Raw genomic sequence first — 359,936 nt, forward strand, 5'->3', positions numbered from 1 at the left:
CCGGAAGCGCGGCAGCGGCCCCCGCCCCTGGCCCAACACCGCCGTCCAACTGCCCCCCCCCCCCCCCGGGCCCCCCCCCCCCCCCCCCCCCCCCCCCCCCCCCCCCGCCCTGTGCCGTGTCACCGGAATACCGGGAGCCCGTCCGGCCTTTTTTCGGGTGTCTCTGTGTTCGCCCCTTGTGGATTGCCAGGCATCACTACCATGATGCTTTGAATGTCTTGTGAGCCGGGTGCGGAAAGGATTTGTCCCGCGATGTCGATCCGAGCGACCGTGAAGTCTGTATTGGGTGAGAAGAATGTGCGAGTCCTGCGACGGGTGAAGCGGCGCTTCTCCGGCCGGCCGCCCGTGAAGCCGCCCAAGCCGACCGGACTCGACGCGATCTCCGGTGACCTGAACAAACTCGCCCAGCACTTCAAGACGGACAAGTGGGGAATACACCGCTACACCCAGCACTACCAGCGCCATCTCGGGCACCTGAAGAACGAGTCGTTCAACCTGCTGGAAATCGGCATCGGCGGCTACAACAGGCCAGGCCAGGGCGGTGCTTCGCTGCGCATGTGGAAGCAGTTCTTCCCGCGGGCGCGGATTTTCGGAATGGACATCCAGGACAAGTCATTTGTCGACGAGGAACGCATCACGACGTTCATCGGCGACCAGTCCGACCCGACGTCGCTGAACACCGTCGCGGACAAGATCGGTGATCTGGACGTCATCATCGACGACGGCAGTCACCGCAGTCCGCATGTGCTCACCACGTTCGCCACGCTCTTCCCGCGACTCAAGGACGGTGGCATCTACATCGTCGAGGACACCCAGTCCTCCTACTGGCCCGAATGGCAGGGCAGTGAGGACCTCGAAGCCGCGCACACCAGTATGGGGATGCTCAAGCGGCTGGTGGACGGGCTGAATTACGAGGAATTCGTCACGGAGAACTATCAGCCGACGTACACCGACCTCAATATCGTCGGCATGCACTTCTACCACAATCTCGTGATCATCGAGAAGGGCAGGAATGCCGAGGGCACGAACAAGCGGAGCGCGCTGAAGCAGCGCTACGCGAAGTCCTGACGCGGATGTGATGAGGAGCCGGACCCGGGCCGGGTCCGGCTCCTCGGCCGTGGTCTCAGCCGCGCAGCCGCTCGTAGTACGCCACGCAGTCCGCGTACGTCGGCAGCAGCCCGGAAGCGGCGGCCTCCGCGAGGGACGGCGCCTCGGCGTCCTTCTCCGACAGCACCGGCGCGAGGCCCTCGGGCCACTCGATGCCCAGCTCCGGGTCGAGCGGGTTGATGCCGTGCTCGCGGCCCGGCGCGTATCCGGCCGAGCACAGGTACACCACGGTGGCGTCGTCGGTGAGCGCCATGAAGGCGTGGCCGAGGCCTTCCGAGAGGAACACGGCGTGCCGGTTGTCGTCGTCGAGCCGGACCGCCTCCCAGTTGCCGAACGTGGGGGAGCCGACCCGGATGTCCACGATGACGTCCAGCACGGCACCGCGCACGCACTTGACGTACTTGGACTGGCTCGGCGGCACGTCGGCGAAGTGGATGCCGCGCAGCACGCCCCGCCGGGAGACCGAGCAGTTCGCCTGGGCGAGGTCCAGGTCGTAGCCGAGGGCCTCGCGGAACTCACCGGCCCGGAACCACTCGTGGAAGCTGCCCCGGTCGTCGGGGAAGACCTTGGGCTCCTGGATCCAGGCGCCTTCGATGCTCAGCGGTCGCACGGTGTCACTTGCCTTCCTGTCGTGCGGTGGGTGCGGTCCTGCCTCGGCCCAGGGCCCTGGCCAGGGCCCGGCGCACCGGCAGCGGCAGCTTACGGGCCAGCCTGCGGGCGGCGCTCGGCTTCGGCTTCGGAGCCGGCTTGGGCGTGGCCGCCTTGGGCTTCTTCGGGGCCGGCCCCGCGACCTTCAGGCCCTCGGGGGAGTTGCGCACGACGAGCGGCAGCGTGAAGAAGCGCGGCTCGGCGGCGTCCGCGACCAGGCACAGGGCCGGCCGCCAGCCGCCCTGCTGCAGCGACCGCACCGGCAGCGGGGCGTCCAGCACGGCTCCGCCGCCCTCGGCGGGCGACAGCGTGGCCGGCACCTCCAGCACCTCGGCGGCGGGCTTCGGGCCGGTCAGCCGGAGCGCCGCCTTGACGTCACCGGCGACATGGAACGGCAGCACCGCGCGCAGCCGGTCACCGGCGACCGTGAAGTCCGCGGGCTTGAACTCGCCGAAGCCGAGCCGCTTGCCGGCCATGTCGACGTCGAGGGCGAAGTTGTTCTTGACCGTCCAGTACGGCAGCACGCGCAGGCCGCCGACGACACCCGGGACCGGCATTGCCGGCAACTGCTCCGTGGCCGCCGGGAACAGCCGGTACTCGCGGGTCCAGCCGCCGATCGTCAGCCGGACGAACGCGTCGTACAGCCCGGCCGGCAGCGGGATGCCGGCGGCGGCGGTGGCCGGGTCCACGGTCGCCGTCGCCTTCACGACCAGGCGGACCCGGTCCGGCTCGCCCTCGACGGGAACGGTCTCGCGGGTGAACTCGATCGGCTGGAAGAACTGCGCGTGGGTCTCCCGCTCGCGCATCATCAGGTCGACGTTGGCCCGGTCGAAGCGGGCGGCGGTGCCGCGCTCCAGCAAGGCGATGGCCTCGGCGGCGGTCGCCGGCGGGCCGTCGAGCGGGACGGGCGTGGTGTCGGCCGGGTAGGTCTTGGGCGCCCCGCCGGCGCTGTACTCGGCGCTGAAGCCGATCTTCAGGGCGCCGCCGTCCCAGGCGACGCTCTCCAGCGCCGTCGAGGGGCCGATGGACGCCTCCCACTCGGCGACGGCGAGCACGTCCTCGTAGCGGCCCGCGCCGGCCAGCTCGGTGACCACCCGGTGGGCCGGTTCGAGCAGGGCGAACACGGCCGGGCCCATGCGCTCGGCGATCACCTTGTGGATCTCGTCGAAGAGCTCCCTGCGGTAGTCGTCCGGCAGCTTGAGGAACCGGTTGCCGCGCAGCCGCTCGCCCATCTCGCTGCGCAGCCAGCGGCGGAACATCCGGTCGCGGGTGGGGCCGGGCTCGGTGTAGCGCTCGACGACGTCGAGGGCCTCGCGCAGGTTGGCGAAGTAGCCGACCGGGTCGAAGCGCTGGAAACCTGCGTTCGAGGCGTCGTCCCGCTTGATGTGGTAGTAGCAGACGTAGTCGCCGAGCACCGAGATGTTCGACGCGCGCAGGTAGGCCTCGGCGACGAAGACGTGGTCCTCCAGCCGCCTGCGGCCCTCGGGGAAGCGCAGCCCGATGCGGTCCAGGAAGGACCGGCGCAGCATCTTGTGCGGGGTCAGGCTGTCCATCAGCGGGGCGTTGTCGACGGTGGCCCGCGGGTGGTTGCGGCGGAACAGCTCCACCGGCACCGGGCGGCCCTTGCCCGCCATCTTGCCGATGATCAGGTCGGCCTCGTTCGCGACGCCGTAGTCGTACATCCGCTCCAGGGCCTCGTCGCCCAGGAAGTCGTCGTTGTCGACGAACATCACGAACTCGCCCTGGGAGGCGGCGATGCCCACGTTGCGGGGCTTGCCGGACCAGCCGGACGGCTCCTGGTGGATGACGTGGATGTGCGGGTGCTCGGCGGCGAGCGCGTCCAGCCGGGCCGGGGTCTCGTCACTGGAGCCGTCGTCCACGAAGATCACTTCGTACTCGTCGCGAGGCAGCGACTGCCGGAGCAGCGAGGCGATGCAGTCCTCGATATAGGGCCCCGGGTTGTAGACAGGGACGACAACACTGACCTTGACCGGCATCCGGCTTCCTAGCCCCCTGGATAAAGCCGCCGGTTTCCCTGGACGGCACGTGCTTGTGGCCGAATGCTAACCCGGTCGTGGCCCAGGACTCGCCTCGGCCCGGGCCAAGACCGGGTCATGAGTCAGCTGTGCGTCTTGGCCAGCAGCTCCAGCACCTCCGCCGTGCTACCGGACTCGCCGAGGCGCGGGAAGATCCGCTCCACGGAGCCGCGGTGCGCCTCCGGGTCGGCGTCGGCCATCGCGTCCGTGGCGAGCGTCACGTGGTAGCCGTGCGCGTAGCCGTCCCGGGCGGTGGACTCCACGCCGATGCTGGTGGCGATGCCGGTCAGCACGATCTGGGTGATGCCCCGGCGGCGCAGCTGGACGTCCAGGTCGGTGCCGTGGAAGGCGCTCCAGTTGTGCTTGGTGACACGGATGTCGCCGTCGTGGCCGGACAGTTCGCCGACGACGGTGTCCCAGCCCTCCGGGAAGGCGAGGCCGCGCGCCTGGCGCTCGGTGCGGCCCGGCACGGCGTCGGCGAAGTCGGCGGCGAAGGAGACCCGGACCAGGACCACGGGCAGCTCCTTGGCGCGGAAGGCGTCGGCGAGCTCGGCCGTGCGGGCCACCACCTCGGCGCCGGAGTACGGCTGGGTGGGCATGCCCACGATGCCCTGCTGGAGGTCGATGACGACGAGCGCGGTGCGGGGGTCGAGGGTGCTCAGAGACATGGGGTGGATCAGGCCTTTCGGGGGGTGGGTGTGAGCCGGGCCAGGGAGCGGTCCGGCAGCGTGATCGCCAGCAGCAGTGCCGAGCCGGCGAGCATGAACAGGGCCAGGCCGTGCAGCCCGCCCGTGTCGGCGCGGTGCGGGAAGAACGCCGCCGTCGCGGCGGAGGCCCCCAGCGCGCCGAGGTACATGAAGGTCCGCAGCAGCCCGGCCGCGGAGCCGATCCGCTCCGGGTCGGCCTGCCGGTACAGCGCGGTCTGCGCGGCGAGCCCGAGCAGCCCCTGCGGGACGCCGAGCAGCGCGCCGGCCGCGAGCAGCGCCCAGACCGGGCTGCCGGCGTCGACCAGCAGCAGCGCCGCGCAGCCGGCGATCTGCAGTACCGAGCCGACCAGCAGCTTGCCGCGGACGGCCTCCCGGCGGCCGGTGACCGTGGCGGTGACGAGCGCGGCGGCCGACAGCGGCAGCAGGACGAGTCCGGCGGCGGAGGCGCTGAGCCCGCGGCCCTGCTCCAGCCACTGCGTGTAGCCGTACAGGAAGGCGTACGAGGTGGTGTACGCGAGGAGTTGGCGCACATAGGTGACGACGAGCGGGACGTTGCCGGCGAGGACCCGCAGGTCGACGAACGGGTCGGGCACCCGCAGCTCGCGGGCCGCGAAGACGGCGGCCGCCACGAGGGTCAGCGCCGGCAGGTACCAGCGGTCGGGCCGCGGGCCCATCAGGAACAGCATCAGCGAGACCAGCAGGACGGCGAACAGGGCCATCCCGGGCAGGTCCATGCGCTGTCCCCGCTGGGGCGCCCCGGACCTGGGCAGCCACTTGACGCCGAGGACCAGGCAGGCAGCGGAGAGCGGCACGTTGACGGTGAACACCATGTGCCAGCCGCCGGCGCCGATCAGCACCCCGCCCAGTGTCGGACCGACCACGGCCACGGTCTGCGCGGACACGGCGAGCGCGGTCAGCACCCCGGCCGGGCTGTCCTGCCCGGTGCGCTCGGCCTCGCTCCGGGTCAGCCGCATCGCCGCCGGATACGCCGCCGAGGTGCCGAAGCCGAGCAGCACCCGCGCCGCGATCAGCACGCCCAGCGTGGGAGCCAGCGCGCCCAGCAGCCCGGCGACGCCCACCAGCCCCGTACCCACGAGGTAGAGGCGGCGCGGTCCGTACATGTCCACGAGCCGCCCGATCACCGGCTGCCCCACGGCGGTCGCCAGGTAGAGCGCGGTGACCAGCCACACCGTCTCGGCGGGCGGCGCCCCGAAGGCGATGCCGATCGGCACCAGGGCCACCGCGATCATCGAGGAGTTGATCGGGTTCAGTACGGAACCCAGCACCATCGGCGCGATCAGCCGCCGGTCGAAGCCGGCGGGGGCGGGGCGGGTGCTCTTGCCCGATATCGCGGCGGCCGGTCGCGGTATCACGGTCGCGACAGCCGTTCGAGCAGCTCGATGGCGGTGAGGAGAGTGCGCCGCTCGTCCTCGGTGTACCGCTCCTGGAAGGCGCGGGCCAGCCACTCGTCGCGCGCCTGCCGGTTGCCCTCGACCCGGGCCTGGCCGGCCTCGGTCAGGGTGACCAGCTGGCGGCGGCCGTCGGTCGGGTCGGGGCTGCGGCGGATCAGCCCCTGCTGGTCGAGCGCGGCCAGCGTGGCCGCCATCGACTGCGGCCGCACCCCCTCGGCGGAGGCCAGCGCGCTGGCCGTGGCCGCGCCGTGCTTCGACACCAGGGTGAGCGCCGACTCCTGCGACGGGGTGAGGTCCGCGTCCTGGGCGACCTCCCGGATACGGCGGCGCAGCCTGCTGAACATCACGCGCAGATCGCGCGCCGCGCGGGTCGCGGAATCGGTGATCTCTGCCATGCGGCCCACCCTAGAACCGACAGCTGAAACTGTCCAGCTGAAACTGTTAAGTCTGGACTGAAGATCATCGGGCGGGGGCATTGGCTACGCTGGCCGGGTGCGCCTGCGTCTGCTCCTGACCTCCGACACGCACCTCCCGCTGCGCGCCAAGCGGCTCCCGGACCAGCTGCTGGCCGAACTCCCGCGCGCCGACGTCGTGTTCCACGCCGGCGACTGGGTCGACGAGGCCACCCTCGACCTGCTGGAGAGTCACAGCCGCCGGCTGATCGGCGTGTACGGCAACAACGACGGCCCCGGACTGCGCGCCCGGCTCCCCGAGGTGGCCTACGCCGACCTGGGCGGCCTGCGGTTCGGGACGATGCACGAGACCGGTCCCGCCCAGGGCCGCGAGACCCGCTGCGCCGCCCGCTTCCCCGACCTGGACGTCCTGGTCTTCGGGCACAGCCACATCCCCTGGGACAGCACGGCACCGGGCGGCCTGCGGCTGCTCAACCCCGGCTCGCCCACCGACCGGCGCCGCCAGCCGCACCGCACCTACCTCACCGCGACCGTCGCCGACGGCGCGCTCACGGACGTCACCCTGCACCGGCTGCCGCCGCGCTGAGGTGAACCGTCATCAGGGGGCGATCCCGACCCCGGCGATCCCGCTCCACCGCTTCTCCTGCGCCGCCGTCATGGCGGGCCAGCGCAGGCCGCCCGGCCGCGGGCGGACCCGGGAGGCGTAGGAGGCGGGACGGAAGGCCGGGTCGTAGAAACAGCCCGTGGCGTAGATACGGTCGAACGCTGCGCAGGAGTCCGCGATCGCCCGGGGCGTGGGTTTCCGGCCCGTGCGCACCCAACCGTCCAGGGCCGCGATCGAGTCGGCGTACTCCGCGTCGCTCAGCGCACTGTGCTCGGACTCGTGGGTGAACGTCTGCACGAGGTGGCCGTCCCGGTGGGCGCCGCGCAGGGTGGCCCGGTAGGCCGCCTCGTGCTCCACGAACGCCGTCGGATCGTCGATGGCGTGCAGCGTGAGCACCGGGATCGACACCCTGCCGGTGAGATCGCTGTCGTACGACAGGTCGCGTACCGCGGTCGGATCGGCGGCGAACCGCTCGACCCCGGCGTTGAGCGCCTGGTCGTCGTGCGAGCCCGAGTACCGAACGCCCTTGTTCGAGAACGGATTACGGCCGCCCAGCCGGTCGTGCACGATGTCCCGGAAGGTGAAGACGGCGAAGCGCAGATGCGACTCCAGGGTGCGCTCGGGGACACCGGTGACCGCGAGGATGTCGTCGAGGTTGCGCTGCTGGAGGGCGGTGCGCTCCTGCGGGGCCGAGGCGTGGCCCGTGCACTCCTGGAGCCGGGCGCGCAGTCCGGCCGTCGTCAGCGTCGAGTCCGCGCGCAGCCCCTGCCACAGCGGGTACGGGGGTTCGGTCGGCCGGGGCAGGTTGCGGCAGTAGTACTGGTAGACGACGCGGAGGTCGACGCGGTAGTCGTACCCCCGGGACCCGCCGCCGAGGACACCGCTGGTGAGCAGCGCCCCGTCGTACGGTCCGCCCCGCCCGCCGTACACCTCGACGACCTTGGCGGCGACGTCCCCGCCCCAGGACTGACCGTGCACATAGGTGCGCTTCGGCTTGCCGAAGTGCTCGACGAACAGCCGGCGCACGTTCTCGGTGTCCTCGGCGGCCATCCGGGTGCCGTAGCCGCCCCTGCGGTAGGACGAGCCCGCCCAGGCGTACCCCTCCTTCACCATCACCGACCAGCGGGCCAGGTCGTCGGCGCTGCGCGCCGGGTCCGAGCCGGTGCCGAGGTCCGGGCCGCCGTGCGCGTGCACGACCAGGGAGCCGTTCCAGTGCGCGGGGACGGCGATGGCGTAGGCGGCGCCGTGGGCGTCCCGACCGGTGTAACAGGTGGCCCTGCCGTCGAGTGGGGCCGGGCAGGAGACGGTGGTCGGCGGCGGTGTCCCGGCCTGTGCGGGCGGGGCGCCGACGAAGGCGGTGGCGAGGGCCGCCGCCACGGAGGCGAGCAGTCCGGTGCGTCGGCGGCGGCCGGTCCGGCGGGCCCGTACGGGGGTTCTCGACCTGTTCAAGGCGCGGCTCCCTGTCGTCGTCGGCGCTTCTTCGCGCCGTCCGCGGCGATGCTAGGGAGCGGTCCGGGACCGGAACCATGGTCCGGACGTTGTGTTCATAGTGTTCGACGGGCGGAACAGGTCAGCGCGACCTGGTGTGTTGCCGCCGACGCCGGCGCAGCCGTGCCGCCGCCACCGTGAGCACGGCCAGTACGGCGGCCACCGCCGCGGCCCGCTTCGCCACCGGCACCCCGGCCGTCCGCAGCAGGTCGAGCGGCTGTGGCGCCTCGTCGTCCTCCGCCAGGTGCTGCGGCCGCTCGGTCAGCCGTTCCGCGAGGCAGACCGCGAACTGGCCCACCAGACGGTCGCCGACCTCCGCGAGGACGCCGCGGCCGAACTGGGCCGGACGGCCGGTCACCGTGAGGTCGGTGCGGACGGAGACCGCCGTGGCGCCGTCGCGTTCGGTGAGGGCGGCGGTGACCGTCGCCCGGGCCGTGCCCTGCCCACGGGTCTCCCGGCCGGCGGCCAGCAGCACCATCCGGTGGGCCGACGCGTCCTGTTCCTCGAAGACCGCGGTGCCCCGGTAGGCCACGGTGACCGGGCCGACCTTGACCTTGACCGAGCCGGTCACGGTCTTGCCGTCGTAGTCCTCCACGACCGCGCCCGGCAGACAGGGCGCGACCCGTTCGATGTCGAGGAGGGCGCGCCAGGCCTCGTCGGCCGGGACCGGGACGGTGAACTCGTGGTGCAGCTCCATGACTTCCTCCTCGGCTCAGGGCGCGACCGGATGGTGGATGGCCCCCGCGGTCGTGGTCAGGGGCGCGCCGCTGCCGCCCCAGCGCAGCGCGACGATCTCGGCGGCGACGGACACCGCGACCTCCTCGGGGGTACGGGCGCCCAGGTCCAGGCCGAGCGGTGAGCGCAGCCGGTCCAGTTCGGCCCCGGTGAGACCCGCCTCGGCGAGCCGGGCCCGCCGTTCGTCGTGGGTACGGCGGCTGCCCATCGCCCCGACGTAGGCGGCGGGCCGGCGCAGCGCCTCCTCCAGCAGCGGCACGTCGAACTTCGGGTCGTGGGTGAGGACGCAGACGACGGTGCGGTCGTCGGTGTCCGTGCCCCTGAGGTAGCGGTGCGGCCAGTCGACGACGACCTCGACGCCCGCCGGGAAGCGTTTCGGGGTGGCGAAGACCGGGCGGGCGTCGCACACGGTGACCCGGTAGCCGAGGAAGTCACCGATCCGGGCCACCGCCGCCGCGTAGTCGATCGCGCCGAACACCAGCATGCGCGGCGGCGGCGCGAACGACTGGAGGAAGACGGTGACCGCGTCCTCGCGCCGCTCCCCGCGCGGGCCGTAGTGCCGCAACACCGAGGCGCCGAGCGCGAGTTCGCCGCGCGCGTCCGCGGCGACGGCGACGTCCAGGCCCTCCGTGCCGAGCGTGCCGGCCACCCGGTCCGGCCAGACCGCGAGGGTGGCGCCGCGCGGCGCGGGCCCGTCCACCACCGTGGCCACGGTCACCGGCTCGCCGCCGGCGACCGACGCGGCGACCGCCCCGAACGCCGGATCCGACGCGGCGGTCACCGGCCGGACCAGCAGGGTGATCTCGCCGCCGCAGGTCAGCCCCACCGCGAAGGCGTCCTCGTCGCTGTAGCCGAAGGTCTCCAGGCGGGGTTCGCCGCTGGCCACGACCTCCTGCGCCAGTTCGAACACGGCGCCCTCGACACAGCCCCCGGAGACACTGCCCAGGACCTCGTCGTCCGGGCCCACCGCCATCGCGGCGCCGGGTCCGCGCGGCGCGCTGCGGCTGACCGCGACCACCGTGGCCAGACCGAAGGGGATCCCGGCCGCGTGCCAGTCGGCCAGCGTCGGCAGAATCTCACGCACGCTCGGCTCCTTTCCCGGCAGACGCCGCGGACGTCGCGGACGCCCCGCGCACCACCGCCGCGAGCCGCTCCAGCGCCGCCAGGCTGTGCCCCTCGACGAAGGCGTCGACGCTGGGCAGCGCCGCCGCCATCCCGGCCGCCAGCGGCGCGTAACCGGGCCGCGCCTTGCGCGGGTTCGCCCAGACCACCTGGTGCGCCAGACGGTGCAGCCGGCGCATCTGCCGTCCGAGCAGCTCCGGGTCGCCGCGTTCCCAGCCGTCCGAGAGCAGCACGACGATCGCGCCGCGCGCCATGCCGCGCTGTCCCCACCGGTTCAGGAACTCGCGCAGCAGCTCGCCGAGCCGGGTGCCGCCGCGCCAGTCGGGCACGGCCGCCGCGACGGACTCCATCGCCAGATCGGGGTCCCGGTGCGACAGTTCGCGGGTCACCCGGGTGAGCCGGGTGCCGATGGTGAACACCTCCGTGCGGCCCGCGCGCACCGCCGCGTGCGCGAACCGCAGCAGCGCGTCGGCGTACGGCGCCATCGAGCCGCTCACATCGACGAGCAGCACCACCCGGCGCGGCCGGGCCACCCGCGCGTGCCGCCGCAGCAGCGCCGGTTCGCCGCCGCGTCGCAGCAACTCCCGTACCGTACGGCGCGGATCGACGTCCCCGCGCCGGGCGGGCCGCCGCCGGGCCGACCGCCGCACCTGCCCCTCCAGGGCGAACGCGGCCAGCAGACGGCGCAGTTGGGCCCGTTCGGCGGCGTCGAGCTCGGTGACGTCGCGGTGCCGCAGCACCTCGGCGGAACTGGCGAACGTGGGCGTGGGCGGAGCGGACGGCTCGCCCTCGCCGGGGGGCCGGGGGGCCGCTGCCGTCTCCCGGGCGACGAGCCGCAGCCGGGGCGGGGGAGCGGTGCGCGAGGGCGGCGGGGGAGGGGCCCCGGTCCGGCCGAAGTACGCGGCGAACACCCGGTCGTAGCGTTCCAGGTCGTCGTGGCCGCCGCACAGCGTCGCCCGCCCCGCCCAGTACACGTCCGCACGCAGGCCCGGCCGCAGGGCGGCCACGGCGCGCAGGAACGCGTATCCGCGTTCGGCGCTCGCGTCCACGCCCGCGGCCCGCAACGCCCGTACGAAACCGAGCAGTACGGCATCCGCCGGCACCCCGGCCGCCACCGGTACCGCCGCGTCCACGGCCGGTCACCCGCCCCGGGCCGACAGGATCGCGGCGAGATCGATCCCCCGGGCCCGGTCCGCGTCCTCCCGGTACTTGAGCACCGACCCCAGCGTGGCCACGGCCAGCTCCGTGTCCACCTCGCTCGCGCCCAGCGCGTCCAGGGCCTCCGCCCAGTCGATCGTCTCCGCCACGCCCGGCGGCTTGAGCAGGTCCGCGCCGCGCAGCGCCTGCACCAGCGCGGTCACCTGCTCGGCCAGCCGCGCCGACACCTTCGGCAACCGGGTGCGCACGATGGCCAGTTCACGAGCGAAGGAGGGATGGTCGAACCAGTGGTAGAGGCAGCGCCGCTTCAGGGCGTCGTGCACCTCGCGGGTCCGGTTCGAGGTGAGCACGACCACCGGCGGCACCTCCGCCCGCAGCGTGCCGAGCTCGGGGATCGTGACCGAGTACTCGGAGAGCAGCTCCAGCAGGAACGCCTCGAACTCGTCGTCCGCGCGGTCGATCTCGTCGACCAGCAGGACCGCCGGATGCTGCTGCAGGGCCAGCAGCAGGGGGCGGGCGATCAGGAAACGGCGGTCGTACAGCTCGCTCTCCAGCCGGTCCGCGTCCGTGACCCCGGCCGCCTCGGCGGCCCGCAGATGCAGCAGCTGGCGCGGGAAGTCCCAGTCGTACAGGGCCTGGGAGGCGTCGATGCCCTCATGGCACTGCAGCCGGATCAGCGGTGCGCCGAGGGCCTCGGCGAGGGCGGAGGCGAGCGCGGTCTTGCCCACGCCCGCGTCGCCCTCGCAGAACAGCGGCCGGTGCAGTCTCAGGGCCAGGAAGCAGGTGACGGCCAGCCCTTCGTCGACGAGGTACCCCGTCTCCTCCAGGCGGGCCCGCACCTGCTCCGGGTCGTCCATGCGGGTGATCGGCGCTCACCCCATTCCGGCGGCCGTCAGCACCGCCCGCCGGGTCAGCACCCGCGCGAGGTGCTCCCGGTACTCGGGCGAGCCCGACAGGTCCTGGGACGGCCGGGTCCCCTCGGCCGCCGTCTCGGCGGCCCGGGCCACCGCCCCGGGGCCGTCGGCACCCGCGAGCGCCTCCTCGGCGGCCGTGGCCCGCAGCGGGGTCGACCCCATGTTGGTGAGCCCGATCCGCGCCTCGGCGATGTGCCCGTCGTCGCGCCGCACCAGCGCCGCCACGCCGACGATCGCCCAGGCCTGCGCGACCCGCTGGAACTTCTCGTAGTGGAAGCCCCAGCCGTCCCGCTTCGGCACCCGCACCTCCACCAGCAGCTCGTCGGGGGCGAGCGCGGTGGTGAGGTAGTCGAGGAAGAAGTCGCGGGCCGGGATCGTGCGCCGGCCGCCCGGTCCGGCGGCGACCAGCTCGGCGTCCAGGGCCAGTGCCACGGCGGGCAGGTCCCCGGCCGGGTCGGCGTGCGCGAGCGAGCCGCCGAGGGTGCCCCGGTGCCGTACGGCGGGGTCGGCGACCGTGGCCGTCGCCGCCGCCAGCAGGCCCGCGTGGCGGCGGACCAGCGGATCGCGGACGACGTCGTGATGCGTGGTCAGCGCGCCGATGACGAGCGCGTCGCCGTCCTCGCGGACCCCGCGCAGCTCCGGGATCCGCCCGACGTCCACGACCAGCTCGGGGAAGGCCAGCCGCAGCCGCAGCAACGGCAGCAGGCTCTGCCCGCCGGCCAGCACCTTCGCCTCCTCGCCCGCGTCGGCGAGCGCACGCACCGCCTCGTCGACGCTCGCCGGACGGGCGTACTCGAATGCCGGGGGAATCATGCCGACGCCTCCTTCACCGCGCGCCACACCCGCTCCGGGGTGCAGGGCATCCGCACATCCGTCACACCCAGCGGCCGCAGCGCGTCCACCACGGCGTTGACCACGGCCGGCGTCGACGCGATCGTGCCGGCCTCGCCGACCCCCTTGACGCCCAGGGCGTTCGAGGACGCCGGGGTCTCCGTCCGGTCGGTCACGAAGTCCGGCAGATCCGCCGCCGACGGCACCAGGTAGTCGGCCATGGTCCCGGAGACGAGGTTGCCCTCGTCGTCGTACACGGCCTCCTCGTACAGCGCCTGCGCGATGCCCTGCGCGAGACCGCCGTGCACCTGGCCCTCCACGATCATCGGGTTGACGACATGGCCGACGTCGTCGACGCAGACGTACGACCGGATCCGGGTCCGTCCGGTCTCCGTGTCCACCTCGACCGCGCACAGGTGGGTGCCGTGCGGGTAGGAGAAGTTCTCCGGGTCGACCACGGTCTCGGCGTTGATGGACGGTTCGACGCCGTCCGGCAGGTCGTGGCCGGTGAACGTCTCGAAGGCGATCTCCTGGATGGTCTTGCGGGCCTCCGGGGAGCCCTTCACGGAGAACACGCCGTCCGTGAACTCCAGGTCCTGCTCGCTCGCCTCCAGCAGATGCGCGGCGACCTTGCGGGCCTTGGCGACCACCTTCGTCGCTGCCCGGTGCACGGCCTCGCCGCCGACCGCCAGCGACCGCGAACCGTAGGTGTCCATGCCCTGCGGAGCGGCCAGGGTGTCGCCGTGCACCACCTCGACGTCGTCGAACGGCACCCCGAGCACGTCGGCCGCGATCTGGCTCCAGCAGGTCACATGCCCCTGCCCGTGCGGACTGGTGCCGGTGACCACCTCGACTTTGCCGGTGGGCAGCATGCGGATGCTCGCCGCCTCCCAGCCGCCGGCCGCGTACCGCAGGTCGCGCAGGACCCGGCTGGGGGCCAGCCCGCACATCTCCGTGAACGTGGACACGCCGATGCCGAGGCGTACGGTGTCGCCGCGTTCGTTGCGCTTCTGCTGCTCGGCGCGCAGGTCGTCGTACCCGAACAGGGCGAGGGCCTTGTCGGTGGCCGCCTCGTAGTTGCCGCTGTCGTAGGTCAGCCCGGCGATGGTGGTGTACGGGAACTCCTCGTGCCGGATCCAGTTCCGGCGCCGCAACTCCACGGGGTCCAGGCCGAGGTCGGCGGCCAGTTCGTCCATGATCCGCTCGATGGCGAAGGTCGCCTCGGGGCGTCCGGCGCCGCGGTAGGCGTCGGTGGGCGTGCGGGTGGTGAAGACGCCGGTGCAGGTGAAGTCGTAGGCGTCCATCTTGTAGATCGCCGGGTACATGAAGGCGCCGAGGATCGGGATGCCCGGGGTGACGAGCATCAGGTAGGCGCCCATGTCGGCGAGCAGGTCGACCTTCAGGCCGAGCAGCTTCCCCTCGCGGGTGGCGGCGATCTCGATGTCCTGGATCATGCCGCGGCCGTGGTGGGTGGCGAGGTAGCCCTCGGAGCGGGACTCGGTCCACTTCACCGGGCGGCCCAGCCTGCGGGCGACCGCGAGGGCCAGGGCCTCCTCGCCGTAGACCTGGAGCTTGGAGCCGAAGCCGCCGCCCACGTCCGGGGCGATCACCCGGAGCTTCTGCTCGGGGATCCCGGTGACCGTGGCCAGCATGATCCGCAGGATGTGCGGGATCTGGGTCGCCGAGTAGACCGTGTACTCGCCGGAGGCGGCGATCGGCGTGACCACGACGGCACGGGGTTCCATGGCGTTGGGGATCAGCCGCTGCTGGTGGTAGCGGCGCTTGACGGTCACCTCGGCGCGCCGCCGTACCGAGTCGAAGTCCTCGCCGGTGGCGAGCGGCCAGGTGTAGCAGCGGTTGGTGCCCTTGTCGGCGTGGACCAGCGGGGCGTCGTCGGCGAGCGCGGCCTCCAGGTCGAGGACCGGGGGCAGCGGGTCGTAGTCGACCTCGATCGCCTCCAGCGCGTCGGCGGCCGCGTACCGGTCGCGGGCCACGACGACGGCCACCGGGTCGCCGGCGTGGCGGACCTCGTCCACGGCGATCGGCGGGTGGTCCGGCAGCACGATGTCCTCGGTCACCGGCCAGGCGCAGGGCAGGGAGCCCAGGCCCTCGGCGAGGTCGGCGCCGCTGAACGCGGCGACGACGCCGGGGCGTTCGAGGGCGGGGGAGACGTCGACGCGGGTGACGCGGGCGTGCGCCATGGGGCTGCGCAGCACGGCCAGGTGGAGCAGTCCGGCGACCTGGATGTTGTCGGTCCAGTTGGTCTGGCCGGTGATCAGCCGGGCGTCCTCCTTGCGCAGCCGGGCCCGCCCGACCTCGTGTTCGACGGCCTGATCGGTCATGCCGTGGCCTCCTCGGGTACGGACTGCCCGGAGGCGGCGAGCACCGCGCGGACGATGTTCTGGTAGCCGGTGCACCGGCACAGGTTGCCCTCCAGGGCCTCCCGGACCTCGTCCGAGGTGGGGTGCGGGTTCTCGCGCAGCAGATCCCGGGCCGCCATGATCATCCCCGGGGTGCAGTAGCCGCACTGCAGACCGTGCCGCTCGTGGAAGGCGTGCTGCAGCGCCGTCCACTCCCCGTCCTTCGCCAGCCCCTGCACGGTGGTCACCGCGCCGCCGTCCGCCTGGACGGCGAGGACCGAGCAGCTCTTGACGGTCTCCCCGTCCAGGTCGACCGTGCACGCGCCGCAGTTCGAGGTGTCGCAGCCGATCGGGGTGCCGGTCAGGCCGAGGCGGTCGCGCAGGTAGTGGGCCAGCAGCAGACGGGGTTCCACCTCGTCCTCGTAGGGCGTGCCGTCCACGTTCAGCTTGATGTGGGTCATGTGCCCTCCAGGCCGTGCGGGCAGGAGTGAGGGAAACGGCAGGAAACGCAGCAAAGGCGTCACGGTGGCGTGATGTAGGTCACTCTATGACTGGGCCCTGGAGGCGGCGAGTGCTGCGGCAGGGGTTTCGTTGAGCATTAATCCATTGCTGTCGAGCGGACGGTCCTGCTGCACTGCTCCCGACCCGACGTCACCGAGAGAGGACCACCGATGCGCGCTGCGTGCATGTCCACCCAGGAAGGCCAGGAAGGAATCCCCCTCATGCCGAAGGACATCACGCTCAGTGCACCTGCTCAATCTCGGAATTCTCGCGCATGTCGACGCCGGTAAGACCAGCCTGACCGAACGGCTGCTGTACACGGCCGGGGTCATCGACGAGCTCGGCAGCGTCGACGACGGAAACACCAGCACCGACACCCTCGCCCTGGAGCGGCGGCGCGGCATCACCATCAAGTCCGCCGTGGTGTCCTTCCCGCTCGACGGGGTGACCGTCAACCTCATCGACACCCCGGGACACCCGGACTTCATCGCCGAGGTGGAACGCGTCCTCGGCGTGCTGGACGGCGCCGTGCTCGTCGTCTCGGCCGTGGAAGGCGTCCAGGCGCAGACCCGGGTGCTGATGCGGACCCTGCGGCGGCTGCGCATCCCCACGCTGATCTTCGTCAACAAGATCGACCGGCGGGGCGCCCGCGACGCGGCCGTCCTCGACGGGCCGGCCCGCGGGCTCGCCGTCCCGCACGTCCCGATGGGGCGCGCCGCCGCGCTCGGCACGCGCGCCGCCCGCTTCGTCCCCGGCCTCGGCCCGGCCGCGCTGGACGCGCTCGCCGACCACGACGACGACCTGCTCGCCGCCTACCTGGACGGCGGGGTCCCCGACGCCCGGCTGCGCGCCGCCCTCGCCGACCAGACCCGGCGGGCCCTGGTCCATCCGGTCTACCTCGGCTCCGCCGTCACGGGCGCCGGGGTGCCCGAGCTGATCGCGGGCCTCGAACGGCTGCTGCCCGCGGCCGACGGCGATCCGGCGGGACCGCTGTCGGCCACCGTCTTCAAGGTGGAACGGGGCCCAGCGGGCGAGAAGATCGCCTACGCCCGGATCCACTCGGGCACGCTGCGGGTACGTGACCGGGTCCCGTTCGGGGGCGGCCGCGAGGAAGGCGGCGGCACCGGGGCCCGAGAGACCCGCGGGGAGGTCCGGGTGGCCGGGGCCTACGGGGAGGTCAGGGCGGCCGAGACCCGCTTGGATGCCCCGGCGGCCGAGACTCGCCGGGACGACGGGATCGCCGAGGGGCAGGACGAAGGCGAGGCGCATCGGGTCGTGGGTCGGGGCGAGGAGCTTCGGGTCGTGGGTCGGGGCGAGGCGGGTCGGGCCGAGGTCGTCCGCGAGTGGCGCCCTGTCGGAGCTGTCCGTGCGGGGGAGGGTGAGGGGACCGTCCGTGCGGGGGAGGGTGACGGAGTCCGTGGCGACGGGCAAGCGGGTCTCTACTGCGCCGACGGGCAGGCCGGTCGTCGCCCCGCCGATGGGCAGGCCGGTCGTCGCCCCGCCGACGCGCAGGCCGGTCGTCGCCCCGCCGATGGGCAAGCCGGTCACCGCCCCGCAGGCGGGCGGGTCGTCGCCGGCGGCCCGGTGGAGCGCCGGGTCACCGGGCTTGCCGTGTTCGACAGGGGTGGCGAGCTTCGGCAGGACGGTGCCGGGGCGGGGCGGATCGTCAAGGTGTGGGGGCTCGGCGGGGTGCGGATCGGTGACGCGCTCGGCCTGCCCGGGCGCGCGTACGAGCACCACTTCGCGCCGCCGACCCTGGAGACCGTCGTCGTCCCCGGGCCCGGCACCGACCGGCGCTCCCTGCACGTCGCGCTCACCCAGCTCGCCGAGCAGGACCCGCTGATCGACGTCCGGCACGACGAGGTGCGGCAGGAGACCTCCGTCTCCCTCTACGGAGAGGTGCAGAAGGAGGTCGTCCAGGCGACCCTCGCCGAGGAGTACGGCCTCGACGTCGGCTTCCGGGAGACCACGACCATCTGCGTCGAACGGCTCACCGGCACCGGCGCCGCCGTCGAGTTCAACAAGAAGGACGGCAACCCCTTCCTGGCGACGGTCGGCCTGCGGGTGGAGCCGGCCCCGCCCGGCACGGGCGTCGGCTTCCGGCTGGAGGTGGAGCTGGGCTCGATGCCGTACGCCTTCTTCAAGGCCGTCGAGGACACCGTGCGCGAGACGCTCCGCCAGGGGCTGCACGGCTGGCGGATCCCGGACTGCACGGTGACCATGACCCACTCCGGCTACTCGCCCCGGCAGAGCCATGCCCACCAGGGCTTCGACAAGAGCATGTCGAGCACCGGACAGGACTTCCGGGGGCTGACCCCGCTCGTGCTGACCGAGGCGCTGCGGCGGGCCGGCACCCGGGTGCACGAGCCGATGCACCGCTTCCGGCTGGAGGCCCCGGCGGACACGCTGGGCGCGCTGCTGCCGGTGCTCACCCGGCTCGGCGCGCTGCCCCGGAACACCAGGGCGGAGGGGCGGCTCGGCGTTCTGGAGGGCGCGGTACCGGCCGCCCGGGTGCACCGGCTGGAGCAGCTGCTGCCGGGGCTGACCCGGGGCGAGGGCGAGCTGGAGAGCGCCTTCGACCACTACGCGCCCCTGGCGCGCGGCCCGGTCCCCGAACGCGCGCGCACCGACCACAACCCGCTCAACCGCCGGGAGTACCTGTTGAACGTGACCGGTCGAGTGTGCGGCTGAGCGACAAGTGCCGGGCAGGTATTCAACTTACTCATGAGTCAGAAGTATTGACGGTGTCCGGAAATCACCGGACTGTAATGAACATGACGAGTATCCGGGCGCGTTTGGTCGTTGTCCTGGTTGTCCTCTGCGGATTCCTCGCGGTGGCGGGCGCTCCGTCCGCCTCCGCTGCCACCCCGTCCGACTCCCTCTGGTTCGACGGCACCTCCCTCACCGTGCAGAACGGCCGTTTCGTCGACGGCCAGGGCCGTGAGGTCGTGCTGCGCGGCTACAACGTCTCCGGCGAGACCAAGCTGGAGGAGAACAGCGGCCTGCCGTTCGCCTCCGTCGCCGACGCGAAGAAGTCCGCGACCGCGCTGCGTGCCCTCGGCGGCGGCAACGCCGTGCGCTTCCTGCTCTCCTGGGCGCACGCCGAACCCGCCCAGGGGCAGGTCTCCACCACCTACCTGGCCGCCGTGACCGCGCAGATGCAGGCGTTCCTCGACGCCGGCATCCGCGTCTTCCCCGACTTCCACCAGGACCTCTACTCCCGCTACCTGTTCAACTCCGGCAGCTGGTACACCGGCGACGGCGCCCCCGAGTGGGCCGTGGCGCTGGGGAGTTACCCGACCGAGTCGTGCGGCATCTGCCTCTTCTGGGGCCAGAACATCACCCAGAACGCGGCCGTCCAGGAAGCCCAGTACGACTTCTGGCACAACAACTACGGCCTCCAGGACTACTTCCTGGCCACCGCCCAGACCACCATGACCTACCTGGCCCAGCACCTGACGTCCGACGAGTTCGCGGGCGTCGTCGGCTTCGACCCGTACAACGAGCCGTACGCCGGTTCCTACGACTCCGGCGAGACCTCCCGCACCTGGGAGCAGAACCGGCTCTGGCCCTTCTACCAGAAGTTCCGGGCCCGGATGGACGCGGCCGGCTGGACCAGCAAGCCCGCGCTCATCGAACCCAACCTCTACTGGAACGGCAACGTCACCAACCAGGAGGGCGGCCTGCTCGACGTGGGCACGCTCGGCTCGCGGTACGTCTTCAACACCCACTTCTACGACCAGAAGGCCATCTCCGGCATCCTGATGTGGGGCAATGCCGCCGACGGCCAGTACTCGACCGACTTCGGCACCATCCGCGACCGCGCCTCGGCCACCGGGACCACCGCGGTCGTCAGCGAGTTCGGGCACCCGCTGTCCGGCACCACCGCCGGCAAGGCGCCCACCGTCGACAAGGCCATGTACCAGGCCCTCGACTCCCGCCTCTCCGGGGCGAACTGGTGGTCCACCCCGGCGTCCTCCGGCCCGGTCCTGTCCGGCACGCAGTGGCAGTGGGACATCTACAACGGCCGGCACCACGAGCTGATGAACGACAACGCCAGCAAGGTCCTCACCTCGGGCGACGCCTGGAACGACGAGGACCTGTCGGCCGTCAACATGACCGACAGCGGTACGGTGACGCTCCGTCAGGACGCCCGGCTGCTCGACCGGATCTACCCGGGCGCCACCTCCGGCACCACCCTCGCCTTCACCTACGAGGACCGCTCCCGGGACGGCTCGACGACCCTGACCTGGAACCCGGTGCCCAGCTCGCTGCCGAACGTGTCCGCGCTGGTGGGCTCCGGCCAGTACGCCGTCCAGGTCTGGCGCTCCAGCAGTGCCACCGCACCGACCGATCTCCATCTGCCGGCCTCTTTCGCGACCGCGTCCACCACCGTGGTCTCCGACCTGGGCACGGCCTACGCACCCCCGTCGTACACGTCCTCGACCCCCGTCGGTGTGGCGGCCGAACCGGGTGGGACGGGCAGCCGCCGACTGCTGCTCACCGACTCGGACTCCGGCGTGCTGCACTTCGCGCTGGTGACCAACGGGGCCACCTCGCCGAGCACCACCCTGCTGAACGCGGCCAAGGCGGAACTGGCCGCCTGGGTGGCGGCGAAGTTCTGAGTGGTCCGGGCAGGGCTTCGGCCTCCGGGGTGCCGTGCATCCCGGAGGCCGAAGTGTCCGACCCTTCGTCAACTGCCGTTCGCACCGGTCCAGTCGGCCTGTACATGGCCGAGCCGGACGCGCTGCGGGTGGTCGCCGACCGGGACCGAGGTCACCTTCAGGCCGGTGCCGAAGTCGATGGCCGTCACCTGGTCGGCGCCGGCCTCCGAGATGACGCAGTCCTTGCCGTCCCCGCTGACCGTCGCCCAGTACGGGGTGGACGCGGTGACCAGCGGACCCTCCTGCAGAGTGGCCCGGTCCACGACGGTCGCGTAGTTGTCCATCGTCCCGGCGACGCACAGCTTGGTGCCGTCCGGCTTCATCGAGATGCCGTGGTGGCGGGAGTCCAGGAGCCAGGTGGTGCGGTCCGTGCTGGTCGCCGGGTTCGCCGGCAGGGTCTTCACCCGGGTGATCTTGTCGGTGGCGATGTCGTACTCCAGGAAGCCGTTGAAGAACGACACCTGGAAGTACATCTTCGACCAGTCGGGGGTGAAGGCGGCGGGCCGCACCGCGTCCGAGAAGTCCGTCAGGCCGATCGCGTCCAGCCGGTCCCGCATGTCGATGATCTTGACCTGCTTGTAGGTGGTGGCATCCGCGACGGTGATGTGACGGTCGCCCTTGGTCCAGTCCCAGGCCGGGTCGTCCAGCGAGGTGGTGACCTCGCCGATCGCCATGTTCCAGATGTACTTCCCGTCGGGGCTGAAGACGTTCTCGTGCGGCTTGTCGCCGGTGGCGAACTCGCCCAGCTCCTTACCGGTGTCGATGTCCAGCACCTGCACCTTGTTCGCGGTGGACGCCGACACCGCGACCTTCGTGCCGTCCGGCGAGACGGCCATGTGGTCGGCACGGTAACCGGCCACCGGGAACCGCCAGTTGATGGTGTCGGTGGCGAGGTCGATGGAGACGACGTCGGCGAAGCTCGGCCGGGAGACGACCACGGACTTCCCGTCCGGCGTGGAGTACATGTCGTCCACGTACTGGTCGTGGCCCTGACCGACCTCGTTGCGGATCGACGTGTAGTAGATCCACTTGATCGGGTCCGCGTTTATCTCGGCGATCCGCGCGTCCTTGTCGGGGATGACGTTGAGCTGACCGACCTTGGCGAAGTCGCCCGTAGAGTTCAGGACGGTCGCGGTGCCGTCCCAGTTGTTGCCGACGAACAGGACCTCGCGCAGGGCGGCGTCCGTCGCTGCGGTGGCGGCGGTCGCGGGTGCGGCGACGGTCAGGACGAGGGCGGCGGCCACGGAGCAAAGGTGCCTGGGTCTGAAGGCAGGCATGAGTGCTCTCTCCTCTGATGGGGGGTGGGGGCGCGCGTGCAGGCAGGGGTCGCTGAATCTGAACACGGGCGCGTTCACAACGAACTTACTGAAAAGTAAGGAGGGGGCGGCTTACTTCACAAGAGGCGTACACGACAAAATTGGCCAACGGGCGGACGACGGAGGGGGCGGTCTTGGCGGGCAGGCTCAAGGCACCGACGGGACGGTACGGCGGGCGGTCCGCCGAGGAACGCAAGGCGGAGCGGCGTCGGCGCTTCCTGGAGGCGGCGCTCCAGCTCTTCGGCGGCGCACCAGGATTTCGCGCCACGACCGTCGCCGCGCTGAGTCAGACGGCGGGCCTGTCGACCCGTCAGTTCTACGAGGAGTTCCACACGTTGGAGGACGTGCTCGCCGCCCTGCACCTGGAGGTCAACGGGTGGGCCGAGCGGGCGGTGGTGGCCGCGTTCGCCGAGGCGGAGCCGTTGCCGCTGGTGGAACGGGTCACGGTGCTCTTCCGTGCGTACGCGCGTGACGTGACGTCGGATCCCCGGCGCATCCGGATCGCCTTCGTCGAGATCATCGGGGTCAGCCCCCGGCTGGAGGAGCAGCGGCTGGCGCGGCGGGCGCGGTGGGTGGAGCTGATATGCACCGAGGCGAACGCGGCGGTCGCCCGGGGGGACGCGGCACCGCGCGACTACCGGCTGGCGGCCACGGCGTTCATCGGCAGCGTCAACGGCCTGCTGCACGACTGGAGCGCGGGGTGGGTGGACGCCAGCCTGGACGACGTCGTGGAGGAACTCGTGCGGTTGCTGGTGGGGATCCTGCGGCCGGAGGGATGGACGCCCGGGAGGTGACGTCGGAGGGGGTTAACGACCCGAAGGCGGCGGTGAGTTCACCCTTGTCGCAACCGTTGACTTAACCCCCTGTCGGCTCTACGTTCGGCGCGCGACATGTTCGGAACATCGATCCAGGTTCGAAATCACGAACGTTTCGGGTCGGACACCCCCGTGCACCCCCCGTGGAGGAGCCGCATGTACCCCCACCCCAGATCGACCGGCAGCGGTCCCGTACGACACCTGTGGGCCGCCGCCGTACGCGCCCTCGCCCTGGCCCTGACGGCCGCCGCCGCGCTGCTCTTCGCCGCGCCGGGACCGGCCCGGGCGGCGACCGCGGCGCAGGTCTCGGTGCCCACCGCCCCGATGGGCTGGGCCTCCTGGAACAGCTTCGCGGCGAAGATCGACTACGACGTCATCAAGGCACAGGTCGACGCGTTCGTCGCGGCCGGGCTGCCCGCCGCCGGCTACAAGTACATCAACATCGACGAGGGCTGGTGGCAGGGGACCCGGGACAGCTCCGGCAACATCACCGTCGACACCAGTGAGTGGCCCGGCGGCATGAGCGCCATCGCCGACTACATCCACAGCAAGGGACTCAAGGCCGGCATCTACACCGACGCGGGCGCCAACGGCTGCGGCTACTACTACCCGACCGGCCGCCCCGCCGCCGCCAACACCGGCAGCGAGGGGCACTACGCCCAGGACATGCTCCAGTTCTCCCAGTGGGGCTTCGACTTCGTGAAGGTCGACTGGTGCGGCGGCGACGCCGAGGGCCTGGACGCGGCCACCACCTACAAGTCGATCAGCTCGGCCGTCAGCACGGCCGCCGCGACCACCGGCCGCCCGCTGACCCTGTCCATCTGCAACTGGGGCTACCAGAACACCTGGAACTGGGCGACGGGCCTCGCTCCCATGTGGCGGACCAGCACGGACATCTACTACTACGGCGGCACCGCGTCCCAGTCGGCCGTCCTGTCCAACTTCGACCAGACCCTGCACCCGGCCGCCCAGCACACCGGCTACTACAACGACCCCGACATGCTCACCGTCGGCATGTCCGGCCTCACAGCCGCCCAGAACCGCACCCACATGGCCCTGTGGGCGATCTCCGGTGCCCCGCTGCTGGCCGGCAACGACCTCACCACGATGACCAGTGAGACGGCCGCCATCCTCAAGAACTCCGACGTCATCGCCGTCGACCAGGACGCGCGCGGGCTGCAGGGCGTCAAGGTCGCCGAGGACAGCACCGGTCTGCAGGTCTACACCAAGGTCCTCGCCGGCACCGGCAACCGCGCGGTCGTGCTGCTCAACCGCACCTCCGCCGCCGCGAACATCACCGCCCGCTGGTCCGACCTCGGCCTGACCGGCGCGTCCGCGACCGTGCGGGACCTGTGGGCGCAGTCGAACCTGGGCTCGTACGCGACGAGTTACACCGCCAGCGTGCCGGCCGGCGGCTCGGTGATGCTCAAGATCAGCGGCGGTACGGAGGCGTCCGGCACGAGCTACAGCGCCACCTCCACCGGCAAGTACACGAGCGTGAGCGCCGCGAGCACCGGGCTGAGCGTCGTCGACGTCGCCTACGCCAACACCGGCTCCACCGCCGTCACCGGCACGCTCCAGGTCAACGGCCAGACCGCCACGACCGTCTCCTTCCCGCCGACCGGGTCCTCGCAGGGCACCGTCTCGGTACAGGTCGACCTGAGCAAGGGGTCGGGCAACTCGCTGACTTTCACGGGGAGTTCGCTGCCGACGCTCGGGTCGATCACCGTGAGTCCGATACCGGGCACCAACGGCACGCTCCTCGTGGGCAAGCAGTCCAGCCGGTGCGCCGACATCTACAACAACACCATCACCAACGGCACCCAGGCGGAGATCTGGGACTGCAACGGGGGTCAGAACCAGGCCTGGACGTACACCTCCCGCAAGGAGTTCGTGGTGTACGGCAACAAGTGCCTGGACGCGTACAACCTGGGCACCACCAACGGCACCAAGGTCGTGATCTGGGACTGCAACGGGCAGAACAACCAGAAGTGGAACGTCAATTCGGACGGGACGATCACGAACGTCAATGCCGGGTTGTGCCTGGATGTGTACGGGGCGGCGACCGGTAACGGGTCTTCGCTGGTGCTGTGGACCTGCAATGGCGGGACGAATCAGCAGTGGAGTCAGAGCTGAGTTGAGTGGGTGGTTCGTCGGGCGCGGGTGCGCTGTGGCTGGTCGCGCAGTTCCCCGCGCCCCTTTGGGGCGCTATCCGGTGAGCGTCAGCAGTGTGGTTGCCGTCAGTAGGGCGCAGAACAGGACGAAGCCGGCCAGGAGGCGCTGCCTGAGCATCCGGTACCTGGCTTCGTACTCGCGTCGCAGTTCCTCGCCGCGTTCGGCCGTGCGGTGCCAGGAGGTGCGGGACAGGGCTAGGTACTCGGTTTCCAACTCGCTCACCAGATGCTCGCGTTGCGAATCCGTGAGCCATCCCAGTCGGTTCGTCACCCGTGCTCCCGCCGCACGGCATTCCTCGCGTGCCGAGGCCAGCAGCAGATGTCCCTCGATCTCGGCGACCAGTGCTCGCTCCTCCTCCCGTGCCGTCATCGGGTGATCGGCTCCCGCTCGTCGAAGGCCGGGGACTCGCTGCGTATGCGGGGCAGGGACGTGAAGTTGTGGCGGGGCGGTGGGCAGGAGGTGGTCCACTCGAGTGAACGGCCGTAGCCCCATGGGTCGTCGACCTCGACCTTCTTGCCGTACTTCGCCGTCTTCCAGACGTTGTAGAAGAACGGGAGCAGGGACGATCCCAGCAGGAACGAGAAGATCGTCGAGATCGTGTTGAGGGTGGTGAACCCCTCGACCGCGAGGTAGTCGGGGATCCGGCGCTGCATGCCCTCGGCGCCCAGCCAGTGCTGGACCAGGAAGGTGCCGTGGAAGCCGATGAACAGGGTCCAGAAGGTGATCTTGCCGAGGCGTTCGTCGAGCATCTTGCCGGTGAACTTGGGCCACCAGAAGTGGAAGCCGGAGAACATCGCGAAGACGACCGTACCGAAGACCACGTAGTGGAAGTGGGCGACGACGAAGTACGAGTCGGAGATGTGGAAGTCGATGGGCGGGGACGCGAGCATCACCCCGGTGAGGCCGCCGAAGAGGAACGTGACGAGGAAGCCGGTGGCCCAGAGCATGGGGGTCTCGAAGGAGAGCGAGCCCTGCCACATGGTGCCGATCCAGTTGAAGAACTTCACGCCCGTCGGGACGGCGATGAGGAAGGTCATGAAGGAGAAGAAGGGTAGGAGCACGCCGCCGGTGACGTACATGTGGTGGGCCCAGACGGTGACGGACAGCCCGGCGATGGCGATGGTCGCCGCGACCAGGCCCATGTAGCCGAAGATCGGCTTGCGGGAGAAGACCGGGACGACCTCGGAGATGATGCCGAAGAACGGCAGGGCGATGATGTAGACCTCCGGGTGGCCGAAGAACCAGAAGAGGTGCTGCCAGAGCAGTGCTCCGCCGTTGGCCGCGTCGAAGACGTGGGCGCCGAACTTGCGGTCCGCCTCCAGGGCGAACAGCGCGGCGGCGAGGACCGGGAAGGCGAGCAGGACCAGTACGGCGGTCAGCAGTACGTTCCACACGAAGATGGGCATCCGGAACATGGTCATTCCGGGGGCGCGCATGCAGATGATCGTGGTGATGAAGTTGACCGCGCCGAGGATGGTGCCGAAGCCGGAGAAGGCCAGACCCATGATCCACATGTCGGCGCCGATGCCCGGGGTGCGCACCGCGTCCGAGAGCGGGGCGTAGGCGAACCAGCCGAAGTCGGCCGCGCCCTGCGGGGTGAGGAAGCCGCCGACCGCGATGAGTGACCCGAGCAGGTAGAGCCAGTAGGCCAGCATGTTCAGGCGCGGGAACGCCACGTCGGGGGCGCCGATCTGCAGCGGCATGATCCAGTTGGCGAAGCCGGCGAAGAGCGGGGTCGCGAACATCAGCAGCATGATCGTTCCGTGCATGGTGAAGGCCTGGTTGAACTGCTCGTTCGACATGATCTGCAGTCCCGGGCGGGCCAGTTCGGCGCGCATCAGCAGGGCCATCGCTCCGCCCACGCAGAAGAACGAGAACGCCGTGACCAGGTAGAGCGTTCCGATCGTCTTGTGATCCGTGGTCGTGAGCCACTTGAGGTTCCTCATGCCCCGCCTGTGTCCGGGCGGTACGGACCGGTCACACTCGACGGGTGCGACGAGCGTCACGGAGCAGGGTGTGACGATCGGGAGGGTGCCGGACAAGAAACGGACATGAGCAACGACGAGATCTTCGCCGCTGCCTATCGCGAGTACTACTGGGCGGTCAGCCGTTATGTCGCGCGGCGACTGGACGGGCGGACCAGCGAGGTGGAGGAAGTGGTGGCGGAGGTGTTCACGGTGGCCTGGCGGCGCCGCGCCGATCTGCCGGCGGCCCCGCTGCCCTGGCTGTACGGCGTGGCACGCAACTGCCTCGCCAACGCGGTACGCGGGTACGGGCGGCGGCGCCGGCTGGTGGACCGGCTGGGCAACGACGAGACCGCGCACGGGCGGTCCGTCGTGGCCGGCCCGGGCGCCGAGCGGCCGGGCGCCTGGGTGCACGAGGCGCTGTTCCGGCTGTCCCCGGCCGACCAGGAGGTGCTGCGGCTGACCGCCTGGGAGGAGCTGGGCGTCGACGAGGTCGCCGTGGTCCTCGGCTGCGGCAGTCGCGCGGCGGCGATGCGGCTGCACCGCGCCCGCCGCCGGCTCAGAGCCGAGATCGACCGACTGCGCCCCCCTGCCGCCGAGGCCCTCCCCGAGGAACACCGCCATGGCTGACGAACTCGACCTGCTGCGCGCCGCCGACCCGGTGCCCGCCGGCGGCCCCCACTTCGGCGACGGCCCCCTGGACCACACCGCCGAACGGCACCTCGACCGGCTGCTGCACGCCCCCCGTCCCGGACGCCGGACCTGGGCACGGCCGCGACTGGCCTGGGGCCTGACCGCGGCCGCCGTGGTGCTCGCCACCGCGCTGACCGTGCTGCTCGGCGGCTCCGGCGCCGCGCCCGCGGTCGCCGCACCCCGGCCGCTGACCGTCCGCGCCCACTCCACCCCCGTACCGCTCGCACAGGTCGCGGGACTGGCCGCGGTGGCGGCCCAGGACGGGTCCCCGGCGCTGCGCCAGGGCACCCATGTGCAGTCCTGGAGCCTCGGCATGAGCGACGACGAGCCGCCCGTCACCCTGCCCGAGGAGCGGGTCGTGCGCTGGCGGGCGGACGCCAGTCACACCGAGGTGGTCGTGGCGACCGACCCGGCGCACCCGGGCCGGTCCGTGCTCACCGACGACGGGCTGGTCGAGGACGGCCAGGTGCTCAGCCGGCGCACCTTCCCGCCGATGTGGGGCGACGCCCCGCCGCTGTCGACGCCGCCGCACGACCCGGCGAAGCTGCGCGCCTACCTGGCCGAACTGATCCACGGCGACACCCGCACCACCGCCGGACTGCTCGACGCCACCCAGGAGTTGCTGGACAACTGGACGCCGGGAGCGCGGGAGTCCGCCGCCCTGGCCGAGCTGTTCGCCGACGCCCGGGGGCTGCGGCCGGCCGGCCAGGTCACCGACCGGCTGGGCCGCACCGGGCAGGCGTACGTCTACGACGGGAAGGGCGACGGCGGGCGGCGGATGCTGATCCTGGACCCGGCCACCGGTGCCGTACTCGGCCTGGAGACCACGTTCACCCGGGACGATCCGGAGTACGGGGTGCACGCCGGGGACGTCATGGAGTACCGCGCCTGGATGCGCTGACCGCCCTCAGACCCCTCAGACCCCTCGGACCCCGAGCTGCCGGGCGGCCGCCGCCACCGTCTGCTCCAGCAGCAGGGCGATGGTCATCGGGCCGACACCGGTGCCATCCATCAGACGGGCCTGGGTCATGCGGCACACTCCTGAGCTGATTGACCTTGATCGCCCAGGCGCACGGCATCGACAGTGCGGACCGCTCCCCGGTGGTGCTCCACCTCAGCGCCAGTCACGGCCCGCCCCCAGGGTAACCGAGGCGTTCAGCGCTTCCGGTGGCGGTGCGCCGCCCGCAAGGCCGCCAGCAGCAGGGGCACCGCCGCCCGGGGCTGTCTGCGACGGGTGTGCCCGAGGCCGGCCCGCGCCGAGACGGTCCAGGTCACACGGGTGGAGACCTGGACCCTCGCGCCTCTGCTGACTACTCGTCCCATGCCTGGATCATGATCTGTTCGGCGATCTTGCCGTCGCGGAGCGTGATCATCGACTCGGCGAGCACCCGGACGCCGTCCCCGTACTCGCAGGTCTCGGTGAAGGCGGCCCGGTCGCCCTGCACGACGCACCGGTCCAGCCGGTGCGTCATGTCGCGGCTGTAGATGTCGTCCAGCATCGCGGCGATGTCCCGGCGGCCGTGCAGGACCTTGGGGTGGCTGGGCTGGGTGTTGCGGTCGACGATGCGGATCTCCGCGTCGTCCGCGTAGAGCGCCAGCAGGGTGTTCCCCGTGTTCCCCTCGATGGCCCGGCGCAGTGTCTCGGTGTCGAACGTGGAGCCGGTCGCGGTGCCCATGGTGACCTCCTGGGAGGGCCCGCGACCCGATGCGGAGGGGTCGCGAGAGCCCTCACTCCGAGCGTCCTCCGGCCCGCCGGGCTCGGCAAGCGCAGGCCGGGCGCTCCGCCTGACGGGTGAGGGGGACCGGCTGCCCGTGTCCGGTCCGGCGCCGGGGCCGTTGCTGAAGACATGATCTCAACACGACGTATCGTCGCCGCCGTCGGCCTCGCGGTCGGGGTCACCGGCCTCGCCGCGCCGCTGGCCAACGCGGCCGACGCGAGCGCGCAGCACCCCGGGAAGCTCACCGCGCTCGGCATGCTCGACTCGCTCGCCCGCACCGACATCCCGGCCGAGTACCAGAACGAGATCCCGAAGGTCTCGGAGCAGGTGCAGGGGCTGAACGGGGTCCAGCGGCTCGGTGAGCTCCACCAGCTCACCGATCTGGCCGCGCCGGTGACGGGGCTGCTGCCGGGCATCGAAGCCTGATCCGCGCCGCACGTTCGAGGGCCGTCCCGCGAGGGGCGGCCCTCCGCCGTGTTCCGTGCGCGGCCTCCGCCGCGTTTCCGTCCTCAGGGCGCGGAGGCCAGGAACTGCGTCGCGGCCAGCTCCGCGTAGAGCGGGTCCGCCGCCACCAGCTCCCGGTGGGTGCCCACCGCACGGACCTGTCCCGCGTCCATGACGACGATCCGGTCCGCCATCGTCACCGTCGACAGCCGGTGCGCGACCACCAGCACGGTGGTCGACCGTGCCACATCGGCGACCGTGTCCCTGAGGGCCGCCTCGTTCACCGCGTCCAGCTGCGAGGTCGCCTCGTCCAGGAGCAGCAGCCGGGGCCGGCGCAGCAACGCCCGGGCGATCGCGACCCGTTGCCGCTCCCCGCCGGACAGCTTGGTCCCGCGATGCCCGACCAGCGTGTCCAGTCCCTGCGGCAGCCGGGCGACCAGTCCGTCGAGCCGGGTCGTCTTCACCACCCGGGCCACCGCGTCCTCGTCCGCCTCCGGATTGCCGAGGAGCAGGTTGTCCCGGAGCGAGCCCGAGAGCACGGGCGCGTCCTGCTCGACATAGCCGATCGCCGAGCGCAGCAGCGGCAGGTCCCAGGCGTCCAGCGGGCGGCCGTCGAGGGTGATCGTGCCGGACTCGGGGTCGTAGAACCGCTCGATGAGCGAGAAGACGGTGGTCTTGCCCGCGCCGGACGGGCCGACGAACGCCGTCATGCCGCGCGCCGGTATGTCGAAGCTGACCCCGTGGTGGACGTACGGGAGGTCGTCGGCGTAGCGGAAACGTACGTCGGTGAAGGCGACCGAGGCCGGTTCGGCGCCCGCGGACGGCAACTCGGCGGGCGCGGCGGCCGGTTCGGCGGGCAGCCGCAGCGCCTCCTGGATCCGGGCGAGCGCGCCGGCGCCGGTCTGGTACTGGGTGACCGCGCCGACCACCTGCTGGATCGGGGACATCAGATAGAAGACGTAGAGCAGGAACGCCACCAGCGTGCCCACGCCGATCGCGCCGGTCGCCACCCGGGCCCCGCCCACCGCGAGCACCGTGATGAACGCCAGCTGCATCGCGAGGCCCGCCGTGTTGCCCGCCGCCGCCGACCACTTGGCGGCCCGCACGCTCTGCCGCCAGGACTCCTCGGCCGCCGCGTGCAGCGCCTGCTCCTCGCGGTGCTCGGCGCCCGAGGCCTTCACCGTGCGCAGCGCGCCCAGGACCCGCTCCAGCGAGGCGCCCATCACCCCGACCGCGTCCTGCGCCCGGCGGCTCGCCCGGTTGATGCGCGGCACTATCGTGCCCAGCACCGTGCCCGCCGCCGCGATCACCGCCAGCGTGACGCCGAGCAGCACCGGATCGACCACGCCCATCATCACCACGGTGGCGACCAGGGTCAGCCCACCGGTGCCGAGCGCGACCAGCGAGTCCGTGGTGACCTCGCGCAACAGGGTGGTGTCCGAGGTGATCCGCGCCATCAGGTCGCCCGGCTCGGTACGGTCCACGGCGGTGATCCGCAGCCGCAGCAGATACGACGACAGGGTGCGCCGCGCGCCCAGCACCACCGACTCCGCGGTGCGCCGCAGGACGTACGAACCCAGCGCGCCCACCCCGGCGTTGGTCACCACCAGTCCCGCCATCGCCAGCAACTTCCCGGTGATGGAACGGTCGTGGGACAGGTCCTCGATCAACCCCCGGGCCACCAGCGGAAGCAGCAGACCGGTCGCCCCGGTCACCAGCGAGAGGACGGCACCCGCCAGCAGGGCCCGGCGGTGCGGCCGTACATAGGAGAGGAGCAGCCGGAACGCGGACGGGCCGGTCCGCTCTCCCGTCACGTGTGCGTCTGCGGTGGTCACGGTGCTCCTCGTGCGGGCGATGGGCGGCGCACCAAGGCTACGACGGCCGGTCCCGGTCCCGGTCCCGGTCCCGGCTCCGGTCCAGGGTCCCGGTCCTGGCTCAGGCTTCGGCGTGCGGTCAGTCGCGGGCGGAGCCCAGGGCGGCGAGGGTCGCGTCGAGATCCGTCGCGCGCGGCCGGTTGTGCGGGAGCTTCGCCAGGATCGCGGCCATGCCGCAGGTGTCGGTGAGCGCCGAGAACACCAGACCGCCCGCGACACCGGCCGACAGCAGCAGCCAGGCCGGGTGGAGCTGCCCGAGGCCGAGCCCGGCGAGCACGAGGGCGCCGGCGGTGAGCCGGACCTGGCGCTCCATGGCCCACGTCGTACGGGTCGTACGGGACGTGCCCTGCGGGCGGTGCAGCGCGTGACCGCGCTCGGCCCAGCCTCGGGTGCCCCCGGTGATCGTGGCCGCCGGGATGCCGTGCTCGGCGAGGACCGCACGGGCGTTCTCGGCGCGGGTACCGGAGGCGCACACGAGGACGAGCTCGCCGTGCGCGGCACGCAGGGCGGGCAGGGCCCGGCGCAGCGCGTCCAGGGGGATGTTGTGGGCGCCGGGGATGTGACCGGAGGCGTACTCGCCCGGGGTGCGGACGTCGACGACGGTCAGCTCCGGGAGCCGGGCGAGGGCGTGGTCGGGGGTGAGGGCCGGGGGAGTGGTGGTCATGGGGGTGCGATCCTTTCGGAGGTGATGAACGACGGGGTTGCCCGAGGGGCGCGGTAAAATACCCCTACGGGTATGGGAGGAGTGATCGTGGAGCTTCAGTTCGAGGGCGACGAGCTCAAGTCGGTGCTGAACCGGCTGCGCCGGGCGCAGGGGCAGATCTCCGGAGTGATCAAGATGATCGAGGAAGGCCGTGACTGCGAGGACGTGGTCACCCAGCTCGCCGCCGCCTCGCGCGCCCTCGACCGGGCGGGCTTCGCGATCATCGCGACCGGGCTCCAGCAGTGCATCATCGATCCCGCCCGGAACGGGGCGGACGGCGAGACGACCGAGCAGATGAAGGCACGGCTGGAGAAGCTGTTCCTCTCGCTCGCCTAGCGGCCGGCCGGCGTCAGAACACGGCGTCGGCCAGCATGAACGCGGCCACCGCGAGCAGTGCGCAGGCGAAGAGCCGTTGCAGCGTGCCCGCGGAGAGCCGGGCCGCGAGCCGTTTGCCGTCCCAGGCGCCGAGCACCGCGGCCGCCGCGAACGGGCCCACCGCCGACCAGTCGACCGGCGCCTGCGCACCGGCGCGCGCCGCCAGCGCGGTCAGCGAGTTGATCGTGATGACCAGCAGGCTGGTCCCGATCGCCGCCCGCATCCGCAGACCCACGACGTTCACCAGAGACGGCACGGCGAGAAACCCACCCCCCACCCCGAGCACCCCGGTCACCGCACCCAGCCCCGCCCCGGCCCCGGCCACCCGGGAAACCCGGACCGGCACCGGGCTGTCGGTGGACCTGGCGGACTCGGTGGATCCGCTGGCCCCTGCGGACGTGGTGGCTCCGGTGAGTCCGGTGGCCCCGGTGGATCCGGTGGCCCCTGAGGACGCGGTGGCCCTGGTGGATCCGGCGGATCCGGAAGCCCCGACGGACGCGGTGAATCCGGTGGATGTGGAAGCCCCATTGGTTCCGGTGAGTCCGGAAGCCCCGGCCGACCCGGAAGCCCCGGCGGACCCACTGGGCCCGCCCCCGGCGGACGGCGGGCGCAGCATCCGCAGGGCCGCCGCGCCCGCGAGGACCGCGAACGCGCCGGTCAGCAGGGCGGCCGGTAGCAGTCGGGACACTGCTCCGCCGATCGCCGCGGGGACGATCCCGGCCGCGGCGAACACCGCTCCCGCCCGCCAGCGCACGGCGCCCTCGCGGGCGTGGGCGACGAGTGCGGTGGCCGAGGTGACCGTGACGACGACCAGGCTGGCGGTGGTGGCCGCGGCCGGGGTGAAGCCGAGCAGATAGATCAGCGCGGGGACGGCCAGCACACTGCCGCCACCGCCCAGGGCCCCGAGCGCCAGACCGGTGACGGCCCCGGCGCCCAGCGCCAGCAGGAGCACGCTCATGCGGGGGTGTCCCCGGAGCTCACGGCGAGTCCGGCCGCGCGCCACGCGGCCATCCCGCCGACGACGTCCACCGCGTCCAGGCCCCGAGCCGTGAGCAACGCCGCCGCCTCCCGTGAGCGCACGCCGGAACGGCAGATCACGACCAGCGGGCGGTCTCCGGCGGCCGGCGGCAGCGGCGCCCCGGCCGCCAGCGCGGACAGCGGGGCGTGCACGGCCTGCGGCGCATGACCGGCCGCCCATTCCCCGGCCTCGCGGACGTCCAGCAGGACGGCCCCCGCGTCGGTGCGCTCGCGCGCCTCGGCGGGGCTCAGCCGGGCCATCGGCAGCCCGGCCTCGGCGGCCGCCGCGAAGCCGTCGTCGACGGCGACCACGTCCCGCCCGGCCGCGTCCAGCAGCGACGCGGCGACGGCGGCCCGCAGCCCGCCCGCGCAGTGCACCCACACCGTGCCGCCGGGTATCTCGCCCAGCCGCTCCCGCACCTGGTGCAGGGGTATGTGGAGCGAGCCGCGCAGGTACCCGCCGGCCCGTTCGCTGTCCCGGCGTACATCGAGGACGACGGCCCCCCGCGTCCCCCGGGCGGCCAGCTCCGCGAACGTGGCGCGCGGGAAGGACCGGGGCTCGTCGCCCGGGCGCAGCCAGGCTCGCGGTGCGCCGGTGGCGGCCGCGGCCGGGCGGTCGATGCCGACCCGGGTCAGCTCCCGCTGGGCGGCGGCGAGTTGGGCCGCCGACTCGGCCAGCAGCGTGACCGGCCTGCCCCAGGGCAGCAGCCAGGCCAGATGGGTGGCGAGCTGTCCGTCGGCCGCGAAGTTGACCGTGCCCGGGACGTGCCCCTCGGCGAACGCCACCCGGGTGCGCAGGTCCACGACCCACTCCCCGGCGGCCAGCCGTGCCGCGATCTCCTCGGCGTCCGCCCGGCGCGGCGGCGTGAGGTCCAGGGGGTCCGGGCCCCGGGAGTTCAGCGGACCCATGTGGGCGTAGTAGGCGGGCACGTCGTCGAGCCCGGCCAGCAGCTCGGCGACGAACGTGTCCACGTCCTTGACCAGCGCCTCGTTCACCTCGCGCTCGCGGCCGATGGTGGTGGCTGTACCGGACGCGTCCCCGGCCGAGCAGAAGCTGCCGAAGCCGTGCGTCGGCAGCACGGCCGTCGCGTCCGGCAACTCGGCGGCCAGCCGCTGCGCCGAGGCGTGCTGCGCCCGGGCCAGCTCACCGGTCAGCCGGGGCTCCACCAGGTCGGGGCGGCCGACCGTCCCGATCAGCAGCGAGCCCCCGGTGAAGACGGCCGTCGCCCGGCCGGCCTCCTCCAGGACGTAGGAGGTGTGGTGCGGGGTGTGCCCGGGCGTGGCCAGCGCGCGCAGCGCCAGCCCCGGCTCGATCTCCAGCACGTCCCCGTCGGCCACCGGCACCCGCTCGTACGCCACCCGCGCCCCGGCCGGCACCGCGTAGGCGGCCCCGGTCAGCCGGGCCAGTTCAAGGCCGCCGGAGACGTAGTCGTTGTGCACATGGGTCTCGACGACGTGCGTGAGCCGCACCCCGCGCCGGGCGACGGCCTCGATCACCCGGTCGATGTCCCGGGGCGGGTCCACCGCGACGGCGCCGTGGGCCCCGCCCGCCAGGTAACCGCGGTTGCCCAGCCCGGGCACCTCGATGGTGTCGACGAAGGACACGGCAGCACTCCTCTCCTCGATCCCCGGAAATTACCCCCGGGGGTATGTTCATCACCGTAGCAGAGGTACCCCCGGGGGTATCTGACGCGTGCCGTTACCGATCAGTCACGCGTAGGGTCGGAGAGCAGGCACGTGAGCAGAGCGACGAAAGGTCAGGTCCATGGCGCAGGAAGTACGCGGCGTGATCGCACCGGGGAAGAACGAGCCGGTGCGGGTCGAGACGATCGTGGTGCCGGACCCCGGGCCGGGCGAAGCCGTCGTACAGGTGCAGGCCTGCGGGGTCTGCCACACCGACCTGCACTACAAGCAGGGCGGTATCAACGACGAGTTCCCCTTCCTGCTGGGCCATGAGGCCGCCGGCGTGGTGGAGTCGGTCGGCGAGGGCGTCACGGACGTCGCGCCCGGGGACTTCGTGATCCTCAACTGGCGTGCGGTGTGCGGGAACTGCCGGGCGTGTCTGCGCGGCCGCCCCTGGTACTGCTTCAACACCCACAACGCGAAGCAGAAGATGACCCTCGCCTCGACCGGGCAGGAGCTCTCCCCGGCGCTCGGCATCGGCGCCTTCGCCGAGAAGACACTGGTGGCGGCGGGCCAGTGCACCAAGGTCGACCCGGCCGTCTCGCCGGCGGTCGCCGGTCTCCTCGGCTGCGGGGTGATGGCGGGCATCGGCGCCGCGATCAACACCGGCAACGTCGGCCGGGGCGACTCGGTCGCCGTGATCGGCTGCGGCGGTGTCGGTGACGCGGCGATCGCCGGGGCCCGGCTGGCCGGGGCGGCGAGGATCATCGCCGTCGACATCGACGACCGGAAGCTGGAGAAGGCGCGCGCCCTGGGCGCCACCCACACCGTCAACTCCCGTGAGAACGACGCGGTCGAGGCGATCCGCGAGCTGACCGGCGGCTTCGGCGCCGACGTCGTCATCGAGGCGGTCGGCCGCCCGGAGACGTACAACCAGGCGTTCTACGCCCGTGACCTCGCCGGCACGGTCGTCCTGGTCGGCGTGCCGACCCCCGAGATGAAGCTCGAACTGCCGCTCCTGGACGTCTTCGGCCGCGGCGGCGCCCTCAAGTCCAGCTGGTACGGCGACTGTCTGCCCTCCCGGGACTTCCCCATGCTGATCGACCTGCATCTGCAGGGCCGGCTGCCGCTGGACGCCTTCGTCACCGAGACCGTCCAGCTCGACGAGGTGGAGAAGGCGTTCGAGCGGATGCACGGCGGCGACGTGCTGCGTTCGGTGGTGGTGCTCTGATGACCACGCGCATCGAACGACTGGTCACCGCCGGGCAGTTCACCCTCGACGGCGGCACCTGGGACGTCGAGAACAACGTGTGGATCGTGGGCGACGAACGCGAGGTGATCGTCATCGACGCCGCCCACGACGCCGAGGCCATCGCCGCCGCCGTGGACGACCGCGTCCTCAAGGCGATCATCTGCACCCACGCCCACAACGACCACATCGACGCCGCGCCCGCCCTCGCGGACCTCACCGGCGCCAAGATCTGGCTGCACCCGGACGACCTGCCGCTGTGGAAGATGACCCACCCCGACCGCGACCCCGACAACCATCTGGCCGACGGGATGGTCATCGAGACCGCGGGCGCCGACCTGACCGTGCTGCACACGCCCGGCCACGCCCCCGGCGCCGTCTGCCTGTACGACCCCGGGCTCGGCGCCGTCTTCACCGGCGACACCCTCTTCCAGGGCGGCCCGGGCGCGACCGGAAGGTCGTACTCCCACTTCCCGACGATCATCGACTCCGTCCGGGACAAGCTGCTCACCCTCCCGCCGGAGACCAAGGTCCTGACCGGACACGGCGACCCGACCACCATCGGCGCCGAGGCACCCCACCTGGCGGAGTGGATCGCCCGCGGCCACTGACCGCACCAGCCGGAGAACCCCGGGCGCGTGGCCGCGGGCCCTCCTACGATCACGCGCATGACCACCCCCGCCACGCTCGTGACCCCGCACACCACCCGCGTCCTGCGCTGCGCCCCCGAGGGGCCGGCGCCGGCCGGCGAGAGCGCCGCCCTCGACCTCCTCGGCGACGCGATGGGCCGGGACGCGGAACTGGTCGCGGTCCCCGTCGAGCGGATCAGCGAGGAGTCCTTCCGGCTCCGCTCCGGGGTCGCGGGCGCGGCGGCCGGTTCCGCGCTGCGCGACTTCGTGCACGAGGCGAACCGGGGCCGCCGGCTCTGGTTCGTCGCCGACGACGGGGAACCGGAGCAGCGGCTGCGCCCCACGGAGTGACCTGCGGCAGCCCGTCCGGAAAAGGCGACAGGGGATGTCAGGCTTCCGCGCGATCCTCGACCTGACAGCGAAGGATCACGCAACGGAGGCCTGACATGCCCGGACCGCTCGACGGAAAGGTCGCGCTCGTCGCGGGGGCGACCCGCGGAGCCGGACGCGGCATCGCGGTGGAACTGGGCGCGGCGGGCGCCACCGTCTACGCCACGGGACGCTCCACCCGCGCCCGCCGCTCCGAGTACGACCGCCCGGAGACCGTCGAGGACACCGCCGACCTGGTCACCGCGGCCGGCGGCCACGGCATCGCCGTACCCGTCGACCACCTCGAACCGGCCGCCGTGCGTGCCCTCGTCGACCGCGTCGCGGACGAACAGGGCCGCCTCGACATCCTGGTGAACGACATCTGGGGCGGCGAGAACCTGTTCGCCTGGGACCGCCCGGTCTGGGAGCACGACCTGGACGACGGGCTGCGGCTGCTGCGGCTCGCCGTCGAGACCCACGCGATCACCAGCCACTTCGCGCTGCCGCTGCTGCTGCGCGGGCCCGGCGGACTGGTCGTCGAGATGACCGACGGCACCGCCGACTACAACCGCGACACCTACCGCGTCTCCTTCTTCTACGACCTCGCCAAGACGGCCGTCCTGCGGATGGGCTTCGCCCTCGGCCACGAACTCGGCCCGCGCGGCGCCACCGCCGTCGCCCTCACCCCCGGCTGGCTGCGCTCGGAGATCATGCTCGACCACTTCAAGGTCACCGAGGAGACCTGGCGCGACGCCCTCGACACCGTCCCGCACTTCGCCATCTCCGAGACCCCGCGCTACGTCGGCCGCGCCGTCGCCGCCCTCGCCGCCGACCCCGAGGTGGCCCGCTGGAACGGACAGTCCCTCTCCAGCGGCGCCCTCGCCCAGGTGTACGGCTTCACGGACCTCGACGGCAGCCGCCCCGACGCCTGGCGCTACCTCGTCGAGGTGCAGGACGCGGGCCGGCCGGCGGACGTGACCGGCTACCGGTGACTCACGCCTCCTCCGGCAGCGGCAGCCGCCCGGAGTGGCCGGGCGGCAGCGCCAGGTCCTCGCGGACGGCCGCGTAGTAGCCGTCCCGGCCGTCCCGCTGCCGGTCCAGCAGCGTCCGCCAGGTCCCGGGGTCCTGCCGCTCCTCCCGCAGGAACCGCTCCATCGCCATGACGGTGACGACCCACTCCTGGGCCTTCTCCACCACGGCCGGGCTGCCCAGCATGATGAGCTTCTCGCCGTACGGATCACGGGCCAACTGGGCCTCGGCCAGGAGTGGTTCGGCGTCCTGCGGGGACAGCGGGTGCGGGTGCGGGTCGTTGCCCAGATGGGCCGCCACCCGGTAGTCGACGGAGACGGTCTTCTTCAGCGCCTGCGCCCACTCCGCGTACACCGTCAGCCGGCGCTCGTCCCAACGCGCCGCCTGTTCCCGCCGGAACCGCGCGTGATCACCCCGCACCACCGCGAGATACGAACCGAGCGCGCCGATCACGACGCCCAGGAGAGCCGGGAGTTGCTGCAAGAACGCGGACATGTGCGCACGCTATCTGTCCTGTTGATCGCCGCGCCCGTACGGTCGTAGTCATGACCGGACCTGGACTCGATCGCTTCGCCGGACACGGGGTTCTCGTCACGGGCGCGGCCCGTGGCATCGGCGCGGCCGTCGCCCGGCGGCTCGCCGAGGAGGGCGCCCGGGTGCTGGCGACCGACCGGGACCTGCCCGAGGCGGAGAAGACGGCGGCCGCGCTGCGCGAACAGGGCCTGGCGGTGGAGGCGTTCGGCTGCGACGTGGCCGACCGGGACTCCGTGGCGGCGGCCGTCGAGCACGCCGTCGGGGCCTTCGGCGGACTCGACGTGCTGGTGAACAGCGCCGCCCACTGCACCCCGGACCGCCCGCTGTTCGAGGACCAGCCGGACGATGCCTGGGCCCTCGACCTCGACATCACGCTCACCGGCGTCCACCGCTGCTGCCGCGCCGCGCTTCCGCACCTCGCCGCCTCCGGCCGGGGCGCGATCGTGAGCGTCGGCTCGGTCAACGCCGAGGCGGACTTCGGCAACCACGCCTACAGCGCCGCCAAGGCCGGACTGGTCTCGCTGACCCGCACCCTGGCCGGGCACGCCGCCGCGCGCGGGGTCCGGGTCAACCTGGTGGAGCCGGGCACGGTCCGCACCTCGGCCTGGGAGGGGCGGGAGGACGAACTCGACGCCGTCCGGCCGCTCTACCCTCTCGGCCGGGTCGGCGAACCGGCCGACGTGGCCGCCGCCGTCGCCTTCCTCGCCTCCCGCGACGCGGCCTGGATCACCGGCACCACCCTCCGCGTCGACGGCGGGCTCACCGCCGTCCACAGCGGATTCCACGCGGCGCTGCGCCCGCACCGGGAGGCCCGGGGCGGCTCAGAGGGCCGCTGACGCCGTCGCGAGCGCCTCCAGCACCCGGCAGGTGTCGTCCTCGGCGGTCCGCCAGTTGCTGAACGCCGCCCGCAGCGCCGGCACCCCGGCGAACACCGTCGGCGTCAGGAACGCCTCCCCGGACGCGGCGACCGACCGGGCCAGGGCGGCCACCCGCTCCCGCGTGGGATCCCCGGCGAGGGTGAAGCAGACGACGTTCAGCCGGACCGGGGCGAGCAGCCGCAGGGCGGGCAACTCCTCGATGCCGGCGCCGAGACGGCGGGCCTCGGTGACGTTGCGCTCGACGATCTCGCGGTGCCCGTCCCGGCCGTACGCCGTCAGCGCGAACCAGGCCGGCAGCGCCCGCATCCGGCGGGAGTTCTCCGGGGTGAGGTGCAGGAAGTCCGGGGTGCCGGCGGGCGGGCCCAGGTAGGGGGACTCGTTCTGGAAGACGGCCATCTGCAGGTCGCGGCGGCGGGTGAACTGGACGGCCGCGTCGTAGGGGACGTTCAGCCACTTGTGCAGGTCGACACAGACCGAGTCGGCCGCGTCGAGCCCGGCGACCAGCGGGGCGTGGGCGGGGGAGAGGGCGGCGAAGGCGCCGAACGCGGCGTCCACGTGCAGCCAGAAGTCGTACCGCTCCTTCAGGGCGGCGATCGCCCGCAGGTCGTCGAAGTCGACGGTGTTGACCGTGCCCGCGTTGGCGACGACGATCGCGGGCCGTCCCTCCAGCGCGGCCAGCGCCGTGTCGAGCGCGGTCACGTCCACCGCCTCCCGGTCGCCGGGCAGCAGTGGCACCGGCAGCAGCCGGTCCCGGCCGATGCCGAGCACCGACAGGGCCTTGCCGACGCTGGAGTGCGGGCTGCCGGAGAGCACGTCGACCGGGCCGAGCGCGGCGGCCCCGGCCCGGGCGACGTCCACCCCGAGCCGTTCGCCGAGCCATTCCCGGGCGATGGCCAGGCCGACCGTGTTCGACATCGTGGCGCCGGTCACAAACGCCCCGCTGTGCGCCTCGCCGAGTCCGAACAGCTCGGCCAGCCAGGACACGGTCTCGCGCTCCAGGGCGGCACCCCAGGAACCGGCGTCGCCGGACAGGTTCTGGTCGTAGGCCGAGGTCAGCCAGTCGCCGGTGAGGGAGGCGGGGGTCACACCGCCGGTGACGAAACCGAGGTAGCGTGGCCCGGCCGAGGCGGACATTCCCGGCGCCCACCGCTCGGTGAACCGGGCCAGCGCGCCGGCCCCGCCCTCCCCCCGCTCGGGCAGCGCCGCCCGCGCGGGTGCGGGCCCGAGTACGGCCACCGGCCGCTCGGCCGACCCGGCCGCCGCACGGGCGGCCACGTCGCGGGCGGACTGGAGGAGTTCGGGAAGCCGGGCGAGATCGGCGGCGAGTGCGGGGTGCATGCCCCGCACACTAGGTCGGCCACGACGCTGTGGCGCGGGCCACTTCCGGGTAAGTGGACCGATGCGGCCGGGGCGGTCGCGACGGGTAAGTTAACCGTTTCGTCACAGCCCGCCCCGGGCTACAACCAATGCCGCGCATCGGGCGGTCCAGTACGACGAGACCACAGCACAGAAAAAGGAGACAGACGTCATATGGGGGACATACGTAGACGAAGTGCCGTAGTGCTCGGTGTCACGGGTCTTGTGGCGCCGCTCGCGCTCGCCGTCACCGCCGCCCCGGCGCAGGCCGCGAGCTGCACCACGCAGGCCGGGCCGTACCAGAAGCAGGTCGAGAAGTTCCTCGGCCGGCCGGTGGACGGCAAGCAGTCCACGGCCGACTGCAAGGCGATCCAGGCGTTCCAGAACAAGCACGGCATCACCCCCGCCGTCGGCTACGCCGGGTCCGTCACCTGGGGTGTGATGGACCTGATGAACAAGCAGAAGGCCGTCGGGAACAACCCCAACAAGGACGGCAAGTGCCCCACCAACAAGGGGCGCATCGCCTGCGTCAACCTCACCCTCCAGCTGAGCTGGATCCAGGACGGCAACAAGCTCGTCTACGGTCCGGTCCCGGTCCGCACCGGCCGCGACGGGTTCGAGACCCGCACCGGCCTGAAGAAGATCTACTGGCGTGACATCGACCACGTCTCGTCGGTCTACAACGTGCCGATGCCCTACAGCCAGTTCTTCGACGGCGGCCAGGCCTTCCACTCGGTGAGTCTCAGCATGTGGAACCCGCCGGGCTCGCACGGCTGCGTCAACATGACGACCACCACCGCCAAGAAGTACTGGTCGCTGCTGAAGACCGGCGACGACGTCTACGTGTACGGCCGCAAGCCGGGCACCTGACGGCACCCGGCCCCGGCCGGCGCCCCGGCTCAGCTCGCCGGGGCGTCCCCGAAGTCCGGGATCTCCAGCCTGGCCCCGCCCTGCCGCGCCGACTCGTGCGCGACGATGCCCGGCAGGGTGTAGCGGGCGGCGACCCACGCGTTCACCGTCGGCAGGGTGCGGGTGTTGACCGCCGTCACGAAGTCGTCCACCAGGAAGTGGTGGCTGCCCTCGTGCCCGTTGTGCAGCGTGTCGAACTCGCGCGGCAGCCGCTCCCGGTCGTGCACCGGCGCCGACCCGGAGGTGAACGCGGCCCGCAGCTCCGGCGCGATGTGCCGCAGCGACGGGTCGTCCGGGGGCATCGTGGGCTTGGGCTCGAGAAGCTCGCTGATGTCCTTCACGCCCTTCTTGTCCTGCCACAGCGCCACCGTCGCCAGCTGCTCCATGCTCGCCTCGGTGCCGAAGAACCGGAACCGCGACTCACGGATGTGGGACGGGTAGCCGACCCGCCGGAACTCGTTGGTACGGAACGACCCGCCGCCCGCCACCTCGAAGAGCGCGGTGGCGTTGGACACGTCGTTGCCGAACTGGCTGACGTCCTTGTCGAAGACGCCGTCGCCGCGGTCGTCGGTCACGCCGATCGCCGACACGCTCACCGCGTGGGTCTGCCAGGCGCCGAGCACCCCGCCCACCGCGTGCGTCGGATAGAGCAGCGGAGGGTAGCTGGCGGTCGACTTCCAGTTCTCGCCGCCGCTGTAGCGGTAGGCGTCGTAGAAGCCGAGGTCCATGTCGTGGACGTAGTCGCCCTCGGCGTAGAACAGCCGCCCGAAGGCGCCCTCGGCGATCTGGTTGCGGGCGTGCACGGTCGCCGGGTTGTACTGGCTGGTCTCGCCCATCATGTACGTCAGGCCGGTCGCCTTGACCGCGTCGATGATCGCCGCGATCTCCTCGGTGGTGATCGCCATGGGGACCGCCGAGTACACGTGCTTGCCGGCGTTCAGGCCCTGCAGGACCAGCGGGCCGTGCGTCCAGCGCTGGGTGAAGATCGCGACCGCGTCGACGTCCGCCGACTCCAGCATGGCCTCGTACGACGGGAAGGCGCCCGCCAGGTTCTGGGCGGCGGCGAGCTGCTCCGCCCGCTCGGGCAGCAGATCGGTGACGTAGACGTCGCCGACGCCGGGATGGGCCTGGAACAGCGTGGCGAACTGGCCGGAGAACTGACCGGCGCCGACGATGCCGAGTGAGAAAGTCATGGTGGTTACTTTTGCTTCGGAAGAATCTTCCCGTCAAGGGGCGGAAGGAAGTAGGAAAGACAGCACAAGGGCGCTTCTGCGGCGCACCCGGCGCACAGTAGGGTGGCCGGGTTACTTCAGGTCCGGAAGAAAAGGGATCCCGTGAGCGACTGGCTGCCCCTGAGCCCCGCGGAGCGCTCCGTGGCGATCGAGGTGCTCGTGCACGGCCCGCTGTCGCGCACCGAGCTGGCCCATCGGCTCCGGCTCTCCCAGGGCAGCCTCACCCGCCTCACCAAGCCGCTCATCGAGTCCGGCCTGCTCGTGGAGGCCCCCTGGGCGGGAGCGCCGGCGGAGGCGCGCCAGGGCCGCCCCTCGCAGCCGCTCGACGTGGTCGCCGAGTCCCGCTCCTTCCTCGGTTTCAAGATCACCGACGAGATGGTGTACGGCGTCGTCACCTCCCTCAGGAGCGACATAGTCGCCCGCCTCGACCGGCCCCTGACCAGCCATGACCCCGAGCAGGTCGCCGACCTGCTGGCCACCATGACGGCCGAGCTCGCCGCCGGCCGTCCCGCCGTGGCCGGCATAGGCATCGGCGTCGGCGGGTTCGTGCGGGACCATGCGGTGGTCGGCGAGTCGCCGTACCTGCGATGGCGTGACGTGCCGCTGGCCGAGCTGGTCCGGGAGCGCACCGGGCTGCCGGTGGTCGTGGAGAACGACGTGGCCGCCCTGGTCGAGGCCGAGACCTGGTTCGGCGCCGGCCGCGGACTGGACCGCTTCGTCGTGCTGACCATCGGCGCGGGCATCGGCTACGGGCTGGTGCTCGGGGGGAAGCGGGTTCCCTATGCCGAGGAGGACCGCGGCTTCGGCCGGCACTGGATCATCGACCCGCTGGGCCCGCTCACCCCCGAGGGCGAACGCGGCAGCGCCGTGTCCCTGCTCACCATCCCCAGCATCCGCTACCAGATCCGGGCCGCCACCGGCCGGGACGCGTCCTACGAGGAGATCCTGGCCGGCGCCGCCGAGGGCGAACCGATGGCCGCGCGGGTGATCGGCGAGGCCGGCCGGGCGCTGGGCACACTGCTCGCGCAGATCGCCAACTTCGTGCTGCCGCAGAAGATCCTGCTGGCCGGAGAGGGGGTCGGCCTGATGGAGGTGGCCGGGGACGCGGTGCTGGACGTCGTCCGCGCCCACCGGCACCCGCTGGCCGCGCCGGTCCGGCTGGAGACGAAGGTCTCCGACTTCCACGACTGGGCGCGCGGCGCCGCCGTGTTGGCGATCCAGGTGCTGGTGCTCGGCGGGGCCGACGGCTGAACTGCCGTGTCAGCCCGGACGGCCGCCACCGTTCCGCATCGAACTCCCGCTTCCGCTTGACACATTGACGTGATGAGTAACACGGTCCGTTATGTCCGTATCAGTCGTACTTACTCACGGCGCCTTCACGTCGATCGGCATATGCTTCACACCATGTCCACCACTGTTGAAGCCGTCACCGAGCGATCGGCCGACGAGGTCAACGAGGAGATCCGGGCCCTGTGGCTCCGGTCGGGCGGGACACTGAGCACCGAGCAGCGCGAGGAGTACCAGCGGCTCGTCCTCGAATGGGCGGCGGCGACCCCGTAGCAGCCGGACCAGGCGGCCCGACCGCCCGTCCCGGGCACCCGCAGGAGCGGGTGCCCTTCTCGTAGGCCTCAGCCGGCTCTCGCCGACCCTCTCCGTCAGCCCCAAGTAGCCGAGTAGTAGCGCTGGTACGCCTTGCGGTCCTGCTCCGCGCGGATGAAGCGGGTGGCGACCAGGGCGACCAGGCTGCCCCCGACCACCAGCAGACCCGGACCGACGTTGCGGGTGTCCGTGAGCCGGGCGATCAGACCGGTCCCGTCCGAGGCGCCGACCGGCGCCGACGACCCCGGCGAGGCCGCGCTCGGCGCGATCGCGCTGTGGGTGGCCGAGGTCGAGGGCGTCGGCGCGGCGCTCTGCCCGCCGGCCGCCGCCTGCTTCGACACGATCAGCTGCACGTTCAGCGCGGCCATCGCCCGCGTCACCGGCTGGAAGAACGTCACCCCGCCCACGGTGCAGTCACCGCTGCCGCCCGAGGTCACGCCCAGCGCGATGCCCTCTGAGAACAACGGACCGCCGCTGTCGCCCGGTTCGGCGCACACATTGGTCTGGATGAGCCCGGTGACCGTGCCCTCGGGGTAGTTGACGGTCGCGTTCAGCGCGGTCACCGTGCCGTCGTGCAGTCCGCTGGTGGAACCGCTGCGGAACACCTTCTGCCCGACCGTCGGATCGGCGGACCCGGTGATCCGCACGCCCTGGCCGTTGCCGATCGCGACCACGTCGGCGTTGTCACCGGCCTTCCCGTTCGCGTACTGGATCAGGGAGAAGTCACTGCCCGGGAACTGCGTGTCGATCGTGGTGCCGACCTGCTGGTTGTTGCCCTGGCCCTCGTCGAACCAGATGGTCTTGGCCGGACCGCAGTGCCCGGCGGTGAGAATGAAGTCGGTCGTCCCGTTGGTGACGTTGAACCCCGCCGAACAGCGGCCGCCCGTCGACAGGATGGGCTGTGCGCCGTTCAGCCGGGTGGTGAACTTCCCCTCGGAGCGCTGCATCTGCACATAACTGCCGATGCCCGCGGCGACCCGGCTCAGGTCCGACCAGTCCGAGGAGGAGACCGTGCTGTCGGCCTCCACCATCACCCGGTTGGTCCGGTAGTCCACCGCCCACGCGGTCCCCGCCACCCTCGGCGCCGCCCGCAGCGTCGCGGTTGCCGCCTTCAGCTCGTTCATGCTGTGCGAGACCAGCTTCGGCTCGGCGCCCGCCCGCTTCACCATCGCCGCGGCCTGTTCGTCGGTCACCGCGACCACCGGCTTGCCGTCGGCGCCGATCCAGCTGCCCGCCGTACGGGCCGTACCGAGCGTGGCGACCAGCGAGGCGCCGGTGTCACCGGCCTCCGTCGCGGAGCTGAAGGGGACGGCGGACGTGCCGGGAGTCTCGCTCGCCATGGCCGTGGTGACCATCGCGCCTCCCAGAAGGAGTCCGCCGACCGCCGCCAGCTGCGTCCCCCGCCGGACGACCCGTCGTCGTGCGTGCCTCATCCATGGCTCCCGAAACCCCGAACGCGCGGTGCCTGCACCGCGGGGCCCTCCGGTCGTCGAGCGCCCTGCTCTTCATACGGGGGCGGGCGCGGAGGCGTTCACAGCGCCGGTGATCTTTGCGATCCCGTGGCAGTACGACGTGGCCGTCCGCCTCGTTCCCGGGCCCGGCGCCGCCGCCTATCTTGACGTCATGACCAGCATCCCGCACGAGAGCCCGGCCGAGCCGAACCCGCTGCGCGCCCTCACCCTCGACCGGCTGCGATGTCGTACGAGCATGAAATGGCGCACCTACCCGGCGGACGTGCTCCCGGTGTGGGTGGCGGAGATGGACGTGCCGCTCGCCGGAGCGGTCGTCCGCGCGGTCACGGAGGCGATGGAACGCGGCGACACCGGCTATCCGGCGGGCACCGCCTACGCCGAGGCGCTCGCCGCGTTCGCCGCGAAACGCTGGGGCTGGGACGGACTCGACGTGTCCCGCACGGCGATCGTCCCCGACGTGATGCTCGGCGTGGTCGAGATGCTCCGGCTGGTCACCGGGCCCGGTGACCCGGTGGTCGTCAACTCCCCGGTGTACCCGCCCTTCTACCAGTTCGTCGGTCATCTGGACCGGCAGGTGGTGGAGGCCCCGCTCGGCGCCGACGGACGCATCGACCTCGACGTCCTCGCCGACACCTTCCGCGGCCTCGGCGGCGGCCGGGCCGCCTATCTGCTGTGCAGCCCGCACAACCCGACCGGCACCGTCCACACCACCGGCGAACTCACCACCGTGACCGCCCTCGCCGAGCGGTACGGCGTCCGGGTCGTCGCCGACGAGATCCACGCCCCGCTCACCGCCCCGGGCGCCGACTTCGTGCCGTATCTGAGCGTGCCGGGCGCGCAGCGCGGGCTGTCGCTGATGTCGGCGTCCAAGGCCTGGAACCTCGCCGGACTCAAGGCCGCGCTCGCCGTCGCCGGACCCGGGGCCGCCGCCGACCTCGCCCGGCTGCCGGAGGAGGTCAGCCACGGCCCGAGCCATGTCGGCGTCCTCGCCCACACCGCCGCCCTCACCGACGGCACCGCCTGGCTGGACGCGCTGCTCGCCGGGCTCGACGAGAACCGGCGGCTCCTCGCCGACCTGCTCGACCGCCACCTGCCCGGCATCCGGTACCGGCCCGCCCGGGCCACCTACCTCGCCTGGCTCGACTGCCGCGCCCTCGGCCTCGGCGACGACCCGGCCGAGGTCTTCCTGGAGCGCGGCCGGGTCGCCGTCAACTCCGGGATCCCCTTCGGCACGGGCGGCGCCGGGCACGTCCGGTTCAACCTGGCGACCTCCCCGGAGATCATCACGGAGGCCGTACGGCGGATGGCGGCGGCACTGGCCTGAGCCGCCGCGCGCCCGGCTGCCATCATGACCGTATGCGTGTGCTGATGCCGCTTCCCGACCGGGACTTCGACGTGACCGAAGTGGCCGTGCCCTGGCGGCTGCTGACCCGGGCCGGTCACGAGGTCGTGTTCGCCACCGAACACGCCGGGACCCGGCCCGCCGCCGACCCCAGGCTGCTCACCGGCGTCCTGTTCGGACAGCTCGGAGCCGAGGACGAACCCAAGCGGTTCTACGAACAGCTCACCGCGGCACCGGAGTTCACCGGGACAGTGGCGTGGGCCGGTCTCGACGCCGGCGGCTTCGACGGGCTGGTGCTGCCCGGCGGGCACGCGCCCGGCATGCGCCAGTACCTCGGCTCGCCCGAACTCCGCGCCACGGTCGGCCGGTTCTGGGCGCTCGGCCGGCCGGTGGGCGCGATCTGCCACGGCGTACTGGTCCTCGCCCGCACCCAGGACCCGGCGACCGGCCGCAGCGTCCTGTCCGGCCGCCGCACCACCTGCCTGCCCAAGTACATGGAACGCACCGCCTATCTGACGACCGCCTGGCGCCTGGGCCGCTACTACCGCACGTACCCCGCCTACGTCGAGGACGAGGTGCGCGCCGCCCTCGCCGACCCGGCCGCCCAGTTCGAGCGCGGGCCCCGCGTCCTCACCCGGCGCGGCACCGCGAACGACGACAGCCCCGCCTTCGTCGTCGAGGACGGCGACTATCTCTCGGCCCGCTGGCCCGGCGACGCCTATCTCTTCGCCCGCCGCTACCTCGATCTGCTCGAACGGCCCACCGGCGCCTAGACTTCCGCCATGGACGACACCACCGGGACGGACCTCGACCGGCTCGGCGCCGGCAAGTACCTGCTGGTCACCAGCTACCGCAAGGACGGCACACCCGTCCCCACCCCGGTGTGGGTGGTGCGGGACGGGGACGCGCTCGGCGTCTGGACGGTGGCCGACAGCTTCAAGGTCAAGCGGATCCGCCGACGCGCCGAGGTCACGGTCGGCCCCTGCGACGTGCGGGGGAACGCCGCCGGCGACCCGGTCGCGGCCACCGCCGAGATCACCGACGCGGCCACCGCCGCCCGTTACCGCAAGCTGATCGCCCGCAAGTACGGCATCGCCGGCCGCTTCGTCCTCCTCGGCAGCAGGCTGCGGCGCGGCGCCGACGGCACGGTCGGCATCCGGGTCACCCTGACGCCCTGAGGAGGCCGCCGCCTCCCCAGGGCGCGTGCGGTTACGGGGCGTCCAGCACCCTGCCGGTGAGCACCAGGCCACCCGGCAGCGGGCTGCCCTCGTCATCGGTCTGCCGGAAGCTCACCGTCTCGGTGTCCTCCCTGACCTGGTCCTTCACCGTGGGCACGGTCACGTCCAGGCTCGTCTGCCCGGCGGGGACGTCCAGCCAGAGGTAGAGGCCCTCCACCTTGGACAGCGGCCGCTCCGGGTCCGGTTCCGCGCCCGAGGCGTCGGCCAGCCAGCGCGGATCGACGTCCTTCGTGGACAGCTCCGGGCCGGTGACCGGGACCGGGACGAACAGCGAGGCGATGTCGGTGTCCGCGGCCTCGGACAGCGAGATCCGCCACTTCAGGGCCGAGCCCTCGGTCACCTCGCCCGCGAGCGGGGTCACCGTGACGGTGGGCGCCGGGTCGTCGTTGCGCACGGTCAGCCCGCCCAGGTAGGAGCCGACCACGGCCCCGTGCACGGCCTTGACCAGTACGTCGTACGACACGTCGGTGCCGAAGCGCGTGTTGCCGCGCACCGCGACCGGGACGTCGACACCATGGCCGCCGGGCCGCGCGGTGACCACGCGGTCCTTCGCGGTGCCGGTCGCCGGGTCGACGACGTACACCCGGACCCGGCCGCTGCCGTGCCCGGACACCCGCACCGGAACGTGGTAGGTGCGCACACCCGAGTCGCCCTCGTCGACGGTGACCCGGCCGACGTCCACGCGCGGCAGCGCCGCCGCCCGGACCGCCGGGGTGCCCGGCCGCCAGCCCCAGGCGTCCATCAGCCAGGCCCGCCCGGACCCCGAACGCGGAGTCAGCTCAAGGGACTTGACGGAGCCCAGGTCCACTCCGGCCGCGCGGGCGGCGGTCAGCGGCACGCGCAGCTCCCGCGCCCAGTAGGACGCGGTGCGGTCACTGCCCGGCAGCCCGTCGACCTGGACCCGGCCCAGGGTCGCCCTGCGGCCGTGGGCGTCGGTGACGGACACGTCGAGCCGGGTGCCCCGGGAGTCGGGCGGCACGAAGACCCGCAGCGCGAGCGACTCGGCCGAGCGCAGGGAGACCGGCCGGGCCGGCCGCACACGCGTCGGCGAGCCGGCGGACGTCCAGCGCAGCGCGATCGCGTGCCGGCCGCTCTCCCGGGCCGTCTCCCACTGCGCGAAGTGCGGTGAGGCGCCCTTGGCGCCCTCGCCCAGACAGGCCACCGCGGGGTCCGGGTCGACCGCCGAGCACAGCCGGCCGCCGGTCACGGTCACCTTGTCGTCCGGCAGGAACCCGGCACCGCGGTTCGCGCCGACCGCGTGGGTCAGCACCCGCGCCGGATCGGCGGACGGCGCCCGCCGCCCGGAACCGTCCAGCAGCGGACGCACCCGGTCGTCGCCCGCGACGAACAGCCGGGCCGCCGCCGCGATGTACGTCGAACCGGCCCGGTGCTGCTGGTCGGCGGTGAGCCGGGTCGCGGCCCCCGGCGAGCACACCGGGTCCCGGTGGTCCGGGTCGTCGTAGAAGTCGTCCTCCGCCGGGGCCTGCGCCTGCCCCGGGGTCCACTCGGTGTTGAAGAAGTTGTGGTCGGCGCCGATCACGTAGACCGCGCTGTGCAGGGCCCTGCCGTCGCTGACCGCGCGGGTGCCGTCGACGTACACCTCGCCCTGCAGGTCGGAGACATCGCCGTCACAGCCCGGCAGGATCGTGGCCGACGGCACGTCCGGCACCGGGTTCTGGCCGAAGACGGTCGGACCGATCAGCACGGTGCCACTGATGTGCCAGCGGACCCGGCCGTGGTAGCCGTCCTGGTCGGCGGGCGGCGGGTACAGGCTGTCCAGCGCGGCCCGGTTCACGCCCTCGCCGCCCCGTGAGTGGCCGATCAGCAGCACCCGGGAGAGGTCGGCGCGGGGTGCCTCACGCACGATCCGGGGCGCGTGCCGCGGGTCGTGCGCCCAGTCCGCCCACCGCGCCAGGTGCAGCCGGACCAGCGACGAGCGGGCCTGGGCGCCGCCGTCCTCGGCCTGCCAGTCCTGGCCGTTGATCCCGTTCGCCGAGATCGACACGGTCACATAGCCCTGGGAGGCCAGCAGCCGCTGGTCGCGGAGGTAACCCCGGTGGCTCGGGATCGGCAGCGTCCCGGCCGGGCACGGCCAGGCGCCGGAGACGTCGTCGGCGCCGCCCTGCGGCTTGTAGCAGGTCCCGTGGCGGCCGTGCAGGAACAGCGCCAGCGGGCGCGGACCGGCGATCCCGGTGGGCGCGACCACCACGGCGCTCATCTCGACCGGGACCGGGAACCCCGGCAGGCGCACCGACCTGAGCCGGTACGAGCCGGTGGTCGTCCGGTAGGAGCCCGGCCTGCCCGGGTCCACCCGGCCGGCGGGCAGCGGAGCCGGGGGCCGGGCCGCCGACCGCGGCGCCGCCTCCTCGGACGGACGGGCGTCCAGCCGCCGTCCGCCGGACCAGACCTGCAGATCCTTCAGCCCGCCGGGCCGCGCGCCGTCGAGACCGAGCCGGAATCCGTGCCCGTCCCGCTCCGGCCTCGGGACCCCCAACAGCCGTCCGCCCGCCCGGAACTCCACCCGGGCATCACCCATCGGCACCCGTCTGCCCGACCGCCACACCAACTGCGGCGCCGATCCTCCCTCGTCGATGCGCCACCCCGGTGGCAGCTTCGTCCCGGCCGCCGCCGCGACCGGTGCCTCCCGCGCCTGTGCGGCGGTCCCTGACATTCCTCCCGCGAGCGCGAGCACCGCCGCCGCGGTGACCCATATGCGCCGGGTACGGACCAATGTTCCCCTCCTAGGAAGGCGAGCCGGGGCACCCCGGAAGTCCCGGGGGCCCCTCGCGTTCCGGAGGACGGGGAGGGGAGTCTGTGGGTTGCCTGTGAGGGGAGAGTGATTGGTCAAGTATGGGGAGGGCGGCACCTGTTGAGCTCGGGGGAGGGACGGCCGGTGGTCAGCTCGGCCGCTACCAGGCGGCCGACGGTGGGGGCGAGGGTGACGCCGGAGTGGGTGACGGCCAGGTACGCGGAGCCGTCCGGGGTGAGCGGGCCGATCAGCGGGCCGAACTCGGGCACGGGCCGGAGGCCGACCCGGGAGCCGGTGACCCGGCACTCCCCGGCGCCTTCGAAGGCCGCGCGGAAGAGGGCGGCGGCCGTCTCCGCGCTCGGCGTCGCATGGGTCAGCAGCAGCCGCCCCGCGCTCACCTCGCGCACCTCGAAATCCGGCCCGGCCACGATGCCCCGGACCAGTCCCGGTGGTGCGGTCAGCCGGAGCAGCCGGGTGGGCGAGCCGGCGACCGGCAGTCCGACGCCCAGGGGCGCGGCCAGTTCGACGACGCCCGTGCCCGCGGCCAGTACGACGACGGAGGCGGGCCGGAACCCGGCCCCGGTGTCGACGCCCGTGACCCGCCCGGCACGGGTCCGCAGTGCCACGGCGGACGCCCCGTACTCGACCCGGGCACCGCGCGCCCGTGCGGCCCGCACCAGCGCCGCCGTGACGGCGACGGGGTCCACGCCCGCGTCGGACGGCGTGTGGACGGCCGTCTCGGGGGGTGTGCGCAGGCCCGGCTCCAGGGCCTGGATCGCGGCCCGGCCGATCCGGTACCTGCCCTCGGGGAGCCGGTGCCGGTCCGTGCCGGAACCGGACGGCGCCGGCCAGGTGAGCGAGCCGGTGCGGCGCACGGTCACCTCCGGCAGCTCGGACTCCAGCCGCCGCCAGTCCGCGAGGACCGATCCGCGCAGATCCGCCGCGCCCCCGGGCCAGTCGCCGGAGACGCCCCCGATCCACGCGAAGGAGTCCCCGGTGACCCCCGTCGCCGGGCCCGTTCCGCGCTCCAGCAGCGTCACCGGCACGTCCGCGCACGCCAGGTGCCAGGCCACCGACGCGCCGAGGATCCCGGCTCCCACGACCACGACGTCCGTCATCCGGGGCCTACTCGACACCGGGCGGTACGACCGTGGCGTGGTGGTAGTACATGCGCCAGCCGGTCTCCCCGTCCCGGCTGCGCCACAGGGAGCTGTGCCGGGAGCGGCGGTCGCCGAGGCGGGCGTCGAAGGTCACCAGGACGAGGCCCGGGGCGAGTACGACCCCGGTCATGCCGGAGGGCTCGTACCGGGGGCCGTCCTTCGACGCGCCCGCCTTGTCCGGGAGTTGGGCGAGCATCTGCTCGTGGGTGAACCGGCGGCCCGAGGCGCCGACCTCCACGAACTCCGGGTCGAGGAGTTCGCGGGCCAGTTCCCGGGAGGCGCGCACCTCGGGGTCCATGAGGCGCAGTTCGCCCGCGATCGCGACGGCCACCTGGGCTGATGCATCGTCCATGGGAGGCATCCTCACCCGGGTGACCGGCCGTCGCGCAACCGGGTTTCCGACACCAGGGTTCCGACACCGGGTTTCCGGCCGTCAGCTCCAGGCGCGGTACGGCTCGTCGAGCAGCTGGAAGACCGGCTCGCCCCGCACCGGGTCCTTGGCCGTGGAGAGCCTGACGCGGTCGCCGCTGTGGATGCCCATCGCCGGGCCCATGACCCGGCCCCGCACGACGAACCCCTCCGCCATCTCGATCAGCGACACATTGCGCGCGGCGGGCGTGTTGCGGTGCACCACCGTCGCGTGGCGGACCGTACCCGTGCCCTCGCTGCGCTCGGTGCGCAGTTCGCTGCCCTGACAGACCGGGCAGAGCAGCCGGTGGTACATGGCGGTGCCGCACCAGGTGCAGCGCTGGAAGACGATGGCGTCCTTGTGACGGTCCGCCGGCACGGGGTCGAGGACGCCCGTCGCGAATCCGACCGCCGACTGCGCGGCGCTCGCCTGGTGGTGATACACGCTGGTCAACTCCCTGCGTTCGCCCGGAATCCCGAATCCCGCGTGCCCGGACCCGGCCGGGCACGCCTGTGCCCGGCTCACCGTGCCACCGTGCACGCCGACAGCGTATGGCACTCAGTGCCAAGCGTCTAGGCACTGAGTACCCCAAATTTGGCCCAGTGATGCGCGTCGGTGCGCGTCGGCGGAGTGCCGCGGGACGGTCAGGCGCGGCCGAACGCCGTCTCGACCTCCTGCACCACCCGCCACAGCGGGGCGTCGCGCCGGGAGACGAGCACGACCACGTCGTCGGGGTGCTCCGCCGGACCGCCGCCGAACAGCACGGCGGGCGCGGGGGAGGGGGCGGGTGCCGGGGCGGCGGGGCCGGTGCCGAACGCGGACTGCACGTACCCCAGGGCGTGGTCGACCGTCGCGCCCGCGTCGCCCTGCCCGTCCGAACGCAGCCAGGAGCGCAGCGCGTTGTTGTGCGCCGCGACCACGGCCGCCGCCACCACGTCCGCCCGCAGCGTGCCGTCCGGACGGCCGGCGTAACGGCCGCGGAGGTACTCGGCCAGCGCGCGCTCGTAGCGCCACACCACCGACAGCTCGTACGCGCGCAGCCCCGGCACCTTCTTGGTGAGCCGGTAGCGCTGCACGGAGAACGTCGGGTTCTCCGCGTACATCCGCAGCACCAGCCGGGCCGCGTCGCAGACCCGCCGTACCGGCTCGGCCCCGGGCTCGCTCGCCGCCAGGAAGGCGGTCATGTCGGCGAGACAGCCCTCGTGGTCGGGGAAGACCACGTCCTCCTTGGACGGGAAGTAGCGGAAGAAGGAGCGCCGGCCCACGCCCGCCAGGGCAACGATGTCGTCCACGGTCGTCTGCTCGTACCCGCGCTCCAGGAAGAGCTGGAAGGCCGCCGCCACCAGGGCGTCCCGCATGGGCGGCTTCTCGGACGGCGCCGTGCTGCTGGAGCTCATGGACGCGAACGTAGCATTCCGAACGGGCCCATGGCACTCAGTGCACCCCGATGGGGGAACTGAGTGCACTTCGGCCCCTCCCGCTCCTCCCGCCGCTCCCGTGTCTCCCCTCCGCCGGGTCCGGGCTGAACCGGCGGGCCGGTGCTCGCGTATGTGTTCTCGGGGATCGCGGACACCTGTGCCCGCGCAGGACGGAGAAGGAGAGCAGTGTGTCGACACCGCCCGACCCTGAGCAGTCGCAGCGCGGACCGGTCCTGGAACCGGTCCGGGTCCTGCGCCCGCGCCGGCTGGACGCCCTCGCGGAGCTGATGCGCGAGATCCGCGAGGAGGCGGAGGCCGACGAGAAGGCCAGACTCTCGAAGAGCCCGCCGGGCGCGGCGGACTTCGAGGCCTTCGACTCCCCCCACGGGCCCGGCACGGGCACGGAGGACGAGACCCAGGAACTGCCGCCCGTCACCGACGGCCCGCGCACCGGATCCCACGGCCACGGCCATGGCGGCGACTCCTCGCGGGTCTTCGGCTTCGGGCCGGGACTGCGCCGGGCCGCCGCCGTGGTCGCCGTCGGCGCGGCCGCCCTGGTCGGCTTCGGCTGCGCCCTCCTGCTGCCGGGCCGCGAGAGCACCGCCGAGGCCGCCCAGGCCTCCCCGTCCGCCACCACGGCACCGGCCACCACCCCGCCGGCCTCGGACACCTCCGCCGACCCCGACGGCGCCGGCACCCTCCGCCAGGGCGACACCGGCCCCGAGGTCGTCGAACTGGAGCAACGCCTGCTGCGGATCCCGGACGTCTACCGCGACGGCTCCACCGCCGGAACCTACGACACCGCCCTCACCGCGGCCGTGGAACGCTTCCAGATCTGGTACGGCATCAGCGGCGACGAGCGCGGCGTCTACGGCAACGACACCCGCCAGTCCCTGGAGTCCCGCACCAGCCTCACCGACGGCTGAGCGGCTCCTCGAACGCCGGGCAATAGCTCGGGAAAACCCCGGGAGACGTGCGCTGAGCAGGCGTCATCATGGGCAGCCACGCGGCGGCCCAGTGCCGCCGCGCCCGCACCGTACGACCCCGAAGGCCATGCCGATGAACGGCTCCCGCATCCCGGGCCTGCTGCTGCCCGCCGTGTTCCTGCTGGCCCTCGTGGTGGGCCTGTTCTGGTACTGGCGGCACCGCAACGACGAATGACCGCTCCGGCACGCCCGCTCCGCCGCACCCTCCGGCCGCGCCCGCTCCACCGCACCGGTCCGGCCGTCCGGCTACTCCCCGCCTCCGGATCCGGACTCGTCCCCGGCCCCGCCCCCGGCCCCGCCCCCGGACCCGGCCCCGCCCCCGGCCTCGTCCGCCACCGGCACCCGGATGTCCAGCACGCACACGTCGTCCCGCCGTTCGCCCTCCAGCAGCGTGTCGAGCAGCGCTTCCAGCGAGCCGGGCTCGGCGGTGCGGACGGCGTCGGCCAGCCGGGAGAGGCCGGTGTCGATGTCCTCGCCGGGGCGTTCCACCAGGCCGTCGGTGTACATCAGCAGGCGGTCGCCGGGCTCCAGCCGGCACTCGGCGGCCGTGTAGACCGGGTCGGTGCTGGCCCCGAGCAGCATGCCCTCCGGCCGGTCGAGCCGGCGAACCTCGCCGCCGCGCACCAGCAGCGGCGGCAGGTGTCCGGCCTGGGCCCAGACGAGCCGGCGCCCGGCGGGCTCGTACCGGGCGAGGACGAGGGTCGCGGTGGACTGGCTGTCGCGCGAGTGCAGCAGCAGGAAGTTGAGGCGGGCCAGCGCCCGGGTCAGGGAGGAGCCGGTGGTCACCATGCCCTTGGCGGTGAACCGGAGCTGGGCCATCGTCGCGACCGCGTCGACACCGTGCCCCGCCACGTCGCCGACCACGAACAGCGCGGCGTCGTCGGGCAGTTCGATGGCGCTGAACCAGTCGCCACCGACATGCGTCCCCGCCTGGGCGGGCAGATAGGCGACCTCGACGCGCAGCCCGCACAGCCGCACCGGCCCGCTGGGCAGCGGCAGCAGCGCGTGCTGGAGCCGGGCGGCCAGCGCCCGTTCGGCCTGCAGGATCCCGCGCTGCATCAGGATCGCCCGTTCGCTGTCCACCAGGGCGAGTTCGGCGCTGCGCTGCGCGGTGAGGTCCTGGACGAACCCGTGCACCTCGACGACCACGCCGTCGGCGGCGGTCACCCCCTCCGCGACGGCCCGCAGATGCCGTACGGCGTTCCCGGTCCTGATCCGGAACGGCACGTCGAACGACCGCCCGGTGCGGGTGAGTTCGCCGACGGCACCGGCCAGCGCCCGGGCGTCCTCGGGGAGCACGAGGTCCGCCAGCCGGTCCAGCGCGACCGGGCCGCGGGCCGGGTCGCGGCCCAGGATGGTGTACACCTGCGACGACCAGGCGGTCTCACCGGTGATCAGGTTCCAGTTCGCCCAGCCGAGGTTGCCCAGCCGCTGCATGTCCGCGAGCCGCTGTTCCTGCCGCTCCTCGGTGTCGTGCCGCAGCCAGGTCACCAGCAGCCCGTCACCGAGCCGGGCCGCCCGTACCGAGTACGTGGCGGTCATGGTCACCCCGGCGGTGTCCTCCTCGTAGACGAACGGTTCGCCCTCGTACGGATCGCCGCCGAGCGCCTTCAGGTACCCGTGCCACAGCGGTTCGCCGGCGACGGAGGGGTAGCTCTCCAGGATGCTCGTGCCGACCAGTTCCCGGCCGGTGCGGCCGAGGATGTCGACGGCGTTCGGGGCGGCGGCGTCGATGCGGTAGTCCTCCACCTCACCGGCGGGGGTGCGCAGCGGGGTCAGCAGGATCGCCGCCCCCGGCAGGGCGTCCAGGACGGTCTGCACCGCCTGGGAGACGTCCGCGGCGGCCGGCTCGGCCGGTGCGCCGAGCGCCCCGAGCCGGCCGGCGCAGAGCCGGGCGACGGCCCGCAGCAGTTCCCGCGAGGCCGGGTCGAAGGCGCCCGCGGTCCGGCGCAGCACGCCGAGGGCCACCGGGGCGGCGGCGCCGGCGGGCACCGGCAGCCAGGCCCGGGACGGCCAGCGCTCGGGGACCTCGCCGATCAGCTGGTACCGCTCCCGGTCCTTGGCGACGTCCTCCAGCCAGAGCGGCTCCCCGGACCTGAGCGCCTCCAGCGGGGCTATTCCGGACAGCGGCGGTATCCGGTGCCACTGGGCGGCGAGCGTGGCGTCGACACCGGCGTGCCCGACGAGTTCGAGCCCGTCGCCGGTCCCGCGCCGGTAGAGGAACACGGCGTCGGCGCCGATCTCCGGTGCCAGGTGGTCCAGCAGACAGCCGGCGAGGTCCTGCGGGGAGCCGACCCGGACCAGCGCCAGGCCGAGGCGGCCCAGGGTCTCGGCGGTACCGGGGGCGGTGGGCGTCTCCCGGGAGACGGGGCCGGCGGACGGGGGTTCGGCGGGCGGTGCCGTCGGCATCAGGGCGCCGAGGGTGAGCCAGCACTCCTCGAGCAGCGTGCGCCGGGCGGTCCCGGCCCGGAGTACGAGCTGCTCGTGCGCGGCCTCGGGGGAGCAGCCGGTGCTCGCCATCAGCGCGCCCTTGGCCCGCTCCAGCACGGCCGAGGTGGCCGCGGCCTCGCGCAGCCGGTCCAGCTCGGCACGCTGTCTGGCCACGATTCTCGCCAGGGCGACCGACTCGGCGGCGGCGCCGTTCCCGACCGAAGGCGCAGGCTCGCTCGTCACGCGATGAGCATGGCACAGAACGGCGGATCCGATCACTCCCGTGGCGGACCCGGCGGTGGTCGCGGGGCCGGTCAGCGGCCGGTGCTGTGCCCGACGAGCGCCTCGGTGACCACGCGGACGCTGCGCGCGATGTGCTGGAGCTGCAGCACCTCCGCCGCGTACAGCTTGATCGTGTGCTCGATGACCGACTCCGGCAGGCCCAGCAGGGGCAGTTCGGCCCGCGCGGTCTGCAGTGCCGTGCGGGCCACCCGGATCTCGTGCTGGACCTGGATCTGCGCGTGCCGGGCGAGCAGCACGGGGTGCCGGAGCATCGCCGGGTAGCTGGCGTAGCGGGCCGGCACCAGCTCACGCAGCCACTTGGCGGCGGAACGCTCCCAGTCGTAGCTGCCCGGTGCCTTGACCTGGCAGGGCCAGTCGGGGCTGATGCGCGCGGTCGTCGTCAGAGTCATGATCATCGCTTCCGGGAGGGCGGCGTCGTGAGGGTGGTCGACGGGGGTGAGGGCGGCTCCGGCCTAGGGGATGGCCGGAGCCGCCGCGGGCGGATCGCGCGAGCGATGCCCGTTCGAACACCCCGTGCGCCGACGCGGGTAGGAGACGGCGGCGGGGGTGTCCGTGCAGGGACCCCGGGCGTCGGCCGCCGGCACTGCGGGTGGTGCTGCGTGCGCATGGGCGGTCCGTCGGCTTTCTCGGGGCGGGTGCGAGCGGTGCGTCCTCGTGCGGAACGTGCCCGGAGTGTGCCGGGGTGATCCGTGAGCAGTATTTATATATGCCGTCCGGTTTGCAAGACGTATGAAAACATTCATGCGTGAAATGCGGTGAATGGTCCGCTACGCGTGAGGTGGCGGGAGGGTGGGGGCGGCCGGACCGCGGGCCCCCGGAGTCAGTCCTTGAGGAAGAACTGGTGCTGCTCGGCGACCTGCTCGTACTCCTCCAGGCGCGCCTGGGTGCGCTCGGGGTCGGCGTCGGTCATGGCCTGGAGCAGCGCGGCGGCCATCAGTCCGGGCGCCGCGTAGGTGTCGAAGACCAGGCGGGACCCGATGCCGGTGCTGAAGGTGACGTCGGCCTCGTCGGCCAGCGCGCCCAGCGCCAGGTCGGTCACCAGGGCGACCCGCAGGCCCGCGGTGCGCGCCACCCGGATCGCGGTGAGCGTCTCCTGGGCGTGCCGCGGCATGCCGAACGCCAGCACCCAGGTGCCGCCCGCCTCACGGGACTGCAGCAGCGAGTCGTAGGCCACGCTGCCACCCCGGGTCACCAGTCGTACGTCGGGGTGGATACGGCGGGCGGCGTAGGCGAAGTACTCCGCGAGCGAGACGGAGATACGCAGTCCGAGCACGGTCAGCGGCGACGACTGGGACAGCTCCCGGCCGATCCAGATCACCCGGTCCGGGTCGGCGAAGTCGCGGCGCAGGTTCTCCAGGTTCTCGATCTCGGCGTCGACGGCCGCCTGGAGTTCGTTGCTGCGCTGCTCGGTGGCGGCCCCGGTGCCGCCCGCCAGGGTGCGCAGCGCGATCGACTGCAGCCGCTCGCGCAGCGCGGGGTAGCCGTTGAAGCCGACCGCGCCCGCGAACCGTGTCACCGACGGCTGGCTGACCCCGACCCGCTCGGCGAGGTCGGTGATCGACAGGAAGGCCGCCTCGGTGATGTGGTCGATCAGGTACTGGGCGATGCGCCGCTGCCCGGGGGAGAGCCGGGGGCCGTCGAAGAGTTCGCGGAGCTGGGAGGTGGGCGCGGCCTCGGCCTCCGGCACGGTCTTGCCCGAGGTGATCGCGGACGCCTGTGCACGGGCCTGCTGCGGCGATGGCACCGAAGCGCCTCCTTTGTCTCCCACGAGGACTCAACATAGCTCACGGACCGTGGTGACCAGGGGGTGTGCGGCAGGCCGGACCGGCCCGGCGGCCGCCCGCGGAGTGTGCGGGAACAGCGCCGGAGAAGGGGACGTCACCGCCGGTAGATGGTGATCGAATGGCCGACATCATCGACCGGACGGCTGCTGTCGATCAATTCGGCCAGTCTGCCCCGTGCCTTGGCGACCGACGAGTCCGAGACGACCAGCAGCCCGTGCACCCTACCGGGCGGCACCTTACGGGGATCGGCGGCGTGGATGCCGTAGTACGCCGGGATGCCGCTGCCCTTGTAGACCAGCCAGATCCGCTCGCCCGGATAGCGCTCCTTCAGCCGGTCGGCGAGCCGGCCGAGGTCCTGCCCCCAGTCCACGTTGGAGTCGTGCAGCCGCAGATGCGTCTTCGCCGGACCGCCGAACGCCTCGTTGGAGTACGGCAGATAGAACGGGAACGCGCGCAGCGAACTCACCGCCACGAACAGCGCCAGCGCCCCGCCCACCGGCCGCACCCACCGCCGGCGCAGCGCGAGCACCGAGGCGCCGCCCACCGCCAGGAACATCGGCATGAACAGCGCGTACCGCGTCCCGAAGTCCCGCGACCCGGTCATCGCCGAGGCCAGCAGCACGGCCGGCGGCAGGAGCACATAGGGCGCGGCCGGCCGCAGCCGCCGTACCGCCACCATGGCGGCCGCCCCGGCCGCCCACAGCACGAGCATGCCGAGCGGGGTCTTCACCAGCAGCGCGGCCGGCAGGTAGTACCAGCGGGAGCCGGTGTAGAGGTGCCCGAACAGATAGCCCTGCCAGGGGTAGTCCTCCAGGCCGAACTGCAGCCGCATACCGTCCCGGTAGGCCTGCGGGAAGGGCATCAGATCGGCCAGCAGGCCGCGCGCGCCGTGGATGGCGGGGACCGGGACGGTGGCCTGGAAACGCAGCCGGGGGTCGACGGCCAGATAGGAGAGCCACACGACGGCGACCGCCGTCAGCGCGACCACCGCGGCCGCCGTGAGCACCCGCGGCAGCCGCCGTGAGCGGCCGCCCCACACCGCCGTCACCGCCAGTGCCACCAGCACCGGGATCGCGGGCAGGGCGTTCATCTTCGTCGCCACCGCCGCGCCCAACGCGGCCCCCGCCAGGGGCAGATACAGCCGGGGCCGGCGCCGCGCCCGCCACACCAGCCAGGCCGACGTCAGCACGAAACCGGCCGACGGCACGTCGAGGGTGGCCAGCGAGCCGTGTGCGATCAGGTCGGGGGAGAAGCAGTACAGGGCGAGGGCCAGCAGTCCGGCGGTCCTGCCGAGGATCTCCCGGGCGAAGGCGAAGGCGACCAGACCGAACAGCAGCGTCAGCACGATCACCGGCAGCCGGGCCCAGAACATCACCCGCCAGGGGTCGTTGCCCGAGGCGTACAGCAGATGCCGGCCCACCTCTCCCTGGTCGCCCCGGTACGACGGGTCGTAGTGCGGGTCGGCGACCGCGATGCCCGCCATGATGAACAGCTTGCCGAGCGGCGGGTGTTCGGGGTTGTACCGCAGCCGGTGCTCGTGGAGGTAGTCGGTGGCCGTCGCCACGTAGACCGGCTCGTCGATGGTGGGGGTCTGCTGGACGGCGGTGATCACCATCGCCGCCGCCATCTGGGCGAGCAGCAGCACCACGAGGAGCGGCACCAGCCACCGGCGCCGGGCCCGCAGAGCGGCCCGCAGCCGCCCCGCGGCGGTGGGCCGCGGGGCGGCGGGTGCGGGGCCGACGGGGCCGCCGGGGGCTTCGGGGCCGCTGGGGACTTCGGGGGCGCCGGGGTCGAGTACCGACTGCTGTTCGCTTGCCATCATCCGCCCCGCGGGGACGCCGGGCCCGCGGTGACGGGAGCGATCACGGGCCGTCATGGGCCCTACTGTCGCACCGCTCCCGCCACCGGGCGCGTCACCGCTTCACGAGTCGTACCGACAGACCGTCCGCCGTGTACACGGGTACGGCCCGCAGCGTGGCGGAGTTCAGCTCCACCTTGTCGAACTGGCCGCGCAGCCGCGGCGCGTCGATGACGGCGAGGGTGCTGCCCGCGGCCGGCGGGTGCTCGGTGCCGAGGTTCAGGACGAGGGTGGTGCCCTTGCCGAGGACCGCGAGGTGCTTGACCGTCAGCGGCGCCTTGCAGCCCTTGGCGAGGGTGACCTCCAGGGCGCCCGCGTCCTGCGTGTACGTCCCGCGCGCGAAGACCCGCTCGGAGACGCGCAGGGTGCCGCCCGCGACCCGGACGTCGCCGTGGCCCAGCGCGTCGTCCGAACCGGCGACCAGGGTGCCCGCCGTCAGCACGGTCCCGCCGGTGTACCGGTTGCGGCCGGCCAGCGTCAGCGTGCCGGTGCCCAGCTTGGTCAGGCCGCCGCGTCCGTCGATGTCGTTGCGCCAGGCGTCGGCCGCCGCGAAGCCGCCCGCCGCCGCGTCCAGGGAGACCGTGACGTCCGCGTCGAAGGCGCCGTAACCGTCCGCCGCGGCGAACAGGTTGAGGCGGCCCCACTGCTCCGGGCCGTCCAGCAGCACGTACCCGGAGGGCAGGCCGGTGGTGCGCAGCACCTCGCGGCGCTGGTCGGCGGTGAGGTACGGCTGGCGGGTCTCCAGCAGCACCTCGGCGCCCTTGGGCACGGTCAGCGGCAGGTCGCGGCCCTGGCGCTGCAGGACGTACGTCAGCCGGGGCGTGAGCGCGCGCTCGTTGGCCTCGCGGTCGGCGTACGGGTCGGTGGCGGCACCGGCCGAGTGGGCGTAGGCGTTCAGCGTGTCCGCGGTGGTGCCGGTCTGTGCCTCGAAGTAGGCCAGGGCCTGGGCGCGGGCGGCTGCCTTGAGGTCGGCGTTGGCCGGGTCGGCGAGGGTGGCGGCGGCCAGGGCGGTGGCCATGATGCGGCCGCCGATCACGTCGACCGTGTTGTGCATGCCGGCGAGGATGCGGGTGTCGCTGAGCTCCAGGGCACGGGTGACCAGCTCCTGGAAGCGCTCCGGCACCGCGTACGCGTAGGCGAGGCCCGCCAGGTGGAAGGCGTTGGTGTGGCCGGAGGGGAAGCCGCCGTCGTCGGTCGGGGAGGTGCTGCGCTGGCGCAGCAGCTGCGGGGCGACGACCACGTCGGACTCGTAGACCGGGAAGCCGAAGGCGTCGGTCGTGCCGGTGTCGACGACCTCGCTGTCCTCGTTCATCCGCCACGGACGCGGGTACTGGTAGGCGTACTTGGACGGGTTGCCGGACGCGTAGTTGCCGCGCACGGTGTCGACCAGGGTGGCCACCTTGCCCAGCGCCGAGTCGTGCGAGCCCGCGCCGAGCGCGGAGCCCGCCGGGGCGTCGGCCGGGACGGCGTCGCTGATCGTGGTCGCGGGCGTGGTGTCGGGCGCGCTGGTGATCGAGGTGACCGCGAGGGAACCGGCCTTGTAGAGGTCGGCGAGCGGGCCGAGGCCGGCGATCATCGCGTAGCTCTGGTGCTGACGGTCGTACAGGAACGCCTTCTTCGCCTCGGCGGCGGTGCGCCGGGTGGTGACGCGGGCGCAGTAGCGCATGTTGGCGCGCAGGATGTCGGCACGCAGCACGCTGCCGGTGTTCCAGGCGGAACCGGTCTTCCAGATCTGCGCGAAGCCGCCGAGGATGCGGACCACCGCGTTGGTGTCGGCGGTGAGGTTGGTGCTGATGTTCGTCTTGTAGTCGTCGACGAACGCGAGGGCCGTCGCGGCCTTGGCATCGGCGGCGGCGAGCCAGCTGACCAGGGTCGGGGCGGCCACCATGCCCGCCGACGCGCCGAGCGAGGTCTTCAGGAATCCCCGTCGGCCGACGGCGAGTCCACGGGCCGGAGAGGAGGGGTGGTGCCCGGCAGGTGACGGCATGGAGGTGCCTCTCTTGAGTTCTGCGGCCCGGCGGCCGGAGGGAGTTCGCGCGAACACCCGGTGCGCCCGGTGTGCGTGGGCGGGTGGGTTCGCGTGGGAAACGTGTCGAACGAGCGAAGTTCTAAGGCGGGTCCGTGTCCCGGCGGCCATCGTCCGACGACCGCCGTATGGACCGGAGTTGAACGACAGCTCAGTGGTTCACAGGAAGATGTGGCCTGGACCTGCGTGTTCGCAGCGTCGAACGGCCCGTGGTCCACGACTGCGGGACCGGGCGGGCGGGGACGGGACGCTCACCGGACCGAACGCGCCAGCGCCACCGCTCCCTCGACCGGCGGGACCCGCAACCGCTGCGGCCGGGCGCCCGGTACAGCGTCGGCGAGCGCGGCGGCGAAGGCGTCGTACAGGCGCGGCTGGGAGAGGATCGTGCCGCCGGCGACCACCACGTCGTCCACGGCCAGACCGCGGTCGGCGAGCCGGGCGACGAGGGCGGCGAGCGCGCGCCCGCCGTCGGCGATCACGTCCTGGGCGAGCCGGGAGCCCGCGTCGGCCGCGGCGAAGAGGACCGGGGCGTGCCGGCCCCACTCCGAGGAGACGGACGAGGCGCTCTCCAGCGCGGCGCCCAGTGCGGGCACCTCGGGCACCTCGAAGGCGGCGGTCAGTCCGGTCGCGAGCGCGTCGGGGGTCTCGCCGCGGTCGTGAGCGGCCCAGACGGCGCGGGCGGCCTCGCGGACGAGTCCGGCGGCGCCGCCCTCGTCGCCGAGGACCGCGCCCCAGCCGCCGACCTGCACGGGGCTGCCGTCGGCCTGCCGGCCGACGGCCACCGAACCGGTGCCGGCGACGAGGCCGACGCCCTTGTCCAGGCCGGCGGCGGGGACCAGGAGTTCCGCGTCGCCCACGACGAGGACGGGCACGTCCAGGGACTCCCGGAGCGCGGCGGCGATGCCGGCGCACTGGCGGGGGGTCTCGCAGGCGTGCCCGCCGACGGCGAGGGCGGTGGGGCGGGTGCCGGCCGGCAGGGCCTCGTGGACCAGCGCGGTCAGCCAGTGGGCGGCGGCGGCCGGGTCGTGCGGCCGCCAGCCGGTGCTCGGACGGACGTGGTCGGCGACCGGGTCCGCGCCGGAGAGCGCGCGGAGCTGGGTCTTGGTGCCGCCCACGTCGATACCGACCACGAGCGGGGAGGAAGGAGCGTCCTGCACGGAGCCTCTTTCGTCGTCTGGGCGAAGCGCGCCGAAGAGCATGGCACTGTGCCGTGACGGCGGGCGAACCGCACCTGGCCGAACAGGAGTTGAGCTGGTCAGGAAGCCCCGGGACGGGCTTCTTGCGGAGCACGGCAGGCGAGTACCGTGTACTTCGTTAGGAAGTTAACTAACGAAGTACAGTGCGTCAAGAGTTGTCGCGCAGTCGATCAACGGGACACCGCCGCAGGGCGGGACCGCGCGACACGAGGGCATCGCATCGCCGCATCCCGCCACCCGGGGAGCGCGGCCCCTGACCCCTGGGGGAACTGTGGAACACGTCGTGGCTGAAGCCCCCCGCCTCACCGAGAGCGCCGGAGCGGTCTTCGCCGTGCTCGCCCAGGCCGGCAGCGCCACCCGGCCGCAGCTCGCGAGCCTCGCGGGCCTGTCCAAGCCGACGGTCTCCGCTGCCGTGGCGGAACTGGAGGGGGCCCGGCTGGCCAGCCATTCCGGCACCGCGTCCAGCGGTACCGGCCGCTCCGCCGCCGTATACGGTCTCGGCCCCGCCTCCGGCTCGGTGCTCGCCGTCGACCTCGGCCCGGCCCGCACCAGGGTGCGCGGCTGCGCCCTGGACGGCACCCTGCTCGCCGAGGCCGCCACCCCCCGGGCCCGGGCCGCCGACGCCGTCCGGGAGGCGCTGGACGCGCTGCCCGCCGGGGCCCCGCTGCGGGCCATCGTGGTCGCCGTCGGTGACGTCACCGAGCCCGACCGGACACGCGGCGGCATGCGCCCGGCCACCGCCAAGGCCGGGCCCGTCTTCGACGCGGTGTCCGTCGCGCTGCCGCCGGGCGTCCCCGTCCACCTGGAGAACAACGTGAACTGCGCGGCCCTCGCGGAACTCCACGAGGGGGCCGCCCGGGGCCGGCGCACCTTCGGCTATCTGCGCATCGGCGTCGGTATCGGTCTCGGCATCGTCATCGGCGGCCAGGTGCTGCGCGGCGCCAACGGAGCCGCCGGTGAGCTCGCCCGGCTGCCCTACCCCTGGGACGACGACCGGGAGCCCCGCCAGGAGGCCCTGGAGGCCTACGTGGGCTCGCAGGCCCTGCTGCGCCGGGCCGCCGAGGCCTGGCGGGCCGCCGACGGCCCGTGTCCGCGCACCGCCGACCGGCTCTTCGCGCTGGCCGCCCAGGGCCGGGAACCCGCCCGCTCCCTCGTCGCCCGGCACGCCGCCGACGTGGGCCGGCTGGCCGCCGCCGTCACCGCCGTACTGGATCCCGGGCTCCTCGTGCTGGGCGGCAGCACGGGCGCCGATCCGCAGCTGCTGCCCGGTGTGCGGGCCGAGCTGGGGCGGCTGAGCTGGCCCACCGAGGTCGTCAGCAGCCAGATCGGCGATCTCGGCACCGTCGCGGGTGCCGCCCGGCTCGCCGTGGCCAAGGGAGTCCAAAACGTGACCGAAGGCGCGCAGGTGAAGGATTGACGGCCTCCGACTCGGTCTGCCAATGTCCGGACAAGCGCTTTCTAAGTCGGCCGGGACGCCGGCTTGGGGTGAGCATCCCAGCCCGTGCACGAGGATGTACGGCAACCGCACGAGGGCGTGCCCGTGCGGTGACGGCCAGGACGGCCGGGGATCTCGCCCCGCGTGGACGATGCGGCCGGGCGAGGCCGCGCCCCCGGAAAGTGACTTTTCCTTCAAAATGCACCCGTGCCGCCTGGTCGGCGCCGTGCTCCGTCCCTCCGAAGAAATGGGATCGAAGATGACCACTGTGGGTGTGCGGCGCTCTCGCCGACTCGGCCGCGGCGGTATGCGCCGCCTGCTTCCCCTCGCTGCCGTGGCCTCGGCAGGAGCCCTGCTGCTCTCCGCCTGCGGCGGGGGTTCCGACTCGGGCGGCACTTCCAAGTCGCTGACCTTCTGGATCTCCACGGTTCCGGGGCAGGACGCGGGCTGGAAGAAGCTGGTGAAGCAGTACAAGAAGGAAACCGGCGTCAACGTCAAGCTCGTCAACGTTCCCTACGACGGCTACACGACGAAGCTGCACAACGCCGCGCAGGCGAACTCGCTGCCCGACGTCGCCGACGTGCCGGCCCTTGACCCGATCTGGTCGAGCAAGCTGATCGACCTCAGCTCCATCGCCAACAACAAGAGCTACAACATCAACAGCAACTTCCTCGCCAAGGACTCGTCCGGCAAGGTGCTGTCGATCCCCTCGGACGTCACCGCGTCCGGCCTGTTCATCAACAAGACGCTGTTCAAGAAGGCCGGCGTCGAGGTCCCGAGCTCGCCCTCGGACACCTGGACCTGGGACGAGTTCATCGCGGCGGCCAACAAGGTCCGCGCGAAGACCGGCGCCAAGTACTCCCTCACCTTCGACCAGTCGCCGTCCCGGCTGCGCGCCATGGTGTACGAGATGGGCGGCAAGTACGTCCACGCGGACTCCTCCGGCAAGTTCTCCGCGGACGCCGCGACCAAGAAGGCCGTGAACTACTTCGTCGGGCTCAACGACGACAAGGTCATGCCGAAGTCGGTGTGGACCAGCGGCGCCGACCCGTCCGCCATGTTCCAGAGCGGTGACGTCGTCGCCTACTGGTCCGGTGTGTGGCAGGTCGCCGCCTTCGCGGACAGCATCAAGAAGTTCGACTGGGCGAGCGTCCCGACCCCCGCGCAGCCGGTGCAGGCCAGTGACGTGAACAGCGGCGGCATGATGGTCGGCTTCAACAACAACGGCGACGCGGCCACCGCCGGGAAGAAGTTCCTGAACTGGGTGTACGACCCGAAGCAGTACACCGAGCTGGTCGAGGCCTCCGGCTTCCTCCCGGTCGAGAGCGGTCTGAGCCCGAAGTACCCCTTCACCTCGGACGCGGCGCAGGCGGCCTTCAAGCTGTACAACGAGGAGATCCCGCTCTACGCCCCGATCTCGGGTTACTTCAACAACGCGCAGACCGCGTGGGTGCTGAAGGGCAAGAGCCTCACCGAGGACCCGACGAAGACGGAGCTCGGCAAGGCGATCAACGGCCAGCAGTCGGCCGACAAGGCCCTCCAGAACATCGTGGACGGCTACAACCAGCAGGTCGGCGGCTGATCACGGGTCACAGGGCCGGGCGGCGGCGGTCGAGACACCGCCGCCCCGCCCTGGGCGCCCAGGTCACGCCGGGCTCATGGTGTGAGCCCCCGGCAATCCCATCCACCAGCACGGAGTCAGGAAGATGAAAAAACGCGCCTCGGACGTGTCCGGGAGCCCGCCCAGGCGGCGACGCAGCACCTACACCGTCGCGCCGCTCGTCCTCATCGCGGCCAACGTCGTCCTCTTCGGACTGTTCTTCGTCTGGCCGGCGGTGATCGGGCTCGTCTACTCCTTCACGAACTACACGGGTGTGGGGGCGTTCCAGTTCGTCGGACTGGACAACTACACGAACCTGTTCGGGGACTCCACGTTCTACGACGCGCTGTTCCGGACGCTGCTGTACACCGTGCTGGTCGTGCCGTTGAACTTCGTGCTCTCGCTCCTCATCGCCAACCTGGTGGTCAGCAAGCAGGCCAAGGGCGCGTCGTTCGCCCGGGTCGTCTTCTTCATCCCGTGGCTCATCTCGCCCATCGTCGTCGGTGTCCTGTGGCGGTGGCTGTTCGGTGAGAACTTCGGACTGATCAACTACGTCATCGAGAAGCTCGGCGGGCACGCGATCGCGTGGCAGTCGAACGCGGACCTGTCGCTGGGCGTCGTCGTGATGGCGGGCGCCTGGTGGGGAACGGCCTTCTCGATGCTGCTGTTCATCGCGGCGATCAAGAACGTGCCCACCTCGTACTACGAGGCGGCCTCGCTCGACGGCGCCGGCCCCTGGCGCCAGTTCATCAGCATCACGCTGCCGAGCATCGCGCCGACGTCCTTCATCGTCATCCTGCTCAACACGATCAACGCGATGAAGGAATACCCGCTGTTCGTCTCCCTCAACAACGGCGGACCGGGCACCTCGAACAACCTGCTCGTCCAGTACATCTACCAGACCGGATTCAACCGGGGCCAGATCGGCTACGCGAGCGCCGCGTCGTTCGTGCTGATGCTCATCCTGATGGCCGTCGCGATCATCCAGCTGATCGCCAACCGGCGGATGGAGAACCGATGACCACCACCGACACGCCGCGTAAGGTCGACGCCGGTTCCGTGAAAGCCCCTGCCAAGCGGCGGCCCCGAGGCGGGCGCGACGGTGGGTTCCGGCGCGCGGTACCCGCGACGACACTGCTGTGGATCCTGGCCGCCCTCTACGGGCTGCCGGTGGCGTGGTTCGTCCTCAGCTCCTTCAAGCCGGCCGGAGACCTGTTCTCCCTCCCGCTGACGGTGCTTCCGCACCACCCCACCCTGTCGGGCTACAAGGCGGCCTGGGACAGCGCCAACTTCTCCCAGTACTTCATCAACACCGCCCTCGTGTGCGTGATCACGACGATCCTCACGGTGGGCGTCAGCTGCTGCACCGGCTACGCGCTGGCCAAGTACGACAACAAGTGGCTCAAGGTCTTCTTCATCTGCATCCTCGCCACGACGATGCTGCCGTCCGAGGTCATGCTCGCCCCGGAGTTCCTGGTCGTCCGCGACCTCGGCCTCTACAACACCTTCGGCGGCATCATCCTCCCGGCCGTGCTCACCGCCACCGGGTGCTTCATGTTCCGCCAGTTCTTCCTGACGGTCCCCGACGAACTCGTCGAGGCCGCCCGCATCGACGGCGCCCGGGAGCTGTCGATCTTCCTGCGGATCATGGTGCCGATCTCCCGGCCCATCATGCTGACCCTCGCCATCCTGTCCTTCCAGTGGCGCTGGAACGACTACATCTGGCCGCTGCTGATGCTCAACGACCCCAACAAGTTCACCGTGCAGATCGGCATCCAGAGCCTCGTCGGGGCGCAGAACATCAACTGGTCGGTGCTGCTGGGCGGATCGGTGATCTCCATGATCCCGCTGATCCTCGTCTTCCTGGTGTTCCAGCGCTACGTCATGAGCGCCGACATCAACGCCGGACTGAAGGACTGACCTTGCCCACCCCGCTCGACCACGAGTTCCTCCGCGCGGCGGCCGGCGCCGCCGACCGGTCGGCCGCCCCGCTGGCGGCCGGCCCGGGGGAGGAACCCGCCGGTGTGACCCACCGCGCCCTGGCCCGCCGGGTGAAGACCCTGGTTGCGGCGTACCGGTCCCCGGACTCGGCCCTGCACGGCAGCGGGCAGGCCGTCGCCGCCGCGACGACCCACCTCCGCGCCCTGCGGGCCGCGCAGACCGCCACCGGCCTCTTCGCCGGCGGCGACAACGTGCAGTCACCGCCGGACTCCGCGTTCACCGTCAACGACGTGTGCGACGCGCATGTCCTCGCCGCCGGCGCGGGACCGGAACTGAGCGAGGTCACGGCCGCGCTCGCCGAGATCGCCCGTGCCACCACCGACAGCCTCCTGACCGGTGGGGCGCACACCCCGAACCACCGCTGGGAACTGTGCGCGGCACTGGCCCGGCTGCACCGGTCGTTCCCGGGCGACCGGCTGCTCGACCGCGTCGACGCGTGGCTCGCCGAGGGCGTCGACATCGACGCGGAAGGCCTGTACTCGGAACGCAGCGCCGTCTACGCGTCCCACGTGTCCAACCCGTCGCTGCTCCTGCTCGCCGACGTACTCGGCCGCGCCGACCTGCGCGACGCCGTCGAACGCAACCTCACCGCGACCCTGGACCTCATCAGACCGGACGGCACGGTGGAGACCGTCCACTCCCGACGCCAGGACCAGCACCACCCGTTCCCGCTGGCGCCCTACCTGCCCCACTACCGGCTGCTCGCGATCCGCACCGGCCGCGGCGACCTCAGCAGAGCGGCGCACCGGGCGGCGGCCGACGGCATCGACGACCCCACCCTGCTCGCCGAGACCCTCCTCACCCCCGACCTGTGCCGCCCGCTGCCGGCACCGGCGCCGGAACCCCTCCATCACGAGCGGTACTTCACCACGGCACGCCTCGCCTCCCGCGCCTCCGCCACCGCGCACACCGTCCTGTACGGCGGCTCCGACGTGCCCGGGCACCGGCGCATCCGCTCGGGCCTCGCCTGCAACCCCACCTTCCTGCGCCTGTTCGCCGGCGACGCCGTCCTCGACGCGGTCCGGCTCTCCCGGGGATTCTTCGACCTCGGCCCGTTCCGCGCCGCCGACATGCGACCGAGCGCCGACCACCGGTACCGGCTCACCGAGACCCTCAAGGCCGCCTACTACCAGCCGCTCCCGCCCGACCGGCGACGGGCCGACGGCGCCTACCACATCACCGACGAGGGACGCTTCTCGGCCGCCATGGCCTTCCCGGACCGCCCCCGGGACGAGGTCTCCCAGACCACCCGCGTCGACGTCGACCTGCGCGAGGACGGCGCCGACCTGCGGATCGACATCAGCGGACCACCGGTGCCCTGGGCCCTCGAACTGACCTTCCGGCCGGGCGGCGTGTCCGAGGGCGCCGCACCGATCGGCGACGGACGCTGGTGCCTGACGACCGGCCCGATGACCTACCGGGCCGGTGCCGACGAGATCCGGGTCGAGGCCACCGTCGAGGCGGGCCAACCCCTTGCGGGACCGGACCGGACCGACCTCCTGCGCTACGACCCGGGCCAGGACCACACCGTGGTGGGCGGCACCGACGCGACGACCGGGAACCGCGTCTACATTGGCGGGCAGGGCCCGCAGACCCTGACCGTCGCCCTGCGTGCCCACCGGCCCGCACCCGCACACTGATCCCGACCGACCCCGACGACCCACACCATGGCCACCTCCGGCATGAAGGGCTGACCTCCTCCGATGCATCTGCCGCGCCAACTCGGCCCGCTGCACGACCTGCCGTCCACCCCCGAGGCGTACGACGCGGTCCTCGCCGACGTCGTGGAGCAGGCCCTGGCCCGCCTCACCCCCGAGGGAAACCTCGAACACCCCGACGCCGACGACGACATCGGCGACACCTCCCTCGGCATCACCTCCCTGCTGGCCCTCGCCTGGCAGCGCTCGAAGGACCCGAGGCTCCCGGCGGCCGTGCACCGCAGCCTCGCCTTCCATCTGCGCGAGCGCGTCTACACCGAGGACAACCCCGGCTACCCGAACCTCACCGTCCGCGACTCCGGGCTGCCGTACGCCCGTTACGTGCTGGAGGCGGGCGCGCACCCGATCGGGGACTGGCCCAGCACGGTGTGGGCGCTGCTCCAGGCCGTCGACATCCTGGACCTGTCGGACGGCCTCGTCGACGACGGACAGCGCGCCGAACTGCTGGAGCTGGCGCGGGGCTACTGGCGCTGGCTGACCGAGGCCACCTTCTTCAACCCGCAGGAGGCCGGCAACCAGGCGATCGGCTGCGTGGTCGGCGGGCTGATGCTGGCCCGTCATCTGCCGTCGGCGGAGGCGGAGCCGCTGCGCGAGCGGGCGCTGGCCCTGTACGCCGAGAAGATCCGCGCCCACCGGGTCCTCGACCGGGGCGCCCTGCTGCCGCCCGAGCACGGCGGTGCCTACGACAACAACTACGGCCCGATCTCCCTGTCCTTCCTCGCCCAGGCCCACCGGATCAGCGGGGCGGAGATGTTCGCCGAGGACGGTGACGCGCTCGCCCGGTACATCGACGCCCGCCTGCCGGGCGGCGGCTTCGACAACGGCGGCCCCCGCTACAGCGAACAGCACTCCGCCTTCGAGTCGGTGCTCGGCCTGCGCTACTTCGGCGCCCGGATCGGCTCCGACCTCGGCCGCTACCGGGGTGACACGAACTGGGGCCGGCACGCGGTCAAGCCCGACGGCGGGGTCGACGGGCACTTCGCGTGGATGCTGGTCTGGCAGATCCAGGACACCACGCCCTGGCACCGCACCCCGTCGACCGCCCCGGCCCGGCACCAGCTGCGCGCCGGATCCGTGTCGGTCGCCTTCGACCACCACCTGACCCCCGCCCTGGTCGAGGCAGCCGGCACCTACCACCTCCCGGCCGCGGTGAACCGGCAGCACGGCTTCGGCCCCGTCCTGGACGGCTTCCTGTACTGCAGGCCGATGGGCGAGATCCGGGTCCGCGACGTCCACGCCGACGGCCTCACCGCCAAGCTGGTCAGCAAGCCGGTCGTGGGCCCCGACCACGTGCTGCGCCACGTGCGCTCCCTCTACGTCACGGACGGCACCACCCTGTGGCTGACGGTGGCCGTCGAGCGCTTCGCCGGGACGCCGTACCTGCTGGCCGGGCTGCCCTACGCGGCGGACGACGGCGACCGGGTACGCCGGGTCGCCGAGGGCCGGGTCGCCTCGGCGGGCGCACTGCGGCTCACCCATCCCGCGCTCCAGGGCCCCGACCACTTCGACGCCCGCGCCGAACTCACCCAGGAGCAGGCCGCGTTCGCGCTCGCCGCCGACCCGCGCGGCTACGGCAACCCGGACCAGGGCTGGCGCCACCTGGTCTCCAGCACCGCATACGAGGCCGAACCGGCGCCGGGCGCACCGGAACACCTGCACGTGTTCGCCGTACGGTACGGACCCGGCGGCGACTTCACCCCGTCCTTCGAAGGCGATCTGACCGTCCACACCGAGCAGTTCACGGCCGCCATCGGGGCCGACGACGCCCACGGAGTGCCCGAACTGGCCCTGACCGCCTGCTAGGGACCGTCCCGCGCGCGTCGATGAGTCCTGGGGTCCCCGGCGGTCGTACTGTCGAACCCGTTCCCGAGCAGGAGGACTCCCGATGCGCAGCGTGACCTATTCGATGAGCATGTCACTCGACGGCTACATCGTCGGGCCGGACGGCACGTTCAACTGGACGGCGCCCGACAAGGAGGTCTTCCGCTTCTGGATCGACGAGATCCAGGAGGTCGGCGTCCACCTGATGGGACGGCGACTGTACGAGACGATGCTTTACTGGGAGACCGCCGACCAGGATCCCGCGCTCGACGCCGCCGAGCGCGAATGGACCGCGCTCTGGAACCCGCTCCCGAAGGTGGTGTTCTCCACCACCTTGCCGGAGGTGCGGGGCCAGGCCGCCCGGCTGGCCTCCGGCAGCGTGGCGGAGGAGATCGAGCGCCTGCGCGCCGAGCCGGGAGAGGGCGACATCGCGATCGGCGGCGCGACACTCGCCGTCGAGGCGGCCGAACAGGGTCTCATCGACGAGTACCGGACCATGGTCTACCCGGTGCTGGTCGGCGGCGGCACTCCGTACTTCGCCCGCCACGACCGCCGCGTGGATCTCGAACGCGTCGAGACCCGCACCTTCGACTCCGGGGTCACCTACCTCCGCCACCGCGTGGTGCGCTAGGCACAGGAGGCGGCCACGAAGAACGGCACGGCGACGAGGAAACGGTCGGCCTCGGCCCGTCCGCGCTGCCCGGCCAGCCACTCGTCGGCCCGGTCGCGGCCGACGGCGCCGTTCGCGCGGGCCTGTTCGGCGAGCCGGGTGGCCGGCGGCAGGTTGCGGTACCGGCGGGCGGCCCGCGGGGAGCCCAGGAGATCCGCGCGGGCGCGCACGATCGTCCGGGTGAGCTCCGCGTCGTCCGAGTCGATCATGAGGGCGTCCCAGTCCTGTCCGGCCGGCACGATCCTGCCGCCCCGGCCGAGCACCCGCCGCGCCTCCGCCACCGCGCGCTCCGGTTCGAGGACTTCACCCGGTGCCCGAACCACAGGCGGCTGGTCGCCGAGCGGATGTCGTCCCGGGCGCGGACGCTTCCGTCACCTGCGCCAGAACAGGTGGTGGGTCACGCCGCTCGGGCTGGGGACGACCTCCAGGTGGAAGCGGTCGAGGAGTTCGTCGGGGGACTCCCAGAGGCGGAGGCCGGAGCCGAACTTCACCGGTGAGACCGCCACGTGCAGGGTGTCGACGAGGTCGGCGTCGAGGAACTGGCGGACGGTGGTGACGCCGCCGCCGAGCCGGACGTCCTGGCCCCGGGCGGCTTCGCGGGCCTGGGCGAGGACCGTGGCCGGGTCGCCCTCGACGAAGTGGAAGGTGGTGTCGGAGAGGGTGAACGACGGACGCCGGTGGTGGGTCATGACGAACACCGGGGTGCGGAACGGGGGCTCGTCGCCCCACCAGCCCTGCCACCCGTGGTCCTGCCAGGGCCCGCGCTGGGGGCCGAACTTGTTGCGGCCCATGATCTCGGCGCCGATGTTGCGGGCGAAGTCCCGGGTGAAGTAGTCGTCGAGGCCCCGGCTGCCCCCGGCATCCGTGCGGTTGGGCCAGCTCGCGGTGGCGCCGGCCCAGGAGAACAGCCGCTCGGCACGGTCGAGGCCGAACGGCCGCTCGAAGCTCTGGTGCTCACTGGCACCGGCGGCGATCCCGTCGGCCGAGACGACGAAGTTCATGACTCTCAGTAGCTGATCCACGTGTTTCCTCGCCAGGTTCGGTTCGTGTCGTCGTGGGGCGAGACGCCGCACATCATGATGTCGAACGGGAGGCGGCCGGATCGACAGCGGCCCGGGATTATTTTCGCGCGGGCAGCGCCGTCCCCGGCACCACCAGGTCCGCCCGGTCCCGGGTGGTCGCGACCAGGTCGGCGTTGAGCTGGTCGGTGCCCGCCACCCAGGCCACCGCCTCCGCGTGGCCCTTGCCGAACTCCTCGTGCCGGGCGACCAGCCGCCGTATCCGCTCGGACTCGTCGATCTCGCAGAACCAGACCTCGTCCAGGGCCGGCCGCACCCGCGCCCACAGGCCCTCCGCCAGCAGCAGGTAGTTGCCCTCCGTCACCACAAGGCGGGCCGTCGGCGGCACCGGGATCGCGCCCGCGACCGGCTGCTCCAGGACCCGCTCGAAGCCCGGCGCGTACACCACGTCCTCCGGCTCTGCGCGCAGCCGCCGCAGCAGCGCCGCGTACCCGGCCGCGTCGAAGGTCGCGGGCGCGCCCTTGCGGTCCCTGAGGCCCAGCCGGTCCAGCTCGACATCGGCCAGATGGAAGCCGTCCATCGGCACCCGCGCCACCCACGGCTCGCCGGAACCGTTCAACTCCCGCACCAGACGCTCGGCGAGGGTCGTCTTCCCGGCACCGGGACCGCCCGCGATGCCGAGCAGCGCGCGCGGGGCCCGTCCGGCGAGTGAACGGGCGCGGTCGAGGAGGTCGTCGAAAGTCAGCGGCACGCAAAAAGTGTGACATCCGGCCCGGGATGTGGCGGGCGCCACCCTCTCGAAGCCGCGCGGTGGGGAAGATGCGGGACATGACTGCACTCGGTCTGCCCGACACCATCCAGGCGTGTCTCTTCGACCTCGACGGGGTCGTCACCAAGACCGCCGTCGTGCACGCGGCGGCCTGGAAGGAGACCTTCGACGCCTTCCTGCGCGGCCACGACGGCCAGCGGCCCTTCGACGCGGTCGCCGACTACGACGAGTACGTCGACGGACGCCCGCGCGCCGACGGGGTCCGCGCCTTCCTCGACTCCCGCGGCATCCACCTGCCCGAGGGCACCCCGGACGACCCACCGGACGCACCCACCGTGCACGGCCTCGGCAACCGCAAGAACGAACTGCTCCTGGCGAAGATACGCACCCAGGGCGTGGAGGCCTACGACGGCACCCTGCGCTATCTGGAGGCGGTCCGGGAGCGGGGGCTGCGCACCGCGATCGTCTCCTCCAGCGCCAACTGCCGTGACGTACTGCGCTCGATCGGCGCCGAGCACTTCTTCGACGTCCGCGTCGACGGCGTCGTCGCCGCCGAACGCGGGCTGCCCGGCAAGCCGCACCCGGACACCTTCCTGGCCGCCGCCCGCGACCTCGGCGTCGAACCCGCCCGGGCCGCCGTCTTCGAGGACGCCCTCGCCGGGATGGACGCGGGTCGCGCGGGCCGTTTCGGGTACGTCGTCGGAGTCGACCGCGTCGGGCAGACGGACGCCCTCTACGCGCACGGCGCGGACACCGTAGTGCAGGACCTCGCCGAACTGGGAGGCAAGGAGTGATCACCCACCGGTCGTACGCCGTGGAACCCTGGGCGGTCCGCGAGACCACGCTCAACCTCGACGTGCTCGCGCAGAGCGAGTCGGTGTTCGCGCTCTCCAACGGACACGTCGGCTGGCGCGGCAACCTCGACGAGGGCGAGCCGCACGGCCTGCCGGGCAGCTACCTCAACGGCGTGCACGAGGTGCACCCGCTGCCGTACGCCGAGGCCGGCTACGGCTATCCGGAGTCCGGGCAGACCGTCATCAACGTCACCAACGGCAAGATCCTGCGACTGCTGGTCGACGACGAACCCTTCGACCTGCGCTACGGCCGTCTCGTCGCCCATGAGCGGGTCCTGGACCTGCGCCGGGGCGTCCTGGAGCGGACCTGCGAGTGGACCTCGCCCGCCGGATCCACCGTACGGGTGCGCTCCACCCGGCTGGTGTCGCTGACCCAGCGGGCGGTGGCCGCCGTCTCCTACGAGGTGGCGGCCGTCGACCGGCGCTGCCGGATCGTGATCCAGTCCGAACTGGTCACCAACGAGCAACTGCCCGACGCGAACGGCGATCCGCGAGCCGCGATCGCGCTGCAGTCGCCGCTGGAGCAGGAGGACGGGTTCGCCGCCGGGCACCGGCTGCGGCTGGTGCACCGCACCCGGCGCAGCGGGCTGCGGGTCGCCGTCGCCGCCGACCACACGGTCTCCGGCCCCGAGCGGACCTCGGCCCGCGCCGAGAGCGGTACGGACGTGGCCCGGCTGACCGTCACCTCCGTACTGGAGCCGGGGGAGCGGCTGCGGGTGGAGAAGTTCGTCGCGCACGGCTGGTCCGGGGTGCGCTCCCTGCCCGCGATGGCCGACCAGGTGGACGCGGCCCTCGCCGCCGCCGCGCACGAGGGCTGGGCAGGGCTCCTCGACGAACAGCGCGGCTATCTCGACGACTTCTGGTCCCGCGCCGACGTGGAGGTGGACGGCGACGAGGAGATCCAGCAGGCCGTCCGCTTCGCCCTCTTCCACGTCCTGCAGGCGGGCGCCCGCGCCGAACAGCGGGCGATACCCGCGAAGGGCCTGACCGGCTCCGGGTACGACGGGCACGCCTTCTGGGACACCGAGATGTTCGTCCTGCCCGTCCTCACCCACACCGCCCCCGGCGCCGTCGCCGAGGCGCTGCGCTGGCGGCACAACACCCTGCCCGCCGCCCGCGAACGCGCCGCCCAACTGGGCCTGGACGGCGCCGCGTTCCCCTGGCGGACCATCGCGGGCTCGGAGGGCTCCGCGTACTGGCCGGCCGGCACCGCGGCCTTCCACGTCAACGCCGATGTCGCCGACGCCGTGGTCCGCTATGTCGCCGCCACCGGCGACACGGACTTCGAACGGGACACCGGCGTCGAACTCCTCGTGGAGACCGCCCGGCTGTGGCGCTCGCTCGGCCACCACGACAGCCGCGGCGCCTTCCACATCGACGGCGTCACCGGCCCCGACGAGTACAGCGCGGTCGCCGACGACAACACGTACACCAACCTGATGGCCCGCGCGAACCTGCTGGCCGCCGCCGACGCCGTGGAACGCCACCCGCGGCAGGCGGCCCGGCTCGGCGTCGACGCCGAGGAGTCCGCGGCCTGGCGGGACGCCGCCGAGGCCGTGCACATCCCCTACAACCAGGAACTCGGCGTCCACGAGCAGCACGCCGGGTTCACCCGCTACCAGCGCTGGGACTTCGCGGGCACCCGCCCCGAGCAGTACCCGCTGCTGCTGAACTTCCCCTACTTCGACCTCTACCGCAAACAGGTCGTCAAACAGGCCGACCTGGTGCTCGCGATGTACACCTGCGAGGCGTACTTCGACGACGAGCACATCGCCCGCAACTTCGCCTACTACGAGCCGCTGACGGTCCGCGACTCCTCGCTCTCCGCCTGCTGCCAGGCCGTCGTCGCCGCCCAGGCCGGCCACCTCACGCTCGCCCACGCCTACACCGCCGAGGCCGCGCTGATGGACCTCGACGACCTGGAGCACAACACCCGCGACGGACTGCACATCGCCTCCCTCGCCGGCACCTGGATGGCCCTGGTGGCCGGCTTCGGCGGGCTGCGCCACTACGACGACGGCGCCCGGTTCGCCCCCCGGCTGCCCGAACGGCTGCGCCGGCTGGCCTTCAGCCTGCAACTGCGCGACAGCAGGCTGCGCGTGGAGATCGGCGCCGACAAGGCCACGTACACCTTGCTCGATGGTCCGCCCCTCACCGTCCACCACCACGGGGAGCCGGTGACGATCGGCACGGACAGCCCGGCGGTGCGGGCGGTGCCTCCGGCGCGGCCGGGCCCGGTTCCGCGCCAACCGGAACACCGGGCACCTCATCGACCTACCTGAGCGGTTTTCTTGGGGGCGCGGGGAACTGCGCGATCAGCCACGACGGTGGCGCGGACGACCGACCGTCGTCGGCCGCCGGTTCGTCGTGGCTGAGCGCGCAGTTCCCCGCGCCCCTGACGGGGCGCTTTACGTGAGGGCGTTGAAAAGGAGCCCCACGAGGTCGCCTGTTGCGTCGGCGGCGAAGAGGGCGGCCAGTGCGCCGAGGGCGAGGACGGCCGCGGCGGCCGGCCACAGTGAGGGGGGTGGGGCCGTCTGCAGGGCCGCGATCCGGCGGGTCACCGCGCGGTCCGTGAAGTTGAGGGCGCAGCCGGGGCGGGCGCTGAGGGCGGCGCGGGCCAGGGCCCGGGCGGTGGTGACGCGGTCGCCGACGGCGGTCGCCGCCTGCTCGTCGGCCCAGCGCTCCACCAGGAAGGACACGGCCGACCGGACCGGGCCGAGCAGCGGGTTGGCGGCCGCGGCCAGCGTCGCCGCCGTCACCAGACGGCCGTGCCGGTGGGTGAGATGGGCCCGTTCGTGGGCCAGCAGCACCCGCCGCTCCGCCGGTGCCAGCGCGCTCAGCATCGACGAGGTGACCAGGATCCGGCCCGGCCGGCCCGGGATCGCGAACGCCTGGGGCGTCTCGGAGGCGGCCACCACCAGCTCGGTGTCCCGAGGGTGCCCCGCGCACAGCCGCCGCAGGGCCCGCCGGGTCCGGCGCTCGGCGCGTACCGCCCGCTGCACCCGCCACACCACCACGGCCAGCGTGAGACACGCGGCGACGCCGATCACCTCGGGCACCGGGTCGGCCAGCCGGCGCCCGTCCTCGTGGGCCTCCCGGACCAGCGGCGGGGCGTCCCCCACCAGCGCGGTCGTCAGCAGGATCAGGGACCAGGTGGTCGCGGCGGCGGTCAGCGCGGCGGCGGAGGCCAGCACGCGGGCCGCCAGCGCCGGCGCCACCCGGCGGCCGACCGCCGGGCTGACCAGCGGCAGCAACAGGGAGACCAGCAGCGGGGTGTAGACGTCGAACCTCATGCGCCGCCTCCGGCGAACAGGTTCCGCAGCGCCCGCTCCTCCTCCGGGCTCAGCCCGGACACGAACTGCTGGAGCGCCGCGATCGGGTCCGGGCCCCGGTCCAGTGCCTCGTGCATGGCCTCGGCGGTCAGCTCGGCCGCGTTCTTCGCCGGCCGGTAGGCGCCGCGCCGCCCGTCCGCGTCCCGCAGCACCAGCCCCTTGTCGTACAGCCGTTTCAGGATCGTGTGAACCGTGTTGTACGCGAGGCCGCCGCCGATCTCGGACTGGATCTCGGCCGGGGTCAACGGACGGTCGGTCGCCCACAGGGCTGCGAGGACCTCGCTCTCCAGTTCTCCGGCGCTGCGCCGCTCCGCCCTGCCGCGGGACCCTGTGCCAGCCATGGCTCAACCTTACAGCGCGTAGTGCCGCCGTCCGGATGGGCGTACCGGCGCTGCCTCGGCCAGTAATTCCGGTTAGTTTGTCAGTGTTTGTCCCCTAGTCCATGGACGGTCCTACGCGCTGTAGGGGAACAGGGGTGGGTGCCTCGATGGTCCCGAACGTGAACGCCGTACCCGCCGCGGGCCGCCGAGGGGTCTACTGGCAGAGCGGTGTCTGCCTCGCCCTGCTGGTCTGCGCGGGCTGGCTGCTGCGGCGGCACTGGCCGACCGTGGAGCACGGGGCGCTCCGGCTGGCCGTCGCCGACCAGGGCTGGCTGCTGGTGGCGGCCGTGGCGGCGGTGGGGACCTGGGCGTCGTCGGCGCTCGCCCAGCAGGGTGCGGTGACCTCCCGGCTGCCCGGCGGGCGGCTGGTCGCCGCGCAGTTCGCCGCCTCGGCCGCCAACCACGTGCTGCCCGCCGGGCTCGGCGCGGGCGCGGTGAACCTGAGGTTCCTGATGCGCTGCGGACTCCCGGCGGGCCGTGGCGCGTCGGCCCTCGCGGTCAAGGCCGCCGCCGGTGCCGTGGTCCGGCTGGCCCTCATCGCCGTCCTCGCCCCCGCCTGCCCGGGGCTGCTGCGGACCCCGCACGTGCCGCCGGCCGCGGTGCTGGCGCTGGCGGTCGCGGCCGTCGGGGCCGTCGCCCTGCTCCGGGCCCGGGTGTGGCCCCGCTGCCGGGGCGCGGTGTCCGCGGTGGCGGCCGACATCCGGGCCCTGCACGCCCGTCCGGTCCGCGCGGTGGCGCTGTGGGGCGGCTCGCTCGCCTTCGCCGGGCTGCACGCGCTGGTCCTCTTCGCCGTGATCCGGGCGGTCGAACTGCCGCTGTCCCCGGCCCGGGTGGCGCTGCTCTACCTCGCGGCCAGCGGTGCCGCCGCGCTGCTGCCCACCCCGGGCGGCCTCGGCTCGCTCGACGCGGCCCTCGCCCTCGCCCTCACCGCCTCCGGGACCCCGGCCGCCACGGCCGCCTCCGCGGTGCTCGGCTACCGGCTGCTGACCGTGTGGCTGCCGCTGCTGCCGGGGCTGCTGGTCCTGGGGTTGCTGGTCCGGCGCCGGGCGCTGTGACCGGCGGGGCGTTTCCCCGCGGTCCGCATCAGGTAGGAGTCCGGTGTCGTCGGGCGACTCACGGGGCCCGCGCGGGAGGGGGAGTGGCATGACAGCGCACGACCACGACACCGGTGGCCTCCTGGCGGAGGAGTTCTTCACGCCCGGGAACTCGTCCTTCGCCGGGTTCCTCGCCGCCCACCGGCCCGAACTGCTGCCCACCCGCAGCCCCTTGCCCGCCGGTACGGTCGCCCCGCCCGGCGCCTTCCCGCACGGCACCACCGTCCTGGCCCTCGGCTACCGCGACGGCGTGCTGATCGCCGGCGACCGCAGGGCCACCATGGGCAACCTCATCGCCCAGCGCGACCTGGAGAAGGTGCACCCCGCCGACGACCTCACGGCGGTCGCCTTCGCCGGCACCGTCGGACTCGCCCTCGACATGGTCAAGCTCTACCAGGTCGAGCTGACCCACTTCGAGAAGGTCGAGGGCATCCCCCTGACCCTCGACGGCAAGGCCCGCCGGCTCGCCGCGATGATCCGCGAGAACCTCGGCCAGGCCATGCAGGGCCTCGCCGTCGTCCCGCTGCTCGCGGGTTACGACACGAAGGCGCCGGAGGGCGGACGCGGCCGCATCTTCAGCTTCGACGTCGCCGGCGGCCTCTACGAGAAGCACGCGTTCCACGCCGAGGGCAGTGGCTCGCCGTACGCCGGGGGAGCCCTGAAGAAGCTGTACCGCCCCGGCCTGACCCGCCGCGAGGCCGCCCTGGCCGCGCTCCAGGCGCTCTACGACGCGGCCGACGATGACTCGGCGACCGGCGGCCCCGACCTCAACCGCCGTATCTTCCCGCGGGTCTCGGTCATCACGGAGGACGGTTTCGAACGGCTCCCGGAGCCCGAGACGGAGGACCTCACCCGGGAGATGATCGACCAGCGCCGCACCCGCCCGGACGGCCCCGGCGCCACCGCCTGAGTCACGGTGCGGGCACCGGTCTCCGCGGTACGTCGTCCGGTGCTCCCGCGTCCGGGAGCCACCGGGCCGCCGCGCACCCGCAGAGCCCGAGCCAGCCGACGGCGAACAGCCAGCCGCCGAGCACGTCCGTGAGCCAGTGCACGCCGAGGAAGACCCGGGTGCCCCCGACGGCGACCGCCCAGCAGGCGACGGCGACGCACCACGGCGTGGCGCCCCGCGGGGCGCGGATCCGGACGGCGAGGATCACCAGACCGGCGGTCAGCGCGGCCGTGGTGCTGTGGCCGGACGGGAACGACCAGCCGGAGGCGTGCGTCTGCCAGTCCTGCTGCGGTGGTCTGGGCCGGGCGATCCACTCCATCACACCGCGCCGCGCCAGCTGTCCCAGGGCGAGGCAGGCGACGCCGAGCAGCGCGCCGGCCAGTCGGCGGCGCGGGGTGCGGCCCGCGTACAGCCCGGCCGCCACGACCAGGGCGTACGGGATCACCCCGGTGCCGGTCGCGGTCAGCCCCCGGGCCACGGCCACCGCCACGTCCGGGCGGTGGCCGAGGGACCAGGTCAGCAGCGCGCGGTCCAGACCGAGCGGGGCCCCGTGCCGGCCGGCCGCCACCACGGCGAGCACGGCGAAGGCCGCCCAGGCACCGAGCGCGACGCTCCCCGCGAACTCCGCGGTCCTCTTGCGGTTCATGACCTCGGCGGCGGCCCTTCGGTGCGGTGCGCTTCCAGTGACTACTGGACTGTAGACGGTCTACTGCAATGTAGACGACTGTCGCCCCACCCGTGTTCCCGCGTGCGCGGGTCGGAGGCCGTTCACGGCTTTTGCCGCACCATTACCTGTTCATGACTGACTGACTACACGGGTGTAGTCATCATGGTCGGCGGAGTAAGTAAGGCATGCCTTCACTAAGTTCGAGCCAAGAGGCGGGGACGGGCCTGCCGGGGAGGGCTGCGGCGGATGTGGGACGACGCGTTTCCAAGTTTCCTGATCGGGCTGAGGGAAGGGCTTGAGGCCGGGCTGATCGTCTCGATCCTCGTCGCCACGCTGGTGCGGGCCGGGGCCAGAAACCGGCTCCCGCAGGTGTGGACGGGCGTGCTGGCCGCCATCGCGCTGGCGATGAGCTTCGGCGCGGTCCTCACCTTCACCGCCGCCTCGCTCTCCGCGACCGCGCAGGAGGCCTTCGGCGGCACCCTCAGCGTGATCGCGGTTGCCTTCGTCACCGCGATGGTCTTCTGGATGCGCCGCTCGGCGCGCAGCCTCTCCGGCGAGATCAAGGAGAAGGTGACCGGCGCGCTGGCGATGGGCTCGGGGGTGCTGATCCTCACCTCGTTCCTCGCGGTCGGCCGGGAGGGTCTGGAGACCGCGCTGTTCCTGTGGACCACCGCCCGGGCGGCCGGTGAGTCCGCCGGGCCCCTGACCGGCGCCGGGATCGGCCTGGTCCTGGCGGCGGGGCTGTGCTGGGGCCTGTACCGCCGCGTCCTGAAGATCAACCTGACCAGGTTCTTCACCTGCACGGGCGCCGTCCTCATCGTGATCGCCGCCGGTGTCCTCGGCTACGGCCTGCGCGACCTCCAGGAGGGCGGTGTCCTCCCGGGCACCACCGCGTACGCCCTGGACCTCAGCGGCAGCGTCGACGCGGGCTCCTGGTACAGCACCCTCCTCCAGGGCGTCCTCAACATCACGCCGACCATGACCTGGCTCCAGGTGGCCGGATACCTCGGCTACCTCGCGGTCGTCATGACGCTGTTCGTACGCGGAGTCCGCCCGCCCGCGCCGAAGCCGGCCACCGAGCCGGTCACCGCCGTGTCCCAGCCGGAGCCCGGCGCCGAGCACCTCACGCCGGTGCCTGCCGCCGACCATGCGGAGCCGCAGCCACGGTCGGCCGACCCCGCTGCGGAGCGGCCCGCGTCCGCCGGCGGGGCGGAGCCTTCCGCAGCGGTGCCGGGGCGGCGGACGGAGTCGGACCTCGCTGCCGACCGGCCGGACCTCGGGTCCGAGGCCGCCGACGAGGTCGCGTCGCAGTCCGGTGCGGGGGCGGAGCCTTCCGTCGAGGAGGTGGAGCCGGTTCCCGATGGCGGTCGGCCGGAGCCCGGTTCGAGGCCCGGCCGGGGGCCGCGCCGTCGTCCTGCCTGGGTGGTGCCCGTTGCCGTGGTGGCCGTGCCCGCGGTCGTCGCCGGGCTCGTCGTCGCTCTGGGGCGGCCCAAGCCGGCCGGGGGGCAGACCATCGCGGTGTCGGAGACGGAGTGCGGGAAGGGGTTCAGTGCGCCCGAGGCGGGCCGGCAGACGTTCCAGATGCGGAACACCGGGACCAGGACCTCCGAGGTGTATCTGATCGACCCGAGCAGCAACGCGGTCTACGGGGAGGTCGAGGGCCTCGCCCCCGGCACCACGCGTGACCTGGTCGCGACCGTCTCCGGCGGGACGTACGCCTGGCGCTGCGTCCCGTCCGGCGGCAAGGCCGTCACCTCCAGGTCGGTCACCGTCAGCGGCAGCGGAAGCGGCGCCAAGGCGGTCGTACCGGTCTCCGAGAACGACCTCGCGGAGCCGCTGAAGCAGTACAAGGTGTACGTCGAGCACGGCCTGGCCACCCTCGTCGCCCAGACCCGCACCCTCGAAGCCGACATCGAGGGCAACCACCTCGCCAAGGCCCGCACCGACTGGCTGACCGCCCACCTCACCTACGCCTCCCTCGGCGCCGCCTACGGCACCTTCGAGGACTTCGACCAGAAGATCAACGGCCGGGCCGACGGCCTCGCGGGCGGGGTGGCCGACCCGGACTTCGCGGGGTTCCACCGGGTCGAGTACGGGCTGTGGCACGCGCAGACCGCCGGACAGCTGAAGGCTCCGGTCCAGGCGCTCGCCGAGGCCGCCGCCGGGCTCCAGAAGGCGTTCCCCGCCCAGGACTTCGACCCGGGCGACCTGCCGCTGCGCGCCCACGAGATCCTGGAGAACACCCTCCAGTTCGAGCTGACCGCCGACACCGACGAGGGCAGCGGCACCAACCTCGCCACCGCGAACGCCAACCTGGCGGGCACCCGCGAGCTGCTCACCGTACTGAAGCCGCTGCTGACCACCCGCGCGCCCGAGCTGCTGACGACCGTCGACGCGGACATCGCCCGCCTGCAGAAGCTGCTGGACGCCGAGCACCAGGCGGCGAGCTGGACCCCGGTGGAGAAGCTCGACGCGCTCACGCGGCAACAGCTCAACGGTGTCACCGGCCGGCTGCTGGAGGACCTCTCCCCGGTGCCGGACCTCCTGGAGATCAGGAAGTCCGCCTGATGAACCACGCAGAAGACACGCACCTGTACGACGAAGGGAACCCTCCGATGTCCGCTGCCGACACCCCGTCCTGCCCGATGGGCGCGGGCCGCCGTTCCTTCGTGCGGACGGCGCTGGGCGCCGGGGCCGCGGGCGCGGTGCTGGCCGGCGGCGGGTTCGCGCTCGGCCAGGCCGGCGGCACCGCCGAGGCCCAGGCCGCCGACGCGACCGGCACCGCCAAGGTCCCCTTCCACGGCGCCCACCAGGCCGGCATCCTCACCCCGGCCCCGGCCGCCGCGACCTTCGTCTCCCTCGACGTCATCGCCGACAGCCGGCGGGAACTCGCCGACCTGCTGAAGACGATCACCGCGCGGGCCCGCTTCCTCACCTCCGGCGGCACCCCCGAGGACCTCGGCGTGGGCGCGCCGCCCTCCGACAACGGCATCCTCGGCCCCACGGTTCCCTCCGACGAGCTGACGGTCACCGTCGGCGTCGGCGCCTCCCTCTTCGACGACCGCTACGGCCTGGGGAAGGCGAAGCCGGCCCGGCTGACGCCGATGCGGACCTTCCCGAACGACCACCTCGACGCGGCCGAGTGCCACGGCGACCTGTCGCTGCAGATCTGTGCGGCCAGCACGGACACGGTGCTGCACGCTCTGCGGGACATCGCCAAGCACACCCGCGGCGCCATGCAGATCAAGTGGCGGATCGACGGCTTCCAGAACGCCCCGCGGCCCACCGGCGCCCAGCGCAACCTGCTCGGCTTCAAGGACGGCATCGCCAACCCGGACGTCAACTCGGCCCGCGAGACGGACCGGCTGATCTGGGTCGGCGAGGGGCAGGGCGAGCCGGCCTGGACGGCGGGCGGCAGCTACCAGGTGATCCGGATCATCCGGATGCTCGTCGAGTTCTGGGACCGGGTCTCGCTGAGCGAGCAGGAGCTGATGTTCGGCCGCCGCAAGGACACCGGCGCCCCGCTGGACGGCGCCAAGGAGACCGACATCCCCCAGTACGCCAAGGACCCGAAGGGCAACGCCATCCCGCTGGACGCCCACATCCGGCTCGCCAACCCGCGGACCGCCAAGACCGACAGCACCCGCATCCTGCGCCGCGGCTACAACTACGACCGGGGGATCGACAGCGTCGGCAACCTCGACATGGGCCTGGTCTTCTGCTGCTACAACCAGGACGTCCGGCGCCAGTTCGAGGCCACCCAGACCCGGCTGATCGACGAACCCCTCGTCGACTACATCTCGCCGACCGGCGGCGGCTACTTCTTCGCGCTGCCGGGGGTGAGGAACGGCAAGGACTGGCTGGGCAGCGGGCTCCTGGCCGCCTGAGCACCGCGCGGGCCTTTGCCTTCCCATGGAACTCTCTTGGTGAAGGCCTGTCGCGGGCATTGATGCGAATGATTTGCAAGTACGGGAGGATGGCACCAGGCTGCCGCTCGCAGCTGCCTCCGCACGACCGAAGGATGCCACCTCCCGATGACGGCCGCCCCTGGTTCCGCTCCGTCCCTCCCCGCCCAGGCCGAGACCAAGCGCTCGGCCTGGCACCGTGTCCGGGGCTCCATGACCCGGCAGGAGTGGATCAGGGTCGGCGGGATGGCCTCCTTCGTGCTCGCCCTGCACGTCATCGGCTGGGGCACCCTGGTCGGGATCATCGCCCCGCAGCACTTCAGCGTCGGAACCGAGTCGTTCGGCATCGGCATCGGTGTGACCGCGTACACGCTCGGCATGCGGCACGCCTTCGACGCCGACCACATCGCGGCGATCGACAACACCACCCGCAAGCTGATGGGGGAGGGGCAGCGCCCGCTCTCGGTCGGCTTCTGGTTCTCGCTCGGCCACTCCAGCATCGTCTTCGGCCTCGCCCTGCTGCTCTCGCTCGGCATGAAGACCCTGGCCGGCCCCGTCCAGGACGACGGCTCGCACCTGCACGAGGTCACCGGCCTGATCGGTACGACCGTCTCCGGCACCTTCCTCTACCTGATCGCCGGCATCAACCTCGTCATCCTGGCCGGCATCTGGAAGGTCTTCCGGCAGATGCGCTCCGGCGCCTACGACGAGGCGGCGCTGGAGACGCAGCTGAACAACCGCGGCCTCATGAACCGCTTCCTCGGCCGGGTCACCGGCTCGATCCGCAAGCCCTGGCAGATGTACCCGCTCGGCCTGCTCTTCGGCCTCGGCTTCGACACCGCCACCGAGATCGCCCTGCTGGTCCTGGCCGGCTCCGGCGCCGCCTCCGGACTGCCCTGGTACGCGATCCTCACCCTGCCGGTCCTGTTCGCGGCCGGTATGTCGCTGCTCGACACCATCGACGGCTCGTTCATGAACTTCGCCTACGAGTGGGCGTTCTCCAAGCCGGTCCGCAAGGTCTACTACAACCTCACCATCACCGGCCTGTCCGTCGCCGTCGCGCTCATCATCGGCACCGTGGAACTCCTCGGCCTGCTCGCCGACAAGATGGACCTGCACGGCGTCTTCTGGGACTGGGTCGCCGGACTCGACCTCAACACCGTCGGCTTCGTCATCGTCGGCCTCTTCTTCGCCACCTGGGCGCTCGCCCTGCTGATCTGGAAGGCCGGCCGTATCGAGGAGAAGTGGACCACGGGGCTCGCCCGGCCCGCCGAGCAGACCGAGGGCTAGGGGACCGCCCCCGGCGGCCCGCCGGACGAAACGCGATCGCGCCGCGCCCGGCGTCCCCCTACGCTGACGCGCATGGCATGCCGCATCAGTGAGCTGGTCCTGGACGCCGCCGATCCCGAGCGGCTCGCCGCGTTCTGGAGCGAGGTCCTCGGCTACGTCGAACTCGGCCGGGAGGACGACGGAAGCATCGAGATCGGACCGCCCGGCACCGGCTTCGGCGGACCGCAGCCCACCCTCGTCCTCAGCCCCAGCGCCGACGCGCGGCCCGGGAAGCTCCCGCTGCACCTCGACGTCAACGCCACCGACCGCGACCAGGACGCCGAGCTGGAACGGCTGCTCGCGCTGGGCGCCCGGCCCGCCGACGTCGGCCAGACCGGCACCGAGAGCTGGTACGTCCTGGCCGACCCCGAGGGCAACGAGTTCTGCCTGCTGCGCCGCCGCCTCCCGCCCCTCTGACCCGGCGGGGCGGCGACCGGCCCCTCAGCCGCGGATCTTCAGGTCCGCCCGCCACTTCACGAGCTGCTTCTCCGCGTCACCGGTGTACGACCAGGGCGTACGGGTCGCCCGCCGCCCCTGGAGCCGGAGCAGAGCGGTGGCGATGTCCGTGACGCCCGCCTGACAGGCCGCGTGCGTCAGGTAGTTCAGGTCGCGCAGTTCACCCGGGGCGATCGGCGCGTCGCCGCGCTGGGCGATCCAGCGTTCCCAGGTGCGCCGTACGTCGCTGACCGCGCCGTCGTGTTTCCAGTGCTGGCTGAGCGCGACCGTGTTCTGCTGCCCCTGTGCCGCGTCCAGGGCGTGGCGGAACTCCTCGACGCGGGCGTACTGCACCAGGACCGGCAGCGGGCAGCCGGGCGGGGCGACCCCGGCCGCGTCGCGGGCGAAGTCGTACATCAGGCCGTGCGTGCCGTGCCAGCGCGCGGAGTAGTAGTGCAGGACCTGGAGGTGGCCCTCCACGTTGTACGGGTCGCGCCGGTGCAACTCGTCCCACCAGCGGGCGAGTTCCTGCCGGCGCACCCCGGTCGGGTACAGCCGGGCCACCGAGATCAGGGAGACCCAGGGCGTCGGGTCCTGCGGGTACGCCTCCGCGGCGGCCAGGCAGGCCAGCACGGCGGCGTCGATCCTGCCCCGGTCGATCGGGAATCCCCGGCCCGCCGAGATGGCCAGGGTGAACGCCCGGGCCGTCTCGGTCGCCGCCCGCAGGATCAGCGCGTCGGCGCTGTACGGCTCGGCGGCCAGCCAGGACTCCGCGGTGGAACTGCCCGCGCAGGCCTGCGCCAGGAGCCGTACCCGGTGCCCCCGGACCAGCCAGTCGGGCCCGGTGGCCCGGAGCAGCTCCCGCAGGCCCTGCCAGCGCCCGATGACGATGTCCTGGCGGGCGGAGGTGAGGGAGGAGTCCCCGCAGTCCGGGTCGAAGTCGGGGGCGAAGCGGTCTCGCGCCATCGGACTCGTACCTCAGAAATCGGTGGGGAGGCCTTCGTAAGCCTGGGCATATGCGGTGACGTGGTCGTCGGGGACGTAGTCGGCCTCGACCGTGCGGGTGGCGTCCAGCTTGGCAGGACGGTAGTAGTCGCTGCCCTGTCTCCAGTACCAGAGCATCGGAATCAGGCCGACGGCCAGACCGCCGATACCGATCGCGATCGCCGCACCGCTCAGCTCGCTCAGCGACTCGACGAAGATCCAGAACATGAACACCGCGCCGAACAGCGGCCACACCCCGCCGAGCAGGAAGTTGCCGGCCGACTTGAAGAGCATCTTGCGGTAGGCGACGACCACCGCGAGGCCGGCCAGACCGTAGTAGACGGCGATCTGCAGGCCGATCGCCGAGATGGCGTCGGAGAGGATCTCGCCCACCGAACCGAGGGCGTTGGAGGCGATGAACATCACCAGGGCCACCGCGCCGACCACACCGATCGCCACGTGCGGGGTGTTCCAGGTGCGGTGCACCCGGCCCAGCGCGGCCGGCATCGTCCGGTCCCGGCCCATCGCGAACAGCGAGCGGGTGACCTGGATGAGGGTCGTCTCCAGGGTGGCGATGGTCGACAGCATCACGGCGACGATCAGCACCTTGCCGCCCCAGCCCGGCGCGATCTGGTCGCCGAGGACGGCCAGGACGTTGGCGTCGTTCGCGGCGATCTGGTCCGAGGACAGGATCACGTTCACCGCGATGGTGAACACCTCGAACAGGGCGAAGACGATGCCCACCCCGATCAGGCCCGCGAGTCCGGTCGTACGGCGGGAGTTGCGGGTCTCCTCGCTGAGGTTGCTGGTGACGTCCCAGCCCCAGTAGTAGAACGCGGCGATCAACGCGCCCGAGGCGAAGCCGGAGACGCCGTCGAAGTGGGAGAAGCCCAGCCAGGACCAGTCGAAGGCACGGGCGTTGCCGGTGTGGAAGAGGGCCAGCACCGCGAAGAGCAGCAGGATGGCCAGTTCGATGCCGGACATCAGCAGCTGGGCGCGGACCGTGAGGCGGGCGCCGCCGAGCACCACCGCCAGCATGATCAGGAACCAGGCGGCGCCGACCACCGTGGACAGGGCCACGTTGTCGGCGAGGCCCTCGTCGAACAGGGACAGGGTCATCGACCCGGCGGGCAGGGAGCCGGCCACCATGAAGATGGTCGCGGACACCACCAGCGCCCAGCCGCTGACGAAGCCGAGGAAGGGGTGCAGGGTGCGGCCCACCCAGGAGTAGCTCGCGCCCGCGTTCACGTCGATCCGGCCCAGGTAGCTGAAGGCCAGCGCGATCCCCAGCATCGGTATCGCGCACCACAGCAGCGCGGCCGGACTGGCCAGTCCCACCGCCCCCACCAGGACCGCGGTGGTCGCGGCCAGCGAGTACGCCGGTGCGCTGCCCGCGACGGCCATCACCACGGTGTCGAACGTGCCGAGGGCATTGGCCTGCAGCCCTCTGCCCCTGCTGTTGCTCATAGGTTGTGCTGCTTTCCGGTCGTGCACGGCGCACAGGAGTGCAGGCCCGCGGCGGTACGGGTGGGGGGTGCGCGACCGTCCTCGGACCCGGTGAGGGTTGGCCTCGGGGCAGGGGCCGGCCAGGAGAAGAAAAGCGTGGTGAGGGCCGCATGCCGAGAGTCGGCGGACGGTCACACCGCGTGTGTGGGTGTGACTATAGCGGCACTCTTTGACCTTTCAAGCTGACCGACCGGTAATCACATATGCCACTTGGGGAGCCCAACTCTCACGCCGGAAGCATCGGTTCCGGTGAACCCCTCAGTCCTCCAGCCGGTCGAGCTGCCGCAGCTTGTTGGTCGCGTCCAACGCCGCGACCTTGTACGACTCCGCGAGCGTCGGGTAGTTGAACACGGCATCCACCAGGTAGTCGACGGTGCCGCCGCAGCCCATCACCGACTGGCCGATATGGATCAGTTCTGTCGCTCCGGTACCGAAGCAGTGCACGCCGAGCAGCCGCCGGTCCTCGGGGGAGACCAGAAGCTTCAGCATGCCGTGCGAGTCGCCGATGATCTGGCCCCGGGCCAGCTCCCGGTAGCGGGCCACCCCGACCTCGAACGGCACGCAGTCCTCGGTGAGCTGGTCCTCGGTCCGCCCGACGAAGCTGATCTCCGGGATGGTGTAGATGCCGATGGGCTGGAGGTTGTCCATCTGGCCGACCGGTTCCCCGAAGGCGTGGTAGGCGGCGACCCGGCCCTGTTCCATCGAGGTCGCGGCGAGCGCCGGGAAGCCGATGACGTCGCCGACGGCGTAGATGTGCGGCACCTCCGTGCGGAAGTGCTCGTCCACCGTGATCCGGCCCCGCCGGTCCGCCGCGAGGCCCGCCTTGTCCAGGTCCAGGCCGTCGGTCAGGCCCTGCCGTCCGGCCGAGTACATCACCGTGTCCGCCGGTATCTTCTTGCCGCTCTCCAGCACGGTCAGCGTGCCCCGCGGGTGCCGTTCGACGGCGGCGACGGTCTCGCCGAACCGGAAGGTGACGGCCAGGTCCCGCAGGTGGTACTTGAGGGACTCGACGACCTCGACGTCGCACATGTCGAGCATGGCCGGGCGCTTCTCCACCACGGTGACCTTGCTGCCCAGCGCCGCGAACATCGAGGCGTACTCCATGCCGATCACCCCGGCGCCCACGATCACCATGGAGCGCGGCACCCGCTCCAGCGACAGCACGTTGTCCGAGTCCATGATGGTGCGGCCGTCGAACTCGACGCTGTCCGGGCGGGCCGGCCGGGTGCCGGTGGCGATGACGATGTGATCGGCCGTCAACACCCGTTCATTGCCGCTCGGTTCGCGCAGCGCGACGGTGTGCGGGTCGACGAACCGGCCGGTGCCGGAGCAGAGCGTGACGTGGTTGCGGGAGAGCTGGTTGCGGATGACGTCCACCTCGCGGCTGACCACGTGCTGGGTGCGCGCGGTCAGGTCGGCGACGGTGATGTCCTCCTTCAACCGGTAGCTCTGGCCGTACAGATCGCGCTGGGTGAGACCGGTCAGGTAGAGGACCGCCTCGCGCAGGGTCTTGGAGGGGATGGTGCCGGTGTGGATGGACACACCGCCGACCATCTCGGGGCTGTCGACCACGGCTACCCGGCGGCCGAGCTTGGCCGCCGCGATGGCGGCCTTCTGGCCGCCGGGTCCGGATCCGATGACGAGCATGTCGAAGTCTGGCACCTTGGGGAGTCTGTCAGCAGGCGCCCCCGCTTCGAAAGGGTGGACGGGCAACCTTCGCGTGAAATCCGGTGCGGACCTGGGCCGTTGCTTCCTACGCGGGCCGGCGTCGGGCTAGGCCGCCCCGCCGGTGCGGCCCTCGCGCAGCTGCTGGGCGCGCCGGAACAGCGCGTCGGTCGTCCCGGCCAGCACCCCGGCGAACAGCGCTGGGGTGTAGAAGGATCCGGCCGCGTCGGCCACCTCCCGCGCCGGGAGGGTGATCTGGGGGAGGCCGGTGCGGTGCAGCTCCTCGATCGAGGTCCCCCACACGATCCGGCCCACCCCGGCCCAGGCGCAGGCGCTCATGCACATGGCGCACGGTTCCGCGGTCGAGTACAGCGTCGTCGCGGCCCATCCGTGGTTGCCGACGCGGCGCACGTAGTCGGCCATGGCCACCATCTCCCCGTGGTACGTGGGGTTCTCGGCCGAGGCGTTGACCCCCCGCCCCAGGACCCGGCCCGAGCCCACGAACACCGCGCCGAAGGGATAGAGCTCGTTGCCGTACGCCTCCTCGACCGCGCGTCGCATGAACCGGGCGTGCTCCGCGCCGCCTTCGTCGGCGGGACGGGCGGGGACGGACCGCGGCACGGGTGCGGGGGGCGCGGCGGACGCCACGCCCGCCGTGCCGAGCAGCCCGAGCAGGCGGCGCCTGGTCCAGGTCATCGTCCCTCCTGCCCCGGGGCCGGTCGGGACCCGGCGTGGTCGGCGAGGTGGTCCCGGACGAGGGAGAGCGGGCTCGGGTCGGGTTCCAGGCCGAGCGCGGCGGCGCGGGAGTGGTCGAAGACGGCGGGCCAGGAGCCCACGACGGCCTCGATGGCCGGGTCGGGGGCGACGGTCACCAGGTCGGCGGCGGCGTCCCCGGCCACCTGCCGCAGGGTCGCGAGCAGCTCGGCGACCGAGACCGTGAGTCCGGGGAGGAGGACCGGTGCCTGGCCGTCGAGGCGGCCCGGTCCGCTGCCGCGCTCGGCCTCGGCGACCCGCAGCAGCCCCCGGACGGTGCGCCGGGGCGAGGCCAGGGCCACCCGGAGCCCGGGGTCGACCGGGCAGACGGCCGGGAGCCCGGCGAGCGGCTCGCGGACGATCGAGGAGAGAAAGCCCGAGGCGGCCGCGTTCGGGCGGCCCGGCCGGACCGCGACGGTCATCAGCCGGGCGACCCGTCCGTCCACGAAGCCGCGGCGGGTGCAGTCCGCGATCAGGTGCTCGCAGATCAGCTTCTGTGTTCCGTAGCTGGTCCGCGGGAAGGGCGGGGTCGCCTCGCTGACGACGGGCGGCAGCGGCAGCGCCGGGTCGCCCCCGTAGACGGCGAGGCTGCTGGCGAACACCAGCCGGGGGACCGGTCCGCCGCCGGAGGACTGCGCCCGGGCCGCTTCGAGCAGCGCGCGGGTCGTGTCCACGTTGGCGCGCATCCCCAGGTCGAAGTCGGCCTCGCACTCGGCCGACACGGCCGCGGCGAGATGGAAGACGACGTCGACGGGCTCGGCGAAGACCTCGTCGAGGCGGTCGGCGAGCTCGCCGTGCACGCGCTCCACGAACGGGTCGTCGGCCGCCGCGGGCCCGGAGCCCGGGACCCGGTCGGCGAGCACCAGCCGGTCGACCGGGGCGCCGCACAGGGTCCGGGACGCCCGCAGGGCGGCGGCGAGCAGGCCGCCCAGGAAACCGGACGCACCCGTGATGACGACCCTCATGTCCACTCCTCGGGGCAGCCGGACCGCGGGCGGCGACGGTCTACCCACGTCGGCCCGCCGGGCAAACACCGAGGGGCGCCGACCGGCCGCCACCGGCGGGGTCCGTCCGGTGCCGGAGCGGCGCCCGCACCGTCACCGCCCCGCCGCCGTCGTCAGGGCAGGAGCCGCTCGATGCAGTTCGGCCCCTCGCGCTCCATCTTCTTCCTGGCCCATTCCAGCGTGGCCGGGGTGACGTCCCGGCCGGACGCCAGCACCACGTCCTCGGGCGCCACTCCGGAGCCGGGGGCGCTGTGCAGCAGGGAGTCCGGGGTGGCGCGCTCGTCGGGCGACCGGGACGCTTCGGGTTCTGAGGTCGACATGGGTCCCTCCTTCGGCGGAGCGGGGTGCACACTCTCACGATTGCCCGCCCGGCCGCACCCCGCATCCCGAACGGCCCGGGGCCGGAGCGCGGACCGCCACCCGGTGCGGAAAGGAAAGCGTCCCTTTTAAGCTGGAAGGTACCTGTACATCCGTTCCGGGGAGGCCGTCGCGATGGCCGAACAGCCGTTCTATGAGAATGCGCCCGGTAGCCCCCGCTACCTGCCGATCGCCGAGCACGGGCTGATCGGGGACCTGCGCAGCGTCGCCCTGGTCGGCAGCAACGGCACCATCGACTGGTACTGCAGCCCGTCCTTCGACGCCCCCAGCGTCTTCGCCGCCGTCCTGGACGCCGAGCGCGGCGGTCACTTCGCGCTGGCCCCGGCCGTACCGGCCCGCACCAAGCAGTTCTACTTCCCCGACACCAACGTGCTGATCACCCGGTTCTTCACCGACGACGGCGTCGGCGAGGTCCAGGACTTCATGCCGGTCACCGGCGAGTCCGACGAATGCGAGCGGCACCGGCTGATCCGCCGGGTGCTCTGCGTCCGCGGCACCGTCCCCTTCCGGGTCCGGGTGGCGCCCCGCTTCAACTACGGCGCCGACCCGCACACCCTGACCCTGCTCGACGGCACCGTCCTGTTCGAGTCCCCGGCACAGTCCCTCGCGCTCACCTCCACGGTGGCCCTGGAGAGCGACGGCCCCGACGCCTGCGCCGACTTCAAGATCGCCGAGGGTGAGTCGGCCGTCTTCGCCCTCGACCAGGCCGGCGAGCACATCGCCCCGCGCGGCTGCGCCCGCTTCGAGGCCGAGCGGCAGTTCGAGGCCACCGTCCGCTACTGGCGCCGCTGGCTGCACCAGTCCCGCTACCGGGGCCGCTGGCGCGAGATGGTGCACCGCTCCGCCCTCACCCTGAAGCTGCTCACCTACGCGCCCACCGGGGCCATCGTCGCCGCCCCCACCACCAGCCTCCCCGAGCAGTTCGGCGGCGAACGCAACTGGGACTACCGCTACGTCTGGATCCGCGACGCCGCCTTCGCCGTCTACGCCCTGCTGCGGCTCGGCTTCGCCGGCGAGGCCGAGGCCTTCATGAAGTTCGTGACCACCTACATCAGCCCCGGCGACGGCTTCGCCTCCGGCCCGCTGCAGATCATGTACGGCATCGACGGCCGCACCGAGCTGCCCGAACGCGAGCTCCCGCACCTGGAGGGCCACTGCGGCTCGGCCCCGGTCCGGGTCGGCAACGACGCCGCAGGCCAGCTCCAGCTCGACATCTACGGCGCCCTCATCGACTCGATCTACCTCTACGACAAGTGGGCCCAGCCCATCTCCAGCGCCCAGTGGGACGACGTCACCCGCCTCGTCGACTGGGTCTGCGCCCACTGGGACCAGCCCGACGAGGGGATCTGGGAGACCCGCGGCGGCCGCAAGAACTTCCTCTACTCCCGGCTGATGTGCTGGGTGGCCATCGAGCGGGCGATCCGCCTCGCCAACCGGCGCGGCCTGCCCGCCGACCTGCCCCGCTGGCGGCAGTGCCGCGACACGATCTACCGGTGGATCATGGACCGCGGCTGGTCGGAGCGGCGCGGCGCCTTCGTCCAGCACGAGGGCGGCGAGGTCCTCGACGCCTCACTCCTCATGATGCCCCTGGCCAAGTTCATCGCCCCGACCGACCCCAAGTGGCTCTCCACCCTGGACGCCCTCACCGAGGACCTGGTCTCCGACTCCCTCGTCTACCGCTACGACCCGCAGGCCAGCCCCGACGGACTCCGCGGCGACGAGGGCACCTTCTCCATCTGCTCGTTCTGGTACGTCGAGGCCCTGGTGCGCGCCGGACGCGTGGACGAGGCCCGGCTCGCCTTCGAGAAGATGCTCACCTACGCCAACCATCTCGGCCTGTACGCCGAGGAGATCGGCCGCACCGGCGAGCAACAGGGCAACTTCCCGCAGGCGTTCACCCACCTCGCCCTGATCAGCGCCGCCTTCAACCTGGACCGGGCGCTGGGCTGAGGGTCAAGGAAGGGGCTGCTCCGCCCAGATGACCTTGCCGGCCGGTGTGTAACGGGTGCCCCAGCGCTCGGCCAGCTGCGCGACCAGGAACAGCCCCCGGCCGCCCTCGTCGGTGCTCGCCGCGTACCGCAGGTGCGGCGAGGTGGTGCTGGCGTCGGAGACCTCGCAGATCAGCGTACGGTCGCGGAGCAGCCGTACCCCGATGGGCGCCCGGCCGTGCCGGATGGCGTTGGTGACCAGCTCGCTGAGGATCAGCTCGGTGGTGAACGACAGCTCGTCCAGGTCCCACTCGGCCAGTCGGCGGGTCACCTTGGCCCGCACCTCGGAGACGGCCGCGGGATCGGCCGGCACCTGCCACTCGGCGATCCGGTCCGCGCCCAGCGCCCGGGTCCGGGCCACGATCAGCGCCACGTCGTCGCTGGGGCGGGCCGGCAGCCGCTCCAGGACCGCCGCACACGTCTCGTCGGGGGTGCCGTCGACCGCCGACTCCAGGGCACCGGCGAGCAGTTCCAGACCCTCGTCGATGTCCCGCTGCCGGTCCTCGACCAGCCCGTCGGTGTACAGGACCAGCCTGCTGCCCTCCGGCAGCTCCAACTCGGCCGTCTCGAAGGGCAGTCCGCCCACACCCAGCGGCGGACCCGCCGGCACGTCCGGGAACTCCACACTGCCGTCGGGCCGCAGCAGCGCCGGCGGCGGATGACCGGCCCGGGCGAGCGTGCAGCGCCGGGAGACCGGGTCGTAGATCGCGTACAGACAGGTCGCGCCGGTGATGGTGGCCGCGTTGTCCGCGGGGGTCTCGTCCTGGTCGATACGGCCCACCAACTCGTCCAGCAGCACCAGGAGTTCGTCGGGCTGCAGGTCGAGCGCCGTGAAGTTGTGCACGGCGGTGCGCAGCCGCCCCATGGTCGCCGCCGCGTGCAGCCCGTGCCCCACCACGTCCCCGACCACCAGCGCCACCCGGGCCCCGGACAGCGGCAGCACGTCGAACCAGTCGCCGCCGACACCCGCCTGCGCCGGCAGATAGCGGTAGGCGATGTCCAGCGCGGTCTGCTCGGGCAGCCGGCGCGGCAGCAGACTGCGCTGCAGGGTGACCGCCATGCCGTGCTCGCGCGTGTAGCGGCGGGCGTTGTCGATGGAGACGGCGGCCCGGGCCACCAGCTCCTCGGCGAGGGTCAGTTCCTCCGTGTCGAAGGGGTCCGGCTTCTCCGAGCGGCAGAAGTTGGCCAGGCCCAGCACCAGGTTCCCGGCCCGCAGCGGCACGGTGATCAGCGAGTGGATGCCGAACTCCAGGATCTGACCGGTGAGTTCCCGGTCCTGGGCGCGCCAGCCCGGTGCGTCCCGCAGCCGCGGCTCCACGACCGACTCACCGGTCTCCAGACCGCGGGCCTGCGGCGAGGACGGCACGAACCGGATCCGCTCGCCGACGGCGTACAGCGGGGCGTCCTTGCGGATGCCGGTGAACGCCACCCGGCGCAGCGGGTCCCCGGGCCCCGGCTCCTCGCCCTTGAGGACCGCGTCGTACAGGTCGATGGTGACGTAGTCCGCGAACCGGGGCACGGCCAGCTCCGCCAGCTCCTCGGCGGTGCGGGTGACGTCCAGGCTGGTGCCGATGCCCACCCCGGCGTCGTACAGCATGTTCAGCCGCTCGCGGGCCACCTCGGCGCGGCCGGAGAGGGCCCGCAGCTCGGTGGAGTCGCGCAGGGTGGTGACGCTGCCCGGCGGGCCGCCGCGCACCTCGATGGGGCGCTGGTTGACGGCCAGCAGACGGTCCTTGACCCGATGCACCTCGTCGGTGGCGACCCGCCCCGAGGCGATCAGCTCCGCCGTGCCGCCGTCCAGGCCGAGCTCCAGGACCGGGCGGCGCTCGGCGTCCCGGGGCAGGTCCAGCAGGCGCTGCGCCTCGTCGTTGGCGAGCATCAGCCGGCCGTCGCCGCCGACGATCAGCACGCCCTCCCGCACGGAGTGCAGCACCGCGTCGTGGTGCTCGTACATGCGGGTCATCTCGTCCGGGCCGAGACCGTGCGTCTGGCGCAGCAGCCGCCGGCTGACCAGGGCCGTCCCGGCCGTCGCCAGCGCCAGTGCGGCGGCGGCCGCGGCCAGCAGCAGCGGCAGCTGCTGGTCGGCGGTGCCGCCCACGTGCGCGGTGGTGATGCCGGCCGACACCAGGCCCACCACCTTGCCGTCGGTGTCCCGCACCGGGACCACGGCCTGCACCAGCTCCCCGATGGTGCCGTGGACCTCCTCGGTGACGGTCCCGCCGGCCAGCGCGGCCCCGATGTCGCCGACGAACTTCTTGCCGATGCGGTCCGGCTTCGGGTGCGTGTAACGGATGCCGTCGGTGTTCATGACGACGATGAAGTCCACGCCCGTCGACTTGCGGGCCGCCTCCGCCTTCGGCTGGAGCACGGCCGTCGGATCAGGCAGCCGCAGGGCCGCCGCCGTGCCGGGCGCGTTGGCGAACGTCTCGGCCACCGCCACGGACCGGTTGCGGGCCTCCGTGGTGCTGTCCCGGCGGACCTGGAGCACCTGCGCCACCACGGCCGACACGACCAGCAGCAGCACGATCACCACTTGCAGCACGAACACCTGGCCGGCCACGGAGCGTCCGCTCAGCGCCGACCACAGCGGTCCGGACCGGAAACGGCCCCGCCCGCCCGTTCCCCGCCGCTCCCGCGCGGTGAGCGGCGCGCGCGGAGTCGCCGAGCGGGGCGGCCGGATGTCGGACCGGCCGGACTGACGGACCATGAGCCCATGTCTACACTGCGCGGCCCCCCGAGGCGAGAGCGTCTCAGGAGGTAACCGGCGCGACACCCCGCGGGGCCACGTCACCGACCGCGTGCGGGCGGCGGCTGGCGAGCAGCAGCGCCACGTCGTCGGGGCGGTCGGTGGCGTGCCGCGCCATCGCGGTGAGCTGGTCGGCCACCCCGGACAGGGACCGGCCACCGCGCCCGCCCGGCGCCGCCCCGGCCCGCGCCAACGCCTCCCGCAGCGCCGAGATGCCGTCGTCTATGTCGGCTCCCGGCCGTTCCACCAGCCCGTCCGTGTACAGAGCGAGGATCGCGTCCGGCTCCAGCTCCAGTTCCGTCACCGGATACCGGGCCCGCGGGTCCACGCCCAGCACCACACCACCGGGGATCTCCAGGACACGGGTGCGGCCGTCCGGACCGCGCAGCAGGGGCGGCGGATGACCGGCCCGGGCGACCCGGGCGTGCCCGGTGGCGGGGTCCAGGCGCAGATAGCAGCAGCTCGCGAACTGACCCGGGTCCAGGCCGATGAGCAGATGGTTGGTGCCGCTCATCACCTCGTCCGGCGGCCGGTCGCCGAGCGCGAACGCCCGGACCGCGCTGCGCAGTTGGCCCATGGTGGCCGCGGCCTGCACCCCGTGCCCCTGGACGTCGCCGATGACCAGGGCGAGGCCGTCACCGGCCTCGACGACGTCGTACCAGTCGCCGCCCACGTCCATGCCCTGGGTGCCCGGCAGATACCGCCCCGCGGTCTCCACCCGCGGATGCGCCGACAGCCGGCGGGGCAGCAGCGCCTGCTGCAGACCGCGTGCCAGGGCGGCCTCGCTGTCGTAGCGCTGGGCCTTCTCCATCGCGTGCGCGATCAGGCCCGCGAGCGCCGTGAGGACCGTGCGCTCCTCGCTGCTGAAGCCGCGCTCGGCCTCGAAGCCGAGGATGCAGGTGCCCACCGGGCGGCCCGAGGCGATCAGCGGCAGGAAGGCACGGGCGCCCTGGTCGGCGTCCAGGGCGAGGCCCGGATAGGTGTCCGCCAGCTGCCGCATCGACTCGAAGAACAGCGGCCGGCCGGTGGTGAGCGACTCGACCCCGGGGATCCGGGCGTCCAGGCCGACGCCGTCGAAGGGGGCGAGGAAGCCCGGCGGGAAGCCGCTCTCCCAGGCCAGATAGAGATGCCGGTCCTGGAGCAGGTAGATGGCCAGCCGCCTGCCGCCGAACGCCGGGAGCAGCTCCTGCATCACCACCGCCGACACCTGCCGGGCGGTCACCGCGTCGGTCAGTGCGATGGCCAGCGCGATCGGACGGTACAGCGGGGCCATCGACGGGCCGCCGGGCCGGCCGCGCCCCCCTGCCGCGTCCGCGACGTCCGGCCCCGGCAGGTGCACGGCCGGGTCGATCCCGCCGGCGGCGGTCACGGTGCAGGTGACGACATCGGGGCCCGGGTGCAGGGACAGGGTGAGCCATTCGCCGTCACCGCCGCCCTCCCGGCGGACCTGGAAGTGCTGGGGGTCGGGGGCGAGCAGCGCCCCGCGCCAGTGGTCGTCGTACGCCGGCGCGCTCAGCCACGGCATGGCCTCCCACAGGGGCCGCCCGACCAGCTCGGAGCGCGGCAGGCCCGCCAGCCGGGCGGCGGCCGGGTTGGCGTAGCGGACGAGCCCCGTACGGTCCAGGCAGAACACGCCCTGGGGGAGCTGATCGGCGGCGCTGTCGGCGGCCCCGGCCGGGCCCGGCTCCACGACGATCCCGGAGACCGGGGACGGGCCGTCGGCGCCGGCCGGCGGCCACAGCTCCACCAGCCGCGCCGTGCCGTCCGCGGCCAGCACCTGCAGCGGCGAGACCGGCGGTTTGCCGGCCGCGGTCTCGCGCAGGGCGGCCAGTACGTGGTCGGCGTCGGCGGGGGCCACGGCCGCCGCCAGTCCGGGACCGGTGGCCGGGAACTCCTCGGGCGCCAGGCCGAGCAGCGTGTGCAGCCGGTCGTCCGCGCGCACCGCCGAGGTGGCCGGATCCCAGGAGAAACGGCCGATCAGGGCCGTCCCGGGAGAGGCCGTGGGCGGCCGTACGCACACCGGTTCGCCCTCCCAGGCGACCGCCGCGTCGCCCGCCTCCGCCACCAGCTCGCGCAGCCCGGTGCCCAGGTCCTCGGCCAGCCGGCACAGCCGGTCCAGGCCGGGCAGCTCGTCCTCGGTGTCCGGGGTCGCCGGGCGCAGCACGGTGAGCACCCCGAAGGACGGCTCCGCGCCCGGCACCGGCGTGTACACCGACCCGAACTGGAACGGCAGACCGGCCGCGAACTGCGGGTAGCGGCGCACCATCTCCGTGGCGTTGGGCAGCACCACCCGCGTACCGAGCCGGTAGGCGTCGGCGACCGGGAACGGCCGGTCCGCGTGCAGCCGCCACCAGGGCCGGAACAGCGGGCCGGGCAGCCCCACCAGGGTCGAGAGCCGCAGCAGCCCCGGGGTGCCGGAGCGCAGGTACACCCCGGCGACGTGGGCGTCCGCCGCGCCCAGGGCGGCGGTCGAGGCGTCGACCAGCAGCGCGGTCAGCCGTTCACGCGCCCGGCCCAGGTGCTCGCCGCTGCCAGTCATCCGGTCCTACCTCGTCCGTGCACCGCCGGGTGGGTGACACAGCAAGAATGCGTCAGAACGCCGTGGGAACGCACCCGGACGGCACGGATCGCTGCCCGATCCGTTACCACGGAGCGCCCGTCAGCCCCGGCCCACCGGGCGGAGCACCAGGTGGCCGTCCTCGCGGGCAGCCGCCATGGCGAACGGGAACGTGTCGGCCTCCAGGCACATCGGCACGTCCTCGGCGTGGACGCCCGTCCAGCCCAGCCGCACCCCCTCGGCGAGCCGCGCGGCCGCGCCGGAGTTCCGGGCCCGCTCCACGAACGGGCCCGGGGCCACGCCGTCGTCGGCCACGCGCCCGGCGATGTACTGGGCGCAGGCCAGGTCCTCGTCGGCCCGGCCGCCGTCGCCGGTGACGACGAAGGTGACCGCCTCCGGCCGCTCCCGCCGCAGCACGGCGGCGGTGGCCTCGGCGACCACGAAACTCGCGCACAGCAGCAGCCGGGCGTCCGCGACGGCCATCGCCCCGACCGTCCCGGCGGTGGTCTTCTGGATGATCGTGCGGCCCGCGACGTCCAGCGAGCGCAGCCGGGCCGGGGAGTTGGCCAGGTCGAAGCCCGGCACCACCGGACCGTCCTGGAAGGCCAGCCAGCCTGGGTGACCGGCCTTCAACTCCAGTGCCTCGTCGAGGGTGTCGGCGAAGACGATCCGCTCGGCACCCCGCCGGAAGGCCCAGGCGGCCACCGTGAAGGCGCGCATCACGTCGATGACGACGGCGACTTCGGGCGTCGAGGACAGACCGGCGACTCCGGTGTACGTGGCTCGCATCTCCCCATCATGCCCTGGACGGCTCAGAGTTCGGGTTCCTCCGCCGGCAGCACCCGGGCCGCGCGCATCGAGCGCAGGGCCAGCAGCAGGACGCCGATGTCGTCCAGGTAGATCGGGTCGGGCAGCAGGTCGGTCGGGAGCACCAGATACAGGACGGCACCCCAGAACACCCAGCGCGGGCCGGTCGGCAGCCCGGCCCGGCGCAGGGTGCGCCGGGTGCGGACCAGCCGTACGAGTACGGCGACGGCCCCTGCCAGCAGGGCCGCGGCGACGATCGCGCAGATCAGAAGCACGGTCGTGGTGGTGTCCATGGCTGTCCTGTCGTCCGGCCCCGATCCGGCCCGGGGTCTCTCACTGGTCCGTCTTCCCGGATTCGTCCCCGGGCATGGGCGCGGACGTCTCGTTCCTCGCCTTCGGGACCCGCAGCCCCTTGAAGGCGCGGGTCAACTGCTGGAGCGGCGAGGCGGGTTCGGCCGGCGACGCGGGCGGCAGGGCGGCCAGGGGAGCGGGGGTGTCCCGGAGGGCCGCGAGCGCCTCGTGGGCCCGCTCGGCGGACTCCCGGTACAGGTCCCGGGACCTGGTCATGGCCTCCAGCGCCTCGGAGTACTGCGCGACGAGCTTGCGCTCGCGCGCCAGCTCCTCCTCCAGGGTCATCAGGGTCCAGTTGTCCCGCAGATCGGCCAGCGCCTCCTCGGTGCCCTCCGGGGCGGGTCTCGGCAGCGCGCCGAACCGGGTCACGGCGGCGATCAGCTCGGTGGGCTCCGAGCCGTCCAGGAAGACGCTGCGCACCGCGTACTCCCCCGCCGCGTAACCGGCCGGCGCCGGGTCCGGGGGCAGCAGGACGGCGCCGCCGCGCGGCACCTCGACGCCGAGGTCGCGCAGCGCCCAGTTCACGGCACGGAACTGCTGGGGCGAGGCCCGGTGCTCCACCACGCGGTGGGCGAGACCGGGCGGCAGCCGCCGCACCAGCGGCCGCCGGCCGAGCGCGTCGGGCGTCATCGCCTCGTGCACGACGAGGTTGACGCACCAGGCGTCCTTCGCCGCGTCGCGCAGGACACGGCGCATCTCCTTGTCGTCGGAGGGCAGCGGGTTGACGGTGCGCAGCCGCACGCCCGCGACGGCGGGGAGGTAGTCCCAGGCGGCCTCGCCGCCGTCCCCGGCCTCGTCGCCGTCGGGCCAGAACATCGTCGCCGGGGAGGGCCAGGCGTCGTCCCAGGGCCGGTCGGCCTCGGCGATCAGCTGCCACTCCCGCCCGGCCTGCCGGCCCTCCTGCGATACGAGGGTCAGCCGGGCGCGGACGGTCACCGCGCCGTCGTCGACGCGCCAGCGGGCCTCGAAGACCCGCCGGGCGGGATCCTCGGGCACGGCGGGTTCGACGAAGTCGTCAAGGGCGCCGGTCTCCTTGCGGCGGCGCAGGATCCGGCGGATCACCTCCTCGGAGTCCGGGCCCGTGTGGCGGCCACGGGCGGGCCAGACGGACTGCGGAAGGACGGCACGGTCGGCGGCGGAGTTCGACATAGGCCAATCTGCTGGTGGAAGCGGGGGTGCGTCCTCCAGTATCACCGCCCGGGAGCGTGTCCCACCGAGCGGGGCCGCCCGCGCCCGGGAAGCGCGCCCCGCGCCCGGGGTGCGAACCGTGCGCGCCATACGGCACCGGTTCACCCGTGCCCCCGCTCCGGCCCACCGCACACAATGATGCGGCGACCGGGGTCCGCCCACCCATCCGCTCAGGGACGGGCCCCGGTCGCCGGTGCTCCGGCGAGGGTGTGGAGGGGGGCGTCGGCGGTGGTGGTGGGCGGGTGGGAGTCGGCCGTCCGGCGGTGGATGTGGGAGGGGGCCGACGGTGATCCGTCGGCCCCCTCACGGTGTCTCAGCGGGTCACACGCCGCTCTCGCGCAGCATGTCCTCGCGCTCGACGAGCTTCACGCGCTCACGGCCCTGCGGCTCGCCCAGCGCCTTCTCGGCGGCGTCCAGCTTGTACCAGCCCTCCCAGGTGGTGAAGCGGACGTTCCGCTCGGCGAGGAAGGCGTCCACGGCCTCCGGCGCGGGCGCCTCCGGGGTCTGCAGGCGGCCGCCCGCGTAGTCGGCCAGCAGGTTGGACACCGTCTCGTTGGCGTCGCCCTTGGTGTGGCCGATCAGGCCGACCGGGCCGCGGCGGATCCAGCCGGTGACGTACGTCGACCGGAGGTGGCTGCCGGACTCCTCGATGACCCGGCCGCCCTCGTCCGGGACCGTGCCCGACTCGATGTCCCAGGGCAGCTTGGGCAGCTTGTCGGAGAGGTAGCCGACCGCGCGGTAGACCGCGGTGACGTCCCAGTCCTTGAACTCGCCGGTGCCCTTCACGTTGCCGGTGCCGTCCAGGGCGGTGCGCTCGGTGCGCAGGCCGGTGACCTTGCCGTCCTCGCCGAGGATCTCGGTGGGCGACTCGAAGAAGTGCAGGAAGAGCTTGTGCGGGCGGTCGCCGACATCGCGGATCGCCCAGTTCTCCAGGGTCTTGGCGACCATGTCGGCCTGCTTGTTGCCGCGCCGGGTCTCGATCGAGCCCTTGTCGTAGTCGATGTCCTCGGGGTCGACGATGACCTCGATGTTGGGGGAGTGGTCCAGCTCCCGCAGCTCCATCGGGGAGAACTTCGCCTGCGCCGGGCCACGGCGGCCGAAGACGTGCACTTCGAGCGCCTTGTTGGCCTTCAGTCCTTCGTGGACGTTCGGCGGGATCTCCGTCGGCAGCAGCTCGTCGGCGGTCTTGGCGAGGACGCGGGCCACGTCCAGGGCCACGTTGCCGACGCCGAGCACCGCGACCTTCTCGGCCTCCAGCGGCCAGGTGCGCGGCACGTCCGGGTGGCCGTCGTACCAGGAGACGAAGTCGGCGGCGCCGTAGGAGCCGTCCAGCTCGATCCCGGGTATCCGCAGCTCGCGGTCGGCGGTCGCGCCGGTCGAGAAGATCACCGCGTCGTAGAACGAGCGCAGGTCGTCGAGGCTGATGTCGGCCGGGTAGTCCACGTTGCCGAAGAGGCGGATCTGCGGCTTGTCGAGCACCTGGTGCAGGGCCGTGATGATGCCCTTGATGCGCGGGTGGTCGGGGGCGACGCCGTACCGGATCAGGCCGAACGGGGCGGGCATCCGCTCGAAGAGGTCGATGGACACGCCGGGCTCGGCGGCCACCTCGGACTTGAGCAGGGCGTCGGCGGCGTAGATCCCGGCCGGGCCGGCACCGACGATGGCTACCCGCAGGGGGCGCGGCATGATCAGGTTCCCTTCGAGTGGTGACAATCGACCGAGTGAAGACAATCGATCTCGAACGGGAAGCCTAAACTAAGGCAGTCCTAAGTTAGTACGCGGGTCCGGTCTATGACCTCATAAGCCGATCTTATGCCCCCTCCCGGGCCCGGCTTATGCCCCGAGGACGTTACCGGTGCCCTCCAGGTGCTTGGCGGCCGCCCCGGGCATGCACCAACCTGTCCTCTGCGGATCACCGAGGCGCGGTGGCCCAAGGGCGAGGGGTGAGGGCGTGGACGCACGCGGGGAGACGGCCGTCGCGGTGACCGGCGGCAGCGGGTTCGTCGGCAGCCATCTGGTACGGCGGCTGCTGGAGCGGGGGTACCGGGTCCACGCCACCGTCCGCGGCGCCTCCGACGCGCCCAAGGTCCGGCCCCTGTGGGAGCTCCACGAGGCCTTCCCCGGCCGGCTCGCCCTGTTCGAGGCCGACCTGCTGAAGGAGGGCTCCTTCGACGAGGCGTTCCGCGGCTGCGCGACCGTCTTCCACGTGGCCTCGCCGTTCCTGATGCCGGAGCGGATCAAGGACGGCCAACGGGACCTGGTGGACCCGGCGTTGCTCGGCACCCGCAATGTGCTCGGCGCCGTGGAGCGGACCCCGGAGGTGGAGACCCTGGTCTTCACCTCCACCGTGGGCGCGATCTTCGGCGACTACGCGGACGTCCGCGAGATGGCCGGTCAGCTGCTCACCGAGAAGTACTTCAACACCAGCAGCACGGTGGCGAACAACCCGTACCACTACGCCAAGACGGTCGCCGAACGCGCCGCCTGGGCCGCCGAGGCGGCCCAGGACCGCTGGCGCATGGTCTCGATCAACCCCGGCCTGATACTGGGCCCTTCCCTCACGCCCGCCTCCGAGTCCGGCAGCCTGTTCCTGCTGGACGAGCTGTTCAGGGGCTACTTCTGCTACGGCGCCCCGGACTTCAGCTTCACCACCGCGGACGTCCGCGACGTGGCCGACGCGCACATCGCGGCGGCGGAGAACCCGGCGGCCGGGGGCCGGTACATCGTGGCCAACGAGACGATGACCTCGTTCCACGAGATGTCGCGGATCATCCGCACCCGCCACCGGTGGGACCCGCGCCTGCCCCGCACCGCGCTCCCGCACGGTCCGGTACGGGTCCTCGGCCCGCTCTTCGGCCTCACCCAGGACTACATCGCCAAGCACCTCGGCATCCGCTTCCGCGTCGACAACGGCCGGAGCGTGCGCGAACTGGGCCTGGTCTACCGGCCGGTCGAGGAGACCCTCCTGGACCACCACGAGAGCTGGCGCTCGCGGCGCCGGAGGGTCTGACCTCGGTGGCCCGGGTCCGGCCTCGGCGGGCAGGGGGTCAGGCCGGGCGGACCACCCGGTGGATCGCCGACTCCCCGGCGTTGTAGATCGACTCCTCACGGATCGACGCACCCGGGCTCGGCGCGTGGATCATCATGCCGCCACCCGCGTAGATCCCGACGTGGCTGTCGTTGTCGAAGAAGAAGACCAGGTCGCCCGGTTCGACGGCGGCCAGTGTCATCGGGGTGCCGGCGAACGCCTGGTCCGCCGCGCCGCGCGGCAGCGTCACCCCGGCGGCGCGCCAGGCCGCCTGGGTCAGGCTGGAGCAGTCGTACGACTCCGGGCCGGTCGCCCCCCAGACGCACGGCCGCCCGATCTGCGCCTGCGCGAACGCCAGCGCCTTCATCGCCTTGCCCGGCTCGGCCGGGGCGACGGCCTGCTGGGGGAAGCCGACGGCAGCGGCGAAGGCGCCGGAGGCGGCAGGGGGTGCCGCAGCCGCGGGGGGCGCGGTCGGCAGCGGGGTGGTGGGGAGCGGAGCCGTGGCGACCGGGGCGGCGGTGGCCATCGGCACGACGGGCGCGGTCGGCGCCGTGGCGTACGCCATCGTCGCCCACGGCGGGTCCGGCACAGCCATGGGCATCGGCGCGGCGGGCACGACCGGCGCCGGGGCGGCGGCGTAGGCGGCGGCCGGGGGCTCCATACCGACGGCGTAGCCGCCCAGGTCGGCGCCGGGTGCCGCGAAGTAGGCCCCGGTGCCGGGGTCGACCTGAGGCATGGCGGCCATGGCAGCGGCGGGGGCGGCCGTGGCGTACGCGGCGGCCGGGTAGCCGGGGTCGGCGGCGACCGGGTAGCCGAGGTCGGCGGCGACCGTGTAACCGAGGTCGGCCGCGACCGGGGGCGCGCTCGCGTAGGCGGCGGTCGCGTTCGGCGCCATGGCCTGGTAGGTCCCGGCGTCCATCGGAGCCGCCATGGGCGCGACGGGGGCCGCAGCGGCGTACGCGGCGGCCGGCTCCGACGGGCCCGCGCCCGGGTAGGCACCCGCGTCGGGCGACGTCGGCATCGGGAACGAGCCCGTGGCGCCCGGGGTCATGATCCGGAAGGAACCGCTGTCCCCCGGTGACGGGGTCGGGACACCGCCCATGTCCATGGGCCCGGCGGCCGGGTAGGAACCCGTACCGCCCGGGGTCATGACCCGGGAGCCGCTGGTGTCCATCTGAGGCATGGCCTGGGTGGCGGGGGCGCTGCCCGGGCTCATGACGCGGGAGGCGGCGGCGTCCATCGGGGGCATCTGCTGGGGCGTGCCCGCACCGCCCGGGCTCATGACACGCGCGGCGCCCATGTCCACCGGAGGCATGACCTGCGTCGCGGGGGCACTGCCCGGGCTCATCACCCGGGAGGCGCCGAGGTCCATCGGGGGCATCTGCTGGGGCGCGCCGGCACTGCCCGGGCTCATGACGCGGGAGGCGCCCGTGTCCACCGTGGGCATGACCTGCGTCGCGGGGGCGCTACCCGGGCTCATCACGCGCGAGGCGGCGGCGTCCATCGGGGGCATGGCCTGGGGCGCGCCCGCACCGCCCGGGCTCATGACGCGCGAGGCGCCCATGTCCACGGGGGGCATGACCTGGGTCGCGGGGGCGCTGCCCGGGCTCATCACGCGGGAGGCGGCGGCGTCCATCGGGGGCATCGGCTGGGGCGTGCCCGCACCGCCGGGGGCCATGCCGCGGGACGCGCCGGCGCCGGCCGGGTTCCTGCGCTGGGGGGTGCCGGCGCTGGGGGACATGATGCGGAAGGTGCCGGTGTCCGAGGGGGACACGACGGGGATGGTGCCGGTGTCCGACGGGGTCGGCGCCGGGAGCCTGCCCGGGCCGGCGGGCGCGCCGGACCCGAAGGAGCCGCTGTCGGTGCGCTGGGCCGGGATGCCCATGGCGGGGGCCGCCCACTGCTGCTGCGCCGGGGCCTGGGGCGCGGAGACGCCCCACGAGATCTGCTGCTGCGCGATCTGCTGCCGCGCGGCGGGGGCCGCTTCGAGCGCCGCCACCGCACGCTGTCCGGTGCGCTGGGACAGCAGCTCACGGGCCTTGGCGATCTTGAGCTGGTTCCTGGTCTTGGAGGTGCCCGGCGCGGCCCGCTGCGGCGCGGCGGCGGACAGGGCCTTGGGCGGGCTCGACGGCCCGGCGGGCAGCGCGGCGGCGGGCCCGGCCGTCAGCTCCAGCTTCGGGCGCGCCGGCAGCTCGCGGACGACCTCGATCTCGGTCTGCCCCGACGGTCCCGCGGTCAGCTCCAGCCGGGACGGACCGGAGCCCTCCAGCTGGCCGAGCAGGTCGGCGGCCATGGAGCTGACGGGCCGGCGCGGGCCGGGCCGGCCGGGCATGCGGTCGGAGGGCAGCGCGGCGGGGACACTCGGCCCCAGCCTCGAACGCGCGCCGTCGAACCACTCCCGCGCGATGTTGTCCAGCCCCGGATCGTCACGGCGGGGCCGCTTGAACAGCGGGACACCGCGTGAGCGCGAGCCTCCGCTCATCGCACGGGTGGCGTTGTAGTTCCCGGTGGCGTTCTCGGCCTGGTCGTAGAGGTTGTTGATCCGCTGTCGAACCTCGTCACGGCTCTCGGACGCCATGGGGGTCGTGCTCCTTCCGTACTCCGCCTACCGGGTTAGCTGTCGGGTTCGGGCGTCGAATCCGGAAGGTATGCCCTACGGCCCTTGCCCTTGTGGGCAGTTGGCCGATTCACCCCAGTGATCGGTTGGGTCCCCGGCTCCGGATCGCCCCACGAGGGCACCGGACTCGGCGGAGGCCGCGCGGCCCGACGGGATTCGCCGGGGGGAGCCGAGCGGCTTACCCGTCAACTTAGCCAACTTGTGTCACTCGTGTGAAGGTTGACGTGCGTAATGTCCGATACGTATTTGTGATGTTCGTCGTACTGTTCGGTATGGGGCTGCGCGGGGCGGCATTTCGCGCATCCGCAGATCACAGTCGTACGACGACCAGGGCGGTGTCGTCGGTCGCGCCCTCCGGCGGCAGCAGCTCCCAGAGGACGGCATCGGCGAGATTTTCCGGGTCCAACTCGCGGTGTGCGGCGAGGGATCGGGTGAGCCGGGCGAGCCCGGTGTCGATGTCCTCGCGGCGGCGCTCGATGAGTCCGTCGGTATAGAGGACAAGGGTGGCGCCGTCCTCGAACGCGGTGACGGCCTGCGGGCGCGGTCGCGGATCGGGGCGGGCGTCGAGCGGGGGATCGGTGGCCCGGTCGAGGAGTTCCACCCGTCCGCCGGGGTGCAGCAGGGCGGGCGGCGGATGCCCGGCGCTGCTGTAGGTGACCGTGTGGCGGGCGAAGTCGACGAACGCCGTCACGGCGGTGGCCGACTCGGCACCGTCGATCACATGCGCGTACCGCCCCAGCACGCCGAGCGCCTGCGCCGGGCCTTCGGCCACCCGGGAGACCGCGCTGAGCGCACTGCGCAACTGCCCCATGACACAGGCCGCTTCGAGCCCGTGCCCGACCACGTCGCCGACCGAGACGCCGATGCGGTCGCCGCTGACCAGGTCGACCAGGTCGTACCAGTCGCCGCACACGTGCAGCGACCCGGTGGCCGGCCGGTAGCGCACCGCCGCCCGGTGGTGCTCCAGCTGCCGGGGCGCGGGCAGCATCGCCTCCTGCAGGGCGACCGCCACCTCGCGCTCCCGGGCGTGCGCCTGCCGCAGCCGTTCGTTGATCTCCTGCAGTTCGCCCGCGCGCCGGTACAGCTCGGCCTCCAGGACCTGGGTCCGGCCGTCGCCGACGGTCCGGCGCGCCCGGATCAGCTCGGTGACCTCCTCGACCCGGTGCACCAGCAGCACGACCTTCCCGTCCGGGCCGAGGACCGGCACGTTCACCGGGCTCCAGTAGCGCTGCTCCCAGTGCCCGGGCCGGTCGGGGAGCTCCACGTCGTACCGCTGCAGGGCCATGGTGTCCCGCTCGCCGGTGGCCAGCACCCGCAGCAGTGAGGTCTCCAGGTTGCGCATGCCGGTCGCGGTGCTGTCGTTCGGGTTGTCCGGGAACACGTCGAAGAGGTACCGGCCGATCATGTCCTCGCGCTTGCGCCCGGCCATGCGCAGGAACTCCTCGTTGGCGTCCGCGTACACCAACTCGGGGGTCAACAGGGCCACCATCCCGGGCAGTGTCTGGAACACCGCCGCGTAGTCGATCTCCGCCGCACTCATGACAGGGTCACCTCCCCGCCGTTTTCGCACCAGTTTCCCATGAAATATAAAAATCGCGCGGCGCGATCCGGACTCCTGGTGAATACCCTCTGCGGTCAGTCGGTCACTCCATGATGATGCTTCCTGTGAGGTCACCGTGAATTTCTGAGGCCGTTGAACACGGCGGCGCCGCGGTCCGTATGAAGCCGGGGATTTCCATGCCCGGCCGCCCACGACCACGCAGGGGTACGACCGTGAGTACGACCTTGAGACGCAACAGGCGCAGACGACCGACCGGTGCACGACGCGCGACCTTCGCAGCGGTCGCGCTGATGCTCGGCGGGGGAGGGCTGGTCGCGGTGAACGTCTACGCGTCGGCCACCGAGGGCGGCTCGGACCAGCAGCCCTGGCAGGGCCAGGTGTTCTCCGCGCCCACGGTCTACTGCCCCGACGTCGGCAGCGAGTTGACGGCGGTGCCCGACGGGGCCCGGTCCGACGTCGACCGTGAACTCGCCGAGCTGGACCAGCAGATCGCGGCCGCCTACCAGCAACTCAAGGAATCCGCCGCGGCGATCGAGCAGAACCCCGGCCTCGCCGACCAGACGATCATGAATCCGCTGAAGGAGAAGCGGTCCGGGACGCTCGGCCGGATCGCCGACGCCATCGGCCGCGAGGGCGACCGCCCCCAGGGCCTCGACGACCTCGCCGCCTGCACCCTGCGCTCCTCGAACCAGGACGGCGAGCAGTCGGCGGCACCCCAGGACAGCGCCACGCCCGGTCAGGGCGGCAACGGTCCGGTCGCCGCCGACTACGCCGACATCACCACCGTCCAGCCCAATGTGCGGACCCCGGCCGAGCAGTCCGGCGGCTCCACCGGCACCTTCGCCTCCAGCTGCGGCGTCAACGCGAACGGCCTGTTCAACTCGGACAACGTGATCGTCGCGCCCGGTGTCTCCAACGGCGCCCACCACTTCCACGACTACATCGGCAACCAGTCCAACAACGCCTTCGCCAGCGACCAGGACCTCGCCGACGCCGACACCACCTGCGTCGACCAGGGCGACAGGTCCACGTACTACTGGCCGGTCCTGCGGCTGCAGAACGGCAAGCAGGAGCGGGACGCCGACAAGCCGGGCGGTGGCACCGAGGGCAACGCCGGACAGATCGTCACGGCGAAGGAGGTCACGCTCACCTTCGAGGGCAACCCCACCTCCAAGGTCACCGAGATGCCCCGGCTGCTGCGCATCATCACCGGCGACGCCAAGGCCTTCGTCAACGGCCCCACCAACGCCAACGCCTCCTGGAGCTGCACCGGCTTCGAGGACCGCCAGCTCAAGGACAAGTACCCGCTCTGCCCCGCGGGCAGCGACGTGGTGCGCACGTTCAGGTTCCAGAGCTGCTGGGACGGCCGGAACATCGACAGCGCCAACCACCGCACCCATGTGGCGTTCGAGGCCGCGGACGGCAGCTGCCCGGCCGGTTTCGAGGCGATCCCGCAGCTGGTGCAGCGCATCGTCTACGACGTCGACGCGCCGAGCCTCCAGGACGGCGGCCGTACGGTCCCGCTGTTCGCGGTGGACTCGTTCCCCGAGCAGCTGCACAAGCCGGTCACCGACCACGGCGACTTCATCAACGTCTTCGACGAGAAGCTGATGCGGGAGATGGTCGACTGCATCAACTCCGGCCGGACCTGCGGGGCGGGCGCCGACCAGCAGGAGCCGCCGTCGCAGAGCGCCGAGCCCACCCCGAGCGAGACGGCCGGGTCCGGCGACACCCCGCCGGCCGAGTCGGCGACCCCGGTCACCCCGCCGAGCGAGCCGGAGAGCCCGGCCGAGAACCCCAGCGAGAGCGCCCGGCCGTCGGAGCCGCCGGCGGACCCGCCCGCCACGCAGACCACGCCCGGCGACACCGGGCTGCCGAGGGTCTACGCGAGCGCGTCCCCCAAGAAGTCGTCCGGCACCGGATCGGGCACCTCGGGCGACGCGGGCGGCGGTGCCATCAGCCGGCCGACGCAGCGGCCCGACACCGAGACGCCGACCAGCGGTGCCGTCGCCGCCCCGGCGGGCCAGGAGACCTCCCCCACCGCACCCATCGCACCCCAGACGGAACCCCAGACCCAGCCCCAGGCGGTCCAGGGCGGGCTCGCCGACACCGGCGCCCACCTCTGGCCGGCCGTCTTCGGCGGACTGCTGCTGGCCTCCGGGTTCGTACTGCTGTGGCGCACCAAGCGGGGTGGGGTCTGACCCCTCACCGGGTGCGCAGCGTGTCCTGGGCGAGCTCGAACGCGGGGAGCATCTCGTCGTGCTCCGCGCTGTCGAGCCCGCCCAGGTGCAGCACCACGGGGCCCTGGGGTGTGACCACCGCCAGGGCCGACTCCGTCTTGCTCCCGCCGAGGAGCTTGCTGGTCTGGACGTAGTCGACCCGCACCCCGGCGAGTCCGCCCGCCGTGAAGGTCCGGTACCGCGCCCGGCCGGCGCCGTCCTCCGCGGCCACGAAGGCCCTGAGCACCGCGCGGGCGTCGCCGCCGCCCGGCTTCCCGGTCGACACCCGCAGGAAGCCGATGGCTCCGGCCGGCTTGGCGTCGATCTCGCAGACGAGGGTCACCGGACCCTGGCGCAGCAGGCTCTTGGCGAGGTCACCGTCCGGGCCGCCCGAAGCGACGGCACCCAGCCCGTCGACGGCCTCCGCCTGCCAGCCCACGGCGATGTCGAAGGTGACCGGCAGCGCACAGGCCGAACCGGCGGCACCGACCGTCCCCGCGCTCTCGGCCGCCCCGCTCGACCCGTGCCCCGACACCGTGACATCCGTCGAACGCGCCGACACGTCACACCCCGTCAGCAGCCCCGCCAGCAGCGCCAGCCACGCCACCGGTCTCCGTGCGGTCCCCATCCTGCGCCTCCCCCTTCGGCCTCACCGGCCGGTCACTGTAATCGAGGGCGCCCGCGACCACCGTACGAGCACGGTCCGGTGCCGTTTGCCGTCGGTGGGCACCGCACGGCAGGGTGCCGGTGTGCCTACTTTGCTGATCGTCCATCACACCCCGTCGCCGCACTGCCAGGCCATGTTCGAGGCCGTGGTCTCCGGGGCGACGACCCCGGAGATCGAGGGGGTCCGGGTGGTGCGGCGGGCGGCCCTGTCCGCCACCGCCTCCGACGTGCTCGCGGCCTACGGATACCTCCTCGGCACCCCCGCCAACCTCGGCTACCTCTCCGGCGCCCTCAAGCACTTCTTCGACCAGATCTACTACCCGTGCCTCGACGAGACGCGCGGCCGCCCCTTCGGCGCCTACGTCCACGGCGGCAACGACGTCACCGGCGCCCTGCGCGCCCTCGACTCCATCACCACCGGCCTCGGCTGGCGCCGGGCGGCCGAGCCGGTCACCGTGACCGGCGAGCCGGGCAAGCCCGGCATCGACGCGTGCTGGGAACTGGGGGCGACCGTCGCCGCGGGCCTCGCCGCCGACTCCGGCTGAGCGGTCCCGGGCCGGCGGCGCCCGGACCGGGCCTCACCCGGACGGACGAAGGTGCGCGCGCCGGACGCAGGGCACACGATGGGACCAGGCCATGTCGTCGATCCGAGGGAGCGTCGGATGGCAGCGCGCCGCCGTGCCTCCGGGCCGCCCACGAAGGAGCTGCTGCGGGAATGCGCCCGTGAGGTGGTCGACGTCGCCGAGGGCATCCGCGGGGTCTCGGCACGGACCAGCTCCGTCCTGTTCGCCCCGGCGCTGACGGGTTCCGCGCACCGCCGCCCCCGCACCGGCTACGCGGCCCGCTGGGCGCTGCTGCGGGCCCTCACCGACAAGCGGGGCCTCGGTGGCTCGGCGATCGTCGCACCGGACGGAGCGGGCCATCTGCTCGGCGCCGCGGGGGAGATGCTGGGCCGGGAGAGCCTGGCCGCCACGGTGGCCGTCACCTCGCTGCGGCTGAGGATCGCCGCCGTACTCCTCGACCACCCCGAGTTCGAGCACGACCCGGGCATGCGCCGGCTGATCGGCGCCGTCGGCGCCGACAGCGACCGGGCGGCCGTCCGTGCGCTGCGGGCCCTGTTCAAGGACCCGGGCGCCCGCCGCGCCCTCTCCGGACTGACCCCGATCCTGGCCGAACTCCTCGCCGTCCGCAGCCTGCTGGACGAGGGACCGCTGGACGACGACACCGCCTGGGCGCTCGCCGCCGGCCGCGCGCCGGCCCCCGGACCCCCGACGGGCATCGGCGCCTCGTACCTCCCCGCACCTGGCCAGGGCGGCGGCGGGGGCACGACGCACGCCGTCGAACTCTCCGCGCGGGAGCGCCAGGGCATCGCCGCCGACGGCTCCTTCCTCGGCTTCCTGCGCAACATCGACCTGCTCTCCGCGGACGGCCGTGTCCTCGTCCAGGAGGTGCGCGGCCCCGACGGTGTGCTCCGCTACGTCGTCCAGGCGCCCGGCACGACCCCCGGCCGCCCCCGTGACGACTCCGCGCAGGACGTCGCCGACGCCTGGCGCAACCTGTTCCTGACGGACTCGCCGTACACCCGCTCCCTGCTGCTGGCGATCCGCGAACACGGCATCCCGCGCGGCGCCGACCTCGCGCTGGTCGGGCACGGCGAGGGCGGGATCGCACTGACGAACCTCGCGCAGGACGACGAGTTCTGCCGCGCGTACCGGGTCACCCACCTGGTCGTCGTCGGCGCGCCGGTCGACGGCAGAAGGCCCGCCGACCCGCGCACCTGGGTCGCCGGCATCACCGACCGGCACGACATCGTCCCGGTCCTCGACGGCCGCGACCCGGGCGCCGCCTTCGGCCCGCACCCCAACCGGTACGAGGTCGCCTACGCCGGTCCCGTCCGCGAGTTCCCGCGCTGCCATCTGCTCCGCGGCTACATCGACCACCTGGAGACGGTGATCCCGCACGCCACCCGGGACATCGACCGGGCCCTCACCCCCTACCGCGGCCCGGTCGAACGCACCCGCGCCTACCGGCTCGGGGACCGCGCCCGGCCGCCCGAGGGCCACCCCTTCCTGACCGTCCCCACCACCAGCCTCGCCACCTCCGCGGGCCCGGTGGACATGCCGGTCCGCTACTACGACTCCTCGGCGGCCCACCTGTGCTTCCCGCTCGACGCCGACGTGGCCCGCAGCCTGCTGCCCGACGTCGCCTGGATGGTCCCCACCCGGCTCGGCCGCCGCGCCCTCGCCGTGCTCTCCCTCTACGAACACCGCTGCACCACCATCGGCCCCTACACCGAACTCGGTCTGTCCGTCCTGGTCGACGACCTGTGGCGGCCGCACCCGTACGACGCAGCCGTGGACCTGCTGCGCCGGGCCGACCTGCGCCGCACCGGGCGGTACGTGGTCGCGCTCGCGGTCGGCTCCGAGGAGGCGCGGACGGTGGCCGACGAGGTCTGGGCCCAGCCGGCCGAACTCGGGTCCGCCGAGATCGACCTGGAGGGGCGCCGGCTCCACGCCGAGGCCCCGGAACTGGGCCTCAGCGTCACGGGGGACGCGGGGCCCGGCGTGCGGTGTCCGGAGCCGGACTGGGTGCTGTACGGGCGGCGGGGCGACAGCACCGTCCGCACCCTCGTCCGTACCCACGGGAAGCCCCGCGTCCATGTCCGCCCCCGGGTCCGGCTGCGGCTCGACGGCGCCCGCGGGGCGCTGGCCCGCCACCTCCAGATCCTCGAACTCGACAGCGTGCGGCCCGGGTTCGTGCTGTCCGGCCCACGGTTCATGGCCCACCGAAGCGCGGGCGCGGTGCTGCCGCGCTGAGCCCCCCAAGTGCAGGTGAACCCCCATGGCGACCGAATCCCGTCCCGCCACCGCGGCACCCGAACTCCTCGCCCACGTCGACGGCCTGAGGGCCGACGCGGACCGCATGGACGGCTACGCGGAGCGGCTCCGCGGCGCCGCCGCGACACTGGGCGGCCACACCGAGGCACCGGAGTGGAGCGGCACCACCCTCGAACGCCAGGCCGCCGCCTGCACCGCCGCCGCAGCCCAACTACGCACCGCAGCAACCGCGTTGCTGACCCACGCAACGGAATGACCGGACGCCCGGCTGTCCGCCGCGGGCTTGTGCGCGGGGTGGGCTTGTGCGCGTGGTGGATTCGTGCGTGTGGCGGGCTTTTACGGGTGCCGGGCTCGTGCGTGTGGCGGGCGTGAACGCGTGGCTGGCTCGTACAGGTGCGCCTGGATCGTCGCGCCGCTCGGCAGGCCCGTGTCCGCGTTCCCGCCGCAGGACCGCCCAGTGATCGTGCCGACGCTCGGACCGTGGGGACTGACGGGCCGCCATGGGATCCGCCCCGGGCTCAGGTCGGGGGACGGTCGGGGGAGGGGCCGGGGCCGCCGGGCGCCGTACGGCGTCCTTGGCGTTCGCGGTGTCCGGCGCCGCCATGGGATCCTGCCCGGGCTTGGGGCGGAGGGTGTTCGGGGGAGGGGCCGGGGTCGCCGGGCGCCGTACGGCGTTCGCGGTGTCGGGCAGCCACGGGATCCGCCTGGGGCCTGGGGCGGAGGGTGTTCGGGGGAGAGGCCGGGGTCGTCCGGCGCCGCATCGTGTGCCCGGTGTTCGGGCGTCCGGGTGGTGGTGGGGGGTCGGTCTGGGGGCGGCGAGGTGTGGCGGGCGGGGGCGGTGGTCCGGTCCCCGGATAATCAGCGGCCATGCAGCTCGCGAAGACAGGCGCCGCCGCGCGGTGCGTCCCGGTGGCCGTCACGGGTCTGGGACTGGTGACACCGGCCGGGGTCGGCAGGGACGCGGCGTGGGAAGGGCTGTGCGCGGGCGACTCCATGGCCGCCGCCGACCCGGGGCTGGAGGGGCTGCCGGTGGCCTTCTCCTGCCGGGTGCCCGACCTGGACGCGGCGGCTCTGCTGGGCCGCCGGCTGAGCCGCAGGCTGGACCGGTTCACCGTGTTCGCGCTGCTGGCCGCCCGGGAGGCGGTCGCCGCCGCCGGACTCGCGCCGGGCGGCTGGGACGGGGCCAGGATCGGGGTCGTGATGGGCGTCGGCACCGGGTCCATGCAGGGCTGGCAGCCCGAGTTCGACCGGCTCGCGAAGGGCACCCCCGATCGGGTCTCCCCGCTGGCCCTGCCGCGCAGCGTGCCCAACATGGCCGCCGCCGAGATCGCCCTGGACCTCGGCGCCACCGGCCCCAACATGGTCGTCAGCACCGCCTGCGCCTCCGGTACCAGCGCGATCGGCCTGGGCCGGGACTGGCTGCTCGCCGGCCGCTGCGACCTGGTGCTGGCCGGAGGCAGCGAGTCGGCGCGGCTGCCGATGACCGCCGCCTGCTTCGCCCAGATGCGGGCGCTGTCCCGTCGTAGCGGCGAACCGCACAGCGCCTCCCGGCCGTTCGACCGGGACCGGGACGGGTTCGTGCTCGGCGAGGGGGCGGGCGTCCTGGTGCTGGAGCGGGTCGCGGACGCGCGGGCCCGGGGCGCCCGGCCCGAGGCGTACCTGGCCGGGTTCGGCGCCTCCTGCGACGCGCACCACGTCACCGCCCCGCACCCCGACGGCGACGGGGCCGCCCGCGCCCTGCGCGCCGCCCTCGCCGACGCCGGGCTCGCCCCCGGGGACGTCGACCACGTCAACGCCCACGGCACCGCCACCCCGCAGGGGGACGCGGCCGAGCACAACGCGCTGCACCAGGTCTTCGCCCGGGTGCCCCCGGTCACCGCCGTCAAGGGCGCCATCGGGCACGCCATCGGCGGCGCGGGTGCCATCGAGGCCGCCTGCACCGTGCTCAGCCTGCGCCACCAACTCGTGCCGCCCACCGCCAACCTCGACGTGCTCGACCCGGCGCTGGACCTCGACGTCGTCACCAAGGTGCCGCGCGCCCACCGGATGCGTGCCGCCGTCAGCAACTCCTTCGGGTTCGGCGGGCAGAACGCCGTACTCGCCTTCACCACCGCCGACTAGCGGCGCCCCCTGGTCCGCGGGTGTCAGGCCCGTGACGCGGCCTCCAGGACCAGCAGGTGTGAGCCGCCCGTCGCCGGGGAGCCGTCGGGCAGCGCGTACAGCCGCAGCCGGTCGGCGCCGGCGAGCTCGAAGTCCGTGGCCCTGACGGTGACCGAGGGCCCGGCGGGGGAGCGGACGGTGACGGCCGGGCAGCAGTGGAGGCCGAGGTGGCGGCCCGGCGCGGGGGTCCGGCTGACGGGTTCGCCGTCCGTGGTCAGCACCAGGGCGCGCCGGCCGCCCCAGGTGACGGCGTGCAGCAGACCGGTCTCGGGGTCGCGGGCGATGCCGCCGAGGTGGTCGGGGTACCGGAACATCTCCTCGGCCTCGCCGGTCGCCGGGTCCAGGCGGTACACGATGGACCGTGAGTCGGGCCGGTCCTCGGCCACCGCGACCCAGACGAACTGACCGTCGTGGGCGAGCCCGCCGGCGTGGTAGACCGTGTCCTCGCCGAGCTCCCAGTGCCGCAGCAGGCGTCCCCGCGCGCTCATCTCGAAGAGGTGCCCGCGGCCGCGTCCCGGGGTGTACGACGGGCCGTGCGGGCCCGCACGGGTCCCGGCCGGTTCCAGGATCTCCGTGCTGGTCAGGAAGAAGGTGCCGCCGGCCCGGCCGAGAACCTGGGGGCGGTGACAGGCGAAGTCCAGCGGGGCGGTGTCCACGAGCAGCCACGCACCGGCCCGGACCACGCGCGCGATGGCCTCGTCGACCGTCGGAGTCATGGGGCTGCCGCCTTCCGCCGCAGGCCGTTCCCTCCCCGATCATGCGGTGCGGTGCCGGGGCCCGCATCTCCTGCCACGGCCGCTGGGTGCCGTCCCGCCCCGTGACCGGGCCCTCGGAGGGAGGGCCGGGCCGACGGGGGCGGGGCCCGGGATCAGGCGGCCGGAACGCTGTGGGGTTGCTCCGGGCCGGGCTTCGGGCGGGTGCGGGTCCAGGACGGGTCGGCGGCGAGATCAGGGGTGGGGGGACGGTCCATGGGGCGGCGGGCCTCCTGGGGTGTGGGGGGTGGTGACAGGTGCGTCCGGTGCCGTCGACAGCTCGGCCCAGACGACGCGTGAGGAGGGTCCCTCCGGGGCGGCCGTGACGCCCCAGTCGAGGCTGAGGGCGTCGACCAGGAACAGCCCGCGCCCGTTCTGCTCGTCGGGTCTGGCCTGCCGGGGCGCCGGGAGCGTGAAGCCCCCGTTCTGGTCCTCGACCTCGATGCGGACCCGGTCGGCGGTGGCCTGCACCCGGCACACGATCCGCCGGCCGGCCGAGTGGACTATCGCGTTGGTGACCAGTTCGGAGGTCACCAGGACCGCGTTGTCGCAGGCCTCCTCGCCCACGCCCCAGGAGCCCAGCAGCTCGCCCACGCTCCGGCGGGCGTTGCCCACCGCCCGGGGCGTCGGGGCCAGGTCGAACACGCGGCTGAGGGCGGGGGGCCGGTCCCCGGAGGCGAACCGGTCGAGGCCTTGCGGCCCAGGGAGTCGACCGAGGCGTTCGCCTCCGGGTGGTCTGGGGGTGCCCGTCACGTCCGACGGGTGGTGCGGGCCCTCCGCGGCGGCCGTCAGGGCCGGCCGGGGCAGACCGGGCAGGCGGTCCTCGGGCAGTCGGTCGAGCGGCTGGGGGAGAGAGGGCGGGGCCATCGCCGTGCGCCTTTCGTCCGGCTTCGCAGCGTGGGGGGCTGAGCGGTCGCATGCGCCCCGGTCCGCTCGAGGGCAGACGAGGACCCGAGCCTGGACGGCGCCGGACCGCAGCTCAGTTTCCCCCAACTGGACTGCTTCGCCCGCTCCTTGGTCGACCGGAGCAGTAAGCCCACTCTGACATCTGCCAACATCGTCTCGCAACCGGCAAGTTGAAAATTGCAAGAAGCGAAGTGCATGCTGCTCCCCGACAGGAAGTGATCGAATGAGTCCGTCAGCCGATCGCGAGCGCGCGAGTCGGTGACCCTGAAACCTGGTGCGAGGGGGTAGGGCGTGACCTCGGAGACCGACTGGGGCGGTGCCCCTTCCGTCCTGCGCATGATCCTCGGCCGGCAGCTGGAGGAGATGCGCACCCGGGCCGGACTGACCTATGAGCAGGCCGGTGCGGCGATCGGCGTCAGCCACTCCACGATCCGCCGGATGGAGGCCGCCAAGGTGGCCCGGCTCCGCCTCGCGGACGCCGAGAAGCTGCTGCAGACCTACGGCGTGACGGACCGCCAGGAGGTCGACACCTTCCTGCAGTCCGTCCGCGAGGCCAACAAGCGCGGCTGGTGGCACACCTACCGCGATGTGATGCCGGACTGGTTCGCCGCGTATCTGAGCCTGGAACAGGCCGCGTTGCAGATCCGCGCCTACGAGAACCAGTTCGTGCACGGCCTGTTGCAGACCCGGGAGTACGCCGGGGCGCTGCTCGGCGCCGGCAACCCGCATGCGTCGGGCGAGGCCACCGAGCGGATGGTGGCGCTGCGCATGCGCCGCCAGGAGCTGATCACCCGCCAGGCGCCGCCGAGGCTGTGGGTCGTGATGGACGAGACGGTGCTGCGCTGGCCGGTCGGCGGTTCCGAGGTCATGCGGGCCCAGGTCGACCATCTCATCGAGATCAACCGGCTCCCCAACGTCACCTTGCAGATCATGCCGTTCGCCAACGGCCCGCACCCCGCGATGCGCGCGGGTGCGTACCACCTCTTCCGGTTCAAGGCCCCGGAGCTGCCCGACATCGTCTATCTCAACGGCCTGGTGGGCGCCGTCTACCTGGACAAGAGCGACGACGTCGTGGTCTATCGCGAGGCCCTGGACCGGTTGGGCGCCCAGGCCGCGCCCGCCAGAAAGACCGAGGCCTTCCTCGGTGCGATTCGCAAGGAGCTCTGACGTGCACCACCTGATACACAACGGCATCCCGTCCCGGCAACTCGGCGCGCGCGGCTGGTCCAAGCCGTGGAGCGACGACGCCGGCGGTGCCTGCGTGGAAGTGAAGAAGCTCGCCGACGGCCGGGTCGCGGTACGCCAGTCGACCGACCCCGACGGTCCGGCGCTGGTCTTCACACCCCGTGAGATGACGAGTTTCCTGTCCGGAGTGAAGGCGGGTGACGCCGACTTCCTGATGTGATCCGCTTCACCGGAACTTCCTTGCTATAGCTGATCGTTCAATCAACCCCCCACATCTGACGCACCACCCGCAGCCCCCCGAACACCCCCGCATCCCCCTCACCTGAATGGGAGACACGGCGTTGCCCGACAACGGATGGCCGGCCGACCGCATCGACACCGAGAACGCGCACTCCGCGCGGATCTACGACTACATCCTGGGCGGCAAGGACTACTACCCCGCCGACCAGGAGGCGGGTGACGCCATGGCCCATGAGTGGCCCGCGCTCCCGATCCACATGCGCGCCAACCGCGACTGGATGAACCGCGCCGTGCGCTGGCTCGCCGAGGAGGCGGGGATGCGCCAGTTCCTGGACGTCGGAACCGGCATTCCCACCTCCCCCAACCTCCACGAGATAGCCCAGGCGGTCTCCCCGGACTCCCGGGTCGTCTACGTGGACAACGACCCGATCGTCCTCACCCTGTCCCAGGGCCTGCTCTCCAGCACGCCCGAGGGCCGGACGGCGTACATCGAGGCCGACTTCCGCGACCTGACGGACCTCTTCGAGGCCCCCGAGCTGCGCGAGACCCTCGACCTGGACAAGCCGGTCGCCCTCACGGTGATCGCCATCGTCCACTTCATGCTCGACGCGGACGACGCGGTGGGCGTCGTACGGCGCCTCCTCGAACCGCTGCCGTCCGGCAGCTACCTGGCGATGTCCATCGGCACCGCCGAGTTCGCGCCCGACGAGGTGGGCCGGGTCGCCCGCGAGTACGCGGCCCGCAACATGCCGATGCGGCTGCGCACCATCGACGAGGCCCACGAGTTCTTCGACGGCCTGGAGCTGGTCGAGCCGGGCATCGTCCAGGTCCACAAGTGGCACCCGGACGGCACCGGCGAACAGGGCATCCGCGACGAGGACATCGCGATGTACGGAGCGGTCGCCCGCAAGCCGTGACACGGTCTCCGTGCCGGGGCCCGGCTCACCTTCCCGGCCCCGGCACGGTCGTCCCCCGGACGCCGCTCGGCCACGACGGCCGCGGCCTGCTCAGGCGTTCGGGTCGAAGGAGATCCCGGACGGCATGGAGTACGACAGGTTGGCGTTGAACGAGCCGTCCTTGATCTTGATGGTGGCGTCGCCGAAGTCCGCGTTCATGAGCTTGTCGCGGTAGCCCGCCGGGTAGCCGTCCCAGCCCACCAGGCGAGGGAAGAACCAGCCGCCGGTCACGTTCTCCGGCGGGTCGTCGTTGGTGTTGGCGAACCTGAAGTCGTGGGTGGACAGGCCGTCCTTGTGGTACACGATCTTCGGGTGGGTGCCGTCGAACCGGATCGCCGAGGCGGCCGCCACCTGGTAGCTGCTGTGCTGGGACACCGAGACGTACTGCACCTGGTTGTTCTGGATCCACACGATGACGTGTTCCCAGTCGTGCCGGTGCCCGATGGCCAGTGGCCCGTACGTCGCCTGGTCCTTCTCGAAGTAGCTGGCGTACATCACCGCGCACCAGCCGTTGTCGCACTTCTCGCGCGAGTAGGTGTTGGCGTTGGCGAGCTGCGCGTAGTCGTGGCAGTGGCCGTTGACGTCACCGCCCAGCGAGAGGCCGGGGTTGAGGGTGCCGTCGGCGCCGATCGCGGCGGTGGCGTAGCAGCCGTCGCCGTCGTAGTCGTAGGCCGGGGAGAACGTCTGCTCCAGTCCGTCGGCGTTCTGCGGCAGCAGCGTCAGGACATCCGCGTGGGCGGTGGCGGGCACGGCGACGACCAGGGCGAGCGCGCCGAGGGCGGCGGCCAGGGCCTTGCGGAACGGCCGTCTGCGCGTGGGGGGTTGCAGGTCGGGCATGTCGACTCCCTGTCGGTGAAAGGCGATGCGGAGTCTCGCAGTCAGCCCCTGCCGACGAACACCCTCACGACTTAACTTTGACCCAAAGACAATTGAACAGCGGGCCCAACCGCCTTGCTGTCAGTAGCTGTTGACCTGCTGTCAGTCTCGCGGATGCGGTTGCCCCACGATCCGCCCGCGGTCAGGCTACTCGTCGGTTCGTCCCCCCCCACCGCCCGAAAGGGAAGCCCGTGAGCGACACAGACCTGCCCTCCGCCGCGCTGAACCGGCGCGGCTTTCTCGGCGCCGCCGCCGCGGCCGGACTGCTCGGCACGCTGTCCACCCCGGCCCAGGCGGCCCGGAGCACGGCCGCCGCCGACCCGGTCACCATCGAGTCCGGCCGGCTCACCGGGGTCCAGGGCGGCCTGAAGGGCGTCACCGTCTACAAGGGCGTCCCGTACGCCGCGTCCACCGCCGGAGCCAACCGCTGGCGCCCGCCGCAGCCGGCCCCCTCCTGGGACGGGGTCCGCGCCGCCGACTCGTTCGGCCCGGCCTGTCCCCAGCCGGTCACGGGCATCCCGGGCGACCAGGTGCCGGAGCTGAGCGAGGACTGCCTGAACCTCGACATCTGGACGGCGGCGAGCGGTTCGGCGGACAGCCGCCCGGTCCTCGTCTGGCTGTACGGCGGCGCGCAGGCCCTGTGGTCGGGGCAGGAGATCTACAACGGCTCCCTGCTCGCCGCCAAGGGCGTGGTCGTCGTGACCCCCAACCACCGCGTCGGCCCGCTGGGCGGCCTCGCGCACCCCGACCTGACCGCCGAGTCCGCGTACGGCGGCTCCGGCAACTGGGGGATCCTGGACGTCGTGGCCGCCCTGGAGTGGGTCCGGCGGAACATCGGCGCGTTCGGCGGCGACCCGGACCGGGTCACCCTGGCCGGCTGGGCGCAGGGCGCCTCGGTCGTCGACATCCTGCTCGCGTCCCGGCGCGCCCGGGGCCTCTACCACCGCGCCCTGCTCTCCTCCGGCGTCCGGTACACCAAGGACCCGGCGCTGGCCCGGAGCCCCGGCCGCTACCGGAGCCTCGCCGACGCGGAGGCCGACGGCACCGCCCTGGCCGCCCGGCTGGGGGTGGACGATCTGGCCGGGCTGCGCGCGCTGGACGCCGACGACCTCGTCGCCCGCGCCACCGCCGACACCTCCGCCGACTTCGGCCACGTCCTCGACGGATACGTCCTGCCGGACACCTACACCGCCGTCCTGGCGGCCCGCGCCGAGACCGACGTGCCCGTCCTCACCGGCGTCTGCAAGGACGCGCGCGGCGCCCTGCCCGACCTGAAGCCGACGCTCGCCGCGTTCACCGCGTTCGCCGACTCCGAGTTCGGCCCGCTGGGGCTGACCGACACCTTCCTGGAGCTGTACCCGGCGGACAGCGACACCACGGCCGCCCAGCAGCTCAGCGCCTACGCCCGGGACGAGGAACGCGTCTCCGCCTTCCTGTGGGCGGGCCAGTTCACGGACACGGCCGGCAACTCCGGCCCCGTGCACACCTACTTCTGGACCCGCGTCCCGCCCGGCCACGACGACACGAACCCGGCCATCGGCACCGCCGCGACCGGTGCCTTCGAGGGCTCCGACGTCTACTACCTGCTCGGCTTCCTCTACAACACCGACCGCCCCTGGACCTCCCAGGACTACGACGTCGCCGACACCACCGCCTCCTACGTGGCCCGCTTCGCCGCCACCGGCGACCCGAACGGCACCTCCCTGCCCACCTGGCCCGCCCTCGCCACCGACACCCCGCAGACCATGGAACTCGGCGCCCGCTCCGGAACCCTCCCGGTCGCCGACACCGACGCCAAGCTGGCCTTCCTGACGACGTACCTGGAGTCCCAGACCGAGGCGTTCTGAGGGGCGGGTCCGCTAGGCCCGCGCGGAGCCGTGGCCGAGGATGCCGTGGTGGTCGCGGCGGTGCACGGTCGGGGTGCGGTGCAGGGCGATCAGCGCCGCGTCGTCGCCGAGGTAGCCGCCCGCGTGGGCCAGCAGATCGCGCCGGATGTGGTGCATCAGGGACTCGGGAGCGGCGTCGGTCCACTGGGCGACCCGTTCGGCGAGCGGATAGAACCGGCCCTGCGCGTCCCGTGCCTCGACGACTCCGTCGGTGTACAGCAGCAGGGTGTCGCCGGGCTCGAAGGCGAACACGTCCAGGGTGCGCTCGGTGCCGCCCGTGGCGGGCACGCCCAGCGGCGGCGCCGGATGCAGGCTCGGCACGGTGACCGCGTGCCCCGGGCTCAGCAGCAGCGGCGGCGGATGGCCGCTGCTGGTCATCCGGGTGACCGGGTCCTCGTCGGGGATCTCGATCAGCAGCGCGGTGGCGAACCGCTCGCCCGCCTCCTCCGGGGGCTCCAGGTCCGCCGCGTAGCGCTGCACGCTCTGGTCCAGGGCGGCGGCGAGGTCCGGCAGGGCGACATGCCGGTGGGCGGACTCCCGGAAGGCGCCGAGCAGCAGCGCCGCCTCGCCGATCGCGGACAGCCCCTTGCCCCGGACGTCACCGATCAGCACCCGGACCGCGTCGTCGCAGCGGGTGGCCGCGTACAGGTCTCCGCCGATCTGCGCCTCGTCCTCGGCCGCCAGGTACAGCGAGGCGATCCGCAGCGGGCCGATCTGCTCGGGCAGCGGCCACATCAGCACGTGCTGCGCGGCCTCGGCGACCGTGCGGATCTGGGCGAGCTGGGCGCGGCGCCGCTCGCGGACCGCGCTGTAGACCACCACCATCACCGAGAGCACCGCCAGGGTGACGATCTGCACGATGTGGTTGGCGGTGGTCAGCCCGCCGTGGAACACCGCGATCAGCACCTGGGCGGCCACCGCCAGCGCCCCGACCAGGGCGGTCGCCCGGGGCCCCGCGAGGGACGGGGTGAGGGCCGGGGCGATGACCAGGGCGGGGCCCAGATGGATGTTCTCGGGCGTCCGCAGGTCCGTCACGGTGATCACCACGATGAGCAGGACCGGGAGCAGCAGCAGGGCGTGGGAGGACTGCCTCGACCTCCGCAGGCCCGCCGCACACCGTTCCCAGGGTCCCATGGCAATAGCGTGCGCCACCCCCGGTCGCCCGGCCACCCTAGAGGTTCACGCTGCGCATCCCGGAGTCGTCGTAGCGCTCACCGGCCGCCCTCGGTACCTCGGCGTCGATCCGGGCCAGGTCGTCCTTGGTCAGCTCGACGTCGACGGCGCCCGCGTTCTGCTCCAGGTAGCCGCGCCGCTTGGTGCCCGGGATCGGGACGATGCCGTCGCCCTGGGCCAGCACCCAGGCGAGGGCCAGCTGCGCCGGGGTCACGCCCTTCTCGGCGGCGATCTCCTTCACCTTCGCGGCGAGCCGCAGGTTGGCGTCCAGGTTGTCGCCGGTGAAGCGGGGGCCGGTGCGGCGCCAGTCGTTCGCGTCGAGGTCGTCGGGGGAGGAGAACCGGCCGGCGAGGAAGCCGCGGCCCAGCGGCGAGTACGGGACGAAGCCGATGCCCAGCTCCCGGCAGGTCGGGAGCACCCCGTCCTCCGGGTCCCGCGTCCACAGCGAGTACTCGGTCTGCACGGCGGTGATCGGGTGGACCGCGTGGGCCCGCCGGATCGTCTCGGGGCTCGCCTCGCTCAGCCCGATGTGCCGCACCTTGCCCTCGGCGACCAGCTCGGCCATGGCGCCGACGGTCTCCTCGATCGGCACGTTCGGGTCGACGCGGTGCTGGTAGTACAGGTCGATGTAGTCGGTGCCGAGCCGCTCCAGCGAACCGTGGACCGAGCTGCGGACGTGCTCGGCGGAACCGTCCTGCCGGCCTATGCTGCTCATGTCGCCGGGGACGGCGTCGTCCATCCGGTAGTTGAACTTCGTGGCGATCTGGTACTCGTCCCGGTGCCCCCGGACCGCCTCGCCGAGCAGGGTCTCGTTGGTGAGCGGACCGTAGAGCTGCGCGGTGTCGAGGAAGGTGACACCGAGCTCCAGGGCCCGGTGGATGGTCTGCACGCCCTCGTCCTGGTCGGTGGTGCCGTAGAAGGCGGACATCCCCATGCAGCCGAGGCCGATGGCCGAGACCGACAGATCTCCCAGAGTGCGCTGTTGCATGTGAATCCAGCCTTTCCCACTGAGTCGTGCGATGCTCCGGACGGGTACGGCCCCTGGTCCATTCAGCCGCTGTTCGTGGCCACCGGCATCTCGGGGCGGTGTCCGGCGCTACGGACGCTACGACTTGAAGAGCACTCGAAGTCAAACGGGCGCCGCCCGTCCGGCGGCCGATCCGGTAGACATGGACGCATGCTCCTGCGTCAGCTCGAATACCTCGTCGCGCTCGCCCGGGAGCGGCACTTCGCCCGCGCGGCGGCCGCCTGCCATGTCTCGCAGCCCTCGCTGTCCGCCGCGATACGGCGGCTCGAACACGAGCTGGCGGTCCCGATCGTGCGCCGGGGTCGCCGCTACGAGGGGCTGACCCCCGAGGGCGAGGTGGTGCTGGCGTGGGCGCACCGCATCCTCGCCGAGGAGGACGCCCTGCGCCAGGAGCTGTCCGCGCTCCGGGACGGCCTCACCGGCACCCTGCGCCTCGGCATCGTCCCCACCGCCGTCCCGGTCGCCTCCCTGCTCACCGGCCCGTTCTGCGACCGGCATCCGCACGCGAGGGTGGCCCTGGAGTCCCTGTCGTCGGCCGACATCCGGCGCGGCCTCGCCGAGTTCGAGCTGGACGCGGCCATGACCTACCTGGACGACGACGAACTGCGCCAGGTCCGCCGCTTCCCGCTCTACGAGGAGCGTTACGTCCTGCTCACCCCGGTCGGCGGCCCCCTCGGCGAGGCCGCCACCGCCACCTGGTCCCAGGCCGCCGCCCTGCCGCTGTGCCTGCTGGGACGGCGGATGCGCAACCGGCGGATCATCGACGACTGCTTCGCCGCCGACGGCGCCGCCCCCGTCCCGGCCGTCGAGTCCGACAGCGTGGCCGGGCTCTACGCCCACCTGCCCGGCGGCCGCTGGTCCAGCGTGATCTCGCACGCCTGGCTGCACATGTTCGGCGTACCGGAGGGCATGCGCGTGGTCCCCCTGGAGGGCCCGGCCCACGGCCCCCGGGTCGGACTCGTCGTCGCCCGCAGCGAACCCCAGTCCGTGCTCGCCCGGGCCCTGGTGCAGGTCGCCAGGGAAGCGGGCCTCAGGGACGCCCTCAACAGCCGCCTGGCCGCCGTCCTCGACGGCCGCGGCTGACAGGGGCGGGCTAGGGGTTCAGCCGTACCGGCAGCTCGAAGAGGTCGTTCTGGGTGACCACCGGCTTGTTGCGCAGCTCGGACGCCGGTACCGCCAGGTCCAGGCCGGGGAAGCGGTCGTAGAGCGCGGGCAGCGCGACGCCCGCCTCCAGCCGGGACAGCGCCGCGCCCGGGCAGACGTGCGGGCCGTGCCCGAAGGAGATGTGCCGGTTCTGGGTCTGCCGGGTGACGTCGAACTCCCCGGCGCTCGGCCCGTGCGCGTGCTCGTCACGGCCTATCGCGGCGTACGACACGATCAGCGCGTCGCCCGCCGGGAGCACCGCGTCGCCGACCTGGACGTCCTCGGTGGCGAACCGGATCAGGACGTGCGAGGTCGGGGTGGACCAGCGCAGGGTCTCCTCGACCACCGCCGGCCAGTCGACCTCGCCGGACAGCACCTTGGCCCGCTGGTCGGGGTGGGTGGAGAGGTTGACCACGGCGTTGACGATCAGCGAGATCGTGGTCTCGTGGCCGGCCGCCACCATCAGCTGCAGGGTGGAGACGATCTCCTCGTCGGTGAGGTGGTCGCCGTCCTCGGAGGCCAGGATCAGCGCGCTGGTGAGGTCGTCGCCGGGCTCGGCCCGCTTGGCGGCGACCGTCTTCGCCATGATCCCGGCCAGCTCGGTGAGGGTGGCGATGACCTCGGCGGGCGGGGTCTGGGTGGAGAAGAACTTCTCGAACAGCACCTTCAGCCGGGGCAGTTCGGCCTCGTCGATGCCCATCAGGTCGGCGACCACGTACATCGGCAGCGGGTAGGCGAAGGCCGCCTTCAGGTCGACGCTCTCCGCGTCCTCGGGGAGCCCGTCCAGCAGGTCCTGGGTGAGCTTCTCGATCCGTTCCCGCATCTCCTCCACCCGGCGCGGGGTGAGGGCCTGCGCGACCAGGGTGCGCATCCGGCGGTGGTCGGCGCCGTCCACGGTGAGCATCGAACGGCCCGGGTTGGCGAGGCCGATCAGCGGCCAGTCCGGGGCGATCTCGCCGCGCTGCCAGGCACCCCACACGTTGATGTCCTTGACCAGCCGCGGGTCGGTGAGCAGCGCCTTGGCCTCGGCGTGCCGGGTGACCGCCCAGACCGGCACCCCGCCGGGCAGCTCCACGGCGGCGAGCGGACCGGCGGCGCGCAGCCGTGCGCTCTCGCCCTCCAGGTCGGTGACGAACGGGTCGAGGGCGATCCGGGCTTGTTCGGTACCGGTCGTCATCGTGACGTGCCTCCCAGGGCAGGGTCGGGTAACTGCGCCATGCGGTGTGCTGTGCCGGTCTGTCGGAGGGGAATCAGAGGGCAGGTACGGGTGTGAACCGGACGGGCAGCGCGGTCAGTCCCCGCAGCCACGGCGAGGGCCGGCGGGTGAGCGCGTCGGCCGGCACCGCCAGGTCGATGTCCGGCAGCCGGTCGAGCACGACCTCGATACCGGTCCGGGCGACCACCTCGGCGACCTCCTGCGCGGGGAACGGACAGCGGTGCTCGCCGTGCCCGAAGGAGAAGTGCGCGTTGTTGCCGCCGGTCAGCGCGGAGGCGTCGGTGCGCACCTGCGGATCGGAGTTGGCGCCCTGCAGCCCGAGGATCAGCAGGTCACCGGCGCGGATCCGGCGGCCGCCCAGCTGGGTGTCCCGGGACGCCCAGCGGCCCGCGATGTTCTGGCTCGGCGTGTCCTCCCACAGCACCTCGTTCATCGCCTCGGCGACACTGTTGCGGCCGCCGAACAGGGAGGCCGCGAACCGGTTGTCGGTGAGCATCAGGCGCAGCGAGTTGCCGATCCAGTCGGCGGTCGGCTGGTGCCCCGCCGCCATCATGACCATCAGGTCCTGCATGATCTCTTCGTCGGTGAACCCGCTCTTGTTCTGGAGCATCCGGGACACCACGTCGTCGGCCGGGTCCGCCTTCCGGTCGGCCAGCAACTGGGCCATGGACGTGGCCAGATGGGTCTGCCCGGCGAGCGCCCGCTCCCGGCCGTCGATCATGTCGTTCAGGGCGGTGACCAGACCGGGCCCGTCCTCGTCGGCGAAGCCGTACAGCCGCGCCAGCACCCGCACCGGCAGCAGCATCGCGTACTGGCCGATCAGATCCGCCTCGCCGCCGGTGCACAGCCCGTCGATCAGCTCGTCCGCGAACCGCTCGGCCAGGCCGCGCAGTTCGAACGGGTCGACGGCCTCCAGCGCGTCGCTGATCATCCCGGCCCGCTCGCGGTGCCGCTCGCCGACGGTGTACAGGATCGACGGCTGCTTACGGCCGATCATCGGCAGCAGCGGCCAGTCGTCGGGGATCAGGTCCCACTGGTTCCACAGCTCCGAGTCCCGGCTGAACAGCACCGGATCGCCGGTCACCTGGTGCAGTTCGCGGTAGCCGACCACCAGCCAGGCCGGCACGTCCCCGTCGAGCACGACGGGGGTCACGGCGCCGTGGTCGCGCCGCATCTCCCGGTACAGGCGCGCCGGATCGGTCTGGAACCGGGGGCCGCCGAGCGGCACGGCATCGGGGGTCACACGTACTCCTGTCGGTGCGGGTCCGCCGCCGCGGACGGGCCGGCGTACCGGTTCTTGACGTGCTGGACCAGCGTGATCAGCACCTGCTTGCCGGACTCCCGGGAGCGGGCGTCGCAGTTGACCAGCGGGACGTGCGGGTCCAGGTCGAGCGCGTCCCGGACGTCCTCGGGCGTGTGCACCGGGCCGCCGAAGTCGTTGCAGGCCACGATGAACGGGGTGCCGTGCTTCTCCAGCCGGTCGATGGCGTACCAGGAGTCGCCGATCCGCCGGGTGTCGACCAGCACGACCGCGCCGAGGGTGCCGGAGAACAGCCGGTCCCACAGGAACCAGAACCGCTCCTGCCCCGGCGCCCCGAACAGGTAGAGCACATTGCGGGCGTCCAGGGTGATCCGGCCGAAGTCGAAGGCCACGGTGGTCGCGGACTTGCCGCGCACCTCGCGGATGTCGTCGACCTCCTCGCCGGCCTGGGTCATCGTCTCCTCGGTGTTGAGGGGACGGATCTCGCTGACGGAACGGACCAGGGTGGTCTTGCCGACGCCGAAGCCGCCCACGACCACGATCTTGAAACCGTTGTCGGCGGAGGCACCCAACGGGGTGCGCGCGTCAGAGGTTGCGGAGTCCAACGAGCACCTGCTCCAGGATGTCGGGGTCGGTGATGGCCGGCCGGTACGGATGGCGGGCGCTGACCCGGCCGGCCGCCTGCAGGTCGCCCAGCAGGACCTTGGTGATGCTCACCGGCAGTCTCAGCTCGGCGGCGATCTCCACCACCGAGGTCGGGAACTCGGCCAGCCGCAGGATCGCCGCGTGCTCCGACTGCATGCCGGGAGCCGGCTCCGACTCGGCGACGACCAGTGTGACCAGGTCGAAGGGGCTGTCGGGGCCGACGCCGCTGCGGCCGCCGGTGATCGTGTACAGGCGGTCGGGCGAGTCGTCCCGTCCGGGTCGGCTCATGAGGTGCGGGGCTGCGCGGTCAGGTGCTCGCCGAGTTGCTCCACCAGTTCGCTCATGTTGTGCCCGACCAGCCCCGGGTCCGCGTCCTCGCTGGTCACCACGGCCAGATGGGCGCCCTCGCCGGCCTCCACGATGAACAGGACGCCGCCGTAGAACTCGGTCATGGCCGAGCGCACACCGCCGCTGCCGTCGCCGAACTCCACGGACGCCCCGTGGGACAGCGACTGGATACCGGCGGCGATCGCCGCGAGCTGGTCGGCCTGGTCGACGGAGAGCTCCGGGGTACGGCAGAGCTTCAGCCCGTCGCGGGAGAGCACCAGGGCGTGCCGCGCGCCGGGGGTGCGCTCCAGGAGGCCCTCGATGAGCCAGGTGAGCTTGTCGTCGGCGGTGGTCCTGCCGGTCATGAAGTGGTGTCGCCTTCCGGGTGCGCGTGCGGGTGGGAGGTGAGCTCGGGGCCGGACTCCGGATGGGGCGCGGGGACCGGATCGTGCGCGGGCGTGGGGGCGTACGGGGCTGTCCTGGCCTCCGCCGTGCCGGGGGCCTCGGCGGAGTCGGGCGCCGGGTGGGTGTGCGGGGCGCCCGGGACCCCGTCCGGACCGGCCGCGGCCTCGGCGTCCGGCGCGCCGGGGACACCGGCGGGGTCGGACGCGGTCGGGCGGACGGCCTGCCGGAAGCTGTTGAAGCGGGCGGCGCGGACCCGGGCGTCCTCGGCGGCGGGCGCGGGGCGCGGATCCGCCGGGTGCGGTGCCGACCGGCGCTCGGCCTCGGCGAGGGTCCGGCCGCGGCGCCGCTTGGGCAGCCCGGTGGGCTCGTCCCCCTCCTCGATGGAGTCGGCGGAGTCGGGGGAGCCGATGGAGTCGGCGGTCTCGGCCGGTCCGTCGGGCTCGGCGGCGGACTCGTGCACGGGCAGGGGGTCCGCCGGGGACGGCACCGGCACGGCCGGATCCGTCTCCTTCGCGGGCGCGGGTTCGTCGGCGACCGGGCGGCCCAGCAGATCCTGCGGGACCAGCATCAGCACCCCGGTGCCGCCGCGCGCCGACGGCCGGAACGACACCTTCAGACCGTGCTTGCCGGCGAGTCGGCCGACCACCGCGAGCCCGAGCCGGGTGCCGGAGAGACCGCCCAGCTCGCTGGTGTCACCGGAGACGGCCCGCTCGGCGCGGCGCAGCTGCACATCGCCCATCACCAGACCGCTGTCCTCCACGGACACGATGACCCCGGCCGGGACCTCCTCCACGTACACATGGACCTCGGCCGTCGGGGGCGAGAAGTTGGCCGCGTTGTCGAGGAGTTCGGCGAGCGCGTGCATGACACCCTCGGCCGCGTGCCCGGCCACGGCGGTCTCGCTCACCGAGTGCACCCGCACCCGGCGGTAGCCGCTGATCCGTCCCATCGCACCGCGCAGGATCGACTCCATGCTGATCGGACGCGCCCAGCGGCGGCCGGAACGCGCCCCGGTCAGCACGGCGATGGAGTCGGCGAGCCGGCCCGCCTGGGCCGTGCGGTGGTCGAGGTGGAGCAGGTCGGCGAGGACCTCCTCGTCGGTGTGCCGCTCCTCCATGCTCCGCAGGTCGGCGAGGGTGGCGGTGGCCAGGGCCTGCATCCGGCCGGCCGCGTTGCCCGCCGCGGAGATGGCCGCGGCCCGCTCCCGGGAGGCCTGTTCCAGTTCACGGGCGAGCCGGGCGTGCTCCCGCCGGTACCAGTCCAGTTCCTGGGCGCCGTCCTCATGGACCCGGGCCCGCTCCTGCTCGAAGGAGTCTGCGAACTCGCTGCGCTGCTGCGCCAGTTCGTCGATCAGTCGCTGCTGCTCCTGGCGCGCCTCCTCGGTGGTCCGGGCCTGCTGCTGGAGCAGCCGCCCGATGTCCTGACTCACCGTCTCCAGGCGGCGCCGGGCACCGCGCGCGGTGCGGGCCGCGTGAACGGCCCAGGTCACCGCCGCGCAGAGCAGCAGCGCTGCCGCACTGGCCCCCAGCGCGAGGGGGGTGCGGACCGTGGCCGGCGCGGCGGTCACCGCGGCGAAGACCGCGAGGGCCGAGACCACGGCGGTCAGCGCCAGGGTCGGCGCGAGCGTACGGAGGGACGGGCGGTCGCCGGGATACGTGGGCGCGGTCATCGGTCCGGTCTGGTCCTCGGAGCGGTGGGCAGGGATGTGGTTCCGGTGAAGGAGTTGTGACGCTGGGTACAGAACTGCGCGTCACTATACGAGAGTTCGTGATCGAAACAGAACGGTTCCGGTCTCATTGCATAAAACCGGCTTGGCCGAACCCGACTTGCTGTGGACCGACTGTGAACGATCTTATGTGCGGCCCCGGGTGAACGCGTCCGCCACGACCTCGGCCGCCGCCCTGACCAGCGCCGAATCCGGCTCGGCGGTGGCCTCGGCATGGGTGGAGAGCACGGCCACGACGACGGGGGCGCGGCCCGGGGGCCAGGCGATCGCGACATCGTTGGCGGTGCCGTACCCGCCCGTTCCGGTTTTGTCGCCGACCGTCCAGTCCCCGGGGAGCCCCGCGCGGATCCGTTCCCCTCCGGTGGTGTTGGCGCGCAGCCAGCCGGTGAGCCGCCGCCGGTCCGCGTCGTCCAGGGCGCCGCCGAGGACCAGCCGCGCGTAACCGGTGCCGATCGCCGCTGGACTGGTGGTGTCGGTGACCCGCCCGGGCTCCGCCGAGTTCAGCTCCGGCTCCCACCGGTCGAGGCGCGTCACCTCGTCCCCGAGCGAACGGCTCAGCCGCGTCACCGCCACCGGCCCGCCCAGTTGCTCCAGCAACAGGTTCGCCGCGGTGTTGTCGCTGTACGAGATCGCCGCCCCGCACAACTCGGCGACCGTCATTCCCGAGGCGAGGTTCTCGGGCCTCCCGGTGACCGGCGCGCCCCCGGACCGCTCCACATCGCTCTCGTCGTAGTGGACGACCTCGGCCAGCACATCCTCGTCGAGATCGCGCAGCACGGCCGCCACCGCGAGCGTCTTGAACACCGAACACATCGGGAAGAGTTCGCCGGCGCGGTACCGGACCCGGGTATTCGAGCCGGTGTCCCGGGCGAACACCCCCAGCCGGGCCCGGTGCTCGCGTTCCAGCGCGCGGAGCCTGCGCACCGGGTCCGCGGCCGTACCGGCGGGCAGCGCGGTTCCCAGGGCCGCGGTCAGCACCGTACGGCGGGACGGATTCAGCATGGCCGCTCCTTTACCGGGACGTCGGGAAGGGGGACGCGTCGACGCCCTGGAGGGTTCACTCGTGGACGGGTGATAAACCCGACGCCGAAATCCGACCGGTAGTAGCTCCCGCATCGTCGCAAATGATCCAAACGTCTATACGATGCGCTTGGAACGGCCGGGGCGCGGAGAACCTCTTCCGGGGCGCAGGTCGGAGGGCCGGGGCGCAGGACCGAGGGCCGGGGCCGGTATCGAGGGGGCGATGCCTTTCATGAAAGGCGACTGGGGACAGGCGGCCGCGCGAGCGGCCAGGTTCGTGCGGCGCACACTGCGCGACGAATGGCACAGCATCGTGGTGGAGCCGGTACGGCAGCTCGTACGGCGTGGCCTCTCCGGGGTCGTGCTGGCGTTCGTGGCCGCGTTCGGCGTCATCTTCTTCCACGGCATCGCCCAGCATCCGTTCGGCCGAAGGATGGTGTGGCACCTCGGCGGCGTCACCGCCGACCTGCCGCTGTGGCTGTCCCTGCTGCGCACCCCGGTGTCGCTGTACGTCCCGGCGCTCGACCTGCCGGTCTGGGCGGGCATCACCCAGCTCTTCCTCGCCTTCGCCCTCGCCGAACTCGCCCTCGGCCGCACCCGCACCCTCGCCGTCGCCTACCTCACCACGCTGGCCGGCACCATGACGGCCCGGGTGATGGTCGCGCTCGGCCCCGGCTGGTGGGGCTTCGGCCTGCCCCCGGAGGCCGGCCGGATCCTCGACACGGGGCCGTCCGCCGCCGTGGTGGGCCTGTTCACCTATCTGGCGGTGGTCCGCCGCGCACCCGTCGTCTTCACGCTGACCGGCGGCTCGATGGTCTGGGAGTCCATCGCCGTACCGAACCTCGCCGGCCGCGAGCACCTGATCGCGGTGGCCGCGGCGATCGTCCTCGGCCTGCTGCACGGCCGCCGGCTGCCGGTCCCGGCCCGGCTCGTCGAGCGGCTCGGCACCCCGCCGGTCCCGCCCCGCTCCGACCCGCCCGTGCACCGCCCGGGACCGCCCCGCCACCCCGTACCGTCCTTCCGGCTCCCCTGAGCCGCCCCAACCCTCCCGCCTTCCCCGGAATCCCATAAGTCACGCGCCCGACCCGACGAAGTGCTCAACGACGTCAATGTGATGGTTTTCGCACTTCAGCCACTCCGCGCAACCCCTAATGTTGCGGCGAGCTACGGCAGGGCGCGGCTGACACCATGGTGTTCGTCGCCGGCAGGCTGAAGGGATCCAGGGATGTTCCGCAAGGTGCTGGTCGCCAACCGTGGAGAGATCGCCATCCGCGCGTTCCGCGCGGGTTATGAGCTGGGTGCGCGCACGGTCGCCGTGTTCCCGCACGAGGACCGCAACTCACTGCACCGGCTGAAGGCCGACGAGGCCTACGAGATCGGGGAACCCGGGCACCCGGTGCGCGCCTACCTCTCCGTCGAGGAGATCGTGGGCGCGGCCCGGCGGGCCGGGGCCGACGCCGTCTACCCGGGCTACGGGTTCCTCTCCGAGAACCCGGAACTCGCCCGCGCCTGCGAGGAGGCGGGCATCACCTTCGTCGGGCCGAACGCCCAGACGCTGGAGCTGACCGGCAACAAGGCCCGCGCGGTCGCCGCCGCCCGCGCCGCCGGCGTCCCGGTGCTCGGCTCCTCCCAGCCCTCCAACGACATCGACGAACTGGTGCGCGCCGCCGAGGAGATCGGCTTCCCGCTCTTCGTGAAGGCCGTCGCCGGCGGCGGTGGCCGCGGTATGCGCCGCGTCGAGGACCCGGCGGCGCTGCGCGAGTCCATCGAACAGGCCTCCCGCGAGGCGGCCTCCGCGTTCGGCGACCCGACCGTCTTCCTGGAGAAGGCCGTCGTGGACCCCCGCCACATCGAGGTGCAGATCCTCGCCGACGGCGAGGGCAACGTCATCCACCTCTTCGAGCGGGACTGCTCGCTGCAGCGCCGCCACCAGAAGGTCATCGAGCTGGCCCCGGCGCCCAACCTCGACCCCGAACTGCGCGACCGCATCTGCGCCGACGCCGTGCGTTTCGCCCGCGAGATCGGCTACCGCAACGCCGGCACCGTCGAGTTCCTCCTCGACCCCGCGGGCAACCACGTCTTCATCGAGATGAACCCGCGCATCCAGGTCGAGCACACGGTCACCGAGGAGGTCACCGACGTCGACCTGGTCCAGGCCCAGATGCGCATCGCCTCCGGCGAGACCCTCGCCGACCTCGGGCTCTCCCAGGAGACGGTGAAGCTGCACGGCGCGGCCCTCCAGTGCCGTATCACCACCGAGGACCCGGCCAACGGCTTCCGCCCCGACACCGGCCGGATCAGCGCCTACCGCTCCCCGGGCGGCTCCGGCATCCGGCTGGACGGCGGAACCACCCACGCCGGTACGGAGATCAGCGCGCACTTCGACTCGATGCTGGTCAAGCTCACCTGCCGGGGCCGGGACTTCAAGGCCGCCATCGGCCGCGCCCGGCGCGCCGTCGCCGAGTTCCGCATCCGCGGCGTGGCCACCAACATCCCCTTCCTCCAAGCGGTCCTGGACGACCCGGACTTCCAGGCGGGCCGGATCACCACCTCGTTCATCGAGCAGCGCCCGCACCTGCTCACCGCCCGCTCCTCCGCCGACCGCGGCACCAAGCTGCTCACCTACCTGGCCGACGTCACCGTCAACAAGCCGCACGGCGAGCGCCCCCACCTGATCGAGTCGACCAGCAAGCTGCCCCCGCTGCCGGACGGCGAGCCGCCCGCGGGCTCCCGGCAGCGGCTGGTCGAGCTCGGCCCCGAGGGGTTCGCGCGGGCGCTGCGCGAGTCACCCACCATCGGCATCACCGACACCACCTTCCGCGACGCCCACCAGTCGCTGCTCGCCACCCGGGTACGCACCAAGGACCTCCTCGCCGTCGCCCCGGTGGTCGCCCGCACCCTGCCCGAACTGCTCTCCCTGGAGTGCTGGGGCGGCGCCACCTACGACGTCGCGCTCCGCTTCCTCGCCGAGGACCCCTGGGAGCGGCTCGCCGCGCTGCGCGAGGCCGTCCCCAACATCTGCCTGCAGATGCTGCTGCGCGGCCGCAACACCGTCGGCTACACCCCGTACCCGACCGAGGTGACCGACGCCTTCGTCCAGGAGGCCGCCGCCACCGGCATCGACATCTTCCGCATCTTCGACGCCCTCAACGACGTGGGCCAGATGCGCCCCGCCATCCAGGCGGTACGCGAGACGGGCACCGCGGTCGCCGAGGTGGCCCTCTGCTACACCGCCGACCTGTCCGACCCGCGCGAGCAGCTCTACACCCTCGACTACTACCTGCGGCTCGCCGAGCAGATCGTCGACGCGGGCGCCCACATCCTCGCCGTCAAGGACATGGCCGGCCTGCTGCGCGCCCCGGCCGCCGCCAAGCTGGTCTCCGCGCTGCGCCGGGAGTTCGACCTCCCCGTCCACCTGCACACCCACGACACCGCGGGCGGCCAGCTGGCCACCTACCTGGCCGCGATCCAGGCCGGCGCGGACGCGGTGGACGGCGCGGTGGCCTCCATGGCCGGTACGACCTCGCAGCCGTCCCTCTCGGCGATCGTGGCCGCGACCGACTACTCGGAGCGTCCCACCGGGCTCGACCTGCGGGCGATCGAGGACCTGGAGCCGTACTGGGAGAGCGTCCGCAAGGTCTACGCCCCCTTCGAGGCGGGCCTAGCCTCCCCGACCGGCCGGGTCTACCACCACGAGATCCCGGGCGGCCAGCTCTCCAACCTGCGCACCCAGGCCGTGGCGCTCGGTCTCGGCGACCGCTTCGAGGACATCGAGGCGATGTACGAGGCCGCCGACCGGATCCTCGGCCGCCTGGTCAAGGTCACCCCGTCCTCCAAGGTGGTCGGCGACCTCGCCCTGCACCTGGTCGGCGCCGGGGTGCGGCCGCTGGACTTCGAGGCGACCCCCGACAAGTTCGACATCCCCGACTCGGTCATCGGCTTCCTCCGGGGCGAGCTGGGCACCCCGCCCGGCGGCTGGCCGGAGCCGTTCCGCACCAAGGCCCTCCAGGGCCGCGCCGCGGCCAAGCCCACCCCGGAGCTGTCCGCCGAGGACCGCGAGGGTCTCGCCAAGGAGCCCCGCACCACCCTCAACCGGCTGCTGTTCCCGGCCCCGACCCGCGAGTTCGAGACCCACCGCCAGACCTACGGCGACACCGGCGTCCTCGACAGCAAGGACTTCTTCTACGGGCTGCGCCCGGGCAAGGAGTACGCGGTCGACCTGGAGCCCGGCGTCCGGCTCCTGATCGAGCTCCAGGCGGTCGGCGAGGCCGACGAGCGCGGGATGCGCACCGTGATGTCCACGCTCAACGGCCAGTTGCGGCCCATCCAGATCCGCGACCGGGGCGCTGCCTCCGACATCCCGGCCACCGAGAAGGCCGACCGCGCCAACCCCGGCCATGTCGCGGCCCCGTTCGCCGGTGTCGTCACCCTCGCGGTGGCCGAGGGCGCGGAGGTCGAGGCGGGCGCCACGGTGGCCACGATCGAGGCCATGAAGATGGAGGCCACCATCACCGCCCCGAAGGCCGGCCGAGTCTCCCGGCTCGCCATCAACCGCATCCAGCAGGTGGAGGGCGGCGACCTGCTCGTCGAGATCGCCTGAGCCCCGGCGAGGGGAGGACCGGCCGGGACCGGCCCTCCCCTCGGCTACGGGCGGGCGAAGTGGGCGCGCAGCCGCGCCTTCAGCAGGTTGGGATCCCGCTGGGTGAAGTAGGCGTCGCTCGCCACGAACAGATCCTGGCCGCTCACGGCCAGCGACGTCGGGTTGGACAGACCGTCCTGCACCCCGAGGACGGTGGTGCGGGTGCCGTCCGGGCGGACCAGCGCGACCTCGTTGGACGTGATCAGCGCGGCGAGCACGATGTCCGAGTGCCCGGGGAAGACGAAGTCGTCGATGCCGGGCAGACCGCTCGCCCGCTCCTCGGCGGCGCCCGCCGAGCCGTCGGCGGCGACCGGGATGCGCAGCAGCGTGCCGCGGTCGCTGTTGGTCACCCAGACCGCGTCCTTGTGGACCTTGATCCCGTTGGCGCCGACACCGTCGGCCGTCTCCGGCAGCCCGTCGAGCGCGCCGCCCGCGGCCCACGCGGTCGGCGTGCCGCCGGCCAGCGGTACCCGCCACACCGTGCCCAGGACCGAGTCGGCGGCGTAGAGCACCCCGCGCCGCTCGTCGAGCGCCAGCCCGTTGGGCACCCCGTCCGGCGGCAGCGCGGCGATCTGCTCGGGCGCGCCGCCGCTCGCGGGGATGCGCCAGATGCCCGTCTTGGCGGTGCCGGTGGCGTAGTTGACGTACAGCGTCCCGTCCTCGGCCCGGGCGAGGCCGAGCGTGACGGCGTCATGGACGAGCGGCGTCCTGGGGCGGGACTCGGCGGGCAGGGTCGCCAGCACCCGGATCCGGCGTTCCCGGGTGACCTTGGCGATCTGCCGGGCGGCGGAGAAGGACACGACCACCGAGCCGTTGCGCTCGGCCACCATGTTCTCGGGGGTCTGCCCGGCAGCCAGGTCGAAATGGGCGATGACGTGCGGATTCGAGACGTCCGGCCCGCTGCTCGCGGCCGGGGCCGCCGCGATCAGGCCGATCGCGACCGCGGCCGGGGCGACGACGGCCCGGCGGAGGAATCGGGGCATGTGACCTCTTTCGACGGGAGCGCGGAGCTCCGGCGTACCGGTCACACCAAAATGACGGCAGGCCTGCCACGGCTCCCGGCAGCCCCGGCCGGGACGTCGCCCGCCCGGCGCACGGCCTCGCCCCGCTTGCCGCGCAGCCGGGTGACGGCCCCGCTCAGTTCCACATCGGGTAGCTCATGACCTGGGTGTATCCCTCCGGCCTGGCCCCGGAGTAGGTCAGGTTCATCCGCGTGAAGTGCTGGACGTTCGGGTGCTTCGTCCAGGAGGTGGGGCGGTCGAGCTTCACGGTCACCGGGTACTTGTGGAACTTGCCGGCCGCGCAGTACGGCTTGCAGTCGTTGACCACGTTCACGCCCTGGCCGACCGCCGTGCGGTCGTTCCACCGGGTCCAGCGCATGCCGGTGAGGAGGCTGTTGCCGTCGCCGCAGGCCAGCATGAAGTCGGTCGGCCTGAACCGCTGGTGCCAGAGGCAGTCGACGAGCACCGGGTGCTGGGCCGACGCCCGCGTGGCGGCCGGTGTCGGCGGTGTCGCGGAGGCCGTCGTCATGCCCGCCGTGAGCAGCAGGGCCGCCCCGAGTCCGATCGCCGTTCCCACCACTGGTCGCATGGTCGCTCCCACCCGTTCGCCGTACATGTTCCCTACGACGCTACGACCGTCCTACGAGATGTACCACTTGCGGCGTATTCGCCAGTCCGTTCTCGTGGTAGCCGCCGTCCCGGGAGCCGACCTGGGCGACCAGGCCGAGCACCAGGAAGACCCAGACCAGGACCTTGGCGGGGGTGTCCAGGACCAGGGGCCGGGTGGCGGAGGCGGCCTTCTCCCCGGCGGCCGGCGCGTCGCCGAGCAGCCCCTTCGGGTAGACGGGCGTCAGCATGCTCGCGTAGGCGCCGAACCGCATCCGGTAGCGGGCGACCGCCGCCGTCGCCCCGAAGACCGGCCCCGGCAGCCGTCCCCGCACGATCCCGATGATCCAGAAGATCCAGCCGATCGCGAACCAGCCGGTCGCCGCGAGGTTCGCGATGATCGCCGCCGGGATCATCAGGATCAGCCGGAACAGCACCGCGAGCCGGTTCAGGGAGGTGGGCCGCAGCTCGATCCGCACCGGGTAGTCGGGCGCGGTCAGGGCGAACGGCGGGTAGCGGTCGACCAGGAGCATGGAGCTGGCCGCGATCCGGGTCTCGTACGCCAGGTACTTACCGAGGAACGAGGCGATGCCGTCGGGCAGCCGGCCCAGGACGAGCGCCGCGAACCAGCCGACCACCGTCACGAAGAGCGCCGCGATGCCCAGCAGGGCGAGCACGACGTACTGCGGGATCAGCAGCAGCCAGCGCAGCAGCACCGTCCAGCGGCGCTGCGGCCCGGGCGGCGGGACGTCCAGCGCGGGCCGCCATTCCGGGCCGTCCGCGGTGACGGGAGGACGTGGTCCCCAGTTCTGAGTCATCGGTCCTCCCGTCGTCCGGCCGCGGCGCGGATGGCACCTCCATCGTGCGGCGGAACCACGGCCCCCGCCAGGCCGGGCCGGGCGAACTCAGCCGTGTGTGACGGTCAGTCCGTAGAAGGCGACCCGGGCGCCGTTGGTCGTGCTGTCGGAGGACGACTGGTTGTACGAGCCCGCCTTGAAGTACTGCTTGTACGGGGTGAAGGAGGACGGAATGGCGTAGTGGGTGGTGGTCCCGTTGACGGTCAGGTCGATCGTGTTCCCGCCGGAGACGGCGATGGTGTAGGTCCACGTCTTGCCGATCGGCACATGGCCCACGCTGTGCGAGGTCTGGCCGCCGTCCGGGGAGTTCTCGGTGCCGAGCACGATGTCGCCGTTGGAGCGGTAGTACAGCTCCAGCAGCGGCTTGGTGGAGGAACCGCCGGTACCGAGGTGGATCTGGCCCACGCACACGTTCTTGGTCACCGAGACCACCCGCAGCGTCGCGCTCATCCGGTGGCTGCCGCTCAGCGACCAGTTCGCGGCGCTGCCGTTCCGGTTCATCTCGCGCAGTTCGGAGCGGGCGTAGTGGGAGTTCGGGGTCGTGACGCCCTTCTCCGGCGCCCAGAAGGTCATCGCGCCGTCGCGGGTGTCGGTGTAGAAGTACGCGTCCTGGTAGCCGTTCGCGCCCTGCAGCCGGGACGAGGGGATGGTGGTCGGCGAGCCGGGGGAGCCGACCGGCTCCTGGAGCTGCCATAGGGACAGGTCGAAGTTGCCGCCGGGGGCGACGTCCGGGTTCGCCGCGTCCGCGCTGCCGCCGAGCAGGACGGTGAGGGCGAGGGCCAGGCCCGCGGCGGTCGGCGCCGCGAGCAGCCGGGAACGGTTCACGTGGGGGGTCCTTTCGCCAGGAGGGGGGCGCGCCCGGAATTCATCGACAGTTCATATCTGTGAACACCGGACGCATCCATAACCCTCGATAGCCGTGAAGCTAAAGGTCCGGACCAACCCCGTCAAGAGGTCAGCAGGCGCCCTCGTCCTGCCAGGGGCCCCATTCGGAGGCGCCGGGCACCTCGTTCTGGGTCCACCACTTGGCCTTCCAGTTGTGGCTGTTGTACGAGACCTCGTTCCCGGCCGTGTACACCGCCGTCGAACTCCACGCCGTCTTGCAGGAGGTGGGCGTCGGGGTCGGGGTCGGGGTGGGCGTGGGGGTGGTGGTCGGCGGGGTGACCCCGGCGAACTTCACCGAGTACTTGGCGAAGTCCCAGGCGCTCTGCGCCACGCTGGAGCAGGTCCCGGACGTGGTGCCGTTGTTGTCGACCGGGGTGCACTGGCGGTCGCGGTTCAGGGACCAGAACGTGAAGCGGTCCATGTTGTGGCTCGTGGCGTAGTCCAGCACCGTCTGGAAGTCGGTCTGGGTGAAGTACTCGCCGGTGTCGCTGCGGCCGTTCATCCCGGAGAAGCCCTCGTGGGCGTAGGCGGTCGCCTGGTCCCAGCCGAAGGTGGACTGCAGGATCGCGTTGAAGTTGGTGAGCGCGCTGGTCTGCGAGGCCGCCCCGCTGAAACCGCCGTCGAACGGCATGATGGAGAAGTTGTTGGGCGTGAATCCCTGCGACTTCGCCTCCAGCAGCATCTGCTTGCCGAACCAGCCGGTGCCGTCCGCCGTGCCGGCCGTCGTCACCGACACGTACAGGCCGGGGTTGTTCTGCTGGAGGATCTTCGCGGCGCCGATCTCGTTCTTGATGGCCGCGGTGTTCTCGTACTCCGGCTCCTCCAGGTCGAAGTCGATCGCGTGCAGCCCGTACTTGGTGATCACCTGCTGGTAGGCCGCCGCCGTGGAGGCCGCGTCCGCGCAGGTCTGGCCCAGCTTGGTGCCGCCGTAGCCGCCGATGGAGACGGAGACGTCGCCGCCCTTGGCCCGGATGGTGTTGATCACCGACTGGACGGCGGTGTCCGAGGAGACGGCCGCCGTGCCGCCCCAGGTGGGCGAGCAGCCGCCGCCGTTGGGGGCCAGGACGAACGCCAGCTGGAAGGCCTTGAGGCCGCTGGCGTCCATGATGGCGGCCGCGTCCGGCGGGTTGTTGTCCAGTGGCATCAGGTAGGGGGCGGCCGCGTACCACCGGTTGCTCAGCGCGGTGGTCGCGCCCGAGGCGTCGCTCGCGACGAGTGCCGTGGTGCCGGCGGCGGCGAGGGTGACGGCTGCCGCCGCGCCCAGACATGCGCGAAGGGGTCTCACTGGTGCCTCCAGGGGGCCGGGGAGGTGTGGGGTGGGTCCCAGCTTCCGGAGGTGTCGCGGTCACGTCAATGAATTGGACTGGACCAAAGCTCACTTTGGACTAGACCATGCGATCTCTTTACCTGGGAGGGCGGAGCAGTTCCAGCGTCCCGAACCGCACCTTCACGCCGGGCGACCAGAGGACACTGACCGGCGGCCCGGGGGGCGCGGGCAGGCCGGCCGCCTCGACCAACTCGTCGTCCAGCTCCAGGAGTTCGGCCCGGTGCAGCGGCCAGGCCGGATGCTCGTTCGGCAGATGCGCGGTGCGGCCGTGCCAGGTCACGTGCAGCCCCCAGCGCGCGGTCAGGAAGCGCTCCAGCGGCGAGGGCTCGGCGATCGGCTCCCCTATGCGTACGACCGCCCGGCTCGCGGCCGCCGGGCGCCGCCGTCGGCAGGTGTAGGTGATCACATCGCCCTCGCGGGTCAGCCGCATCGAGGCCCAGACGTACGGCAGCCGGAACCCCGACCGGCCCACCAGTACCGGGAGCAGCCGGGACGCGTCCAGGGACCGGAACACCACCGCGCGCCGGCCCTGCCCGTCCACCGAGTACAGCCGCACGTTCGTCTCGCAGAAGGTGCCCAGGTACGGCAGCCCCGGCCCCGGCCCGAAGCCCGTGCCCCGCATCAGGAACGGCACGAGCCCGACGTACGTGACTCCGTCCAGCGTGTCCGGCCGGGTACCGGCGGGCAGCAGCCCCGCCACTCGCTCGGGCTCCACCGGCCAGTGCAGAAAGGTCAGTTGATGCCACCCCTGGACCATCGTCGGCCACCGTACGGGCCGCGGGGTGGACGGGGTGATGGGCTCGGTCGCCACGGTCTCCATGGCAGAGGGTCCTAGCACGCCAGTGCGAGGCGGCGGGGGGTGGGGTGCGAAGACGCGGAGGTGCGGGGGTGCGGAGTGCGCGCCCAAAGCGGCGGTCAAGAACCGGCATATCCCGGTAACGCAGAACTCTGGTCGCCGCCCACGACCATGGGCTACCGTCGGTAACACCCTGCCGCCCCGGCAGTCCCAGCCTTGTCTCCCGCACCGCCCGCATCCGTACGGAAGGCAGCCCCACCATGGAAAATCCCAGAGCGGTCGCGGACGCGGCCGACAGCTCCCAGCAGGAGTCCCGGTTCAGCCGGCGCCAGGTGCTGACGGTCGCCGGCGGCGCGCTCGCCGGCCTGTCCCTCGGCCAGGCGGGGGCGTTCGCCGCCGAGTCGCAGGACGCGGACGCGATCGTCGTCGGCCACGGCCTCGCCGGACTGGTCGCGACCGCCGAACTCGCCGCCGCCGGCCGCAAGGTGCTGCTGCTCGACCAGGAACCGGAGGCCGGCCTGGGCGGCCAGGCGTTCTGGTCCTTCGGCGGGCTGTTCTTCGTCGACTCCGACGAACAGCGGCTGATGGGGGTCAAGGACTCCCATGACCTCGCCTGGCAGGACTGGCTCGGCACGGCCGGCTTCGACCGGGGGATCGACGACCCGAACGGCCAGGACTACTGGGCGTACAAATGGGCCCAGTCCTATGTGGAGTTCGCCTCCGGGGAGAAGCGGTCCTGGCTCTCCGGACTCGGCGTGCAGTGGTTCCCGATCGTCGGCTGGGCCGAGCGCGGCGGCGGTCTCGCCGACGGCCACGGCAACTCCGTGCCCCGCTTCCACGTCACCTGGGGCACCGGCCCCGCCGTCGTCGAACCCTTCGAGAAGAAGGTGCGGGCGGCCGTCGCCGCCGGCAAGGTGACCTTCAAGTTCCGTTACCGGGTCGACGAGTTGGTGACCACCGGCGGTGCGGTGACCGGGGTGCGGGGCGCGGTCCTGGAGCCCAGCAGCGCGGCCCGCGGCACCGCCAGCTCCCGTACCGTCGTGGGCGACTTCGAACTGCGGGCACCGGTCGTCGTGGTCACCTCGGGCGGTATCGGCGCCAACCACGATCTCGTACGGCAGAACTGGCCGGCCCGGCTCGGCACCCCGCCCAAGACCATGATCACCGGGGTGCCCGCGCACGTGGACGGCCGCATGCTCGGCATCACGGAACAGGCGGGCGGCCGGATCGTCAACCCCGACCGGATGTGGCACTACACCGAGGGCCTGCGCAACTACGCCCCGATCTGGCCCAACCACGGCATCCGCATCCTGCCCGGCCCCTCCTCGATGTGGTTCGACGCGAAGGGCCGCCGGTTCAACACCCCCGACATCCCGGGCTACGACACCCTGCACACGCTCGGGTCGATCACCGCCTCCGGCTACGACTACTCCTGGTTCGTCACCACCCAGAAGATTCTCGCCAAGGAGTTCGCGCTCTCCGGCTCCGAACAGAACCCCGACCTCACCAACAAGAACATCTGGCAACTGCTCTCCCGGATCTGGCAGACACCGGAGCCCATCGAGAAGTTCAAGAACAACGGCGTCGACTTCGTGGTCGCCGACAACCTCGCCGACCTCGTCACCGGCATGAACAAGCTGACCGGCGACAACCTCATCGAACTCGCCGACCTGAAACGCCAGATCGAGGCGCGCGACCGCGAGATCGACAACCCGTACACCAAGGACGTCCAGGTCATGGGCATCCGCAATGCGCTCGACTACATCGGCGACTCGCTCAGCCGCACCGCCTCGATCCACCGGATCCTGGACACCAGCGCCGGCCCGCTCATCGCCGTCCGGCTGAACATCCTCACCCGCAAGACCCTGGGCGGCCTCCAGACCGACCTGTCCGGACGGGTCCTGAACAGCAGCGGGGTGCCCGTACCCGGTCTGTACGCCGCCGGTGAGGTCGCCGGCTTCGGCGGCGGCGGGGTGCACGGCTACCGCTCGCTGGAGGGGACCTTCCTCGGCGGCTGCCTCTTCTCCGGCCGCCAGACGGGACGCGCGGCGGCCGCGGCGACCGCGACCTGACGGAAAGGGCCGGGAAAGTCCGAGTCACCCCACCTCCAACCTGCCCCGAGAGTGGCACCCTTGACAGCGTGCGTACTGTTTCGCGACGTTTGAGCGACACCTCCGGACCGGCGACCCGCTCGCCGGTCACGGACCGAAGGTGTACGGCGGGGAACAGGAGCTGTTCCTGGTAACGGCAGAACGCGGAATTCGCGTTATGGGGGGAGAGCGGTCGCCCATGCGATCCAGAGGCCAGTGCAGAGGTCCGTCCGGGAGCCGGTCCCGGAATCACGTGCCACACACCTCGTCAGCCGAGGGGCGGTTGATCTGAGGTGGACATCACGATCCACAGACCCGGCGAGCTGACCGAGCCGCTCCGCCGGGCCTGGCACCACGCGATGGACGAGTCGCCGGAGTACGCCAACCCTTTTCTGGCTCCGGAGTTCGCGATCGGCGTGGGCAAGCACCGCTCCGGGGTACGGGTGGCGGTCCTGCGTGAGGGCGGGGAGCCGGTCGGCTTCCTCCCGTACGAACGCAACGCGCTGGGCGTCGGCCGGGCCGTCGGGCTCGGGCTCTCCGACTGCCAGGCGCTGGTGCACCGGCCCGGGGTCACCTGGGACGCCCGGGAACTGCTGGGCGCGTGCGGGATGTCGATCTTCGAGTTCGACCATCTGGTCGCCGAGCAGAGACCTTTCGCCCCCCATGTCACCGGCACCTTCGCCTCACCGGTGATCGATGTGAAACCCGGGGACGGCGGCTACCCCGAGTGGCTGCGCGCCACCTACCCGGGCCTGGCGAAGACCACGCTGAAGAAGGAACGGCGCCTCGGCCGTGACATCGGCGAGCTGCGCTTCGAGTTCGACGAGCGGGACCCGGCGGCCCTGCGCACCCTGATGCGCTGGAAGTCCGCCCAGTACCGGCGGACCGGACGCATGGACCGCTTCGCCCGCCCCTGGATCGTCGACCTCGTGGACCACCTCTTCCACGTCCGCGAGGACCACTTCACCGGCGTGCTGTCCGTGCTCTACGCCGGCGACCGGCCGGTGGCCGCGCACTTCGGCCCGCGGTCCGGCACCGTGCTCGCCGCCTGGTTCACCGCGTACGACCCCGAACTGCACTACTACTCACCCGGGTTGATGATGCATCTGCGCACCGCCGAGGCCGCGGCGCGCGGTGGCGTCACCCTCGTGGACCTCGGGCGGGGCGACAAGGAGTACAAGGACTGGCTCAAGACCCGCGAGCTGCGGGTGGGCGAGGGCTTCGCCACCCGGGCCCACCCGGTGGCCACGGCGCACCGGCTGTGGCGCCGCCCGGTCCGCGGACTGCGCAACACCGTCCTCGCCCATCCGCGGCTGCGCGACCCGGCGGACCGGCTGCTGAAGACGGTCGGCACCCTGCGCGCCTCCCGCCGGGCCGACGGCGTGCGCAAGGGGTGACCGCATCGTGCCCCGGCGGCGGCCGACCGCGCCCGGCCGCCGCCGACCGCTTGTCCGCTCTTCGCACTATGATCCTGTAAAGGTAAAAATCCAGGGGTCTGTCCTGGAAGGGCTGTCTCCCCGGCCGGAGTGATCCATGCCCCGCAAGCGCGCGATGGACGACGAGCTGCTGGTCAGACTCAGGTCGCTCACCGCCCAGGCGCGCGAGCGGGCCGAGTACCAGCGCTCGCAGGTCGAGCTGGCCATCGCCCTCCAGCGCGGCATGCTGCCCCGGGACCTGCCCGAGACCCCACGCTGCCATCTGGCCGTCCGGTACGCGCCCGCCTGCTACGGGCTGAACGTGGGCGGCGACTGGTACGACGCCTTCACGCTGCCCGACGGCCGTATCGGCCTGGCCATCGGCGACGTCCAGGGGCACAACATCGAGGCGGCCGCCTTCATGGGCCAGGTCAGGGCGGCCCTGCGGGCCCTCGCCTCGGTGACCGGCGAGCCGGACGAGCTGCTCGCCCGGACGAACGACCTGCTGGTCTCCCTGGGCAGCGAGCTCTTCGCCACCTGCACCTTCATGCGGCTCGACCCGGACACCGGGGTGCTGGAGAGCGCCCGGGCCGGCCACATCCCGTTCGTCTGGGCCACCGCCGACGGGAAGTCCGGGGTCGCCGAGGACGAGGGCGGGCCGCCGCTGGGCATCGAACCCGGCGTCGCGTACCCGGTGTCCCGGTACCGGTTCACCACCGGAGGCATGTTCGTGCTGCTCACCGACGGGGTGGTGGAGGGCCCGTCGATGAGCGTCGAGGAGGGGCTCGCCCAGGTGGTGCGGCTCGCCGGCGTCGCCGCCGTCGCCGGCCTGGAGGCCCAGTCCCTGGCCGCCGCCGTGATCAAGGGCGCGGAACGCGTCGGCCACGAGGACGACGCCGCCGTCCTCGTCGTAGGCCACGACGGCCTGGACCGCCCGCCGTAGCACCCCCCGCCCCGGTCGCGGGTGGCTCCCGCTCGCCGAGTGGGCCGTGGCGGTGTCTGATGGCTGCTGTGGTGGGTATTCAGGAACTGCGCCGCCCGGCTGTCCTGGCCCTGCGGACGCTGGCCGTCGCCACCTGCTACTACGCGGCGGGGCAGCTCGGCCTGCTGTGCCGGCTCACCGTCGAGGGGGCCGTGTTCACCCCCATCTATCCGTCGACGGGTGTGGCGGTGGCCTGTCTGCTCGTCCTCGGTCTGGGCTGCTGGCCGGGCATCATGCTCGGTGCCTTCTTCCTCGTCCTGTCCCTCGGCCCGCCCGAGCTCGACACCGTGGGCATCCTCCTCGGCAACACGGCCGGGCCCGTCTGCGCGTATCTGATGCTGCGCCGGGCCGGTTTCCGGACCGACCTGAGCCGGCTGCGGGACGGCCTCGCGCTGGTGTTCCTCGGGGCGTTCACCGCGATGCTGGTCAGCTCCACCGTCGACGTGGTCACCCTGCTGCTCGCCGGGAAACTCCCCGCGAGCAGTTTCTGGCCGATCTGGCTGGCCTGGTGGGTCGGCGACGCGATGGGCGTGCTGATCGTCACCCCGTTCCTGCTGGTGCTGCTGGGGGCCCGGGGGCTGCCTTCGACGGCCCGCTGGAAGGAGGCCCTGGCCCTCGCGGCCGTCGCCGCCGTCCTGGTCCCGGTGGCCACGCACAGCAACCTGAGCGCGCTCTTCCTCGTCTATCCCCTGCTGATCTGGGCGGCCCTGCGGTTCCGGCTGGCGGGGAGCGTGCTGTGCGCCCTGTTCACCTCGGTCATGGCCACGGTCGCCGCGACGGACGGCATCGGCGCCTTCGCCGGGCTGTCCCAGGTCGAGGTGATGCTGAAGCTGCAGCTGTTCAACGGCGCGCTGGCGCTGACCGCGCTGCTGCTGTCGGCCGTCATCACCGAGCAGCGCACCACCCGGCTCTCCGTCGAGGAGGCCTGCCAGGAACTGGCCGAGGTCCTGGAGCACCTCACCGCGCACGACACCCCCGCCGGGCGCGCCCCGCCGGGGACCGTCGAGCCGCGACGGGAGAACGACGAACGGTGACCGGGCGGGCGCCCGGTCACCGTTGCGGTGGATCGGCCCGTGATCAGACGGTGCCGCTCGCCGTGATCTTGATCTCGGCCTTGGTGGCGCCGCTGCGGGAGCCGTAGCTCTCGATCTTGTCGACGAGGTCCGAGCCCTCGACGACCTCGCCGAAGACCACGTGCTTGCCGTCCAGCCACGGGGTCAGCGCCGTGGTGACGAAGAACTGCGAGCCGTTGGTGTTCGGGCCCGCGTTGGCCATGCTCAGCAGGTACTTGCGGTCGTGCTTGAGCTCGAAGTTCTCGTCCTTGAACTTCTCGCCGTAGATGCTCTTGCCGCCGGTGCCGTCACCGCGCGTGAAGTCGCCGCCCTGGAGCATGAACTCGGGGATGACCCGGTGGAAGCCGGAACCGGCGTAACCGAAGCCGTGCTGCCCGGTGGCGAGCTCGCGGAAGTTGCGGGCCGTCTCGGGCACCACCTTGTCGAACAGGCTGAACACGATCCGGCCGGCCGGCTCGTTGTTGATCGAGATGTCGAAATAAACGTTGTCGCTCATGCAGGTCAACCTATCGCGAACCGCCCGTGGGTCCCTCCCAAGGGGCCGGACCGCCCGAGGTGTCGGCCCCGCGCGGGGCTCGGCCGCCCACCAGCGTCCGCAGCAGTTCCCGGCCGGCCGGCCAGTCGCCGAGCCCGCTCGCGGAGTTGAGGTGCCCGTGCGCACCGACGGAACGCCGGGGCGCCTGCCAGCCCGAGGCCAGCGCGGCGGAGGCCGTGGCATCGCCGTACGGGTCGTCGTCGCTCGCCACCACCAGGGCCGGGCAGGGCAGCGGACGGGCGGACAGGTCCAGGAACGTCGGTGCCCGCGCAGCCGGGAACGCCGGTCCCCGGGGATCGGGCGGCGCGGCCAGGAACGCCGACACCCCCGCGGGCCGTACCCGCTCCAGCCATGCGGCGGCCGCCCAGCAGCCCAGGCTGTGCGCCACCAGCACCACCCGGCCGGCGCCCCGCGCCACCGCGATGTCGTGGGCGGCCCGCACCGCGTCCACCCAGTCCGCCAGCTCCGGCCGGGTCCAGGACCCCGGGGCGATCCGCACCGCCGAGTCCCCCCACGCCCGCTCCCACCGGCTCTGCCAGTGCCCGTCGTCCGACCCGTCGATCCCGGGGATGATGACGTACGCGACCATCGCCGACCGCCCTTTCCCTCGTGACCCGGCGCTCACCGGGCCCGTCCTGCGGGCGATTCTGAAGGAAGCAGTGGCGGCGATCCGGCTCCGCAAGTGATCCAGAGGAAAGTGGGGACGACGACGATGGAATCACTCGACGACATCGACCGCGCCATCCTGGAGCTGCTCCAGACCGAGGGCCGGCTCACCGGGGCCGAGGTGGGACGGCGGGTCGGGCTCTCCCAGCCGGCGGCGGGCGCCCGCATCCAGCGGCTGGAGAAGAGCGGAGTCATCACCGGCTACCGGGCCGTCGTCGCCGCGCCTGCGCTCGGGCTGAACATCCACGCCGTCGTCCGGCTGCGCACCACGCACGCCCAGCTGCCGAAGGCGCTCGCCCTCGCCGACCGGATCCCGGAGGTCGTCTCGACGCTCCGGGTGACCGGCGAGGACTGCCTGCTCTTCGACGTGCACTGCACCCACGCCGAACGCCTGGAGGAGGTGGTGGACTCGCTGGCCCGCCACGGCCCGGTCACCACCTCCCTCGTGCTGCGGAGCTACCCGCACAAGCCGCTGCCCACCACCTAGTGACGCCCGCCGAGACGCTCCAGCACCGCCTGGGCCATGGCCGCCTCGCCCTTGGCGTTGGGGTGGGCGGGAGCCGCCGGTGAGGTCGGCTGGAGGGGCTCGATCCAGCGGTCGGCGGGGGCCTTGCACATGTCGTGGCCGACGGTCGGGCCGTAGGTGTCCACGTACCGGGCGCCGTTCCAGGCGGCGACCAGGCGCAGCATCAGGTTCAGCCGCTTCCCGGTGTCCCGCAGGTAGGGGAAGTCCTTGGCGGCGAAGGGCACGGTCGGGTAGCAGCCGCTGCCGTCGTCGGGCAGCAGGTCGGGGTAGCCGACGACCACGATCCGGGCGTGCGGGGCCCGGGCGCGGACCGCCCGCAGCACCTTGTCGACCTTCGGCGCGGTCTGTGCGATGTTGAGCACCAGCTGGTCGGTGCCGGACGCGTTGTAGTACTGCTGGCAGGGGTTGCCGGTCAGGTCCTTGGAGCTGAGGGCCGCGCAGGTGCCGATGATGGAGCTGAAGCCCACGTCGTTGCCGCCGATCTGGACCGTCACCAGGTCGGTGTCCCGCTGGACGGCGTCCAGCTGGGGGCCGTTGGTGCCCTGCGCCTTCCACATCTCCGCGGTCGTCGCACCGGAACAGCTGACGTCCTTGAACGCGCTGACGTGCCGCGCCGCCGCGACCAGCGAGGGGTAGTTGTGGTCGGAGCGGGCACAGTTGGCGTCCACCTGCGTGGGGATGAGCGGACCCGAGGTGTAGGAGTCGCCGAGCGCCACATAGCTGGTGCCGTGGTCGTGGCCGGACCCGTGGCCGCCGCCGTGCGCCGCGGCCGGAGTGGTGGAGGCGGCCACCAGGGCGCAGCCGCCCAGCGCCGCCGCCACCGTGGCCTTCCGCCGGTGCCGTCTCGCCGAACCGTCCGACGGGGTGCCGTACGCCATGGAATTCCCCCCTGCGCGAGGACGCGCACGGAACCGGTCCCGACGGGTGGCCCGTACGCGTGTGTCGGGGGTCTGTATACCGCCCGGTAGGAGTCCGTAGCCAGGGGTCGGACGGAATGAACTTGATCGAGTAACTACCGCTGCCCGCAAGGAGATAGGGGTCGCCGGGGGTGCGGGCGGGCCACTCCGCGATTGAAGACGGAAACCGATCGGTTTACTATGGCGGCAACGGATGGAAACCGATCGGTTTCCCGCCCTTGTCGATCTCAGTCGACCGCTGTCGGCATCTGGAGTGTGAGTGTCATGACCGCTATCAAGGACTCCGTCGTCCTCGTCACCGGCGGCAGCCGGGGCGTCGGAAAGGCGCTGGTGGAGGAGTTGTACGCGCGCGGCGCCGGCAAGGTCTACGCCACCGCCCGCGACCCGCGCTCCGTCACCCACCCCGACGCGGTGGCGCTGCCCCTGGAGGTCACCGACCCCGGCTCCGTGGCCGCCGTCGTCGAGCGGGTGCAGGACGTCACGGTCCTGGTCAACAACGCCGGGATCGCCCTCGGCACCCAGTTCCTGACCTCGCCGCTCGACGAGATCCGCCGCGAGTTCGAGATCAACTTCTACGGCCCGCTGCTGCTCGCCCGCGCCCTCGTCCCGGTCATCGAGCGCAACGGCGGCGGCCACGTCCTGAACGTCCACTCGGTGCTGTCCTGGGTTGCCGAGGGCGGCGCCTACAGCGCCTCCAAGGCGGCCTTCTGGTCGCAGACCAACAGCCTGCGCCTCGCGCTCAAGCCGCGCGGCATCGGCGTCACCGGCCTGCACATGGGCTACGTGGACACCGACATGGCCGCGCATGCCGAGGGGCCCAAGGCCAAGCCCGAGGACATCGCCGCGGCGGCCCTCGACGGTGTCGAGTCGGACGCCTACGAGGTGCTTGCCGACGACATCACCCGCTGGGCCAAGGGCGCCCTGTCCGGCGACCTCGCCGCCATGTACGCGCAGCGCGGCCTGTGACAGGGCCGGCATCCGCCCCGCGGCCGTCACTGTGACGTGCCGCGGGGCGGCCGCGGTCGAGAAATACGCTCCCGAAGGCTTGTCGCACAGTTGGCTCACCACTTAAATCAAAACCTGAACTAAGCCGTGGGGTGCGGTCGTTGCCCGCACCGCCACGTCCACCTCAGGGAGCCGCTGATGAGACGACTGAGATCCTTGGGCGCAGTGCTCGCCGCCATGGCGGCGCTGCTCGCCCTTCCCACCGCGCACGCGCCGGCCGCCCACGCCGCCGACGCGCCGCTGTCCCAGGGCCGGACGGCCACCGCCTCCTCCGTCGAGAACGCCGGGACCGCCGCGGGCAACGCGGTGGACGGCGACACCGGAACCCGCTGGTCGTCGGCCTTCTCCGACGACCAGTGGCTCCAGGTCGACCTCGGCGCCACCGCCACGGTCAGCCAGGTGGTCCTCGACTGGGAGACCGCCTACGGCAAGGACTACAAGGTCCAGATCTCCGCCGACGGCAGCAACTGGACCGACCTGCGGTCCGTGACCGGCGGCGACGGGGGCACCGACACCCTCACCGTCTCCGGGCAGGGCCGCTACGTCCGGATGCTGGGCGTGCACCGCGCCACCCAGTGGGGCTACTCGCTCTGGGAGTTCCAGGTCTACGGAACCACCACCGGCACGCCCCCGGTCCAGGGCGGCGGCGACCTCGGCCCGAACGTGATCGTCGTCGACCCGTCCACGCCCGACCTCCAGGCGAAGTTCGACTCCGTCTTCGCCCAGCAGGAGTCGGCCCAGTTCGGTACCGGCCGCTACCAGTTCCTGCTCAAGCCGGGCACCTACAACGGCATCAACGCCCAGATCGGCTTCTACACCTCGATCTCCGGCCTCGGCCTCAACCCCGACGACACGCAGATCAACGGCGATGTCACGGTCGACGCGGGCTGGTTCAACGGGAACGCCACGCAGAACTTCTGGCGTTCGGCGGAGAACCTCGCCATCACCCCCTCCAACGGGACGGACCGCTGGGCCGTGGCTCAGGCGGCCCCCTTCCGTCGTATCCACGTCAAGGGCGGCCTCAACCTGGCCCCGAACGGCTACGGCTGGGCCTCCGGCGGGTACATCGCCGACTCGAAGATCGACGGCACGGTCGGCCCGTACTCCCAGCAGCAGTGGTACACCCGGGACAGCTCGGTCGGCGGCTGGACCAACGGCGTCTGGAACATGACCTTCTCCGGGGTCGAGGGCGCGCCCGCCACCAACTTCGACAGCGGCCCGTACACCACGCTGGACACCACCCCGGTCTCGCGGGAGAAGCCCTTCCTCTACCTGGACGGCAGCACCTACAAGGTGTTCGTCCCCGCCAAGCGCACGGGCGCGCGGGGCGTCTCCTGGCCGGCGAACGCGGGCACCTCCCTCCCGCTGGACCAGTTCTACGTCGTCAAGGCCGGCGCCACCGCCGCCACCATCAACCAGGCCCTCGCCCAGGGCCTCAACCTCCTGTTCACCCCGGGCGTCTACCACCTCGACCAGACCATCGACGTCACCCGCGCCAACACCGTGGTCCTCGGCCTGGGCCTGGCCACCCTGGTCCCGGACAACGGCGTCGACGCGATGCACGTCGCCGACGTCGACGGCGTGAAGCTCGCCGGGTTCCTCATCGACGCGGGCCCGGTCAACTCCGACACCCTGCTGCGGATCGGCGACCCGGGCTCCACCGCCGACCACTCCGCCAACCCCACGTCCCTGCAGGACGTGTTCGTGCGCGTCGGCGGCGCCGGACCCGGCCTCGCCACCAACTCGGTCGTGGTCAACAGCAACAACGTGCTCATCGACCACACCTGGCTCTGGCGCGCCGACCACGGCAGCGGAGTCGGCTGGACGGCCAACAGAGCCGACTACGGCCTGCGGGTCAACGGCAACGACGTCCTGGCCACCGGCCTGTTCGTCGAGCACTTCAACAAGTACGACGTCTACTGGAACGGCGAACGCGGCCGCACGATCTTCTTCCAGAACGAGAAGGCGTACGACGCCCCGAACGCCGCCGCCATCACCCATGACGGCGTCGTCGGCTACGCGGCCTACAAGGTCGCCGACACCGTGGGCACGCACGAGGCGTGGGGCCTGGGCAGCTACTGCAACTACACGGCCGACCCGACGATCGTGCAGTCCAACGGCTTCCAGGTACCGACCGGTTCGGGCATCAAGATGCACGACCTGCTGGTGATCTCGCTGGGCGGCATGGGCCAGTACGCCCACGTCGTCAACACCACCGGATCGCCGACCTCGGGGACCAGCACGGTCCCGTCGAAGGTGGTCCAGTTCCCGTAGCCGGCCAGGCCGGACCCGGCTGAGAGCGCCACGGAAAGTGCCGCGACATGCCGTCGGTCACTGCGGCGCCGTCGTGGCTGGTCGCGCAGTTCCCCGCGCCCCTTCGGGGCACTGCCGTGCCGGACGCCGTAGCAGCAGCCGTCGCGCGGGCCGCTCCACACCCTCGTACAGGAGCCAGGACAGGCCCAGCGCCACGGTGAACGCGGCGGCGGTGACGGCAGCGCCGGTGAGCAGGGGGAAACGCGGGCGGGTACCGAGCAGATGGGTGCCCGCCCGCAGCACCAGCAGGTGGATCATGTAGAAGGCGAACGAGAGCTCACCGAGCCGTACCAGCCACCGGCGCCGCCACAGCGAGGGCAGACCGCGCAGGTCCGCGACGGCCGCCGCCGGGATGAGGAGGGCGAAGCCGGTGATGGTGCAGGCGGTGGCCGCGTACTCGTCGGTCATCTGCGGGACCAGGAAGTAGCCGATGACCGCCAGCGCCAGCGAGGCCTCCAGGCCGGGGCCGCGCCATCGGCCGAGCAGCACCAGCCGCGCGGTGGCCGCGCCCAGCGCGAACTCGGGCAGCCGGGCGGCCGGGAAGGAGCTGATCGGCTGGTCCCACCAGTGGTGCGCGTCCGTCCAGGCCAGGGCCAGCACCGCCAGCACCGACAGCGCGGCCAGCACGGTGGCGCCCCGCGCCTCCAGCCGGCGCAGCACCAGCGCCAGCAGCGGGAACGCGGCGTAGAAGAAGGCCTCGCAGGCCAGCGACCAGCTGACCGGGTCCAGGGTCTGCCACCACGGCCGCCACCAGGAGTGCACCAGGAACACGTCGGCCAGGCCCTGCGGCAGGGTCGGCCGCGGCTGGCGGGGCAGCGTGAACGCCATGACCAGCGCGACGGCCATGGTGACCAGGTGCACCGGATAGACCCGGGCCACCCGCCGCCACCAGAAACGCGACGCCCGGTCGCCCGGCCGCGCCGACCACATCAGCACGAACCCGGAGAGCACGAAGAAGAACGACACCCCCGAGGCACCGGCCTCGAACCCCCAGGACACGAAGCGGCCGCCGGTGCCGCCGAAGTACCGGAAATTGTGCACATGCAGTCCGAAGACCAGCACCGCGGCCATCCATCTGAGCCCGGTGAGCGACGGCAGCGAGGGGGCCGGGGCGGACGCCCGGGTACGGGAGGGTGGCGCGGCGGCCGGAGCGGTCGGAGGGGCCTTGGTCGCCGTCGTCATCGAGTCACCTGCCGGAGGGTTCGCGCGTGGAGCATGAAACGGAGCGTTGCCCGTTCCACACCTTTCATTCCGGCCACGTACGAAACATCACACCAACGCCGAGGGACGGCCTCGGCCATACGGGCCGCAGTGGCCGGATGGGCGGGTGCGACCCTACCCGGACGGCCGACCCGGACCGCGGCCCCCGCCGCGCGGCGAAACCCCCTGGTGCGCGGCCCCGGCCCGGTCCTGCGGACCGCGGGCGGCGCACCGGACGACGGCACGGGATGACACGAAGGGATGGCGGTACCCGGCGCCGTGTTGACGCCGCTACGGGCGGGACTCCGTGGCGACGGCGCTCGGCAGGCCGTCCGACGGCAAGTCCCGCGCCGCCGACGGGGTCGTGGAGGCACCACGGGTGGGAGCCTGCGCGCTGCGGCTCCGCGCGGGCGCGACGCTCGGGCTCGGGCTCGGGGCGAGGGTGTCGGGAGCCGGCGACGCCGGGGGACGGGACGGGGACGGGGCCGTGGGGCTGACCGCCGGGGGCGCGAGCGGTACCCGCGGGGACGGCGCTGCCGCGGGCGCCGTCAGATGCAGGGACAGCGCGACGAAGGCGGCGACCGCACAGGTCGCCCCGGCACCGGCCGCCGTGCGGACCAGCCGGCGGCGGCCCGCGGCGCGCCGGATCTCCTCGTAGCGGCCCTGCGGCGGACCGAGGTGGGCGGCGGGCGGCCGGAGGAGGACGGCGAGCGGGTCGTCGGGGGCGTCGAAGTCCGGCTCGTCGTCAAAGCGTGTGGTCAAGGCTTCTCCTCAGATGGACGCGGAGCAGTTCGCGGGCCGCGTGCAGATCGGCCTTGACGGTTCCTTCCTTGCGCCCGGTCAGCGCGGACACCTCCCGGATCGGCATGTCAGCGTAGTAGTGCAGCAGGATCGGGACCCGCAGTCGTTCCGGCAGGGACTGCACCAGCAGTCGTACCGAGGGATCCGCCGGCTCGGCGTGCGGGCGGGTCGCGGCCTCCGAGCCGACCTGGCGCACCGCCCGGCGCTCGCGCTCCAGCTTGCGCCAGTGGTCCCGGACGAGATTGGCCGCGGTGACGTAGAGGAAGCCGCGCGGCTCCTCCACCTTCGTCCACCGGGCCCACAGCCGGGTGAACGCCTCCGAGGCGATCTCGTGGGCCGTCTCGTCGTCGTCGACCAGACGGCGGCACCAGCCGGCCAGGCGCGGATACAGGGCGGCGAACAGCTCGGAGGCCGCCTTGTCTCGGGACCGTTTCAACGTTCTCCAGGGTCGTGGGGGAAATCGGGGGCCCGTGGGTTCCGGGTTCGTGGGGGAAGATGCGGGCCCGGCGGCGTGCGTTGCGCCGGGCCCGCGTCCCGGTGGGTCAGCCGGTGCCCGTCAGCGTGGCGAAGACGATCACGTTGTCGAGGTAGCCGTGCCCGCTGCGCGGGCCGCCGCAGGTGATCAGCCGCAGCTCCGGGCGGTCCACGTCCCCGTACACGTCCTGGGTCGGGAACGCGGACTTGGCCACCGTCCGCACCTCGCCGACGGTGAACACCGCCGACCTGCCGTTCTCCAGACGCGCCACGACCTCGTCGCCCCGGCGCACCTCGGCGAGCCGGCGGAAGACGCCGTCCCCGTAGGCGCCGACCGTGACATGGCCGAGGATCACCGACGGGCCGACCTGCCCCGGAGCGGGGGAGTGGCGGTACCAGCCCGCCCGGTCGTGCGCGGTGACCGGCGGTACCTGCACCGTGCCGTCGGCCGCGAGCCCCAGCCGCAGCAACGGGGTGTCGACCCCGATCGCCGGGACGCGCAGCCGGACCGGCACGGACCGGCCGAGCGCGCGGGGCGCGCCGGGCGTGGCGGACGGCGTGGGCGTCCGCCCCTGGTCCTGGTGGACGGCGGTCGTGGTCGCCCGGTGCGAAGCCTGCCCCGCACAGCCCGCCAGCAGCGAGGCCGTCGCGGCGGTGACGAAGGCGCGCCTGGAGAGCGGGGTCATGCCCCGGTCGCCCGGCGGCGACGGACGGCGAACACCACCGCGCCCGCGGCCAGCGTGACCGCCGCGCCCCCGCCGATCAGCGCGTTCTCGGAGCCGGAACCGGAGGACGACTCGGTCACCCCGGTGTCGGCGGCGCCCCTCGGCACCGCCGCGACCTGGCCCGAGTCCCGGGCCGGGGCCGGGGTCGCCGCCAGGGTGGGCGCGGTGGACGGCACGGCGGACGGTGCATCGGAGGGAGCGGAGGACGGCGCGACGCTGGCGACCGGGCTCGGGGTGGTGCCGTCGGCGAACGCGGGCACGGTGCCGCCCAGCACGGCGGTGCAGGCCAGCGCGGTGGCGCTCAGGACAGTTCGGCGCATGAAGACGCTCTCTTTCGTCGGCCCGCCTGGTCGGGGCGGGCTGAGGAACGGATCGAGCGGAGAGACGACCCGGCGCCCCGGCGGGTTGTAAAGAGATGGCAAAGTCGATCGGCCCTGCGGCGGCGGGGAAGGCGTTCGCCGGCTCGCCACCAGACTTGAGTGGTTTGTTTTCTTGAATCACTCGTGTTTATGAGGATAGGTTGGCTCCATGACCGCATCCCAGACCCCGACGACCGCCGAAGAGCTGCGCGGTGCCGGCCTGCGGGTGACGGCCGCCCGCGTCGCGCTGCTGGAGACCGTCCGCCACGGCGACCATCTCGACGTCGAGGCGATCGCCTCGGGTGTCCGCGAGCGCGTGGGCCACATATCGCTTCAAGCCGTGTACGACGCGCTGTACGCGCTCACCACGGCGGGACTCATACGCCGGATCGAGCCGGCCGGCAGCCCGGCCCGGTTCGAAGGACGTGTCGGCGACAACCACCACCACCTGCTCTGCCGGTCGTGCGGTGCCGTCGTCGACGTCGACTGCGCGGTCGGCGAGGTGCCTTGCCTGACCGCCTCGGACGCCCACGGCTTCGTGATCGACGAGGCCGAGGTCATCTACTGGGGCCTGTGCCCCGCCTGCTCCACCGCCAGCAGTTCCTGAATACGTTTTCCTGAATACGCAGTTCCTTAGTACGTCGATCCGCCCCCTCCGGAAGGATTTCCCCCATGTCTGAGGCCCAGGACAACGCCGCGGGCAAGTGCCCGGTCGCGCACGACCGCGCCGCGCACCCCACCCAGGGCGGCGGTAACCGCCAGTGGTGGCCCGAGGGGCTCAACCTGAAGATCCTTGCCAAGAACCAGCCGGTCGCGAACCCCCTCGACGAGGGCTTCGACTACGCCGAGGCGTTCCAGGCCCTCGACCTCGCGGCCGTGAAACAGGACATCGCCGAGGTGCTCACCTCCTCGCAGGACTGGTGGCCGGCCGACTTCGGCAACTACGGTCCGCTGATGATCCGGATGGCCTGGCACAGCGCGGGCACCTACCGCATCTCCGACGGCCGCGGTGGCGCCGGCGCCGGCCAGCAGCGCTTCGCCCCGCTCAACAGCTGGCCGGACAACGGCAACCTGGACAAGGCGCGCCGTCTGCTGTGGCCGGTCAAGAAGAAGTACGGCCAGTCCATCTCCTGGGCCGACCTGATGATCCTCACCGGCAACGTGGCCCTGGAGCAGATGGGCTTCACCACCTTCGGCTTCGGCGGCGGCCGTCCCGACGTCTGGGAGGCCGACGAGGACGTCTACTGGGGTCCCGAGAAGGTGTGGCTGGACGACCAGCGCTACACCGGCGACCGCGAGCTGGAGAACCCGCTCGGCGCGGTCCAGATGGGCCTCATCTACGTCAACCCCGAGGGCCCCAACGGCAACCCGGACCCGATCGCCGCGGCCCGCGACATCCGCGAGACCTTCCGCCGGATGGCGATGAACGACGAGGAGACCGTCGCCCTCATCGCCGGTGGCCACACCTTCGGCAAGACCCACGGCGCGGGCCCGGCGGAGAACGTCGGCGTGGAGCCCGAGGGCGCCCCGCTGGAGCAGCAGGGCCTCGGCTGGAAGAGCACCTACGGCTCCGGCAAGGCCGGCGACGCGATCACCAGCGGTCTTGAGGTCACCTGGACCACCAAGCCGACCCAGTGGAGCAACGACTTCTTCAGCATCCTCTTCGGCTACGAGTGGGAGCTGACCCAGAGCCCCGCCGGCGCCAACCAGTGGGTGGCCAAGGACGCCGAGGCGATCATCCCCGACGCGCACGACGCGTCGAAGAAGAAGCTCCCGACGATGCTCACCACCGACCTCTCGCTGCGCTTCGACCCGATCTACGAGCCGATCTCGCGCCGCTTCCACGAGAACCCCGAGCAGTTCGCGGACGCCTTCGCCCGCGCCTGGTTCAAGCTGACCCACCGTGACATGGGCCCGAAGTCCCTGTACCTCGGCCCGGAGGTCCCGGCGGAGACGCTGATCTGGCAGGACCCGCTGCCGCAGGCCGAGGGCGAGGCCATCGACGCCGCCGACGTGGCGGCCCTGAAGGCCAAGCTCCTCGGCTCCGGCCTCACGGTCTCCCAGCTCGTCTCCACCGCGTGGGCGTCGGCCTCGACGTTCCGCGGCAGCGACAAGCGCGGCGGTGCCAACGGCGCCCGCATCCGCCTGGAGCCGCAGCGCGGCTGGGAGGTCAACAACCCGGACGAGCTCGCCCAGGTCCTGCGGGTCCTGGAGGGTGTCCAGCAGGAGTTCAACTCCGGCGCCAAGAAGGTCTCCCTGGCCGACCTGATCGTCCTCGGCGGTGCCGCGGCGGTGGAGAAGGCCGCCAAGGACGGCGGGGTCGACGTCGAGGTGCCGTTCACCCCGGGCCGCGTCGACGCGACCGAGGAGCACACGGACGCCGAGTCCTTCGCGGCCCTGGAGCCCACCGCGGACGGCTTCCGCAACTACCTCGGCAAGGGCAACCGCCTGCGCGCCGAGTACCTGCTGCTGGACCGTGCCAACCTGCTCGGCCTCAGCGCCCCCGAGCTGACCGTCCTGGTCGGCGGTCTGCGCGTGCTCGGCGCCAACCACGCCGGCTCCAAGCACGGTGTCCTCACCGAGACCCCGGGCGTGCTGACCAACGACTTCTTCGTCAACCTGCTCGACATGGGCACGGAGTGGAAGTCGACCTCCGAGGACCAGGACACCTTCGAGGGCCGTGACGCCTCCGGTGCGGTCAAGTGGACCGGCACCCGTGCCGACCTGGTCTTCGGCTCCAACTCCGAGCTGCGCGCGCTGGCCGAGGTCTACGCCAGCGACGACGCCAAGGAGAAGTTCGTGAAGGACTTCGCCGCCGCCTGGGCGAAGGTCGCCGACGCGGACCGCTTCGACCTGGTCTGACCGACCGGGCCCTGATGCCCGGGCCGGCTCCCCGTGAGCCGGCCCGGGTATTGCCGTCTTTACGGCTGTTTGGCCAACTCCCCACCGGTACAAGTGCGTAGCGCGCTGCACATGAGTCGTTCTTTACCCCACCATGACCTCGACTTCCGTTGTTCACGCGACCTTCGCAGACTCTGCACGTCCTGAGTCACCACCCCCCGTACCGGCCGCCCACGGGAGTTCCGAGCATGAGTCACGGTCACAGCCACGACCACGGACACGGTCACCATCACCACCACACGGACGCCGACGCCTCGTCGCTGCCGCCCGCCCTCGACCTTTCGGTCCCCGACGCGGAGCTGACGCCCGGTCAGCTCTCCCGCCGCTCGATGCTGCGCCGCACCGGCCTGCTCGGCGCCGGTCTCGCCGCCGGCAGCGTCCTCGCCGGCGCGGGCCAGGCCGCCGCCTCGGTCTCCTCCTCCCACTCCCAGGACGGCCGTTCGGCCGGCTACCTGTGGCTGGCCGGTGACCACCACATCCACACCCAGCACAGCTCCGACGCCAAGTACCGGGTCATCGACCACGTCCGGCAGGCCAACGCGCACGGCCTGGACTGGATGGTCATCACCGATCACGGCAGCGAGACGCACGCCAAGATCGGCGTCGAGAAGGTCAACCCGGACATCGTCGCGGCCCGTGACCAGATCGACGACACGCTGGTCTTCCAGGGCCTGGAGTGGAACATCCCGGCCGCCGAGCACGGCACCGTCTTCGTCCACCCGGGCAAGAACGAGGTCGCCGTCCTCAAGGAGTTCGAGACCTCCTTCGACGGCTCGGTGAAGGGCGCCTCCGCCAGTACCCCGGCCAACGAGGCGCTGGCCATCTCCGGCCTCAACTTCCTCGCCGAGCAGGTCCAGCGCCGCAAGGTCAAGGACGCCCTGTTCCTCGCCAACCACCCGGCGCGCAAGGGCATCGACTCCCCGCACGAGATCCGCGCCTGGCGCGACGCCCAGCCGTCGATCGCCGTCGGCTTCGAGGGCGCCCCCGGCCACCAGGCGGGCGGCCTGCCCAAGCCGAACGGCCCCGGCGGGGCCCGCGGTATCTACGACAACAGCCCGAGCGCCGACTCCTTCGCCGGCTACCCGCTGGAGAGCTACCGCACCTGGGGCGGCTTCGACTGGATGACCGCCACCGTCGGAGGCCTGTGGGACAGCCTGCTCGCCGAGGGCAAGCCCTGGTGGATCACCGCCAACTCCGACTCCCACAACGTGTACGCGGACACCGCGGTGCGCGGCCCGAACAGCGACTTCAACGCCAACGGCCGCTACAACGACCCGGTGTACGGCGGCACGATCAGCCTCACCGACACCGACTTCTGGCCCGGCCAGTACTCCCGTACCCACGTCGGCTCCGCCTCCTTCTCGTACAAGGCGGTCATGGACGGCATCCGCGCCGGCCGTGTCTGGGTGGACCACGGCGGCCTGATCAGCGGCCTCAACGCGCAGCTGCGCTCCGGCTCGCGCGCGGTGACCCTCGGTGACGTGCTGCACGTGAAGAAGGGCAGCCAGGTCGACCTGGTCATCGAGATCAGCCTCGCCAACGGCCCCAACTGGGCGCAGTTCGTGCCGTCGCTGGCCCGCGTCGACGTCATCCAGGGCGATGTCACCGGCGCGGTCGCCGACCAGGACACGTTCGCCACGCCCGCCACCAAGGTCGTGAAGTCCTTCGACGTGAACAAGTCGACCGGCTCGGTCCGGCTGACCTACTCCCTCGGCCGCCTCGACAAGCCGGTCTACGTCCGGCTGCGCGGCACCGACGGCAACCGCTCGGCGGTCGGCGTCAACGGCGCGGCCGTGGACCCGGCGGGCCCGGCCATCGACGTCCTCGCCGACGCCGACCCGTGGAAGGACCTCTGGTTCTACTCCAACCCGATGTGGGTCCTGCCCGCATGACCTCCCCGTACGACCCGTCCGGCGTCCGCCCCGTCATCGGGGTGGACGCCGGTACGGCGACCCTGCGCGAGGCCGACCACCTGATCCACGGGCTGCTCGGCCGACTGGCGCCCACGGCGGACGTGTTCGCCTGCACCCACCTCCATCGCACGGACGAACGCCGGGGCACGACCGTGTCGCTGGCCGTCGCCGACACGGACGCCGACGCGGTGTGGCAGGAACTGGTGACGACCCTGCCGGAGGGCGCCGGGCTCGCCCTCGCCGACCGTACCCACGGCCCGGCCGCCGCGGTGAACGGCGCCCGGCTGGCGGCCGCCGCGCCCCCGGACTCCGGCCGCGCCGTGGTCTACCCCGGCGTGCGGCACCTGACCGGCACGGTCACCGCGGCGGACCTGCTCGACCGCACGGCCATCGAACGCCTGGTCGTGATGGGTGCCCCGGCCGCCGAACTCCCGCCCGCCACCGAGGTGATGACCCAGGACCACGTACGCCCGGAGTGGCGCGCCGGTGTCCTCACGCTCACCCTGGTCCCGGCGGCGGGCGGCCTGCTGGCCCCCTTCGAGGTCCCCAACCCCACCCCGTGCTGCGCGGACCACGCCTGACGCGAGGGTAACCCCTTAGTGACATGGCCTGGTCAAATCTGTCAGGCTTCCGACTCGCACCACTTCGTCATGCGTGAGGCCGCCACCGGCGCACCCCAGCCGGACCGGCGGCCACCGAGCAGGCCGGGATCCCGGCCTCCGCAAAGGAGTTTCGTGTGAGATCGACCCCCCACAGGGCCTTCGTCACCAGCGCGTTGGCCGTCGCGGCACTCGCCGCAGCCCTGCTGCCCGGCACCTCGGCGTCGGCGGCGGCCGAACCGGCCGCCGCCGCGGCCTGTACGCCGAGCCAGCTGATCACCAACGGCGGCTTCGAGAGCGGCACTTCACCCTGGACCCAGTCCTCGACCAGCGTGATCACCAACCGCTCCGGCCAGTCCGCCCACGGCGGTTCCAGCTTCGCCTGGCTGGACGGCACCGGCGGTACCCACACCGACACGCTCTCCCAGAGCGTGACCATCCCCTCCGGGTGCTCGGCCACCCTCACCTTCTGGCTGCACATCGACACCGCCGAGACGACGAGCTCGACGGCGTACGACAAGCTCACGGCGAAGATCGGCAGCACCACGCTGGCGACCTGGTCCAACCTCGACAAGAACACCGGCTACGTCCAGAAGTCCTTCGACGTCTCGGCGTTCGCGGGGCAGACGGTGACCGTGGCCTTCACCGGCACCGAGGACTCCAGCCTCCAGAGCAGCTTCGTCCTCGACGACCTCGCCCTGGACACCTCGGCAGCCACCACCCCGGGCGACACCACCCGCACCCCGGCCGCGCCGTCGTACACCGTCAGCCTGACCAGCAACTCCACCGGCACCGGCTGGACCGGACACGAGAGCGTGAGCTTCACCAACGCCTCCGCCACCGCGCTCAGCGAGGTCTACCTCAGGCTGTGGGACAACTACCACGGCACCTGCTCGGCCCCGCCGATCACGGTCACCAACGTCACCGGCGGCACGGCCGGCGCGCTGTCCGTCGCCTGCACCGCCCTCAAGGTCGACCTGCCGACACCGCTCGCGCAGGGCCAGAGCACCACGATCGGTTTCGACCTGGGCATCACCGTCCCCAGCGGCGCCGACCGGTTCGGCTACGACGGCGCCTTCAGCATGATCGGCAACGCCCTGCCCGTGCTCGCGGTCCGGGACGGCTCCGGCTGGCACCTGGACCCGTACACCAACAACGGCGAGTCCTTCTACTCCCTGGCCGCCGACTTCAAGGTGACCCTGGACCACCCCAGCACCCTGCTGGTCCCGGCGACGGGCACCTCCACCGACACCCCCGGCACCAGCGGCCGTACCGTCACCACCGCCACGGCCACCAAGGTCCGTGACTTCGCCTGGGCGGCCGGGCCGTTCACCAAGATCTCCGGCACCTCGACCGGCGGAGTGCCGATCAACATCTACTCCGTCTCGGGCATCAGCTCCTCCAGCGCCCAGTCCATGCTCAGCACGGCCAAGACGGCCGTCGACGCCCACGCCGGCCGCTTCGGGGCCTACCCCTACGGCGAGTTGGACGCGGTCATCGACAACAACTTCTGGTTCGGCGGCATGGAGTACCCGGGCTTCGTCCTCGACCTGGTCAGCACCACCGCGCTCACCCATGAGATCGGCCACCAGTGGTGGTACGGCATCGTCGGCGACGACGAGTACAACAGCCCCTGGCTGGACGAGGCGTTCACCGACTACGCCACCGATCTGGCCCTGGGCAAGACCGGGACCAGCTGCTGGAGCAGCGTCTCCTGGGCCTCGTCCGACGAGAAGATCACCAACTCGATGGCGTACTGGGACGCGCACTCCTCCCGCTACTCCACCGTCGTCTACGGCTACGGCAAGTGCGCCCTGCACGACCTGCGCCGCCTCATCGGCGACACCGCGATGACCAGCCTCCTGAAGAGCTACGCCACTTCGCACTGGTACGGCGTCTCGACCACCGCCGAGTTCAAGGCGGCGGCCCAGGCGGCCACCAGCACGGACCTGACGTCGTTCTGGACCACCCACCGCATCGACGGCTGACGGTCCCGCCCGACCGGTCCGGACGCGGGACGGCCGCACGCCAGGGCCGTCCCGCGTCCGCCGTTCGGCATCCTCCGGAAGCCCCGGCGCCAGGAAGTGACTAAGGTAAGCCTAAGTTCACTTCTGCTGTGGGATGTCGAGGGGCGGAGACACGATGACGGATTTCGCGGACGCATCGCACAGGACGGTGACGCTCGCCCGGGTCCGGCTGGGGGCGGGCGGACCGCTCGTCGCGGTGCGGGTGGCGGACGGCAGGGTCACCCATGTCGTACCGGAGCACGAGGCCGGGGTGCGGGCCGTACCGGTCGCGGGCGAGCGGGTCCTCGATCTGGCGGGGCGGGTGCTGCTGCCCGGACTGTGGGACGCCCATGTCCATCTCGCCGAGTGGGCCAGTGCGCGCCGTCGGCTCGACCTGGCCGGAACCGCCTCCGCGCGGGAGGCGGCCGACCGGGTGCGGGAGCAGGGGTGCGGGGCGTCCGGTGCGACCGTGCTGTTCGGCTATGGCTTCCGGGACGGGCTCTGGGCCGACGCCCCGCACAAGCGGCTGCTCGACGCGGTGCTGCCCGACCGGCCGGTGGCCCTGGTCAGCGCCGATCTGCACGCCGTGTGGCTGAACTCCGCCGGTCTCGCCCTGGCCGGCCGCGGCGACCACCCGACCGGACTGGTCCGGGAACGCGAGGGGCACGAGGTCCTCTCGGCCCTTCCCGAGGCGCCGGCCGAGGAGGTGGACGGCTGGGTAGCCGACGCCTGCCGGGCCGCCGCCGCGCGCGGGGTCACCGGAGTCATCGACTTCCAGTTCGGCGACACCGTGACCGCCTGGGAACGGCGTTCGGCCGTGGCCCCGCCGGCCGTCCGGGTGGCGGCCGCCGTCTACCCGGACCACCTGGACGCGGCGATCGCGCGCGGACTGCGCACCGGGTCCGGGATCGGCCCCCGTGGGGGCGGACCGGTGCGGGTGGGCCCGCTGAAGCTCTTCACCGACGGCTCGCTCAACACCCGCACCGCGCTGTGCCGTGACCCGTACCCGGGGCTGGAGGGCACGGACGGCGCCCACGGCCTGGAGCAGACGCCGCCGCACGAACTGGTGCGGCTCATGCGCCGGGCCGCCGCCGAGGGCATCGAACCCGCGGTGCACGCCATCGGCGACCACGCCAACACCGTGGCCCTGGACGCCTTCGAGGCCGTGCGCTGCCGCGGCCGGATCGAGCACGCGCAGCTGCTCAGCCCCGAAGACCTGCCGCGCTTCGCGGAGTTGGGCGTCACGGCGGGCGTCCAGCCCCGGCACGCGACGGACGACCGCGATGTCGCGGACCGGTACTGGGCCGGCCGCACCGGACGCGCCTTCGCCTACGCCGACCTGCTGGCCGCCGGGGCCCGGCTGGAGTTCGGGTCGGACGCCCCCGTCTCCCCGCTGGACCCCTGGCTCGCCGTCGCCTCCGCCGTCGGCCGCACCGACGACGGCCGCCCGGCCTGGCACCCCGAACAGTGCCTGCCGGTGCGGGACGCGCTGGCCGCAGCGGCCCGCGGGCGCCGGCTCGTCCGCGTCGGCGACCCCGCGGACCTGGTGGTCGTGGACACCGACCCGCTGGCGGCGGACCCGGACACCCTGCGCACCATGCCGGTGCACGCCACGATGACGGACGGCCGCTGGACCCACGGCCCGTACTGAGACCGCGCCGCGACGCCGCTCCCGACACCGTCCGGTGTTCGGGACCGGCGCGCCGGGCCATGGGAAACCCCGTGGCCCGGACGGGACCGTACCGTCCGGGCCACGGGAGTGCGGGGGCCGGTCAGGCCACCGTCAACCGGTCGGCCAGCACCGAGCGGTGGATCTCCTCCGCCCGGACCGCCACGGTGGACAGCAGCGTGCTGGTGAGGCCGTGGGTGTGCTCGGTGCCGCCCTGGAGGTAGATGCCGGCGCTGACCTCCGGCGCCGTCTCCACACGGTGGTCCCGGCCCACCCGGATCTCGTCCCCGTCGTCCTTGAGGCAGAGCTTGGCCGCGTCGCCCATCAGCGCGGCCAGGTCCCGGGGGCGATAGCCGGTGGCGAGCACCAGCACGTCGGCGGGGAGCGCCTGTTGCTCGCCGGTCGGCAGGAACTCCACGGTGACGTCGAGGCCGCCGTCCGCGCCGGGGGCGACCTCGCGGACCCGGGAGACGTTGAGGAAGCGCAGCCGCTCCCGGCCGGCCACCTTCTCCCGGTAGGAGGTGGCGTACAGCGCCTCGATCAGATCCATGTCGACCACCGAGTAGTTGGTGGAGCGGTGGTAGTCGAGCAGGGACTGCTTCACCTCGGACGGCGCCGAGAAGTAGACGTCGACCGCCTCGGGATCGAAGATCCGGTTGGCGAACGGGCTGTCGTCGGCGGGCGTGAACCCGTACTTGGCGAAGACCGAGCAGACCTCCGCCTCCGGGAACGTGCGGTGCAGGTAGTCCACCGTCTCGGCGGCGCTCTGTCCGGCGCCCAGCACCACCACCCGCCGCACCGGGTCGCCGGTCCGGGCCAGTTGCTCGGACCGGGGGATCAACTCGCTGTTGTGCCAGATCCGTTCGGCCAGGTCGAGGCCGGGCGGCACATGCGGTTCGAGGCCCATCGCCACACTGATGTTGCGCGCCCGGTGGGTCACGGCCGCCCCGGGGCGCGCGGTGTCCCGGCAGGTGACGTCGAAGAAGACGACCTGGCCGTCCTCGTCGCGCACCGGATCCACCGCGATCACCTGGCTGTCGTACGCCACCAGGTGCGCGACCCGCGCCGCCGCCCACGCGAAGTACTCGTGGAACTCCATCCGCAGCGGGAAGAGCGTCTTCTGGTTCAGGAAGTCGATCAGTCTGCCCTGTTCGCGCAGGAAGCACAGGAAGCTGAAGTCGCTGGTCGGGTTGCGCAGTGTGACGAGGTCCTTGAGGAAGGAGACCTGCATCGTGGCGTCGTCGATCAGCATGCCCCGGTGCCAGCCGAACCGTGGCTGGCGTTCCAGGAACAGGGCGTCGATCCGACGGTCTGCCGCGAGACCCGCGTTGTGTTCTTCAACCGCTATGGACAGAGCGAGATTTGACGGGCCGAAACCTATCCCGACGATGTCGTGGACGACGTCGGAACCCATGACCGGTGATTTCACCTTGGCATCGCCTCCCTCAGGCAGCCTCATGCTAGATAAGGTAAGGCTTACCTAGCAATGGAGTCTCGGAAGGGAAGAACCACATGCGGGTCGTCATGCTCGGCTACCAGACCTGGGGCCACCGCACGCTGCAGGCGCTGCTGGACTCCGACCACGAGGTCGTCCTCGTCGTCACGCACCCCAGGAGCGAGCACGCCTACGAGAAGATCTGGGACGACAACGTCGCCGAGCTGGCGGAGAAGCACGACGTGCCGGTCCTGCTGCGCAACCGCCCCGACGACGCCGAACTCCTCGACGCGGTACGGGAGGCGCGGCCGGACATCATCGTCGCCAACAACTGGCGGACCTGGCTGCCGCCCGAGCTGTTCGACCTGCCCCCGCACGGCACCCTCAACGTCCACGACTCGCTGCTGCCCGCCTACGCCGGGTTCTCCCCGATCATCTGGGCGCTGGTCAACGGCGAGGAGCGGGTCGGGGTGACCGCGCACCGGATGAACGCCGAACTCGACGCCGGGGACGTCCTGGTGCAGCGTTCGGTGCCGGTCGGGCCCGCCGACACGGCCACCGACCTGTTCCACCGCACGGTCGACCTCATCGCGCCCATCGTGCGCGAGTCCCTCGACCTGATCGCCTCCGGCCGGGACGCCGGCCAGTGGGTGCCGCAGGACCGGACCCGCGCCAGCTTCTTCCACAAGCGCTCGGCGGAGGACAGCCGGATCGACTGGAACTGGCCTGCGGAGCGCCTGGAGCGCCTGGTCCGCGCGCAGTCGGACCCGTACCCGAACGCCTACGCCTTCCACCGCGGCGAGCGGCTGCGGATCGTCTCCGCCGCCGTTTCGGAGGGCTGCTACGGCGGTACTCCGGGCCGGATCTTCATCCGGGAGGGGGACGGCGTGGTCGTCGTGGCGGGCGCCGACGCGTACACCGGGCGCTGCCGGGGGCTGCTGGTCCGCCGGGTCCGCACGGACGACGGCACGGAGTACGCGGCGGCGGACTACTTCCGCACGATGGGCGGATACCTGACGTCCCGTCCCTGAACGGGCCCGGGCCGGACCCCCGTCCGGCTCACTCGACGCCCGCCGTCACCGCGTCCTCCGTCGCACGGGGCTCGCCACCGCCGTCGTGGTGGTGGCGGCCCAGCGGGATGACCATCGGCGTGCCGCTGACCGGGTCGGGGGAGATCCGGCAGCGCAGGTCGAAGACGTCCTCGACGGTGGCCTCGGTGACCACCTCGGCCGGTGCGCCCTGCGCGACGATCCGTCCCGCCTTCATGGCGATGACGTGATCGGCGTACCGGCAGGCCTGGTTGAGGTCGTGCAGCACCATCACCACCGTGCGGCCCTCGCGCCGGTTGAGGTCCGTGATCAGGTCCAGCACGTCGATCTGGTGGGCGAGGTCGAGATAGGTGGTCGGCTCGTCCAGGAGCAGCACGGGGGTGCCCTGGGCGACGGCCATGGCGATCCACGCGCGCTGCCGCTGGCCGCCGGAGAGCTCGTCCACCGGCCGGTCCGCCAGCTCGGTCAGGCCGGTCGCCGCCAGCGCCGCCCGCACGGCCTCCTCGTCGGCCGCCGACCACTGCCGCCACCAGGTCTGGTGCGGGGAGCGCCCGCGGTTCACCAGGTCGGCGACGGTCAGCCCCTCGGGCGCCACCGGCGTCTGCGGCAGGATGCCGAGGGTGCGGGCGAGTTCCCGGGTCGGTAGGGAGCGCAGGGCGGTGCCGTCCAGTTCGACGACGCCCTCGCGCGGGGCCAGCAGCCGGGCGAGGGCGCGCAACAGGGTCGACTTGCCGCAGGCGTTGGCGCCGACGATGGCCGTGATCCGGCCGGTGGGCACGGTGAGGTCGAGGTCGGCCACCACGGGCCGTCCGTCGTAGGCGAGATGGAGGCCGCGGGCGCGCAACTCGGGCCCGGCGGCACGCGGTTCGGGGGTGCCCGGCGTACGCGGGTCGGTGGTCGACATGGGATCAGCCTCCAGAGCCCGCGCGGTTGGCGCGGATGAGCAGCCACAGCAGGACCGGCGCGCCGAGGACGCCGGTGACGATCCCGACCGGCAGTTCCGTCCCGGGGACCGCCTCGCGGGCGAGGAGGTCCGAGCCGAGGACGACGAACGCGCCGGTGAGACCGGAGACGAGCGGGGGCGGTGTCGAGGTGCCCGCGAGACGCAGGGCGATCTGCGGGCAGGCCAGCGCCACGAAGGCCACCGGGCCGGCCGCCGCCGTGCCGAAGGCGACCAGGCCCACTCCGGTCAGCAGCAGCGCCAGCCGGACCGGCTGGACGGGGGTGCCGAGCCCGGCGGCCACGTCGTCGCCGAGCTGGAGCGTGCGCATCCAGCGGCCGAGGCCCAGAGTGACCGGCAGCAGCACGGCGAGGGCGATCGCCAGGGAGTCCACCTGGCTCCAGGTCCGGCCGTTGAGGTTGCCGACCAGCCAGCCGAGCGCCTCCTCCGCCTCGAACCGGTTGCCGCGCGCCACCAGGAAGTCGGTGGCGCTGGTGCAGATCCAGGAGACGCCGATGCCGACCAGGATGATGCGGTAGCCGGTGGCCCCGCCCTTCCAGGCCAGCACGTAGACCAGCAGCGCGGTCGCCAGGGCGCCCAGCAGGCCCAGCGTGGACAGCCCGAGGCCGCCGGTCCAGCCGAGGACCACCGCCCCCACCACCGCGGTCCCGGCGCCCGCGGTCAGCCCGATCATGTCCGGGCTGGCCAGCGGGTTGCGGGTCATCGTCTGGAACACGGCCCCGGAGACCCCGAACGCGACCCCGACCAGCAGCCCGGTCAGGGCGCGCGGCAGCCGCAGGTCCTGGACGACGGTGACCGTGCCCGGATCGCCCACCCCGAACAGGGCCTTGACGACCTCGGGAAGGGTCACCGGGTAGTCGCCGACGGCCAGGCCCCAGCAGAACAGCGCGAACGCGCCCACGGCCAGGAGCACTCCGGTCAGCACCAGGCGCGGCCGCAGGATCCCGGAGACCGGGGGAGCGGTGAGCCGGAACGGCCGGTCGCGCAGCGCGGACCGGGCCGCGGCGGCCGGGGAGGACCGCGTCGGTGCGGCGGGGGAGGACGGGACGGCGGGGGAGGACGGTGCGGCGGGGGAGCGCTGGGCGGTCATGCTCACACCTCCGCGAGCTTGCGTCGGCGGACCAGGGCGATGAAGAACGGGCCGCCGAGGAAGGCGACGAGGACACCGGCCTGGATCTCGGTGGGCCGGGCCACCATCCGGCCCGCGATGTCGGCGGTCAGCAGCAGCACCGGGGCCAGCGCGGCGGACAGCGGCAGCAGCCAGCGGTGGTCGGGGCCGATACCGGCCGCCTGGGCGAGCACCCGGGCGATGTGCGGCACGACCAGGCCGAGGAAGACGACCGGACCGATGACGGCGACCGAGGCGCCGGTCAGCAGCACGATCGCGGTCACGCCCTGGAGTCGTACGAGACCCAGCCGGCGCCCCAGGGAGGCGGCCACGTCGTCGCCGAGCGCCAGGCTGTTCAGGGCGGGGGCGCAGGACAGGGCGAGCACGGCGCCGACCGCGAGGAACGGCAGGATGCGCAGCAGGTCGCCGGAGTCCTGGTCGGCCAGGGTGCCGGCGGACCAGAACCGGTAACGGTCCAGCGCGTCCTGGTCGGTGAGGACCACGGCACTGGTGAGCGAGGAGAGCAGCGAGGTGACGGCCACTCCGGCGAGCGCCAGCTTCACCGGGGTCGCCCCGGACCGGCCCAGCCGCCCGAGCAGGAAGACCAGGACGCTCGCGGCGAAGGCCCCGGCGAACGCGAACCACACGGAGACGTAGAGCGATCCGACCCCGAGCACCGCGACCGACACGACGATCGCGAAGGATGCCCCGGCGCTCACCCCGAGGATCCCGGGGTCGGCGAGCGGGTTGCGGGTCAGGGCCTGCATCAGCGCGCCCGACATGCCGAGCGCGGCGCCCGTGGTCAGGCCGAGCAGGGTGCGCGGGATGCGTACCGACCAGACCACGTTGTCCACGAGCCGGCTCGGCGGATGCCCGAGGACCGAGCGGACCACCTGTCCGGGCGGGATGCTCAACGCCCCCAACGCCACGGAGAGGAGGGACAAAAGGACCAGGAGGGCGACGATCACCGTCACCAGCACCGTGGTGCGAAGCCTTCTGCCTGAAGCCACTTGCCGGTCTCCATGCGGTCGTCCGGTGGACCGTGAACAGTCCCGAGAGCAGGTTAGGTGAGCATAACCTCAGCAGCTGTGACTTGGACCGCTGAAACCACATTGGCTCTGTTGAGTTAGGCAATCCTTACCTTACTATGCGAGCGGTCGCGGCTCCGCTGAGCCGTTCCACACCTATGGGGAGGCACGGGCAGCTGTGTCGGGCAACACGCGTTCTTCCGCACCTTCTTCCGCCACGGATTCCGCGGCGCAGACGACACCCACGGAGGACTACTGGCGGGAACGGTTCGCCGCCCCCGCACCGGAGACCGCACTGCCGCTCGACTTCCCCTATCCCGCACACCCGTTGGAGCCCCGGCCGCGTGCCACCCGCACCGCCGCGCTCGCCGCGCCCGCCGACGAGGACACCCTCCTCGCCGCGTTCGTCACCCTGCTGCACCGGTACGGCGGCGGCACGGCCCAGGACCTGACGGTCACTCACGACGGCCTTCCGCTACGGCTGTCGGTGTCCGGCGGCATGCCGTTCGCCGAGCTCCGCGAGCACCTCGCCGCCACCCGCGCGGAGGCCACCGCCCACCGGCTGCCCACCGCCGAGCTGCTACGACTGCTCGCCCCCGAACCCGGGCGCGGTGGCGCCCTGTTGTGCGCCACCGGCTTCGGCACCGCCCCCTGGGACGGCGGCGGTCCGCTGGACCTGGCGCTGTCCGTGACCGACGGGCGGCTGTGCGCGGACTACGCCGCCGACCTCTTCGAACCCGCCACCGTCGACCGGATCCTCGGCCACTGCGCCACGCTCCTCGCCGACGCCCTCGCCCGGCCCGGCACCCCCCTCGCCGACCTCGAACTCCTCGGCGAGGAGGAGCGGCAGCGGATCCTGCGCGACTGGAACGACACCGACCACGACGTGCCCGCGCGCACCTGGCCGCACATGTTCGCCGACCAGGTCGCCGCCCGCCCCGACGAAGTGGCCCTGATCCACGAGGACGTCCGCCTCACCTACGCCGAACTAGACGCCCGCGCCGCCCGGCTGGCGCACGCCCTGGTGGCCCGGGGCGCCGGACCCGAGCAGGTCGTGGCGCTCGCCGTACCGCGCTCCGCCGACATGATCGTCGCGGAGGTCGCCGTACTGAAGGCCGGTGCGGCCTATCTGCCGGTCGACACCGACTATCCGGCGGACCGCATCGCCTACATGCTGGACGACGCCCGCCCGGTCTGCCTGGTCACCACCGCCGAGATGGTCCCCGACCTGCCGCCGGGCCTGGACCCGCTGGTCCTGGACGCCCCGGAGACCGTCGCCGAGCTGGCCGCCCACCCGGCCCAGGACCCGGCGTCCGCAGCCGGGTTGACCGTCGCGCACGCCGCCTACGTCATCTACACCTCCGGCTCCACCGGCCGCCCCAAGGGCGTGGTGCTCTCTCACGCCGGTGTCGCCAAACTGGTCGCCACCCAGCGCGAACGGTTCGGGATCGGCCCGCACAGCCGGGTCCTGCAGTTCGCCTCGCCCAGCTTCGACGTGGCCTTCTGGGACCTCTGCCTCGGCCTGCTCTCCGGCGGCCGGCTGGTCGTCGTCCCCGCCGACCGCCGGGTGCCCGGCGCACCCCTCGCCGACTACGCGAACGCGCACGGCATCACCTTCATGATCCTGCCGCCCGCCCTGCTGGCCGCCCTGCCCGAGGACGTGCGGCTCCCGGCCACGGCGACGCTGCTGGCGGGCACCGAGCGCGTCTCGCCGGAACTGGTCGGCCGCTTCGCACGCGGCCGGATGATGTTCAACGCCTACGGCCCCACCGAGGCCACCACCAACTCCACCCTCGGCCGGTGCGATCCCGACACCCCGGCGGGCACCGTCGTCCCCATCGGCGTCCCCGACCCGGGCACCCGCGCCTACGTCCTCGACGACCGGCTACGGCCCGTACCCGCCGGTGTGGTCGGGGAGTTGTACCTCGGCGGCGCCGGACTCGCCCGCGGCTACCTCGGCCGCCCCGCGCTGACCGCCGAGCGGTTCGTCGCCGACCCGTTCGGCGCGCCCGGCGAACGCCTCTACCGCACCGGCGACCTGGTCCGCTGGAGGTCCGACGGGCGGCTGGAGTTCCACGGCCGCGTCGACAGCCAGATCAAGATCCGCGGCTTCCGGATCGAGCCCGGCGAGATCGAGTCGGTGCTGCGCGCCCACCCCGCCGTCGACCAGGCCGCCGTCGTGGTCCGCGAGGACCGGCCCGGCGACCGCCGTCTCGCCGCCTACGTCGTGCCCTCCCTGGAGGCCGCCGCCGAGGCCGACGAAGCCGTGGCCGACTGGAAGGACCTGCACGAACTCCTCTACTCCGCCGCCGGCGCGGACCGGTTCGAGGAGAACTTCGCGGGCTGGAACAGCATGTACGACGGCCTGCCCCTGCCGCTCGCCGACCTGCGCGAGTGGCGGGACGCGACCGTCGCCCGGATCCGCGAACTGCGGCCCCGCCGGGTCCTGGAGATCGGCGTCGGCAGCGGCCTGCTCCTCTCCCGGATCGCCCCCGAGTGCGCCGAGTACGTCGGCACCGACCTCTCCGAGGAGGCGGTACGCGCCCTGCGCGCCCAGGTCGACGCCGCACCCGGGCCGGCCGGCAAGGTCAGCCTGCACGCCCGGCCCGCGCACGAACTGACCGGCCTGCCCGAGGGCCACTTCGACACGATCGTCGTCAACTCCGTCGTCCAGTACTTCCCGGGCGCCGACTACCTCACCGACGTCCTGAACTCGGCCGCCCGCCTCCTGGCGCCCGGCGGCGCCCTGTTCGTCGGCGACGTGCGCAACCTGCGGCTGCTGCGCACCCTGGCCACCGCCATCGAGGCGGGCCGCGCCACCACCGACGACAAGGACACCCTGCGCGCCGCCGTCGACCGCGCCGTCGCCTGGGAGGGCGAACTCCTCCTCGACCCCGACTACTTCGCGACGCTCGACGGCTTCACCGCCGACATCCGGATCAAGCGCGGTGCCCACCACAACGAACTGACCCGCTACCGCTACGACGTCGTCCTGCGCCCCGGCACCGACCGGCCCGCCGCCGCGGCACCGGACCTTCCCTGGTCCGCGCTCGGCACCCCCGAGGCCCTCGACGCGTACCTCGCCGCCGCCGGCCGCCCGGACCGGCTGCGCGTCACGGGCATCCCCAACGCCCGCCTCGCCCCCGACCTGGCCGCCCTCGGCACCCTCGACGACAGCAGCCGCACCGGCAGCGCCGGAGTCGACCCCGAGACCCTGCACGAGACCGCCGCCCGGCACGGCTACCGCATCGCCCTCACCTGGACCGCGGACGCCGAGGACGGCAGCCTGGACGCGCTGTTCGCGCTCGGCGACGACACCCCGCCCGGCCCGCTCTACCTCCCCGGCCCGGCCCACCCGCACGCCAACCGCCCGGCGCCGTTCCGCAACGTCACCGCGCTGATGACCCGACTGCGCGCGCACGCCGCCGAGTTCCTGCCCGAGTACATGGTCCCGGCCGCCCTGGTCCCGCTGGACCGGCTCCCCGTCACCCCCAGCGGCAAGCTCGACTCCGCCGCCCTGCCCGTCCCGGACTACGGCCTGCTCAGCTCGGGCCGCGCCCCGCGCACCGAGCGCGAACGCCTGCTGTGCGACCTGTACGCGCGCGCCCTGCGGGTGCCCTCGGTCACCGTCGACGACGACTTCTTCGCCCTCGGCGGCGACAGCATCGTCGCCATCCAGCTGCTCGTGCTGGCCCGCCGGGCCGGTCTGGAACTCACCCCGCGCGACGTCTTCCGGCACCGCACGGTCGCCCAGCTCGCCACGGCCGCCCGCACCGCCACCGACCCGCAGGACCCCTCCGACACCCCCTGGGACCAGCCGACCGCCGGACAACTCGCCGCGCTCCAGGGCCAGGACCCGCTCACGGTCGCCGAGGTCCTGCCGCTCGGCCCGCTCCAGGAGGGCTTCTTCTTCCACGCCCTCGTGGACGGCGCCGAGCACGACGCCTACGTGGTCCAGCAGGTGATCGAACTCGCCGGGCCGGTCGACGGCGGCCTGCTGCGCCGTGCCGCCCAGCGGCTGCTGGACCGGCACGCCCCGCTGCGGGCCTGCTTCCGCCAGCTCCCCGACGGCCGCCCCGCCCAGCTCGTCGCCACCGGCCTCGACGTGCCGTGGCGCGAGGTCGACCTCGCCGCCCAGGACTCCGCCGTCCGCGCGGGCCTCGCCGAGGCCGTCGCCGCCGACGAACGCGCCCGCCGCTTCGACCTCGCCCGCCCGCCACTGCTGCGCTGCGCCCTGGTCCACCTCGGCGAGGACCGCAGCCACCTCGTCCTGACGTTCCATCACATCGTCGCCGACGGCTGGTCACTGCCCGTCCTGCACCGCGAACTCCTCGCCCTCTACGGCGAACAGCCCGCCCCACTGCCCGAAGTCGCCCCCTATGGCGGCTACCTGGCCCGGGTCGCCCGCGCCGACCGCCAGGCCGCCCGGGACGCCTGGCGCACCGCCCTCGCGGGTCTCGACGAGCCCACCCGCCTGATCGAGACCCCGGCCGCCGGACCGGTCGAGCCCGCCCAGCTCCGTGTCGAGCTGCCCGAGCGCACCACCGCCCGCCTCATCGCCCGCGCCCGCGAGCACGGCGTCACCCTCGGCACGGTCGTCCAGGCCGCCTGGGGCCTGCTGCTCTCGGGTCTGACCGGCCGTCAGGACGTGGTGTTCGGCACCACCGTCTCCGGCCGCGACGCCGCCGTGGACGGCATCGAGTCGATGGTCGGCCTCTTCATCAACACCCTGCCCACCCGGCTGGCCTGGACCCCCGCCGACACCCTCGGCGCCGTCCTGGAGCGACTCCAGCGCGAGCAGAGCGCCCTCCTCGACCACCAGCACCTCGGTCTCGCCGAGATCCAGCGGGCCGCCGGGCACGCGGGCGGCGGTGAACTCTTCGACACCCTCGTGGTGTTCGAGAACTACCCCGCCGAGCCGGACCTCACCGACCCGACCGGTACCGTCCGGCTGACCGGGCACGCCTTCCACGACGCCGTGCACTATCCGCTGGCCCTGATCGTCAAGCCCGGCCGCCGGCTCGACCTGCGCCTCAAGCACCACGCGCACCGCGTCCCCGCCGAAGCCGTGCAGCGGCTCGCCGACCGGCTCGTCCGCGTCCTGGACGCCCTCGCCGAGGACACCGCACGCCCGGTGGCCGCCCTCGACCTGCTCACGGACGCCGAGCGCGTCCACCCGGAGGGCGACCGGCACACCGTACCGGCGACCACCCTGCCGGCCGCGATCGCCGCGCGGACCGCCCGTACGCCCGACGCGACCGCGGTCGTCCACGAGGGCACCGCCCTCACCTACGCCGAACTCGACGCCCGCGCCGAGGCGTTGGCCCGCAGGCTGCGCGCCCGGGGCGCCGGGCCCGAGCAGTTCGTCGCCGTAGCCGTACCGCGCTCGGCGGAGCTGATGGTGGCCCTGCTGGGGGTGCTGAAGTCGGGCGCCGCCTACCTCCCGCTCGACCTCGACTACCCCGCCGACCGCCTCGCGTACATGCTCGCCGACTCCGGCGCCCGGACCGTCGTCACCACCGCCCGCGACGCGGCCCGGCTGCCGCAGGCGGACGGACTGGACATCCTCCACGTCGAGGAGGCCGAGGAGGAGGACGACCTCCGGGACCTACCGGATTTCGTCGCCCTCCGCGACGTGCCGGAGCCCACCCCCCTCACCCCCGACCACCCCGCCTACCTCATCTACACCTCCGGCTCCACCGGCCGCCCCAAGGGTGTCGTCGTCACCCACCGCGCCATCGGCAACCGGCTCGCGTGGATGCAGGGCGCGTACGGGCTCGCCGCCGACGACCGCGTGCTGCAGAAGACACCGGCCGGCTTCGACGTCAGTGTCTGGGAGTTCTTCTGGCCGCTGTGCGAGGGCGCCGCCGTCGTCCTGGCCGCACCCGACGGGCATCGTGACCCCGCCTACCTCACCCGTCTGATCCGGGCCGAGTCCGTGACGACCCTGCACTTCGTGCCGTCGATGCTGGAGGCGTTCCTCGCCTCCGACGAGGTGACCGGCGACCCGTCCTGGGCGGCCTCCCTGCGCCGCGTCCTCAGCAGCGGCGAGGCCCTGCCCGGGCAGGCGGCGGCCCGCTGGCGCGAGCTGACCGGCGTACCGCTGCACAACCTGTACGGGCCCACCGAGGCCGCCGTCGACGTGACGCACCACGCCTACGACGGCGCCCCCGACACCACCGTGCCCATCGGCAGGCCGGTGTGGAACACCGGTCTGCGGGTGCTGGACTCCTGCCTGCGCCCGGTGCCCGACGGGGTGCCCGGCGAGCTGTACCTGACCGGCGTCCAGCTGGCCCGCGGTTACCACCGTCGGCCCGCGCTGACCGCCGACCGCTTCGTCGCGGATCCCTTCGGCGCGCCCGGCACCCGCATGTACCGCACCGGTGACCTGGTGCGCCGTGGTCCGGACGGCACTCTCGACTACCTGGGCCGCACCGACCGGCAGGTCAAGCTGCGCGGCAACCGGATCGAACTCGGCGAGATCGAGGCCGTGCTGACCCGGCATCCGGCGGTGGCGCGCGGCGCCGTCGTCGTCCGGGAGCAGCGGCTGGTGGCCTACGCGGTCCCGGCGGCCGGCGCGGTCGCCGACCCGGCCGAGCTGCGTGCCGCCCTCGCCGGGGCGCTGCCCGCGCCGCTGGTCCCCGAGGCGTACGTCGTCCTCGCCGACCTGCCGCTCACCCCGAGCGGCAAGCTCGACCAGGCCGCGCTGCCCGCCCCCGAGGCCGAGCGGGCCGCCCGCCGGGAACCCGCGGGGCCGCTGGAGCGGCGGCTCACCGACATCTTCGCCGGTGTGCTCGGCATCGCGGACGTGGGCCCGGACGACGACTTCTTCCGGCTCGGCGGCGACAGCATCAGCTCCATCGGCGTCGCCAGCCGGGCCCGCGCGGCAGGCCTGGACCTCAGCCCGCGTGACGTCTTCACCCATCGCACGCCCGCCGCCCTCGCGGCCACCACCGGCACGGTTGCGCGTGAAGCGGCCACCACCGCTGCCGCCTTCACCCTCACCGACGCCGAACACGCCCGCGTCCGCGCCCTCGCCGCCCCGGCCGCGGTCGCCGACGTCTGGCCGCTGGCCCCCCTCCAGGAAGGCCTGTTCTTCCACTCGGCCTACGACCAGGGCGCGTTGGACGTCTACACCGTCCACGAGACCTTCGACTTCGCCACCCGCCTGAACGCGGCCCAGCTGCGCGCCGCCGTCCGCACCCTGCTGAACCGCAACCCCGGCCTGCGCGCGGGCTTCACCAGCGAAGGGCTGGACCAGCCGGTGCAGTTCATCGTCGAGGACCCGGAGATCCCGCTCGACGAGGTCGACCTCGGCCACCTCCCGCCCGACGAACAGGACGCCCGCGTCCGGGAGTTGACCGATGCCGAACGCGACCGCCGGTTCGACCTGTCCGCGCCCCCGCTGTTCCGGCTGCTCCTGCTGCGCCTGGGCGCCGAGCGCGGCGACCGGCTCGTCGTCGGCCGCCATCTGATCCTCTGGGACGGCTGGTCGGCCTGGCTCTTCCTGGACGAGCTGTTCGCGCTGTACGAGACCGGCGGCGACGCGTCCGCCCTGCCCGCGCCCGGCAGCTACCGCGCCTACCTGACCTGGCTGGAACAGCAGGACGACTCGGCCGCCACCGCCGCCTGGCGCACCGCCCTGGCCGGTCTGGAGGAGCCCACGCTGCTCGCCCCGGCGGCCGCCGACGGGCTCGAACCGGTCATCCCCGACCAGCTCGACACCCGCCTGAGCGCCGCACTCGGCGACCGGCTGCGGGAGACCGGCCGCGTCCACGGCCTCACCCTGAACACCCTGCTCAACGCGGCCTGGGGCCTCACCCTGGCCTCCGCCACCGGCCGGACCGACGTCGTGTTCGGCACCACCGTCGCCGGTCGGCCCAGCGAGGTCCACGACGTCGAGCACATCATCGGCCTGTTCCTCAACACGGTCCCGGCCCGGATCGCCTTCGACCCCGCCGAGCCGGTCCTCGGCCTGCTCCGCCGGATCCAGGGCGAGCGGCTCGACCTGATGCCGTACGAGCACCTCAGCCTCGGTGTGCTCCAGGCCGAGACCGGCCACCGCAAGCTCTTCGACACGCTGTTCGTGCTCCGCAACAACGACACCGAGGACCGGCTGGCCGAGCTGCGCACCCGGCACGGCGCCACCGCCGTCGCCAATGTCGACGCCACCCACTACCCGGCCAACCTCGTCGTCACCCCGGGGCACCGGATCGCGGTGACCCTGACCCACCGGCCCGACCTGGTCCCGGCGGACCGGGCGCGGGACCTCCTCGACCGCTTCACCCTGCTCCTCGACCTGCTCACCGCCGACCTGACGGCCCCCGTCGGCTCGCTGGACCCGCTGCTGCCCGCGGAACACGCGGCGCTGCGCGAGGAACGGGCGGCCGGCCGGGTCGAGGACCCCGAGGACACCGTCGCCGACCTGCTCGCCGCCCAGGCCGTACGGACCCCGGACGCCCGCGCCCTCGTCTTCGGCGAGCGGACGCTGACGTACGCCGAACTCGACGCGGCCGTGAACCGCACGGCCCGGCTGCTGATCGGGCACGGCGCGGGTCCCGAGCGGGTCGTCGCCCTCGGACTGCCGCGCTCCCTGGACATGGTCGTCGCCCTCTTCGCGGTGCTGCGCACCGGCGCCGCCTACCTGCCCCTCGAACTGGACCACCCGGCCGACCGGCTCTCCCTGATGCTGGCCGACGCCCGCCCCCTGCTGCTGCTCACCAACGCGGCCGTCTCCGCCACCCTGGACGGCGCGACGCCCCGCGTCCTGCTCGACGACCCCGCCGTGGAGCGGGAGCTGGCCGGACTGCCGGACACCCCCGTCCGGCGCCGCTTCAGCCTCGAACACCCCGCCTACGTCATCTACACCTCCGGCTCCACCGGCCGCCCCAAGGGCGTCGTCACCCCCTACCGGGGTCTGACGAACATGCAGCTCAACCACCAGAAGGAGATCTTCGAACCGGCCATCGCCGCGGCCGGCGGCCGGCGGCTGCGGATCGCGCACACCGTGTCCTTCGCCTTCGACATGTCCTGGGAGGAACTGCTCTGGCTCGTCGAGGGCCACGAAGTGCACGTCTGCGACGAGGAGTTGCGGCGCGACGCGGAGGCCCTGGTCGCCTACTGCGAAGAGCACCGCGTCGACGTCGTCAACGTCACGCCCACCTACGCCCGGCTGCTGATCGAGCAGGGTCTGCTGCGGGGCCATGTCCCGCCGCTGGTCCTGCTCGGCGGCGAGGCGGTCCCCGAGACGGTCTGGGCGGCCCTGCGCGACACCGAGGGGACGTACGGCTACAACCTGTACGGGCCCACCGAGTACACCATCAACACCCTCGGCGGCGGCACCCTCGACAGTGCCACCCCCACCGTCGGCAAGCCCATCCGCGGCACCCGCGCCCACCTCCTGGACGCCTGGCTGCGCCCGGTGCCCGACGGCGTCCCCGGCGAGCTGTACATCGCCGGCATCGGCCTGGCCCGCGGCTATCTGGACCGGCCCGCCCTGACCGCCGAACGGTTCGTCGCCGACCCGTTCGGGGAGCCCGGCGAGCGCATGTACCGCACCGGCGACCTGGTGCGCCGGGGCCCCGACGGCAACCTCGACTTCCTCGGCCGCACCGACGACCAGGTCAAGATCCGCGGCTACCGCATCGAGCCCGGCGAGATCGAGACCGCCCTCAGCCGCCGCCCGCTGGTCGCCCAGGCCGCCGTCGTGGTCCGCGACGAACGCCTCGTCGGCTATGTCGTGCCCTCCGGCGCCGACGCCGGCGAACGCTCCGCCGCCGAGGCCGCGCAGGTGGGGGAGTGGCAGGAGATCTACTCCGACGAGTACGAGGAGATCGGCACCGCCGTCTTCACCGAGCAGTACGACGGCTGGGACAGCTCCTACGACGGGCAGCCCATCCCCTTCGACCAGATGCACGAGTGGCGCGAGGCGACCGTGGCCCGCGTCCGCTCCCTGAATCCGCGCCGGATCCTGGAGATCGGCGTCGGCTCCGGTCTGCTGCTGTCCCGGCTGGCCCCGGACGCCGAGGAGTACTGGGCGACCGACTTCGCCGCCCCGGTCATCCGCAAGATCGGGGCGGAGCTGCGGGCCCGGGACCCCGAGCTGGCCTCCCGGGTGGAACTGCGCTGCCGCCCCGCCGACGACCTGAGCGGCCTGCCGACCGGCCACTTCGACACGATCGTCATCAACTCCGTCATCCAGTACTTCCCGAGCGTCGAGTACCTCACCGCCGTCATCGACGGCGCCATGGAGCTGCTCGCGCCCGGCGGCGCCCTGTTCGTCGGCGACGTCCGCAACCTGCGGCTGGCCCGCACCTTCCACACCGAGATCCAGCGCGCCCGGGGGACGGCGGAGGCCGACCTGGAGCGGGCGGTGGAACGCGGCCTGCGCCTGGAGAAGGAACTCCTGGTCGACCCCGACTACTTCACCACCCTCGGCCACGGCGTCGACCTGCGCACCAAGCGGGGCGTCCACCACAACGAGCTGACCCGGCACCGCTACGACGTCGTCCTGTACGCGGGCGAACCCGACGTCCGCCTCGACGACGCGCCGACGGTCGACTGGACCACCGCGCGCACCGTGGGCGAACTGGCGCGCGGCGGCTGGACCTCCGAGGCGGTCTCGGAACTGCTCGGCCAGGCGGAGCAGTTGGCCGCCCGCGTCGGCGAAGGCGCGCGCACCGGTGGGTCCGGCGCGCTGCGCGTCACCGGGATCCCCGACGGCCGCGTCCGCGCGGACGGTGTCGACCCGGAGACCCTGCACGCCCTCGGTGCCGAGGCCGGACACCGGGTGCTGACCACCTGGGCGCCGGGGCCGGGGACCGGGACGTACGACGCCGTGTTCCTCGCCGCCGAACACCGGCTCACCGGCGGCCTGTTCCGCCCCGGCGGCGGCACCGGGCCGTACGCCAACGACCCCACCGCCGCCCGCGAGACCGGCGCCCTGGTGCGGCGCCTGCGCGAGGACCTCGGCCGTGAGCTGCCCGAGTACATGGTCCCGGCCGCCTTCGTCACCGTCGAAACGCTGCCCATGAACGCCAACGGCAAGCTCGACGTGCGCGCCCTGCCCGAGGCCGAACCCGCCGTCGCCCTCGGCGGCGGACGCGGCCCCCGCACCCCGCGGGAAGTGGTGCTGTGCCGTCTGTTCGCGGAGGTGCTGGGGCTGCCCGAGGCGGGTGCCGAGGACAACTTCTTCGACCTGGGCGGCCATTCGCTGCTGGCCACCCGGCTGGTCAGCCGGGCCCGCACCGAACTGGGCGCCGAACTCGCCATCCGTGACCTGTTCGAGGCGCCCACCCCCGCCCGGCTCGCCGCCCGCGTCGGCGAGGCGAGCCCGGCCCGGCCGCCCGTCACCCCGGTGGCCGACCGGCCCGACCGGATCCCGCTGTCCCCGGCCCAGCGCCGGCTGCTGCTCGTCGAGCAGATCACCGGCAGCGGTGTCGCCTACAACTTCCCGCTGGTCCTCCGGCTCCGCGGCGACCTCGACACCGAGGCCCTGCGCGCCGCCCTGCGGGACGTGGCGGGCCGCCACGAGGCGCTGCGCACGGTGTTCCCGGCCCACGAGGGCGAGCCGTACCAGCGGATCGTCCGGGCCGAGGACGCCGACCCGGCGCTCACCGTCGTCGACGCCACCGAGAGCGAGGTGCCCGCGCTGATCGAGGCCGCCCAGCGCCGCCCCTTCGACCTCACCGCCGAACTCCCGCTGCGCTGCGAGGTGTTCCGCCTCGCGGCCGACGACCATGTGGTCGCCGTCGTCCTGCACCACATCACCACCGACGAGTGGTCGGACCGGCCGTTCCTCGCCGACCTCGACACCGCCTACGCGGCCCGCCGCACGGGCCGCGCCCCGGCCTGGGCGCCGCTGCCCGTCCAGTACGCCGACTACACGCTCTGGCAGCGGGACCTGCTCGCCGCCACCGGCGAGACCCAACTCGCCCACTGGACCGACGCGTTGCGCGGACTGCCCGACGAGCTGACCCTGCCCGCCGACCGGCCGCGCCCCGCCGAGCCCACCGGACGCGGCGGCAAGGTCCGGCTGGAGCTGCCCGCGGCTACCGGGCACGCTCTGCGCGACCTCACGAACGCCACTGGCACCAGCATGTTCATGTTGTTCCAGGCCGCCACCGCCGCCCTGCTGCACCGGCTCGGCGCGGGCGAGGACATCCCGCTCGGCGCGCCCATCGCGGGCCGCACCGACGAGGCGCTCGGTGACCTGGTGGGCTTCTTCGTCAACACCCTGGTGCTGCGCACGGACCTGTCCGGCGACCGGCTGTCCTTCCGCGAACTCCTGGGCCGGGTACGGGAGTCGTCGCTGTCCGCCTTCGAGTACCAGGACCTGCCCTTCGACCGTGTGGTGGAGGCCCTCAACCCGCCCCGCGCGGCCGGCCGCAACCCGCTCTTCCAGGTCATGCTCGGCTACCACCACCGGCCCGACGGCGACCCCGACGTGCTCGGCCTGGCCACCGAGTGGTTCGACATGGACACCGGCATGGCCAAGTTCGACCTGCACTTCACCTACGTCGACGAGTCCGACCGCCTGGTCCTGATCCTGGAGTACGCCACCGACATCTTCGACGACGCCACCGCCGCACTGCTGGCGGACCGCGCGGTACGGGTCCTGGAGCACGTCTCCGCCGAACCCGACCTGCCGGTCAGGGACCTGGACGTCCTGGCGGAGGACGAGCGGACCCGCGTCCTCACCCACTGGAACGCCACCGCCCACCCCGTCCCGCCCACCACCCTGCCCGAGCTGTTCCGTGCCCAGGTGGCCCGCACCCCCGACGCCACCGCCCTCGTCTTCGAGGAACAGCGGCTGAGCTACGCCGAGCTGGACGCCCGTGTCGAGTACACCGCCCGCGTCCTGGCCGGTCTCGGCGCGGGCCCCGAGCGGACCGTCGCCGTGGCCCTGCCGCGCTCGGTGGACCTGGTCGTCGCCCTGCTGGCCGCGCACCGCGCCGGTGCCGCCTATCTGCCGCTGGACCCGGACTACCCGGCCGACCGGCTCGCCCTGATGGTCGAGGACGCCCGCCCGGTCTGCGTGATCCGCGACGGCCTGCCCACCGGCCCGGAGGGCGGGCTCCCGACGTCGTACGACCCCCGGCACCCCGCCTACGTCATCTACACCTCGGGCTCCACCGGTCGCCCCAAGGGCGTCGTCGTCCCGCACGCGGGCATCGTCAACCGGCTGCTGTGGATGCAGGACACCTACCGGCTGACGCCCGCGGACCGGGTCTTGCAGAAGACCCCGTCCAGTTTCGATGTGTCGGTGTGGGAGTTCTTCTGGCCGCTGATCACCGGCGCGGGCCTGGTCGTGGCCCGCCCCGAGGGCCACCGGGACCCCGCCTACCTGGCCCGGCTGATCCGCGAACAGGACGTCACCACCGTCCACTTCGTGCCCTCCATGCTCCAGCTGTTCCTGGAGGAGCCGACGGCCGCCGAGTGCACCGGCCTGCGCCGGGTGATGTGCAGCGGCGAGGCCCTGCCCGCCGCGCTCGCCCGCCGCTGCCACGAGGTGCTCGACACCGGACTGCACAACCTCTACGGCCCCACCGAGGCGTCCGTCGACGTCACCGCGATCGAGATCGGCCCCGGCGCGACCGTCGTCCCCGTCGGCCGCCCGGTCTGGAACACCCGGCTCTACGTCCTCGACGCCGCCCTGCGCCCGGTGCCGCCCGGCGTCCCGGGCGAGCTGTACCTGGCGGGCGTGCAGCTGGCCCGCGGCTATCTGGACCGGCCGGGACTGACCGCCGAGCGGTTCGTCGCCGATCCCCACGGGGCACCCGGCGAGCGCATGTACCGGACCGGCGACCTGGCCCGCTGGACGGCGGACGGCACGGTCGAGTACCTGGGCCGCACCGACGACCAGGTGAAGGTGCGCGGCTTCCGGGTCGAACCCGGCGAGATCGAGAACGTGCTCGCCGCCCACCCGGCCGTCGCGCAGGTCACCGTCGCCGTCCGCGACCAGGCGCTGGTGGCCTATGTCGTCCCCGCCGCGGGCCCGGTGGTGGACGCGACCGCCCTGCGCGCCCACACCGCCGCCGCGCTCCCGGCCCACATGGTCCCCGCCGCCTACGTCACCCTCGACGCCCTGCCGCTCACCCCGAACGGCAAACTCGACCGCAAGGCGCTGCCCGCCCCCGAGTTCACCTCCGCCACCGGCGACGGCACTCCGCCGCGCACCCCGCGCGAGGAGATCCTCGCCGCCCTGTTCGCCGACGTCCTGGGCCGCGAACGGATCGGCGTGGACGACGACTTCTTCGCCCTCGGCGGCCACTCGCTGCTCGCCATGCGCCTGGTCAGCCGCGTCCGCGTGGCGCTCGGCACGGAACTGACGGTCCGCGCGGTCTTCGAGGCGCCCACCGTGGCCCTGCTCGCCGCCCGCACGGACGCCTCCGGCGGCGCGGCCCGGCCCGCGCTCGCCGCCCCGCGCCCGCGTCCCGAACCGCTGCCGCTGTCCTCGGCGCAGCGCCGGCTGTGGCTGCTCGCGCAGGTGGACGGCGCGAGCACGGCCTACCACCTCCCGTCGGCCTGGCGGCTGACCGGCCACCTCGACCGGGCCGCCCTGCAGGCCGCCCTCGACGACGTGGCCGCCCGGCACACCCCGCTGCGGACCGTCTTCCCGGCCGTCGACGGGGTCCCGCACCAGCACGTCCTGGACCCGGCGGACGTCCGGGTACCGCTGGCGAGCGCCCCGTTCGAGGACCTCGCCCGGCAGGCCGCGCACCCCTTCGACCTGGAGCGCGAACTTCCCTTCCGTGCCACCCTGTTCGAGACCGGGCCCGACGAACACGTGCTGCTGCTCCTGCTGCACCACATCGCGACCGACGAGTGGTCCGACCGACCGCTGCTCGCCGACCTCTCCACCGCGTACGCGGCCCGCACCACCGGCCGGGCCCCCGACTGGGCGCCGCTGCCCGCGAGTTACGCCGACTACACGCTGTGGCAGCGCGACCTGCTGGCCGAGTCCGAGCCGCGGCTGCTCGCCCACTGGACCGAGACCCTGCGCGGGCTCCCCGCCGAACTGAACCTGCCCGTGGACCGGCCGCGCCCCGCCGAGCCGACCGGCCGCGGCGGCACCACCGGCTTCACCCTGCCGCCCGCCCTGGCCGGCGCGCTGCGCGGCCTCGCCCGGGAGCACGGCGTCAGCATGTTCATGGTCGCCCAGGCTGCCGTGGCCGCGCTGCTGCACCGGCTCGGCGCGGGCGAGGACATCCCGCTGGGCGCCCCCGTCTCCGGCCGCTCCGACGAGGCCCTCGAAGACCTCGTCGGGTTCTTCGTCAACTCCCTGGTGCTGCGCACCGACCTGTCCGGCGACCCCACCTTCGCCGAACTGCTCGGCCGGGTCCGGGACACCGACCTGGCCGCCTACGACCACCAGGAGCTGCCCTTCGAGCGGCTGGTGGAGGCCCTCAACCCCGAACGCTCCCTCGCCCGCCACCCGCTCTTCCAGGTGATGGTCGTCCACCTGGCGGACCAGGGCGACGGACCCGCGCTGCCGGGGCTGACCGTCCGCCGCGAGACCGTGGGCCAGGACAGCGCCAAGTTCGACCTCAGCTTCGACTTCGTCGAGCGGGACGAGCACATCGACGGCTGGATCGAGTACAGCGCCGACCTCTTCGACCGGCGCACCGCCGAACTCCTCGGCCGCCGCCTGGAGTCCCTGCTGGAGCAGGTCGCCGCCGATCCCGGCCGCCGCGTCGGCACCCTCGACGTGCTGCGCGAGGAGGAACGCGCCCTCGTCCTCACCGGCTGGAACGACACCGCCCGGACCGTCCCGGACCTGACGCTCCCCGAACTGTTCCGCGCCCAGGCCGCCCGCACCCCGGCCGCCACCGCGCTCGTCTTCGAGGACACCTCGCTCAGCTACGCCGAACTCGACCTGCGGGTCGAGCGGCTCGCCCACACCCTCGTCGCACACGGGGCGGGCGCCGAGGCCACGGTCGCCGTCGCCCTCCCGCGCTCCCTCGCGCTGGTGGTGACCCTGCTCGCCGTGCACCGTGCGGGCGCCGCCCACCTGCCCCTGGACACCGGCTATCTGGCCGGGCGGCTGGCGTACACCCTCGCCGACGCCCGCCCGGTCTGCCTGGTCACCGCCGAGGGCGTCACCCTTCCGGACACCACCGTGCCCCGCCTCACCGTGGACGCCGACGGCACACCCGAGCACCCCTCCGACGCGCCCCTGCCCGCCTCCTACGACCCCCGCCACCCCGCCTACGTCATCTACACCTCCGGCTCCACCGGCCGCCCCAAGGGCGTCACCGTCCCCCACCAGGGGATCGTCAACCGGCTGCTGTGGATGCAGGACACCTACCGCCTCGACCCGGGCGACCGAGTGCTGCAGAAGACCCCCGCGGGCTTCGACGTGTCGGTGTGGGAGTTCTTCTGGCCCCTGATCACCGGCGCCGCCCTGGTCGTGGCCCGGCCCGAGGGCCACCAGGACCCGGCCTACCTGGCCGGACTGATCCGGCGCGAGCGCGTCACCACGGCCCACTTCGTGCCGTCGATGCTGCGCGCCTTCCTCGACGAACCCACGGCCGCCGACTGCGCGACCCTGCGCCAGGTCATGTGCAGCGGCGAGGCCCTGCCCGCCCCGCTGGCCGCCCGCTGCCACCGGGTCCTGCCCACCGCCCGCCTGCACAACCTCTACGGCCCGACCGAGGCCTCCGTCGACGTCACCGCGCACGAGGTGCCCGCCGACCCGGCCGCCGTGCCGATCGGCCGCCCGGTGTGGAACACCCGCACCCTGGTGCTCGACGCCCGCCTGCGGCCCGTGCCGCCCGGGGTGGCCGGCGAACTGTACCTGGCGGGCGTCCAGTTGGCCCGCGGCTACCTCGGCCGGCCCGCGCTGACCGCCGAGCGGTTCCCCGCCGACCCGTACGGTCCCCCGGGCAGCCGCATGTACCGCACCGGCGACCTGGCCCGCTGGACCGCGGACGGCGAGCTGGAGTACCTCGGCCGCACCGACGACCAGGTCAAACTGCGCGGCTTCCGGATCGAGCTCGGCGAGGTCGAGGCCGTGCTCGCCGCCCACCCGGCCGTCGCGCACGCCACCGTCGTCCTGCGCGACGAACGGCTCGTCGCCTACGTGGTCCCGGCCGGTACCGGCGTGGACACCGCCCAACTGCGCGCCCACACCGCCCGGACGCTGCCCGACCACATGGTCCCGGCCGCCGTCGTCACCCTCGACGCCCTCCCGCTCACCCCCAACGGCAAGCTGGACCGCCGGGCGCTGCCCGCGCCGGACTTCGCCGCCGAGGTCACCGACACCCGACCCCGCACCCCGCTGGAGGAGACGCTCGGCGCCCTCGTCGCCGAGGTGCTCGGCCTCGAACGGGTCGGTGTGGCGGACGACTTCTTCGCCCTCGGCGGGGACAGCATCGTCGCCATGCAACTGGTCGCCCGGGCCCGCGCCGCCGGGCTGGCGTTCAGCCCGCGCGACGTGTTCCGGCACAAGTCGGTGGCCGGACTCGCCGCCGTGGCGACGACGGCGGCCACCACCGAGGCGCGGGCCGAGGACACCGTCCTGCTCGACCTCACCGACGCCGAGCGCGCCGAGGTCGCCGCCCTGCCCGCCGGTACCGACGTGCTGCCCGTCTCCCCGCTCCAGGCCGGACTCCTCTTCCACGCGGCCCTGGACTCCGCCGACGACGGACCCGACGTCTACACCGTCCAGGTCTCCTACGACCTCGAAGGGCCCCTGGACGCCGACCGGCTGCGCGCCGCCGCCCAGGACCTGCTCGACGCCCACGAGAACCTGCGCAGCGGCTTCCGGCACCTGTCCTCCGGACGGCCCGTGGCCGTCGTACCGCGCACCGCCGTGCTGCCCTGGCGCCAGCTCGACCTCGCCGGACAGCCGGACGACTGGACCCGGCTGCTCGCCCAGGAGCGGCGCCGCTTCGACCCCGAACAGCCGCCGCTGCTGCGGCTGTTGCTGGCCAGGACCGGACCCGGCCGGCACCGCCTCGTCCTCTCCCACCAGCACCTGCTCCTCGACGGCTGGTCGCTGCCCCTGCTCACCGCCGAACTGTGGGCCCGCTACGAGGGCCGCACCCCGGCCCCGCCCGCCCCCTACCGGGCGCATCTGCGGCTGCTGGCCGCCCAGGACCCGGCGACGGCCGCCGGCGCCTGGGCCGAGGCCCTCAGCGGGCTCGCCGAACCCACCCGGCTCGCGCCCGCCGACCCCGACCGGGCCGCCGCCGTCCCGCACACCCACACCGTGGAACTGGACACCGACCGCACCGCGCGACTGGAGACGTTCGCCCGGAGCCGGGGCGTCACCGTCAACACCCTCGTGCAGGCGGCCTGGGGCGTACTGCTCGGCCGGCTCACCGGACGCGACGACGTGGTGTTCGGCGCCACCGTCGCGGGCCGCTCACCCGAACTCCCCGGGTCCGAGGCGATGATCGGCCTGTTCATCAACACCGTCCCGGTCCGGGTGCGCGTCCGCCCCGAGGAGAGCACCGGCACCCTGCTGGAGCGGCTCCAGGACGAGCAGTCCCGGCTCATCGCCCACCAGCACCTCGGCCTCGCCGACATCCAGCGCGCCGCCGGACTCGGCGAACTCTTCGACACCCTCGTGGTGTTCGAGTCGTACCCGGTGGCGGAACCCGAGGCGGAGACGGGAGACGCGCCGCGCGTCACGGTCCGCGAACACGCGGACTCCACCCACTATCCCCTTGCCTGGGCGGTCGAACCCGCCGAACGGCTGCGGGTGACCGCCGAGTTCCGCCCCGACCTGTTCGAGGCGGCCACCGTACGACGGCTCACCGACGCCCTCACCGGCCTGCTCACCGGCATGGCCGCCGCCCCGGACCGCCCCGTCGGCCGGCTCGACCTGCTCGGCTCCGCCGACCGGTACACCGTCCTGGAGACCTGGAACGACAACGCGCTCCCGGCCACCGAACGGCCCGGCACCGTACCGGAGCTGTTCGCCGCCCAGGCCGCCGCCACCCCGGACGCGATCGCCGTCACCGACGGCCGTACCACCTGGACCTTCGCCGAACTCGACGCCCGCAGCGCGGAGTTGGCGCGCGTCCTGGCCGGGCACGGCGCCGGGCCCGAGCGGATCGTGGCCCTCGCCCTGCCCCGCACCGCCGACCACATCGCCGCGATCCTCGCCGTGATGCGCGCGGGCGCCGCCTATCTGCCCCTCGACCCCGACCTGCCCGAGGCCCGCCTCACCGGCATGCTCGACGACGCCCGCCCGGTCCTGATCCTCGCCACCGCGCGGACCGCCGCCGACCTGCCCGCCACCGGCATCCCGGTCCTGCTCCTGGACGCCCCGGCGGACGCCCTGCCGCAGACGGAACCCACGGCGCCCGGCCCCGACCACCCCGCCTACGTCATCTACACCTCCGGCTCCACCGGCCGCCCCAAGGGGGTCGTCGTCACCCAGCGCGGAGTCGCCAACCTCTTCCACAGCCACCGCCACGACCTGCACGACCTGGCGAAGCAGCGCACCGGACTGCGCCGGCTGCGGGTCGGACACGCCTGGTCGTTCTCCTTCGACGCCTCCTGGCAGCCCCAGCTGTGGCTGCTCGACGGGCACGCCCTGCACATCGCCGACGACGACACCCGCCGCGACCCCGAACTCCTCGCCGAGTTCATCCGCGCCCGGGGCATCGACTTCATCGAGGTCACCCCGTCCCTGCTGGCCCGGATGGCCGACAGCAGCCTGATCGGGCCCGACGGCGAATGCCCGCTCGCGGTGGTCGGCTTCGGCGGCGAGGCCGTACCCGAGTCGCTGTGGAACCGGCTCGCCGCGCTCCCGGACACCGAGGCGTTCAACCTCTACGGCCCCACCGAGACCACCGTCGACGCCCTCGTCGGCCGGGTCCGCGACAGCGCCCGGCCGGTCGTCGGCCGCCCCGTCCACCACTCCCGCGCCTACGTCCTGGACACCGTCCTGCGCCCGGTCCCGCCCGGTGTCACCGGCGAGCTGTACCTGTCCGGACCGGGCCTGGCCCGCGGCTACCTCGGCCGCCCCGAGCTCACCGCCGAACGCTTCGTCGCCGACCCCTTCGGGATGCCCGGGGCACGCATGTACCGCACCGGCGACCTGGCCCGCTGGACCGAGGACGGCCTGCTGGAGTTCGCCGGCCGCACCGACGACCAGGTCAAGATCCGCGGCTACCGGGTCGAACTCGCCGAGATCGAGGCCGCGTTGGACACCCACCCGGCCGTCGCGCGGAGCGTCGTCGTGGCACGCGAACACCGGCCAGGAGTACGGCAGTTGATCGGGTACGCGGTCGCCGACGGCGCCGACGGCACGGAGTTGCGGGCGCACGCAGCCGCCACCCTGCCCGACTACATGGTCCCGGCCGCCGTCGTGGTGCTGGAGAGGCTGCCGCTGCTGTCCAACGGCAAACTGGACCGGGCCGCCCTGCCCGCCCCGGACTTCACCGCCTCGGGCGGCGGCCGGGCCCCGGAGAACGACACCGAGCACGCCCTGCACGACCTGTTCGCGGACGCCCTCGGACTGCCCGCCGAGGCGATCGGCACCGACGACGACTTCTTCGCCTTCGGCGGCGACAGCATCGTCGCCATGCAACTCGTCGCCCGGGCCCGCTCGGGCGGACTGCGCCTCACGCCCCGCCAGGTCCTCCAGCACCGCACCGTCGCCGCCCTGGCCGCCGTCGCCGTCCCGCTGGGCGCGGGCGAACGGCACGCCACGCACGACGACGGCACCGGAACCGTCCCGCTCACCCCGATCATGCGCGCCCTGCTCGACCGCGGCGGCCCCCTCGCCGCCTACCACCAGGCCGCGCTGCTGCGCACCCCGGCCGACCTGACCGAGCCCGGACTGCTGACCGTGCTCGGAGCGCTCGCCGAGCGGCACGACATGCTCCGCGCCCGGCTCGTCCGCACCCCGGAGGCCGCGCTGAAGGTGCCGGCGGCTGCCGACACCGACGTATCGACCTGGCTCGCCCGGGTCGACGTACGCGAGGCCGCCGGGGACGAGACCGCGCTGCGGGACGCCGTCGCCCGCCACGCGCCGACGGCTCTGGCCGGGCTCGACCCCGAAGCAGGGGCCATGGTGCGGGCCGTCTGGTTCGACGCCGGGCCCGAGCGGCCCGGACGGCTGCTGCTCCTCGTCCACCACCTGGTGGTCGACGGCGTCTCCTGGCGGGTGCTGCTACCCGACCTGGCCACCGCCTGGGCGGCGGTCCGTGGCGGTCGTACCCCCGAACTCGCCCCGGTGGAGCTGTCGTTCGCCCGCTGGTCGCGGCTGCTCGGCGCCCGGGCCGTCGAACCGGCCGCCGAGGACGAGCTGCCCTGGTGGACCTCCGCGCTCGCCGAGGGCGCCGAACTCCCGCTGCCCCGACCCCTCGACCCGGCGCTGGACACGGTCGCCACCACCCGCCACCTCTCCCTGACCCTGCCCGCCCACCTCACCGGACCTCTGCTGAGCCGGGCCCCGGCCGCCTTCGGGGCGAGCGTCAACGACGTCCTGCTCACCGCGTTCGCCCTGGCCGTGGGGGACTGGCGGGCCCGGACCCTCGGCGCGGCCGCCCCCGGCGGACCCGTCCTGGTCGACCTGGAGGGCCACGGCCGCGAGGAGACAATCGCGGGCGACGCCGATCCGTCCCGTACGGTCGGCTGGTTCACCAGCGTCGTCCCGGTCCGGCTCGACCCGGGCGCGACCGGCCCGGACGCCCTATCGGGCGGACCCGCCCTGGACGCGGCCGTGGCCCGGATCCACGACCGTCTCACCGCCCTGCCCATGGCCGGCATCGGCCACGGCCTGCTGCGCCGGCTCAACCCCGCGACCGGCCCGCTCCTCGCCGAACTGGCCGAGCCGCAGATCGAGTTCAACTACATGGGCCGCTTCGGCCGCCCCGAGGCCGCCGACTGGTCCTACGCCCCCGAGGAGGACGCCGCCGACCTCGACCCGGACGCCGGGATGCCGATGTCGCACGCGCTCACCCTCAACGCCCTCACCGAGGACCGCCCCGACGGGCCGGAGCTCAGCGCCCACTGGGCGTACGCGACCGGACTGCTCACCGAGGACGCGGTGCGGGAGCTGGCCGGGACCTGGTTCCGGGCGCTGGAGGCGGTGGTACGGCGCGCGGACGAACTGAGCTGACCCCACCACGTTCACCAGAGTTCATCAGACCGGAAAGGCAAGGAACCGCTGACATGAGCAACCCGTTCGAGAACCCCGACGGCGTCTACTCCGTCCTCGTCAACGACGAGGGCCAGTACAGCCTGTGGCCCGACTTCGTGGACGTCCCGGCCGGCTGGACGGTCGTCCACGGCCCGGCGGGTCGGCAGGAGTGCCTGGACCACATCGAGACCCACTGGACGGACATGCGGCCCAAGAGCCTGGTCGACGGATCCTGACGGCATACGAAAGGGGGGTGGGTCCGGTCCCGGACCCACCCCCCTTTCGTATGGTCACGACGCCGGCTGTGCCACCTTCGTCGACGTCTTGCCGTCCACCGCCGCCGCCAGCTGCGGCACCAGGCGATCCAGGACGTAGGGGATGCTCAGCACGGTCGACAGGGACACCGCGTTGCCGTAGTCGCTGGTCTCCTTGATGAAGACCTCCCGGCCCTGCTTCACCACGTTCAGGTCGGCGTAGACCTTGTCGTCGTGCAGCTTGGTGACCGACGCGGTGGTGTCCGGCACGATCCACACGTCGACGTCCTGGTCGAGGAGGTCGAAGCGCTCCTTGCTGATGTTGGCGCCGAACTGGTCCCCGATCACCTTGTCCAGGTCCTTCGGCAGCGAGAAGCCGAGGTCGGACAGGAGGCGGGAGCGCGGGTCCTGGCTGCCGTAGACGAACGTGCCCTCGTACGGCGTCGCCATCACCGCGCTCGCGCCGGTGAACTCGGGATGCGCCTTCTCGGCCGCCGTGAACTTGGCCTCGACACCCGACACCAGCGTCTTGGCCTCGGCCGCCTTGCCCAGCGCCTGGCCGATCTCCTCGGTCTGCTGCTGCCACGGCACGCCGTAGTCGTTGTACTGCTTGGGCTGGGCCACCACCGGCGCGAACTTCGACAGGCTCTCGTACTGGGCCTTCGTCAGCCCCGAGTAGACGGCGAGGATCAGGTCCGGCTTGAGCGCGGCGATCTTCTCCACCTGCGGGCCGGTGCCGGTGTCCTTGAGCACGGTCGGCGCGGCCGCGCTGCCCAGCTTGTCCTCGGCCCACGGACCGATGGCGCCCTTGTAGCCGCCCAGCCACTCGGTGGTGCCGACCGGGACCTTGCCGAGGGCGAGGACGGCGTCCTGGTCGGTGAGGCCCACGGTGACGATCCGCTGGGGCTCGGACTTGATCGTCGTACTGCCGAACTTGTGGGCGATCGTCACCGGGAAGGCGCCGGCGGCCGCCGCCGAGCCCGAGCCGCCGGCCGAGGACGAGCCGGATCCCTTGTCGGAGTCGGAGTCGGAGGAGCCGCAGGCGACCGCCGTCGCCGTGAGCAGGAGTACGGAGACGAGCAGGCCGGTCAGCCTGGACACTCTGGTGGCGCGGGGCATCGGATGATCCTTCTGTTCGTGACGACGGGTCCGGCGGGGGGCGGCTTGGATCAGGGGTGGGTCAGCGGGGAACGTCGGCGGTGGCGGGTGCGTCGGGGGAGCGCTGGTGCGACCAGGCCCGCCACAGAGCGGCGTACGTGCCCCGGGCGGCGAGGAGTTCGTCGTGCGTGCCCTCCTCCACGACCCGGCCGCCGCTCAGCACGACCACCCGGTCCGCGGCGGCGGCCTGGCTCAGGCGGTGGGCCACGACCAGTGCCGTACGGCCGCGCAGCGCCCGCTCGGCGGCCTCGTCGAGCAGCCGGGCGCCCGAACTGCCCGCCTCCGCGGTCGCCTCGTCGAGCACGACGACCGGCGGGTCGGCCAACAGCAGCCGGGCCAGGGCGAGTTGCTGGGCGCGGTCGGCGGTGAGCTGGTGGCCGCCGTCGCCGACGACGGTGTCCAGCCCCTCCGGGAGGCCCTCGGCCCAGCCGAGGGCGCCCACCGTGGCCAGCGCCTCCCGCAGCTCCTCGGCGCTCGCCTCCGGGCGGGCCAGCCGCAGGTCCTCGGTGAGCGGACCGGCGAAGACATGCACCTCCTGGGTGACGAGCCCCACCAGCCGGCCGGACTCGTCCGGCGCGGTGCCGCCGACCTCGACCCGCCCCGCCGCCGGGCGGTGCAGTCCCGCCACCAGCTTGGCCAGGGTGGTCTTGCCGGCGCCGGTGGTGCCGACCAGCGCGACCCGCTCCTTGGGCCGCACCTCCAGATCGACACCGTGCAGGACCGGGCGGCCGGGCACGTACGCGTGGGAGACACCGGTCAGCGTCACGGACGCCTCGCCCGTCGCACCGTCCGCGGGCGCGGAGACCGCGGGCGCCGGTTCGTCGACGACTCCGACCAGCCGGGCCAGTCCCGCCGTCGCCGACTGGGCGTCGTCGAGCAGCACCAGCGCGGTGTTGACCGGACCGAAGAGGCTGTGGAAGTACAGGGCGGCGGCCGTCGCCGTGCCGACCGAGGCGGAACCGGACCGCACCAGCAGGAACCCGGTGACCAGCACGGCGGCCAGCCCCACGTACTCGGCGATGTGCAGCCTGCTGTAGAAGCGCAGCACCAGGCGCACCCCGCGCATCGTCAGCTCCACCGCCGCCCGCGAGCGCTCGGTGACCCGGCGGGTGTGGCCGTCCTGCAGCCGGTACGCCCGTACCGTCCGCGCCCCGCCGATGGTGTCCAGCAACTGCTGCTGCTGGTCCCCGGTGGCGATCCGCTCCTGTGCGTACAGGGGGACGGCGTTGCGGACGTACCAGCGCGCGGTGTGCGCCTGCACGGGCACGGCGATCAGCGCGGCCAGCAGGAACCGCCAGTCCAGCAGGGCGAGGGCGCCCAGGGTCAGCACGATCGACAGCCCGGAGCGGGCCAGTTCGGGCAGCGCGGTGCGGACCGCGTCGGCGACCCGGGACACGTCCCGGGTGACCCGGGCGTTGAGGTCGCCCGAGCCGGCCCGCTCCAGGCGTTCGAGGGGCAGCGACAGGGCGCGTGCCACGAACCGCTCGCGCAGCCGGGCGAGCGCGGTCTCGCCCAGCCGGGAGACCAGCGACATGCCCAGCGCGGTGGTGACGCCCTGCACCACGGCGACCCCGGCGAGCGCGAGCACCGGCCGGGTGAGCGCGTCGGGGGAGCGGTGCTCGGTGACCACGTCGACGATATGGCCGAGCAGCGGCTGGGTGAGCAGTCCGACGGCCGTGGCGAACATCAGCGTGCCGAAGCCCGCGGCGGCCAACGCCCGGTGCGGGCGCAGCAGTTCACGGACGGCGGCCCGGGTGCGGGCGGGCGTGGCGGTGGGCAGCAGGGCGCGCCCGGTGCTGTTCGGTACGGCGGCTGCGGCTGCGGCTGCGGCTGCGGTCGTGGGGGTGGGCTCGGTCATGTCAGCACCGCCGTACGGTAGTTCTCGTGGGTGCGGGCGAGTTCCGCGTGGGTGCCCTCGGCGCCGACCCGGCCGCCGTCCAGGAGCACCACGCGGTCGGTGACGGCGAGCAGCGCCGGGCTGTTGGTCACCACGACCGTGGTCAGGCCCTGCCTGATCTCCCTGAGCCCCTGCGCGATCCGGGCCTCGGTGACCGCGTCCACGGCCGTCGTCGGATCGTGCACGACCAGGACGGGCGGTTCGGCGCGCAGCGCCCGGGCCAGCAGGACGCGCTGCCGCTGGCCGCCGGAGAGCGACCGTCCGCCCTCGCCCACCCCGGTCGCCGCGCCCTGCGGCAGGGAACGAGCGACCTCGTCGGCGTCGGCGGCCGCCATGGCACGTACCGTCCGCGGGTCGTCCGGCTGCCCGTCCCCGGCCGGGTCGTCCCGCTGTCCGGCCCCGGTCGGTTCTTCCGGGTTCACGTTCGCGGCCAGGGAGCCCTCGAACAGCGCGGCGTCGTGCGCGGCGACCAGCACCGCGGCGCGCAGCCCCGCCGGGTCCAGCCGGGTCAGCGGCACCCCGTCCAGCTCGACCGAGCCCGACTCCGGGTCGGCCTCCCGGCCCAGGCAGCCCAACAGGGCCTCGGCACAGGCCGGATCGGTCACGGCGATCCCGGTCAGCCGCCCGGCGGGCAGGTCGAGGTCCACGCCGTCCAGTCCGCCGAGCCGGACCCCGCGCAGGCGCAGCCGCCCGCGCACCCCGTCCGGCACCGGTTCGTCCCCGCCCACGACGGCGGGTCCGGCGGCGAGCACCTCGGCGATCCGGGCGGCGGAGGCCCGGCCCTGCGCCAGTTCGGCGTTGACCCAGGCGAACGTCTCCAACGGCCCCAGCAGGAACAGCGCGAGACCCACCGCCGAGACCAACTGCCCCAGCGTGAGGGAGCCTTCGAGCGCCAGCCGTCCGCCCACCCAGGCGATCAGGGCGATGAACCCGCCGGTGAGCGCCAGCACCAGCCCGGTCTGCCAGGACTGGGCCCGCGCGGCGCGCAGGGTGGCCGCGAGGGACACCCTGCTGGTGCGCCGGTAGCGCTCGACGGCGGCCTGCTGCGCGCCGAGCCCCTTGAGCACCCGCAGTCCGGCCACCAGGTCGGCCGCGACGCCCGCGGCGGCGGCCGCCCGGTCCTGCTCGGCCTCGCTGCGCCGCTCCAGCGGTTTGCTCAGCAGATGCCCCAGCCACAGCAGCACGGGGGTGCCGAGCAGCACGATCAGACCGAGCGGCACGGACGTCAGCAGCAGCGCCACGGCGCTCACGGCGATCCCCGCGGCGGCCCATGTCCCGCTCATCAGCGCCATGTTGACCGCGCCGACCCGCTTGGCGTCCTCGGTGGCGACATTGGCCAGCTCGCCGGAGAGCCGGTCGTCCCCGGCGCCGCCCCGGGCGTCGACGACCCGGCGCATGATCGCCAGCCTGAGCGTGTGGGCGGCCTCCTCGGCCCCGCGTTCACCGGCCCGTGCGCCCAGCCGGAAACTCCAGGACAGGCAGACGTACACGACGGCCAGGACGGCCAGCCAGAGCACCAGACGTCCGGCGTCCTGACCGGCCACCGCCTGGTCGACGACGACGCCGATGAGTACGGGGACCATGGCTTCCCCGAGTTGGTGCACGCAGCCGAGCGCCGAACCGAGAGCGACGCGCCGCCCCTGCCCTCTGACCGAGCGTGCCAGGACATCCCGCCCCGACAGTTCCCCTGATCCCACCGGCCACCCTCCGAAGACGGTCAACTTAGGCAAGGCTACTCTAAGTAAATGCGGCGGCGTCAATCCCCGACCACCCTCGGAAGACTCCGCGGGGGGCTACGTACACCCCGCATTCGGAGGACAGCCCCATCCACCCGTGCGCCCGGATCCGGTTGGCTGGAGATCGTCACCGACCAGGAACCAGAGCACCGGGGGATACGAGACATGCCGATGCCGTCGACGAAGAAGGCCGCCGCGGTCGTCCTGACCGCGGCACTGCTCGCGCCGGCCTCACCCATGGCCGCCACCGCCGCCACCGCCCGTCATCCGACCGCGCGGCACCACTACGACGAGGACGCGCTCCGGCGGGACCTCGCCGCCGTCCGGGCGGCCGGGGGAGGCGACGTGAACGTGCTGGCCCGGGTCGACGGACCGCACGGCGCGCCCCTCCTGGCGCGCATCGGCACCCGGACGGCCGACTCCACCGACCCGATCCCCTGGAACGCGCACTTCCGCGTGGCCAGCACCACCAAGACGTTCACCGCGACCGTGGTCCTCCAACTCGCCGCCGAGAAGCGGCTGTCGCTCGACGACACGGTCGAGCACTGGCTCCCCGGAGTCGTCGCCGGAAACGGGAACGACGGCCGCCGCGTCACCGTCCGCGACCTGCTCCGCCAGACCAGCGGCCTGTACGACTACATCGACGACCCGGAGATCCAGGACCGGCTGATCAACCACTTCGAGGAGAACCGCTACGACTCCACACCCGCGGCCGACCTGGTCGCGGTGGCGATGAGGCACCGGCCGCTGTTCGTGCCGCGCCCGGGCGGCGCCACGAGGTGGGCGTACTCCAACACCAACTACCTGCTGGCCGGGATGATCGCCGAGAAGGCCGGCGGCACGAGCTGGCGGGAACTGGTCGAACGGCGGGTGATCGACAGGCTGGGCCTGCGGGACACGTCCGTCCCCGGGCTCGACCCCCGCCTGCCCGACCCGCACGTGAACGCCTACCTGACGGGTCCCGACGGCACCCGGATCGACGTCACCGAGCACAGCCTCCAACACACCGCGGACTCCGGCGTGGTGAGCACCACCGCCGACCTGAACACCTTCTTCCGCGCCCTGGCCGGCGGCAGGCTGCTCCCCGCCGGGCAGTGGCGGGAGATGCGGCGGACCGTCCGGCGGACCGACGACCCCGAGGACCTGGCCGAGATGCCCGAGGGCACCTACGGCCTCGGGCTGCGCAGGATCCCGCTCTCCTGCGGCGGTTCCTACTACCTGCACGAGGGCGACGGGGCGGGCGTCAACACCCGCCCCGCGGTGAGCGCGGACGGCAGGCGCGCGGTCACCGTCTCCGTCACCACCACGACCGCGCCCCCGGACCTGGCCGCCCTCAACCGCGCGACCGGCGCCCTCGTCGACCACGCCCTGTGCGACAGGCCCGCCACGAGCCGCTAGGGGACGGCGAGTTCGGCCCAGATGGTCTTTCCGGACGCCGTGTACCGGGTGCCCCAGCGCTGCGACATCTGGGCCACCAGGAAGAGGCCCCGGCCGCCCTCGTCGTCCCGGCGCGCCCGCCGCAGATGAGGTGCCGTGTGCGCGTTGTCGGAGACCTCGCACAGCAGACTGCGGTCCTTGATCAGCCGCAGCAGGACGGGCCCGGTGGCGTACCGGATGCTGTTGGTGACCAGCTCGCTCACCACGAGCGCGGCGGTGAAGGAGAGTTCGGACAGGCCCCAGTCCGCCAGCTGGCGTTCGGTGTCCGTGCGGGCCCGCGCCACCATCGCCGGGTCCGGCGGCAGTTCCAGGTCCGCCACCTGTCCGTCGGCGAGCCGCCGGGTGCGGACGAGCAGCAGCGTGGCGTCGTCCGCCTGCGGTCCGGGCGGCAGCGTCGACAGCGCCCGGTCGCAGAGCTCCTCCAGCGGGCACCGCTGCCAGGTGAGCACATGGGCGAGGCGGTCGATCCCGCTGTCGATGTCGGTGCGCCGGTCCTCCACGACACCGTCGGTGAAGAACGCCACCACGCTGCCGCTGGACAGACTCAGCTCGACGTTCTCGTAGGGCAGGCTGCCCAGCCCGAGCGGCGGTCCCGGCGCCAGCGAGGACAGCGCCACCGAGCCGTTCGCGTCGGCGACGATCGGCGGCGGATGCCCCGCGCTCGCCCATACACAGCGGCCGCTGACCGGGTCGTAGATCGCGTACAGACAGGTCACCCCGAGCGCCTCGTCGCCCAGCCCGTCGTCCGCGTGGGGCTCCGAGTCCTGGGCGACCAGGCCGTCGAGCCGGGTGAGCAGCTCGGCCGGGTCCAGGTCCAGCAGGGCGAGGGTCCGTACGGTGGCGCGCAGCCGGCCCATGGTCGCCGCGGCGTGCACCCCGTGGCCGACCACGTCACCGACGGTCAGCCCCACCCTGGCCCCGGACAACGGGATCAGGTCGAACCAGTCCCCGCCCACGCCCACCCGGCTGTCGGCCGGCAGGTAGCGGTAGGCGACCTCGACCGCGCTCTGCGCCGGCAGGTGCTGGGGCAGCAGGCTCCGCTGCAGCACCAGGGCCGCCGCGTGCTGGCTGGTGTAGCGGCGGGCGTTGTCGATGCCGACGGCGGCCCGCTCGGCCAGCTCCACCGCGAGGGTCTGCTCCTCGGGCCCGAACGGGTCGGGATTGCTGCTGCGCCGGAAGGTCGCCAGGCCCACCACCGCGTCCCGGGCGAGCAGCGGGACGAAGAGACTGCAGCGGTGTCCGGCCGACGCCCGCTCGCCCGGGGCGCCGGGCGGGGCGGCGTCGACCACGGGCCGGCTGGTGGCCAGGCTCATGGCCTGCGGTGACGCCGGCGGATAGGAGACGGGACTGGTCCGGAACTCCTCCGGGGTCCGCCCGTGCATCCGCAGCATGCTGTGCCCCGGCGCCGAGCCCGTCGGGACCTGCCGTCCCTCGATGACCGCGGGCGGCAGGTCCACCAGCACCTCGTCGGCCAGCTGCGGCACCGCCACGTCGGCCAGCTCCGCGGCGGTCCGGCGCACGTCCAGCGAGGCGCCGATCCGCTTGCCCGCCCGCACCAGCAGCGACAGCCGTTCCTGGGCGCGGTAGCGGTCCGTGATGTCCAGGGACTCCTCGAACAGCCCCAGCGACTCGCCCCGGGCGTCCACCAGCCGGTGGTACGAGCAGGACCAGACGTGCTCGCGCACCGGGTCGGCCGGGGCCCGTCCCCGGTAGTGCATGCCGAGGATCGGTTCCCCCGTCGTCAGCACGTGCTCCATGATCTGGTCCTCGTCCGGGGGGTGGTGCCGCGAGATGAACTCGCCCTCCGGAAAGAGGTCCGCGGCCGGCCGGCCCACGTACTGGGCGACCCCGCCGAGCTCCAGATCGGTCGAGGTGTTCCCCCAGACCACCCGCATGTCGGTGTCGAAGATCGTCAGCCCTACGGCGGACTCGGTCGCCATCCCCTGCAGCAGCGCCAGCTGCGCCTCCCAGCCGCGCAGCGCCGCCAGATCCGCCGCGACCACGACCGTCGCGGCCGTGCCCAGGTGCGCGAGGGGGCTGAACGTGACGGCCGCCCGCAGGGTGCGGCCGTCCCGGCAGCTGAGGTCCAGGACCGTGCTGCGGGCCCTGTCCGCCTTGCAGAGGGCGGACAGCCGCTGCCCCGGGTCCGCCGCCAGCAGCCCGGCGGCCGGGCGGCCGAGCACGTCCTCGGGCGGATGGCCGAGGAGGCGCTGGGCCGAGGAGCCCCACCCGGAGATGCGGCCTTCCGCGTCCAGAACCGCGGCGGCGGCCCTGGAGGGGTCAAGGGGACTGTGGAACTCGACATCGGCCGCATGCGGAAAACGATCCATGGGCACCGCTTCCCTCCGTGCCCCCTCAGCATCCCGTGCCGCACGACGGACGACAACCGCACGCACCACCGCACCGCGGTGCCCACGCCCGGACGCCCCGCGGCCGGACGCGGAGGCCACCGCCCGCCTGCCTCCGGGTCGGTCCGCCGGAGCAGCACCCCTGGAGGCTCCTGATCCCGGCACCGCGAGCCGGAGCCGTCACGGGGTGCGGAACCCGCGGAACGTCACCTGCCTGCGGGTCTCGAAGCCGAGCCGTTCATAGAGCGCGATCGCCCCGGTGTTCGCCTCGGCCACGTGCAGGAAGGGGCGTTCGCCGCGGGCCAGCACCCGGGCGGTGAGCGCGTTCACCAGGCGGACGGCGTGGCCGCGCCCGCGTGCCTCGGGGGCCGTGCAGACGGCGCTGATCTCGGTCCACCCCGGCGGCCGGAGCCGTTCCCCCGCCATGGCCACCAGCCTGCCGCCGTCACGGACGCCGAGGTAGGTGCCGAGCTCGTGGGTGCGCGGCCAGAACGGTCCCGGCCGGGTCCGCCCGACCAGGTCGAGCATCTCGGGCACGTCGGCCGCACCCAGCTCGACCGGTTCGGCCCCGGCCGGAGCGGGCCCGTTGTCGGGCGCGTCGCCGCCGGGCCGGATCAGCTGCCGGCCTTCGAGGACGAAGACCGGCTCCCAGTCCGGCGGCGGGGTCGCGGGACAGCTGAACAGGTCGGCGAACTCGCCCCGGCCGAGCAGCCGGGCGAGGTCGGCCCAGTCCGCCCGGTCCGGATCCGGGGCGAGCGCCGAGAAGGTCGCGACGTCCGGCAGATAGGTGGCGGCCCGGCCGAGCCGGCGTCCGAGCCCCGCGTGGTGACCGCGCAGCGACCCGCCGACCGGGTCGTCCAGTGCGACGGCATCGCCGCTCGTCATGGTCTCGCGCCTCTTCCGCCGTCCCTGGTGGGCCGGTCAGGCGTGATGCCACGCGGTGCCGGCGCCCGTGTCGCCGATCATCGTATCCACGGCGCGCCGCCGGTCCGGATCCGGCGGCTGCGGACCGCCCAGGGCCGGTCAGCCGCGTACCCCTCCCCATGACGCACAGGACCTGATGACGCACAGGACCTGACCGCCCGGCGCCCGGAGACGTTTTCGTGGCCCGGCTCGTCGTCGAAGGTCCGGGAGGTCTGCCGGTGCGTTTTCGTCGAGTGGCTGGTCGGGTGGCTAGGAGACCGTGGTCAGCCGGGGGAGCCCGGGCCCGGTGGGCTCGGCGGTCTCCGCGCCGGACGGTCCGTGGGCGCCGCCCAGCGAGCCGGCGACCCGGCGCACGGTCTCCCGCAGCCAGCGGTGCGCGGGGTCGGCGTGCCGGTTGTGGTGCCAGTGCATGGCCTCCACCAGCGGCACCTCGGGGAACGGCGTCGGTACGGCGACACAGCGCGCGAAACCGGCGTAGTGCCGGGCCAGCAGCTCCGGCACCAGCGCCACCAGGTCGGTGCCGCCCACCAGGAACGGCAGCGTGGTGAAGCCGGGCGCGCTCACCTGCACCCGCGGGGTGATGCCGAGGGTCTCCAGCTGGCGGTCGGCGTGCGTCAGCTGCTTGCCGAAGGCGGACGCGGCGTGCGGCATCTCGGCCAGGTCGCGCAGGGCGAGCCGGCCCTTGGCGAGCCGCGGGTTGTCGGGGTCGACGATGCACACGAACCGGTCGCGCATCACCGCCTCGCTGACCCCCGGCAGATGGAAGCCGAGCGGCACCACCATCAGATCGTGGCAGCGCAGATGCGACTCCGACTCCGGCCGGCCGTCGACGATCGGGTGCACGTCCAGCCGGATCCCGGGCGCCTCCTGGGCGAGGGTCCGCAGCAGCGGCTCCACGAGCACCGTCATGACGTAGTCGGACATCACGACCGAGAACTGCTGGTCGCTGTCCGCCGGGTCGAAGCGGCGGGTGAGCGACAGCGCCTCCTCGGCCTTGTGCAGCGAGGCCCGGACGACCGGGAGCAGCTGCTCGGCGAGCGAGGTGAGCTCGTAGTCACGGCCCACCCGCACCAGCAGCTCGTCGTTGAAGTGCCGGCGCAGCCGGGCTAGCGAGCCGCTCATCGCGGACTGGCTGATGGACAGACGGCTGCCGGCGTGCGTGACGTTCTTCTCCTCCAGGAGCGCCTCCAGCGCCACCAGAAGATTGAGATCGATCGCTCCCAGACCCATCGCACATCCCCTTCCGGCCGCGCCGTCGCAGCAGTGGTGGACAGGAGGGTAACCAGGGGATTCGGCTCGGGAAAGGCCCGGGCGCAGGGCCGCCGCCGCGGTCCCGTACGCACCTCGGCACGGTCCGGGGAGGAGGACCGTGCCGAGGTGATCAGGGCCGTACGGGAGAGGTCAGGCCGTGGCGCGCTGCTTGCGGCGCAGCGTCAGGAAGGTGCCGGTGGCGCCGGCGGCCACCAGGGCGCCCGCGCCGAGGCCGACCGGAAGCGTCGGGAACCCGCCCGAGCCGGTCGTGGCGGCCGTGTTCTCCATCGCCGGACCCGGGGTGATGTGGGTGCTCACCGCGGCCACGTGGTGGATCGGCTTGACCGACTTGACGGAGCCGTTCGTGTTCAGCAGCACCTGCTTGTTGTTGGGGTGCTTGAAGTCGAACATGCCCGTCAGCGAGCCCGCGGTGGCGTCGAAGGAGTGGTCGCCGACCCGGCCGGTGCGCCAGTTGTCCTCGATGAAGCGGGTGATCGAGGACTGGTCGGTCTGGGTGTGGTCGACCTTGTTCACCTTGCTGTAGGGCGAGATGACCAGCAGCGGCTGCCGGGTGCCGGGGCCGCAGCGGTCGGCGTAGCCGCCGGACGCGGCCGGGCCGGCCTGGCAGGCGGCGCTGTCCAGGGCCTTGCCGTTGGAGCCGACCGTGGTGTCCTTGGAGCCGTTGCGGGGCTTGGCGTACGCGTGGTCGTACCAGCCGTCGGAGTCGTCGTAGGCGACGACGATCGCGGTGGACTTCCACTGCGGCGAGCTCTGGATCGCGTTGATCTCGTTGACCAGGAAGTGCTGCTCGTCGGTCGGGTCGGAGTAGCCGGCGTGGCCGTCCTGGTACTCACCGGCCTTGAGGAAGCTGACGGCCGGCAGCTTGCCCGCCTTGGCGGCCGCCGTGAAGTCGGTCAGGTCGTAGTTGTGGTTCGCCTGGCCGTTGTGACCGATCTCGTTCACGTTCTTCGGCGCCACGTGGTGCGGGTTGGACGTCGACTTGTAGTACGAGAACGGGTTGTGGTGCGGGCTGTAGTCGACCACGGAGGCGCCGCCCACGTTGGTGTGCGTGGTGTCGCACTTGGCGTACGAGCCGGAGGCGCCGGTGTAGGCCGTGGACGGACGGAAGCCGCCCTGGAACCAACCCCAGCTCACGTGCTTGCTGTTGAGCAGGTCACCGATGTTCTTGCCCTGCAGCGACGCCAGCGCGCTGGTGCTGGTGTGGTCCTTGTCGGAGCAGTCGTCGTAGGCCGGGTCGGGGTCGTTGACGACCGTGCCGACGCCCTTCGCGTTCGGGGAGGCGATGGCGTACGAGTCCGGCGTCGACGTCTGCTTGCCGGTGACCGAGTCCACCGAGATCGCGCCGTGCGTCTGACCCGAGATCAGGTTGAGCGCGCCGGGCGTGGAGGGGCCGTAGACCGAGCTGTAGGACCGGTCGTTGAGGGCGTACTGCTGGGCGTAGTTCCACAGACCGGTGACGGTGTTGCCGTCGTAGTAGTCCATGACCAGGCCGGGCTCGCCGAACAGGCCGCCGGAGCACTTGTCGACCTCGGTGTTCTGCACGAACTGGTCGGCCTTGCCACCGTCGTAGGCCAGCTGCTCGGGGCCGTAGGAGTGGTTCTGGTCGCAGGTCATGGCCTGCGCCGGGGTGAGCCGCTTCGGCAGGTACTGGTTCGGGTTCTTCGTCAGCAGCCCGGCGTGCGCGAGGGTGTCGACGTCCTTCGGGGTGTTCTTCGACGCCGTGAACTTGGTGCCGTCGGTGTTCGCGGCCTTCGGGTAGGTCGCGAAGTAGTGGTCGAAGGAGATGTTCTCGTCGAACAGCACGACCACGTGCTTGATCGGGGTCGCGGTCGACGAGCCGCCGCCGTGTCCGGCGGGGACGGCGGCCCAGCTGGGCGCGGTGCCGCCGAGGACCGTGAGTGCGGCGGCTCCGGCGAGAGCGCCGAGGCTCCTGATCGCCGTTCGTCTTCCTGTGCTGGCCATGCTGGTTCCCCTCCGGGCATGAACGTCACTGCGCCGTACAGGCAGGGATGCTTCGCCCGCTTCCGGGCGGTCCGGCGGAGCCATGATGGCGGGTGAATGAACACCGGGTCAGGGATGCTGGGGCAAACCTTGACTGTGTATTGACCGATTGGGCTAGGGAGTTGTTCGAACAAGCTCGGGTCCAGCGGGTGGCCAAAACCCGGTCAAGAGCGCGCGGCGGCTCAGGTCAGCAGCGCGCGCCCGTACCAGTCGTCGCCGTCCCGCACGCCGGGCAGCGCGAAGAAGTAGCCGCCGCCGAACGGGGAGATGTAGTCGACGAGCGGTTCCCCGGCCAGCCGCTTCTGCACCGTCTCGAACTGCCGGGCCAGGTCCTGCTGGTAGCAGCTGAAGAGCAGGCCCATGTCGAGGTTGCCGTTGCTGTCCATGCCCCGGTCGTAGTTGTACGCGCGGCGCAGCAGCCGCTGCTCCGCGGTGGCCGTGGTGCGCGGGTTGGCGAGCCGGATGTGCGCGTCCAGCGGGATGACGTCACCCTTCGGGTCGTCGGCGTAGTCGGGCGTGTCGTGCTCGGCGTCGCCGTCCAGGGGCGCTCCGGACTCGCGGGACCGGCCGAACATCCGTTCCTGCTCGCTGAGCGAGACCCGGTCCCAGAACTCCACCAGCATCCGGATGAGCCGCACCACCTGGTAGCTGCCGCCGACCGCCCAGTCCGGCTCGCCGGAGTCCTGGCCGACCCACACCAGCCGGTCCATCTCGCGGGCGCTCGCGGCCTCCGGGTTGGCGGTGCCGTCCTTGAAGCCCAGCAGGTTGCGCGGGGTGCCGGACGGCCGGGGCGGACTGGTGAAGCCGTCCATCCGCCAACGGACCTGCATACCGCCCCGGGTGTGCCGGGCGATGTCGCGCAGCGCGTGCAGCACGGTGTCGGTGTCGTCCGCGTGCAGCTGCAAACTGAGGTCGCCGTGGCACCACTCGGGCCTGAGGTCGTCGTCCGGGAACGCCGGCATCTCCGTCAGCCGGCGCGGTCTCAGTCTCCCGAGCCCGTACCGGTCGTCGAAGAGGGAGGCGCCGACTCCGACGGTCACCGCGAGCGCCCCGGACGGCAGTCGCTCGCCGAGGACGCCCGAGTCGGCGGGCGGCCCGGTGACGCCGACCGGCTCCGGGGTGCCGCCCGAGGTCAGGAAGCGGGCGCGCTCGGTGAGGGTGCGCAGCAGCTCGGTCAGCCCGGCCCGGTCTCCGGCGGTGACGTCGAACGACGTGAACACCGTGGTCCGTCGGGGCGCGGCGATCGCGGACCGCTGGCGGGTGCCGTGGAAGGGGGCGATCGTGCCGGCGGCGGTGGGGTCCGTGCCGGGGGCGGCCGCGCCGCCGGCGGCCAGCCCGGCCCCCGCGAGCGCCGCGCCGCGCAGGAATCCGCGGCGGCCCACTCCGCCCTTGCCGCCCGTCTGGTTCGCGCTCACACCGTCCTCCGCGGATCGCACAGGGTGGCCACCGACGCCAGCCGTTCCACCAGGTCGTCGAGGACCGCGTCGACGTCCTCCCGCTGCCGGTGACCGAGTTTGCCCAGCGGTGTCCAGGCGCCGCCGTGGCCGAAGCCGTCGAGCACCGTGCCCGCCTGCTTCAACTCGCCCTCCAGACCGGCGAGATCCGCGTACCGGGTGGCCAGCAGCGGGTGCAGCCGGGACAGGACCTGCTCGGTGCCGTCCAGGTTGGCGCGGGCGGTGGCGAGATTGCTGCCGCTGCCGTAGTCGGTACGGCCGGTCAGCTCGAACTGCACCGTGTTCTCCAGGATCTCGTGCGCCCGCAGCCCCAGCTGGGCCGGGTCCATGCGGGTCTGCGCCCAGTCGTCGCGCAACGCGGTGACCGCCGTCAGCAGGCCGGCCGCCGGTCCGCGCAGGCTCGCGGCGGACTCGCCGTGCCACAGCCCGTACTCGACGCGGTGGAACCCGGTGAAGTCCTTGTCGTGGACCCCGCCGGGCAGCCCCGCGTCCGTGCCGTTGATCGCCCCGTCCGCGTCGCCGAAGGCGTCGTACGCCGCGCCCATCCGCTCGTACTCCAGATGGGCGGGCAGCCAGGCGGTGCGGGCGGCCGCGAGGTCACCGCGGTCGATCGCGTCCCTGAGCGCCGTGGTCAGCCGTACGACGTCGGACAGGCCGCCGCCGATCCACTTCTGGTAGGCGAGCGCGGGCGGGATCAGGTCGTGCTCGGTGACCGGGGCCGCGGCCGGGCCGCCGCGGCCCTTCGCGATGCGGACCGTGGGCCCGGTGACGGCGTCGGCGTCGTCGGGCACGCACTTGAACGCGTACGCGCCCTTGCCCAGACGGACGGTCAGCTCCCGGGTGGTGCCCGGGCCGATGTCCTCGACCTCGCCGTACACGGCCTGGCTCCCCGGGTCCTCCAGGAGGACCTCGGCCGGGCCGTCGGTCGGGTTGTGCAGGTCGAAGACCTGGATTCCGGACACCGGCGCGCTCCACCCCCGGCCGCAGCGGCTGGCGGACACCTCCACCGTGGTGTGCGGCAGGGCGGCCGGGTCGGCGTGTGCGGGGTGCGAGTCGTGCGTGAGCGCCAGGACTCCGGCCACCAGGCAGACGACGGCGACACCGACGACCGCCCAGGGACGCAACGACCTCCCGCTGAGGCCGGACAACACCATCCCGAACTCCCGGGGTTCGTACCGTTCGTGATCGCCTCATGTTAGGCAGCCCTTTCTTCTCGAACGGCCGTCCAAAGGAACCCATGACCAAGAGTTCCCTGCCGGTTCACCCGGCCTCCCGGGGACCCCCTCGGTCGGTTCCGGGCTGCACCAGCCGGAAGACGGCGCGGGCACCGGCGCGCCGAGCGGCCTGCCGCAGCCGCGCCGGGAGCGGATGCCGGGCGGGTGCCGGGGCGGGCGCGTCGGCGAGGCGGGGGAAGAGGGCCTCGGCGTTGCCGCGGTCGACGGCGGCGAGGGTGGCGGGGCCGACCCCGCTGTCGAGGCCGTTGGCGAAGTACTGGCCCGCCGCGGTGGGGGCGAACGGCCAGTCGCTGCCGAACAGCACATGTCCGGGGCGGGCGAAGGCGAGGAGCGTGGGCAGGGCGGCGGGGCTGGAGGAGAGCGCGGTGTCGAAGTAGAAGCCGCGCAGGTCCTCCAGGAGGTCGAGGGGGCTGCGCCCGGTGTCGGCGGCGAGGGCGACGGCGAGGCGGTGGGAGGCGTACGGCACGAAACCGCCGGCATGGCTGAGGACGAACCGGATGCGCGGGTACCGGCCCACGACCCCGTTGCGGACCAGCAGATACGCGGCGCGGGTGGTGTCGAGCAGGAAGTCGGCGGCGAACGGCGGGATGCCGTCGACGGCGGGCCCGGGCAGCTTGGCCGGATGGACGAACACGACGGCACCGTGCTCGTCCAGCACCCGCCACAGGGCGTCCTGTCCGGCGGCGCCGAGGTAGTCCCCGCCGGTGTTGGCGAGGAGGGTGACGCCGTCGGCACCGAGTCCGGCGAGGGCCCGCTCGGCCTCCCGCGCCGAGGCGGCCGCGTCGGGCAGCGGCAGGGTGGCGAACCAGCCGAAGCGGCCGGGGTGCCCGGCGCCGAGGGCGGCGGAGAAGTCGTTGAGCCGCCGCGCCAGGCCGGCCGCCTCGCCGGGGTCGGCGAGGAAACCGGTGCCGGGAGTCGAGATCGACAGGATCGCCGTCTCGGTGCCCAGCAGGTCCATCAGCTCCAGGGCCGCCTCCGGACTCCAGTCGGGCAGCGCACGGCCGCCCGCCTCGGTGATCCCCTGCCGGGCGAGCGCCTCCCGGTAGAGCGGCGGGACCAGGTGCTGATGGACGTCGATCCGGCGCGGGGTGCTGGTCATGGGGGCTGCCCTTCCCGTCGTAGCGGCACTTGACCGCCCTCTGACGGCCTGCTTACCGTAACGACTGTTCCAATTGGAATGAACGCTACATCAATCCATCGTGACAGGAGCGACATGAGGTACCCGGACAGGGAGAACGGGGAGCGCGAGGGCGGCGCCTACGACGTGGCGGTGATCGGGTACGGGCCCACGGGGGTGACCGCCGCGAACCTGCTGGGCCGGGCGGGCCTGAGGGTCGTCGTGCTGGAGCGGGACGCCGAGGTCCACTCCCGGGCCCGGGCCATCTCCACCGACGAGGAGGTCATCCGGATCTGGCAGCGCGTCGGCCTCGCCGACCGGCTCAAGCGGGACATGCTCGCCGAGCGGCCGCTGGACTTCGTCGACGCACGGGGGCGTACGTTCCTCAGCGCCTGCCCCAGTCCGCGCGGTCACGGGCATCCGCCGCAGATGTTCCTCTACCAGCCGGCCCTGGAGCGGGTGCTGCGCGCGGGCGTCGACCGGTACCCGAACGTGGAGGTGCTGCTGCGGCACGACTGCCTGCGGCTGCGTCAGGACGCGGAGGGCGTCGAGCTGACGGTCGTGGGCGCCGACGACTCGGTACGACGGCTGCGCGCGCAGTACGTGATCGCGGCCGACGGCGGCTCCAGCCTCACCCGGGCGCAGCTGAACGTCGGCTACGAGGGGCGGACGTACGAGGACCGCTGGGTCGTCGTCGACACGAAGATGCTCAAGCCGTGGCCGGACCACGACCGGCTGCGCTTCCGCTGCGACCCGGCACGGCCGGCGGTCGACTGCCCGACCCCGCTGGGGCACCACCGCTGGGAGTTCCCCGTCCTGCCGGGTGACGACGAGAAGCACCTGACCACCGACGACGCCATCCACGCGATGGTGTCCCAGTACGGGATCGGCCGGGACCACATCGAGATCCTGCGCGCCACCGTCTACAGCCACCACGTCCGCTGCGCCGCCCGGTTCCGGGTGGGCAGGGTCTTCCTCGCCGGCGACGCCGCGCACGCGATGCCGCCGTGGATCGGGCAGGGCATGGCGGCCGGCGTGCGGGACGCGGCCAACCTGTGCTGGAAGCTCGCCGCCGTACTGCGCGGCGAACTGCCCGAGACGCTCCTCGACTCCTACGAGACCGAACGCAAGCCGCACGTCAAGGAGATCACCAGGCGGGCGGTGTTCGTCGGCCGGATCATCACCGAACGACGGCTCCCCGTGGCCCGTGCCCGGGACACCGCGCTGCGCGCGCTGCTCCGGGCTTCCGGCCTCAACTCCCGGCTGGTGGACTCCCACTGGATACCGGTCGCCTCCTACGCCGAGGGCTTCCAGGCCCGCCCCCGCACCAAGGCCGTCGGCAAGCAGCTCCCGCAGCCCTGGGTCACCGGCCCTTCCGGAACCCGGGTCCGCCTGGACGACGTACTCGCCGGCCGCTGGCTCCTCCTGCACACGGGCCCGCTCGCCCCGCAGCCCGCCTGGGAGCGGCTCGGTGTCCCCACCCTGACCGTCCTGCCGGCGGCCTCACGGCCCGCCGAGGGCGCCGTCGTCGACGAGGACGGCGTACTGCTCGCCTGGCTGGCCGCCCACCGCACCACCACCCTCGCCCTCCGCCCGGACGCCTACGTCTACGCGGCCGCCCCCACCGGCACCCCACTGCCCCCGCCACCGGAGAGCTTCAGCCCCACGCGAACCGCCTCCTCCGCACCCGAGAGACCCGCCTGACCCGCATGACGCGCATGTCCCGCCCGACACCGCTGACCGGGCGTGCGCTGACCGGGCTTGTGCTGACCGGGCTTGTGCTGACCGGCGCCTCGCCGACCAGCCCCTCGCTGACCGGGCCCGCGCTGACCGGGCCCGCGCTGACCGGGCCCGCGCTGACCGGGCCCGCGCTGACCGGGCGTGCGCTGACCGGCGCCTCGCTGACCGGCCCCCCGCCGACCGGTGCCCGGCGACCGCGCCCGACGCCCCGTCACAGCGCCGCCGGGGCCTCCCCGTAGCGCTCGCGCAGTGCTGCCAGGGCCTCGCGGAGTCCGGGCACCGACCGGTCCGGGTCCGGTCGCCAGGCGATGCCGACGCGCAGGGACAGGCCGGGTTCGTCGAGGGGGACGAGGCGGAAGGCGGCGGAGTCGAAGACGCGGGAGGTGGGGAGGTCGTCGCCGAGGACGGTGAGGGCCAGGGCGCCGGTGCGCAGTACATGGGCGGCGATCTGGACGACGTCGTTGTGGGGGAGGGACACCAGGCGGGTGACGCCGGCCGCCAGCAGCGCGGACCGGTGCTCGCCCATCACCGACGGGTGCACCTTGGCCGAGGTCATCAGCACCTGGCGGTGGCGCAGGTCCCGCAGCGTCAGGGTCGCGCGGTCCGCGAACTCGTCGTCGGCCGGCATGGCCACGCCGAGCCTGCCGCGGGCGACCACCAGGCTCTCCAAGTCGGCCCGGCCGAGCGGGAGATGGACCACCGCGAGGTCGACGCGGTCGGCGGCGAGCCGGTCCAGCAGCTCGGCCGAGGAGGCGAGGGTGACGGGCAGGTCGACCCCGGGCGCCGTCTCGCGGTAGACGGCGAGGACCGTGTCCAGCACCTTCGGCGGGGTCAGGGGAGCCGCCCCGACCCGGCAGCGCGGGGCGTCCGGACGGTCGCGGGCGAGTTCGCGCAGGGCGTCGAAGTCCCGCACCACGTCCGTGGCCCGGCCCCGGAAGACCACTCCGAAGGACGTCAGCTCCACATGGTGGTGCTCGCGTACGAACAGATCGCGGCCCAGCTCGTGCTCCAGCTCCCGGATCCGGCGGCTCAGCGGCGAGGCGGTCACATGCAGACGCTCCGCCGCCCGGCCGAAGTGCAGTTCGTCGGCGACGGCCAGGAAGTAGCGCAACTGCTGGATGTCCACCGGGCCAGTAGATCACCGTCCTCGCGCCGCCTCCAGAAGCCGGTGACGTTGCCGCCGCGGACACGTGCACATCAGCGAAACGGACATGTACAGGCGCGTTCGCCCCGGGTGAGGCTGAGGACACGGAAACGCGGAGTTCACACGGCCGACACCCGGCCGCCGCGGCTCTCCGACGCGCGCTGGTACGGGCGTTCCCGCCCCGCACCCCCGTCGTGACCCCTTCATCGCCCCAGGCCACGGGTGGGTCCGGCATGCCCGCGTCGGTGCGTCGTGGCGTCGGCCGGCCAGCCCGGAGGTTGAGCCATGACCGAAGCAATGCCCTTGCACGGAATCCGGGTGGTCGACACCACCGACGGACGCGGCGAGGGAGCCGGCCGCTTCCTGGCGGCCCTCGGCGCCGACGTCGTCCTGGTGGAACCGCCGGCCGGCGCCCAGGCCCGTGGCCGGGCCCCGCTGCACGAGGGCACCAGCCTCTACTTCGCGGTCCGCAACGCGGGCAAGCGCGGTGTCACCCTCGACCCGGACACCGAGGACGGCCGCCGCGACCTGCGCGCCCTGCTGGGCACGGCCGACATCTGGATCGAGTCCGAGCGGTCCGACCTCCCCGGCCTCGGCTACGACACCGTGGCGGCCCGCAACCCCCGGCTGGTGCTGGTCACCATCAGCGACTTCGGCCTCACCGGCCCGTACGCCGGATACGCGGCCACCGACGCCGTGCACGCGGCCCTCAGCGGCCTGCTGTCCCGCTCCGGTCTGCCCGGACGCCCGCCGCTGCCGCCGCTGGGTTCGCTCGTGACCGAGTCCGCGAACCTCCAGGCGGCCTGGGTGGCCCTGCTCGCCCACTACAACAGCCTCCGCACCGGCCACGGCGACCACATCGACTTCTCCGTGCACGAGGCCGTCACCCAGCTCCTCGACCCCGGCTTCGGCATGGGCGGCTCCGCCACCGGCGGCAAGCGGGCCGCCGACCGGCCGCCCGGCAGGCCGTCCGCCGGACACCTGTACCCGATCTTCCGGTGCGCCGACGGCCTGGTGCGCCTCTGCGTCCTCGGCGTCCGCCAGTGGCGGGGCCTGCGGGCCTGGCTGGGCGAGCCCGAGGAGTTCGCAGGCCCGCGCTACGAGAACCTCGCCGTCCGCTTCCAGGAGGCCGACCGCATCCAGGCCCGGATCGCCGCCCACTTCCAGGACCGCACCCGCGACGACCTGGTGCGCCAGGGCCAGGAACACGGGGTGCCCATCGCCGCCGTGCTGACCCCCGGCGAGACCCTGCACGCCGGGCACTACCTGGAGCGCGGCGCCCTCGCCGACCTCGAACTCGCCCCCGGCCGCACCGCCCGGGTGCCCACGGGCTTCCTGGAGGTCGACGGCGTCCGCGCGACCCCCTCCCGCCGGGCCCCGCTGCCGGGAGAGCACAACGCCGAGGTCCTCGCAGAGACCCGAACTCCCAGGGAACCGGGCGCCACGGCCGCCGAACGCGCCCACCCGCTCGCCGGACTCCGGGTCCTCGATCTCGGTGTCATCGTGGCCGGGGCCGAGCTGGGCCGGCTGCTCGCCGACCACGGCGCCGACGTCGTCAAGGTGGAGAACCGCGCCTTCCCGGACGGCGGGCGCCAGTCCATGACCGGTGAGGTCGTCACCGCGTCGGCGGCGTGGGGCCATCGCAACAAGCGCAGCCTGGGCCTCAACCTGCGCGACCCGGAGGGCGCCGCCCTCTTCCGGCGGCTCGCCGCCGGGGCCGACGTCGTGCTCTCCAACTTCAAGCCGGGCACCCTCGAAGCCCTGGGCCTCGGCCCGGACGTCCTGCTCGGCCTCAACCCCCGCCTGATCGTCGCCGACAGCAGCGCCTTCGGCGCGAGCGGACCCTGGAGCCGCCGGATGGGCTACGGCCCGCTCGTCCGCGCCTCGACCGGCCTGAGCGACCTGTGGAGCTACCCCGGCGACCCGGACGGCCACAGCGACTCGGTCACCATCTACCCCGACCACGTGGTGGGCCGGGTCGGCGCGGCCGCCGTCGTCGCCCAGCTGATCCGGCTGCGCGCCACCGGACGCGGCGGCACGGTCGGCATCGCCCAGGCGGAGATCATCCTGGACGCCCTCGCCGAGCACCTGGCGGCCGAGTGGCTCGACCCCGGCTCGCTGCGGGCCACCGCGGACGGGGTGTACCCCTGCGCGGGCGAGGACCAGTGGTGCGTCGTCGACGTACGGGACGACACGGACCGAGAGCGGCTGCGGGCCGTCGTCGGCGACGGGGACCTGGCCTCCTGGACCGCCGGCCGTACGCCCCGCGAGGTCACCGAACTCCTCCAGGCGGCCGGTGTCCCGGCCGCGCCGATGCTCCGGGTCCCCGAACTGCTCACCGACCCCCAGCTGCTGGCCCGGGGATTCTTCACGGAGCTGTGGCAGCCGACGCTCGCCGAGGCGCTGCCCGCCGAGGCCCGCCCGGCCCGCTCGCGGCACCTCGCCGACCCGCCGCAGCGACCGGCACCGCTGCCCGCCGAGCACACCCGGGAGATCGCCCGCGACCTGCTCGGTCTGACCGAGGAAGACATCGACAAGCTCGTCGCCCGCGGGGTGCTGGAGGAGCAGGAGACGACCCCGGGAGCGACCCCGGCGGCGACCCAGGAAGCGGTCCGGGAGGCGACCCCCACCGTGCCCGCGGTCCTCGTGGAACGCCGTGACCACGTCCTGGTCGTCACCCTCAACCGGCCCGAGGCCCGCAACGCCGTCAACGCGGCCGTGGCCCTGGGCGTCGGCCGGGCGCTGGAGGAGGCCGACCGGGACCCGGAGATCCGCGCCGTCGTCATCACCGGCGCCGGGGACAAGGCGTTCTGCGCGGGCGCCGACCTCAAGGCGGTGGCCCGGGGCGAGAACATCATGCCGCCGGAGGCGAAGGACTGGGGGTTCGCCGGATACGTCAGCCACCACATCGGCAAGCCCACCATCGCGGCCGTACGCGGCTTCGCCCTGGGCGGCGGCACCGAGATCGCGCTCGCCAGCGACCTGGTGGTGGCGGCCGAGGACGCCTCCTTCGGGCTGCCGGAGGTGAAGCGGGGCATCATCGCGGGCGCCGGGGGCGCCTTCCGGCTGGCCGCCCAGCTGCCGCCCAAGGTCGCCATGGAACTGCTGCTCACCGGCGACACCCTGGACGCGGCCACCGCCCGCGACCTCGGGCTGGTGAACCGGGTCGTCCCCGCCGACCGCGTCCTGACCGAGGCCCTCGCCCTGGCCGACCGGATCGCCGCCAACGCCCCCCTGGCCGTCCAGGCCAGCAAGCGCATCGCCCGAGGCGTCAGCACCGGGCGCGTGGAGTCCGAGGGGGCCGCCTGGGAGCGGACCCGCCAGGAGGGCCGGGCCGTCATGACCTCCCGGGACGCCCAGGAAGGCCCCCGCGCCTTCGCCGAGAAGCGCGTCCCCGTCTGGCAGGCCCGCTGAACCGTCGTACCAAGAAAGGCAGTTGACCCACCGTGACCATGAACCCCGCCCGTGGCCCCGTCATCGCCGGCCTCGGCATCACGGAGCTGGGCAAGGTGTACGGCCGCAGTGCCGCGGACTTCGCCGCCGACGCCGTACGCCGTGCCACCGCCGACGCCGGCCTCGCCCTCGCCGACCTCGACGGACTGCTCACCAGCAGCGGAGTGACCCCCGGTGTCGGCCTCGCCCTGCAGAAGCAACTCGGCCTGCGCGACCTGCGGCTGCTGTCCGAGATGCAGGCGTACGGCTCCACCGCCGGCGCCATGGTGCAGTTCGCGGCGATGGCGGTCCGGGCCGGCACGGCCGAGACCGTCGCCTGTGTCTTCGCCGACGCCCCGCTGAAGGAGAGGTCCTCGGCGAGCGCGGCCTACGCCGGCGCCCGCGGCCTGTCCGGCTGGGACGGCCTCGTCACCGCGGCCGGCATCGCGGGCGCCAACCCCCTCTACGCGATGGCCGCCCGCCGCCACATGGACACCTACGGCACCACCAGCGAGCAGCTCGCCCATATCGCGGTGGCGCAGCGGGCCTGGGCGGCGATGAACCCCCGCGCCCAGTTCCGCGACCCGATCACCATCGAGGACCACCAGGCGTCCCGGATGATCGCCGAGCCGTTCCACCTGCTCGACTGCTGCCTCGTCAGCAACGGCGGCATCGCCGTGATCGTCACCACCGCCGAACGCGCCGCCCAGCTCGCCAGGCCGCCCGTGCACGTGCTCGGCTGGTCCCAGTCCCACCCCGGCCGGCCCATGCACCGCGACAGCGACCTCGGCCTGGTCAGCGGCGCCGCCCAGGCCGGTCCCGCCGCCCTGAAGATGGCCGGGGTCTCGATCGGCGAGGTGGACGTCGCCGAGCTGTACGACTGCTACACCTTCACCGCGCTGCTCACCCTGGAGGACTACGGCTTCTGCGCCAAGGGCGAGGGCGGTGCCCTCGCGGCCAGTGGCGCGCTCGCACCCGGCGGCGCACTGCCCGTCAACACGGGCGGCGGGCAGCTCTCCTCCTACTACCTGTGGGGCATGACCCCGCTCTCCGAGGCCGTCCTGCAGGCCCGCGGCGAAGCGGGCGAACGCCAGGTGCCCCGCCACGACATCGTCCTGGTCAGCGGCAACGGCGGCATCCTCGACCACCACTCGACGCTGGTCCTCAGCCCCCACCCGCACACCTGAGCCCCGGAGCCACCGTGACCCTCCCCGCCGTCCGCCGCGACCCCGCCACCGACCTCTTCTTCGACGCCACCGCACGCGGCCACCTCCTCCTGCGCCGCTGCACCGCCTGCGGCGCCCATGCCGCACCCCCGTCCGACTCCTGCCCCCGCTGCCGGAACGCCACGGCCGACTGGGAACCGGCCGCCGGCACCGCGACCGTCGTCTCCTGGACCGTCGTCCACGGCCGCACGCCCGGCGCGGAGCGGACCGCCGCACTCGTCGAACTCACCGAGGGCCCCTGGATGTACGCCGCCCTGCGCGGACTGCGTCCCGGTGAGCGCCCCTGGGCCGGCATGCCCGTCGCCGTCGCCTTCGAACGCCCCGAGGGCGGCGAGGCGATCCCCGTCTTCCACCCCGCCGACCGAACCGGAGAGCACACCGCATGAGCACCGCCCTCGCACCCCTGCCGGCCGACCCGTCCGCCGCCCTCCAGCGGCAGCTCCTCGACGCCCAGCGCGCCGCGTTCCTCGCCGAGGGCCCGCCCGCCCTCGACGTACGGCTCGACCGCGTCGACCGTTTCCTCGCCTGCGTCCTGGAGCACGCCGAGGACCTGTGCGTCGCTCTGGACGCCGACTTCGGCTCCCGCTCCCCGCTGGCCAGCCTGGCCAGTGACATCGTCGGTGTCCTCCCCGACGTCCAGCTGATCCGCGAGCACCTCGCGGAGTGGATGGCGGACGAGGAGCTGCCCGGCTCCGCCGAGGCCGGCACGCCCGCCTACGTCCAGACCCGCCCCAAGGGCGTCGTCGGAGTGATCGGACCCTGGAACTTCCCGGTCACCCTCGTCGTCCAGCCCGCGATCGAGGCGCTGGCGGCCGGCAACCGCGTGATGATCAAGTTCTCGGAGGTGGCCGGGCACACGGCCGACGTCTTCGCCCGGGCGGTCGCCACCCGCATGGACCCCGAGGAGGTCGCGGTCGTCCGCGGCGGGGTCGCCGCCGCGTCCGCGTTCTCGGCGCTCCCGTTCGACCATCTCCTCTTCACCGGCTCGCCCGCCGTCGGCGCCAGGGTCGCGGCGGCGGCCGGGGCGAACCTGGTGCCGGTGACCCTGGAGCTGGGCGGCAAGAACCCCGTCGTCCTCGGCACGGACGCCGACCTCGGCCTCGCCGCGGAACGCGTCGCCGCCATGCGGCTGATGAACGGCGGCCAGATCTGCCTCTGCCCCGACTACGTCTTCGTACCGCGCACCCGCCTGGACGACTTCGTGGCCCGCTACGGGCAAGCGGTCCGGACCTACTTCCCCACCTGGCTGGAGAACCCGGACGTGGTCTCGATCATCGACGACCGCAACTTCGACCGGGTCACGGCCCTGGTCGCCGACGCCCGGGCCAAGGGCGCCCGGGCCGTGACCCTCGTCCCGCCGGAGGAGGCCGCCGCCCTGCCCCGGCGCGCGGGCCGCCGGATCGCCCCCACCGTACTGCTGGACGTGACCGAGGAGATGACGATCGCGTCGGAGGAGATCTTCGGCCCGGTCCTGGTGGTGTACCCGTACGACGACCTCGACCAGGTCATCGACCACGTGGCCGCCCGCCCCAGCCCCCTCGCGGCCTACTTCTTCGGCTCCGACGGGCCGCAGTTCCGCCGGTTCGTGGAGCGGACCACCTCCGGTGGCGTCACCCGCAACGACCTCGCCGCGCACTGGGCGGTGGAGGGCGCGCCCTCGGGCGGCATCGGGCGCAGCGGCATGGGCGCGTACCACGGCCGGGTCGGCTTCCTGACGTTCAGTCACCGCCGGACGATCGCCGCCAGTACGGCCACCACGGGCCTGGCCCAGCGGCTGCTGCCCCCGGCGGGCGAGGCGGAGGCCGAGGCGCTGCGCGGTCTCGTCGCCCGGACCCTGACCGACCTCCGCGCCCGTATCAACGGCGCCTGACCCGAAGGGATCCGGAGCACTCGTGCGTACTCAGGCGGCCGTCTCGTACGGCCCGGACAGCGGCTTCACCCTCCAGGACGTCGACATCTCGGACCCCCGCCCCGACGAGATCCTGGTCCGCCTCACCGCGGCGGGCATCTGCCACACCGACCTGGTCACGAAGGCCATGATGCCGGCGGGAGTGCCCGCGGTGTACGGCCACGAGGGCGCCGGTGTCGTGGCGGCGGTGGGCGCCGAGGTCACGGGCGTGCGGCCCGGCGACCGGGTCGTCCTCAGCTACAACAGCTGCGGCACGTGCGCCCGTTGCGCGGCGGGCCGACGGGCGTACTGCGCCCGGTTCGCGCCCCTGAACAACGCGGGGCACCGCCCGGACGGCAGCACCACCCTGACCCGGCAGGGCACCGGCGTCTGGTCCTCGTTCTTCGGCCAGTCGAGCTTCGCCCGGCACGCCCTGGCCACCCGCGAGAACGTGATCGTGGTTCCGGAGGACACCGACCTGGTGACCGCCGCGCCGATGGGCTGCGGCTTCCAGACCGGCGCGGGGTCGGTGCTGAACATCCTGCGCCCCGAACCCGGTTCCGCGCTGGTCGTGTTCGGCTGCGGCGGGGTCGGGCTCGCCGCGGTCATGGCGGCCGCCGCCCTGGGCACCGGCACGGTGATCGCGGTGGACCTCGCCGAGGACCGGCGCGCACTGGCGGCGGAGGTGGGCGCCACCCACACCCTGGACGGTGCGGGCACGGACCTCGTCGACCGGATCAGGGACCTCACCGGCGGCGGCGCGACCCACGCCTTCGACACCACCGGAGCCCCGCGGGTCGTCCGCGACGCGGCCCTCGCCCTCGCCCCGCTCGGCTCCCTGGTCGTCGTCGGCCTCGGCGCGGCGGACATCGGTGTCGACGCGATGGACCTCATCGGCGGCGGCAAGACGATCCGCGGCAGCATCGAGGGCGACGCCAACCCGCAAGACATGGTCCCGCTGCTGCTCGACTGGCAGGCGGCGGGCCGCTTTCCGGCGGAACGCCTCGTCACGCCCGTCCCGTTCGAGCGGATCGACGAGGCGGTCGCCCGGATGAGCGCGGACATCGTCAAACCGGTCCTCACGTTCTCCCCGGCGTGAGGCCCGCCTCCGCCTCGGCCGCCTCCGGCGCTTCGCGGTGGACGCGGCCTCCGGTCTCGCCCGGCGGTGGCCGTGGCGGTGGGCTCCCCGCCCGGCCGCCCCGGCGCTAGCTCAACGGCCGGCCGGCGTCGCCCGTCGCGGACAGCAGCCTGCTGCCGATCTCGCGCAGCTGCCGGACCTGGGTCTGGGTGAGCGGGTCGAAGACGAGACGGCGTACGGCCGCCACATGACCCGGTGCCGAACCCACCACCTTGGCCCAGCCCGCCTCCGTCAGCGTCGCCACCGTGAAGCGGCCGTTGTCCCGGTCGGGCCCCCGCCGCAGCCAGCCGCGGTCCTCCAGCCGCCTCGCGACATGGGAGAGCCGGGACAGCGACCCGTTGGCGAACAGCGCCAGCTCGCTCATCCGCAGGGTGCGGCCGGGTGCCTCGGAGAGTCCCGCGAGCACCTGGTACTCGAAGTGGCTGAGTCCCGCGTCGCGCTGCAACTGCGCGTCCAGCTCCGCCGGCAGTCTGACCAGCATCCCGGCCAGAACGAGCCAGGCGCGCGTCTCGTCGTCCGTCAGCCAGCGCGGCTCGGGAGTCTCCATGGGGAAAGCGTAGCTTGACGCCTCAAGTGATCCTACTGGCGGGTTCAGTTGATGCTTCAAGCCGGTGAAGGCCACCTCGGCCGTGGCGCGTCGGCGGTCAGACGGCCGCCGCCACCGCCACCCCGAAGCCGATCAGGACCACTCCCGTGGTCCGCCCCAGCGCTCGGTGGACCCGGGGCCGTTCGAGGACGTGGCGGACCCTGGAGAGCAGGAGCACACAGCCGCCCAGCCAGCCGAGGGTGAGACAGACGTGCACGAGGACGAGGAGCGCCATGCCCCAGACGGCGGGCAGCCGGGGCGGGGCCAGGGCGGGCAGCAGCCCGGTGTAGAAGACGGCGATCTTCGGGTTGAGCAGGTTGCTCGACAGGCCGGTCCGCCACGCGCCTCCGGCGGCCGTGCCCCGCCGGTCCGCGGCGGCCGGCGCCGGGCGCCGGTGCTGCCACAGGGCCTGTGCGCCGAGGAACACCAGATAGCCGGCGCCCAGGAGCCTGACGGTCAGGTACGCCGTGGGGGAGGCGGCCAGTACCGCCGCGAGCCCGGCCGCGGTCAGCGCGCCCCAGACCAGCAGGCCGGTCACGATCCCGCCGACGGTGCGCAGGGCGTCCCGGGCACCGGCCGCCACGGCGCGGCGGACGACCACGGCCAGGTCCGGACCGGGGGCGACGGTCAGGAGTCCGAGTACGGCCACGGCGGCCGCGAGACGGGTCAGCACGCGGGCCGCCTTCCACGGGGAGATCGGGTCATGCCCAAAGGCTCCGGCGAACTCCTCCGATCGGTCCAGCGAATGTTTTCGACCTATAGTCGTCGGATAATCCGATGCATGCTTCAGGGAGCTGGTGGCCGATGTTCGATCTGCACCGGCTGCGCCTCCTGCGCGAACTCAAACACCGGGGCACCCTCGCCGCCGTCGCCGCGGCCCTGTCGTACGCCCCCTCCTCGGTCTCCCAGCAGCTCTCCCAACTGGAGGCCGAGGTCGGGGTCCCGCTGCTGGAACCGGTCGGACGGCGGGTGCGGCTGACCGAGCAGGCCGAGATCCTCGTCGCCCACACCGAAGCGGTCCTGGAACGCCTGGAGCGCGCCGAGGCCGACATCGCCACCTCCCTGACCGAGCTGACCGGCACCCTGCGCGTCGCCACGTTCCAGACCGCGGCCCTGGCCCTGGTGCCCGCCGCGCTCCGGCTGCTCCAGGAGGCCCATCCGCACCTGCGCGTCCATGTCACCCACCGGGAACCGGAGAAGTCCCTTCCGGCCCTGCAGGCCCGCGACTTCGACCTGGTCCTCGCCGAGGAGTACCCCGGGAACCCCCTTCCACGGCCCGCCGACCTCGCGTACGAGCCGCTGCTCGACGACCCCTTGTACCTCGCCGTGCCCCGGTCGCCCCGGCCGGCGGCCGGCCCGCGAGCCGAACTGCGCCGGCTCGCCGGTCACCCCTGGGTGATGGAACCCGAGGGCACCCCCGCACGGCGCTGGGCCACGGGCGTCTGCCGCGACGCCGGTTTCGAACCCGACGTACGGTTCGAGACCACCGATCTGCTGCTCCACCTCCGCCTGGTGGAAGAGGGCCTCGCGGCCGCCTTCCTGCCCGGCCTGGTCGTCAACGGGCCGCCGGAGACGGCCGGGCTGCGGGAACTCGCCGCCCGACGCCGTGTCCTCACCGTCGTACGCCGTGGCCGGGGCGGGCATCCGGCCGTGGTGGCCTGCCGCGACGCCCTGCGCCGAGCCGCCGCGCCGTGGACGGACCGGTCGGGGGAAGATCGTCCCTGACCACCGCGTCCACCGCTGCTGGAAGGAACCGACGAGATCATGCGCGTCATGGAGGCGTCCGGATGAGCGACGTCCTGCTGCACACGGCCGGCCGGGCCGCACATCTGACGCTCAATCGGCCCCGGGCCATCAACGCCCTGTCGCACGCGATGGTGCTGCGGATCGCCGAGGCCCTGACGGCATGGGAGCACGACCCCACCGTGGGGACCGTCGTCATCAGCGGCGCGGGGGAGCGCGGCCTGTGCGCGGGCGGCGACATCCGCGCCGTCCACGACGACGCCCGCGACGGGGACGGCACCGCCTCGGCCGCCTTCTGGCGCGACGAGTACCACCTCAACGCCCGGATCGCCCGCTACCCGAAGCCGTACGTCGCCCTCATGGACGGCATCGTGATGGGCGGCGGTGTCGGCGTCTCGGCCCACGGCAGCGTCCGGATCGCCACCGAACGCTCGCGGATCGCCATGCCGGAGACCGGCATCGGCTTCGTCCCCGACGTCGGCGGCACCCATCTGCTCGCCCGCGCCCCCGGCGAACTGGGCACCCATCTCGCCCTGACCGGCGCGACGATCGGCGCCGCCGACGCCCTGCTGTGCGGGCTCGCCGACCACCACCTGCCGTCCGGCGCGCTCCCGGCGTTCGTCGCCGACCTCGCCGACCTGCCCGTCCCCGAGGCCCTCGCCCGGCACGTACAACAGGCGCCCGAAGGGGAACTGGACGGGCAGCGGGCCTGGATCGACGCCTGTTACGGCGGCGCGGACACCGTCGAGGAGATCCTCCACCGGCTGCTCGCCCACGGCGACCCGGCGGCCAAGGAGACGGCGCAGACCCTGCTCACCAGGTCGCCGACCGCCCTGAAGGTCACCCTCGAAGCCGTCCGCCGGGCCCGGCGGCTCGGCTCGCTGGAGCGGGTCCTGGACCAGGAGTACCGGGTCTCGTGCGCGACCCTCGCCACTCACGACCTGGTGGAGGGCATCCGCGCCCAGGTCGTCGACAAGGACCGCGACCCGCACTGGTCCCCGGCCACCCTCGCCGAGGTCTCCGACGCCGACGTCGACCGGTTCTTCGCCCCGCTCGGCGCGCGCGAACTGGGCCTCGCGCCGACCGGCTGAACCCCGCCCGTGACCGCCCACCAGGCGGGAGACGAAGATCACGCCTGGTGACGCGGTCTTGGCCGTGCCCCTGACACGCGGTACGGTCTGTCCGATATCGACGACGGCGAGACGGAAGCCGGTGGGAATCCGGCACGGTCGCGCCACTGTATGCAAGAGCCCCCGGGCGCTTGCGAGTCAGACCCGTGGCTGTCGTCCAACGCACCACCGAGTTGGGACGCGAACTCCCAGAGGAGGTCCTGCCATGGCGCAGACCGTCGCTCCGCCGACAGCCAACACCCCTGCCGTTCCCGCCAAGCTGCCGCTGTCCGCGATAGCTCCCTGGGCGGTCTTCTTCGGCATCCTGATGATGATCCTGCTCTACTTCGTCGGCGCCGAACAGGGCGCCACCTCCGTGTTCAGCGGCACGGACGTCCACGAGTGGGTGCACGACGCCCGCCACCTGCTCGGCTTCCCCTGCCACTGACGCGAGGGACGCCGTACCGCCCATGAACTCCGCAACGGTTCGCAACCTCCTGGTGCGGGGCATGCTCGCCGGCCTGGCCGCCGGCCTGCTCGCCCTCGTCGTCGCCTATGTACTCGGTGAGCCGAACGTCGACAAGGCGATCAGCTTCGAGGACGCCCACGCGCACGAGCACGAGATGGAGGTCGTCTCCCGCTCCCTGCAGTCCACCGCCGGCCTTGCCACCGGTGTCCTGGTCTACGGGGTCGCCTTCGGCGGCATCGCCGCCCTCGCCTTCTGCTTCGCCCTCGGCCGCGTCGGCCGCTTCTCGCCACGGGCGACCGCGCTGCTGCTGTCCGGCAGCGCGCTGCTCGCCGTGTACGTGGTGCCGTTCCTCAAGTACCCGGCCAACCCGCCGTCGGTGGGCGACCCGGACACCATCGGCAAGCGGACCACCCTGTACTTCCTGATGATGCTGCTCAGCGTGCTGCTGGCGGTCGCCGCGACCATCCTCGGCAAGCGGCTCCAGCCGCGGCTGGGGACCTGGTGGGCGTCCGTGCTCGCGGTGGTCGGGTTCGCCGTCGTCATCGGGCTCGCCTACCAGTTCCTGCCGGCCATCAACGAGGTCCCCGCGGACTTCCCGGCCACCCTGCTGTGGCGGTTCCGGCTCTCCGCGCTCGCCATCCAGCTGACGCTGTGGGTCGGATTCGGGCTGCTTTTCGGCGAGTTGGCCGAGCGCGTGCTCAACCCGAAGCCGGCGAAGGCCCCGTCCGCCCGCCGGACGGTCTCCGCGGCACACTGACCGACCCGACGACACGCGAGGGCCCCCGGCACCACCGGGGGCCCTCGCGCACGCCCGGCCCCACCTGCCTCGAGTGGCGTGACCACGAGACGCCCAGGACCCGCGCCCCGGGAACCCCGCGTCCGCTGTGAACCGGCCGTGAACCCGCCGTGTCTTCGCCGCCGGAGCCGGTGCCGCACTCGCGTCCGCCACCGTCGGCAGGGAAAGATGGGCGTCGAGCGATTGATCAACGACTGCGGAGGAAGTGGACTCATGCCGCATGAGCGAGCGGGCCGGCCGGCGGCTCCGGAGGACCTCGTCGACGTGGCCCGGCTGGTCACGGCCTACTACGCGCTGCACCCCGACCCGGCCGACCCCGCCCAGCGGGTCGCGTTCGGCACCTCGGGACACCGCGGATCGTCCCTGACGACCGCGTTCAACGAGGACCACATCGCGGCCACCAGCCAGGCCATCTGCGAGTACCGGAGCGGCCAGGGCACCGACGGCCCCCTCTTCCTGGGCGCCGACACCCACGCCCTGTCCGAGCCCGCCAAGGTCACCGCCCTGGAGGTGTTCGCCGCCAACGGCGTCACCGTCCTCGTCGACAGCGCCGACGGCTACACCCCCACCCCCGCCGTCTCGCACGCCATCCTCACCCACAACCGGGGCCGTACCACCGGACTCGCGGACGGAGTCGTGGTCACCCCCTCGCACAACCCGCCCGCCGACGGCGGCTTCAAGTACAACCCGCCCAGCGGCGGCCCCGCCGCCTCCGACGCCACCTCCTGGATCCAGGACCGCGCCAACCAGATCATCGCGGGCGGCCTGAAGGACGTGCGGCGCATCCCGTACGAGCGGGCACTCGCCGCACCCACCACCGGCCGCTACGACTTCATGGGCGTCTACGTCGACGACCTGCCCAGCGTCCTCGACCTCGACGCGGTCCGGGCCTCCGGGCTGCGGATCGGCGCCGACCCGCTCGGCGGCGCCTCGGTCGCCTACTGGGGCCGGATCGCCGAACGGCACTCGCTCGACCTCACCGTGGTCAACCCGTACACCGACCCCACCTGGCGGTTCATGACGCTGGACTGGGACGGCAAGATCCGCATGGACTGCTCCTCGCCCTACGCGATGGCCTCGCTCATCGAGAAGCGCGCCGAGTTCCGGGTCGCCACCGGCAACGACGCCGACGCCGACCGGCACGGCATCGTCACCCGCGACGCCGGCCTGATGAACCCCAACCACTACCTCGCCGTCGCCATCTCCTACCTCTACCGCCACCGCGAGCAGTGGGCGGCGGGCGCCGGCATCGGCAAGACCCTAGTCTCCTCCTCGATGATCGACCGGGTCGCCGCCGACCTCGACCGCCGACTCGTTGAGGTGCCCGTCGGGTTCAAGTGGTTCGTGGACGGACTGGTCAGCGGTGCCATCGGGTTCGGCGGCGAGGAGTCGGCCGGCGCCTCCTTCCTGCGCCGGGACGGCTCGGTGTGGACGACCGACAAGGACGGCATCCTGCTCGCGCTGCTCGCCTCCGAGATCACGGCCGTCACGGACAGGACTCCCTCCGAGCACTACGCCGACCTCACCGCCCGCTTCGGCGAGCCCGCCTACGCCCGCATCGACGCCCCCGCGACCCGAGAGGAGAAGGCCCTGCTCGCCAAGCTCTCCCCGGCGCAGGTCACCGCCGAGACCCTGGCGGGCGAACCGGTCACCGCCGTCCTCACGGAGGCGCCGGGCAACGGCGCGGCCATCGGCGGCATCAAGGTCACCACCGACAACGCCTGGTTCGCCGCCCGCCCGTCCGGCACCGAGGACGTCTACAAGATCTACGCCGAGTCCTTCCAGGGCCCCGACCACCTGACCCGGGTACAGGAAGAGGCCAAGGCGGTGGTGATGACCGCCCTCGGCGCCTGACGCCCCATGCCGGAGGCGGGCACCGGACCCGTCCGGACCACCGCCTCCGGCACGTCAGGTCGCGAAGGTGCGGCGGCGTGTCCGGGTGCCGGCCAGGTCCGCGGCGGCCCGGCGGGCGCTCCCGGCGAGATGGGCCGAACCCCAGGCGTGTGCGGTGCGTTCGGCGAGGGCGTAGCCCGCTGCCGCGGCGCGGTCGTCGCCGAGGAGGCGGTGCAGGTCGGCGAGGGCGTGGGCGAGGGGGCGGCCGGCGTAGGCCGCGCCGGCGGCGCCCGCCAGCTGGTCGCGCAGGGGGAGCAGGTGGGGGAGGAGGGCCGCCGCGGTGTCGTGGTCGCGGTGGAGCACGGCGAGCTGGGCGCGGAAGTCGAGTTCCAGGCCGTAGAGGTGGTCGCGGAGCGGTTCCGCGGGGACGGGTACGGCCAGCGCCTCGTCGAGCCTGCCCAGGCGGGCCAGGACGAGGGCCTGGGCCACCGCGACCGGACCGCCGGCCGACTCGTACACGGCACGGACCATCGGCTCGATCTCGGCCGCGCGGTCCTGGGCGAGCCGCATGCTGATCAGCCCCAGCGTCCGCAGCCCGGTGGCGTGGTGGGCGCCCACCCGCTGGAGCAGCGTGTCGGCCTCGGCGTAACCGGCCTCCGCCGCCTCGAAGCGGCCGGTCACCGCCGCCAGCATGGCCGAGCTCGCGGCGCTGAGTCCCTGCGCCCACACCAGGCGGTAGCGACGGGCCAGGGCCAGGCCCTCCTCGGTGTGCCGGCGCATGGCGGCGGGGTCGTTGCGGGCGGCGGCGGTCATCGCGTCGAGGTGCTCGCAGACCCAGCGGTAGGCGGGCAGGTCGTGGGCGTGGGCGAGGCCCCGCAGCTCGGCGGTGAGCGGCGGCCGGTCGGCCGCCCGGGTCTCGTGCGGCAGCAGCCGGGCCGAGGTCATCAACGCGGCGGCCATCAACCGGGGTTCACCGTCCGCACGGGCGAGCGCCAGCTGGGCGCCGGCCGCCTCCAGGGCCCGGTCGGCGTCCTCGGCGGCGACCGCGTCGACGAGGACCTGCAGGACCCGGGCCCGGGTCGGACCGTCCAGCCCGGGATCGGCGGCCAGACCTTCGAGACGGGCCAGGGCGGTCCGGTCGTACGGCCCTTCGAGCCGGCTGCGCCAGGGCGCCGGCTCGGTCCAGGCCCCGTAGACGGCCGCGACCAGGTCGCCCCGGTCGGCCTGTTCGGCGAGTTCGACGGCCCGCTGCCGGGTGCGCCGGGCCGCGTCCGTGGCGCCGGTGCGCACCTGCGCGCCCAGCAGCCGCACCAGCAGGTCGATCAGCAGGTCGGGCGGGGCGCCGTCGTCGGCGGTGGCGGTGCGGGTCTCGATCGCCTGCTGGATCAGGGTGACGGCGACGTCGTGGGCGTAGCGCCGCTCGGCGGTCTCGGCGGCCCGCAGCGCGTAGTCCACGGCGAGGGGGGCGTCGGCGGCGCTGCCGGAGCGGGCGAAGTGGTGGGCCAGCGCGGCGAGTTCGCCGGGGCGGTGGCGGCGCAGCAGCCGGGCGACGCGGGCGTGCAGCCGGGCGCGCCGTACGCCGGACAGGTCGGCGTAGACCGTGTCACGGACCAGGGCGTGCACGAACCGGACGCGGCCGGGCCCGGGTTCGGCGAGCAGGTCGGCGGCGAGTGCGGCGTCGAGGCCCTCCAGCACCTGTTCCTCGTCCGCCTCGGCGGCGTCGAGGAGCAGGGCGACCTCGGTCTCCAGGCCCAGCACGGCGGTGAGCCGGACGACGGACCGCGCGGGGGCGGGGAGGAGCGCGAGGCGCCGGCGCAGGACGTCGCGCACTCCCTGGGGGACCTCGGAGACCGCGACCAGAGCGCCCTCGTCGGCGAGCAGCCGGGCGCTCTCCAGCACGTAGAAGGGGTTGCCGCCGGTGCGTTCGGCCAGTGCCGTGACCGTCGCCGTGTCCACCGGGGTTCCGCAGACGGCGGCGACCAGGGTGGCGGTGTCCTGCGGGGGCAGACCGCCCAGCGTGATCCGGCGCGGGGCGGTCGGCGCCAGCTGGGCGAGCGACTTGAGGAGGTGCTCGCCGACCTCGGCGGGCCGGTAACCGGCGACCAGGAGCAGCGGGACGCCGGTGACGGCCGCCGCCGCCTCGACCAGGGCCAGGGTCTCGGCGTCGGCGCGGTGCAGGTCGTCCAGGAGGACGGCGAGCGGCGCGCCCGAGGCCGCGGCGCGCAGCCAGGCGGCGAAGGCGCGGTGCATACGGAAGCGGCCGGCGGTGGCCTCGTCGCGGCTGGGGGCGGCCGTGCTCTCCGGCTCCCGCAGCAGCACCGCCAGTTCGTCCGGCCGCGGCGGGGGCACCTCACGGGCGAGCGCGCCGAGCGCCTCCACCCAGGCCCAGGCGGGCGGGGCACCCTCGTACTCGGGGCAGCGTCCCACCACCACCCGCCAGCCGGCCTGCCGCAGCGCGGCGGCCGACCGTTCGAGGAACGCCGACTTGCCGGCCCCGGCCTCGCCCGTGACCAGCACCAGGCCACCCGACTCCCACGCGGCCCGGGCGGCGGCGTCCACGGCCCGCAGCTCCGCGCCCCGGCCGACGAAGAGCCCGCGCCCGGTGCGCACCGGCAGTTCGACGGGGGCGGGCTCGGGCACGGCCGTGCGCAGGACGTCGAGCCGCCCGGCGAGCACGGCGTGCTCCAGCCCCCGCAGGGCGGGCCCGGGATCGCAGCCGAGTTCCTCGCGCAGCACGGCGGTGGCGCGGCGCAGCGAGGCGAGCGCGTCGGCCCGCCGGCCGCACGCCCACTGCGCGAGCGCCAGCAGCCGCCAGCCCTCCTCGCGCAGCGGGCTGTCCCGGACCAGCGACTCGGCGTCGGCCGCCGCCTGCGCGGCCCGGCCGGTGCGCAGATCGGCGGCGACGGCGAGTTCACCGGCGTCGGCGCGCAGTCCGGTCAGCCGGGCCACCTCCGCCGCGGCCCACTCCTCGTCCGCGTGCTCGGCGAAGGCCGGCCCGCGCCACCAGCCGAGCGCCTCGGCGAGCAGCCGCCGGGCCTCCTCGGCCGGGGCACCGCGGGCCCGGCCCAGCCAGGTCTCGAACCGCCAGGCGTCCACCGCGTCCCCGGCCAGCCGGAGCGCGTACCCCGGGGGAGCGGTCACCAGCACGGCCGCCGGCGCGCGCGGCGGCCGGCCCGGCTCCAGCGACCGGCGCAGATTGGACAGATAGGCGTGCAGCGACACCGTGGCCTTCGCCGGCGGCTCACCCCGCCACAGCGCGTCCGCCATCCGCTCGACCGGTACGACACCGCCCCGGGCCGCGATCAGCAGCGCGAGCACGGCGCGCTGCCGCGGAGCACCCAACGCGACCGGTGACCCCGCGACTTCGGCACCCAGCGGACCAAGGACTCGCAAACGCAGCACGCCGCGGGAATCTACCCGAGCACGGCGCCGATGCCGTCAACAGACGATAAACGCGGTGTCCTCAGGGCCGTCGACGCGGCCGGCGGACCGCATGCCAAGCCGGCCGCCAAGCGGACGCCAAGAGGGCCGCGGCACGGTGGGCGACCGACACCGACACACCTGATCGCTGGAGCAAGCAAGCGTGTCCCCCTACAGCAGCCAGGGCGCCCCGGCCACCGCCGAGCGTCCTCACACCCACGAAATGGTCGTGGTCCACCGGGTCTTCCGCCGCGAGTCGGCGATGCTGCCCCGGCTGGTGCGGGCCGTACCCGACGGCGACACGGCCCGCGCGGCCCGGGTCACCGAGGCCCTGCGCGACTACACCAACGGCCTGCACCACCATCACCTCGCCGAGGACGAGCTGGTCTGGCCGCTGCTGCGGTCCCGGGCCGCGCACGACGAGGCGCTGGTGGGCCGGATGACCGAGCAGCACGAGGCGATCGACGCCACCCTGACGGCCGTCGCCGAGTGGCTGCCCGTGTGGGAGCGGTCCGCCGACCGGATCTCCGGCGAGGAACTGGCCCTGGCCCTGGACGCGCACCGCACCGCCCTCCTGGACCACCTCGACGAGGAGGAGCGGTCGGTACTGCCGCTGATCGCCGCGCATCTCACCGTCGCCGAGTGGGACCTGGTCGGAGAGCGCGGCATGGAAGGGATACCGAAGAACAAGCGCATGCTGGCCCTCGGCGCGATCCTGGAGGAGGCCACGCCCGAGGAGAGCGCCTACTTCCTGGGCAAGGCCCCGCTCCTCGGCCGGCTGCTGTGGCAGGCTGTCGGCCGCCGCCAGTACGCCGCCTACCGCAGGGCCATGCGTGCCCCGCTGGACGGGGAGTAGCCCGGTGACCGTTCTCGACTCCGCCCCGCTCGACGTCCTGGACGCCTACCGCACCTGCGAGTTCGTCACCCTCGGCCGGGACGGCGCGCCCGCGGCCTGGCCGACGGCCGTGCGGCGCCGCCCGGACGGGACCCTGCTGCTCAGCACGTCCCTGGCGTTCGCGCAGAAGGCGCTGAACATCCGCCGGGACGGCCGGGTCGCCCTGCTCTTCTCCGACCCCACCGGCAGTGGCCGCGAGGAGCCTCCGCAGATCTTCGTCGGCGGCCGCGCCGAGTGCCCCGACGAGATCATGACCGGACCGCGGGGCGCCGAGGACTACTGGCGGATGCTGTTCACCCGGCAGCCGCACAGCCGGTCCTACCTCGCGCCTCCGATGCGCCTGCTGATGGACTGGTACTACCTGCGGCTGCTGATCACCGTGACGCCCGAACAGGTCGTCGTACGGCCGCAGTTGCCCGCGGCGCCCGGCACGCCCGCACCGGCCGGCGACCTGGTCGGCGCCGCGCAGATCGCCCGCTACCCGACGGCCGTGCTCGCCGCCCGCGACGCCTCCGGCGCCCCGGTGGCGGCCCGGACCCGGGTGGTGCCCACGCCCGAGGGCTTCTCCGTGACCGTGCCGGCCGACTGCCCCGCCGCACCGGGCCCCGCCTCGCTTCTCGTGCACCGGCACGACGAGCTTCTCAACCACATGCACAACGCCCTCGTGCGCGGCGAGTTGCGGGAGAGCGACACGGGATGGCTGCTGGTCCCGGACAAGGTGGTGGAGCCGATGGGCACGGGCCGCGCGAGCGACGCGCTGAGCGTGCTGCGCACCACGAAGCGGGCCACCGACCGCTATCTGGCCCGGCGCGGTCTCGCCCGGCCGCGTGTGCGGTGGCCGGAGTTCAAGGCGCTGGCGCGGGACGCGCGCCGGGCCTGATCCGGCCGGGAACCTCCGGGCCGTCCCGGCGCGGGAACGGCCCGGAGGCACTGCTCAGTGCGGGGACGCGGCGCAGGTGACGTCCGCGCCGGGCAGCCGCCCGGTCGCGAAGTAGGCGTTGACGGTCGCGTCCACGCAGTCGCTGCCGTAGACACCGAACACCGCGTGCTGGTCCGCGCCGCGCAGGGTCACCAGCCGGGAGCTCGGCCAGCCGTCGTGCACCGCCTGGGCGCCCTCGTAGACGGTGCGCGGGTCGCCGGTGGCGTTGACGAGCAGGGCCGGCACATCGTCCCTGATCGCGGTCGGCCGCTCGCGCGGCGGCTCCCAGAAGGCGCACGGCCCGATGTTGTTGGTCACCGGACCGAACAACGGGTCCTGCGCGCGGGCCGTCTGCACATCACGCCAGTACGTCCGCGGATCGCGGGGCGCGGCGACGTCACCGCAGAGGATGGACATCTGCACACTGCCGTAGGCCGATTCGGACCCGGTGAGCATGAAGCCCAGGGTGTCCGCGAGCCAGGCGCTCGGGGTGACGGTCCTGCCGTCGGCCGCGTCCCGCAGATCGCGCACGCCCTGGGCGAAGGCGCCGTAGGCCGCGTCGTTGTCCTGGGAGAGGCCGCTGAAGACCACCATCGGTACGGCACCGTCGTCCACCCGGTAGGCGCCGACCCGCAGCGGCGCCCGTTCGGCGGCGGCCTGGATCCGGTCCACGGCCGCCAGCACCGCGTCCCGGGTGCGGCCCAGGCCGTACGTCGTGTCCCGGGCGGCGGCCCAGGAAGCCCAGTCCCGCAGGGCGTGCCGGTTGGCGGGTTCCGAGCCGCGCAGCAGCCGGGGGCTGTAGCGGGCGGGGTCGGCCACCCCGTCCAGGACCACCCGGTCCGTGCGCCCCGGGAACATCGTGGCGTACACCTCGCCGAGGTAACTGCCGTACGAGTAGCCGAGATAGGAGATCCGCCGCTCGCCGAGCGCGGCGCGGATCACGTCCATGTCCCGCGCGGTGTTCCGGGTGGTGGCGTACGGCAGTACGTCCCCTTCGTACTTCCGGCAGTCACGGGCGAGTTCCTCGGCGAAGGCGGTGGAGCGGTCGAAGCCGGCCCGGTCGTGCCCCGGGCCGCGGATCCCCGACCCCGTGGGCCAGTGGCAGTCCAGGGCGGTACTGCGGCCGACGAACCGGGGGTCCACACCGACCACGTCGTACCGCTTGCCGACGTCCTTCATCGCCGCGCGCACCCACGGCGGGTCGCCGATCGTCTGCCCGCCCGGCCCGCCGCTGTTGAGGAGCAGCGCGCCGACCCGGTGGGCGGTGTCGGTGGCCCTGATCCGGGAGACGGCGACGGTGACGGTGCGGCCGTTGGGATCGGCGTAGTCCAACGGCACGGTGACGTCGGCGCATCGGGCGCCGGCCTTCTCCAGGTCCTTGCCGGTGTCGTCGTCGGGCCCGAGCACGCAGCTCTTCCAGTCGAGGTGCTGGTGGTGGTAGTGGGCCAGGGGGTCGGGGGCGGCGCTGTGGGCGGTGGCCGGTGTGGTGCCGAGGGCCAGGGCGCTCGCCAGGGCCAGGGCGGCCGATGCCGCGAAGCCGGTCATGCGGAGGTCCTTTCGGAGGCACAGAGGGAGGTGTCGACGAGGTCCTGGAAGTCCTGTTCGGCCCGGAGGGTGTCCGGCACCTGGTCGAGGGCGACGGCCACGCTCCGGCCGCCGGGCCCGACGGCGACCAGCGCCCGGTGCCCGCCCGGCACGGTCCCGGCGTGCCCCCACCACACCCCGCCGCACGACAACGGCGACGAGATCAGGCCCAGCCCGTACCGGGCGCCCGGCCACAGCCGGTCCGGATCGGCGGCCACCGTCCGTTGCATCTCGCGGAGTCGGGGCGCGGGCAGCAGCCGTCCGCCGAGCAGCGCGTCGGCGAACCGGGTGAGGTCGGACTGCGTGGAGACGAGCGCTCCGCCCACCCCGCCGAAGGTCGTGTTCCAGTCGGTGCCGTCGACGCGCCGCCCGTCCTCGGCGGCGAAGTAGCTGTGCGAGTACCGTCCCCGGATCCGTGTCTCGTCACCCGGCCAGTACGTGTCGCGCAACCCGAGGGGTTCGATGATCCGTCGGTCGATCTCGGTCTCCGGACCGCGGCCGGTGACCTGCTGGACGATCAGGCCCAGCACCAGGTAGTTGGTGGTGGCGTAGTGCCAGGGCTGCCGCGGGCGGGGGAGTTCGAGGGCGCGCGCGATCAACTCACGGGGCTCGAAGTGGCGGTGGCGCAGCCGCTCCGGGTGCTCCCACTCGGGGGCGTCGAGATAGTCGGGCAACCCGCTGGTGTGGCGCAGGAGTCGGCGTACGGTGATGTGCTTCCCGGCAGCGCCGAGGGTGCCCGGCAGATAGTGTGCGACGGGGGTGTCGAGCGAGAGCCGGTGTTCGGCGGCGAGTTGCAGGACGACGGTCGCGGTGAACGTCTTGGTGACGCTGCCGACGCGCAGCCGGTCGGTGGTGTTCATGGGGCGGCCGGTGCCCAGATCGGCCGTACCGGCCGTCTCGGACCAGCGCCCGCACGGGCCGTCGGCGAGGACCGAGGCTCCGGCGATGTGGTCGTGTGCGGTGAGTGCGGTCAGGGCCCGGCGGACCTCTTCGTGTCTGCCGCAGGGCTCGGACGGCCCGGGTGGGGACGACCGCGCGGAGGCCGAGGGTGCGGCCGCCAGCACGATCGCCGCCACCGATAACGCCAGGGCGGACTTCGCGGAAATCATTGCCATGCGCCCACACGCTAGGCAGAGCCCGCCTCGCGATCACTCCAGTGGGCTGCCGCATTCGGGGTGGGGGAAGCCCCCGGCCGGGGCTCCGGTCAGCCCCCGGCGCCGCCGCACTGGGCGAGCCGCTTCTCCAGGAACCGGCGTTCGGCCGCGTTCTCCACCAACTCCAGGGCCCGCGCGTACGATGCGGCCGCCTCCCGCAGGCGTCCCATCCGGCGCAGGAGGTCGGCGCGGGTCGCGGGCAGCAGGTGGTAGCCGGCCAGCTCGTCCGCCGCCTCCAGCTCCGCGACCAGGGCGAGCCCCGCCTCGCCGCCCTCGGCCATGCCCACGGCGACCGCGTGGTTCAGCCGGACCACGGGGGAGGGGACGTACCGCTGGAGTTCGCCGTAGAGGCCGGCGATGTCGGCCCAGTCGGTGTCGGCGGCCGTCGACGCGGTGGTGTGGCAGGCCGCGACGGCCGCCTGGATCTGGTAGGGGCCGGGCCGGCCGCGACGCAGGGCACCCTCCAGGAGCGCGGCACCCTCGTCGATCGCGGCGCGGTCCCAGGCCGTGCGGTCCTGGTCCTCCAGGGTCACCAGGTCGCCCGCCGCGTCCACCCGGGTCTCCCGGCGGGCGTCGTGCAGCAGCAGGAGCGCCAGCAGCCCGGCCGCTTCCGGCTCGTCGGGCATCAGCCGGGCCAGCAGCCGGGCCAGGCGGACGGCCTCGGCACACAGGCCGGCGCGGATCAGGTCGGCGCCCGCGGTGGCCGCGTACCCCTCGTTGAACAGCAGATAGAGCACGCCCAGGACGCCCGTCGTGCGTTCGGGCAGCAGATGCGCGGGCGGCACCCGGTACGGGATACCGGCGTTGCGGATCTTCCGTTTGGCCCGCACCAGCCGCTGCGCCATCGTCGCCTCCGGGACCAGGAACGCCCGCGCGATCTCCGGCGTGGTCAGCCCGGCCAGGGTGCGCAGGGTCAGCGCGACCCGGGCCTCGATCGGCAGCGCCGGGTGACAGCAGGTGAAGAGCAGCCGCAGCCGGTCGTCCCGCACCCCGCTGTCGTCGCCGTCGTGGTCCGGGTCGTACGGCCCCTCGTCCCGTGCCAGCACGGCGGCCTCCCGCAGCTTCTCGGCGCCCACCGCCTCCCGGCGCAGCACGTCCAGGGCACGGTTGCGGGCGGTCGTGGTCAGCCAGGCGCCGGGGCGGCGCGGCACTCCGTCGCGCCGCCACCGGTCGAGCGCCTGGGCGAAGGCGTCCTGCGCGCACTCCTCGGCGAGGTCCCAGTCGCCGGTCACCCGGATCAGGGTGGCGACGACCTGGGCCCACTCCTCGCGGAAGGCGGCGGCGACGGCCGCCTCCACCTCGTCCGTGGCACTCACTCCCAGACCGGCCGCACCTCCACGGAGCCGCCGGCGAGCGCCGCGGGGTGCCGCGAGGCGAGCGCGAGGGCCTCGTCGAGGTCGGCGACCTCGATGATGTCGAGCCCCGCGATGTACTCCTTGGTCTCGGCGAACGGCCCGTCGCTCAGCAGCATTTCGTCACCCTGGACGCGCACCGTGGTCGCGTCGGCGGCGGGCCGCAGCCGGGCGCCGCCCCGGACCACGTCCCGGGTGCGGACCTCGTGGATGTACGAGGTGAAGCGCGGGTCCTCGGCGATCTCGGCGGGGCTCAGCTCCTCGCCGCCGACCGGGGTGCAGATGAACAGGACGTACTTCATGACCCCTCCTTCCCGGTGGTCCCCGCCGACGGGACCGAGACGTGCTCGTGGGCGATCACCCAGCTGAAACCGGTGTCGCGGTAGCCGGTGGAGACCCGCACCACCTGGTCCAGGGGCTCCCCGGTCACCCGGGTGCCCCGCAGCCGGACCAGGGCGTGGCTGAAGGTACTGCCCTCGCCGGGGCGCACCCGCAGGTCGAGCACCTCGCGGTGGACCGGCCCGGTCAGCGTCGCGAACCACTCCTCGACCGCCTTGCGGACCGCGGCGATCCCCGACTGCGCCTCGGCACCGGCCGGTCCGAAGGCCTCCACGTCAGGGGCGTAGCAGGCCGTCATCCGGTCGACGTCGCGCTCGCGGGCGGCCTCGGTCAGCTCGCCGTCGATCCGGCGGACGGCCGTCCCGGCGTCCTCCATGAGCCCCTCGTCCCAGAACGGGCGCACCTCCAGGGCCCCGATGGTGGCCACCGGGTGCCGGGCGGCGATCCGTACCGCCTCCTCCAGACCGGCGCAGTCGACGACGTCGAACCCGGCGACGTACTCCTTCGTCTCCGCGAACGGGCCGTCGGTGCGCAGCACCTCCCCGTCGCGGACCCGGACGGTGACCGCGGTGTCCGGCAGCCGCAGCCGGTGGCCGTACAGCCGGGCCCCGGTGCGCACGCCGTGCTCCTCCACCCAGGGTTCGACCGGTGCCATCCCGGAGGCGTCGGCGGTGTCGTCGCCGCAGACCAGCAGCATGTACTTCATGGTTTCCTCCCGGTGCTCATGTGCTTCCTACACCCCACCGACGAACGGCGCCGGGCGGAATCGACACACCGAGGTCCCGCAAGCACCTGTGGCCCCGGTCACAGCCACAGACCGTGCCCCCTGCCCAGCACCCCGTGCGGGTCGTGCACGTTCTTGGCCTCGGTCAGGGTGCCCCACTGGCTGCCGTAGTGCTCCCGCCAGTCGGCGGGCGACATCGGCAGCGCGTTGACCGGGTAGGCCACGGCGCCCTTCGCCCGCGCGTACTCGAACGCCGTGCGGTTGGCGGCCACCATCGGGTCGGCGGCGCCCGGGGCCGCCGTGCGCAGCAGGGCCAGCAGCAGGACTACCTCGCCGTGCGGGCGGCGGAACAGCGGGGCCCGCAGGGTGCGGGTGAGCAGCGGGTAGAGCAGGACCAGGCCGTTCTCGCGCAGGTCCCGGAAGGCCGGGTCGGTGAGGACGTCGGTCACCACGGAGGCGGCGGTGTCCTCGGGGAGCAGCAGGTTCAGCCAGGGGTGCGGGTGCAGCCACTCGCCGCTCGCGCGCAGGATCTCCTCGTCCTCGGCCACCCGGTCGGCGAACTCGGCGTAACCGAGGTCCGTGATCTCGGCCGAGTCGAAGGAGAGGTCCGCGAGCAGGGCCGGGTCGTCGGGCGGGGTCGGCCCCTGGTGGGCGGCCACCGCCTCGACCATGTAGTGCCAGCCGCCGGCGGTGTCCTCCAGGGGACGGGCCTGCCCCTCCAGATAGGCGAAGCGCCGGTCCGTGGCCAGCAGGTGCTGGTCGGACAGGTAGCCGTCGAGGTCGGGGTAGTACAGGCAGTAGCGGCGCACCAGGGCGGGCGCGGGGGCCAGCCGCAGGGTGGCCCGGACGATGACGGCCACCTGGCCCAGACCGGCCAGCACCGCGTGGAAGAGGGCGCCGTGCCGGTCCGGCGAGCAGACCAGGTGCTCACCGGCCCCGGTCACCACCTCCAGCTCCAGCACCGAGTCCGCGACCAGACCGTGCCGGTGGCTGGCGCCGCCCAGGCCGCCCGCGCTCAGCACCCCGCCGACGCCGGCCCCGAGGTAGTCGGTGAGGACGGGCGGGGCCAGTCCGTGGGGCAGGGTCGCCGCGAGCACGTCCCGCCACAGCGCCCCGGCCCGCACCTCGACCCGGTCCCCGGTCACCGGCCCGACCGCGCTCAGCTCGCCCAGGTCGAGGACGATGCCGGCGCGCGCCTGCCCCTGGCCGTACAGGGAGTGACCGCCGGACCGCGCGGCCACCGGGATCCCGCGCGGCCCGGCGTACGCCAGCGCGTCCTTGATCTCGGCGGCGGACCGGGGCCGCAGCACGCCCAGCGGCGGTGCGTGCACCAGCCCGCCGAAGTCCCGGGCCGCTTCCCGGAGGGTCTCCGGGCGGGTGTCGAGCAGTTCCTCGCAGCGGGCGGATCCCCGGTCCGACGACGTCACGGTGGCACGCTCCCAGGAGATGGCGGTCGGTACGGACGTGACCATCTTCGTCCGGCGGCCCGCCGGACGGGCGTGGTTTCCCGTGTCGACACCCACACGGAAGGGTGGGTTTACGCCGGGGAAATCCGGAGAGCAGCGTGTCCGGAGCGGTGCCGTCCGGGGCCTCCGCCCCGTCTTCGCCCCCGTCCCCCGTCGCTTTCCGAAGCGCATGTCATGTGTAAGAGGTGTTCTGGTCTGTCCGGCTTCCGCGAGACAGCAGCCACAGTCGACGCGGCCGGGAGCGGCCCGCCGGGCGGCGGGCGGGACGCCTACTTCGACAACGCGAAGTACCTGGCGATCGTGCTCGTGGCCGTCGGGCACGCCTGGGAGCCGCTGCGCGCGGACAGCCGTACCGTCACCGCGCTCTACACCCTCGTCTACGCCTTCCACATGCCGGCGTTCATCGTCGTCTCCGGCCACTTCTCCCGTGGCTTCGACGCGAGCCCGGCCCGCATTCGGCGGCTGGTCACCGGCGTTGCCGTGCCCTATGTGGTGTTCGAGGTCGCCTACACCCTCTTCACCCGGTGGAGCGACCACGCCCCGGACCGCGACATCAGCCTGCTGGACCCCCTGTACCTCACCTGGTTCCTGGCGGCCCTGTTCCTGTGGCGGCTGACGACGCCGATCTGGCGGATCACGCGGTGGCCGCTGCCCGTCGCGCTCGCCGTCGCCATGCTCGCGAGCCTCTCCTCGTCCATCGGCGACGACCTCGATCTGCAGCGCGTCCTGCAGTTCCTGCCGTACTTCGTGCTCGGCCTGTGCCTGCGGCCGGAGCACTTCCGCCGGCTGCGCCGCCGGAGCGTCCGGATCTGCGCGGTGCCGGTGTTCGGCTGCGCGCTCGCCGTGGCGTACTGGTCGGTGCCGCGCTCGGGCTACCGCTGGTTCTTCCACCGCGACAGCGCCGAGCAGCTCGGCGCGCCCGCCTGGTACGGGCCCGTCATGACCCTCGCCACCTTCGGCTGCTCCCTGCTGCTGGTCGCCTGCTTCCTCGCCTGGGTCCCGGGCCGCCGCACCTGGTTCACCGCCCTCGGCGCGGGCACCCTCTACGGCTATCTGCTGCACGGCTTCCTCGCCCAGGGCGCCAAGCCCGCCCACTGGTACGACCCGGCCTGGACGCACGGCCCACTGGGCGCGCTGACCGTCACCGTCGCCGCCGCCGTGGCGGTGACCCTGCTGTGCACCCCGCCGGTGCGCCGGGTCTTCCGGTGCGTGATGGAACCCCGGATGGACTGGGCGTTCCGGAAGGAGGAGGGGCGGGCGCCGCAGGACGGGCGGCGAAACGCCGCGCGGGTCCTTTCCGGAAGCCGCTGAAGCGGCGAATATGCCGCACCATGGACATTCTGCTCGTCGCAAGCGCGTTCAACAGCCTGTCCCAGCGGGTCTACGCCGAACTCTCCGACCTCGGCCACCGGGTGGACGTCGTCCTCGCCGCCCACGGCCCCGACGCCGTCCGCTCCGCCGTACGGGACCGGCGCCCGGAGCTGATCATCGCGCCGATGCTGAAGACGGCGCTCCCCGACGACGTGTGGCAGCGGCACACCTGTCTCGTCGTGCACCCGGGTCCGCTCGGCGACCGGGGCCCCTCCTCCCTCGACTGGGCCGTCGCCGAACAGGCCCCCGACTGGGGGGTGACCGTCCTGCAGGCCGAGGCCGCCATGGACGCGGGCGCCGTCTGGGCGAGCGAGCCCTTCCCGGTGGAGCCGGTCGGCAAGAGCGACCTGTACCGGGGCGAGGCCGCCGACGCCGCCCTCACCGCCGTCCACCGGGCCGTACGACGGTACGCGGAGGGCTCGTACAAGCCACGGCCGCAGAGCGGTCCCGAGATCCGCGCCCGGGTCGTCTGGCGCGACGTCTTCCGCCAGTCGCGGCGGCGGATCGACTGGGCCGCCGACGACACCCCGACGGTGCTGCGCAAACTCCGCGGGGCCGACTCCCAGCCCGGGGTGCTGGACGAGATCCGCGACCGGGAGGTGTTTCTGCACGGGGGCCATCCCGAGGACCGGCTGCGGGGCCGCCCGGGCGAACTGCTCGCCACCCGCGCGGGCGCCGTCTGCCGGGCCACCCGCGACGGCGCCGTGTGGATCCCCGAACTGCGCCCCCGGAAGAACTCCGGCGACCCGGCCCCCTTCCGCCGCCCCGCGGCCGACGTCCTCACCGGCCCGGCCCTCCCCGAGGACCCCGCCCCGCTCGAACTGCCCCCGGACCGCCGCACCTGGACCGACATCCACTACCGGCAGCACGGCGACGTCGGCTTCGTGAGTTTCTCCTTCCCCGGCGGCGCGATGAGCACCGGCCACTGCCGTCGCCTGCTGGCCGCCTACGAGTACGCCCTCGCCCGGCCCACCCGGGTCCTGGTCCTCGGCGGCCGGCGCGACTTCTTCTCCAACGGCATCCACCTGAACGTCATCGAGGCCGCCGCCGACCCCGCCGCGGAGTCCTGGACCAACCTCAACGCCATGGACGACCTGGTCGAGGCCGTGCTGCGGACCACCGACCGGCTGGTGGTGGCCGCGCTCGGCGGCAACGCGGCGGCCGGCGGAGCCATGCTCGCCCTCGCCGCCGACGAGGTCTGGTGCCGCACCGGCGCCGTCCTCAACCCGCACTACCGGCGGATGGGCCTGTACGGCTCGGAGTTCTGGACGTACTCGCTGCCCCGCCGCGTCGGAGCGGACACGGCCGCGCGGCTCACGGACGAGGCCCAGCCGGTGAGCGCCGCGACGGCCGCCCGGACCGGACTCGTCGACCGGCTGCTCCCGGTACCCGCGCGGGGGTTCACCGGAGAGGTCGAGCGGCTGGCCGCCGCGCTCGCGGAGCGGTCCGACCTCGATCGCCGGATCGCCGCCAAGGCCGCGGCACGCCGCGCCGACGAGGCGGAACGGCCGCTCGCCGCGTACCGGAAGGACGAACTCGCCCGGATGCGGGCCCTGTTCTTCGACCCCACCGCCCCCTACCACGCGCTGCGCTCCGACTTCGTCCGCAAGGTCCCCGGCGGTGCCCGGTGACGCGGCTGCTGGTGGCGGGCGTCGGCAACATCTTCCTCGGCGACGACGCCTTCGGCCCCGAGGTGATCCGCGCCCTGGCCGAGCGCCCGCTGCCGCCCGGGGTGCGGGTCCGGGACTTCGGCATCCGGGGCATGGACCTCGCCTACGAGCTGCTCGACGGCTGGACGGTCGCCGTACTCGTGGACGTGGCCGCACGCGGGCACCGGCCCGGCACCCTGTCGCTCGTCGAGCCGGCACCGCCCGACGGCGCCCCGGCCGCCCCGCCCGAGGCGCACGGCATGGACCCGGCGAAGGTGCTGGCCCTCGCCGCCCACCTCGGCGACGAACCCCTGCCCCGGGTCCTCGTCCTCGCCTGCGAGCCCGGCGAGCTGCCGCGCGGCGACGAGGACATCGCCCCCGGCCTCACCGGACCGGTCCGGGACGCGGTCGGGCGAGCCGTCGCCGCCCTGCACGCCCTGGTCCCGGCGCTGCTGGCGGATCCCCTGGTCACGCCCCCGTTGGACCGCCCGGAGGAATCCGCGGGCCGCGCCGCGGCCGGGCTCCCGCACCCGGCCGCCACCGGCGCGGAGGATCGCTAGCGGACCAGGACGAGGACCCACCCGTGCCACCGGTCCTTCCCCAGCCGAAGCGACCGAGGAGCACCCATGTGTCAGTCGGAGGAGGTCACCCGGGCCGTCCTGGCCAGGAACGACGGCCTCGCCGCCAGCCTGCGCGAGGACCTGGCCGCGCGCGGGGTGAGCGTGGTGAACCTGCTCTCCAGCCCCGGCAGCGGCAAGACCGAACTGCTCGGCCGGGTGCTGGCCAGGGCCGGGCAGCGGGACGTCCCCGTCGCCGCCTTCACCGCCGACCTCGCCACCGAGAACGACGCCCGGCGGCTGGCCCGGTCGGGCGCTCCGGTCAAGCAGCTGCTGACCGACGGACTCTGCCATCTGGAGGCCCGGCAGGTCCGCGGCCATCTGGACGGCTGGCTGCCCGCCGACACCGCGCTGCTGTTCGTGGAGAACGTCGGCAACCTGGTCTGCCCGGCCTCCTACGACCTCGGCGAACACCTGCGGATCGTGCTGATGGCGGTCACCGAGGGCGAGGACAAGCCCGCCAAGTACCCCACCGCCTTCGGCTCCGCGCACCTGGTCGTCCTCACCAAGACCGACCTCGCCGGACCGGCCGGCTTCGACGGGACCGCCTTCGCCGAGCAGGTACGGCGGGTCAACCCCGGAGTGGAGATCGTGCCCACCTGCGCCCGCACCGGCGAGGGCGTCGACACCGTCCTCGACCGGGTGCTCGCCGTACGGGACGGTGCCCCCGCCCACCGGCCGCCCCTCGCCCCGCACCCGCACGGTCACGTCCACGCCCCGACCGCCTCGTGACGGCCCCCACCACGGCGACCGCCGTCCGCCGGCGCATCACGGTGCGCGGCACCGTGCAGGGCGTCGGCTTCCGCCCGTACGTCCACCGCCTCGCCGCCGACCTGACGCTCACCGGGTTCGTCGGCAACACCGCGAGCGGGGTGCTCATCGAGGTGGAGGGGGCACCGGCCGGGGTGGAGCGGTTCTGCGCGCGGCTCGCGGACGAGCCGCCGCCGCTGGCCACCGTCACCGCCGTGGGCGTCGAGGAGGTACCCGCCACCGGGGCGGACGGCGGATTCACCATCCGCGCCACCGAGGAGTCGGCCCCGGGCCGCGCCCTCCTCCCGCCCGACACCGCGACCTGCCCCGACTGCCTGCGCGAGCTGGCCGACCCCGCCGACCGCCGGCACCGGCACCCCTTCATCACCTGCACCCACTGCGGACCCCGCTTCACCATCGCCACCGGCATGCCCTACGACCGCGCGGTCACCACCATGTCCGGCTTCCCCCTGTGCCCGGACTGCGCCCGCGAGTACGACGCCCCCGCCGACCGGCGCTTCCACGCCCAGCCCGTCGCCTGCCCCGACTGCGGCCCCCGGCTGCGGCTGGTGCCCGCCGCGGGCAGCGGGGTGCGGGCGGCCCGCGACGGCGACGCCCTGGCCCGGGCGCGGGAACTGCTCGCCGCCGGGCGGATCCTCGCCGTGAAGGGCATCGGCGGCTACCACCTGGCCTGCGACGCCTCCCACGCCCGGGCCGTCGACACCCTGCGCACCCGCAAGGCGCGCGGCGACAAGCCGTTCGCGGTGATGTGCGCGGACCTCGCCCAGGCCGAACGGATCGCCGAGGTCGGGACGGCGGAGCGGGCGGCGCTCGCCGGCCCCCGCCGGCCCATCGTCCTGCTCCGCCCCCGGCACGGGGTACGGCTGGCCCCCGGCGTCTGCCCGGGCAGCCCGCACCTCGGCGTGATGCTGCCCTACACCCCCGTCCACACCCTCCTGTTCGGCCTCCCCGGCGACCCGCCCGGCCCCCGCGTCCTCGTCATGACCAGCGGCAACCGCTCCGGCGAGCCCATCGTCACGGACGACGACGAGGCGCTGACCCGGCTGTTCGGACTGGCCGACGCCTGGCTCGCCCACGACCGGCCCATCGCCTCGCCCTGCGACGACTCCCTGCTGCGGGTCCGCGCCGACGGCACCGAACAGGTCCTGCGCCGCTCCCGCGGCTACGCCCCGCGCCCGCTGCGGCTGCCCGTCCCGGTGCGGCCCGCCCTCGCGGTCGGCGGCGACCTGAAGAACGCGCTGTGCGTCGGCGAGGGCGACCTGGCCTGGTTCGGGCCGCACATCGGCGACATGGGCGACCTGGCCACCCTGGAGGCCGCCGTCCGGGCCGAACGGCATCTGCACCGGCTGACCGGAGTCCGCCCGGAACTCGTCGCCGCCGACCGCCACCCCGGCTACCACTCCGCCGCCTGGGCCCGCCGCCGCGCCGCCCGACTCCCGGCGAAGAGCCCGGTGTTGGTCCAGCACCACCACGCCCATGTCGCCGCCGCGATGGCCGAGGCGGGCCTGGACGGCACCGCCCCCGTCATCGGGGTCGCCTTCGACGGCACCGGCTACGGCGACGACGGCACCGTCTGGGGCGGCGAGGTGCTCGTCGCCGACTACACCGGTTACCGGCGCCTCGCCCACCTCGCCCCGGCCCCGCTGCCCGGCGGGGACGCGGGCGTGGCCAACCCCTGCCGGACGGCACTGGCCCGGCTCTGGGCGGCCGGGCTGCCCTGGGACCCGGACCTGCCCAGCGTCGCCGCCTGCTCCCGCGAGGAACTCAGGCTGCTGGCCCGGCAGTTGCCCAGCCAGGTCGGCTGTGTGGCCACCTCCAGCATGGGCCGGCTCTTCGACGCCGTGTCCTCCCTCGCGGGCGTCTGCCACCGCGTCGGCTACGAGGCCCAGGCCGCCCTGGAACTGGAGGCGCAGGCCTGCCTGGCCTGGGACGCCGACCCGGTCGCCTACCGCTTCGGCGACCGCTTCGACCCGGCCCCCGCGCTGCACGCGATCATCACCGACCGGCGCCAGGGCGTCCCGGTGCCGGTGATCGCGGCCCGCTTCCACCGCGGCGTCGCCCGGGCGGTCCTGGACGTCTGCCGCGCCGCCCGCCGGGCCACCGGCCTGACCGCCGTCGCCCTCACCGGGGGCGTCTTCGCCAACGCCCTGCTGGAGGGTGCGAGTACGGACCTGCTGGGCGCCGACGGATTCACGGTCCTGCTGCACGGCGAGGTCCCGCCCAACGACGGCGGCCTGGCCCTCGGGCAGCTGGTGGTAGCGGCCCACGAACGATCCGACCACGACCGCCCCGACCACGACCGACGTACCCGATTCAGCGACGAGACGGAGTGACCCATGTGTTTGGCAGTGCCCGGCAGAGTCGTGAGCATCGACGACACGGCCGATCCGCTCACCGGCCTGATCGACTTCGGCGGAGTGCAGAAGCAGGCGTGCCTGGAGTACGTCTCCGACGTGCGGGTGGGGGAGTACGTCATCGTCCATGTGGGCTTCGCCCTGCAGCGGCTCGACGAGGAGTCGGCCCTGGCCTCCCTCAAGCTCTTCGAGGAACTGGGGCTCCTGGACGAGGAGTTCGGTGACGCCTGGCAGCAGGCGGCCCGGCAGGCGGCTCCGGAGACCGAGGGGAGCGAGCCCCGGTGAAGTACCTCGACGAGTTCAACGACCCCCAGCTGGCCCGCCGGCTGCTCGACGACATCCGGGCCACCGTCACCCGGCCCTGGGCCCTGATGGAGGTGTGCGGCGGCCAGACCCACTCGATCATCCGGCACGGCATCGACCAACTCCTTCCCGAGGAAGTCGAGTTGATCCACGGACCCGGCTGCCCGGTCTGTGTGACCCCGCTGGAGTGCATCGACAAGGCCCTGGAGATCGCCGCCCGTCCCGGTGTCATCTTCTGCTCCTTCGGCGACATGCTCCGGGTCCCCGGCACCGACCGGGACCTGTTCCGGGTCAAGGGCGAGGGCGGCGACGTCCGAGTCGTCTACTCACCGCTCGACGCGCTCCAGCTCGCCCGGCGCCACCCGGACCGGCAGGTGGTGTTCTTCGCCATCGGCTTCGAGACCACCGCCCCCGCCAACGCCATGGCCGTCCACCAGGCCAAGCGCCTGGGCCTGACCAACTTCACCCTGCTGGTCTCCCACGTCCGGGTCCCCCCGGCCGTCGAGGCCATCATGACCGCACCCGCCTGCCGGGTGCAGGGCTTCCTGGCCGCCGGGCACGTGTGCAGCGTGATGGGCATGGCCGAGTACCCGGAACTGGCCGCACGGCACCGGGTCCCCATCGTCGTCACCGGGTTCGAACCGCTCGACATCCTGGAGGGCATCCGCCGCGCCGTGGGCCAGTTGGAGCGCGGCGAGCACCGGGTGGAGAACGCCTACGCCCGGGCCGTCCGCCCGGACGGCAACCCGGCCGCGATCGCCATGATCGAGGAGGTCTTCGAGGTCACCGACCGCAACTGGCGGGGCATCGGCCGCATCCCCGCCAGCGGCTGGCGGCTCAGCGAGGCCTACCGGGCCTATGACGCCGAGCACCGCTTCGACGTCACCGGCATCCGCACCGAGGAACCGGCCGAATGCCGGGCCGGCGAGGTCCTCCAGGGACTGATCAAGCCCACCGACTGCGCGGCCTTCGGCACCACCTGCACCCCGCGCACCCCGCTCGGCGCCACCATGGTCTCCAGCGAGGGCGCCTGCGCCGCCTACTACCTCTACCGCCGGATGTCCCAACCGGCCGTTGCGCGCGAGGAGATGAACCCCGTTGGCTGAGCAGACCGTCGTCGACCCCGCGCACTGGAGCTGTCCGGCACCGATCCGCGACCAGCCGGTCGTGGTGATGGGCCACGGCGGCGGGGGCGCCCTCTCCGCCGAACTGATCGAGCAGGTCTTCACCCCCGCCTACGGCAACGCCCTCCTCGCCGGGATGACCGACTCGGCCGTCCTGCACCTCGGCGGCGCCCGGCTCGCCCTCTCCACCGACTCCTACGTCGTACGGCCGCTCTTCTTCCCCGGCGGCTGCCTCGGCGACCTCGCCGTCAACGGCACGGTCAACGACCTGGCGATGAGCGGCGCCCGGCCCGCCTATCTCTCCGCCGCGTTCGTCCTGGAGGAGGGCGTGGAGCTGGCCGTCGTCGAGCGCGTCGCGCGGGCCATGGGGGCGGCGGCCGAGACCGCCGGGGTCACCATCGCCACCGGCGACACCAAGGTGGTCGAGGCCGGACACGGGGACGGCGTGTACGTCACCACCGCCGGGGTCGGCCTGGTGCCCGAACGGGTCGACATCCGGCCACAGCGGGCCCGGCCCGGGGACGCCGTGATCGTCAGCGGGCCGATCGGCCTGCACGGGGTCGCCGTGCTGAGCGTGCGCGAGGGGCTGGAGTTCGGCGTCGAGATCGCCAGCGACACCGCGCCGCTGGCCGACCTGGTGGCCACCATGCTGGACGTCACCCCGGACGTCCACGTCCTGCGCGACCCGACGCGCGGCGGCCTCGCCGCCTCGCTGAACGAGATCGCCCGCGCCTCGGGAACGGGGGTGCGGCTCGACGAGCGGGCGATCCCGGTGCCGGACGCGGTCGCCAACGCCTGCGGCTTCCTCGGGCTCGACCCGCTCTACGTCGCCAACGAGGGCCGCCTGGTGGCCTTCGTCCCGCCGACGGAGGCCGAGGCCGTGCTTGACGCCATGCGCGCCCATCCGCAGGGGGCGGGCGCGGCCCGCATCGGCACGTGCGTGACCGAGCACCCCGGCATGGTCGTGGTCGCCACCGGACTGGGCGGCACCCGCGTCGTCGACATGCCGCTCGGGGAGCAGCTGCCCCGGATCTGCTGAGCGGAGCGCGCGGACCCCGCGGGTGCCGGCCGGCACCCGCGGGCTCACTCGACCGCGGTGATCTCCAGCTCCCGGCCGCTGCGCAGCTCCGTGGAGGGCCGGTCGCAGCGCGGGCACCAGAAGAACGGCGGCATGCCCACGGCGAACTCCTCGCCGCAGGGACCGCACCAGGCCCGCGCGGTCACCTGCTCGACCACGAGCCGGGCGCCGGCCAGGGCGGTGCCGTCCCGGGCCATCTCGAAGGCGAAGTCCAGCGCGTCAGGTACGACCCCCGAGAGCTCGCCGACCCGGACGGACACCGTCGACACGGTGTCCGCCCCGTCCGCCCGGGCCCACTCGTCGGCCTGCTCCACGATCGCGGTCGCGATCGACAGTTCGTGCACGCCGGACTCACGGATACCGGTGGCCCGCGCGCAGGCCACCGGCGATGCGCCAGATCTTCAGCTCACGCACGAGGCTGGGCAGCTGGCTGACGGCCAGTGCCAGGACCAGCGCGCTGACCACGGCGACCTCGGCGGTCAGCACGCGCTGAGCCGTCGTCCCTGCTCTTTTCCGTTGGATCAACATCCGGGGAACTCCCTGATCTGTGTCATCCCGGCGGGATGTTCGGCATGACGTCCAGGAGGACGTCGTGACGTTTCCAGTCGATGTTGGTCGAGCGCCGCGCGTCGGCGGTGCCGTCCTGGTGGTGTCCGGTCTGTTTCCTGTACGGCCCCTCGTTGCCCTGGTGTATGCCGGGCACGTGGGACGGCGTGTCGGGCCTGGCCTGGGCTCGGCCCACTCTGATGTTGCCCATGTGGTTTCTCCTTCCGGTGTTGCCGTTCGTCGAGGCCGCTCGGCTCAGGGCCGCTCGGTGAGCTCCTCGAAGAAACGCTCCACGGCCGGCCACATCCGGCCGCCGCCGGAGAGCCCGCGCCATTCCCGGCGGACCACGGCGAGCATGCGGAAGCAGTCGTCGACCGGGACGATCCAGTGGTGGTCCAGGCCGTGGACCGTGTTGACCAGCAGCGCCTCGACATCGGGGGCCATGTCGGCCAGCGGCGGGCAGCCCGCGACCGCCCGCTGCCAGGCCGCCGCGTCCACCTGCCAGCGCATGGCCCCCGCCGGGCTCGGCCCCTCCGCGGTGACCGAGCCGTCGGCCCGCGGTACGAAGAAGACCAGGCCGACCGGGACCCCGAGGGCCGCGGTGTCGACCTTCGGGAGGCGGACCCGGCGGGTGGGGATCAGCCGGAAGTGGCCCTCGCCCCGGGGCGTCTCCGCGAACAGCACCGAGCAGGGCCGGCAGGCGCAGCGGACCTCCGCCTGCCCGGTGTCGTACAGGTGTGAGTGGTCGGCGGAGACCGGGGCGGCGCACAGGTCGCACACCTCCGCCGCCGCGGCCGGCCGGTGGTCGGCCGCGGAACGGATGAGGCGGGCCAGGGCTCCGTCGGTGGTCACCGGGCCTCCTGTGGCCGGCGCAGGGAGTCCAGCGGGACGAAGGCGGGCGCCGGAGCCTGCGGCAGCGGCTGCACGTCGGACAGCTCGGGGGCCGCGGCGAGCACCGCCTCCCGGACCGCGTCGGTCACCTCCGTGGTACCTCCGCCGCACCCGGAGCCGCAACCGCTGCCGGTTTCCAGCCGCACCCGGCCCACCTCGCCCTCCACCCCGGCCCACTCGACGTCGCCGCCGCGCTCCTGTACCGCCGGGCGCAGCCGCTCGACCGCGCGGGCGGCCCGGCGCTCGGGGGAGTCGGGGTGGATGTCGTGCAGGACGAGGAGGTGGTCGAGCAGCTCGTCGTCGGCCAGCCGGTCGGTCAGCGGCGGGTCCGCCCGGTCGAGGATCCGGGCCAGCGCCTCGCCGTAGACCTCGGTCAGCAGGCGCACCGCCTCGACCGCCTTGCCGCCGGCCGGGCCCGGAACGGACTCCAGGTCCTCGAGGAGCGAGTCCAGGCGGGCCAGCCGGGCCTCGACCGCCGGGCCGTCGAGCCGGCCCTCAGCCATGGTTCGCCCCGTACGTCGGCGAGTGCGTGACCGTCACGGTCTTGCCCTTGCCGGTGTACATGTGGACACCGCACGGCAGACAGGGGTCGAAGCTGCGGACCGTGCGCATGATGTCGACGCCCTTGAAGTCGTCCGGGCCGTTCTCCTCGAAGATCGGCTGGTTCATGACGGCGTCCTCGTAGGGGCCGGGGGTGCCGAACTTGTCGCGGGGGCTGGCGTTCCACGGGGTCGGCGGGTACGGGTGGTAGTTGGCGATCTTCTTGTCCTTGATCACCAGGTGGTGGGAGAGGACCCCGCGCACGGCCTCGTGGAAGCCGCAGCCGATCGCCTCGTCCGGCACCTCGAAGTCCTCGAACACCTTGGTGTCGCCGGACCGGACCAGGCCCATCGCCTCGTCCAGGAACTGCAGGGCCATCGCCGCCGCGTAGGCGACGAAGTACGGCCGGGCGCGGTCCCGTTCGAGGGTGTTGGACCACTTCGGGATCTTCCACTCCAGCGTGGTCTCCGGCAGAGTCTCGCCCTTGGGCAGCGAGATGCGCACGCTGTGTCCGGTGGCCTTGATGTACGGCGTGTCGACGAGGCCGCTCAGCGCGGTCGACCAGAGCCGGGCCAGCGGGCCGCCGCCGGTGTCCAGGGCGAGGTGGTCGCCGGTGCGCTGGTCGTACCAGCGGGGGCTCATCACCCAGCTGTAGTTGCCCTCGAAGTCCCGCTTCTGCGGCACCGGGAGGGTCGTCTGGTTCCACGGGTGGCGCATGTCGACCGGGTTGCCGAGCGGGTCGTGGGTGACGAACGGGTCCTCGTTGACCCAGTCCTCGTAGAACGAGGAGCCCAGCATGATCCTGAGGCCGAGGTTGATGTCGACCAGGTTGTTGGTGACCAGCTTGCCGTCGACGACGATGCCCGGGGTGACGTACATCGCCTTGCCCCAGCGGTCCATGTTCTCGTACTTGTAGTCGACCACCTTCGGGTCCTGCCAGGCGCCCCAGCAGCCGAGCAGGATACGACGCTTGCCGACCTCCTCGTAGCCGGGCAGCGCCTCGTAGAAGAAGTCGAAGACGTCGTCGTTCATGGCGACGGCCTTCTTCACGAAGTCGATGACGTGCATCAGCCGGCTGAGGTAGTCGGTGAACGCGGTCGGCGACGGCATGGTGCCGACACCGCCCGGATAGAGCGTGGAGGGGTGCACATGGCGGCCCTCCATCAGGCAGAACATCTCGCGGGTGGTCCGGGAGACCTTCAGGGCCTCCTTGTAGACCTCGCCCTCGAAGGGGTTGAAGGCCTTCATGATGTCCGCGATGGTCCGGTAGCCGTGGATGTCACCGCGCGGCGCGGTGGTCTTCTGCGCGCGGGCCAGGACGCTCGGGTTGGTGGCCTTGACCATCTGCTCGCAGAAGTCCACGAAGACCAGGTTGTCCTGGAAGATCGTGTGGTCGAACATGTACTCGGCCGCTTCGCCGAGGTTGACGATGTGCTCGGCGAGCGGCGGCGGCTTGACGCCGTACGCCATCTGCTGGGCGTAGTCGGAGCAGGTGGTGTGGTTGTCGCCGCAGATGCCGCAGATGCGGGAGGTGATGAACCCGGCGTCGCGCGGGTCCTTCCCCTTCATGAAGACGGAGTAGCCGCGGAAGAGGGAGGAGGTGCTGTGGCACTCCACCACCTCCCGGTTGGCGAAGTCGATCTTCGTGTAGATGCCCAGGTTTCCGATGATCCGGGTGATCGGATCCCAGGACATGTCCACGATCTGCGCGGGCTTGCGCCCCTTCTGCCGGGCCTCGGTTGTCATCGGCGTTCGCTGACCTTTGCTGTGGGGGGACTTGGGGGTGGGGGACTGACCGTGGCGCGTCAGGGGCGCCAGCGCGGGGCGTAACCGCTGGTGAGCTTGCGCTTGTTGTGGCGCCACTTGGGTTCGTGGTTCACCAGCTCGTTGGTGAAGCCGCGCAGCCGGCGGATGACCGCCCCGTACGGCTTGATCGCGAGCGAGGAGAGGGTGCCGCCGGGCGGCTCGTCCATGAACGGCATGAACGCGTCCGGGAAGCCCGGCATGGTGCAGCCGATGCAGATACCGCCGACGTTGGGGCAGCCGCCGATGCCGGCCATCCAGCCCCGCTTGGGCACGTTGCAGTTCACCACCGGACCCCAGCAGCCGGTCTTCACCAGGCACTTGGGGGAGTTGTAGTCCGCCGCGAAGGTCGCCTGCTCGTAGTAGGCGGCGCGGTCGCAGCCCTCGTGGACCGTCCGGCCGAACAGCCACTGCGGGCGCAGCATGTGGTCCAGCGGGGGCGGCGGGGCGGTGCCGGCGGCGTGGTAGAGCACCCAGACCAGGGTCTCCATGAAGTTCTCCGGCTGCACCGGGCAGCCCGGGATGTTCACCACCGGCAGCCCGCCCTGGGACTTGAACTCCCAGCCCAGATAGTCCGCGAGACCCATGGCGCCGGTCGGGTTGCCGGCCATGGCGTGGATGCCGCCGAAGGTGGCGCAGGTGCCGACGGCCACCACCGCCCAGGCCTTGGGCGCCAGTTGGTCGATCCAGTCGTTGAGGGTCTGCGGCTGGCCGGTCTCCGGGTCGTTGCCGAAGGACGTCCAGTAGCCGTCGCCCTCGATGATGTTCTGGTTCGGGATCGAGCCCTCGATGACGAGGATGAACGGCTCCAGTTCGCCCCGCGCCGCCTTCCGGTACGGCGCGAGGAAGTCCTCGCCGCCCAGGCTCGGCGAGAGCACCTTGTTGACCAGGTTGACCTTCGGCATCCCCGGGATCAGGCCGAGCACCAGGTCCTCGATGGACGGCTGGTCGGCCGCCGTCACGGAGACGGTGTCGCCGTCGCAGCTCATGCCCTCGGAGATCCACAGGATGGTGATCTCGTCGAACCCCTGGTGTTCGCCGGTCCGGGCGGGTTCGCCGCCGACGGCGGTGGTGGTGCCGTTGTGGGTGCTCATACGCTAGGCCTCCGATGGAGAGGGCCCCGGGGACGGCTCGGCCGCCGTCTCTGGATCCGGGACGTCGGTGCCCCCGAGCGGCTCGACTTCGTCGGGCCGGAAGTAGTGGAAACGGCCGTACCAGCCGTGCAGTTCGGCCGCCGGGTCGTCGTCGACGGTGACGGCGAGGTGCGTGCTGCCGTCCACGTCGTGGAAGACGGCGGCCACGGTCGCGGTGCGGCCGACGAGGAACATGTCCTGGGCGTCGGCACCCCGGCCGCGCGGCCGCAGCCGCACCCGGGCGCCGCCGCCGACCCGCACACCGTCGACGAGGACCGTGTCGGTGGCCGGGGAGAGCCCGTCGTCGGCGCCCTCCTGCCACCAGGCGGGGCGCCCGGCGGGAGCGGGAGCGGGACGGTCGGCGGGGCCGAGCGAGCGGATGGCGCCGTGCAGCCGGCCGAAGACCTCCGGCGGCATGGTGTCGACCCGGTCGAGGATCTCGGCGGCCCGCGCGTCGGTGGCCCGGGCCTCCCGCTTCTCCTCGTCCGTCAGCAGCATCGTGCGCAGGGTGAGGATCTCGTCGATCTCACCGGCGTCGTGCAGATCCCCCGGACTCTCCGGCGCCACCTGCGGATGGTCGGGGAGGATGATCGGCGAGGAGAGCACCAGGGCGGACACCGAGCCGTCCTCGGGGGCGACGGCGGGAGGCGGACCGCCCAGCACCGGGAAGGTGAAGTCGTTGTGGCAGTTCCGGGCGGCCTCCTGGCGGGCCGGGCCCGGGTCGATCAGGGAGACGAACTCCGCGCCCTCGGCGCCCAGCAGGGTGTGGGTGGCGATGAGGGCCTGGCGGAGCGCCTGGTCACGGGGGGCGCGCGGATCCGCCGTACGGCCCTCGTTGACGGTGCGCACCCGGATCCGGAACAGGTCCGCGCCGAGCCGCTCCGCCTCCAGCGTGGTGCTCGCCCGCACCTCCTCCCGGCGGCGCACGACCCGCCCGCCGCCGGAGGGCAGCGGCTCGGTGCCGGTACCGGCCGGGGCGCCCACCCGGACCGTGCGCACCCCCTCGGCCAGGGGGGCCACGAGGTCGGCCTCGCGCGGCACCGCCTCCTCGAACGTGAGCTGCACCGTGCCGTCGTCGCAGGTCAGCGACTCGACCGGGCGTCGCTCGGCGTCCTCGACCTGCTTGTGCTGCAGCTGCAAATACCGCACCCGCAGCCGCACGGTCGCGTCCGGCCGTCGTACCCGCAGCAGGCACTCGGTCTGCTGGTACCAGGAGTCCGCCGAACCCGACACGCCCGGACTCACCGGGTCGTCGGCCTCCACCCAGTCCCGGGGGAACAGCACCCCGAACTGCCAGCGGGCACGGTTCTTCGGCGAGGACCGCCGATAGGGGTAGAGGAGATAGCCCTCGTAGAGGACGGCATCGGCGACGGCGCTCATCTGTTCGAAGGTCGGCGCGGGCCGGTCGAAGCCGTCCGCCAGGGCAGTGCGGGGCGCTCTGCCGTCGACCAGTCCCTCGGCCATGCAGCCTCCTCGGATCCGTGCCCGCGCCCATACCTTCCACCACGGTCACACCGGTCACGCCCGCCCGCCTCTTCTGGCTGAGCGGCGTTGGGCCGGACGGGGGAGGGGGGACGGGGGCCGGGGGCGTACGCGGGCCGGGGGCACGGGTCGGGTGGGCCGAGGAGGGGGCGGCGGTAGGCGGGGATCTGCCGGAAGGCCCGGAGAGCGCGGCCTGCCGAGGCACGCGTGCCTCGGGCGCTCACCGGTGCTGTCGCGGATCCGGGGGCACGAGGCCGGCCGCCGGGAGGGGGTCCGGCGGCCGGCCAGGGGGAGCGGTGCCTCTGGGGTCAGGGGCGTACCGCCGCCACCAGCAGGCAGCCGAACTCGTCGACGCCCACCATGTCGGACGGCCGGAACAGATCCGGCAGGTTGGTCTGGCCGAGGGCCTCCGGGCGCTCGGTGCCGGCGGTCGGTCGGGCCAGTTCGGTGAAGGTGCGCTGCATGGTGTGCTCGGTGATGTCGAGCAGCCCGCGCAGCCTGAGGCCCGCCCGGTGCAGCATGGCGACGTAGTCGTCGGCGTCGGCGAGCGTCACCATGAAGTTGCGGCAGAACTTCTGGATGGACGGATGGGGCACCGCCTGCTTCGGCGCCCGCTCGAACACGTCGGTCAGCACCAGCCGGCCGCCCGGCCGCAGCACCCGCGCAACCTCGGTGAGCACCTGCTCCCGGTCGGGCATGTGGATGATCGACTCCAGGGCCATCACGGCGTCGAACGTGCCGTCCTCGAAGGGGAGTTTCATCGCGTCGGCGTGCCGGAACTCCGCCCGGTCGGCGAGGCCCGCCTCCGCGGCCAGCCGGTTGGCGGTCTTCACCTGCTCCTGGCTGATGCTGATCCCGGTGACCCGGGCGCCGGTCTCCCGTGCCACCCGGATGCCGGGGCCGCCGACCCCGCAGCCCAGGTCGAGGACGTGCGACGAGTCGTCCACCAGCAGCCGCTCGATCAGCACGTCGGTGAGCCGGTCGACCGCCTCCTCCAGGGTGGCCGTGGAGTCGGGGGTGTCCCAGAAGCCGATGTGGATGTTGGGGTTGAACGTGCCGTCGTTCAGCGCGGTCAGGGTGAGCCGGTCGTACAGCTTGCCGACGGCCTCCGGCACGGGCAGCGTCTGGGTGGAGTCGGTCATGGGATCCGCCTTTCCGGATAAAGGGTGTACGTCAGCTGAGGGTGGCCGGATCGGCCGCGAACTCCCGCAGCGGGTTCAGGGCCTCATCGCCGATCCGGGCGCGCAGGCCCGGTGCGGTGACGCCGAGGCCGGGCTCGGGGGCGAGACAGAGCACACCGACCTTGCCGATGTGCCGGTTGAGCTGCACCAGCCGGGTCGCCTCGCCGACCCGGTCCAGCGGGAACAGCGAGGACAGCGCCGGGGCGAGCCCGCCGAGCGCGAACAGCCGGGCGCACTCGACCTGTTCCTGGAGGTTGGCGACATGGCTGCCGAGGACGCGCTTGAGCCGCATCCACAGATAGCGGTTGTCGAACTGGTGGACGTAACCGGTGCTGGAGCCGCAGGTCACGACCGTTCCGCCGCGCTTGACCACGAACACCGAGATACCGAACGTGGACCGGCCCACATGCTCGAACACGATGTCCGGGTCCGTACCCACCGCGTCCCGGACGATCCGCCCGATCCGCTTGCCGGCCTTGAGCGTCAGCTCGGGGTCGTCGCCCTCGTCGTCGCCGACGCCGATGTCCTGCCGGTTCACGACGACGTCGCAGCCGAGCTTCCGGGCGGCCCGCGCCTTCTCCTCCGAGCCGACCACGCCCACCGCGATCCCGCCGCCGTTCTTCACCAGCTGGGCCGCGTAGGCACCGAGTCCGCCCGAGGCGCCCCAGATCAGCACCACGTCGCCCTGCTTCATCCGGGCGCCCCGGTCGCTGACCAGCATGCGGTACGCGGTGCCCGCGCAGGCGGGGATCGTCGCCGCCTCCTCCCAGGTCAGATGCGGGGGCTTGGGGATGAGCTGGCTGGCCCGCGCCACCGCGTAGTGGGCGAGTCCGCCGTAGTTCGTCTCGTACCCCCAGGCCAGCTGGTGCTCGCCCAGCATGCCGTCCGCCTGGTTGGCCGGCTCCTGGTCGTCCACCCGGGCCGCGTTGACCATCACGTGGTCGCCGATCCGCCAGCGCCGCACCCCGGTGCCCGTCCGCACGACCACCCCGGCCGCGTCCGAACCCAGCACATGGAACGGCCGGTCGTGCCGGGCCGCCCAGCCGCCCTCCCGGCCGTACGCGCGCAGGAAGCGGAAAGTGGACAGCGGCTCGAACTTCGCCGACCAGACGGTGTTGTAGTTGATCGAGCTGGCCATGACGGCGACCAGCACCTCGTCCGGGGCGAGTTCGGGCATCGGGACCTCGCCGACGCGCAGGGTGCGGCGGACGTCCTTGTCAGGGACGTCGCCGAACACCTCCTCGTCCTCCACCCGCAGATGCGCGGCGGTGAAGTGCGCGGGCAGCGGGGCGCGTTCCAGGTCGCCGGGGGAGGCCCCGGACAGGACGGCGTCGGTCAACGACATGGCGGATCACCTCTGTTCGGGGGAGCGGTCGGTGGGCGGGGCGTACCAGTGGTGCGTCCCGGCGAACGGATAGGTCGGCAGCGGCACCCGCCGCACCCCGGGCCCGCCGAAGACCGCCTCCCGGTCGAGTCGTACCCCGGATACGAAGGCGCCGGCCAACTGGTGTGCGAAGGAGTCGAGTTGGGCACCCGGCGCGGCGGGCAGGCGGATCGGCGCGGAGTCCGGGCCCGCCGGGACGGGCTCCTCCGGTGGCGCCTCGCCGCCCGTGAGCCCGGCGAGCGCCGCCCCCAGGGCGCGGTCACCGCGCAGATGGGCGGCGGCCCAGCGCCCGGCCCGGCCCTCGCCGAGCAGCGCCGCCGGACCCACCCCGCAGGCCTGCCACAGCCAGGCGTACGCCACGTGCAGCGCGAACGCGGCCACCGGCGCGTCCGGTCCCGACGCCGGCAGCAGCTTCGCCAGCGGCCGTCCGTCGGTGTACGGGACGAGCGCCTCGTCCAGATCGGCGACGGCGTCCCGGAAGGCCGGCCACTCCCAGGGCAGCCGGTCGTAGGAGGGCAGCCCGGACGGGCCGGGGTCGGCGCAGACCAGCGCGGTCCGGCCGGTGCGGGCGGCCCCCGACCGCGCCCACAGGGACGGCTCCCCGTCCGCCAGCGCCCGCAGCCCGGCGAGGTACTGCCCCCGGTCGGCGCCGACCACCGCCGCCCGGTGCCCGAAGACACCGCGGGTCACCGCGAGGGAGTACGCGATGTCCGCGTCGGACCAGCGCGCCGGGTGCGCGTCGAGGTGGGCGAGGAGTCTGCGGGCCTGCCGGCGCAGGGCCGCCGGGTCCTTCGCGGACAACAGCCAGGGCAGCGGCCGTACATCCGGTGATCCCGGGGGCGCGTCCGCCGGCCACGGCGGGTGGGCGGGGGCTTCGAGGACGACATGCCCGTTGGTGCCGCCCGCGCCGAGCGCCGTCACGGCCGCCCGCTCGGGCCGGTCCGTCCGCGGCCACGGCACGGCCGCCGGCACCGGCCGCAGCACCCCGCCGCTGCGCGCCACGGTCTCCAGCGGCGGCTCGCAGTGGAGGGTCGCGGGCACCGTGCCGTACCCGAGCGCGAGCACCGCCTTCATGATCCCGGCCATCCCGGACGCCGACTGCGTATGGCCCAGGTTGGACTTGACCGACCCGAACAGCAGCGGCCGCTCCGGCGGGCGCTCCCGGCCGTAGACGGCGAGCATCGCCTCCGCCTCCATCACGTCCCCCAGCGGGGTGCCGGTGCCGTGCGCCTCGACATAGTCGACGTCCGCGCCCGACAGCCCGGCGTCCGCCAACGCCCGTGCCATCACCCGCCGTTGCCCCGGCCCGTTGGGCACGGCCAGGCCGTTGCTGGTGCCGTTCTGCCCCACCGCCGAGCCCCGCACCACCGCCAGCACCGGATGCCCGCCCCGCTCGGCGTCCGACAGCCGCTCCAGGAGCAACACCCCCACGCCCTCGCCCCAGTTGCCGCCGTCGGCCTCGGCCGAGAACGGCTTCGTCCGCCCGTCCCGGGCCAGCGCGCTCAGTCTGCTGTGCTCCAGGAACACATCGGGTACGGCCATCACGGTCACCCCGGCGGCCAGCGCCAGCGAGCACTCTCCCGACAGCAGCGAGCGCCGGGCCAGATGGAGCGCCGAGAGCGAGGAGGAACAGGCGGTGTCGACGGTGAGCGCCGGGCCGTGCAGCCCCAGGGCGTACGCGACCCGGCCGGACGCGGCGCTGGGCAGCGTCCCGACGGCCAGATAGTCCGTGCCCTTCTCCGGCCGCTCCCGCCCGCCGTCCGTCCCCGCGTACCCCTGCGGGGTGAGGCCTACGAACACGCCCGTGGGCGACCCGGACAGCGTCGACGGATCGATCCCGGCGCTCTCCACGGCCTCCCACGCGGTCTCCAGGAGCAGCCGCTGCTGGGGATCGGTCCCCGCGGACTCCTCCGGCGAGTAACCGAAGAACTCCGCGTCGAACACCCCTGCGGCCTCCAGGAACCCGCCCTCCCGCACGCTGCACCGGCCCGGGACCCCCGGCTCAGGGTCGTACATGCCCTCGACGTCCCAGCCCCGCCCGGCGGGGAACGGGGACAGGCAGTCCCGCTCCTCCACCAGGGCCCGCCACAGCGCCTCCGGGGTGTCGATGCCCCCGGGCCAGCGGCAGCCCATCCCGACCACCACGACCGGATCCCGCCCGCGCGACCGCTCCGCCTCGGCGAGCCGTTCACCCAGCTCGCCCACCTTCCGCCGCTCCTCCTGCAGCGCGGCCGTGGCCTTGCGCAGGTACTCCCGCAACCGGGCCTCGTCGCTCATCGCGCCTCCTGCGGGCCGTCGGCGTCGATCAGGGCGAACAGCTCGTCGTCCGTCGCGTCGGCCAGGCCGTCGTCGCTCCCGTCGCCCACCAGCCCGGCGAGATGCTCGGCCAGCAACAGGGGCGTCGGATGGTCGAAGGCCACGCTCACCGGCAGCTCGAAGCCGGTCGCCGCGACCAGCCGCCGCCGCAGGTTGACCGCCGTCAGCGACTCGAACCCCAGCTCCTGGAAGGTCCGTTCGGGGACGATCGGCTCCGGCGAGTCGTGCCCGAGCGCCACGGCAGCGTGCAGCCGGACGAGGTTCAGCATCTCGTCGAGCAACTCGTACGGCGAGAGCGCGGCGAACCGGTCCCGGTCCCGCGGAGCACTCTCCTCCGCTGCCGTGGTGGCCACGGGATGCGGCGCACGGGCGCCGAGCGGGCTCGACTCCAGCCAGTAGCGCTGGTGCTGGAAGGGATAGGTGGGGAGAGGCACGGGGTGCTCGGGGGTCCGGCCCGGCCAGGTGGGGGTGGTGCCGGTGACATGGGCCTGGGCGAGGGCGGTGGTGAAGTCGGCGAGGGTGCCGTGGTCGCGACGGAGCGTGTAGAGCGCCGTGGCGATCTCCGTCTCCTCGATGGCGGGGGTGAGGACGGGGTGGGGGCTGGCCTCGATGGTGGTGCGGTGTCCGGTGTCGAGGAGGTGGGTGAGGGCCTGGTGGAAGAGCACCGGGCGGCGGAGGTTCTTGTACCAGTAGGCGGCGTCCAGTTCGGGACCCTGGACGGGTTCGCCGGTCACGGTGGAGATCATGGTGAGCGTGGCCGGTCGGGGGCGTACGTCGGCCAGGGCGGTGGTGATCTCCTCGTGGAACGCGTCGACTTGGGGGGAGTGGGAGGCGTAGTCGACGTGGACGCGGCGGACGCGGATGCCTTGTGCGGTGAGGGTTTCGGTGAGTTGGTCGAGGGCTTGGGGGGTGCCTGAGACGACGGTGGTGGTGGGGGAGTTGTGGGCGGCGATGGTGGCGTCGAGGCCGGTGAGGTGTTCCTGGAGGTGTTCGGCGTTGGTGTTGATGGTGGCCATGCCGCCGTGGCCGGAGAGGTGGCGCATGGCGGTGGAGCGGACGGCGACGATGTGTGAGGCGTCTTCCAGCGTCAGGATTCCGGCGATGTGGGCGGCGGCGATTTCGCCCTGGGAGTGGCCGATGACGGCGGCTGGTGTGATGCCGGAGGCGATCCAGAGGCGGGCGAGGCTGGTCATGACCGCGAACAGGGCCGGTTGGACCATGTCCACCCGCTCCAGCCACCCCTCATCCGTGCCCGTGAGGGTGTCGATGAGGGACCAGCCGGTGAGCGGATCGAGAGCTTGGGCGCAGGCGTCGAGCGATGCGCGGAAGGTGGGGTCGTCCGTGTACAGGTCGCGGCCCATGCCTGCCCATTGGGAGCCCTGGCCCGGGAAGACGAAGACGGGTCCCCGGCCCGTGGGGCCGGCCTCTCCGGTGATGAGCTGCGGGGCGGGCCGGTCCTCGGCCAGCGCCCGCAGGCCGCTGACGGCGTTGTCGCGGTCGTCGGTGACCACGACCGCCCGGTGCGGGAGCAGTGCGCGGGTCGTCGCCAACGCATGGGCGGCGGCGGTGAGTTCGAGCGCGGGGTCGGTCTCCAGGCGTTCGGCGAGGCGTCCGCCCAGCGCGGCCAGGGCCTGGGTGCTCGCGGCGGACAGGAGCAGGGGCAGGCGGGCGGGAGGTTCCTCGGTGGTGGGCGGCTCGGGGTTCTCCGGCTGCTCCAGGATGATGTGGGCGTTGGTCCCGCTGATGCCGAACGACGAGATCCCGGCCCGGCGCGGCCGGTCGGCCTCCGGCCAGGGGAGGGCGCGGTCGAGGAGGCGGATGTTGCCCTCGGTCCAGTCGACCTGGCTGGTGGGTGTGGAGAGGTGGAGGCTGCGCGGGAGCAGGCCCTCGCGCATCGCCCAGATCATCTTGAGGACGCCCGCGACCCCGGCGGCGGCCTGGGTGTGCCCGATGTTGGTCTTGACGGAGCCGAGGTGCAGGGGGCTGGTGCGGTTCTGGCCGTAGGTCGCGAGGAGGGCCTGGGCCTCGATGGGGTCGCCGAGCCGGGTGCCGGTGCCGTGCGCCTCGACCACGTCCACGTCGGCCGGGGTGAGGTGGGCGTGGTCGAGCGCGGTGCGCAGGAGGCGGGCCTGGGAACGGCCGTTGGGCGCGGTCAGCCCGTTGGAGGCGCCGTCCTGGTTGACGGCCGTACCGCGGATCACGGCGAGGACGGGATGGCCGTTGCGGCGGGCGTCGGAGAGGCGTTCCACCAGCAGGGTGCCCACGCCCTCGCTCCAGGAGGAGCCGTCCGCCGCGTCGTCGAACGCCTTGATGCGGGCGTCGGGGGCGAGCCCCCGCTGCCGGGAGAACTCGACGAAGGACTCCACCGTCGACATCACGGTGGCACCGCCCGCCACCGCGAGGTCGCACTCGCCGCTGCGCAGCGACTGGACGGCCAGGTGCAGCGCCACCAGCGACGACGAGCACGCGGTGTCGATGGTCAGGGCCGGGCCCTCCAGGCCGAAGACGTACGACAGCCGGCCGGAGGCGATGCTGCCCGCCGTACCGGCGCCGATCATGCCCTCGAAGCCCTCGGGCGCGGGCGTCAGCCGGGTGCCGTGGTCGTGCGAGAGGATCCCGACGAACACCCCGGTACGGGAACCGGCGAGGCCGAGCGGGTCGAGGCCCGCGCGTTCGAACGTCTCCCAGGTCGTCTCCAGGAGCAGCCGCTGCTGCGGGTCCATCGAGAGGGCCTCGCGGGGCGGGATGCCGAACAGGGCGGCGTCGAAGCCTGCCGCGTCCTGGAGGAAGCCGCCCTCCTTGACGTAGATGTGGCCGACGGCGTCCGGGTCGGGGTCGTACAGCTCGTCGATGTCCCAGCCGCGGTCGGCGGGCATCGCGGAGATCAGGTCGCGTTCCTCGACGACCGCGCGCCACAGGTCCTCGGGCGAGTCGATGCCGCCGGGGAAGCGGCAGGCGCCCGAGACGATCGCGACGGGCTCCTGTCGTCCCGACTCCAGCTCCAGGAGCCGGGCGCGGGCCCGGTGCAGATCGGCCGTCACCCGCTTCAAGTACTCGATGATCCGCGTGTCTTCCACGGAACGCGTCCCTTTCTGAAGGTCAGAAGGTGCCCATGTCGTCGATGAAGGAGAGGAGTTGGTCGACCGAGGCGTCCTCCAGGCCGAGGTCGGGGCCGTCGGCCGCGGCCGGGGCTTCGCCGTCGCTCCACCGGGCCACCAGGGAGTGCAGCCGCATGGTGACCTTCACCCGCAGCGCCGGGTCGGAGGTGTCGGCGCCCAGCAGGGCGAGTTCCAGCCGGTCCAGGTCGGTGAGGACCGGTGGGGTGACCTCGACCGGGGTGCCGAACAGCTTCTCGTCGAGGAACTCGGCGATGGCCCGCGGGGAGGGGTGGTCGAAGGCGAGGGTGGCCGGGAGTTTCAGGCCGCTGAGCGCGGACAGCCGGTTGCGCAGGTCCACCGCGGTCAGCGAGTCCAGGCCGAGCTCACGGAAGGCCCGGCCGTCGTCGACCTGGTCGGCGGAGCCGTGCCCGAGGACGAGGGCGACGGTGGTGCGGACGGCGTCCAGGAGGCCGGCGGCGCGTTCGGCGGGGCCGCGCGTGGCGAGCCGTTCGCGCAGGCCGGTCTGGTCGGCGGCGCCCGCGCTGCGCCGGCCGGCCCGCACCAGGCCGCGCAGCAGCGCGGGGAGCGTGCCGTCGCCGGCCTGGGCCCGCAGGGTGGGGAAGTCGAAGCGGGCGGCGACCAGATGGGCGTCGGGGCCGTCGAGGGCCGCGTCCAGCAGGGCGGTGCCCTGCTCGGCGGTCAGGCTGCGGGTGCCGGAGCGGGCCATCCGGCGGGCCAGGTCCTGGTCGGTGAGTCCGGCGCCCATCTCGGAGCGGTCCTGCCACAGCCCCCAGGAGACGGACAGGCCGGGCAGGCCCAGGGACCGGCGGTGCCGGGCGAGGGCGTCCAGGAAGGCGTTGGCCGCGCCGTAGTTGGCCTGGCCCGCGCCGCCGAAGGTGCCGGCCATGGAGGAGTACAGCACGAACGCGGCCAGGTCGGCGTCGCGGGTGAGGCGGTGCAGCTGCCAGGCGGCATCCGCCTTGGTCCGCAGCACGGTGTCGACGTGGTCCGGGGTGAGCGAGCCGAGGGCCCCGTCGGCGAGGACGCCCGCCAGGTGGAACACGCCGGTGAGCGGGTGGAGTTCGGGCACCTGCGCCAGGAGCCGGGCCAGGGCGTCGGGGTCGGACACGTCACAGGCGGCGGCCGTGACCGTGGCCCCGGCGCGGGTCAACTCGTCCACGAGCGCTGCCGCGTTGGGGGCGTCGGCGCCCCGGCGGCCGGTGAGCAGCAGATGCCGTACGCCGTGCCGGGTCACCAGATGGCGGGCGAGGATGGCGCCGAGGGTGCCGGTGCCGCCGGTGATGAGGACCGTGCCCTCCGGGTCCAGCGGGCGGTGCGCGGGGGCGTCGGCGGTGGCGGTCGCCCGCGCCAGCCGTGCGACGCGCAGGGCGCCTTCCCTCAGGGCGAGTTGGGGCTCGGCCGAGCCGAGGGCCGCCGCCAGCACCACCGTCGGGACCTCGGCCGTGTCGCTGTCCAGCAGCACGAACCGGTCGGGCTGCTCCTGCTGCGCCGAGCGGACCAGGCCCCACAGCGGGGCGTGCGCGAGATCGGTGGGCGCGTCTTGGTCGCCTGCCGCCACCGCGCCCCGGGTGAGGAACACCAGCCGTGCCTCCGCCCAGCGCTCGTCCGACGTCCACGCCCGGCACAACTCCAGCGCGTCCAGCAGCACTTGCCGGTCCCCGGGCTCGCCGCCCGCGCCGGCCACCAGCACCGCTTCCGGTACCGGGGCGCCCCCGTCCACGGCCGTGGCCAGCGCGGTCAGGTCGGCGTAGTGCCGGCGGGAGTCCACCTCGGCCGGCCACACGGCCCCGCACCGCTTGCCCAGCACCGCCCAGCGGGCGGCGGTGGTCTCGCCCGGCGGCAGCGGCGTCCAGTCCAGGCGGAACAGGGAGTTCTCCGTGGCGGAGCGGGTCGCGGTCAGATCGGCGGCCGTCATGGGGCGTACGGCGACGGACTCGGCGGTGAGCACCGGCTGCCCGGCACCGTCGTACAGGTGGAACGCGAAGGAGCCGTCGCCCAGCCGTACCACCCGGACCCGCAGCTCGGTGGCGCCCTGCGCGTGCAGGGTGACCCCGCTCCAGCTGAAGGCGAGCTGGCCGCTGTTCTCCAGGCCGTCCAGGACGACGACGTGCAGGGCCGCGTCCAGGAGCGCCGGGTGGATGCCGTACTCCGGCGCGTTCTTCGCCTCCGGCCGCGGGAGCCGTACCTGGGCGAGGAGTTCGTCACCGCGCCGCCAGGCGGCGGTCAGGCCGCGGAAGGCGGGGCCGTAGTCGATGCCGGCGGCGGCGATGCGCTCGTAGGCGTCCTCGGCCGGCAGGGGTTCGGCGTCCCGCGGGGGCCAGTCGGCGAGCGGCTCGGGTGCCGCTCCGGCCGGGGCCAGGACGCCCTCGGCGTGCTGGGTCCACGGGGACTCCTCGTCGGCGTCCGGACGCGAGTGGACGCGTACCGCGCGCCGCCCGGAGCCGTCCGGTGCGTCGACCCTCACCTGGACGACCGTCCTGCCCCGCGCCGGAATCACCAGCGGGCGCTGCAGCGCCAGATCCTCCACGGCCGCGCAGCCCACCGCGTCACCCGCCCGCACCGCCAGCTCCACGAAGGCGGCACCGGGCAGGATCGCCACCCCGGCCACCGCGTGGTCGTCCAGCCAGGGCAGCGCCCGCCGGGTCAGACGGCCCGTCAGCAGCGCGCCGCCGTCGGCGAGTTCGACACTCGCGTCGAGCAGGGGATGCCCGGTGCCGCGCACTCCGGCGCCCACCGGCCCGGAGAGCGGCTCCAGCCAGTAGTGCTCCCGCTGGAACGCGTACGTCGGCAGGTCGACCCGGCGGGCGCCGACCCCGTCGAACACGGCGGCCGTCCAGTCCACGTCCACGCCGTGCGCCCAGGCGTCCGCGAGGGCGCGCGCCGTGCGCTCCGGGCCGCCGTCCTCGCGGCGCAGGGTGCCCAGCGCGGCGACCCGCGCGTCCTGGGACGCGGCGATGTCGGAGACCGGGCCCAGCAGCAGCGGATGCGGGCTCATCTCCAGGAACACCCGGTGGCCCCGGTCCAGCAGATGCCGTACGGCCTTCTCGAACTGCACCGGCTCACGCGCGTTGCGGTACCAGTACGCGGCCGACATCCCGGCGGTGTCCAGGAGTTCCCCGGTGACCGTCGAGCACAGCGGGACCGTGCCCTCCAGCGGGGTCAACTCCGCCAGCGCTTCCAGGAGTTGTTCGCGCAGCCGGGCCATCTGCGGGGCGTGGCCCGGGGCCACCGCGCCGCGCACCCGGCGCACCTGCGCGCCCTCGGCCTCGGCCACCACGAGGAACTCCTCCAGGGCCGTCACATCACCGGTGACCACCACCGACTCCGGCCCGTTGACGACACCGACGCTCAACTCCGCCTCCCACGGACCGAGTCGGGCCGCGACCCAGTCCGGGGACTTGGACACCCCGGCCATCGCGCCCAGGCCCACCACGTCCACGATCAGCCGGCTGCGCAGCGCCACCACCCGGGCCGCGTCCTCCAGCGACAGGGCGCCCGCCACATGCGCGGCGGCGATCTCGCCCTGGGAATGGCCCACGACAGCCGCCGGCCGCACCCCGGCCGCCTGCCAGGTGCGGGCGAGGGCGACCATGACCGAGAACAGCACCGGCTGCACCACGTCCAGCCGCTCCAGCGACGGCGCTGCCGGATCCCCGGCCATCGCGCCCGTCACCGACCAGCCCACCAGGTCGGCGAAGACCCGCTCGCAGTCCGCGAACGCGTCCCGGAACACCTCGGAGCGCTCCAGCAGCGCCGAGGCCATGCCCACCCACTGCGAGCCCTGCCCGGGGAACACGAACACCGCCTCGGCGCCGGTGGGCGCCCCGGTGACCACGTGCGGCGCCTCCTCGCCCGCCGCCAGCGCCGCGAGCCCGGCACGGGCCTCCTGCGGACCGGCGGCGAGAACCACCGCGCGATGCGCGAGCGCCGTGCGGGTCGCCGCCAACGACCAGGCGACGTCGGTCAGTTCCGGAGCGTCCTCGGCCGCCAGCAGTCCGGCCAGCCGGGCCGCCTGACCGCGCAGCGCCGCCGGGGTGTGCCCGGACAGCACCAGCGGGGTGACCGGCAGCTCCAGCCGCGGCTCGTCCACCACGGGCGCGGGCGGGGCCTGTTCGAGGATCACATGCGCGTTGGTGCCGCTCGCCCCGAACGCCGACACCCCCGCCCGGCGCGGCCGGTCCACCGCCGGCCACACCTCGGCCTCGGTCAGCAGCCGCACCGCACCCAGCGACCAGTCGATCCGCGACGACGGCCGGTCCACGTGCAGGGACCGCGGCAGCAGCCCGTGCCGCAGCGCCATCACCGTCTTGATCACCCCGGCCACGCCCGCCGCGCCCTGGGTGTGCCCGATGTTCGACTTGATCGAGCCGAGCCGCAGCGGCCGGTCCGCGGACCGGTCCTTCCCGTAGGTCGCCATCAGCGCGTGCGCCTCGATGGGGTCGCCGAGCCGGGTGCCGGTGCCGTGCGCCTCGACGGCGTCCACGTCGGCCGGGGCCAGGCCCGCGTCGTCGAGCGCGGCCCGGATCACCCGCTGCTGGGCGGTGCCGTTGGGCGCGGTGAGCCCGTTGGAGGCACCGTCCTGGTTGATCGCCGTACCGCGTACGACGGCCAGCACCCGGTGCCCCGCCCGCAGCGCGTCCGACAGCCGCTCCACGAGCAGCATGCCGACGCCCTCCGACCACATGGTGCCGTCGGCCGCCTCCGCGAAGGACTTGCTGCGCGCGTCCGGCGCCATCAGCCCCTGCCCGGAGAACCCCACGAACGCGCCGGGCGTCGCCATCACCGTCGCCGCCCCGGCCAGCGCCAGATCGCACTCCCCGGCGCGCAGCGCCCGCACCGCCTGGTGCAGCGCGACCAGCGCCGACGAGCACGCCGTGTCCACGGTCACCGCCGGGCCCTCGAAACCGAAGGTGTAGGAGATCCGGCCGGTGGCGATCGACCCGCCGATGCCCGTCGCGAAGTACGGCACCAGGTCGTCCGGCATCCGCTCCGGGCCGAGCAGGTAGTCGTGCCCGACCAGCCCCGCGAACACCCCGGTACGGCTGCCGCGCAGCGCGGCCGGGTCGAGACCGGCCCGCTCCATCGCCTCCCAGGCCGTCTCCAGGAGCAGCCGGTGCTGCGGGTCCATGGCGAGCGCCTCGCGCGGCGAGATCCCGAAGAACGCCGGGTCGAACTCGCCCGCCTCGTGCAGGAATCCGCTCTCCCGCGCCTCGGTCGAGGTCCCCGGGTCGCCGCCCGGGGCGAACAACTCCTCCAGGTTCCAGCCCCGGTTGTCGGGGAAGCCGCCCAGGACGTCCCGCTCGTCGGCCACCAGCCGCCACAGGTCCTCGGGGCCGGTCACCCCGCCCGGGAACCGGCAGCCCATGCCGATGATCGCGACCGGCTCGTCGGGCCTGCGCCTCGGACGCGACCGGGCCGGGTCGGACGGCGGAGCGGGTTCGCCCCGGCCCTCCTGGTCCAGCTGGGCGGCGAGCGCCCGCGGGGTGGGGTGGTCGAAGACGGCCGACGCGGGCACGGACAGCCCGGTGGCCGCGCGGAGTTCTGCGCACAGCTCGACCGCGCCGACCGAGGTCACGCCCAGCTCGGAGAACGGCCGGTCGGCCGCCACCGCCTCCCGCGACGCGTGGCCGAGGACGGCGGCGGTGGCGGACCGGACCAGGTCCAGCGTCTCCAGCCGGGCCCGCGGGGCGTCCGGCCGGGTCTCGGCGAGTTCCACGGGGGCCGCCGTACCGTCGAAGGAGCGGCCCGCCGCGAGCCAGTACCGCCGGTGCTCGAAGGCGTACGTCGGCAGCGGCACCCGCACCGCGCCCGTACCGGCGAACACCGCGTCCCAGTCCACGGCCACCCCGGCCGAGTGCGCCTGGCCCAGCCCGAGGAGCAGGGAGCGGGTGTCGGGGCGGTCCTTGCGCAGGGTCGGGGCGAGGACCGCCGCCCCACGGTCGGCCAGGCAGTCCGCCGCCATCGACGCGAGCACCCCGTCGGGGCCCAGCTCCAGAAAGACCCGTCCGCCGTCCGCCTCGGCGGCCCGCACCGCGTCCAGGAACCGGACCGGCTCGCGCAGATGCCGTACCCAGTACTCGGGAGCGGTCACCTCACCCGGTCCGACGAGCCGGCCGGTGAGCGCCGAGACCAGCGGGACGCGCGGCTCGTGGTAGGTGACGCGGGCCGCCACCTCCCGGAACTCCGGCATGGCCGGATCCATCAGGGCCGAGTGGAAGGCGTGGCTGACCTGGAGCCGCCGGGTCTTGTGCCCGCGCTCGGCGAGCGTGCGGGCGACTGCCTCGGTCTCCTCCGCCGCACCCGACAGGACCACGGACCGCGGCCCGTTGACGGCCGCGATGCCCACGCCCGGCGTCAGCAGCTCGGCCACCTCGGCCTCGCCCGCCCGCACCGAGATCATCACCCCGCCCGCCGGCAGCCGGTCCATCACCCGGCCGCGCGCGGCGACCAGCGCGCACGCGTCGGGCAGCGACAGCACCCCGGCCACATGGGCGGCGGTCAGCTCGCCGATCGAGTGCCCGACCAGCCGGTCCGGCACCACCCCCCACGACTCCACCAGCCGGAACAGCGCCGTCTCGACGGCGAACAGGGCGGGCTGGGTGAACGCCGTCCGGTCCAGGGCCGCCGCGTCACCGAACAGGACCGGCCGCAGCGGGAGTTCGAGCAGCGGATCGAGATGCGCGCAGACCTCGTCGAGGGCGGCGGCGAATACGGGGAACTCGTCGCACAACTCCGCTGCCATGCCGACGTACTGGGCGCCCTGGCCGGTGAACAGGAACGTGAGCGACGGCTGTTCGGCCGTCTCGCCGCGTACGACGCCCGCGCCCGGGGTGCCCTCGGCGAGGGCGTCCAGCCCGGCGAGCAGCTCCTCGGTGCCGGCCGCGACGACGAGCGCGCGGTGCCGCATCCGGGCCCGGGTGGTCGCCGTCGACCAGCCTAGGTCGAGCGGGCGGAGTCCGGGGTGGGCGCGCACGTGACCGGCGAGCCGGGCCGCCTGGCCGCGCAGCGCGTCGGGGGTACGGGCGTCGAGCAGGACCGGGCGGAGGGACGGGGTACCCGCCTCTGCGGGCCGGATGTCCTCTGCGGGTCGGATGTCCTCTGCGGGTCGGATGTCCTCTGCGGGTCGGATGTCCTTCGCAGGCCGGACGTCCGCCGTCGGTTCGGCCTCCTCCAGCAGGACATGCGCGTTCGTGCCGCTGATCCCGAAGGATGAGACCGCCGCCCGGCGCGGCCGGTCCGTGCGCGGCCAGCGCCGCTCGTCGTGGAGCAGCCGGACGCCGGCGGTGTCCCAGTCGACGTGCGCGGTCGGCGGGTCGGCGTGCAGGGTGCGCGGCAGGACGCCGTGGCGCAGCGCGAGCACCGTCTTGATGACCCCGGCGACCCCGGCGGCGGCCTGGGTGTGCCCGAGGTTGGACTTGACCGAGCCGAGCCACAGCGGCCGCCCGGCGTCCCGGCCCCTGCCGTACGTCGCCAGCAGCGCGTCCACCTCGATGGGGTCGCCGAGCCGGGTGCCGGTGCCGTGCGCCTCGACGGCGTCCACGTCGGCCGGGGCCAGGCCCGCGTCCTTGAGCGCGGCCCGGATCACCCGCTGCTGCGCGGTACCGCTGGGCGCGGTCAGGCCGTTGGAGGCGCCGTCCTGGTTGACGGCCGAGCCTCGCACCACCGCGAGGACCCGGTGCCCGTTGCGGCGGGCGTCCGACAGGCGCTCCAGGAGCAGCAGACCCACGCCCTCCGACACCGCGGTGCCGTCGGCGCGGTCCGAGAACGTCTTGCAGCGGCCGTCCGGCGCCAGCCCGCGCTGCCGGGAGAACTCCACCAGCGTCCACGGGCTCGACATCACCGTGGCACCGCCCGCCAGCGCCAGCTCGCACTCGCCGCCGCGCAGCGCCCGCACCGCTTGGTGCAACGCCACCAGGGACGCCGAGCACGCGGTGTCCACGGTGACCGCGGGCCCCTCCAGACCCAGCGTGTAGGCGAGCCGGCCGGACAGCACGCTCTGCGTGGAGCCGGTGCCGAGATAGCCGCCGAGTTCGGCGACCCCGTCCATCATCGGCGGCACGTAGTCCTGGCCGTTGGTGCCGACGAACACGCCGGTACCGCTGCCGTGCAGCGCCGAGGGGGCGATCGCCGCGTCCTCCAGCGTCTCCCAGGCAACTTCCAGCAGCAGCCGCTGCTGCGGGTCCATGGCGAGCGCCTCACGGGGCGAGATCCCGAAGAAGCCCGCGTCGAAGTCGCCCGCCGTGCCCAGGAAGCCGCCCTCGCGGACGTACGCCGTGCCGGGTGCGGCCGGGTCCGGGTCGTACAGCGCCTCCAGGTCCCAGCCCCGGTCGGCGGGCAGCGGTCCGATCGCGTCCCGGCCCTCGGCCAGCAGCCGCCAGAACCCGTCGGGGGAGTCGGCGTCCCCGGGGAACCGGCAGCCCATGCCGACGATCGCGACCGGCTCCGACCGACCGGCCTCCAGCTGAGCCAACTGCCGCTTGGCCGCGTCGAGTTCGTGTGCCATCCACTTGAGGGTCTCGACGACCTTGTCGCCGCCGGGCGGGGGAGTCTCGCTGCTCGTCACTGCACGTGTCTCCTGTGCTGCTGAGGCCTGAAGCGGGGTCGGGCGCGCGGATGAGCCGGTCACCGGCCGAACCGTTCCTGGATGAAGCCGAGAACCTCCTCGGCGGTCGTCGCCGACGCCAGCGCGCCGTCCGGGCTGTCGCTGTCTGCGCCGTCGGCTCCTGGAGCGTCCGGGAGCCGGGTCAGCAGGGCCCGCAGCCGGGCCGCCACCGCGGCCGACGCCGGTCCGTCGAGTTGGTCGAGGACGGTCTCCAGGCGGTCCAACTCGGCGTCCGCCGAAGGACCTTCGGACTGCGGCGGGCCGTGGTCGACGTCCAGCTCGGCGGCGACATGAGCCGCCAGCGCCTCCGGCGTGGGATGGTCGAAGACGACGCCGACGGGCAGCCGCAGCCCGGTGGCCGCGCCGAGCCGGTTGCGGAACTCCACCGCCGTGAGCGAGTCGATGCCCAGTTCGCGGAAGAGCCGGGTGGGCGAGATCTCGTCCGGATCGGCGTGGCCGAGCACGGCGGCGAGCTGACGCAGCACCAGATCCCGTACGACTGCCGTGCGTTCACCGGGTGCGGCGGCCGCGACCCGGTCCCGGAAGCCGGACCCGTTATCCGCCGGGCCGGTGCCGTCCGTCGCCTCCCCGGCCGCGGGCTCCGTCGCCTCACGGTAGCCGGGCAGCCGCAGGAACAGCCGGGTGGCACGGACACCGGCCGGGTCGGCGTCCAGACGGGTGAAGTCCACGTCCGCGACGACCAGATGGCCGCTGTCGGAGCCCACCGCCCGCTCCAGCGCGCGGACCGCCCGCCGCGGGTCCATCGACTCCATCGCGAACCGGTGCAGCCGGTTGGCGATCACCTCGCCGCCCTCCAGGCCGCTGCCGCCCGCCCAGTGCCCCCAGCCGACCGACAGCGCCGGCAGGCCGAGCGCCCGGCGGCGCAGCGCGAGCGCGTCGAGGTAGGCGTTGCCGGGCGCGTAGCCGCCCTGCCCCGCGTCCGCCGTGACGCCCGCGAACGAGGAGAACAGCACGAACGCCTCCAGGGGGAGATCCCGCGTCAGCTCGTCGAGATGGCGTGCCGCCTGCGCCTTCACCCGCAGCGAGCGCTGAAGCTGGGGGAGCGTCAGGGAGGTCAGCAGCGCGTCGTCCACGGCGGCGGCCGTGTGCACCACGGCGGTCAGCGGATACTCGGCCGGCACCCGGTCCAGCAGCGCCGCCAGCTCCGCCCGGTCGCCCAGGTCGCAGGCGACGACGGTCACCCGGGCGCCCAGCGCGGCGAGTTCGTCCGCCAGCTCCCGCGCCCCCGGCGCCTCCGGGCCCCGGCGTCCCGTGAGCAGCAGGTGGGGTGCCCCGAGGGCGGCCAGATGCCGGGCCACCTGCCCGCCGAGCGCGCCCGTGCCACCGGTCACCAGTACCGTGCCCGTCGGCTTCCAGCCCTGCGGACGCTCTGCCCGCTCGGCCTGTGGAGCCGGCAGCAGGCGCCGGGTCAGGGTCGCCGACGGCCGGATCGCCGCCTCGTCCTCGCCGGTGGCCCCGGAGACCACGGCCACCAGCCGGGTCAGCGCACGTGGGTCGAGATCCCCGGGCAGGTCGACCACCCCGCCCCACCGCTCGGGATGCTCCTGACGGGCGGTGGCCCCGAGCCCCCACACCATGGCCTGCTCCGGCGCGGCCACCGGGTCCGTCGGCCGCGCACCGACCGCGCCCCGGGTGAGCACCCAGAGCGGAGCCGCCAGGTCCCGGTCGCCGAGGGCCTGGTCGACGGCGAGCGTGGCCGCCAGCGCGCGCGGCACGGCGTCATGGCCGGCGTCGGCGCCGTCGAGCAGGCCGGTCAGGGCCAGCACTCCGACGGGCGCGGCGAACTCGCCGGGCCTGTTCGGTTCGCTCGGCCTGTTCGGCTTGTCCGGCCCGTCCGGCCCGTTCAGCCTGTTCAGCCCGTTCAGTGCGTCCGGCCCGTTCGGCGCGCCCGGCCCGTCCGGCTTGTCCAGCCCGTCCGGTGCGTCCAGCTCGGTGAGTGCTTCGGCGACGGCCGCTCGGTCGGCCCCGGCCGGGACACCGAGCCGTGTCACCCGCGCCCCGTGCGCGCCGAGTGCCGACTCGACCTGCGCGGCGACCGGCGCGACAGCCGGGTCGTCCGGGACGAGCAGCAGCCAGTCCCCGGAGAGCACGGGCCGCGCCGGGGTGGCGACCGGCTCCCACACCACCCGGTGCCGCCACCGGTCCAGCGCCGCGTCCTCCCGCGACCGGTGCCGCCAGTCGGCGAGCGCCGGCAGCACGTCCTGGAGCGACGCCAACTGGCCGTTTACCAGCGGAAGTTCACCCACGAGCGCGTCGACGTCCCCGCTCTCCACGGCGTCCCAGAAGCGCCGCTGCGCCGAGTCGTCGTCCGTGACCGGCGGCGGTACGGCCGCCGGGGTGGCGAAGTAGGCCGACTGGCGCGGTGCGTCCAGCCAGTAACGCTGCCGCTGAAAGGCGTACGTGGGCAGCTCCACGGGGCCGGGCGGGACGTGCGCGTACACCGCGCGCGGCCAGTCCACCGGCACACCGGCGACGTACGCCGCGCCCAGCGAGACCGCGAGCCGGCGCGGCCCGCCCTCGTCCCGGCGCAGCGTCCCCAGCGCGACGGCCGAGGCGCCCGCGTCCTCCAGGGTCTCCTGAAGACCCGTCAGCAGCACCGGGTGCGGGCTGACCTCCAGGAACACCCGGTGCCCGCGGGTCACCAACTCCCGTACCGCTTCGTCGAACCGGACGGGCTCCCGCATGTTGTCGTACCAGTAGGCGGCGTCCATGCCGGAGCCGTCGGCCACGGCCCCGGTGACCGTCGAGACGATGGGCACGGAGCCCGCCCTCGGCGCGACCGGGGCCAGCTCCGCGAGGACGCGCTCGCGCACCAGCTCCACCTGCGCCGAGTGCCCGGCCGCGATCGCCCCCTTCACCCGCCGGGCCCGCAGTCCCGCCTCCTTCGCGTCGGCCAGGAACTCGCCGACCGCGGCGGCCTCGCCCGACACCACCACCGAGGCGGGCCCGTTGACCGCCGCCACACTCAGCCGGTCGCCCCAGCGTGCCAGCCGTGCCGCGACCGCCTCCCGGGGCGCGGCCACCGACGCCATCGCGCCCAGCCCGGACAGCTCCTCCTGCATGGTCCTGCTGCGCAGGCAGATGATCCGGGCCGCGTCCGGCAGGGACAGGGCGCCCGCGACACAGGCCGCGGCCACCTCGCCCTGCGAATGCCCCACGACGGCCGCCGGCACCACCCCGGCCGCCTCCCAGGTCCGGGCCAGCGCCACCATCACCGCGAACAGCAGCGGCTGCACCACGTCGAGCCGCTCCATCGAGGGCGCGCCCGGACGGTCGTACAGCACGTCCAGGACCGACCAGTCGACGAACTCGCCGAGCGCCGCGTCGCATTCGGCCAGCGCCTGGCGGAACGCCGGTGAGGCGTCGAGGAGTTCGACCGCCATGCCCGGCCACTGCGAGCCCTGGCCCGGGAAGACCAGGACGGGCCCGGCGCCCGGTGCCGCCGCCCCGGTGACCAGCTGGGCGTGTGCCTCGCCGTCCGCGAGGGCGGCCAGCGCGGCCAGCGCCTCGTCCCGGTCACCGGCGACCACGGCCGCCCGGTGCTCCAGGTCGGTCACCCGCGCGGTCGCCAACGCGCGTCCGAGGAGCGGGAGGTCGAGATCGGGGCGGTCGGCGAGGGAGTCGTGGAGCCGTCGGGCCTGATCACGCAGTCCGGCGGCGGTGGCGGAGGAGAGCGGCAGGACTGCGGGGGCGCCGGATGGGGTGGATCCGGTGGGGTCGGTGGGTGTGGCGGCGAGCGGGACGGCACCGGTCGGGGCGATGGGGGGATCCACCGGCACCGGGGGTTCCTCCGCCTGCTCCAGGATCACATGCGCGTTCGTCCCGCTGATCCCGAACGCCGACACGGCCGCCCGTCGGGCCCGCTCCACCTGCGGCCACTCCCGCGTCTCGGCGAGCAGTTCGACCCCGCCCGAGGACCAGTCGACGTGCGAGGAGGGCTCGGCCAGATGCAGGGTGCGCGGCAGCACGCCGTGCCGCAGGGCGTGCACCGTCTTGATGACGCCCGCGATGCCTGCCGCGGCCTGGGTGTGCCCGATGTTCGACTTCAACGAGCCGAGATACAGGGGCCGTTCGGCGGGGCGGTCCTGACCGTAGGTGGCCAGCAGCGCCTCCGCCTCGATGGGGTCGCCGAGCGGGGTGCCGGTGCCATGGCCCTCGACGGCGTCGACATCGGCCGGGGTCAGCCGGGCGTCGGCCAGGGCCTGCCGGATCACCCGCTGCTGCGAGCGGCCGTTGGGCGCGCTGAGCCCGTTGGAGGCGCCGTCCTGGTTGATCGCCGTACCCCGGACGACGGCGAGCACCGGATGCCCGTTGCGCCGCGCGTCCGACAGCCGCTCCACCACCAGGGTGCCGATGCCCTCGGAGAACGCGGAGCCGTCCGCGTCCTCGGAGTACGAACGGCAGCGCCCGGTCCGCCCCAGCACCTGCTGCCGGCTGAACTCGACGAAGCCGCCCGGCGTCGACATCACCGTCGCACCGCCCGCCACCGCCAGGTCGCACTCCCCGCCGCGCAGCGCCCGCACCGCGAGGTGCAGTGCGACCAGGCCCGCCGAGCAGGCCGTGTCGAGCGTGAGCGTCGGCCCTTCGAGGCCGAAGACATAGGCGACCCGGCCGGACAGCACACTGGCGGTGTGCCCGAGCAGCAGATGGTTGGCCACCCCCTCGGGCGCGTCGGACACCCCGCCCGCGTAGTCCTGTTCGCCCGCGCCGACGAACACACCGGTGTTGCTGCCGCGCAGCGAGGTCGGCGGGATCCCGGCCCGTTCGAACGCCTCCCAGGTCGTCTCCAGCAGCAGCCGCTGATGCGGATCCATGGCCAGCGCCTCACGGGGCGAGATCGCGAACAGGCCCGCGTCGAAACCGGCGATGTCGTCCAGGAAGCCGCCTTCGCGCGAGTACGACGTCCCGGTCGCGGCCGGGTCCGGGTCGTACAGGGCGGCCAGGTCCCAGCCCCGGTCGGCGGGGAAGTCGCTGACGGCGTCCCGTTCCTCGGCGACCAGCCGCCACAGGTCCTCGGGGCTCACCGTGCCGCCGGGGTACCGGCAGGCCATACCGACGATGGCCACCGGCTCGTCGGCGGCGAGGGGCGCCGCCGACGCGGACCTCCGCTCGGTCCCGGACTCCCGCTCCGTCCCGGACTCCCGCTCCGTCCCGGAGCTCTGCCCCAGGCCGGTGAGCCGGTCGCCGACCGCGGCGGCCAGATCGCGGGGGGTGGGGTGGTCGAAGACGACGGTGGCGGGCAGCGACAGCCCGGTCGCCGCGACGAGCCGCCCCCGCACCTCCACGGCGGTCATCGAGTCCAGGCCCAGGCTCTTGAAGGTCAGCGTGACGTCGAGATCGTGTGCCGAGTCGTGCCCGAGCGCCGCCGCGACCTCGTCCCGCACCAGCGCGAGCACCGTCCGCTCCCGCTCGACGGGCGGCAGCTCCGCCAGCCGCCGGGCGAGGCCGTTGTCGGTCTCCTTGTCCCCGCTCTGCGGTGCCGCGAGCGCGAACAGCGGTCCGGGGCGTACGGCGGCGAACACCGCCGGGAGCCGGTCCCAGTCCACGTCGGCGACCACCCGGCAGGCCTCGTCCGACGTCACCACCTGCCCCAGCGCGGCCAGCGCGTCGGCCGGGGCCAGCGGGCGCAGACCGCTGTCGCGCAGCAGCCCGGCCAGTGTGTCGTCGGCCGCCATCCCGGCCCCCGCCCAGGGGCCCCACGCGACACTGGTCGCGGGCAGCCCGTCGGCGCGCCGCCGCTCGGCGAGGGCGTCCAGCATCGCGTTGCCGGCGGCGTAGGCGGCCTGCCCGGTGCTGCCCCACACCCCGGCGATCGACGAGAACAGCACGAACGCGTCCAGTTCCAGGCCGAGTTCCCGGCTCAGCTCGTCCAGGTGCCGCGCTCCGGCGGCCTTGCCCGCCGTCACCGTGGACCACCCCTCGGCCTCCAGCCCGGCCACGGGGCACGCCTCGACGACACCGGCCGTGTGGAATACGGCGGCCGGGCGGTGGCGGGTCAGCAGGTCGGCGAGCGCGGCACGGTCTGCGGTGTCACAGGCCGCCACGGTCACCTCCGCGCCGTGCTCGCGCAGCGCCGCCACCAGCTCGGCCGCACCGGGGGCCGCCTCACCCCGGCGGCTGGTCAGGACGATCCGCCGGGCGCCGTGCCCGGCGAGCCAGCGGGCCACTTGGGCACCGAGCGCCCCGGTGCCGCCGGTGACGAGGACGGTGCCGGTGGGGCGCCAAGGGCGTGTGGGCCGTTGGGGAGCGTCCGGCTCCGCGGCCGGTACGACACGGCGGCCCAGCACCCGCCCGGCGCGCACCGCGACCTGGTCCTCACGGCCGGGCCGGGCACCGTCGGCGAGTACGGCGCACAGCGCGTCCAGGTCCCGGTCGCCGAAGCCGCCCACATCAGCCAACCCGCCCCAGACCGAAGGCAGTTCGAGTGACACCACCTGGCCGAGACCCCACACCGCGGCCTGCGCCGGCTCCCGCACCGCATCCTCCGGTCCGGTGGTGACGGCCCGCTCGGTCAGGAACCACACCGGGGCGTCCGCCGAGCCCCGAGCGGCCTCCAACGCGAACCACCCGGGATCGGCGGCGAGCGCGGCCACGGTCACGACCCCGGCGAAGCCGTCGGCGGGCGCCGCGGAGTCGTCGGTGTCACCGCCGGGACGCCCGGCGGTCTCGGGGCCACCGGGGCCAACGGGGCCACCGGTGGAGCCCGCGGCCTTGTCGTCGTCGCCGACGCGTGCCTCGGCCCGCTCGGCGTCACCGGTGTCGGCCTCGGCCCGCCCGGCGTCACTGGCGTCGGCCACGGCCTGCCCGGCGTCACTGGCGTCGGCGTCGGCCACGGCCCGCTCGGCGATACTGGCGTGGGCCGCGGTCCCGTCGGTGCCACCGGCCCGGTCCACCACGGCCTCCGCACCGGCCCGCGCCAGCGCGCCGAGCAGGGCCGTCACCCGCGCGTCCGCCGGATCGGTCCCGGCGGGCAGGACCACTCGCCACCGGCCCCGCAGCCGCGCCCCGCCGCCCGTCACCGGCCGCCACTCCACCCGATGGGTGAGGCGCCGCAGCCGATCCGCGCGGTCCGGCTCGCTGAGCAGTGCGTCCAGGGTGCGCGTCTGTTCCTCGCTGAGGCCCAACTCGCGGACGGCGTCGGCGAAGTGGGCCATCGAACCCGCCCTCGGGGCCGACGCGTCGAGCCAGTAGCGGCGATGCCGGAAGGGGTAGGTGGGCAGCTCGACGACCCGTGCGCCGCTGCCGTCGAACGCCCTCGCCCAGTCCACCGCCAGCCCCGACAGGTGCAGGGCGGCCAGCGCCGCCAGGAAGGCCGGTGCCTCGGGCCGGTCCGCGCGCAACGCCGCGACGGCCACGGGGGACGCGTCCGCCGGCACGCTGTCCCGGACCGCTCCGGCCAGCACCCCGGCGGGCCCCAGCTCCAGGTACGCCGTCGCGCCCGCCGCGTGCAGCGTGCCGACACCGTCGGCGAAGCGGACCGTCTCGCGCACATGCCGTACCCAGTAGGCGGGCGAGGCAAGCTGCTCGGCGGTGGCCAGGGCACCGGTCACGTTGGACACGACCGGCAGCGCCGGGGGACGGAAGTCGACCCCTGCCAGGACGTCCGCGAAGTCGGCCAGCATCGCGTCCATGTGCGCGGAGTGGAAGGCGTGGCTGACCCGCAGCCGTCGTACCCGCCGCCCACGCGACCGCAACCGCTCCGCGACCTCCTCGACGGCCGCCCGGTCACCGGAGACCACCACGGCCGACGGCCCGTTGACCGCCGCCACACTCACCCGGTCGCCGTACCCGGCGAGTTCGGCCGCGACCTCGTCCTCCGTCGCCTCCACGGCGGCCATCGCGCCGTCCGCGGCCACGCCCCGCATCAGCCGCCCCCGGGCGGCCACCAGCGCACAGGCGTCGGCGAGGGACCACACCCCGGCCACACAGGCCGCCGCGAACTCCCCGATGGAGTGCCCGATCAGCAGCTCGGGCGTCACACCCCAGTGCTCCAGCAGCCGGTACAGCGCCACCTCGACGGCGAACAACGCCGCCTGCGCGTGGTCGGTGCGGTCCAGCAGCTCCGCGTCCGAGCCGAACACGACGTCCCGCAGGGGCTCTTCGAGATGCGGTGCGAAGTGCGCGCACACCTCGTCGAAGGCGGCGGCGAACACCGGCTGGGCCGCGTACAGTTCACGGCCCATGCCGAGCCGCTGACTGCCCTGTCCGCTGAAGACGACCGCCAGCCGGCCCTCCTCCCGCGCCCGGCCCGTCAGCACCCCGGCGGCCGACCGCCCCTCGGCCAGCGCCCGCAGCCGTTCCTCGGCCTGCTCCGGCCCGTCGGCGACCACCGCGGCCCGCCAGGGCAGCGCACTGCGGGTGGCCGCCAACGACCAGGCCACGTCCACGAGTTCGGTACCGTCCGCCGATACCGTGTCGGCGATCCGCGCCGCCTGTGCGCGCAGCCCCTCCTCGTCGGCCGCCGACAGCAGCAGCGGTACGACGGCGGGATCCGGCCCGCGCTCCGGCGGCTCGGCCCCCGACGGCGCCTGCTCCAGGATCACATGGGCGTTCGTCCCGCTGATCCCGAAGGACGACACGGCGGCCCGCCGCGCCCGGCCCACCTCGGGCCAGGCCAGTGTCCGGGCCAGCAGCTCCACCCCGCCCGACGCCCAGTCCACGTGCGACGAGGGCGTCGCCGCGTGCAGACTGCGCGGCAGCACCCCCTCGGCCATGGCCATGACGGTCTTGATCACACCGGCGACCCCGGCGGCGGCCTGGGTGTGCCCGAGGTTGGACTTGACCGAGCCCAGGTACAGCGGCCGTTCGGCGGGCCGCTCCCTGCCGTAGGTCTCCAGCAGGGCGCCCGCCTCGATCGGGTCGCCCAGCACGGTGCCGGTGCCGTGGCCCTCGACGGCGTCGACGTCGGCCGGGGCGAGCCCGGCGGCGGCCAGCGCCTGGCGGATGACCCGCTGCTGCGCGGCACCGTTGGGCGCGGTCAGCCCGTTGGAGGCGCCGTCCTGGTTGACGGCGCTGCCGCGCAGGACCGCCAGCACCCGGTGCCCGTTGCGCCGGGCGTCCGACAGCCGCTCCACCAGCAGCATGCCCACGCCCTCCGACCAGCCGGTGCCGTCGGCGTCCTCGGAGAACGACTTGCAGCGGCCGTCCCCGGCCAGCCCGCCCTGCCGGGAGAACTCCACGAACGTGTCCGGCGTGACCATCACCGTGACCCCGCCGGCCAGCGCGAGATCGGACTCCCCGCGCCGCAGCGACTGCGCGGCCAGATGGAGTGCCACCAGCGACGACGAGCACGCGGTGTCGACGGTGAGGGCCGGACCCTCCAGCCCGAGCGCGTAGGCGATCCGGCCCGAGGCGACACTGCCCGCTCCGCCCGTCAGCAGATACCCCGCCACGCCCTCCGGCACCTCGGCCGTACCGCTGCCGTAGTCGTGGTACATCAGCCCGGCGAACACCCCGGTCCGTGAACCGTGCACGGCCTCGGCAGGGATCCCCGCGTGCTCCAGCGCCTCCCAGGACACCTCCAGGAGCAGCCGCTGCTGTGGATCCATGGCCAGCGCCTCGCGCGGCGAGATCCCGAACAGGGCGGGGTCGAAGCCGGCCGCGTCGTCGAGGAATCCGCCCTCGCGGGTGGCGCTGGTGCCGTGCACGCCCGCCGTCGCGTCGAACAGGGCGCCCAGATCCCAGCCCCGGTCCACGGGGAACCCGCCCACCGCGTCCCGCTCCTCCAGCACCAGCCGCCACAGGTCGGCGGGCCCGTTCACCCCGCCCGGGTAACGGCAGGCCATACCGATGATCGCGACCGGCTCGTCCGCGTCGCGCACCGCCGTGCCGACCTCCGTACCGCCGCCCGGCACCGGGTCCGCGCCGGACAGCCGCCCGTCCAGGAAGCGGGCCAGCGCCCGGGGCGTGGGATGGTCGAAGACCACCGTGGACGGCAGGGCGACACCGGTGACCGTGGCCAGCCGGTTGCGCACCTCCACCGCCATCAGCGAGTCGACACCCAGCTTCCGGAACTCGGCCGCCACATCGAGCCGTTCACTGCTCGCGTGCCCGAGCACCAGCGCCGTCTCGTCGCGCACCACACCCAGCAGCAACCGCTCCCGCTCGTCGCCGGACAACCCGGCCAGCCGCCCCGCGAAGCCGTCCGCCCCGGCCGACGGCGCGGCCTGCGCGGCCGTCCGCCGTACGGTCCCCGGAGCGAGCCGCGACAGCAGCGGCGGCACCGGACGCCCGCCCCGCACCAGCGCCCCCACGTCGAGCCGCGCCGGTACCAGCGCGGCCGGGCCACCGGCCCGGGCCGCCTCGGCGAGACCCGCGTCCAGCAGCGCCAGCCCCTCCTCGGCCGACAGCGGCAGCACTCCCGCCCGCCGCATCCGGGCCAGGTCCCGCTCGTCCAGATGCCCGGTCATCCCGGACGGCTGCTCCCACAGCCCCCACGCCAACGACAAGGCAGGCAGACCGAGTTGAGCCCGGTGGACGGCCAAGGCATCCAGACAGGCATTGGCGGCCGCGTAGTTGGCCTGTCCCGGGTTGCCCAGCACCCCCGCCACAGACGAGAAGAGCACGAACGCCGACAGCTCGGCTCCGGCGGTCAACTCATGCAGATGCAGGGCGGCTCGGGCCTTGGGCCGCAGCACCGCCGTCACCGCCTCGGCGGTCAGCCCCGCCACGGTGGCGTCCTCCAGGACACCCGCCGCGTGCACCACGGCCCCCAGCGGATGCCCCGACCCCTGGACGTCCGCCACGACCCCCGCCAGCGCCTCCCGGTCCCCGAGATCGCAGGCCCGCACATCGACCACGGCGCCCGCCCCGGCCAGCTCACCGACCAGTTCGGCGACCCCGGCCGCCTGCGGGCCGGACCGGCTGAGCAGCAGCAGCCGCCGCACCCCGTGCACGGCGACCAGGTGCCGCGCCACCAGCGCCCCCAGGCTCCCCGTGCCGCCGGTGATCAGCACCGTACGGCCGGCGTCGAACGACGGCGCCACCGCCTCCTCGACGCGCGGCTGCCGTACCAGACGCGGCACATACGACACCCCGTCCCGCACGGCGAGTTGGGGCTCGTCCCCGATCACGCCGGGGCCGACCTCGGCATCCGCGTCGACCAGCACGAACCGGCCGGGATGCTCGCTCTGCGCCGACCGGACCAGCCCCCAGACGGCGGCCGCCGCCGGGTCGCTCACCCGGTCGCCCTCGCCCACCGAGACCGCACCCCGGGTGCGCACCACCAGCGTCCGGTCCCGAAGCGCCGGATCGGTCACGAAGCGCTGTACGACCTCCAGCGCGGTCAGGACCGCGTCCTCCGCCTCCATCGCCGCGGCCGAGCCGAGATCCAGCAGCACGGGCAGGACGTCACCGTCCGGTACCGAGCCCCGCGCCGTCTCCAGCACCGCGCCCCACTCCGCCACCCCGGCCCCGGCCACCGCACCGGCTTCCTCCCATCGCACGGCGAGCAGCGATCCGGACCGCGCACCCGCGCGCAGCGTCTCCTCGGCCACCGGCAGCAGCACCAGCGCCCCCACCGACACCACCGGCGCCCCGGCCCCGTCCACCGCCGTCAACTCCACCGAGTCCGCCCCCGTACGGCGCACCAAGACCCGCAGGACCCTCGCGCCCGAGGCATGCACCCGCACCCCCGACCAGGCGAACGGCAGCCGAACGCCCGCCCCTGGGGACAGCAGCCCCGTGGCGGCCACGGCGTGCAGAGCGGAGTCGAGCAGCGCCGGATGCACCAGGAACCCCTCGGCCGGGCCCGCCTCCGCGGGCAACTCGACCTCGGCGAAGACCTCGTCACCACGGCGCCACAGTGCCCGGACCCCCTGGAAGGCGGGGCCGTACTCGTACCCCTGGGCGGCGAGTCCGTCGTACACCCCGCCGACGGGCACGGCTTGGGCAGCCGACGGCGGCCAGGCGCCGAGACCGTGGTCGGGCGCGGCACCGGAGCCGCCCTCGGTCAGCACACCCTCGGCGTGCAGCGTCCACTCCGCCGCCGAACCACCTCGACCCGGCCGGGAGTGGACCGTCACCGGCCGGCGCCCCTCCGCGTCCGCCTCACCCACCGCGACCTGCACGGTCACCGCCCCCACGAGCGCGAGCGGCGCACGCAGTGTCAGCTCCTCCACCGAGCCGCACCCGACCTCGTCACCGGCCCGCACCACCATCTCCACGAACGCCGTACCCGGCAGCAGCACCGTGCCCGCGACCGCGTGATCGACGGACCACGCCGGAGCCCCCACACCGAGCGCACCCGTGAGCACCACCCCCGCACCCGCCAACGGCACCGCCGCACTCAGCAGCGGATGGTCCCGCCCGTCTACCCCGGGCCGCGCGGCGGCAGCCGGAGTGCGCTCCAGCCAGTAGCGCCGGCGCTGGAAGGGATAGGTGGGGAGCGCGACGGGCCGGTCGGGGGCGTGGCTGGTCCAGACAGGGGTGGTGCCGGTGACATGGGCCCGGGCGAGCGCGGTGACGAAATCGGCCGACGAGCCCTGCCCCCGGCGCAGTGTGTAGAGGCTGGTGAGGTCGCCGGCTTCCTGGATCGCGGGGGTGAGGACGGGGTGCGGGCTGGCCTCGATGGTGGTGCGGTGTCCGGTGTCGACGAGGTGGGTGAGGGCCTGGTGGAAGAGCACCGGGCGGCGGAGGTTCTTGTACCAGTAAGCGGCGTCCAGTTCGGGACCCTCGACCACTTCCCCGGTGACCGTCGAGACCATGGGCAGCACGGACCGCTGCGGACGGATGTCGGCCAGCGCGTTGGTGATCTCCTCGTGGAACGCGTCGACTTGGGCGGAGTGCGAGGCGTAGTCGACGTTGATACGCCGAACGTGCAGGCCCTCTCCCTGCCAGCGGGCGGTGAGTTGGTCGAGGGCTTGGGGGGTGCCTGAGACGACGGTGGTGGTGGGGGAGTTGTGGGCGGCGATGGTGGCGTCGAGGCCGGTGAGGTGTTCCTGGACCTGTTCGGCGCTGGCGTTGATGGTGGCCATGCCGCCGTGGCCGGAGAGGTGGCGCATGGCGGTGGAGCGGATGGCGACGATGCGTGCGGCGTCCTCCAGCGTCAGTACACCGGCGATGTGGGCGGCGGCGATCTCGCCCTGGGAGTGGCCGATGACGGCGGCTGGTGTGATGCCGGAGGCGGTCCAGAGGCGGGCGAGGCTGGTCATGACCGCGAACAGGGCCGGTTGGACCATGTCCACTCGCTCCAGCCACCCCTCATCCGTGCCCGTGAGGGTGTCGATGAGGGACCAGCCGGTGAGCGGATCGAGGGCTTGGGCGCAGGCATCGAGCGATGCGCGGAAGGAAGGGGCATCCTCGTACAAGTCGCGTCCCATGCCTGCCCATTGCGAGCCCTGGCCCGGGAAGACGAAGACCGGTCCGCGTCCCGTCGGCGTGGCCACACCCGTCACGACGTGCGGGAGGCTGACGCCGTCGGCGAGGGCCCGCAGACCCTCGATCGAGCTGTCGCGCCCCTCGGCGAGTACGACCGCCCGGTGCGGGAGCAGCGCGCGGGTCGTCGCCAACGCATGGGCAGCATGCGCAAGTTGAAGCCCAGGGTCGGTCTCCAGTCGTTCCGCGAGACGCGAGCCCGAAGCCGCCAGCGCGTCGGCGCTCTCGGCGGAGAGGAGCAGAGGCAACCCGGCGGGCGCTTCCCCGGCGGTCGACGCCTGCTGCTCCTCCGGCTGCTCCAGGATGACGTGGGCGTTGGTCCCGCTGATCCCGAACGCCGAGACGGCCGCCCGGCGCACCCGCCCCACCTCGGGCCAGGCCCGGCTCTCGGTGAGCAGTTCCACCGCGCCGGACGACCAGTCGACGTGTGACGTCGGCTCGGAGATGTGCAGGGTGCGCGGCAGCAGCCCGTGCTCCAGGGCGAGGACCATCTTCATGACCCCGGCGATACCGGCCGCGGCCTGGGTGTGCCCGAGGTTGGACTTCGCCGACCCGAGGTAGAGCGGGTGGGCGCGGTCCTGGCCGTACGTGGTGAGGAGGGCCTGGGCCTCGATGGGGTCGCCGAGCCGGGTGCCGGTGCCGTGCGCCTCGACGGCGTCCACGTCGGCCGGAGCCAGCCCCGCGGTGTCGAGCGCGGTCCGCAGCAGGCGGGCCTGGGAACGGCCGTTGGGTGCGCTGAGGCCGTTGGAGGCGCCGTCCTGGTTGACGGCCGTACCGCGGATCACGGCGAGGACGGGATGGCCGTTGCGGCGGGCCTCGGACAGGCGCTCCACCAGCACCGTACCCACCCCCTCCGACCAGCCCGTGCCGTCCGCGGACTCGTCGAAGGCCTTGCAGCGGCCGTCCGCCGAGAGTCCGCCCTGCCGGGAGAACTCCAGGAACATGCCCGGCGTCGACATCACACTGGCACCGCCCGCCACCGCGAGATCGCACTCGCCGGCGCGCAGCGACTGGACCGCCAGATGCAGCGCGACCAGCGACGACGAGCACGCGGTGTCGACCGTGAGGGCCGGACCCTCCAGACCGAACACATAGGCCAGCCGTCCGGACGCCACGCTCGCCGCGTGCCCGGTCAGCAGGAAACCCTCGCTGCCCTGCGCCGGACCGGGAGCGGTGTAGGTGGCGTAGTCCTGCTCGTTCGTGCCCACGAACACACCGGTACGGCTGCCGCGCAGGGAACCGGGGTCGATACCGGCCCGCTCGAAGGCCTCCCAGGCCGTTTCGAGCAGCAGTCGCTGATGCGGATCCATCGCCAGCGCCTCGCGCGGGGCGATACCGAAGAGGCCGGCGTCGAAACCGGCGATGTCGTCCAGGAACCCGCCCCGACGGACGTATGTCGTACCGGAGTTGGACGGATCGGGGTCGTACAGCTCGTCCAGGTTCCACCCCCGGTCGGCCGGGAAGTCACCGATGGCGTCCCGCTCCTCGACCAGCAGCCGCCACAGATCCTCCGGCCCCCGCACACTCCCCGGGAAGCGGCAGGCCATCGCGACGACGGCGATCGGATCGTCGTCCACCACCGCTCCACCCTCGGCGTCGGCGGACTCCGCCTGGTCCGGGCCCTCCGTCAGATACGCGGCGAGCTCGGCCGGACTCGGGTGGTCGTACGTCGAGTTGACCAGCACCCGGCGCCCGAGCAGCGCCGACAGCCGCTTGCACAGCTCCACACCCGCGAACGAGTCGAAACCCAGGTCCTTGAACGAGGACCGCGGCGGTACGTCGGCGGCCGACGTGTGTCCGAGCACCCGCGCGCATTCATTGAGTACGACGTCCAGCACATCGCCGGACCGAGGCGCGCCGGCCGGCACCTCGGGTTCTTCCGGGGCGGGCGTCAGGTCCACGGTCGTGGCCGTGGGTTCCGCGACCGAACTCGGCCAGTAGGAGCGCCGCTGGAAGGGGTAGGTGGGGAGGGAGACCCGGCGGGCGGGAGCGGGAAGACGGCTGGTCCAGGTGGGGGTGGTGCCGGTGACGTGGGCCTGGGCGAGGGCGGTGGTGAAGTCGGCGGGGGTGCCCTGTCCTCGGCGCAGTGTGTAGAGGCTGGTGAGGTCGCCGGTCTCCTGGATGGCGGGGGTGAGGACGGGGTGGGGGCTGGTCTCGATGGTGGTGCGGTGTCCGGTGTCGAGGAGGTGGGTGAGGGCCTGGTGGAAGCGGACGGGGCGGCGGAGGTTGGCGTACCAGTAGGCGGCGTCCAGTTCGGGACCCTCGACCACTTCCCCGGTGACCGTCGAGACCATGGGGATGACGGCCGCCCGGGGGCGCACGTCGGCCAGGGCTTCGATGATCTCGCCCTGATAGGCCTCGACTTGGGGGGAGTGGGAGGCGTAGTCGACGTGGACGCGGCGGACGCGGATGCCTTGTGCGGTGCAGGTTTGGGTGAGTTGGTCGAGGGCTTGGGGGGTGCCTGAGACGACGGTGGTGGTGGGGGAGTTGTGGGCGGCGATGGTGGCGTCGAGGCCGGTGAGGTGTTGGTGGAGGTGTTCGGGGTGGGTGTTGATGGTGGCCATGCCGCCGTGGCCGGAGAGGTGGCGCATGGCGGTGGAGCGGATGGCGACGATGTGTGCGGCGTCGTTGAGGGTGAGGATTCCGGCGATGTGGGCGGCGGCGATCTCGCCCTGGGAGTGGCCGATGACGGCGGCTGGTGTGATGCCGGAGGCGATCCAGAGGCGGGCGAGGCTGGTCATGACCGCGAACAGGGCGGGTTGGACCATGTCCACTCGCTCCAGCCACCCCTCATCCGTGCCCGTGAGGGTGTCGATGAGGGACCAGCCGGTGAGCGGATCGAGAGCTTGGGCGCAGGCGTCGAGCGAGGTGCGGAAGGTGGGGTCGTCCGTGTACAGGTCGCGTCCCATGCCTGCCCATTGGGAGCCCTGGCCCGGGAAGACGAAGACCGGTCCGTGTCCCGTCGGCGTGGCCACACCCGTGACCACGTGCGGGGCGTTGGTGCCGTCGGCGAGGGCTCGCAGGCCGCTGATGGCGGTGTCGCGGTCGTCGGTGACCACGACCGCCCGGTGCGGGAGCAGTGCGCGGGTCGTCGCCAACGCATGGGCGGCGGCAGTGAGTTCAAGCTCGGGGTCGGTCTCCAGGCGTTCCGCGAGACGTGCGCCCAGCGCGGCCAGGGCCCCCGCACCGGCCGCCGACACCACCAGCGGTACCGCGCCGACCGGCTCGGGGGCCGGTGCGGCTGCCGGGCGGGCGGGCGGTGCCTCCGTGAGGAGCACATGGGCGTTGGTGCCGCCCACGCCGAATGCCGACACACCGGCCACCAGCGGTCGGTCCGGCTGGGGCCAGGGTCCCGGCGCCGTCCGGACGCGCAGCCGTAGCCGGTCGAAGGGGATGGCGGGGTTCGGGGTCTCGAAGTTGAGGCTGGGCGGGAGGGTCCGATGGTGCAGGGCGAGCGCGGTCTTGAGCAGGCCCACCACGCCGGCCGCGCCTTCGAGGTGGCCGACGTTGGTCTTGGCCGAGCCGACCGCGAGATCGTGGGTCCGGTCGGGTGCCGTGCCGAGCGCGGCGCCGAGTGCCGCCGCCTCGACGGGGTCGCCGACCGGGGTGCCGGTGCCGTGCAGTTCGACGTACTGCACCTCGCCGGGGCGCAGGCCCGCGTCCGCGAGCGCCGCCGTGACCACCTCCCGCTGGGCCTCGGCGTTCGGTACGGCCAGGCCCTCGCCGGCGCCGTCGTGGTTGACGGCGGAGCCGCTGAGCACGCAGTAGACGCGGTCGCCGTCGGCCAGCGCCCGGGAGAGCGGCTTCAGGACCACCAGGGCCCCGCCCTCGCCGCGGACGAACCCGTTGGCGCGGGCGTCGAAGGTGTGGCAGCGGCCGTCGGGGGACAGGGCGCCGAAGCGGTCGACGGCGGTGGTGCTCTCGGGCGCCAGGTTCAGCTGGACACCGCCCGCCAGGGCGAGCGCCGCCTCGCCGCGCCGTAGCGCCTCGGCGGCCAGGTGGACTGCGACCAGTGACGAGGACTGGCCGCAGTCGACCGTCAAACTGGGCCCCCGCAGCCCCAGCGAGTAGGAGAGTCGGTTGGCGATCACACCTCGCTGGACGCCGGTGAACATGTGCCGCGTGATGCCTTGTGGGCCGCCGCGGCGCAGGAGGGTGGCGTAGTCGTCGGCGATCGCGCCGACGTAGACGCCCGCGGGGGTGCCTCCGAGGGAGTCGGGGGCGATTCCGGCGTCCTCCAGCGCTTCCCACCCCAGTTCGAGGGCGAGTCGCTGCTGGGGGTCGATGGCCGGCGCCTCACGGGGGGAGACGCCGAAGAAGGCCGCGTCGAAACCGTCGACGCGGTCCAGATAGCCGCCGCGCGGGGCCCGCGGGGCGTCGGCGCTGGCAGTGTCGGTGTCGGTGGCGGCCGGGTGCCGGTGGGGCGGAGGTTCGGAGATCGCGTCGCGGCCCTCGCTCAACAGCCGCCAGAACGCGGACGGGTCGGGAGCGCCCGGCAGCCGACACGCCAGGCCGATCACCGCGACCGGCTCGTCACGCCGGCCTGTGGCAGAGCCGGCACCCGTGGTCGAGTCGTCAACCGCACGCATTGCAGACATCCCTTTCGCCGAACCGCCGGAGGGTGATCGACCGCGCGTCAGTGGGGGAACCTGAGTCGTCAGCCGTGACTCGTGACTCGTGAGCCGTGAGCCGTGAGCCGTGAGCCGTGAGCCGTGAGCCGTCAGCCGTCGGTGCCGTGCGGCCGGACCGGCAGCTTCTCCAGGCCGTGGGTGACGGTGCTGAGCCGCCACCGCAGCTCGTTCGGGTCGCAGGCGAGGGACAGGTCGGGGAAGCGGTCGAGCAGCATGCCGAGGGCGATCTCGGCCTCCAGCCGGGCCAGCGGCGCGCCCATGCAGTAGTGGATGCCGTGCCCGAACGTCATCTGGCCGCCGATCGGCCGGGTGATGTCGAAGAGTTCGGGGTTGTCGAAGCGGTCGGGGTCGCGGTTGGCGGCCATGAGGGACACCATCACCACCTCACCGACCGGGATGGTGACGTCGCCGAGCGACACCGGGTCGATCGTGTACCGGAAGGTGGCGAGGTTCACCGGGCCGTCGAAGCGCAGGAACTCCTCGACCGCCTGCGGCAGCAGCGAGCGGTCGGTGCGCAGCTTCTCCAGCTCGCCGGGGTGGGTGAGCAGGGCCAGCACACCGTTGCCGATGAGGTTGACGGCCGTCTCGGTACCGGCCGAGAACATCAGGTAGATCGTGGCGAGCAACTCGCCCTCGGTGAGCTTGTCGTCCTCGTCGCGGGCGGCGATCAGCGCGCTCAGCAGGTCGTCGCCGGGGTTGTCGCGCTTGACCTGGATCAGCTTCACCAGGTACTCGCGCATCGCCCGGGTGGCCTCCTCGTACCCCTCGGGGGCGAGGTCGGAGAGCACGACGGCCGCGTACCGGCCGAAGGCGAGCCGCTCGGCCTCCGGCACCCCGAGCAGCGTGCACAGCAGCTCCATCGGCACCGGGTAGGCCAGCGCCTCCAGCAGGTCGATCTCGTCGTGCTTCTCCATCTCGTCGAGCAGCCGCGTGGTCAGCTCCTGCAGCATCGGCCGCATGCTCTCCACCCGGCGCGGGGTGAACGCCTTGTTGACCAGGCGGCGCATCCGCGTGTGGTCCGGCGGGTCGCTGGCCAGCATGTGCCCGACGAGCGCCTCGTCGTACTGCTTGGGCGCGTGGCCCTCCTTGGTGTGCTTGGCCATCAGTTCGTTGAGGCCCTTGAAGTCCTTGCTCAGCTTGGTCTCGCTGAGCGCCTGCCGGACCTCCTCGTAGCGGGTCACGATCCACACCAGCGACCCGTTGGGCAGCATCACCTTCACTGCGGGGCCGGCCTCGCGGAGCCGCTTGAGCACCTCGTGGGGGGTCTGGACGAAGCTGACGTCCAGCTCCTCGGTCACCTGGGTTTCCTGCACGACTGCGCCCTCCTGGCCACGGGACCGTGTCCCTGCTCCGGGTCCTACGGGGTTGCTCCCGGGAGCATGGTCCGCACCCCTTGCCGGGCACTGGCGGGAGGCCTTGCGGAACCCTGGCAGGAGCCTTGCAGGGCGCTTGCGGGGGGCTCAGTCGGCGCGTGTCCCGGCGCAGGTCCCGGCCTGCTCCAGCTTGCGCCGCAGCGGGCCCGCGTCGGGGTGGCGCATCCCGTCGAGCAGGGACAGGGCCTCCTGCCAGGTCCGGGCCGCCCGCGCGTGCTCTCCGCGGGCCAGCCGGGTGTGCCCGATGTGGACCAGGGTGTCGGCCTGCAGATGGCGCTCGCCCAGGGCGCGGTGGAGGTCGAGGGCGCGCTGGTAGTGGACCAGCGCCTCGTCGTACGCGCCGAGTTGGCGCAGGGCGTAGCCGAGGCTGTCGTAGGCGGTGGCCTCGCCGGCCGGATGGCCCGCGGTGCGGCAGAGACCGGCCGCGCGTTCGCAGGGGTCGAGGGCGGCGGCGTAGTCGCCCTTCAGCAGATGGGTCCAGCCGATGTCGTTGCGGACGTCGGCCTCGCCGACCGTGTCCGAGGCCCCCCGGTACAGGTCGAGGGCCTGGTGGTAGTGGTGCAGGGCCAGATCGTGCCGGGTGGCGACATTGGCCCGGAACGCGATGCAGCGGTGCACCCCGCCCTGCCCCTGCTCGTCCTCCGCCTCCGTGAACAGGTCCAGCGCGCGGTGCAGATGGGTCTGTGCGTCGGTGTGCCGGCCCAGTCGGCCGTAGGCGAAGCCGAGCGCGCGGTGCGCGTGCGCGCGGGCCACCAGGTCGCCCTGGAGATCGGCGGTGAACAGGCAGGTCCGCTGCAGGGCGATCTGCTCGTCCCAGCGGGCCCGCCGGTCCAGCGGGACTTCCAGCGCCAGCCCCAGCTGGTGGACGTGCGCGTGCAGGCCGAGCGCGGCCGCCTCGCGCAGCACGGCGCTGAGCACGGGCAGCAGCCGGCGGTCGAGCCAGTCCGCGGCCTGGGCGGGGCCGTGCAGCCGCTCCGGGGCGGTGCGCGGCTGCAGCGCCGGCAGCGCGCCGAGCACGTTCAGGTGCGGGGAGAGGCGGAACCCCGCCTCCCGGGCGGTGTGCACATAGTGGTCGAGCATGCGGCGTACGGCGAGCCGGCGCATGTCGTGGGGGTCGTGCACGCGGGACAGCTTCAGCGCGAACGCGCGCAGCAGATCGTGCAGATGACAGGTGTCGGTGTCCTGCGCGCTGAGCAGCCGGGCGCCGGACAGCTCGTCGAGCATCGTCCGGGCCGGTACGGGCGCCACCCCGGCGAGACTGGCCGCGGCGGACACCGGGATGTCCCGGCCGGGATGCAGGGCGAGCAGCCGGAACATCCGGGCCGTCTCGGCGGGCAGGTGCGCATACGACCAGAACAGGACCCGGTGGACCGTCTCGGCGGGGTTGGGCGGGCTGCCGGGCGGGGCACAGCGGGCGCGCAGTTCCGCTGCCAGCGCGGCGAGTCCGTCGTTCGGACGGCGGACGGCCACGGCGCCCGCGAGGGACAGCGCCAGCGGTACGCCGGCGCAGCACCCGGCCAGGGCCGCCGCCCCCTCCGGTTCGGCCGCGGCCCGCGCGGCGCCCACCTGGCGGGCCAGCGCCTCGTACGCCCGGGCCGGGTCCAGCGCGCCGGGCTCCAGCCGCCGGGCCCCTTCCCTGACGACCAGGTCGTCCAGCGGGTCCCGGCTGGTGACCAGGGCCAGACAGCCGGGGGAACGCGGCAGCAGGGCCCGCACATGGCGGGCGTCCCGGGCGTCGTCCAGTACGACCAGGACGCGGCGGCCCGCCAGCAGGCCCCGGTACAGCGCGGCCCGCGCCCGGAGCCCGGCCGGGACCCGGTGCTCGGGCGTGCCGAGGGCGACCAGCAGCCTGCGCAGCGCCTCCTCGGCGGCGACCGAGTTGCCGGACGGGGCGTGCCCGCGCAGGTCCACGAAGAGCAGCCCGTCGGGAAAGCGCGCGCCGAGCCGGTGCGCCGCGCGGACCACCAGCGCGGTCTTGCCGATGCCCGGCGGCCCTACGACAGCGGCCACGACGGCCCCCACGGGCGCGGCCGCCGGAGGCACCACGACCACCGTGCCGATGCCCTCCCCGGCAGCCACCGCCCCGGGTAACGGCACCTCGCACGCCGACGCCTCGCACACCGGCGCCTCCACGACGGCACCCCGAGCGCCGGGGCCGGCCGAGGCGGAGCCGGAGCCGGAGTCCGGACCCGGGGCCACGGCGGCTTCTGGAACCGCGCCATGGGTCGGGACTGCGCCACTGGCAAGAACTACCTGGCTGGCCGGGGGTGTGCCATCGAGCGGACCCGTGTCGCTGGTCGGAGCCACGTCGCTGGCCGGACCCGAGTCACTGGCCGTCAGCACCGCGTCACTGACCAGCACTGCGTCACTGGCCGGTTCCGCGTCATCGGCTGGGACTGCGTCACCGCCTGGAGCCGCATCACCGCCTGGGGCCGCGTCACCGTTCGGTATGCCGTCAGCGTCCGGTATGCCGTCAGTGCCCGGGGGCCGGTCGGTCGGGGCCAGCGTGTCGAGGAAGGCCAGTTCGGCTTCCCGGCCGACGAACTCGGCGGTCTCCGGCGGGAGCGGATCGGAGGACCCCACGTCGGGGCCGCAGCGCTCGCGGTGCCCGCTGAACGGGCAGGGGCTGTCGAGCGGGGCGTGGGAGGCGAGCGGGGCGGACTCGGCGGTGCCGGGAACCGGCTCGGCGTTCCGCGTCCCGCGCAGCAGTATGTCCTCGTACACGGACCGCAGTTCGGGCCCGGGCGCTATGCCGAGCTGTTCGTCCAGATGGGTGCGGACCGCGTGATAGGCCTGCAGCGCCTCCGCCTGGCGGCCGGTGGCGGCGAGCGTCTGCACCAGCTGCGCCTGCAGCATCTCGTCCAACGGGTGCTGAACGGCCGCCGGTTGGAGCACATCGAGGACCGCGCCGGGCTCCCCCAGCCGCCCGGCGATCACCGCGGCCTCCTTCACGGCCGTCAGATACTCGCCGTCCACGGCGACGAAGTACGGGTGCTGCGCCACATGCGAGAGGATCCCGGAGGCGATCGGCCCCCGGGACAGCCGCAGCGCGCGCGTGAGCAGGCGGACGCTCTCCCGCATCGCCCCCTTGCCGGCCAGTACCCGTGCCTGGCCCGTCAGTTGGCGGAAACTCAGCAGGTCGAGCGTGACCGGGCTGGCGTCCAGCCGGTATCCGCCGGACACCCGTACCAGACGCGTGGCCGGCCGGCCCGGGCTCTGGTCGCCGGTCTCCAGCAGACGGCGGATCGCGGCCGTGTGGCGGTAGACGACGTTGGCGGCGCTGCTCGGCGGATCCTGCCCCCACAGCACGTCGATGATCGTGGCGAGGCTGGTCGGCTGACCTGTCCGCACCAGCAACAGGGCCAGCAGGGCCTGGCGTTTGGCGGGACCGAGATCGAGCTCCACCTCGTCCTGCCAGGCCCGCAGGGGCCCAAGTACGGTCAGCCACACGCGTTCGAGGGTAAACCAGTTCGAATCCGATGAGTGGGTCATACAGCGGTGCGGCTGGATTCCATACGTGATTTTCACCCCCCGCCGAACTGGCCGGAAACCGTCCCATCGATGGAGCGCTCTCAAGGCGCGTCACATTTTCGGCACAACCGGTGTTCTACGATCGCATTCAAGTGCCGGACGGGGGGCGGATCTTGGAGGTCCGGTATCGGCGCGTTCGCTCGCGTGAGCTGGGCGGACGCACTGGTCCCGACGGGGGAGGTGAACGGCTGCAGAAGAATTCGTGGCGGAACAGACACCGGAGGTCCCCACATCCGGCCGAATTCTTTCGGAACCGGTCGTGGTCCGGTGGGCCCTTCTGACCCTTTTCTTGCTGCGGTTCGTGCAGTTCGTGTGGTGCGCTTCTACCGGGTGCCACGCGATATTCCCCGAGAGCCTCCCTGTGGACGAAGGAAGTGTATGGCTGAAGTGTTCGAGCGCGCGATCCTCGATCAGGCGAGCGCGATGAGCCCCACGCCGACCACGGCCGGGCGGACCACGGACCGAGAGGAGGAAAACCACCCTGCCGCATGGGAGTTACGGGTGTTCGGCTCGCTGACCGCGCTGCGGGCCGGACAGGCACTGCCGCTCGGGCCGTTGCGCCACCGCGCGTTGCTGGGGTTGCTGTTGGTGCGCCTGGGAAACGTTGTCGCGGTGGGTCAGCTGGTGGACGAACTCTGGGGTCCGCGTCCGCCACGGCACCCCGTCGCCACCCTCCAGACGTACGTCTCCCATCTGCGCCGGGCCCTGGAGAAGGCCAGGGAACAGGGCGGTGCCCACGCCCGGCTGCGCCACCTCTCCCCGGGCTATGTCCTCGACCTCGACCCCGAACTCGTCGACGCCCACCGATTCGAACGGCTGATTGAGCAGGGGCGGCAGTTCCTCGCCGACGGCCGCTTCGACCAGGCCCGCGACGCGCTGACCCGGGCACTGGGGCTCTGGCGCGCCCAGCCCTACCTCGAACTCGTCTCCTACCGCCCCATCGCCGACGAGAACGAACGCCTCGGACAGCTGCGCCTGACCGCGCTGGAGGCCCAGGCCGACGCCTGCCTGGCCCTCGGCGACGCCGACCGTGTGGTGCGGGCACTGTACCCGGAAGTCCAGCACAACCCCACCCACGAGCGCCTTGTCGGCCATCTGATGACCGGCCTGTACCGGGTGGGCCGACAGGCCGAGGCGCTGCGTCTGTACGAACAGACCCGCCGCCACCTGGCCGAGGAACTCGGCGTCGACCCCGGCACCGAACTCCAGGGCGTCCACACCGACATCCTCCACCAACGCCTCACCCTCCCCGAACCCCCGAAACGCCCCCGCCCCACCACCGCGGACACCTCCGGATCGGCCGAGCGGGGCGTGGGGGAGCCGGCGGGCCGGGTACCGGGTTCAGCGAGGCCGGTGTCGCCAGGTGTCGCCGACGAAGGGGGCCCCACAGGCTCCACGCACGCCCGGGAACGCCCGACCCCCGGCAATCCGACCCCGGCCACCGACACCCGGACACCCACCGCCACATCGACACCCACCGCTTCACACACGCCCACCGCCGCACCGACGCCTGCCGTTCCGCACCCGCCCGCCGCCGCGCCGGAGTCCGCCGCCTCGCACCCGCAGACCCCGCCGCCCTCCTCTTACGCCTCGTCCGCTCCCGACGGACCGCCCCCGGCTCCCGTCCCGAACGAGCCGATCGCGCACATGCCCGCATCCGAGGTCCCCGCATCCGACGCGCCCGCCGGATACGCCCCGCCGACACACACGGCCGTCACCCCGCACGCGCCTACCGTTCCGCACAGGTCCGCCGGGGCGCCCACGCCTGCCGCCCCGCCCACGCCTGCCGCCCCGCACGCGCCCGGCGCTCCGCACGCGCCCGTAACCCCGAACACGCCCCCCGCCCCCCACCCGCCTGCCGTCGGCCCTTCCCCAACCCCTTCGCGACCCCCTGCCTCGCCCCCGGCCCCCGGCACCGGCCCGTCCCCCGCACTGCCCCCGTCCCCCACCTTGCCCACGCTTCCGCAGCACACCCCGGCCGCCGCAGGACCGGTGTTTCCCACCCCCGCCGCCTCACGACCGGCGTCTCCCGCCCCCACCCCCACCCCCACCCCCGCCGCCCTGGGCGACTTCCCCCGGGTTCGGGGGCTGTTCGTCGGCCGGGGCCGGGAGCGGGGTGTGCTCGGTGGGCATGTGGTGGACGCGCTGAACGGCGGCAGCCATCTCACCGCCGTGCTCGGGGAGATGGGCGTCGGCAAGACCGAACTGGTCGCGGAGGTCGGTGCGCATCTCAACGACCTGCTGCAGGAGGTGGTGTGGGGCTGCTGCACCTCCTGGGACGGCGTACCGGACTACTGGGTGTGGTCCCAGGTGTTCCGGCAGCTCGCCGTCTCCCGCCCCGAACCGTTCCGCCGCGCCGAGGCCCGTTTCGGCCGGCTGCTGGCCCCGTTGATGCTCGACCCGGAGGCGGTGGGCCGGTTCCTGGCCGCCGAGGAGCAACCGCCGCTGGCCCGGTTCCTCGTCCAGGACGCGATGTGCGAGACGCTGCTCGCGCTGGCCGCCGAGGAGCCGCTGGTCGTCGTACTGGAGGATCTGGACCAGGCCGACGAACGCTCCCTGGAACTGCTGACCCTGCTGCGCAGCCGGCTGCGCGGCGAACCGCTCGGTGTCGTCGTGATCGCGGAGGACACGGGGGTCGCCGCGGACTTCATGCACGGCGGCGCGGTCACCGACGTCCTCAGCGACCCGCGCACCCGCAGCCTGCGGCTGACCGGCCTGTCCCGGGCCGAGACCGGCGAACTCGTCGCGGTGCAGACGGGGATCCAGGTGCCCGACGACGTCCTGCGGGTGCTGCACGAACGCAGCCGCGGCAACCCGTACTTCCTGCACCAGTTCCTGGCCGGCGTCGGTGACCCCGAACCGCTCCAGGACCGTACGGCGGTGCAGGCCGCGCTGGCCGACGTGCCGCTGGGCGTACGGCAGGCGCTGGGCCGGCGGCTGGCGGCGCTGCCCGAACCGGTGCTGGAGGTGCTGCGCTGCTGTTCGGCGCTGGGTGCCGCCTTCGACCTGGCGCTGGTCCAGGAGGCGGTGCCGCGCGGCGGTGACCCGGAGGCGGCCCTGGAGGAGGCCGTGCGCTGCGGGCTGCTGCGCCGGGAGACCCGGTCGCCGTTCCGGCTGGCGTTCCGGGACGCGCTGACGCAGGAAGTGCTGCTCACCGAGCTGAGCGGCACGGACCGCACCCGGCTGCGCAAGCGCGCCGTCCGCGCGGTGCAGGAGCAGCAGGGCTCGCACGGCACCGGCCGGGGCCCGCGGCGCCCGCTGTCGCACCGTACGCCACCGGCCTCTCCGAACGGCGCCACCGGCCCCCGTCGGGCCTGATCAGGGGGCCGGTCCCGGGCGGACCGGCCACCCGCAAGGAAGCCGCAAGCGGTGTGCAAGGCCCCGGCAGGGAGCTGATCCCATGCTCGGCGGTGCGTCGGGACGCGACCGCCCGCCGCGTGCCGTCCCCGACGGCCCGCGGACGCGGTCTCCCGTTCCGGTACGGCCCGGCGCGCGCCGATCACCTCGGCGCGCGTGCCGTTTCCCCGAGGAGGAGACCCTGGTGACCACCGCGGCCCGGCGGTTCGACACCGCCGACATTTCGTCCATCGACTTCTGGTCGCAGCCCCCGGCGGCCTGGGACGACACCTTCCGCGTCCTGCGCGACGAACGACCGGTCTCCTGGCACAAGGCGCCCGAGGGAAGCCTCCTGCCCACACCTCCGGACGACGGCTTCTGGGCGGTCGTCCGGCATGCCGACATCGTGGCCGTGAGCAGCCGGCCGGATCTCTACATCTCCCGCAAGGGCGTGCAGTTCGAGGAGCTGCCCGAGGACATCCTGCAGGCCACCCAGTCCATCGTCGCGATGGACGCGCCCCGCCATCTGAAGGTCCGCAGCCTGGTCACCGCGGCCTTCAGCCCTGCCCGGATGGAGCAGATGCGCGGGTCGATGGAGGACGAGGTCCGCCGGATCGTCGAGGACTTCGCGACCGCCGGCGAGTGCGACTTCGTCGCCAAGGTCTCGATGCCGATGGCCCGTTGGACGATGACGTACATGCTCGGTCTGGACGCGGCGGAGCTGGACCGGTTCACCGAGGCCATCACCGTCATGCTGGCCAGCCGGGACGAGGCGGAGAAGCTCGGCCGGGACCGCGCCGACATCGTGAACGAGGTCGTCGGGCTGGTCTCGCAGAAGGCCGTCGCGATCGCCCAGGCGCGGCGCGCGGACCCGCAGGACGACGTGATGACCGACCTGGTGCAGGCCCGCGTCGACGGCGAGGGCCTGACCGACGCCGAGATCAGCGCCTTCTTCCTGCTGCTGATCGGCGCCGGCTTCGACACCCCGCGCCAGACGATCAGCCACGCCGGCAAGGCGCTCTCCGACTTCCCCGAGCAACGCGCCTTCCTCGCCGCCGACTTCGACGCCCGCTCCGGCAAGGCCATCGAGGAGCTGCTGCGCTGGTCCACCCCGGTGCTCACGCTGCGCCGTACCGCCGCCCGGGACACCGAACTCGGCGGGCGGCACATCAGCGAGGGCGACAAGGTGGCCCTGTTCTACCCCTCGGGCAACCGCGACGAGCGGGTCTTCACCGACCCGCACCTCCTGGACCTGGCCCGCAACCCCAACCGGCACATCAGCTTCGGCGGCGGCGGCCCCCACCACTGCCTGGGCAACGTCCTCGCCCGGATGGAGCTGCGCGTCCTGCTGAAGGAACTCCTGCGTCGCGTACCGGACTTCGAGATCGGCGAGCCGGTCCGCGTGACCAGCAACTTCGTCAGCGCCATCACCCGGATGCCGGCGGTGGCCCGTGGCTGAGCTGGGCCGCAGACAGCTACTCGGATACGCGATGGCGGGAGCAACCGTGGCAGCAGGCACCACCGCGGGCCCGGCCCTGGCCGCCGAGGCGACGACCGCACCGATCGTCGTCACCCCGGACGAGGCCCGCTACGACGACATGACCAGCGGCTACAACAAGCGCTGGATCGGCACCCCGGACCAGATCCGGGTGATCCGCTCCACCGCCGAGGCGGTGGCCGCCGTCCAGGAGATGGTCGACACCGGCAAGCGGTTCTCGGTGCGCAGCGGCGGCGGCTGCTTCGAGAACTTCGTCTACAACCCGGAGATCGAGGTCGTCCTCGACCTGTCCACCCTCGACGAGGTGGGCTACGACGCGAAGCGCCGCGCCTTCTCCGTCCAGCCCGGCGCGATCCTCCTCAACGTCTACGACACCCTGCTGCACGAGTGGGGCGTCACCCTCCCGGCCGGGCTGTGCTATTCGGTCGGCATGGGCGGCCATGCCTGCGGCGGCGGTTACGGTCTGCTGTCCCGTCAGTTCGGGCTGGTCGTCGACCACTTGTACGCGGTGGAGGTGGTCGTCGTGAACGCCGCGGGCAAGGCCCGCGCGGTCGTCGCGACGGCGGACCCCGACGACCCGAACCACGACCTGTGGTGGGCGCACACCGGCGGGGGCGGCGGCAACTTCGGCGTCGTCACCAAGTACTGGTTCCGCACCCCGGGCGCCACCGGTGACGACCCCCGCGCCCTGCTGCCCCAGCCGCCCTCGCACGTGCTGCTGAACATCGCCGCCATCCCGTGGAGCGCCATCGACGAGGCCGACTTCGCCCGGCTGCTCACCAACTTCATCGCCTGGCTGGGCGACCACAGCGCCCCCGGCGCCAAGGAGAACGCGCTGTCCAGCCTGTTCGGCCTCAACCACGTCTCCACCGGCGTGCTCACCCTGATCACCCAGGTCGACGCGACCGTCGACGGCGCCGCCGACATGCTCGCCGACCACCTCGCCGCGATCGGCGAGGGCACCTCCGACGGCATCCGCCAGGCCCTGGCCGCCGCGCCCACCAAGGCCACCTGGGGCCAGGTCACCCGGTTCGTCTCCACCTCGAACTACGCGGCCCCCGCGGTCCGGGTCAAGGCCAAGTCGGCCTATCTCAGGACCAACTTCACGGCCGAGCAGGCGGCGACCATCCACCGCTACCTGACCGCGACGGACTACAGCAACCCGGGCGCCTCGCTGATCATCTTCCCGTACGGCGGGCAGATCGCCACCGTCGCCCCGGACGCCACCGCCATCCCGCAGCGCGACTCGCTGGTCAAGATGCAGTACCAGGCGTGGTGGACGAACCCGGCCGAGGACGACAAGCACCTGGCCTGGGTGCGCGGCATGTACAAGGACGTCTACGCCGCCACCGGCGGGGTGCCGGTGCCCGACGGCACCTGGGACGGCTGCTACATCAACTACGTCGACGCCGATCTCGCCGACCCCGCCCACAACGACTCGGGCGTGCCCTGGTCGACCTTCTACTACAAGGACAACTACCCCAGGCTCCAGCGGACCAAGGCGCAGTGGGACTCGCGCAACGTCTTCCACCACGCGCTGTCCATAGAACCGCCCACCGGCGAATGAGGTACCCATGTCCCTGACCGACGCCGTGCTCTCCGGGGCCTCCCCGGACGAGCTCGCCCGCGCCGAACTGCCCGACCGCTTCACCGCCGCGCACCTGCGCGTCGAGGACGAGGGCATCTTCGCCGAGGCCACCGACAAGGACGTCCGCCGTACCCTGCACGTCGGCGAGGTCCCGATGCCCGACCTCGCCCCGGACGAGGTGCTGGTCGCCGTCATGGCCAGCTCCGTCAACTACAACACCGTCTGGTCGGCGAAGTTCGAGCCGCTGTCCACCTTCCGGTTCCTGCGCTCCTACGCCCGGCAGGGCGGCTGGGCGGCCCGCCACGACCAGCCCTTCCACGTGCTCGGCTCGGACGGCAGCGGTGTCGTGGTGCGGGTCGGCTCGGGCGTACGGCGCTGGCGCGTCGGCGACCACGTCGTCGTCAGCCCCGCCCACGTCGACGACCAGGAGCCGGCCACCCAGACCGACGGCATGCTCAGCGAGGCCCAGCTCGCCTGGGGCTTCGAGACCAACTACGGCGGCCTCGCCCAGTACGCGGTGGCCCGCGCCAGCCAGCTCATCCCGAAGCCGCCGCACCTGAGCTGGGAGGAGGCCGCCAGCATCCCGGTCTGCGGCGGCACCGCCTACCGGATGCTGGTCAGCGACCGGGGCGCCCGGATGAAGCAGGGCGACATCGTGCTCATCTGGGGCGCCTCCGGAGGCCTCGGCGCGTACGCCGCCCAACTGGTCCGCAACGGCGGCGGGGTGGCCGTCGGCGTGGTCGGCTCCGAGGCCAAGGAGGCCGTCGCCCGGAAGCTGGGCTGCCAGGTGGTGATCAACCGCGAGGAGATCGGCATCGGCGACGACACCGGTGACGACCCCGAACTCGCCATCAAGGCCGGCAAACGGCTCGGCGCGATCGTCCGCCGGGAGGTGGGGGAGGACCCGCACATCGTCTTCGAGCACGTGGGACGCGCCACCTTCGGCATCTCCGTGTTCGTCGTGCGGCGCGGCGGCGTGGTGGTCACCTGCGGGTCCAGCACCGGGTACCACCACACCTTCGACAACCGCTACCTGTGGATGAAGCTCAAGCGGATCGTCGGCAGCCACATCGCCAACCTCCAGGAGATGACCGAGTTCGCCCGCCTCTTCGAGCAGGGCAGCATCGTCCCGGTGATCTCCCGGGTCTACCCGCTGGCGGACGTCGGCGAGGCGACCCGCCTGGTGCAGCTCAACCAGCACGTCGGCAAGGTCGGCGTCCTCTGCCTCGCCCCCGAGCCCGGCCTCGGCGTCACCGCGCCCGAACTGCGCGCCCGCATCGGCGAGGAGACCCTCACCCCGCTGCGGTCCGTCACCGCGGCCGTCGCGGGCTGACCGGGCCGTCGGACACCCGAAGGGAAACGAACATGACAGCGGACCTGTCCGCCGGCGGCATCGGCATCCTCGCGACCGGCTCCTACCTGCCCGAACGGGTGGTCACCAACGCCGATGTGGTGGCGATGGTGCCCGGCACCAGCGAGGAGTGGATCGAACGCAAGACGAAGATCGTCTCGCGCCGGTTCGCCGCCCCCGACGAGGCGGCCTCCGACCTCGCCGTGCGCGCGGCCCGCTCCGCCCTGGACGCGGCCGGGCTCGGCGCCGGCGACATCGACTACCTCATCGTCTCCACCACCACCGGCGACGCCCCCATCCCGGCCACCGCGACCCTGGTGCAGGACGCGCTCGGCGCCCACCGCGCCGGGTGCTTCGACGTCAACATCGCCTGCTCCGGCTTCGTGACCTCGCTCGCCCTGGCCCGCGCCCTGATCAGCCTGCGGCCCGCCGCCCGGGCCCTGGTCATCGGCACCGACGTCTACTCCCGGTTCGTCGACTTCGACGACCGGGCCACCAGCGTGCTGTTCGGCGACGGCGCCGGAGCCGCCGTGGTCGCCGCCGTCGACGACGGCTCCGGCTTCCTGGACCTCGACATGATCGGCGGCGGCGCCGCCCACCGGCTGATCGAGATACCCGGCGGCGGCAGCCGCCGCCCCGCCTCCGCGGAGACGGTCACCGGCCGCGGCCATGTCCTGCACATGCGCGGCCGGGAGGTCCGCGACTACGTCATGGACAACGTGCCCGGCATCATCGAGGCCCTGCTGGAACGCTGCGACCACAAGGCGGCCGACGTCGACCACTTCGTGCCCCACCAGGCCAACGGCATGATGGTCACCGAACTCGTCGACGCCTGCGGCCTGACCGACGCCGTCACCCACCTGCCGCTCGACCACTCCGGCAACACCGGCAGCGCCTCCGTCGCCATCGCCCTGGACGAGGCCAACCGCTCCGGCGCCCTGCGCCCCGGCGACCTGGTGCTGCTCGCCGGGTTCGGCGCCGGCATGGCGGTCGCCGCGGGCCTGCTGCGCTGGTCGGCGCCGGCTGTGCGGAGCGCGGCATGAGCGCCCGCCGGGTCGGTGTCGTCGGCGGCGGCACCATGGGCGCCGGCATCGCCGCCGAGTGCCTGCGCGCCGGCCTGGACGTGCGGATCCTGGGCTCAGGACCGGCCTCCGCCGACCGCGCCCGCACCCGCGTGCTCCGCCTGCTCGACCGGGCGCACGCGAAGGGCCGTATCGACGACGCCCTGCGCGCCGAGGCCGAGGAGCGGGCGGTGTTCGGCGCCGACCCGGACGCCCTCGCCGACCGGGACTTCGTCATCGAGGCGGTCCCGGAGGAACGGGAGACCAAGCTGCGGCTGTTCACCGCGCTCGGCAAGACCGTCGAGGACCCGGAGGCGGTCCTCGCCTCCACCACCTCGTCCTTCGCCATCGCCGACCTGGCGGCCGCCACCGACCGCCCCGGCGACGTGATCGGCCTGCACTTCTTCAACCCGGTGCCGACCATGCCGCTGGTGGAGGTCATCCGGTCCGCGCACACCGCCGAGCGCACCGCCGCCCGCGCCGAGGACCTGGTCACCGGCGTGCTCGGCAAGGAGATCGTGCGCGCCGAGGACCGCTGCGGCTTCGTCGTCAACGCGCTCCTCATCCCCTACCTGATGGCCGCCGTCCGGATGTACGAGTCCGGCATCGCCACGGCCGAGGACATCGACCGCGGCATGACCCTCGGCTGCGGCCACCCCATGGGCCCGCTCGCCGTCCTGGACCTGATCGGCCTCGACGTCATCGCCGACGTGGCCCGCAGCATGGAGGACGGCACCGGCGACGCCGTGCACGCCGTACCGCCGCTCCTCGACCGGCTCATCGACGAGGGCCGGCTGGGCCGCAAGACCGGCCAGGGCTTCCACCGCTACGACACCGTGCGCGCCGCCTCATGAGCGGCGACCCGCAGGGCACCCTGTGGATCCGCCGCTTCGAGCCCCGCCCGGCGGCCCCGGTACGCCTGGTCTGCCTGCCCCACGCGGGCGGCTCGGCCACGTTCTTCGCCGGACTGCCCGCACTCCTCGGCGACGGCGTGGACGTGCTCGCCGTCCAGTACCCCGGCCGCCAGGACCGCCGCGGTGAACCCTGCGCGCCGAGCATCGACGTGCTGGCCCGCCAGGTGACCGCCGAACTGCTCCCGTGGACCGACCGCCCCCTCGCCGTCTTCGGCCACAGCCTCGGCGCCGTCCTCGGCTTCGAGGTGGCCCGCGCACTGCAGGCGGCCGGCCGGACCCCGGTCGCGCTGTTCGCCTCGGGCCGCCGGGCCCCCTCACGGCACCGGCCCGAAACCGCCCACCGGCTCGACGACGAGGGCCTGCTGCGGGAGATCCGCGCGCTCAGCGGCACCGACTCACGGGTCTTCGCCGACGAGGAACTCGTCCGCATGGTGCTCCCGGCGATCCGTGCCGACTACCGCATCGTCGAGAGCCACCGGGCCGTCCCCGACCCGCCCCTGGACTGCCCCATCACCGCCCTCACCGGCACCGACGACCCCAAGGTGACCCCCGAGGAGGCGCAGGCCTGGCGGGAGCACACCACGGCCGCCTTCGATCTGGTCACCTTCCCGGGCGGACACTTCTACCTCACCGCGCGGGCGGCCGAGGTGGCCCGGGTGATCAGCACCGCCCTGGCGCCGCCGCCCGCCACTCCCGGGACCCCGCCCCCTCCTGAACTGATAGGCAGACCATGACCGTTGACGTGAACAAGGACGTCTGCATCGGTGCGGGTCAGTGCGCCCTCACCGCACCCGGAGCCTTCTTCCAGGACGACGACGGCTACGGCACCGTCCGCGACCCCGCCGACCCCCTCGTACCGGCAGCCGCCCGCGCCTGCCCGGTCGGCGCGATCAGCGTCGGCGACCTCGGCTGAGGCCGGGGAGCGCCCCGACGGACGTCAGGGGGCGACGAACAGGGCGGGGAAGCGCGGCGCGAGCCAGGGCCTGCGCCCGAAGGCGAGCACCTGCCCCCGGGCCATGGCCGGCCAGGGACTGACGCGGCCGAGGGCGATCAGCAGGAAGACGACGGGATCGATGAGGATCGTGCAGTCCGGGCGGTCCTGCGGCTCCGGCGTCACCCGCACGGCACCGTCGGCGACCGAGACCCCGAAGGCGCCGCCGCCACCGCGCAGCCGGATCGTGTACCGGGCGGTCGTCCCGCCGACGGCCGAGCCGTTCGCCACGGCCGGCATCACCGCGCGCATGAACGGCATGCACAGCCCGACCCGTTCGGCGTCGATCATGTGCGGGCGCCGCACCGCACGGGCCAGGTCGTAGCCGTGGCCCAGCATGTGGGTGAGCAGGTAGGAGGCGAGTTCCGGCCGCTCCAGCACACCGAGCGGGGTGACCGGCGCCGGACCGTCGGCCGCCCCGGCCAGCGCGTCGACGCACCGCCGGGCCTGCTCGGTGATCATCGCCGCCAGCGGCTCGGCCCGGCGCTCGCCGAACACGGCCAGCGACTCCGCGTTGGCGGCCGCCAGGCTCTGCGGTGTGCCGTCCCCGTACGGGCGTTCCCGGCCCTCCGCCAGGTCGGCCATCAGCTCGTTGGCCAGCGCCAGATGGGCCGCCGCCTCGCCGACCGTCCACGCCGAACCCGGCACCGCGGCACCCATGTCGGACGCACCCCGCAGCAACGCGGCGATCTCGTCGGCGGTCCGCTCTACCGCCCGCCCGAGCCCTTCGGGCAGCGTCCCTCGAACACCCTGTTCAGCGGCCTGATCCACGTCGGTCGCCCCCGTTCTGTCGCGCCGTACCCAATCAGACGCACGGGCGCACGACAACCCCCTTCGGCGGTCACCGCGGGCCGAGCCCGCGCAGGAAGCTGTCCACGACCACATCGGCGGCCCGCGCGGCGCTGAGCCCGGGCAGCTGCTGCGACGCCAGATGCATGAGCTGCGGCAGCAGTGAACTCGCCCAGGCGAGGGGGAGATCCGCGCGCAGCAGCCCCTCGTCGGTGGCGCGCCCAAGGAAGTCCTCGACCTCGCCGATCAGGGCGTCCCGCCGCTCCCGGATCGCGTCGTCGGCGCGCAGCCGGGTGAGCTCCACGGGCCAGGTGCGGTTGACCTCGATGATCTCCTCGACGTACCGGTGCAGCGCCACCGCCACGGGAGCCTCACGCAGCCTGGCGCGGTCCACGGCCCGCTGGACCGCGTCGTACCGCGCCTCGTAGATCGCCGCGAGCAGCTCCTCGCGGGACGCGAACCGCCGGTAGACGGTGCGCCGGTCGACACCCGCCTCCGCCGCGATCGCGGCGATGCTCGCGCCCGGGTCGACGGCGAGCATGCGGGCCCCGGTCGTCAGAACCGCTTCCAGATTGCGTGCTGCGTCTGCTCTCACGCGGCGAGCATAGCCCGCGGTGTGAAACCTGACTCACTTACTGCAGCACCGAAGCGGCTCTCTCGCGAGTAAGTGCTACATTGATGTGACAGATAATGAATGGAGAGGGCACATGATCACCTACGACCGTCTCTTCGTCGCGGGCTCCTGGGTGGAGCCCAGCAGCCCCGAACTGCTCGACATCCGGTCGCCGCACGACCAGGCGGTCATCGGCCGTGCCGCCCAGGCCCGGCCCGCCGACATCGACCGTGCCGTGGCCGCCGCCCGGGCCGCCTTCGACGAGGGCCCCTGGCCGCACACGGCACCGGCCGAGCGCATCGCGGTCATACGGCGGCTGAACGCCCTGCGCGAGGACCGCGCCGACGAGATCGCCGGGCTGATCTCGGCCGAGAACGGCTCGGCCGCCTGGTTCACCAGGGCCGGACAGCCGGGGCTCACCCGGCAGGCCGACGCCTACCTCAGGGCGGCGGAGGCGTTCGGCTGGGAGGAGGCACTGGAGTCCGCCGCCGCGCCCCGCGCCGTCGTCCGGCGCGAGCCCGTCGGTGTCGTGGCCGCCGTCATCCCCTGGAACTCCCCGTTCTCGGCGGCGATGGCGAAGATCATCCCCGCGCTGCTGGCCGGGAACACCGTCGTCCTGAAGGTGTCCCCGGAGAACTCGCTGAGCATGGGAGTCCTCGCCGAACTGCTGGAGCGGGCCGGTCTGCCGGAAGGGGTGATCAGCGTGCTCCCCGCCGACCGGGAGACCAGCGAGTACCTCGTCTCGCACCGCGACATCGACAAGATCGCCTTCACCGGCTCGACCCGGGCCGGCCGCCGGATCGCCGCCCTCGCCGGCGAGCAGCTCAAGCGCGTCAGCCTGGAACTGGGCGGCAAGTCGGCCGCGGTCATCCTGCCGGACGCCGACGTGGACACGGCGGTACGCGGACTGAGGTTCGCCTCCCTCCTCAACAACGGCGAGTCGTGCATCGCGCAGACCCGGGTCCTCGCGCCCCGCGGCCGGTACGAGGAGGTCGTCGCCGCCGTCAAGGACCTGGTGGAGTCGCTCCAGGTCGGCGACCCGGCCGACCCCGGAACCTTCATCGGCCCGATGGTGCGCCCGGACCAGCAGCAGCGCGTGCGCGAGTACATCGAACTCGGCATCATGGAGGGGGCCCGGCTCGTCACCGGCGGCCCCGGGATCCCGCCGGGTCTGGAGAGCGGGAACTACGTCACCCCGACCGTGTTCGCCGACGTCGACAACTCCATGCGGATCGCCCAGGAGGAGATCTTCGGCCCGGTCCTGGTGATCATCGGGTACGACGACGAGGACGACGCCGTACGGATCGCGAACGACTCGGAGTACGGCCTCTCGGCCGGCGTCTGGTCCGCCGACGAGGACCACGCCCTCGCGGTCGCCCGCCGCCTGCGCACCGGCACGGTCACCGTCAACGGCGCGGCCATCTCCTTCGACGGTCCCTTCGGCGGCTACAAGGCCAGCGGGATCGGCCGCGAGTACGGGGCCGCCGGGCTCGCCCAGTACGTCGAGCTCAAGACCGTCACCGTGTGAGCGGGCGTGGACGCGGACCGAGGAGGCTTCAGGTGATCGACAGGCGCACCTTCAACGCGGCGATGGGGACCGGCGCGGCGGCGGTCTCGGTGGGGGGACTGCGCGGGGCTCCGTCCGCCGCGGCCGCTCCCCGGGACCCGTCCCCGACGCCGGCGGACACCGGTTCCTTCGCGCGGGTGAAGCAGACCAGGGCCGGACTGCTCGACGTCGGCTACGCGGAGGCGGGCCCGGCCCACGGCCCGGTGGTCGTCTGCCTGCACGGCTGGCCGTACGACATCCACAGTTACGTCGGCGTCGCCCCGCTCCTGGCCGACCAGGGCTACCGGGTGATCGTCCCCTACCTGCGCGGTCACGGCACGACACGCTTCCTGTCCGAGCGGACCGTCCGCAACGCCCAGCAGTCGGCCGTCGCCCTGGACATCGTGGCCCTGATGGACGCCCTCAAGATCGAGCGGGCCGTGCTGGCCGGGTTCGACTGGGGCTCGCGCACCGCCGACATCATCGCCGCGCTCTGGCCGGAGCGGTGCCGGGCACTGGTGTCGGTGAGCGGCTACCTCGTCACCGACGTCAAGGCCAACCTGGAACCGGCGCCGGCGAAGGTCGAGTACACCTGGTGGTACCAGTACTACTTCGCCACCGAGCGCGGCCGCAAGGCCATGGAGGACCGGGACCTGCGCCGCGACCTGACCCGGCTCGTCTGGCAACAGGTCTCCCCGACCTGGGACTTCGACGACGCCACCTTCGACCGCACGGCGGCCGCCTTCGACAACCCCGACTACCCGGCCATCGTCATCCACAACTACCGCTGGCGGCTCGGCATCGCGGACGGCCAGCGCCGCTACGACGGCCTGGAGAAGCAGCTCGCCGCCCGGCCGCCCATCGCCGTCCCCACCGTCACCCTCGACCCGGAGCGCGACCCGTTCACGGCGCCGGGCGACGGCAGCGCCTACCGGGACAGGTTCACCGGCCCGTACGAGCACCGCACCCTGGCGGGCGTCGGCCACAACGTCCCCCAGGAGGCGCCCGAGGCCTTCGCGCGGGCGGTGACGGACGCGGCGCGCCTGACGGCCGCGTCACCGTCCTGACCGGACCCCCATGCGTGAATGATTGATCCCGAAAGCGGTTGACTTTCGGTTGGATGAGCCACAGGATTCCCGGGGTGACCCTCCCCGCGCACGGCCCCGGCGACCTGCCCGAGACCCTGGACGAGGCCGCCCATCGCTGCCTGGTCGCCGGATTCGACGGTACGACGACCGTCCCCGACACCCTGAAACGGCTCATCGACCGCGGCCTGGGCGGTGTCATCCTCTTCACCCGCAACATCCGCGACGCCGACCAGGTCCGTGAACTCACCGGGACACTGCGGGAGTTGCGGCCCGACCTGCTGGTGGCCATCGACAACGAGGGCGGCGGCATCGGCCACCTGGTCGGCGCGGGCGCGCCGGAGGTGCCCGGCTCCTGGGCCCTCGGCGTCACCGACGACCCCGCGCTGACGGCCGCCTGCGCCGACGCCCTCGCCGGGCACCTGGCCACGCTCGGCATCACCGTCTCCTACGCCCCGGTCGCCGACATCCAGCACCGCCCCGAGAACCCGATCGTCCGCACCCGTTCCTTCGGCGCCGATCCCGACCTGGTCGCCCGCCACCTGCGCGCCTGGATCGCCGCCACCGAGGCCCGCGGCGTCGCCTCCTGCGCCAAGCACTTCCCCGGCCACGGCGGCACCGTCACCGACAGCCACCACGAGACGGCGGCCGACCCGAGACCGTACGACCGGCTCGACCTCGCCCCCTTCCGGGCCGCGATCGCCGCCGGCGTGCCGATGCTGATGAGCGCCCATGTCGTCTTCCCGGCCCTGGACCCCGACCGCCCCGCCACCCTCAGCCCCCGCATCCTCGGCGACCTGCTGCGCGGCGAACTCGGCTTCGACGGCGTGCTGGTGAGCGACGCGCTGGAGATGAAGGCCATCGCCGACCGGTACGGCGAGGCGGCCGGCGCCCGGATCGCCCTCGCGGCCGGAGCCGACCAGGTGATCATCGCCGTACCGCACCTGGAGACCACCCTCGCCTGCCGGGACGCCGTCCTCGACGCGCTGCGCTCGGGGGAACTGGCGCCGGAACGGATCGAGGAGGCGGCGGCGCGGGTACGACGGCTCGCCCGGCGGTACGCCACGCCACCGGCGCAGGTGGCTCCGTGGGACGCGGGGGCGGGAGCGGAGGCGGCGAGACGGGCCGTACGGAGCGGGGGCGTGGCGCTCCCGCCCGTGCCGGGCGCCTACGTCGTCGACCTGTTCCCGCCGCCGCATCCCGCCCTCAACTGGGGCGGCGAGGACCTGCTCACCGAGGTGCGGGCCCTGGATCCGACGGCCACCGGGACGGCCCTCACGGGCGAGCCGGACCCGGCCGCCATGCGGGAGCTGCTGCGGGCGGCGGCCGGACGGCCGCTGGTGGTCGCCGTCTGCGACGCCGGACTGCATCCCTGGCAGGAGCGGGTATGCGCGGCGCTGCTGGCCGCCCGGCCGGACGCGGTGCGGGTGTCGACCGGGCTGCCGGAGGACACGGGGCTGTGCTCCTTCGGGCGGGGGCGGGTCAACCTCCGTGCGCTGGCGGAGGTGTTGGCCGGATCAGCTCCCTGATGCCCCGGGCCGCGAGGTGACGCCCGTCGGCCGCCCGCTCCGCCAGGACGACGGCCGGCCGGACCCCCTCCGCGCGCAGTCTCGTCCACGCCTCGAAGAACGCCCCGCCCGGACCCGAGACCGAGCGCGTGGCCGGGGTGCAGTCCAGGACCAGTGCGGTCTGCCGGACTGTCACGGCACGCTTCTCGCGCAGCTCCGCCACGGTCTCGGCGAGCGCGTGGGCGATCGGCTTGGGGCGGCCCGCCGAGTCGAACAGGCCCAAGGTGTATTCGAGTTCGGGGAAGTCGAGCAGGGCCCGGTCCACGTCGTGGGAGCACCACCAGGTGACGCCCCACAGTCCGGTGCAGTCCGCCGCGTCGAGCAGCGTCGCGCGGGCGAAGTCCGGGGCGTCGGCGGCCGGGATGTGCGGCTCGGGCGCGCCGGTCTCCTGGACCCAGACCGGGCGGGCCGGATCGGTGGCGTAGGCCTTGGCGAGTTCGGTGCCGTACTCGGCGAGATGCCGTACCTCGGGGGAGCGCGGGCCGTAGCGGCGGGCGCAGTCGCCGGAGAACACCCAGGGATGGACGGTGGTCAGGTCGCCCTTGCGGGCCGAGGCCTCCGGGGTGAAGGGGTGGTCGTCGCCGTACCAGGCCGCGTCGTAGGCCGAGTGGGTGACCAGTCCGGCGCCCGTGCCCAGTCCCTCCCGGGCCGCCGCCAGCAGGGTGTCCAGGTAGTGGTCCACCTCGGCCGCCGTCACCGGGTTGTGCTCGACCAGGTTGTTGAGCTCGTTGCCGAGCTGCAGGCCGATGAGGTTCGGGCGGCCGGTCAGGGCGCGGCCCAGGGTGCGCAGGAGGGTGGCCTGGGCCTCGATGGCGTCGGGGTCGGTGAAGACGTTGCGGTGGTGCCAGCTGCGCGTCCACTCCGGGTAGAAGTCGAAGCTCGACAGATGGCCCTGGATGCCGTCCACGAGGACGTCTAGGCCGCACTCGGCGGCCAGGTCGACGAGTTGGAGGAGCCGGTCCACCGCGGCGGGGCGGATGAGCGCGCGGTTGGGCTGCAGCAGCGGCCAGAGCGGGAAGACCCGGATGTGGTCCAGGCCCAGTCCGGCGATCTGGGCCAGATCCTCGCGGGCGTGCTCCGGATCGACGTCGTGCCATGCGTGGAACCAGCCACGGCGTGGGGTGTAGTTGACGCCGAAGCGGAGTTCAGGGGCGGGCGGGGGCGTGCTGATGGCGTCCTCCAGAGGGCCTCGGATGCTCTTCGGACCTTGTCTGCGGCGAATGTATCAACCACCATGGGTGACAATGAATAGTGATTTGAACCAGAGATCGGGGTGGGTCGTCGGGATCGACGCCGGTGGCACCCGTACCCGGGCGGTCCTCGCGGACGCGTGGGACGGGCGGCCGCTCGGGGAAGGCACGGCCGGACCGGGCAACGCGCTGACCGTGCCCGGGCCGCGGCTCGCCGATCAGCTGGCGCGGGCGGTCGATTCGGCCGTGCCGGAGGCGGAGCGCGGACGCGTGGTCGCGGTGGTCGGAGGATTCGCCGGGGCCGCCCGCGCTCCCGAGGAGGAGCCGGGCCGGGTGCGGGCGCGGACCGCCCTCACCACCGCGCTGACCCGGCTGGGGATCGCCACCGGAGCCGTCGAGGTGTACAGCGACATCGAGGCGGCCTTCGCCGGGGCGCCCGGGCAACCCGCCGACGGACTCGCCCTGGTGGCCGGGACCGGCGCGGTCGCCGCCCGGATCGAGGGCCGGGTGCTGGTCGCGACCTCCGGCGGGGACGGCTGGCTGCTGGGGGACGACGGCAGCGGGTTCTGGATCGGGCGCGAAGCGGCGCGGGCCGCCCTGCGGGCGGCGGACGGGCGGGGCGGACCGACGGTCCTCACCGCTACGGTCGGCCGGGCCCTGGGGTTGCCGACGGGCGTGCTGCCCCCGGCCGGCGAGGAGACCTGGCCGTCGGCTCGGCGGGCCGCCTACCGGGCGCGGCTGCTGCCCGCCGTGCTGGACCGGCCGCCGGTGCGGCTGGCCGACCTCGCACCCCTGGTGCCGCAGGCGGCGGCGGAGAAGGACGCGGTCGCCGAGGCGATCCTGCAGGCGGCGGCCGCCCATCTCGCCGGGACCGTGGCCGCGTTGCGACCGCGCCGGGGCGAGCCACTGGTCGTCACGGGCGGCCTGGTCGCTCCGGCGGGCCCCCTGCTGAGCCCGCTCGCCGAACGGTTCGCCGGCCTCGGCCTGCGGATCACCCCCGTCCCGGACGGCTGCGCGGGGGCCGTGGCCCTGGCACGGCTCGCCGCGACCGCCCACCGACCCGCGGAGGATCCGTGACCACCCCCGTCTACCGCACCCGCACCGCCCCCGTCGACGCCCGCGTCAGCGACCTCCTCTCCCGGATGACCCTCCGTGAGAAGGCGGGCCAGCTCAACCAGCGCATGTACGGCTGGGACGCCTACCGCCGCACCCCCGACGGCCGCTTCGCCCTCACCGACGCGCTGCGCGCCGAGACCGAGCGCTTCGCCGGACTCGGCGCCCTCTACGGCCTGCTGCGCGCCGACGCCTGGTCCGGTGTGGAGCACGGCACCGGCCCCGGCGCCGCCGACAGCGCCGAACTCGCCGACCTGGTCCAGCGCCACGTCCTCGACAGCAGCCGGCTGGGCATCCCCGCCCTGTTCGTCGAGGAGGTCCCGCACGGGCACATGGCGCTCGACGGCACGGTCCTCCCGGTCAACCTCGCCGTCGGCGCCGGCTGGGACCCCGGCCTGCACGAGCGCGCCGCCGCCCACGCCGCCGCCGAACTCCGCGCCCGGGGCGGCCATGTCGCCCTGGTCCCGGCCCTGGACATCGCCGGCGACCCCCGCTGGGGCCGCACCGAGGAGTGCTTCGGCGAGGACCCCTACCTCGCCGCCCGCCTCACGGAGGCCCTGGTGCGCGGCATGCAGGGAGCACCCGCCGAGTACTTCGCCGCCGACAAGGCCCCCGTCGTCCTCAAGCACTTCGCCGGTCAGGGCGCCACCGTCGGCGGCCGCAACTCCGCCGAGTCCGCACTCGGACTCCGCGAACTCCACGAGATCCACCTCCCGGCGGCCCGGGCGGGCATCCGCGCCGGAGCGGCCGCCGTCATGGCCGCGTACAACGAGGTCGACGGCCTGCCGTGCGCGGGCAACCGGGCCCTGCTCACCGGGATCCTGCGCGAGAGCTGGGGGTTCGACGGGCTGGTCATGGCCGACGGCCTCGCCGTGGACCGGCTGGCCCGGATCACCGGCGACAAGATCTCCGCGGGCGCCCTCGCCCTCCACTCCGGGGTGGACCTGAGCCTCTGGGACGAGGGGTTCACGCACCTGGAAGAGGCCGTGGAGCGCGGCCTCGTCGAGGAGGCGGTCCTGGACGCGGCCGTGGCCCGGGTGCTGCGGCTCAAGTTCCGCCTCGGTCTCTTCGAGCAGCCGTACACCCGCCGTACACCGCTGCCCGGCGGCGGACGCGAGCTGAGCACCGCACTCGCCCGCCGCTGCGTCACCCTCCTCCACGACCGCGCCGGACTCCTGCCGATCGGACCCGCCGTCCGCCGGATCGCCGTCCTCGGCACGCACGCCGCCACCACCGCCCACCAGCTCGGCGACTACACCGCCCCGCAGCGCCCCGGCACCGGGGCCACGGTCCTGGAGGCCCTGCGCGCACTGGCCCCGCCCGGCGTCCGGATCCACGAGGGGGAGACGGCGGCCGACCTCGCCGTGCTGGTGCTGGGCGGCAGCAGCGCCCGTACCGCCGACGCGGAGTTCGACGCCAACGGGGCGGCCCGGACGGCCGTCGCCGAGATGACCTGCGGCGAGGGCGTCGACCTCGCCGGACTGCGGCTACCGGCCGACCAGCGGGCCCTGTTCGACGCGGTCACCGCCACCGGCACCCCCACCGTCGTCGTCCTCGTCCAGGGCCGCCCGCACGCCGTCCCCGAGCTCGCCGAACGCGCGGGAGCCCTGCTCACCGCCTGGTACCCGGGCCCGTGGGGCGGCGAGGCGATCGCCGAGGTCCTCCTCGGACACACCGAACCCACCGGCCGGCTCCCCGTCTCGGTGCCGCGCTCCGCCGCCCAGCTCCCCGTCCACTACAACCACAAGGACACCGAGTACGGCGGCTACGCCGACGAGAGCGCCGAGCCGCAGTTCGCCTTCGGCCACGGACTGTCCTACACGAGCTTCGCCTACGGCCCGCCGCGGCTCTCCGGGCACACCGTGGAGGTCGACATCACCAACACGGGCGAACGCCCCGGCCGAACCGTCGCCCAGCTCTACCTCCGGCGGCTGCGCACCCCCGTGTGGCCCCGCACCCTCGAACTGCGCGCCTTCCAGGGCGTCGACCTCGCACCCGGCGAGCGACGCACGGTCACCTTCCACCTCGACGCCGCACAACTCGCCCAGGTCGGCCCCGACCTGACGACGGCCGTGCTGCCCGGGACGCTGGAGATCCGCGTCGCGGAGTCGTCCCGGGCCGCGCTGGCGGCCGTGCCCGCGCTGCTCCGGGCCGAGGGGTGAGCGGGTGGTCTCAGAGCTTCACGGCCCCCGCCGAGACGCCCTTGTAGAACCACCGCTGGGTGATCACGAAGAGCACCAGCACCGGGATCACGGAGATCACCGAACCGGCCATCACCACCCGCTGGTCGTAGCCGAACGACGAACTCTGCAGCCGGGACAGCCCCAAGGTCAGCGTCATGTGGTTCTCCGAGCGCAGCACGATCAGCGGCCACAGGAAGTCGTCCCAGGCACTGATGAAGGTGTTGATGACCACGACCATGATCGCGCCCCAGGCGGAGGGCAGGTACAGGTAGCGGAAGCGCTGCCACTCGCCCGCGCCGTCGAGCATCGCCGAGTCCTCGATCTCGCGCGGGACGGCCAGGAACGCACCGCGCATCAGCAGGACGTTGATGGCCCCGACGAACCCGGGCAGCCACACCCCGGCGAGGCTGTCGACCAGACCCAGGTCGCGGATGCTCAGGAACAGCGACACCATGATCGACTCGAAGGGGAACATCATGGAGGCGACCAGCACCACCCAGACCGCCCTGCGGCCCTTCCAGCCGGGCTTGGAGAGCATGTAACCGGCGGTGGTGGAGAACACCAGCTGGCTGGTGATCGAGAGGACGACCACGGTCAGGCTGTTCCTGATGTACGTGGCCACCGGCACCTGATCGAAGACCTCCCGGTAGGCCCGCAGGGTCGGGTGGCGCGGGAGGAGGGTGGCGTCCGCGCCGAAGACGTCCTCGCCGGTGCTCTTGAGGGAGGCGAGGAGCTGCCAGAGCAGCGGGCCGACGGTGAGGCCGAGGACGAGCAGCAACAGCAGGTAGCGGACGACGAGTTCGCGGGGGCGGCCGTACTGCCGCCAGCGGGGCAGCAGACGCCGGGCCCTGGGCACTGCGGTGGTCATGCCTCGTCCTCCTTGGTCAGGCGCTGGGCCAGCAGGGTCAGGCCGAGGGTCAGCGCGAACAGGGCCACACTGACCGCCGAGCCGTAACCGGCGTTCCCGGTGAGCGGGTCCAGGCCGACGTCCCGGATGTAGAAGGGCAGGGTGCGGTCGGCGCCGCCGGGGCCGCCCGTGGAGCCGCCCAGCATGTAGATCTCGGTGAACACGCGCAGCGAGCCGATGCCGGTGAGGGTGCCGACCAGCATCATCGCCTGCCGTACGCCCGGCACGGTGATGTGCCAGAAGCGGCGGACCGCACCGGCGCCGTCCATGGCCGCGGCCTCGTGCAGTTCCCTCGGCACGTTCCCGAGCGCGGCCAGGTAGAAGACCATGTACCAGCCGAGGCCCTTCCACAGCGTCAGGCCCATCGCGCAGAGCAGGATCAGCCAGGAGTCGGAGAGGAAGGGGATGGCCGACCTGATCAGATGGGCCTTCCGCAGCCAGGTGTTGACCAGTCCGTCGTCGGCCAGCAGCCACTGCCAGCTCAGGCCCACCACCACGCTGGAGGCGAGCACCGGGGTGTAGAAGGCCGAGCGGAAGAAGCCGATGCCGGGGAGGTTCCTCTCCACCAGCACCGCCAGCAGCAGCGGCAGCAGCACCATCAGGGGGACGACGATCAGCGCGTACAGGACGCTGTTGCGGGTGGCGAGCCAGAAGTCGGAATCGCCCAGCATCCGGTTGTAGTTGTCCAGGCCGACGAAGCTCGCGGCGCCGCCCAGCGGCCTGGCGTCCGTGAACGACAGCAGCACGGTGTTGAAGAACGGGAACACCCCGAACACCACGGCACAGCCGATCGCGGGCGCGGTCCACAGCCACGGCAGCCACCAACGGCGGTACAGCGCGGCCCCGTTGGCGCCCGGAGCGGGGCCCGGCAGCAGCCGTCGAAGGCGGGACGGGGCCGCGCCCGGTGCGGCGGCCGTGCGCCGCGCACCGGGCACGGAGGCGGTCTCGGCGGTCTCGGTCGCCACCGTCAACCCGCCTGCTTCAGCAGCTCGTTCGCCTTCTCCTGGGCGTCCTTGACGGCCTGCTCGGCGCTCTTCTTGCCCTGCATGGCCAGCTGCACCTGGGCCACGATCGCGTTCTGCACGGCCGGGGAGAGGTTGGTCTGGTTGGTGGAGGCCGTCTTGAGCTGGTCGGCTACGAGCTTGCGGGCCTGGGAGAAGGGGTCGCTGCCGGTGACGTCCTGGAAGAACGGGTCGTTCAGCGACTCGGTGGTCGTCGGGAAGATCACCACGGCCGGGTCCTTGCACCAGGCCGTCTGGTTCTCGGCGTTGGTGAGGTACTCGGCGAAGGCGAGCGCCACCGGCGCGTGCTTGCTGGTCGCGGCGACCGAGATGTACTGCGGGGCGCCGGCGGAGGCCTTGCCGAGCGCGTCGTAGGGCTGCTGGCTCACGCCCGTCTCGGCGTAGACCGAGGGGCTGTTCTGCTTCACGAACCGCACGAAGCTCGGGTTCGTCGAGCCGTACGCCACCTTGCCCTGGCTGTAGAGCGTGGACGGGTCGTTGCTGGAGGACAGCGAGTCCTTCGGCATCGCGCCCTCCTGGTACAGCTTCGCCATCCAGGCGACCCACTGCACAGTCCTCGGATCATTGGCGAAGACGGCCGACTTGCCGTCGGCGGAGAGCGTCTTGATGTTCATCTGGTCCCAGTCGGCCGGGATCCGCCAGACCGGGTTGGCCATCGTCGCGAAGTACTTGCCCTGGGCCGCCTTGGCGACCTTCTCGTAGTCGGCGAACAGACCGAAGACGCTCGTCGGCGCCTTCGTCGGGTCGACGCCGGCCTTCGCCAGCAGGCCCTTGTTGTACGTGATCAGGACACCGCCCGTGTACCAGGGCAGGGCGGTGTGGACCGAGGTGCCCGAGGCGTTCTCGAAGGTGCTCGACTTCCAGAACGCCGGGACGAAGGGCTTGCCGGCGTCCGGGTCCTTGGTGCCCACGTCGAGCAGGTAGCCGGCCTTGGTGAGCGCGGTCGCCGTCGGGGCGTTGAGGTTGATGACGTCCGGCAGCGTGCATGCCTGGGCGTCGGCCACCGTGCGCGAGGTGAAGGTGTTGTCGCCCGGGTCGTCGATCCACTTGACCTTCGCGCCGGGGTGGGCCTTCTCGAAGGCCTTGATGACGCCGTTGAAGAAGTCGCCGAAGTCCTTCTTCAGGTTCGTCGTCTGGAAGGTGATCTGGCCCTTGACGTCACCCGTCAGCTTCCCCGAACCGACGTTGCCCTGCTCGACCTTGCAGCCGCCGGCCGTCGCGTCCCCGTCCCCGGAGCCGCCCGACAGACCGCAGCCCGCGGCCGTCAGGGCGAGGACGAGGATGCCTGTCATGGATCCGGTCAGTCTCTTCGCGCGCATGGTTGCCCTCCTGCGGCCGGCTGCCTGTGTGGCTCGTTCCGGCTGGTTCAAATCACCAACTTGGAGTTCGATTGATGAAAAGGTGGACCAGAATTCATCGGAGGTCAATGGTTTGCGTGTTGCGTTTGGGTTCCGTGCGGGAAGACGCGGGCTCAGTGCCGGTGTTCGTGGTCCGGATGCGCCGGGTCACCGGGGTGCTCGTGCCCGGCCGGGTACGCGACGCCCTCGCGGGCCCGGTCCAGCCAGTCGAAGAAGGCCTGCCGCCCCCGCGCCCGCCGCAACTCCCGTGCCACGTCGTCCCGTACGCGCTCGTACGGCCGGAAGTCGTCGGCCGTCGCCGTCGCGAAGGGGTCCACACCGCGTCGCAGCGCGTCCTTGGTGAGGAAGCGGTCCCGGTTGCGGACGTAGTAGTCCCGTACGGCCTCCTCCGGCACCCGCTGTTCGGCCTCCAGAGCGGCCAGCAGGGCGCGCGCGGCGGGGGAGTGGGCGAGCGCCACCGCCACGATGCTGCCCAGGTCGGCGACATCGGTCCCGGACACGGCCGGCACCCGCTGCGGGGACACCTCCCCGGGCGGCGCCAGGCCGCGCTCCGCACAGGCCCGCCGGGCGAGTTCGTCCGTGACGACCACCTGGGTCGCCCACCGTCTGCGCTGCCGCTCGGCCCGCGCGAGGGCCTCCGTGCGGGCCTCCGTGCGGGCCTCCGTGCGGGCCTCCGTGCGGGCCGTCTCCGGGTCCTGGGCCGACGGCCGGTCCCGGGCCGTTCTCGCGTCCCGCGCGGGAACGGCCGCCAGCAGCGCGTCCACCCGCTCCACCGGCACCGGTTCCCCGCTCACCACGGCCGCGTGCTTGCTCACGGCGTCACCTCCAGTACGACCGCCTCGGTGTAGGCGACGGATCCGTGCCCGGCGACCTTCGCCAGCAGCCAGTACGACCCCGGCTCCACCGCCGAGCCGTCCACCTCGATCCCGCACTCCAGCGTCTCCCCGGCACCCACGGTGAACCCCTGGCAGCCCGGGGCGACCCCACCCCAGGTGCCCCACGGCGACACCGCCCACAGCGTTCCGCCGACCGGCCCCCGGGTCGTGTTCCGCAGCACGACCGGCACCGTCGCCCGCTCCCCCCGCCGCACCCGGACCCGCTCGGCCCCCAGCCGGGCCGTGAGGGCCCGCCCGTCCGGCTCGCCCTCCGGCACGGCGCCCGGCACATCGACGGCGACCACGTCCTCGTACGCCTGCCCGTCGTGGGTCAGCCGCGCGCCCAGCCAGTACCGGCCGGGGGGTGTGTCCGGCGGCGGGGTGAGCGTCACCTCGGTGAGGGTGAACCCGCCGGGGCCCAACGCGTAGGGCAGCTCGGCGGGTTCGGCCGCCCAGCCGGGCGGTCTGCGGAACCGGACGGTGCCCGAGGCCGGTGCGTCGGTGAGCTCCGAGGAGATCCGCACCGTCACGGTGACCGGTCCCGGGGCGGTGAGCAGGCCCGGCGAGAGAAAGACGGCGACCGGCAGGTTGCCGCGCGGCGCGGGCCCCGAATTGTGCAGCCAGTAGCGGGTGGCGACCGGCTGGGCGGGCTCGTGCGCGGCGACACCGGGACCCTCGGTGTGCCGTGCGTTCGCCGGAGTCGCCCCTACGGTGGCCACCTCGAAGCCGCCGAGGTCGAGATCGAGCGCGCCGCCGACGGGGGCCAGCGGCTCTCCCGGCGTCTCCAGTACGTCGGCCCGCGCCCCCTGCGTCCAGGGGAGCGGACCGGTCACCCGGGCCCGCACCGGACGCCCGTCCACCTCGTGCAGCCGTACGACGACACCCCGCGCCGGATCGGCGGGTGCCGCGCCGCCCCGGGCGAGGGGCGAGCCGCTCGGCTTCAGCGCGTCCAGCAGCACCCGGCCCTCGGGCTCCAGGGACAGCAGGGCCCCCGTGCGCGGCAGCCGGCCGGCCTGCCCGGCGGGCGGTCTGATCCGGGCGGTGAGCGGGTGGTTGTAGGCGTGCCCGGCCCGGGGCAGCCCCAACTCCCGCCAGTCACCCGCCCCCGCCACCACCGCGTACTCGAACGTGTGGGACCAGCGCTGGAGTTGGAAGCCCGACCCGTCCGGTGCGGTACGGCGGGGCGGGTCCACCCAGATGCCGGAGGGCCAGCCGGTGCAGGACCGCATCAGGGACATCCACAGGTCGCCGGAGGAGGTGACCACACAGCCCGGCGTGCCCCGGTTGAGCACGGCGAGGCTCCGCCCGTCCCAGGCGTCGCCCGGCGGCAGCGCCTCCCCGCGCCCGGCCGCCGTGGCCCGCACGACCGCGTCGTCCAGGTCGGCGACCAGCGCGTCGACCGCCTTGGCGTCGTCCTCGGGCCGGGCGCCCGCCACCACCAGCAGCGGCAGCCGCTCCAGATCGCGCAGGTCGGCGCCGGGCACCCACTCCTCGCGCAGCGAGGCGCGCGGGGCCACCCAGATCGCCGCGAGCCCGTCCGCGGCGATCTGCCGGTGCAGCTCCCGGGCCGCCGCCGGGTCCCAGCCCAGCGCCTCGGCGACCACGGCGTTGCGGTCCGGGCCGCCGACGGCGATCCGGATGTCGGGCAGATTGGAGTCCACCTCCAGATCGCCGTAGCGCGGACCGCCGGCGATCGTGGACGTGGCCGTGACACCCGCCCGGACCAGCGCCGCCGCCAGCGGGGTGCCCAGCTCACCGGCGGTGTCCCAGTCGGCGTAGACGAGTTCGGCGACCCCGATCGCCCGGTGCCCGAGCAGCCGCCCGGTGTCGTCGTGCACCGCGACCCGGGCCGTCGAACCCAGCCCGAACCAGGTGTTGGCCGGGTTGTCCAGGGTCCACGGGAACCGCTCGCTGTCCACGTCCACGAAGCCGAAGCCGCGCCCGATCACGGCGTCCGCGACCTCGTGCACGGGCAGCCCGCCCCGCACGTCCGAGGGCCAGCGCACCCGGATCAGCCGGTCGGCGCCGTCGTACCCGTCGATCGTCGTCGTCACGTCGAGCCGGTCGACGCCCGTCCAGAGCGTGAGCCGCTGGGTGTACCGGAAGAGCCCCAGGTCGCCGCGGACGGTGATCCGCGACCCGGCGGGGGAGTGCTCGACCTCGACGTCCGCGGTGACGTCCCGGCTCCGGGCGGCCGTCGTCCCGGTCGGGGTCAGGTGCCAGGGTCCCTCGCCGAAGCGCGGATGCCGCGGGTACTCCTCCTGGACGACCAGTTCGTTGCCGAGGTCGCCGGTGCGCAGCAACTCCCGCCCACCCTCGGTGAGCCGGCGCAGACCGCACACGCCGCCACCGCGTGCCGGGTCCACCGTCACCTCGTAGAACGCGTTGCGGACGGTGAGCCCCTCGCCCGGTGTCCAGCCGGGCACCGGACCCTCCGCGAGCGAGAGCGCCTTGAGACCCATGCCGGGTACGTCGGGTACGACGACCCGGAGCAGGCCCTCCTCGCGCACCGCGGGCAGCGGCAGACCGGTGAGGTCCAGCGGGACCAGCCCGCCCGGGTCGTCGACGGCGAGCACGTCCCGCCGCTGCCAGGTCGCGGCGTTGAAGACGACCAGGTCCGGTGCGCCGCCAGGGAGTTGGGCCACCTCGCTGGCGAGCGCGTCGGTGGCGTCGGCATGGACCGTCCGGGCGAGGTCGTGCAACTCCCGCCAGCCGGTGAGGAGATCGATGTAGACCTGGTCCGACTCCGAGCCGGTGATGGCGTCATGGTGGGCGCCGTAGATCAACTGCCGCCAGGCCTTGTCCAGGGCCGCGTCCGGGTACGGATGCCCGGTGACGAGGGAGGCCAGGGTCGCCCACGCCTCCGCGTCGGCGAGCAGCGTCTCGCCGTACCGCTGGGCCTGCTTGGTGTCGATGTAGGAGACGTCCTTGCCCGTGTAGACCGGGTTCATGTCGCGGGTCTGCGGGGACGCCCTGCGCCCCTCGGCCGCCAACTCGGCGCGCACGGCGGCGAAGAAGTCCCGGGGGAGGCCGCTGACGAAGCGCGGCCAGACGTACCGCTCGTTCCAGTCGCGGTGGATGCCCATCACCCAGCGGCACGGCGGCGCGTAGTCCCCGCCGACCGGCAGCAGCACGTTCCTGGTGAGCGCGACCTTCTTGAGCCCCTGGAACAGCGTGAAGGCGGCGGCCTCCGCGGCGGGCAGGGTGGCGGCGTTGTCGATCGCCCAGCCGGCGCCGTAGTGGTTGACCATGTACGCCGTCAGCAGTCCGCGCCCCGAGGGCGCGATCCAGCTGAACTCGGCCGGGAACTGCATCCGTCCGGGGTCGCGCGGCTCCTCGCCGAAGACGGAGAGCGTCGGCCCCCACTGGTGGAACGGCCCGCGCGCCCACGAGCTGGAGGAGATCCCGGCGTCCGCCATCAGCCCCGGGAACTGCGGATCGTGCCCGAACGCGTCCAGCTGCCAGGCGGTCTCGGGCGCCGCCCCCATGATCCGGCGCTGGAAGCCGTCGCCGTACAGGGCGTTGCGCACGGTGGCCTCGGCACCGGTGAGGTTGGTGTTCGGCTCGTTGTAGGTGCCGCCCATGATCTCGACGCGCCCGGAGCGGATCAGCTGGCGCAGAAAGGCCCGCTCCTCGGGGAACGCGTCCCAGTAGGGCTTGAGGTAGTCGACCTCCGCGAGCACGAAGGTGTACGCCGGGTCGCGCCGGGCCAGGTCGCAGTGGGCGCGCACCAGGCTCATCCCGGACTGGCCGCGCGAGTCGAAGGTGCGGGCGGGCAGCCCGGTGACGGCCGGTTCGTCGGCGTGGTCCCAGGTCTCGGTGTAGGCGGCCTGGGTGTTCCACCAGACGGGGTCGTAGTGGAAGTGGCTGACCATGAACATGGTCCAGCCGGGCTCGGCGGCCGTGAACTCGGCCGAGTGGTGCAGGAGCAGGCCCGCGTCGGCGTCCTCGACGGTGACGGTGATCCCGCGCCGGTCGCCGGGCGCGAGCGACCCGGCCGCCACGGGTATCTCCGCGCGCGCGGTCCCGTCCTCGCCGGTCGTGACGCGGTTCTCGCCGACACCGCGCACCCCGGGCCCCGCCACGGTCAGCAGCACCGGGCGGCCCGGGAGGTGCTCGATCTCGACGGCCACGACCTGGTGCGGTCGGTGCGCGGTGCCGGTGAAGAGCTCGGTCGACTCGACAGAGGTGACGCGCATGAGGCTCCTACGAGTGCTCGGCGGAGCCCCATCCTGGCATCGAGGGGTGGTTCAATCAACCATGAGCGTTGTTCATTGATGGTTCATCCATGCAGAACGGGTCGTGCTCAGCGAGGCCGCCGGGCCTTCGCCGCATGCTGTCCGGCGATGTGGTCGGTCAGCGCCAGTGAGGCGCTGGTGCGCTGGTAGGTGAGCTGGGCGACCCGGACGTAGAGGCAGTCGATGAGGAGCAGCACCGAGTGGCGGGCGCCGATGATGCCGGTCGGGAAGCTGGTCTCCGAGGTGGAGGAGATGAGCCGGATGTCGGCGGCGCGGGCGAGCGGGGAGCGCGGGTCGGAGGTCAGGGCGACGGTGGTCGCGCCGCGCTCCCCGGCCGTCTCGAACGGCTCGATCGTCTCGCGGGTCGCCCCCGAGTGGGAGATGCCGATCGCGACGTCGGCGGGCGTGAGCAGCGCCGCGGAGGTGGCCGCCGCGTGCACCTCGGTCCAGCCGCGCACCGAGCAGCCGATCCGGAACAGCCGGGTCTCGGTCTCCTGCGCCACGGCCCCGCTGCCGCCCACGCCGTAGACGTCGATCCTGCGCGCCCGGGCCATGGCCTGCGCGGCCCGCTCGACCGCGTCCAGGTCGATCCGGTCCACGGTCTGCTGGATGGCCCGCAGGTCCGCGGTGCCGACCACCTTCACGACCCGCTCCAGGCTGTCGTCCGGGGAGATGTCCGGACCGATCTCGGCCGTGCCCCAGTCGGACACCTCGCCGCGGCCCCGCTCCTGGGCCAGCGCGATCAGCAGGTGCTGGTAGGAGTCGAGGCCCACGGCCCGGCAGAAACGGGTCACGGTCGCCTGGGAGGTGCCGGTGCGGCGGCCCAGCTCCGCGGCCGAACAGTGGGTGACGGCGGCCGGATCCTCCAGGATCAGCTCACCGACCTTCCGCAGGGAGCCGGCCAGGCGCGGCAACTCGGTTCGGATCAGTGTGGTGACGTCGGTCGAGGGCATGAGGAGAAGGTATCAGCCACCCTATATGGGGCGAGTTGAATACCAGGACCGGATCGGCGAGGCATTGCACTGCATACCGGGCGCATGATTTATTGATTCATCGATAGGCGCGAATCTTGGGTGGTTCAATCCATCAGTGGGGAGTGCGTACGTGTCCGTCGAGTCCGCCAACGAGTCCGGGACCGAGCCGGTGAACGCCGAACGCTTCGCCCGCGAGGGCCTCGCCGCGCTGCACCGCCTCACCGAGTCCGCCCACGCCGACGTGGCCCGGGCCGCCGCGCTCATCGCCGACTGCCTCCGCGCCGACGGGGTGATCCAGGCCTTCGGCACCGGCCACTCCCAGGCCATGGTCCTCGAAGTCGCGGGCCGCGCGGGCGGATTGGTGCCCACCAACCGGATCAGCATCGCCGACCTGGTGCTCTTCGGCGGCGAGCACCCCGGCGTCCTCGACGACCCGCTCCTGGAACGCGAGCCGGGCATCGCCGCCCGCCTCTACGACCTCGCCGCCCCGCGCCCGCAGGACCTGTTCGTCATCATCTCCAACTCCGGTGTGAACAACGTGATCGTGGAGATGGCCCTGCACGCCAAGGAGCGCGGGCACCGCGTCCTCGCCGTCACCTCCCTCGCCCACACCCGGGCGGTCCCGGCCGGCCATCCCAGCGGCGGCAGACTCGCCGACCTGGCCGACGTGGTCCTCGACAACGCGGCCCCGCGCGGCGACGCGCTCCTCGAACTCCCCGGCGGCGGCGCGGTCTGCGCACTGTCCACGCTCACCGGGGTCATGCTCGTGCAGATGGCGGTCGCCGAGGCCGCCGGCCTGCTCCTCGCCGCCGGTGACCGCCCCCCGGTCTATGTCTCGGCCAACGTGCCCGGCGGCTTCGAGGGCAACCTCGGCCTGGAGAAGCGGTACGCCGGCCGGATCCGGCGCACCGCGAGCTGACCCCGCGAGGCCCCGGGCCTCAGCCGACGGGCGGGCGGCGGCCGCTCCAGGGCAGGGCGAGCTCCAGGGTGCGCGCCACCCGGAGCAGCAGGTCCTCCCGCCAGGGCGCGGCGACGATCTGGACGCCGACCGGCAGCCCGGTGGCCGCGTCCTGGAGGAGGGGAAGCGAGATCGCGGGCTGGCCGGTCACGTTGAACACCGAGGTGAACACACCCATCGGATAGCTGTTCAGCAGCGCGGCCAGAGGGTGGCCCTCGGTGCCCGCCCGCCAGGCGCCGACGCGCGGCGGGAGACACGCCATCGTCGGGGTGACCAGCAGGTCGAAACCCGCGACGAAGCCCTCCACGATCTGCCGGGAGAACCGCTGGGTCCGCTGCACCGCCCGCGCGTAGGCCCAGGAGTCGACCGACCGCGCCGCCTCGCGCAACGCCCGGTTGTGCGGCTCGATCCGCTCCGGGTCCGCGAGCTCCACCCCGGCCGCGCCGATGTTCCAGATCGTCGTGAACGCGCCGACCAGTTCCTCCGCCGGAGGCAGCGGAAGCGGAGTGTCGACGAGGTGGTGGCCGGCCGCTTCCAGCGCCCGCAGCGTGACCTCGACGGCTGTCACACACGCCGGGTCCACCTCGATCCCGTCCACCGGGGAGGTGGTCAGCGCACCGACGCGCAGCCCGGTCGGCGGGTCCGCCTCCGACGCGGCGGCGAACGACCCGCGCGGGGACGGCGGCGACCACCACGCGCCCGGATCATGGCGCGCCAGGACATCGACGGCGGCCGCGGTGTCCGCCACCGTGCGGGTGACCACACCGCCGACGGCGAGGCCCTCCACGAGGACGGTCTCGCCGCCGATCAGCCCGCGGGTGGACTTGAGGCCGACAAGACCGGTGCAGGAGGCGGGAATGCGGATCGAACCACCGCCGTCCTCGGCGTGCGCGAGGGGCGCCATCCCGGCGGCGACGGCCACCCCCGCCCCGCTCGACGACCCGCCCGGCGTGCGGTCCGGGTCCCACGGATTGCGCGAGACGCCCAGGGCCTCGCTCTCGGTGAAGGGCAGGGCGCCGAACTCGGAGGTGGTGGTCTTGCCGAGCGGCACGAACCCGGCGTCCACGAACCGCCGCACGATCCGGTCCGAGGCCGCCGCCGGTTCCTTGCGGGCGCCCGCGGAACCGTAGGTGGTGGGCCAACCGGCCACGTCCACAAGGTCCTTGACCGGCAGCGGAACACCGTGGAAGGGCGGCAGGTCGGCGGGCGAGGCGGCCCGCACCACCGCGTCCGCTGCCACGGCCGCGGCCTTGCGGACGTCGTCGTCGGCCCGGTGGCAGAAGGCGTTCAGCCGGGGATCCAGCTCGTCCATCCGCCGCAGACAGGCGTCGGCCACCTCCACCGGGCTCACCTCCTTCCGGCGGATGGCCGCGGCCAGTTCGACGGCCGGTGTGAACAGATCGATCGACTCCATCGGCGAGTGCGTCACGAGCGGTCCTCTCAACTCCGGGACGCTTGCGGGAACGCCGTCAGTCTCGGCGCGCCCGCCCCGCTCCGTCTTGGACGAATGTCCCCTACGCTGACGCCATGCGTTCCGCCCGGCCGGCCCTGGAGGCCGCGCAGATCTGGGACATCGCGACCCCGGCAGGACCCGGTCGGCTGCCGGGGGTGAGCATGGCCGGTTTCCGCGCGCGCACCGCGGACGCCGTCGAACTGGGCGTGGTGCCCTTCCCGGCCGTCACCGTGGTCGTCGACCTCGGCGACCGCTCACTCGCCGTCGACGACCTCGACGGCCGACGCCACCACGGCGTCATCGTCGCCGGACTCGCGGCCGGCGGCCTGCGCGGCAGCGGCCGTTCCGTCGAGTGCCTGCAGATACGGCTGTCACCCGTCGTCGCCCACGCGGTGCTCGGCGCCTCCTCGGAACTGGGCGGCACGGTGGTCTCCCTCGACGACCTCTGGGGCCGCGAGGCCCTGCGCGTCCAGGAACGGCTGCGGGCCGCCGGAACCTGGGCGGAGCGGTTCGCGCTCGCCGAGGCCGCGCTCACCCGCCGCCGGCAGGCAGGCCGCACCGTCGACCCCGAGATCGCCTTCGTCTGGCAGCGGATGGCGGCACACCGGGGCGCGGTCCGGGTCGAACCGCTGGCGGCCGAGGCCGGCTGGAGCCGCAAGCGCCTCTGGTCCCGCTTCCGCGCCCAGACCGGCCTCACCCCCAAGCACGCGGCCCGCCTGATCCGCTTCGACCACGCGGCCCACCGCCTCGCCGCCGGCCACAGCCCCGCCCTCGTGGCCGCCGAGGCCGGCTACACCGACCAGTCCCACCTTCACCGCGACGTCAGAGCGTTCACCGGAGCGACCCCCACAGCCGTCTCCACCGCCCCATGGCTCGCCGTCGACGACGTCGCCTGGGCCGCCCCCGGCTACCTGGCCGCACCACCGCCCCGCCCACGGGCCGCCCGCTGACACGGCACCCACCCACCCGTGCCCGGCGGGTGTCGGAGGCCCGTTGAGGACGGCCGTCGGGCGGGGGCGGTGGCGCGGCGACCGGACTCGGGGCGGGTGCCTGGAGGGTCGTTGCGGGTGACTGTCGAGCGGAGGTGCGGCGGGGCCGGGGCCGGGTGGGTGCTCGGAGCTGTTGTGGGGGGTCGGTGGGCGATGGCGCGGCGTGCGAGTCCGGTCGGCTGTCGTTGGTGGGCGGTGGTGCGGTGAGGGTCGCGGGTGGGTGTCGGGAGGGGTGTTGCGGGTGGTCACCGGGCGATGGCGCGGCGTCCGGGTCCGGTGGGGTGTTCGGAGCCGTTGTGGGTGAGTGGTGCCGGGTGGGGTGGCGGGAGGGCTTCTGCGGGCGGCCGGCGGGCAGGGGTGTGGTGGGCGTGGCTAGGTGGGCGGGTGCCGGGACCGCGGGTCCGGTGTTCTCAGTTGGTGCGGGTCTTGCGGGGCCAGGTGTGGTGGGCGTGGGCCTGGGCTCGGGCGGCGTCGGCGAGGCCGGGTTGGAGGCGGCGGGCGGCGTCGACGTGGTCGTCGGTCCAGATGACGCGGACGGCGACGGGGGTGGCGCGGCCCTGTGCGTCGCTGAGTTCGGTGCGGACGGACTCGACGAGTCGCGTGGCGCCCTCGGGCCAGAGCGGGACGACGTCGGGGACGGCCGAACGGCCGCCGAGGCTGGCGGCGAACTCGTGGTACCAGCCGGTGACCTGGGCCGCCGTCCCGAGGACCGCACGGTGGGCGTCGGTCCGGACCGCCTGGACCCGGGCCCGGTCCTCGCCCTGCCACAGGGAGACGACCGCGTCGCCGGCCAGGCGCAGCCCGACGACCCCGGTGACCAGGGTGGTCGTACAGGCCAGCGACAGCGGCTTGGCGCCGCGTTCGGCCAGGTAGCTGCGGAACGCGTCGTCGAGGCGGCGGGCGGAGGCCGCCGCCTCGCGGCCCTGCGGATCGGGGTCCACGGGACGGTGGTGGCCGAGGGCGTAGTCGACGGCGCCGCCGAGGTAACCCGCGCTGTCGTGATACGCGTCGGCGAGCGCCTTGTGGACGGCGGCCCGGGCGCCGCGCGGCCAGAAGAACACGGCGACGAGGACGCTGACCCCGCACCCCAGCGCGATGTCCTGGACGCGCAGCAGGGCGATGTGCCAGCTGGGGTCCTGGCCGATGTTGAACAGCACCACCAGCGTCACGGTGAACGCGGCCTGTCCGGCGGCGAAGGAGACGGCGGCGGGCGCGATGCCGGCGAAGAGGATGGCCACGGGGAGCACGAACCACAGCGCGGTGCCGTGGTGGCCGATCAGATGCAGCAGCGCGGCTCCGACCACGGAACCCGCCACCGTCCCCAGCACCGCGCGGACGGCGTTCTGCCCGGTGCTGAGCGCGTTGGAGCGCAGCACGGACAGGGTGCCCAGCAGGACCCAGAAGGAGTGCCCCACGCCGGTCACCCCGGCCAGGTACACGGCGATGCCCAGACCGACGGCGCCGCGCAGACTGTTGTGCAGCCACACCGAGTCCGGTCGGAGATGGGTGGCGGCCCGTTCCCGCGCGGCGGCCAGCGGCGCGGCCAGCGCGCCCGGCTCATGTCCGAGGAGCCGCTCGGGCCAGCTGCGCTGCCAGGCGGTGGCCGCCGTGTCGACGTTGGAGGCGATCTGCAGCACGGCGAAGCCGATCTCCTGGGCGCGGAAGGACACGTCGAGCGTGGCGATGAACCCGTAGACCTCCGCCGTACTGGTGCCGCCCGGGTGCTCGGCCGGCACCTGGACGGTGGAGCTGTGCTCCATCCCGGCCAGCGCCGCCCGCAGCCCCTCGACGCGAGCCCGCAGCGGGCCGGTGTCGCCGTTCAGGTCCGTCAGCAGGTCGCAGGCGGCCTCCAGGACACGGGCGGCGGCGCGCCGCACGGTGTGCGCGGCCGGATCGCAGCCCGGGGGCTCGTCCGTGTAGTCGGACCGGTCGACGAGGACCGCGCACAGCCAGGTGAGCTCGTCCACCAGCCGGACCAGGGCACGGGAGCTCGCGGACAGGCCGGTGGGGCGGTAGGGGGTGGCGTCGAAGACGCCCCGCAGGTCCGCCCGGCTCCCGGCGGTACGCTCCGCCGCCGCCCGGCACCGGTCGGCGTCGGACCCCGGCCCGTCCGGGCCCGGCAGGGAGGCCCGGGCGCGCAGATACCCGGCGGCCGCACGGCAGACGGCCGCCGCCGGGGCACTGAGCGGGTCGGCGACGGGACGCGGCCACAGCAGGGCGACGGCCGGGAGCGCCACCGCCGCCGCCAGGCCCGCGCCCGCGAGACGTTCGGGCAGCTGGGACAGGGGCACCGGGGCGCTGACGGGCAGCACGAAGGCCAGCAGGAGCGCCGTCGCGCTGCCCGCCAGGACCGAGCTGACCACGCCCGCGAAGAGGATCGCGAAACCCACCACGACCGTGCTCAGCACGGCGAGCCACAGCTGCCCGGCCGCCAGCGTCCCGGCACAGATCAGCACCAGCCACGCCACCGCGAGCGCCGCCTGGGCCCGCAGCCGTTCCACCATCGGGCCGGAGTAGTCGACCAGCAGCAGCATCGAGAACGACCCGAACGCGGCGTAGCCCGCCATCGTCGGGGAGCGGAGCACCTCCGTGCACAGGGCGAACAGGGCGGGCATCACCAGCGCCGTGCGCGCCGCCCGCCGGGTCGCCGCCAGGTCCGGGTCCCTGTCGCGCAGCCACGTCACCCAGCGTGCTGCCCGCCCCGACATGGACACCTCCGGCTGGGCCCAGGGCAGCCGGCCCCGCCGCCGCGCCGCGCACACCACCCATATGCGGCCACCGCCGGGCCGTCCGCAACATTTGCCGGGGCGGGCGGCGCCCCGGGCGGGAGGCGCGCCCCGCGCTCAGCGCACCGGGAAGCCGAAGGAGTAGCCCTGCTCCTTCAGCCACGGCAGCACCTCGCGCAGCGCCGCCACGGTCTCGGAGCGGTCGCCGCCGGCGTCGTGGAAGAGGACGGTCGGGCCGTTGGACATCTCGTCCTTGACGGTGGCGACGACGGTCTCCGTGCCGGGGCGTTCGAAGTCCTTCGAGTCGACGTTCCAGCCCAGCGGGCGCATGCCGTGGGCGGCGGCGAGCTTGCGGCTGTACGGGGTGAAGGCGCCGCCCGGGGCCCGGTAGTAGAGCGGTCGTACGCCCCCGGACGCCTTGGTGATCATGCGTTCCGCGTCGAGGATCTGCTGGGACTGGTAGGCCTCGGACTTCTTGTCCATGGTGACGTCGTGCGACACCGTGTGGTCGCAGAGCCGGTGCCCGGCCGCGACCACCGCCTTGACCAGGTCCGGGTGCGCCTCGGCCTGCGGGCCGATCATGCAGAACGTGGCCTTGACGCCGTACTCCTTGAGGACCTGGAGCACCTGGGGCGTCCAGACCGGGTCCGGGCCGTCGTCGATGGTGATGTTCACGCCCCGGGCGCCCCGGTCCGAGGCGTGCGCGATCTCCACCGACACGGGGGCCGCCTTGGGAGCGGTGCGGTGCGCCGGGGTCCCGGCTCCCGACCGGGTGTCGACGGGACCGGCCTGCGCGGTCCACAGCGAGGCGGCCACGGCCACCCCCGTGACCCCGAGCGCCGCCGCGGCCATCTGGCCGTACCATCCCCGTCCACCGTGCCGCGCCATGTCCGCCCCGATCCTTCTCGTTCTGTCGATCTCGTGCACCCGTCAGGACGGGTGGCAGCGGGTGTCGGCTCCGTCCGTTACCGATCACGGACAATTCCGCGAGAGTTCTGCGACAGAAGCTCCGCGTACCTCTAACGCGCCGCCGGGCGATCGGTGTTGGCGGTGGCGGTGGCGGTGGCGGAAGGATACGGATCGGCCCGGGTGCCCCAGCCCGGGGTTCGCCCGCCCCCACCCGGCATCACCGGCGAGGGCCGGCGGGAGCGGCCGGCGGCGCACATGAGGAGATCGCGGCCGCCGTCGCCCGGCCGTGGACGTGAGGTCAACCGGCACGCGTCGTCCGAGGCGAGGAAGCCCACGATGCCGGCCACGTCCTCCGGCTGCCCGGCCTGGCCCGGTCAGGTGCTGCCACCGGGCGTCGGGAGACGGAGGAATCCTCAGGTGCCGTCGGCTCGGTCGAGGTCGTGGACCAGTTCGATGGCGCGGCCCAGCGTGTTCAGCCGCTCCTCCGGTGTCTCTCCGGCCGGGTAGAGGCGGACGGTGTCCACGCCCGCGTCGTGCCAGACGGCGAGCCGGTCGCGCACCATGGCCTCGGTGCCGATCAGCGTCGTACCGAGCACCATCTCGTCGGTGACCAGGGCGGCGGCGCCGTCGCGGTCGCCGGACTGCCAGCGGTCGCGCACCTCGGCGGCGACCTCGGCCCACCCCTGGCGGCTGTAGGCGTTGTTGTAGAAGTTGGTGGACGCCGAGCCCATCCCGCCGAGGCTGAAGGCCAGTTCCTTCTTGCGTCCGGCGACCATCGCGCCGAGCGCCTCCTCGTCGGCGGCGAAGGCGACCTCGGCGCCCTGGCAGACGTCCAGGTCCGCGCGGGTACGACCGCTGCGGGCGAGGCCCTCGTCGAGGTGGGCGAAGTAGGCGTCGGCGGCGCCCTCGGGCACGAAGCTGGTGCCCAGCCAGCCGTCGGCGACCGCACCGGTCAGCCGGAGCATCGCGGGGGAGAGGGCGGCCAGGTAGACGGGGATCTCGTGCTCGGCGCGCATCGACAGCCGCATCGGTACGGCCTCGCCGCCCGGCAGCGGGAGGGTGAACTCCTCGCCGGAGTAGGCGAGTCGGCCGCCCTCGACCACCCGCCGCACGATCTCCACCGTCTCGCGCATGCGCCGCAGCGGCCGGGCGAAGGGGACACCGTGCAGCCCCTCGATCACCTGCGGGCCGGAGGCGCCGAGACCGAGCAGGAACCGACCGCCGGACAGGTTGGAGAGCGTGATGGCCGTCTGGGCCACGGCCGTCGGGGTCCGGGTGCCCAGTTGGATGACGCCCGAGCCGAGCAGCATCCGGTCGGTGAGCGCCGCGTAGTACCCGAGTGCCGAGGGCGCGTCCGAGCCCCAGGCCTCGGCGACCCAGCAGACGTCCAGGCCCAGCTTCTCCGCCTCGACGACGAAGTCGGCCTGCCGGGACCAGTGTGCGCCGCCCGAGGCCTCGATCGTGGTGGCCGTCCGCATCACGCCTCCGCCCGCCGCTTGATCTGCGCCAGGGTGGCGGTGATGCTCCGCTCGAACTCCCGCAGCCGTACGAACACGATCTTCTGCTCCTTCTCCGGCATCCGGTCGATCGCCGCCGACAGCCCCGAGCGCCCCGGACCCAGCTGCATCCACTGCGCCAGTTCGGTCCCGCCGTCCTCGGGCCGCAGCCGGAACCGCCAGACCGCGGAGGGCTCGGCGGGGTCCTGCACGGCCCAGGCGAGGACCGCCTCCGGGACGTACTCGATCACGTGGGAGGTGGTCTCCCAGGTGCCGAACGCCTCGTGCTCGCTGCGCCCGACGAACCTGGCCCCCACCGCCGGCCCCGCGGCCCCGTCCAGCCAGGCGACGGACCGGAGTTCCTCGCTCATGTCCGGCATCAGCTCGATATCGCTGACCAGCGCCCACACCGTGGCCGGTGGGGCGTCGATCCAGGTCCGTACCTCGACCGTCGGTCTGTCCGCGTAGCGTGCGCCCGTCCACTCCAAGGCTGTCGGCCTCCTTGCCGTCAGGGATCTGACCTCCAGAGTTGCGATATGAGACTCACCCTGTCAAGAGGGAGCGCCCCGCTCAGTCGGTGCCGAACCGCCGGCGCACGTCCGGCCGCAGCCTGAGCCGCTCGGGGTAGCCGGGCCCCATCCGCATCGAGGTCTCCTCGGACCGCAACGGCGTCCGGCACTGGGCGCAGACGACCTCGGGCGTGGTGTCGTGGCCGCAGGCCTCGTGATGGAACACCACCGGGACGCCCTGCTCCCCGGCCAGCCACCGGTCGCCCCACGCGGACATCGCGGCGAGCACCGCGAACAGGTCCCGCCCCTTCTCCGTGAGGACGTAGTCGTAGCGCGGCGGCTCCGCCTCGTACAGCCGCTTCTCCAGGATCCGGTCGTCCACCAGCCGGCGCAGCCGGTCGGTCAACGTGTTGCGGGCGATGCCCAGTTCCTGCTGGAACTCGTCGAAGCGACGGATCCCGTAGAACGCTTCCCGCACCACCAGCGGCGTCCAGTGGTCACCCAGCAGATCGACGGTCCGTGCGATGGAGCACGGCCACTTGGCGAACGACGTCCGTTTCATGGTCCTTACGATAGCGAGTCTCGGTATGAAACCCAGCTGACGGTGGCCACGCATGGACAGCGGTGCCCAGCGCGCTTTCACTGGTCATGACGGGTTCCTTCGAGGAGGCCGCGTACGGCGAAGGACATGAACCCGAGGACGGCGGCGAACCGCGGAACGAGGTGTCCGACGATGAAGATCGAGGGATCGGTCGCGCTGGTGACCGGAGCGAACCGGGGGATCGGGCTGGCGTTCTGCCGCGCCCTGCTGGCCCGGGGCGCAGCCAAGGTGTACGCGGGCGTCCGCCGGCCGGAGGACTTCGCCGAGCCCGGGCTGGAACCGCTGCGTCTCGACGTCACCGACCACGACCAGGTCGCGGCCGCCGCCCGGACGGCGTCCGACGCGACCGTCGTGATCAACAACGCGGGCATCCAGGCCGGGCCCGGCCTGCTGGAGGGCCCCCTGGACGGCGCCCGGCACGAGCTGGAGGTCAACTATCTGGGCACCTGGGCCGTCTCGCGGGCCTTCGCGCCGGTACTCGCCGCGCATGGCGGCGGCGCCCTGGTGAACATGCTGTCCGTGGCGTCGTGGCGCTCCACCGAGCGGTTCCCCAGCTACGCCGCGTCCAAGTCGGCGCAGTGGTCGCTGACCAACGCGCTGCGGGTCGCCCTGCGGGAGCAGGGCACGCTGGTGGTCGGCGTGCACGTCGGCTGGGTGGAGACCGACGCCACCGTGCGGGTCGACGAGCCGAAGACGGACCCCGCCGAGGTGGCCGCGCGGACCATGGACGCGATCGAGCACGACGAGCCGGAGGTGCTCGTCGACGAGACGGCCCGCCGGGTGCGGGCCGCCCTGTCCGGGCCGCTGGATCTCCTCTACCCGACCGCCTGATCGTGCGACGGTGGAGTGAGCAGATCGACCCGACACCACGGTGAGGTGGAGACATGCACACCGATTTCGACGTCGTCGTCCTGGGCGCCGGGCCGGGCGGCTATGTGGCCGCGGTCCGCGCCGCCCAGCTGGGCCTGCGCACCGCCATCGTGGAGGGCCGCTTCTGGGGTGGTGTCTGCCTGAACATCGGCTGCATCCCGGCGAAGGCACTGCTGCGCAACGCCGAGGTGGCCCAGCTGATCCTGCACGACGCGGAGAAGTTCGGCGTGAAGATCAGCGGGGAGGTGAGCCTGGACTACCGCGCCGCCTACGAGCGCAGCCGGGTGGTGGCCGACGGACGCGTCAAGGGCGTCGGCTATCTCATGCGCAAGAACAAGATCGAGCAGTTCGAGGGGCAGGGCACCTTCCTCGACCCGAACACCCTGCAGGTGCGCATGCGGGACGGCGAGACGACGCTCTCCTTCCGCTCCTGCATCATCGCGACCGGCTCCACGGTGAAGCTGCTGCCGGGGACCACCCTGGGCCGGCGCGTGGTCACCTACGAGGAGCAGATCCTCTCCGACAGCCTCCCGGCGAGCCTGGTCATCGCGGGCGCGGGCGCCATCGGCGTCGAGTTCGCCTACCTGCTGCGGTCGTACGGTGTCGACGTCACCCTCGTGGAGTTCCTGGACCGGATCGCACCACTGGAGGACGAGGAGGTCTCGGCGGAACTCACCCGGCGGTTCAAGCGCCAGGGCATCAAGATCCTGACCTCCACCGCCGTGCAGTCCATCGAGGAGACCCCGGACAACGTCCGCGTCACCGTCCGGCAGGGCGGCACCGAGCAGGTGCTGGAGGCGGAGAAGATCCTGCAGGCCACCGGCTTCCAGCCGCGCACCGCCGGTTACGGGCTGAACAGCACCGGGGTCCGGCTCACCGAACGCGGGGCCATCGACGTCGACGGGCGCTGCCGCACCAGCCGGCCGCACATCTACGCCATCGGCGATGTCACGGCGAAGCTGATGCTCGCGCACACCGCCGAGGCCATGGGTATCGTCGCCGCCGAGTCCATCGCGGGCGCGGAGACCATGGAACTCGACTACCGGATGATCCCGCGTGCCACGTTCTGCCAGCCCCAGATCGCCAGCTTCGGCTGGACCGAGGCCGAGGCGCGCGCCCAGGGCTTCGACGTCCGCGTGGCCAAGTTCCCCTTCACGGCCAACGCCAAGGCGCACGGCCTCGGCGACACCGTCGGGTTCGTGAAACTCCTCAGCGACGCGCGGCACGGGGAGCTGATCGGCGGCCACATGATCGGGCCGGACGTGACCGAACTGCTCCCCGAGCTGACGCTGGCGCAGCAGTGGGATCTCACGGCGTACGAACTCGCCAGGAACGTCCACGCCCATCCGACCCTGAGCGAGGCGGTCCAGGACGCCCTGCACGGACTCGCCGGACACATGATCAACCTCTGACGCGCGCCCGGGGAACCCCTAGGGGCGGACGTAGGGCCGGGTCATGATCTCCATGTTGTGGCCGTCGGGGTCCTCGAAGTAGGCGCCGCGACCGCCGAACAGGCCGTTGGTGCGGCCGGGTTCGGTGTGGTGGGGGTCCGCGTAGTAGGTGACGCGGGCCGCCTCCAGCCGGGCGATCATCCCGTCGAACCCCTCCTCGGGCACGAGGAAGGCGTAGTGCTGGGACTGGATCGGCTCGTCCCGCTTCTCGTAGTAGTCGAGCGTGACGCCGTTGCCGAGGTCGACGGGGAGGAAGGGCCCGAACGGGGTGCCGACCCGCAGGCCCAGGACGGCGGCGAGGAACTCGGCCGACCGGTGCCGGTCGGTGGCGTAGATGTTGGTGTGGTCCAGCCGGACGGCGGCCGACGGCCGCTCGGACGCGGGCAGGTGTGACTGAGCAGAGGGCAAGGATGTCTCCGGTCTCGGGATGCGCGGGAAGAGGGCGCCGCCTGCGGGCGCCGGGGCGAGGACGCGGAGGGGGACGGCGGGCCTCTGGCCCGCCCCGTGCTCACGCCGAGGCCGGGAACCTCATCTGTGTGTGGCCCATGGCCGACCCGGCAGTCACCCGACCGACCCTAGTGCCGACTGCCCGCCGGGGCAACGGAGTTGTCCGGCGTACCGCGTACCGGCTGCCGACGAGGCTCTGCCCGGCCGGCGGACGCCGGAGCGCGCGTCGACGAGGATCATCGACCGCTCCTCCGCGATGAGTTGCCGGTTGCCCGGGCCGCCGGGGCGACGATCACCGGCCGCGGGGAGCGCCCGCGCTCGGTGAGGACGTACTCGTGGCCCACCGGGTTGGTCCGATAGAGCCGCCGCTCCGGCAGGCCGTCGGTCAGCAGCCCGGCATCGAGGTGTGTCCTCGCGCCGGCTCGCCAGGGCCAAGGCCGTGGTCACCCGGTTCACCGAGGCGCGGCCGCGCTACGGTGACGTCGTCGTGACCGCTGGAGCCGACGGTGAGTACGGCAGGAGCGGCCGGCCGACCCCCGCCGAACCAGCGTCTCCTGGAGGAACCGTGCCCACCGCCGACGAGCTGATCAGCCCGGACAGCATCCGCCGTCTGGCCGTCGTGCTCCGGGAGGCCGCTCCCGGAGCGTCACGCTGGCAGGCCGTCGCGGAGAGCGTGGCCGTCCTCGGCCCGCTGGGCCTCAGCGAGCGGGCGCGGACGGTCGGCGACTCCCTCCTCGCCGACTGCGGCCAGGACTACGAGCTGCTCGCCCGGTCGGTACGGCAGGCCCTGGCCCGTGCCGATCTGGCGGGCTGGATGATCTGGCCGGTCACCGAGGCCGTGGCCACCGGCGCCACCACGTCCGGCACCCGTCGGCACTTCGCCGACGGCCTGGACCTGCTCGCCCTGCTCACACCCCGTCTGACCGGAGAGTTCGCGCTCCGCACCTTCCTCAACGCGGACCTGGATCGCACCCTGGCGACGGCGCTCGCCTGGACCGGGTCCCCGGACCCGGCCGTCCGGCGGCTGGCGACCGAGGGCAGCCGCCCCAGACTCCCCTGGGCCCGGCAGGTCCCCGAACTCAACCGCAACCCCGGAGTCACGGTCCCGGTGCTGGACCGACTGCACACCGACCCCTCGCAGGACGTGCGCCGCTCGGTGGCGAACCACCTCAACGACATCTCCCGCCTGGACGCCGCACTGGCCGCCGGGACCGCCGCCCGCTGGCTGCGGGACCCGGAGCCGACCACCCCGGCCCTGGTGCGGCACGCGATGCGCACCCTCGTCAAACAGGGCGAGCCGGCCGCCCTGGAGCTGGTCGGCTTCCACGGCGGCCGGGAGGACCTGGAGGTGGTGGGGCCGCTGCTGACGGAGACCGACGTCCCGATGGGCGGCGATCTCGTCTTCACCGGGCGCATCACGAACGTCTCGGACCGGCCGGTCTCCCTGGCCGTCGACTACGTCGTCCACCACCTCAAGGCGAACGGGAAACTGGCGCCCAAGGTGTTCAAGCTCGCCAAGCGCGAACTGGCCCCCGGCGCCTCTGCCGACGTGACGCGCAGCCATTCCTTCCGCCCCGTCACCACGCGCGTCTACTACCCGGGGACACACGCCCTGCAGCTCCAGGTCAACGGCCACCGCTTCGGCATGACGGACTTCCGGCTCGGGTGACCGGACCGACCGAGCCGCCGGGAATGATCTTGGGGTCGGCGGTGGTTTCGATGGCGGTCGTACTATGACGTGACCGTCCATGAGCCGCCCCGAGGAGTCACCGTGGCCCGCCCCCGCACCAGTACCCGCACCGTGGCGCACCCCGAGCTGTCGGAGGTCTCGCTTCAGCAGGTGCTGGAGGCGCTGGTGGATCCGGTACGGCGACGGGTGGCGGCGCAGCTCGCCCGCGCCGGGGAGGACATGAGCTGCGGGACGTTCGACGCGCCGGTGTCGAACTCCACCCTGACGCACCACTTCAACGTGCTGCGCGAGGCCGGGGTGATCCGGCAGTACTACGTCGGGACGACCAAGATGAACACCCTCCGCGCCGACGAGCTGGAACAGCGGTTCCCCGGCCTGCTGTCGGCCGTGCTGGCCGCCTCGGCCGCGGAGGAAGCGGCGAGCGCGGTCTGAGCGGGAGGGCGGGCAGTTATTTCGATGGCGCTCGAAATTTGACGGCTATCGAACTTTGGGGCAGGGTGGGTGTCACCACCGAGCGCATTCGGTGTGTTTCCCCCGGATCGTCACAGATCCCTGCTTCGAGGACGGATGCACCATGGCACGAGTCGTACAGTTCGACCGGACCGGCGGTCCCGAGGTCCTGACCCTCCGCGATGTCGAGGTCGGCGCGCCCGGCGCGGGCGAGGTCCGGATCCGCGTCGATGCCATCGGTCTGAACCGTGCCGAGATCATGTTCCGCGAGGGCGGCTACTTCTACGAGCCGGTCTTCCCCTCCCTGCTCGGCTACGAGGCCGCCGGTGTCGTCGAGGCCGTCGGCCCGGGTGTGGCGGGTCTCGCCGAGGGCGATCCGGTCGCGGTCGTACCGCAGTTCCTGCAGACCGACTACGGCACCTACGGCGACCGGGTCCTCGTCCCCGCCTCGGCGGTCGTGCCCCGCCCCGCGGAGGTCGACCCGGTCCTGGCGGCGGCCGTGTGGATGGCCTACGTCACCGCGTACGGCCCGCTCGTCGAGAGCGGCCGGGTGCGGCCCGGCGACCACGTCCTGATCACGGCCGCCTCCAGCAGCGTCGGACTCGCCGCCGTCCAGATCGCCCGCCACATCGGCGCGATCCCGATCGCCACCACGCGCGGCCCCGGCAAGAAGCAGCGCCTCCTGGACGCCGGTGCCGCCGAGGTGATCGTCACCGACGAGGAGGACCTGCCCGCCCGCCTCAAGGAGATCACCGGCGGCGAGGGCGTCCGGCTGGCCTTCGACCCGGTCGCGGGACCCGGCGTGGAGACCCTCGCCCAGGGCATCGCCCCGGGCGGCTTCCTGGTGGTCTACGGCGCCCTCGACCCGCGCCCCACCCCGCTGCCCAACGCCCAGTCCTTCCCGGCGCTGACCAGCAGCACGTACACCCTCTTCGAGATCACCACGGACCCCGAGCGCCTGCGCCGCGCGGTCGCCTTCGTCAATGCGGGGCTCGGCTCCGGCGCCTTCACTCCGGTCGTCGACCGCACCTTCGACCTCACGGACATCGTCGAGGCCCACCGCTACATGGCGGCCAACGAGCAGGTCGGCAAGATCGTCGTCACCGTCACCCACGGCGGCACCGCCGCCTGAGCGGGCGACGGGCCGCGAGCGGGGTGCGGAGGTGTGACCGTCGTCAGGGCCTCGCGGGTGGGGCCAGCCGGGCGGCGGCGTCGTAGATGAGCCGGGCGTGCAGTTCGAACAGGGTCACCAGGTCGACGGAGTCGCCGTTGACCTCCCGGTGCACGAACAGGCCGTCGGCGCCGGCCACCGCGTAGGTGGTCAGGGTCTGTATGTCGTCCTCGGCCAGGGTGGGGAAGAGGCCGGCGACGACCTCGGCGACCCGCTGCTGGGCGACCGCGCGGACCTGGAGGAAGACCGTACGGCCGCGGGGCTCGGAGGGCCGGCGCTCCAGCGCCAGCATCAGGCCGAGGCGCAGGAAGTCCGGCTCGGCGACGAGGGACCTGGCCACGTTCGCCGCCATCAGGGCGACCCGTTCCTGCGGGGTCCCGGCCTCCTCGCCCGGCAGGGTGACGGCCGCGAGCCAGGTCTCGAAGCTGCGCTCGATGACGGCGGCGATCAGGTCGTCCTTGTCCTTGAAGTGCCAGTAGATCGAGCTGGCGGGCAGGCCGCACTTGGCGCTGACGGCCGCGATCGAGGTGCCGTCGTAGCCGCGCTCGCCGGCGATCTCCACCGTGGCGTCGAGGATGCGCCGGCGCGACTCCACCCCGTTCGCCCGCTTCCTGCGTGCCGTCTGCGGCCCGGTCATCTCTGGTGTGCCTCTCGGGGGTTCTCGGCGGCCCGAACGCAGGCCGCCTCCGAAGTGTCCACCCTAATTGGAACACCTCCTACAGGAGGAGCCCGGATCAGCCCTGGCCCACGCGCGACTCCATGGCCTCCACCAGCCGGTGCAGCGCCCTGGTCACGCCCTCCCGGTCCTCGCCCAGACCGGCCAGCAGCCCCACCTCCACGGAGAGCTGCCGGGGAAAGAGCTCGTCGACCGCCGCCGCGCCCGCCTCGGTGATGGTGACCAGGGCGGCGCGCCGGTCGGCCGGGTTGGGGGTACGGGTGATGAAGCCGCGTTTCTCCAGCTTGCCGAGGGTCTTGCTGACACCGGCCCGGGACAGGCCCAGCCGCTCGGCGAGGCTGCGGGCGATGAACGGCTCGGTCGCGTGCCGGAGCGGGATCAGCATGTCGACCTCGGGCGAGGTGAGGGCGGCACCGGCGTAGAGGTGTTCCACGGCGCGGTTGAGCAGGCCGGTGGCGTGCTTGAGCAGGCCGACCAGCTCCATGGGGCTGGTGTCCAGGCCCGGGTTGTGGGCGGCCCACAGGGTGCCGACGTCGGAGGCCGAGGGGCTGGCGGAGGCGGGGGAGGGCATGCGGCTCGTCTTCTCGCTCTTCGTGTTTGTTAGCCAGTGAACTATCGGTTACCTTTATTGCATGGTAGCTCCGTCATCCTCGCGCAACCGCGCCGACGCCGTCCCCGACACCGCCGGACCTGCGCCTTCGGGCCGTACGGCCACTGCCCTCATCGCCGTGCTCGGCGCGCTGACCGCCGTCGCCCCGCTCGCGACGGACATGTACGTCCCTGGCTTCCCCGCGCTGGGGGAGGCGCTCGGCGCGAGCAGCTCGGCCGTGCAGCTGACGATGACGGCGTTCCTCGCCGGACTCGTCGTCGGCCAGCTGGTCATCGGCCCGCTCAGCGACGGGCTTGGCCGGCGCCGGCTGCTGACCGCCGGGGCGGCCGGGTTCGTCCTCTTCTCCGTCGCCTGCGCCGCCGCTCCGAACATCGCCGCCCTGACCGGCGCCCGCTTCCTGCAGGGCGTGGCCGGTGCGGCGGGCATGGTGCTGGCCAGGGCGGTCCTCACCGACCGCTGCCACGGACCCGAACTGCCCCGCTACTTCGCGGTGCTGTCCCAGGTGATCGGCGTGGCACCGGTCGCCGCGCCGGTGCTCGGCGGGGCCGTGCTGTCCGTCTCCACCTGGCGGACGGTGTTCGCCGTGCTGGCCGTGCTCGGGGTGCTGCTCCTGCTCGCCGTGGTGCGGGCGGTGCCCGAGTCGCTGCCACCCGAGCGACGGCACGGCGGCGGGCTCGGCGGCAGCCTCCGGGCCATGGGCACCCTGCTCGCAGACCGCGCCTTCATGGGCTACGTCCTGGTCGTCGCCCTCGTCTCGGCCGCGCTGTTCACCTACATCAGCGGCTCCAGCTTCGTCTTCGAGAACCTCCACGGAGTCTCCTCGACGACGTACTCCCTCATCTTCGCCACCAACGCCCTCGCCATGCTGGCCGCCGGGGCGGCCTTCGCCCGGCTCGCCGGCCGGGGCGTCCGCCTCAACACCCTGCTGTCGGCCGGGGTCGGCACCGCCCTGCTGGGCGCACTGGCGCAGGTGCTGCTGGTGACGACCGCGGGCGAGACCCTCGCGGGCACCTGGGCCACCCTGTTCGTGACCGCCGGCGGCATCGGCCTGGTCTTCCCGAGCGCGATGAGCATCGGCCAGGCGGTGGGCCGTACGGCACCGGGCGCGGCCTCCGCGCTCCTCGGCGGTTTCCAGTTCTTCTTCGGAGCCCTGGCCGCACCCCTGGTCGGGGTGTTCGGCGAGGACAGCTCCCTGCCGATGGCGGCCGTCATGCTGATCGCGCTGGTGGCGGCGGGGCTGGCGCTCGTGGGCCTGGCCCGGCCCTGGCTGGGCCGCGGCGAGCCGCTCACGGCGGTGCCCGCGCCGCGGGAGGCGCACGGCTGACGGATCGCCGGGAGGTGTCCCGCCCGGCCTGCCCTGTCGAAGGACTCCGGCCTCGCGGTTCCGCCTTCCGTCCCGCACGCCTGTCGGATGCGCTGGGCCCGTTGGGTGAGCCCCGGTTAGACGGGACAGGGCGCTCGGATGCGAGTTCCTTGCCGCGCCCGCGCGTCGGCCTTGCCGGGCCCTTCGCCGACCGGGTACATCTCCGGACATCGCAGTCTCCGGGGGAGGAATCGCCATGGCAGGCCCGCAACAGACACCCACCACCCGAGCCGTGCGGCTGATCTTCGAGTACGAGGGCGACTCGGTGACCCTCGTCTCCCAGCAGCCGGTCGACGCGGTCATCAGCGGCTTCGACGCCCATCCCGAGGTACGGCCGGGCAATTTCGTGGAGACGCGGGACGAGAAGGGGCAGCGCCTCGCCCGGGTTCCCGCGCGCGGCGCCTTCCGGGAGAGCGCGGAGGTCTTCCCGGAGGACCACTCGGAGCCCATCACCCGGGTCGACGTGGAGGCGCGCGGTGCCTTCACCGTGCTGCTTCCCGCACCGGACGAGGCCGTCCAGGTCGCCGTGGTCCGTGCCGCGCCGGCGGCCCCCGACGCCCGGCTCGCTCCAGGAGGCGCGACCAGTCCGCCTCCCGGGGCGACGGAGGACGTCGACCTCGCCACCTTCCGGCTCGAGCGGTAGGGGGCCGGGATGACCACGTCCGACGGGACGGTCCAGGGCCGTACCCAGATCTTCGGGTCCGCGCCGCGCAACCGGGCCTTCACCATCGTCCTGCTGGGCGACGGATTCACCGCCGCGCAGCAGACCGACTTCAACACCGCCTGCAAGGACTTCGTCAACGCGCTGACCGCCACCGCGCCCTACGACGAACTCGGGCCCGCGATCAACATCTGGCGGGTCAACGTCACCTCCACCGACTCGGGCGCCGACGACCCGGTCGCCGCGGGCGGCAGCGGCGCGACGGCCCGCACCTACTTCGACTCGACGTTCGGCGCGAACGGCATCCGGCGGCTGCTGGTGTGCAACAGCTCGACGGTGCTCCAGACGGCCGCGGCCCAGGTACCGGAGTTCTCCGCCGCGATCGTCGTGGTCAACTCCACGGTCTACGGCGGCAGCGGCGGTTCGGTCGGCACGTACTCCCTCGCGAGCGGCGCGACCGAGATCGCCATCCACGAGGCCGGACACACGGCGTACGGGCTCGCGGACGAGTACCCCTACTACGCGGGCGGCAACGAGACCGGGCACGACCACCATCCGGCGGGGGAGCCCGGCGAGCCGAACGTCACGCTGAACACCAACCGCACCACCCTGAAGTGGGGTTGGGCGGTCGCCGCGAGCACCGCCCTGCCCACGATGAGCAACCCGAACTGCTCGACGGTCGATGCGCGGGCCAGCACGGTGCCCGCCGGGACCGTCGGCGCCTTCGAGGGCGCGCACTACTACCACTGCGGTGCCTACCGGCCCGAATACACCTGCAAGATGCGCGAGTTGGGCGTCCCGTTCTGCCGGGTGTGCCGACAGGTGATCTGGAACCGGATCGGCCCGCTCGCGACGCTTCCGGCCCGCGACCGCACGCCGATCAGTGTCGTCGCCCGCTACCCCGAGCACCTCGACGTCTTCGCCGCGGCGGCGGACGGCCGCACCATGTCCAACTGGTGGGACGCGAGCAGCGGTTGGGCGGGGTGGTTCCAGGTCTCCGGGGGCTTCGCCTCTCCCGGCGGCACGGGCGCGCCGATCACCTCGGTCGCACGGTACGCCGGTCACCTCGACCTGTTCGTCGTCGGCACCGACAACCGGATCTGGAGCACCTGGTGGGACCGGTCGACCGGCTGGGCGGGCTGGTTCCAGGTCGGCAGCCTGGTCGCGCGTCCCGGTTCGACGGTCAACGTGGTCAGCCGGTACGCCGACCATCTGGACCTGTTCACCACGGCGTCCGACGGCCGGACCATGTCCACGTGGTGGGATGCGCGGACCGGCTGGGCGGCCGACTGGTTCCAGATCGGCGGCGGGGTCGCGGCGAACGGCGCCACGGTCACGGCCGTGGCCCGCTACCCCTTCCACCTCGACGTCTTCACGGTGGGCACGGACAACCGCGTCTACAGCGCCTGGTGGGACGAGCGCACCGGCTGGTCGGCGTGGTTCCCGCTGCCGGGCGTCGGCTGCCGGCCCGACTCCACCGTCACGGCCGTCTCCCGCCACCGTGACCACCTGGACCTGTTCACCACGGCCTCCGACGGAAAGATCATGTCGACGTGGTGGGACGCGCGCGGCGGCTGGGCGGGCTGGTTCCAGGTGTCCGGGGGTGTCGCCTCGGCGGGTTCGCCGGTCACCGCCGTGGTGCGCTACACGAACCACATGGACCTGTTCGTCGTCGGCACCGACAACCGGATCTACTCGACGTGGTGGCACGACACCACCGGCTGGGCCGCCTGGTTCAACGTGTCCGGCGGTGTCGCCAGGCCCGGCAGCCAGATCGCGGCACTGACCCGGATCACCGAGCACCTGGACCTGTTCGCGGTCGGCACGGACGGAACCGTGTACAGCACCTGGTGGGACGCGACCGGCGGCTGGGCCGGATGGTTCCAGCTCGGCATCACCTGACCCACTGAGGGGGCATCCGCCGCGGCGGATGCCCCCTCGGCCGCGGGGCGTCAGCCGGTGTAGCCGGTCACCTCGCCGATCCAGGTGATGAAGTCGGCCGGGTCCTCGTCGGCGCCGTGCGCGCCGTCCCAGTACATGGCGGCGTCGACGGTGTCCCCGAGGTTCTCCAGGCTCAGGGCCAGGTTGCCGACGATCGTGAGCGCGGTGTCGCTGTCCGAGGTGCCGGTGCGGATCCACCAGTACTTGGCCCGGTCGTCGTTGCCCTCGCCGATGAAGTACATCGGGTTCATCATCTCCAGCTTGGCGGGGATGTCGCTGTCGAGCGATGTGCCGCCGCTGCCGGAGGTGTCGTGCTCCAGGCCGTAGTCGGTGAAGTGCCGGGCCTCGGTGGTGTCGAGGCCGAACAGGTTGTTCTCGCCCGCCGACAGGTCGAAGGCGTCGAAGGCCGGAAGGCTCTTGGTGCGGGTCCCCACATGGTCGAGGTAGTCGGCCCAGGTGAACGTGGCCGACGAACCGTCCCAGGTGATGAACGTGTTGGAGGACAGGTAGGAGGTCCGCTCGGAGTCCGACAGGTCCGTCAGGTAGCTGGTGGCGGCCGGTTCGAGGTAGGTCGCCAGCAGGTAGTCGGCGAAGTTGTCCGTGGTGATGGTGCCGTAGCCGTCCGCCGTCAGGCCGAGCGAGGACTGGTACGTCTCGAACAGGGCGATCAGCTCGGCGGACTCGGTCTGGTCGACCTCCGAGCCACCGCTGGTCTCGTTGGTGCCCCAGTTCCACTCGTAGGCGCCGTCGGCGTTCTCCAGGTCGGTGATGGGGCACCAGGCGCCGGTCGCGTAGATCACGTCGTCGGCGTCGGCGGCACCGAGCTCGCTCAGGTAGTCGTCGTACAGCGAGCTGCCGCCGGAGGCCCCGAGCAGGGCCGACAGGGCGCCGCCGGCGCTGGTGCCGGCCGTGACGATCCTGTCGGTGTCGCCGGGGATGGTGCCCGCGTTGTACCGCACGTACCGGATCGCCGCCTTGAGGTCCACGATCGCCGCGGGCGCGGTGCCGTAGTAGTCGCCGTCGGAGTCCACCAGGGTCCGGCCCCGCGCGCCCGGCTCCACCGCGACGTACCCGGCCGCGATCGCCAGCTTGGCCCGGCTGCTGCTCACGCCCGTGTTGGTCGACACCGAGGACGGGAGGTAACCGCCGATCGAGTTGGAGACGAGGATCGGGGCGTCGGTGGTGTCCACGGCGGTGCCGTCGATCGACACGGGAACGCTGACGGTCAGGCTCTGGTAGGTCTCGTCCACCGGGTCGGTGACGTAGGTGATCGCGCTCCAGAAGTGGTACGTCACCTCCTTGTCGCCGTCGTCGGTGGAGATCGTGGTCGTGATCTCGGAGTACGCGTCGGGGTCGAAGGCCAGCGAGGCGGCCGACGCGGCGGCCGACGGGGTGGCGCTCAGCGCATGCGCGCTGCTCGTGATTCCGGCCGCCGGTACGGCGACGACTGCTGCGGCTAATCCCTTGATGAGGGCCCTGCGCTTCATTGCGTGTGTCATTTCCGGTCTCCTTTGACTGGATTGCCGAGCAGCGAACCTAATGAGTTGCCGACAATATCGTCAACAATTCCAGGGGTTTCATCGTCAACCCATACATGGCGTCGCGAAGCCTGAGATTCCTGAAGATCGACCGCCCCGGGCCGCCTGGAGATGAGGAATTGCGTAATTTAGCAATTGGTTAGATGCTGTGTTCGTTGTGTCTGCAGGTGTCCATGGGCACCGCCTTGCCTGTAGGGGAAGCCGAGGGGCCGATGACCACCGCATTCGGCCGGGCCTGGGTCCGGCTTGCTTCGCTGCTGCCCGGTCCGGCCGACCTCGCCGGAGTCCGCCGCGACCCGCGCCGGAACCTGCTCGCCGGTCTCACCGTGGCGATCGTCGCGCTGCCGCTCGCGCTCGGCTTCGGGGTCTCCTCGGGGCTGGGCGCCGAGGCGGGGCTGGCGACGGCCGTGGTCGCGGGCGCCGTCGCCGCGGTGTTCGGCGGGTCCGACCTGCAGGTGTCCGGCCCGACCGGTGCCATGACCGTCGTCCTCGTGCCGATCGTGGGCCGGTACGGGCCGACCGGCGTGCTCACCGTCGGACTGATGGCGGGCGTGCTGCTCGTCGGCCTGGCGGTGCTGCGGGCCGGGAAGTACATGCGGTACGTGCCCGCACCGGTCGTCGAGGGCTTCACCCTCGGCATCGCCTGTGTGATCGGCCTCCAGCAGATCCCGAACGCGCTCGGTGTGCCCAAGCCCGAGGGCGACCGCGTACTGGTGGTGACCTGGCGTGCCGTCGAGGAGTTCGCCCGGCACCCGAACCGGACGGCGGCCGGACTCGCGGTCGCGGTGGCCGCGGTCGTGCTGCTCGGGGCGCGGTGGCGGCCGGCCGTGCCGTTCTCGATCGTCGCCGTGATCGCGGCGACCGGCGTGGCCCGGCTGGCCCACCTGGACGCGGCGAGGCCGATCGGCGAGCTGCCGGCCGGGCTGCCCGCGCCGTCGCTCGCCTTCCTCGACCCCGGCTCGCTCGGCACCCTCCTCGCGCCCGCCGTGGCGGTCGCCGCGCTCGCCGCGCTGGAGTCCCTGCTGTCCGCCTCGGTCGCCGACGGCATGACGGTCGGGCAACGGCACGACCCCGACCGGGAGTTGTTCGGCCAGGGCCTCGCGAACATCGCCGCCCCGCTGTTCGGAGGGGTCCCGGCCACCGGCGCGATCGCCCGCACCGCGGTCAACGTCCGCACCGGCGCCAGCTCACGGCTCGCCGCCCTCGCCCATGCCGCCGTCCTCGCCGTGATCGTCTTCGCGGCGGCACCCGTCGTCTCACGGATCCCGCTGGCCGCCCTCGCCGGCGTCCTGCTGGCCACCGCGATCCGCATGGTGGAGGTCGGCTCGCTGAAGGCCATGGCCAGGGCCACCCGCTCGGACGCCCTCATCCTCGTCCTGACCGCGATGGCCACGCTGGCCCTGGACCTCGTGTACGCGGTGATCGTCGGGCTCGTCGTCGCGGGCGCCCTCGCCCTGCGCGCCGTGGCCAAGCAGGCCCGATTCGACCAGGTGCCGCTCGACCGGGGCGATCACAGCGCGGAGGAGCACGCGCTGCTGGCCGAGCACATCGTGGCGTACCGCATCGACGGACCGCTGTTCTTCGCCGCCGCCCACCGCTTCCTGCTGGAACTCACCGAGATCGCCGACGTCCGCGTCGTCGTCCTGCGCATGTCCCGGGTGTCGACCATGGACGCCACCGGCGCCCTCGTGCTCAAGGACGCGGTGGACAAGCTGCACCGGCGCGGCATCCTCGTGCTGGCTTCCGGCATCCGGCCCGGCCAGCGCCGGGTCCTCGACTCCCTCGGGGCGCTCGACCTGCTGTGCCACGAGGGCCGGGAGTACCCCACCACCCCCGACGCGATCCGGGCCGCCCGCGAGCACCTGGAGACGGCCGGCCTCCTGCCCGCCCGCACGCCCCGGACCTCCGGCGACCTCGGCATCCCGCCGTCCCTCCTCGAATGACCGTCCCTCCTCGAATGACCTCAGTAATTGCTAACATTGGCAATTACTGAGGTCATCACCGGAGGAGGTGGATGCGATGCACCGAGGCCAGGTGAGCACGCCGCTGTACCAGCTGAAGGCCGAGTTCTTCAAAACCCTCGGACACCCGGCCCGCATCAGGGTCCTGGAGCTGCTGAGCGAGCGCGAGCACGCGGTCGCGGAGCTGCTTCCCGAGGTGGGCATCGAGGCGGCGCACCTCTCGCAGCAACTGGCCGTGCTGCGGCGGGCGAACCTGGTGCGGACCCGCAAGGAGGGGTCCAACGTGTACTACTCGCTGGCCAGCCCGGAGCTGGCGGAACTGCTGCGGGTGGCGCGCTCGATCCTGTCGGGTGTGCTGGCGGGGCAGGCGGAGCTGCTCGCCGACCTGAAGGAGGCCCAGCCGGAGGCGAAGCCGTCGTCCTAGCGACCGTCGTCAGCCTTTCCGGCCCTTGCGTCCGGACCCGCCCTCGGTCACCGCGAAGCCTCCGTCTCCCGCAGCTCCTCCAGGAGCCCCTGCCGGCCGCTCAGCAGGTTGGCCAGGATCCGCCGCGCCGCGGCGAGCAGCTCGGCCACATCGCCGCCGGCCAGCTCGTACATCACCGTCGAACCGGTACGGGTCGCGGTCACGATGCCCGAGCGGCGCAACACCGCGAGCTGCTGGGACAGGCTCGACGGTTCGACCTCGATCGCCGCGAGCAGCTCGCGCACCGGCCTGGGGCCGTCCTGCAGCAGTTCGAGCACACGGATGCGCACCGGGTGCCCGAGCATCCGGAAGAACTCGGCCTTCGCCTCGTACAGCGGAACCGGCATCCCGATCACCCCTCGTCCGTCCCTGTCGCCTCGGTGTCCACGCCGTGCCGCCGCGCCAGCCGTATCGCGTCGTCCAGCTCGTCCTCGGCCACCGCCACCGCGTACGCGTCCGCGGCACTCAGGGCCGCCGCCAGAGCGGCACGTGCCGCGCGCACCCGGGCCAGCAGCGCCTCGGTGACCTCGTTCACGGGAACCTCCGGGCGGTGGACGGGAGTCAGGGAATGCGGCAACTGGCCAATTGAAGAAGTCTTCAACTGGTCGGCTGGATTGTAGAGGGTCGGGACCTCGGCAGTCAGGATGCGTTCAGGTGACGGGTGGCACGGTCGGTCCCCATGGCACACGAGACGTCACAGACCCCCGTGCCGGACCTGGCCGACACCGCGGCGTCCCCGGGCCGCCGGTCGCGCGGGAACAAGGTGCCCGAGGTCACCGTCTGCTTCTGGATCATCAAGGTGCTGTGCCCGACGGTCGGGGGGACCATCGCCGACCTGCTCGACCAGAAGGCCGGGCTCGGCCCGACCGGGGTGTCGGTGCTGACGAGCGCCCTGCTGGCGGTCGTCCTGGTCGTGCAGTTCCGCACCGCCGCCCACCGGGCCGGCGTGTACTGGACGGTCGTCGCGCTGATCAGCGTCGTCGCCACCCTGATCAGCGACGACCTCACCGACAGCATGGGGGTGCCGCTGGAGACCGGTACCACCGTCTTCGCGATCGTCCTCGCGGTGGTCTTCGCGGTCTGGTACCGGCGCGAGCGGACGCTGTCCCTCCACAGCATCGACACCACGGGCCGTGAATCCTTCTACTGGCTCGCCGTCCTGTGCGCGTTCGCGCTCGGTACGGCGGCCGGTGACCTGATCTCCGAGCGGATGGACTTCGGCCACTGGCTGTCCGCGGTCCTCTTCGGCCTGGTCATCGCCGCGGTCGCGCTCGCCCACTGCGCGCTCGACCTGGACGCGGTGTGGAGCTTCTGGATCGCCTACGTCCTCACCCGCCCGCTCGGCGTCTCCATCGGCGACTACCTCTCGCACCCGGCCGGCGACGGCGGCCTGGGCCTGGGCGCCGTCCTCACCGGCGCGCTGTTCCTCTCCCTCGTCCTCGCCCTGGCGGTCACCCGCAAGGACGTGGCGCAGCCGCGCCGGACCACCCGGACCGCGGCCTGAGTCCACGGTTCCCGTCCCGGCACTCGCCTCCTACGGCCCGTAGGAGGCGTCCGGGTAGGCTGTGCGCGACGACGGGAAGGAAGGCGGACGGTGGCGGACCGAGGCGGCGACGAAGCCCAGGAAGCATCCGGCAGGCGGGCACGCGGCGAACTGGAGGGCGATGTCCTCGCCGCGCTCTGGGCCGCCGACGGCCCGCAGAGCGCGCGCGAGGTCCGCGAACGGCTGCCGGGCGATCTGGCCTACACCACCGTCCTGACCATCCTGTCCCGGCTGTACGACAAGGGCATGCTCGTCCGGCACCGCGAGGGCCGCGGCTACGCCTACGAACCGACCCGGGACGAGGCGTCCCACACCGCCCGGCGGATGCACACCCTGCTGGAGGGCGGCTCCGACCGCGAGGCGGTGCTCGCCCGCTTCGTCTCGGAACTGTCCGCGCAGGACGAGCACGTGCTGCAGCAGCTGCTGTCCGGGCACGACGAGCCCGAGAACAAGCGCGGCCACGGGAAGCGGTGAGCCGGTGCGGATCAGCGTCTACGTCCCGCTCCTCGTGAGCGTCGCGCTCGCGGTGCTCGCGCCCGGCATGGCGCGCAGGCTGCCCCCGCGCCCGGCCGCCTGGGCGCTGGCCTGCGCCGCGCTGGTCACGGCCGTCGGCTGGACGGGGTCTCTGGCCCTGCTGGCCTTCTCCGGAGTGGCGCTGATTCCCGAAGTGGCCGAGGAGGGCCGCTGGTCGGTGACGGCGCTGCGGGCCCAGGACCCGGTGTACTTCGTCGTCGCGGCCGGCAGCGCGCTGCTGCTGGCCACGGGTGTCGTCGCGCTGGGGGTGGCCGCCGTACGGCAGTTCCGGCATCTGGCCTGGGCGCGGGCGGAGTGCGCGCGACTGGACGGGGACCTGGAGCTGGCCGTGATCGACGACGCGGTCCCGCTGGCCTTCGCGCTGCCCGGGGCCCCGGGCCGGATCGTGGTCTCCCGGGGCATGCTGCGCTGCCTCGGCGACCACGAGCGGGAGGCCCTGCTCGCCCATGAGCGGGCACATCTGCGCGGCCGTCACCATGTCTTCCAGAGCCTGTGGCGGCTCACGGCCGCGCTGAACCCCCTGCTGCGGCCCATGGCCGTCGCCGGTGGGTTCGTCCTCGAACGCTGGGCCGACGAGGAGGCCGCGCAGCGGGTCGGCGACCGCCGTGTCGTCGCCCACGCCGTCGGCCGCGCCGCTCTCGCGTCCGCCGGGTCGCCCCGCCCCGCCGCGCTCGCGGTGACCGGCGGAGCGGTGCCGCAGCGGGTGCGGGCCCTGCTGGCCCCACCGCCCGCCCGCCGGAGCCTCCCCCTGGTGCTGGGCGGCCTGCTGCTGGCCGTGTGCTGCTGCTGCGCGGGCCTGGCCAACGCCGCGTCCGACAGCGACCGGATGCTGGACAGCGCGCAGCGGGCGCAGTGCGCGACTCACGCCGACATCGCCGATATCGCCGACGTCGCGGGCATGCCACCGGCGGCCGACCACGGGCACGGACCGGGTCCCTGCTGTGCCGCTCACGACCACCCCTAGACGAGCGGATCCGCCCATGGGGAGGGTCGAAGAACTCTGGCGGGCCGGGGAGATGCCGTCCCGGGACGGCCTGTACCGGCCGGACGACACGGGCCTGGAATGGCATGTCGAGGGTCCGGGCGCGTACCACCCGGACGCCGGGCAGCCGGTCCCCTTCCGTGTCGGCGGGCCCTTCGACGTGGCCCGGGCCATCGAGGAGCACGGCGTCGATGGGGTCGACACCTGCTTCGAGAGCCCGCTGCCGGACGGATCGGGGTGGGTGACCGGCGGGGGCGGCGGAATGGGCAACATCGGCCACCTGGCCCGCCTCGACGCCGACCGCTCCCTGCGGTGGGTCGCCGTGATGTTCTACTCCAACCCGTTCGTCGCAGTGCGCTACGACGGCACGAGCGCCGTCTTCACCAACGACTGGGGGAACCGGATGGTGCTCGACCTCACGAGCCCGGCCCTCGGCTGACACCGGCACGACTGAAGCGGGCCGCTTCTCGCCACTGCGCCGGGTAGGGTGCCTTCATATCTACATCTTGTAGTAGGCGAAGGCGTGGCGACGCCACGGACCATACGTACGGCATGTGCCCGCCCCGGACGGTTCGCCGTGCTGGGGGCCGTGTTCACCGTGGCCCCACTCGTCCCGGGGTGGCCGGGGCGAGACCGCGTACGCCGGCCAGGTCGGCGGGCCCGCCCCGGCCGTGTGCGGTTGCTCCTGGCGCCGGCCGCCGATCCGCGTCGCGACGGCCTGCGGGTGCCGTGTGTGCTCACCGGGGGTGATCCGGCGGCCCCCGCCGTCCCGGTCGCGTTCTGTGCCGGGTGCGTTTCGGCCGGCACAGGCGGCCGCGATGTGATCGTTTCCTAAGTTCTACATCATGTAGTAGCTTCACTGTCGGCGTCACCGAGGTCGGTGTGTGGCCCGGTGCGCGCGTCGGCGCTGCCTCGGCCTGCCCGCGGTGCCGTCCGGCCCGGAGCGTGCCCGGCCGTGTCCCGTATCCCGTCAGGAGGCTGATCGACCGTGCCCCGCCGTGACGACCCGGTTCCCGAGCCGGTGCCTTCGCCGTACGCCGCAGCGCCGCAGGGCTCGACCGCGGGCCGGATCGCGATCATTTCCGCCGGTGTCGGGGCGGGACACGACGGTGCCGCGGCAGGGCTGGCCCGGCGGCTGGCCGGGCACGGGTTCGTGGTGGACCGGTACGACTTCCTGGAGTTGCTGCCCGTTCGTGCGGGCGGGCTGCTGTGCGGTACCTACCATCGCCTGCTGACCTGGATGCCCGGGGGCTATCAGTGCCTGTACACGTCCACCGATCAGGCGGCGCGCCCGGGTCTGGTGTGGCGGGCGTTGTTCCGTGCGGCCCAGCGGCGCACCCTGGCCGCGCTGGCACCGGGCACCCGGGCGGTGGTCTCGACCTACCCGGGAGCCGGCCAGGTCCTCGGCGCGCTGCGCCGGCGCGGGCTCCTGAGGGTCCCGGCCTTCACCTACCTGACGGACTTCTCCGTCCACGCGCTGTGGGT

The 359,936-nt window shown here is 73.4% G+C and carries 264 protein-coding genes, 2 pseudogenes and 3 riboswitches; of the genes and pseudogenes, 120 read left to right on the forward strand and 146 right to left on the reverse strand.

The window, feature by feature from the left end; genetic code table 11:
* Window positions 1–252 precede the first annotated feature (252 nt).
* Window positions 253–1,068: a class I SAM-dependent methyltransferase gene (locus tag ACGFZS_RS17480; protein ID WP_365696153.1), complete on the forward strand. Its 816-nt coding sequence runs from the start codon at window positions 253–255 to the stop codon at window positions 1,066–1,068.
* Window positions 1,069–1,123: 55 nt separating this feature from the next.
* Here ACGFZS_RS17480 and rfbC read toward each other — a convergent pair whose 3' ends face one another.
* The 5 genes from rfbC to ACGFZS_RS17505 form a co-directional block, all read right to left on the reverse strand.
* Window positions 1,124–1,717, reverse strand: coding sequence for a dTDP-4-dehydrorhamnose 3,5-epimerase (rfbC, locus tag ACGFZS_RS17485; RefSeq protein WP_355726320.1), 594 nt, complete (start codon window positions 1,715–1,717; stop codon window positions 1,124–1,126).
* Window positions 1,718–1,721: 4 nt separating this feature from the next.
* A complete protein-coding gene (locus ACGFZS_RS17490) occupies window positions 1,722–3,752 on the reverse strand; it encodes a glycosyltransferase family 2 protein (protein WP_393795793.1) in 2,031 nt (676 codons plus the stop codon).
* Between the two features lie 122 nt (window positions 3,753–3,874).
* Window positions 3,875–4,459, reverse strand: a complete 585-nt coding sequence (locus ACGFZS_RS17495) for a hydrolase (RefSeq protein ID WP_393795794.1) — start codon at window positions 4,457–4,459, stop codon at window positions 3,875–3,877.
* Window positions 4,460–4,467: 8 nt separating this feature from the next.
* The gene (locus ACGFZS_RS17500) at window positions 4,468–5,871 is read right to left on the reverse strand and encodes an MFS transporter (protein WP_393795795.1); all 1,404 of its coding nucleotides are present in this window, start codon (window positions 5,869–5,871) and stop codon (window positions 4,468–4,470) included.
* Window positions 5,868–6,305 (reverse strand): MarR family winged helix-turn-helix transcriptional regulator, encoded by a 438-nt coding sequence (locus tag ACGFZS_RS17505; protein WP_393795796.1) that lies wholly within the window; start codon window positions 6,303–6,305, stop codon window positions 5,868–5,870. Before ACGFZS_RS17505 ends, ACGFZS_RS17500 begins: the two co-directional genes overlap by 4 nt.
* Window positions 6,306–6,408: 103 nt before the next feature.
* Here ACGFZS_RS17505 and ACGFZS_RS17510 point away from each other — a divergent pair, with 103 nt between their 5' ends.
* Window positions 6,409–6,909 carry a metallophosphoesterase family protein gene (locus ACGFZS_RS17510; protein WP_393796025.1) on the forward strand — a complete coding sequence of 167 codons (501 nt, stop codon included), beginning with the start codon at window positions 6,409–6,411 and terminating at the stop codon, window positions 6,907–6,909.
* Window positions 6,910–6,921: 12 nt separating this feature from the next.
* Here the strand turns inward: ACGFZS_RS17510 and ACGFZS_RS17515 are convergent, their stop codons facing one another.
* The 8 genes from ACGFZS_RS17515 to ACGFZS_RS17550 all read right to left on the reverse strand — a co-directional run bounded on the left by ACGFZS_RS17515 (window position 6,922) and on the right by ACGFZS_RS17550 (window position 15,996).
* Entirely contained in the window at window positions 6,922–8,376 is a 1,455-nt protein-coding gene (locus ACGFZS_RS17515; protein WP_393795797.1) for a hypothetical protein, read from the reverse strand.
* Between the two features lie 121 nt (window positions 8,377–8,497).
* Window positions 8,498–9,112 (reverse strand): SRPBCC family protein, encoded by a 615-nt coding sequence (locus tag ACGFZS_RS17520; protein ID WP_393795798.1) that lies wholly within the window; start codon window positions 9,110–9,112, stop codon window positions 8,498–8,500.
* Window positions 9,113–9,127: 15 nt separating this feature from the next.
* Entirely contained in the window at window positions 9,128–10,234 is a 1,107-nt protein-coding gene (locus tag ACGFZS_RS17525) for an XdhC family protein (protein WP_393795799.1), read from the reverse strand.
* Complete coding sequence (locus tag ACGFZS_RS17530; RefSeq protein ID WP_393795800.1) at window positions 10,227–11,405, reverse strand: VWA domain-containing protein; 1,179 nt, start codon at window positions 11,403–11,405, stop codon at window positions 10,227–10,229. Before ACGFZS_RS17530 ends, ACGFZS_RS17525 begins: the two co-directional genes overlap by 8 nt.
* A 6-nt stretch (window positions 11,406–11,411) precedes the next feature.
* Window positions 11,412–12,287 carry an AAA family ATPase gene (locus ACGFZS_RS17535; RefSeq protein WP_393795801.1) on the reverse strand — a complete coding sequence of 292 codons (876 nt, stop codon included), beginning with the start codon at window positions 12,285–12,287 and terminating at the stop codon, window positions 11,412–11,414.
* Between the two features lie 15 nt (window positions 12,288–12,302).
* Complete coding sequence (locus ACGFZS_RS17540; protein ID WP_393795802.1) at window positions 12,303–13,157, reverse strand: FAD binding domain-containing protein; 855 nt, start codon at window positions 13,155–13,157, stop codon at window positions 12,303–12,305.
* The gene (locus ACGFZS_RS17545) at window positions 13,154–15,517 is read right to left on the reverse strand and encodes a xanthine dehydrogenase family protein molybdopterin-binding subunit (protein ID WP_393795803.1); all 2,364 of its coding nucleotides are present in this window, start codon (window positions 15,515–15,517) and stop codon (window positions 13,154–13,156) included. Before ACGFZS_RS17545 ends, ACGFZS_RS17540 begins: the two co-directional genes overlap by 4 nt.
* Complete coding sequence (locus tag ACGFZS_RS17550) at window positions 15,514–15,996, reverse strand: (2Fe-2S)-binding protein (protein ID WP_393658909.1); 483 nt, start codon at window positions 15,994–15,996, stop codon at window positions 15,514–15,516. Before ACGFZS_RS17550 ends, ACGFZS_RS17545 begins: the two co-directional genes overlap by 4 nt.
* A 283-nt stretch (window positions 15,997–16,279) precedes the next feature.
* Here ACGFZS_RS17550 and ACGFZS_RS17555 point away from each other — a divergent pair, with 283 nt between their 5' ends.
* Window positions 16,280–18,727, forward strand: coding sequence for a GTP-binding protein (locus ACGFZS_RS17555; protein ID WP_393795804.1), 2,448 nt, complete (start codon window positions 16,280–16,282; stop codon window positions 18,725–18,727).
* A 77-nt stretch (window positions 18,728–18,804) separates the two neighbouring features.
* Window positions 18,805–20,661 carry a cellulase family glycosylhydrolase gene (locus ACGFZS_RS17560; RefSeq protein WP_393795805.1) on the forward strand — a complete coding sequence of 619 codons (1,857 nt, stop codon included), beginning with the start codon at window positions 18,805–18,807 and terminating at the stop codon, window positions 20,659–20,661.
* A 68-nt stretch (window positions 20,662–20,729) separates the two neighbouring features.
* On the opposite strand, the gene ACGFZS_RS17565 is transcribed toward ACGFZS_RS17560, so the two are convergent.
* A complete protein-coding gene (locus ACGFZS_RS17565; RefSeq protein WP_393795806.1) occupies window positions 20,730–21,977 on the reverse strand; it encodes a YncE family protein in 1,248 nt (415 codons plus the stop codon).
* A 173-nt stretch (window positions 21,978–22,150) separates the two neighbouring features.
* Here ACGFZS_RS17565 and ACGFZS_RS17570 point away from each other — a divergent pair, with 173 nt between their 5' ends.
* Both ACGFZS_RS17570 and ACGFZS_RS17575 read left to right on the forward strand, forming a co-directional pair.
* Window positions 22,151–22,810, forward strand: coding sequence for a TetR/AcrR family transcriptional regulator (locus ACGFZS_RS17570; RefSeq protein ID WP_393795807.1), 660 nt, complete (start codon window positions 22,151–22,153; stop codon window positions 22,808–22,810).
* 177 nt (window positions 22,811–22,987) lie between these two features.
* The gene (locus ACGFZS_RS17575) at window positions 22,988–24,967 is read left to right on the forward strand and encodes a ricin-type beta-trefoil lectin domain protein (protein ID WP_393795808.1); all 1,980 of its coding nucleotides are present in this window, start codon (window positions 22,988–22,990) and stop codon (window positions 24,965–24,967) included.
* Between the two features lie 72 nt (window positions 24,968–25,039).
* On the opposite strand, the gene ACGFZS_RS17580 is transcribed toward ACGFZS_RS17575, so the two are convergent.
* Together ACGFZS_RS17580 and ctaD are read right to left on the reverse strand one after the other, a co-directional pair.
* Entirely contained in the window at window positions 25,040–25,375 is a 336-nt protein-coding gene (locus ACGFZS_RS17580) for a hypothetical protein (RefSeq protein WP_393795809.1), read from the reverse strand.
* The gene (gene ctaD, locus ACGFZS_RS17585) at window positions 25,372–26,952 is read right to left on the reverse strand and encodes a cytochrome c oxidase subunit I (protein ID WP_393795810.1); all 1,581 of its coding nucleotides are present in this window, start codon (window positions 26,950–26,952) and stop codon (window positions 25,372–25,374) included. Before ctaD ends, ACGFZS_RS17580 begins: the two co-directional genes overlap by 4 nt.
* A gap of 105 nt (window positions 26,953–27,057) precedes the next feature.
* On the opposite strand from ctaD, the gene ACGFZS_RS17590 reads away from it, so the two are divergent.
* Window positions 27,058–27,600: an RNA polymerase sigma factor gene (locus tag ACGFZS_RS17590; protein ID WP_393795811.1), complete on the forward strand. Its 543-nt coding sequence runs from the start codon at window positions 27,058–27,060 to the stop codon at window positions 27,598–27,600.
* Window positions 27,593–28,564, forward strand: coding sequence for a CU044_5270 family protein (locus ACGFZS_RS17595; protein WP_393795812.1), 972 nt, complete (start codon window positions 27,593–27,595; stop codon window positions 28,562–28,564). Before ACGFZS_RS17590 ends, ACGFZS_RS17595 begins: the two co-directional genes overlap by 8 nt.
* Window positions 28,565–28,718: 154 nt before the next feature.
* Window positions 28,719–28,801, reverse strand: a riboswitch (ZMP/ZTP riboswitch).
* A gap of 17 nt (window positions 28,802–28,818) precedes the next feature.
* On the opposite strand, the gene ACGFZS_RS17600 is transcribed toward ACGFZS_RS17595, so the two are convergent.
* Entirely contained in the window at window positions 28,819–28,986 is a 168-nt protein-coding gene (locus tag ACGFZS_RS17600) for a hypothetical protein (RefSeq protein ID WP_393795813.1), read from the reverse strand.
* Window positions 28,974–29,339, reverse strand: coding sequence for a nuclear transport factor 2 family protein (locus tag ACGFZS_RS17605; RefSeq protein WP_365678858.1), 366 nt, complete (start codon window positions 29,337–29,339; stop codon window positions 28,974–28,976). The genes ACGFZS_RS17600 and ACGFZS_RS17605 overlap by 13 nt, the downstream gene beginning before the upstream one ends.
* A 171-nt stretch (window positions 29,340–29,510) precedes the next feature.
* On the opposite strand from ACGFZS_RS17605, the gene ACGFZS_RS17610 reads away from it, so the two are divergent.
* Window positions 29,511–29,807 (forward strand): hypothetical protein, encoded by a 297-nt coding sequence (locus tag ACGFZS_RS17610; protein WP_393795814.1) that lies wholly within the window; start codon window positions 29,511–29,513, stop codon window positions 29,805–29,807.
* An 83-nt stretch (window positions 29,808–29,890) separates the two neighbouring features.
* Here ACGFZS_RS17610 and ACGFZS_RS17615 read toward each other — a convergent pair whose 3' ends face one another.
* The gene (locus ACGFZS_RS17615; protein ID WP_393795815.1) at window positions 29,891–31,660 is read right to left on the reverse strand and encodes an ABC transporter ATP-binding protein; all 1,770 of its coding nucleotides are present in this window, start codon (window positions 31,658–31,660) and stop codon (window positions 29,891–29,893) included.
* A gap of 118 nt (window positions 31,661–31,778) precedes the next feature.
* Window positions 31,779–32,363: a rhodanese-like domain-containing protein gene (locus ACGFZS_RS17620; protein WP_393795816.1), complete on the reverse strand. Its 585-nt coding sequence runs from the start codon at window positions 32,361–32,363 to the stop codon at window positions 31,779–31,781.
* Window positions 32,364–32,450: 87 nt separating this feature from the next.
* Between ACGFZS_RS17620 and ACGFZS_RS17625 the strand changes: the two genes are divergently transcribed.
* Window positions 32,451–32,738, forward strand: a complete 288-nt coding sequence (locus ACGFZS_RS17625; RefSeq protein WP_123979367.1) for a metal-sensitive transcriptional regulator — start codon at window positions 32,451–32,453, stop codon at window positions 32,736–32,738.
* A gap of 13 nt (window positions 32,739–32,751) precedes the next feature.
* Here the strand turns inward: ACGFZS_RS17625 and ACGFZS_RS17630 are convergent, their stop codons facing one another.
* Together ACGFZS_RS17630 and ACGFZS_RS17635 are read right to left on the reverse strand one after the other, a co-directional pair.
* Window positions 32,752–33,735: a sulfite exporter TauE/SafE family protein gene (locus tag ACGFZS_RS17630; protein WP_393795817.1), complete on the reverse strand. Its 984-nt coding sequence runs from the start codon at window positions 33,733–33,735 to the stop codon at window positions 32,752–32,754.
* Window positions 33,732–35,399, reverse strand: coding sequence for a rhodanese-like domain-containing protein (locus ACGFZS_RS17635; protein WP_393795818.1), 1,668 nt, complete (start codon window positions 35,397–35,399; stop codon window positions 33,732–33,734). The genes ACGFZS_RS17630 and ACGFZS_RS17635 overlap by 4 nt, the downstream gene beginning before the upstream one ends.
* Before the next feature lie 160 nt (window positions 35,400–35,559).
* Between ACGFZS_RS17635 and ACGFZS_RS17640 the strand changes: the two genes are divergently transcribed.
* From ACGFZS_RS17640 to ACGFZS_RS17655, 4 genes are all read left to right on the forward strand, one after another.
* Window positions 35,560–36,648, forward strand: a complete 1,089-nt coding sequence (locus ACGFZS_RS17640; protein WP_393795819.1) for an S-(hydroxymethyl)mycothiol dehydrogenase — start codon at window positions 35,560–35,562, stop codon at window positions 36,646–36,648.
* The gene (locus tag ACGFZS_RS17645; protein WP_355727115.1) at window positions 36,648–37,277 is read left to right on the forward strand and encodes an MBL fold metallo-hydrolase; all 630 of its coding nucleotides are present in this window, start codon (window positions 36,648–36,650) and stop codon (window positions 37,275–37,277) included. Before ACGFZS_RS17640 ends, ACGFZS_RS17645 begins: the two co-directional genes overlap by 1 nt.
* 57 nt (window positions 37,278–37,334) lie before the next feature.
* Window positions 37,335–37,646, forward strand: coding sequence for a DUF4180 domain-containing protein (locus ACGFZS_RS17650; protein WP_393795820.1), 312 nt, complete (start codon window positions 37,335–37,337; stop codon window positions 37,644–37,646).
* Between the two features lie 95 nt (window positions 37,647–37,741).
* Window positions 37,742–38,656, forward strand: coding sequence for an SDR family oxidoreductase (locus ACGFZS_RS17655; RefSeq protein WP_393795821.1), 915 nt, complete (start codon window positions 37,742–37,744; stop codon window positions 38,654–38,656).
* A gap of 1 nt (window position 38,657) precedes the next feature.
* Here the strand turns inward: ACGFZS_RS17655 and ACGFZS_RS17660 are convergent, their stop codons facing one another.
* Window positions 38,658–39,188 (reverse strand): hypothetical protein, encoded by a 531-nt coding sequence (locus ACGFZS_RS17660; protein ID WP_365678843.1) that lies wholly within the window; start codon window positions 39,186–39,188, stop codon window positions 38,658–38,660.
* 50 nt (window positions 39,189–39,238) lie between these two features.
* On the opposite strand from ACGFZS_RS17660, the gene ACGFZS_RS17665 reads away from it, so the two are divergent.
* Complete coding sequence (locus ACGFZS_RS17665) at window positions 39,239–40,063, forward strand: SDR family NAD(P)-dependent oxidoreductase (protein ID WP_393795822.1); 825 nt, start codon at window positions 39,239–39,241, stop codon at window positions 40,061–40,063.
* On the opposite strand, the gene ACGFZS_RS17670 is transcribed toward ACGFZS_RS17665, so the two are convergent.
* Entirely contained in the window at window positions 40,049–41,443 is a 1,395-nt protein-coding gene (locus ACGFZS_RS17670) for a pyridoxal phosphate-dependent decarboxylase family protein (RefSeq protein WP_393795823.1), read from the reverse strand. The genes ACGFZS_RS17665 and ACGFZS_RS17670 overlap by 15 nt on opposite strands.
* A 192-nt stretch (window positions 41,444–41,635) precedes the next feature.
* On the opposite strand from ACGFZS_RS17670, the gene ACGFZS_RS17675 reads away from it, so the two are divergent.
* On the forward strand, window positions 41,636–42,331 hold the full coding sequence (locus ACGFZS_RS17675) for a L,D-transpeptidase (RefSeq protein WP_365678837.1): 696 nt from the start codon (window positions 41,636–41,638) through the stop codon (window positions 42,329–42,331).
* Between the two features lie 29 nt (window positions 42,332–42,360).
* On the opposite strand, the gene ACGFZS_RS17680 is transcribed toward ACGFZS_RS17675, so the two are convergent.
* Complete coding sequence (locus ACGFZS_RS17680; protein ID WP_393795824.1) at window positions 42,361–43,563, reverse strand: Gfo/Idh/MocA family protein; 1,203 nt, start codon at window positions 43,561–43,563, stop codon at window positions 42,361–42,363.
* 141 nt (window positions 43,564–43,704) lie between these two features.
* On the opposite strand from ACGFZS_RS17680, the gene ACGFZS_RS17685 reads away from it, so the two are divergent.
* Both ACGFZS_RS17685 and ACGFZS_RS17690 read left to right on the forward strand, forming a co-directional pair.
* Complete coding sequence (locus tag ACGFZS_RS17685; RefSeq protein WP_393795825.1) at window positions 43,705–44,853, forward strand: ROK family protein; 1,149 nt, start codon at window positions 43,705–43,707, stop codon at window positions 44,851–44,853.
* A 153-nt stretch (window positions 44,854–45,006) separates the two neighbouring features.
* Window positions 45,007–45,162 carry a hypothetical protein gene (locus ACGFZS_RS17690; RefSeq protein WP_167450010.1) on the forward strand — a complete coding sequence of 52 codons (156 nt, stop codon included), beginning with the start codon at window positions 45,007–45,009 and terminating at the stop codon, window positions 45,160–45,162.
* Window positions 45,163–45,257: 95 nt separating this feature from the next.
* On the opposite strand, the gene ACGFZS_RS17695 is transcribed toward ACGFZS_RS17690, so the two are convergent.
* On the reverse strand, window positions 45,258–46,634 hold the full coding sequence (locus tag ACGFZS_RS17695; protein ID WP_393795826.1) for a S1 family peptidase: 1,377 nt from the start codon (window positions 46,632–46,634) through the stop codon (window positions 45,258–45,260).
* Between the two features lie 190 nt (window positions 46,635–46,824).
* Between ACGFZS_RS17695 and ACGFZS_RS17700 the strand changes: the two genes are divergently transcribed.
* The 3 genes from ACGFZS_RS17700 to ACGFZS_RS17710 are packed head-to-tail and all read left to right on the forward strand — an operon-like array spanning window position 46,825 to window position 49,193.
* Window positions 46,825–47,997: a MalY/PatB family protein gene (locus tag ACGFZS_RS17700; RefSeq protein WP_393795827.1), complete on the forward strand. Its 1,173-nt coding sequence runs from the start codon at window positions 46,825–46,827 to the stop codon at window positions 47,995–47,997.
* 32 nt (window positions 47,998–48,029) lie between these two features.
* Window positions 48,030–48,788, forward strand: a complete 759-nt coding sequence (locus ACGFZS_RS17705) for a type 1 glutamine amidotransferase domain-containing protein (protein WP_393795828.1) — start codon at window positions 48,030–48,032, stop codon at window positions 48,786–48,788.
* Window positions 48,789–48,797: 9 nt separating this feature from the next.
* Window positions 48,798–49,193, forward strand: a complete 396-nt coding sequence (locus ACGFZS_RS17710; RefSeq protein WP_359216456.1) for a PPOX class F420-dependent oxidoreductase — start codon at window positions 48,798–48,800, stop codon at window positions 49,191–49,193.
* A 31-nt stretch (window positions 49,194–49,224) separates the two neighbouring features.
* On the opposite strand, the gene ACGFZS_RS17715 is transcribed toward ACGFZS_RS17710, so the two are convergent.
* The 5 genes from ACGFZS_RS17715 to ACGFZS_RS17735 all read right to left on the reverse strand — a co-directional run bounded on the left by ACGFZS_RS17715 (window position 49,225) and on the right by ACGFZS_RS17735 (window position 54,968).
* Window positions 49,225–51,924 carry a hypothetical protein gene (locus ACGFZS_RS17715; protein WP_393795829.1) on the reverse strand — a complete coding sequence of 900 codons (2,700 nt, stop codon included), beginning with the start codon at window positions 51,922–51,924 and terminating at the stop codon, window positions 49,225–49,227.
* A 173-nt stretch (window positions 51,925–52,097) separates the two neighbouring features.
* A complete protein-coding gene (locus ACGFZS_RS17720) occupies window positions 52,098–53,120 on the reverse strand; it encodes an NAD(P)/FAD-dependent oxidoreductase (protein ID WP_393795830.1) in 1,023 nt (340 codons plus the stop codon).
* 7 nt (window positions 53,121–53,127) lie between these two features.
* Window positions 53,128–53,514, reverse strand: coding sequence for a DUF4440 domain-containing protein (locus ACGFZS_RS17725; RefSeq protein WP_393795831.1), 387 nt, complete (start codon window positions 53,512–53,514; stop codon window positions 53,128–53,130).
* Window positions 53,515–53,595: 81 nt separating this feature from the next.
* Window positions 53,596–54,015, reverse strand: a complete 420-nt coding sequence (locus tag ACGFZS_RS17730) for a Zn-ribbon domain-containing OB-fold protein (RefSeq protein ID WP_393795832.1) — start codon at window positions 54,013–54,015, stop codon at window positions 53,596–53,598.
* A gap of 200 nt (window positions 54,016–54,215) precedes the next feature.
* Window positions 54,216–54,968 carry a TetR family transcriptional regulator gene (locus ACGFZS_RS17735; RefSeq protein WP_393795833.1) on the reverse strand — a complete coding sequence of 251 codons (753 nt, stop codon included), beginning with the start codon at window positions 54,966–54,968 and terminating at the stop codon, window positions 54,216–54,218.
* Window positions 54,969–55,177: 209 nt separating this feature from the next.
* On the opposite strand from ACGFZS_RS17735, the gene ACGFZS_RS17740 reads away from it, so the two are divergent.
* A complete protein-coding gene (locus ACGFZS_RS17740) occupies window positions 55,178–55,915 on the forward strand; it encodes a peptidoglycan-binding protein (protein WP_393795834.1) in 738 nt (245 codons plus the stop codon).
* 306 nt (window positions 55,916–56,221) lie between these two features.
* Here the strand turns inward: ACGFZS_RS17740 and ACGFZS_RS17745 are convergent, their stop codons facing one another.
* The 6 genes from ACGFZS_RS17745 to ACGFZS_RS17770 form a co-directional block, all read right to left on the reverse strand.
* The gene (locus ACGFZS_RS17745; protein WP_393795835.1) at window positions 56,222–58,648 is read right to left on the reverse strand and encodes a SpoIIE family protein phosphatase; all 2,427 of its coding nucleotides are present in this window, start codon (window positions 58,646–58,648) and stop codon (window positions 56,222–56,224) included.
* A gap of 71 nt (window positions 58,649–58,719) precedes the next feature.
* On the reverse strand, window positions 58,720–59,103 hold the full coding sequence (locus ACGFZS_RS17750) for a hypothetical protein (RefSeq protein WP_355718248.1): 384 nt from the start codon (window positions 59,101–59,103) through the stop codon (window positions 58,720–58,722).
* A gap of 425 nt (window positions 59,104–59,528) precedes the next feature.
* Window positions 59,529–60,452, reverse strand: a complete 924-nt coding sequence (locus ACGFZS_RS17755; RefSeq protein WP_365678808.1) for a MurR/RpiR family transcriptional regulator — start codon at window positions 60,450–60,452, stop codon at window positions 59,529–59,531.
* A gap of 134 nt (window positions 60,453–60,586) precedes the next feature.
* The gene (locus ACGFZS_RS17760) at window positions 60,587–62,368 is read right to left on the reverse strand and encodes an ArnT family glycosyltransferase (protein ID WP_393795836.1); all 1,782 of its coding nucleotides are present in this window, start codon (window positions 62,366–62,368) and stop codon (window positions 60,587–60,589) included.
* Window positions 62,369–62,405: 37 nt separating this feature from the next.
* Window positions 62,406–64,337, reverse strand: coding sequence for a phosphatase PAP2 family protein (locus ACGFZS_RS17765; RefSeq protein WP_393795837.1), 1,932 nt, complete (start codon window positions 64,335–64,337; stop codon window positions 62,406–62,408).
* 290 nt (window positions 64,338–64,627) lie between these two features.
* Window positions 64,628–65,533, reverse strand: coding sequence for an N-acetylglucosamine kinase (locus tag ACGFZS_RS17770; RefSeq protein ID WP_393795838.1), 906 nt, complete (start codon window positions 65,531–65,533; stop codon window positions 64,628–64,630).
* Window positions 65,534–65,855: 322 nt separating this feature from the next.
* Between ACGFZS_RS17770 and ACGFZS_RS17775 the strand changes: the two genes are divergently transcribed.
* The 7 genes from ACGFZS_RS17775 (at window position 65,856) to ACGFZS_RS17805 (ending at window position 74,778) form a co-directional block, all read left to right on the forward strand.
* Entirely contained in the window at window positions 65,856–66,989 is a 1,134-nt protein-coding gene (locus ACGFZS_RS17775; protein ID WP_365678800.1) for an ROK family transcriptional regulator, read from the forward strand.
* Between the two features lie 277 nt (window positions 66,990–67,266).
* Window positions 67,267–68,589 (forward strand): ABC transporter substrate-binding protein, encoded by a 1,323-nt coding sequence (locus ACGFZS_RS17780; RefSeq protein ID WP_393795839.1) that lies wholly within the window; start codon window positions 67,267–67,269, stop codon window positions 68,587–68,589.
* 124 nt (window positions 68,590–68,713) lie between these two features.
* Entirely contained in the window at window positions 68,714–69,628 is a 915-nt protein-coding gene (locus ACGFZS_RS17785) for a sugar ABC transporter permease (protein ID WP_365678796.1), read from the forward strand.
* On the forward strand, window positions 69,625–70,527 hold the full coding sequence (locus ACGFZS_RS17790) for a carbohydrate ABC transporter permease (protein WP_393795840.1): 903 nt from the start codon (window positions 69,625–69,627) through the stop codon (window positions 70,525–70,527). Before ACGFZS_RS17785 ends, ACGFZS_RS17790 begins: the two co-directional genes overlap by 4 nt.
* 2 nt (window positions 70,528–70,529) lie before the next feature.
* Window positions 70,530–72,248, forward strand: coding sequence for a hypothetical protein (locus ACGFZS_RS17795; protein ID WP_393795841.1), 1,719 nt, complete (start codon window positions 70,530–70,532; stop codon window positions 72,246–72,248).
* Window positions 72,249–72,311: 63 nt separating this feature from the next.
* Window positions 72,312–74,129, forward strand: a complete 1,818-nt coding sequence (locus ACGFZS_RS17800; protein ID WP_393795842.1) for a hypothetical protein — start codon at window positions 72,312–72,314, stop codon at window positions 74,127–74,129.
* An 82-nt stretch (window positions 74,130–74,211) separates the two neighbouring features.
* Entirely contained in the window at window positions 74,212–74,778 is a 567-nt protein-coding gene (locus tag ACGFZS_RS17805; RefSeq protein WP_393658999.1) for a dihydrofolate reductase family protein, read from the forward strand.
* Here ACGFZS_RS17805 and ACGFZS_RS17810 read toward each other — a convergent pair.
* From ACGFZS_RS17810 to ACGFZS_RS17820, 3 genes are all read right to left on the reverse strand, one after another.
* Window positions 74,775–75,098, reverse strand: coding sequence for a hypothetical protein (locus tag ACGFZS_RS17810; protein ID WP_393795843.1), 324 nt, complete (start codon window positions 75,096–75,098; stop codon window positions 74,775–74,777). The two genes, ACGFZS_RS17805 and ACGFZS_RS17810, sit on opposite strands and share 4 nt — an antisense overlap.
* A gap of 90 nt (window positions 75,099–75,188) precedes the next feature.
* Window positions 75,189–75,839 carry a dihydrofolate reductase family protein gene (locus tag ACGFZS_RS17815; protein ID WP_393795844.1) on the reverse strand — a complete coding sequence of 217 codons (651 nt, stop codon included), beginning with the start codon at window positions 75,837–75,839 and terminating at the stop codon, window positions 75,189–75,191.
* A 97-nt stretch (window positions 75,840–75,936) separates the two neighbouring features.
* A complete protein-coding gene (locus ACGFZS_RS17820) occupies window positions 75,937–76,587 on the reverse strand; it encodes a nucleoside/nucleotide kinase family protein (protein WP_393795845.1) in 651 nt (216 codons plus the stop codon).
* A 77-nt stretch (window positions 76,588–76,664) separates the two neighbouring features.
* Here ACGFZS_RS17820 and ACGFZS_RS17825 point away from each other — a divergent pair, with 77 nt between their 5' ends.
* Window positions 76,665–77,399 (forward strand): beta-phosphoglucomutase family hydrolase, encoded by a 735-nt coding sequence (locus ACGFZS_RS17825; protein WP_393795846.1) that lies wholly within the window; start codon window positions 76,665–76,667, stop codon window positions 77,397–77,399.
* A complete protein-coding gene (locus tag ACGFZS_RS17830) occupies window positions 77,396–79,741 on the forward strand; it encodes a glycoside hydrolase family 65 protein (protein ID WP_393795847.1) in 2,346 nt (781 codons plus the stop codon). Before ACGFZS_RS17825 ends, ACGFZS_RS17830 begins: the two co-directional genes overlap by 4 nt.
* A gap of 126 nt (window positions 79,742–79,867) precedes the next feature.
* Here the strand turns inward: ACGFZS_RS17830 and ACGFZS_RS17835 are convergent, their stop codons facing one another.
* Window positions 79,868–80,752, reverse strand: a complete 885-nt coding sequence (locus ACGFZS_RS17835; RefSeq protein WP_393795848.1) for a M56 family metallopeptidase — start codon at window positions 80,750–80,752, stop codon at window positions 79,868–79,870.
* Window positions 80,749–81,132, reverse strand: coding sequence for a BlaI/MecI/CopY family transcriptional regulator (locus ACGFZS_RS17840; protein WP_355718298.1), 384 nt, complete (start codon window positions 81,130–81,132; stop codon window positions 80,749–80,751). The genes ACGFZS_RS17835 and ACGFZS_RS17840 overlap by 4 nt, the downstream gene beginning before the upstream one ends.
* Before the next feature lie 146 nt (window positions 81,133–81,278).
* Here ACGFZS_RS17840 and ACGFZS_RS17845 point away from each other — a divergent pair, with 146 nt between their 5' ends.
* Window positions 81,279–82,226, forward strand: a complete 948-nt coding sequence (locus ACGFZS_RS17845; RefSeq protein WP_393795849.1) for a lysylphosphatidylglycerol synthase domain-containing protein — start codon at window positions 81,279–81,281, stop codon at window positions 82,224–82,226.
* 88 nt (window positions 82,227–82,314) lie between these two features.
* The gene (gene prcB, locus ACGFZS_RS17850; RefSeq protein ID WP_393795850.1) at window positions 82,315–83,175 is read left to right on the forward strand and encodes a proteasome subunit beta; all 861 of its coding nucleotides are present in this window, start codon (window positions 82,315–82,317) and stop codon (window positions 83,173–83,175) included.
* Window position 83,176: 1 nt separating this feature from the next.
* On the opposite strand, the gene ACGFZS_RS17855 is transcribed toward prcB, so the two are convergent.
* Window positions 83,177–83,860 carry a phosphatase PAP2 family protein gene (locus ACGFZS_RS17855; protein WP_393795851.1) on the reverse strand — a complete coding sequence of 228 codons (684 nt, stop codon included), beginning with the start codon at window positions 83,858–83,860 and terminating at the stop codon, window positions 83,177–83,179.
* A 267-nt stretch (window positions 83,861–84,127) separates the two neighbouring features.
* Between ACGFZS_RS17855 and efeU the strand changes: the two genes are divergently transcribed.
* The 4 genes from efeU (at window position 84,128) to ACGFZS_RS17875 (ending at window position 89,532) form a co-directional block, all read left to right on the forward strand.
* Complete coding sequence (efeU, locus tag ACGFZS_RS17860; RefSeq protein ID WP_393795852.1) at window positions 84,128–86,449, forward strand: iron uptake transporter permease EfeU; 2,322 nt, start codon at window positions 84,128–84,130, stop codon at window positions 86,447–86,449.
* Window positions 86,450–86,496: 47 nt separating this feature from the next.
* On the forward strand, window positions 86,497–87,768 hold the full coding sequence (gene efeB, locus ACGFZS_RS17865; RefSeq protein ID WP_393795853.1) for an iron uptake transporter deferrochelatase/peroxidase subunit: 1,272 nt from the start codon (window positions 86,497–86,499) through the stop codon (window positions 87,766–87,768).
* Window positions 87,769–87,915: 147 nt separating this feature from the next.
* Window positions 87,916–89,076, forward strand: coding sequence for a HoxN/HupN/NixA family nickel/cobalt transporter (locus ACGFZS_RS17870; RefSeq protein WP_393795854.1), 1,161 nt, complete (start codon window positions 87,916–87,918; stop codon window positions 89,074–89,076).
* Window positions 89,077–89,148: 72 nt separating this feature from the next.
* A complete protein-coding gene (locus ACGFZS_RS17875) occupies window positions 89,149–89,532 on the forward strand; it encodes a VOC family protein (RefSeq protein WP_393795855.1) in 384 nt (127 codons plus the stop codon).
* Between the two features lie 24 nt (window positions 89,533–89,556).
* On the opposite strand, the gene ACGFZS_RS17880 is transcribed toward ACGFZS_RS17875, so the two are convergent.
* The 6 genes from ACGFZS_RS17880 to ACGFZS_RS17905 all read right to left on the reverse strand — a co-directional run bounded on the left by ACGFZS_RS17880 (window position 89,557) and on the right by ACGFZS_RS17905 (window position 95,782).
* Window positions 89,557–90,516: a hypothetical protein gene (locus tag ACGFZS_RS17880; RefSeq protein WP_393659027.1), complete on the reverse strand. Its 960-nt coding sequence runs from the start codon at window positions 90,514–90,516 to the stop codon at window positions 89,557–89,559.
* A 12-nt stretch (window positions 90,517–90,528) separates the two neighbouring features.
* The gene (locus ACGFZS_RS17885) at window positions 90,529–92,001 is read right to left on the reverse strand and encodes an APC family permease (RefSeq protein WP_393795856.1); all 1,473 of its coding nucleotides are present in this window, start codon (window positions 91,999–92,001) and stop codon (window positions 90,529–90,531) included.
* 297 nt (window positions 92,002–92,298) lie between these two features.
* On the reverse strand, window positions 92,299–93,702 hold the full coding sequence (gene sthA, locus ACGFZS_RS17890) for a Si-specific NAD(P)(+) transhydrogenase (protein WP_393795857.1): 1,404 nt from the start codon (window positions 93,700–93,702) through the stop codon (window positions 92,299–92,301).
* 111 nt (window positions 93,703–93,813) lie between these two features.
* Window positions 93,814–94,401 carry a nucleoside deaminase gene (locus ACGFZS_RS17895; RefSeq protein ID WP_393795858.1) on the reverse strand — a complete coding sequence of 196 codons (588 nt, stop codon included), beginning with the start codon at window positions 94,399–94,401 and terminating at the stop codon, window positions 93,814–93,816.
* The gene (denD, locus tag ACGFZS_RS17900) at window positions 94,398–95,423 is read right to left on the reverse strand and encodes a D-erythronate dehydrogenase (protein WP_393795859.1); all 1,026 of its coding nucleotides are present in this window, start codon (window positions 95,421–95,423) and stop codon (window positions 94,398–94,400) included. Before denD ends, ACGFZS_RS17895 begins: the two co-directional genes overlap by 4 nt.
* Window positions 95,424–95,575: 152 nt before the next feature.
* Window positions 95,576–95,782 carry a hypothetical protein gene (locus tag ACGFZS_RS17905; RefSeq protein ID WP_355718331.1) on the reverse strand — a complete coding sequence of 69 codons (207 nt, stop codon included), beginning with the start codon at window positions 95,780–95,782 and terminating at the stop codon, window positions 95,576–95,578.
* Window positions 95,783–95,954: 172 nt separating this feature from the next.
* Between ACGFZS_RS17905 and ACGFZS_RS17910 the strand changes: the two genes are divergently transcribed.
* Window positions 95,955–97,790, forward strand: a complete 1,836-nt coding sequence (locus ACGFZS_RS17910) for a glycoside hydrolase family 15 protein (protein WP_393659038.1) — start codon at window positions 95,955–95,957, stop codon at window positions 97,788–97,790.
* A gap of 3 nt (window positions 97,791–97,793) precedes the next feature.
* Here the strand turns inward: ACGFZS_RS17910 and ACGFZS_RS17915 are convergent, their stop codons facing one another.
* The 6 genes from ACGFZS_RS17915 to ACGFZS_RS17940 form a co-directional block, all read right to left on the reverse strand.
* Window positions 97,794–100,535 carry a SpoIIE family protein phosphatase gene (locus ACGFZS_RS17915; RefSeq protein ID WP_393795860.1) on the reverse strand — a complete coding sequence of 914 codons (2,742 nt, stop codon included), beginning with the start codon at window positions 100,533–100,535 and terminating at the stop codon, window positions 97,794–97,796.
* A 43-nt stretch (window positions 100,536–100,578) separates the two neighbouring features.
* Window positions 100,579–103,113: a SpoIIE family protein phosphatase gene (locus ACGFZS_RS17920; RefSeq protein WP_393795861.1), complete on the reverse strand. Its 2,535-nt coding sequence runs from the start codon at window positions 103,111–103,113 to the stop codon at window positions 100,579–100,581.
* A 120-nt stretch (window positions 103,114–103,233) separates the two neighbouring features.
* On the reverse strand, window positions 103,234–103,920 hold the full coding sequence (locus ACGFZS_RS17925; protein WP_393795862.1) for a 2-phosphosulfolactate phosphatase: 687 nt from the start codon (window positions 103,918–103,920) through the stop codon (window positions 103,234–103,236).
* 23 nt (window positions 103,921–103,943) lie between these two features.
* Window positions 103,944–104,231, reverse strand: coding sequence for a DUF1232 domain-containing protein (locus tag ACGFZS_RS17930; RefSeq protein WP_365678744.1), 288 nt, complete (start codon window positions 104,229–104,231; stop codon window positions 103,944–103,946).
* A gap of 40 nt (window positions 104,232–104,271) precedes the next feature.
* Window positions 104,272–105,438 carry a hypothetical protein gene (locus ACGFZS_RS17935; RefSeq protein ID WP_393795863.1) on the reverse strand — a complete coding sequence of 389 codons (1,167 nt, stop codon included), beginning with the start codon at window positions 105,436–105,438 and terminating at the stop codon, window positions 104,272–104,274.
* Window positions 105,439–105,798: 360 nt separating this feature from the next.
* Window positions 105,799–107,163, reverse strand: a complete 1,365-nt coding sequence (locus ACGFZS_RS17940; RefSeq protein WP_393795864.1) for an FAD-dependent oxidoreductase — start codon at window positions 107,161–107,163, stop codon at window positions 105,799–105,801.
* Window positions 107,164–107,428: 265 nt separating this feature from the next.
* On the opposite strand from ACGFZS_RS17940, the gene ACGFZS_RS17945 reads away from it, so the two are divergent.
* Window positions 107,429–108,487 carry an NAD-dependent epimerase/dehydratase family protein gene (locus ACGFZS_RS17945; protein ID WP_393795865.1) on the forward strand — a complete coding sequence of 353 codons (1,059 nt, stop codon included), beginning with the start codon at window positions 107,429–107,431 and terminating at the stop codon, window positions 108,485–108,487.
* A gap of 37 nt (window positions 108,488–108,524) precedes the next feature.
* On the opposite strand, the gene ACGFZS_RS17950 is transcribed toward ACGFZS_RS17945, so the two are convergent.
* The gene (locus ACGFZS_RS17950; RefSeq protein WP_393795866.1) at window positions 108,525–111,083 is read right to left on the reverse strand and encodes an NlpC/P60 family protein; all 2,559 of its coding nucleotides are present in this window, start codon (window positions 111,081–111,083) and stop codon (window positions 108,525–108,527) included.
* 8 nt (window positions 111,084–111,091) lie between these two features.
* A riboswitch (cyclic di-AMP (ydaO/yuaA leader) is annotated at window positions 111,092–111,265 on the reverse strand.
* Window positions 111,266–111,432: 167 nt separating this feature from the next.
* Window positions 111,433–112,662, reverse strand: coding sequence for a PP2C family protein-serine/threonine phosphatase (locus ACGFZS_RS17955; RefSeq protein WP_393795867.1), 1,230 nt, complete (start codon window positions 112,660–112,662; stop codon window positions 111,433–111,435).
* 311 nt (window positions 112,663–112,973) lie between these two features.
* Between ACGFZS_RS17955 and ACGFZS_RS17960 the strand changes: the two genes are divergently transcribed.
* Complete coding sequence (locus ACGFZS_RS17960) at window positions 112,974–114,884, forward strand: DUF1996 domain-containing protein (RefSeq protein ID WP_393796026.1); 1,911 nt, start codon at window positions 112,974–112,976, stop codon at window positions 114,882–114,884.
* A gap of 4 nt (window positions 114,885–114,888) precedes the next feature.
* Here ACGFZS_RS17960 and ACGFZS_RS17965 read toward each other — a convergent pair whose 3' ends face one another.
* The gene (locus ACGFZS_RS17965; RefSeq protein WP_393795868.1) at window positions 114,889–115,530 is read right to left on the reverse strand and encodes a lipoprotein; all 642 of its coding nucleotides are present in this window, start codon (window positions 115,528–115,530) and stop codon (window positions 114,889–114,891) included.
* Window positions 115,531–115,651: 121 nt separating this feature from the next.
* Between ACGFZS_RS17965 and ACGFZS_RS17970 the strand changes: the two genes are divergently transcribed.
* The 4 genes from ACGFZS_RS17970 to ACGFZS_RS17985 all read left to right on the forward strand — a co-directional run bounded on the left by ACGFZS_RS17970 (window position 115,652) and on the right by ACGFZS_RS17985 (window position 120,526).
* Window positions 115,652–116,113: a flavodoxin family protein gene (locus tag ACGFZS_RS17970; RefSeq protein WP_393795869.1), complete on the forward strand. Its 462-nt coding sequence runs from the start codon at window positions 115,652–115,654 to the stop codon at window positions 116,111–116,113.
* Window positions 116,114–116,230: 117 nt separating this feature from the next.
* On the forward strand, window positions 116,231–118,384 hold the full coding sequence (locus tag ACGFZS_RS17975; RefSeq protein ID WP_393795870.1) for a hypothetical protein: 2,154 nt from the start codon (window positions 116,231–116,233) through the stop codon (window positions 118,382–118,384).
* A gap of 25 nt (window positions 118,385–118,409) precedes the next feature.
* Window positions 118,410–118,661, forward strand: coding sequence for a hypothetical protein (locus ACGFZS_RS17980; RefSeq protein ID WP_393795871.1), 252 nt, complete (start codon window positions 118,410–118,412; stop codon window positions 118,659–118,661).
* Between the two features lie 611 nt (window positions 118,662–119,272).
* Window positions 119,273–120,526: a beta-ketoacyl-[acyl-carrier-protein] synthase family protein gene (locus tag ACGFZS_RS17985; protein WP_393795872.1), complete on the forward strand. Its 1,254-nt coding sequence runs from the start codon at window positions 119,273–119,275 to the stop codon at window positions 120,524–120,526.
* A 23-nt stretch (window positions 120,527–120,549) separates the two neighbouring features.
* Here ACGFZS_RS17985 and ACGFZS_RS17990 read toward each other — a convergent pair whose 3' ends face one another.
* Both ACGFZS_RS17990 and ACGFZS_RS17995 read right to left on the reverse strand, forming a co-directional pair.
* Window positions 120,550–121,281, reverse strand: coding sequence for a DUF6454 family protein (locus ACGFZS_RS17990; protein ID WP_393795873.1), 732 nt, complete (start codon window positions 121,279–121,281; stop codon window positions 120,550–120,552).
* Between the two features lie 231 nt (window positions 121,282–121,512).
* Complete coding sequence (locus ACGFZS_RS17995) at window positions 121,513–122,184, reverse strand: ATP-binding protein (protein WP_393795874.1); 672 nt, start codon at window positions 122,182–122,184, stop codon at window positions 121,513–121,515.
* A 330-nt stretch (window positions 122,185–122,514) separates the two neighbouring features.
* On the opposite strand from ACGFZS_RS17995, the gene ACGFZS_RS18000 reads away from it, so the two are divergent.
* The 3 genes from ACGFZS_RS18000 (at window position 122,515) to ACGFZS_RS18010 (ending at window position 124,565) form a co-directional block, all read left to right on the forward strand.
* Window positions 122,515–123,390 carry a helix-turn-helix domain-containing protein gene (locus tag ACGFZS_RS18000; RefSeq protein ID WP_393795875.1) on the forward strand — a complete coding sequence of 292 codons (876 nt, stop codon included), beginning with the start codon at window positions 122,515–122,517 and terminating at the stop codon, window positions 123,388–123,390.
* 1 nt (window position 123,391) lies between these two features.
* Window positions 123,392–123,628: a DUF397 domain-containing protein gene (locus ACGFZS_RS18005; RefSeq protein WP_217544971.1), complete on the forward strand. Its 237-nt coding sequence runs from the start codon at window positions 123,392–123,394 to the stop codon at window positions 123,626–123,628.
* Window positions 123,629–123,749: 121 nt separating this feature from the next.
* Complete coding sequence (locus ACGFZS_RS18010) at window positions 123,750–124,565, forward strand: SAM-dependent methyltransferase (protein WP_359216313.1); 816 nt, start codon at window positions 123,750–123,752, stop codon at window positions 124,563–124,565.
* A 90-nt stretch (window positions 124,566–124,655) separates the two neighbouring features.
* Here ACGFZS_RS18010 and ACGFZS_RS18015 read toward each other — a convergent pair whose 3' ends face one another.
* On the reverse strand, window positions 124,656–125,441 hold the full coding sequence (locus ACGFZS_RS18015) for an NPP1 family protein (RefSeq protein ID WP_393795876.1): 786 nt from the start codon (window positions 125,439–125,441) through the stop codon (window positions 124,656–124,658).
* 230 nt (window positions 125,442–125,671) lie between these two features.
* Between ACGFZS_RS18015 and ACGFZS_RS18020 the strand changes: the two genes are divergently transcribed.
* Window positions 125,672–127,327 (forward strand): carboxylesterase/lipase family protein, encoded by a 1,656-nt coding sequence (locus tag ACGFZS_RS18020; RefSeq protein WP_393795877.1) that lies wholly within the window; start codon window positions 125,672–125,674, stop codon window positions 127,325–127,327.
* A gap of 12 nt (window positions 127,328–127,339) precedes the next feature.
* Here the strand turns inward: ACGFZS_RS18020 and ACGFZS_RS18025 are convergent, their stop codons facing one another.
* Window positions 127,340–128,500, reverse strand: a complete 1,161-nt coding sequence (locus ACGFZS_RS18025) for a PP2C family protein-serine/threonine phosphatase (RefSeq protein ID WP_393795878.1) — start codon at window positions 128,498–128,500, stop codon at window positions 127,340–127,342.
* 37 nt (window positions 128,501–128,537) lie between these two features.
* Window positions 128,538–129,527 (reverse strand): aldo/keto reductase, encoded by a 990-nt coding sequence (locus tag ACGFZS_RS18030; RefSeq protein ID WP_393795879.1) that lies wholly within the window; start codon window positions 129,525–129,527, stop codon window positions 128,538–128,540.
* Between the two features lie 189 nt (window positions 129,528–129,716).
* Here ACGFZS_RS18030 and ACGFZS_RS18035 point away from each other — a divergent pair, with 189 nt between their 5' ends.
* Window positions 129,717–130,649, forward strand: a complete 933-nt coding sequence (locus ACGFZS_RS18035) for a LysR family transcriptional regulator (protein ID WP_393795880.1) — start codon at window positions 129,717–129,719, stop codon at window positions 130,647–130,649.
* A gap of 10 nt (window positions 130,650–130,659) precedes the next feature.
* Here the strand turns inward: ACGFZS_RS18035 and ACGFZS_RS18040 are convergent, their stop codons facing one another.
* From ACGFZS_RS18040 to bla, 7 genes are all read right to left on the reverse strand, one after another.
* On the reverse strand, window positions 130,660–131,886 hold the full coding sequence (locus ACGFZS_RS18040) for a cytochrome P450 (RefSeq protein WP_393795881.1): 1,227 nt from the start codon (window positions 131,884–131,886) through the stop codon (window positions 130,660–130,662).
* Window positions 131,887–131,959: 73 nt separating this feature from the next.
* Window positions 131,960–133,168: a cytochrome P450 gene (locus tag ACGFZS_RS18045; protein WP_393534969.1), complete on the reverse strand. Its 1,209-nt coding sequence runs from the start codon at window positions 133,166–133,168 to the stop codon at window positions 131,960–131,962.
* Window positions 133,165–133,791, reverse strand: a complete 627-nt coding sequence (locus ACGFZS_RS18050) for an ATP/GTP-binding protein (RefSeq protein WP_393795882.1) — start codon at window positions 133,789–133,791, stop codon at window positions 133,165–133,167. The genes ACGFZS_RS18045 and ACGFZS_RS18050 overlap by 4 nt, the downstream gene beginning before the upstream one ends.
* On the reverse strand, window positions 133,772–134,119 hold the full coding sequence (locus ACGFZS_RS18055; protein ID WP_393795883.1) for a DUF742 domain-containing protein: 348 nt from the start codon (window positions 134,117–134,119) through the stop codon (window positions 133,772–133,774). The genes ACGFZS_RS18050 and ACGFZS_RS18055 overlap by 20 nt, the downstream gene beginning before the upstream one ends.
* A complete protein-coding gene (locus tag ACGFZS_RS18060; protein ID WP_123979438.1) occupies window positions 134,116–134,523 on the reverse strand; it encodes a roadblock/LC7 domain-containing protein in 408 nt (135 codons plus the stop codon). The genes ACGFZS_RS18055 and ACGFZS_RS18060 overlap by 4 nt, the downstream gene beginning before the upstream one ends.
* Entirely contained in the window at window positions 134,520–136,232 is a 1,713-nt protein-coding gene (locus ACGFZS_RS18065) for an ATP-binding protein (protein WP_393795884.1), read from the reverse strand. The genes ACGFZS_RS18060 and ACGFZS_RS18065 overlap by 4 nt, the downstream gene beginning before the upstream one ends.
* Before the next feature lie 183 nt (window positions 136,233–136,415).
* On the reverse strand, window positions 136,416–137,291 hold the full coding sequence (bla, locus tag ACGFZS_RS18070; RefSeq protein WP_393795885.1) for a class A beta-lactamase: 876 nt from the start codon (window positions 137,289–137,291) through the stop codon (window positions 136,416–136,418).
* Between the two features lie 241 nt (window positions 137,292–137,532).
* Here bla and ACGFZS_RS18075 point away from each other — a divergent pair, with 241 nt between their 5' ends.
* Window positions 137,533–138,342 carry a hypothetical protein gene (locus tag ACGFZS_RS18075; RefSeq protein ID WP_393795886.1) on the forward strand — a complete coding sequence of 270 codons (810 nt, stop codon included), beginning with the start codon at window positions 137,533–137,535 and terminating at the stop codon, window positions 138,340–138,342.
* A 192-nt stretch (window positions 138,343–138,534) separates the two neighbouring features.
* Complete coding sequence (locus ACGFZS_RS18080) at window positions 138,535–141,909, forward strand: pyruvate carboxylase (RefSeq protein WP_393795887.1); 3,375 nt, start codon at window positions 138,535–138,537, stop codon at window positions 141,907–141,909.
* Window positions 141,910–141,953: 44 nt separating this feature from the next.
* On the opposite strand, the gene ACGFZS_RS18085 is transcribed toward ACGFZS_RS18080, so the two are convergent.
* The 6 genes from ACGFZS_RS18085 to ACGFZS_RS18110 form a co-directional block, all read right to left on the reverse strand.
* Window positions 141,954–142,931, reverse strand: a complete 978-nt coding sequence (locus ACGFZS_RS18085; protein ID WP_393795888.1) for an SMP-30/gluconolactonase/LRE family protein — start codon at window positions 142,929–142,931, stop codon at window positions 141,954–141,956.
* A gap of 154 nt (window positions 142,932–143,085) precedes the next feature.
* Window positions 143,086–143,538, reverse strand: a complete 453-nt coding sequence (locus ACGFZS_RS18090; RefSeq protein WP_393795889.1) for a hypothetical protein — start codon at window positions 143,536–143,538, stop codon at window positions 143,086–143,088.
* 40 nt (window positions 143,539–143,578) lie between these two features.
* Window positions 143,579–144,373: a DUF4389 domain-containing protein gene (locus ACGFZS_RS18095; protein WP_393795890.1), complete on the reverse strand. Its 795-nt coding sequence runs from the start codon at window positions 144,371–144,373 to the stop codon at window positions 143,579–143,581.
* An 87-nt stretch (window positions 144,374–144,460) separates the two neighbouring features.
* Window positions 144,461–145,237, reverse strand: coding sequence for a polysaccharide lyase family 7 protein (locus ACGFZS_RS18100; RefSeq protein ID WP_393795891.1), 777 nt, complete (start codon window positions 145,235–145,237; stop codon window positions 144,461–144,463).
* Window positions 145,238–145,367: 130 nt separating this feature from the next.
* On the reverse strand, window positions 145,368–146,582 hold the full coding sequence (locus ACGFZS_RS18105) for a carbohydrate-binding protein (protein WP_393795892.1): 1,215 nt from the start codon (window positions 146,580–146,582) through the stop codon (window positions 145,368–145,370).
* Window positions 146,583–146,700: 118 nt separating this feature from the next.
* Window positions 146,701–147,444, reverse strand: a complete 744-nt coding sequence (locus ACGFZS_RS18110) for a YqjF family protein (protein WP_393795893.1) — start codon at window positions 147,442–147,444, stop codon at window positions 146,701–146,703.
* Window positions 147,445–147,680: 236 nt separating this feature from the next.
* Between ACGFZS_RS18110 and ACGFZS_RS18115 the strand changes: the two genes are divergently transcribed.
* The 4 genes from ACGFZS_RS18115 (at window position 147,681) to ACGFZS_RS18130 (ending at window position 152,941) form a co-directional block, all read left to right on the forward strand.
* Window positions 147,681–149,492: an FAD-binding dehydrogenase gene (locus ACGFZS_RS18115; RefSeq protein ID WP_393795894.1), complete on the forward strand. Its 1,812-nt coding sequence runs from the start codon at window positions 147,681–147,683 to the stop codon at window positions 149,490–149,492.
* A gap of 311 nt (window positions 149,493–149,803) precedes the next feature.
* Window positions 149,804–150,907, forward strand: a complete 1,104-nt coding sequence (locus ACGFZS_RS18120) for a GNAT family N-acetyltransferase (protein ID WP_393795895.1) — start codon at window positions 149,804–149,806, stop codon at window positions 150,905–150,907.
* Window positions 150,908–151,043: 136 nt separating this feature from the next.
* Entirely contained in the window at window positions 151,044–151,868 is an 825-nt protein-coding gene (locus ACGFZS_RS18125) for a PP2C family protein-serine/threonine phosphatase (RefSeq protein WP_393795896.1), read from the forward strand.
* Window positions 151,869–151,936: 68 nt separating this feature from the next.
* A complete protein-coding gene (locus ACGFZS_RS18130) occupies window positions 151,937–152,941 on the forward strand; it encodes an MASE1 domain-containing protein (protein ID WP_393795897.1) in 1,005 nt (334 codons plus the stop codon).
* Window positions 152,942–152,984: 43 nt separating this feature from the next.
* Here the strand turns inward: ACGFZS_RS18130 and ACGFZS_RS18135 are convergent, their stop codons facing one another.
* Together ACGFZS_RS18135 and ACGFZS_RS18140 are read right to left on the reverse strand one after the other, a co-directional pair.
* Window positions 152,985–153,476, reverse strand: a complete 492-nt coding sequence (locus ACGFZS_RS18135; RefSeq protein WP_393795898.1) for a peptidylprolyl isomerase — start codon at window positions 153,474–153,476, stop codon at window positions 152,985–152,987.
* Window positions 153,477–153,486: 10 nt separating this feature from the next.
* The gene (locus ACGFZS_RS18140; protein WP_393795899.1) at window positions 153,487–154,104 is read right to left on the reverse strand and encodes an RBBP9/YdeN family alpha/beta hydrolase; all 618 of its coding nucleotides are present in this window, start codon (window positions 154,102–154,104) and stop codon (window positions 153,487–153,489) included.
* A 123-nt stretch (window positions 154,105–154,227) separates the two neighbouring features.
* On the opposite strand from ACGFZS_RS18140, the gene ACGFZS_RS18145 reads away from it, so the two are divergent.
* Entirely contained in the window at window positions 154,228–154,668 is a 441-nt protein-coding gene (locus ACGFZS_RS18145) for an Lrp/AsnC family transcriptional regulator (RefSeq protein WP_393795900.1), read from the forward strand.
* Here ACGFZS_RS18145 and ACGFZS_RS18150 read toward each other — a convergent pair.
* Complete coding sequence (locus ACGFZS_RS18150) at window positions 154,665–155,585, reverse strand: SGNH/GDSL hydrolase family protein (protein ID WP_393795901.1); 921 nt, start codon at window positions 155,583–155,585, stop codon at window positions 154,665–154,667. The two genes, ACGFZS_RS18145 and ACGFZS_RS18150, sit on opposite strands and share 4 nt — an antisense overlap.
* A gap of 303 nt (window positions 155,586–155,888) precedes the next feature.
* On the opposite strand from ACGFZS_RS18150, the gene ACGFZS_RS18155 reads away from it, so the two are divergent.
* Both ACGFZS_RS18155 and ACGFZS_RS18160 read left to right on the forward strand, forming a co-directional pair.
* Window positions 155,889–156,590, forward strand: a complete 702-nt coding sequence (locus ACGFZS_RS18155) for an SDR family oxidoreductase (RefSeq protein ID WP_393795902.1) — start codon at window positions 155,889–155,891, stop codon at window positions 156,588–156,590.
* A gap of 177 nt (window positions 156,591–156,767) precedes the next feature.
* Entirely contained in the window at window positions 156,768–158,903 is a 2,136-nt protein-coding gene (locus ACGFZS_RS18160) for a discoidin domain-containing protein (protein WP_393795903.1), read from the forward strand.
* 57 nt (window positions 158,904–158,960) lie between these two features.
* On the opposite strand, the gene ACGFZS_RS18165 is transcribed toward ACGFZS_RS18160, so the two are convergent.
* The 5 genes from ACGFZS_RS18165 to ACGFZS_RS18185 all read right to left on the reverse strand — a co-directional run bounded on the left by ACGFZS_RS18165 (window position 158,961) and on the right by ACGFZS_RS18185 (window position 162,462).
* Window positions 158,961–160,124, reverse strand: coding sequence for an acyltransferase family protein (locus ACGFZS_RS18165; protein ID WP_393795904.1), 1,164 nt, complete (start codon window positions 160,122–160,124; stop codon window positions 158,961–158,963).
* A 309-nt stretch (window positions 160,125–160,433) separates the two neighbouring features.
* Entirely contained in the window at window positions 160,434–160,904 is a 471-nt protein-coding gene (locus tag ACGFZS_RS18170) for a hypothetical protein (RefSeq protein ID WP_393795905.1), read from the reverse strand.
* Window positions 160,888–161,379, reverse strand: coding sequence for an RNA polymerase sigma factor (locus ACGFZS_RS18175; RefSeq protein ID WP_355715419.1), 492 nt, complete (start codon window positions 161,377–161,379; stop codon window positions 160,888–160,890). Before ACGFZS_RS18175 ends, ACGFZS_RS18170 begins: the two co-directional genes overlap by 17 nt.
* 106 nt (window positions 161,380–161,485) lie before the next feature.
* The gene (locus ACGFZS_RS18180) at window positions 161,486–162,103 is read right to left on the reverse strand and encodes a class F sortase (protein ID WP_393795906.1); all 618 of its coding nucleotides are present in this window, start codon (window positions 162,101–162,103) and stop codon (window positions 161,486–161,488) included.
* Window positions 162,100–162,462, reverse strand: coding sequence for a sortase-dependent protein (locus tag ACGFZS_RS18185; RefSeq protein WP_393795907.1), 363 nt, complete (start codon window positions 162,460–162,462; stop codon window positions 162,100–162,102). Before ACGFZS_RS18185 ends, ACGFZS_RS18180 begins: the two co-directional genes overlap by 4 nt.
* A gap of 208 nt (window positions 162,463–162,670) precedes the next feature.
* Here ACGFZS_RS18185 and ACGFZS_RS18190 point away from each other — a divergent pair, with 208 nt between their 5' ends.
* The 6 genes from ACGFZS_RS18190 to ACGFZS_RS18215 all read left to right on the forward strand — a co-directional run bounded on the left by ACGFZS_RS18190 (window position 162,671) and on the right by ACGFZS_RS18215 (window position 171,571).
* Window positions 162,671–163,108, forward strand: coding sequence for a Fur family transcriptional regulator (locus ACGFZS_RS18190; protein ID WP_355715427.1), 438 nt, complete (start codon window positions 162,671–162,673; stop codon window positions 163,106–163,108).
* A gap of 65 nt (window positions 163,109–163,173) precedes the next feature.
* Window positions 163,174–165,363 carry a catalase/peroxidase HPI gene (gene katG, locus ACGFZS_RS18195; RefSeq protein WP_393659139.1) on the forward strand — a complete coding sequence of 730 codons (2,190 nt, stop codon included), beginning with the start codon at window positions 163,174–163,176 and terminating at the stop codon, window positions 165,361–165,363.
* A gap of 227 nt (window positions 165,364–165,590) precedes the next feature.
* Window positions 165,591–167,294, forward strand: coding sequence for a PHP domain-containing protein (locus tag ACGFZS_RS18200; RefSeq protein WP_393795908.1), 1,704 nt, complete (start codon window positions 165,591–165,593; stop codon window positions 167,292–167,294).
* Entirely contained in the window at window positions 167,291–167,896 is a 606-nt protein-coding gene (locus tag ACGFZS_RS18205; protein ID WP_393795909.1) for a hypothetical protein, read from the forward strand. Before ACGFZS_RS18200 ends, ACGFZS_RS18205 begins: the two co-directional genes overlap by 4 nt.
* 155 nt (window positions 167,897–168,051) lie before the next feature.
* Window positions 168,052–169,902, forward strand: a complete 1,851-nt coding sequence (locus ACGFZS_RS18210; RefSeq protein WP_393795910.1) for a M1 family aminopeptidase — start codon at window positions 168,052–168,054, stop codon at window positions 169,900–169,902.
* A gap of 154 nt (window positions 169,903–170,056) precedes the next feature.
* Window positions 170,057–171,571, forward strand: a complete 1,515-nt coding sequence (locus ACGFZS_RS18215; RefSeq protein WP_393795911.1) for an amidohydrolase — start codon at window positions 170,057–170,059, stop codon at window positions 171,569–171,571.
* A 121-nt stretch (window positions 171,572–171,692) separates the two neighbouring features.
* Here ACGFZS_RS18215 and ACGFZS_RS18220 read toward each other — a convergent pair whose 3' ends face one another.
* On the reverse strand, window positions 171,693–173,003 hold the full coding sequence (locus ACGFZS_RS18220) for a lysine N(6)-hydroxylase/L-ornithine N(5)-oxygenase family protein (protein ID WP_393795912.1): 1,311 nt from the start codon (window positions 173,001–173,003) through the stop codon (window positions 171,693–171,695).
* Between the two features lie 98 nt (window positions 173,004–173,101).
* On the opposite strand from ACGFZS_RS18220, the gene ACGFZS_RS18225 reads away from it, so the two are divergent.
* Window positions 173,102–174,055, forward strand: coding sequence for a methionyl-tRNA formyltransferase (locus ACGFZS_RS18225; protein WP_393795913.1), 954 nt, complete (start codon window positions 173,102–173,104; stop codon window positions 174,053–174,055).
* A 28-nt stretch (window positions 174,056–174,083) separates the two neighbouring features.
* Here the strand turns inward: ACGFZS_RS18225 and ACGFZS_RS18230 are convergent, their stop codons facing one another.
* Genes ACGFZS_RS18230 through ACGFZS_RS18240 form a run of 3 tightly spaced genes read right to left on the reverse strand, consistent with a single transcriptional unit; the run spans window position 174,084 to window position 177,122 of the window.
* Window positions 174,084–174,977 carry an ABC transporter ATP-binding protein gene (locus ACGFZS_RS18230; protein ID WP_393795914.1) on the reverse strand — a complete coding sequence of 298 codons (894 nt, stop codon included), beginning with the start codon at window positions 174,975–174,977 and terminating at the stop codon, window positions 174,084–174,086.
* Window positions 174,978–174,981: 4 nt separating this feature from the next.
* Window positions 174,982–176,124 carry a FecCD family ABC transporter permease gene (locus tag ACGFZS_RS18235; protein WP_393795915.1) on the reverse strand — a complete coding sequence of 381 codons (1,143 nt, stop codon included), beginning with the start codon at window positions 176,122–176,124 and terminating at the stop codon, window positions 174,982–174,984.
* Window positions 176,125–176,126: 2 nt separating this feature from the next.
* Window positions 176,127–177,122, reverse strand: a complete 996-nt coding sequence (locus ACGFZS_RS18240; RefSeq protein ID WP_393796027.1) for a FecCD family ABC transporter permease — start codon at window positions 177,120–177,122, stop codon at window positions 176,127–176,129.
* A gap of 226 nt (window positions 177,123–177,348) precedes the next feature.
* Between ACGFZS_RS18240 and ACGFZS_RS18245 the strand changes: the two genes are divergently transcribed.
* On the forward strand, window positions 177,349–199,254 hold the full coding sequence (locus ACGFZS_RS18245) for a non-ribosomal peptide synthase/polyketide synthase (RefSeq protein WP_393795916.1): 21,906 nt from the start codon (window positions 177,349–177,351) through the stop codon (window positions 199,252–199,254).
* A 53-nt stretch (window positions 199,255–199,307) separates the two neighbouring features.
* Window positions 199,308–199,511 carry an MbtH family protein gene (locus ACGFZS_RS18250; protein ID WP_365678644.1) on the forward strand — a complete coding sequence of 68 codons (204 nt, stop codon included), beginning with the start codon at window positions 199,308–199,310 and terminating at the stop codon, window positions 199,509–199,511.
* Window positions 199,512–199,565: 54 nt separating this feature from the next.
* Here the strand turns inward: ACGFZS_RS18250 and ACGFZS_RS18255 are convergent, their stop codons facing one another.
* The 3 genes from ACGFZS_RS18255 to ACGFZS_RS18265 all read right to left on the reverse strand — a co-directional run bounded on the left by ACGFZS_RS18255 (window position 199,566) and on the right by ACGFZS_RS18265 (window position 204,266).
* Window positions 199,566–200,648, reverse strand: coding sequence for an iron-siderophore ABC transporter substrate-binding protein (locus ACGFZS_RS18255; protein ID WP_393795917.1), 1,083 nt, complete (start codon window positions 200,646–200,648; stop codon window positions 199,566–199,568).
* 61 nt (window positions 200,649–200,709) lie between these two features.
* Window positions 200,710–202,545, reverse strand: coding sequence for an ABC transporter ATP-binding protein (locus ACGFZS_RS18260; protein ID WP_393795918.1), 1,836 nt, complete (start codon window positions 202,543–202,545; stop codon window positions 200,710–200,712).
* On the reverse strand, window positions 202,542–204,266 hold the full coding sequence (locus ACGFZS_RS18265; RefSeq protein ID WP_393796028.1) for an ABC transporter ATP-binding protein: 1,725 nt from the start codon (window positions 204,264–204,266) through the stop codon (window positions 202,542–202,544). Before ACGFZS_RS18265 ends, ACGFZS_RS18260 begins: the two co-directional genes overlap by 4 nt.
* A gap of 219 nt (window positions 204,267–204,485) precedes the next feature.
* On the opposite strand from ACGFZS_RS18265, the gene ACGFZS_RS18270 reads away from it, so the two are divergent.
* Window positions 204,486–205,718 (forward strand): serine hydrolase domain-containing protein, encoded by a 1,233-nt coding sequence (locus ACGFZS_RS18270; RefSeq protein ID WP_393795919.1) that lies wholly within the window; start codon window positions 204,486–204,488, stop codon window positions 205,716–205,718.
* On the opposite strand, the gene ACGFZS_RS18275 is transcribed toward ACGFZS_RS18270, so the two are convergent.
* The 7 genes from ACGFZS_RS18275 to ACGFZS_RS18305 form a co-directional block, all read right to left on the reverse strand.
* Window positions 205,715–208,087, reverse strand: coding sequence for a SpoIIE family protein phosphatase (locus ACGFZS_RS18275; protein ID WP_393795920.1), 2,373 nt, complete (start codon window positions 208,085–208,087; stop codon window positions 205,715–205,717). The two genes, ACGFZS_RS18270 and ACGFZS_RS18275, sit on opposite strands and share 4 nt — an antisense overlap.
* A 198-nt stretch (window positions 208,088–208,285) precedes the next feature.
* A complete protein-coding gene (locus ACGFZS_RS18280) occupies window positions 208,286–208,990 on the reverse strand; it encodes a GNAT family N-acetyltransferase (protein WP_393795921.1) in 705 nt (234 codons plus the stop codon).
* 288 nt (window positions 208,991–209,278) lie between these two features.
* Window positions 209,279–210,259 carry a LysR family transcriptional regulator gene (locus ACGFZS_RS18285; RefSeq protein WP_393795922.1) on the reverse strand — a complete coding sequence of 327 codons (981 nt, stop codon included), beginning with the start codon at window positions 210,257–210,259 and terminating at the stop codon, window positions 209,279–209,281.
* Between the two features lie 171 nt (window positions 210,260–210,430).
* Complete coding sequence (locus ACGFZS_RS18290) at window positions 210,431–212,263, reverse strand: phospholipase C (protein ID WP_393795923.1); 1,833 nt, start codon at window positions 212,261–212,263, stop codon at window positions 210,431–210,433.
* A gap of 221 nt (window positions 212,264–212,484) precedes the next feature.
* Window positions 212,485–213,717 carry an iron uptake transporter deferrochelatase/peroxidase subunit gene (gene efeB / locus ACGFZS_RS18295; protein WP_393795924.1) on the reverse strand — a complete coding sequence of 411 codons (1,233 nt, stop codon included), beginning with the start codon at window positions 213,715–213,717 and terminating at the stop codon, window positions 212,485–212,487.
* The gene (locus ACGFZS_RS18300; protein ID WP_393795925.1) at window positions 213,714–214,910 is read right to left on the reverse strand and encodes an EfeM/EfeO family lipoprotein; all 1,197 of its coding nucleotides are present in this window, start codon (window positions 214,908–214,910) and stop codon (window positions 213,714–213,716) included. The genes efeB (ACGFZS_RS18295) and ACGFZS_RS18300 overlap by 4 nt, the downstream gene beginning before the upstream one ends.
* A gap of 106 nt (window positions 214,911–215,016) precedes the next feature.
* Entirely contained in the window at window positions 215,017–216,090 is a 1,074-nt protein-coding gene (locus tag ACGFZS_RS18305) for an amidohydrolase family protein (protein ID WP_393795926.1), read from the reverse strand.
* Between the two features lie 114 nt (window positions 216,091–216,204).
* Here ACGFZS_RS18305 and ACGFZS_RS18310 point away from each other — a divergent pair, with 114 nt between their 5' ends.
* Together ACGFZS_RS18310 and ACGFZS_RS18315 are read left to right on the forward strand one after the other, a co-directional pair.
* Window positions 216,205–217,812, forward strand: a complete 1,608-nt coding sequence (locus ACGFZS_RS18310) for a bifunctional 3-(3-hydroxy-phenyl)propionate/3-hydroxycinnamic acid hydroxylase (protein WP_393795927.1) — start codon at window positions 216,205–216,207, stop codon at window positions 217,810–217,812.
* Between the two features lie 14 nt (window positions 217,813–217,826).
* Window positions 217,827–218,087 (forward strand): hypothetical protein, encoded by a 261-nt coding sequence (locus ACGFZS_RS18315; protein WP_393795928.1) that lies wholly within the window; start codon window positions 217,827–217,829, stop codon window positions 218,085–218,087.
* Here the strand turns inward: ACGFZS_RS18315 and ACGFZS_RS18320 are convergent.
* On the reverse strand, window positions 218,060–218,974 hold the full coding sequence (locus ACGFZS_RS18320) for a LysR family transcriptional regulator (RefSeq protein WP_393795929.1): 915 nt from the start codon (window positions 218,972–218,974) through the stop codon (window positions 218,060–218,062). The two genes, ACGFZS_RS18315 and ACGFZS_RS18320, sit on opposite strands and share 28 nt — an antisense overlap.
* A 303-nt stretch (window positions 218,975–219,277) precedes the next feature.
* On the opposite strand from ACGFZS_RS18320, the gene ACGFZS_RS18325 reads away from it, so the two are divergent.
* The 5 genes from ACGFZS_RS18325 to ACGFZS_RS18345 are packed head-to-tail and all read left to right on the forward strand — an operon-like array spanning window position 219,278 to window position 226,637.
* The gene (locus ACGFZS_RS18325) at window positions 219,278–222,406 is read left to right on the forward strand and encodes a crotonase/enoyl-CoA hydratase family protein (RefSeq protein WP_393795930.1); all 3,129 of its coding nucleotides are present in this window, start codon (window positions 219,278–219,280) and stop codon (window positions 222,404–222,406) included.
* A gap of 38 nt (window positions 222,407–222,444) precedes the next feature.
* Window positions 222,445–223,611, forward strand: coding sequence for a thiolase family protein (locus tag ACGFZS_RS18330; protein ID WP_393796029.1), 1,167 nt, complete (start codon window positions 222,445–222,447; stop codon window positions 223,609–223,611).
* Between the two features lie 14 nt (window positions 223,612–223,625).
* A complete protein-coding gene (locus ACGFZS_RS18335) occupies window positions 223,626–224,036 on the forward strand; it encodes a Zn-ribbon domain-containing OB-fold protein (RefSeq protein ID WP_393795931.1) in 411 nt (136 codons plus the stop codon).
* Window positions 224,033–225,520 carry an aldehyde dehydrogenase family protein gene (locus ACGFZS_RS18340; RefSeq protein WP_393795932.1) on the forward strand — a complete coding sequence of 496 codons (1,488 nt, stop codon included), beginning with the start codon at window positions 224,033–224,035 and terminating at the stop codon, window positions 225,518–225,520. The genes ACGFZS_RS18335 and ACGFZS_RS18340 overlap by 4 nt, the downstream gene beginning before the upstream one ends.
* 22 nt (window positions 225,521–225,542) lie before the next feature.
* Window positions 225,543–226,637, forward strand: a complete 1,095-nt coding sequence (locus ACGFZS_RS18345) for an NAD(P)-dependent alcohol dehydrogenase (RefSeq protein WP_393795933.1) — start codon at window positions 225,543–225,545, stop codon at window positions 226,635–226,637.
* A 106-nt stretch (window positions 226,638–226,743) separates the two neighbouring features.
* On the opposite strand, the gene ACGFZS_RS18350 is transcribed toward ACGFZS_RS18345, so the two are convergent.
* The gene (locus ACGFZS_RS18350; RefSeq protein ID WP_393795934.1) at window positions 226,744–227,223 is read right to left on the reverse strand and encodes a MarR family winged helix-turn-helix transcriptional regulator; all 480 of its coding nucleotides are present in this window, start codon (window positions 227,221–227,223) and stop codon (window positions 226,744–226,746) included.
* Window positions 227,224–227,320: 97 nt separating this feature from the next.
* Entirely contained in the window at window positions 227,321–227,935 is a 615-nt protein-coding gene (locus ACGFZS_RS18355; protein WP_393795935.1) for a LysE family translocator, read from the reverse strand.
* Between the two features lie 131 nt (window positions 227,936–228,066).
* On the opposite strand from ACGFZS_RS18355, the gene ACGFZS_RS18360 reads away from it, so the two are divergent.
* The 5 genes from ACGFZS_RS18360 (at window position 228,067) to pgm (ending at window position 233,233) form a co-directional block, all read left to right on the forward strand.
* A complete protein-coding gene (locus ACGFZS_RS18360) occupies window positions 228,067–228,987 on the forward strand; it encodes a LysR family transcriptional regulator (RefSeq protein ID WP_393795936.1) in 921 nt (306 codons plus the stop codon).
* A gap of 62 nt (window positions 228,988–229,049) precedes the next feature.
* A complete protein-coding gene (locus ACGFZS_RS18365) occupies window positions 229,050–230,096 on the forward strand; it encodes an enoyl-CoA hydratase/isomerase family protein (RefSeq protein ID WP_393795937.1) in 1,047 nt (348 codons plus the stop codon).
* A 67-nt stretch (window positions 230,097–230,163) separates the two neighbouring features.
* Window positions 230,164–230,304, forward strand: a riboswitch (cobalamin riboswitch).
* Window positions 230,305–230,340: 36 nt separating this feature from the next.
* Window positions 230,341–230,562 (forward strand): CbtB-domain containing protein, encoded by a 222-nt coding sequence (locus tag ACGFZS_RS18370; RefSeq protein WP_355715506.1) that lies wholly within the window; start codon window positions 230,341–230,343, stop codon window positions 230,560–230,562.
* A gap of 22 nt (window positions 230,563–230,584) precedes the next feature.
* Window positions 230,585–231,340, forward strand: coding sequence for a CbtA family protein (locus tag ACGFZS_RS18375; RefSeq protein ID WP_393795938.1), 756 nt, complete (start codon window positions 230,585–230,587; stop codon window positions 231,338–231,340).
* A 252-nt stretch (window positions 231,341–231,592) separates the two neighbouring features.
* Window positions 231,593–233,233, forward strand: a complete 1,641-nt coding sequence (gene pgm, locus ACGFZS_RS18380; protein ID WP_393795939.1) for a phosphoglucomutase (alpha-D-glucose-1,6-bisphosphate-dependent) — start codon at window positions 231,593–231,595, stop codon at window positions 233,231–233,233.
* Between the two features lie 54 nt (window positions 233,234–233,287).
* Here the strand turns inward: pgm and ACGFZS_RS18385 are convergent, their stop codons facing one another.
* On the reverse strand, window positions 233,288–236,614 hold the full coding sequence (locus ACGFZS_RS18385) for a BTAD domain-containing putative transcriptional regulator (protein ID WP_393795940.1): 3,327 nt from the start codon (window positions 236,612–236,614) through the stop codon (window positions 233,288–233,290).
* Window positions 236,615–236,795: 181 nt separating this feature from the next.
* Here ACGFZS_RS18385 and ACGFZS_RS18390 point away from each other — a divergent pair, with 181 nt between their 5' ends.
* Both ACGFZS_RS18390 and ACGFZS_RS18395 read left to right on the forward strand, forming a co-directional pair.
* A complete protein-coding gene (locus ACGFZS_RS18390) occupies window positions 236,796–237,488 on the forward strand; it encodes a hemerythrin domain-containing protein (protein WP_393795941.1) in 693 nt (230 codons plus the stop codon).
* A 4-nt stretch (window positions 237,489–237,492) separates the two neighbouring features.
* A complete protein-coding gene (locus ACGFZS_RS18395; RefSeq protein WP_393795942.1) occupies window positions 237,493–238,407 on the forward strand; it encodes a pyridoxamine 5'-phosphate oxidase family protein in 915 nt (304 codons plus the stop codon).
* A gap of 54 nt (window positions 238,408–238,461) precedes the next feature.
* Here ACGFZS_RS18395 and ACGFZS_RS18400 read toward each other — a convergent pair whose 3' ends face one another.
* The 6 genes from ACGFZS_RS18400 to ACGFZS_RS18425 form a co-directional block, all read right to left on the reverse strand.
* The gene (locus tag ACGFZS_RS18400) at window positions 238,462–239,991 is read right to left on the reverse strand and encodes an alpha/beta hydrolase (RefSeq protein ID WP_393795943.1); all 1,530 of its coding nucleotides are present in this window, start codon (window positions 239,989–239,991) and stop codon (window positions 238,462–238,464) included.
* Window positions 239,988–241,145: a serine hydrolase domain-containing protein gene (locus ACGFZS_RS18405; RefSeq protein ID WP_393795944.1), complete on the reverse strand. Its 1,158-nt coding sequence runs from the start codon at window positions 241,143–241,145 to the stop codon at window positions 239,988–239,990. Before ACGFZS_RS18405 ends, ACGFZS_RS18400 begins: the two co-directional genes overlap by 4 nt.
* A gap of 89 nt (window positions 241,146–241,234) precedes the next feature.
* A complete protein-coding gene (locus ACGFZS_RS18410) occupies window positions 241,235–242,500 on the reverse strand; it encodes an RNA polymerase sigma factor (RefSeq protein ID WP_393795945.1) in 1,266 nt (421 codons plus the stop codon).
* Window positions 242,497–242,838, reverse strand: a complete 342-nt coding sequence (locus ACGFZS_RS18415) for a YciI family protein (protein ID WP_393795946.1) — start codon at window positions 242,836–242,838, stop codon at window positions 242,497–242,499. Before ACGFZS_RS18415 ends, ACGFZS_RS18410 begins: the two co-directional genes overlap by 4 nt.
* On the reverse strand, window positions 242,835–243,581 hold the full coding sequence (locus ACGFZS_RS18420; protein WP_393795947.1) for a nuclear transport factor 2 family protein: 747 nt from the start codon (window positions 243,579–243,581) through the stop codon (window positions 242,835–242,837). The genes ACGFZS_RS18415 and ACGFZS_RS18420 overlap by 4 nt, the downstream gene beginning before the upstream one ends.
* 98 nt (window positions 243,582–243,679) lie before the next feature.
* Complete coding sequence (locus tag ACGFZS_RS18425; protein WP_393795948.1) at window positions 243,680–245,026, reverse strand: FAD-binding protein; 1,347 nt, start codon at window positions 245,024–245,026, stop codon at window positions 243,680–243,682.
* Window positions 245,027–245,239: 213 nt separating this feature from the next.
* Here ACGFZS_RS18425 and ACGFZS_RS18430 point away from each other — a divergent pair, with 213 nt between their 5' ends.
* From ACGFZS_RS18430 to hypE, 8 genes are all read left to right on the forward strand, one after another.
* Complete coding sequence (locus ACGFZS_RS18430; RefSeq protein WP_393795949.1) at window positions 245,240–246,376, forward strand: acyltransferase family protein; 1,137 nt, start codon at window positions 245,240–245,242, stop codon at window positions 246,374–246,376.
* 20 nt (window positions 246,377–246,396) lie between these two features.
* On the forward strand, window positions 246,397–248,067 hold the full coding sequence (locus ACGFZS_RS18435; RefSeq protein ID WP_393795950.1) for a hydrogenase maturation protein: 1,671 nt from the start codon (window positions 246,397–246,399) through the stop codon (window positions 248,065–248,067).
* Window positions 248,064–248,645, forward strand: a complete 582-nt coding sequence (locus ACGFZS_RS18440; RefSeq protein WP_393795951.1) for a hydrogenase maturation protease — start codon at window positions 248,064–248,066, stop codon at window positions 248,643–248,645. Before ACGFZS_RS18435 ends, ACGFZS_RS18440 begins: the two co-directional genes overlap by 4 nt.
* A gap of 66 nt (window positions 248,646–248,711) precedes the next feature.
* Complete coding sequence (gene hypB, locus ACGFZS_RS18445; protein ID WP_393795952.1) at window positions 248,712–249,434, forward strand: hydrogenase nickel incorporation protein HypB; 723 nt, start codon at window positions 248,712–248,714, stop codon at window positions 249,432–249,434.
* A complete protein-coding gene (gene hypF, locus ACGFZS_RS18450; protein ID WP_393795953.1) occupies window positions 249,431–251,806 on the forward strand; it encodes a carbamoyltransferase HypF in 2,376 nt (791 codons plus the stop codon). The genes hypB and hypF overlap by 4 nt, the downstream gene beginning before the upstream one ends.
* A gap of 3 nt (window positions 251,807–251,809) precedes the next feature.
* Window positions 251,810–252,112: a HypC/HybG/HupF family hydrogenase formation chaperone gene (locus ACGFZS_RS18455; protein ID WP_393795954.1), complete on the forward strand. Its 303-nt coding sequence runs from the start codon at window positions 251,810–251,812 to the stop codon at window positions 252,110–252,112.
* Window positions 252,109–253,236 (forward strand): hydrogenase formation protein HypD, encoded by a 1,128-nt coding sequence (gene hypD / locus ACGFZS_RS18460; RefSeq protein WP_393795955.1) that lies wholly within the window; start codon window positions 252,109–252,111, stop codon window positions 253,234–253,236. The genes ACGFZS_RS18455 and hypD overlap by 4 nt, the downstream gene beginning before the upstream one ends.
* A 67-nt stretch (window positions 253,237–253,303) precedes the next feature.
* Window positions 253,304–254,293: a hydrogenase expression/formation protein HypE gene (gene hypE / locus ACGFZS_RS18465; RefSeq protein ID WP_393659286.1), complete on the forward strand. Its 990-nt coding sequence runs from the start codon at window positions 253,304–253,306 to the stop codon at window positions 254,291–254,293.
* A gap of 44 nt (window positions 254,294–254,337) precedes the next feature.
* Here the strand turns inward: hypE and hypA are convergent, their stop codons facing one another.
* The 16 genes from hypA to ACGFZS_RS18545 form a co-directional block, all read right to left on the reverse strand.
* Window positions 254,338–254,676 carry a hydrogenase maturation nickel metallochaperone HypA gene (hypA, locus tag ACGFZS_RS18470; protein ID WP_365678580.1) on the reverse strand — a complete coding sequence of 113 codons (339 nt, stop codon included), beginning with the start codon at window positions 254,674–254,676 and terminating at the stop codon, window positions 254,338–254,340.
* Between the two features lie 7 nt (window positions 254,677–254,683).
* Window positions 254,684–254,860 (reverse strand): hypothetical protein, encoded by a 177-nt coding sequence (locus ACGFZS_RS18475; protein ID WP_393659246.1) that lies wholly within the window; start codon window positions 254,858–254,860, stop codon window positions 254,684–254,686.
* 22 nt (window positions 254,861–254,882) lie between these two features.
* Window positions 254,883–255,089 (reverse strand): hypothetical protein, encoded by a 207-nt coding sequence (locus ACGFZS_RS18480; protein ID WP_393659248.1) that lies wholly within the window; start codon window positions 255,087–255,089, stop codon window positions 254,883–254,885.
* 44 nt (window positions 255,090–255,133) lie between these two features.
* Complete coding sequence (locus ACGFZS_RS18485; protein ID WP_393795956.1) at window positions 255,134–255,730, reverse strand: DUF5947 family protein; 597 nt, start codon at window positions 255,728–255,730, stop codon at window positions 255,134–255,136.
* Window positions 255,727–256,272 carry a NifU family protein gene (locus tag ACGFZS_RS18490; protein ID WP_393795957.1) on the reverse strand — a complete coding sequence of 182 codons (546 nt, stop codon included), beginning with the start codon at window positions 256,270–256,272 and terminating at the stop codon, window positions 255,727–255,729. Before ACGFZS_RS18490 ends, ACGFZS_RS18485 begins: the two co-directional genes overlap by 4 nt.
* A complete protein-coding gene (locus ACGFZS_RS18495; RefSeq protein ID WP_393795958.1) occupies window positions 256,265–258,055 on the reverse strand; it encodes a nickel-dependent hydrogenase large subunit in 1,791 nt (596 codons plus the stop codon). Before ACGFZS_RS18495 ends, ACGFZS_RS18490 begins: the two co-directional genes overlap by 8 nt.
* A 59-nt stretch (window positions 258,056–258,114) precedes the next feature.
* Window positions 258,115–259,206 (reverse strand): hydrogenase expression protein HypE, encoded by a 1,092-nt coding sequence (locus ACGFZS_RS18500; protein WP_355729381.1) that lies wholly within the window; start codon window positions 259,204–259,206, stop codon window positions 258,115–258,117.
* Between the two features lie 3 nt (window positions 259,207–259,209).
* Entirely contained in the window at window positions 259,210–260,709 is a 1,500-nt protein-coding gene (locus tag ACGFZS_RS18505) for a hypothetical protein (protein ID WP_393795959.1), read from the reverse strand.
* Between the two features lie 326 nt (window positions 260,710–261,035).
* Entirely contained in the window at window positions 261,036–261,869 is an 834-nt protein-coding gene (locus ACGFZS_RS18510; RefSeq protein WP_393795960.1) for an SAM-dependent methyltransferase, read from the reverse strand.
* A gap of 31 nt (window positions 261,870–261,900) precedes the next feature.
* Window positions 261,901–263,253 carry a crotonyl-CoA carboxylase/reductase gene (gene ccrA, locus ACGFZS_RS18515; protein WP_393795961.1) on the reverse strand — a complete coding sequence of 451 codons (1,353 nt, stop codon included), beginning with the start codon at window positions 263,251–263,253 and terminating at the stop codon, window positions 261,901–261,903.
* Between the two features lie 6 nt (window positions 263,254–263,259).
* Window positions 263,260–265,569, reverse strand: a complete 2,310-nt coding sequence (locus ACGFZS_RS18520) for a type I polyketide synthase (protein ID WP_393795962.1) — start codon at window positions 265,567–265,569, stop codon at window positions 263,260–263,262.
* Window positions 265,566–268,685, reverse strand: coding sequence for a type I polyketide synthase (locus ACGFZS_RS18525; RefSeq protein WP_393795963.1), 3,120 nt, complete (start codon window positions 268,683–268,685; stop codon window positions 265,566–265,568). The genes ACGFZS_RS18520 and ACGFZS_RS18525 overlap by 4 nt, the downstream gene beginning before the upstream one ends.
* 22 nt (window positions 268,686–268,707) lie before the next feature.
* The gene (locus ACGFZS_RS18530) at window positions 268,708–277,290 is read right to left on the reverse strand and encodes a type I polyketide synthase (RefSeq protein ID WP_393795964.1); all 8,583 of its coding nucleotides are present in this window, start codon (window positions 277,288–277,290) and stop codon (window positions 268,708–268,710) included.
* A gap of 59 nt (window positions 277,291–277,349) precedes the next feature.
* Window positions 277,350–295,313 (reverse strand): type I polyketide synthase, encoded by a 17,964-nt coding sequence (locus tag ACGFZS_RS18535; protein WP_393795965.1) that lies wholly within the window; start codon window positions 295,311–295,313, stop codon window positions 277,350–277,352.
* A 131-nt stretch (window positions 295,314–295,444) separates the two neighbouring features.
* Window positions 295,445–296,668: a cytochrome P450 gene (locus ACGFZS_RS18540; RefSeq protein WP_393795966.1), complete on the reverse strand. Its 1,224-nt coding sequence runs from the start codon at window positions 296,666–296,668 to the stop codon at window positions 295,445–295,447.
* A 147-nt stretch (window positions 296,669–296,815) separates the two neighbouring features.
* A complete protein-coding gene (locus ACGFZS_RS18545; RefSeq protein WP_393795967.1) occupies window positions 296,816–300,178 on the reverse strand; it encodes a BTAD domain-containing putative transcriptional regulator in 3,363 nt (1,120 codons plus the stop codon).
* A gap of 459 nt (window positions 300,179–300,637) precedes the next feature.
* Here ACGFZS_RS18545 and ACGFZS_RS18550 point away from each other — a divergent pair, with 459 nt between their 5' ends.
* From ACGFZS_RS18550 to ACGFZS_RS18585, 8 genes are all read left to right on the forward strand, one after another.
* Window positions 300,638–303,577: a BTAD domain-containing putative transcriptional regulator gene (locus ACGFZS_RS18550; protein ID WP_393795968.1), complete on the forward strand. Its 2,940-nt coding sequence runs from the start codon at window positions 300,638–300,640 to the stop codon at window positions 303,575–303,577.
* A 223-nt stretch (window positions 303,578–303,800) separates the two neighbouring features.
* The gene (locus ACGFZS_RS18555) at window positions 303,801–305,054 is read left to right on the forward strand and encodes a cytochrome P450 (RefSeq protein ID WP_393795969.1); all 1,254 of its coding nucleotides are present in this window, start codon (window positions 303,801–303,803) and stop codon (window positions 305,052–305,054) included.
* A 46-nt stretch (window positions 305,055–305,100) separates the two neighbouring features.
* On the forward strand, window positions 305,101–306,660 hold the full coding sequence (locus ACGFZS_RS18560) for a BBE domain-containing protein (RefSeq protein ID WP_393795970.1): 1,560 nt from the start codon (window positions 305,101–305,103) through the stop codon (window positions 306,658–306,660).
* 7 nt (window positions 306,661–306,667) lie between these two features.
* Complete coding sequence (ccrA, locus tag ACGFZS_RS18565) at window positions 306,668–308,014, forward strand: crotonyl-CoA carboxylase/reductase (protein WP_393795971.1); 1,347 nt, start codon at window positions 306,668–306,670, stop codon at window positions 308,012–308,014.
* Window positions 308,015–308,046: 32 nt separating this feature from the next.
* Window positions 308,047–309,075 carry a 3-oxoacyl-ACP synthase III family protein gene (locus tag ACGFZS_RS18570; protein ID WP_393795972.1) on the forward strand — a complete coding sequence of 343 codons (1,029 nt, stop codon included), beginning with the start codon at window positions 308,047–308,049 and terminating at the stop codon, window positions 309,073–309,075.
* Complete coding sequence (locus ACGFZS_RS18575) at window positions 309,072–309,947, forward strand: 3-hydroxybutyryl-CoA dehydrogenase (protein ID WP_393795973.1); 876 nt, start codon at window positions 309,072–309,074, stop codon at window positions 309,945–309,947. The genes ACGFZS_RS18570 and ACGFZS_RS18575 overlap by 4 nt, the downstream gene beginning before the upstream one ends.
* Window positions 309,944–310,741, forward strand: a complete 798-nt coding sequence (locus tag ACGFZS_RS18580; RefSeq protein WP_393795974.1) for a thioesterase II family protein — start codon at window positions 309,944–309,946, stop codon at window positions 310,739–310,741. Before ACGFZS_RS18575 ends, ACGFZS_RS18580 begins: the two co-directional genes overlap by 4 nt.
* Window positions 310,738–310,920 (forward strand): ferredoxin, encoded by a 183-nt coding sequence (locus tag ACGFZS_RS18585; RefSeq protein WP_393795975.1) that lies wholly within the window; start codon window positions 310,738–310,740, stop codon window positions 310,918–310,920. The genes ACGFZS_RS18580 and ACGFZS_RS18585 overlap by 4 nt, the downstream gene beginning before the upstream one ends.
* 24 nt (window positions 310,921–310,944) lie before the next feature.
* On the opposite strand, the gene ACGFZS_RS18590 is transcribed toward ACGFZS_RS18585, so the two are convergent.
* Window positions 310,945–311,769 carry a maleylpyruvate isomerase family mycothiol-dependent enzyme gene (locus ACGFZS_RS18590; RefSeq protein WP_393795976.1) on the reverse strand — a complete coding sequence of 275 codons (825 nt, stop codon included), beginning with the start codon at window positions 311,767–311,769 and terminating at the stop codon, window positions 310,945–310,947.
* 70 nt (window positions 311,770–311,839) lie between these two features.
* Window positions 311,840–312,328, reverse strand: coding sequence for a TetR/AcrR family transcriptional regulator (locus tag ACGFZS_RS18595; protein WP_393796030.1), 489 nt, complete (start codon window positions 312,326–312,328; stop codon window positions 311,840–311,842).
* Between the two features lie 166 nt (window positions 312,329–312,494).
* Between ACGFZS_RS18595 and ACGFZS_RS18600 the strand changes: the two genes are divergently transcribed.
* From ACGFZS_RS18600 to ACGFZS_RS18610, 3 genes are read left to right on the forward strand one after another with little or no spacing between them, the layout of a single operon-like run.
* Window positions 312,495–313,928, forward strand: a complete 1,434-nt coding sequence (locus ACGFZS_RS18600) for an aldehyde dehydrogenase (protein WP_393795977.1) — start codon at window positions 312,495–312,497, stop codon at window positions 313,926–313,928.
* 32 nt (window positions 313,929–313,960) lie between these two features.
* Window positions 313,961–315,013: an alpha/beta fold hydrolase gene (locus tag ACGFZS_RS18605; protein ID WP_393795978.1), complete on the forward strand. Its 1,053-nt coding sequence runs from the start codon at window positions 313,961–313,963 to the stop codon at window positions 315,011–315,013.
* Window positions 315,014–315,066: 53 nt separating this feature from the next.
* Complete coding sequence (locus ACGFZS_RS18610) at window positions 315,067–316,560, forward strand: glycoside hydrolase family 3 N-terminal domain-containing protein (RefSeq protein ID WP_393795979.1); 1,494 nt, start codon at window positions 315,067–315,069, stop codon at window positions 316,558–316,560.
* Here ACGFZS_RS18610 and ACGFZS_RS18615 read toward each other — a convergent pair.
* Window positions 316,514–317,770, reverse strand: coding sequence for a glycosyl hydrolase (locus ACGFZS_RS18615; RefSeq protein WP_393796031.1), 1,257 nt, complete (start codon window positions 317,768–317,770; stop codon window positions 316,514–316,516). The genes ACGFZS_RS18610 and ACGFZS_RS18615 overlap by 47 nt on opposite strands.
* Window positions 317,771–317,843: 73 nt before the next feature.
* Here ACGFZS_RS18615 and ACGFZS_RS18620 point away from each other — a divergent pair, with 73 nt between their 5' ends.
* Window positions 317,844–318,866, forward strand: coding sequence for an N-acetylglucosamine kinase (locus ACGFZS_RS18620; RefSeq protein WP_393795980.1), 1,023 nt, complete (start codon window positions 317,844–317,846; stop codon window positions 318,864–318,866).
* Window positions 318,867–318,931: 65 nt separating this feature from the next.
* Complete coding sequence (locus ACGFZS_RS18625) at window positions 318,932–321,064, forward strand: glycoside hydrolase family 3 N-terminal domain-containing protein (protein WP_393796032.1); 2,133 nt, start codon at window positions 318,932–318,934, stop codon at window positions 321,062–321,064.
* 10 nt (window positions 321,065–321,074) lie between these two features.
* On the opposite strand, the gene ACGFZS_RS18630 is transcribed toward ACGFZS_RS18625, so the two are convergent.
* The 6 genes from ACGFZS_RS18630 to ACGFZS_RS18655 all read right to left on the reverse strand — a co-directional run bounded on the left by ACGFZS_RS18630 (window position 321,075) and on the right by ACGFZS_RS18655 (window position 330,438).
* Window positions 321,075–321,953, reverse strand: coding sequence for a carbohydrate ABC transporter permease (locus tag ACGFZS_RS18630; RefSeq protein WP_393795981.1), 879 nt, complete (start codon window positions 321,951–321,953; stop codon window positions 321,075–321,077).
* Window positions 321,950–322,927: a carbohydrate ABC transporter permease gene (locus tag ACGFZS_RS18635; RefSeq protein WP_393796033.1), complete on the reverse strand. Its 978-nt coding sequence runs from the start codon at window positions 322,925–322,927 to the stop codon at window positions 321,950–321,952. The genes ACGFZS_RS18630 and ACGFZS_RS18635 overlap by 4 nt, the downstream gene beginning before the upstream one ends.
* A gap of 32 nt (window positions 322,928–322,959) precedes the next feature.
* On the reverse strand, window positions 322,960–324,333 hold the full coding sequence (locus ACGFZS_RS18640) for an extracellular solute-binding protein (protein WP_393795982.1): 1,374 nt from the start codon (window positions 324,331–324,333) through the stop codon (window positions 322,960–322,962).
* Between the two features lie 152 nt (window positions 324,334–324,485).
* Window positions 324,486–325,187 carry a peptidyl-prolyl cis-trans isomerase gene (locus ACGFZS_RS18645; protein ID WP_393795983.1) on the reverse strand — a complete coding sequence of 234 codons (702 nt, stop codon included), beginning with the start codon at window positions 325,185–325,187 and terminating at the stop codon, window positions 324,486–324,488.
* Window positions 325,184–329,446, reverse strand: a complete 4,263-nt coding sequence (locus tag ACGFZS_RS18650) for an NEW3 domain-containing protein (protein ID WP_393795984.1) — start codon at window positions 329,444–329,446, stop codon at window positions 325,184–325,186. Before ACGFZS_RS18650 ends, ACGFZS_RS18645 begins: the two co-directional genes overlap by 4 nt.
* Before the next feature lie 107 nt (window positions 329,447–329,553).
* Window positions 329,554–330,438 (reverse strand): MurR/RpiR family transcriptional regulator, encoded by an 885-nt coding sequence (locus ACGFZS_RS18655; protein ID WP_393795985.1) that lies wholly within the window; start codon window positions 330,436–330,438, stop codon window positions 329,554–329,556.
* A 151-nt stretch (window positions 330,439–330,589) separates the two neighbouring features.
* On the opposite strand from ACGFZS_RS18655, the gene ACGFZS_RS18660 reads away from it, so the two are divergent.
* Window positions 330,590–331,378: a sugar isomerase domain-containing protein gene (locus ACGFZS_RS18660; protein WP_393795986.1), complete on the forward strand. Its 789-nt coding sequence runs from the start codon at window positions 330,590–330,592 to the stop codon at window positions 331,376–331,378.
* Window positions 331,379–331,397: 19 nt separating this feature from the next.
* On the opposite strand, the gene ACGFZS_RS18665 is transcribed toward ACGFZS_RS18660, so the two are convergent.
* Entirely contained in the window at window positions 331,398–332,846 is a 1,449-nt protein-coding gene (locus ACGFZS_RS18665; RefSeq protein ID WP_393795987.1) for an amidase, read from the reverse strand.
* Between the two features lie 98 nt (window positions 332,847–332,944).
* On the opposite strand from ACGFZS_RS18665, the gene ACGFZS_RS18670 reads away from it, so the two are divergent.
* Window positions 332,945–333,820, forward strand: coding sequence for a helix-turn-helix domain-containing protein (locus ACGFZS_RS18670; RefSeq protein WP_393795988.1), 876 nt, complete (start codon window positions 332,945–332,947; stop codon window positions 333,818–333,820).
* 449 nt (window positions 333,821–334,269) lie between these two features.
* Here ACGFZS_RS18670 and ACGFZS_RS18675 read toward each other — a convergent pair whose 3' ends face one another.
* The 5 genes from ACGFZS_RS18675 to ACGFZS_RS18695 all read right to left on the reverse strand — a co-directional run bounded on the left by ACGFZS_RS18675 (window position 334,270) and on the right by ACGFZS_RS18695 (window position 340,061).
* Window positions 334,270–336,567 (reverse strand): FUSC family protein, encoded by a 2,298-nt coding sequence (locus tag ACGFZS_RS18675; protein WP_393795989.1) that lies wholly within the window; start codon window positions 336,565–336,567, stop codon window positions 334,270–334,272.
* A 135-nt stretch (window positions 336,568–336,702) separates the two neighbouring features.
* On the reverse strand, window positions 336,703–337,473 hold the full coding sequence (locus tag ACGFZS_RS18680) for a polysaccharide deacetylase family protein (protein ID WP_393795990.1): 771 nt from the start codon (window positions 337,471–337,473) through the stop codon (window positions 336,703–336,705).
* A 434-nt stretch (window positions 337,474–337,907) separates the two neighbouring features.
* On the reverse strand, window positions 337,908–338,972 hold the full coding sequence (locus tag ACGFZS_RS18685; RefSeq protein ID WP_393795991.1) for an LLM class flavin-dependent oxidoreductase: 1,065 nt from the start codon (window positions 338,970–338,972) through the stop codon (window positions 337,908–337,910).
* The gene (locus tag ACGFZS_RS18690; protein WP_393795992.1) at window positions 338,972–339,478 is read right to left on the reverse strand and encodes an SRPBCC family protein; all 507 of its coding nucleotides are present in this window, start codon (window positions 339,476–339,478) and stop codon (window positions 338,972–338,974) included. The genes ACGFZS_RS18685 and ACGFZS_RS18690 overlap by 1 nt, the downstream gene beginning before the upstream one ends.
* Before the next feature lie 82 nt (window positions 339,479–339,560).
* Window positions 339,561–340,061: a winged helix-turn-helix transcriptional regulator gene (locus ACGFZS_RS18695; RefSeq protein WP_393795993.1), complete on the reverse strand. Its 501-nt coding sequence runs from the start codon at window positions 340,059–340,061 to the stop codon at window positions 339,561–339,563.
* Window positions 340,062–340,232: 171 nt separating this feature from the next.
* Between ACGFZS_RS18695 and ACGFZS_RS18700 the strand changes: the two genes are divergently transcribed.
* Window positions 340,233–340,931 (forward strand): SDR family oxidoreductase, encoded by a 699-nt coding sequence (locus ACGFZS_RS18700; RefSeq protein ID WP_393795994.1) that lies wholly within the window; start codon window positions 340,233–340,235, stop codon window positions 340,929–340,931.
* A 53-nt stretch (window positions 340,932–340,984) separates the two neighbouring features.
* Window positions 340,985–342,382 carry a dihydrolipoyl dehydrogenase gene (lpdA, locus tag ACGFZS_RS18705; protein ID WP_393795995.1) on the forward strand — a complete coding sequence of 466 codons (1,398 nt, stop codon included), beginning with the start codon at window positions 340,985–340,987 and terminating at the stop codon, window positions 342,380–342,382.
* A gap of 18 nt (window positions 342,383–342,400) precedes the next feature.
* Here the strand turns inward: lpdA and ACGFZS_RS18710 are convergent, their stop codons facing one another.
* Complete coding sequence (locus tag ACGFZS_RS18710; RefSeq protein ID WP_393795996.1) at window positions 342,401–342,829, reverse strand: VOC family protein; 429 nt, start codon at window positions 342,827–342,829, stop codon at window positions 342,401–342,403.
* Between the two features lie 153 nt (window positions 342,830–342,982).
* Window positions 342,983–343,260, reverse strand: a pseudogene (locus ACGFZS_RS18715) (winged helix-turn-helix transcriptional regulator); the annotation flags it as partial.
* A gap of 14 nt (window positions 343,261–343,274) precedes the next feature.
* On the opposite strand from ACGFZS_RS18715, the gene ACGFZS_RS18720 reads away from it, so the two are divergent.
* The 3 genes from ACGFZS_RS18720 to ACGFZS_RS18730 all read left to right on the forward strand — a co-directional run bounded on the left by ACGFZS_RS18720 (window position 343,275) and on the right by ACGFZS_RS18730 (window position 346,140).
* Complete coding sequence (locus ACGFZS_RS18720; RefSeq protein WP_393795997.1) at window positions 343,275–344,537, forward strand: DNA alkylation repair protein; 1,263 nt, start codon at window positions 343,275–343,277, stop codon at window positions 344,535–344,537.
* Window positions 344,538–344,639: 102 nt separating this feature from the next.
* Window positions 344,640–344,990: an ArsR/SmtB family transcription factor gene (locus tag ACGFZS_RS18725; RefSeq protein ID WP_393795998.1), complete on the forward strand. Its 351-nt coding sequence runs from the start codon at window positions 344,640–344,642 to the stop codon at window positions 344,988–344,990.
* Window positions 344,991–345,132: 142 nt separating this feature from the next.
* Entirely contained in the window at window positions 345,133–346,140 is a 1,008-nt protein-coding gene (locus ACGFZS_RS18730; protein WP_393795999.1) for a zinc-dependent alcohol dehydrogenase family protein, read from the forward strand.
* A gap of 43 nt (window positions 346,141–346,183) precedes the next feature.
* On the opposite strand, the gene ACGFZS_RS18735 is transcribed toward ACGFZS_RS18730, so the two are convergent.
* Window positions 346,184–346,816, reverse strand: coding sequence for a TetR/AcrR family transcriptional regulator (locus ACGFZS_RS18735; protein WP_393796000.1), 633 nt, complete (start codon window positions 346,814–346,816; stop codon window positions 346,184–346,186).
* 97 nt (window positions 346,817–346,913) lie between these two features.
* Complete coding sequence (locus tag ACGFZS_RS18740; RefSeq protein ID WP_359222751.1) at window positions 346,914–347,426, reverse strand: MarR family transcriptional regulator; 513 nt, start codon at window positions 347,424–347,426, stop codon at window positions 346,914–346,916.
* A gap of 61 nt (window positions 347,427–347,487) precedes the next feature.
* On the opposite strand from ACGFZS_RS18740, the gene ACGFZS_RS18745 reads away from it, so the two are divergent.
* From ACGFZS_RS18745 to ACGFZS_RS18755, 3 genes are all read left to right on the forward strand, one after another.
* Window positions 347,488–348,789, forward strand: coding sequence for a multidrug effflux MFS transporter (locus ACGFZS_RS18745; protein ID WP_393796001.1), 1,302 nt, complete (start codon window positions 347,488–347,490; stop codon window positions 348,787–348,789).
* A 235-nt stretch (window positions 348,790–349,024) separates the two neighbouring features.
* On the forward strand, window positions 349,025–349,471 hold the full coding sequence (locus tag ACGFZS_RS18750; RefSeq protein ID WP_393796002.1) for a hypothetical protein: 447 nt from the start codon (window positions 349,025–349,027) through the stop codon (window positions 349,469–349,471).
* A 9-nt stretch (window positions 349,472–349,480) separates the two neighbouring features.
* Window positions 349,481–351,391 carry a M64 family metallopeptidase gene (locus tag ACGFZS_RS18755; protein ID WP_393796003.1) on the forward strand — a complete coding sequence of 637 codons (1,911 nt, stop codon included), beginning with the start codon at window positions 349,481–349,483 and terminating at the stop codon, window positions 351,389–351,391.
* A 50-nt stretch (window positions 351,392–351,441) separates the two neighbouring features.
* Here the strand turns inward: ACGFZS_RS18755 and ACGFZS_RS18760 are convergent, their stop codons facing one another.
* The gene (locus ACGFZS_RS18760) at window positions 351,442–352,929 is read right to left on the reverse strand and encodes a subtype B tannase (protein WP_393796004.1); all 1,488 of its coding nucleotides are present in this window, start codon (window positions 352,927–352,929) and stop codon (window positions 351,442–351,444) included.
* A gap of 251 nt (window positions 352,930–353,180) precedes the next feature.
* Here ACGFZS_RS18760 and ACGFZS_RS18765 point away from each other — a divergent pair, with 251 nt between their 5' ends.
* Together ACGFZS_RS18765 and ACGFZS_RS18770 are read left to right on the forward strand one after the other, a co-directional pair.
* Window positions 353,181–354,911 (forward strand): SulP family inorganic anion transporter, encoded by a 1,731-nt coding sequence (locus ACGFZS_RS18765; protein ID WP_393796005.1) that lies wholly within the window; start codon window positions 353,181–353,183, stop codon window positions 354,909–354,911.
* Window positions 354,912–355,002: 91 nt separating this feature from the next.
* Window positions 355,003–355,353 (forward strand): ArsR/SmtB family transcription factor, encoded by a 351-nt coding sequence (locus ACGFZS_RS18770; protein WP_393796034.1) that lies wholly within the window; start codon window positions 355,003–355,005, stop codon window positions 355,351–355,353.
* Window positions 355,354–355,400: 47 nt separating this feature from the next.
* On the opposite strand, the gene ACGFZS_RS18775 is transcribed toward ACGFZS_RS18770, so the two are convergent.
* Window positions 355,401–355,739, reverse strand: coding sequence for a metalloregulator ArsR/SmtB family transcription factor (locus ACGFZS_RS18775; RefSeq protein ID WP_365678482.1), 339 nt, complete (start codon window positions 355,737–355,739; stop codon window positions 355,401–355,403).
* A 5-nt stretch (window positions 355,740–355,744) separates the two neighbouring features.
* Window positions 355,745–355,927: a hypothetical protein gene (locus ACGFZS_RS18780; RefSeq protein WP_365678480.1), complete on the reverse strand. Its 183-nt coding sequence runs from the start codon at window positions 355,925–355,927 to the stop codon at window positions 355,745–355,747.
* A gap of 144 nt (window positions 355,928–356,071) precedes the next feature.
* Between ACGFZS_RS18780 and ACGFZS_RS18785 the strand changes: the two genes are divergently transcribed.
* The 5 genes and pseudogenes from ACGFZS_RS18785 to ACGFZS_RS18805 form a co-directional block, all read left to right on the forward strand.
* Complete coding sequence (locus ACGFZS_RS18785; protein WP_393796006.1) at window positions 356,072–356,896, forward strand: hypothetical protein; 825 nt, start codon at window positions 356,072–356,074, stop codon at window positions 356,894–356,896.
* 90 nt (window positions 356,897–356,986) lie between these two features.
* Window positions 356,987–357,409, forward strand: a complete 423-nt coding sequence (locus tag ACGFZS_RS18790) for a BlaI/MecI/CopY family transcriptional regulator (protein ID WP_393796007.1) — start codon at window positions 356,987–356,989, stop codon at window positions 357,407–357,409.
* A 4-nt stretch (window positions 357,410–357,413) separates the two neighbouring features.
* A complete protein-coding gene (locus tag ACGFZS_RS18795) occupies window positions 357,414–358,433 on the forward strand; it encodes a M56 family metallopeptidase (RefSeq protein ID WP_393796008.1) in 1,020 nt (339 codons plus the stop codon).
* A gap of 16 nt (window positions 358,434–358,449) precedes the next feature.
* Window positions 358,450–358,890, forward strand: a complete 441-nt coding sequence (locus ACGFZS_RS18800) for a hypothetical protein (RefSeq protein WP_393796009.1) — start codon at window positions 358,450–358,452, stop codon at window positions 358,888–358,890.
* Between the two features lie 549 nt (window positions 358,891–359,439).
* Window positions 359,440–359,936, forward strand: a pseudogene (locus tag ACGFZS_RS18805) (UDP-N-acetylglucosamine--N-acetylglucosamine transferase); the annotation flags it as partial.

It is taken from the genome of Streptomyces sp. NPDC048288, assembly GCF_043201555.1.
Classification (GTDB): domain Bacteria; phylum Actinomycetota; class Actinomycetes; order Streptomycetales; family Streptomycetaceae; genus Streptomyces.

What these genes read in the sequence shown, in the direction of transcription:
- ACGFZS_RS18455 (WP_393795954.1), top strand. Translation starts at nt 251,810, where the DNA reads ATGTGTTTGGCAGTGCCCGGCAGAGTCGTGAGCATCGACGACACGGCC.
- ACGFZS_RS17695 (WP_393795826.1), bottom strand. Translation starts at nt 46,634, where the DNA reads ATGAGGCACGCACGACGACGGGTCGTCCGGCGGGGGACGCAGCTGGCG.
- ACGFZS_RS18480 (WP_393659248.1), bottom strand. Translation starts at nt 255,089, where the DNA reads ATGGGCAACATCAGAGTGGGCCGAGCCCAGGCCAGGCCCGACACGCCG.
- efeB (WP_393795853.1), top strand. Translation starts at nt 86,497, where the DNA reads ATGTCCGCTGCCGACACCCCGTCCTGCCCGATGGGCGCGGGCCGCCGT.
- ACGFZS_RS17660 (WP_365678843.1), bottom strand. Translation starts at nt 39,188, where the DNA reads ATGTCCGCGTTCTTGCAGCAACTCCCGGCTCTCCTGGGCGTCGTGATC.
- ACGFZS_RS18745 (WP_393796001.1), top strand. Translation starts at nt 347,488, where the DNA reads ATGGTAGCTCCGTCATCCTCGCGCAACCGCGCCGACGCCGTCCCCGAC.
- ACGFZS_RS17960 (WP_393796026.1), top strand. Translation starts at nt 112,974, where the DNA reads ATGCTCGGCGGGGGAGGGCTGGTCGCGGTGAACGTCTACGCGTCGGCC.
- ACGFZS_RS18200 (WP_393795908.1), top strand. Translation starts at nt 165,591, where the DNA reads ATGAGTCACGGTCACAGCCACGACCACGGACACGGTCACCATCACCAC.
- ACGFZS_RS17980 (WP_393795871.1), top strand. Translation starts at nt 118,410, where the DNA reads ATGGCGACCGAATCCCGTCCCGCCACCGCGGCACCCGAACTCCTCGCC.
- ACGFZS_RS18750 (WP_393796002.1), top strand. Translation starts at nt 349,025, where the DNA reads ATGGCAGGCCCGCAACAGACACCCACCACCCGAGCCGTGCGGCTGATC.
- ACGFZS_RS18285 (WP_393795922.1), bottom strand. Translation starts at nt 210,259, where the DNA reads ATGGGTCTGGGAGCGATCGATCTCAATCTTCTGGTGGCGCTGGAGGCG.
- ACGFZS_RS17750 (WP_355718248.1), bottom strand. Translation starts at nt 59,103, where the DNA reads ATGATCATGACTCTGACGACGACCGCGCGCATCAGCCCCGACTGGCCC.
- ACGFZS_RS18500 (WP_355729381.1), bottom strand. Translation starts at nt 259,206, where the DNA reads ATGAGCACCCACAACGGCACCACCACCGCCGTCGGCGGCGAACCCGCC.
- ACGFZS_RS18735 (WP_393796000.1), bottom strand. Translation starts at nt 346,816, where the DNA reads ATGACCGGGCCGCAGACGGCACGCAGGAAGCGGGCGAACGGGGTGGAG.
- ACGFZS_RS18700 (WP_393795994.1), top strand. Translation starts at nt 340,233, where the DNA reads ATGAAGATCGAGGGATCGGTCGCGCTGGTGACCGGAGCGAACCGGGGG.
- ACGFZS_RS17550 (WP_393658909.1), bottom strand. Translation starts at nt 15,996, where the DNA reads ATGACCCACATCAAGCTGAACGTGGACGGCACGCCCTACGAGGACGAG.
- ACGFZS_RS17790 (WP_393795840.1), top strand. Translation starts at nt 69,625, where the DNA reads ATGACCACCACCGACACGCCGCGTAAGGTCGACGCCGGTTCCGTGAAA.
- ACGFZS_RS18370 (WP_355715506.1), top strand. Translation starts at nt 230,341, where the DNA reads ATGGCGCAGACCGTCGCTCCGCCGACAGCCAACACCCCTGCCGTTCCC.
- ACGFZS_RS18400 (WP_393795943.1), bottom strand. Translation starts at nt 239,991, where the DNA reads ATGACCGGCTTCGCGGCATCGGCCGCCCTGGCCCTGGCGAGCGCCCTG.
- ACGFZS_RS18015 (WP_393795876.1), bottom strand. Translation starts at nt 125,441, where the DNA reads ATGCCCGACCTGCAACCCCCCACGCGCAGACGGCCGTTCCGCAAGGCC.
- ACGFZS_RS18755 (WP_393796003.1), top strand. Translation starts at nt 349,481, where the DNA reads ATGACCACGTCCGACGGGACGGTCCAGGGCCGTACCCAGATCTTCGGG.
- ACGFZS_RS18775 (WP_365678482.1), bottom strand. Translation starts at nt 355,739, where the DNA reads ATGCCGGTTCCGCTGTACGAGGCGAAGGCCGAGTTCTTCCGGATGCTC.
- bla (WP_393795885.1), bottom strand. Translation starts at nt 137,291, where the DNA reads ATGCTGAATCCGTCCCGCCGTACGGTGCTGACCGCGGCCCTGGGAACC.
- ACGFZS_RS17880 (WP_393659027.1), bottom strand. Translation starts at nt 90,516, where the DNA reads ATGGCGCGAGACCGCTTCGCCCCCGACTTCGACCCGGACTGCGGGGAC.
- ACGFZS_RS17910 (WP_393659038.1), top strand. Translation starts at nt 95,955, where the DNA reads ATGGCCGAACAGCCGTTCTATGAGAATGCGCCCGGTAGCCCCCGCTAC.
- ACGFZS_RS18205 (WP_393795909.1), top strand. Translation starts at nt 167,291, where the DNA reads ATGACCTCCCCGTACGACCCGTCCGGCGTCCGCCCCGTCATCGGGGTG.
- ACGFZS_RS18190 (WP_355715427.1), top strand. Translation starts at nt 162,671, where the DNA reads ATGACCGCATCCCAGACCCCGACGACCGCCGAAGAGCTGCGCGGTGCC.
- ACGFZS_RS17715 (WP_393795829.1), bottom strand. Translation starts at nt 51,924, where the DNA reads ATGTCAGGGACCGCCGCACAGGCGCGGGAGGCACCGGTCGCGGCGGCG.
- ACGFZS_RS17935 (WP_393795863.1), bottom strand. Translation starts at nt 105,438, where the DNA reads ATGTCGAACTCCGCCGCCGACCGTGCCGTCCTTCCGCAGTCCGTCTGG.
- ACGFZS_RS17720 (WP_393795830.1), bottom strand. Translation starts at nt 53,120, where the DNA reads ATGACGGACGTCGTGGTCGTGGGAGCCGGGATCCTCGGCGCGTCGGTG.
- ACGFZS_RS18255 (WP_393795917.1), bottom strand. Translation starts at nt 200,648, where the DNA reads ATGCCCCGCGCCACCAGAGTGTCCAGGCTGACCGGCCTGCTCGTCTCC.
- ACGFZS_RS18510 (WP_393795960.1), bottom strand. Translation starts at nt 261,869, where the DNA reads ATGACCGACTCCACCCAGACGCTGCCCGTGCCGGAGGCCGTCGGCAAG.
- ACGFZS_RS17655 (WP_393795821.1), top strand. Translation starts at nt 37,742, where the DNA reads ATGCCCGGACCGCTCGACGGAAAGGTCGCGCTCGTCGCGGGGGCGACC.
- ACGFZS_RS18600 (WP_393795977.1), top strand. Translation starts at nt 312,495, where the DNA reads ATGATCACCTACGACCGTCTCTTCGTCGCGGGCTCCTGGGTGGAGCCC.
- ACGFZS_RS17520 (WP_393795798.1), bottom strand. Translation starts at nt 9,112, where the DNA reads ATGGAGCTGCACCACGAGTTCACCGTCCCGGTCCCGGCCGACGAGGCC.
- ACGFZS_RS18730 (WP_393795999.1), top strand. Translation starts at nt 345,133, where the DNA reads ATGGCACGAGTCGTACAGTTCGACCGGACCGGCGGTCCCGAGGTCCTG.
- ACGFZS_RS18035 (WP_393795880.1), top strand. Translation starts at nt 129,717, where the DNA reads ATGCTCCTGCGTCAGCTCGAATACCTCGTCGCGCTCGCCCGGGAGCGG.
- ACGFZS_RS17985 (WP_393795872.1), top strand. Translation starts at nt 119,273, where the DNA reads ATGCAGCTCGCGAAGACAGGCGCCGCCGCGCGGTGCGTCCCGGTGGCC.
- ccrA (WP_393795971.1), top strand. Translation starts at nt 306,668, where the DNA reads ATGTCCCTGACCGACGCCGTGCTCTCCGGGGCCTCCCCGGACGAGCTC.
- ACGFZS_RS17725 (WP_393795831.1), bottom strand. Translation starts at nt 53,514, where the DNA reads ATGGACGATGCATCAGCCCAGGTGGCCGTCGCGATCGCGGGCGAACTG.
- ACGFZS_RS18220 (WP_393795912.1), bottom strand. Translation starts at nt 173,003, where the DNA reads ATGGGTTCCGACGTCGTCCACGACATCGTCGGGATAGGTTTCGGCCCG.
- ACGFZS_RS18495 (WP_393795958.1), bottom strand. Translation starts at nt 258,055, where the DNA reads ATGACAACCGAGGCCCGGCAGAAGGGGCGCAAGCCCGCGCAGATCGTG.
- ACGFZS_RS17735 (WP_393795833.1), bottom strand. Translation starts at nt 54,968, where the DNA reads ATGAGCTCCAGCAGCACGGCGCCGTCCGAGAAGCCGCCCATGCGGGAC.
- ACGFZS_RS17540 (WP_393795802.1), bottom strand. Translation starts at nt 13,157, where the DNA reads ATGATTCCCCCGGCATTCGAGTACGCCCGTCCGGCGAGCGTCGACGAG.
- ACGFZS_RS17650 (WP_393795820.1), top strand. Translation starts at nt 37,335, where the DNA reads ATGACCACCCCCGCCACGCTCGTGACCCCGCACACCACCCGCGTCCTG.
- ACGFZS_RS18585 (WP_393795975.1), top strand. Translation starts at nt 310,738, where the DNA reads ATGACCGTTGACGTGAACAAGGACGTCTGCATCGGTGCGGGTCAGTGC.
- ACGFZS_RS18685 (WP_393795991.1), bottom strand. Translation starts at nt 338,972, where the DNA reads ATGCGGACGGCCACCACGATCGAGGCCTCGGGCGGCGCACACTGGTCC.
- ACGFZS_RS18250 (WP_365678644.1), top strand. Translation starts at nt 199,308, where the DNA reads ATGAGCAACCCGTTCGAGAACCCCGACGGCGTCTACTCCGTCCTCGTC.
- ACGFZS_RS17560 (WP_393795805.1), top strand. Translation starts at nt 18,805, where the DNA reads ATGAACATGACGAGTATCCGGGCGCGTTTGGTCGTTGTCCTGGTTGTC.
- ACGFZS_RS18025 (WP_393795878.1), bottom strand. Translation starts at nt 128,500, where the DNA reads ATGGGACCCTGGGAACGGTGTGCGGCGGGCCTGCGGAGGTCGAGGCAG.
- ACGFZS_RS18125 (WP_393795896.1), top strand. Translation starts at nt 151,044, where the DNA reads ATGCCCCGCAAGCGCGCGATGGACGACGAGCTGCTGGTCAGACTCAGG.
- ACGFZS_RS18260 (WP_393795918.1), bottom strand. Translation starts at nt 202,545, where the DNA reads ATGACCGAGCCCACCCCCACGACCGCAGCCGCAGCCGCAGCCGCAGCC.
- ACGFZS_RS18155 (WP_393795902.1), top strand. Translation starts at nt 155,889, where the DNA reads ATGACCGCTATCAAGGACTCCGTCGTCCTCGTCACCGGCGGCAGCCGG.
- ACGFZS_RS17705 (WP_393795828.1), top strand. Translation starts at nt 48,030, where the DNA reads ATGCGTGTGCTGATGCCGCTTCCCGACCGGGACTTCGACGTGACCGAA.
- efeU (WP_393795852.1), top strand. Translation starts at nt 84,128, where the DNA reads ATGTGGGACGACGCGTTTCCAAGTTTCCTGATCGGGCTGAGGGAAGGG.
- ACGFZS_RS17780 (WP_393795839.1), top strand. Translation starts at nt 67,267, where the DNA reads ATGACCACTGTGGGTGTGCGGCGCTCTCGCCGACTCGGCCGCGGCGGT.
- ACGFZS_RS18110 (WP_393795893.1), bottom strand. Translation starts at nt 147,444, where the DNA reads ATGGAGACCGTGGCGACCGAGCCCATCACCCCGTCCACCCCGCGGCCC.
- ACGFZS_RS17855 (WP_393795851.1), bottom strand. Translation starts at nt 83,860, where the DNA reads ATGAACCGCAAGAGGACCGCGGAGTTCGCGGGGAGCGTCGCGCTCGGT.
- ACGFZS_RS18535 (WP_393795965.1), bottom strand. Translation starts at nt 295,313, where the DNA reads ATGCGTGCGGTTGACGACTCGACCACGGGTGCCGGCTCTGCCACAGGC.
- ACGFZS_RS17645 (WP_355727115.1), top strand. Translation starts at nt 36,648, where the DNA reads ATGACCACGCGCATCGAACGACTGGTCACCGCCGGGCAGTTCACCCTC.
- ACGFZS_RS17915 (WP_393795860.1), bottom strand. Translation starts at nt 100,535, where the DNA reads ATGGTCCGTCAGTCCGGCCGGTCCGACATCCGGCCGCCCCGCTCGGCG.
- lpdA (WP_393795995.1), top strand. Translation starts at nt 340,985, where the DNA reads ATGCACACCGATTTCGACGTCGTCGTCCTGGGCGCCGGGCCGGGCGGC.
- ACGFZS_RS17940 (WP_393795864.1), bottom strand. Translation starts at nt 107,163, where the DNA reads ATGCCGCGCCCCCTGCGGGTAGCCATCGTCGGTGCCGGCCCGGCCGGG.
- ACGFZS_RS17495 (WP_393795794.1), bottom strand. Translation starts at nt 4,459, where the DNA reads ATGTCTCTGAGCACCCTCGACCCCCGCACCGCGCTCGTCGTCATCGAC.
- ACGFZS_RS17535 (WP_393795801.1), bottom strand. Translation starts at nt 12,287, where the DNA reads ATGGACGACCCGGAGCAGGTGCGGGCCCGCCTGGAGGAGACGGGGTAC.
- ACGFZS_RS18095 (WP_393795890.1), bottom strand. Translation starts at nt 144,373, where the DNA reads ATGACTCAGAACTGGGGACCACGTCCTCCCGTCACCGCGGACGGCCCG.
- ACGFZS_RS18520 (WP_393795962.1), bottom strand. Translation starts at nt 265,569, where the DNA reads ATGAGCGACGAGGCCCGGTTGCGGGAGTACCTGCGCAAGGCCACGGCC.
- ACGFZS_RS18640 (WP_393795982.1), bottom strand. Translation starts at nt 324,333, where the DNA reads ATGCGCGCGAAGAGACTGACCGGATCCATGACAGGCATCCTCGTCCTC.
- ACGFZS_RS17700 (WP_393795827.1), top strand. Translation starts at nt 46,825, where the DNA reads ATGACCAGCATCCCGCACGAGAGCCCGGCCGAGCCGAACCCGCTGCGC.
- ACGFZS_RS18235 (WP_393795915.1), bottom strand. Translation starts at nt 176,124, where the DNA reads ATGACCGCCCAGCGCTCCCCCGCCGCACCGTCCTCCCCCGCCGTCCCG.
- ACGFZS_RS18280 (WP_393795921.1), bottom strand. Translation starts at nt 208,990, where the DNA reads ATGACGAGCGGCGATGCCGTCGCACTGGACGACCCGGTCGGCGGGTCG.
- ACGFZS_RS18365 (WP_393795937.1), top strand. Translation starts at nt 229,050, where the DNA reads ATGAGCGACGTCCTGCTGCACACGGCCGGCCGGGCCGCACATCTGACG.
- ACGFZS_RS18185 (WP_393795907.1), bottom strand. Translation starts at nt 162,462, where the DNA reads ATGCGCCGAACTGTCCTGAGCGCCACCGCGCTGGCCTGCACCGCCGTG.
- ACGFZS_RS18505 (WP_393795959.1), bottom strand. Translation starts at nt 260,709, where the DNA reads ATGGCCGAGGGACTGGTCGACGGCAGAGCGCCCCGCACTGCCCTGGCG.
- ACGFZS_RS17925 (WP_393795862.1), bottom strand. Translation starts at nt 103,920, where the DNA reads ATGCGAGCCACGTACACCGGAGTCGCCGGTCTGTCCTCGACGCCCGAA.
- ACGFZS_RS17965 (WP_393795868.1), bottom strand. Translation starts at nt 115,530, where the DNA reads ATGGGGACCGCACGGAGACCGGTGGCGTGGCTGGCGCTGCTGGCGGGG.
- ACGFZS_RS18550 (WP_393795968.1), top strand. Translation starts at nt 300,638, where the DNA reads ATGGCTGAAGTGTTCGAGCGCGCGATCCTCGATCAGGCGAGCGCGATG.
- ACGFZS_RS18580 (WP_393795974.1), top strand. Translation starts at nt 309,944, where the DNA reads ATGAGCGGCGACCCGCAGGGCACCCTGTGGATCCGCCGCTTCGAGCCC.
- prcB (WP_393795850.1), top strand. Translation starts at nt 82,315, where the DNA reads ATGACAGCGCACGACCACGACACCGGTGGCCTCCTGGCGGAGGAGTTC.
- ACGFZS_RS18165 (WP_393795904.1), bottom strand. Translation starts at nt 160,124, where the DNA reads ATGACGACGGCGACCAAGGCCCCTCCGACCGCTCCGGCCGCCGCGCCA.
- ACGFZS_RS18475 (WP_393659246.1), bottom strand. Translation starts at nt 254,860, where the DNA reads ATGTTGATCCAACGGAAAAGAGCAGGGACGACGGCTCAGCGCGTGCTG.
- ACGFZS_RS18405 (WP_393795944.1), bottom strand. Translation starts at nt 241,145, where the DNA reads ATGGCAATGATTTCCGCGAAGTCCGCCCTGGCGTTATCGGTGGCGGCG.
- ACGFZS_RS18490 (WP_393795957.1), bottom strand. Translation starts at nt 256,272, where the DNA reads ATGGCTGAGGGCCGGCTCGACGGCCCGGCGGTCGAGGCCCGGCTGGCC.
- ACGFZS_RS18670 (WP_393795988.1), top strand. Translation starts at nt 332,945, where the DNA reads ATGCGTTCCGCCCGGCCGGCCCTGGAGGCCGCGCAGATCTGGGACATC.
- ACGFZS_RS17905 (WP_355718331.1), bottom strand. Translation starts at nt 95,782, where the DNA reads ATGTCGACCTCAGAACCCGAAGCGTCCCGGTCGCCCGACGAGCGCGCC.
- ACGFZS_RS18800 (WP_393796009.1), top strand. Translation starts at nt 358,450, where the DNA reads ATGGGGAGGGTCGAAGAACTCTGGCGGGCCGGGGAGATGCCGTCCCGG.
- ccrA (WP_393795961.1), bottom strand. Translation starts at nt 263,253, where the DNA reads ATGTCGTTGACCGACGCCGTCCTGTCCGGGGCCTCCCCCGGCGACCTG.
- ACGFZS_RS17490 (WP_393795793.1), bottom strand. Translation starts at nt 3,752, where the DNA reads ATGCCGGTCAAGGTCAGTGTTGTCGTCCCTGTCTACAACCCGGGGCCC.
- ACGFZS_RS18275 (WP_393795920.1), bottom strand. Translation starts at nt 208,087, where the DNA reads ATGGATCGTTTTCCGCATGCGGCCGATGTCGAGTTCCACAGTCCCCTT.
- ACGFZS_RS18680 (WP_393795990.1), bottom strand. Translation starts at nt 337,473, where the DNA reads ATGGCGCGGCACGGTGGACGGGGATGGTACGGCCAGATGGCCGCGGCG.
- ACGFZS_RS18430 (WP_393795949.1), top strand. Translation starts at nt 245,240, where the DNA reads ATGTGTAAGAGGTGTTCTGGTCTGTCCGGCTTCCGCGAGACAGCAGCC.
- ACGFZS_RS17800 (WP_393795842.1), top strand. Translation starts at nt 72,312, where the DNA reads ATGCATCTGCCGCGCCAACTCGGCCCGCTGCACGACCTGCCGTCCACC.
- ACGFZS_RS18765 (WP_393796005.1), top strand. Translation starts at nt 353,181, where the DNA reads ATGACCACCGCATTCGGCCGGGCCTGGGTCCGGCTTGCTTCGCTGCTG.
- ACGFZS_RS17480 (WP_365696153.1), top strand. Translation starts at nt 253, where the DNA reads ATGTCGATCCGAGCGACCGTGAAGTCTGTATTGGGTGAGAAGAATGTG.
- ACGFZS_RS17595 (WP_393795812.1), top strand. Translation starts at nt 27,593, where the DNA reads ATGGCTGACGAACTCGACCTGCTGCGCGCCGCCGACCCGGTGCCCGCC.
- ACGFZS_RS17975 (WP_393795870.1), top strand. Translation starts at nt 116,231, where the DNA reads ATGGCAGCGCGCCGCCGTGCCTCCGGGCCGCCCACGAAGGAGCTGCTG.
- ACGFZS_RS18655 (WP_393795985.1), bottom strand. Translation starts at nt 330,438, where the DNA reads ATGCCCTCGACCGACGTCACCACACTGATCCGAACCGAGTTGCCGCGC.
- ACGFZS_RS17785 (WP_365678796.1), top strand. Translation starts at nt 68,714, where the DNA reads ATGAAAAAACGCGCCTCGGACGTGTCCGGGAGCCCGCCCAGGCGGCGA.
- ACGFZS_RS18330 (WP_393796029.1), top strand. Translation starts at nt 222,445, where the DNA reads ATGAACCCCGCCCGTGGCCCCGTCATCGCCGGCCTCGGCATCACGGAG.
- ACGFZS_RS17885 (WP_393795856.1), bottom strand. Translation starts at nt 92,001, where the DNA reads ATGAGCAACAGCAGGGGCAGAGGGCTGCAGGCCAATGCCCTCGGCACG.
- ACGFZS_RS18080 (WP_393795887.1), top strand. Translation starts at nt 138,535, where the DNA reads ATGTTCCGCAAGGTGCTGGTCGCCAACCGTGGAGAGATCGCCATCCGC.
- ACGFZS_RS18610 (WP_393795979.1), top strand. Translation starts at nt 315,067, where the DNA reads ATGAGCCACAGGATTCCCGGGGTGACCCTCCCCGCGCACGGCCCCGGC.
- ACGFZS_RS18310 (WP_393795927.1), top strand. Translation starts at nt 216,205, where the DNA reads ATGAGGTACCCGGACAGGGAGAACGGGGAGCGCGAGGGCGGCGCCTAC.
- ACGFZS_RS18695 (WP_393795993.1), bottom strand. Translation starts at nt 340,061, where the DNA reads ATGAAACGGACGTCGTTCGCCAAGTGGCCGTGCTCCATCGCACGGACC.
- ctaD (WP_393795810.1), bottom strand. Translation starts at nt 26,952, where the DNA reads ATGAGGAACCTCAAGTGGCTCACGACCACGGATCACAAGACGATCGGA.
- ACGFZS_RS18090 (WP_393795889.1), bottom strand. Translation starts at nt 143,538, where the DNA reads ATGCGACCAGTGGTGGGAACGGCGATCGGACTCGGGGCGGCCCTGCTG.
- ACGFZS_RS18060 (WP_123979438.1), bottom strand. Translation starts at nt 134,523, where the DNA reads ATGACCGGCAGGACCACCGCCGACGACAAGCTCACCTGGCTCATCGAG.
- ACGFZS_RS17665 (WP_393795822.1), top strand. Translation starts at nt 39,239, where the DNA reads ATGACCGGACCTGGACTCGATCGCTTCGCCGGACACGGGGTTCTCGTC.
- ACGFZS_RS17930 (WP_365678744.1), bottom strand. Translation starts at nt 104,231, where the DNA reads ATGGACACCACCACGACCGTGCTTCTGATCTGCGCGATCGTCGCCGCG.
- ACGFZS_RS17955 (WP_393795867.1), bottom strand. Translation starts at nt 112,662, where the DNA reads ATGAGTGCGGCGGAGATCGACTACGCGGCGGTGTTCCAGACACTGCCC.
- ACGFZS_RS18625 (WP_393796032.1), top strand. Translation starts at nt 318,932, where the DNA reads ATGACCCTCCGTGAGAAGGCGGGCCAGCTCAACCAGCGCATGTACGGC.
- ACGFZS_RS17565 (WP_393795806.1), bottom strand. Translation starts at nt 21,977, where the DNA reads ATGCCTGCCTTCAGACCCAGGCACCTTTGCTCCGTGGCCGCCGCCCTC.
- ACGFZS_RS18650 (WP_393795984.1), bottom strand. Translation starts at nt 329,446, where the DNA reads ATGCGCGTCACCTCTGTCGAGTCGACCGAGCTCTTCACCGGCACCGCG.
- ACGFZS_RS18300 (WP_393795925.1), bottom strand. Translation starts at nt 214,910, where the DNA reads ATGGTGTTGTCCGGCCTCAGCGGGAGGTCGTTGCGTCCCTGGGCGGTC.
- ACGFZS_RS17670 (WP_393795823.1), bottom strand. Translation starts at nt 41,443, where the DNA reads ATGCACCCCGCACTCGCCGCCGATCTCGCCCGGCTTCCCGAACTCCTC.
- ACGFZS_RS17640 (WP_393795819.1), top strand. Translation starts at nt 35,560, where the DNA reads ATGGCGCAGGAAGTACGCGGCGTGATCGCACCGGGGAAGAACGAGCCG.
- ACGFZS_RS18575 (WP_393795973.1), top strand. Translation starts at nt 309,072, where the DNA reads ATGAGCGCCCGCCGGGTCGGTGTCGTCGGCGGCGGCACCATGGGCGCC.
- ACGFZS_RS18420 (WP_393795947.1), bottom strand. Translation starts at nt 243,581, where the DNA reads ATGAAGTACATGCTGCTGGTCTGCGGCGACGACACCGCCGACGCCTCC.
- ACGFZS_RS17870 (WP_393795854.1), top strand. Translation starts at nt 87,916, where the DNA reads ATGACGGCCGCCCCTGGTTCCGCTCCGTCCCTCCCCGCCCAGGCCGAG.
- ACGFZS_RS18230 (WP_393795914.1), bottom strand. Translation starts at nt 174,977, where the DNA reads ATGTCGACCACCGACCCGCGTACGCCGGGCACCCCCGAACCGCGTGCC.
- ACGFZS_RS18150 (WP_393795901.1), bottom strand. Translation starts at nt 155,585, where the DNA reads ATGGCGTACGGCACCCCGTCGGACGGTTCGGCGAGACGGCACCGGCGG.
- ACGFZS_RS18055 (WP_393795883.1), bottom strand. Translation starts at nt 134,119, where the DNA reads ATGAGCCGACCCGGACGGGACGACTCGCCCGACCGCCTGTACACGATC.
- ACGFZS_RS17710 (WP_359216456.1), top strand. Translation starts at nt 48,798, where the DNA reads ATGGACGACACCACCGGGACGGACCTCGACCGGCTCGGCGCCGGCAAG.
- ACGFZS_RS18435 (WP_393795950.1), top strand. Translation starts at nt 246,397, where the DNA reads ATGGACATTCTGCTCGTCGCAAGCGCGTTCAACAGCCTGTCCCAGCGG.
- ACGFZS_RS18570 (WP_393795972.1), top strand. Translation starts at nt 308,047, where the DNA reads ATGACAGCGGACCTGTCCGCCGGCGGCATCGGCATCCTCGCGACCGGC.
- ACGFZS_RS17675 (WP_365678837.1), top strand. Translation starts at nt 41,636, where the DNA reads ATGGGGGACATACGTAGACGAAGTGCCGTAGTGCTCGGTGTCACGGGT.
- ACGFZS_RS17840 (WP_355718298.1), bottom strand. Translation starts at nt 81,132, where the DNA reads ATGGCTGGCACAGGGTCCCGCGGCAGGGCGGAGCGGCGCAGCGCCGGA.
- ACGFZS_RS18145 (WP_393795900.1), top strand. Translation starts at nt 154,228, where the DNA reads ATGGAATCACTCGACGACATCGACCGCGCCATCCTGGAGCTGCTCCAG.
- ACGFZS_RS17600 (WP_393795813.1), bottom strand. Translation starts at nt 28,986, where the DNA reads ATGGGACGAGTAGTCAGCAGAGGCGCGAGGGTCCAGGTCTCCACCCGT.
- ACGFZS_RS18315 (WP_393795928.1), top strand. Translation starts at nt 217,827, where the DNA reads ATGTCCCGCCCGACACCGCTGACCGGGCGTGCGCTGACCGGGCTTGTG.
- ACGFZS_RS17760 (WP_393795836.1), bottom strand. Translation starts at nt 62,368, where the DNA reads ATGACGGCCCGTGATCGCTCCCGTCACCGCGGGCCCGGCGTCCCCGCG.
- ACGFZS_RS18140 (WP_393795899.1), bottom strand. Translation starts at nt 154,104, where the DNA reads ATGGTCGCGTACGTCATCATCCCCGGGATCGACGGGTCGGACGACGGG.
- ACGFZS_RS18740 (WP_359222751.1), bottom strand. Translation starts at nt 347,426, where the DNA reads ATGCCCTCCCCCGCCTCCGCCAGCCCCTCGGCCTCCGACGTCGGCACC.
- ACGFZS_RS18305 (WP_393795926.1), bottom strand. Translation starts at nt 216,090, where the DNA reads ATGACCAGCACCCCGCGCCGGATCGACGTCCATCAGCACCTGGTCCCG.
- ACGFZS_RS17950 (WP_393795866.1), bottom strand. Translation starts at nt 111,083, where the DNA reads ATGGCGTCCGAGAGCCGTGACGAGGTTCGACAGCGGATCAACAACCTC.
- ACGFZS_RS17995 (WP_393795874.1), bottom strand. Translation starts at nt 122,184, where the DNA reads ATGGCCCCGCCCTCTCTCCCCCAGCCGCTCGACCGACTGCCCGAGGAC.
- ACGFZS_RS18290 (WP_393795923.1), bottom strand. Translation starts at nt 212,263, where the DNA reads ATGGCCAGCACAGGAAGACGAACGGCGATCAGGAGCCTCGGCGCTCTC.
- ACGFZS_RS17605 (WP_365678858.1), bottom strand. Translation starts at nt 29,339, where the DNA reads ATGGGCACCGCGACCGGCTCCACGTTCGACACCGAGACACTGCGCCGG.
- ACGFZS_RS18030 (WP_393795879.1), bottom strand. Translation starts at nt 129,527, where the DNA reads ATGCAACAGCGCACTCTGGGAGATCTGTCGGTCTCGGCCATCGGCCTC.
- ACGFZS_RS18085 (WP_393795888.1), bottom strand. Translation starts at nt 142,931, where the DNA reads ATGCCCCGATTCCTCCGCCGGGCCGTCGTCGCCCCGGCCGCGGTCGCG.
- ACGFZS_RS18375 (WP_393795938.1), top strand. Translation starts at nt 230,585, where the DNA reads ATGAACTCCGCAACGGTTCGCAACCTCCTGGTGCGGGGCATGCTCGCC.
- denD (WP_393795859.1), bottom strand. Translation starts at nt 95,423, where the DNA reads ATGAGGGTCGTCATCACGGGTGCGTCCGGTTTCCTGGGCGGCCTGCTC.
- ACGFZS_RS18620 (WP_393795980.1), top strand. Translation starts at nt 317,844, where the DNA reads ATGAATAGTGATTTGAACCAGAGATCGGGGTGGGTCGTCGGGATCGAC.
- ACGFZS_RS17575 (WP_393795808.1), top strand. Translation starts at nt 22,988, where the DNA reads ATGTACCCCCACCCCAGATCGACCGGCAGCGGTCCCGTACGACACCTG.
- ACGFZS_RS18270 (WP_393795919.1), top strand. Translation starts at nt 204,486, where the DNA reads ATGCCGATGCCGTCGACGAAGAAGGCCGCCGCGGTCGTCCTGACCGCG.
- ACGFZS_RS17875 (WP_393795855.1), top strand. Translation starts at nt 89,149, where the DNA reads ATGGCATGCCGCATCAGTGAGCTGGTCCTGGACGCCGCCGATCCCGAG.
- ACGFZS_RS17765 (WP_393795837.1), bottom strand. Translation starts at nt 64,337, where the DNA reads ATGCCGTCACCTGCCGGGCACCACCCCTCCTCTCCGGCCCGTGGACTC.
- ACGFZS_RS18115 (WP_393795894.1), top strand. Translation starts at nt 147,681, where the DNA reads ATGGAAAATCCCAGAGCGGTCGCGGACGCGGCCGACAGCTCCCAGCAG.
- ACGFZS_RS17630 (WP_393795817.1), bottom strand. Translation starts at nt 33,735, where the DNA reads ATGAGCGTGCTCCTGCTGGCGCTGGGCGCCGGGGCCGTCACCGGTCTG.
- ACGFZS_RS18225 (WP_393795913.1), top strand. Translation starts at nt 173,102, where the DNA reads ATGCGGGTCGTCATGCTCGGCTACCAGACCTGGGGCCACCGCACGCTG.
- ACGFZS_RS18135 (WP_393795898.1), bottom strand. Translation starts at nt 153,476, where the DNA reads ATGAGCGACAACGTTTATTTCGACATCTCGATCAACAACGAGCCGGCC.
- ACGFZS_RS17580 (WP_393795809.1), bottom strand. Translation starts at nt 25,375, where the DNA reads ATGACGGCACGGGAGGAGGAGCGAGCACTGGTCGCCGAGATCGAGGGA.
- ACGFZS_RS18760 (WP_393796004.1), bottom strand. Translation starts at nt 352,929, where the DNA reads ATGACACACGCAATGAAGCGCAGGGCCCTCATCAAGGGATTAGCCGCA.
- ACGFZS_RS17825 (WP_393795846.1), top strand. Translation starts at nt 76,665, where the DNA reads ATGACTGCACTCGGTCTGCCCGACACCATCCAGGCGTGTCTCTTCGAC.
- ACGFZS_RS18075 (WP_393795886.1), top strand. Translation starts at nt 137,533, where the DNA reads ATGCCTTTCATGAAAGGCGACTGGGGACAGGCGGCCGCGCGAGCGGCC.
- ACGFZS_RS17805 (WP_393658999.1), top strand. Translation starts at nt 74,212, where the DNA reads ATGCGCAGCGTGACCTATTCGATGAGCATGTCACTCGACGGCTACATC.
- hypE (WP_393659286.1), top strand. Translation starts at nt 253,304, where the DNA reads ATGGGCCACGGCGGCGGGGGCGCCCTCTCCGCCGAACTGATCGAGCAG.
- ACGFZS_RS17895 (WP_393795858.1), bottom strand. Translation starts at nt 94,401, where the DNA reads ATGACCTGGACCAGGCGCCGCCTGCTCGGGCTGCTCGGCACGGCGGGC.
- ACGFZS_RS18065 (WP_393795884.1), bottom strand. Translation starts at nt 136,232, where the DNA reads ATGACCGCGCCCACGTATCCCGGCGACCGCCCGTCCCTCCGTACGCTC.
- ACGFZS_RS17590 (WP_393795811.1), top strand. Translation starts at nt 27,058, where the DNA reads ATGAGCAACGACGAGATCTTCGCCGCTGCCTATCGCGAGTACTACTGG.
- ACGFZS_RS17680 (WP_393795824.1), bottom strand. Translation starts at nt 43,563, where the DNA reads ATGACTTTCTCACTCGGCATCGTCGGCGCCGGTCAGTTCTCCGGCCAG.
- hypB (WP_393795952.1), top strand. Translation starts at nt 248,712, where the DNA reads ATGTGTCAGTCGGAGGAGGTCACCCGGGCCGTCCTGGCCAGGAACGAC.
- ACGFZS_RS18340 (WP_393795932.1), top strand. Translation starts at nt 224,033, where the DNA reads ATGAGCACCGCCCTCGCACCCCTGCCGGCCGACCCGTCCGCCGCCCTC.
- ACGFZS_RS18360 (WP_393795936.1), top strand. Translation starts at nt 228,067, where the DNA reads ATGTTCGATCTGCACCGGCTGCGCCTCCTGCGCGAACTCAAACACCGG.
- ACGFZS_RS18415 (WP_393795946.1), bottom strand. Translation starts at nt 242,838, where the DNA reads ATGAAGTACGTCCTGTTCATCTGCACCCCGGTCGGCGGCGAGGAGCTG.
- ACGFZS_RS18350 (WP_393795934.1), bottom strand. Translation starts at nt 227,223, where the DNA reads ATGGAGACTCCCGAGCCGCGCTGGCTGACGGACGACGAGACGCGCGCC.
- ACGFZS_RS17505 (WP_393795796.1), bottom strand. Translation starts at nt 6,305, where the DNA reads ATGGCAGAGATCACCGATTCCGCGACCCGCGCGGCGCGCGATCTGCGC.
- katG (WP_393659139.1), top strand. Translation starts at nt 163,174, where the DNA reads ATGTCTGAGGCCCAGGACAACGCCGCGGGCAAGTGCCCGGTCGCGCAC.
- ACGFZS_RS18325 (WP_393795930.1), top strand. Translation starts at nt 219,278, where the DNA reads ATGACCGAAGCAATGCCCTTGCACGGAATCCGGGTGGTCGACACCACC.
- ACGFZS_RS18160 (WP_393795903.1), top strand. Translation starts at nt 156,768, where the DNA reads ATGAGACGACTGAGATCCTTGGGCGCAGTGCTCGCCGCCATGGCGGCG.
- pgm (WP_393795939.1), top strand. Translation starts at nt 231,593, where the DNA reads ATGCCGCATGAGCGAGCGGGCCGGCCGGCGGCTCCGGAGGACCTCGTC.
- ACGFZS_RS18675 (WP_393795989.1), bottom strand. Translation starts at nt 336,567, where the DNA reads ATGTCGGGGCGGGCAGCACGCTGGGTGACGTGGCTGCGCGACAGGGAC.
- ACGFZS_RS17690 (WP_167450010.1), top strand. Translation starts at nt 45,007, where the DNA reads ATGTCCACCACTGTTGAAGCCGTCACCGAGCGATCGGCCGACGAGGTC.
- ACGFZS_RS18785 (WP_393796006.1), top strand. Translation starts at nt 356,072, where the DNA reads ATGGCACACGAGACGTCACAGACCCCCGTGCCGGACCTGGCCGACACC.
- ACGFZS_RS17835 (WP_393795848.1), bottom strand. Translation starts at nt 80,752, where the DNA reads ATGAGGTTCGACGTCTACACCCCGCTGCTGGTCTCCCTGTTGCTGCCG.
- ACGFZS_RS17620 (WP_393795816.1), bottom strand. Translation starts at nt 32,363, where the DNA reads ATGACCACCACTCCCCCGGCCCTCACCCCCGACCACGCCCTCGCCCGG.
- ACGFZS_RS18180 (WP_393795906.1), bottom strand. Translation starts at nt 162,103, where the DNA reads ATGACCCCGCTCTCCAGGCGCGCCTTCGTCACCGCCGCGACGGCCTCG.
- ACGFZS_RS17610 (WP_393795814.1), top strand. Translation starts at nt 29,511, where the DNA reads ATGATCTCAACACGACGTATCGTCGCCGCCGTCGGCCTCGCGGTCGGG.
- ACGFZS_RS17845 (WP_393795849.1), top strand. Translation starts at nt 81,279, where the DNA reads ATGGTCCCGAACGTGAACGCCGTACCCGCCGCGGGCCGCCGAGGGGTC.
- ACGFZS_RS17990 (WP_393795873.1), bottom strand. Translation starts at nt 121,281, where the DNA reads ATGACTCCGACGGTCGACGAGGCCATCGCGCGCGTGGTCCGGGCCGGT.
- ACGFZS_RS18040 (WP_393795881.1), bottom strand. Translation starts at nt 131,886, where the DNA reads ATGACGACCGGTACCGAACAAGCCCGGATCGCCCTCGACCCGTTCGTC.
- ACGFZS_RS17545 (WP_393795803.1), bottom strand. Translation starts at nt 15,517, where the DNA reads ATGACCGATCAGGCCGTCGAACACGAGGTCGGGCGGGCCCGGCTGCGC.
- ACGFZS_RS18215 (WP_393795911.1), top strand. Translation starts at nt 170,057, where the DNA reads ATGACGGATTTCGCGGACGCATCGCACAGGACGGTGACGCTCGCCCGG.
- ACGFZS_RS17920 (WP_393795861.1), bottom strand. Translation starts at nt 103,113, where the DNA reads ATGACTGGCAGCGGCGAGCACCTGGGCCGGGCGCGTGAACGGCTGACC.
- ACGFZS_RS18595 (WP_393796030.1), bottom strand. Translation starts at nt 312,328, where the DNA reads ATGCTCGCCGTCGACCCGGGCGCGAGCATCGCCGCGATCGCGGCGGAG.
- ACGFZS_RS18630 (WP_393795981.1), bottom strand. Translation starts at nt 321,953, where the DNA reads ATGACCACCGCAGTGCCCAGGGCCCGGCGTCTGCTGCCCCGCTGGCGG.